The organism is Actinopolyspora lacussalsi subsp. righensis (assembly GCF_900116555.1).
GTDB classification, from domain to species: domain Bacteria; phylum Actinomycetota; class Actinomycetes; order Mycobacteriales; family Pseudonocardiaceae; genus Actinopolyspora; species Actinopolyspora lacussalsi.
Genome location: NZ_FPAT01000002.1, coordinates 171,557 through 580,858 on the forward strand (window position 1 = coordinate 171,557; position 409,302 = coordinate 580,858).

A 409,302-nucleotide genomic window follows, 5' to 3' on the forward strand; every position below is an offset into this window, starting at 1 on the left:
TCGGGCACGGGTTTGGAGCCAACACCACACCGTCGGCGGTGGTCACCGCCGAGCGGTGGTAATGCGTTGTTGGGTCGGGGTGTCTCCGTCGAAGTACCTACTCGATGTCGGGCCTCGCCGGAGCGAGAGTCCGCGAGAGGTTCCGTCACCCGAGCACGGCGAAAACCGAGCCGACGAAGTCCCGAGCGCTGTGCTCAGGCCACGCTTGGCCTGCCGATGTCGAAGACGTCGACCTCGAAGCGTGCCCACTGCTGCCGCAGCGCCGCGACGCCCCGGTCGAGCGCGAAGTTCAGCTCACCCAGGGTGACCGGCAGCAGCGTGAACACCTGCAGCTGTTCCACCCCCTGCGCGTCGGTGAACCGGGTGAACTCGGGCGGGAACAGCGGGTGCCCACCCGCCAGCAGCGCGTGGAACTCGGTACCGGCCAGCAGCGGTTTGTCGTTCGGCACGAGCTGATCCGGCACCAGGTGGGTCCCGTTCCGCACCAGCAGTTCCGCCGAGATGTCCACCAGGTACCGGGCCGCCTCGGCCTGTTCCCGGTAGACCGTGCACGCCAGCTCCTGTGCCGGCTCCGCACCGATCGGTTGAAAACGCAGCCCCGAGCTGATCACCGAGCTGAGGTGGTATTCGTCCAGGTGGAAGAACACCAGACCGTAGCCGCGGTCGGGACCGTGCACGTTCGGTGGTTCCGCCTCGGACGGTGTTCCCGCGTACCGTTCCAGATTCTCTGCCAACCCGACGAAGCGGTGAGCCCCGCCTATCGCGGGTGTCGCGTCGTTCCCGGTGCTCATCCTGGCCCTCCAGCATCCTCCGCCTGCGGTGGTGTCCAACTACGGGCGCCGAAGCGGGATCGGCCCACCACGAGCCGTGCCCCGCGCCGCCGGGAGCGGGGCAATCGCCTCTCACCCGTCCACATCGGGAACGGCAGGGCCCAGCAGGTCCTCGGAGTCCATTATCCGGTAGGCGTAGCCCTGTTCGGTGAGGAAGCGTTGCCGGTGTGCAGCGTAGTCGGTGTCCAGGGTGTCCCTGGCAACCACCGAGTAGAAGTGCGCCTGGCCGCCTTCCGTCTTCGGCCGCAGCAGCCTGCCCAGCCGTTGGGCCTCCTCCTGCCGCGAACCGAACGTACCGGACACCTGCACGGCCACCGATGCCTCCGGGAGGTCGATGGAGAAGTTGGCGACCTTGGAGACCACCAGCCGGTTGATCTCACCACGCCGGAAGGAGTCGTAGAGGGCCTCGCGCTCCTTGTTCCTGGTCGAGCCCTCGATGATCGGAGCGTCCAGCTCCTGGCCCAGTTCGTGCAGTTGTTCCAGGTAGGCACCGATCACGAGCGCGGGCTCACCGGGGTGCTGGTCCAGGATCGCCCGTACCACCGACGCCTTGGTCCGTGCGGTGGCACACACCTTGTAGCGCTCCTCGGCTTCGGCGGTGGCGTACTCGATCCGTTCGTTCTCGGTCAGCGTCACGCGCACCTCGGCGCAGTCGGCGGGCGCGATCCAGCCCTGCGCCTCGATCTCCTTCCACGGTGCGTCGAACCGCTTGGGACCGATCAGCGAGAACACGTCGCTCTCCCGACCGTCCTCCCGCACGAGGGTGGCGGTCAGACCGAGGCGACGCCTGGACTGGAGATCGGCGGTCATCCGGAACACCGGTGCGGGAAGCAGGTGCACCTCGTCGTAGACGATCAGCCCCCAGTCCCGGGACTCGAACAGGTCGAGGTGCTGGTACTCGCCCTTGGACTTGCGGGTTATCACCTGGTAGGTGGCGATGGTGACCGGCCGGATCTCCTTCTGCTCGCCGGAGTACTCGCCGATCTCGTCCTCGGTCAGCGAGGTTCGTTCCACCAGTTCGCGCTTCCACTGTCGCCCGGCGACCGTGTTGGTGACCAGGATCAGCGTGGTGGCGCCCGCTTCGGCCATGGCCGCCGCGCCGACCAGCGTCTTACCGGCGCCGCAGGGTAGCACGACCACTCCCGAGCCTCCCGCCCAGAAGGAGTCCACGGCCTGTCGCTGGTAGTCACGCAGCTGCCAACCGTGCTGTCGCAGCGAGATCGCATGGGCCTCGCCGTCCACGTAGCCCGCCAGGTCCTCGGCGGGCCATCCCAGTTTGAGCAGGGTCTGCTTGAGCCTCCCGCGCTCGCTGGGATGCACCACCACGGTGTCGTCGTCCAGCCGCGACCCCACCATGGGTTTGACTTTCTTGCTGCGCAGCACCTCTTCGAGCACGGCACGGTCCCGCGCCGTCAGCACCAGGCCGTGTGCCGGGTCGTTGGACAGTTCCAGCCTGCCGTAACGCCCCATCGTCTCGACGATGTCGACGAGCAGCGGCTGCGGAACCGGGTACCTGGAGTTGTTGACCAACGCGTCGACCACCTGCTCGGGGTCGTGCCCAGCGGCCCGTGCGTTCCAGAGCGCGAGCGGGGTCACCCGGTAGGTGTGGACGTGTTCCGGTGCTCGCTCCAACTCGGCGAACGGTGCGATCGCGATTCGGGCCTGTTCGGCCCCGGGGTGATCGACCTCCAGTAGGACGGTCTTGTCCGATTGGACGATCAGCGGTCCGTCAGTCACGTGCTCGCTCCTGGCTGAACTGGATCGGTGCTGGTGTGCGCGGCGCGGTCACCACCGGCGCAACGGGTTCCCGACCGTCGAGTATTCCACCGCCGACGGAGCGTGCCACAGTGTCGCGCACCACGGTACCCGTCGAGGCGGCCGGCGGGATGGATGTCGATCTCGCGCGAGATCGGTGCCCACTCGCGCGGATGTGCGGTTCGCCACGGTCTGGCGAACGGGCTCCGCGTCCGGCGGCGTGGAGGACAAAACTCCTGTTGCGGTGAGATTCCATTGCGACAACACTTGTCCGGTTCGTCGGAAAACGAGCTCCCGGCATGTCGTCCGCCTCCAGTATTTTCTTCGTCCGAAAGAGTGAAAGCTATCGAAGAGGACGGCGTGAGTACTCCATCGCAACCACCCGACCCGGCGGAACAGCCCGAACAGCAGCGGGCAGCGGAAGAACCCGCCCTCGGAGCCGAAGAAGAACAGCCCACCTCCGAAGCGGGAGAGGGCAAGTCTCGTAAACCGCTGGTGATCACACTCACCACGCTCGGCGTGGCGGTGCTGCTCGGAGTCCTCGGGACGTTCGCCCTCGGGCCGCTGCGGTCGAACATCACCGAAGCGATCTCGGGTTTCACGGGGCCGAACATCGAGAAGGGTGACTGCCTCGACATGATCGAGGCAGGGCTGGAGGACTTCGAACAGGAAAAGGTCGAGTGCGGCTCCGACGCCTCGGACTACAAGATCGTCAAACATCAGACGGGTAGTACGAGCTGCACCGACAAGGAGGACTACTACCAAGTCCTGACCTTCGACAATGACGTCTACTGCATGGTTCTGGACGTCACTCCGGAGGACTGTCTGTGGGTGCAGGGCGATCAGTACCTGGATACCAAGGTCGGCTGCGAGTCGGACAGGGCCTCGTTGAACGTGACCAAGGTCGCCGACAAGAGCGACAAGAACGTCTGCGCCCCCGGCTCCTACTACGCGACCTACCCCGAGCTCTCCCGCACGGTGTGCATGCAGGAAATCGGTGGTAAGGGCTGAAGCACTGGGGCGATCGTCCCCGCGAACGGACTCGCCGAGTGTTCGTTCGATATCGGCGGTGCCGACCCGCGATCCCGCGGGTGGCGCCGTCGTGTTTCTCCCGCGGCGCGTTCTCCCGTGGACGACGTTCGTGCGCCGTAGCCGGTCACGCGATGTCGGACGTGATGTCGCACCGCTCGCGGTGAAACCCACCCGCGCTCGGGTGACCGGAGCCGCCCGCCGCCGGACGGTGGCGGGCGGCTCCTCGCGTCACGGGTGGATCGTGCCGTGCGCGGGTCACCTCGAGTCGCGTGTCGCCGCGTGCTCCGTAGTGGATTCGGTGGATTCAGCCGTGCCGGCGGTCTCCGTTTCTGACTTCGCCCCGTCGGCTTCGGAACCAACCGCTGTTTCGACCACCGCGTCGTCTTCGGAGTCCGCTTCGCGGGGCGCGCCCGATTCCGCGTGGGAATCCTGGTCTTCCTCGCGAGCGGCTTCTTCCGTCCTGGAGCGGTCCTCGCCGGACTCCGGCTCGGTCTCGGAATCCGGCTTCGCATCGTCGGCCGATTCCGTGTCGTCCTCCGGAACCGTGTCCTCGGTACGCTCGGCCGCGTCTTCCGGAGTCTCCTCGGAGGCGCGTTCGTCCGCGACCTCCGCGGTATCCGCGGGCCCGGTGCTCGGCTCACCAGCGCTTTCCGCAGTGGCCCGCTGCTCACGGCTTCGCAACAACCGGGCTATCTCGCCACGCAGTTGAACGAAGGTCTCCGACTCGCGCGTACTGATCTGGTCGCGGTCCTCACCGAGTTCGACCGGCAGATCGGCCACTATGGAGGCGGGGGACTTCGACAGCACCAGCACCCGGTCGCTGAGGTACACGCTCTCGTCGATGTCGTGGGTGACCAGCAGAATCGTGGTGTCCTGCTCCTTGCGCACCTGCAGCAGCAGGTCCTCCAGCTCGAACCTAGTCTGCGCGTCCACCGAGGCGAAGGGTTCGTCCATCAGCAGCAGCGCGGGACGGCAAGCCAGCGCCCGGGCGATGGCCACGCGCTGCTGCATGCCGCCGGAGAGCTGCCAGGGGTACTTGCGTTCCGAACCGGACAGTCCCACCCACCGCAGGGTCTGCTCCGCCCGTTCGCGGCGCTCGGACTTGCCGATGCCGCGGGAGCGCAGCGGGAACTCGATGTTGCCGCGCACGCTCATCCACGGAAACAGCGAACGGCTGTAGTCCTGGAAGACGACAGCCAGGTCCTCCGGAACACCTCGCACCAGGTCGCCGTGCATCCGCACCTCGCCGCGACTCGGCGCGATCAGGGAGGCCAGGCAACGCAGCAGCGTCGACTTGCCGCACCCCGAAGGGCCGACGATGCAGGCCAGCTGGCCCGATTCCACGTCGAACGACACGTCGCCGATCGCGGTGTGCTGTTGACTGCCCGCGTAGGTGTGGCCCAACCCCGTGACTTCCAGCATCTTCGGCACGGTGTCGCTCCTGTCGGTTATCGGTTCGGATTGCTCCACTGTCAGGGTGTTGGTCATTGCGGCACCGCCTTGAGGACACGGCTCTCGACAGCCGAGAGGATCGCGTTCAGCACGTAGCCGAGAACGCCGATGAGTACGATTCCGCCCCAGAGCTGTTCGTAGTCGAGCTGGTCGCGTGCCAGCACCATCGCGTGACCCAGGCCGTCGCTGGCCCCGACCAGCTCCGAGATCACCATCATGATCAGCGCCAGCGAGAGGCTGATCCGCAGCCCCGCGAAGATCTTCGGCACGGCGCTGGGAAGCACCACCGAGCCGAACCAGAGCGGACGGGATATCCGGAAGGCACGGGCGGTCTCGGTCTTGGTGACGTCCACCGAACGCGCGCCGTCGGCGCTGTTGAGCAGGATCGGCCACACGCAACCGAAGACGATCGTGGCCAGCTGCAGTTTGAACCCGATGCTGAACAGCACCATGAACACCGGCAGCAGCGCCGGGGGCGGAATGGAACGCGCGAACGACAACAGCGGCCCGATGTAGGCGAGCGCGTTGCGCGAACGGCCCAGTGCCAGCCCGAGGGCCACTCCGGCGACTCCGGCCACCAGCCATCCCAGCAGCAGCCTGCCGATGCTGGGCAGCACGTCGTCGAACGCGGCTTCGGTGAGGAACAGCGTGCCGATCCCACCGCTGAACCACAGCTCCCAGGTCCTGGTGACGATCTGGAGCGGGGTGGGGAAGAACGTGCTGTCACCGCCGACAGTGATCGACTGCCAGAGCAGCACGCACACGACCAGCACCGTGAGCTGCAGCGCCACTCCGGTCAGCCGGCCACGAGTGCGTACCCCGGTTCCTTCGGTACTCATGACGTCCCTCCCGCGGGTGCCCAGGTGATCCACTTCCGCTGTGCGCCGGCCATACCCGCGTTGATCAGATAGCCGAACACGCCCGCGACCAGGGTTCCCGCCAGTACCTGATCCATCCGGCCCGCGCCACTGCTGGCCAGGTAGATGTAGTGGCCGATCCCACCGTTGCTGCCCATGAGCATCTCGGCACTGATCAGCACGATCAGCGCGGTACTCGCGGACAGCCGCAGACCGGTGAACACGAACGGGATCACGTTGGGCAGCTTCACTCGCAGCAGCACCTGCGTTCGCGAGATCCGGAACGCCCTGGCGGACTCGAGCAACTGGTCGTCGATCTCACCGATGGCGTAGATCGTGTTGAACAGCAGTGGCCACAGACCCGCGTAGACGGCCAGAAAGATCTTTCCCGCCGGGCTGCCCGCAGCCACGACCACGACCAGCGGGATCAGTGCGACCGAGGGGACGGGGCGGAGGAATTCGATCAGCGCCGTCACCGCGGTGCGCAGCAACGGCACGCTGCCGAGCAGCAGTCCGGCCGGTACGGCGATCACCGCGCAGAAAAACAGCGCGATCAGCCATGCCAGCACGGTGGCGACCACGTCGCGCAGGAAGTCCTGCTCGCCGAGCATCCGCACGAGCTCTTGCAGCACTGTGGACGGAGGTGGGAGGTACTGCTGTGGCGCGAGACCGGAACGGCCGACGATCTCGCAAATCACGAGAAAGACGGCGACCCCGATCAGCGCGCGTAAGGTGTTACGCATGGTTTCCTGACTGGTTCCGATGGTTTGGCCGGGATCCGTCGATCCGGGACACTGTTACGAGTTCGTCCCGCCGGGAGCTTGGGCCCGGCGAGCGCCTCGCCGTCCCGGGCGGAAAACCTCGATCAGTCGAGCGGCAAAGCAAACGCCGGGCCGCGTTCGGCGGCCCGGCTGGTGTTGCTCGTCCTCAGGTCACTCGCTGCTTTCGGGCGCCTGGTAGAGCATCGTCTTGATCTCGAACTGGTTCGCCGGGAGCTCACCGTTGTTCTCCATCAGGCTCACGACGCTCTTGAGCCTGCTGGCTTCGAGCGTCGAGGGGTAGGTGCCGATCGTGACCAGCGAAGCCGTCTTCGGCTCGATCTTGGTGTAGTCCGGCAGCAGTTCCTCGACCGCGTTGCGGTCGCCGTTGGCCTCGGCCTGGGCCTTCGACATCACGCGCTGGAACTTGGCGGCGGCTTCGGAGTTCTGCTCGACCCAATCGCTGGTGGCGGCGTAGCCGGCGATCGGCATGTTCGCGGTCGGGCCGGAGGCCTGGTCGAGCAGGGTCTCCGCGCCGAGCTGGTTGGCACGGGAGATGAAGGGCTCGATCACCGAGGCAGCCGCGACATCGCCCCGCTCCAGTGCGGCGGGCATGTCCGGGAAGTCCATCGTGACGAACTCGATCTTGCTGGTGTCGACACCTCGGGTCTGCAACGCGCTCACCGCGGTGAGTTCGTTGAGGTTGGCCCGCGTGTTCACGGCCACCTTCTTGCCCTCGAGCTCGGCGGGCTCCTGGACCGTTCCGTCCGGCATGTGCATCAGCAGGAAGGTGCCCTTGGTGGCCTGGTAGGCGTCCGAGATGGCCTTGACGTCCACCTTGTCCTGCTGCTTGGCCCGGATGAACGAGACCCAGTTGCCGAAGGTGACGTCCAGCTCGCCGCTGGCGATCTTCGGGATTCCCTGCGCACCACCGGCGATGGTGCTGGTGTTGATCTTCAGTCCCTCTTCGGCGAAGTAACCCTTGTCCTCGGCCAGGTGCAGTGGTGCCACGTCAACCGCGGGCATGGTGCCCAGGTTGATGGTGGTCATCCCGGAGTTCGATTCCTCGTTGCCTTCCGAGCCGCTCAGCAGGCCGCAACCGGAAGTCAGGAAAAGACCGATTCCGGCAGCGAGCGCCAGCGCTCTCCGGGACAGTGAGCGGCCGCTGGGGCCGCCGCGCGTAACAGGTCGAACCATGGTCAGCAATGCTCTTTCGGGTGATCTGAACGGGACGGCGAACAGGTCATTACTTTCACGGTTCCGGTACTAAGAGTCAACAGCTCAATAGTTACACCACCACAAGAGTGATGCACAATGAGCTATTTGGACACACAGTGCGAACAATGAATCTCTTTCGGATAACGAGTGCGATTGATCTCAGGCGCCCGCGCCTCGTTGGGTGTTTTATCTCACAGCTCCGCATGGGGGTAGCTCGCTGTGCCGATCTACCCGGGTGATTACCCTCTAAAGGTCTAATCCTGGCAATAGTGTGAATAACGGTACGTATAGCGACCCACTTTCCCGATCGCGGTGTGCGCCAGTACGCTGAGGCCGCCCGCAGGAGTCGCGCAGCCCCGGCTCCATGGGTGGTGCGTTCGGGATGTCAGGGTGACGACCATCCCCTGAGCTGCACTTTCCGTGTTTTCGGTGTCGATTGTCCGCACTGCGGAGACGACACGTGCCCGTAACTGTCGGAATGAGGAAGCCACGAGTGGCCGGAGGAAACAAAGGCCCCGATCGGTCGACCGGGACGGGGTCAGCGGGTTCACACCCATTGATGACGGGTGCGGAAACCGCGACCGCGAGTGAGACGGGTGCGCCGGGGGAGGCACCCGCTGCGAACGGCAGCAGCGGTCCGGTCGATGATCACTCCGAGGAACGCCCCTCGGGTGGGCTGCGGATGCGCAACTGGCGCCTGCGTACCAAGCTGCTGGTGGTCCTGCTCGTCCCGGCGCTGGCAGCGCTGGTCTTCGGTGCACTGCAGGTCGTCTCCGACTACAACCAGACACAGCAACTGCTCCGGATGCGGGAGCAGGTCACTCTGGACACCAGATCCGCCGAGGTCGTGCACCAGTTACAGCGCGAGCGCGACCTCACAGTGGCCTACATCGCGGCCGGACGCGGCGGTGAACGTTCCCAGCTCACCGAGCAGCGCGACACCGTGGACGCCGCGATCGAGCGGTTCCGCTCGGCGATCGACGAGGCGAAACAGCAGGGTAACACCACTGTTGCCACACCTTACGAGCAAGCGATCAACCGGTTGGACCGGCTGCAAGCACTGCGCTCGGTCACCGACGAGACCGCTTATCCGGCCAAGGCCGCGCTGCGTGCCTACAGCGCCTCGGTGGACAACCTGATCGCGCTCGGTGAGCGTGCCGTCACCAGGATCAACAACGAGAGCGTGGTTCGGCTCTACCGGGCGACCAACGCGCTGTCCCGGGTCAAGGAGCAGGAATCGGTCAAACGCGCCAGGCTGCTCTCGGCGTTGGAAAGCGGCGAGTTCGGCATCGGTGGTCAGCGGCAACTGCTCGCCACCGACGCGAGCATGGAAGCCGCTCTGGAGGAGTTCCGCAAGCGCGCCACCAACGCCCAGATCCAGCGCTACAACGACACCGTCTCCGGTCTCGCGGTCGGACAGGCTCGTGACCTGCAAGAAACCGCCATCGTGCAGACCCAGCAGGGTGAGGGACTGGGCGATATAAACGCGCAGGAGTGGATGCGCACCGCGACGCAGACGGTGAACCTCACCTACCAGGTGGAGTCGGAACTCCGGCAACAGTTGCAGAACCAGGCGGACCAGCTCGCCGGTGCCGCTCGCACCCAGACCTACGTCGTGGTGGTGCTGGTACTCCTCGTGCTGGTCGTGGCGTTCGCCATCGCGCTCCTCGTGGCGCGTTCACTGCTGCTGCCGCTGCGCACGCTGCGGCGTTCCGCGCTGAACGTGGCCGACAACCGGCTCCCGGAGGCGGTCGAGTCCATCCTCGAGGACGACAATCCGGACCTGGGCGAACGCAGCCGTATCGACCCGATCCCGGTGCACACCACCGAGGAGATCGGCAGGGTGGCGCGTTCCTTCGACGCGGTGCACGCGCAGGCGCTGCGCCTGGCCTCCGAACAGGCCCTGCTGCGCAACAACGTCAACGACCTGTTCGTCAACCTGGCACGCCGCAGTCAGACGCTGGTGCAGCGTCAGCTGTCGCTGATCGACCGGCTGGAACAGGACGAACAGGACCCCGACCAGCTCAGCCAGCTGTTCGAACTGGACCACCTCGCCACCCGGATGCGCCGCAACAACGAGAACCTGCTCATTCTCGGTGGCACCGATCTGACCCGTCGGACGGTGCGTCCGGTTCCGCTCAGCGAGGTCATCGGCGCTTCCGTCTCCGAGGTGGAGCAGTACGCGCGGGTGGTCATCGGCGAGACGCCCGAACTGGCGATGCAGGGGCGCGTGGTCAACGACATCGTGCACCTCATCGCGGAGCTGTTGGAGAACGCCACCGTCTACTCCAACCCGGACACCGAGGTCACCGTGCGTACCGCCTATCGCAGGCAGGAGCTCGTGCTGGAGATCCGTGACCGCGGTGTGGGCGTCGACGCGGAGCAGCTCGACGAGATCAACGACCGGCTGGTTCGCCCGCCGGACATCGACGTGGCGGTCTCGCGCCGAATGGGCCTCTACGTGGTCGGCCAGCTCGCACGCAGGCACCACGTCACGGTCGAACTGCAGAACAACGGTGACCTCGAGGGTGGCGCCACCGCCACCGTCCGGTTGCCGGGCGAGCTGATCGTGCAGCTCACCCCGAACGGCCCCATGCCGATGCCCGACATGCCGCGCGAGCAGTCGCGGGACGGCATGGGCGAGACCGGTTCCAACTCGGGGCTCGCCGCCGCGTTCGGCGGCGCCGACCGCTCGGCCCAGTTGGAGCAACCGCAGGCCAACAACGGCTACCACCAGCAGTTCCCCTCGAACTCCCCGGAACTCGACGAACGGGACGCCGTCCCGGACAGTCCGGCGGCGCTGGAGGCGGAACCGACCACGCGAGCCCCATGGCCGGAGGAACAACCGGAACCCGGGTCACCGGATTCGGAGCCGCCGGAGACCCCCAGCTATTCGGTGCGGTTGTCCTCGGGGGACACCTACGGAGTCACCGAGGTTCCGCGATGGGAGAACGATTCCGAGTCGCGGGATTCCCCGCACGAACCGGAACGCCGGCGCGACGAGCGGCCCACGATGGACTGGCCGGGCCCGGCGGATTCGCCCCGCGCGGCCGAATCGGACTTCCCGGGTGAATCGGACCTCTCGGACGAATACGAGGGGCGCTGCGCCGCACCTCCGGGGCTGGAGGACTCTCCGGACCTGTTCCACAGTCCGTTCGAGTCGGAGAAGACCGAACAACACATGTCCTGGCCCGGCCCCGCGCCGGAGGACGAACCCGCCGGGGCGGTACCGCCCGTTGCCGCGGGTGACACCGGCATCACCGAGCAGGTGCCCGCTGTCGGACTCGGTTCCGACTCGGGTGGGCCGGAGATGGACGACACCCCGACCGAGCGACTGCCGATATACGAAGCGGTGCTCTCGCAGTGGTTCCGCGAGGACGACGGGGAACCCGCCGCTTCGGGGCGTTCGGCCCTGGAGCACAACTCCGAGTTGCCCTCCGACTCCGAGCTGGTCGACGACGCGATCGGTTGGCCGGGGCGCTCGACGTTCACCGGCGATCATGGCGGTGACTCGCGACGTAATGGTATGAACCACACGGTATCGTCTGGGGACGATCTCGATGCTGGTGTTACCGGAGGCGAGTCTCGGAATGGTTCCCAACCGAGCGCTCGTGATTCGGCCGTGCGGCGCGAGCCCGCTTCGTGGCCCGCCGAGCCCGAGGGCCACGAACGGCGAGTGCCGCACGAGGAGCCCGGCGGGGCCGTCCCCGCGCCGGAGGCCGGATCCGCGACCGACAGCGGTGGCTCCAACAGTTCGGAAACCGCCATGCGTGCCTTCTCCGGCCGCAGGGCGGCCAACCGTGAGGAGCGCAACCGGGTGGCCGACGCGCGTCAGTCCGGTGAGGACCCGGGCTGGGGCGCCGGCGACGCCGGTTGGGAGGCCGCCGAAGCACTCGTACAGCAGACCGAGCAGGAACAGGAACAAACCGCGGCAGGGTTGCCCAAGCGCAAACCGAAGTCGAATCTTGTTCCGGGCTCGGCGACAGAACACCAGTCGCCGCCGCCCAGCAAACCGGCAGTGCCCCGGTCGGCCTCGGCCGTCCGTGGCAGAATGTCCAACTTCCAGCAAGGCGTCCGGCGTGGTAGGCACGCAAAGGTCGAACCAGAATCGACCGAACAGTCCCGCTCGATTCCGAGCCGTCCCGAGGAGCAGGAGTGACCGGGTCCGTCCAACAACCCATGAGCAGCAACAGCTTCAGTTGGCTGATCACCGACTTCGTGCGTCGGGTACCCGGCGTGGCGCACTCTGTCGTGGTATCCGCGGACGGTCTGTTGCTCGCAGGATCGCAGGGTCTGCCCCGAGACCGTGCGGAGCAGTTGTCCGCCGTCGCGTCAGGGCTGGTCAGCCTTACCCAAGGCGCCGCGCGTTGTTTCGAGGCAGGTGACGTCACCCAGACGGTCGTCGAGATGGAACAGGGCTACCTGTTCCTGATGTCGATCAGTGACGGCTCCTGCCTGGCGGTGTTGGCCGCGCCCAATGCCGACATCGGGCTGGTGGCTTACGAGATGACCCTGTTGGTGGAGCGTGTCGGGCGACAGCTCACCCCCGAGCTGCGCGCTCAGTTGCAGGGTATGGGTCGATGAGATCAGCCGAGGCTGACGTTGGGAGCTCATGATGAGCGAGGGGGCCAACCCGAACTGGGACGGTGACCTGTTCCGGCTCTACAGCCAACGGATGGGTGACGACTGGCAGCAGGACTTCCTCGGTGAAGCTCCGGACGGCGGTGCCGGAGGGCAACGCACGCCGCGCGGCGGCGAAGCCGCCAGTACCGAGGAATACCAGCGCGGACTCTTCGGCGGACCGGGGGCGGATCTCTACGGATCCGACTACCGCTCGGAGTACGGCGAAGCCGCCTCCGGCCAGGAGCCGCGTGGCGGTGAGGACGGTTCGGGCGGTGGTCCGATGTCCATGCCGTCCATCTCGCAGCCGATGTCCCCGCTGTCGCAGTCCATGCCGTCGATTTCCTCCTCGATGCCTTCCATCCCGGGACAGGACGGCACGTCGGGTGACGACACGGAGGAAGAAGGCTCGCTGATGCGGCCGTACGCCCGGACACGCGGGCGTACCCGGAGCGACTACGAGCTCGCGATCGAGACCCTGGTTTCGACCAGTGAGCGAGGTCGCACGCAGAGTGCCCAGGCCACACCGGAACACCGGTCGATCTGTGGCCTGTGCACGGATGCCCGTTCGATCGCCGAGATCTCGGCGCACCTGCGGCTTCCGCTGGGAGTGGTGCGAGTGCTGATCGGCGATATGGCCAGTCTCGGCCTGGTCGAGATTCACGATAGCGGAATGGTCGTGGGCGACCGGCCGTCCATGGAGTTCTTGGAAAGGGTGCTCAGTGGGCTTCGCAGGCTCTGATCCCCACGCGGTGAACGGTGGAGACGGTGGTGGAAAGACCTCGACGAAGATCGTGGTCGCCGGTGGTTTCGGGGTAGGCAAGACGACCCTGGTCGGATCGGTCTCCGAGATCCTCCCGTTGACCACCGAAGCGGTCATGACCGAGGCCAGCGTCGGGGTCGACGACCTCACGGCCACGCCGGGCAAGGTGACCACCACGGTCGCCATGGACTTCGGCAGGGTCTCGTTGGACTCCGAGCTGATCCTGTATCTGTTCGGAACCCCCGGCCAGCACCGCTTCTGGTTCATGTGGGACGACTTGGTCCGGGGCGCCATCGGCGCGGTGGTGCTCGTGGACACCCGCCGTCTCGCCGATGCCTTCGCCTCGATCGATTTCTTCGACGATCGTCAGCTGCCCTACGTGGTGGCGGTCAACACCTTCGACGGGGTGATGCACCACCGTCTCGAGGATGTGCGGGAGGCACTGACCATCGACGAATCGGTGCCGATCCTGGGGTGCGACGCCAGGGACAAGGAGTCCACCAAGAACACCCTGATCACACTCGTGCAGCACGCGATGCGGCAGCGGATGGCGACCTCGCAGAGCTGATCGGTTCGCCGTCCCCGGTGACCGGGGTTCGGCCCGCCCGGCCGAGCCTCCCGGTGCGTGAGTCGCGTCCCTCCCGAAGTGGGGCGATCCGCCCGGTGGGGGCCCGACCGAGGGAACCACGACGCTCCGGAGGCACCGGCCGAGTGCCGGTGCGTGCCCGGTCAGGCTGGTTCCGTCGCGGGACCTCCGGGCGTGCCGCTCACTGGTCGACCACCGCCACCGAGGTGATCCGGTGCAGCGGGAAGTCACCCAGCTCGCCTCGGGCGGAGTCGAATCCCTGCAACACGCCGCCGCCGACACTGACCGGCCGCACGATCCGCTGCGTCGCTCCACCCTGGGCGTCCACGAACCCCAGCCACACGCTGTGGCTCTGGCGCGCCGCCTCCCGCAGCAGTTCCAGCGTCGCGTTCGCGCTGGGCCTGCCGCGTTCGGGCGCGATGGTGTTGCCCCGCGTGGCGGCGGCCTGATCTCCCGCCCGCAGGGTTCGCACCCGCTCGGTGAGCTGCTGCTCGTCCGGGCGAGCGGAGTTGCTCGGTTCACCGCGTGCTCCGCCGTACCTGCCCCGGCCCTTGATCCGCTGCGGTCCCCGGCTCAGATCCAGCACACCACCGTCGGTGCTCTCCGCGACCGGCGCGTAACCGTTGCCGCGCAACTCGTCGACGAGCTGCTCCAACGGCAGTGGGCTGATCAGCACGGTCGGGGCGATCCGGCGCAGCCCCAGGTGGGCCAGCCGCTGCTTGCCGAGGACCTCGGTGAGTACCACGGGATCCTCGCAGCGCAGAAAGGACGAAGCCGTTCCCGCGCGTAGTTTGCCGTGTCTGCGGGCCGTGTCGTCGATGAGATAGGTCAGTCCCTGCGGCACCGGGGTGCGGGAACGCTGCTCGAACAGTTCCCGCAGCTGTTCGCTGCTGCGTCCGGCGTCGAGCGCTCGTCGCACGCTCGACTCGTTCACGCGGTAGACCGTGGCGCTGCCCGCCGACTCCACGTCGGCGGCCAGGTTCAGCTCGGCGGCCAGCTCCGGCTCCAACCTGCCAGGGGCCACCACGGTCAGATCGGCCTGCACCAGCACGTGGTCGACCGGTTCCGGGATCGCCGAGGCCATCACCCCGGCGGCAGCACTCTCGTCACCGGTCAGCAACGCGCGCCCGGCCGAGGAGAGCCCCCCGAGCGCGACGATCCCCAACGCCCTCGCCTCCCGGAGCGTCCAGGTCACCAGTTCGTCGCGCATCGAACCGCCGCGTCGCGGAGCGCGCCAGGCGAGCACGGCGGCCACGCCGTCGTCCCGCCGGAAGCCCCATCCGCCGGGCTGCTCGTCCAGCAACTCCAACACGCGCCGCCGATCGCGAGGCGCCGAGGAACGTCGCAGTCCCTCGGACAGCGTGCCCAGCAACCGGTCCCGCGCGTCCCGCGAACCGATCAGCCCGGGCAACCGGGGCAGTTCCAGCCAGGACCCGGCCAGCAGTGCCCAGCGGTGTTCCGGAGAGGCGGCCAACCACACATCGGCCTGCACCGTCGGAACCCACTGCGGGTCCTCCTCGGGGCTGGTGTCGACCAGCCCCGTCCCCGCCGCCAGCTCCACGACCAGCGCGGCGCGCGTCTCGTCGCTGCCCAGCTTCCTGGCCAGTTCACGGATGTCACGCACCCCCACGCCGCCGGAACGCAGCACGTCCGGAGGTTCCTGTCCCCAGCTCTCCAGCAACAGCTCGACGTGGCGGTTCAGCTCCAGCGCCTCACCGGCGGCCGTGCCGTCGATGCGCTGTTGGCCGTGCTCGTCGAGTTCCGGCACCGGCTCCGCCGTCGCCACGTTCCCCATCGGGCGGTCGCCTCGCGCGGCGAGCCCGAGCTCACGGGGCAGCTCGACGGTGTTCTCGTCCCGCCGGAGCAGCAGACCGCGAAGCAGCAGCCGACCGATCGGGGTGTCCGAACGCTCCGCGCCGGGTTTGGCCTGCCCCGTGCGCCCGATCGGGGAAGCACCCGCGAGTTTGGTCACGACGCCGAGTTCCTCGTCGTCCAGCTCCGCCAGGACCTCCCGGGCGCGCTGTTCGGACAGTCCGCCGAGTTCGGCCCCCAGCCCCGCGGGGTGGGCGCCGATGGTTTCCCGCACCGTGACCGCGGTGCGCAGCGCCTCGTCCGGTCCCCACACCAGGGCGCGCTCCCGGAGCGGATCGATTCGTGACCGCAGCTGCTCCCGGGTGGCCTCGCCGCCGAAGAAGCCGGTGAGCCGCTCCAGTGACACGGTTCGCTCGTCGGCGTCCAGCAGCACCAGGGCCTCCAGCACGTTCAGGCTGAACGAGTCCAGGTCCTCGCAGGCGCGCGTGACCGAGGAGCGCACCGTCGCGCGTGCCGCGAGCACCGCGGAGTCCGTCGGAGGCGGTGTCGCCAGATCGGGTCGCGAACGCAGCAGCGCGAGCAGCTGTCGGTCGTCGCCGGAACGCAGTAGTTCGGTCAGCGAGTCGACGCTTTCGGGGGGCGGTTCGTTCGCGGCTGGGTCGGCGGGCATCCGTTCCAACATACCCGTGCGGGTGGCTACCCGGTGGTGTGTGGTAGACGGCACTCGGCGTTCGGGGGTGGTGGGGGCAACACCTCGGATCAGGCAGACTGTGCTTCCAGTAGGTAAGTTCGAAACCCTCTCGCGGCTCGGTTCCGGCCGGGACCACCGGGCGTACGCGGCGGGAATCCCCGAAGGAGGTTGGCGTGGCCGACGCGAACAAGTCCAAACGTGAGCGCATCGACCCGGAATGGCCGCACGACGAGGACGGGCACCCGGTGACCGAGTTCCTGGCCGATCGCCAGGGCGCCATGTCCCCCTTCGGGGAGGTCACCTTCCCGCTGCCGGAGGGCTCCGTGCCTTACCACCACCCCGAGACCAGGATCAACAAGAGCTCGTAGCGGTACTCGCTCACGTGAACGGTTGCCGCCCCGCTCGCTACCGGCGTACCACCGGTACTCCCCGATGTCGCGGTGTCGGATCGACCACACGCGGCCGGGGACCGCGAGAGGTTCCGGCGGGCGGGGCGCGGCGAGGAGCCGGTTGGCCGGGTCCTGCCAGGGGCGTTGGTCGGTAGGGGACGAGCACCCGTTGGGACGGGGTCGCCGTGGTGCCGCGATGGTGAGTTCTAGTCTCGGAACTGCCACAGGGTTTCGCGAGAGCTCATCACTGACAGAGGTGCTACATGCCGGTTCCAGGTCCGGGCTATTCGATCACCGTTCGTGTCGAGGCGCCGCCCTCGGCCGACGCCGCCGGTGATCTCACCACCGCGGTCGGTCGTACCGGTGCGGTCATCACCGCGTTCGACGTGGTGGAGTCGCACTCCGACCGCATCGTCGTGGACATCACCTGCAACTCGTTGTCCGCCGATCACGCCGAGGACATCACCGAGGTTCTCGAGGCGTTGCCGGGCATGCACGTTCGCAAGGTCTCCGATCGGACCTTCCTGGTGCACCTCGGCGGCAAGATCGAGGTCAACTCGAAGGTCGCACTGGCCAATCGTGACGACCTCTCCCGCGCCTACACCCCCGGTGTGGCACGGGTGTGCACCGCCATCGCGAAGAATCCCGACGACGCGCGCCGACTGACCGTCAAGCGCAGTTCCGTCGCGGTACTCACCGACGGCTCGGCCGTTCTCGGGCTCGGCAACATCGGTCCCGAGGCCGCGTTGCCCGTGATGGAGGGCAAGGCGGCGCTGTTCAAGAAGTTCGCCGGGGTCAACGCCTGGCCGGTGTGCCTGGACACTCAGGACACCGAGGAGATCATCCGAGCCGCGGAGCTGCTCGCTCCCGTCTACGGTGGTATCAACCTCGAGGACATCGCGGCGCCGCGTTGTTTCGAGATCGAGGCCAGGCTCCGGGAGAAGCTCAACATCCCCGTCTTCCACGACGACCAGCACGGTACCGCCATCGTCGTGCTCGGGGCGCTGCGCAACGCGCTGCGAGTGGTCGACAAGGATCTCTCGGACTGTCGGGTGGTGGTCTGCGGCGTGGGCGCCGCGGGCTCCGCGATCATCCGACTGCTGCGCAAGAAGGATCCGGCCGACATCATCGCGGTGGACATCGACGGCATCGTGCACAGCGAGCGGCAGGACGCCGACGAGCACCTGCGCTCCATCGCGGAGCAGACCAACGCCGAGGAACGCACCGGGACGCTGAGCGACGCGGTGCGGGGCGCCGACGTGTTCATCGGGGTGTCCGCGCCGAACCTGCTCAGCGAGGACGACGTGGCCGCCATGAACGACGACGCGATCGTGTTCGCGCTGGCCAATCCCGACCCCGAGGTGGATCCGCTGGTCGCGCAGCGACACGCCACCGTGGTCGCCACCGGCCGCAGCGACTACCCGAACCAGATCAACAACGTGCTGGCCTTCCCCGGCTTCTTCCGAGGACTGCTGGACGCGCACGCGCACGACATCACCGACGACATGATGCTGGCCGCTTCCAACGCCATCGCCGACGTGGTGGACGGCAATGATCGGGTCAACGCCTCGTTCATCGTGCCCAGCGTGTTCGACACCACGGTCGCGCCGGCAGTGGCGGACGCGGTCCGCAGGGTCGCGGTCTCCGGCGAGTCGGTCACCCCGGCGGCACACGGCGGTGCCGCCGGCGGCACCGTGGTGGGTGCCGTGGCGCCGGGCTTCGCGGAACTCGACGAGGACGCCGATATCTGACGAAGTACCACCGGTTCACAGTGCGGCCGTCGTCGGACCCCCACGGCGGCCGCACACCTGTGTCGCGCCGGTGCCGATCGTCTAGGCTCGCCGCATGGCGACACAGCACGAATTCAGCCACGTGGACGAGTCCGGTGCCGCGCGGATGGTCGACGTCGCCGACAAGGACAGCAGCGCCCGCAGCGCGGTGGCCTCCGGGGTGGTGCGTACGACGGCGGCCGTGATCGAACAGCTGCGCCGGGACGACCTCCCGAAGGGGGACGCGCTCGCCACAGCCCGTATCGCGGGCATCATGGCCGCCAAACGAACCCCGGATCTCGTTCCGCTGTGCCATCCCATCGCGATCGCCGGAGTGCGGGTGGAACTCGAAACCGCGGAGCGGGAGGTGCGGATAACCGCCACGGTCCGTACCACCGACCGGACCGGGGTCGAGATGGAAGCCCTCACCGCCGTCACCGGCGCCGGACTGGCGCTGCACGACATGATCAAGGCGGTGGACCCGGCGGCCGTGCTCGACGAGGTGCGCGTCGAGCGCAAGGAGGGCGGTAAAACCGGAGTGTGGACCCGGCCGGAAGGCTCGGAATGAGCACCGCGTGGAAATGGACACCGTGCCGGAGTGAGCACCGTGCCGGAGTGAGTGCCGGGGTCGAATACTCGGCGGAGCGGCAGGCAGCAGGGAGACAACCATGACCCAACGAAGTGCCCGGGTGATCGCCGCCTCCAACCGCGCGGCGCGGGGAGTCTACGAGGACCGCACCGGCCCCGTGATCGTGGACTGGCTGCGACAGCGCGGTTTCCGGGTGCCCGACGCCGAGGTCGTCGGCGACGGCGAGCCGGTGGGGGAAGCGTTGCGGTCCGCCGTCTCCGAGGGGGTGGAGGTCGTGCTGACCACCGGCGGTACCGGCATCAGCCCCACCGACCGGACTCCCGAGATGACCGCGCGGGTGCTGGACTTCCCCGTGCCGGGTTTGGCGGACGCCCTGCGCGAGGCCGGGTTGCCCGAGGTTCCCACCGCGATCCTCTCGCGCGGGCTGGCCGGTGTCGCGGGCAGCACGCTCGTCGTCAACCTGCCCGGATCGCGCGGGGGCGTGCGGGACGGTCTCGAGGTGCTGGACGGCGTGCTGGAGCACGCGCTGGAGCAGTTGCGCGGTGGTGACCACCCCCGCGGCTCGGAGCCGTCTCCTGTCGCGAACCCCGGCAGCGGCACGGCCGAGCCCGCGCCGGTGAACTCGGTCGCCGGCGTCGGGGAGGCCGGAGTCGTGATCGCGGGCATGACCGAGGAGAGCATCGACGTGTCCCGTCTCGCCGAGCGGGTGGAGCATCGCGCGGCGGGTGCCGTGGTCACGTTCGCGGGTGCCGTCCGCGACCACGACGGTGGGCGCGGGGTCCAGGAGTTGGAGTACACCGGTCATCCCTCGGCCGAGGACGTGATCTCGGAGGTGGCGGCCGATGTGCTCTCCCGCTCGGACGGGGTGCGCGCGCTCGCGGTGCAGCACCGCACCGGGATGCTGGGGATAGGTGACGTGGCGCTGGGCTGCGCGGTCTCGGCCGAACACCGCAAGCAGGGTTTCGACGCCTGTGCGGAGCTGGTGGACGAGGTGAAGCGGCGGCTTCCGGTGTGGAAGCGCCAGGTCTTCGACGACGGGCAGGAAGAGTGGGTCAACTGCCCTTGAGGGGGCCACGTCGGCTCGGTTTGCGTGGCGGTGCGGTTGGCGGAACCTCGCGCACGGCTCTCGCTGCGGGAGGCCCGACATCGGGTAGCGACCTACACAACGTCGGGCCTTCCTCGCGAGAGTCGCACGCGAGAACCCGCGGCGGCGCCGACTGCCAGGGTGGTCGGAGTGCGGCCTGCGCGCGTGGTGGGAGCTCGGCACCGTGTCGAAGCGGCCCGGCCTCGCGATGCATCCGACTCACGCACCGGGGACACGCGCGCTGCTCACGCCGTATGGTCGCGTCTCCACGGCGGTCTCCGGGGTGGCGATTTCGCGAGAAATCGACGCCCAGGTGGTGCCGCGGCACCGGCGAGGCTCATCGTCGTTGTTCGGTACTCGAACCGTCGCGGTGTCGTGCGCCGGTGAACACGACCGTGATCCCTCGCACGAGCAGCACCAGCGCCAGTCCCAGCAGTCCGCCGCTGGCGTTGTCGAGCCAGTCCTGCGCGCTGCAGTGCCGAACGAACAGCGTGAATCCCTGACTGGCCTCCACCAGGGCGGGCAACAGCAGTATCACCGCCACGACAGCGGCCGTTTGCAGCCGATTCCGCACGGCCAGCCCGGCACAAATCCCGAACGGCAGCAGCACCAGCGAGTTCAACGAGCTCTGGGTCGGCGTGGGCAGATCCAACAGTCCCGAGCTGTCCGGCCAACCGAGTGGGCAGGCGAAGATCCGGCGCGCGGACAGGCCGAACTCCGGTCCGCGCTGCGGCGTGAGTGTCACCGCCGTTCCGGCGGCCAGTGCCGTCGTCGCGGCCAGGGTCGGGATCTTCCGCGTTCCGGTGGATCGTGCCAGCCTGCCGTGCAGCGCGGCCCCCAGCAGCGCCAGTACCACGAACACCGCCACCGAAGCGGGAGTCACCACGGCTCGGATCACGGCTTCGAGCACCGCGCTCCCTCCGGTCGGGGTCGAAAACCATGATCCATTCTGGTGCTGTGGCCGGATGGTGTCCAACCGTGTCCGAAAGGTCCTCCGAGTCCTCGAGGAACCGTGTGGTGAACAAGAACGGGGCCCCGCCGCTGGGGGAAGGCGGCGAGGCCCCGAGCTCGGGGTGCCCGGATCCCGCGTCCCCGGCTAGGAGCCGGGCCGGTGCTCGCTCCCTCGATCCCGAGAACCGGTTCGCGTCCGGACGCCGGGCTCCGCGATGGAGCTCGGCCGTGTTTCGGTTATCGCGTCATCAGCGGATGTCGAGCTGCTGACCCGGGAAGATCAGGTCGGCGCTCTCCAGGATGTCGCTGTTGCGCTCGTAGATGTCCTGGTAGTTCACGCCGAACCGCTGACCGATCTCGCTCAGCGTGTCGCCGGAGCGGACGGTGTAGTCGGCGCCGTTCGAGCGCACCGTGGACTGCTGGGACTGCTGGGACTGCTGCCCGGAGTCCGACTCGGTCTCGGCGGGCTGCTCCTGCTTCGGGGCGGATTCCTGCGGCGCGGCTGCCTGCTCCTGGGCGGCGGAGTCCTCGGAGACGGTGCCCGCGCTCTCGGTGCTGCCGCTGACCCAGTTGGTCTTGGCGGTGCAGCCCGGCCAGGCACCGGGACCCTGCTGGGCCAGTACCTTCTTGGCGATGGCGATCTGCTCGGCACGGCTGGCCTGGTGGGCGTTCGGGGCGTATTGGTCACCGCCGAAGGCCGACCACGTCGAAGGGGTGAACTGCAGGCCGCCGTAGAAACCGTTGCCGGTGTTGATGTGCCAGTCACCGCTGGACTCGCACTGGGCGAGCTCGTCCCAGTCCGCGGCACTGGCCGGAGCGGCGACCGCGAGCGGCGTGGCCACCACAGCACCCGCGACGGCCACCCTGGCGGCGTTGCGAGTGAAATTCGACGACTTACGGTGCTTGCCCTTGTAACGAGCCATGTCCCTCTCTCCTGCCGCGCCTGCGGGAGTTCCGACGGCTCCGAAGGGAACCCGGATTCCGTGGAGTTTCGGGGGACTCCAGCGGTTTCCCGTCCCTGCCCGGTTTCGTTTCGTTCGGGGGTAGGAAGCCCGCCGGGCAGAGCTCGGCGCTGCGGACTTCCCGGTTTCTCGTTGTTCCGGTCGGTTCGGGGCCGACCGATGGGAACAGTACGTAATCGGGCAAGCGAACGGAAACTTAATGGAATGTGATGCTAGTCACAGTAACATGGTTTCGGGGTCACTCGATCAGGGGTGTTTATGCAGCGCACAGCGTTGTTATCAAGACGTTTCCGAGTCGATATCGATCACTCGCGGTGAGGTCTGAGTCACCTTTGCGGACCCGGTTTCGATTGCACAGATCCAGTGTGGTAGGTTCACTCTGTCATTTTTCGCCGCCGTGTGGAAGGAAGTTGCGCGACGGACGGTTCCGCCACTCTTAGCTAATCGGTGGTCGCGAAGCGCAGTCGAAAACGGTTCATCGGGTGATCCGTCACCCGGTTGTGGAATGCGGAAGATGTGGCGCCGGAAACGCGGCTGTGAGATCCCGCTAAAATCACGCAAAAGAGTTAGGCAGGCACGCCGAGGCATGGCCTCCGGCGTGTCGGTTCCTCGCCGCTGTTGTGCCCAGCCCGGGCTTCCCGGTCGGTGGTTCTCGGCCGGCGGTCGACAGCGACTGGTGAAAAGTCGAGGTGTCGGTCGGATCATCGGGATGCGGACCCGCTCAGCCGCCCGCGAACGGTGGCAACACGTCGAACTCGGCCCCGTCCGGAACCGACACGGTCTCGTCCCGCACGGCCACCCCGTCGAGCAGGAACCCGCACGCTCCGACGACCCGGGTCAACGGTTCCTCGTGCGTTGCCAGTACGGCTCGGACCACGTCGGCCGCGGACACCGGCACGTCAGCGGCGCTCGGGCTCACCCGCAGCGTCTCCTCCGCGACTCCGGCCGCCGCGCGGGCACCCGCGAAGTACCGCACCCGCACCGCGACCGTCGTCGCCGCGGCGGAGCCCGTCGGCGGTGGTTCCGCGGGCTCCGGTGGGACGAGCTGTGTTTCCTGCCGGTCGTCCATCATCGGCCGAGGAGTCCTTTCGGGATGCCGTGTCGGCTCGTGGAGATGCCGTGTCGGCTCGGAGGTCCGGACACGCGCCGGTCGGCGCCTGCCGAACCACCGAGCGAGTAACGCGTCGAGAGGTTCTAACCGCCGATCGAGCTCATCGGGCGGGAAGGCTGCGCGAAGCCCTCCTCGTCCATGCCGTGACCCGCGGCCTTGGCCCACATGGTCTCCCGCCACAGTCGGGCGAGTTCCTCGTTGTCGGCGCCCTCCCGCATCGGTTCACGCAGGTTGGTCTCGGTCTGCGAGAACAGGCAGGAGCGCAGCTGCCCGTCGGCCGTCAGCCTGGTGCGGTCGCACGTGGCGCAGAACGGCCTGGTGACCGAGCCGATCACTCCGACCGTCGCGGGGCCGCCGTCGACGAGCCAGCGTTCGGCCGGAGCCGAACCGCGTTCGGCGCTGTACGGGGTGAGGGTGAACTCCTCACCCAGCATCCGCAGGATCTCGTCCGCGGTGATCATCTCCTCGCGGTCCCAGCCGTGTTGCGGATCCAGCGGCATCTGTTCGATGAACCGCAGCTGGTAGCCCCGTTCCAGGCAGAACCGCAGCAGATCGCAGGCCTCGTGATCGTTGGTGTTTCGCAGCAGTACGGCGTTGACCTTCACCGGTTCCAGTCCGGACTCCTTGGCCGCACGCAGTCCGTCCAGCACGTCGTCGAACCGGTCCCGGCGCGTCAGCCGGTGGAACGTTTCCCGATCCAGGGTGTCCAGCGAGATGTTCACTCGGTCGAGCCCCGCCGTGGCCAGCTGATCGGCGAACCTGCCCAGGTTGATGCCGTTGGTGGTCAGCGAGGTCTTGGGAGCCCGCGGCAGCTCGCTGGTGGCGGTGATGATGTCCACCAGGTCCTGCCGCAGCAGCGGTTCACCACCGGTGAAGCGGACGTTGGTCACCCCGAGTTCGCGTACCGCGAGCTCGATGAGCCGGATCATCTCCCCGGTGTCGAGCATCTCGGAGCGCTTCATCCACGGCAAGCCCTCGGCGGGCATGCAGTAGGTGCAGCGCAGATTGCACTTGTCTATCAGGGACACCCGCAGGTCGGTCGCGATCCGTCCGAAGCGGTCGACCAGGTACGGCGTATCCGGACGCGCCGACGTGTCGATCGTCCGGCGGGCGACCGGGATGCCCAGGTCCACGGAAGTCACACCGCTCAGCGTAACCGCCAGGCCGGGGTGAATTCGATCGCGCGAAACGGTTTTGTGCCGGTGCGCTCAATCGGTAAGGCCGCGACCGCGTGGGGTTCGGAGAAAAACACGAAAACTTCTTCATTCCGTGAAAGCGGAACAAAACCCCTGGATCGAACCGCATTCGCGCGTTTAACGTGTTTTTCGTGCCGCAATATCGTGTTTCCGAGGCAGCGGAACTGCTCGGCGTCAGCGACGACACCGTTCGACGTTGGGTGGACGCGCAGCAACTGCCCGTCGAGTCGGACGATTCCGGTCGCCTGGTGATCGAGGGCTCGGCGCTGGCCGAATTCGCCCGCGCCAGAGCCAGAGCCGCCCGTGACCCCTCCGGGATCGAGCGCTCCGCGCGCAACCGCTTCGTCGGGCTGGTCACCGAGGTCACCTCGGACACCGTCATGTCGCAGGTCGAGCTCCAGTGCGGGTCCCAACGGGTGGTTTCGCTGTTGAGCACCGAAGCGGTGACCGACCTCGGGCTCCGCCCGGGAGTGCTGGCGGTGGCCGTGGTCAAGTCCACCGCCGTGGTAATCGAGACCCCCGGAGGTGGGCAATGAACCGCACGCCTCGCGGCGCGGCTCCGACGGCGGTGCTGGTGGTCCTGTTCTCCCTGCTCAGCGGCTGCGGTGCCGCGTCGAGCGATCGGAACACCCTGACGGTACTGGCCGCGGCCTCACTGACCGAACCCTTCCGCGAGATCGGCGACGAGTTCTCGAAGCGCGACCCCGACGTCGACATCCGGTTCAACTTCCAGGGCTCCTCGCTGCTGGCGGAGCGGATCAGGCAGGGCAGCGGCGGTGACGTGTTCGCCTCCGCGAACACCGACATGATGGCCAGGGTCCGCGGGGCCGACACGCTCGCGGGTGAACCCCACACCTTCGCCACCAACCAACTGACCATAGTGGTCCCGCCGGGCAATCCGGCGGGAGTCGAGTCGCTCGCCGACCTCACCGACTCCGACACCTCGCTCGTCGTCTGCGCCCCGCGGGTGCCGTGCGGTTCGGCCACCGAACAGGTCGAGTCCGCTTCCGGCGTGCGGCTCGACCCGGTCAGTGAGGAGAGCGACGTCAAGAACGTGCTGCACAAGGTCGTCGCGGGTGAGGCCGACGCCGGGCTCGTCTACGTCACCGACGCCGGTTCCGCCGGTGACGAGGTCGAGGCGATCGACTTCCCGACCTCCGACGAGGTGATCAACGAGTACCCGATCGCCCGCCTGGACGCGGCGGAGCACCCGGAACTCGCCGGCCGGTTCGTCGAATTCGTGCGCGGTGAACGGGGACAGCGGATCCTCGGCGAGTACGGCTTCGGTGCGCCGTGAGCGAATCGGGGCCACGACGCATCCGTCTCCCCGCCCGGCGCGCACGTGCCGGGGAGCGGCCGGTGGGGGTCCCCCTGCCGCTGCGGCTTCCCGCCCTGCTGGCGCTGGCGCTGATCGTGCTGCCGGTGCTCGGGCTGTTCGCCCGTATCGACCCCGGACGGTTGCCCGCGCTGCTCACCAGCTCGACCGCGCTGACCGCGCTGGAGCTGTCGGTGCGGACCGCGCTGACGGCGACCGTGCTGGCGCTGCTGCTCGGCGGACCACTGGCCGTGGTGCTGGCGCGTTCCCGCTTTCCCGGGCTGCGATTCGTGCGCGGGTGCGTGCTGCTGCCGCTGGTGCTGCCCCCGGTGGTCGGCGGGCTGGCACTGCTCTACCTGCTGGGCCGCACCGGCTCCCTCGGAGGGCCGCTGCGCGACTGGTTCGGACTGACCCTGCCGTACACCACCACCGCCGTGGTGCTGGCGCAGACCTTCGTCGCCATGCCGTTCCTGGTGGTGAGTCTGGAAGGAGCGCTGCGCGCGGCGGGAACCGAGTACGAGCGGGTCTCGGCCACCCTGGGGGCCGGGCCGTGGCTGACCTTCCGGCGCGTCACACTGCCCATGCTGCTTCCCCCGCTGGGGTCCGGCCTGGTGCTGACCTTCGCACGCGCGCTCGGCGAGTTCGGGGCCACCATCACCTTCGCGGGGAGCCTGCGCGGCACCACACGGACGCTGCCGCTGGCCATCTACACCGAAGCGCAGGCCGACGTGGATGCCGCCGTGGCGATGTCGTTGCTGCTGGTGGCCATCGCCCTGTTGGTCATCCTCGTCGCCCGACCGAAGGCGGTGGAAGGACGTGCCTGACCGTATCGACGGCCCTGACCGTATCGACGGGTCCGAGCTCGCGGGGGACGCCACCGTGCCCTCCCCGGCGAACCCGCCCGGCGGGGGAGAGGCCGCCGAGGAGAGCGGGCTGGTCGCCGAGGTTCGGCTGCGGCGCGGCGATTTCACGCTCGAACTGGCCTGCCGGGTGCCCCCCGGTGAAGTGCTGGCCGTGCTCGGCCCGAACGGGGCGGGCAAGTCCACGCTGCTGACCGCGCTGACCGGCTCCGTTCGTCCGGAACAAGGCAGGATCCGGCTCGCGGACCACACCTGGTTGGACACCCGACGTCGGATCGACGTCCCCACCCATCGCCGCGGCGTCGGACTGCTCGCCCAGCGGGCGATGCTGTTCCCGCACCTCACGGCGCTGGACAACGTGGCATTCGGGATACGCGCCTCGGGCGTCCGGAGGAAACCGGCACGGCGCGCCGCGCTGGAATGGCTGCGGCGAACCGAGACCGGCGATCTCGGTGACCGCGAACCGTCCGAGCTGTCCGGCGGACAGGCGCAGCGGGTCGCGTTGGCACGGGCGCTGGCCGCCGAGCCCGAACTGTTGCTGCTCGACGAGCCACTGTCCGCGTTGGACGTGGCGGCGGCTCCCGCGATGCGGGGGCTGCTGCACCGGGTGCTGGGGCAACAGCGACGGCCCTGCGTGCTCGTGACGCACGACGTGCTCGACGCGGTGGTGCTCGCCGACCGGGTTCTGGTGCTCGACCGGGGTGCCGTGGTCGAGCAGGGCAGCACCCACCGGGTGCTGTCCCGCCCCAGGACCGCGTTCACCGCGCGGATCGCCGGTCTCAACCTGATCACCGGCACCGCCACCGGCGAGACCGTACGGACACCGCGGGGCAGGGCGCTCCACGGCAGCGCGGCCGAACCGATCACTCCCGGAGAACCCGCCGCCGCCGTGTTCCCACCGACGGCGGTGGCGGTGTATCCCCACGCGCCCGAGGGGAGCCCGCGCAACGCGATCCCGGTACGGGTGGTCGGTATGGAACCCCGTGGCGACGCGATCAGGCTTCGAGGCGAGACCGACTCGCACGACTCGGAGGCCGCACTGGCCGCCGACATCACCCCCGCCGCCGTCGCCGAGCTGGGGTTGCGGATCGGAGACGAGGTTTTTTTCGCGGTCAAGGCCACCGAAGTGGCCATACACCCGGTTTCCGGTGGATGATCGAGGGGTGACTGAGATATCCCCCTGGACCTACCTGATGGACATGGACGGCGTGCTGGTGCACGAGGAACACATGGTTCCCGGTGCGAACGAGTTCCTCGCCGACCTGCACGAACACGGGCTCCCCTTCATGGTGTTCACCAACAACTCCGTCTACACCAGGCGAGACCTGCGGGCGCGGCTGCAACGCAGCGGGTTGGACGTGCCGGAGTCGTCGATCTGGACCTCCGCGCTGGCCACCGCGCAGTTCCTGGACCAGCAGCGCCCCGGTGGCTCCGCCTACGTGGTGGGCGAGTCCGGACTGACCACGGCGCTGCACGACATCGGCTACGTGCTCACCGACCGCGAGCCCGACTACGTGGTGCTCGGCGAGACTCGCACCTACAGCTTCGAGGCGATCACCAAGGCCATCCGGCTCGTCGAGGGCGGTGCCCGGTTCATCGCGACCAACCCGGACGAGAAGGGACCCAGCCGGGAGGGGACCCTGCCCGCCACGGGAGCGGTCGCCGCGCTCATCGAGCGGGTGACCGGGCGCGAGCCCTACTACATCGGCAAACCGAACCCGCTGATGATGCGTTCGGCGCTGCGGGAGCTCAAGGCCCACTCGGAGAACACCCTGATGATCGGTGACCGGATGGACACCGATGTTCGCTCCGGACTGGAGTCGGGGTTGCAGACGATCCTGGTGCTGTCCGGAATCTCGGACCGCGACACCGCCGAGCACTTCCCGTACCGCCCCACCAAGGTCATCGACTCCGTGGCGGACCTGGCCGGGCGAGTGGCCAACCCCTTCGACTGATCGGGCCCCTTCGACTGATCGGGGTCAGTTCGTCCTCGATCGGGTGCGCCGGACCGGGGTACTCCGCCCGGGCGGTCGTACGCGGCACGAGCCCGAGCGGGCACCCGTTCGTCACGTCGGAGCCCACACGACAGCGCCCGAGGGGAGGCCGCGGCGGTGCCGAACACCGGGGGCGGGTGTCGGCGCTGCCGCGCCGATCGTGCTCGTCCGACGTTCCCGGGCTTTCGGAATCGCGAAGCGACTGCCTGCTCGTGGCGGCTCGACCGGGAGCCGAGCGCGCGCCGCACCGACCGTCACCGACGCGGCACCAGCGCGTGGGCGTCGTCGGTGTCCACGATCCGCTTGCCGAACGGCACCAGCGAGACGGGAACGAGCTTGAAGCTGGCGACCCCCAGCGGGATCCCGATGATCGTCAGGCACATCGCCACCCCCGTGGTGATGTGTCCCAGCGCCAGCCACCAGCCTGCCAGGATGATCCACAGCACGTTGCCGATCGCCGAGAACGCCCCCGAGCCGTGTTCGTCGACCAGTCGCCGACCGAAGGGCCACAGCGCGAAGTTCGCCATCCGGAACGAGGCGATGCCGAACGGGATGCCGATGATCGTCACGCACAGCAGTATCCCGGCGAATACGTAGCCGAGCGCCATCCAGAAGCCGCTTAGCACCAGCCAGACGATGTTGAGAAGCAGTCGCATGACACCACGGTGCCAGCTCCCGGCGCGGGCCGGTTCGGGGAGAACCCCCAGTTTTTCGGAGAAGTTCCGGTTTCGCGGTCGGCTCGCACCGCCGCCGGGCCTTCCGCCGCGCCGCCCGACGTGTCGTCACGCCGCGAGCGTTCCCTCCAGCACGGTCACCGCACGTCCTCCCAGCGTTACCCGTCGACCTTCCAACCGGGCCCGCACCGTTCCGCCGCGTGCCGATGCCTGCTCACCCACCAACTCCGTGCGTCCCAGCCGCTCCGCCCACCAGGGCGCCAGCGAACAGTGGGCCGAGCCCGTCACGTGATCCTCGGGCGCTCCCACGGCGGGAGCGAAGAACCTGCTGACGAAGTCCACCTCCGGTCGGTCGCTCGCGGCGGTGACGATCATGCCGCGCTCGGCGATTCGCGGTACTTCCGAGAGGTCGGGGCGCAGCTCGCGCACCAGTCCCGCGTCGTCGAGGTGAACCAGCAGGTCGGTGTCGCTGCGGGCCACGGCGATCACCCGCTCGGGGGCGATGTCGCCGAGCGCGGCCATGACGGGGAGGTCCTCGGCCGGTTCGTTCGGCCGCATCGGGAAGTTCATCTCCACCGTGCCGTCGGAGTTAGCGGTGCAGGTCAGCTCACCGCTGCGGGTGTCGAACCGCTGCGAACCGCCGAGCACGTGGGCGGTGGCGAGCGTGGCGTGCCCGCAGAGGTCCACTTCGGTGGTGGGACTGAACCAGCGCAGTGGCTTCGCTGCGTGCTCGGCGACCCCGGTGACCACGAACGCGGTCTCGGCCTGGTTGAACTCGGCCGCCACCGCTTGCATCCAGGCCGGATCGGCGGGTTCGTCGAGCAGCACGACCGCCGCCGGATTGCCGCTGAAGGGGGTGTCGGTGAAGGAGTCGACGAGGTAGCTCCGCATGATCGTCACTCTATAGGGCTTCGTCCACTGGATTTTTCGAGGTGCTCGGCACCCGAATCCTCGCGTGAACCCTCGACGCCGGCGCGACAGTGCGCAATCATGCGGTTCCACTGCCCTGAACGGCGTAACGGAGGTAGTCGTGTCGCACACCGACCGCGCGGAGCCCGCTGTTCCGACCACCAGCCCCAGCTATTCCTCGGGGACCTCCGACGTCCCGCTCATCGGCGAGACCATCGGTGCCAACCTGCTGCACACCGCGGAGCGGTTCATCGACTCCGCACGCTGGATGCACACCGGCGATCTGGCCGTGATGGACGAGTACGGCTACGTCAGCGTCACCGGCCGCATCAAGGACATGATCATCCGGGGTGGCGAGAACATCTATCCCCGCGAGGTGGAGGAGTTCCTGTACACGCATCCGGACATCCTGGACGCCCAGGTGATCGGAGTACCGGACGAGCGCTACGGCGAGGAACTGATGGCCTGGGTCCGGTTGCGGGAGGGAGCCGAGGAACTCACCCCCGAGGCGCTGCGGGAGTTCTGCCACGGCGAGCTGGCGCACTACAAGATTCCGCGCTACGTGCGGGTGGTCGACGAGTTCCCGATGACGGTGACCGGCAAGGTGCGCAAGGTGGAGATGCGGGAGCGGGCGAAGGAGATGCTCGGGATCGGGTGAATCGGAGGGGAGGTGCGGGTATCGCGCCGGTGCGCCGCGACCCCTCGAATCCGCCGAGCCGGGCCGGGCTCTTCTCCGTCTTCCGGGAACCGCTCCACCGCTTGCTCAGATGTCTTGTGCTCGCAGCACGTTCACCTGCAGGACAGCGTCACTGAGGATGAACGTGACGAGTATCAGTCCGTTGTCCGCGGTGGTCGTCCACTGATCCGTCCCCTCGTTGTACCGGCTGATCGACTTCGGATCGCTCGCCAACCGCGAGTTGAGTTGGTCAACTTTCTTGCGTCGATCAACGGATAGTTTGTTATACGCGTCGAGCGGGACATCGCTCCAGATGACTCGGTACTTCGCCATCAGCCGTCCATCCTCAGTCCCGAATCGGTTTCCCGGTGGACGCCGTGCTCGTCCCTGCGCCAGAGAACGCCGCTTTCGTCGCGTTGCCAGAATGTTCCGTCCGTGTCCTGTTGCCAGACCTTGGAGAAGTCGCCGCGTTCGGCACGTTCGATGGCGTCCCGCTCTTCGTCGGTGATCGGTTGGGCAGCGTTCACGGCGCTTCCCCACCAGCGAAGGAGGACTTCGTCGATGTGGGAGGTGTCGAAGTCCTGGGCGACTTCCCACAGCGCGCCCCGGAATTCCCGTTCGAACGCTGTGCGGTCCTCGCCTTCGAGGACCTCCCGGAAGACCTTGGCATCGCGGTGCACATTGCCCCGGATCTTCCAATCGCTGCTGTCGACCACGCTTTCTCCCTCGCCGGAAACCGCCCAGCGGCTACACCATCCACGACGGGAAGACGAGTGGGCGGCAACGCTGCTGTACCGGCAACCAGAGTGCCGGGGTGTCGAGCCGCGGTCCACGATCCGCGCGCTCTGTCAGACGAACGAGCTACGAAATCCGGCGAAGTCACGCATCCCGAGTGGCGAGCACCGCGCACTTCGGACGGTTGATCGAGACAACCGTGGTCCCCGGAGCGGTTGCCTCGGGTGTCCTTCGACCGGTCGAAGGACACCCGAGGTGCGGGATCGACTCCTCCCGCGGGCGGTCAGCGTGATCCGACGGCCTCGCTCAGAATCCGGTGTTGCCGTTGCAGGTGACCATCGCGTGCTGACCGTTGCTGGTGTTCTCGGCCAGGACCTCGCCGTCGACGGTGATCTTGCAGGTGATGTCGCCACCACTCTGCCCGTTCTGCGCCGTCAGCGAGTAGAACTGCACGCTGTCGGCGATCCCGGTCTCCTTGCTCCAGGGCAGTTCCGCGTTGGTCTGCTGGCTCGTCTGGGTGCCCTTGCCGTAGGTGATCGAGCTCGCGCCGCCGGATCCCGTGACCTCGTAGAGCACCTTGCCCGAGCCGGCGGCATCCTGACCGTCGCCGGAGGATTGCCCCTGCCCCTCGGAGTTCGTGCTCGACGACGGCGCCGACTGCTCCTGACCGCTCTGCCCCGGGCCGCTGTTCGTCTCGTTGAGTTGATCGTTGACCGCGTTGGTGAGGCTCACGAAGACGACGATCGAAACGATGAACGCGATCACTCCCAGTGCCAGCCCGATGTAGCTCATCACCAGGTTGGTGGCCGTGCCCTTGTGACCGCGCACCACGCCGATGATCCCGAAGATGATCGCCAGTGCCCCCAGGATGAAGCCGAAGAAACCGATAACCGGGATCCACGCCAGCAGGATTCCGACTATCGCCAGCACCAGGGCGGTGATTCCCATGCCGTTCTTCGGGGCAGCCTGTCCCGGCTGCTGATACATCTGTGCAACCTCTCTGTCGATTACGGACAGCGTGTCGCGCACGCTGTCCACGACATCGCCGCCGAGATCGAAATCGTTTCGGGGGCGGTGGTAACGAATCGGCTACGACCGGTTCCGGCCGCCGGACCGGCGATTTCGCGGGAAATCTACGCCTCGGCGGCCCGGCTCGGATTCGGGCTGGGATCACGAACCGTTCGCCCCACCCCGGTCGATCCGCTCCAGCTCCGCGGCGTCCTCCTCGCCGAACCGCTCCTCCAGCCGTTCCGGGGCGGCGTCGACGTCGATGCTCGCCACGTCGGCACCCCGAGCCGCCGAGATCGCGCCCAGTCGCCTGCCCGCCCGGTCGGAGGCGTACGCGGAGAGCTCGTCGAGGTCGAGGCCGAACGGTTCCTGGTCGCCGGCCCAGTCGGGCCGCCACTGGATCTGCTCGACCGCGTGGGGCAGCAGCTCGTCCATCCGCTGTTGCACGAGTTCCCAGTTGCGCTCGTCGGCTGCCACGTGTCGGCGACAGGTGAACGTCCCCCAGGCCATGTGGCGGCGTTCGTCGTCGCCGATCCGGCGGATCAGTTCCCGCATGCCGGGCAGGATGTCGCGCTCCCGACAGATCTTGTTCCACGCGTAGTAGCCGGTCAGCGCCAGCGTCCCCTCCACGATGTGGTTGTAGGTCACCGAGGCGCGCACCTGGTTGGCCGGGCTCGGATCCCGATGCAGCGAGTTCAGCGACTCGGGCAGCGCCTCGTAGAAGATCGCACGGTAACCCGGATTCTCCGCCACGTAAGGGTGCAGGTCCTCGGTCAGACCGACGGCGTCCAGCCAGAGCCTGAACCCCTGGGTGTGCTTGCTCTCCTCGAAGGCGAACTGCGTGAGGTAGATCTCGTCGGCGAACCGTCCCTCGGTGCCCATCGCCGAGACGAACGGCTGCAGATCCTCGGTGACCGCCTCCTCACCCGCGATGAACTGGGCGCAGAGCAGCGCGACCCCCTGCTGCTCCTGCTCGGTGAGCTCCCGGAAGTCGGCGGCGTCGCGACTGAAGTCGATCTCGGCCGGATTCCAGAACTTCGCGTTGCCCTTGTCGAACAGCCGCAGCGGTAACGCGTCCCAGTTGACGCCGCCCGCGCGCAGCGAGTGGAAGTCGGTGCGCTGTGCCGGGCTTCGGTCCGGTGCGGTGCTGCTCATGGTTCCACCTTCACGGGTTGTGACGAGGGCAACACCGAGTATTTTCGATACGCGTCAGTTTCGCGTCAAGGATCTCCGTGCGCCCCGCACCAACAGCGAGACCAGCGCGATCCCCAGGCCCAGCGGACACAGCATCGCGCACGCGTTGAGCCACCAGGGCAGGTCGCCGTAGCCCGCGGCCCAGAGCCCGAAGATCACCAGGATGACGACCAGTCCGGCGCAGAACATCCCCACTGCCACCGGTATCACGACGCCGCGTGCGGGTGCTGTCATGTGACCAGCCTATTGAAGCTCCTCGCTCGCCCTCGCCGGGTCCCTGTCCGCCGGGGCCCTGTCCGCCGGGGCCCTGTCCGCCGGGGCCCTGTCCGCCGGGGCCCCGAGCGCCGAACGGCAGCGAGCGACGGGGCTGAGCCGTCCGAGGGCTGACTCGTCCGAGGGGTGGTGCGGTGAGGGGACTGCCCACCGGTTTCGGTCACGCGGAGTGTCGGGGAACATCACGGGACGGGGTCTCCGATCGGACGCAACGCAGCCTGTGGCGTTGTTGTGCGCCCAGGGCCAGGTACGCTTGAAACCGACGCGTCCTGGAACGCAATCGCCGCAACAGGCTCGCAGTGGCCGTGAGGAGGTGGCGTGTCCGGGGCGCGTTCGTCGTGCCGGAGCAGTTTCCGATCGGCGCCGACGCTTAGTGGCAACAATCGAATGTAGGTAGCAACGTTTCCCGGAACCGCGCGGTACCAGTGCCGCATGGCCGGGAACACGTATCTGACAGGGAACGGTGAGGACTGTGCCGACCGGCAGGGTCAAGTGGTACGACGCGAACAAGGGCTTCGGCTTCGTGACCCAGGACGGTGGGGAGGACGTGTACGTGCGGGCCTCCGCGCTGCCGTCCGGGGTTGAGGCGCTCAAGACGGGGCAACGGGTCGACTTCGACCTGGCCCAGGGCCGCCGCGGTCCCCAGGCGCTCCGGGTGCAACTGCTCGATCCGCCCCCATCGGTGGTGGAAGCCCGTCGACGCCCTGCCGACGAGTTGCACGGCATGGTCGACGACATGATCAAGCTTCTCGAAGCCAGTGTGCTGCCCGAGCTCGACAAGGGGCGTTACCCGGACAAAAAGGTGGCCAAGCGGGTCGGTGGGGTCGTGCGTGCCGTGGCCCGCGAACTCGATCCGGGCGGCTCCTGAAGCTCACGCCGCCCCGAGTCCGAACGGTGTCCGATGCGAGACGGTCACGGTGAGGCGACGGGCCCGGCCTCATGCTCAGCTCGTCACCGGTTCCTGCTCTCGTGAGTTACCCACCAACCAGGTTCCGCCGATGACGAACTGCAGCTGACCGGTCTGGTTGACACTCACCGTGCCGTACCGCTGCACCTCCACCTGGTCCAGCCGTGCCCCGTCCTCGGGCAGCCGGAGGGTGTACGCGTGTTGCTCGTCCTCGCCGCTCATCACGCCGCTGCGGCCTCGCAGCCGTTCACCGGAGTCACTCAGGTAGGTGAACACCACCTGCCACGGCGCGGACGCGACCTCGTCGGGAACCGAGATCTGCAGCGGATAGCCGGCGGGCATCGGCAGTTCACCGGCGGCTTCCGGGTCCGGCTCGCCGCACTGCCTGGCGAGTCGTTCGCAGTACTGCACCGGCGGGACGCGTACGGACTCGCCGTGCGAGTAGAACGTCACGCCCGGTTCGTCCGGTACGGAACAGCCCGCCAGTAACAAGGGGGCCAGCATGAGCAGTGCTGTCAGTCCTCGGCGCACGCCGCTGACCTTACGACCCCGTGGCGCGGCCCGCCCGGCCCGGTCCCGCCGTCCGCCTCGATCCCGCCGCGCACCGCGATCCGCCGTCCTCCGCCCCCGGGCCGAGGACTCGACGCACGCGGTCACTCCACCGGCACGAAGCGCACTCGGAACATCTTCGGCCAGTTCTTCCCGGTGAGCAGGAATCTCCCCGGCTCCTCCGTGGCGGCTATCCCGTTGAGCACCCCGGCCCCTTCGGCCTGCTCGGAGTTGAGCAGGCCGCTCGCGTCCACCACAGCGGTCACCCGGCCGGTGTCCGGGTCGATGCGCACTATCGTGTCCGTGCGCCAGACGTTGGCCCACACCGAACCGTCCACGCACTCCAGTTCGTTCAGCTCCGTCACCGGCTCGTCTCCCAGCCGCACCGACACGCTGCCGCGTTCGGCGAACGATTCCGGATCACGGAAGGTCAGCTCGTCCGTGCCGTCGCTCATCACCAGTCTGTCCGCGAAGGAGCACAGGCCCCATCCCTCTCCTCGGTAATCGACGCGACGGATCTCACCGAGGTCGTCACTGTCGCGCAGCATCGCCGTTCCGGACTTCCAGGTCAGCTGCCAAACGCGGTCATCCGTCAGGGTGATGCCCTCGCCGAAGAACCGTTCCGGCAACCGGACCCGGGCCGACTCGCGCCCGGTTGTCAAGCTTTTCGCGCGCAGAACCGATTCACCACGTTTACCGGTGCTTTCGTAGAGTGTTCCCGAGTCAATTTCCAGACCCTGGGTGAACAAGGACGGATCATGTGGCAGAACGTGGATCACATCGGCACGCAGGTGTGGCACGCTGCCTTCGTGCCACAAGCCCTGTTCGCTCTCATCGCGGCCCTGGTAGCCGTGCTGTTCTGGTTGGTGCGGCGTTCCGCATCGAGAGATCATCAGGATCATCAGCGGAACGAGGCATACCAGCAGCAGCCTGCCGGTTCGACTCCGGCGTCCTCCGGTACGGATTCCTCTCCCGCGGAGGGGGAGCCGTCGGTGAGGTCCGATTCGAGTCCGCCCGCTCCGAATTCGCACCCCGAAAGCGTGGCACGCCCGGATACACCGCAAAACACGTGCGGCACAATCGGAAGTGTGACGCCTATGCCTGCTCCGATCAGCGACGTCGAGACGGCGTCCGCGCCAAGCACCGCTGCCGGGGGCGAGCGGCGACCCGATCCGAAACTCGCCGGGGCGGTGGAGACCGCGCGTTCCGCCGCCGAGGAGGAGGCCGTAATCGGCACCGACCCCACCGGCTCGCCGGTCCTCGTCATGGAGACGAACGGGGAAGCCGTCGGGGAGCACGTCGGTGTCGAGTACGAGTCCGAGCACGCTGCCACGCACTACTTCGAGACGACGTATCGGGGCTACGTCGGTTGGCGCTGGGCGGTGACCGTGGCCACCTCCGGCCCCGACGACCCGGTGACGGTCAGCGAGGTGGTGTTACTGCCCGGGCCGGAGGCACTGGTGGCCCCGGAGTGGCTGCCGTGGAGCGAACGGATCCGCCCCGGAGACCTGGGGGCGGGGGATCTGCTGCCCAGCGGGCAGGACGATCCCAGGCTCGCGGAGGGCACGCTGCCGGGGGACGACGATCCGGTGACGGAACTCGCCTACGAGGTGGGTGGCGGCAGGCAACGGGTGCTCAGCAGGGAGGGACGACTCGAAGCGGCCGAACGCTGGGAGTCCGGTGAGTTCGGCCCCGACAGCGAGACCGCCCGGCTGGCACCCGGACCTTGCGGTAGTTGCGGCTTCCTCCTACCACTGGCCGGATCCATGCGAGCGGCTTTCGGGGTGTGTGCCAACTCGGTCTCGCCCGCCGACGGGCGTGTCGTACACGTCGAGTTCGGCTGCGGAGCTCATTCCGAGGGCGAAGTGGACACTTCCTCCACCATTCCGGTCGCGGAGGTCGTCTACGACGACACGTCCCTCGACTTCGAGTCCCGGGACGCGAAGTGAGAGCCGATCCGGCGGAGCGCTACCGGGGATGAATCGCTCGGGCGCCGCTGGGTGCCCGTCGCGGGCTCGGCCGCCGAACGGCTTCGGAACGCACCAGAACGGCGCGCCGTCCCGGTTTCCGGGGCGGCGCGCTCGTTCCACCGGTGGCGACCTCCGGTGGCTTCCGAGGGCTTCGGCGGCTCAGTGCGCCGCTCGCAGCGCCGCCGTATCCACGGCGTAGGTGGCTACATCGGCGAAGTCCAGGATCGTGACGGTGTCCTCGCCCACGGTCCAGGCGTCGTGACCCGGTTCGATGTGGACCACCTCGCCCGCCTTGACCACGCCGTAGGAGCCGTCGTCCATGGCCACGTGCAGGTTTCCGGTGAGCAGGTAGGCCACATGGCGTTGCTGACAGGTCTCGGTGCCAACCAGTGGTGCCACGTCCCGCGACCAGTGCCAGCCGGGTTCGAGTACGAACCTCCCGACGGCGGAACCGTGCAGGTCGAACAGTTCCAGCCTGCCGTGCGGGAACTCGCGGATCTCGGTGGGATCCGCGAACGACATCGATACCAGTGATTGCATGATCTTCCCCCTGACTGATGTTCTCCGGTCGGGTCGACGTCCGGATGACGTCCCCGCACCGGGTGCCGAACCGCGCTTCCGCTCCTGGCCGCTTCTCCCGCGCGTGCTGCCGCAGTGACTCCCCGCCTCGACGTGGGGCGCCCGGATTCGTCCGAGCGGCATCGGCTCGCGGTGGTTCCGTCCGGTGAGCGCCTCGGCGAGGTCGCGCGGAAGCCGCCGCGGCCGTCCCGAACCGCCGTGCGGACCGGTCACTCCGCTCGTGCCGGTTCGATCGTGGCGCTCGTCGAACGTGCTCGGCGGAACCGCTCGTCGCGGTGGCCTCGTCCGAGCCCCTGATCGCCGTCCGGTGAGCGGGTGTCCTCGCAGGATACAGTGACACCCCGGGAAAAGCCCGGTAAAGCGGCCTGTTCAAGAGGACGAAGTTGAGCGATTCAGCGGACAACGTGGCCACGGACGACTCGTCCGATCCGTTCGGCACGGCGGCGTTGCGCGCCGCCGTGCTGGATGCCTGGCGCGGCTCGCCCACCCGGTTCCGGGAGGACGCCAACGCGGAGGAGGACCTCCGGCTGGGCGGCTACCGGGACCGGCTGCTGGTCGAACTCGCCCAGAACGCCTCGGACGCGGCACGCGCGGCCGGGACGACCGGACGGTTGTCGGTCCGGCTCGTCGACGGCGAGCTCCGGGTGGCCAACACCGGGAAGCCGCTCGACGGGACGGGCGTCTCGGGACTGACGGCGTTGCGCGCCTCACCCAAACGTGCCGAACCGTCCGTCGGCAGGTTCGGTGTGGGCTTCGCGGCGGTGCTGGCTGTCACCGACGCCCCCAGGCTGGCCACGGCCGCGGGTGGTGTGGAGTTCTCGGCCGCCCGGACCCGTGACGAGGTGGCGGCGTTGGCCGAGTCGAGTTCGGAGACGCCCGCCGCCGTGACGGAACTGGCCTCCCGCGGCGGTCAGGTGCCGGTCCTGCGGCTCGGTTGGCCGACCGACGAGCGGCCCCCCGAAGGGTTCGACACCGAAGTCGTGCTGCCGTTGCGCTCCGACATCGATGGCGAGAAACTGCTGGACGACATGGCGGAGCAGGTGGTGGACCTGCTGCTGGCGCTGCCCGCCCTGCACCACGTCGACATCGGTGACCGGCACTGGTCCCGCACGGATTCCACCGACGACGGGGTAGTGGTGCACACCCCCGAAACCACCCGGAACTGGCTGGTCGAACGCGCGACCGGGGAGTGGCCGGAGTCCACGCTCAGCGGCATAGGGGTGGAGCAGCGCGAGCACTCGCGTTGGTGGATCTGCTGGGCGGTGGAGCTGGCCGGTGACGGTACCGTGCTGCCGTCGCGCGGCGACGTGCTGCACGCACCCACCCCAACCGAGGAACGGCTCTCGCTGCCCGCCCGGTTGTTGGCGGGCGTACCCGTGGAGCCGGACCGCAGGCGGGTATCGGAGTCACCCGCCACGAGGGTGGTGCTGGAGCGGGCCGCCGCTGCCTACCCGCTGCTGCTCTCGCGGTTGGAACCGCTCGAACGGTCCGCGCTGGTCCCGGAACCCGGATTTCCGCTGTCGGACACCGACGAACGGTTGCGCCGCGACGTCGTCGAGCGGCTGACCGAGGCCGACTGGTTGCCCGCCGCCGACGGTTCGATGATCGCGCCCCACCGCGCGACCGTGTTGGACCCGTTCGCCCCCGAACTGGTCGAACTGCTCGCCGAAGTGGTGCCGGGCCTGCTCAGAGCGGACCTTTCGGAGTCCCCGCACGCCACCGCGCTGCGTTCCCTGGGAGTGCACCGCATGGGAGCGGCCGAGGTCGTCGAAGCCGTGACCGGGCTCGACAGGCCCGCGGCATGGTGGCGGCGGTTGTACGAGGCGTTGCTGCCGATCGAGCGTGCCGACCGCACGGCCCGCGAGGAGCTCACCGCGCTGCCGGTTCCGCTGGCCGACGGTCGAACCGTGACCGGAGTGCGGGACCTGCTGCTGCCCGGCGACGGTGCGGAGGAAGCCGTGGCGGCACTGGCCGAACTGGACGTGACCGGGCTGCGGATCGCGGCGGCCGAGGCGGTGCATCCGCTGCTGGAACGTCTCGGCGCGCACCACGCGGGGGCTTCCGAACTGCTGGACGCGCCCGCACTGGTCGAGGCGGTGCACAACAGCGTGGCCGACGCACGGGCCGGAGCCGATCCCATGCGGCTGGCCGAGCCGGTGCTTCGGCTGGTGGGTGAGACGGGCCACCGCGACTGGCTGGGTGCGTTGGCGTTGCCGGACTCCGACGGTGAGGTACGCCGTGCCGACGAGCTGTTGTTGCCGGACGCGGCACTGCTGGAAGTGCTCGATCCGCACGCCGTCGGCCCCGACGCGCCGTTGCAGACCGTCGCGGGGCACGTGGTCGAGCGGTGCTCGGCCGAGCGGCTCCGTTCCGTCGGGGTGCTGGACTCGTTCGCCGTGCTGGTCGAGGAGGAACCCACCTCACCCCACGAGGGAGTGGCCGACGCCGAGGTCTGGTGGCGAGAGTCGGAACGCCTGCGCGGCGACGAGTGGCCGCCCCACCGGTTCGTCGGAGTGCGGGACCTGGATCTGGTCGCCGAGGATTCCTGGCCCGCGGCGCTGCGGCTGCTCACCGCCGACCCCGAAACCGCCCGCGCCCTGCGCGAGCCCGACGGCTACACCCCCTGGTGGATAGCCCGGTTCGCCGTGCTGGGTGGGCGTTCCCCGAGGCAATGGCGGCTCGCGGACGCCGAACAGCTCGCGGGACTCTACGACCCGGTGCCCGATGTCGGTGTGGACGAACGAACCCTGCGGCTCGTGGGGGTACGTGCCGAACTGACGGTGCACGACACGGCGGATGCCGCCGAGCTGGTGGCGCGACTCGCTGATCCGGAACGCGGGGTGCGCGCGGGACTGACGCTGGGTGCCCACCGCGCGTTGGCGGAGGCGGTGGCCTGCGACCGGATCGATCCGGGCGAGGTCGACCCGCCACGAGCGGTGCGGTCGGTCAGCTCGGCGGTGGTCTCCGCCGATCGCGCGGTGGTGCTGGACGAGCCGTGGTTGCTGGGGGTCTTCGAACCGGCTCTGGTGGTGGCGGGCGGAAACTCGCACGAGTTCGACGCCGAGTCGCTCGCCGAGTTGCTCGATCTTCCGCTGGCTTCCGAGCAGGGGGTGGTCGAGATACTCGGGCAGGGCGTCACGCAGTCCTGGCAGGACGTGGCCAGGGTGCCGGGCGCTTGCGAACTGCTCGGGGTGCCCGTGCCCCACGGCGAGGTCGAACTGCGGGACGGCCTGCGGGTGCGTACCTCGGAAGGGGAGCACCGGGTGCACTGGTGGGTCGACAACGCCGGTGCGATCTACAGCGAGCGGAGCTCGGACGGATTGGCCCGGGCGCTGGCCTGGGCGGTCGATCGTTGGCAGGACCGGTTCACCCTGGCGGCGCTGCTGGCCGACCCGGACGCCACCACGCTGCTCCGCTGAGGTACCCGCCCGGTGCGGTTGCCGCCGCTCGGTTGCGGAGCGGCTCACCTTCGGGGCGGCGTCGATTTCTCGCGAAATTTCCGCTCCCGAGGCCGCCGTCGGGAAGCGACCATGCGGTTAAGCAGCGGAGGTACCCCCGGTGCGTGAGTCGGATGCATCGCGAGGCCGGGCCGCTTCGACACGGTGCCGAGCTCCCGCCATGCTCGCAGGCCGCACTCCGACCACCCTGGCAGCCGGCGCCGCCGCGGGTTCTCCGGTGCGGCTCTCGCGAGGAAGGCCCGACGTTGTGTAGGTCGCTACCCGATGTCGGGCCTCCCGGAGCGAGAGCCGTGCCAGAGGTTCCGCCAAGTGAGAGCAGCGAAAGCCTGGTCGACAAAGGTCTGTTGAGATGTCAGCCGTCGAGTCCGGCGAGTCCCTGCCAGGAACCGCGGGACCCGCGCCGCGATGCCGAACGCTGCCAGTGAAAGACACAGTAGCCGAGCACTCCCAGCGCACCACCGGTCACACAGGTCCAGAACCGTACGTCGACCCCCGAACTCGTCCAGCCGAGCATGCCGAACACCACGGCGGCCACCAGCCAGCACAGCGTACCGGTGATCACGACCGGAGTCGGGCCGGCGAGTTTGGCCGGCAGCGGAGGGACCGGGCGCATCTGTGGCGGTCCGGTGGGAGCGTCGTTGTCATCCGCTGCCACGGTCGTCCTCTCCCTTCGATCGGGATTCGTTCGGGGCGAGACGCTTTCGCCGGGAGCTCGCGTGCGTGCTCCGTCCACGAGTCGAGGGACGCGACGCGGCCGACGGGGTACGCGGGAGTCGCCAGCTTACCCGCGCCGTCCTGTGACTGCCGCGTCGCGGCGGAATTGTCCGTTATTTTGCTAGACTAACGAGGTGTCTGAAACGGCTGAACGCGAGCGCACTCTGGCGAGCAGACTGCGTATCGCCATCGTTCGCCTGAACCGCCGGTTGCGTGCGCAGACCGAATCCAGCGTTACGCTCTCCCAGATGTCGGCGCTGGCCTGCCTGTGGCGGAACGGGCCGCTGGCACCCAGGGAGCTGGCCGCCCACGAGGGGGTGCAGCCTCCTTCCATGACCAGGGTCATCGCCGCGCTGGAGGATCTCGGTCTCGTGTACCGACGTCAGCACCCCACCGACGGTCGCCAGGCCATCGTGGAGCTGACCGAGGCGGGCAACCAGCGCATGGAGCAGGAGGTCTCCGTGCGGGAGCAGTGGCTCGATCTGCGTCTGGCGGAACTCACGGACCAGGAACGCGACACGCTCTCCAGCGCGGCGCGCATCCTCGAGCGGATGGCCCGATGACGCCTCCCCGCCGTGGTTGCCGGGGGAGCGGAATTCTCGGCCTGCCCGGCGCCGACACGACCAGCGCCGCGGTCATCCCGTACTCGCTCCCGTGGACGGTGCTCGTCCCGACGTAGTCCGCACTCGGTGTGCCCGCCGCGGCGAGCGATCCGGCGGGAGGCTCCGTCTACCGAGCCCCCGGTGGGCCGGCACGGAGCGCCCCGACCAGCGATACCCCCGACGAACCGAACGGTTGACCGCAGCAGATGTCCAAACCCGCCCAGCAGGAGTCCGACAGGCCGGAGCGAGACAGTCGGTCAGCGGCATCGGATGAATCCACTGGTGGGCGGGCGCGCGGCGGGATGTTTCGTTCGCTGCGGGAACGCAACTACCGCTACTACGCCTCCGGGCAGGTCGTCTCGCTGACCGGCACCTGGATGCAGCGCGCCGCGCAGGACTGGCTCGTACTCGAACTCTCCGACGGATCGCCGGCCGCACTGGGAGTGGCGGTCGCGTTGCAGTTCCTGCCGACCCTGTTGTTCACGCTCTACGCCGGAGTCATCGCCGACCGGGTCGACAAGCGTCGGCTGCTGATCGCGGTGCAGAGCGGAATGGGGTTGTGCGGCGTGGCACTGGGGTTGCTCGACGTCGGCGGTGTGGTCGAACTCTGGCACGTCTACGCACTGGCCCTGGGGCTGGGGTGCTTCTCGGCCGTCGACGCCCCGGTGCGGCAATCCTTCGTGGTCGAGATGGTCGGGGCCCGAGAACTGCCCAACGCGGTCGCCCTCAACTCGATGACCTTCAACCTCGCCCGCATCGTCGGTCCCGCGATCGCCGGTGTGCTGATAACCCTGATCGGTACGGGGCCGGTCTTCTTGGTCAACGGGTTGAGCACGGGCGCCGTGGTGCTCGGCCTGTTGCTGATGGATCCGAGCAGGCTGCACCGGACATCGGGAGCCACGGAGGAGAGCGGCAGGCTCCTGGCGGGACTGCGTTACGTATCGCGGAGTCCGCGGCTGATCGTGGTTCTGGCGCTGGTCTGCTGTGTGAGCACGTTCGGGATGAACTTCGAGAACGCCTTCGCGGTGATCGCGCGCAACGTGTTCGACCGGGACGCCGCCGGATACGGGTTGCTGATCACCGCACTGGCGGTGGGCACGCTCAGCGGCGCCTCGCTGGCGGCGCGTCGGGCCGGTGGTCGGCCTCGGTTGCGGCTGGTCTTCGGTGGTGCCGCCGCGTTCGGCGCCCTCGAGGCGGCGGCCTCGCTGATGCCCTCCTACCGCAGCTTCGCGGTTGCGCTGATCCCCGTCGGGATCGCCGTGATGACCTGTACCACGGCGGCCAACTCCACTGTGCAGCTTTCCGTGGAGCCGGAGATGCGGGGCAGGGTCATGGGGCTGTACATGATGCTGTTCCTCGGTGGCAGGCCGGTCGGCGGACTGCTCTCCGGTTGGTTGGCGGAGATCTTCAACGGCAGGGCGCCGTTGTTGCTCGGCGGCATCGGCGTGGTGCTGGCGAGCCTGGTGGGTGCCGTCGTGTTGGCACGGAGTTCGGAACGGGAGAGCGGCTCGCCGGGGTTGCCGAGAGAAGCAGGTTAGGCTAACCTAAATGATGTCGCTTCGTGGTGGGAGCGGCAGTCAGTTCGGGGACCGAGAAGCCCCGGCCCCACGGGCCGGGGCTTTCTCATCGGCACTTGAGTGTGGGGTGTCCCGATTGGGTGGTTGCGTAGCCGTCACGTGAGTCGGCGCCTTGCCGCGTTGGGCCGGCTCTTGAGTAGCGACCTACGCGGCGAGCGGCCCGGACTCGCGATGCATCCGACTCACGCACCGGGGACGATCCCGATGCCTCGTTCACGGCCACTTCCCGACGGCAGTCTCAGGGGTGGAAATTTCGCGCGAAATCGCCGCGCCAATGCGGCGGTGTGGCCCCGGCTCCGTCAATTTCTCGCGAAATCGCCGGGCCGCTTCGGCGCGGTGGCGAACTCCCGCCGCGGAACCACCCCCAGCAGAGCACCCCGCCCCCGGTCGGAGAAAAACTCGGGTTTCCCTCCCGGGGGAGGGAAACCCGAGTTCCGGCAGTTCGGCTTGTCGGAGCATTCACTGCCGGAGCCGCGGGGACTCGCGCCCGGGTCCGCGAGTCCTTCGAACCCCGCCTCGTGCGGAAACGCCCGTCCCGTGCGGACAAGTCCGGGAGAGGCGGTTCAGGACTGCGGCAGCCGCAGCCCGTTGTAGCCGGCCCGCGCGTCGGCGAACCGCCGGGAGACCTCGTCCCAGTTGACCACGTTCCAGAGCTGCTTGACGTAGTCGGCCTTCACGTTCTTGTACTGCAGGTAGTAGGCGTGCTCCCAGATGTCGAACACCAGCAGCGGGGTGGTGGCGATCGACAGGTTGGAGTGGTGATCGCGCAGCTGCTGCGTGATCAGTCGCTGTCCGACCGGGTCCCACGCGAGCACGCCCCATCCGTTGCCCTGGATCGTGGTGGAGACGGCCTCCATCTGGGCACGGAAGTTGTCGAAGGAACCGAAGTCCTGGTCGATGGCCGCCGCGAGCTCGCCGGTCGGCTTGTCGCCGCCGTCCGGGCTCAGGATCTTCCACCACACGAGGTGCAGCGAGTGACCCGCGAGGTTGAACGCCAGTGTGGTCTCCAACCCGACGATCGACGAGAAGTCCCCCTTCTCACGCGCCTCGGCGATCTTCTCGATCGTGTCGTTGGCTCCCTTGACGTAAGCCGCGTGATGTTTGCTGTGGTGCAACTCGTTGATCTCACCGGCGATCGCGGGTTCGAGCGCCGAGTAGTCGTAGTCCAGCTCGGGCAGCACGTACTGCGCCATTGACCGTCTCCCTTTCGCAATGGGGTTTCGGTAGCAAGTCTGTCGCAGTTGCAAACTACTAGCAACAGTTTCGGCGCGCTCGACTCGGGTGGGTAGTACGGGGCGGAGCCCGGTGGGGCCCGGCCCGCTCCCGGGCCCCACCGGTGTGAGCTCATTCCACCGGCCAGGTGTGCGCCGGTTCGCCGCTGTCACCCAGTTCGATGTAGCGGCGCAGCATCTCCACCAGAGCGGGCTGTCGGTCACGGCTGCGCTGCAGCCGCAGCACCGTCTCCCGTTGCCAGTCGGCGCCGGTCTGCCGGGCCTTGCAGCGCTGTTCCAGCACACCGAGGTGGCGTTGCCTGGCCGTTGCCGAGACCCCGCACGCCTCCAGACCCTCGTGGGCCATCGGGAGCAGCTTGCGCAGTACCAGTTCGTCGGCGGGAACCCATCCCATGCCGGGCCAGTACAGTCGGGTGTTCATCCCGTAACGGGCTCCGCTGTAGAAGTTCTCCTCCGCCGCGGCGAACGACATCTGTGTCCACAGCGGCCTGTCCTGTTCGGCCAGTGCGCGCTGTGCGCCGTAGAAGAACGCGGCGTTGGCCAGCATGTCGGCCACCGTCGGTCCCGCGGGGAGCACCCGGTTCTCCACCCGCAGGTGCGGAACCCCGTCCACGAGGTCGTACACCGGCCGGTTCCAGCGCCAGATCGTGCCGTTGTGCAGCCGCAGTTCCGAAAGCGTCGGGGCTCGTCCGGAGTTCAACGCGGCCACCGGGTCCTCTTCCTCCGGCTCCGGCATCAGCGAGGGGAAGTAGCGCACGTTCTCCTCGAACAGGTCGAAGATGGAGGTGATCCAGCGGTCCCCGAACCACACGCGGGGACGCACCCCCTGGTTCTTCAGCTCCTCGGGCCTGCTGTCGGTGGCCTGTTGGAACAGCGGGACACGCGTCTCCTGCCAGAGCGCTTTGCCCAGTAGGAACGGTGAGTTCGCCCCGACGGCCACCTGCACCCCGGCCAGGCACTGCGCCGCGTTCCAGTGCGCGGCGAAGTCCTCCGGAGCGACCTGCAGGTGCAGCTGTGCCGAAGTGCAGGCGGAGGAGGGCAGGATCGACTCCGCGTGCGAGCGCAACCGCTCCTGTTCCTGATCGCCGAGCGGGGTGCCCGACATGTGCAGCAGTATCTCCTCGCCGCGTGCCGCGCAGATCTGCTGGTTGAGCAGGCCGTAGCGCGCGGGGTGCGACAGCCAACGCGGATCGAAGTGGGAGCTCCGCAGCGTCGGCAGCGTTCCGATCATGACGAGTTTGGCCCCGATGTCCTGTGCCTTGCTGTCGGCGTTCGACAGCGAGGCGCGCAGCTCGTCCTCCAGTTCGAGGGCTCCCTGGCCCGCCAGCGCTCGCGGGCGGACGTTGAGCTCCAGGTTGTGTTGCCCCAGCTCGGTCGTGTACGAGGGGTCGTCGATCTTCTCCAGTACTTCGGCGTTGGACATCGAGGGGTTCATCCCCTCGTCCACCAAGCTCAGTTCCATCTCCAGCCCCATCTGCTGGTGGGGGAAGGAGAAGTTGCCCTCAGCCAGCATCCGGGCCAGCGCGTCCAGACCGCGCTGCATCTTGTCCCGGTATCGCTGCCGATCGCCCGGTCTGAACGCCCGACTGATTACGTTCTGCTTTCCCATGCCGCGTCACCCCGATCCAACGGTGTGCACATCGGCAGCTTCCGTGCTGGTCAGCGCCGGATTTCACAGTGGCACACCGGTGACCGCCCATGCCAGCGGCCAAAATGGTGGCACGATCTGACGAACGAGGGAGAGGCGTGGAAACGCTGTGTGTTCACGCGTGCCCGGGGTTAGAAGCGAGTGCCTCGTCGGGGCCGAGCGCGGGACTTCGGCCGTTCAGCCCGCGACGGGTGCCGCCGTACCCGTGCTCCGTCTGCCCAGGGCCAGGTGCACCGTCAGCGAGGCGAGCACCACGCCGAACATCACCAGTGCCATGGGCAGCGCCGATCCGACTCCGCCGAGCCCCACCAGCGGGGCCGCCAACGCCCCCACCACGAATTGCAGGACTCCGAGCAGTGCCGAGGCGCTTCCGGAGACCTCCTGGCGTTCGGCGAGCACGAGCATCGTCGTGTTGGGCATCACGAAGCCGAGACTGGAGATCATCACGAACAGTGCCACGAGCAGGAACGGCAGTGCCAGCCCCACCGACACGGTGACCACCAGCAGCAACCCGGCCACCGCTGCCGCGCTCAGCGCGCAGAGCAGCAGCCGGGACTCGGTCGCGATCCTGCCGACGAGCCGTGCGTTGATCTGTCCGCCCGCGACCAGGCCCAGGGCGTTGCTGCCGAACGCGAGGCTGTACGCCTGCGGGGAGAGTCCGTAGATGTCCTGCAGCACGTACGAGGAACCGCTGATGTAGGCGAACATCGCGGCCATGGCCAGTCCCGCCGCCAGTGCGTTGCCCAGGAACGAGGGGCTGCTCAGCAGTCCGCCGAAGATGCGCGCGGTGGAACCGGGTCGCAGCGGTTGACGCCATCGCCTCGGTTTGGTCTCCGGTAGTGCCAGTACCGTCACCAGGAACAGCATCACCGAGAAGGACGCCAGCACCACGAATACCCCGCGCCAGTTGGTGAAGTTGAGGACCTGGCCGCCGATGACCGGTGCCAGAATGGGAGCCAAGCCGGTGACCAGCATCAGTGACGAGAAGAACCGGGACGCCTCCACTCCGGAGTAGAGGTCGCGTACCGAGGCGCGGGCGATGACCATTCCCGCGGCCGCGCCGAACCCCTGCAGGAACCGCAACGCGGTCAGTGCGTAGACGTCCCCGGAGAGCGCGCACAGCACGGAGGTGGCGAAGTACACGCCCAGCCCGACCAGCAGTGGCTTGCGCCTGCCGACCGAGTCGCTGAGCGTTCCCGCGACCAGTTGCCCGAAGGCCAGCCCGAGCAGCACGGCGGTCAGCGTGAGTTGGCCCTGCGCGGAGGTGGCACCCAGCTCCCTGGTCAGCTCCGGCAGGGCGGGGAGGTACATGTCGATGGTCAACGGACCGAACGCGGTCAGTCCCCCGAGGATGAGGGCGAACTTCGCCTTGCGGTGCGGCCCGGAGTTGTCGGTGCCGGGCGCGGCAGCGGTCTCGGGGTGGTGCGTTTCTCCGTCGCGGTGGCTGTTCTCCTGCCCGGTGCCGCTCGGTGAAGCGTCACTCGGTCGCGGGTCACTCATGGGCCGGCCTTCCGTGATAGGGAACTCACACCCGTCAACCACGAACGTGTGAAGGCGGTTGGTTATGCCCATCTCGTTCGCATCGCTAAGTGAGTCCGGTCACGGCCCTCGTTCCCCCGTGGCGGGGTCGATCGGCACCGGCCACGAACACAACGGCCACGAACACGGTCGTCGTCGAAGGTCACATCCCCTGATGCGAGGATACGAAGTGTGGCCAGGCTGATCGAAGTAACCGATGCGGAGGACCCCGCGGTCGACGACTTCCGCGATCTGACTACCGCCGATCGTCGTCCCGATCGCCCCGGTGGGCGCGGACTCGTGATCGGCGAGGGCAGGCTGGTGGTGGAGCGGCTGCTCGCCTCGCCCTACCCCATTCGGGGACTGCTCGGTGAACGCAAACGGATAAACACCCTCGAACCGCTGCTGCGCGAGCTCGACGTCCCCGCCTACATCGTCGAGCCGGACACGCTGGCCGGGATCGTGGGCTTTCACCTCAACCGCGGAGTTCTCGCGGTGGCGGACCGCGCTCCCGAACCCGATCCGGCCGAGCTGATTCGCCGTTCCAGCAAGCTGGCCGTGCTCGAAGGGGTAGTCGATCACGAGAACCTCGGAGCCATGTTCCGCAACGCCGCCGGGCTCGGCCTCGACGGGGTGCTGTTGGGGCGCGGCTGTTCCGATCCGCTCTATCGCCGCAGCGTCCGGGTCTCGATGGGGCACGTGCTGCGTGTGCCGTTCGCCAGACTCACGGACTGGCCCGGCGACCTGGAGCGCCTCGGTGCCAACGGTTTCCGGGTGGCCGCGCTGGCCCCCCGTCCCGATGCCGTTCCGGTGGGACGAGCGGGTCTCTCCGAGGGCAAGGTGGCCGTGCTGATGGGTTCGGAGGGGCCCGGGCTGAGCGAGGAGGCACTGCGCTCGTCCGATCTCACCGTCGGTATCCCGATGTCTCGTGAGGTGGATTCGCTGAACGTCGCGGCCTCGGCCGCGATCGTGTTCCACGCCATGCGCTCCGACTCGTGAGGCCGCCGCCTCCGCGGGCCACGGGGTGATCTTCGGGCCCGACTGTGCCGGAGAACATCGTCCCGGTGGAAGATCTCAGTAGGGGGACGTCGCGATGGTGGGGGAAACCATGGAACTCCGGGTCGCCCGAGGGCGGCCCCTGTTCGTCGAGGCGGACGGGTCGCTCGGTCTGAAGCCGGAGCACGTGGGGCTTTCCCCCGAGCTCTGCGCGGCGCTGTACGAATGGGCCGAGGTCGTGGAGCGAATCAGCCGGGGGGATCCCCTCGACGGGCGGGCGTCGCGCGCGGTGGCACGTCGCGGCCGGCTGCTCGCGGGCCGCACGGCGGGGGAGTGCGAGCGTGCCGTTCGTTACCACGATCCGCTGACCGGTGAGCCGAGCACGCTGCCCGCACCCGTCGGACAGCGGCTTGTCGCGGGGTCGGACCCGCGGACAGAAGTGTTCGACCGCACGGCCCGGCCCACCGGCGTGACGGTCAGTGTCATCCTCGCGGTGCTGGTCTCCGTGGTGCTGGTGGTGGTTTCGCTGGGGCTGGCCGAGGTGAACCCGCTGCTCGGTGTGGTGGTCAATCTCGCTGTGGCGGGCGGATTCGCCCCGTCGGTCTGGCTCGGACGCGCCGTACCCACCTGGCGCTGGGTGGCCTTCGGAGTGGCACTCGGTGTCGCCGCTTCCTGGGTGATCCTGCCGCTGAGTCTGCTGGGGTGAGCCGGGCCTCCCCGAGTCCTACACCATCCGGGGGAACGAATGTTCGGCCCGGTCAGCATGGTTCCGCGTTGGGCCGTTGGGCACAATCGAGGGCATGTCACCGTCCGCGCGCGTGTTGTTCCTGATCGGCCTCTTGTCGATCCTAGTGGCCCTGTTCGCCGGGGCAGTGCTGCTCACGATGGACTACGTCGCGTGGATAGCGGGGACGATCGGCGCGGTCTCCATCGCGGGAGGATTCGTGGCGAGGGCGCTCTCCCCGGACACCGGCGGCGGAAAGTCCACAGGGGACGGTGTTTCCCCCGGTGGCGGACGCCCCCGCGGTAGGTTCATCGGCAGATCGCTGCCGGGAGTGCGGGACCGCATCTGGCAACGACACCTCGAATCGAGAGGTGGGGACTCCGGTGACGAGCAGCAGAGTCCGGAACAGGACTCCTCCCGCCCCTGAACCCGGCGCCCCCGAATCCGGTATCGCTGACCCCGGTATCGCTGCCCCCGTAGCCGCCCGCCCGAGCCCGGCCGGTTCGACGCGCCGAACTCGTCGCACGTCGGCCGCCGGTCGCGGTCTCGCCGTCGGTCACCGGTTCGACCGCACGCCGAGCAGCACGTCCTCCCAGGAGGGGACGATCGGGTGATTCTTGCGCCCCTCCCCGGTACCCGCGTCGTCCTCGATGTCCTCCCGGTCCGTCGCCACGTGTTCGGCCTCGTTGTCCGACCCTTCCAGGGGTTGTTCGGCCTCGGAGTCCTGGATCGCGTTTCCGAACTCGGCATCGTTCGACTGCGAGGTCGAGCCGAGTAGCGTCCCCGCTGTCATGGCGGGGATGTGGGCGGTTCCGACGGAACTCTCGGAGAGGTCGGGGTTGTTCTGCTCGGGCGCTCCTCCCAGCAGCGGAGTGGTGGTCTCCCGATCGCCGGAATGAACCTCCTCCTCGTCCGAGTGGTCCAGCTCGAGTGCTTCCCTGGCGAGCTCGGTGACCGGACGTACCGTGCGCAGTGGCCGGTTCGGAGTGGGATCGAGCAGATCGAGCGCGTCCTCGTCGAGCGCGGCGATCGTGCCCCCCTGCGCGCCGGGGTGGAACGTCCAGTGCGCGGTGTTCTCCGTGCGGCCGGCCTGCCAGCGCAGCGTGACCACCCACTTGCTGTCCTCGCCGCGCCAGGCGTCCCAGCTGGTCTCGCCGTAGTCCTGCCCCCGCATCCCGAAGGTCTGCGAGATGATCTCGCCGAGTGTCTGTACGTCCGGCCCGTCCTCGCGGATCGGATGTGCCTGCTGGGCCTTCTCGGCGACCTGGGCCCGTTCCAGTAATACCGGGTAGGCGTAGCGCTCCACGCGTTGCTGCGGAATGCCGGCCTCAGCGGCGACTTCCTCGACGGAAGCGCCCGCACGAACCCGCGTCTGGATCTCGCGCGGCCGCATCTGGGCTTCCAGCTCGATCTGTACCTGCCCGAGACGGGTGAGGTCACCGCGGGCCGCGGCGCGGAGTCGCTCGTCGGCAGGCACCGCGAAGCGTTCGCCGTTGTCGGGATCCTCACACACGACGGTCTCGCCGTCCTCTTCGAGCCCGACCACTCGCAGCGCTCGCATAAGTGCCTCCCCGCGCCTCCCACTGATTTTAGATCACCAAGCTATAACGATAACTCGGCGGGGGGTCTCCGTGGGACGGACGCGCCGAGTGTCGTAACGATGATCCTGCCGAACGGGTGTACCCCGTCGCATCCGTGGAAATACCTTGATTCCACATCGAGTTCTGTCGCGGATTTCACGTCGAGTCCTGTCGCGCCTCCCGACGAACGGCAGCCGGGGCATCCGCGCGGAAAGCGGATGCCCCGGCACGCCCGAGCGCTCAGTCGTCCCGGTCCTCCTCGTAACCGACCACGTCACCGTCGTGCGCGTCCACTGTGACCTCGTACTCGGTGTTCGCCTTCCGAAGCTCCAGCTCCCACTCGAGGCCGTAGCAGCGATCCAGCTCCACACCCGTCACCCGTGCCCCGGGAACCCGCTCCAAGGCCGTGCTGCGCGCCCGTTCGCCGTCGATCCCCGGTTCCTCCGACGTGCAGTCCCTCGGCGAGGGGCCACGGTAGCCGTTCCACGGCCCGGTGTGGACCTCGTCCCGATCAGGGCCGGTGTACCTCGGCGCGGGCACGTCCCGCGTCACCGGGGAACCTCCCACCGGCGAGGCGGTTCCCCACCGCTCGCCCCCGCTTCCGAAAGCCGCGGCGGTACCGCCGAGGGCGAGCACCCCGCCGGCGATCGCCACCGCCACGATCGACTTCTTGACACCCGGCAACTTCGTTCTCCTCTCCCGGTGAACCCGGACGACTGTCGCTGCCGGAGTACAAGGTCGCAGCGCGGAAGCTAAGCGGTCCCTACCCGAACGCTAAAACCGGGTTAAGAAGGAAGTGACCGGGTTCGTCGTCGGACGGGCGTTCCCGCGCGGCGGGCACGGTGGCGTTCTCGACGAAACACCGCCTGTTCCCGACCAGACGCCCCGCCGTGGGGCCGAATGACGATGAGTCGGCCGGTGTCCGTCAGACGGGGAGGACTTCTCCCGGAACGGACTCACACCTCGGGCACGCCGAAGTCCACGACCACCCGTGCTCCCCCGCGCGCACCGCTGCCCAGTGTCACCGAACCCCCGGAGTCACCCGCGGCGCGTCGCACGATGTCCAGCCCGAGACCGCTGGAGCCGCTGCCGCTGGCTCCTCGGTGCAGCGGATCCGCGGACAGCTCCGACTCGCCGAAACCGGCACCGTCGTCCGCGATCACCAGCCGCACGAGTCCCTCGGCCGCGAACAGCCGCACGTCGAATCCAACGCCCTCCTCGGTGTGGGCGAAAACATTGCCCAGCAACGCGTCGACGCAGTCGGCCAGTTCCGATGCCTCCACAGCCACCCGCAACGGCCCACGTGCGATCTCCACCCGCATCTCGCGCTCGGTGTCCTCGGCCAGCACCGACCAGAAGTCCATCCGCTCGGAGACGACGATCACCGCGTCACAACCGGGCGGGGCGGCCCTCGCGGAACCACGTTTGCCCGCTTGCTCGATTATCCGGGTGACCGCTCGCTGCAACGTGTCCACGTGCTCGGTGATGCGCTCGGACTCCGAGCGGTCCCGCAGCGCCTCCGCGTCCAGCCGCAGCGACATCAGCGGGGTGCGCAACCGGTGCGAAAGGTCGGCCACGTGCTCCCGCTCGGCCGCCAGCAGCTCGCGGATGCGCCCGGCGAGATGGTTCAGCGCCGTCGCCACCTCCCGCATCTCCGGGGGAGACTCGATCCGTGCCCGGGCGTTCAGCTCCCCGCTCGCCAGGCGGTGGGAAACCCCGGAGAGTTCCTTGGTGGGGCGCACCAGGGAACGCGCCAACCGGTCCGCGACCAGTACGCTCAGTCCCAGCAGGACCACGCCGAGCCCCGCGAGCAGCAGCCACGCGCGGTGCACCCCGCGCAGCAGCTCCCGCTCACCGACCGCGCTGCGGATCACCGCTCGTCCTCCCGAGGAGTCGCCCACCGAGACCAGTACGGCGACCCCGTCGTCGGTGTCCACGGTCAGGCTGCGCCCCCTGGCCGCCAGCCGCACGGCCTGGGTCCGCGCGGCCTCCGCGCCGAGCCTGGTGTCGTCCGCCAGGAAGACGGTGAGCGGGAACCTTCCCTGGGCGTTGGCACGTTGCACGCTCAGTTCGAGGGTGGACCTGTCCGCGGTGCCCACCACCGAGGTCAGGGCCTGCGCCTCGGTGGTCGCGGTGTTCACCGCCCGGTCGAAAGCCACTGTCCGCACCAGAACGGCCAGCGGCATGAGGAAGGCCACCAGCACCAGGGTTGTGGTGGCGGCCACCAGCAGCGCGATGCGTCGGCGCATCAGCGGCCACCGGCGTCGTCCGGAGCGGTCAGCAGCACTCCCGCGCCGCGCACCGTGTGCAGGTAGCGCGCGTCACGCGCGGTCTCACCGAGTTTGCGGCGCAACCAGGACACGTGCACGTCCACGGTTTTGTCCGCGCCCCCGTAGGGGAGTTGCCACACCTCGGTGAGCAGTTCCCGCTTGCTCACCACTTGTCCGGCCCGCGCCGCGAGGTAGTGCAGCACGTCGAACTCCCTCGGATTGAGATCCAGCGCTGTCCCGTCCAGGGTCGCCGAACGCGCGGCGGGGTCCATCCGCAGTCCGCCCACCACGAGCACCTCGGGTCTGCCGGGACCCGCGCCGTCTCTGCGCAGCACCGCGCGGATCCGGGCATCCAACTGCCCCACACCGAACGGTTTGACGACGTAGTCGTCGGCTCCCGAGTCCAGCACGGACACGATCTCGTCCTCGGCCCCGCGCGCGGTGGCCACGATCACCGGGACCCGGCTGGCCGCGCGCAGCATCCGCAGCAGCTCCCGGCCGTCCAGATCCGGCAGACCGATGTCCAGCACCACGATGTCGGGTTTGTGCGCCACGATCCGGTTCAGGGCGTCCATCGCGGTGATCGCTGAGGTGACCGCGTGCCCGCGCTCACCCAGTCCGCTGCTCAACGACGTGCGAAGAGCCGAATCGTCCTCGACAAGCAGCACCTGCGCCACCGTTGCACGGTAACCGGATCGTCGTCCCGGCTTGGCATAGTGGGGCTCATGAGACCTCCCACCGGAAGGGGCCGCACGGCGCTGGCCGTGCTGGGGTGGTGCTGCGCCGCCGCGCTCGCGGTGGGGGTGGGACTGGCCGCGGTCTCCGCTCTGGGGCGCGGCATCCTCGACGGTGGACCGCCGATGACCTCCCCGGAACAGGTGCGACGAGAGCTCGCACGTCCCGCTCCCAGTACGACGGGGGGAGGTGCCGAGCAGCCGGATGCCGACGGCGCTGGTTCGGCGGAGGTGGACCGGACGCCGGGAGGAACGGTGACTGCCGGTTGTTCCCCGGGCGAGTTGGCCTCGTTGCGCTCCTGGAGCCCGGCCCAGGGGTTCCGTGCCCGGGAGGTACGGGACGGTCCGGTCGAGGAAGCCGAACTCACCTTCGAGTCCGAGGACACGGAAGTGGAGATCACCGTGGTTTGTGACGGCACTAGGCCGCTGATCTCCACCGAGATCGATCAGTGAACGGGGGGCCGAGGTGGTTCGCCCCCGCCCGGGGAAGTCTGCACGTCCCGTTCCCCCGGGGAGGCTCGGACCGCCCCGGGGGAACGCGCGCCCGGATCAGCCGAGCTTGCCCGCGATCCAGTCGATCGCCTGCGTCAGCTTGGTGACGTCGTCCGGCTCGACGGCGGGGAAGGTGCCGATGCGCAGCTGATTGCGGCCGAGCTTGCGGTAGGGCTCGGTGTCCACGATCCCGTTCGCGCGCAGCGCCTTGGCCACGGCGTCCGCGTCGATCGAGTCGGCGAAGTCGATGGTGTTGACCACCTGGGAACGCTTGGCCGGGTCGGCGACGAAGGGGGAGGCGAAGTCCGAGGACTCGGCCCACGAGCACACGCGGCGCGAGGACTCACCGGTGCGCCGCACGCACCAGTCCAGCCCGCCCTGTTCGAGCATCCACTCGATCTGGTCGGCCAGCAGGAACAGCGTGGCGACGGCGGGGGTGTTGTAGGTCTGGTCCTTGCGGGAGTTGTCCAGCGCCGTGGTCAGCGAGAGGAACTCCGGAATCCAGCGGTCCGAACCACCGATCTCGCCCACGCGCTCCAGCGCGGCCGGGCTCATCGCCGCGATCCACAGGCCGCCGTCCGAGGCGAAGCACTTCTGCGGTGCGAAGTAGTAGACGTCCACGTCCGCGGGGTTGAACGGCAACCCGCCCGCGCCGGAGGTGGCGTCCACCGCGATCAGCGAGTTCTCGGACCCGGCGGGGCGGCTCGGGGGCAGCATCACGCCGGTGGAGGTCTCGTTGTGCGCCCAGGCGATCAGGTCGGCCTTCGGGTCGGACACCGGATCGGGAGCATCGCCCGGATCGGCCTTGACGACGATCGAGTCGTCCAGGAACGGGGCGGACTTGGTCGCCTTCGCGAACTTCTCGGAGAACTCGCCGTAGGTCAGGTGCAGCGCACGCTGCCGTACGAGGCCCAGGGTGGCGGCGTCCCAGAAGGCGGTGGTGCCACCGACACCGAGGACCACCTCGTAGCCCTCCGGAAGGGAGAAGAGCTGGCGGAGACCTTCCCGCACGCGTCCGACGAGCGACTTCACCGGTTTCTGCCGGTGCGAGGTGCCCATCACGTCGGCACCCTCGTTCGCGAGCCGCGTCAACTGCTCCGGCCTGACCTTCGACGGTCCGCATCCGAACCGTCCGTCGGACGGGATCAGTTCAGCTGGCAACCGCAGCGTCGTCGGGTCGATGTTGGTTTCGGCCTGCGTCATGCCGGCGCCTCCGGTCCTTGTTGTGTTGGTTTCGGCCCGTTCGAGGGCCGCTTGCGAACATGCACGAAGTTGGCCAGATGACCGGCGCCGTTGCCGGCTCAAGCACGGCTGGGCGCACACCGCCGGCGCGGTCCGACGGATCGCGCCACCGTGCCGCCGGTGTGAACCAGCCGCGGGCAACTTACTGCCTCCGTCGCCCCCTTGGCTACCGCGACGAGCCCGGTGTCACCCGAGCGAAACCGACCGGCGCGACCGTCCCCGTCCGGCCGGAACACCGGCTGAGACCGGAAAAGGGCTACGATCCCCCGGAACTCGCGCTGTGATCCGTATCATACTCGTGGAGCCGGTCGATCAGGTCGGCGCGGGCCCGGGCCACCCTGGAACGGATCGTGCCGGTGCGGCAGCCCGCCACCTCGGCGGTCTCCTCGTAGCTGAGCCCGACCAGCTGGGTCAGCACGAAGGCCTCCCTGCGCCGTTCGTCGAGGGCCTCCAGCGCGCTGCGCAGCGCGTATCCCTCCGGTATCGAGAGGCTTCGCGGTTGGACCCGTTCCGCCGCGAGCTGCCAGTCGTCGATGTCGGCCGTGCGTGGGCGGCGGTCGCGGTGCCGGATGTGGTCGGCGGCGACCCTGCGAGCTATCGACAGCAGCCAGGTGCGCGCCGAGGAGCGGCCGCGGTAGCTGGCCAGCGAGCGGAACGCGCGCAGGTAGCACTCCTGGGTGAGATCCTCCGCGACGTGCGCGTCCGCCAGATGCCGCAGCAACTGCCAGACCTGACGCTGCGTGCCGTGCACGAACCTGGTCGCGGCGTCGGTGTCCCCCTGTTTCGCCGCCAGCGCGCAGCGTGTGAGTTCCTGGTCGTCCACGCCCAATATCCAATGAACTTCGGGCCCGGGCCCGCTGCCACGGTTGTTCGGCTCACTCGACCACGTAAGCCGCGGTGATGCCGACTCGGCGGGCGTGAACCGTCGTTACCGTGAGAGCACGATACGCGTGTCCCCTCGATCTTCGGCACGGGAGCCGGGAACTACCGGGAGGTCACCGACGACCAGCACGGTGTGGACTGCGTGACGAGTGTCGAGATCCTCTCCGCCGAGCTCGACGGGGCGGCCACCGAGGAGCAGCGTCGACTGGTGCGGCAGCACCTGGCGGGCTGTGCCGAGTGCGAACGGCGCCGAGCGGGTTTCGACGAGTTGCACCGGGCGGTGCGGATCATGCCCGCCGAGCCCGGCCCCGACGTCACCGGAGCCGTGCTGCCGGCCCTGCGGCCCCGGTTGCTGGACCGGCTGCGCGGTGCGGCGGGGAGGCGACCGCGAACCGCCCTGCGCTGGTTGCTGGCACTGGTGGCGGTGGTTCAGTTGGGGGTGGCCCTGCTGCAGCTCACCGGCGTCGGAGTTCGCGTGGGCGACGGGGCCCGGTCGACGATGCCGCACATCGATCACGAGACGGGCGCCTGGAACGCCGCGGTGGCGGTCGCGTTGGCCTGGGTGGCGCTGCGTGCCAGGCACGCGGCCGCGCACCTGCCGGTGCTGGCGAGTTTCACCGGCGTGCTCGGCGCGTTGTGCCTGGTGGATCTGGTCACCGGCCGCGTCGGCCCCGAACGGGTGATTTCACACCTGCCGGTGTTGCTCGGGCTGGTACTGGTGGCGGTGCTGGCGCTGCTGCACGGCTCGGACCGGGTGCCCGCGAGCGGAAGCCGGTCCCCCGGCGACGGTGCCGAGCGCGGGGTGGCGGAGGACACCGCCACGAGCGCGCTCGACGGGGGGAGGACCGAATCGTCCCCGCCGCCCGTGGCGTACCGGGAGAGCGCGTGAGACGTGACGGACGGCATGGTTCAAGCTGGAGGGAGTTTCGCCGGTCGCGGTGAACCGCACGAAAGGTGGTCGGATGACGACGTCCGCGGACACCTCAACCGAGTCCGCCGAACAGCGACGCGGCTCCGCCGAACAGCGACGCAGCGTCGAGCTGGCCGTCAGCGGCATGACCTGTGCGGCGTGCGCCAACAGGGTGGAGCGCAAGCTCAACAAACTCGACGGTGTGCACGCCAGCGTCAACTACGCCGCCGCCCGTGCCAGCGTCACCGCCCCGGCGGGCGCCGCCGACGAGTTGCTGACCGAGACGGTGACCAAGGCAGGCTACGGGGCCGAGGTGCTGCGCCCAGCCGAGGAGAGCCCGGACGACTCCCGTGCCCGGCTGCGCGACCTGTGGCGCAGGCTCGTCGTCTCGGTCGTGCTGTTCGTGCCGCTGGCCGACCTGGCGATCCTGTTCACGGTGCTTCCCGAAGCCCGCTTCCCCGGTTGGCAGTGGCTGATCATCGTGCTCGCGCTTCCCGTGGCGGGCTGGGCCGCCTGGCCGTTCCACCGCGCCGCGCTGCGCAACGCCCGGCACGGTTCCTCCTCGATGGACACGCTGGTCTCCATCGGGATCACCGCGGCGAGCGTGTGGTCGCTCTACGCGATGTTCGCGCCGAGCGCCGCGCCCGCCGACGCCTCCGGGCTGTGGCTGCTGCTCAACACCGACGGTGCCGCTTACCTGGAAGTGGCGGCCGGAGTGACCACCTTCGTGCTGGCCGGGCGCTACTTCGAGGCCAAGGCGCAGCGCAGAGCGGGCGGCGCGTTGCGCGCCCTCGCCCGGCTCGGAGCCAAGACCGCTCTGGTGCGGGACGAGGACGGCACGCACCGGGAGGTGCCGGTCGAACGACTGCGGGTCGGGGATCGGTTCGTCACCCGCCCAGGCGGAACCATCGCCACCGACGGGCGCGTGGTGCGTGGCGGAGCCGCCGTGGACCGCAGCTCGATGACCGGGGAGTCGGTGCCCGCCGAGGTCGTCGAGGGCGACGAGGTCACCGGAGGAACCACGGTCGCCACCGGCTGGTTGCTCACCGAGGCGACCAGGGTCGGTCGGGACACCCAGCTCGCGGGGATGATGCGACTGGTCGAACAGGCGCAGAGCGGCAAGGCCGCCGTCCAGCGGTTGGCCGATCGGATCTCGGCCTACTTCGTGCCCGCCGTGCTCGGGCTGGCCGTGCTGACGTTGCTCGGCTGGCTGCTGCTCGGCGGCTCGGCCGAGCGCTCCTTCACGGCCGCGCTCTCGGTGCTGGTCATCGCGTGTCCGTGCGCGCTGGGACTGGCCACGCCGACCGCGCTGATGGCCGCTTCCGGACGTGGTGCGCAGCTCGGCATCTTCCTCAAGGGGTATCAGGCCCTGGAGTCCACCAGGACGGTCGACACGGTGGTGTTCGACAAGACCGGCACGGTCACCACCGGCAGCATGACCCTCGGGGAGGTGTACTGCGTCGCCGGTGTGGCGCGGTCCGAGGTGCTTCGACTGGTGGGCGGACTGGAGCACGCCTCCGAACACGCGGTCGCCGCCGCGATCACCTCCGCCGCGCGCGCCGAGCTCGGGGAGGGCGTGGAACTGCCCGCTGTCGAGGGGTTCGCCAACGATCCCGGACTGGGCGCGCACGGCGAGGTGGACGGACACCACATGCTGGCGGGCAGGGCGAAGCTGTTCACCGACAACGGGATCACCGTTCCGGAGGACGTGCGGCGACACCACGCGGAGTGGCAGCACGGCGGGAGGACCACCGTCCTCGTCGCGCGGGACGGAGTCGTGGTGGCGGTGCTCGGACTCGCCGACGCGGTCAAGCCCTCGGCCCCGGCCGCTGTGGCCGAGCTGCGGCGGCTCGGGATGCGGACCGTGCTGTTGACCGGTGACAACGAGGCCACGGCTCGTTCCGTCGCCGAGGAGGTGGGGATCGGCGAGGTCGTCGCCGACGTGCTCCCGGACCAGAAGGTCGAGGCGATCGAAGGACTGCGCGCCGAAGGGCGCCGGGTGGCGATGGTCGGCGACGGGGTCAACGACGCGCCCGCACTGGCCACGGCGGAACTGGGGCTCGCGGTGGGGGCGGGCACGGATGTGGCCATCTCGGCGGCCGATCTCATCCTGGTCCGCGAGGAGCTGACGGCGGTGCCGGACTCCGTGAAACTCGCCAGGCGGACGCTCGGCACCATCCGGGGCAACCTGGTTTGGGCGTTCGGCTACAACCTGGCCGCCGTGCCGCTGGCCGTGTGCGGACTGCTCAACCCGCTGATCGCGGGCGCGGCCATGGCGCTGTCCTCGGCCTTCGTCGTCTCCAACAGTCTGCGGTTGCGCCGGTTCACCCCCGCGTGAAATCGCTCCCCGGAGTGTCCGGTTCGGGGAGCCCCGCCTCGGGGTTCCCTCCGGGGAGGTTCCGGGGTGTCTGGGGGCTTTCCCGGAAGCGGTTCACGAGTTCGATCCGTTTACTGGGGACAGTGCACAGCGGAGAGTCGCGAAGTCCCGCGGAGCGGGTTCCGGAGGTCGGAACCCGCCCCGGCGAATCCGCGTCGAGTGGATCAGCCGAGGGCCTCGCCGCGCGCTCTCGGTGCTGTCGCTCGCCCGAGGTGGTCGTAGGGCTCGACAACCGGGCTGTTCCCTAGCGCGTCTTCCGAACGTCACGCGTGGCCCTCCGTGTCCGGAGCGTCACGTTAGAGTCAGTTTCGCAATTCAGATACCACAATGGGGGAATCACGTGAGTTTCCCGAACGGGTCGCAGCAACCCGCGGCCGTCCCTTCGGAACAGGGCGGAGTCAACGGACAGCAAGGCTTCGCCGGACAACTCGCCGAATCAGTACCGGAATCGGCAACCAGCGGATCGGCACTGGTCAAGGTCTACGGCAGCGGTGAGGCCGGGGTCCGAGCGCTGGACAACGTCGACATCGGTTTCGCGGGCGGACGGTTCAGCGCGATCATGGGGCCCTCCGGTTCCGGCAAGTCCACCCTGATGCACTGCCTGGCCGGGCTGGACACGCCGACCTCGGGTCGGGTGATGCTGGGTGAGACCGACCTGACCGGTCTCTCGGACAAGCAGCTCACCCTCACGAGGCGGGACAGGATCGGCTTCCTGTTCCAGTCGTTCAACCTGCTTCCCACTCTGACGGCGGAGCAGAACATCCTGCTGCCGCTGGAGCTGTCCGGTCGCAAACCCGACCGGCAGTGGCTGAACGACCTCACCGATGCGCTGGGCATCGCCCAGCGGTTGCGCCACCGGCCCAGCGAGCTCTCCGGCGGGCAGCAGCAGCGGGTCGCGGTGGCCCGCGCCCTGATCACGCGCCCCGAGGTCGTCTTCGCCGACGAACCCACCGGTGCGCTGGACTCGAAGTCCGGCGCGAACCTGCTGGAGTTCCTGCGCGGTTCGGTGCGCCAGTTCGGCCAGACGGTGGTGATGGTCACCCACGATCCGGTCGCCGCGTCCCACGCGGACAGCGTGGTGCTGCTGGCCGACGGCAACATCGCGGGCCGGATCGAGGAGCCCACCCAGGAAGCCGTGCTCGACTCGCTGCGCCGGTTGGGTGGGTGAAGTCTCGTGCTGCGCAACACCCTGCTACAACTGCGACACAACATCGGACGGCTCTCGGCGGCCGGACTCGCCATCGTGCTGGGCGTCGGCTTCGTCGCCGCCACCCTCGTGTTCACCGGCACCATGCAGTCCTCCGTACGGCACATGGTGGCGGCTCCCAACCTGTCCGCCGACGTCGTCGTCACGGACAACACGGCCGGGAGAGCGGAGCAGGAGGGCGACGAGAAGCAGCGGCGCCTCCGGGAGATCCGGGAAACCGGAGGCGTAGCAGCCGCCGTGCCCAGGACCGAGAGCTACGCCAACGCCTCCTGGGCGGGCGAGCGCTACTCGGTGGAGGTGAGCCGACTTCCCGAACAACAGTCGTTGCGCTGGTACGAGCTCGCCCGGGGAAACTATCCCGGCTCCGCTGACGAGGTGGTGCTCAGCGAGCGTGCCGCCGACTCGGCGAACATCTCCCCGGGAGACACCATCACCCTCCAGCAGCCCCGGTACGTCTCGGCTCGCGAGGGAGAGACCGAGAAGACACCGCCGAAGCGCGAGGTCACCGTCTCGGGACTGGTGGACGTCGGGAGCAGCCTGCTCACGGGGGGAAGCCGCGTCACGGTCTTCGCCCCCCAGGAGCTGCTGAACGAACTCGGGACCACCGACTACCGCGCGATCGACCTGCTGCTGGCCGACGGCGCCGATACCTCGGCCGTGCTCGACCGGTTGCGCGGCGAGCTCGACACCGGCCAGTACGTTCAGGTCCGAACCGGAGAGGAACAGGCCGAGTACGCGGTCCGGATGTTCAGCGGGAGCGTGGCCGCCGGGTTGAACGCGGTGCTGCTGCCGTTCGGCGCGATCGCGCTGTTCGTGGCCGGGTTCGTCATCGTCAACACCTTCTCGGTGCTGCACGCCCAACGAAGCAGGCAGTACGCACTGCTGCGGTGCGTCGGGGCCACCCGGGGACAGATCCGCCGCTCGGCGCTGTTCGAGGCACTGCTGGTGGGGCTGGTCACCTCGGTGATCGGCACGGTGTTCGGCGTGCTGGTCTCAGCCACGGTGAGCTGGCCGCTGGGGCTGACCGACTCCCCGGTCGACTTCGGTTCGCTCGGCATCACCCCGCTGGCGCTGACCGCGCCCGTGGCCGCCGGACTGCTGGTGACCTTCCTGGCCTCGTTGGCACCCGCCGCGCGCGCCATGCGGGTCGCCCCGCTGGCCGCGTTGCGTCCCGTCCCGGACGAGCAGGCATCCCGCCGGATCGGTCGGGCGCGACTGGTCTCCGCCGTGGTGTGCACCGTGCTGGGCGCCGGACTGCTGTTCGGCGGTGCTCTGCTCGGATCGATGGCCATGGCGGTGCCCGGCGGACTCGTGGCCGTGCTGGGAGTGCTGCTGTTCACCCCCACGCTCATTCCCGCTGTCGCCAGGGCGTTCGGGTACCTGCTGCGTTCGCTCGGGCCGACGGGCACGCTCGCCAGCGGCAACGCTGTCCGAAATCCCTACCGGGCCTCCTCCACCAGCACCGCGCTGATGATCGGCGTCGGGCTGATCGTGCTGCTGCTCACCGGGACCGCCAGTGCGCGGCACAGCGCCAACGAGCAGATCGACCAGCGCTACCCGGTGGACGTGAAGATCGCCGCCGAGGAGCGGGGACAACCGGTACCCGAAGGGGTGGGGCAGCGCCTCGCGGCCCTGGACGGCACGGCGGCCACCGCCGTCCTGTCCGGCACAGGTTTCGAGATGGAGCGGCCGGAATCGAGTATGCCGGAAGGCGTCGACCGCGAGGAAATGGCTCCGTTGACCTTCCGAGCGACGGGGATCGAGCCCGCGAAGCTGACCGAGGTCTCCCGACACGGAGGGCAAACGCTGCGGCAGGGAACCGCGCTGGTGAACAAGAATGTCCTCTCCGCCATGGGGTGGTCGCGGGGTGAGCGCGTGGAACTGCCCATCGGGGACGGTTCCGCCACGTTCCGGTTGGAGACCACCAAGCTGATTCAGTCCGGATTCCTGCTGACACGTTCCGATCTGGCCGCTACGGGGGCCGAGACCAGCACCACCGAGATCTGGGCCCGCGCCACCTCCGACACCTACATGCCGGGCTACACCGGCGAGCTGAACTCGTTGGCGGAGGAGAGCGCCTCGACGCCCGTGGACGTCGGGGGAGCGGTGCAGATGCGTGCGCAGTTCACCCGAGTGCTCGACACGCTGCTGCTGATCGTCACCGGTCTGCTGGCGGTCGCGGTCATCATCGCCGTGGTCGGTATCGCCAACACGCTCGGGCTGTCGGTGCTGGAACGCGGCAGGGAGTCCGCGCTGCTGCGCGCGCTGGGACTGACCCGTGGTCAGCTGCGGGGGACCCTGGCGCTGGAGGCGGTGCTGCTGGCCGTGGTCGGTACGGTGCTGGGAGCCCTGGTAGGAGTGCTGTTCGCCTTCGGCGGGGTGGCGGCGATGTTCGAGAACATCGGGCTGCCGGTCTCGTTCGCCGTGCCCTGGGCACGACTGCTCCTGGTGATCGGCTGTGCCATACCAGCGGGCGTGTTGGCCTCGGTGCTCCCCGCGCGCCGTGCTGCCAAGGCCCAACCGGCCGCCGCCCTCTCCGAGGAGTGACGAGCCGCATCGTCACAGCTCGATTTCCGTAGCGGGTTCCGTGGCGGAACCTCCGGCACGGCTCTCGCTCCGGGGATGCCCGACATCGGGTAGCGATCTACCCGACGTCGGGCCTTCCTGGCGAGGGCCGCACCGGAGAATCGCGGCGGTGCCGTCCGCGCGGGTGGTTGGAGTTCGGCACCGGGGCTCGCGCCCACCGGCGCGGCGATTTCGCGAGAAATCGACGGAGCCGGTGCCACACCGCCGCACGGGGCGGTGATTTAGCGAGAAATCGACGCCCCCGCACCGCCGTCGGGACGCGACCGTGCGGGTCGCAGCGCATGGGGCCTCTGGTGTGTGAGGCGGATGCCAGCTACGTAGCGGGAGAGGTCAACTCCCCTCGACATCGGTCCAGTGGACTTCCAGCTCGTCCCGGGTTCCGAACCGTTCCAGATGGGTTCCGACCACCTGTTTGACCCGGTCGACCCCTTCCCGGTCAGCGGCACGCGCCCGCAACAGCAGGGTCCGCCCCTCGGCCCGCATCTCGCACGTTCCGACGTCGAGCTCCACGCGCCCGGTTACCTCGTCGTGCTCGCTGTCGACCTTGTGCGCGAAGTGCTTGCAAAGTTGTGACAGGTATCGCTGTGGCCGTTCGGTGGTCACTTCCGCCTGTGAGGTCAGCATCTTGTCTCTCGCTCGACGTGGTTTCGGTTAAGGTATGCCTTACCGAACTCACGGTACTCCGGTGTTCGCCGTGCACACGATCACCGATCCGCCGTGTCGAGGCGAGAATCCGGCCACACCGGGTTGGCCGCTGTCGATGACCGCCGCTGTCGACGCACGCCGACCGGTTCACACCAGGGGCGGTCGGTTCACCAGGATCCCGTCGGATCCGCTCAGCTCCTGGTGGATTCCAGCCGTGCGAGCATCCCCCGGTAGTCGGCGTCGTCATCGTCGCCCTCCTCCCGGTGCCACTTCCGGAGCAGCACGACCAGTACCAGCAGCAGCGGAACCTCACCGCCGAGCCAGCCGATCAGCGCTCCCGCCTGCTGCGCGGCCATCGGATCCACCGACCACGGCAGGTCCAGTGTGCGGTAGTAGTTGCCCGCGATCGGCTCGGACATGCTCAGCACCAGCACGCCGAAGAAGGCCAGGGCGGGCATCATGCCCAGCGTCACGCCCAGTCGTGCCAGCTGCGGCACCCGACGGGGGGTGCGGTCGATGCCGAGTATCGACCAGAACCACAGATAGCCGCTCCCCAGGAAATAGACGTTCATGATCGTGTGAGCCCAGTGCTCCTGCATGACCAGCTGGAACAGGCCGGTCGGGTACAGCGCGTAGAGCGAGCCCACCAGCAACAGCGAGGCCAGCACCGGGTGACTCAACCACCTCGAAACGGGCGAGTCCACGATCCCGAGCAGCCATTCCCTCGGTCCGTACGGTTCACCCCGGCGCGCACGAGGTAGTGCCCGCAGGCACAGGTTCACCGGCGTCCCCAGTACGAGCAGGGCCGGGCCCAGCATGTTGAGCAGCAGGTGGGCCGTCATGTGCACCCCGAAGGTGGCAGGTGCGTAGCTTCCCACCCCGGAGGAGCTGGCCACCAGCACCGCCAGGCAGCCCGCCAACCAGCTCACCGTGCGCCCCACCGGCCAGCGCTGTCCGTGCGCGCGCAACCGGCGCACCCCCGTCAGGTAGCTCACCGCCAGCACCACGGCGGCCGTGCCCAGCAGTAGGTCGAACCTCCAGTGGGTGACCAGCTGCCAGAAGCTCGGAAACTCCGGAAGGTCGTAGCCGATGAGCAGGTCCATGGCGGTGGCGTCCCGATCGAGCAGGTTGGGCGGCGGAACGTGCGCCATTCCCATCGAGATCCCCACCGTGGCCAGCAGCAGCGCCAGCTCGGCCCCAGCCAGGCGCAGCATCCCCCTGTGGCGATCCAGCGCGGACCGGGTGATCCGACGTCGCAACGGCACCGAAACCAGCCCCACCAGCAGCAGGAGCCCGATCTTGCACAGCACGAGCGCCCCGTACTGGGTGCCCAGCCACATCCGGATCGGTGCCAGTATCAGCGAGCCGATGGCACCGGAGGCCGCCAGCAAACCCCAGCACGTCGCGGCGAGCTTCCGGTAACGCCGCGCCACGATTTCCGGGTTCGCTCCCCGCCTGCGAGCGTGGGCGAGCACGGCGAACAGCACTCCCAGCCACAACGCGGCCGCCACCACGTGGAAGACCATGCTGTCGGAGGCGAAGTCGTGTCCTCCGTTGGAGGCGGAGTGCCCGACCAGCACCGGAGGCAGCAGCGTCAACCCCGCCAGCACGGTCAGCCCGATCGTGGTGCGCCACCGCAGCGTCGAACGGCACGCGACAGCCAGTACCAGCGCGAGCAGCGCGGAGAGCAGCCACGCCTTCGGAACGTCCAGTGCTTCCAACAGCCCCGACAACGCGCCGGGCGTCAGGCTGTCGGTGACCGACTGCCCCGCCGAGTCGGCGGCGTCGAACACCGTGAGCAGCAACCCGGCAACGCCCCAGAACCACGCGGCCGTGCCCGCCGTCCGTAGCGCCGCGTAACCGTCCGGCGAGATCATCCCGCCGCGTTGCGGGACGGTGAAGAACGCGGCGAACACCAGCCCGCCCAGGCAGCACGCCCCGGCGAGGTCGAATACCAACCGCAGCAGGTTGACGCCCAGTTTGGTCAACGCCCCCGGATCGGGGTATCCGAGTACCGCGTAGACGCCGCTGCCCGCCGCGAGCACCAGCACGGTCGTGAGAACCACGGCGGAACCCGTGCCCAGCATTCCCCAGCGAATCACGCCGGGAGCACTCGGTGCGGCTTCGTCGCCTTCCCTGCGGCTGCTCGGTGCGGAACCTGACATGAACTGACCTCGTGATCGGGGTGGTGGGCTGTGAACCGCGAACGGTGCCGGTTTCGGCGGTCCGGTACTGTTTCTGCTGGGCAGCATAGGGTGTCGCGGAGTCGGTCCGACGGCCCGGTCGCGGTGCCCGTTCGATGTCTCCGCCATTCGCCGCGAGCACGGAGCGGGAGGTCGCGCCGAGTCGGGCTCGTGAAACGCGAGCCGGCAGGGTGACTACTGTCGACCGCTCCGCTGCTCGTCCTGCCGAGCCAGTCTGGCGAGCATCGCGTTGTACGCCTGCCTGGCCCGCTCGTCCTCGTCGAGGTCATCCGTGGTCCGCAGGCTCTCCACCTCGGATTCGGCCTCGCCGCCGGTTTCGGCGAGTGCGCTGCGTCTGGCGGACTCCAGCCAGTTGCCGAAACCGGCTTCCGAGCCGTTGGCACGCATCCACTGCCGCACCAGTACCAGCGCGAACACGGCCATGAGCGCGTCGCCGAAGAACCACATGATCCCGCCGCCGAGCCGCTGGTCGGCCAACACGGTCAGCGTGCCGTCGTCGATCCACCAGTCGCGCATCCTCCCGTAAGCGGGGAACAGCGGATCGTCGGCCATCATCAGGATCACGCCGATACCGGTGTCCGGTCCCATCCCCATCAGGGCGCTGAACACCCGCAACGGATAGGGGAAGTGCTGCCAGCGGGTCGGTTCGGTGCCCAGCAGTGGCAGGAACGTCAGGTAACCCGTAACCAGGTACAACACGCTCTCGGCGTGGTGCAGCCACGGGTTCAGCAGCATGACCTGCATGAACGGGGTCAGATGGGTGGCGATCAGCACCACCGAGTACAGCACCATGGTCCACGCCGGGTGGGTCAGCATGCCGACCGCTCGTCCGCGCAGGATTCGCGCCACCCGCCCGGACTCGTCCAGCTCCGACCACAGCCGCAGTGGTTTGCCGTAGACGAGCAGGGCGGGGACCAGCATGATCAGCATCAGGTGCTGCACCATGTGCATGGTGAACAGCGCGTGGCTGTAGACCGCGACGAAGCTGTTCATCGCCACGAACAGGCTCACCAGCCCGGAGGCGAACAGCCAATCGCGGTGGGCGGGCCAGGGCCGTCCCGGACTCCCGCGTCGGAGCCGTGTCACCCCGGCGGCGTAGGTGACACCGAGCAGCACGATCAGCAGATCCCACCAGAACGCGAACTTCCAGCTCAGCAGCGCACTGGTGAATGTCAGCTCTTCGACATGGTGCACACCGACACTCTCCCGCATCCGGACGCCGCGTTCGCGCGGGCGGCGCCCGGATCGTGTCCCGGAACACGCGTCGCCTCCCCGCTGGGGCGGTGTGCTCTCCCCGCCGGGGCGGAGTAGTCCCCTGCCGGGGCGGTGTGGTCTCCCTGTTGGGGCGGCGCAATTTCTCGCGAAATCGCCGCGCCTACGGTGCTCCCGAAACCGAGCCTCGACCACCCTCGCAGGCCGAACCCCGACCACGCCCGCAGCTCGCGCCGCCGCGGGTTCTCCCGTGCGGCTCTCGCGAGGACGCCGGAGACGTTGTGCAGGTCGCTACCCGATGTCTCCGGACCCGCGGCGAGAGCCGTGCGAGAGGTTCCGCCACGGCAGAGCTACGGAGACCGAGCCGGCAAAAGTTCTCAAACGGAGACCAGGGGAGAGACCGTGCTCCACCCTTCGACCTCACGCGGCTCACGTGCGCCCGGTCCGACGTAGCGGGCGGAGGGACGTACCAGTCGGCCGGTCCGCTTCTGCTCCAGGACGTGGGCGGACCAGCCAGCCAGCCGAGCACAGGTGAACATCGCGGGCATCATCGGCGTCGGTACCTGTGCGAAGTCCAGGATCACCGCTGCCCAGAACTCCACGTTGGTGGCGATCTGCCGATCGGGGCGCCGCTCGGCCAGCACCGACAGTGCCGCCTGCTCCAGTTCCGCGGCCACCTCGAACCGGGGTGAACCGAGCTGTTTGCAGGTTTCGCGCAGTACCCTCGCGCGGGGGTCCTCCGCGCGGTAGACCCGGTGCCCGAAGCCCATGAGTCGGTCGCCACGATCCAGGATCGACTCGACCACCGCGCGGGCGTCACCGCGCTGTTCGACCTCTTCGATCATCGGCAGTACCCGGGCGGGGGCACCACCGTGCAGTGGCCCGGACATGGCACCCACGGCTCCGGAGAGGCTCGCGGCGGCGTCGGCACCGGTGGAGGCGATGACCCGCGCGGTGAAGGTCGAGGCGTTGAGGCCGTGTTCGGCCGCGGAGACCCAGTAGGCATCCAGCGCCTTCACGTGTGCCGGATCCGGCTCGCCGCGCCAGCAGGTCAGGAATCGTTCGGCGACCGTGGTGCACTCGTCCAGCTCGGAGCGGGGTACCGCGGGGAGTTCCGCACCCCGGGCCGACTGGGCCGCGTAGGACAGCGCCAGCTCCGAGGCCAACGCCAGCTGGTCGCGTGCTTGTTCCTCGGTCACGTCCAGCAGTGGGGCGAACCCGTTGGTCGGTGCGACCATCGCCAGCGCCGACTGCATGTCGACACGTACGTCGCCGTTGCGCACCGGGAGTCGGTCGTCGCTCGCCGCGCCGAGGCCGTTGCCGAAGCGGCCGTCGACCAGCAGCGCCCATACGTCGCCGAACGAGACCCGGCCCGCCAGCTCCTCGATGTCCACTCCGCGGTAGCGCAGGGCACCACCGTCACGGTCCGGTTCGGCGATCTCGGTCTCGAACGCCACCACGCCCTCGAGGCCTGGGCTGACAGCGGCTTGCGTGGCTTCGTTGTTCACTGGATTCGGCATCGTCGCCTCGTCTCCTTCGTCGCCGGTTGTGCCGTCGACCCGTGCGGGCCGCGGTGGGGACGTGGCGGGGTGGTGTGGCACACGGTCGCGGAACGCGGCCGATGTCGTAGCGGTAACAGTGCACCCACTCGGTACGTGAAGGCAATCGTCGCGCCCGGTAAACGCGGAGTAATGAAAAAGATCACATCCCGTCCGGCTCGGTGGTCGCCTTCGAGGGGGTTTCGGAATCGTTCCCGAACGACGACAGCCGACTGGATCGATTACGAGATCGATCGGGACCGAACTGCGGTTCGGCCCGGCTTCGTTTTCCGTTTACCGTCGTTCGGGGAGTCGCTTCGCCTGGCGAGCGGGCGTTCGAGGTATCGCGCACCATTGCAGTTCAGTGCGAGCACATTTGACCCAGCGGTGGCGTCGCTTGAGACGTCGGTCTAGTCAGGAGGAATGGATGTCGCAGGCAAAGGCCACGTTGTCCGGGATGCGCGTGTCCTACGATGCCGAGCCGCTTCAGGAGTCGTCGCTTGCCACCACCTGGCACGAGCAGCTTCGACAGTGGTTCGACGAAGCGGTGCGGGCGGAACTGGCGGAACCGAACGCGATGGTGCTGGCAACGGCGGACGCCTCGGGGATGCCTTCTTCGCGCACGGTGCTGTGCAAGGGGATCGACGAACGTGGCCTGGTGTTCTTCACCAACTACACCTCGGCCAAGAGTCACGATCTCGGCGCCACCCGGGTGGCCGCGGCTACCTTCCCCTGGCTGTCGCTGCAGCGACAGGTGAACGTGCGCGGCACGGTCGAGAAGGTCAAACAGGAGGAGACCACCGACTACTGGGTCCACCGTCCCCGTGGTTCGCAACTCGGCGCGTGGGCCTCGCCGCAGTCCTGTGTGGTCTCCGGGCGTGCCGCGCTGGAATCCAAACTGACCGGTATCGAACGTAGGTTCTCCGATTCCGAGCGGGTTCCGGTTCCGCCGCACTGGGGCGGGTGGCGCATCCGGCCGGAGTACGTGGAGTTCTGGCAGGGACAACCGGACAGGTTGCACGATCGACTGCGGTTCGTCCGCGAGGACGACACCTGGAAGGTGCGGCGGCTCGCGCCCTGACGCGGGTGTCGGTGTTCTCGGTCCTCCTCCGGCAGGCCGCTCGGGTGGCGGAACCTCGTGCGGGGTTCTCGCTCCGGGCGCTCTCCTCGTGCGGTGCCCGACACGTCGTCGGGCGGCCCGAGCGGAGGATTCGGTTGATCAAGGTGACAGCACGGTTAACGGGATTGATCGGCTAAGACATACAGTGGTCGTGTGAACGAACACATCCCGGCTACAGGTCACCAGTTCGAGATCGTTCACGGTGGCGTGCGGGCGGTAATCACCGAGGTGGGTGCCGCGCTGCGTACTTTCGAGGTCGACGGGGTTCCCTACAGCGAGACCTACGAGGCCGACCGACTACCGCCCGGAGCCGCCGGGGCAGTACTGGTGCCGTGGCCGAATCGCGTCGCCGACGGCCGCTGGAACCTGGAGGGCGAACCGCAGCAGCTCGCGCTGACCGAGCCGGATCGGCACAACGCCATCCACGGCCTGCTGCGGCACACCCCCTGGACCGTGGGGGAACACACCTCCGCCGCCGTGGTGCTGCACGCGATGATCCCGGCACAGCCCGGCTGGCCGGTTCCGCTGCTGACGGCGGTGGAGTACTCGGTCGACGACCACGGGCTGACGGTGCGGCACACCGTGGAGAACCTCGGTTCACGTCCCGTCCCCTTCGGGATCGGGGTGCATCCCTACCCGCGGGCGGGCAATGCGGCCACCGACGAGTGCACCCTGCGGCTGTCCGCCTCCAGCGTGCTGCCGATCGATCCCGAACGGATGCTGCCCGATCGACCACCCCGCAGGCTGGAGGGCGAGGAGCAGGATCTTCGTACCGGCAAGAAGCTCGCCGGGGTGTGGTTGGACACCGCTTTCGGCGGGGCCGCACCGCTGCCGGACGATCCGGCGGGGCTGGTGCGGCACTCGTTGACCGACTCCACCGGTCACGGCGTGCAGCTGTGGGCCGATCCGATTTTCGGCTGGGTACAGGTCTACACGGCGGCCGACTTCCCGGAGCGTGGCAGGGCGGTCGCGGTGGAGCCGATGACCTGCCCGCCCGACGCGTTGAACTCCGGGACCGACCTGATCGTGCTGGAACAGGGGCAGACCTGGTCGGCGCGTTGGGGCCTCCGCCCCATCGGCTGAGGCGCCCGGTAGTCCGCGAACCACCGGGTGCCCGCGGGTGTGCACGTGCGAGTGCTTCCGGCCCGTCCCCGCTGGCGAGGTGTGCGGCGAGTGCGGCGGGTACTGTCGCCGGGTCGGTCCGGGACCAGGTTCACGTCTTCGCCAGCTCGCGGCCGATCACCATCCGCTGGATCTGGTTGGTTCCCTCGAAGATCTGCAACACCTTCGCTTCGCGCATGTAGCGTTCCGCGGGGAAGTCCCTGGTGTAGCCGGCACCTCCCAACACCTGCACGGCGTCGGTGGTGACCTTCATGGCGGCGTCCGTCGCGACCAGCTTGGCCACCGAGGCCTGCCTGCCGAAGGATCGACCCGCGTCGCGGCGCCGTGCCGCGTCCAGGTAGGTCGCCCGGGCCGACTGCACGGCGGCTTCCATGTCGGCGATCATGAACTCGATCCCTTGGAAGTCGATGATCGATCGGCCGAACTGCGTGCGTTGCCGCGCGTAGCCCACCGCCAGGTCGAGCGCCGCCTGTGCCAGCCCCACGGCGCAGGCCGCGATTCCCAGCCTCCCGGAATCGAGCGCGCGCAGCGCGATGCGCAGTCCGTTGCCCTCGCCCCCGACGAGCCGCTGTTCCGAGACCCGGGCGTCGTCGAGGACGAGTTCCGTGGTGGGCGAGCCGGTCAGCCCCATCTTGTGCTCCGGTTTTCCGGCTTTGAGCCCCGGCGTGTTCCCGTCGACCAGCAGGCAGCTGATCTCCGTGTCCGAGGTTCTGGTCAGCAGGGTGTAGAAGTCGGCCACCCCGCCGTGGGTGATCCAGCACTTGGTGCCGTTGACCGCGTACTCGGCACCGTTCCGTTCCGCGCGGGTTCGCAGGGCGGCCGCGTCCGAACCGGCCTGTGGTTCGGACAGCGCGTAGGCGCCCAGGGTGTGGCCGCCGAGCATCTCGCCGAGCCAGCGTTCGCGCTGCTCGTCCGTGCCGAACTCGACCAGCGGGTAGCAGGACATGGTGTGCACCGACAGGCCGACTCCCACGGTCATCCACGCGCTGCTGATCTCCTCCAGCACCTGGAGGTAGGTCTCGTAGGGCTGGTTCGCCCCGCCGTACTCCTCCGGGTACGGCAGGCTCAGCAACCCGGCTTCGCCGAGCAGCTCGAACTTGTCGTGGGGGAAGCTCTCGTTCTCCTCCGCGCGCGCCGCCTCCGGTGCCAGTTCGTTCCGGGCCATGTCCCTCGTGAGGTTGAGCAGGTCGGTTGCCTCGGTGGTGGCGAGAATTCGTTCGACTGGCATCAAAGACCCCGGATGTCGTGCCTTGTAGTACTCTGTTGAGTACTCAAGGACTTAATAGAGTACTGTTGATGACGTATAGTACTGCTGTCGAGTACTCGGCGAAACCGGTTTCGACCTGTTGCCGTCCCGAGGGACGGTTCATCCCTCCGCCTGTGGCAGCCTCGAACGATGACTCATTCCCGTCCGGCGGAAACCGCTCACGAGCCGTGTGACACCGCCCGAACGCCGGCTGTGCGGGCCCGTCGGGCGGAACTGCTGGACCGGCTGTGCGAGCTGTTCCTGGCCGAGGGCTTCGCGCACTTCACCCTGGACGAGCTGGCCGGACGCATGCACTGCTCCAAGTCCACCCTTTACACGCTGGCGCACAGCAAGGAACAGCTCGCCGTGCGCGTGGTGGGGCACTTCTTCAAACGAGCCACCGGCAACATCGAGCGACGAGTCGCCGAGTGCACCGACCCGCGTTCCCGGATGCGCACGTACCTCAAGGCGGCAGCGGCCGAGTTGGCCCCCGCTAGCAGGCGGTTCATCGCGGACATGGCGAGCAATCCGGCGACCCGAGCCAGTTACGAGTCCAACGCGAGGGCGGCCGCCGACCGGATTCGACAGGACGTGCACGAAGGGGTGCGGACGGGTGTCTTCCGCGAGGTCGACTCCGCGCTGGTGGCCGAGATGGTCGGACTCACGCTCTCGGCCATCCAACGCGGTGAGATCTCCGAGCGGACGGGGCTTTCCGACGCGGCGGCTTTCGACGCGCTCTCGGACTTCCTGGTGGGAGGGCTGTCCGCCTCGGAGACCGATCCGGCGCGGAGCACGGAAGAAGACGGTACGGAGGAAAGTTGATTCTCATCTGCGGTGAGGCCCTGGTCGATCTGGTTCCCGGTGAAGCACGTGGGGGCGAGCTCGCGCCGTTGCATCCCCGACTCGGTGGCGGTCCCTACAACGTCGCCATCGCGCTGGGCAGGCTGGCGACTCCGGTGGGAATGTTCACCCGGTTGTCCCGTGACCGGTTCGGTGTCGAACTGCTGAAGCGGCTTCACGAAGCCGGTGCCGACACCACCGAGGTGCAGGTGGGGACGGAGCCGACCACGCTCGCGGTGGTGGAGCTGGACGAGCGGGGATCCGCTCGGTACGGCTTCCACACCGAGGGCACCGCCGCGCCGCTCGTCGCGGACCCCGGTGACCTGCCCCCGGAGGTCGAGGCGCTCTCCTTCGGGACGCTGGCGATGGTGCTGGAGCCGGGAGCCTCGGTGCACGAGCGGGTGCTGTTCCGGGAATCCGAACGGGGGCGGTTCACAGCGCTCGATCCGAACATCCGGGCGGATCTGATCGAGGACCCGGACGCCTACCGGCGACGTTTCCTGAGCTGGTTGCCCGCGGTGGACCTGTTGAAGCTCTCGGTCGAGGACGCCGCGTGGCTGGCCGGCTCGGAGTCGGCGGTCGAATCGCCGGAGCTGTTCGAGGCGTTACGGGACTGGCTCGGTCGTGGTCCGGCAGCGGTGGTGCTGACCAGGGGCGCCGACGGGATGGCGGTGTTGACCGCGGACGGCGGGATCGTCGAGGTGGCCGCCGCGGCGACGTCGGTTGTGGACACGATCGGGGCGGGGGACACCATTCAGGCCGCGCTGCTGTGCTGGTTGCGCAGTGCCGGGGCGTTGTCCGCTGCCGCGGTGCGCGGGCTTTCGGCGGCGGACTGGACCGCAGCGCTGAACTTCGCGGCAGCGGCGGCCGGGGTCACGGTCTCCCGCCAGGGGGCCGAACCGCCCTACGCCTCCGAACTCTGAACCGCGTACCGACGGCCGGCGCGGCGGTTTCGCGAGAAATTGGCGCCCCTGCGGCGCAGTGCCGAACTCCCACCACGCCCGTAGGCCGAGCCCCGAGCACTCTCGCGATCGGCACCGCCGCGGGTTCTCCGGAGCGAGAGCCGTGCCGGAGGTTCCGCAAAACGAGCCACTCGGTAGCCGGTGGGGCGGCGATCCTCGGACAGACGTGAAAGAGGGGCACCCCTTGGGAGCCGGGGTGCCCCTCACTCACCTGTGGAACCGGCACAGCCATTTCTGGCGTGCCGATCGTCGACGGGAGTCCTCGCTTCAGAGCACGTCGATGTTCACGAGGAGGTCGATCAGCGACTGAATAATGACCACGTTGCTTTCCTTTGCTCAATTTGGCGATTGTTTTTCATGTTGCGGCCGCGATGAAGAAGTTAGTGGTGTTTCCGGGATTTGTCTGTCACACGGAAGTGCAAAGTGATCAATACTCTTCGTGTCAGGTGAACACGCCAGGTGTTTGCGAAACACTTTCGTGAAAAACATTCGCAGCATGTTTCCCGGTGAATATCACGTTTCGTATTCGAGTGGTGGCGCGTTGTTGGGTGTTTTCCGAGGTGGGGTCCTCGCGGTGGTGCTCCCGGGTGTCAGCGGGTCTTGCTGTGGTGCGTAGAAGCGATCCGTTAACTCGAAAGAGTGTTGATTCACTCGTGCGAGTGAGCATCATGCCCTTGAGAGAAATAGTGACGTCGGTCACTTTTCGAGGATTCGGTTGTCGATCAGTGGTCGATCTTCCGGCGCGATTTCCCGCGCCGTCCTTCGCGCGGTCGGCCTCTCCCACCTGCCCCTCCCCGCGAACCGGGCTGTGATGCCGACAACTCGAGGTGTGACGTGTGCGCTTCGGCGGGATGAACAACGGGTGTGATCGTGGTCCCACCTTCCCGTTTCAGCTGACACCGTTGCTGCGTGAGAGGCCTTTCGCGGTCTAGCGTGACTACTGACAGGACCCCAATGGGGTGGTGCTGCGGCGGTTCGGAGTGATCCCGGCCGGCGTGTGCGCTCGATCGGGAACGGGTGACCCCGGCGCCTCGGGCGTCGGACGTACCGCTGGTCGGCGGCAGTACCCCCCAGACTGAGCGCGAGAGGTTCGGAGAATGCCCGACGACGCGACCGCCAAACGCACCGTCGCGCTGCGCTACGACGCCGGCGAGCACGAAATGGGCGTGACCGCTCCCACCGAAGGCGCGCCCGGTGTCAATTTGGACAAGTTGATGGCCAAAACCGGTTTGGTGACGCTCGATCCGGGCTTCGTCAACACCGCGGCCTGCGAATCCGACATCACCTACATCGACGGCGATGCCGGGATTCTGCGCTACCGGGGCTATCCCATCGAGGAGCTCGCGGACAAGTCGAACTTCGTCGAGGTCAGCTACCTGCTGATCTACGGCGAGCTGCCCACCGCGGAGCAGTACGAGGACTTCGCCGACCGGGTCCGCAGGCACACGCTGCTGCACGAGGACCTGCGCAAGTTCTTCGACGGGTTCCCCAGGGACGCGCACCCCATGCCGGTGCTCTCCTCGGCGGTCTCGGCGCTGTCCACCTTCTACCAGGACAGCCTGAATCCGTTCGACCGGCAGCAGGTCGAGCTGTCCACCCACAGGTTGCTCGCCAAGCTGCCGACGATCGCGGCCTACGCGTACAAGAAGTCCGCCGGTCAGCCGTTCCTCTATCCTGACAACTCGCTCGGTCTGGTGGAGAACTTCCTGCGGATGACGTTCGGCTTCCCCGCGGAGCCGTACGAGGTCGATCCGACCATGGCTCGTGCGCTGGACCTGCTGTTCATCCTGCACGCGGATCACGAGCAGAACTGCTCCACCTCGACCGTTCGGATGGTCGGCTCCTCCGAGGCGAATCTGTTCGCCAGTATCTCGGCCGGTATCAACGCCCTGTTCGGGCCGCTGCACGGCGGCGCGAACAGCGCGGTGCTGGACATGCTGGAGGGGATCCGCGCCGACGGCGGAGACGTCGACTCCTTCGTGTCCCGGGTGAAGAACAAGGAACCCGGCGTCAAGCTCATGGGCTTCGGGCACCGCGTCTACAAGAACTACGATCCGCGTGCCCGGATCATCAAGAAGACGGCCGACGAGGTGCTGGAAAAGCTCGGCTCCAACGATCCGCTGCTGGACATCGCGCTCAAGCTGGAGGAGCGTGCGCTCTCCGACGACTACTTCATCGAGCGCAACCTCTACCCGAACGTGGACTTCTACACCGGCCTGATCTACAAGGCCATGGGCTTTCCCACCAAGTTCTTCACCGTGCTGTTCGCCCTCGGGCGGCTGCCGGGCTGGATCGCCCACTGGCGCGAGATGCTGGACGACCCCGCCCGCAAGATCAGCAGGCCGCGTCAGGTCTACACCGGCCAGGCGCAGCGTGCCTACGTGCCGATGAACGAGCGCTGAATCCTTCTCGGAATCCTGTTGCGCTCAGGTGCACCGAACGGGCCGCTCGGATGGTCGAGCGGCCCGTTCGCTCGTTCGTGCCCGCGAACACGCCTCTCAGGAGCGCGTCAGGAAGCCCGCAGCGCGTCCTTGAGCCGAACCCTGGCTCCGGTGCGCAGCACCGCGTTCGAGTAGATCCGGCCGCCCAGCCACAGCACGGCCGCGCTCGCCACCAGCGAGAGCACCACCGAGAGCGCCCCCTGCCACAGCGGCACCCCACCGAGCGCGAGCCGCATCGGCATCAGCATGGGCGAGAAGCCCGGAATCATCGAAAGCACCGTCCCGGCGGTGCCGTCGGGATTGGTCGGCAGTACCGACACCCCGACGAAGAACGGCACGATCAGCAGCATGATCACCGGGGTTATCACGCTCTGCAGATCCTCCTGGCGCGAGACCAGCGAGGAAGCCGCCGCGAGCATCGTCGCGTAGAGCGTGAAGCCGAGCAGGAACCACAGCACCGCCCAGCCGAGCAGCCCCGCCACGGTGAAGGTGGGCAGGGTCAGTACGGCTGTGACGGTGGCAGCGGCGAACCCGAGCACCCCGATCACCGCGAACTGGATCAGCCCGGTGATCCCGATCCCGACGATCTTTCCGGCCATCAGCTCGGTGCTGCGGATGGTCGCCAGCAACACCTCCACGACCCTGCTGGACTTCTCCTCCACGACGCCCTGCGAGATCATCTGGCCGGTCATGATCAGGAACATGTACAGTAGGAAGGTGGAGACCATCGCGATGATCAGTCGCTGGGCCTTCTCCGCGTCGGAGATCCCGGCCATCGGTCCGTCCGCCGCGTCCTGCGAGCCCCCCATGGAGATGATCGCCACTTCGCCCTGACCGGCCCGGTCGCGCACCGCCCGGGGATCCAGGCCCGCGTCCGACATCTCGGCGTCGAGCTGGTTGTTGTAGGTGATCGTGGTGAGTGCTCTTTCCAGGTGCGGGAAGACGTGTTCTTCCACGAACAGCTCCGGAGCGGTGGGGGTTCCCGCGACCACCCCGTCGAGTTCGCCCTCGCGCACCAGGTTCTTGCCCGTCTCGGTGTCGGTGACCTTCCGGACGCTGATGGCGGGCAGGTCCACCCCCGCCTTCCGTTCCAGCGGTTCGGCGAGCCCGTTCGCGGACTGGGTGATCCCCAGCCGAGTCGTGCTGTCCGAGGCACTCAGGTCGTCCTCGGGTGCGTTAGAAGCGCCAGCGAAGAGCGTCACCACCGGGAACGCCAGCACCAGCAGTGCCATGAACAGCGTTCCCAGTACGAACGCCCGGGTTCGCACCCTGGTCTGCAGTTCGCGCCGGGCGACCAGCCATACGGTGTGCAGTGTCCGTTTCACTCGTCGGGCTCCTCGGTTACGGCGTCGCGGAACAGTTCGGTCAGGCTGGGACGGGTTCTGCTGAACTCGTGCACCGGGCCGGTTTCCAGTGCGGCACGCAGCACCCGCTGGTCGTCGGCCGTGTCGTCGAGCCGCAGTGTGGTGTGTCCGTTCTCGCTGCTCTCGACGCTCACGCCGGGCAGCCCTTCCGCCCAGTCGCGCGGTGCTTCCGGCGCGTGCACGTTCAACCGCACCGGGCCGTTGGACCGCAGTTCCTCGACGGTGCCGTCGGCGATCATTCTGCCGCGGCGCACGATGCCCACCCGGTCGCACAGTCGCTGCACCAGTTCGAGCTGATGACTGGAGAACACCACCGGAACACCGCGGTCGCGCATCTCAAGCAGCACGGTGCTCATCACTTCGACGGCCACGGGGTCCAGGCCGGAGAAGGGCTCGTCGAGGATCAGGACGGCCGGGTCGTGGATCAGCGCGGCGGCCAGCTGCACCCGCTGCTGGTTTCCCAGACTGAGTTTCTGCAGCTGGTCCTCGCGGCGTTCGGACAGCTCCAGCCGTTCGGTCCACCGGTTCGCGGCGCGGTCGGCCGCCGCGCGTTCCATGCCGTGCAGCTCGCCCAGGTACCGCAGCTGTTCCAGCACCTTCATCTTCGGGTAGAGCCCGCGTTCCTCCGGCATGTAGCCGATCCGGCTGCGTGTCATCCGGTCGACGGGCGCGTCGTCGTAGCGCACCTGCCCCGAGTCCGCCGCGAGCACACCCAGCGCGATCCGCATGGTGGTGGTTTTCCCGGCGCCGTTGCTGCCGACGAACCCCAGCATCTCCCCGCTTCGCACGGTGAGTGACATTTCGTCGAGGGCCACGACGTCCCCGTAGCGTTTGGAGATCCGGTCGATCTCCAGCGCGCCTTCGGGCACGGAATTCTCCTTCGGTTGTCGTTGACGACGGTGTTCCGCCGTCAGCCACGCGTGTCGTGCTGTGCTCCGCGCACCGGTGTCATCCGAACGTGGCTACGCACCACACGCGAGTTCGGTTCGAATCTTCACCCTATCGGTGGAAGCGCGGCGGTTGGGAGCTTTCGCGTCGCTCCGTTACCGGTCGGGAAGGCCCGGACCGAGGGAGGGGCGGCTCCGTGGCACGTTCCGCTGTCCCGGGTGCCGCGATTCTCGGCCATGGAACCTGCGAGCGACCGGAGATGACTGTGCTGCGGATGGATGGTTGTGCGGAGTTGGCCGCAGGCGCTTGGCCCGGGTGGGTGTCGATTTCTCGCGAAATCGCCGCGCGGGTGAGGCGCACGGCCCGATCTCCGTCGATTTCTCGCGAAATCGCCGGACCGGGTGGCGGCCCGGATCAGTGGTACACGCCGCGCAGCGCCCTGGTCACCAGGTCGGCCACCCGGGGCAACGCCCTCGCCCGGATCTCGGGGGGCAGACCGGGCGGCATTCTGCGGTCGAGCACGTCGGCCGCGTTCATCGCTCCCTCGTGCCGTACCGCCCACACCACCTCGGCGGCGCTGGTCGAGAGCTCGGGGACGACCGGTTCGCCCAGCGCCGGGTCGAGCTCGGTGATCGCCGACACGCGTTCGGCCTCGGTGCCGTAGCGGTCGATCAGCCGTCGCTCCGCACCCAGTTCGGCGAGTTTCCCCCGATCCGCTGCCCCTACCAGCGGCGTCTTCGCCGTGCGGCTGTTCCCGGCGCGGAGCCCGCAATCGCGCACGGCCCTGTCGACGGCCTCGACCGCGGCCGTGCGGTACGGCGCGAGAGCACCTCGCAGCACGCTGATGACCCCGGCGGGTGAGGTGTGCACGTGGTGCTCCCGGCTTCGGGAGTCCGACAGCGCCTCCAACGTGGCGCCCCCTGTCCCGCGCGAGGCATCCCGTCGGCTACGGGCTCGCCGGGGAACCACGTGCGACACCACCTGGCTGTCCAGCGGATCCGCGGTGCGCGCCGCCGGACCGAGCAGTTCGGCGGCTGCGGCGAGCAGCCCGCTCGCCTCGGAGTCGCTCGGCTTCGGTCGTTCAGCGGTTTCCGGGGGAGTGCCGTCGGGTTCGACGCTGCCTGCCGTGACCAGCAGTCGGTCCCCCGGTTGTGGGACGCACCGCACGGCTTGCCCGGAGTCATCGGCCGTCGGTGCGGTCAGCCCGGTCGCGGTGAGCCCCACGGCCGCGGCATCGAGCACGATCCCCGGCGTCCGGAAGGTGCTCAGCGATGGGTGGTCGACCAGCTCGGCCGAGCGCGGACCGGTCGCGTTGATCACCGCACGGGCCTTCAACCGGATCTCGGAGTCCCCGAGCCGGTCCACCACATCCGCCCCGTCGCGGTGCAGTCGGGTGGCACGGACCCTGGTGAGCACACGTGCGCCGAGTCCGGCGGCAGTGCGCGCCAGTGCCACCGCCAACCTCGCCCCGTCCGGCAGTTGGGCCCCGAACTCCAGCAGCCCGCCCCGCAGCCCCGGCACGGACAACCCGGGAGCCAGCGCGCGTGCTTCGGCGGCTGGGATCCGGCGTGGTGCCGGGAGCGTTGTCGCCGGAGTGCCCGCCGCGACGCGCATCGCGTTCGCACTGTTCGACCGGGCCAGCAGCCCCAGCTCCGCGCCGCGCGGCACTCCGCTGTCCAGCGGCACGAGCAGCGGCAACGTGCGCACCAGGTACGGAGCGGTGGTGCGCAGCAGCACCTCGCGCTCCACGGCGTCGCGGCGTGCCCGGACGAGTTCCGCCGGACGGCCGTCGCGGGGACGACCGTCCGGCAGGAAGTCCGACCACCGTGGACAGTGGCTCGCCAGGTCCTCGGCCTCGACCAGCGTGACCGACAGCCCTCGGCGAGCCGCGTCCAGGGCGACGGCGGCGCCGGTGACCCCGCCGCCCACGACCAGCACGTCCGGACGCGCCCCGGCTGCCAGTTCCGCGAGTTCCGCGTCGCGCCTGGCCGCGTGCAACGACGTGGCGCGCGGGGAAGTGCCGCTCGGTGATTCGGTCATGATCACGTCAGTCCCGTTCCGGCGGTGTGGCGCTGTTCGGGAGTCGGACCAACGCGGCGGGGCGTCGACTCACGTGCGGGCCACCCGACCAGTTACGCGGATTCCGCTGTGAATCATCGGACGTTGACGATCATCTTGCCCGTGTTGTCCCCGCGAAGCACTCCGAGGAACGCCTCGGGAGCGTTGCGCAGCCCGTCCACCGTGGTCTCTTCGTAGTGCAGCTTGCCCTCCCGAACCAGCGGGGCGACGTGCTCGAAGAAGTCCCGTTTGCGGTGACCGTTGTCGTTGACGATGAAGCCCCGCATGCTCAGCCGCTTGGTCACGAACTGGAACATGTTGCGTGGGCCGGGCTGCGCCTCGGTGACGTTGTACTGCGAGATCGCACCACAGGCGGCGATACGACCGAAGTCGTTCATCGCGCCGATGGCGGCCTCCAGGTGGTCACCACCGACGTTGTCGAAGTAGACGTCGATGCCGTCCGGAGCGGCCTCGCGCAGCTGCTCTGCCACCGGGCCGTCCTTGTAGTTGAACGCCGCGTCGAAGCCCAGGTCCTCGGTGAGGTGGCGGACCTTCTCGGCCGAACCGGCACTGCCGATCACGCGCTTGGCACCGTTCAGCTTCGCGAGCTGCCCCACCAGCGAGCCCACGGCGCCCGCCGCGCCGGAGACGAACACGGTGTCGCCCTCCTGGAACTCGGCCTTGTCCATCAGGCCCACGTAGGCCGTCAGGCCGGGCATGCCGAGCACGCTCAGGTAGGCGTTCGGCGGGGCCTCGTCGGAGACCGTGGTCGCCTGCGACTCGTCCACCAGGGCGTATTCCCGCCAGCCGAGGCTGTGCAGCACGAGTTGGCCCGCCTCGAACTTCTCCGAGGCGCTGACCACGACCTCGCCGACGGCGCCGCCGTCCAGCGGCTTGCCGACCTCGAAGGGGGCGACGTAGGACTTGGCCGCGCTCATTCGGCCCCGCATGTAGGGGTCGACGCTCATCACCTTGTTGCGCACCAGAAGCTGTCCCGACTCCGGCTGGGGGACGGGTGCTTCCGCGACCTCGAAGTTGTCGTGGGTGGGCCACCCCTGCGGACGGGATGCCAGCCGGATTTCCACGCCCGTGGTCGGGACGGATGAGTCGCTCACGAGAACCTCCATATGCGGAACTAACTAGTACCGTAATTTTACCCGTACTGCCGGGGTGTCGCCATGTGGCGAGCCCGCGTGGTGCGATCGTACCGACCGGTCGGTCGGGGTGGTATGACCGAATCAGTGTTCCGGACCGATATGTGGTGAAACTACGAACAACGGCGCCTGGATGGGGTGGTCAGGTCGGCAGCGACTGGGTCACTGTCACACCGTCGTGGTTGCGGATCGCTGGGGTCGCGGCGAAGGCATCCGAGACGCGTACCGCGTAGACCTCGCTCATCCGTCCCAGTGCTTCGGAGAGCTCGAACCATCCGGCGTCTACGCTCTCGTCGGTGGCGCGTGGTTTCCCCGACAGTGGGCGGCAGCGGAACACGAGAGCGATGATTCCGCGGGACAGATTCTTGTAGCTGCCGCTGAGGCTTTCTACCGCGACCGACACGCCGGTTTCTTCCAGGATTTCTCGTTTTACTCCGTCCTCGAAGGTTTCGTCGAGTTCGAGAACGCCACCCGGTGCTTCCCACCGGCCGTTGTCGCGTCGTTGGATCAACAGAACTCGCTCGTTCTCGTCGACCACGACACCGGCCACGCTGACGGAGTGTTTCGGGTCATCCGACACGGCGGCCTCCCGAGAAAGTCGTTACCGATCCGATCGTGTACTCGGCAGCTGCTGGTTCGGAGGCGGTATCCGCGGTCGGCCGTGCGGCAAGACCTCTTCCGGAAGAGGAGCCGTGGTCCCGGGGAACGCGAGCGCGTTCCCGGGCTCGCGAGGTGGATCAGTCCTACCGCTCCCGGCGACTGAGCCAGCCGGTTGGGATCCAGTTCGGCGCGGACCAGCGCCCCTGCTCCAGCTCCCCGTAGAGGTCCAGGTATGCCCGCTGCACGGACCTGATCGCGTCCTCGGGATCGATAGGCCCAGCTATGGTATCCGCCAACGATCCTGCGGTGAGTCTCATTGGGGATGGAGGTATGGCCCTGGGCAACGTGGTTACCGGTGACCGGCGACTCTAGGTGTCGTCAGCGGAGGTAGTGTTCTCCGCTCTGGATCAGCTGTCCAAGCGCCCGGTTCTCACGGTGTCGATGAAAGCCCGCCAGCTTCCGGTATCCAGTGCGAGTGGGCCACGCTCCCTGTCCTTGGTGTCTCGTACCAGTCGGAAGCCCTCGGGTGAGGACGCGATCTCCACGCAGTTCCCGGTTCCGGTGCTGTAGCTGCTTTTTCGCCATTGCCGACTCGGTAACCCGGTCCGTGGGGCGTTGCTCAAGACAGCTCCTCGAATGCGCTGTGGACGAGATCCAGTGATTCGCGGGGTGAGAGAGCCTGACTCTGTACAGAGGCCAGGGCGTGCAGATAGCTACGTATCACGCCGTCGCGCTCGTGTACGGTCCAGGAAGTCACGCCATCAGCATAAACGGCCTCGGGAGTGGTCGTCTCGTCGGGCCACTGAATGATCGCGAAGGATTCACCGAGCGCGGCGTGGGCGTCCGCGGCGAACGGAACGATCTGGATGGTGACGTCGTGGGTTTCGACCATCCTTTCGATGTGGCGGAGCTGTTCCCGCATGACTTCGCGTCCGCCGATACGTTGGCGAATCGCGGCTTCGCCGAGGACAGCCGTCAGGCGCACCCCATCGGAAAGACGCTGTTGACGTCGCATCCTTAGCTCCAGGTAGCGATCGATGTCGGCTACCCGGATGTGTGGGGACACCGCTGTGATCACTCGTTCGGCGTATTCGCGGGTCTGCAGCAGACCTGGCACGAGGTCGCCTTCGTAGGTCCTTATCCAGGATGCGTCGGCTTCCAGCTCGATGAGTAGCTGTACGGCTTCGGAGAGGATGTCGCCGTAGTCCTGCCACCAACCGGGCTCTTCCGCTTTCCTGCGAAGAGTGTCCAGCTGGGTCACGACCTCTTCTGGGATGCGCAATGCTTCAGCGGTCGCCGCGAGCACGGGTGGCGACAGTTTCGCCTTGCCCGCCTCGATTTTCGACCACGTGGCCTGGTGGATACCGACACGATCAGCCAGCTCGGTACCAGACAGGCCGCTCGCCGTCCGGTAGCTCTTCAGTCTGTTGCCGAGTCGGCGACTGCGAACTGTTGGTCGCACGTTGACTCCTTCCGGTGTGGAGATGAGCAGCTCGTATCTTTACCCAACTGATGGATTTCATGCTATGCATAATGCACGGCATTATTTTCAACATGGATACGCTACCTAAGGGTGAACGTTAGATCACGAAGCGCATCCATCCGAAGTTGCCTTGTCAACCGACTCCAGTGAGGCGAGTGCCTCTGATCGGCAGTCGGAACTCCGTCAATCCCGAAGCGCGATACCGAAAGGTCGGATGGCCATGAACCACCAGTCGATCGAAGCGAGCGGAATCCGGAACCACGCGCAGCAGCGGGCCACCGAAGACGGGAGGTCGCAACGGCAGGAGCAGGCCGACTGGCTGGACTCGCTGGTTCCCGATCCGTCGGAGGTGCCGTCGCTCTGCGACGAGCCACGATTCGCCGAGCTGCTGCGAGGCATCGTCGCGGACCACGCTCCCCACGTGTTCGCGATCGTCCAGGAATACGGCGAGCGGGTCGACGGCCGGGTGGCGGCTTGGGGAATGGCCTTCGACGAGAGGGCCGAGATAGTGACGGTCGAAGGGGACGTGTGGATGAGCCTGCGAAGTCCGGAAGCGGCGTTGCCCAACTTCCGTTTCGGTACCCGCATCCGATCGAGACTGGTGTGGTTCGACCGCGACGCGATCACCTCGGCAGCAGCGGAGTGCACCTGAACAGAAGTCACGGGCGTCAGCCGGTCGAGGCAGGGGAGCGTGATCGTGTGCTGCGCGCTCCCCGAAACCGGATCGGGCCTACCGTTCCCGGCGACTGATCCAGCCGGTGGGGATCCAGTTCGGCGCGGACCAGCGCCCCTGCTCCAGCTCCTCGTACAGGTCCAGGTAGGCCCGCTGCACGGACCTGATCGCGTCCTCGGCGTCGGCGGGTTCGGCCGTGGTGTCCGGCGCGGGCAGCTGCGTCACGCGCAGCCAGCGTTCCTCCCACAGCGCCTCCATGGCTGCGTTCCACCGCAGCCGGACCCCTTCCTCGACCTCCTCCTGCTGCCGTTCGGCCTGCTCGACGAGGTCGCGCTCACCGCTCAGTTCCCGCTCCAGCCGTTCGACACGATCGCGCTCGAGCTCGTGCAGCCGCTCCACCGCGTCGGTGGCCAGCGCGGCGATCTCCTTGTAGCGCTCGGTATCCGTACCGTGTCGTTCCTCGGGAACCCCGGAAGCACCCGCTGCCTCAGTCATCGGTCGCCTCTTCCCCGGAGATGTTGGACGAAACCGTTTCCGGCCCGCGCGGTCTGGGAAGGTTGTTCGGCTCCGCCGTGACCTCCTCCGGTTCCCCGGTGGAACCGTCCACCGCTTCGGAGAGGTCGAACGGCAGGATCACCTCGGGATGCGAGTGCACCGAACGGTCGAAGAACAGGCCGCGATGTACCCGGGGTGACCACGTGATCAGCTGCCCGGCCGCCAACGGCGCGAGCTCCTGGCCCTGCACGTCGAACGCCACCCAGGCACCGACGTCGTCGGTGGGTCCCATGCCCAGCGTGTTGCGCAGCCGTTGGGCGCTGCGCCACCAGCCGATGGTGTGCACCCCGCACTCCGGACCCTGCTTGAGCGTCTTGCGCAGCTGGTCCAGTCCGCTGACCCTGCTCTCCGGCTCCTTGCGCTCCAGTATCGACTGCGCGGCGTCCACCGCGTAGCACAGCAGGTAGTGCGGCACGGCGTCCGAGCCCGTCCCACCGGACCCGCTGCGTTCGTCGACCAGATCGGACAGTCCTCGCAGCGTCTCACCGAGTTCGCCGGGGCCGATGAAAGTGACCGTGTGCCCGGCATCGCGCAGGGTGCTCGCGACGGCCCACGCGTCCTCGGAGGTGTCCTCGGTCAGCGTCGCGATCGTGAACGCGGCCCTGCCGGGTGAGAACTGCCGCCCGAGGGAGAGCGCGCTCGTCCCCAGCACCGCCGTGGCGTCCACCTGGGCCGAGCCCAGCACGGCCAGGTTCCTACCCGGGGAGCGCTCGAACGACAGCGCCGCGGCCGTGCCCCGCACGTCGATCACCTGCCCCAGCAGCACCCTCGGACGACGTGTCGTCACCGGACGCAGCTCGTCGAAGTCCGAAGTGCCGATCAGGCCGGGCAGGTGCGAACCGTCGAACAGCCGGGGCGGGAGGGCGTTGCGCCTGCCGGTCTCCCAGAGGTGCCGTTCCCAGAGCCGGTGCTGCAACGAGTCGAACGTTTCCGAAGCGGTCGCGTCCGGCACGCGGACCACCTCGTTGCCGTGCTTCACACCGGACTCGTGGTTGACCACCGCGTGCCAGCGGGGCAGTTCCAGGGCGGTGGTGTTGTTGTCCACCAGCACCCGGCGCGCCTTCGGCAGCGCCACCCGGAGGATGAACTGCTCGAAGATGGCGGGCTTCCCCCAGAACGCCTCGATCCCGGAAACGTCCTGACTGGCCAGCACCAGGTGAATCCCCTGGGATCGCCCACGGCGCGCGACGTCCTCCAGCAGCGTGGCGGCCTGACTGGACACCGCGTCGCGTTCGGCGAACAGGTACTGGAACTCGTCGATCACCGACACTATGCGTGGCCATCTTCCCTTCGGATCCCGCTGCCGCAGTTCCTCCAGCTTGGTGACTTCCTGCTCCTTGGCGGCGTCGGCCCGCCTGCGCATCTCGGTGGCGAGGAAACGCAGCAGCGCCAACCCGAACTCGCGGTCGGTGTTGACGTTGACCCCGACCAGTCGTGCGTGCGGCAGCCAACTCGGGTCCCGGTTGCCGGGCGTGAACTGCGCGAACGACACGCCTTCCTTGAAGTCGAGCAGGTACATCTCCAGCTCGTCCGGGCTGTACCGCGCGGCCAGGCTGCCGAGCATGCCGTACAGAAAGTTCGTCTTCCCCGAACCGCTCGGCCCACCGATCAGCGTGTGCGGGCTGGTGTCACCGAGCGAGATCCGCACCGGTTCACCCTCGAAGAATCCCACCGGGGCCGACAGGCCGGTGGTGGAGTCCTGCGTCCACAGTTGCTCGGGGAGCAGGTCGTCGAAGGTGCGCACCCGTGCGCGCCTGGACTGGAACGTTTCCGAGATCGCGGAACAGGCCCTGCTCACGCGCTCCCGGGGCGGGACCTCGTCCGGGCGGATCGCCAGGTGTGGCCCGGTCATACTGCTGCGAGCCAGATCGGGGGCGAGCAGCGTCACCGATTCCAGCGCGTTGTTGACCGTCATCGGCAGGTCCACCACGATCAGCTGAATCCCGCAGGCGAGCCCGTTGCGCGCCACACGTTGCAGCTGCTGTTGCTGCTCCTCCTTGAGCGGTTCGCCGTCCCCGAAGAGCACCGCCACCCGCCAGGGCTCACCGCGGTGACCCGTCTCGGCGGCCAGCGATTTCAGCGAGGTGTGACCGCCGAGCAGCGCGGTGGTGTGGATTCGGCGGATGTGCTCGGCCAACTCCTCCAGCAGGTCGTCCAGTCTGGTCGGATCGTGTGCGGTGAGCAGTCCGGAACGGGTCAGCGGGAATAGCCCGGGCAACGTGCCCGTCAGCCGTGCGGTGTCCCAGACGTGCACCCGGATCAAGCCGGGTTCGTAGTAGGACAGCATGCGCAGCAGCAGGTTCTGCACCAGCGATTCCGCGGTGTCCCTCGTGGCGCTTTCCAACGTTCCGGAGCGGCAGGTGATCCGCAGGTGCGACTCGTCGAGCAGCGGAACGGCCGCCGGGAATTCGGCCGCTTCCGGAGCGTCCGGGGCGTGGGCGGTGCCGAAACGCCACAGCGTGGGGGCGGGGATACGGGCGTCCGCCGTGCCGATGCTGCCGAGCCATTCCCGCCACGGCGCAGCGGCGGTGCCGGGAGCGGCCTCGGCAACCAGCTCGCCGAGCTGTCCCGGGCCGCGCGCGGTCCACTCGGAGAACACCTCGGTACGTTCCTCGACCGCTTCCTCCAGGGCGCGGCGGAACTCGGCCTGTTCCGAACCCTCCAGTTCCCCCGGATCGCGTGCGGCGGCCGTAACCCCGTGCCGCGCGATGCGCAGCGCGTGTTCCCGCTTGGCGCTTTCCGCCCTGACACGCGCGAGTTCGTTGGCCGCCGCTCCACGAGCCGTGGCGGCAGTGGCGCTCAGCCGATCGAAGGCTGCCTGGATGGCGCCGCGCCGTTCGTTGCGTTTACGCACACTCCACCTCGGTACTCGCATCACTGACCGTAAGCAAACTACCACCGATCACACCGTCCGTTCGGCAGTGTGACCCGTTCCTCGTAGGTATGTCGGGTGATGCCCGCCCGCCGTGGCGGAGTCCCGAGCAACCTCCCGTTCGGGAGGTTCCACTCGGGACGTTCGTCCTCGGTGGAACGCTCGCTCCGCGTCGCGAGCGCTCTCGGAGTCGGGAGCGGTACCGGACTTCCGAACGCGGCGTGTCCGCGACCGTCGTTCGACACGCGCGGACACGCCACAGCACGAAGTGCGTCACAAGCCGGTGACGAACCGGCGAACGGTTTCGTCCACCTGTTCCACGGTGGACAGGGTGCGTTCGATCTGATCGTCGGCGCGGTGCATCCCCTGCGGCACCACGGTTTCCGGGTTGTCCGGATCCATCCGTCGCAGCGCCGACTCCGCCTGGTGCAGCGCGGTACGCGAGGTCACCAGCTGCCGCTGGGCCTGTTCGAGGTGATCCGATACCGTCCGCAGTGCCTGCTGGAGCTCTTCGAGTGCCGACACGGTGTCAGAGCCGTCCCGCGTAGTTCTCTGCCGAGGTGATGCTGGCGTTGATGGTGCCCTGGATGCCGTTGAGGCTCTGCGCCGCCTCGGCCAGCATTCCGTAGGCGTGCTGGATCTCCTCCTGCCCACTGCCCTGCGTGGCCGTCGCCAGTGCCTGCTGCGCCTCCTCCAGCGAGAGGGTGGCCTGTTGTAACGCGGCCACACTCTCCGATGCCTTCTGGTTGGCGAGCGCGATCCCCGCGCGAACCTCTTCCACACCTGCCATCTGTTTCGAGCCCCCTCCGGGATGGTCGTTGTCGGATGCCCCTTGCCGACCGTTCGGTCGTCCTGGCCGAACACCGATGTCGATCACCAAGTTAGCGCTCCGTGTGCGCCCGGCCGTTCTCAGGTGGCCACCGGGCGTGTCCGTGTGAGACAGGCACGCGAAGCCGACCACGGTCCCGGCCGTACCCGTTCGACGGGCCGGGTCGGTTCGAGAGGCCGGGTCGGTTCGACGGGCCACACCGGTTCGATGTTCGGGATCAACCGGGGCGCCGATTGCCCTGACGCGGAGAGCGATCGGAGGTGTCCGGTGCGCCGGTGCCGGTGTTCGGGGCGGTGGAACCGCTCTGCCACGCCTCCAGCAGCATGCGTTCACCCCCGGGGACCAGTTCGCCGACCAGCTCCGGAGCGTCCACGACCGTCCACGCGCTCGGTGGTTCGCAGGAGACCCGACTTCCGGTGAATCCACTGCCGAGCGTGTGCAGTGTGTTCCGCACCGCCCGTGCCAGGGTCGCCGAGGGGTTACCCGTGCTCGGATCGGCGGTTTTCCGACTGATCGTCACCGAACGGCAGCCCGGCTCCTCGTCGGAGCAGTCGGTCGTTCGGACCACACGGCCGTCGAGGAGCTCGACCACGCCGGCGCAGGCATCACGAGCCGTCGCCTCGTCCTCGGCGGCCACCACCACGGTGATCAGCAGTTCCATGCCGGACTCATAAGCGGTCACGTCCGACATTGTCCCGCTCCCCGCCGCGGTGCTGTCGATCGTCCGATGCGTTGACGTCGCACCGGCGAATCGCCCGGAAGAACCGGTTCAGTCGGCCTTGCGGTGCTTGCCGCCCGTACCGTCCTCGGGGCGGGGGATCAGGTGTCCCGGTCGCGGTTCCGACTCCGGCCGGTGGTGTCTGCCGAATTCCGAGGTGGTCATCGCCTCGGCCGGTACCACGCGGGGCCCGGAGTGGGGCTCGCGCTGCTCCGGTGTCCGCGCGGCCGTGTCGTGTGTCGAGGAACCACGCGGTTCCGGAACGGTCACACCGGCGAGTTCGTAGTGCTCACGAAGCCGTCTGCCGTCCTCGTCCGAGAGGTGGCCGTGCTCCGCCTCCACGCGCGGAGCCGTACGCACCTGCTCCCGGGAGACATCGAGGTTGAGCGCCCCCTCGGCGGCAGCGGCGTCGCCGAGCGGTACGAAGCTCTCCCGCACTCCCAGTGGCCCGGAGCGCACCGTGATCCATTCCGGCCGGTGCGTCGCGTCGTCCACGTAGACGTTGCCGACACGTCCGATACGCGATCCGTCCCGGTCGTAGACTTCGTTTCCGATCAGGTCCTGCGCGGCTGGCACGTCGTTCATGGACTCCGCCTCGATCGTACGGTCGGGTACCGAGTCGTGGTTCGGGAGCGGCGATGCGCTCCGAAAACTCACGCTGCCTGGGCCGGGATCCACCCGCAACCCGTTCGAGGAGGCCCTTCACGCTTTCGAGTGACCATTCGGCAGGAGTTCCACCCGTGCGGCGGAATCAGGTATTTAGTTCTCTCCCGATGAAAGTCACTACATCGTGTAGTACTTCCTCGGTGTTGGTCTCGTGGAACAGGTCGTGCCGGGCACCCGCGTAGCCGTGCTCGTGGAACTCCGGGCCGCGCAGCTGTTCCATGCCCTCCCGGCTGTCGGCCTCCGGAACCAGCTCGTCCTCCTCACCGTGCAGCCACAGCGTGGGCACGGCCAGGCCGGGTCCGCTCCGAATCGTGCGCAGGATCTTCGCCACGGCTGTCAGCGTGTGGCGCGGAAACGGTCCGTGATAGACCAGCGGATCCGCGAGGTACTCCCGACCGACCTCCGGATCCCGCGAGAGGCTCGCCGGATCGATCGGGGTGCGCGGGATGTGCTCGTCCGCCAGCAGGTCCAGCGCGTTGAAGGTTCCCAGAATCGGAGCCGACAGCACCAGCGCCACCAGGTGCTGCTGGTACGACTGGGCGTGCCGCACCGCCACCGTGCCCCCGAGCCCGTGCCCGATGGACACCACGGGCAGTCCCGGGTACCACTCGGTAGCCCGGAGTCGGAGGGTCTCCAGATCGGCCACGAGGCGTTCGACGTCCTCCACCACGCCGGCTTCGCCCTCCGACTCGCCGTGTCCCACCATGTCGGCGGCACACACCACGGCCCGCGAAGCGGCCAGCTTCTCGGCCAGCCGTCGATAACGTCCGGCGTGCTCGGCGTAGGCGTGCGAGAACAGCGCGATCCAGCCCGGTTTGTTGCCCACCCAGCTGTGCACGGCCAACCGGCCCTCGTTGCCCGAAAGTGTCCACCGCTTCGACTCGATCATGCGATCAACCCCAGCACACGTTCCGGCAGCCACCAACTCCGCTCAGTGAAACGCCGTGGCGCTGACGTGCCCGTTACCGCAGACTCGACCGTAGTCCCACCGCAGGTGGAACATCTCGGTCTCGTCGGGAGGAGTCACCCGCAACGTCGACGGCAGTGGTTCGCAATCGCCGTCCCCGGAGCCGCTGCCACTGGGAACGACTCCCCAGTGCAGCGTCGTCGAGGTGGTCTCACCGGGAGCGAGCCGCACGTTCGACGGTCCCGGATCCGCGGCCCACTCCACGTCGGTGGGCAGCGCCGTTCCGTTGGAGCCGGTGAACTCCAGGCCGGGATAGCCGTACACGACGCAGGTCCTTCCGGTGGTGTTGCGCAGCGTCAGCTCCGCGTAACGCTGCCCCGCGCCGGGGTGACCTCCCTCCATCGAGGCCGCCATCATCGAAGTGTGGCAGCGCGAGGACCCGGAACCCTGCTTCGTGGCCGTGTCCTCGGCCCCAGCCGCGTCCGCGTTCCCGCCTCCCGTCCCCGTGTCGGTCGACGTCTTCGTTTCCCGGTGATCCGCCGGAGCGGCCGAGTTACCCGAGTCATCACCCGTGGAACCCGTCGCCTCGTTCGTCGGTGTCGTGGTGTCCGACCCCGACTGTTGCTCCAACGCGTTGCCCGCCGAGTCGGCTACTCCGTTCGTGCTCGCCGGTTGCTGTCCGCATCCTCCGAGCAGCGCGCCCGCGAGCAGCGTGGTCGACACGGCGAGCACGCGAGTACCGAGTTTGTTCGATCGGTGCGGGACCATTGAGGTCACCTCCCGTTCCCACCATGTCGCGGTGGGCTCGTCGTTGCCCGGTTCTTGTTGTCCCGTAAGACGTGTCGGTCGCGGCGGGGTTGTTTCCGTATTCCCGGATTGGGCGAGATCACGCCGCATTTCCGTTTTGTGTGACCTGCTGCGAAACCCCTTCGATTCGTCGCGGCGGGTGGCTTTCCGTCCCGTCCGACCTCACGACTCGTCGCCGGGCGACAGCGCCGAGTGTTCCCCGGCTACCCGTTCGTGTGGGGTCACTCACTGCGCAGCGGGAAAAGTCGATCTCACCGAGTGCTCGGACCGCCTCCGTTCCGGCCGTCGATGTGCTGGTGTGCGGTCCGATCCGGTACGCGGGGACGAACACCACCGATTCACCGGAGTGGCCCGGCTGTTCACCTGATGTGTTCTACAGTCGTGCGCGGGGATGTCCGAGTCGCGCCGCGGTCGGCCCCGCGGTGATGCGTCCGTGCCGGACGGTGTGCCGTTTTCCGTGGCGGCCGAGCGCACGGGCCGGTCGCGGTATCCGCCCGACCGTGTCGGGGTCACATGCGGGAGAGTCGGGGGTGAACCCCGATGCCGGTGAGGCCCCGGTGGGCGAGATTGGTCTCGATACAGTTCCGGAGGAGCCACATGGGAGGTTCGAGGCACATCCGATACCCGAAACGATCCCGGACACTCGAAACGAGACGGCGTCACCGGTGCGATGGACGGCGGTCTCATGAGCGGACGTGATCTGACATGACCACGATCGCGGTGTTACTCGCGGCGGTGGCGGCTTTCGGCAACGCCTTCGGTGCCCACCTGCAACACGGTGCGGTACATGCCACGATCTCCGATCGCAAACTGGGGGTTCGCAGTCAGCTGCGGCTGGTGGGCAACAGCCGTTGGCTGTTGGGACTGATCTGTCTGGGTGGCGGAACGGTGTTGCACGCCCTGTCACTGGGGTTGGCGCCACTGACCGTGGTACAGCCACTCGGGGTGCTGGCACTGCCGCTGACCGTCCTGCTGAGATCCCGCGAATCGGGGATCGGCCTGGACAGGTTGCCGCGCTCCTCGGTGCTCGCCGCGCTGGCCATAACCGCCGGGGTGTCCGCGTTCGTCTTCCTCGCGGTGCGCAGCGCCACCCCCACCGCCGTGAGCCCACAGGCAGCGGGAACGGCGATCGAGCTGGTGACGGTGGCCGTGCTCACGATCGGGCTGATCGGGTTGTTGACCAGCGGATCGATGCGCTGCATCGCCTACGCGTCCGGGTGCGCCGTCGCCTACGGCCTGGTCTCGCTGTTGTTGCGGGCGGTTTCCCAGCAGGTCACCTCGGGGCGGCTCGCCGACATCGAGTTGTGGTTGCTGCTCGGTATGGGTGTGTCGGTGCTGATCGGTGGGTGGCTGTTGCAGCACGCCTACGCCAGTGGTCCGCCGGACCTGGTCGTCGCCTGCCTCACGGTGATAGATCCGCTGGTCGCGGTCGGGCTGGGAATCGGTTTGCTGGGGGAGGCCGACGCCGTCGGTCCCGGGACCGCCTTCGCCGAGGGGGTGTGTGCCGCCGTGGCCTGTGCCGGTGTCTTCGCGTTGGCGCGTTACCACCCGGACAACCGCGGCAGCGGCGCACATACCGTGACCCCCAACGGCAGTGACCGACGGGTAACCTCGGTCGATAGTTCGTAATGGGAGTAGCAGTGACTTCGCAACCCAGTGGGCGGCCGCTGCGGATCGTGCTCGGAGCAGTCATGTATCCGCCCGATGTCAACGGTGCCGCCAGTTTCGCCCACCGCCTGGCCACAGGACTGGCCGCACGTGGCCACGAGGTACACGTGATCTGCCACGCCCCGGACCGCCGTTCGTACACCGCGACCGAGGACGGCGTCACCGTCCACCGGGTCAGCTCCTACGGCACCCCGGCACATCCGACGACGCGGGTCTGCCCGCCCTGGCGGGCCTCCGCCGAGGCCAAACGCCTGCTGCGCGAGATCCGACCGGACGTGGTGCACGTCCAGTCGCACTTCTTCATCGGCCGTGGTGTGATCAACGCCGCCCGCCGTATGGGGATTCCACTGGTGGCGACCAACCACTTCATGCCGGAGAACATCTTCGGTTATCTGCCGATCCCCCGCTTCCTGCAGTCCACGGCCGCCGCCGTGCTGTGGCGCAACCTGGTCAGGCACTACAGCAAGGCCGCCACCGTCACAGCGCCGACCCCTCGCGCGGTACGGCTGTTGCGGGAGCACGGTTTCGACAAGCGGGCACTGCCGATCTCTTGCGGCATCGAGATCGACCGCTATCGCAGCGCCGCGGCCGAGTACCGGGAACAGCATCCCGCCCCGGCAGTGCGCACCGTGCTGTTCGTCGGCAGGCTCGACGAGGAGAAACACGTCGACGATCTGCTGCGGGCCATGTCCCTGCTGCACACCGACGCCGCCACCCGCTTGGAGATCATCGGTGACGGCAGCAGGCGTGAGTCGCTCGAACAGCTCGCGGCGGAGCTCGGTATCGCCGACCGGGTGTGCTTCGCCGGGTTGGTCGACGAGGAGGAGCTGCTCGCCGCCTACGCGCGTGCCGACGTGTTCTGCATGCCGAGCATCGCGGAACTGCAGAGCCTGGCGACGATGGAGGCGATGTCCGCCCGAACCGCCGTGGTGCTGGCGAACGCGATGGCACTGCCGCACCTGGTGCGGCCGGGACGCAACGGCTGGCTCTACCCGCCGCGCGACGTGCACGCCCTGGCGAAGGCCATCGACGAGGTCGTCACCGAACGCGCCACCATCGACGGCATGGGGGCGTTCAGCCAGCACATCATCTCCGAGGCCCACGACATCGAAGCCGTGCTCGCCCGGTTCGAGTCGGTCTACCACCACCTGATCGACCCGGTGCACACCGACGACCCGGCCGAGGTTCACACCGAGCTGGCCGGCTGAGCAGCCACCGCCGAGCGGTCCGCCGCGAGTGCCGTCACCGCGAACGGAAGCGGTACTCCCGGACGGCCCGCCCGAGCCACGAGGGATGAACCGAAAGGAATCCGAGCCGCCGATGCCAGCAGCCGATCACGAACAGCTCCCGGCCACTTCCCTGCGCGGTCGCAGAAGCCGCGAGCGGCTGGACGTCGGCGGCAGCGCGCTGCACTGCTGGCGATACGCCCCCGCCGTGTCCGAGCCTCCGGAGGCCGGAAGTCCCGAAGCCGATCACCCGTTCGGTGGGAGTGCGGAGCGCTCGCGCCCTCCCACGCTGCTGCTGCACGGGTTGCGAGGCACCCATCACGGGCTGGAACCACTGGCGGCGGCACTGCCGGAACGGGAACTCCTCATCCCCGACCTGCCGGGCTTCGGCGACTCGGGACCGATGAGCACGCGACGGCACGACGTCGCCGGATACGCCCGGACCGTGGTCGAGCTGCTGCGCCGACTCGATCACGGCGGGGAACGGATCGACCTGCTCGGGCACTCCTTCGGCTCGGTGATCGCCGCCGCCGTGGCGGCGGGATCACCGGAGCTGGTACGACGACTGGTGCTGCTCAATCCCATATCCACCCCCGCCTCGCACGGCCCCGCGGCGCTGCTCGCCCGGTTGACCTCGGTCTACTACCGGATCGGTGAGCTGTTGCCCGCACGGCTGGGCAGAGCACTGCTCTCGAACAGATGGATCGTGCTGGGAGCGAGTCACGCGATGCTGCGCAGCCGGGATCCGAGGGTGCGGCGCTTCGTGCACGACAGCCACCTGCGGCATTTCAGCCGGTTCCACAGCCCCGCGCTGCTCGTCGAGACCTATCGCTCCTCGATCTCCGACACCGTGGCCGACCACGCCGCCGAACTGACCGTGCCCACGTTGCTGATAGCGGGGGAGACCGACGAGATAGCACCGCTCACCGGGCAGCGACGGATGCGCGACTCGCTCGTGGACGCCAGGCTGGAGGTCATCGAGGAGGTGGGGCACCTGGTGCACTACGAAGCCCCACGGCACGCGGCCCGTTCGATCCGACGCTTCCTGGACGCCGCGTGATCCCGCACCCGGATCCCGAGGTCGAGCGCCGCGCCGTTGGGGAGGACGACGGCGGGCAGGAGGACACGGCGCCGAAACGGGTGTTCGTCGACGCCCGCTGGACACGAACCGACTTCCCGGACGGCATCAGCCGTTACGGAGCCGGGATCGTCGAAGCACTGCACCGCCTCCGCCCGGTCACCATGCTGATTCACGACAGGCGCCAGTTGCGGCTGCTGCCGGACGGAGTGCCCTACCGGTTGATCAACAGCCCGTTCTCGCCCCGGGAACTCCTGGTGTCGCGCACCCTGCGACGGCTGGGGGCCGAAGTGGTGTTCAGCCCGCTCCAGGTGATCGGTGGATTCCGGCGCCGATACGTTCTCGTGCTCACGCTGCACGACCTGATCTACTACCGCGATCCTCGCCCGCCCGGTTTCCTGCCGTTGCCGGTCCGGGTCGTGTGGTGGCTGTTCCACCACGCGTGGTGGCCGCAGCGGCTGCTGCTCAATCGGGCCGACGCGGTGGTCACCGTCAGCGAGACGACCAAGCGGTTGATCGCCCACCACCGCCTGACCGCTCGGTCGGTGACGGTGGTGCCCAACGCCCCGGGGGAGGCGCACGCCTCGGTCGACCGGCCGGACGCGGTGAGCGGAGCTACCGAGTCGTCCACCGCGACCTCCGAGGACGTCGCGGTGGACGAGCCCGACCGGGGGGAGGGCGCTCCTCGCGGGGAACTGCTCTACATGGGGTCGTTCATGCCCTACAAGAACGTGGCGACCCTCGTCGCGGGAATGGCCCGCTTGCCCGGTTATCGTCTTCACCTGCTCAGCCGGATACCGCCCGAGCGGGAACGCGAGCTGCGCCGGATCGTCCCCTCGAATGCCGAAGTGGTTTTCCACAACGGCATCGAGGAATCCGCGTACCGATCGTTGTTGCGTCGTGCCGCCGCGTTGGTCACGGCCTCGCGGGACGAGGGATTCGGGCTGCCGGTCATCGAGGCGATGAACGCCGGAACTCCGGTGGTGTGCAGCGACATTCCCATCTTCCGTGAGGTGAGTGGCGGTAACGCGTGGTTTTTCGACGCCGATTCGGCCGCGGAATTCGCCACGGCGGTGCGCCGCACCGAGAACGTCGAATCGCGCGGTTCCGTGGTCGCGGCGGCGCGTGCGCACGCGGCCGGATACACCTGGGACGTTTCCGCCCGAAAACTGTCCGAACTGATTTCCCGGTTGTAGGTCCGTTCCGCCTGATTCCGCCGCGTCGTTCCCCGGCCTCGGCCGAACTGCCTCCCCGATGTCGTGGCCCCGGAGCGAGAGCCCGCGGGAGGTTCCGTCAAGCGAGCACCCCGACAATCCGACCGGAAAGCTCCGATCAGTGCGTCCAGACCTTGATCGCCCGCACCACGTACGGTGCGCGGGGTACGAAGCTGCCGCCGGGATAGGTGCTGAAGTCCGCGCTGGTGGCGCATCGCGCGTCCTGGTAGACCGTGACCGGTCTGTCCATTCGATTGACGAAGGAACGTGCCTCGATGTCTCCGTTCAGTCGTACGCATTCCTCCATGTTCGTGCCGCGCAGGTCGGAGGAGTGCTCGTTGCCCGCGTAGTCGGTTTCCGACCAGGCGCAGAACACTCCGACGTCGCAGGGCCGGTCGGTACCGGGCACCGCACCCGCCGCGAGTGGCTGAACCGATCCGCCCAGCAGCAGAGCCGCCAGCAGCGGGAACAAGACCCGGCGGACTCGCGGGACGACCGGGACCCGGAAACCGCCGCGCGGGAATCCGTGGTGCGGGTACGTGCCGTTGTCGCGAGTGAGCATGAAACATCACCTTCCGTTCCGTTCGGGGGAAGAGGTGTGATTCCCGATCGGGACACCTGTGATCAACATGCTCAACCGGTGCGCGCGCTCGCCAGCGAATCCGTCGGATTCACCCCGGAAGTGTGGTTTTCCGGTTTCGTCGTCGGTCCCGCGCCGGCCGGACGGCGCGATGCTTCGCGGCCTGGGTGGCGTGTTTCCGGGGTTTTCGATCTCATGGAAGTATGCAGCGGATCGTGTTGGGAAAGACGGATATGGCGGTGTCGCGAATCGCCTTCGGAACCTGGCAATTGGGTGGCGAATGGGGTTCGTTCGACGAGGAACAGGCCATCGCGGCCATTCGGCACGCACGGGAACTCGGAGTCGATTTCTTCGACACCGCCCAGGCATACGGCTTCGGCAAATCCGAAGAGGTTTTGGGTCGGGCGTTGCGCTCCGAACTGGAACGGGACCGTGACAGTCTCGTCATCGCTACCAAGGGCGGTATCAACCCGGGCGGGGAGCGCCCCAGGGACGCCCGGCGCGCGTCATTGCGGCAGGGAGTCACCGAGAGCCTGCGTGCGCTCGACGTCGACCACATCGATCTCTACCAGGTGCACTGGCCCGACGAACAGACCCCGGCCGAGGAGACCGCCGCCGCGCTGCAGGAGCTCGTCGACGAGGGCAAGATCCGGCACGTGGGGGTGTCCAACTACGACGCGGCCCAGCTCGCCGACTTCGACCGCACCCGACCAGTGGAGACGCTGCAGCCGCCCTACCACCTGTTCCGGCGGGGTATCGAACGGGAGACGTTGCCCTACGCGCGGCAGCACGACATCGGGGTGCTCGCCTACAGTCCACTCGCGAGTGGACTGCTGACCGGCGGACTGCGCCAGGACACCACCTTCGAGGCCGACGACTGGCGTTCGCAGTCCTCCGCCTTCACGGGTGAGACGTTCCGGCGCAATCTGGAGGTGGTCGACCGGCTCACGCGGTTCGCCGCCGACAAGGGCGCCGACGTCAGTCAGCTCGCGATCGCGTGGGTGCTGGCGCAGGAGGGGGTGCACGTCGCCATCGTGGGGGCGCGGAGTTCCCGCAACATCGAGAAGAGCCTCGCCGCCGCGGAGCTGCGGCTCGATGCCGAGGAGCTGGCCGAGATCGAACGCATCACCGCTCCGGGCGTTTCCATCGAGGGCGCCAGTCCGGAGGGCGTGGCCTGAGCTGTCGCTGCCTGACCGGTCAGGGCCTGACCGGTAACGGCCTGACCGGTCGATGAGGACGTGCGAGCACCACCTCCGCACCACGGACGCGGTGCCCCGGAACTCCGGAACCGCTCTTCGGAACCGCTTCGGCGGGGGACTGTCACCACGTGGCCGCGGCGGTTCCGGTTCGTCCACCGCCGCGGTCCGGCGTGACCTCGGGCCGGGCCACGACCGCAACCGACATCCGGATGGGACGCTGAAGCGATGCACGAGTCCGATCCCTCCTCCTCCACGCCGCTGGTACTGCGGATCGGCCACGAAGAGCTGCTGATCCGCAAGCGCTACGAAGTGATCAGTATCGCCAACGACATCCTCATCGCGCTGTGGTTCATGGTGGGCAGCATCCTCTTCTTCTGGGAGGCCACCACCACCGAGGGGACCTGGCTGTTTCTGATCGGCAGTATCGAGCTCGCCATCCGTCCGGCCATCCGGCTCAGCAGGCGGGTGCACCTGCGCAGACTGCGCGGTCGCCCGTCACGGCACGACAACGACTCCGAGCAGGACTTCTGAGCCCTGCCCACGGCGATTCCGCGAGAGATCGACGGGGCGAGGGCCGTGCCGACCCGACGGTTTCGCGAGAGATCGACATCCCGCCCGCCGCGCGACGATCGTGCCCGCCGCACAACGATCCGCGAACATCGCGGGGTGATGACGTGGTGCCAATACCCCCGAGCGGGTGATAGACACTACTGTGTCACCAGTCACGCCGACCGGGGCTCGGTCCGTACCGGCTCTCCCGGGGCGCTCTCACCCCACCAGAACGAAAGAGCCCGATATGCAGGCACTGATGCAGGACCGTCCGCTCACCATCCCGCACATCTTCCACCGGGCGGAGCGGCAGTTCCAGGACAAGCGAATCGTCACCACCACGCTGCGCGGCGAGGTCGAAAGCACCTACGCCGAGTGGGCCTCGCGCGTCCGGCGACTGGCCACCGTGCTCGACCAACTCGGGGTCCCCGAAGGGGCCAGGGTGGCCACGTTCGGCTGGAACACCCAGCGTCACCTCGAACTCTACTTCGGCGTGCCGTGCACCGGACGCGTGCTGCACACCCTCAACATCAGGCTGTTCGCCGAACAGGTCTCCTACATCGCCGAGCACGCCGCCGACGACGTGGTGTTCGTGGATCGTTCGCTGCTCCCGATGCTGTGGCCCGTGGCCGATCAGCTGACCACCGTGCGGTACTTCGTGGTCCTCGACGACGGTGCCGACTCCGAGATCCCGGACGATCCCCGCATCCGGGACTACGAGGAGCTGCTCGCCGCCGCCGAGCCGTTCCGCGGTCGCTTCGAGGTCGCCGACGAGAACGCGGCCGCCGCGATGTGCTACACCTCCGGCACCACCGGTCAGCCCAAGGGCGTGGTCTACTCGCACCGCTCCACGGTGCTGCACTCCCTGGTCAGCCTGACAGTCGATGCGGTGGGGCTCAGCGAACGGGACACCATGCTTCCCGTGGTGCCGATGTTCCACGTCAACGCCTGGGGGCTGCCCTACGCAGCGATTTTCGCGGGTACCTCGATCGTGTTCCCCGGTCCGGCGATGAAGCCCGAGGCGCTCGTGAGCATGCTGGAGCGCCATCGCGTCACCACCACCGCGGGCGTGCCCACCATCTGGATGGGGATGCTGCCGTTGCTGGGCGACCACGACCTGTCCAGCCTGCGGGTGGTCGTCGGCGGGGGTTCCGCCATCCCCACGGCCCTGTCCGAGGGGTGGCGCGAGGCGATCGGCATTCCGATCACCCAGGCGTGGGGCATGACCGAGACCAGCCCGCTGGCCTCGGTGGCCAGCCCCCGCAGCCACCACGACGGATTGAGCGCCGAGCAGCTGATCGAGGTGCGTGCCACGCAGGGCCAGGCCGTGCCGCTGGTGGACCTGCGCATCGTGGACATGGACACCGGGGAGGAACAGCCGTGGGACGGTGCCACGCCCGGTGAGCTGCAGGCGGCCGGTCCCTGGATCGCCTCGTCCTACTACGGCGACGAGGGGCGGGACGCGTTCACCTCCGACGGGTGGCTGCGCACCGGCGACGTGGCGACGATGGACGAGCACGGTTTCGTTCGGCTCGTGGACCGCACCAAGGACCTGGTCAAGTCCGGCGGCGAGTGGATCTCCTCGGTCGAGCTGGAGAACCACATCATGGCCCACGAGGACGTGGCCGAGGCGGCGGTGATCGCCAAGCCGGATCCGAAGTGGACCGAGCGCCCGGTGGCCTGCGTGGTCACGGAGGAGGGGAAGCAGCTCACCTCCGAGCAGGTGTTCGACCACCTGCGGCAGCGGGTGGCGAAGTGGTGGCTGCCGGACGAGGTGTGGTTCGTCGACGAGCTGCCCAAGACCAGCACCGGCAAGTTCTCCAAGAAGACGCTCCGCGAACAGCTGCTCGGCTGAACAGCTGCCCGAACGGTTCGCCCGGGGCCGCCCTGGGGATCCTCCCGGCGGTCCCCGGGCGCCCGCGGTCGAGCGGATTCCCGCGGTGGCGCCGCTCGGGGTCGGATCGAGCCTTCACTCCGCTTCGGGCAGCACGAGCCGGAAGGTTGCTCCTCGCCCGGCGCGGGTGTCCAGCTCGATCCGGCCACCGTGGCTTCCCGCTATGGCCGCGGCTATCGCGAGCCCCAGGCCGCTGCCGCCGTGTTCCCGGGTGCGGGCCGCGTCGGCCCGGTAGAACCGGTCGAACACCTGACCCGCCTGTTCGGGGGTCAGTCCCGGCCCCGAGTCGGTGACCTCCACGATCGCGGTCGGCGTGCCCGCCACCAGCTCCGGGCCGGACGCCCACCGCGCGGGGCCGTTGAGCCCGCCGCTCGCGCTGCCTGCCGGGGCCGTGCCCACCCGAACCCGGATATCGGTGTCCGGCGGGGTGTGCGACAGCGCGTTCGAGACCAGATTGCCCACCACCTGACGCAGCCGGTGGGAGTCCCCGATCACCCGCACGGACTCCAGTTCCGTGGCGTCCGGGCGCAGCGGGTCCAGCCGTACCCGCGAGGATGACTCCCGGTGCGCGGTCCCGCTGATCGCGTCGGCGGTCACCGAGAGCAGGTCGACCTCCTCCCGGTCGTAGACCGGCTCCTGGTCCAGCTTGGCCAGCAGCAGCAGGTCTTCCACCAGCAGGCTCATGCGTTCGGCGTTCTGCTCGATCATCCGGTGCGCCTCGTGCCGCTGCTCCGCGGGCAGGCTCTCGTGCTTGAGCACCAGCTCGGCGAAACCGCGCATCGAGGTGAGCGGTGTGCGCAGCTCGTGTCCCGCGTCGGCGACGAACCGCCGCAGCCTGGCCTCGGAGGACTCGCGTTCCCGCAGTGCGGCCCGCAGTCGTTCGATCATGGTGTTGAGCACCCGGCCGAGCCTGCCGATCTCGGTGTGCGGATCGGTCTCGCGCAGGCGCAGGTCCAGGTTCCCCTCGGCTATCGCGCCCGCCGTACGTTCCATCCTGGTCAACGGCAGCAGCCCGAGGCGCACCACCCACCGGCCGACCGCGATCAGCCCCACCACGGTGGCCAGCAGCAGTGCCGAGTTCAGCCAGAGCAGTTTCGACACGGCCCCTTGCAGCGTGTCCAGCGGTAGCGCGACCACCGCCGAGCCCTCCCCGGGGACGTCCTGCCGCAGTACTCGCCAGCTGCCACCGCCGGATCTGGCGGGCACGGTGGTCGGTTCCCGGTACTCGGAGAAGCTCCCGGCCTGCCCCGTCCGCAGTTCCGGGCCGTTCTCGGGTCCGCTGCCCAGCGACTTACGCAACTCGCCGCTCGGGGTGTAGAAGTACACCCGGAAATCGGAGGGCAGCCGCCGCTGTCCGTCGTCCGGTTCCCCCGGTATCGGGCCACCTATCGCCTCCGGCCGGGGCGGCCGGAAATCCTCCAGCTGTTCGTCCACCCTGCCCAGCAGCCAGGAGCGCAGCACGACCACGCCGATCACCTGCGAGGCCAGCACGGCGAGCGTGGCGAGCAGGGTCGCGCCGATCAGCAGTCTGCGCCGCAACGAGCGGGCACGCAGCCAGTCCGGAACAGTCACCCCACCCGTCACGACGGCGCCGTCCCGGTGTGTTCCCGCGGTAGCCGGAGGCAGTAGCCGACGCCGCGCACGGTGTGTATCAGCGGCGGCTCGAACCGGTCGATCTTGCGCCGCAGGTACCGCACGTAGGTCTCCACGATCCTGCCGTCACCGGCGAAGTCGTAGTTCCACACCTGATCGAGGATCTGGGTCTTGCTGACCACCCGCGTCGCGTTCGTCATCAGATATGACAGCAGGTTGAACTCGGTGGGCGAGAGCTGGATGTACTCGCCCGCCCGGTGAACCTCGTGCGCCGCCTGGTCCAGTTCCAGATCGGCGTAGCGCAGGGTGTCGGAGTCCGCCGCACCAGTGCTGCCCTCCTCGTGGCCGGTGCGCCGGAGGATCGCCCGGATGCGCAGCAACACCTCGTCCAGGCTGAACGGTTTGGTGACGTAGTCGTCGCCACCGGCCGACAACCCCTCGATGCGGTCGTCGACCTCGGTGCGTGCGGTGAGGAACAGCACGGGCGTCTCCAACCCGGCGGCCCGCAGCCCGCGGGTCACCGCGAACCCGTCCAGATCGGGCAGCATCACGTCGAGCACCACCAGGTCGGGGCGGAAACGTTGCGCTTCCACGAGCGCCTGCTGCCCGGTCTCGGCGACACCGACGGTGTAGCCGGCGAGCCGCAGCGTCGATTCCAACAGGATGCGGATGCTCGACTCGTCCTCGACGACCAGGATCCGCCGTTCGACGGCCGCGTCGGATTCGCCCATGCTGTTCTTCCCGCTCGGTCTTTCACTCACACTCGTACAGCGTCGACGACTGCCCCGTGCCCGAACTCGATCCGCCGGAACCGGATCCGGACGCGTCACCGTCGTCGCTGCTCTGATTGCCGGTCTGACTCCGGTTGTCGGTCTCGCTCTGACTGTCACTCAGATATTCGGAGGAATCCACCTCGGAGCAGTTCCGCTCGATCCACTCGCTCCGCTGTTGGGAGTAGCCGCCACCACCACCGGGACCGCCGCCCCGGCCGCCGCCACCGGGACCACCGCCCGAACCGAGGACGTACCGCAGTTCGCCGTTGTCGGTCCACTCCGCCAACTGTGACACCGAGGGAGCGTTGTCACTGCCGGTGAAACCGCCCATTCCGATGACCGTGGCGTCACTGTGCAGGATATATGACGAGGCCGACATGGAGCCGCCGCTGATCGCCAGCTTGATGCGAGCCGATCCCGAATGCTGGATCGCGTAGTCCAGGATCGCCTGTTGCCGGTCGCTCAGCGAGGTGCCACCCCGGCCGCCTCCCGGTCCGCCACCTGCCGGGAAACCACCGGAGCCGTTGCCGCCCCGACCACCTCCGGGACCGCCACCGCCGAAACCGCCCGTGCTCGACGGCCCGGCCGTCGGGTTGGTTCCTCCCATGCCGGTGGATCCTCCGGCCGGTTCGCTGATCGCCCAGGCACCCGGCGCCAAGAGTACGGCGACCATCGAGCACGCCGCGGCCAGCGGCAACAGCCGCGACCACTTCCAGCCTACGGCCAGCAGCACGACGGCCAGCGTCCCGACACCGAGCACCGCCCAGGCCAGCCAGCCCATCCAGTCGGGAGTGCGTCGGATGATCACTGCCGCCCAGCAGACGGTCGCCACCACACCGAGCATGCCCGCGGCGGGTACCCAGCGGGACCCAGCACGATGGGCGCGCACCAGCAGCACCACCAGACCGCCGCACAGCGCGGCGACCGCGGGCGCGAGCTGTGTCGTGTAGTAGGGATGGATCGTGCCCTGCTGGAACGAGAAGACCGCCCCGCAGATCAGCAGCCACAGTCCCCAGAGTGCCCAGCCGTCCGCGGCCAGTGGTTGTCCCACGGTTCGATCACCGCCGCGCCGCAGCACGCCGACCGTGATGGCCAGCAGCAGCGCGATCAGGCACAGCGGCAGCAGCCAACTGATCTGGCCGGCCAGCTGGTCGTTGAAAAGCCGCAGCGGTCCGGCGTTCCCCGCGAAACCACCACCGGGGCCACCGCCCTGGCCGCCGCCTCCGCCCGGGAAACCGCCGCCACCGGTGAGCTCACCCGTGCCGCCGGGAAGACCGTTCGAACCGCTCGCCGAGCCACTGTCGGAACCGTTACCGGACCCAGTGGCGCCGCCACCCGGACCGCCGGTACCTCCGCCGCCGGGGCCTTCGCCGCCGAACACGCGGCCGAGGCCGTTGTAGCCGATGACCAGGCTCCACGCCGAGCCGTCCTCACTGCCACCGATGTAGGGGTGGTCGCCCGGCCAGAGATCGACCATCGCCACCCACCACAGCGACGACACGAGCAGCGACACCGCCGCCGCCCCCAACTGCGCCAGCTTCGTTCCCCAGCCGAACCGGGAGCCGATCAGCCAGACCGCGGCGAAAGCGGGCACGACCATCCAGGCGGCCAGCATCTTCGTGAGGAAGCCGCAGCCGATCAGTGCCGCCGATCCGCACAGCCAGAGCGTGGCGTTCCTACCGCGGGTGGCCCGCGACGCGCGGGTCAGCGCGTAGGCGGCAGCCACCAGGAACAGCATCAGCAGCGGGTCCGGGTTGTTGTCCCGGTTGATCGCCACCGTGATGGGGGTCAGCGTCAGCACCAGGGCGGCGATCAGCGCCGCGCTCTCACCGGCCCAGCGCCGTACCGTGCGGTGCAGCAACAGCACGGTGAGCACGCCCTCGACCACCTGCGGCAGGATGAGCGCCCAGCCCTGCGTGCCGAAGATCTTGCTGCTGATCACCTGGGGCCACAGCGCGGCGGGTGGTTTGTCGACGGTGACGACTCCTGCCGGGTCGAACGACCCGAACAGGAAGTTCACCCAGCTCTCGCCCATCGACTTCACCGCGGCCGAGTAGTAAGTGTTTCCCCAGCCCAGCGAGCCGATCGCCCAGCCGTACAGTCCGGCCGCGAGCACCAGGATCGCCGCCAGCGCTATCTTCGACCACAGTGGGCCGCTCGCGGCGCGGTGGCCGGTGGGGCGCTGTTCACCCACCCCGGAGTCACCTACTCCGGGTTCACCTCCCCCGGTCGCATCGGTGATGGTTCCCGATATCCGCGTGGAACCCATGTGGTCGTCGTCCTCCGTTGGTTCGGTACTCAATTCGTCTCACCACTTTCCCGCCGTGGTGAGCTGGAGTCGTCGCGGCGGAACACCGTTGTCCGCAGCAGCAGGAAACGAATGGCGGTGACCAGTACGGAAGCGCATGCCAGCACCACGGATTCCGCGGCGGGGGAGGCGTCGCCCGCCGCCGAGTCGTAGAGCAGTACGGCCGCCGAGGTCACCAGGTAGCCGAGCAGGAACAGCCCGCCCGCGCCGATGTGGGCCCGGCCCAAACCGGTCTTGGAGTCCCGGAAGGACAACCTCCGGTTCGCCTCCGTGTTCAGGATCGTCAGCACCAGCAGTGAGACGAAGTTGGCCGCCACGGCGGGCCACCACTGGCGCAGCAGCCAGTACAGCACCGCCTGGCCGATGGTGCAGAACACCCCGATCAGCGCGAAGTAACCGAGCTGTCCGGACAACCGGGAGCGCTTGGACTCCGGCGCCAGCACCGCGTCGGGGTGCTCGGAGGTGACCGGACCGCGTGCGGGGACGGCGACCCGGGCGGCACCGGTGCGTTTGCGGTGGGCGATCCGCCAGAGCCCGCGCAGATCGTCCACGGCGGTGTTGAACACCTTCACCCTGCTGTCGGTGTCCTCGACCCAGTCGACCGGAACCTCGTGGATCCGCAGGCCGTTGTACTCGGCCAACAGCAGCAGTTCGGTGTCGAAGAACCACTCGTTGTCGTTGGCGGCGTGCAGCAGCGGGCGCAGCGCCGGGGTGCGGACGGCCTTGAAACCGCACTGGGCGTCGCTGAAGCGACTGCCGTGCGTGAGCCTGATCAGCTTGTTGTAGCAGCGCGAGATCAGCTCGCGCCGGGGTCCCCGGACCGTGCGGGCCGCGGGGGCGAGCCTGCTGCCGATGGCCATGTCGGAGTGACCGCTGGCCAGCGGCGCGACCAGCGGCAGCAGGCCGTCCAACCCGGTGGACAGGTCCACGTCCATGTAGACCGCGATGTCGGCGTCGGTGTTTCCCCAGGCCGTGCGAAGCGCGAGCCCGCGCCCCTTGCGATCGAGCCGCAGGCAGTCGACCCCCCTCATCTCCTCCGAGAGCTGTTCGGCCAGCTCGGGGGTGCTGTCGGTGCTCGCGTTGTCCACGATCGTGATGCGCCAGGGAAACGGGAAGTCGTTTCGCAGCCGTTCGTGCAGCGTCGTCACACAGCCGCGCAGAGCGCGCTCCTCGTTGTGGACCGGGATGACGATGTCCACCGTGCTCGGGCCCAGCGGCGGGGAGGTGGTTTCCGGGGAGGCTCGTTCGGTCGTCCCGACCGGCTCCTCGTAGGGAAACTGGAACGTCGCCCCGCAGCGCTCGGGGCTCGTCGGACTCGCGGTCATGGCTCCTCTAACGCGAAGGTCGATTCGGCTCTGTGTCTGAACGGATGGGGGAACATCCGTGGGCCCGGTACCGACTCTGGTCCGTTCGACTGGGTGTGGGCGGGGTCGCGACTGGGAATTCGCCGAGAGTCCCTGGCGATGCTTCGACGGTGCGGCTCGCGTAGGTGGTTACTTGGCGGAACCTCTCGCACGGCTCTCGCTGCGGGGCCGGAGACATCGGGTAGGTACTACACAACGTCTCCGGCGTCCTCGCGAGAGCCGCACGGGAGAACCCGCGGCGGTGCCGGCTGCGGGGGTGGCCGGAGTTCGCCCCGCGGGGTGGCCGGAGTTCGCCCTGCGGTGGTGGTTGGAGTGCGGCCTGCGGGGGTGTTCGGGGCTCGGCTCCGTGTCGGGGCGGCCCGGCGATTTCGCGAGAAATCGACGGAGCCCGGACCGTGCCGCCCCACTGGCGCGGCGATTTCGTGGGAATTTGACGTCGTGGTCAGAACCAGCGCCGGGATACTGGTCTTCCGGAGACGCGAGAGTGGTGCCGAGGTGCTGCTCGGTCACATGGGCGGACCCATCTGGGAAAACCGCGACCAGGGGGCCTGGTCGGTGCCCAAGGGCGAGTACACCCCCGAGGAGTCGGCCTGGAAGGCAGCCAGGCGGGAGTTCCGCGAGGAGCTGGGGATGGATCCGCCCGCCGGGCGTTTCGAGTCGCTGGGCAGCGCGCGGCAGTCGGGTGGCAAGGTCGTCACGGTCTGGGCGGTGCCGGGCGAGATCGATCCGCGTTCGATGGTGCCCGGCACCTTCACGATGGAGTGGCCGAAGGGGTCGGGTCGGATCCGGGAGTTCCCGGAGCTCGACCGCGTAGCCTGGTTCGACATGGATCGGGCGAGTCGCCGGATCCTGCCCGCCCAGCGAGTGTTCCTCGAACGGCTCTCTGACCTGCTCGAAGCCGATCCGGGTGAGTGGGACTGACCGGCTGTCGAGAGCTTCGGGGCGCTGGCCGTCGCTGCTGGGACGGCCTCGAACTCAGGAGTCGTTCGGCCGCAGCGTCCAGTACACCGTCATCTCGCCGGTCGTGTTGTGCTCGTCGTCCCGGATGGTGCAGTGCACCGGGAACTCGGGCCGGGTCCCGCCGTCGAGTTCGGCGCGCACCTCGTCGATCTCACGGCCCAGTACCGCTTCGGCGGTCAGGTCGCCGAGCGCCAGCTTGCGGTAGGCGATCTCGGAGCGGGTCACGAGTGGCGTGGCGCGGTCCAGCAGCGGGGTGAACGCGGCGAGTGTCACCGCGCCCGAGGCGGTCTCGGCCAGCCCGAACATCACGGCGGCGTGCGGGCCGCCCACGTGGTTCCGCTGTTCCGCGACATCGCGCAACGAGCACACGACTCGCTGCCGCTCCAGCTCGGAGAACTCGATCCCCGCGGTGGAAACCCAGGGCACGGTCTTGTTCATCGCGTCGGCTACCCAGTCGAACTCGGAGGTCATACCGCGTGATGTTACTGTACGGTAGCTTTCTTGGGTAGTACCGGTTTGCGGCGCCACCCGCCGCGGTGCCGGTGGCACGGGCTCCCGCCGCACCACGGTGGTCGCGCCGCTGCCGCGCGTTTCCGGTGATCTTGGTGTACTGGATGGCCCACCCACCGTTGCGTGACGACGCGCGTGCCGGTGCTCGCCACCGCCAACGTCGGCATCCGACCGAGAATCGGGGACGAGATGAGCCTGCAGGAGCTCTACCTGGCCCTTTTCGCGGGCGGTGTGGTGCTGCTGGCAAGCATCATCGCCACCAGGTTCGCCGCCCGGATCGGGCTGCCCAGCCTGTTGCTGTTCCTGGTGCTGGGAATGCTTCTGGGGGAGGACGGGCTGGGCATCCAGCTCGACGATCCGCAGTTCGCCCAGAACCTCGGCACCGCCGCGTTGGCCGTCATCCTGGTAGAGGGCGGGCTGACCACCAAGTGGTCCGACGTGTCCAGAGTGCTCGCCCCTGCCGGTGTGCTGGCCACGCTCGGCGTCGGAATCAGTGCGGGAGTCACGGCGCTGGCGGCGAACCTGCTGCTGGGGCTCGACTGGCAGCTGGCGCTGCTGCTCGGCGCCATCGTGTCCTCCACCGACGCGGCGGCGGTGTTCTCGGTGCTGCGCGTACTGCCGATCCCCAGGCGCGCCGCCGGGCTGCTCGAGGCCGAGTCCGGTTTCAACGACGCGCCGACGGTGATCCTCGTCATGCTGCTCAGCTCCACCCCGTTGCTGATGGGGCCGTGGCACGTGGTGGGCTCGTTGCTCTACCAACTCGGGGCCGGCGCGCTGTTCGGGCTGCTGCTCGGGAGTATCGGGGCTCTCGTGCTGCCGCGGATAGCGCTGCCCGCCTCGGGGCTGTATCCGCTGGCCACATTCGGCCTGGGGGCGCTGGCGTTCGCCGCGGCGGGAGTGGCGCAGGCGAGTGGATTCATCGCCGCCTATCTCGCGGGCGTGGTGCTGGCCAACACCGGACTGCCGCACCGCTCGGCGACTCGCTCGTTCGCCGAGGGGCTCGGTTGGTTGGCTCAGATCGGACTGTTCGTGTTGCTGGGGCTGCTGGTCGATCCCAGCGAGCTCTACCACGAGGTGCTGTCCGCGCTCGTGATCGGATCCGTGCTGCTGCTGGTGGCGCGTCCGTTCGCGGTGGCGGGCTCGCTGTTGCCGTTCCGGGTTCCCTGGCGCGAGCACGCCTTCCTGTCCTGGGCGGGGTTGCGCGGAGCCGTTCCCATCGTGCTGGCCACCTTCCCGGTGGTCGCCGGGGTGCGGGGCAGTGATCGACTGGTCGACATCGTTTTCGTGCTGGTCGTCGTCTTCACCCTCGTGCAGGGGCCGAGCCTGCGTCCGGTGGCGCGACTGCTGGGGATCATCACCCCGGAAGGGGCCCGTGAGGTGCGGGTCGAGTCGGCACCGCTCGACGTGCTCGACGCGGAGCTGCTGACCGTCTCCGTCCCGGAGGGTTCGCGGCTGCACTACGTCACGGTCATGGAGCTGCAGCTGCCCGAACCGAGCGTGATCGCCCTGCTGATCCGCCGCGGCTCCGTGTTCGTGCCGCATCCCGAGAGCAGGATCGAGATCGGTGACCAGCTGCTGATCGTGACCACCAGCGCCAAGCGCGCGGCGACCGAGCGCAGGCTCCGTGCCGTGGGACGCCGGGGGCGGTTGGCCTACTGGTTCGGTGAGTACGGTGAACTCGCCTAGCAGCGAATGCTTTACACCTTCGGGTGAGCATCGGGCGTGCCCCACAAGCTTTCCTCGGGTTTTTCGGTACCGTATTTCCCGGTTTTCCTGGTCGTTGGGAAAACTGTCAACTCCGTGCGCACCGCGAAATCTCCGTGATGCGTGCGGCGGGAAGGCCGACGCTGTGAATCGATTCGTTCCTACCGCTGAGTAAGGGTTTCGTGTTGTGACAACAGTATTAAAGTCCCCGGTGTCCGGAGTGGATCGTGTTTCCGCGCCGGTTCGATGCGGATCTCCGCGCTATTCTCCGGAGTTCTCCGACTCCCGTCGCGAATGCGGTGGGCACGAGGGTTGGTTACCACCGTTGAGGCCCGGCCGTCAGTGAATTCCGGGAACGGCGAATTCCGTTCCCTAAGTACCCGTACCTACGGTTCCACGGATTGTTCCTCGGCGGTCGTGGGCCGATCGTTCTGGGCACTGTTCACCGCCACTTCACCGGAGTCGGGTGCCGAAGACCCAGGGCGTGCGCGGTGGACGGAAACCGTTCCCGCCGCTCGACAGCGGCGCGATCAGCAGGAGGAACGATGCAGCACCCGAGAACGGGGCGGCGCAGGTTCGCAGGCCTGTGCCTAGGTGCCGCCGTGGCGACATCCTTCGGTCTGGCCACGGCACTGCCCGCCCAGGCCGCGACGGGCGAGATCAGGAACGCCGATGCCGAGGCGGCCGTGGCAGGCGAGTACATCGTCGTCTTCGAGGACGCCGCGGCCACCGGGCCCGGCGGCGTGAGCGCGACGGCCACCGATCTCAGTCAACGTTACGGCGGTGAGATCCAGCGGACCTACGAAACCGCGTTGCGCGGCTACTCCGCCTCGATGAACGAGACGGCGGCCGAACGGCTGGCGGCGGACCCCAGCGTCAAGTACGTCGAGCAGAACCGCCGCGTGCACGCGCTCGGCACGCAGGACAACCCGCCCTCGTACGGCCTCGACCGGCTCGACCAGCGCGATCTGCCGCTGGACGACTCCTACACCTATCCCAACGGTGGTGAGGGAGTCACGGCCTACGTGATCGACACCGGTATCAGGACCAGCCACGAGACCTTCGGGGGCCGTGCCTCGAGCGGTTACGACTTCGTCGACGGTGACTCCGTGGCCAACGACTGTAACGGGCACGGCACGCACGTGGCGGGCACCGTCGGTGGTGCCGAGTACGGTGTCGCCAAGAACGTCGACCTGGTCGGCGTGCGCGTGCTCGACTGCCAGGGCAGCGGGTCCTACGCGGGTGTCATCGACGGCATCGACTGGGTCACCCAGAACGCCGACGGCCCCGCCGTCGCCAACATGAGCCTGGGCGGTTCCGCCAGCAGCGCTGTGGACGACGCGGTGAGCAGTTCCATCGCCGCTGGGGTCACCTACGGTATCGCCGCCGGGAATTCCTCGGCCGACGCCTGCGACTACTCGCCCGCCAGGGTCGAGGAGGCCATCACGGTCGGTGCCACCAACAGCCAGGACGCCGAGGCCAGCTACTCCAACTACGGTGACTGCCTGGACATCTACGCGCCCGGCAGCGATATCACCTCCGCCTGGATCGGCAGCGACACCGACACCAACACGATCAGCGGTACCTCCATGGCCACCCCGCACGTCGTCGGTGCCGCCGCGCTGCTGCTCGCCGACAGCCCCTCCGCGTCTCCGGCGGAGGTCCGCGACAGCATGGTGAACAACGCCAGCACCGGCAAGATCTCCGGTATCGGCGCCGGTTCGCCCAACAAGCTGCTCTACGTGGGTGAGAGCGACGGCGGCGACCCGCAGCCGCCGGAGAACAGCGCTCCCACCGCTTCGTTCACCGTGAACTGCTCCACGGCCGGTTGTGACTTCGACGCCACCGGCTCCAGTGACTCGGACGGTTCCGTGGTGGGTTACTCCTGGCAGTTCGGTGACGGTGCCACCGCGACCGGAAGCACCGTCGGCCACAGCTACGGCGGCGGCCAGTTCACCGCCACGCTGACCGTCACCGACAACGAGGGTGCCACCGGCTCGGCCACGCACCAGATCGATTGCTACGACTTCGGTACGGTGTACTGCTTCGCCTGAGCACCGGCCCTGTCGGGCACGACCGAAGGGGACCTCCCGCCGCTCCCAGGGCGGGAGGTCCCCCGTGTGTGCGGTAGGGATCGTCGTGAGATCCGGCCTCACTCCCGGGCTCGACCCGGTCTGGGATGCAGCGCCGCCGTCGATTTCTCGCGAAATTGAGGCCCCTGGGCGGCGTACCTACTCGATGTCGGGGGAGCCACAGCGAGAGCCCGCGAGAGGTTCCGCTATCCGAGTCCCGAAGCAGCCTGCTCAGGAGAACTCACAGTTACTCGGTCCGGACTTCGGTGCGGGAGGTTACTCCCAGCTTCCGAATCACCTTCGCCACGTGCTGCTCCACGGTTCGCGGCGACAGGAACAGCAGCGCGGCTATCTCCCGGTTCGTGTTGCCCAGCCCCACCAGTCTCGCCACGTCACGCTCCCGGGGCGAGAGCTCGGCACCGTACCCCCTGCGTCCCCGTCGCGACGACGGCGGTGGAACCCCGCTGTCGCGCAGCAGCTGCCTGCAGCGTGCGGCGTCCCTGCTCGCCCCCAGACGTTCGAACGAATCGATCACTTCGGACATTCGCGTCGCGGCGGAGTCGTCCCCGGACCGGAGTTGGTGGGCAACGACGCGCTCCCGTGCGAGGGCGGCACTGTACGGCTGCGGCAGCGCCGCATAGCCCGCCCGGGCCGTTTCCCACCACTCGGCCGCCCCGGCGAACCGTCCCGCGCTCTCGCAGTGGAACGCCCGTGCCGCCGCCGTGGCCGGAGCGATCAGCGGGCTCCGCCGGTTCGCGGTCGCCGCGGTGAACTCGTCGATCAGCTGTTCTGCCTCGGTGCCCCTGTCGAGTCGCGCGTAGGCAGCCACGGCGTTGGGCAGCAGCTCGTTCGCCCAGATCCAGATTCCCTTGCGCCGTACCACCCTTACCGCGTGATCCGCCGCGTTCACCGCCCCCGGCGGGTCCCCGCGCAGCAGCCGCAGCCGCACCCTGGTCGCCCCCGCCGCGATCACCACCGGAGTGAAGGAGTCGTCCGGGGTGTCCACTCCGGTCGCGGTGAGCCACCGTTCGGCGGCCTCCCAGTCTCCCCGCGTCACGGCGTCCATTCCCAGCACCAGCGCGAGCTCCACCGCCACCGGCCGCAGTTGTCCGTGGTCCCGCAGCAGCCGCTCCGCGTTCCCGACCAGCTCCTCCCATGCGCCGGTCATCCGGCGCAGCCGGATATCGGTGCTGCGCAGCGTGCTGTCCAGGTAGGGGCTGCCGCCCGCCGCGCGAGCCAGCCCCAACGCCTCGGTCAGGTGTTCGCGGGCCGCCGAGTACTCCCCCAACCACGTGTAGGCGTCGGCGACGTTGCCGTGGATCCGCGCGATGTGATGCCGCTCCGGACCCGCCCCGCCCGCGGGGGGCAGCCGTTCGAAGTGCCGCCACGCCGCCGAGCAGCCCCCGCCGAACATCCGGCTGGGCAGCACGTTGGCGAGCAACTCCGAGCGCACCGCCGTGCTGTCGGTCTCGTCGAGCACGATCTCCGCCCGATCGGTCCATTCCGAACACCGCTCGTACGGCGTGGTTCCCACGTGTGCCTGCGCCAGCGCCGCCATGCCCACCGCGGCCCGTTCCGGCAGCTCCCGCAGTTCCGCCACGGCGAGCTCCAGCTCACTCCGCGCCGTCGCCGGGCGGTCGCTCTGCCGCAGCAACAACAGCCCCAGGCTGAGACGCACCTCGCCCCGCGCGGTCGCGGAGAGCCGCTGGTCGGACAGCACTCGCCGCAACGCGGCCGGGACCGGGTGTTGCCCCAACCCGTCGAGCGCGGCCTGCCCGAAGCGCACCGCGAGCCGATCCACGTCGTCCGTCGACAGCGAGGGTTCCTCGAGCAGCGAGCACAGCAGCTCCGTGGCGGTGGCGATGTCGCCCGTCTCGATCGCGCGGTCGGCCGCTGCCGTTCCGTAGTGCAGCCAGTCCGCGACCCTGCCGCAGCCCATGCTGTGTTCGGCGAGCCGGATCAGCGGCGGTCGTTCCTGTTCGGACAGCAGCCGCAGGGCGCGCTCGTGCAGTTCGCGGCGTTCCGGGCCGGTGAGCGTGTCTTGCACGGCCTGGCGTGCCAGGCAGTGTCGGAATCCGTAACGGAGGTTGCCGTCCTCGTGCAGCACGTTGGCGCGCAGCGCCCACGCGATCCGGTGCGCCGCGTCGGGCACGCCCGCGATCCGTCCCAGCAGCCCTGCCTCGGCCGGAATTCCCAGTACCGCCGCCGCGTGCACCAGGCGCGTCACGGGCTCGGGGAGTGCGCCCAACCGCTCGGCCATCGCGTCACGCAGCAGCACCGGCACGTCGAGCTGTTCGAGCGTTTTCAGCTCTCCGGCCGAGTAGGGTCTTCGCTCGCGCTGCGCGCGCAGCGTCGGCAGCGTCTCGGCCACGACGAACGGGAGTCCGGCCGTCCGCTCGTGCAGCTCCCGCGCGAATCCCGCTTCGACGGACTCGGTTCCGAGCAGGTGCGCGGCCAGGGTGCCCACCTGCTCGATGTTCAGCGGACGCAGCGTCATCACCGCGCTGCACGCCCGCCGCGGATGTCGGTACGCCGTCCCCAGTGGGACGCCACCGGCCAGTTCCTCGCGGCGGTAGCTCAGCACGAGGGCCAGCTCGCCGGGCGGATCGGTGATCAGGAAACGCAGCAGTTCCCTGGTTCCCTCATCGGCCCAGTGCAGGTCCTCGACCACGAGGATCGCCGGAGTGCTCGCTTCGAGCAGCGCGTGCACGCCGCGGAACAACTGGTGTCGTTCCGCCGCGGTGTCACCGAGGAGCTCCGGGGTCGGGGGCAGGAACTCGCCCAGTTCGGGAAGCAGTCTGCGCAGCGCGCCGGTGACGGGATTGAGGTGTGCGGGGTCGGGGAACGGATCGAGGGTGCGCAGCGCGTCGATCACCGGACCGTAGGGGAAGGGGTCCTGGAGTGGCTGGCAGGCCCCGGTCAGGATGGTGCGCTCGATCTCGGGGCGCTCCAGTGATTCGCGGATCAGGCGTGTTTTGCCCACGCCCGCTTCCCCCTCCAGCAGCAGCACGGCAGGAGGGGAGAGCACCAGCTCCGTAACGGTGTCGAGCTCTTCTTCACGGCCCACCAGTACCGGTGGGACTCGGCTCGACACGGCGAACGATTCGGACGGACGAGTACTACTGAGCATGCGAACCCCTTCCGCGTGCGAGTGGCGTCGGGGTCGGATCAAGTGAAGTAACGGGAAGCGTATCCCTCTAAAGAGTGAAAAACGACGGCCTTAAGAGTGATCTTCGTTCCCGGTTTTGCCGAGGTTTCCGGTTGGCGAGAATCGGAAAACCGTGTGTCGCACACAGTGGTCACGCCGCGATCCGGAGGCGGGGAACTCCTCGTGCTCCCCGGATCACCTTCGGCATCAACCGCCCAGTGCGGCCGGGTTGGTCAACGCCGCCACTCCCACACCGATGGCGATCACCAGCACCACGTAGCCGAACCAGTGCCGGATCGTCTCCGCCCGCAGTCGCGCGGTCAGCCGCGCGGCCAGTGCCGAGACCAGCAGCGCGGTGATCGCGAACGCCAGCACCACCGGGTACTCGATCTCGTCGATGACACCGGAGTGCGCGGCCAACCCGGCCACCGAGTTGATCAGCACCACCAGCAGCGAGGTGGCCACGGCCCGCTGCGCGGCCAGTCCCAGCAGCAGGGTCAGGGCCGGAACCACCACGAAACCGCCGCCCACTCCGAACAGTCCGGTCAACACTCCGACACCCGCACCGCTGAGTAGCGATTTCGGCAGGCAGCTGCGCCACTCGACGCCACCGGTGTCGGTACGGCAGGAGCCGCTCGCGGCTTCCCCTCCCGTGAGCATCCGAACCGCGACCACCACCATGAGCACCGCGAACGACACCAGCAGCCAGCGGTCCGGAAGCAACCCGCCGAGCGCGGCACCCCCGAACGCGGCAGGAACCCCGGCCGCGCCGAACACCAGTGCCACCGGCCAGAGCACCTTCTCGCGCCGAGCCCGGGGCAGCAGCCCGCCGATCGCCGAGATCGCCACGATCAACAGCGATGCCGGTATGGCGATTCGCAGCGGCAGGCCGACGCCGTAGACCAACGCCGGAACCGCCAGGATCGAACCACCGGCGCCGAGCAGCCCCATCGCCAGCCCGATGATCACTCCGAACGCGATCGCCGCGATCATTCCGGTTCCCGCCACGTCGTGTGCCCGGGCGCGCGATCGTTCCTCGCGATGTCGTACCGGCACTCACGCATGCGGCGCGCCCGGCTCGGCGGCCGTGACGGCGGACAGCGCGGTGTCCGGATCCAGCGCGCTCCTCCGGTTGTGCGGCAGCATGCCCAGCAGTCGAGCCATCGCGCAGGTGTCACTGATCGCGGCGAACGTCAGCCCCGCGCCCACGAACCCCGCCAGCCACTTCAGCGGCCGGTAGGCGAGACTGCCCAACACGCCGGTCAGCACCAACGATCCCGCGACCAGTCGGACCTGCCGCTCCATCGGCCAGACCCCGTTGCCCCGGTTGACCTCGCCACCTTCCCGCTGCCATTCCTCGATTCCGCCCCGCAGCACGTGGCAGCCGTCCACTCCCGCCTGTTCCAGCAGTGTTCTGGCCTGCTCGGCACGAGCACCCGAGGCGCACACCAGCACCACCGGGTCGTCGTGCCCACTGTCGAGTTCGGCTCGCCGCTCGCGTAACAGCTCGATCGGAACGTTGTGCGAGCCCGGGATGTTGACCGAGTCGAACTCGCCGGGGGAGCGGACGTCGATCAGCCTGGTTCGGGGTTGGGTTCGCAGGTTCTCCCGCAGCTGTGCCGTGTGCAGGAGTTCGGGGGTTTCGCTCGACAATTGGTTCCCTTCCGTTGGTCGTGTTCTCCGGCGGAGCTCCGTCACCGGTCCCCGCACGGTGCCCTCCGCTCCGTTCCGGAGGAAGAGGGCGGAGACTTCGTCGGTCGTCAGGAGGAGGTGAGTTCGAGCCCCGCGTCCCCTGCCGCGTCGAACCTGTCGTCGACCAGCACCGCCGCGCGGCCGTCCGATTCCAGCAGCGAGGCCGCCGCGGTGGCGCGATAACCGCTGCCGCAGTGCACCCACACCGTGCCCTCGGGAACCTCACCCACCCGCTTCGGCAGTTCGTACAGCGGGATGTGCACCGCGCCGGTGACGTGGGAGTCGCGGAACTCGTTGTTGGTCCGCACGTCCAGCACCACGTCCGCGGGCGGCATCCCGTTGTGCTCGCCGGAGCGCGTGGCAGCGAGGTCGGCGAAGCTCGCCGTGGTGGTCTCGCGCAGCCGCGCCGGATCGGCGGCCAGCTCGGCGGGCTGGCCGCTCGCCGCCGCCGCGAACTTGTCGATGCCGATGCGGGCCAGCTCGCGCTGTGCCTCCGCGACCTGCTCGGGCGACTCGCCCAGCAGCGTGATCGGGGAACCCCAGTCGATCATCCAGCCCAGCCAGGTCACCATCGGCCCGTCCAGCCCCAGCCCGACCGTGCCCGCCAGGTGCGAGCGGACGTATGCCTTCCGCGAGCGCAGGTCCACCACCCACTCGCCGTGATCCAGCCGCCGAGCCAACTCGTCCGGGCTCGCCTCGGTGGGACGGCGCAGGTCCAGCGGTTCGGGACCGGCGATGTTCCGCACCCCCATGTGCGCGTAGTAGGCGGGGTAGGCGTCCAGCCCGGAGAGGATGGTCTCGAGGAACTCACCCTCGGACAGCGTCAGCGCGGGGTTGAACTCCCGCTCCTGTTCGATGGTGCTGGAGTCGCCCGACGCCTGGGTGGCCGAGCAGAAGCTGCCGAAGCCGTGCGTGGGCCATATCCGCGCCCCTTCCGGCAGCACGTCGGCCAGCTTCCGCGCCGAGGCGTGCTGGTACCGGGCGAGCTGTTCGCTGTGCTGCTCACCGAGCAGGTCGGTGCGGCCGGTGGTGCCGAACAGCAGCGAACCACCGGTGAAGGCGCCGAACGTGCCGGAGTCGTTCTCCAGCAGGTAGGACAGGTGGTGGAAGGTGTGCCCGGGGGTGGCCAGTGCCCGCACCCGCAGGTTCCCGGAGACCGCCACGACCTCCCCGTCGTGCAGCGGGCGGTGGTCGAACGGCGCCTCGTCGGCCGCCGCCACCCCGTACTCGGCCCCGGTGAGCCGGGCCAGCTCCAGCCCGCCGGACACGTAGTCGTTGTGGATGTGCGTCTCCAGCACGAGCCCGATCCGCACGTCGAGACGGCCCGCCAGCGCCAGGACCCGGTCCACATCGCGCTGCGGATCCACCACCACCGCCGTCTCGCCGTCGGTCGCCAGGTAGCTGCGGTCCCCCAGGGAAGAGGTGGCGATCACCTCGACGTGCGGTGTCTCCGACAGTCGTTGTTCCGGCGGTTGTGTCCTGTCTGTCATGGTTCGTGTCATCGCGCCGCACCTCCTTCGGTGTCCCGGCCGGATTCGATCCACGCGGCTGTGCCACCGGAAACCGAAACCGCGTCGACCCCCGCTTCGCGGAGGGCTCGGGCGGCCCGCAGGCTGCGGCCACCCGACTGGCAGACCACCCGTACGCCGTCCGGGAACTCACCGGGTGTCCGCAGCAGCTGTTCCAGCGGGACGTTGCGCGCTCCGGGGACGTGTCCCTGTGCGTACTCCTCAGGAGAGCGCACGTCGAGGACTTCCGCACCCGCGTCACGGGCGGTAGCCAGGTCCTCGACGGTCACTTCGATCGACTCTTCCGGCATGCTCACTCCTAATACCCCGGGGGGTATACAACGATTAAACGAGTCCTCCGGTGCTGTGATTCCGGAGTCCGGGGTTCTGCGGGCCGACTACCGGCGGGCTCCGCTGTCGGCGACTCCGAGATCACGGCGGTCGCGTCGCCGCGCGCGTCGACCCGCTACCCGCGCGGACACCGCTCGCTCACGCCAGCGCGAGGAACAGCCGTTCCAGCTCCTCCTCGGTCATGGGTGGTTCCTCGCCCTCCTCGCGGGCGGTCTGGCAGTGCCGCATGCCGCTGGAGACGATCTTGAAACCCGCCCGGTCCAGGGCGCGGGACACGGCGGCGAGCTGAGTGAGCACCTGAGCGCAGTCCTCGCCCTCCTCGATCGACTCGATAACTCCGGCGAGCTGGCCCTGTGCGCGGCGCAGGCGGGTGAGGGCGTCGCCCACGCGTTCCGGCTTCATCTCCACTATCGAACACCTCCCCGGGCGCGACTTCCCGGTTCGCGATTTCCTGACTCGTGACTCCCTGACTCGGTTCCCGAATGTACCCCCAGGGGTATCCGATTGTCAGGGAGGTGGGGAGTGACGCGGCGCACCCGGCTGGGAGTGGGCCGGGCTGTCGGCCGCGTGAGCAGGTGCGGGTGCGCTCGGACACGAGTTCGTGCCCCGGCGGCCGGGCTGCGGGCCGATCCGGGGCACGGGTTGGTGACGGCGTGTTAGCGGCGCCTGCTCGGTGAGGTGCTCCTCGGTGCCGGGGTGGTGCAGTGGGCCGCGGCACTCTCGTGGGGTGCGGCGGTTCAGCCGCCGTACTCGCAGAGACCGTTACACACGTACTGCCAGAACGAGCCGCAGCTCCTGTCGACGAACGAGCAGTTCTGGGACTTGTACTGACAGTAGTGTCGATCGGGGCAGTACTCGCTCTTGTTGGTGCATTCGCAGGCGGGTGGTGCGGATTCGGTGGCGCGGCGTTCCGTCGGCCCGAGTGTGGCGATCACGCGTCCTGCCTCGTCTTTTCCGAACGCTTCCCGCATTTTCCGGTCGACGTTCTCCGCCGCACGTGTCGGAGTGTTTTCCGGGGTGAAATTCACCGGATTGGCGGCGATTGCCTCGGCCTCGTCCAGTGCCTGCCGTTGTTCCGTGGAAAGATCGGGATTCTCGACACGGTAACGCTTGAGGTGATCGCTCCAGAACCGCGCCTTTCGCTCGGGTGAGGATTTCGCGTAGATCGCGCGCCGGTAGGGCATCGGGTAGCCGATGAGTTCGTCGTACCGCGCGGGGAGGTTGTTCGCGTTGGTCTCGGCCCAGCGCTGCGCTGCCGCACAGCGCTGTTCGGCCAGTGCGGAGGTCTTGCCGAAGAGCACGATCCCGGTCGCCAGCGCCGCGCCGCCGCCGAGGCGCAGGAAGCCCGCCCGGCCCAGGGTGCTGGACTCGGTGGATTCCAGTGGATGACCGTTCGCCTGCCTGCGCAGCACGCCGAGCGAGCGCAGCACACGTGTGGTGGAGCGAAAGCCCAGTCTGCGCAGCAGCGGCGGTGTCATCGCCGGGCCGGTCCAGGCTCGCGTTTCGGTCCGCTCGATCCGCAGCAGGGTGGGGACGTTCGGAGGGTGCTCGCCGAACTTCTCGTCGCGCCACTGCCGCACTTGCGGGTGGCCCAACGGCAGCACCTCGAGCTTTCCGTCACACGCTCGTGCTATTGTGTCGGAGATTTCTTGACATGTCGCACAGGATCCGTCGAAAGCCAGTATCCAACGCTGCTGTTCGCCACTCAATTCCGTGCCTCCCTGGGGTGGTTTCCGACATTCGGGTGAGTGCCTGTTGCCTTTCGGTTGGAGATATTATTGTGATCCGGTCGGAAGCAGTAGGGGATCGCTCGGAAATCATTCAATAGTGGTAGCCGATAACCGACCGCGCGACAAGTGACGATTTCTCAGGAATTTTCGAACCCTCCCCGACTCCGCGCGACGGTGTCTCACATCCGGTTTCCCGGTTCTCGCCGGGAGCCGCCGTGTCGTCGGTGGTGCGCAGTAGGCTTGCCGTGTTCGTCCCGGCACGAAGTGCGAGAACTCGGAGGTGAATGTGCCGGATCACGTGCCACCAGTGGCCGACTTACGGTTCTGGGGCAAGGAACGCGGCCTGGGCGGCGCCCGCTACCCGGTGGCGTGCCACGGGCTCGACGCGGCGGCGATGCTGCGCTGCCTGTGGCGGGAATACGTCTCGCCCGGCCTGCGGGCGCGGATAGCCGAACTCCTCGAACTGTCCGAGGACGAGGCCCGCCGACTGCTGGAGTTCTGGGCCGCCGCCCACGACATCGGCAAGATCACGCCCTCCTTCCAGTCCCAGGTGGAGATCCCTTCGGGCTACGACTCGGACGACGTGACCGCTCCCCACGACGAGGCCACGCAGCACGCGCTGTGCCCGTTGCTGATCGAACTCGATTATCCCAAGAGGTTCGCCAAGTGGGCGGCACAGCTGCTCGGCGGCCACCACGGTCGGTTCACCGAGCTCAACCGGGAGTGTCATTCCCAGGTGAAGGCTCGCGCCCTGGGGCTCGGCGAGGAGGAATGGGCACGGCAGCGCGCCGACACGCTGCGCGTCTGGCGGGCGGTACTCGAACCGCCCGTGCCCAGTAGTTTCGACACGGCCGCCGCGAACGTGGTCACCGGACTGGTGATACTCGCCGACTGGCTGGCGAGCCGGATTCCGTACGTGCTGAAACGGTTGCCGGACGTCCCGGAACGGGGCGACGTGTCGTCGCTGGGCTCGTTCTTCCACGGCTCGCTTGCCGAGGCGCCCGCCGTGGTGGCCGAGGCGGGACTCGCACCGCTGCGACTGCGTTCGGGTTCCTTCGCCGAGGAATTCCCCGAGTTCCCCGCCAACGAGCTGCAACGCGACATCGCCGAGCGGCTGCCGAGCTCGCTCGGCCCCGGCGGGCTGCTCATGATCTCCGCACCCACCGGTTTCGGCAAGACGGAGACGGCGCTGCACGCGGCACGCCGCATGTCCGAGGTCACGGGCACCTCCGGCCTGTTTTTCGCGCTGCCGACGATGGCCACCACCGAGCACATGTTCAAGCGCATCGCCCGATACGTGACCACGAGAGGGAGCGAGCCCAACTCGCAGGCGATGCTGCACGGCATGGCGTGGCTGAGCCCGGTGGAGGAGATGCTGCGCGAGGAGATGAGCCGTGCCTCGGTAAGCGGTGCGGACTCGACCCTGGTGCACTGCGCGGAATGGCTGCTGGGCGCCAAGCGCGGGCTGCTGGCCGGCGCCGGAGTGGGCACGATCGACCAGGCGCTGCTCTCGGTGCTTCCCACCAGGCACAACGCGCTGCGCATGTTCGCGCTGACCGGCAGGACCGTGGTGATCGACGAGGTGCACGCCTTCGACGAGTACATGCGGACCCTGCTGTACGTGCTGCTGCGCTGGCTCGGCTACTGGAACGTGCCCGTGGTGCTGCTCTCGGCCACGCTGCCCGCGCCGCTGGCCACCCAACTCGCCGCCGCCTACCGCGGCGACAGAGCGGGAACCGAGGAGCGGATCACGGTCCCCTATCCCGGTTGGGTCTACATCGGACACGGTGAGCCGGTTGTTCCGCGTCCGGTGCCGTTTCCCGACGAGCAGCGTCGGAGGTTGGCGGTGTCCTCCCGTGCCGTCGAGATCCGCGACGGTGAGCCGGACCGGATGCCCGTGCTGCGGCGGGCTCTTACGCCGTTGGTCGAGGACCGGGGAACCGCGCTGGTGCTGTGCAGCACGGTGGCGCACGCCCAGCGCACGTGGCGGCTGCTGCGCGAGCACCTCGAAGGCACCGGAGTGGAGCTGCGGCTGCTGCACGCCCGGTTCCCGATACACGTCCGCGAGTCCGTCACCGAGGAGCTCACAGCGCGGTTCGGCAAACCGACCGAGGAAGATCCGAAGGCGGGCAGAGTCCGGGAGCGTACGATCCTGGTCGCCACCCAGGTCGTGGAGCAGAGCCTCGACGTCGACTTCGACCTGGTGATAACCGATCTCGCGCCGGTCGAGCTGCTGTTGCAACGCGCGGGCAGGTCGCAACGGCACCCGGCGCTGAACCCGCTGCGGCCGGAGTGGGCCGATCCGAATCGCGGTGGGACGCGGGAACTCGTGGTGCTGACCTCGTGAAACGACAAGGGGCCGCCCGGGGCCTGGGCGGCGGTGTATCCCACCGCGAGCCTGGTTCGCGCGCACCGGTTGCTGGACGAGCACGCCGAGAGCGGCATCCTGGTGCCGGAGGACGTCCAGCGGTTGGTGGACCGGGGCAATCCGGCCGCCGGGGACAAGGGTGATCTCGAACTGATCCGTGATTTCGAGGAGGCGGAGACCCGCAGGCAGGCCGACGAGATGATCAAGCGCTCGGAGGGCAAGCGAGTGGGAATACCCCGGCCGCGCGGGTTCAAGGCATTGAACGAGTTGTCGGACGGGTTGCTTCCGGAGGAGAGGGCGAGCACGCGGTTCCAGGCCGATTCGGAGCGCGGGCTGCCGTACTTCGTGGGGGCTGACGGAGTGCCTCGGCTGGACGGGCCGGAAGGTCCTGCGTTGCCCCGGCCGAGCGACGGGAAGCTCTCCCGCGAGGAGTTGATTTCGGTGATGCGGCGTTCCGTGCCGATGCCGCGCGGGCCGTTGTCGTCGGTGCCGCCCGATCGGCTGCCGAGGTTGCCCCGGCCGTGGTGCGACATCTGGCCGCTTGGGGAGCTGGTGGCGCTGGAGCACCCCGTTTCCGAGCGTGGGAAGGCCGCTCCGGCGCGGGTCGGCGAGCGGATGTTGTGGTTGGACGACGATGTCGGGCTGGAGGAGGTGGCGGAGTGAACTCGATCGCGCCCGTCGTCCGGGTTCGATCCTTCGATGTGGTCTTCGGATCGGGTGGTTCCCCGTTGGCACGGCGCTTTGAAAACGTGCGGCGGGGGTTGTAACGTCGCAGTTCGCAGAGGGTGCTCTCCACGTGTGTGGAGGTGGACCGCGGGCCCAGGATGAGAAAATCCGCGCGCTGATGTGCTCTCCACGTGCGTGGAGGTGGACCGTCACGGTTATCACGGCATGATAGCCAAGCGGTGACCAGACTGGATTCTCGGAACGGACCGACGACTTGAGTGATCCCGCCACCGATTCGGGAAGCCGTCGACGAATGCTCGGACGAGCCGCGTATCACTGTCGTCATCAGCTCATTCGGCTAAGGTGGTGATGATGAAAGCGAAATGGCTGTTCGTGTTCGGTCTGGCCGGAATGACCGTGTCGGCTTCCGCGTTGATGTTGCTCATACCGTCGCTGTTCGACTCGGGCGAGCAGGGCAACTTCTGGGGTATTGGGGTGCTCGCGTGTCTCGCCGTGGTCTTCGCGGTGGGGATGTTGTACTGGCGTCCATCGACTTCGAGTTCGGACGGCGGATAGCCCCCGGGCTGGCCCCGTGAAGGTCGTGGCAGAGCCCAGAGATCCCGCTGAGCGGCGCTCTCTGCGGGGGTGGAGGCGTCCGTGAGTGTCTGTGAGGCTGTTCGTGCCTCTTCGAGTTTCGCACTGGTTTGAAACCATGGAACGTGCTCTGGAGGTTCGGTTCTCCGACCTGGTCAACCAGCCCAAGGACACGCTCGCCAAGCTCGATGCGAGCCGTAGCCGTCATCTGTGGCTGCGCTGCCGTGACGACGAGGACCTGGTGCTGACCACCGCTGCCCGGGCCGAGCAGGAGAACGAGGTCGTCTCGGCCACCGAACCTCTCGACAACGTATGAGCGGTGGCGGAACCCGACGTAAGCAGCGAGTCGCCCCACCAGCGGCGCAGGATCAGTGGGAGATTCGGTGCGGTACCAGTGAGGCCGGTAAAGGCTGGGACGAACTGTGTCAACAGGCTCCTGCGAGGGGCGCGAACTGCCCGCGTGGCAGATCGAAGTCACCAGCGGTGGACGCGTTTGGTATCTCCTCGACGAACAGCGCCGCACCGTGTGGCTCACTCACGCCGGTACGGGACACCCCAAGACGACCGAGTAGCCGTGTCGTCCACCACGTCATGGACGCTGGCACGAGACGGTCTCGTGGTCCACACGAGATTCCGCTTTGGTTAGCCTCCGGCTAGATGCCGTTGAAGGTGATTTTTCGGATGGCTGGGTAACTCGATGTAGTGTTCGCTCATGCGGTGTTGCCAGGAAGCTGGTTCGTGACGCAAGGAGGTTTCTCGTTGGTTTGGCGGTGTGAAAACGTGCGGCGGCGGTTGTAACGTCGCAGGTCGCAGAGGGTGCTCTCCACGGGCGTGGAGGTGAACCGCTCATCTCCTGCGTCTGGTGCCTCGGGGTGTGGTGCTCTCCACGTGCGTGGAGGTGGAACGGCACGGTTACACGGCGTGATAGTCAAGCGCTGTGCTCGCCTCATCCAAGCAGAAGGTCTGCGGGAGAAGAACTCGCGCGGTCGGGTGGTTTCTGGCTGGTCAGGGGTGCGGTGCGGTTGGTGGTGTTGGCATACTTCGTGCTGTGTTCTGGATGAATTCGGAGACTCTGGCGGTCGAGCGTGACGCGGACGATGTTCGGGAGGCGTTGCGGTTGTACGGCGAGCCGGATGAGCTCATGAAGTTCGATCTGGAGCGGGAGTACGGGTTCACCGAGGAGCGGTTCACGGAGTGGTGGGCCACTGCCACCAGTGCCGCGAACCCGCCGACCGAGCGCGACAGGGAGATGATGCGCCGCCTGTTCGAGGACGGCGACGACACTGGTTTCTACATCCAGAATGACGACGGAAGTTTCACACTGCAGTGACGGCTCAATACCTCATTCGCTGGAGCGAACACGCGAGTCAGACGTTCAGAGATCTTCCGCGATCAACCCAGAACGCGATCAGAAAATGTACGAACGAACTCTGCGTCGATCCGCACACGGGAACCTATGACAAAGGTCGTTACCAGTGGAAGACTGCCTTTGACGGTGGTTTGGTCATGTACACCGTTGGTGAACGGATGTTGTTGATCGACGTGCTGCGCATCACCGCGCTCTGAGGTATCGCGAGGAGCCCCAGCACCGCGTTCGTGGGACTGTGCGTGATGTTCGGTGGGAACCATCGAGGTCCGGTGTGGTTCGGTTCCGGTGAAGTATCGCGGGAATTGGTGTGCCCGGTCTCCTGTGGCTGGTTCGTGGATACTGTGGTGCGGTCCGGCCGTTGGCCTGTGATCGTGGGTGGAGGTTTCTCGTTGGTTTGGCGGTGTGAAAACGTGCAGCGAGGGTTGTAACGTCGCAGGTCGCAGAGGGTGCTCTCCACGGGCGTGGAGGTGAACCGACGTACAGGAGTGCCTACGTCTCCTCCTCCGGGTGCTCTCCACGGGCGTGGAGGTGAACCGAACACGTCCCGCTTCCTGCGGGCCGTCCGCGAGTGCTCTCCACGTGCGTGGAGGTGGACCGCCCTGTGAGCGAGGACCGCGCGCGGGGACTAACGTTGCCCCGTAAGTAGTGGGAGCCTCGAAGGGGACGCCGTGAGTCAGAGCCAGTTCGTGCATCTTCACGTGCACACCGAGTTTTCGATGCTGGACGGTGCGGCCAAGCATGACAAGCTGTTCAGCGAGGTCGCTCGGCTGGAGCAGCCCGCTGTGGCTATGACCGATCACGGCAACATGTTCGGCGCGCACAGCTTCTACACTCGGGCGCAGAAGGCCGGGGTCAAGCCGATCATCGGGATCGAAGCCTACGTGGCTCCCGCCAGTCGTCATCACAAGAAGCCGGTGTTCTGGGGTAGCCGGGCGACCGGGAAGAAGGACGCTGACGACAAGGAAGTCGGCGGGGACGTCTCCGGCGGCGGTGCCTACACGCACATGACGTTGCTCGCGCAGAACTCGACCGGGCTGCGCAACCTGTTCACGCTGTCGAGCATAGCCAGCTTCGAGGGGTTCTTCCGCAAGCCGCGGATGGATCGGGAGCTGATCAGCCAGTACTCCGAGGGGATCATCGCCACGAGCGGGTGCCTGGCGGGCGAGGTGCTCACCCGGCTGCGGCTGGGTCAGAAACAGGAAGCGTTGCAGGCGGCCTCGGACTACCGCGACATTTTCGGGCAGGACCGGTTCTTCATCGAGGTCATGGACCACGAGATCGAGATGGAGCGTGGTATCCGGCCGGAACTGCTCGACATCGCCAACCGGCTGGGGCTGCGGACGGTGGCCACCAACGACAGCCACTACGTCACCGATGACCAGGCCGGTCACCACGATGCGCTGCTGTGCCTGCAAACCAAGGCGACACTGGCGGACACGAACCGGTTCCAGTTCCAGGGCGGCGGGTACCACATCAAATCCGCCGAGGACATGCGCGATTACTGGGACTCCGAAGTCCCGGGGGCGTGCGATGCCACGCTGGCGATCACCGAGATGGTCGAGGACTACGAGGAAGCGTTCGCCGAGACCAACCGGATGCCGCAGGCGAAGATCGAGCCGGGGCGAACCGAGGAAGAGGTACTGCGGGAGGAGATCGAAAGCTACATCCCCTCACGCTTTCCCGAGGGGTTGACCCAGCGGTACCGCGAGCAGTTGGACTGGGAACTGAAGGTCATCACCGAGAAGGGCTTCAGCTCCTACTTCCTGGTGGTCGGCGACATGGTGCGCTGGGCCAAGGAGCAGGGCATCCGGGTCGGTCCCGGGCGAGGCAGCGCGGCCGGGGCGCTGCTGAGCTACATCCTGCACATCATCGACCTCGACCCCATCAAGCACGAGCTGCTGTTCGAACGGTTCCTCAACCCCGAGCGCAACTCCCCACCGGACATCGACATCGACTTCGATGAACGCCGCCGCGAGGAAGTCATCGCCTACGCCAAGGACAAGTACGGCGAGGAGAACTTCGCGAAGGTCATCACCTACGGCACTATCAAGACGAAGGCGGCGTTCAAGGACGCGGCGCGGGTGCATCTGGGCCAGCCCGGTTTCGCGGTCGCCGATCAGTTCTCCAAAGCGCTGCCCGCCCCCGCCGAGGCCGAGGACATTCCGCTGTCGGGCATCGTCGACCCGGAGCACGAACGCTACCCGGAGGCATCCGAAGCGCGGGCGCTGATCGAGAACGACGAGACGATGGCCAAGATCTTCGAGACCGCCCGAGGGCTCGAAGGACTTGTCCGCAACGCCGGGGTGCACGCCTGCGCGCACATCATCAGCCGTGAGCCGCTGTTGGACGTGCTGCCGTTGTGGAAGCGCGACGACGGCGAGATCATCACCGGCTGGGACGGGCCGCAGTGTGAGGCCGTCGGTCTGCTGAAGATCGATATTCTCGGCCTGAACTTCATGACGATCATCGACGACACCGTCAAGATGATCAAGGCCAACCACGGTGTCGAGATCGAGCCGCTGTCGCTGCCGCTGGATGACTCCGGCACGTTCGACACGCTGGCGAGTGGTGACAGTCTGGGCCTGTTCCAGATCGAAGGCGGCGGGATGCAGACGCTGCTGAAGCGGATGCGGCCGAGTGGGTTCGACGACCTCGTGGCCTGCGTATCGCTGTATCGACCCGGCCCGATGGACGTCAACGCGCACCTGGACTACGCCGACCGCAAGAACGGGCGCAAGCAGGTCGAGGCGATTCACCCCGAGCTGGCCGACGCGCTGGAGCCCATCCTCGGCGACACCTACGGGCTGATCGTGTACCAGGAGCAGGTGATGCGAATCGCCCAGCAGCTCGCCGGGTACACGCTCGGACAAGCGGATTCGCTGCGCAAGGCGATGGGCAAGAAGAAGAAGGACGTCATTGCCGCGGAGCACCCCAAGTTCCTCAGCGGGATGGAAGAACGCGGGTTCACCCGCGACTCCGCGCAGGCGTTGTGGGATGTGATCCTGCCGTTCGCGGGATACGCGTTCAACAAGTCGCACGCGGCGGCCTACGGGCTGGTGTCGTACTGGAGCGGCTACCTCAAGACGCACTACCCGGCCGACTACATGGCCGCGCTGCTGACCGCGTTCTCGCACAACAAGGACAAAACAGCGGCGTACCTGTCGGAATGCCGCCGGATGGGGATCACCGTGCTGCCGCCGGATGTGACCGAATCCGGGGTGATGTTCAGCGCCACCCCGGACGGGCGGATCCGCGTCGGGCTCGGAGCGGTCCGCAACGTCGGCACCGGCGTAGCCGAGAGCATCATCGCCGCCCGCAATGAGACCGACTCCGGCACGTTCACCGGATTCGCGGACTTCCTGTCCAAGGTGCCGCCGCACGTGTGCCAGAAACGCGTCGTGGAATCCCTGACGAAAGCGGGCGCGTTCGACGAGCTCGGCTACACCCGCCAAGGGCTCACGGCGGTGCACGAGGACGCGGTCGAAGCGATGACGAGCCTGAAGAAGTCCGAGTCGCTCGGCCAGTTCGACCTGTTCGGCGGCGGCAACGACGCCGCCGCCGAGGAAGCCAGCCCGCTGGCGCATCTCGCGATCGACGACGAGGAGTGGCCGCGCAAGCAGAAACTCGCCTACGAACGCGAGATGCTGGGACTCTACGTCTCGGCCCACCCCCTCGACGGAGCCGAGGGGATTCTGCGCAAACACGCCAAACCCATCGCCACACTGAAGAACGAGGCACCCGCCGAAGGGGAGGTCCACGTGGCGGGGCTGATCACCAACGTGGACAAGCGGGTGAACAAGAAGGGTGAGCCGTGGGCGATCGTCACGGTCGAGGACTACGACTCCTCGATCGAGGCGCTGTTCTTCCCCAAGTCCTACTCGGTGGTCGGCGAGGAGCTGGTCACCGACAGCGCCGTGGCGGTCAAGGGGCGCGTGAACTATCGGGACGAGACCATGTCGATCTTCGCGGACGGGCTGGTCACCCTCGACATCACCTCGGCGGAACACGACCCCACCCCCGTCGCGGAACGGGGCGGGGCGTTCGTGCTGCGGGCCGACGCGTTCAAGCTCGACAAGGAGACGGCGCTGGACCTGCGCACCAGCCTGCGGGCGCACGCCGGATCGACCCCGGTGCGGGTGATCGTGGCCGGAACCCGCGAGGGAAGGGTGGAACTCCCCGACTACCCGGTCGAGATCTCCCCCGGGCTCATGGGCGAGATCAAGGGGCTGCCCGGAATCACCGTGCAATCCGCCGGATGAGCTGTCGAGAACGGGGCTGCCCGCGTTGTGTGGGCAGCCCCGTCGTGGGTCGTGCGCGGTTCAGCGGGGTATCGACCCCGTCCCGTTGCGCGAATCGCAGTGATCGTCGCGACGACGATCCCACCCGTTACCGTCGCGGTCCGGGCACGTCAGCGTATCCGTCATCAGTTCTCGCCGCTTCCGGAACAGGTCGCGCAGTCCGGATCATTTCCGGAGCAGTTCGGGCAGGGCTCGCCTTCCATACCCATGACAGATTCTCCTTACCCGTAACGATCGCTGTTCGTACGTGTCGCGGACAGGCCAGCTGATCGAACCTGCCGTGGTGCTGATCCCCTGACGTTCATCGACGTTATTCACGGGTGGGACGATCACGGTCACCCGAATGGCAGTCGCGGCGGCGCCGACGTGATGCGGGAACGACCGGAACCCAAGACCGCCGAGCGGGACTTTTCGCGTCTTCGGCTACTGTGGCTGGACGTAGTGCGAAGGGAATGGGTGGATACTTCCCTGGATCAGGGCGCGTTGCCGGCGCTGCGATGACTCATGACCGGAATCGGGTGAGAAGTACCGAACTCGCATTCGAGGTGCGTTATCCCGATGTCGCGATGGCGTGAGAATGTGCGGCGGCGGCTTTGACATCGCGGGTCGCGGAAGTGCTCTCCACGTGCGTGGAGGTGGAGCGGCACGGTTACACGGCGTGATAGTCAAGCGCTTTGCTCGCCTCATCCAAGCAGAAGATCTGCGGGAGAAGAACTCGCGCGGTCGGGTGATTCCTGGCTGATCAGGGGTGCGGGGCGGTTGATGGTGTCGGCATACTCCGGGGCATGTTCCGGATGAATTCTGGGCCCCTGGTGGTCGAGCGTGACCTGGACGACATTCGGGAAGCGTTGCGGTTGTACGGCGAGCCGGATGAGCTCATGAAGTTCGATCTGGAGCGGGAGTACGGGTTCACCGAGGAGCGGTTCACGGAGTGGTGGGCCACTGCCACCAGTGCCGCCAATCCGCCGACCGAGCGTGACCGGGAAATGATGCGCCGCCTGTTCGAGGAAGGCGACGAAACCGGATTCTCGGAACGGATCGACGACTTGAGTGATCCCACCACCCCCCCGATTTGGTTGCGGCACTGATGGCTCGATACACGATTCGCTGGGGCGAACAAGCCGATCGGACTTACAACGACCTCCCGTCACGGATCCAAAGAGTTGTCGACGAACGATTGGACGAGCTGCGCGTCGAACCGCGCACCGGAACTTACGACAAAGGTCGTGACCAGTGGAAAGCCGCTTTCCACGGTGGTTTGGTCATGTACACCGTCGGCGAGCGGATGTTGTTGATCGACGTGCTGCGCATTACCGCGCTCTGAGGTTTCGCGAGGATTTTCGGCACGGCACTCGCGGGTTTGTGCGGGATGCTCAGGGATGAGCTCGCCGAAGTCCGGTGTGGTTCGGTTCTGTTGAAGAGTCACGGAAATTGGTCGGGTCCGGTGTCGTGTAGTCGGTTCGTGGATACTGTGGTGCTGTCCGGCCGTTGGCTTGTGATCGTGGGCGGAGGCGTCTCGTTGGTTTGGCGGTGTGAAAACGTGCAGCGAGGGTTGTAATGTCGCAGGTCGCAGAGGGTGCTCTCCACGTGCGTGGAGGCGACCTCCGAATTCCTTCGGACCGCTCGTGCGTCCGCTGCCGTGAGGGACGCTGTGAATTTCGCGGGAAATCGACAGGGGCGGCTCTGATTCGGCTCAGCCGGGACGGTGGTGCACGTACTCGATGATCGAGTCGTCCGGATGTCGTACCGTCACCCCACTGCCCACCGGGGCGCGGAACGGCTGCTGCACCAGTTCCGCACCTTCCGCGCGCAGTCGTGCCAGGTAGGGCTCGATGTCCGGCACGAGCAGCGTCCCGACCGTGGCGCGGAACGGTTGCAGCGCTTCCGCCGAACCGCCGATGAGCAGGAAGCCTCCCACGGCGGTCAGCGTCAGGTTCTTCTCCGGATAGGGCATGACCATGTCCCGCCGGAGCCCCAGCACCCTCTCGTACCACGAGGTGGTCGCTTCGAGATCGGCGATATCCACGAAGACTCTCACGAACGTTCTCGGCTGCTGAAGGGCGCGGGAATCCGTGAGTTCACGCCAGAGTTGATCGAGCAAAAGGATTCCTTCGGTTGGCTTCCGGCTCGGACACCCCGAGCCTCCTGCCGTGAACCGCAGTCAGCCAGCGGCCGATTCGTACTGTTACCGACACTGACAGGCTCATGGAACGTGGAGGGGCGATGCCCGCTACGACGATCCGACGCGAACTAGGTGCGTTCCTGCGGGCCGCGCGCGCTCAGCTCACCCCGGCCGATCTCGGACTGAGCGTGCACGGCAGTCGCCGGGTCCGTGGCCTGCGACGCGAAGAAGTCGCTGCCGTCTCCGGGATCGGGTTGTCGTGGTACACCTGGCTGGAACAAGGCAGGGTCGCCACCTCGCGGCAGGTGCTCGACGCGTTGGCGAGCACGCTGCGGCTGGGTGAACAGCAACACCGGCACGTGCTCGTGTTGGGTGGATTCCAGCCTGAACCCCAGGAAAGTACCGATTCCGCCCGGCTTTCGGCGTTGCTGGCCGAGTGGGCGCGGAGCCCGGCGCTGCTGCTCGACCACCGGTTCGACGTGCACGCGGTCAACGAGGTGCACCACGTGGTGTGGCAGCTCATTCCCGAGGTGCGGGAAGGAACGAACCTGCTGCTCGCGATGGCGACCGAGCCAGACTGGCGCGACGTGCTCGTCGACGAGCGGGACACGCTGTACGAACTCTTCCTGCGTTTCCGAGCTCAGGCGGACCTACACCCCACCGACCCGAGATGCCACGAGGTGCTGCGAACGCTGCGGAACAGCCGCCCCGACCTGGCTCACTACTGGGAGTGCCGCGACGTCCGCGATTCCGGAACATGGCCGGTGGTCGTCACCGATGGGAGCGGAGGCAGGCCGCGATTCGACTTCACGCTGCTGCGTACCGATGGGGCGTCCGGCTCGCTGCTCGTGCAGGTGCCGGGTAACGATGAAACCCGGGAGTGGGTGCGCGGGCGAATTTCACCGGGCGAGGTTCAAAACGTGCGGCGGCGGTTGTAACACCGCGGTTCGCGAAGGTGCTCTCCACGTGTGTGGAGGTGGACCGTCGATCCCCGCGAGGATTCCTCCTATGTGGTGGTGCTCTCCACGTGTGTGGAGGTGACCCGGGTTTGCCGCAGGCGCTTCCCGCGCCGAGCCTGTCATTTCTCCACCGGCCTTGTGCTGCCTCGGGAGGCCCTCTCACCCTCAGCCAGTCAACCCCTCAACCGCGTTCGTGCCACCGAAGAGGCGGCGGACGACTCGGGAAAACCGTGACGGGTCCGCTGTCCGATAGGGGAGTGTGCGGTACGCGAGGGACGGACTCGTGGCAGGGCGAGCGAGGGTGTTCGGGACGACTCCCGTCGACACGCCACGGCCACGAGTGTTGTTCGCCGGCCGCACTGCGTCGTCGGTGTGGACGGAGATTCGACATGGTGACTGTCAGGGTGGACGGCTTGCGAGCGCGATACGGCGGGAAGCTCGCGCTGGACGGGGTAAACCTGCGTATGGGGACGGGCATCCACGGTTTGCTCGGACCCAACGGTGCGGGAAAGACCACACTGATGCGCACGCTGGCGACAGTGGCACGACCGAGTGAGGGCAGCGTTGAGCTGCTCGGGCATGACACCGCGGAACAGGACGGCCGGAAGCGAGTGCGTCGGCGGTTGGGATACCTGCCCCAAACATTCGGTTACTACCCGGGATTCACCGTGGCCGAGTTCGTGGAGTATATGGCCTGGCTCAAGGAAGTGCCCAAGGACCGTGTGCCGGAGGCGGTCGAGCGTGCGATCGAGCGGGTCGGTCTGGCCGATCGGGTGGGCTCCAAACTGAGGAAACTCTCCGGAGGAATGCTGCGTCGCGCGGGGATCGCACAAGCGATCGTCAATGACCCGGAGCTGCTGTTGCTCGACGAGCCGACGGCCGGACTCGATCCGGAGCAACGGGTGGAGTTCCGGGAACTGCTGCGTGACATCGGCTCGACCAACACCGTCGTCGTCAGCACACACCTGGTCGAAGACGTCTCCATCGCCTGCGACGAAGTCACCCTGTTCGACAGCGGGAAGCTGATTTTCCGTGGAACACCGAACGAATTGGCCGAGTTCGGCACTTCCGAGGCGGATGACGCCCGCGGCGGGGACACCGCTCTGGAACGCGGCTACACCGCGGCGCTGCGCGCCTCCCGGGAAAGGACGGTGGCATGACCGCACGTGTGCTTTGGCACGAGATTCGCCGTAGCGGCCTGCCGCTCTGGATCACTCCGCTGTTGCTTCTCGTCTCGGGACTGGTGTTCACCCGGACTCTGCTGCGGACGGGAGGACAGCGTTTGGAGTGGGCCACCTCGATTTTCTACGACATGACGCCGATGGTCGTGCTGGCCAGCACACTGGCTTTGGCGGTCGCGGCGTGGCGGGCCGGGCGTGAACGCCGAAGAGGCGTAGCTGAACTGATCGAATCCACTCCGCGCGCACGTTCGCAGCGTGCGTTGCTCTCCTGGATTTCCGTGACGATCTGGCCCGTCGTTTCCTGCTTGCCCGCCGTAGTGGCATTCGGGTCGCTCAGCCGCGAGGCGGTTTCCGGTCCACCACTGTTCGGGGTACTGACCGCGGCTGTCTCCACAGTGGTCGCCTACGCCGCGCTCGGTTTCGCCGTAGGTACTTTTGTTCCCGGCAGACTCACGACTCCGGTGGCTGGTGTCGTCTCCTTCGTTGTCATGATCGCTCTCGGCTCGTGGGTACCCCACGGTTTGCTGTCCGTTGTTCCGCAGCCCACCTACGGCACCATCGCGACCAATCGTTCCGGTGTCGGACTCTGGGATCGACCGGTGTGGTGGTTCGCACCCGCTGCCGCGCTGTGGTTCGTGGCGCTGACTGTCGCGCTGCTGGTAGTGGCTACGGCGCGACGTCGCCCGCTCGCGGTAGTGCCGTCAGTACTCGCGGTGCTCCTCGCGATCCCGTTGACGCAAACCCAGGTTTGGCGTATCGACACCGCGAGCCCGCTGTTGAGCTGCAGTGACGGCAGTGTGCGTGTTTGCGTGCCGAACGAGATCGGTGTGGCTCCGAACGCTGTGGCCGCCTCGACGAAACCGGTCCGAGCACGTCTGGCCGACCTTCCCACCGTCGCCCCGCTGGGAGCCGTCGATTCGAGTTCAGCCAGTGCGTATGTCTGGCCGCAGAACTGTCGTGCTTACTTGGAACGGATCAGCTGCAATTCGCCGCGTCCTTCGACGGCCGGTGAGAAGCTCGCCGAGCGAATTTCCGGCTGGCAGTGTTCGTCATCGTCCTCACCGGGAACACCCATGTACACCTCTCCGGCGCCGCGATTGGAACGCGGAGTGCGGGACTGGCTGCTCGGGCGGACGGGTGATTCCGCGTCCGGGATCGTCCGACACCTCGCCACGCTTCCCGACGACGAACGACACGAATGGCTGAGCCGCTATCTGCTCGCCGCTGAGCGGTGTGACGTTTCCGCTGTCACGGGATTGCGGGGTTCCTGATGGTGTCCGGGCGTTTTCTGCGGTTGTATCTCCGGTCCCGGAATATCCCCGCTGTGGTCGGAGGAATGGTTTCGCTGCTCGTTCTCAGCGGTTGGAACGGGCAGTGGTTGGGGTGGACTCTACCGAGAGTCGTCCTGATGTTCGTGGTGGTGCTCGCGGCGGTTCTGCTGGCAGGCAGTTTCGCCACGCCGAGTCCGGAGCTCGATGCCGGTGCCGTTGTGCCGTGGTGGCGGTGGCATCTCGGGCATGCTCTGGTGGGCATCGCCGGATGTGGGGTGTCGCTGGCGCTCGCGGTGTTCGTGCATCGGCACGGCACGCCGGGTCTCGATCTCGCCGTGCTGCGCGATCTTCTCGGCTTCAGCGGGTTGGCGCTGTTGACGGGTGCGTCGCTCGGAGTTCGGTTGTCCTGGACAGTTCCGTTCGTCTACGCCCTCGTCGTATGGGTTTTCTCCTCGGTGACCGCTCCCTGGGGCAGAGTGCTCCTGTGGCCAGTGCTGTCCCCGACAGCGGAGGTTTCCTGGTGGGCCGCCATCGGGTGCTGCGGCATGGGCACCACGCTCATCGCCGTTCGCGGTACGACACCGGAGATCAGGCAGTGAGCGTCCCGCGAAAACCACGACGGATATTTCATCCGATACAGGAGTGTGCGGGCCATGAGACACGGTCGGCCGTCCGACGAACGGCTGATGCGAGCTGTCGCCAGGGGAGACGCGGAAGCTCTGGCGGAGTTGTACGACAGGCACGCGCCGTGGCTGTTCCTCAGGCTCAAGCGTCGTTGCTCCGATCAGGGGGTCGTCGAGGAAGTCGCCCAGGACACTTTCCTGGGGGTGTGGCGTTACGCCAAGCGGTACGAGCGGGGAAACATCGGTGGCTGGATCTGGACCATCGCTGCTCGGCGTCTCATCGACGCCCAGCGGGCACGGGGTGCCAGACCCGAACAGGCGAGCGAAGTAATCGACACCGCCCGTACGACTCCATCGGCCGAGCAGCACGCACTCAGCGGTGTCGAACACGGTGAACTGGGCGCGGCGCTGTACGGCTTGTCGCCGGAACTCCGGGACGTCGTGCGGGCCACGATCATCGACGGCATGAGCATGGCGGATGCGGCCACCGTGCTCGGAATTCCGGAGGGAACCGTCAAGACCCGCGTCCGACGCGCCCGAGTTCTGCTGCGGGAGGCCCTGGCATGACGTACCCGAGGAAGATTGATATGGACTGGCACGTTCCCGAGGATCAGCTGGACGCGTATGTCTCCGGGGAGAGCGGAGAGACCCAGGCCTGGTCCGTGGAATCACATCTCGTCGAGTGCGCGAGGTGTTCCGATCGGGTCGCTCGGGCCGTGGCGAACACCGAACTGGCACCGCCGGTCGAGAGCGTGCGCGAACGAGTACTCGGCCACATCAACGATGAAGCACACCCTCGAACAGCGTTTTCCCGGTCACGCATCCGGCGGCTCCTCGCCGCGGCCCCCGCCCTGCGCTTGCCCTGGTTGGTGGCAGCGGTGTTCGTCGTCGCGTGTGCCGCCGCGTTGAGCCTGCTCAGCAGTGGGCCGGAACAAGCGGGGTCCGTGCTGCTCCTCAACGCACCACTGCTGCCCCTGGCCGGAGTGGCGCTGAGCTATGGGCCTGGGATGGATCCCGCATACGAACTCACGCTGACGACTCCGTACTCGGGGCTGCGGTTGTTGCTGTTTCGCACGATCGGTGTGTTGGCAGTGACGATTCCGTTGCTACTGGGCACGAGCTTCGTTTTCCCCACAGGGGGGATGTCCGCCGTTGCCTGGTTGCTGCCCTGCCTAGCGCTCGTACTGGTGACACTGCTGCTGGGAAGCTGGATCGAACACCGTCTCGCCGCGGTGCTCGTCGGTGCGGCGTGGAGCGCTGCGGTGCTCGTGCCCCGGTTTCTGCTCGTGGTCGATGTGTCACGGGTGTTCGATCCGTTGTTCCAGTTGACCTGGGGTGGAGTGGTTGTGCTCAGCGCGGTGACGCTGATCGGGCGACGCTCGGCTTTCGACAGGATGGGCAGTTGATATGTCCGGGTCCCTGTGGATTTCGCGAGAAATTGACGCGCCCCTGGCCGGGTACAGCCTCAGCCACCCGCCTCCTCCCGGAGCAGCCGGAGCGCCGCCCGGTGGGCCCGGTGCAGCGGGGTGGCGTCCTTGCGCAGCGTCGCGCGCACCACGGCTCCCTCCAGCAGCAGGAACCACTCCTCGGCCACGTCGGACGGATCGGGGCACCCGGCCGCCTCGGCGATCTCCGCCAGCCACGTGCGGATCCCTTCCTTGTTCCGCTCGATGATCTCGCGCCCGGGGTGCTCGGGGTCGGTCAGCTCCACTCCGGCGTTGACGAATCCGCACCCCCGGAATCCGTCCGCCACGGTCCACTCCTCGTAACCGTCGAACACCGCCGACAGCCGCTGCTCGGTCGTCTCGCTACCCGCGGACACGCGTTCCAGGGTTTCCCGCCAGCGCCGGTCCCGCTCGGCCAGGTGCTCGGCCACCAGCCCGTCCTTCGAGCCGAAGTGCGCGTACAGCGTCACCTTGGTCACCCCGGCACGCGCCGCGAGCGTGTTGACCCCCACCGCCCGGATGCCGGACTCGTAGAACAGCCGCGATGCCGTTCGCAGGATGCGTTGCCTTGCCGAACCGGGTTCGCTCGTCACCGACCCACTGTGCTTCGTATCCACCATCGGTTGCCACTATACAAACCGGTATGTAGGGTACGGCTGCCGGTGTCCCCGGCGGCATTTCGAGACGGAGGTAGTTCGATGAGCACCACCAAGCCCGTGGCAGTCGCGTTCGACGTGCTGGAGACCCTGCTGGACCTGCGCGCGCTGCGCACCCGCTTCACCGACATCGGCCAGCCGGCCGAGATGCTGCACCCCTGGTTCCTGCGGTTCCAGCGCGACGCGATGGCGCTGTCGCTGTCCGGTGAGTTCGGCTCGTTCCCCGCTGTGGCCCGCCAGGCGCTGCGCACCGAGAGCGAGCACACCGCGAGCGAGTCCGACATCGACCACGTGCTCGACGGATTCGCCCACCTGCCCGCCCACCCGGACGCGGAGCCCGCGCTGCGCGAGCTCTCCGAGGCCGGGGTGCGCGTGGGGTGCCTGACCGTCGGCAGTCCGGAGAACACCGCGAGGTTCCTGGAAAACGCCGGTCTGGCGCGGCACGTCGATCAAGTGGTCACCGCCGAGCAGGCGGGCATCTGGAAGCCCTCGCCCACCGTCTACCGGGCCACCGCCTATCAGCTGGAAGTGGCACCCCGCGACATGGCGCTGGTCGCGGTGCACGCCTGGGACTGCCACGGTGCCAAGCGCGCGGGCTGCACCTCGGGCTGGTGCTCCCGGTTGGAGGGCGAACCGGGTGACGTCTTCGACGCCCCCGACGTGACCGGCGACGACCTCGTCACCATCGCGGACCGGTTGCTCGCGCTGCCCACCCGGTGACCCGGCGAGTCCACGGACAACTCCTCGTCACCGTCGAACGCATCCCCCAATAGGATGCTGGTGTTCGACACGAATCCGCAGCCAGGCGAGGAGGGGGCGAATGTCGGCAGGCGAAGACTCGGAAGCCACGGCGTTTCCCGGGGCACCCACGGAGTCTCACCGGGCGCTCACGGCGTTTCACGGGCGCGCGGGCGACCACAACGATCGTGCCATGGCCGGGGCGCGGGTCCTGGGCACCGAACTCGCCCGCTACATGCGAGCCGGGCTGACGCGGATCGGCCAGTCGCGTCCGGCGCTGAACGCGGGCTGGGAAACCGAACTCACCGCCGCGTTACCGGAGTTGCGCAGGCTCGCCGACCGGTACGAGACCCTGCTGGCGGCGGGCGCCAGGCCGGTCACCGCGTTGAACAGGTGCGCGGTGGCGCTGGCGACGTTGCCGGTGGTCGCCCGGCACCGGCCCGACGCCTGCGTAGTCTGGCTGGACGCGCACCCCGACCTGCACACTCCGGCGACCTCGGACAGTGGCTACCTGGGCGGCATGGTGCTGGCAGGTGCCAGCGGGATGTGGGAGTCCGGGCTCGGTGGGAATCTCTCGACGGGCAACATCGTGCTCGGCGGTGTGCGCGACATCGACGAGGCGGAACAGCGGTTGCTTTCCGAAGGCACCATCAGCGCCGTGTCCGCGGGTGAGGACATGGTGGACAACCTCCGCACCGCGATCGCGGGCAGGCCGGTGTACTTCCACCTCGACTGCGACGTGCTCGAACCGGGGCTGCTGGGCACCGACTACCGGGTGCCGGGCGGGCTCACGCTCGAAGGGCTGCGTGCGGTGGCCGGGATGCTCGCCGAGCACGAGACGGTCGGTGTGGAGCTCGGCGAGTTCGAGACGATCCAGCCCACCGGGGAGACCGACACGCAGGCGGCACAGCGGTTGATCGAGGCGGTCTCGCCGCTGCTGGACAACACGCGCGGCTGACCCCGAGGTCCTCCCGACCGCCCCGAGCGATCGGGAGGACCGGTCTCCGCCCCGTGCGGAACACCGTGGTGGTGTTCGGCACGGGGCGGTCGGTGAGCGCCGTTCGGGGAGCGGCAGTTCGTTCCCGGCCGGTGCGGGTCACCCGGCTGTCACGGGCGGACCAGCACCTTGAGCGCCTCGCGCTCGTGCATGGCGCGGTAGCCGTCGGCCACGTCGTCGAGCCCGACCGCCTTGTCGAACACCAGGCCGGGCTGGAGCCTGCCCTCCAGCACGTCGGGCAGCAGCTCCGGGATGTAGTTGCGTGCCGGTGCGACTCCGCCGCTGATGGTGACGTTGCGGAAGAACGCCTCGGCCGACTGCGGGATGCTCGCGTAGGTCGGCGCGCCGACCCTGCCGATCGCTCCGCCGTCGCGCACCACGCCCACGGCGGTGGCCAGCGAGTCGTCCGTGCCGACGCACTCCAGCACGTGCGGGGCGCCGTGCCCGCCGGTGAGCTCGCGCACCCGTTCGATGCCCTCGGCGCCGCGTTCCGGCACCACGTCGGTGGCGCCGAACCGCCTGGCCAGGTCGGTGCGCGGAGTGTGCCTGCCCATGATGACGATCCGGTCGGCGCCGAGGCGGGCGGAGGCGAGCACACCGGACAGCCCGACCGCGCCGTCGCCGACCACGACCACTGTGGAGCCCCGTTTCACCGAGGCGGAGACGGCGGCGTGGTGGCCGGTGCTGAACACGTCGGAGAGGGTGAGCAGCGAGGCGCTCAGCGCCTCGTCGGAACCACCGGGCAGCCGGACCAGGGTTCCTTCCGCTTGCGGCACGCGCACGGCCTCGCCCTGGCCGCCGTCCACTCCGTCGGAGCCCCACATCCCGCCGTTGACGCAGGAGGTGTGCAGCCCGTCGTCGCAGAACTCGCAGTTGCCGTCGGAGAAGGTGAACGGCGAGACCACTACTTCGCCGCGTTGCGGCGAGTTCACGTCGGAGCCGGTCTCCTCGACCACGCCGAGGAACTCGTGCCCGATGCGCTGGGGCTCAGCGGGGCCGTCGCCGTCCAGTCCGACTCCCCGGTAGGGCCACAGGTCGCTGCCGCAGATGCAGGCGTGGGTCACCCGCACGATCGCGTCGGTGCTCTCCCGCAGCGTGGGGTCGGGGACCTCGCCGACGCGGATGTCCTTCGGGCCGTGGAGCAGTGTTGCCTTCAAGTGTGCGAACTCCGGATGAGGTGGGTTGTCGATTTCACGATTCGTCGGTGAGCGGGTGTGCTCAGCGCAGGTCGACCAGCATCTTGCCGGTGTTCTCGCCGCGCATCATGCCGAGGAACGCCTCGGGTGCTCTGTCCAGACCGTGCAGCACGGTCTCCTCGTAGCGGATGCGTCCCTGGCGCAGCCAGCCGCCGACCTCGGTCATGAACTCCGGGTACTTGTCGAAGTGGTCGATGACGATGAAGCCGCGCGCGGTGAGCCGTTTGCTGACCATCTGGAACATGCCGCGCGGTCCCGGCTGCGCGTCGACCTCGTTGTACTGCGAGATCGCGCCGCACATCGCGATGCGGCCGAAGTCGTTCATGGTGTGGATCGCGGCTTCCAGGTGGTCGCCGCCGACGTTGTCGAAGTAGACGTCGATCCCGTCGGGGGCGGCTTCGGCCAGCTGCTGGTGAACCGGTCCCCGCTTGTAGTTGAAGGCCGCGTCGAATCCGAGGTCCTCGGTGAGGTGTCGGACTTTCTCGTCCGATCCGGCGCTGCCGACGACCCGGCGTGCCCCGTGCAGCTTGGCGAGCTGTCCGGCGATGGAGCCGACCGCGCCGGCCGCCCCGGAGATGAACACGACGTCGGTCTCGCGCAGCCCGGTGATCTCGAACAGTCCGGTGTAGGCGGTCAGTCCGGGTGCGCCGAGTACGCCGAGGAACGCGTTGGGTTCGGCCAGCTCCGGGTCCAACCGCCTCGCGGCCCCGGCGTCGAGCACGGCGTACTCGCGCCAGCCGAGCACGTGCATCACGAGGTCGCCGGGCTGAAAGCCCTCGGCCTCGGAGGCGACCACCTCGCCGACCGCCGCGCCGGTCAGCGGTTCACCGACCTGGAAGGGGGCCACGTAGGAGGGGCGGTCGTCCATCTGACCGCGCATGGCCGGGTCGACGCTCATCACCAGGTTGCGCACCAGCAGTTGCCCGGCCGCCGGTTCGCTCACCGGCACGGTGGCGGTCTCGAAGGTCCTGTCGGTGGGCCACCCGCTGGGGCGTTCGGCGAGCCGTACTTCTCGTGCTGTCTCGGGCAGTGACAACTGCTTGTTCTCCCGGGGTCGTGGTTCGGTTCGGGATCTCGTCCGCTTCGTCCCGCGGGCGAGACCAATTTTCATTGTACACAACTTAACTTTCTAAGTTTGTGTTGTGCGCAATTGATATTGTGGTCCGGCGGTCGGGGAGAACGACTCACGGGGCACGAGGCTTCCGTGGGAAGGGTTGTCGTGATCGGCTGGAGTGCTACCGGCTCGTCGGGCCGTGCCGTTGCGGCCCGTCGGTGTTCGCCACCGAGCGGGGCCGCACGATCGGCCGCGACACGCACGAACCGTTGGTGAGCACCGGCAGAACCGACCGGAACGAGCGATGACAGGAGAGGACCGCACCCGTGGACCACGTTTCACTCGGCAGGACCGGAGTCAAGGTCAGCCCGCTGTGCCTGGGCGCCATGAACTTCGGTGCCTGGGGCAACCCCGATCACGACGACTCGATTCGAATCATCCACCGCGCGCTGGACGCGGGCATCAACTTCATCGACACCGCCGATGTGTACTCGCACGGCGAGTCGGAGGAGATCGTCGGCAAGGCCCTCGCCGACGGGCGCAGGGACGACGTCGTGCTGGCAACCAAGGCGCACGCCCCGATGGGCGAGGACCCCAACCGGCGCGGCAACTCGCGCCGCTGGATCGTCCGCGAGGTGGAGAACAGCCTGCGCAGGCTGGGTACCGACCACATCGATCTCTACCAGATCCACCGGCCCGACCCCGACACCCACATCGACGAGACGCTGGGTGCGCTGACCGACCTGATCCGGGACGGCAAGATCCGCTACGCGGGCTGTTCCACGTTCCCCGCTCACCGGATCGTGGAATCCCACTGGGTGGCCGAGCAGCGCGTGCGGGAGCGGTTCGTCACCGAGCAGCCGCCCTACTCGATCCTTACCAGGGGAATCGAGGCCGACGTGCTGCCAGTGGCCCGCGAGTACGGCATGGGGGTGCTCCCGTGGAGCCCGCTGTCCGGTGGTTGGCTCTCCGGCAAGTACCGACGGGGACAGGACGCGCCGAACACCCACCGGGCCAACTTCATGCCCGACCGGTTCGACCCGAGCAAGCCCGACAACGTGCGCAAGCTCGACGCCGTCGAGGAGCTGGCGCGACTGGCCGCCGACTCCGGGATCACGCTGGTGGACCTGGCGCTGGCGTTCGTGCTCAGCCACCCCGCGGTGACCGCGCCGATCATCGGCCCGCGCACCAAGGAGCAGCTGGAGTCCCAGCTCGGCGCGGCGGACATCCGCCTCGACACGGCGACACTGGACCGCATCGACGAGATCGTGCCGCCCGGGGCCACGCTCAACCCGGCCGATGTCGGCTGGACCCCGCCGGATCTGGAGCGCAAGGAGCTGCGCCGTAGGCGTTGACAACCCTTGGCAGGAGCGGCTCGGGTGGCGGAACCTCTCGCGGGCTCTCGCTGCGGATGCCCCGACATCGGGTAGGTACTACACAACGTCGGGGCCGTCCTCGCGAGAGCACCACGAGAGAACTCGCGGCGGCGCCGGTCGCGGGCGTGGTGGGAGCTCGGTTTTGGGAGCCCTACAGGGGCGGCGATTTCGCGAGAAATTGACGCCGCCACGAAGTCGGGGACGGAAAACCCCTCGCGGGGGCGTCGACTGCCGGTGCGGATCGGAACGGTGGAAAGTCGTGGACCGGCGGAAAGTCGTGGAACGGCGGAAAGCCTCGGACCGGTGGGAGTCCGCTCAATCCTGCCGGTCGATCTCCTCGGCGGCTCGGTCCAGTGCCGAGGTGACGCTGTTCAGCGCGCTGTGCAGCTCGCCGAGCTGCTGTTCGTCCAGCCCCGTGGCGCTGAGAATCCGTCGTGGAATGTCACCGGCCCGCTCGCGCAGCGCGATGCCCTCCTCGGTGGGCCGCACCACCACCGAGCGTTCGTCGTCCGGACTGCGCTCCCGCCGTACGAACCCCGCCTTCTCCAGCCGCTTGAGCAGCGGGGAAAGTGTTCCGGAGTCCAGCCGCAGTGATCGCCCCAGCTCCTTGACGCTGCGTTCGCCGTGTTCCCAAACCGCGAGCATCACCAGGTACTGCGGATAGGTCAGTCCGAGCTCCGCCAGCACCGGCCGGTACAGCGTGTCGAACGCGCGGGAGGTGGCGTGCAGCACGAAGCACAGCTGACGTTCCAACCGCAGCAGCTGTTCGGAATCCGCGGGAGGTGATTCGCCGCCGGATTCCCACGCTTCGTCCGTTCGGTCCGACACGTACGCAGCATAACAGTCGGTTGTGCACAACCAAGTGACGCGACGTCGGGACCGAGAGTGCTCGGCCCCGAGCCGGGAGTGGGTTCCGCCGAGCCACACCCCCGGAAAGTCGAGCCGAGCGTGACCTAACGACGTCCGCTCGCCAAGCCGAGCAGCAGCAGTGCCCATACCTCCTCGAACTCCGCGTCGAGCTCCGGTTCGTCCCACTCCGAGGCGTGTGCGGGATTGTGGAACCGCGTGGTGGCCGTCAGCACCGCCCGCGCGGCGCGGTGCGGCTCCTCGACCTCGAACTCGCCGCGGGAAACGCCGTCGGAGATGATTCGCGCGACCATCCCGGCCAGCGTCTCCAGGTGCACCCTGATCACCTCCCGCGACTCCGTGGCCAGCGCGTGGTAGGTCGCGAACAGCTCCGGGTCCTCCCGCGCCATGCGGCGTTTGGTCTTGCTCAGCTGTTCCAGCCAGCTCCGGAGCCGTTCGGTGGCGGGACCCTCCGCCGTGGTCAGCGGTCGCAGCGGCGTGTTGACCCGCTCTAGCCAGCGCTCGGCCACGGCGTCGCGCAGCGCGGCCTTCGTCGGGAAGTGCCGGTACACGCTGCCGTGGCTGACACCCAGGGCGCGGGCCACGTCCACCACGGTCGTCTTGCCGGGTCCGAAGCGGCGGAGGGTCTCCTCAGCCGCTTCGAGGATCCGTTCGGCGGTGAGTGCTTCGCTCACGAGGAGCCGTACCCGGAGTCCCGCTCGCTGTCGAGCAGTGCCATGCCCCCCTCGTCGTAACGCTGTCCGGCCACGGCCTCCGGCGGTACCGCGCGCTCGATCGCGGCCAGCTCGTCGGCGGAGAGCTCGAGGTCCAGGGCACCCAGTGCCTCGGTGAGCCGGTCGCGGCGACGGGCGCCGATCAGCGGCACGATGTCCGAGCCCTGTGCCAGCACCCAGGCGATCGCCACCTGCGCGACCTCGACGCCCTTCTCCCGCGCGATCGAGCGCAGCTGCTCGACGAGTTCCAGGTTGCGCTCCAGGTTCTCGCCCTGGAACCGGGGGTAGTGGCTGCGTGCGTCCTCCTGCTGGGTGTCCCTGCTCCAGTGCCCGGAGATCAGCCCCCGCGAGAGCACGCCGTAGGCGGTGATGCCGATGCCGAGTTCCCGGCAGGTCGGCAGGATCGACCGCTCGATGCTTCGCGAGATAAGCGAGTACTCGATCTGCAGGTCCACGATCGGGTGTACCGCGGCGGCCCGGCGGATGGTCTCGGGGCCCATCTCGGACAGGCCGATGTGGCGGACGTAGCCCGCCTCGACCATCTCCGAGATCGCACCGATGGTGTCCTCGATCGGAACACGGGGGTCGAGCCTGGCCGGGCGGTAGATGTCGACGTGGTCGGTACCCAGCCGTTGCAGGGTCTGGGCCAGCGAGTTCTTCACCCCGGCGGGACTGCCGTCGAATCCGACGATCCCGCCGTCCGGGTCCCGCATCGCCCCGAACTTGACGCTGATCTCCAGCGAGTCGCGGTCGTGCCGCCGCAGCGCCTCGCGCAGCAGCAGTTCGTTGTGCCCGCTGCCGTAGAAGTCGCCGGTGTCCAGCAGGTTGATGCCCGTCTCGACGGCGGCGTCGATGGTGGCGTGGCTCTCTTGTGTGTCGGCGGGTCCGTAGAAGTCGGACATGCCCATCAGGCCGAGGCCGACCGTCGATACCTCGGGGCCGGTGTTGCCGAGTGCGTGTCGTTGCATACCTTCGACTGTCAACCATGCAATGACAGATGTCAATATCTGTCAGTAAGGTAGTCTGGGGTTGCTCGTGTCAGTGGGGGTGCGGTGGAGCTGCGGACGAGTCCTTCGAAAGCGGCTCTCGCTGCTTCGGCGGCGGTGCCGGGACGTCGTCACGGCTCGGTCGGCACCACCGGTCCGTCCTTGGTTCCTCGCGAGGTCGAAATTCCCCCTTCGGGGGATCGACATTCGTTCTCGATATTTTGTGTTCGTGCGATCGAGTGATCCGAGAAAATGAATTTTATACTGATTCTTTCGAGGGGGCTGTATTTCTCACTCGGCGAGGTGACTTTATTGACTTCGTCACGGGTCGTGTCTAATCTCTGTGTTGTCGGGTTTTTGTTCCGCGACAAGGAGGATGGAAATGATGGAAGAACTCGGCCGTAAGGAAGGAATCGGTGTCGAGGATCGTTGCTACGAACCGCCCCGAATGGTCGAGGTCGGCTCGTTCAACGAGCTGACCAGAATCAAGACAGCGGGTAACTATGTCGACAGTCCGTACGGTGTTTGGTGTATCGGTGACTGTGGCTAGAGGTGCCCTTTCGGGCGGCGCGTTCGGTGAGTTCGCTCGGCCCGTTCCGCCCCGCCCCGACACGACGCCGAGCGGTCGACCGCTCGTACGGTAGTCCGGATCATCCGGCCGAGCCGTTTCGCGAGGATTTGTCAACCGCCGGATTGTAGCCTGGTCGGCCGATTCCCGGGATGTCGGCCGGCCGGCATTATTTCGGACCGAACAGGAGTGTCTTGGAATTTGTGGTTTTTCCGGATCACCCGGATGCTGTGTCACTCGTTTCCGAATTGGACTGGCAGGACGCGCGAGTGCTGCGACACGTTTCCGGACGTCCCTGGATTGTCGGCCGGTGGAGTGACGAAACGTTTCTTCATGTCTCCGCCGGGGCCGATCAGGTGATTCTGCTCGGACGTGCCCTTGCCGACGCGGAAACGCTGCGGAAACAGGTGTCCAGGATTCGGGATGTCGAGACTCTGGACGGTGTGCTGCGCGCGATCCCTGGGTGCTTCCACGCCGTTTGTTCCCTCGATGGCGTGCTGCGCGTCCAGGGCAACCTGTCCGGAATCCTTCGGGTGTTCCACACGAACGTTTCGGGTGTGACGGTGGCCGCCGACCGGCCGGAGCGAATCGCCGAACTAGCCGGGGCCGGTATCGACGAACGAGCTCTCGCACTGCGGATGCTCGTCCCGTACGGACCCCCGTGGCCGTTGAGCCAGGACTGTCTGTGGCAGGGCGTCCGCGAGATCACCGGCGGCGAGTACCTGCGGGTGGCCCCCGATGGTGCCGGACGAACCGTGCGGTGGTGGCGACCACCCGAGCCCGAGGTTCCGCTGGAAGAGGGGAGCGAGACGATCCGTGAGGCGCTCTCCGAGGCCGTGCTCTCCTGCGGCGGGCCGAACGGCTCCGTTCCGCTGAGCTTCGACCTGTCCGGGGGCATGGATTCGACCAGCCTGTGCTTCCTGGCTGACGAGGCCGGTCTCGAGTTCTCGACCGTCCATTACGAGGCCGCCGATCCGGCCAACGACGACAACGAGTGGGCCAGTCGATGCCGATCCCTGATCGGGGCGTCCGACCACCGCGTGCTTCCGCCGGGGTCCTGGTCGGGTTTCTACGGCGAAGTGTCCGAGCCCGACCGACACGGTCCCAGCCTGGAAGGTCCCTACAACCAGGTCAGCCGCTGCTTCGCCGAACACCTGGCCGGAGTGGCCGCGGAAACCGGAGCCATCCGACACGTCGGTGGACACGGTTCGGACGAGCTCTTCCGCACGGAGCTGACGTTCCTCAACGCCTTCCTCCGGGAACACCCGGTTCGTGCGATCCCGGCGTTGCGTCGAACGCGGGCGAACCGTCGGATGTCCCTCCTGCGAGCGCTGCGCTGTTTCCGAAGAGCTCCCGGATTCGCCGAATGGCTGCGGCGGGCGGGTGAGAACATCACGGAAGAGGTCGGTGCCCCCGAAGTGGGATGGGACCACGTGGCCAGGATGCCCGCCTGGGCCACCCGGGACGCCATCTCCCAGACACGCGAACGATTCGCCGCTGCCGCCGCCGAATGTCCCGAACCGTTCGGTGCCACGCCGCTGCGGCACGAGATGCTGATGCAGGCCCGTTCCAACGGGGAGACGGTTCGACAGTGCTCACGAATAGCCGAACCGTACGGGATCTCCTTCGAGGCCCCTTACATCGACGACCGCGTGATCGAGGCGGCGATGTCCATCCGGTTGTCGGACCGCGCCAGCGGCGAGCGCAACAAACCGGTACTGGCCTCGGCGATGAGCGGGGTCGTGCCGCACGAGTTCCTGCACCGGGACTACAAGGGGGCGGGGAACCAGGACATGTATCGCAGCCTGCGCCGACATCGCGCCGCGATGGGCGATCTCTGCGACGACTCCCGGCTCGCCCGCCTCGGGCTAGTGGATCCGGAGCGGCTTCGCGACACGGTCTTCGGGCTGCACCCGAACCTGACCTCGGTCATTCCGCTGCAACCGACCCTGGCCTGCGAGATGTGGTTGCGCTCGCGAGCTGCCGAATCACGCCTGTGTCGGCCGAGCTGAACGAACGGAGAGGAAACGATGGTCACGTTCGCTGCCCGCGTGATCCTCACGGAAACCGAACACGGAACGGTGCTGCTGGACGAGCGCACCGGGCGCTACTGGATCACCAACGATACCGCGACGACCGTACTGCGCTCCTTCGCCGAGGGAGGGACGGTGCTGGACGCGGCCTCCGCGCTGTGCGAATCGAACCCCGGCCTGGACATGAACGACGCCGAGCGCGACGTGACCGCACTGCTCGACCAACTGCGGCACGGTGGGCTGGTGTTGTCATGAACGTCCGGGTGACAGGACTGAACCCCTCGGCCCCGGTGCCCTGGTGGATACGACCGCTCGCCCTGCTCGCCGTCGGCATCGCCAGGGTGCTGGGACGCGCCAGACCGGCGACGCTGCGCCCCACCTTGGAACTGCTGCGGCATGGTGCCGAACCGGCGACCGAGGAACAGGCATCCCGAGCGCTCGACGCGGTGCTCAAGGTCAGCGTCCGCTGCGGTGGGGAGTGGTGTCTGCAACGCGCCATCGCCTGCGCCCTGACCTGCCGTATGACCGGCACGTGGCCCGAATGGTGCACCGGCGTCCGGCTCCAGCCGTTCGAGGCCCACGCCTGGGTGGCGGTCGACGGGAAACCGGTGGGCGAGAACCCGCACACCATGCCGTACTTCCGCACGGTCTGGTCCGTTCCGCCGATCACCGCGTCCCGGGAGCGCCACTGATGACGGCGGTGGTCTGCGAGAACCTTCGCAAGCGATTCGGTGACTCCGACGCCGTCGCGGGGATCGACTTCAAGGTCGAGGAAGGCGACAAGTTCGCCTTCCTCGGTCCGAACGGTGCCGGCAAGACCACGACCGTGGGTATCCTGTCCACGTTGCTACGCCCGACCGAGGGACGCGCCACCGTCGCCGGTTTCGACGTCGTCCGCAACCCCGACCGGGTGCGTGACCGGATCGGCCTCGTGTTCCAGGAGCAGGTCAGCGACGGCGATCTGACAGCGGAGGAGAACCTCATGCTGCACTCCGTGCTCTACGGGGTGCCCCGAGCCGAAGCACGTAAGCGGATGGTTTCGTTGCTCGAACTGATGGGGCTCGCCGACCGACGTCATCACAGGGTGACGACCCTGTCCGGTGGCATGCGGCGTCGTCTGGAGATCGCGCGGTGCCTGATGCACGATCCGCGACTGCTGTTTCTGGACGAACCCACGGCCGGACTGGATCCGCACGCGCGGGTAATGGTGTGGGAGTTGCTGGACAGGCTCCGCGAGGAGCGGGGCATCACACTGTTCCTGACCACGCATTACCTGGCCGAGGCCGAACGGTGCGACCGGGTGGCCATCCTGGACCGGGGAACGCTGGTCGCCGACGGGACGCCGCAAGGACTGGAAGCCACCGTCGGCGCCGATTCGATCCAGCTGCGCACCAGCGACGACGCGCTGGCCGCGAGGAATGCCCGAAGCGCTCTCGGGTTGGAAGTCTCCGATCACCCCGAGGGAATACGGATACACGCGGCGAACGGGCCGGAACTGGTACCCAGACTCTGCTCCGAGCTGGGGGTCACAGTGGACTCGGTATCGGTGTCCCGCCCGAGCCTCGAGGACGTTTTCATGCACTACACCGGCCACGCTTTCCAGGAATAGGGACGGGCGATGCAGCACGCGCACCTCGATGTGGAACGGATTTACAGCCGGAGCGGAATCCGTCGAGGGGCCCGCCACGAGCTGCGCAGCGTACTCGCGCTTTGGCAGCGTGAGCTGGTCCGCATGCTGCGCAACCGCGCACAGTTGATCTTTACGCTGATAAGTCCCCTGCTGTTTCTCGTGGTGATCGGCACCGGAGTGGACACGATCGCAGGCCGGACGGGTGGCACCGACATGTACCTGACCTTCCTGTTCCCGGGGATACTCGTGTTCGCCGTACAAGCCACGTCCATCTCCGCCGGTCTCTCGCTGGTGCGCGACCGCGAGTCCGGACTGCTGCGGGGAATGCTGGTAGCCCCGGTACACCGGGCCACCCTGGTGGCGGGGAAGTGCCTCGGCGGCGCCACGGCGGCGGCCGTGCAGGGGGCGCTGCTGCTGGCCCTGGCCGGTTTCGTCGGACTGTCCTACGACCCACGCGTTCTGATCCTGCTGTTCCTGGTGCTCACACTGATCTCCGTGTCCATTACCGCTGTGGGTGCTCTCGGGGCCGTTACCGTCAAACGGGCGGAAGCCTTCCAATCCATGGTCGCCGTCATGCTGATGCCGATGTACCTGCTGTCCGGCGCCATGTTCTCCGTCCGGATGCTGCCCGACTGGCTGGCCCCGCTGGTGCTGCTGAACCCGCTGACCTACGCGGTGGACGCACTGCGCCGGACCGCCATGTTGGGAGTGGATGCCGGGCGGTCGGAGACCACTTTCGTGAACTGGGGCGGTTGGGTTCCGCCCGTCGGGCTGGAGATAGTCGCCATGTGTTTGCTGAGCCTGTCGGCACTGGCACTGGCCACCCGCAGGTTCGCGCGCGTCGAATGATCTCCGCGGGGAGGTTACAGCTCCGATTCGCCCCACACGTCGACGAGGACCTCGTCACCCAGCGAGAGCTTCCCCGTGCGCAGCACCGCGAACTTGCTTCCCAGGAACACGCCGGTTCGGGTGGCGGAGGTCCGGTACTCGGCCAGTGTCCTTATCGGTTCGGGACCCCTCTTGACGCCGGACCGCTGATCGACCCTGGTGACCCCGCAACGTTTCGCTGGTTTGGCGTAACCCAGTTCGGTCTCGCCGATGGTGACCCGTCGTGCCAGGTCCTCCGTGTGGGGCCGTCGCCAACCGGAGATCACGATGTTCGGTCGGAACCGGTCCATCGGCAGCCCTGACTCGCCCCTCGCTGCCAGCCTGCCGTTCAGTTCCTCCAGAGTGGACTCCGACAGCACCAGCAGCGGGCAGCTGTCGGCGTAGGCGGAGGTACCCGGGGTGAGCCCGTCGGTGGTGCGCTCGTGCTCCGGAGGAACGCACACCAGTCGACAGTGGGCACCGATCACCTCGGAGAACCACTCCGCCGCTTCCTCGCCCTGGTCGATCCCCCGGTAGCTCATCCCGTGCAGCGTCACCTCACGGCGCGGCGGTTCGGTGTCCACTCCGAGGATCAGCTCCTCGACCCCCTCGCCGCGAAGCGTGAGCAGTCCGCCGTCGTGGTCGATCTCGGGACGGACCCTCGCCAGCGCCGGACTCCCGCGCTGCGTCCGGAACACCCCGTTCTCGTCGGTGACCATGAACGCGCGGTCGTGACGCGGCCCGCTCGGCGTCAGGTCGACACCGCTCAACGAGTTACCGGCACATCCCTTGATCGGATACCGGACCAGCTTCGAAACCCGGGGCATCGCGCCGAGTCTAGGGTCGGCGGCACCGAGCCACAACTCCCAGTCAGCCCGATCGCCCCGATCCGTCCAGGCGACGCCTGGCGATGTCCGGTCGCTGCTCGGCATCGGGCGGTGGCACGACGGTGATTCCGGCCTCGGTGAGCATGCTCAGGTCCAACCGCCACTCGCGGGTGGAACGCCGGTGCCACAGCTCGAACATCCCGGCGATGTGCTCCTCGGCGTCGTCGCGGCTCCACCCGTTGACGGCACACAGGTGTTCCAGCGCGCTCTCCGCCAGACCACGTATGCGCGCCAGTCCGAAGTGGGTGACGGTGTGGCAGGCGTCGCACAGGCAGATCAACCGCCGCAGTGCCTGCACCGCTTCGTTCTCGTCGTAGGCCCACCGCTCGTGCGCCTCCAACCGGCGGGGGATCGAACGGTCCTCCGGCGCTCCGCAGATCTCGCACGCGGCCCCGGCGCGGCGCACGATCATCCGCCGCAGCCTTTCCCAGTCCCCGGTGGTGACGCACGAACGCACGTTGGTGAACCAGCAGGACGAGGGAACGAGGTCCACGAACAGGCCGGTGCCGAATTCCCTGTCCTCACCGGGAAGCAGCTCCGGCACCTCCGGCAGCGCCTCCCAGCGGCGCAGCGCCGACATCCCCTCCCGGGGCGCGTACCAGCGTTTCGCACGCGGGTCCCAACGAGCGCCCAGCGCCTTGGCCTCGTCCTTCTCGGCGAACGGCACGTCCAGCCATTGACGTTCCGGCATGCTCACGCCCCTGAGACGGTGCTCGGTTCCGGACGTGCGCGCACGGGCCAGGAGTCCGCGTCCTCGCGAACCCGCGCCGCGCGCTGCCGCAGTCTTTCCGCCTCGGCGGCTTCCGAGGCCTTGCCCGCCTGTCTGTCCAGGTAGTCCGCGAAGTTCCTGGTCTGTGCCCGGTACCAGCCGACCTGGTTGTCGTGCAGTCGTTCCAGGGGGAGCTCGCCGACCTGCTCGGGGTAGCTCTTGGCCAGCCGCCAGGCCAGCCTCGCCGCGGCGAGCGCGTCCCCGTCGGAGGTGTGCGCACCGTCGGCGCGCACTCCGTGGTGCTCGCACAACGCACCGAGGGTCCGCTTGCCCTTGCGGTACCGGTCGAGCTGCCGGTCGATGCAGAACGGGTCGACAACCGGTCCGGCGACCGGCAACTCACGGCCGTGGTGCCTGCGCAGCTCCGCGTGCAGCACGGAGAGGTCGAAGCTCGCGTTGAACGCGATCAGCGGGGTGCTCGGTCCCCACGACTCCGACAGCGTGGTAGCCAACTCGTCCACCACCGCTGCCGCGGGCCTGCCGTGGCTGCGCGCGTGCTCGGTGGTGATGCCGTGCACCTCGCTGGACTCCTCCGGGATCTCGATGCCGGGGTCCGCGAGCCAGTTGCTGGACACGGGATCGCGCCCCGGAACGATCGAGATCAGCGTCGCGGTCACGATGCGGTCCGTGTCCGTATCGACGCCCGTGGTCTCCAGATCGAAGGCGAGCAGCGGGCCGTCGGCCCAGCAAACACCGGAATCGTCCATGATTCGAAAGTACCCGCCCTGCCACGTGGTGTGTCCAGCCGTGGGTGTCCGGCCGCGGCGAAAGGCCCGATCACACGTGAAGGTGCCGCGCACGGCGTGGGCCGTGCGCGGCACCGGTGGAGCTTTCGGCGTGTCCGGAGAACCCGTCGTCACCCTCGGTGCGGGGGTGGGCACATCGGTCGACGGCGGGATTCCTCGGCGCCGGGTCGGGCCGATCCCGGAGGATCACCCGTTACCGGTTTCCTCACTCCTCGAAGAAGTCGATGACCTCACCGAGCACGCTGGTGTCGGTCAGGAAACCGAGGTGGGTCTGGCCGACTACGTGGTTGTTGTCCGCACCCAGCACCCTGGTGTTGGTGTAGGGGATGATGACTCCGTCGGCGGGGGAGTACCAGGTGGCGTAGTCGGATTCGCCGGGAGTCCAGTCACCGGAGTTGAGCCGCTCCTCGAAGTCCGAACCGGGCGTCATCTCCCGGCAGGAGGCGTAGATCAGGCACGTGCTCGCTGTGGTGGTGCCCTGGTTCGCCCCGGCCAGCGAGGCCCAGTTCGCCACGTCGGTGTGGCCGCCGAGCTCCTTCATGTACCAGCGGGTGACGAGGCCGCCCATCGAGTGGTTGACGATGTCGACCTTGTTCGCACCGGTCTCGGCGAGCACGTTGTCCACGTACGAGGCGAGCTCGGCCGCGCTCCGCTTGTTCGACTGGGTCCAGTCGTACTCGAAGGCGTGCAACTCGGAGCTGGAGTAGCCGCTCAGCCTGAACTGCGTCTCGGCGGTGGTCCAGTTGGAGGCGCTGCCGCTGTAGCCGTGCACGAACACCACCGGATTCGGACCGGCCGCGTTGGCCACCCCGAAGGAACCGAACGCCGCCATCGCGGCAGTCGCCAGCAGTACGCCGAGTATCCTGCGCATGAGTCCTCCTCTGCGATCTCGGACAGGACGCGACGAGTCTGTGACGGACGGCGGGGTGGACACATCGGTGAAATCACCAGTGTTCCGGCGAGCGCCTTCGAGAACCGTCTTCCCGGACGCGGACGATGTTGTCGATTTTCGTCCTGTTGCGTCTTTTCGTGGTGTTACTCACGGTTCACACTGTGGCCATGTCGGTCGGGATCACCGCGGAGACCGGGTCACCGATCCGGTTGCAGAGCCGTAGCTCAGTGCTGGCCGCGCTGCGCCGCACGGCCGATCGGCGGGCGCGCGGCGGAGCCGCGATGGTGGTCGAAGGTGCTTACGGCAGCGGCAAATCGGTGCTGCTCGAACAGTTGTCCGTCGAGACGGGACTGCCGACGTTGGACCTGACCGGTGTCGGTGCGGAGCGCGACATCCCGTTCGCCGGGCTGAACCGGATCTCCCCGCCGCACGGCAGCCCGCCCCTTCCCGAGTTCCCGATCGACGAGACCGAACCCGTGGCGTGGCAACGGCTCTGGCGGGAACTGGGGCGGCTGCTCGATCACGGCCCGCTGCTGTTGCGGGTGGACGATGCTCACCTGCTCGACACTCCCTCGCTGCGGGTGCTCGCGCTGCTGGCGCGCAGGATCGAACGACTGTCGGCGCTGCTGGTGCTGACCGCCGAGCCCGTCCACGAGGCCCCGGGGCAACCGCTGGACGGGATACCCCGTTCGCGGCTGGCGCCCCTGGACTTCTCCGATGGCATGCGGCTGTTGTACGGGCAAGCCCGGTTCCCGCCGTCGCCCGAGGTGGCCGAGGAGGTCGTCGCGAGCTCCGAGGGAAATCCGCTCGCCCTGGTGGAGTTCGCGCGCGCCCTCACCGCGCGACAGTCGATCGGGCTCGCCCCGCCACCTCTCGTACCACCGCACGACGGAAGGTTCCGCGGCGAGACACGGCGTCGACTGTGGAGCCTGCCCGATTCCGCGCGTGAACTGGTCATGCTGACCGTGGTCCACGACAGGCTCGACCACGAGGACGTGCTCGCCGCCGCACCGCTCGCCGCGGCGGATCCGCACGCGTGGTCGACCGTCGTGGGGTCGGGCCTGGTCGAGTTGGGGGAGGGTGGGCCGCGACCGGCCGGTGAACTCAGGCGACGCTGCCTGGAAACCGACGCCTGTCCCGGTGAGTTGCGGCGTGCCCGGTTGTCCCTCGCACGGGAGCTCGAAGGCACCCGGGGGTTCGAAGGCGGCGGTTACCGCACCCCCGCGCCGCGACACCGCGCCGAGGTGAGCGCGGACTCCCCGGAACGGCTCGCGACCGAGCTGGAACGCACCGCCCACGAGGCCGAGAGCGACGGCGAGCACGACAGGGCTTCGCGGCTGTACGAGCGAGCGGCCGCGTTGAGCCACCACGACGAGTCGAAGGGGCTCCGGATCCTCGCGGCGGGGTACGACGCCTGGACCGGGGGCGAGCCGCGACGTGCCCTGGTGATGACCCGCCGAGCCAGAACGCTCGTTCGCTCGAGCGGGGCGCGCGGCATGCGCGATCTGCTGCACGGCGGTGTCGAGCTGTGCGACGGCAAACCGGCCACGGCGGTACGCGAACTCACCGAGGCGTCGAGCGCGCTGCTCGACACCGACCGCGAACTCGCGATCACCGCGTTGATGCTGGCGGGAGACGCCTGCTGCGTGACGGGCGACTACCGCGAGTACTACGAACTCGCCTCCCGAGCCGAGTGGTTGCGAAGACCCGACGATTCCCCAAACACCGCGCTGGTACTGCGCAACTTCACCGCGATGTCGGCCACCTTCCAGGGGCGGCACGAGGTCGCCGCCCCGGCGCTGCGGGAGGTGATCCGACTCGCTGATCGGGCCACCGAACCCGCTCCGCTCGTCCTCGCGGGGAACGCGGCGTTCACCCTGGGCGACCCGGCCGTCTCCCACCGGTTGGCCACCCGTGCGCAGCGCACCGCCGAGGAGCGGGGCGAAACGGTTCAGCTGCCCTGGGCCTCGGTCTACGTCTCGCTGTCGGCGCTGTTGCTGGAGCGCTACTCCGAGGCCGAGAGCAGCGCGCTGGAAGGAGTGCGGATCTCCCGCGCACTGGGCCAACGCAACCGGATGATCGACCACCTGGCGCTGCTGGCGCTGGTGGCGGCGCTGCGCGGCGAACCGGAGACCGTGGAGATCCGACTCAAGCAGGCCACCGAACACGGTCTGCTCAGCCGGGGACTGGGCAGGCCCGATGCCTTCTGCTCCTGGGCCGCGGCGTGCGCCGAGCTCGCGCACGGTCGTCCGGTGCGGGCCGTTCACCGGCTGCGGCTGATGGATTCCGGTATCGGCGGCTTCAACCCGGCGGTGCGGGTGTTGGCGGCTCCGCACTTCGTGGAGGCCGCCGTCTCCTGCGGTGAACCCGACGACGCCGTGCGGCTGCTCGGCGCCTTCGACCACTGGGTGAGTTCCACCCGCAGCACCACGCGAATGGCGCTGTCCCACCGCTGCCACGCACTGCTGGCAGAGCGGCCCGCCGACGCCGACGAGCGGTTCCGCGCCGCCATCGAGTCGCATCGCGAGAGCGGCGGGACGCTCGAACTGGCGCGGACGGAACTGCTCTACGCGGGCAGGCTGCGACGTGCGCGCAAACCCGCGGCGGCACGCGAGCTGCTCGACGAGGCGGGAGCCATCTTCGACGAGTACGGTGCCGAACCCTGGTCCCGGCGGGCGCGTGCCGAGCTGCGCGCCACCGGGCGCTCGGTGCCCACGCGCTCATCGGGGGCGGTGAACGAACTCACCGCGCGGCAGGCCGAGATCTCCCGGCTCGTGGCGGAGGGTGCGACGAACCGGGAGATAGCCGAGCTGCTCTACGTCAGCGACCGCACCGTCGAACACCACCTGCGCAACGTCTTCGCCAATCTCGGAGTGCGTTCGCGGACGGAGCTGGCCAAGCTGTTGCGGTGACCTGTCGCCGTCGCGGTGACCTGTCGAGGGTTCGAGTCCGGCGAGCACGCGTGCCCCGAGCGGCTGTCGGTTCGAACTTCGGGTTTCTCGGCGAGCTGTTCGGGTACCGGTCTGGAGGACGCGCACCAGCGAACCCCTCGGAGAGTCATGGCTGAACGAGAGTCGGAAGAGGAACAGTCCCGGACGGACAGCAAGGGCCGCCACGCCCCGCTGCGGGAGGACGAGGTCGAGCGCGCCTTCGACACCATCGTCGCCCGGGGCAGGCCGAGACTGTTCCGGACCATGCCCGAGCTGCTGGCGAGCGGCACCATCGCCGGAGTCGAGATCTCGCTCGGGGTGCTCGCCTTCCTCTACGTCGAACAGGCCACCGGCAGCGAACTGTTGGCCGGGCTCGCCTTCGGGGTCGGTTTCATCGCGCTGCTGCTGGGCAACAGCGAGCTCTTCACCGAGGGCTTCCTGGTGCCCATCGCCGTGGTGCTCGCCCGCGAGGCGGGCTGGTGGCGGCTGGCCCGGTTCTGGCTGGCGACGCTGGTGGGCAACCTCCTGGGGGGTTGGGTGAGCATGTGGATGGTGGTGGTCGCCTTCCCCGGGTCGCACTCGGTGGCGATCGAGACCGGCGAGAAGTTCGCCGAATCCGGTTTCGACCTGCGCACCTTCCTGCTCGCGGTACTGGCGGGCAGCACGATGACGCTGTTGACCAGGATGCGTATCGGCACCGGTGACGACGTCGCACGGGTGCTGGCCTCGCTGGCCACGGCGTTCCTGGTGGCGGGCCTGGGCATGTACCACTCCGTGCTGGACACGCTTTTCATCTTCGGCGGCATTCACGCCGGTGCCGGGTACGGCTACGGCTCCTGGATCGCGTTCTTCGGCTGGACCGTCCTCGGCAACGCGGTCGGCGGGATAGGGCTGACGACCTTTCTGCGACTGGTCCGCAGTCACGAGCGGCTCTACGAGTGGCGCCGCGCCGCCCCCGCCAGCCGCCGTCCGTGATCGGTGCATGGAGTGGTACGGCCGTGGAACGTTCCCGGTCGAGGTGTCTCATGGTCGTTTTTGGTACATGGAAAGATTTAACATGACGATTAAGATGAACTCATGACAAGTGTGAGTGTGAAACTCACCCCGCAGGGAAGAGTGTCAATCATCTCCCAGCTGCGGCGCGAACTCGGCTGGGGTCCGGAAACGGATCTGGTCGAGTACAGCGAAGGAAGCAGAGTCATCATAGAGCCACGCGCTGACATGGTGCGACGCGTTCAGGACATGGCACTCGGTGCACGAACGGAATCGGATTCGGTGGTCGACGATCTGCTCGCCACCCGCCGTTCCGAGGCGGCGGTCGAGCTCCACGAGATCGAGGACGGGCACTGATGGTCGTCCTCGACGCGTCGGCGCTGTTGGCGCTGACCTACCGTGAAGACGGCCACGAACACGTGACGGAGCAGTCGGCCGCGGGCGCCGTGATCTCGGCGGTGAATTGGTCGGAGGTCTCGCAAAAGCTCACAGTACAGAGCGGGGACGCCGAGCGGATCGGCGAGATGCTCCTGGCCACGGGATCGCGGATCGAACCGTTCGGCGCCGACGAGGCGCGCGAACCCGCTACGTTCCTCGCTCGGTGTCCGAATCGCGTCCGGACTGTTCCTCCGACTCGGCCTGTTCCTGCCGTTCTTCCTGCGCCGCCCTTTCTTCCCGGTCGGCTTGTGCTTCCTGGTTAGTCCGTGCTTCCTGTTCCTCTTGTTCCTCTTGTGCCTGCTGCTGGTTCGCCCGGCGCCGCGCCTCCCGGTAGCCGTAGGCGGCGCGACGCACCGTGGCGTCGTCCTCCAGCCCGGAGCCGAGCGCACCCGCCGCGACCCCCATCGAGGTGGCAGCCAACGCCAGCCCCACGTAGTTGCCGGCCCCGATGCTTCCGCCGAGGCTGCTGCTCAACAGTTCGGGGTCGATCAGGAACAGGCTCCCCGCCAGATTGGCCGCGAACAACACCACGTACAGACAACCCACCCCGGTCAGGATCGTCAGCACGGTGGAGGAGTTGTACAACATCCGCTGTTCCCGGTCGGCGGTGTAGCGCGGTTTCTCCCAGAGCTTGTGCGTGACGATCAGCCACGTCGCCATCAGCGCCACCGCCAGCACCACGAGCACGCCCCGGCGGAACGGCCCCAGCATGTCGGCGATCTGCCAGACCGTGCTCGAGGTCAGCCCGAACACGGAAGTGGCCAGTGCGGCGGCCAGCGCTCCGGACATGCCCAGCACCAGCCGCCACGGTGTGTTGCTGCGCACCATCCCGGACAACAGCCGTGCCCTGCCGCGTCGTCTCGTGGAGCGGTACCGCACCGCGATCGAGTCACTGGAGGCGCGTTCCCGTCGGATGGGAGCCAGCAACTCGGTGGGTGGACTGTACAGGCCGTTGTCGGTCCGATCATTGTTCCCGGTCAGCTCGGCGAGAACGCTGACCAACAGCTGCCTCGCCCTGCGCTGCGGTTGGAACCCGCCGAGGGCGGGAAGCGAGATCACCCCGACCCGCTCGTGCTCTTGTCCGATGTCGGCCAGTACCGGTCGTTTCTCCCGCCGCAACGGCAGATCGGTCACCCCGACCGCGTAGTCCCAGCCGTGCAGCCGCCGCTGCCGTTCTGTCGCGTCGAGGATCTCCTTGCCGCTGCTGCGGCCCGCGGCGACCGGGTCGCGGACGACCTCGATCGACCATTCGGCCTCGTCGAGGCGTTCCGTCAGATACCCTGGCAGGCTTTCGGCCAGCGAGTCGGCGATATGGCTGGGGAAATCCGGATCGCTGACCAACCCCAGTGAAACCACTGCACATCCCTTCGCGGCGATGATGAGAGTTCCTCGGCTCGCGTGGCGGTGCTGGTGGCGGAACCTCCCGCACGTCTCGTGAGCGGGTGCCCCGACATCGGGTGGCGACTGCACAACGTCGGGGCCGTCCTAGCGAGAGCCGCACGGGAGAACCCGCGGCGGTGCCGATGGCGAGGGCGGTGGAAGTTCGGCCCGCGGGAGTGCTGGGAGTGCTGCACCGGGGACACCCGCTGCGACCCGCATGGCCGCGTCCCTACAGCGGTCCCGGCGGCGTCGATTTCGCGAGAAATCGGCGCCCCCGGTGCGGGGCCGCCGCGCGTGCCGGTTACGCGACCACGGACCACGGCTGTTCGCTTCACTCAGTCGTGTTCGATGCCCTTGCCGGTCGTCGATCGGGTACCGTGCGCGGTCGGCCGTCCCTTGCCGCGGGGTGGCTCCGGGGTCACCTCCGAACCCGAACGGCTGTGGCCCGGCACGTCGGAGGGCTCCTCCTCGGGTCCCGGAGTGGGCTCCGCGCCCTGCCGCAGCTCGTTCAGCCTGCCGGTCAGCTGCTCGATCACCGGAACACGAGCCGCGTGTGTCCGCTCGTACTCCAGCAGGGTGTTCAGCTCGTCCTCGGTCAGGGAGCGGATGCGATGCCCCAGGGTGGAGAGCGGCATCTCGTCGTAGTCCGGTATCGGTAGTTGTGCCGTCACTGGATCTCCTTCCCGCACGCTCGTGCGGCCGAATCGGGGGTACGTGTTCAGGCGGGTACGACCGGTGCCACCCAACCGTCGTCGGCGGTGGTCCAGTCCGCGCTGCGCGACCAGCCCGCGGCGAGCAGCTCGTCGTCGGCCTCTACCGGTCCCGAGACCGTCGGTGGCAGTTCCAGCTCGGTCACCTCGGCTCCTCGGTCGTCGCGCACCGTCAGGACGGGGTTGTCGTCCTCGGTCGCCGTGATGAAGTGAGCGGTGTTGGCCATTCCCGTTCCTCCCGGTGTCGCCTCGCGGGTCGTGGTGGAGGTTTACCCCGTGGGCGCTTCGGCTACGCATCCGAGAAGTCGGTGATGATCCCCAGCGGCGGGACGCCCGCGACAGTGGCGGGATGTCCGCGACAGTGGCGGGACGCCCGCGAACGGTCCGGGATCGGGCGAGCGGGATCCTCTTCCGCGTGCGAGCTGCCGGTGCTTGGCGTAAGCAGGGCTTTCCGGCCGGAAGGAATCGAGGTGGGGCGAATGGTGCTCGCTGCCGGGGAGACGACCGGCTATCTGGGGCCGATCGTGGCGCTGCTGTGCGCCGCGGGACTGATCGGTTACCTCAGCATCCGGCTGCGGATCGTGCCCATCGTGGGGTTCCTGCTGGCCGGGGTGCTGATCGGGCCGCATCAACTCGGACTGGTCTCGGATTCCGAAGTGGTCCGCGCGGCGGCCGACATCGGTGTGATGCTGCTGCTGTTCACCATCGGCATCGAGTTCTCGCTCGACCGCATGGCCTCGATCCGGCGTTACGTGCTGCTGGGCGGTGGGCTGCAGGTCGTGCTCACCGTCGGGCTCACCACGGCGGTGTCGCTGCTCTTCGGCGTCGAGTTGCGTCCCGCGCTGCTCACGGGGCTGCTCGTGGCGCTGTCCTCCACCGCGATCGTGCTCAAGGTGTTGTCCTCGTCGGGACGCACCACCACGACGGTGGGCGGGACCTCGATCGCGACGTTGATCTTTCAGGACCTGGCCGTGGTGGTCATGGTGCTGCTCGTGCCGCTGCTCGGCAGGGGCTCCGGCGGCGGGGTGCTCGAGCTGCTGCGTGCGTTGGGAACCGCGCTCGTGGTGCTGGTGGTGGTGCTCGTGGTGGCGCGCAAGGTGATGCCACCACTGCTGGAACGCGTGGCGCGGACCTGCTCGCCCGAGGTCTTCCTGCTGGCCGTGGTGGCCATCGGCCTCGGAACGGCCTGGCTGACCTCGCTGGCCGGGGTGAGCGTGGCGCTCGGTGCCTTCCTGGCGGGGCTCGTGGTCAGCGAGTCCAAGCACAGTTCACACGCGCTCGGCGAGGTGCTGCCGCTGCAGATCCTGTTCAGCGCCACGTTCTTCGTCTCCATCGGGATGCTGGTGGACCTGCGCGCCGTGCTGCGGATGTGGTGGCTGATCCTGCTGCTGGCCTGCGCGGTCGTGCTGCTCAAGGTGATCACCGGCGGAGTCGCGTTGTTGGCGCTGCGGGTCGGGCTGCCCACGGCGGTGGCGGGTGGCTTCCTGCTCGCCCAGGTCGGTGAGTTCTCGTTCGTGCTGCAGAGCGCGGGGCGCGCGGCCGGAGTGGAGCCGTTGGGTATGGGAGCCGACGGCGAACAGGTACTGGTGGCCGTGACGGTGACGCTGATGATTCTGACCCCCGTGCTGGCCGCGCTCGGCGAGCGGTTCGCCGAGGCACTGCGGCGGCGCCGTCCCATCGGGGAAACGGCGGCGGTGGAACCGGAGGGCGCCGTGGGAGGACATGTGATCGTCTCCGGGTGGGGAGAGGTCGCCGCCGCGCTGACCACCGAGCTGCGTGCGCGGGACATTCCGGTGGTGGTGATCACGCTCGGCCCCGAGCTGGCCGCGGACGCCGAGCAGCGTGCCGACCGGGTGGTGCGGGGTGATTCCACGCACGGCAACGTGCTGCACGAGGCCGGGCTGGCGACGGCGCGGTTGGTGGTCATCTGCGAGAACTCGGGGGAACAGGCCGCCCGAATCGCCGCCGTGGTCGCGCGGTTCGCGCCGGAGACGTCGATCGTGGTGCGTCCGACCGATCGCGCCGGTGCGGAGGAACTCGTGCCTGCCGGGGTCGATCGGATCGTCGACACCGTCGGCGCCGTGGCCCACCCGCTGACCGATACCGTGCTGCGGCGTCTCGGGCGGCTCGATTCCGCCGGTTACCCGGACCCGAACACCCCGGTGGACTTCCGATTCGATCCGGCCACCGCCTGTCCGCACACCACCGAGATCGAGCCGGTGCTGCCGTCCTCGGCGGGCTGTACCGAGTGCCTGCGGCTCGGCGAGCGCGACTGGGTTCACCTGCGGACGTGTCTGCACTGCGGCAACGTGGGGTGCTGCGATTCTTCGCCGCACCGGCACGCCAGTGCGCACGCGGACACGTGCACGCATCCGATCGTGGCCTCGGCGGAACCGGACGAGGACTGGGCGTGGTGCTACTTCGACCTGGTCAGACTGGAGCGTTCCCCGACGCGGTGATTCGTCCCCGGTCGCCGGACTCCCGCCCCGGCTGCCGTGGGACCTCGGGCAGTGCACGCTCGGGAAGCACCCGGGTAGTGCACACTCGGGGAACACCCGGGCGGTGCTCACTCGGGTGTGCAACCCGTTCGGTCGACCCGCTCCGCGTGCCCGGCGTCCCGCCGTGTGGCTGTGGTTCACACCGCTACGCGAAGCGGGTGAGTTTGCGCCGGGCTGTTGCTCTCGATCCGGTGAGTGATCACGCTGAGGGGGTGAGCGCAGATCGTGCGGAGGCGGTGACGTCCGCCCCGGATGCGGCGCCCCGGCGCGGCGCCGGCCGCCGGGACGGCACCGCACCGCCCGCCACCGACTACCGTGCTCCGGGTGTCGTGTCCGCCCGACCGATCGTGCTGGCGCGGCTGGTGTCCGCGCTCGTTCGGGAAGGGCTGCTCGATCCCGAGCACGCCGCCCGGTGCGGACTCCGGATCCCGTTGTGCCGGGTGACCGCCACGGGCAGACTCGCTCCCACCGGGCCGATCACGTTGTCGGAGGGCACGGCACAGCCACGCACGCTGCGCGATCCAGCGGAACTGCTCGATGCGCTGCTGCGGCTGGGGCTGCTCGCGGGGGCCCCGGACGCATGGCAGCGGCTTCGCGCCGATGTCGTGGAGAGCGTGGCGGCGCTGGCGCGTGCGCTGCGTGCCGAACGAGCACGTGCCCGCGGGCTCCGCGACTCGGCTTCCGCCGTGGACGTCCGACGCCGACCGTTCACCGCGCTCCTCGGGGCGCTGCGCACGAGGCACGGCTCCGAGGATTCACTGCTGAGCTCCTTCGAGCAGTGGGTGATCGACGGGCACCCGATGCAGCCCGTGGCCAAGGTCAGGTCCGGTCTCGGTGCGGCCGACGAGCACCGGTACGCTCCCGAGTTCGAGGTCGGGCTCGACATGCGGCTGGTGGCGGTGGCCCGGCACGCGGTATCCGGCGCCGACCACACCGGTGAGCTCGACGGTGCCGGGGCGATGTGGCGCGAGCTGCGCGCCGCCTTTCCGCGAGCGACCGAGGCAGCCGAGTCGGAGCTGCTCGACCGGGGGATTTCCCCCGCGTCGTACACGTTGATCCCGGTGCACCCGCACCAGCTGCGGTTCGCGATTCCGGAACTGCACGGGGAGGCCCTCGCTGCCGGAACCGCTGTGGTGCTCGACGCCACCGTCCCGGCGCGCCCGCTGATGTCGCTGCGCACGCTGGAGGCCCGGGAACCCGGCCGCCCACCGGGGTTGCAGGTCAAAACCGCCGTCGAGATACGGCTGACCGGCGCGGTGCGCGGGGTCTCACCGGGGGCGGTGCACAACGGCCCCGAGCTGTCCGCGCTGTTCGACCGCATCGTGTCGCGGGACCCCGACCTGTCACCTGTGGACGAGCAGGGCCGACCGCGTTTCGCGGTGTGCCGGGAACTCGCCGCCGTCGGACACCGGCCTACCGGCTCGACGGGGGACGCGGATCGTGACAGGGCGCGTGCCCGTTCACTGGCGGCGGTGCTGCGTGAGCACCCGGGAGCGTCGATGGCCGGCGGTGAGGTGGCGCTGCCGGTGGCGGCGCTGCTCGCCCGTTCCCCGCTGACCGGAAACAACGTGCTCGCCGATGTGCTGGCCGAACTGAACCCCGGCCTACGGAACGGCCGGGGGAACGGAGCGGAATCCGCTCTCGACACCGCGCGTCGCTGGCTGCGGCTGTACCTGGGGCTGGGGATGTTCCCGCTGCTCGCGCTGCTGGTGCGCTACGGCATCGCGCTGGAACCGCATCCGCAGAACACCGTGCTGGTGCTGCGCGACGGCCTGCCGCACCGGCTGTTCGTGCGGGACATCGGCGGGGTTCGGGTGCTGTCCGAGCGGCTGCGACGGCGCGGTCACGAGTTCGCCCCGCACCGGGATTCCGCGCTGACGGGCACCGATGCCGCGGCGTTGCGCGACAAGCTGTACTTCCCGCTGTTCGGCAATCAGCTCGGCGAGCTCGTGGCCGCCGCTGCCGCGGCCACCGGCTGTTCGGAACAACCGTTGTGGCGGGTGGTGCGGGGGAGCGCCGCGGGCGTCTTCGAGCGGTTGCGAACCACGGCCGCCGACGAGGACGAGGTCGCGGACTGCGACTCCGACGCCGAGGCGTTGCTGGACCGGCCGTGGCGACTCAAGACCATGCTGGGGATGCGGCTGGCCGGGCTGGTCACCGAGCAGCGCTACGTTTCCGCGCCGAACCCGCTGTCGGCGACATGACCCGCGAGGTCGCGTTCACCGGTGAGACCCCCCTCCCGGGGGATTCGGGCTCGTTCGACGCCGATGAGCGAGCGATGCTGCGCGAGCTACGTGCCGAGGACGCCGAGTTGGCCGAGGACTGGGTGGCGGAACTGCCGGCAGCGCGGCGGGACACCGCCCACCACGCCCTCGCCGCGCTGTTGCGCGAACAACTGCTGCCCGGTGCTGTGGAGATTCTCCGAGTCCCTCTTTCCAGCGACGACGATGCCTCGAACGAGGCGGTGGTACACCGCCTGGGGTTGTCCGGCGGTGCCGTCGGGGAACTGCGGATCCGGTGGTGCTCTCGCGAGGGCGAGTTGGTGCTGGTTCGGCTGAACGGCGGCACGCTCGTGACGGTGTGCTCGGTGGATTCCCCGTTCGGGCTGTACCGGGTCCACGGGCCGGTGCTGTTCGACGACGGTGCCGCGCCCGTCGAACTGGAACGGCCGGGACAGCTGATCGACGTGCTGCGACCCGGGACCGAGGCCGACGACCGGCGCGGGCTGCGGAACGAACTCGCCGATTCCGCCCGGAATCTGGCGCTGTCCCGTGCGACGGTTCGACGCGGGGCGACGGCCGTGGCTCGTCGGGCCACCGGTCTCGGCACCACCGGTCTGCTGCCCACGCTGGCGTCCCGGCACTCCGCCAGTGAGGTCACGCTCGAGCTGGACGCGTTGACGGTCGAGGGGCACAACACGCATCCCTGCGGCAAGGTGCGGGGCGGATTCTCCGCCGCCGATTCCACGCGCTATACCGCCGAAGCAGGGCGGGTGGTCGAGCTGCGCTTCGTGGCGGTGCGGCGCGGTTTCGTGCGGTCCACACCGGACGAGTCCGGGCGTTCGCTCGGCGAGCTGCTCGCCGAGCACTTTCCGGAGTTGGCGGCCGGAACGCACCGGGAGTTGCTCCGACGGGGTGCTGATCCGTCGGATTACCTGCTGGTTCCGGTGCATCCCTGGCAGGCGCGCGACATCGTGCCGCGCGAGTACTCCGCCGAGCTCTCCTCGGGCGCGTTGCTACTGCTCGACGAGCCGCGGCTGCCGTGCAGACCCACTCTCTCGGTGCGAACCCTGGTGACCGATCGTCCCGGCAGGCACGGCCGACGGGTGACCGTCAAAACGGCACTGGACGTGCTGTTGACCTCGGCCAGGCGCACCATCGCACCGGAGAGCACCCGGGACGGCCCCGTGGTCGGCACGTTGTTGCGGAAACTGTTCGCCGCGGATCGGGTTCTGTCGAGTGGCGCGGGGATCGTCCCCGACCTCGCCGGGATCGCCTTCGAACCGCCGGAAGGCGGTTCGGCCTCGCCCGGTCGGAGGCGTGGCCTGTCCGCGTTGCTGCGCGAGGACCCCGCTGATTCGCTCCACGAGGGTGAGCAGGTCGTTACCGCCGCCGCCCTACTGGCACTCTCGCCGGTCTCGGGGGAGCCGTTGCTGGTGGAGCTGGTGGACACCGTGGCGCTGCGCGGTCGCGTCACACGCGTCGAAGCGGGCCGGTGGTTCCTGCGGGACTACGCGGAATCGCTGCTCGCCGCCACGTTGCCGCTGCTGTCGTGCTACGGCATCGCCGTGGAAGCACATCTGCAGAACACCCTGGTCGTGGTGCGGCGTTCCCGCCCGGTCCGGCTGCTGCTGCGTGATTTCGCCGGTGTGCGGGTGCATCCGGACCGGCTGCGGGCGGCGGGCCACGAGGTGCCGACGACGCGGCCGGGAGTCACGACCACCGGGGATCCGGCGGTGCTGCGTGCCAAGATGTGCCACGCCACGTTGCAGGCGAACCTGGCCGAGGTGGTGCTGCTGCTGCAGCGTTCGTGCGCCCTGCCGGGAGCGGTGGCGTGGCGGATCGCACGCGAGGCGGTTTCGGCAGTGGCCGCACGGGTCGGGCAACGGGGCGGCGCGGCGCTCGCCGCGGATCTCGCGGCGCTGTCCGCTCCCGAGTTGCCGCAGAAGGCGCTGGCCACCATGCGGCTGCGCCCCGACGAGGGGGATATCTACCTGCCGCAGCCCAACCCGATGTCCGGCCCGTTGCCCGAGTGGGACTCCGTTCAAGCCGAGGGGCTCAGTGCTCCACCTTCTTGAGCACGAGATGTGCGGGCTCGGTCCACGGTGAGTCGATGTTCCAGGCCGGAGCGGGTCCACGGCCCATGACCCTGGTCAGGACGTAGTCCACCTCTCGCGGTTCCACGGGGGCGAAGTTCCGGTAGTTCGCACGGAGCAGGGTTCCGGTAACCGGTCCGGCCTCCGCGATGCGTTTGTTGATGTCGGGAGTCAGGATGCCACGGTCGGACAGCCCATCCACTATGGAGCATTCGCAGAAGTACGCCAGGGTCCCTATCTCGCCGGGGCTGCGTACCGTGGCGTCGCCGATCCGCTGTTCCAGCAGATTCCCGATCCTGGCGTAGTCCGCCGGTGTCGCCCAGTTGGTCGTGATCGTGGCGCGCTGCCAGGGCATCCCGGTTTCCACCGCCACCCTGGCCTGGTTGGCGAACATCGCGGTTCCCAGGGCCACCGCCACAGTCGCGGCCAGCACCGGAATTCGCCGCCGGTCTCGGGCGGCCACCGCCGTAACGGCCCCGATCACGCCGGCGAGGAACATCGTGAGCCCGAGCATGCTCGGAACGTAGTACCAGTGGTACGGCGGAACCCCGAGCGTGGTGTAGGCGTAGAAGTGCGCGACGCCGCCCACTCCCATGAGTGCCCAGGGGTGCAGCCTGTTCGCCGCGGTGTTGCGCAGCAGTCGTGTCACCAGCCATACCGGCAGCGCGAGCGCTCCGAGGGCCACCGTGCTCAGCGCAGCGATGGTCGCGGCGGGATACATCTCGTAGTACAGCCGCAGTCCGTTGCCGAAGCTCCAGCTGCCCCAGGTTTCCTGCATCTGCTTGAGCACCAGCGTGTCGGGCACGGCCGAGCCGAACGCGAACCAGCTGAAGCCGAACCACGGCAGTGAGACGAGGCAGGCGGGCACCAGCCAGCGCCAGAATTTCCGCCACAGCGCGGGGCGCCCCAACAGCAGCACCACGACGAAGACGCCCAGGTCCAGCCTGGTCAACGCGAGCAGTCCGGCCGCTACGCCGAACAACACCCGGTTGTGTGTGGTGGCCCCCAGCAGCAGCAGTCCCAGCAGCGCGGAGGCCAGCGTCATCTCCAGCCCGATCGAGGAGAGCAGGAACGGGTTGGTCAGCACGAGCAGTGTGCCGAGGACCACGGTCAGGCGCGAAAGACCGCTGTGCCGCGCGGAGCGGTGCAGTGCCACGGCCAGGACCGCGTTGGCGAGTACGAAGAGGGCGCCCAGTGCCAGCACGGGCTGCCGCAGCAGGAAGGTCAGTGTCGCCAGTACCAGCACGTTCAGTGGCGAGGTGGCGGTGTTGGAGAATTCCTGCTGGATCATTCCCCAGTGGCCGTGAAAGGCCAGGTTGCGTGCGAAGTCGACGGTGATGTAGGCGTCGTCCGTGAGTCCGCCTCGCACGAGCATGAACACGAGTCCGGCGAGCAGTGCCGCACTACCGGCCACCAACGCTGTTTCCCGTTTTCCCGATTGGTTCGGTGATGCACTGCTGGAGAATGAAGGTGAGGATTTTTCGTCCCGCGTTACTTCGGTGACCGCCACTGTTTCCCCTCTCACCGCAAGAACAGTGTGAGTAGTCGCGTTTGGTACCGTTTCGGGTTCTACAGTCGGCGTTTCCGCTCAGTGCCGTTCTCGGCTGGTGTCAAGCACCATAGCGCGTGTCGTTCCGACACGCTCGATCGTTTTCCGGTGTCACCGCGCGGCGGTCATTTCTTTTTCGATGAGTACCGACCGCCGGAAAATATTGTTCATCAACCAGTGGATGCGCTCGTGCGAGATCACGCCTGAACCGATGTTTTCGGTTTTGCCGCGATGTAAAGTGAATTCGGTTCCATGATTTCGGGGAACCGCTCGAATGTGAGTATGGGGCGGTCGCGGCCAGGGTGGTGGAGCGGTATGAGTCAGCCGAGCTCGTTCGGACGCAGTCCTTGCCGCAGTCGTTCGAAGGTCTCGTCGAGGTAGTGCCGCAGGCTCTCGTCGGATTCGGAGTCCTGCCAGCTCTGCACCGAGACCCGGAGCGTGGTGATCGTCGTGGCGGACAGCAGCCGCACGTACACGTCCTCGGCGGTCCTGCCGAGTCGCGCGGCGAAGCCCTCGGCCAGCGAGGCCTCCAACGTGCGGAACGAGGTCACGATTTTTTCGATCAGTTCGGGGTGGTGTCGAAGCACGACGGCCTGATCACGCCAGGTGGGACCGCTCATCGCCGTGCCGATGGCCTCGCCGAGCACCGCTCGGGCCACTTCGAGCGGTTCCTCCTCGGGAGGGCGTTCCAGGACGCGTGTCGAGGTGTTGTCGATGGTGTCCCGATCCCACGGGACGAGTACTTCCTCCTTGGAAGTGAAGTAGTTGAAGAACGTTCGTGGGGAGACATCGGCGCTGGCACAGATGTCCTCCACCGTGACCGCGCCGGGACCGTGCTCGCGGAACAGTCGGACGGCCGCCTGTTGCAGGGCCTGGCGGGTGGCGCGTTTCTTGCGCTCGCGCAGGCCACCGGAACCAGCTTCACCCGCGTCGGAGGCCGGAGCGGTTCCAGCTGTGCCGGACGCGGTGTGCGCTGATCTGGACATGTGCCCTCTCCCTGGCTGCTGCGATACCGCCGCTGCTGAGCTGGGGCTTCATCGTAGTGGGGCCGTCATTGCTCGGACAAACCGGGCGCTGCTCGGACAAACCGGGCGTGTGGGGCTGATCACCATAAACATGCGTAGATGCATTTTTGCAGTCGCTGCACTGATCTGTTAAAGTGCCGTACGGCGTCGGGAGCAGTGCTGTCTCACGGCCAGCGGTTCGTGGCCCCCGCCCCTGGCCGGGCCGAGTGTCGATCGGATCGTGAGTGGTTCCCGGACGTCCCGTCGCGTCGGTGATCGGCCAGTGGCTCCACGGCCCACCGTTCGCAACCGCTCGCAATCTTTTCCGCGATCATGGCGAGGAGCCGGTGTGCCGAAGGAAGAGCTGAAGTCGTTGGCTCGCAAGCTGCTGTCGACGCTGTGGTTCCCGATGTTCTTCGTCGTCGGGTTCATGGTGTTCTACCTGATCCCGTTCCACGCGCCCGCACCGCACAACGTGCCGGTAGCCGTGGTCGGTGAGCAGGCCGCGGCCGGTATCGAGATCTCGTTCGACAGCTCGGTTCCGGACGGTTACGACATATCCGCCGTATCCAGTGAACAGGCCGCGCGACAGGCGGTACTGGACCGGGATGTGGTCGCCGCCTACGACCCGGCCGACGGCGAGATGTTCTACGCCAGTGCCAACGGCAGGATGGCCGTGCAGATGCTGCGGCAGTCCTTCGCCCCGGTGGCTGCCCAGGCGGGACAGCAGCTGAGCACGACCGATCTGGCCGCCACCGCTCCCGGGGACGTGATGGGGACCGGGCTGTTCTACTGCCTGATGGCCCTGAACATCGCCCCCTACGTGGTGGTGATGATGCTGCTGCGGGCACAGTTGACCGCCCGGCAGAAACTGGGATCGATGGTCGGCTTCGGGGTGGTCTCGACACTGATCTGCTACTTCACCGCGCTCTCGCTGGACGTCATCTACAACGACCCGTTGCTGCTGCTGGTCGGCTTCCTGCTCACGCAGGGAATCGCATGGACCGCCTACGGGTTGGTGCCGATCGTCAAGCAGTTCATACCCGGCGTGGCCATCGGGCTCTTCGTGCTGCTGAGCCTGCCCTCCAGCGGCGGTGCGATCCCGCTGCACTTCGTGCACCCGATCTTCCAGTTCCTGCACCACATCATGCCGCTGGGCAATGCCGTGGACGCGATGCGCGGCGTTCTCTACTTCGACGGTGCCGGGGCGGTGCGGGGCACGCTCGTGCTGTGCGCCTGGGTAGTGCTCGGTGTGGCGTTGGTCGTGTTCAATCATTTCCACGCCGAGCGGCTCGCGGCGCGGGCCACCGAGCAGCAGGCCTCCGAGCAGCGGGATGACGAGCGGCGGGAGCGGTCCGGTGAGTCGGCCGGGCGTATCTCCGGCGAGGAGCACGAGCACGAGAGCGGTGTCACCGTCGACCCGGCTTTGGAGGCTCCCGTACCGGCGCACCACCGCACACTCGCCGGCTCGGTGACCGACGGTTCCGGGGCTGCCGTGCCGGGCGCCAGTGTCACCGTGACGGATGGACGTGGTGTCCAGATCGCGAGGATGCTGACCTCCCCGGAAGGGGAGTACCGGGTACACGAGCTTCCCGCGGAGTCGGTCACAGTGGTGGCCTCCGCCGCGGGGCTGGAACCCGCCGTGGACAGGCTGCGAGCTCGTCAGGGGCGTGTCGAGCGGTGCGACTTCCTGCTGGACGGCGAATCCGTCAGTCGCAGCGTCCGGCCGGTCGGTGCGAGCGGTGCCGGGGTTGGTTCCTGAGCGCCGACCTGGCGTCCGCTCGATGACGGGCATCCGGCCGCGCCGGTTGCTGAGTGAGTACTCACTCATTATGATGGGGGTGTGAGCGCACAGGAGTCCCGCCGCCGTGCTCCGGCGATGAGTTCGGAACAGCGGCGAACCGAAATCGTCCGGGCCACGTTGCCCCTGCTCGCCGAGCAGGGCGCGAACGTGACCACCCGGGCCATCGCCCAGGCGGCGGATGTGGCGGAAGGGACGGTCTTCCGGGTCTTCACGGACAAGGGTGAGCTGCTCCGTGCCTGTCTCGCGGAGGCGTTCCGCACCGACGAGCTGTGTGCTCGAATAAGGGAGATATCAACGACCCAGTCCATCGACGCCAGACTGACCGAAGGGGCGGCGCTGGTGCTCGACCACTTCGACAGGCTGGGTGAGCTGAAGCGCAATCTGGCCGCCTCCGACTACGATCTGCACCACCGCGAGACCCACGATGCGAAGCAGGCCGCGCGGCACGAGCCGCCACGTTTCGTGCTCGAACTGACCGATGCCTTCGCCGCGCTGATAGCTCCCGACGAGCAACGGCTGCGGGTCCCCGTCGAAGACGTCGCGGCCATGTTGCTCGGCCTGTTGCTGAGCGCGCGGTTCGTCGGAAACTCCGACGACGAGGCGCGCGCCAAACTGGCCCCGCGCATCGATGTGCTGCTGCGCGGTGCGCTGGCGGCCTAGCGCCCCCGAGATCTCAAGCCCCGATATCGACCGGCCCGAACCGGTGAGAGGGAAACAATGGCAAGACCGCCCATCGAGGTCGAAAACGTAACCAAGGACTTCGGAAAGTTCAAGGCTCTCGACGACGTGAGCCTGCGAGTTCCCCAGGGCAACGTCCTGGGGCTGCTGGGGCACAACGGCGCGGGCAAGACCACGCTGGTCAACATCCTCAGCACCCTGTTACCACCGACCACCGGAACGGCACGCGTCGCGGGCTACGACGTCGTGCGGCAGAGCAGGCAGGTCTGCGCCCGCATCGGGTTGACCGGCCAGTTCGCCGCCGTCGACGAGCAGTTGTCCGGACTGGACAATCTGGTGCTGATCGCCAGGCTCCTGGGAGCGACCAAACGCGCCGCCAAGCAGCGGGCGGAGGAGCTGCTGACCCTGTTCGAGCTGACCGAGGCGGCCAAGCGGCCCGCCCGGACGTACTCCGGCGGTATGCGGCGCAGGTTGGACCTGGCGGCCAGCCTCGTCGGTCATCCGGACGTGATCTTCCTCGACGAGCCGACCACCGGGCTGGACCCGACCAGCCGGATGGGGCTGTGGCAGATCGTGGAGAACCTGGTCGACGACGGCACCACGGTGCTGCTGACCACGCAGTACCTCGACGAGGCCGACCGGCTCGCCGACTCCATCACCGTGCTCTCCAGCGGCAAGGTCGTCGCTTCCGGAACAGCCGAGGAGCTGAAGGCCGAGGTGGGGCAGCGGACCGCCACCGCCACGCTCGCCGACGCCGCCGATTCCGCTCGTGCCCTCGAAGCGCTCGGCCGTGCCGGGCTCAGCCCGGTGCACGACGAACAGCGCAACGCCATCACCGCCCCGGTCAACGCCTCGCACGAACTCGCGGTCGTGGTCCGCGCGTTGGACGAGGCCGGAATCGAGGTCAGCGGACTCGGCCTCGGCGAGCCCACGCTGGACGACGTCTACCTGAACCTTGCCCACCACTCCGCCGAACCGGCCGCCTGAGCGACGGGAAGTCCAGATGACCAGTACACTCACCGCTCCGCGAACCGGAGCGCAACAGTCCGCGCCGGACCGCACCAACTGGCACGGCGCCGGGGTGTGGACCCAGATCGTGGTTCTGACCGGCAGATCCTTACGCGCGGTTCTGAAAGATCCCCGAATAGTCGTCTTCAGCCTGCTGCAGCCGCTGATCATGCTGACACTGTTCAGCCAGGTCTTCGGCAAGGCGTTGATGTCGAGCATCCAGACCGGTAGCTACATCAACTACCTGATGCCCGCCATCCTGGTCACCACCGGTATCGGTGCCTCGCTGCAGTCCGGGGTGGGGCTGATCACCGACATGAAGAACGGTGTGCTCGGCAGATTCCGTTCACTGCCCATCCGGATGGGCTCGGTGCTGCTGGCACGCAGCCTCGCCGACCTGTTCCGGACGGCGGTGCAACTGGTGATCCTGCTGGGGGCCGCCGCCGTGCTGTTCGGTTTCTCCCCGAAGGGCGGATTTCTCGGCACCTTCAGCGCGTGGTTGCTCGCGCTGCTGGTGAGCTGGTCGTTGACCTGGGTCTTCCTCGCGATCGCCTCGTGGGTCCGCAAGGAGGAGGTCATGCAGAGCGTCGGCTTCCTGGCCATGTTCCCGCTGATGTTCGCGTCCAGCGCGTTCGTCCCGCTGGACGCGCTGCCCGACTGGTTGAGCATCGTCGCGCGCATCAACCCGCTGACCTACGCGGTCGACGCTTCCCGGGACCTGTCGCTGGCGATGCCGGTGGGAACCGGTGTGCTGTCCGCAGTGGGTACCAGCGCGGTGCTGCTGGTGGTCGGTGCCTTCTTCGCGGTGAAGGGGTTCCGCCGCCCGCTGTGACACTCCGAACCACACGCGACGAAGCGAGCAGGCACTTCGCGTTCGTCGGTCTCCCCGCGCCCGGACACGTCAATCCGACGCTCGCGCTGGTGGAGGAGCTGGTCGGACGTGGCCACCGGGTCAGCTATGTGACCGGCCCCGAAGCGGTGCCCGCCGTTCGAGCGGCGGGTGCCGAGCCCGTCTCGGTCTCGCTGCGGCTACCCGACCCGCCGCCGACCGACGCCTCGACGGCGCCGGTGGCGGCGGTGTCGCGAATGGAGCGTTTCCTCGCCGACGTGCGGCAGAGCTTCCCGGCAATGCTGGAGCGGTTCGACGGGGACGTTCCCGACGTGGTGTGCTCCGACGCCGCCACTTCGATCGGACGCATGCTCGCCGAGAAGCTCCGGGTCGTCCACACCGCGCTGCTGCCCGGTTTCGCGAGCAACGAACGGTTCTCACTGCGCGACCTGTTCACCGAGCAGCTGCCGAGCGCGTTCGATCCGAACAATCCCTTACTGCGTGACTTCGGGCAACGCATGCGGGCGTTCGCCGAGCGCTACGGGGTGAGCTTCGACTTCCACTCGATGATGTCCGACGCCGGTGATCCGCTGAACCTCGTCTTCCTCCCCAAGGAGTTCCAGATCGAGGCGGACGGCTTCGACGAGCGGTTCGTCTTCCTCGGCCCCATGATCGGAGATCGTGCGGCGAGGGAACGGTGGCGGCCCGCCGATCCGGACAAGCCCCTGCTGTTCGTCTCGCTGGGGACTCTCGGCCACGAACGGGTGGATTTCTACCGCAGGTGCCTCGAAGCCTTCGGGGACGGTACCTGGCAGGTGGCGATGTCCATCGGTGATCGCGTCGATCCGGCCGAGCTGGGAGAAGTACCCGACAACTTCGAGGTGCGGCCCGGTTTTCCGCAGACCGCGGTGCTGCGTGCGTCCAACGTGTTTCTGACGCACGCCGGGATGAACTCCACGATGGAGGCGCTGTACTACGGAGTTCCCATGGTGACCGTCCCGCGGCTGCTCGAGCAGGAGCTCAACGCCGAGCGCGTGACGCGGCTGGACGCGGGCCGTCGGCTCGATCCGAACGCCTCGCCCCGACTGCTCCGCGAAACGGTCGACGAGGTCGCCGGGGACGACACCGTGCTGGTGGGAGTGCGTGGGTTGCGTGCCCTGGTGCGCGGTTACGGCGGTGCCGCGGCCGGTGCCGACGCGTTGCGGGACCTGCTCGCGGAGCGGGACTCCGGCTGAGGCCGGAACGTGAGCACCCGCCCGGAACTGGCGCTCCGAGCGGGTGCTCGATCCGTCTTCACGGTTATCGGAACGGCTGCCTCACATCGGGGTGAGCGTCAGCGTGGCGGAACTCGCCCGCGTGTCCTGGATGTAGGACGCGAAACCGGCCACGTCGTCGAAGGCGAAGCCGTACGCCTTGCCGTCGACCGTGTTGGCGTGCATCGCCTTCGCGTAGTGGTTCGTCACCGAGTGGTTGTAGAAGTCCGCCGGATCAGCGGCGGGCTGCGAGGTGACGCTGTGCAGGTTGGACCGGTTGAGCCCGGCGGCCAGGATCGCCGCCACCGGACCTCTCGGGGCCGCACCCGCCGCGAGCGCACCGTCGCAGAACAGCACGTCACGGGTGCTCGGCCGGTCGAACGCCCCGACATCGCCGTCGAAGACGAACCGGTCACCGGAGACCGAGCCGTGGTAGACACCGGTGCCGATGTCCACGGTCATCGTGCTCGAACGGTACTTCTCCCACACCTGGTCGATGTAGGAGTCGAAGTAGGTGCCGGAGAAGTTGCCCAGGTCGAGTGCGTGGCCGGGAGCGACGATCCGGTAGTCGCCCTGCCGCAGGTTCTCGAAACCGGGGGTGGAGGTGACGCTGGAGAAGATCCGATCGCGGCCACCCGCTTCGAGCGTCCCGGTGGTCTGGTCCGAGGCACCCACCAGCCGGATGGAGGAGGGCACGCTGAACATGTCCACCATCGTGGTGTTGCAGTACATGCCGGTGTCGTTGAGCGTGAACTCGAAGGTGTCGTGCAGCACCGTGTTGCTCGGATCGCTGGGCACCCAGCCCGCCGGGTACTGCAGCGCCGGTTGGCCGGTGCCGCTCTCGACCACCTTGAACTTGAGCTCGCCGCCCAGTGCGAAATAGATGCGTCCCGACATGGCGGGCAGATTGATCGTGGTGTCGCCGCTGTTGTTCAGCGGAATTCCGTAGTGGGCGTAACCGTCCGAACCGTTGTCGGAGAACGAGATCGGCACTCTCCGGCCGTCGGGGGTCACCCGAACCTGCTGGCCCGACTGGTCGACTCCGACGATGTAGAGCGAGATCGAGGTGTTGGCGAAGTCGCCGGTGTGGTTGGCGATCGTCAGTGGCAGCGGCACGGCGGCGGCGGTGGTTCGTGGCCGTGCCGCCGCGATGGCGCCGCTGCCCAGTACCGGTGCCGCCAGCGCCGCAGTGGAAAGTCCCCCCAGGAATGTTCTCCTGCTGAACAAGGTGCCTCCTTTGGTCGGGCCGCGGTAACGGCCCTCATGCGGTCCAGACCAGTGTGCTGCCGCCGGAACCGATCCAGCATTACGTCGATCCGGCGCTGTCGATGGCACGTCCGGCAGAGGCGAAAAGTGCCACCCGAACGTTCCCGAGGGGCCAGTGGCCTCCGGCAGCTGCTGCTTTCCCCGAAAGTCGTGCCGTTCGGGTCCGCCGTCTCGGCGGCCAACCACGCCCGATCGTGGCGGAAGATTTCGCGGGGCGGCCATCCGGTCATCGCCTTCGACGCCGCTTCGCGATCATGCCCCCGGGGCCTTTCCTTGACGCCGCGCGGCGATTTCGCGAGAAATCGACGCCGCCGTCCGGTCGTGCTCCCCTGCTCCTGTCAGCGCAGTGTCAGCGTCGAATCAAGCCGCGTTGTTAAACACAACGCGTAATCCCTGAATCGGAGGGTAGTACCGCATTCCTCCGTGTGGGGGCCCTCTCATCTGATCGCGTCCGGGACGGTCCAGCCGACGTTTCCCGCCCCGGACCGGAGGAAATCCGAATGACACGTAACACGGTTCTGCTCGTGGCGGGCGAACGGCTGACCGGATTCTCGGAGCGGATCGATCGGCTCGTGGCGGAACTGGCCGAGCGAGGTCACGAGGTCCGCCTGTGGTATCCGACTTCGGAACCCACCTACGCCGGACAGCCGGTGGTGCGGCCGACGTTCTTCGACGCCCTGCGTGACTACGGGCGTTCCGGCGCCGAATCCTGGCACAGCCCGGCACACTCCGGTGGGCGTGCCTTCACCAGGACGGAGCTCGGTGCCGAGTTCGCCGACTACCTCGGCTCGGAGGTGCCACGCACCGATCTTTCGGTCTCGGTCCCGCGCTTCGGCTCGTTGCTGGACTCCACCGGACCGATCGGTGATGCCGAGCGAACCGCGGCGCGTGTTTTCGGGGCCGACGAGACGTTCTTCGTGCTGAACGGGAGTTCCGGAGCCAACCGCACCATCATGCACAGCTGCCTGGCCCGTGGGGACCGGGCGCTGCTCGACCGCAACTGCCACAAGTGCGTCTGCGACGGCGCCACGCTGACCGGAGCTCTGCCGGTTTACCTGCCCGCCCAACGCAACGGTTACGGCCTCAGCGGGCCGATTCCACCGGAGGCACTGCGGCGCCATGCTGTCTCGGGCGAGGCGGCGTACGCCGTAGTAACGAACTCCACCTACGACGGGATCTGCTACGACACCACCCGAGTGGCCGAGCTGCTCGGCGATTCGGTCGACGACCTCCACTTCGACGAGGCGTGGTTCGCACACGCCGCGTTCCACCCGGTCTACCGCGATCGCTACGCCATGGCCCTCGCGGGCAAGGTCGGTGTGCCACGCGTGTACGCGGCGCAGTCGACTCACAAAATGCTCGCGGCGCTGTCCCAGAGCGCGATGATCCACGTCGGTGTTCCGGAGGGTGAGGCTCCGGACAGCCACCGCTTCAACCTCACCTACGCCATGCACGCCTCCACCTCACCGTCCTACCCCATGATCGCCGGACTCGACGTCGCCTCGGCCATGCTGGACGGCGGTTCCGGTTCCGCCATGCTGGACGAGGTGCTCGACGAGGCGATCGGTTTCCGCCAGGAAGTGGCCGGGTACGCCGCCGACTCCGCCGAGAGTGGGACGGGGTGGTTCTTCGGCGTGTGGCAGCCACCAACAGTGGAGGCTTCCGACTCCGGGCAGCTGGTTCCGCTGCACCGCGCCTCTCCGGAACTGTTGCGCTCCGAACCCCGGTGCTGGTCACTGGAACCGGGGGCCGAGTGGCACGGTTTCACCGAACTCGAAGAGGGTTACGCGCTGCTCGACCCCTGCAAGGTGACCCTGCTGTCTCCCGGCTGCGATCAACGGGGTCGGTTCGAGGAGATCGGACTGCCCGCCAAGATCGTGGCGCGCTGTCTCGCCGAGCGAGGCATCGTCGTCGAGAAAACCGGGCACTACACGTTGCTGTTGCTGTTCACCCTGGGCACCACGGTCGAGAAACGACAGCGTCTCTCCGGGGCGCTATGGGACGTCAAACTCGCCTACGACACCGATGCGCCGCTGTCCGAAGTGCTGCCCACTCTGGTGGACGAGCACCCCGAACGCTACGGCGGCGAAACCCTGCGCGGACTGGCGCACGGGATGCACGAGCGGCTGCGGAGCCACGGGTTACCCGAACTGCTGGAACGGGCCTACACCAACCTGCCGCGCCGATCCCGCACCCCCGCCGACGCGCACGACGAGATCGTCCGCGGGCGTACCGCACAGGTACCGCTGGGGCGGTTGGACGGCCACATCGCCGCGAACATGGTGGTTCCCGTCCCACCCGGTGTCCCGATCCTGATGCCGGGTGAGGAGACCGGGGACTCCGAGGGCGACTTCCTGCGCTACCTGGCGGCACTGCGGGATTTCGACCGCGCCTTTCCCGGATTCGAGCACGACATCCACGGCATCGACCGCGACGATTCCGGCGAGTACCACGTCGACTGCCTCCTCCCGTAACCCGGCGCGGCGATTTCGCGAGAAATTGACGCCGCCGTTCTCAACAGCTCGCGGGGCACGCGCCCTACTCGGAGATCGCCGCGCGGCGTGCTCCGGCGGCCGCGGCCGGCTGAAAGGCCGCCGCGCGAATCCGGCGCCACCCCGATCGGATGAGCCCTCCGGGCGGGTTTCACCGCACTGGGGATTCAGGACTCCGCGAGGTGAGGTGGGAAACCGCCGGTGGCGATCGGACCCCACTCCTCGATCTCGATGCGGAGCAGCGACTTGTTCTGCCGGGCCATGGCTTCGCGGTACTCGTCCCAGTCCGGGTGTTCCCCGGAGATACAGCGGAAGTAGTCGACGAGACCGTCCAGCGCCTCGGGCATGTCCAGCACCCGCGCGCGGCCGTCGACTTGCACGTGCGGCCCGTCCCACTCGTCGGAGAGGACGCAGATCGACACTCGTGGGTCGCGGCGCGCGTTCCTGGCCTTCGCGCGGTCCGGGTAGGTGGAGACCACGATCCGGTCCTGTGGGTCGACGCCGCAGGCCACCGGAGACATCTGTGGGCGACCTCCGGCGCGGGTGGTCGACAGCAGACCGCGATGCCGCGGCCGGAGGAATTCCAGCAGTGCTTCCCGTTCGACGTGGTCGGCCGTGGCGATGCGTGGCATGAGTCCAGCATCTCACGCTGGCGTCTCGCCCCAGACTGTCCTTTTCGGACCGAGCAGGGCTCTGCTGCTCGCCTGATCGGACGGGAACGGGTTTGACGAGATTGCTCGCCTGCTCGTGGCCGCGCTGTCGAGGATCAACGGGAACCGAACGCATTACTTGGCTGTTACCCGGTCCAGCGCGTGACCAACTCATGTCCCAGGAGCGGCTCGATCCGCTGCGCTCACATCCGATGTCGCTGTGACCAGCACACGCCACTAAGCTTGACCGATGGCATCGGTAAGGCAGTTCCAAGTCACCTTCGACTGTGCGGAGCCTGAACGCGTCGCTCGTTTCTGGTGCGAGGCACTGGGGTACGTTGTGCCACCGCCGCCCGAGGGGTTCGCCACCTGGAACGATTTCAACCGTTCGCTGCCGCCTGAGCGGCAGGGCTCGGCATTCGCCTGCATTGATCCCTCCGGTACGGGGCCGCGGCTGTTCTTCCAGCGCGTTCCCGAAGGCAAGGTTGTCAAGAATCGAGTACATCTCGATGTGCGGGTCGGCACCGGGCTCGTGGGGGAAGAGCGTCTCGCCACGCTTGAGGCGGAGTGCGCACGACTGATCGCGCTCGGCGCGACGCGTGTGCGACTGCTGCCCGCCGATGGAAACGACGAGTCGTGCATCGTGATGCAGGACATCGAGGGCAACGAGTTCTGTCTCGACTGAAGCCCCTCCTCGCGGGTGAGCCCGACCACTCGATCGGGGTTTCGGTTGCCCGGCGGTAGGTGCGATGTACTTCGACTGCGAGTGGTGACGAAGTGGGGACCGTTCTTGGTCGAGATCCCTGCTTTTCCTGTGCGCTGGGCTGATGCGCCCTCGGTAGGATTCGAACCTGCGACACCCGTTGTAGGCGATCTGGCGACCACAGACGGCCACCTTGACGGATGCGGGAGTTTGGGGCCAATTGGGGGGTCTGAGTAGTAGCGATACAGGATTTGGTGCTAGGCACGGTTTCGGCTGATGATCGAGGTGTCGACACACAGCTGTGGAGCGGCTGGAACGGTCCCGACTCCCTGTTCCCGCTGCTGTAACCAGGAAGGAAGATCGCCACCGGAGGATCCTGCACGCCTACTGCTCAGACCCCGGAAGGATTGAACGATGCTGCTGGTCAGCAGACTGATTCAGCTTGCTTCGGATGTCGGTCGAGTACTGATCTCCGACGCTGTGAGCAGCATCGATACTCGCTGGCGTTTAATCTGTCATGACTGTTCCCCAGACCTTTACTCCGGGCGGAGGGCCATGCCACGCAACTGATGCGGCCCTTCGAGAAGAACAGACATACCCGGTAGGCTCGTGTGCATGAGGCTCTCTCCGGTGCTCTGGTCGTAGATCCGTAGCTCTGGTTCGTTCCCGTCCGAGGTCTGTGTAATCAGGGCCAAGCGGTTGTCGCGGACGGTCGCGCTGACCTCGCTGTTGCGCGGCACGATCTCGTCTTCGAGAGGGAACTCTTCGACCGTCTTTCCCGTGTCGATGTCGGTCCGCATGAACGCCTGGCGATCGAGCGAAGCCCACAAAAAGCTCTGGCCGTCGTCCGAGAGAACTGTACTGTCGAGGGCGGCGAGGCCGTAAGAGCTGTTCGGCCGAACGCTCTCTCCGTTCGCATCAGTGAGCGGCGTCTCGACCACCTCACCAGTGGAGACGTCCCAGGCTCGAAGGACAACCGGCCGCTCAGGATTCCCGCTGTCATCGGCAACCGCGGCCAAGTGATACATCGTCCCCTCTCGACAGGGCGCATCATGGTTCTGCTGTGCGGAACCCGAGACCGGCGCCATCCCGATGAGTCGCTCGTTCTGGCCGACAGCATCCGCGTCGGGCAAGTCCGATGAGCTGGAATCGTCACCGGAGAGACGAGTCAGCATGAACGACCCCGGCCCATGGGTGCCCCGGGTTTCGAGTCCCTGTTTGGCGGCCACCCGCTGATAGTCTCCGGAGGGCTGAGCCAGACCGTAGATCTCACCGCCGCAGGAGCCGGCTACTTGGTAGTAGCCCTCGACATTCTTCCGGCTCGATGCGCCGTCAGCATGGGTCACCAGCTGCTCGGTATAGCCGACTCCTGTGGTTCCTTTGTTGAACAGGCCGATGAAGCCGCCGTCGTTCGTCGGGAACAGCGCGTGCTGTGATGGGGCCTTGGGGCTGTCGGTGGTACGCAGTCGTTCATCGGTGAGCTGATAGTCCTGCTCAGTGTCGGAGAAGAACAGCCCGTCCTCCGACCACCCGATCGCCGCGGTATCCATGCCGGAGGTTTCGACGACGCTGATCTCTCCCGCCTCGCCGACCAGGACGAGGTGTCCCGCGGACGAATCCCCGGCGTCCTGCGCCGGAGGACTGATGTAGGCGGCAGCCCGAACGCCGTCCAAGGTCACATCCTGCGGCTCCTCGACATCCGCCACAGGACCAAAGCATGCCGACGTGGTCAGCAGGACCATGGCGAGCCCAACCGTTGCGCGTGCAGAAGAGAACGAAGATCGAGTCATAAGGCTCCCGAAATATACGAAGCTGCGGTAGAGCATCATCCGCAATTTCGCGGATGATACCCCACCGCATGGAATACCTGTTTCCCATTATCGGGCGAGCTGCGTCGATCAGAGTGTCTGATAAGTGACGGTGAAGACGTCATCCCGGATGTTTCCTGGGTATACACCGGGTCCGCCATTGCTGTCGAGATCGATACGGAAGTCTACTATAGGCCGCCCAGACAAAATGAAGGTTATGCAGGTGTGGTGATCAGTGGGGATAGACACAAAGAAGCAACGGTCTTCCCGGTATCATGCTGTTCGACCAAAAACAAGCAGTACGCCAAGGAAGGACCGTTGCGTTACGCGGATACCACAGGGTTGAGTGAGGACCAGCTATGCTGGTTGGCTGAGCGGATCAGTGGGTTGATTCGATGGGACCCGAGGAGCACTGTCGGTGTTCATGGCTCTCATGGTGACGTTGGAGTCCTATCGGACGAATCTGACCCAGAAACAATTGGCGGCGTTCCGAAATGTGAGCCAGTCGACGATTTCGCGGTTGGCGCGTCGGATGAGCCCGTCCTGGCTGACACGTTGGACGAGGCACACGCCACGCTTGAGGAGTTCCACGGACGAGTCACCCTCGTGGATGGTGTACTCATCCCCACTGGGAATCGTCGTTACCAGGGAAAACTGTATTCCGGAAAGCATCGACGCTACGGCGTTCGTCTACAACTGATCACCGATCTTCGAGGGAAACTTCTCGCATGTTCGGAGATATTTCCCGGGGCGCCCATGACCTCACGGTGTTCCGGCACTCATCGCTGCACGAGACGCTCAATCATGCCAACACCATCGGGGGTCTCGGTTATCTGGGAAATGCTATCACTCAACCCAGCAAAACACCAAAGAACGGAAAACTCGACCTCGACAGAGAAAAAGCCAATACTAGGATAGCTTTCCTGAGCTACCCGGTCGAACGCGCCATCGCCTACCTGAGATATTGGAATATCCTGGCCACTCGATACCGCCGGCCACTCGTTCATCTTCGACGAATACTCCACATCATCACTGGACTCCGGCGACTCCTAGAGACCTGGTAAACAGTTCAGTGCATAACCTTCAATGCAGGATATAAAGGTAGATCGGATTCAATGGTATGAATGGCTTGCCTTCGTTTGCTCTGAGGAGCCCAGCTGGGTGGCTACGTCGCGGGCGCGGTGGCTCGCCCGTAGGAACTGGCCGTGTGAGGGCGTCCGTGGTGGGACGGAACTTCGCGGGAGCAGGTGCCCAACCGGCCACGGTGCCAGGTCGAACCGGTGTGAGTGGTGAGTTTCCTCGGCGGCCAGAGCCCTGGCCGACCTGCACGGGAAGACTGAGCGAAAGTGGGGATCGATCTTGGTGGTGATCCCTGCTCGCCCGTGTGCGCTGGGCTGATGCGCCCTCGGCAGGATTCGAACCTGCGACACCCGCTTTAGGAGAGCGGTGCTCTATCCCCTGAGCTACGAGGGCCTGTTCGGTTGTCAGCCGGGTCGGTACGTGCCGATCCGCACCAAAGGATACCGGCCCGGTGGGTGTCCTCGACACCGGCCCCGGCAGTGGCTGTGCTCCGGGCGAACGGCACCCGCCGCTGATCTTTTCGGAACCGGCACACGCGTATGGTCGACTTGCCGCTACCGTGTGCGATAGGACGGCACTGGGGTGACCATGACGAACGAGTACCACGGCGACGCCCGCAGCGTGACGCAGGCCGGGCGGGTCGATCGTTTCGAGCAGCACCTGCACTTCCACGGAACCGACGCTCGCCCTCCGGAACGCCCGATGAGCATCCCGGCCGAGCCGACACTGCTGGTCGACCGGCGGGACGAGCACCACACGCTGCACGATGTCCTTGACCGCTCCTCCGCCGCGAACGGCTCGTCCGGCTCCGGGGCGGGAGCTGTCCTGATCGCGCTGTGCGGTCTCAGCGGTATCGGCAAGAGCACGCTCGCGCGGAGTTTCGCCTGGCAGGTGCACGAGCGTTTCGAGGACGGCTTCTGCTACACCGACTGGCACGGCCACCCGGTATCCGGCTCCGCCGAGCTGGCACGCTCGTGCCTGCGCAAGCTGGGCACGGCCGAACACGAGCTACCCGCCGCCGACCGGGACGCGTTGCAGCTGCTGCGTGACCGCACCCGTGGCCGCAGGATGGGGTTCGTCTTCGACGGACTGGTGCACCCGCGACAGCTGCTCGACCTGCGGCTCGCGGCCCCGGAGAGCATGATCCTGTTCACCAGCCAACACGCTGCCTCGGAGTTCTCCTCCGACGGGGTGAGCTCGATCGACCTCGAACCACTTTCCCGGCACCACGCGATCGAACTGCTCGCGCGAATCACCGGCACGGATCCGGTCGTGACGGACCCGGATGTCGGGCGACTCGTCGAGCTCTGCGGCTACACTCCGTTGGCGCTGGAGTTCGTGGGTAGAAAGATCAGGCGACTCAAACACTGGACACCGCGCCGCGCGGCCGACTGGCTCGCCGGTTCCGCCCACCGTGGCGAGATGCTGCGTGACAATCCCGAAGTGCGGGACACCCTGGAACTCGCGGTCACCGACCTTCCGGCCGAGCAGGCCGAGCTCTATCGGCTGCTCGGCGCGACTCCCTGCCGCACTTTCGACACCGCCACGGTCGCCGAGCTGCTCGACGCCGACCCCGCCGACGCGGAGGACCTGCTCTACGAACTGCACGCGGCCAATCTGGTGCTCGAGTCCGAGCCGGGGCGCTTCCACCTGCACGATCTGGTGCGGATCCACGCGATCGAACACGCCGGAAAGCTCGAACCGGGGGACTCCGAGCGGGCGCACCACCGCCTGGTCACGCGGTACCGCCGGATGGGCGCCCACGCCGACCGGGCGGTGATGGAACCGAGCAGGTTGCGGGTGGCGGGCGACGAGCACCTGGTGGCATCCGAGGAGAACCCCTTCACCAAACCGACCGCGCTGCGCTGGCTGGAGACCGAGTTCGCGAACATCGTCGCGCTGGTCCACCACGCGAGCGGACGCGGCGACCACGAAACCGTGCTCGCGCTCTGTGATGGTGCACTGTGGACACTGCACAACCATCACAAGCACTACGAAGGGACGCTGCGAGCCTTCGAGCTGGCGATCGGGGCGGCCGATGGACGGGACGATCCGTTGGCGGGGGCGAGGATGCGGATCCTGCGCACCAGGCTGCTCATGGAGTGCCGGCGGTTCGCCGAGGCGCACGAGCAGGCCCTCGAAGCGCGGGAGAAAGCCGCGAGCACCGGGCACCGCCAAGTGCTCGCCTCGGCCTACGAGTTCCACGGTCGGGTTTACCTGGAGCAGGAGCACTACGAGCCCGCCCTCGAACTGTTCCGCGCCGCGTGGGAGATCAGCGAGCGACTGGGGAAGCCACGGGGAATGGCCCTGGTGGAGCACTTCGCGGCGCGGGCGCACAGTGGACTCGGAGACCAGAGGAAGGCCCTGGAGTACCTGGAGAGCGCGGCGGCACGGTTGGCGGACTTCCCGAACGACCGGCGCACCTCCGCCAAGGTGAGGCTGACCACCGGAGTCGTCCTGCGGCGCATGGGACGGCACCGGCAGGCCGTGGAGCAGCTGGAGCGAGCCGTTGTCGAACTGAGCTCCCACCGCTCCGCCGAGGACGACGAGAAGCTGCTGTTCGAGCTGGCCGCGCCGTTCGAGGAGATGGCCGCTTCGCTGCGCGAGATCGGTGAGCGGGACCGGGCCGAGGAGTGCCTGCGGGAGGCCGTCGCGATCTACGAACGCGCGGGAAGTCCGAGGGCCGAGAGACTGCGATCCGGAACGGGATGATCGGAGGTTCCGTTCTTCTCCGGTGGCGTGTTCCCGGACGGGCGACCACGAGGTGAACGGAGCACCCCGCCGCATCTCCGGCCGACTCACTCGGGGACGAACGGATCCACCGGCGGAGCGGTTGCCCGCCACGACGGTTCGGGAAGATCCAGCAGTTCGTAGACGACGCGTCGCAACTCGCCCGCCGCTCGGTCGTGGTTGGCGAAGGTGTCGGCTGCCAGTCTCTCGTGTCCGGGAACCGGGGCCGCCGCCGTGATCTGCTCCTTCAGCTCCGCCGTGCCCGTCAGATGGCAAGCTCGTTTCCCGAGTTCGTACCTCGGGGTGTTCGCGACGATCTCCCGAGCTCCGAAACTGCCCAGCAGCAGCCGCTTGCCCAGGGCCGCCGCGTAGAGCCCCAGGGAACCGTGATCGGCGACCACGGTGTCCGCCGCGACCAGGGTGGCCTTCCAGCCCCGGTCCGGCGGTACCAGCACCAGCCCGGCGTCCCTGGCTCGCCGGGTCCACTGTTCGATCTGCCAGGGACCGTGCAGGTCCCAGACGTTCGGGTGCAGCACCAGCGCGATCGTGTGGGTCTCGGCGGGCAGTGCCCCCACCAGCTCCGCCGCAAGCTCGGGGCGGCGGGCGAACAGTGCTCGTTCGCCCCAGGTGGAGGTGAGCACGACGAGCTCACGATCGCCGATGCCCAGCGCATTCCGGTAACGCTCCCGAGCCGGGAGGCTGGCCCGGAGTCGGTCGAAGCAGGGATCGCCGACCACACCGACCCGTTCCCGCAACCGCGGGTTGTGCCGACCGAGCAGGGACAGCTGGTCCTGGTGCGTCAGGCAGACCGCGGCGGGAACCGGCTCGCCGTGCCGCAGCAGTTGATCGCGGGACAGTCCGGCCACCTCCGAGGTGAATCCGGTCGCGGCAGGGCGGTGCTTGTGGTGGCCCGCCCCGTGCGAGAGCGTGAGCACCGGCATGTCGAGTTCGTGCAGCGCACCGTTGCCGCTGGGGGAGATCGCCAGATCGAACTCCGCGGCGCTCGCCCGCTGCCACGGGACCACGCGCATCCCGGCCCGCCGGAAGTGGTCGGACAGGTCAGTGTCGAACGCCGACCCCTCGGCACGGGTGAACCGGGTCTCCACCCGGAAGTCGTCTGCGAGAACGGGCAGCACGTCACCGAGCCGGTCCAACGCCGTCAGGTTGCGTACGACCCCCAGCACCCGGCGCCGTACCGGAACGGTGCCCCACGGCTCCCGGCTCCCGGCTCCCGGCTCCATGCCCGGATTGTATCCGACGGCAGGCGGAACGAACCGTTCTCGCCGGAATGTTACGGGGCGCCGGTCACGACCGTGAGCCGCGATCCTGTCGCCGAGCGGCACGCCACGGGCGGTGCCCGGAGCGCCGCTCACTCGGCGGGCAGGGCCTCGCGGCGCTCCGGGCCGTCGACCTCCACGCGATTGCGCCCACCGTGCTTGGCGCGGTAGAGCGCGACGTCGGCAGCCGTGAACAGTTCTTCCAGTCTGGCCGGACCGGCCGCCGCGCCGATGCTCACCGTGGGAGGTTGCTCGACCTCGCCGAGAACCTGTCGCCAGTCGTGCCCGTCCACCGCTGCCCGGATGCGTTCGGCCACGGCCGGTCCCGCCGTGCGTGAATCCCCGGAGTAGGCGGCCAGCACCACCACGAACTCGTCACCCGCCCAGCGGCAGATCAGGTCCTCGGCGCGGCATTCGGCCCGCAGCAGCGACGCCACCTCCCGCAGCGCGGCGTCGCCCATCGAGTGCCCCGCTCCGTCGTTGACGTCCTTGAACCAGTCCACGTCCAGCAACAGCAACCACGGAATGCCTCCCTGGGAGGCGCTGCGCTCCAGCAGTGCCGGTGCGTAGCGTTCCAGTCCCAACCGGTTGGCCAGTCCGGTGAGCGGGTCGCGCAGCGCCGCTGCCTCGGCCGCATTGGCCTTGCGCTGGGCGTGCACCGCGATGCGGCGTTGTTCGAGTGCTTGACCGAGCCCCTCCTGCAGCACCTGGATGGTTTCGTTGGCCGCACGCACCGCTCGTCGCAGGGCCGTGGCCTCGCCCACGTGGTCGCCGAGGCGTTGGCACATTGACGACAGGTCGGTGGAGATACGGTTGATCAGCATGGTCTCCCTGATCGTCTCCGCCTGGTACAGGGCACGACTCGCCAAGGTCCTCGCCTGATCCAGCAGGTTCTGTCGTCTGCGCACCTCGGCGAGCGTCCAGTTGGCGATGGACTGCGCGTACATGTCCGAGGCTTCCTCGGCTTCCGCCAGTGCCGAGGTGGCGCGTCGCTGCGCGTCGTCGATCTCCTCCAGCGCCACCAGTACCCGACCGCTGCTGGCCAGCGCACGGCGATGCACCGCCCCCTGCGTTCCCAGCCGGAACACCTCGTCGAACCGCACCAGTGAGTCGGACAGGTAGCGTTCCACTGACACACCGGAGACGACCACTCGTGAGGCCAGTGTGGCCCCCTCCCGCAGCAGGCAGTGCGCGAGCGTGGCCGGGTCGCCCACCTCCCGTGCGATCCGTACCGCCCTGCTGAGCAGTTCGAGCGCGGGGGCGCTGTGCCCTTCGAGCAGGTAGCCGAGCATGCTCAGCGCGTGGGCGGTCTCCGCGTCGCGGTGCTTCTCCGCGTCGAGCTCGGTCCAGGCGTCCGCGGCGAGTTCGAGGGCCAGCGAGACCCGGCCCAACCGCCAGGCGAGGATCGCCCGGTTCACGAGTACGATGGGGCGGTTCCACTCACTGCCGACCAGGTTCGGCGCGCTGGCCACCGAATCGTCGAAGGCCGCCTCGCACTGCTCGATCAGGCCGGAGTCGAGCAACAGCCGTACCTGACGGTCTTGCTCGGGTATCCGGCCCGCCAGCAGCGGATCGTCCTGTTCCACGGCGTCCTCGCACTCGCAGATCGCGGCGCTGCGGGTTCTCCCCGAGCCCGCGGGGGTCGGGCACCCGGAGTCTCCGCTTCGACTACCTGCTCTTCGAGCAACAGATTACCGGGTGAAATCGTGCCGATACTTGCCGTCGTGTACAACATCCTCCAGCCGCAGCCTGCTGCGCCAGCCGTGGCGTTCCAGGTCAGGGGTTTCGGCGAGTTCGCGAACCGGCCCGACGCACAACCAAGCGACCGGCCGGACGCCCGACGGGATGTCCAGCAGTCTGCGCAGGAATTCCTCCCGGTAGAAGCTTACCCAGCCCACGCCGAGTCCTTCCGCCGTGGCCGCCAGCCACAGGTTCTGGATCGCCAGGCACACCGAGTACAGCCCGGCGTCGGCGATGGCGTGTCTGCCGAGCACGTCCGGTGAACCGCGTTCCGGGTCGTAGGTGACCGCTATGCCGAGCGAGGACTCCACGATGCCCTCGACCTTGATCTTGGAGAAGGTCTGGGCGCGTTCCCCGCTGAGCTCGGACGCGAACACGCTTCGTTCCGCCAGCACGTGTTCGCGGAAGGCGCGTCGAGTGGCCTCGTCGCGTACGAGTACGAAGTCCCACGGCTGGGAGAGTCCCACACTCGGGGCGCTGTGCGCGGCACCCAGCACGCGGTACAGCACGTCGGGGTCGAGCGTCTCGCCGGTGAACTCGGAGCGTACGTCGCGCCGACGGTTGATCACGTCGTAGAGGTCGGATACCGGCTGTCGGGATTCGGAGCGGCCGGATCGGTCTGCCGTTGTCATCCCGGCTATCCTGCCGTGCTCGCGGGTGTGATTCCCAGTGCCCCGCGACTGGAATGACTCCGCACACCATCGCCGCCCGCCGTGTCGATCCGGCGTGCGGTGTCGTGGCCACCGTCGGCGGCACTCCGTTGTGACGCCCGCCATAAAATCCCGACTCGCCGGTGGCGACACCCCCACTTCTCAGTTCTCTCTCAGGGGTTCGGGTAAGACTGGGGGACATGCGCATACTCGTCGTCGATGACGACCGTGCCGTTCGGGAGTCGTTGCGAAGATCTCTCGAATTCAACGGTTACCAGGTGGAACTGGCCTCGGACGGTCAGCAGGCCCTGGACTCGCTCACCGCCGCGCGACCGGACGCGATGGTCCTCGACGTCATGATGCCCAAGGTGGACGGTCTGGAGGTCGCACGCAGACTGCGGGGGACCGGTGACGACCTGCCGATCCTGGTGCTCACCGCGCGCGAGGCCGTTTCGGATCGTGTGGCGGGTCTGGACGCGGGGGCGGACGACTACCTGCCCAAACCCTTCGCGCTGGAGGAACTGCTCGCCCGACTGCGAGCGCTGTTGCGCAGGGCGAGTCCACCGGATCCCGAGGAGGGCATCCCGGAGTCGCTGCGGTTCGCCGACCTGGAGCTGGATCCCGGCACCCGCGAGGTGCGGCGGGGGAGTCGTGCCATCAGCCTGACGCGTACCGAGTTCGCGCTGCTCGAACTGCTCATGGCGCACCCCAAGCAGGTGCTCACTCGCAGCAGGCTGCTGGAGGACGTCTGGGGCTACGATTTCCCGACGACGGGCAACGCCCTGGAGGTCTACGTCGGGTATCTGCGCCGCAAGACGGAGGCCTCGGGTGAACCGAGGTTGATTCACACCGTCCGCGGTGTCGGCTACGTGCTTCGGGAGAATCCACCGTGACCACACCGGCCCCGCCACCTTCGGAACTGACCGGGTCGTCCCCCTCCGAGGGGCAGACCGGCAGATGGCAGCGGGCTTCGCTGCGCAACAGGGTGACCCTGCTGGCCGCCGCCTGCGTGGCGGGGGCCGTCGCGCTGGTCTCGGTCGGCGCTTTTCTGACGGTTCGGGACAGCCTCCACGAGCAGGTGGACCAGAACCTGCGGGAACGCGCCAGCCAGGCGGTCTCCGGTCCGCAGGTGCTGGAACCCAACCTGCGTTCGGTTCCCGCCGCCTTCTACGCGGCGGCCAACTTGCGAATCTGTCTGGTCACCGCCGACGGCAGGGCGCTGACCGGGCCCGGCAAGGCCCCACCGTGGGGGCACGCGGAGTTGGCGGTGGCGCGTGGTCTCACGGAGTCCTCGCTGCGGACCGACGACGCCACCAACAGCAGGGTGGTGGCGCTGCCCGCCGGGGACGACCGTGCCCTGGTCATGTCGCAGTCACTGGCCTCGACCAAGGCCACGTTGGCCCAGCTCAGCGTGGTGCTCGTCGTGATCGGCGGTGCGGGCATCCTGCTCGCCGCCGCCGCGGGGACCGCGGTGGCTCGCACGGCGCTGCGACCGGTGCAACGACTCACCGCTGCCACCGAACGTATCGCTCGGACGGGCGACCTGCGTCCGATTCCGGTGAGCGGCGACGACGAGCTGGCACGGTTGACCACCAGCTTCAACAAGATGCTCGGGGCGCTGGCCGAGTCCCAGGAACAGCAGCGAAGGCTGGTCGCCGATGCCGGGCACGAACTGCGCACCCCGCTGACCTCGTTGCGCACGAACCTCGAACTGCTCATCGCCTCAGACCGGCCGGGCAGTCCCCAACTGTCCGACGAGGACCGTGCCGAGATGCTCGGTGACGTGCAGGCGCAGATCACCGAGCTGTCCGCGCTGGTGGGAGATCTCGTGGAGCTGGCTCGGGAGGACGCGCCGAACGCGGTGCACGAGCCGCTCGAACTGGTAGACGTCGTGGAGCGGGCGCTGAGCCGGGCCAGGCGGCGTGCCTCCGAGGTGGAGTTCGATGTTCGGCTGGGGCAGTGGTCGATGCTCGGCGACGCCACCGCGTTGGAACGTGCGGTGCTGAACCTGCTGGACAACGCGGCCAAGTGGAGCCCCGCAGGGGGGATCGTGCGGGTGGAGTGCCGGCAGCTCGACGCGGGATTCGCGGTCTTCGAGGTCGCCGACAGTGGGCCGGGCATCCCGGAGGAGGACCGCAGGCACGTCTTCGAGCGGTTCTACCGTTCCACCGAGGCGAGGCCGTTGCGCGGATCAGGACTGGGACTGGCGATCGTCAAGCAGGTGGCCGAGCGGCACGGCGGAAGCGTGGCAGCGGGCGAGGCGCCGGAGGGCGGAGCGATGATCTCGATGTATCTGCCCGGCCGCGCCGATCCCGAGCAGGACGCCCCACAGCAGCCCGCACGTCCGACCTGAGGCGGTCCCGCCGTTCCTCCGGGCCGGACGGTTCCGCCACGCTGCCCGGTGCGGCTCGCGGACGGCGGGTGCACCCGCGAGCTCTCCCGCTGCGGGCACTGTTCCGGTTTCCCGGATCGCCGGACGGGCTGTTTCCCACGTCTGCAGCACACCTGGCGGAGTGGTGCTGGCTTTGTGTGGTTTCTATGCTGCTTCGTGTAGGGTATTGTTGGTTTGTGTTTACTTGACGAGTAAAGTTCGCGTGGTTTCGTGATGACTTCGATCGCGACACTCGCGTCGGATTCGCGGCGAACACGGCGGGGTTGGAGTGGTGATGCTGGCACGTCAGCGTCAGGACATGATACTGGACGAAGTTCGTAGAACCGGCGCTGTGCAGGTGAGCGACCTCGTGCAGCGCCTCGGCGTGTCCGATATGACCATCCGCAGGGATCTCGACGCCTTGGCGGCACGCGGGGCGGTCGAGAAGGTCTACGGCGGCGCCACCTCCGTGCTGGACCGCAGCACCGACGAGCCCGGTTTCGAAGCCAAGTCGGTGTACCAACCCGCGGAGAAGGAAGCCATAGCCGAGCGGGCCGCGCGGCTCGTCCGCCCGGGGTCGGCCATCGGGCTCTCGGCGGGCACCACCACCTGGACGCTGGCACGGCACCTCGACGACGTCGCCGATCTGACCGTGGTGACCAATTCCGTGCGCATCGCCGATGTGCTCCAGCAGCGCGGCCGTGCCGACCGCACCGTGATCCTGACCGGTGGGGTGCGTACCCCATCCGACGCGCTCGTCGGTCCGGTGGCCGTGCGCGCGCTGCACTCGCTGCACCTGGATCTGGTCTTCCTGGGGGTGCACGGGATGAGCACCCGCGCCGGTTTCACCACACCCAATCTCGACGAGAGCGAGACCAACCGCGCGCTCGCGCGGGCGGCCAACCGGCTGGTCGTGATAGCGGATCACGCCAAGTGGTCCACGGTCGGTATCTCCACCATCGTCGGCCTCGAGGAGGCCGACGTGCTGATCAGTGATGACGGATTGCCCGAGGAAGCGCGTCGGGTGCTCGGGGAGCGGATCGCGGAGCTGTCGATCGCTCCCGTCTCCGGTGAGCGGGGCGAATCGGCCGATTCCACGTATGAGGACACTATGCGGGCGGAGAGTGAGCAGTGAGGCGAACCGCGCGGCAGCTGGCCGACGGGCGGGAAATCATCTACTTCGACTCGGAGGCCACGGCGCCGGAACGAACCGCCGAGGACCTCCGTGAGCTCGACGGGCCACCCACGGCACCGGAGATGCGGCGTGACCCGTTGACCGGCGAGTGGATCGCCATGGCCGCACATCGGCAGAGCCGCACCTACAAGCCGCCGGCCGATCTTTGCCCGTTGTGTCCCAGCGAGCCGGGCAAACCCAGTGAGATCCCGGAGGGCGACTACGAGGTCGCCGTGTTCGAGAACCGGTTCCCCTCGTTCGCGGCGCCCGAGGAACCGTCCGCTTTTTCCGGCCCCGGAGTGCTGGACACGGATCCACTGGTCCGACGGGCTCCGGCCAGTGGCAGGTGTGAGGTCGTGTGCTTCACGTCCGAGCACCGCAGCTCGTTCGCCGCGCTGACCCCACGACACGCGCGCACCGTCGTGGACGCCTGGGCCGACCGCACGGCCGAACTCGCCGAGGTGAACGGGGTGGAACAGGTGTTCTGCTTCGAGAACCGGGGCGAGGAGATCGGGGTGACGCTGCATCATCCGCACGGCCAGATCTACGGGTATCCCTTCGTCACCCCCAAGACCGGCCAGCTGCTGCGAAACGCCGAGGAACACCACCGAACCCACGGCAGCCACCTGCTCGGTGACGTGCTCGCCGCCGAGCGTTCCTCCGGGCAACGCGTGATCCGCGAATCCGAGCACTGGACGGTGTTCGTGCCACCCGCCGCCCGTTGGCCCGTGGAGCTCATGGTCGTCCCACACCGTCGGGCTCCCGACCTGGCCGCCCTCACCGCCGAGGAACGCGACGATCTCGCCGAGGTCTATCTCGACGCGCTGCGCAGACTGGACCGTCTCTACGGCAGGCCGCTGCCCTACATCGCGGCGTGGCAGCAGGCGCCCGTTCGGTTCGGCAGGGAACTGTCCTGGCTGCACCTGAACCTGTTCTCGGTGCTGCGCTCGCCGGACAAGCTCAAATACCTGGCCGGTTCGGAGTCCGGGATGGGAGTCTGGATCAGTGATGTGACCCCGGAACAGGTCGCGGAGCGACTTCGCGAGGTGTTCTGATCGGCCTGCCCGCCCGGCCCGGGGAGGCGGAACGGATTCATCGTTCGCTTCCAAGCCTGATCTCAGGCGGCTCTCAGCCGGATAGCGCAGAGTGGAGACATGAGCGAAAATCACCCTGGTTCTCCCGACGAAAGTCAGGATCGCCCCGACACACCGACCGAGTACGGTGCTCCTCGGCCGGAGTCCGGTGAACAAGGCGTCGCCGGTGCCGCTTCGACGGGACCCGCGGAGTCCGGAGAGGCTCGGGAAAGCTCCGAGGGGCCGCCGCCGGAGTCGACGCAGCGAGTCGACGCCTCCGGAGCCGCACCGGACAGCACCGAGGATTCGACCACGTGGCAACAGGGAGCTTCGCGGTCCGGAACCGACCACACCACCTCCACCGGTCCCACCACCGGCACGGAATCCACTCCCTCGTCCGACCCGTCCGAGGCCTCCGAGCAGCGACCGTGGAGCCCGCACTCCGGTACCGAGCCCCAGCAGCCGTACACCCCGCAGCAGTCCCAGCAGCCCCAGCAGCCCCACGGGTTGGGCAATCCGCCACAGCAGTACGCGGGCCAGCAGCAGTACCCGGGCCAGCAATACCCGGGCCAGCAATACCCGGGACAGCAGTACCCGGGACAGCCCGGGCAGCCGATGCAGCCGGGGCAGTATCCCGGCCAGTACGCGGGCCAGCCCGGTGCTGCCGCGGGTGGCCCGCAGCAGCCGGGGCAGTACGGCGCGCAGCAACTGCCACCACAGACCGATCCGCAATACCCCTACATGACCCAGCAGTACCCCCAGCCCCCGGTCGAGGAGCCACCGAGATCCGGGAGTGGCGGTGCTCGTGGGCGCCTGCTGGTCGGTATGACCGCGTTAGCCCTGGTGGCCGGTCTGGTGGGAGGCGCTGGAGGCACCTACGCCGTTTACCAGGCCACCGGGGGCAGCGGCGTAGTCACCTCCTTCGACCAGCAGGCACCCTCCTCGGAGAACAGCAGCAGCGCGCCCTCGGGGTCGGTGCGATCCGTCGCCGACACGGTGCTGCCGAGCGTGGTGCAGATCCAGGTGCAAACCACCAGGGGTGCTTCGGGATCCGGCTCGGGAATCATCATCAGCGAGGACGGATACATCCTCACGAACAATCACGTCGTGGAGGGGGCCTCCCAGGCGGGCGGTGATCTCGTCGCGCGCTTCAACGACGGACAGGTCGGTCAGCTCAACGTGGTCGGTACCGCCCCGTGGTCCGATCTCGCCGTGGTCAAAGCCGATGTCACCGGTCTGACCCCGGCGAAGTTGGGCAACTCGGGAGAGCTGGATGTCGGCTCGGGAGTGGTCGCGATCGGATCCCCGTACGGGCTCTCCGGAACCGTGACCAGCGGTATCATCAGTGCCAAGGACCGTCCTGTCCGCGCGGGCGGCCAGAGCGGAACTCAGGCCACGGTGCTCAACGCGTTGCAGACCGACGCCGCGATCAACCCCGGCAACTCGGGTGGGCCGCTCGTCGACATGAACGGCCGGGTGATCGGCATCAACTCCGCCATCTACAGCCCCAGTTCCTCCAGCGAACAGGCCGGATCGGTGGGACTCGGTTTCGCTATCCCGATCGACCACGCCCGTAGGATCGGCAAGCAGCTCATCGAGGACGGATCGGCCGCTCGTACCACGCTCGGTGTGCAGGTGCGGGTCGTCGGAAACGTCAACGGTGGTCTCGTCGTGGAGGTTCCCTCGGGTGGACCGGCGGCCGAGGCCGGTGTCAAGAGCGGTGACGTCATCACCAAGGTGAACGATCGCACGATCACCAGCGGCGACGAGCTGATCGCGGCCATCCGCTCCTACGCGCCGGGCGATACCGTCACGCTGACCATCACCAACGAGCAGGGTGGCAACAAGCACACGGTCGAAGCGACACTGACCGGCCGGGAGTAGTGAGACCTCCGGCGTTGGTGCCCTGCCCTTGAGTGCCCGGAGCTCTCGAATACCCGGAGCTCTCGAATACCCGAAGCCATCGAGCGCCCGGATGGATCCGAGCACCACGCAGTACCCCCCCCGATGATCAGGAGCAGACATGGACGGTCGATACGGCAGTGTCGTGGATCACCCGCTCCGCGAGGTGAAGACATCGGATCCACTGGATCCGGACGGTGATCCGTCGGCCGCTACGGTGAGCGATATGGAACGCAACGCGCAGCGGTTGGGACGAGCGCTGGTGGTCGTTGTCGACGACCGGGTCTCGCAGAGTGAGCAGGAGGACACCACCGGTCCGTTGGTGACCGAGCTGTTGGAGGAGGCGGGATTCATCGTCGACGGCAGCGTCGCAGTCGCCGGTGAGACCGTGGAAATCAGGAACGCGTTGAACACAGCCGTGATCGGCGGCGTGGACATGGTCATCACCGTCGGCGGCACCGGGGTGTCGCCGCGCGACGTCACGCCGGACGCCACGTCCGGCGTGTTGGATCGACCGGTTCCCGGGATCGCCGAGGCGCTGCGCGCCTCCGGACTGGCGGCGGGAGCCGTCGACGCGGGGGTTTCCCGTGGTCTGGTCGGCGTCTCCGGCAGCACGCTGGTTGTCAACCTGGCCGGTTCGCGCGCGGCCATCCGGGACGGTATGGCCACGCTGACCCCGCTGGTGACGCACGTGATCGAGCAGCTTTCCGGCATCGACGGCATCTGACGGCGGTGCCACGTCGCGGGCGCGGTGCGCGGCGAAACAGACCACCACCGGCCGTCACGGCGAACTGAGCACACTCCAGGAGCACCACGAGACCTCCCCGCTGTGGAGCACCGGAGGTGCGCACGGGGACGGCTCCGTGGCGACGGGCGAGAACGAGCGGGACAATGGCGTCGTGAACCAGCAGGAATATCAGGCCGGGCGACAACCGGCTTCGCGGCGCCGATCCCGTTCGATCGACGAGATTTTCGGCGATGTACTGCCGGAAACCACGGCGGACGAGCGTGACGGCTCCGAGAACGGGGGCTCGAACTCCTGGTACATCGAGAACAGACCGCCCCATCACGACTCCTGACCTTTCGAGTGAGGTCGGCGGCTCGGAGTGCGGTCTGCGTCGAAGCCGCGCGGCGATTTCGCGAGAAATCGACGCCGTTCGAGCCGCGCGACAGTGGACGGTGAGAGCGATTCAGCGCGGGGTAGATCCAGGGCTGCTTCTATTCAGCGCAGGGTCATCGTCACCGATTCGTGTAGCGTCGCCGCGGCCACGTCGGCGGCGCGACGGCGTTCGAGCCCGACGACCACAAGTGTGTCGCCTTCGGCGTCCCCCTCGGAGGGATGAACCGCTACGACGGTCGCTCGTTCGGCCAGTATCCGGGTGTTTCCGCTCCTGCCGCCGACTATGTCCACGCGCAGGCCGGGGTGAAGCAGTTCGGCCACCGCCTCGTCGGCGGGCCGGATCGCGACCGCGGCCTCGGTTTCGCCACCCGTGGTCAGCTCGGTGAGCGGATCGTCCAACAGGCTCAGGTCGGTCAGTGGTTCGCCGCGACGCGCCGCGCGTGCCAGGACCTCGCCGGTGACTCGTTCTCGCTGCCGCAGCGCTCGGTCCGGAACCAGCCGCTCCGGCATCCGGACCGTCGTGACGTCCCGCGGACCGACCCGGGTCCCCGGAGTCAGATCTCGGGACGCGGTCAGCACCGTCTTCGTTCTCGAAGCGGTCCCGGAGTGCGCGGGCAGTGCGTACCACCCCGCCATCAGCAGCAGCACGGCCGCCAGGGCACGACGGAGCAGCACGATTCGTCTGCCCCGCATCCGCATCGTCTCGCGCAGCCGTTCCCGCGCGCCTCGCCGTAGCCGTCGGTCAGCGGTGCTTTCCCGCAATTCGATCTCCCGCTCGGTGCGTGGTGATTCTCGTCACCACGAGTCTGGAGCGGCGTCGGAGGTTCCGAACAAACTCGACCGGCTCCGCTGTGGAGCGTCGATCCGGATGTGGACGGCAGCGGGGGTGGCGGAACCGGGTCAGGAAGCCCGTGTCCCCGCGCGTCATCCTGCCGCGAGCCACCGTACGGCCGAGCCGCGGAACGGATGGGGTGCCGAACCGGGCCTGCCGGTGCGGTCTCCCGCTGTCCGCCCGTGGCTCGCCCGGACAGCGGACGTACCTCGGGATCCGCGAGGGAGCGGTTCTGTCAGTTCGTGGCCGCGGAGGTCTGCGTCTGGGCTCCGGAGGAGCTCGATTCCGAGGAACCACCGGAACTCCCACCCGACGACTCGGAACTCCCGGAGCTTCCCGAACCGGAGCTGTCGGAGGAGCCGTTGCCCGAGCCGGAGTTCGTCCCCGCCGAGGCCCCGGACTCGCTCGAGGAGTTCGACCCGCGGCTGTCGTTGCGGTAGAACCCGCTGCCCTTGAAGACGACACCCACCGCGTTGAACTTCTTCCGCAGCCTGCCCGAGCACTCCGGGCAGTCGGTGAGCGAGTCCTCACTCAACGACTGGAAGGTCTCAAAATCGTGCCCGCAGGCGGTGCAGGCGTACTGGTAAGTGGGCACGGGTCTCATACCTCCGGAATCGGACGGCGACGCATCGACGCGCCGCGCTCGGTGACACACGCGGTGCCGGTCCCCGGACAACGACATTGGCACTCGAACGGGACGAGTGCCAATACGATAATGCTGCACGGCTGGACACCGACGCAATCGGGGCTGCGTCACAATGCGACGTCGATAATGTCACGCGCCCGAAGGAGCTTCGGGGACCGCCCGTAACCGGAATCACACCGGTAGGCGGGTGAATCCGGAAGCGGGGGTCACGACTCCGGTGACACGCACGTCGTGTGCCTCGGCGGGCAGTTCCTCGACGAACTCCGAGTCCCGAACCACCGCCGCGAGCTCGGCCGAATCGTCGGCCAGCGGCAACGACCGGTCGTAGAAACCGGCACCCTTACCCAAGCGTACCCCTCGTCGGTCCACGGCCAGGGCGGGAACCAGCACCGCGCCCGCCTCCGAGATCGCACCCGCTCCCAGGTGGGGCGTGCTCGGTTCCAGCAGTCCGTAGGTCGCACGACGCAGCGAGTCCGGCCCCTCGTAGGCCGCCCACTCCAACGGGTTCCTGCCCGCCATGACGGGCAGCAACACGCGGTGGCCCCGTGCCACGAGGCTGTCGAGCAGTTCCGGTGATCCGGGTTCGGACCCCACCGGCACATAGGCGCAGACGGTTGTGATCCGTGTCTCGGACAACCATTCGATTATCGTCGTTCGCAGCGCACGGTTCTCCTCGGTACGGGTTCGTTCGGTGAGCGCGTCACGTTCCGAACCCAGCCTGCGTCGCCACTGTTCTTTTCGGTTCAGTTCGTCTTCCGAGAGCGTCACGAGACGAAGGGTAGTCAATATCGCTAGGCTCGCGGTCATGAGTAGCCTGACAAGCTCGCAGGCGGCTGCGGCTTTCCGCACCGCGATCGTTCCAGCGGCGGGGCTGGGAACTCGCTTTCTCCCGGCCACGAAATCCGTGCCCAAGGAATTGTTGCCGGTCGTCGACACACCGGGAATCGAACTGGTGGCGGAGGAGGCGGCCGAAGCCGGTGCCGACCGCCTGGTCGTCGTCACCGCTCCGGACAAGAGTTCGGTGGTCGAACACTTCCACCCCCAGCCGGAACTGGAAGCCACTCTCGAGGCCAGGGACAAGCAGCGACTGCTTCGCAAGGTGCGCCGGGCCCCGGAGCTCATCACGGCCGATTCCGCCATTCAGGACAAGGCACTGGGACTCGGGCACGCCGTGGCCTGTGCCGAGCCGAACCTCGGTGCCGACGAGGACGCTGTCGCGGTGCTGCTGCCGGACGATCTGGTCTACCCCGCGAGTGCCGACGAGAGCGGTGTGCTGACCAGGATGTCCGAGGTGCGTTCCCGTCACGGCGGCAGCGTGCTGTGTGCCTTCGACGTGCCGCCCGAGCGGACCTCTTCCTACGGCGTCTTCGACGTTTCCGACACCGAGGAGCCCGATGTCAAACGTGTCCGCGGCATGGTGGAGAAGCCCCAACCCGCCGAGGCCCCATCCAATCTCGCGGCCGCGGGCCGCTATCTGCTCGACCGTCAGGTGTTCGACGCGTTGCGGCGCATCGAACCGGGTGCCGGCGGTGAACTGCAACTGACCGATGCCGTAGCGTTGCTGATCGCCGAGGGGCACCCGGTCCACGTCGTGGTCCATCGCGGGACGCGGCACGATCTGGGAAATCCCGGAGGTTTCCTGAAAGCGGCGGTCGATTTCGCGCTGCGGGACTCCGAGTACGGGACTGACCTGCGAGAGTGGCTGGGCGAACGGTTGAACCGGAGCTGAGCTCCGTACGCCGCTGTCCCGTGCGCGTACCGGTCAACAGTGTCTTCGCCGAAGAGGTCGAGCCATGAGATCAGTGGATGAACAGCTTGCACGGGTACTCGCGGCCGCCGTGCGGCCTTCACCTGTTCGGGTGGCAATAGCGGAGGCGCAGGGCTTGTTGTGCGCCGAGGAAGTCGTGGCGGAGCGGGCGTTGCCGGGTGCCGACCAGGCCGCCGTGGACGGCTACGCGGTTCGCAGCGTCGATGTTCGCCACGCCGGTAGTGAACCGGTGGAGCTGCCCGTAGTGGGTGAGGTGACCGCCGGTTCACGACAGCCCCGTCGACTGCAGCCGGGTCAGACGGTTCACGTCACCACCGGCGCCCCGCTGCCGACGCTGGCCGACGCGGTGGTGCCGGTCTCGGAGACGGATCAGCATCCCGCCAAGGTCACGATCTGGCGTTCGGTGCCCTCGGCGGCCTTCGTCCGTCGCGAGGGTGAGGACGTGCGGTCCGGTGACGCCGCGGTCCGGCGGGGCACGGCGATCGGTCCCGCCCAGGTCGGTCTGCTGGCCGCGGTCGGCAGGAGCAAGGTACTGGTGCATCCCAGACCGCGGATATCGATCATCTCGTTGGGACCGGAACTGGTCGATGTGGACCGTACTCCCGGTGCGGGGCAGGTTTACGACGTGAACTCCTATGCGCTCGCGGCGGCGGCCAGGGACGCCGGTGCCGAGGTGACCAGGGTGGGCATCGTCGATTCCGATCCCAAACGCCTGCGCGAGGTGGTGGAGGGCAGGCTGCTGCTTTCCGAGATCGTGATCATCGCCGGCGGTGCGGGCGGTTCCGCGGCCGAGGAGGTCCGCTCCTGTTTGGCGGAGCTCGGCGAGCTCGACACCACGAGAGTGGCCATGCACCCCGGTTCCACCCAGGGATTCGGACGACTGGGGCCCGACCGGGTGCCCACCTTCCTGCTCCCCGCCAACCCCGTGAGCGCTCTCGTCGTCTTCGAAGTACTGATAAGGCCGCTGTTGCGCTCGGCGCTGGGCAAGGCGAATCCGCATCGTCGTTCCATAGCAGCGGAGCTGGTATCGCCGGTTTCGTCCACGAAGGGGAGACGCGGTTTCGTACGGGGCAGACTGCTGCGCGACGCCGAGGGCGGTTCCTACCTGGTGCAGCCGGTGGGCGGCTCCGAGGAGCATCTGCTGGCTTCGTTGGCCGAGGCCAATTGCCTGATGATGCTCGACGAGGACGTCACTCAGGCCGTGGCAGGCGAGTGGCTCCGGGTGAGTTTCCTGTCACAGCGGTCCTGAGAACAGTGCTGACGCATCCGCTCGGCGCGGCGGGGTGCTTTCGAGTCAGCGTTTCCAGTGATGGGAGCCGGTGTTCGTTATGGCGGGAGCCGTCCCCGAATTCGAGCTCGCCGAGGGCAGACATCCCGGTTGGCCCGCCAGGGTCGGGCCGCTGGTGGTGCCGGCGGGCAGGGTGGCGTTGCGCCCGCCCAGGCTGCGCGACGCCGCCGCTTGGAGCGAGGTGCGGCTGCGGGACAGGGACTACCTGCGGCGTTGGGAACCCACCGGTGGTGACTGGAACCAGCGCAACACGAGCACTGCCTGGTTCGGACAGTGGAACGCGCTGCGCAGGATGGCGAGACGCGGCCATGTGCTGCCGTTCGTCATAACGCTGGACGGTGCGTTGGCGGGGCAGCTCACCATCGGGAACATCATCCGGGGTGCGTTGCGTTCCGGATGGATCGGCTACTGGGTCTCGCGGCAGAGCGCGGGCTCGGGAGTGGCCACAGCCGCCGTGGCGCTGGCCGTGGACCACTGCTTCGGCCCGACCGGACTCCACCGACTGGAGGCGACGGTGCGTCCGGAGAACTCACCCAGTGTGCGGGTCCTGGAGAAGTCGGGGTTCCGGCGCGAGGGGTTGTTCGAGCGGTATCTCGACGTGGCCGGAGCCTGGCGCGACCACTGGGTTTACGCGTTGACCCGTGAGGAGGTCCCCGAAGGGGCGGTGGCCGCGTTGATTCGATCGGGTCGTGCCGAGCGGCCCTGACGGAGCAGCTCCGACTCGGCTGCCGCGGCCACCGGGCGTTCCGCCCGCTGTGCGGGGTCGATGATTCCGCCGAACGCGCTCTCTGATGATGTTGTGTATTGACGATCACACGATCTCATTAGGAATCACTGGTTCTTTCGGGTGAAATCCATCGACAAAATTTGATCACTGCGCGTCGTGTCTTGCCCCGTTTGCGGGATTTTCGTGCGTGCTTGGAGCGAGCCGGGCTCGGCGTGGCTCCAAGACAGGTATGAGGGTTCTGGATAACGTGGACAGTGCAGGTGTGTGCCGCCGTTTGCCAGGGGGAGGTGGCAAGGTGTGCTCAGCGCACTGATTTTCGTGGGGTTGGCAGCGGCTTGGCTCGTCGTTCTGGTGCCCATGTTCGTCCGCCGCGGCCGACGAGTCCCACGTACGACGGATACCGCGCTGAACTCGCGAGTGGTTCGGCGCGGTGGCCAGTCCCGGCCCGGGGCGGGTGGAACGAGCGGCAGTGGAAACAAGGAGGCGCTCACGATGCCTGACAGCACAGCAGGCAAGTCCCGTTCATCGGCCGCGCGGGACGACTCGGACCGAACCGACGTCGACGACGAGTTCGACGCCACGGGACGCGAGCACTGGAGTGGTTCGGACAGCGACGAGACGGGGTCGGGACGGCGTTACCGCCCCGGCCGAGGTGGCTTCGATCCGGACGCCGCCGCGCTGGCGGCACGTACCAAGTACGCGCGCAGACAGCGGATCGTGCTAGCCATGCTCGCGGTGGCCGTGGTGACCGCGGTGCTCGCCGGGTTGTCCTGGTCGGCGCTGTGGTGGGTGCACGGTCTCACCGATCTGCTGCTGATCGGATACCTGGGGTATCTGCGTAAGCAGGTGCGGATCGAGGAGGACGTGCGCAGTCGCAGGCTCGCGCGGCTCTCCGGTGAGTCGGACGAGCGTGACAAGGGGCACGAGGGCTCCCCGCACGCCGTGACCGAGTCCGGTTACCCGGCCGACGAGCCCGTTCCGGAGGAGAGGCCCGCGGGGGCACGACCGGACGTTTCCCGTCCCGGGGACGCCGAGGTGCTCGACATCGACGACGAGGATCCCGAGTTCGACGAACTCGACGATCGGTTGTGGCAGCCGTACCGCCGTGCGGTGGGAGAATAACGTCGAACGGCGGATGGGTGGGGGGTGTGCCCATCCGCCTGCGGCGGTTGCTATGCTAGTCGCGCACTCGGTCGGAAGGCCGGGAGCGCCGGGGCTGTAGCGCAGTTGGTAGCGCGTCTCGTTCGCATCGAGAAGGTCCGGGGTTCGATTCCCCGCAGCTCCACCGGGTCGCTCACTGTGCGAACCATTTTTCGAGGCCGTTTCCGCTGGCAAAGCGGGGACGGCCTCGTTTTTATCGCGGAGCCGGGTCGCGTGCCTCCTCCCCGCCCGGCACCAATGCGACACCAGCCCGACCTGATCACCGGTTACCTCGCCAAGACCGGACTGGGCCTCCCATCGCCATGACCCCGATCTCCAACCACCTCTAGCGGCGCGCGGAGGTATCCGAGTAGCGTACCGACTGGACGGTATGCATGTCGGTGCTCGGTGTCCGAACTTGGGTGACCTTCGTGCTGTAGCGAATGCCGTCGCTACGAGAATCCGACTACTACAGGGAGTGTCGATGGCAGTCGATCCCGCGGCGGACGATCTCGCACGCGTGCTGGACGAAGTCCCGGAGGGACCTTTCGTGATGCTCAACCTGCTGCGGTTCACCCCGGACGGCCGCTCTTCATACGAGGAGTACTCGAGGCGGGCCAGGCCCTTGCTGCAGCGTTACGGGGGTGAGGTCATCTATGTCGGCGATGGAACTACACCCTTGGTCGCCGAGGAAGGACAGGACTGGGACGCGGTGCTGCTCGTCCGATACCCCGATCGGGAGGCGTTCAGCCGTATGGTCGCGGATCCCGAGTACCAGGAGATCACCGGTCTGCGTGCCCGTGGGCTCGCTGAGGCCGTGCTCCAGCCGACTCTCCCCTGGGGCTCGCGTCGCGACTCCTGACGAGCTCGGGCGGCGGGGAGCGTCGCGCCGACCGCCGGAGTGAATCCCGGTACCGCAGGGCCGATTGTCCGGTAGGCGTCAGGTACTCCTCGAGCCCGCTGGTCACTTCAGAGGGCAGGACGGCGAGGCATCCGTTTTCGGGCCGTTGCCGGCCGTCGTGCACGCATCTCGCCGTCCGGCTGCGGGCGTCCACGCGGTAGGCCGATGCGCGTGATTGTCCACAGGACCTACGCATTGCGGGACATTCGTCGATATCCGCGGCGTCGGGTATCGCCCCCTCATGCCGAAACCCGGCCGCTCAGACCCGGCACCGTCAACGAGGTGGATCTCGCAGCGGACATCCACCCGACTTTGACTCTGCTGCCCACCGGCAGTGCGACATCGTCGAACGTGGCATCAACCGCTGCAAACTGAGCCACTCGCTCGGCGCGGGAAACGGTGGTCGCACCATCGGTCTAGCGAGGAAAACCGGAATGAATCACGTGAGATCGGCATTTTGGAGCATAGTGGACTGCTAGCCTCGGCCACTGTGAACGAGGCTGGATGGACACTCAACGATGAGGACTGGGAACGAACCCAGTACGAGGATCAAGACATACGTGATACCGCCGAGGGGAGTGCGAACGTACTCACCGGACGGGACGCATCCGGAGTCGTGACTGTCGAAGTCATGTCAGATGGTGATGTAGTTGCTGTGCGCCTTGCTTCCGGATGGAAAGGCAGTGTCGAGCCGCACAGCCTGAACAGTGTCGTCCTTGAGGCAGCCAACGCCGCCACGGCGCAGGCGTTGTCGCAGAAGATGGAAGGGTTCGATCCTGAGGCAGCGGTCGCCGGTTCGTCTGTCCGATCCGAGTCCGCAGAGCCCACCGCTGACGAAAGTCACATCACATCCGAAGATGCCATGCGCTTGCTGGATGCTGTCACCGCAGATCTCAACGACTTTATGCGTCAGGTTTCCGCCGTCGCCGACCAGCCAACACACGTCGATAGTTCTGGTGGACACGTGACGGCCTCAGGGCAGCGTGGACAGCTCCTGAGCGTAGAGATTAACCCGCAGTGGGCTGGATCCGCCCGTGAGAGCGAAATCGAAGCCGAGATTACCGAGGCTCTCAAAAGGGTTAATAAAAAGAGTTCTCTTGGAGAGCTCGCTAACGGGCCTCAGAGCCGTAACATCGCTGAACTCAACGCGCTTGTCAGGGATCCCCAAGCGCTCATGCGGCGCGTGGGGCTTACGCCCGGACACCGTCCGAACGATAAAGGTGAGTAGGTATGTCTGGCAATGAAAGTATCAACGCGGCGCTCGATGCCATGCGCTCCGATGCTGCGGTATGGAACACGGCAGCGGCCGATATAAAAGGTCCTCTCAACAGCATCTCTAACCTGAAGCTTACTGGTGCGGAAATATCTTTTTTTGCCACTGAGAGAGGGCTGGACGCCACGTACGATTCGGCGCGCGCTGCACTCGAAGACATGCTTGGTAAAGCTGCGGAATATTTTCAAAATATTAGCGACAATCTTGAGAGTGCTGCCCAACAGTACGAACGCGACGATACAGATGCTGCAGGAAAAATTGAACAAGCTGGCCAGGGGTTGAATTAAGGGAAAATTCGAAGGGTTGCAACTATGAATGATACGGCTGCGCAGGTAAATGACAAGGCGAACGAAGTTGATGTGAAAATCAAAGAGTTTTTCGATAAAGCTAATGATATTCTAAGTTGGGTTCCTGATGCGTTTTCACATTTGATTGATCCTGTCAAGAAGGGGTTGCATGATATCAGTCAAAAAATGCAGGAGTTTTGGAATGATGTCAAAAGATTTCTGATTACTGAACGAGGTGAGCCTGATGCGCTTAAGGGTGCTGGCGATCAGTGGATGAGCCAGGTCGGTGATCCGGTACATGATACCGCTGGCGATATTGCGCTTCCCAAGCTGCGTACATACCTCGAATGGGAAGGAAAGGCGTCCGAAGCCTACAAGGCACTCGTGCCCGCGCAGGCTGAGGGGCTCAAGGGCATCAAGGGACTGGCGGAGCAGCTCAGAACGTCCCTGACGAATTTGGGTAACGCAATCGAGTCATTCTGGACTGCCGTGCTCATTGCGTTGGGAGCATTCGTCGTAGCCATTGTAGCCGCCATAGTTGAGGCGTGCGGTATCGTGACCTTGCCTGCTGCCATTCCTACCCTGCTGGGTGCGGTGGGCGCTGCCATCGGCCTCATCGCGACCGCGGTTTCCTCGACTATGAGTATGGTCGACACCATCAACGCTGAGCAAACCGCCATCAATCAGAAGATCCGCGACCTCGGCGACGAGTGGACGCGTTCCAACGCTGATCTCTCGGATGCGACCACGAATGATGGCGACGCTTCGAACTGGCAGGTTGATTGATGTATCCCGGATCGTTTCCTTACCTCCAGTTTATGTGGGTATCACCACCACTTGAAGCCAGGATCAGAAAAAAGCTCGCACGTGGTGGCGTCCCATCGATCGTCGCAGCTGTGTTCTTGGGTGTCATCGTTCTGCTTCTCGATGGCGACCTGATGATCGCGAAGCTGTTTCTCGGAATCGGCACTTTGTGCCTGCTCGCGGCGGGTAGCTATCTTCCGGCTGGACGTCGAAGCTTGTCCGCCGGATATCTTAATTTGACTATCGCGGCTCAAGTGCGTCGTCCGTTGCTGGCACTGTCGATTATCGAGGCGGTGTTAATGGGGGTCGCATATCTACCGCTGGTTATTCATGCGACCGAGCCGACCGACGTGTCAACAGCGTCGCTCGTGATAGCCATGCTGATGCCCGTGTTCATGCTGGGTTTGGTCGTGATGAACTACCTGGTTGTCCGGCGTTTGTTGCCACCAGGTCCTGAGACCCTCCACAAGTACGGCTTGTCCGGGCAGATCGTAGGACCACCGGTTCAACCGGACTCACCACCCAGCCCTCCGCAGGCATCGGGACCGCCACAAGCCTGATCAAACGCGTTTTCCCGAAGCTTCTCAGGGGCATGGTCGTTATCCTCCTCCGCCTTTCCCCGGGTGTGCTGGAAATCAGCGTGACCGTACTGCGACCGCTGCCGCCCTCGCGGCATCGGTGAGGCGGTCGAAGCCGTGCTCGAAGGAACGCGGGATCTCGAATCCCCCGGCGAGTTCGAGGCCGACGAAGCCGTGCAGCGTGCTGCGAACGTAGCGGGCCGCGTCTACGGCTTCGTCACGGCTGGGGTGCTGGTGGGAGTGGTCGCGGTACGCGGTGGCCAGGGCGGTGAACGCGTCTCTTCCCGTCTTGCCGGTGGTGGCTCGGTGCAGCACGTCGCCGACTTCGTCGAACTCAAGTTCGTTGCTCATCGGGGTGCGGCCTCGGACGGTCGACCGCGTCGCGTTCGACCGCCTCGCATGACGGGTTGCTCGATGAATCGCCAGCTCAGCGCCGCCGCCACGATGGTCAGCACCAGGGCCAGTGGCCCGGCCACCGCACCCAGTTCGGGCCGCAGCCACAGGGTCAGCGGGTAGTTCCACAGGTAGGCCCCGTAGGAGACGAGGCCGAGTGCCGCGAGCCCCCGGGTCAGCAACGCGCGGTTGCCCAGCTCCTGCCAACGCGACCAGACCAGCAGGAGCGCTGCCGTCAGGGTGGCGATCGTCGGGCCGACCAGCAGGTAGGTCAGCACGTGACCGCGCAGGGGCAGGATCGACAGCACCGCGAGCCCCGCGAGGGCGAGTGGTACCAACCTGGCGGACATCCACCCCGAGTGGCCGCGCAGCCGAGTGGCAGCGCCGATCACGAAGCACACGAACCACGAGGTGGGCAGCCCGTAGGCGTTGTCGGGATGGGGCCACAACCAGATCAGCGTCGCCACACAACCGGCCAGCACGATCACCGCGGTGGTCACGAGCGTGGCGGTGACGCTGCGACGTGTCCAGGCCAGCGTCAGCAGCGCGGGCCATACCAGGTAGAACTGCTCCTCGGTGGCCAGCGTCCAACAGTGGAACGCGGCGCCGCCCAAGTGGATGACCGGCAGGTTGCCGGTGAACGTCAGCATCACCGCGACGGTGCGGGGCAGGCTGCCGCTCTCGTCCAGCGGGTCGACGGTCGCCGTCACCGCGATGAACACGACGATCACCGCGAGCAACGCGGGCAACAGTCTCCGGGCCCTGCGCAGGTAGAACCGCCGGTAGTCGATCCTGCCGCCGGTGGCCAACTCCTTGGTCAGCACTCCGGTGATCAGGTAACCACTCAGCGTGAAGAACATCACGATCCCGACCACGCCCGCACCGGGGAATACGTCGGGGAAGGCGTGGCGCAGCATGACGAGTAGGACCGCGAGACCCCGGAGTACGTTGAGACCGACGATCTGTCCGCCACGTGCGAGCTGTCCGTCCCGTGCTCGGCTCACCCGCTTGCCGCCGCGGCCACTTCGCCGTCGGCCAGGGCCGATCGGATGAGTCCGTCCAACAGCTCCGGATAGGTCAGTCCCTCGGCGGCGAACATCTTGGGAACCTGGGACTCGGCTGTCATGCCGGGCATCGTGTTCACCTCGTTGAGTACGAAACCATCGGAGGTCAGGAAGAAGTCGATCCGAGCGAGCCCGCGGCAGCCGAGGGCGTCGTACACCCGCAGGGCCGAATCGGTCAGTTCCCCGACCTCGGCTTCGGTCAGCCGAGCCGGGATCTCGAACGCCGCGCTTCCGTCGTACTTGGTGGCGGTGTCGAACAGGCCGTCGTCGACCAGGATCTCGAGCGGTGGTCCGACCCGGCGCCCGTGCTCCGGATCGTCGATCACGGTGACGTCCACCTCGCGGCCCGCCACCACGTGCTCCACGAGCACCCGTTCGTCGAGTTCCAACGCCGCCCGCAGCGCCGGTTCGAGTTCCGCCGCGGTCCGCACCAGGCGTACCCCGAAACTCGATCCCGCCGCGATCGGCTTGACCACCACGGCTCGGTCGAAGACTACTGTGGACAGCTCGTTCCACGTGACGAGCCTGTCCGGCGTGGTTCGTACCCCGGCGGCCTCGGCCACCCGCTTCGTCGCCCACTTGTCCATCGCGAGCGCGCCCGCACGTACCGGCGCACCGACGTACGGGACGTCGGCCAGCTCGCACAAGGCGGCGAGACTTCCGTCCTCGCCTCGTGGTCCGTGCAACAGCGGCATCACCACGTCGCAATCCGCGAGCACCCCGAGCGCGGCGGCGAGGTCGTCGGCGGGCGAGCTGCCGAGCGGCTGCCCGTCAGGACCCAGCCACCTGCCGTCGCGGCGGATGGTCAACGCCACCGCCTCGTAGTCGGCGGGGTCGAGTGCCGCACGTACCGAGGCCGCGGAGGCCAGTGAGACATCGTGTTCGCTGTTCTGCCCGCCGCCGATCACGGCCACCCGTAACCGTCCGCTCATCGAATGCTCCTCCGAATCCGGTGACCGATACCGGTCACGATCTCGTGCGGGATGGTGCCCGCCCAGTGCGCCCAGTCGTAGACGGTCGGTTCGCCGTCGTCACCCGGACCGAACACCACCGCCTCGGTGCCCGGCTGGACCGGATCGTCCCCCAGATCCACCACGACCTGATCCATCGAGATCACCCCGGCCACCGGGCACCTTCTGCCCGCGACCAGGACCCAAGCCCCCTCCGATGCGTCCCGACGCAGGCCGTCGGCGTAGCCGACCGGGAGCAGCGCCAGGTTGGTGGCACGGTCGGTCACATGGGTGTGCCCATAGCCGATCCCGGTTTCGGCGGGTACCCGCCGCACCTGGACGACGGGTGCGGTAAATCGCAGCGCGGAGCGCAGTCGCGTGCTCTCGGACGGGTCGATGCCCACCAGCCCGGCTCCGATCCGAACCAGGTCCAGGTGCGTCTCGGGCTCGGTCAGCGTGGCGGCCGTGGCGGCCAAGTGACGCGTCGAGGGACGGAGCCCGGCCTGTTCAGCCGTCCCCACCCCGCTGAGCATCACTCGCAGTCCGGTCGTGTTCGCCGGGTGGCCCGGCTCGTCGGCCCTGGCCAGGTGGCCCATCACCCCCACGACCGTGATGTGTCCGGCGATCTCGGCTCGCCGGGCGGTCGTCATCAGGTCGGCCCACTCGTCCGGAGCGGCGCCGTCGCGGGCCATCCCCGTGTCGAGCTGGAGGTGCACTCGGGCCCGATATCCGGACCACGCGGCGGCCTCGACCACGGCCGCCAGGTGGTTCTCACTGGGTACGGCGAGGTCGACCCGGTGCCTGCAAGCGGTCGTGACGTCGGCGTCCACCGGGTTCAGCCAGCTCAGCACCGGTGCGTCGACTCCGGTGGCGCGCACGGCCAGGGCCTCCGTGATCGACGTGGTGCCGAGCCAGGTCGCGCCGCTCGCGAGCGCGGTTCTGACCATCGCGTGCAGTCCGTGTCCGAACCCGTCGGCTTTCACCACGGCCATCACTTCGCCGCGTGCCTGCCTTACGAATCGGCGGGTGTTGGCGGCCACGGCGGCCAGGTCGATCTCCAGCGTGGGTTCGTGGCCTCCCGTGGTGCTTCGGGAGGTCCGTGGGCGGGTCGCCGGCGCGTTCATGCCGGCACCTTCGCTTCGACAGGTCCGTAGATGGCGTGTCCGCTTTCGGTCAGTAACGCCCAGTACCTGTCCCCGTAGGACCAGTGCCACCACTCGGTGGGGTAGTTGACCAGTCCGGCGTCACCGAGCGCGCGTGCCAGTGTCATCCGGTTGCGCCGTGCCGTCCGGTCCACCTCGGCGTCGAACCAACACGCGCCGTCGCTGCGCTCCGGGGTGGCGTCGACCGCCGTCCCCATCCACAGTTCCTCGCCCTCCTCGTCGACCAGCGTCAGATCGACCGCCGCTCCGGCCACGTGCGGAGCCACTGCAACGGGTGCGACGAACCGGCTGGACAGCCGGTCCAGTTCGGCCTCATCGGCGTCGGGATGCAGCACGCGTAACTCGCCGGTGTAGTCATCGATGATGGCCTGCTGATCCCCCACGCTCCGGTGGCCCTCCAGAACCCGCAGGTCCACACCGGGCGGCAGCGCGCCCCTGGCCTCGTCCAGCCGGTCGGCGAGCCCCGATCGCACCATGACCCCGGACGCGAAGGCCAAAGGTATCAGCGGATCACCGTTGTCACGCACACCGATCGCGCGAACTCGCGGGTCAGCCAGCAAGATCGTCATGTCGTCGACACTATGAACGCACCGCGTGTCACCACATCGTCCGGAAGTACGAGCGGCAGGGCCGAACGGCCGGTTTTCTCTCCGCCCGGATGGGTCGATCGGTTGGGTGCCACGCCGATCGCTCCGGAACCGGCCGTTGTTCCACCACGGCCCCGAAGCCGAACGCCAGCTCCCACTGGATCGGGTGGAGCTCCGTCACACGAAGGTCGTTACCCCGCTCTCCGCCGCGAGAACCGTGCTACCGAGGGAAGGAACCGTTTCTCGTGGCGTTTCGAGGAGTCCTGGGATGGACCTGGCCATGTCCCGTGAAGAGCGGGAGAAATTTCTCGCCGAGACGCACGTGGGCGTGATAGCGGTACCGGACGACCGGACGGATCTGGCGCCGCTGCAGCTCCCGATCTGGTACGACTACCGCCCCGGTGGCGAGATCGTTCTGTTGACCGAACGTGTCTCGCGCAAGGCGGAACTCATCCGCCTCGCCGGCCGCTTCAGCTGTTGCGTCCAGGACGAGCGCCCGCCGTACCGGTACGTCAGTGTCGAGGGTCCGGTGGTGGCCGAGGAGGACGTCGATCCGGACGAGTGGGAGGCGTTGGCCCACCGGTATCTCGATGCCGACGAGGCGGCCTCCTATCTCGCCGCGAATCGTCACCAGCTTCGGGACAACGCGACGTTCCGGATGCGACCGGAGCACTGGCGTACCGCGGACTTCGAGGCTTTCGCCGCGACGTTCGGTTGATCGGCGTTCCGGCCGGGTGAGGAGTGTCCGTGATGTCCCCCAGAATCGAGACCGAGACGTCCGCCCCGAACCGGGAACCACCACCGAGTACCCGCGTGACCACTGCCTGCACCAGCTGTTCGACGCGCGGGCGTGTCGAAACCCCGAGGCCCCGGCCGCGATTCACCACGGTGATGTACTCGGTTACGCGGAGCTCCGTGCCCGTGCCCGTGCCCGTGCCCGTGCTCGCGCGCACCGGTGACGCCGTGGCCCGACCCGGGTCGTCGAGGGGTTCGCTCATCTCGCAACTCCCGTAAGATGTGGTGACTCCGGATGCTACGTCGAGTGTTCGATTAATGGCTCGTGGTGATCCGCTATCGGGTGATCGATTCGCCCGGGATCGCCACTCACGTGTGCGCTGGCCGCTCGTGAGTTCTCGGGGACGCCAGGGGCAGCCGATTTCCCTTCCCGTGCGACACGATCAGTGCCCTTCCGCGTGTCTCGATTTGCTCCGTTCCGGATACGGGAGTGCACTGGGTGTATGGGGAACGGCGGTGTGCCGGTACACGGGATCTCACGCCCGGCTGGTCGGTCGGTGTTCGGGTCGATCTCGCCGGACCGGGCGCGTTCGGGCCGCTCGTGGCACGTGTGTCACGCGGGGACGGATCGCCCGGTTCCCGTGCGGTGCCGCTCCGGCGCGGAGTGCGGTCTCGTCGACCGGGGCGTACGAGGACGCACGTGTGCCCGGTACCGCGCCGTTGCCTGAATCCCCACGAGGACGGCGTGGACATGCTCGCCAGGGCCGAGGTCGTGTTGTGGGACCCGTCGCGGGGCCCGCCGGGTGAGCATGCGGAATTCGCCACCTCGAAACCACCACGAGGAGGCACCAGCAGTGACGCAGGAAAAACCCAAACCCCCGACAACAACCGATGCCGGAATCCCGGTCGAAAGCGACGAGCACTCGTTGACGGTGGGCCCGAACGGGCCGATCCTGCTGCAGGACAACTACCTCATCGAGCAGATGGCGCAGTTCAATCGGGAGCGAATCCCGGAACGCCAGCCGCACGCCAAGGGCAACGGCGCGTTCGGTGAGTTCGTCGTTACCAACGACGTCAGCGCCTACACGAAGGCTTCCGTGTTCCAGCCGGGCACCCGCACCGAGATGATGATCCGGTTCTCCACGGTCGCCGGTGAGCGCGGCAGCCCGGACACCTGGCGTGATCCGCGTGGCTTCGCGGTGAAGTTCTACACCAGCGACGGCAACTACGACATGGTCGGTAACAACACGCCGGTGTTCTTCGTCCGCGATCCGATGAAGTTCCAGCACTTCATCCGTTCGCAGAAGCGACGCGCGGACACCAATTCGCGCGACAAGGACATGCAGTGGGACTTCTGGACGCTCTCCCCCGAGTCGGCGCACCAGGTCACCTGGCTCATGGGCGACCGGGGGATCCCGAAGACCTGGCGGCACATGAACGGCTACTCCAGCCACACCTACATGTGGATCAACGCACAGGGCGAGAAGTTCTGGGTCAAGTACCACTTCAAGACCGACCAGGGCGTCGACTTCCTCACGCAGCAGGAGGCCGACCACCTGGCCGGTGCGGACGGCGACTACCACCAGCGGGACCTCTATCAGGCCATCGAGAACGGGGATCACCCCAGCTGGACGCTGTACATGCAGATCATGCCGTTCGCCGAGGCCGAGACCTACCGGTTCAACCCGTTCGACCTGACCAAGGTCTGGCCCCACGGTGACTATCCGCTCATCGAGGTGGGGCGGATGAAGCTCAACCGGAACCCGACCGATCACCACACCGAGATCGAGCAGGCCGCGTTCGAACCGAACAACCTCGTTCCGGGGATCGGTCCGAGCCCGGACAAGATGCTGCTGGCCCGGTTGTTCTCCTACGCCGATGCCCACCGGGCGCGACTGGGAGCCAACTACAAGCAGATCCCGGTCAACTCGGCCGAGGTGCCCGTCCACAGTTACAGCAAGGACGGCAGCATGCGGGTCAACAAGATCTCGGATCCGGTGTACGCACCGAACTCCTACGGTGGTCCCGAGGCCGACACGGCCCGGTTCGGCGAGTACGCCGGTTGGCACACCAGTGGGGAGATGGTGCACGAGGCCTACACCCCTCGCCGGGACGACGACGACTTCATCCAGGCGGGCACGCTGGTTCGTGAGGTGATGGACGACGCCGCCCGGGAGCGGCTGGTCAACAACGTCTCGGGGCACCTGCTCGACGGCGTCACCGAACCGATCCTGCAGCGCGCCTTCGAGTACTGGCGCAACATCGACGAGGACATCGGCAAGCGCATCGAGCGGGCGGTCCGCAACCACAACGGCTGACCGTTCGGTTCCACTCGCCGCGCCTCGTCACCCGGGGTGCTCCGGTCCGGCCGGGGCGCCCCGGGTTGTGCGCGGAGCGTACCGCAGGCCGCGCGCCCGGCGATTTCGCGAGAAATCGACGCACGGCGGGGTGGTTCGGCTCTACGGTGTGGTCATGGGTGTACTGGACCACGAGCGCTACTGCTCGGAGATCGTCACGCAGGCCAAGCTGCTGGGCAAAGCCGTCGACGGCGCGGAACCGGACTCGGCCGTACCGAGCTGCCCGGAGTGGAACCTGGAGCGGTTGATGCTGCATCTGGGAGGTGAGTACCGCTGGGCGGAGCGGATCGTGCGCACGCGTGATCAGGTAGAGATCTGTGCCGCCCATGCCGACGGTGCCCCCGAGCCCACGGGGCAGGATTCGGCTTCCCTCGGGACATGGTTGGTCGAGGGGGCCGAGGGCCTCGCGGATGCGCTGCGTGGCGCGGGACCGGAGGCGGAGGTCTGGAATCCGATCGCCGGAGTACCGCGGAACGCGCTCTCGTGGGCTCGACGCATGACGCACGAGACGCTGTTGCACCGGGCCGACGCGGAGTTCACGGTCGGTGCGGAGTTCACATCGGATCCAGAGCTCGCGGTGGACGCGCTGGACGAGTGGATGCTGCTGTGCGCGCTGCCGCAGTTATCGCAGGCCGATCCCGAGCTGCGGCGGCTGTTCGGTGACGGGAACACGGTGCACCTGCACGCCACCGACGTGCCCGAGGAGCTCGCGGCGGAGTGGTTGGTCGACCTGAGTGGGGAGCCGATCACCTGGCGTCGTGCGCACGAGAAGGCGACCGTGGCGCTACGGGGGTCGCTGACGGGATTGCTGCTGGCCGCCTACCTGCGAAAGCCGTTGTCCGATTCGGACCTCGAGGTGCTCGGCGATACCGAGCTGCTGCGCGGCTGGTTGGAGCGCGTCACCGTCTGGTTCCGCTAGGTTCCGCGCGGTTCGGCGGCCGTGCGGATGCGTCACCGGCGGACGGCGCCGCGCCTACCCGGGCACGGCGCCGTCCGCCAGTGGCTCGTCACTCCACCGAGACCACCCCGGCGTAGCGCAGCAGGTCGACGATCCCGAACTCGCTGCCCACGCCACCGATCGTGGGTTCCCAGCGCGGGAACACCGACAGGTAGGAACTCGGATCCGCCCGCAGCAGGCCGACCAGCGTCTCGGCGACGATGCGGCCGCCGACCGGACCGAGCTGTCGTCCCCCGCGCAGCACCTCGGCTTCCTTCAGCAGGTAGTACCAGAGGTATATCGGCCCCTCGCTCTCCAGCTCCTCGTCGCTGAGCGGGATCTCACCGATCTTGCGGGCCACGTCCTGCCCCGAGGGGAGCTGTTGCGTCTCGCTGCGCAACAGGTTGCGCACCACGAGCGAGCGCAGCTGCGACGGCAACGCACCGTCGACCGCGCCCGGAACGGCACGGATGGGCAGATCCAGCAGTCGCGTGTTGATCGCGGCCTCGAACCGCTTGGCCTGCGTGGCGCGTGTTTCCTCGTCCGCCTGGAAGAAGTAGCGCCAGTCCACCGTGTCCTCCGGCGCCACCGGTCCGCCGTTCAGATCCGTTCTGGGAACGCCGGGCGCCTCCGGATCCTCCGGAAAGATCGGTGCGAAGAAGGACTCGTTGACCCGGTAGTGCGAACGGATGGTGGCGTGGCCGAACCGGAAACCGGCCACCGCGAACTCCACCGGGATGAACGGATCACCGCTCGGGTCGAAGAACCGCGGTCCGTTCTCGGCTATGTCGTTCATCAGGTCCTCGCCGACCACCAGCGGGAGGAACTGATTGCGTACGATCCATTGGAAGTGCCAGCGCACCAACTGTTGTGCGGTGGCCAGGAGATCGTCGTAGTAATTGCTCAACGTCAGCAGTTCGGTGGTCGACCGGCCTTCCTCCGGCCGTTCGGGTGCTTCGGGAAACACTTGGCCGAAGACATCGGTGATTTCACCGGATCGAAGTTCGTCCACGATCCGGTTGTGGAACTTAGCGAATGCCAGATGCAGTTGCGATATAATCAGATTCTCGTCGTTGCGCGGATCGCCGATCAACGCCACTCCCTCCGGAGTTCGGGCGTGATCGTGTCCCCCTTCGGCGATCGCGAGTTTGGTCTGCTGTGACTCGGCGTCGTAGAGGAGTTCGTCGACGGCCGGACCGCCGCCGTACAGGTGGTCCAGATCGAGGCGCGGTGAGCGGAAACTGCGCAGGGCTTCGGGGTCGACCCGCTGTTCCAGGCTGCTGGTCGGATCGAACGTGATGTTGTGGTCGATGAACTGTCCGAGAAAGGTGAACCCCGAGTCGAGGACCGGGTTCTGTTGCTCGTCGGTCGTGGTTCCGGAATCCATTTTTCCACCAGGTAGGCCGAACTCCTCGGCGAGTTCCGGCCCGGTGGCCCTTCTGGGTTCGATCGTCGGAAACATTCTGCCGAATCTGCCGGTAACCGCACCGTTTCGTGCGGCCGACTGCCCCCGGTTCCGCGATCCGTGTACCGTCATGAACAAACTCCCGCTTTGGTTTTCATGCGGCGAACATCGCCAAAGGATCGAATGTCTCTCGCCCCCCATGAACAGACCTTCGGTCGTTCCCGATGCGCCTGCGATCGTCTCCTCGCGAATCCGCGCGCGAAGAGATACTTCCTTACGGAGAGATCCGGTTCCCAATCGGATCCGTAAACGAAAGTAGTGGATTTCACTCGACAGTGACAATCAACTACTCGGTAAGTCACTCGAATGGAGCAGAGTTAGGATTTCGACAGCACGGGAGGTAGCGGGAGAACCGGGTAAGCCTGCCGATCAGCCCCGATCAGCCCCGGGCACGTGTCACCGTTCGCAACAGGCCGGGCGTCAACCGCGAGAGCAGCAGGCCCGCCCTGGCCTCCGGCGTGATCGGTGCGACGGCTCGGTCGCGGCGAACCGCCCGCAGGATCTCCGCCGCGGCGCTCTCAGGGGTGAAGGCGCGACGACGATAGAGGCGCCCCGCTCGTTCCCGCTTGCGCCGTTGCTGTTCGGGAGAGCTGCCCACGAAGGTCGTCGTGTCGGTTATGCCGGAGCTGACCACTCCCGGGCACACCGCGGTGACCCCGATGCCGTGCGCGGACAGCTCACCCCGCAGTCGTTCGGAGAGGGCGAGTACCGCGGCCTTGGAACTCGCGTAGGCGGGCAGCCCCGGTACGGGCAGATAGGCCGCCGCCGAGGCCACGTTGACGATCCGGCCGCCCTCGCCGCGCTCGATCAGCTGTTCGGCGAACGCCCGGCAACCGTGGATCACGCCCCACAGGTTCACGTCCAGGACCCGTTGCCAGTCGGCCTCCGTGGTGTCCATGAAGGAACCGGACATGCCGATCCCGGCGTTGTTGATCACTATGTCGGCTACGCCGTGTTCCTCCCGTACCCGTTCGGCCAGCTCCCGCACCGAGGAGCCCGTCGCCACGTCCACGCCGTACCCCGCGGCCACGGCCCCCTGATCGCGCAGCCGCGCCGCGGTCAGCCGCGCCGCGGCTTCGTCCACATCGGCCGCCACGATCTCGGCGCCCTCCGCCGCGAAGGCGTGCGCGGTGGCACGACCTATCCCGCTTCCCGCTCCGGTGACCACGACGAGCCGGTCCGCGAAACCCCGCTGATCGACGTCGGTTCGGGCTCTGCGCAGTTCCCTGGACTGTTCCCCGCCCTCCAGGTGCCGGACGAACTCCGCTGTGACGTGGGCGATCCGTTCCGGGGAGCTGCGGGGCAGCCAGTGCCCGCCCCGCAGGTGCCGCACCCGCAGGTCCTCGACCCAGCGGTCGATCTCGGTCTGCATGGGGGTTCCGACGAAGGAATCGCCCGTGGGGGCGAGTACCTGCACCGGTACCGAGGTGGCGCGTGGGGTCGGAGCGCGGAACCGCCGCGAGGTGTTCCTGCGGTACAGCGCGAGCCCGGCCACCCCGTCACTGGTTCGCGCCGTGATGTGCCGAGCACTGGGGTCCAGCAGCCGTATCACCCGCCGCATGATGCCGGTGCGCCACGCCAGTTCGGGGATGACGGGAAGCTGGAAGAAACCGATGTAGCCGGAGTGCGTGAGTTGGCTCACCAGGTCGCGGAGCCCTCGCGGCGTGGGACGGCGCAGTTTGCTCCGCATCCACTCGCCCGCGTGGTCGAGGGAGGGCCCGGAGATCGTGGTGAAGGAGCGGATTCGTTCCCGCAGCCGCGGCTCGGTGACGGCTTGCCACGCCTGGATCGATCCCCAGTCGTGGGCCAGCAGGTGCACGGGGCGTTCGGGACTGACCTCGTCCATGACCCGTTCCAGGTCGGCGGCGAGCCGGTCGAGGTCGTAGGCGTCGTTCCGGCGGGGCCTGTCCGATTCGCCCGCGCCCCGCACGTCGTAGGTGACCACGTGATACCGCTCGGCGAGCATGGGGACCACCTCGTCCCAGACGTGCCGGTCGTCGGGATACCCGTGTACGCACACGATGCACGGCCGTGCACGGTCGCCGTGCTCGCGCACCGCGAGCCGGATTCCGTCGCTGGTGTGTACTCGCGGACTAGCCGTCATGATCACGTCCTCGTCGGGGGTCCCGAAGCCGTCGGCCCGCCCGGGGCGGGCAACCGACCGGTCCGGGCGTTATTTCGTCCGGCCCGATCGACGAAGTAACTGTTACCACGAGTAACAGTAGGTTGTCGAACACCGAGCGGCACCGGTGATCCGCCGCGAGTCGTCGACTCACGTCCCGCTCTCGTTATCCCTGGGCAGGCGGAGGAAGGAGCGTGTCGGCGGTTCGGGTGATCGTGTCCAGCGCGGTGGCGATCGCCGGGCGGTCCCGGCTGCCGAGCCTGTTGGTCGCCAGAATGCGGCGTGCCGGTGCCGGTGCCGGTTCGCCGCGCAGCGGGATGCGGGTGACGGGCCAGTCCTGGTGCAGCCTGGCGAGCCTGGGAACGAGGATGATGCCGAAGTCGTGGGCCACCAGGGCTGTTCCGGTCTCCCACTCGTCGGCGTAGTGCGCGACGTCCGGAGTGAACCCGGCCGCCATGCACGCGGTGCGCACCAGGTGGTGGTAGGTGCTGCCCGGCCGTCCCAGTATCCACGACTCGTCGGCGGCGTCGGCGAGCGTGACCGTCCGGCGCTCGGTCAGGTGGTGGTGCTCGGGTACCACCAGGTCGAGCGGATCGTCGAGCAGTGGATGCTGGTCGAAGCGGGTGTCCGATGCGGGCGGCGTGTCGTCGGTGGCGATCAGTAGTGCCAGATCGGCATCGCCCGCCAGCAGCAGATCGAAGCAGCGCGCCGGTTCGGCCTCGATGACCCGGACCCGCAGGTGCGGGTAGTGGTCCCTTAGCGCGGCGGCAGCCGGGGGAAGCAGGTGAGTCGCCGCGGTGGAGAAGCCGCACACGGTGAACGAGCCCTCGGGTTCGTCGGTGGCGGCGGCCAATTCCGCCCGGGCGCGCTCGGCCTGTGCGGACAGCACCTCGGCGTGGCGCAGCACGGTCGTGGCGGCGGCGGTCAATCGGATGCCGCGTCCCGACTGGGTGATCAGTTCCACTCCGAGCTCGGCGGCGAGCTGACGCAACTGATGTGACACGGCCGAGGGCGTGTAGTGCAACGCCTGGGCGGCGGCGGTGACCGTGCCGTGGTGGGCCACCAGCTGCAGCACCCGCAACTTCGGATCGATCATGTAAATATTTTGCACGAACATATGCGAAAACGTTTGCTTCTCTGCAGCAGTTTTCGTGGACAGACTGGTGTCGTGCTGTTCCGGAGATTTTTCGACGAAGATGGTTCCGGTCCCCGACTCGCCACGGGCAGGCTTGCCACCGGTCGCACCCACGAGGTGCGTACGGCGGTCTACCTGCTGGTCGTGCTCACGGCGGGGGCCTATCTGCCCAGCCCGTTGTACCCCGACTACCAGCAGGCCTTCGGATTCGGCGATCTCACGATGACGTCGATCTACGCCACCTTCGCACTCGTCAGCGCGCCCGCCCTGCTGCTGTTCGGCCCGGCTTCGGACGCGCTGGGTCCCCGGACGGTACTGCGCGCTGGCGTGCTGGCCGCCGCGCTCGGTTCGTGCTGCTTCGCGCTCGCCTCCGGCCCGGCCTGGTTGCTGGTGGGGCGCGCCGCGCAGGGAACAGCGCTGGGAGCCGTGACCGGTGCGACCAGCGCGCTGCTCGTCGAACGGGCCGCGAACAGGGACAGGTTACGCGCGTCCACAGTGGCCAGCATGGGATTCGTGGCGGGGACCGCCGCCGGGCCGCTCGTCGCGGGGGTGCTGGCCCAGTACGCGCCCGCGCCCCGCCTCTCGCCCTATCTGGTGCATCTGGCGCTGCTGGCGGTCGGGTGGTGCCTGGTCTCGGCACTGCCCGCGGCCACCTCCCGGGTGAGTCGTTGGCGCCCGACACGCCCGCGAATACCGGCGGGGATACGCGTTTCGTTCACCACGGCCGCCGCTTCCGGCTTCCTCGCCTGGACCGGGGCCGGCCTCTTCCTGGCGGTCGTGCCGGTCGTGCTCGGTCGCCGGGCGGGAGTCGAGAATCCGGCGATCACGGGCGCGCTGCTCTGTGCCGTGCTCACCTGCTCGGTGCTGATTCAACCGCTGGTGACCCGGTTCGGCCCGCGCCTGGCGCAGCTGCTCGGGCTCGGTGCGTTGCTGAGCGGGCTCGTGCCGCTGGCGCTGACGGGCGGCGGTTCGCTGTCGGTGACCGTGATCGCGGCGGTGGCCACCGGAGTCGGGCACGGCCTCACCTACAGCGGCGCGGGCGCCACCATCGACGTGGTAGCTCCCGAACGGCAGCGCGCGGGGGTGACCTCCGCGCTCTACATCGCCTTCTACGCCGGTGCCGGACTGCCCGCTGTGGCGGTCGGACTGCTGACCCGCTGGCACGACATGGCCACGGCCGTGTCCTGGTTGGGTGCCGTCGCCGCTTCGCTCGTGCCGATCGTCGTGATGGCGCTGCTGCTGGCCGACCGCAACCGGCGGGTGTCGCGTACCGAGTTCCAGGCACGAACCGCCGCCACGTACCAGTCGTTCCGCGAGTCCCGTCGGTTCGGCCGATTCGGTCGACGCGACGTGCCCGCACACCAGGACCGGTTCGAACCGGCCGATACCGAGCTCACTCGGACAGGAGCCGGGGTCGGCAGCGTTGCGTCCGAGCCGAACGGCGTGGAATTCGAGCCGAACGGCGCGGGGTCCGAGTCCAGCAGGGCGGGGTTGGAATCCAGCAGCGCGGATTCCGAGCTCAGCCGATCGGGATGAGCCGTCGCGACACGGGCCAGCGTCGCGTCTTCCGGCCGTACCGGGTGCGAGCGGGGTCAGCCGCGGGCCTGTCGAATCCGTTCCAGCAGTCCCGAGATACGTTCGGCGGCCTCCGCCTGATCGCCTTCGGACAGCGCCGAACCCATCCCGACCGCGACCGCCCCGTTCGCTATCCAGTCGGGAGCCCGGTCCACCGAGACTCCGCCGGTGGGAACCAGCGGGGCCTGCGGCAGTGCCGCGAGCACGTCCCGCATGCTCTCCGGCGTCCACCTGCTCGCGGGGAACAGCTTGATCGCGTCGGCACCCGCTTCCAGAGCCCGCACCAGCTCGCTCGGCGTGTCGACACCGGGCAGCACCGCCGCACCGTAGCGGTGGCCGGTGGAGATCACCTCGTCGTGCAGCGACGGCGATACCAGGAACCGAGCCCCGGCGTCGACGGCGAGTCGTGCGGAGGTGGCGTCCAGCACGGTGCCCGCCCCCAGCAGCGCGTTCGGGTACTCCGCACGGAGCTCGCGCAACACCGTCGTGGCGTCCGGCGTGGTCAGCGAGACCTCCAGTACCTCCAGGCCCGCGTTCAGGCAGGCCGCGGCACGTTGCCTTGCCGTTCGTGCGTCGGCGGCCCGGACGATACCCACCACCCCGTGCTCGGCGATGGTGCTTGCTACCTGCCAGCGGTACATTCCACTCCTCCGTACAGAACTCGAAACGGTATTCGTGTGCGCGCTCGGTTAGCCGGCACGTGAGTCGGCGCCTTGCTGTGTTGGGCCGGCTCTTGAGTAGCGACCTACGCGGCGAGCGGCCCGGCCTTGCAATGCATCCGACTCACGCACCGGGGACCCATGCGCTGCGACACTCACGGTCGCTTCCCGGTGGTTGCTCCCACGGCGGCGATTTCGCGAGAAATCGACGCCGCACGGGAGAACCCGCGGCGGTGCCGATTGCGTAAGTGGTGGGAGCTCGGCTCGCGGGAGTGGTGGGAGTGCGGCCCCGTGCCGTCCCACCGCCCGGCGATTTCGCGAGAAATCGGCGCCACCGGGGCCGCGCCGACTCCACGATGCTTGGTCGAATGGCGTCAGCGCGTGGTGACCTGCTCGTCACCCACGGCCAGATCCCGCAGCCGCGAGTCAGGGAGGCCGTCCATGTCCCCGAGAATCTGCACCACGCTGCCCGCCACGGTGGCGGCCTCGGTCAGCGCCTCGGGCACCGAGATCCCCCGCAGGTGTGCGGACAGGAATCCCGCGTTGAACGCGTCACCGGCTCCCACCGGATCCACGGCGGGCACCTCGGCCGCCCGCTGGAACCACTCCCGCTCACCGTCGGTGGCCCAGGCCCCGCGCGAGCCCAGCTTGAGCACCACCAGCCGGGCACCCCGTTCGAGCAGCCACCCGGCGGCGGCACGCTCACCGACGCACCCGCTGATCTCCTCGGCCTCGTCCAGACCGGTCAGTACCAGGTCGGTTCGCTCGGTGAGTGGGCGCAGCAGCTCCACCCACCGCTCGATCCCGGCCAGTTTGCGCCGAATGTTGGGATCCAGACTCACCGGAACCCCGGCATTCCGCGCCGCCCGCACCGCCCGTTCGGTGGCCGCTCTCGCGTCCTCGGACAGCGCGGCGGTGATGCCGGTCAGGTGCAGCAACCCGGCCCCACTGATCCACTCCTCGTCCACGTCCCCCTCGTGCAGGGCGCTGCCGGCCGAGCCGCTCCGGTAGTAGCAGACCTCGATGGGGCGGTGCGCGTGCGCGTCGCGCACCAGCAGCCCGGTGGGCAGCGACTCGTCCACCACAGCCCGGGAGACGTCGACTCCTTCGCCGCGCAGGGTACGCAGCGCGGAACGGCCGAACGGATCGTCGCCCACCCGCCCGAACCACCCCACGCGGTGGCCGAGACGGGCCAGCCCCACGGCCGTGTTCGACTCAGCTCCGGCGATCGAACGCCGGAACCCCGCCGCGTGCTCCAGCGGCTGCCCCTGCTCCGCCAGCAGCAGCCCCATCGTCTCGCCGAAGGTGATCACCTCGGGGCTCAAGCGTCCTCCTCGATCCGGAACGGGTGCACACGGTTGCCACGGACATCGGGATCGAAGCGGAACAGCGCGCCCGCGTGGGGATCCTCCCGGTTCTCGATGCCCTGCCGGGAGGTGGTGATGTAGAGGGTGTCCAGGTCGGTTCCGCCGAACGCGCAGGCGGTCACCTGGGGTGTGGGCAGCTCCACCCTGGTGAGCAGTTCGCCCTCCGGGCTGTAGCGGTGCACCGCCCCGCCCTGCCAGAGCGCGACCCACAGGCAGCCCGCGGCGTCCAGTGTCAACCCGTCCGGAGCGCCGAGCTCGTCCGGAATCCGCACCACGGGACGCCTGTCGTGCAGCTCCCCGGTGCCCGGCGTGACGTCGAACCGGTCGATGCGCCGGGTGGGGGTGTCCACGTAGTAAGCCGTCCCGCCGTCGGGGGTCCACACCAGACCGTTGGAGATGGTCACCCCGTCCAGCACCCGCTCGGTACTCAGGTCGCCGTGCAGCCGCCACAACGCCCCCCGCCCGGGGGATTCGTCGTAGGCCATCGATCCCGCGTAGAACCTGCCGAGGGCGTCGCACCCGCCGTCGTTCATGCGTACCGAGGGGTCGCTCCACAACTCGGGCAGTGACTCCGGTGTCTCGTTGCCGGGCCGCAGCAGGGCGAAGCCCCGTTCCAGCGCCAGCACCAGACCACCGCCCACCACCGGCCGCGCCACGGCGGCCACGGTTCCGACCTTGGTGCGGCCGACGGTGCCGCCCGGAACCATGCTCAGCAGGTCTCCGGCGAGCATGTCCACCCAGTGCAGCTGTCCGGTGGCCTCGTCCCAGACCGGCCCCTCGCCGTGCTCGGCGCGGCTCTCGGTCAGCTGTTCGGCCCGGTGTACGGCAACGTTCGAATCGCTGTGCAAGCCGAAGAATCCTTTCGTGCCGGGTTCTGCCGATCCGGACGGTGCGTCCGGTTCGGACACTGCCGCTGCTTCCGCTCAGCAGTCCGAATCCTGTCGCTCGCTCGGGGGGTCTTCCGGTTTCCCCCGGGGTGTGTTGAACACGGCGCGCAGATCCCGCTCGGTGGTTCGCAGGTGCCTGCGCATCGCCTCGGCCGCCCCGCCGGGATCGCGTCGCCGGACGCGGTCGAGCACCTCGCGGTGCTGTTCGGCCGCGTCGGCGTGCGAGCCACCCAGCTTCCGGTGGCCCCGGTAACTGGCGATCATGCTGTCGTGCAGGCTGCCCGCCAGCGCCTCGATGAGCAACGCCAACATACGGTTGCCGGAGGCACGCGCCAGCAGTTCGTGGAACCGCAGGTCGGCGTCGTGGTACTCGGTGGCGTCCTCGGCCTGGTCCATCGCCCTGATCGCCAGCTCCATCGCGGAGACGTCGCTCGAACCGGCGTTGTTCGCGGCGAGCGTGCTGGTCTGCGTCTCCAGGCCGTGCCTGACTTCGAGCAGTTCGAATGCCGAGCCGGGGTTCCAGCGCAGCAGGGTGTTGAAGAAGTCACCGATCTGATCCCCGCTGGGTGCGGTGACGCGGGGGCGTCTTCCCTTGCGGATCTCCACCAGGCCACGTGCCTGCAGTGACCGGATCGCCTCGCGCACGGTCAGCCTGCTGACACCCAGCCGGGTCGCCAGCTCGGACTCGGAGGGAAGCAGCTCGCCCACCCCGAACCGTTCGAAGATCAGTTCTTCGAGTTCCGTCGCGGCGTCCCGAGTTCCCGGGCGCTCCGGTTCGTCGGTCTCGCTCATCCGTGTCCTCGGTCGCTCGTCGGGCGGCATCCGCCGAGTATCCCCGGCGTTCGGATCGAGAACATATCAGATACGTTCTTATCCCGGTAGGCTTTATCCTGATCGGATGCGTCGGTGAATCCGCAGCTCATACTAATCGAGTGGTCCGGTGATCGGGGCTTGATTGCTCCGGATGCGGTGTTGACGCGGAGTAACCTGTCATACAGAATCTCTCGCTCGACTCGACACTCGTCCAGGAGGGCACGCGACCCCCGGCAAGCGCGGACACCGAACTCCCACGAGCGAAACCCGACAGGCGAAACCCGACAGGCGGAACGGAGTGAACATGCGAATCACGGGGCTGGAGACTTTCCCAGTGCCGCCTCGTTGGCTGTTTCTCAGGATCTCCACCGACGAGGGGATCGTCGGCTGGGGCGAACCGGTGGTGGAGGGGCGTGCTCACACCGTCGCGGCGGCCGTCGACGAGCTGTCCGAGCTGTTGGTGGGGCGCGATCCGCTGGCCATCGAGGATCACTGGCAGGTGATGACCAAGGGTGGTTTCTACCGTGGTGGTCCGGTGCTCTCCAGCGCCGTGGCGGGCATAGACCAGGCGCTCTGGGACATCGCGGGCAAGAGCTACGGCGTACCCGTACACCGGCTGTTCGGTGGGCCGGTGCGCGAGCGGGTCCGGGTGTACCAGTGGATCGGTGGTGACGAGCCCTCGGACGTGGCCGAAGCGGCCGCCGAGCAGGTAGAGGCCGGTTTCACCGCCGTGAAGATGAACGGCAGCGGCAGACTGCGCCACATCGACACGCCCGCCGAGCTGGACGCGGTGGTCAGCCGGGTCGCCGCGGTGCGCGAGGTGCTCGGCGACGAGCGTGACGTGGCGGTGGACTTCCACGGCCGGTTCTCCACCGCGATGAGCCGTCGGGTGCTGCCCCGCTTGGAGCCGCTGTCCCCGCTGTTCGTCGAGGAACCGGTGCTACCGGAGAACACCGCCAAGGTCCGCGACCTCGTCACCTCGACTTCCATTCCCATCGCGCTGGGGGAGCGGTTGTTCTCCCGCTGGGACTTCCGCGATGTGCTGACCTCCGGAATCGCCGTGGCGCAGCCCGATCTCTCACATGCGGGCGGGATCTCGGAGGTGCGCCGCATCGCGGCGATGGCCGAGGCGCACGACGTGACGCTGGCGCCGCACTGTCCACTCGGGCCGCTGGCGCTGGCGGCCAGCCTGCAGATCGCCTTCGCGACCCCGAACTTCCTGATCCAGGAGCAGAGCAGGGGAATCCACTACAACGTGGGCTCGGACCTGCTGGACTACCTGGTCGATCCCAGCCCGTTCCGGTTCGACGAGGGGCACGTCGCCGCGCCCCAGGGGCCCGGTCTGGGCGTCGAGATCGACGAGGCGAAGGTGCGCGAGGCCGCCGAGCGCGGTCACCGCTGGCGTTCACCGGTCTGGCGTGATTCGGACGGCGCCTTCGTCGAGTGGTGAGCCGGGGCTCGGTGGCGGTTCGCTCCTCGCTCACGAGGATGCACACCGTCCTCGGCCGTCGTGGCCGGAGACGCGAAAAGTCCCGCTCGGCGTGTACCGAGCGGGACTTCACGGCAGCGGTTCAGCCGTCGAGGCGGTCGCTTTTGATCGCGTCGACGAAGGCGGTGAAGTGGCCCGGGGAGACCGCGAGGACGGGGCTGTCGGTGCCGAGCTTGCTGTCTCGGAGGAGAGCGGTCCCCGGTAGGTTCTGGGCGACCTCGACGCAGTTACCGCCACTGTTCGATCGTGACGACTTTCGCCACGTCGCACGCGAGAGATCCACTGTGCCAGCCTCCTAGGTCTGTGCCGTGTGCGCCTCCCGAATGCTACGTATCAGCTCCAGGGAGGCTGGTGCTGGTAGGGCTGTGGATCGTAGTTCGTCGCCGACGTACTTCAGAGCTTCCACGTCGTTGGGGTCATCCACGGTGTGCCCTCCCAACGGAGTGTCGAGGAATCCGACAGCTTCGTTGTTGTCGAACGAGAGCAACGCGAACGAGCCGGAAGGGCTGGCGTGTGCTCCGGCGTTGTAGGGGAGCACTTGAACAATTACGTTCGGAAGTTCACACCAGCGCATCACTTGGTCCAATTGCTCTGTCATGAGTGCGGGGCCGCCGACTTCGCGATGTAGAGCTGCTTCGCTGATGACGGCTCGGAGGCGTAGTGGATTCGGTTCAGTAAGCCGTTTCTGACGTTCCGCTCTGGCCTGTACCCGTCGTGAGATATCCACGGGGTTCGTCGTGTACCTACCCGCGCGGTGCACCTCGTAAGCGTATGCCTCGGTTTGAAGTAGACCGGGGATCAAGTCGAGTTCGAAGTTGACAGCCTCGGTAGCGAAGCTCTCGAAGTCCACGAACGGCTCGAACCAACTCGGTACGCGGTAACTCTCCCACCAACCACGCTGTTCGGCTTGCTGACGGGTCTCGTCCAACTGGCTGCGAACGTCTTGGTCTGCTTCGTAGAGATCGAGCAAGCTTATGAGCTCGTGACGTTTGATCTTGGAGCGTCCCGCTTCGATATGTCGGATCTTCGAGTCCGAACACCCGAGAGCGCTGCTTGCGTCCGCCACGTCGAACTCCGCCGATTGGCGGAGTTTCGTAAGCCATGAGCCGAGCTGCCGACGCCTCGCGGATGACATGTCCAACAGCGTAGTCATGACAAGCTTCTGGAGATCATCACCCATTCAGATGAATGCATCGATGACACTATCAAAGATATATTCTGACACTGTCATGATGTTGTCGTATGGATAGAAGAGTCAGGATCGATACAGCAGTGATTGAATCAGAATCCGGCACTACAAGTGCTCTGCCGTTGGGCCGTGAAGCTCGGCCGTGCGGCTGTACTCGTGCGTACTTCGAGTCGATGATCAGCGAGTTCGTCGCTTTGTGAACCACTCGTCCGGTGGCGGTCACCGGACGAGTAGCCCTTCCCGCGTCGTGTGCTTGGCGGCCTTGGACGCGGGGGTGGCTCCGTCAGCCGTTTACTACTGATGTGGAGCGTTGTTGATGCTATCGCCTGGTATGAGACGCGTCGCTACGCGTCTCGAACTTCCGCACCATGTCCTCTTGTTGGGGGTGGTGTGAGGTGGGTTCGTTGTTTCCGCGTGGCCTGGTGTGTGTGGTGTTGGCCGTGACGGAGGCCGATCACCGGTCTGGCCAGCTGCCTCGGTTGCATGCGATCGAGCGTCACCCGGCCGAGTACACGGCCTCGTGGGTGCTGAGTCTGTGCCAGGTTTATCTGGGGTTGGGTGAGATCACCGGAATCGGTGAGCCGGAGGCTGATCCGGAGTTGTGTGCGCAGTGCTGTTGGGCGATGGCGGGGTCGGGTCGGCGGGGGCGGGTGGTGCGCCATGCCCGCGCTCACTGATCAGCCCGTGCCGCCGCCTCGGTTCGTGACCGGCACCGAGTCCGGGACGATTCATGCCACCGCCCCGTATAAACACGCCGAGTCCGCCCGTGCGGGTCGGGGGAGGGTGGCCTGTTTCTGCGGCGAGGTGGTCGAGTTGGCCCCGCACCCGCCGGAGCGGGTGTTGGGCGGGTGGCATCACTACTGCCGGGTGTGTACTGAGTATCTGCTCGCTGCCAGTGATCCCTCCCCGCCGAGTCCGACGAATCTCTACGAGCCCTGGCTGTGCGAGCTGGCCCAGCTCGACACTTCGGCCACTGTGGACGGTGTGTCGGCGTGGTCGGTGGTTCCGTGTCGCCAGCAGCGGCACGGCCGGGCGGTGCTGCGGCTGAAACCCACCGCCGCCGGGATCGCGTTGCTGGCGCCTGCCCCGGCCGCTGCCTCGCTGTTCACGCTCGCCGAGGCGCGGCAGCTGCGGGACGCGCTGGATACGGCCCTGCGGGACCGGGAGGGGTGGCGATCATGACGCTGACCCTGCTGCTGCTCGCGCTGCGTTGTCTGCTCGGGAAAAACCGTGTCGTCGGGAGAAATCGTGTCCGAGTTCGAGATCGCGGTGCTGCTGCTGGCGCTGCTGACCCTGGTGCTGGCGCGGCTGGCTTGGGGACCGAACCGATAACCGACCCTCCCGGTCACGGCTGGTTCGCCAGCGTGTTCGAGTCGAAGTGGCACGCCTGCCCCGCCAACACCAAAGCGGGAAACAGCGGGCTGCGGGCGCTGTGTGGGCACCTGTCCCGACGCGGCCCCTACCGCGGCCGTGCCGCCAGCGGTCCGCCCGATGAGGACGGCCGGTCGGTCTGTGACGCCTGCCTGCACGCCATCGGGCACCTGCCGCCCCGCCCACCACGGCTTCCTCCGGTGTGGATCGCCCACGGCGACACCGAGCCGGGCTGGCCCACCACCGATCCCGACGAGCCCAACACCCCCGCCGAGAAAACACCCGGTAACCCGTGTCCAGCAGGGACCGGTCACCACGGTCTCCCAGCCGTGGCCTGACCGTCCACTCCAGGCCCGGGCGTGTGCCGTGAAAACCCCCGACACCTCCGGCACACGCCCGCCCGGCCCCCTGCACAACGGCGTGCCGGGGGCCGTCCCAGGCCGGTGCCGCGCCGGAGTTCTCCCTTCCCCATCCGGCGCGGCACCACCCCGGCCGGGAACAGGGGCCGCTCCCACCCCACCCCCGGCCGGGGACCCCCACACCACCGAAATACCGAACCACCGAACCGAACCGGACCCACCAGCATGCCCCGACTCTCCCCGGTCACCACGATCCTGCTGCGCGAATGCGCCGGAACCGGCCTGGCCGTAGCGGCCTTCGCCTACAGCGGCTGGATCACCGTCGTCCTGAACCTGTCCCTCGTCACGACGATCACCCACCCCAGCGAACCCGGCATCGAACTCCACGCGTTCTTCGGCGCACTGGCCTGCCTGCTGTGGTGGACAGGCATCGCCGGACTACGCCTCGCCGGATGGCGCACCAACTGGCCCACCCGCATCGGCCTACTCCTCACCGGCATACACACGATCGAACTCACTGTCGCGGCGGTAGTCCACTACACGTGAAACTCGAAATCCGATGGGCGCAGCCCGACAGATCCGCACCGCTGTCACAGGTCAGGATGGACATCCACATCGCACAGCATTGGCCAGTTGGAATTACCGCAGTCGAGTGAGCCGCCAGTCAGTGTCGGCCGAACTCACCCCACCCGGAACGTCCGCGAGGTTTGGGCGTCGAGATCGACGAGACGAAGGTGCGCGAGGCCGCCGAGCGCGGTCACCGCTGGCGTTCACTGGTCTGGCGTGATTCGGACGGCGCCTTCGCCGAGTGGTGAGCCGGGCCGGCTCGACAGCGGATGGTCGGTACCGGAGTCCCGGTCTCGGACCGGGACTCGCCCGCGGTTCACGCCTCCCAGGGCCATTGTTGTTCACCACCCGCTTCCACCAGCGGGATCAGGCCGAAGCAGGTGTCGTTGAGCCCGCCGTAGGTGTGGCGGTTGGTGACACCGGCCGGGGTGTGACCCGCCTCGTAACCTGCCAGGTTGAACGTGTGCACCGGTGTGCTCTCGGGCAGCACCTCGGTCACGGGCTCAGCGTCCGGGCCGGTCTGCTCGTCGGTCAACAGCACCACGCGGTCGTGCCCGTCGTAGTGCTCGCGCAGCGCCTGCTGCGTGGCGGTGCCGCCGTCCAGCATGAATCCATCGTCGAACCACCTGCGCAGCGAGTCGAGCACGGCCTCATCGGGTCGCGGCGGAAACCGTGCGGAGTGCGACCGTTCGCGCCACCGGCCGCTCAGTCCCGAGTAGGAGACCACTTCCGTCCGCTCGCAGCGTGCCGCCAAGGCTAGTCCGAACAGGGCGGCGGCGTCCGAACGGCGCACACTGCCCCGTCGGCTGAACGGCCGGTCCATCGAGGCTGAGGTGTCGACCAGTACCAGCGTGCTGCCCCGCAGGACCGGAATGTTCGGCAGCGTGTGCTGCACGGCGCGTTCCAGGCACTCCCGCCAGCGATCGCCACGCACGGCTCGACCCGCCGCGAACACCGCCAACGGCAGCTGGCGCGAGCGCGCCACCTCGGTGGGATCGCCCAGTTTCGCCGCTATCCCCGCCGCTGTCTCGTCGGAGATCCCGGCCTTGTCGAAGTTGCGCAGGTTGCGCAGCAGGGCGGTGTAGCCCATCGCGGGAATCACGCTCTCCCATGCCTGGGCATCGAGCCGTTCACCCAGCCAACCGGCCAGCGATTCCCAGGTGAACCCCGCACGCCGAAGTCGTTCGGCGCCCGCCGGATCGGTGATCCAGCTCCGCCGTGACCGCGGCGCCACCTCGCGAAGTTCGGCGTGCTCGCGCAGTACCGACAGTTCGGCGGGGATGTCCGCGTCGTCGCGTCGGCGGTCCAGGCAGTACCGCAGTAACGTGCTCTGGTGCCGGTTCGCCGGTTTCGGGTGCGTGAGCTCGACGACGTCACCGAACCGGAAGTTCCGCTTGGGCGAGTCCCACTTGAGCAGGGCGTGTTCGTGCCACAGCCGCCGGATCGCGTCGTTGATTCCCTTCTTGATCGGCATGGGCGGCGGTTTGCCGTGTTCGGCGACCCAGTGGGCTAGCAGCTCCCCCGGTTCGTCCGCCCGCCGCAGCACACTGTCGACGACCCGCCGCGAGAGTCCGTCCAGCCCGGCGGCGCGTCGTGCGGCCACGAACTCGGCAGCTCCGAGCAGGGCGACCGAACGCAGACCCGCCCCGTTACGCAGCCACCCCAGCAGCCGGGCCGTCCATTCGCCGTCGGTCACGGCACGCTCGCGAATCAGCCGAACGAAACGGGAGTCCCGTTGTCCGGCCGATTCGTAGAAGCTCGGCTCGCCGACCAGGTTGGTCACGGCGAGCAGGAACAGTTCCGCGCGGGGATCGCGGACGTAGCCCGGGCCGCCCTCGTGCGTGACGGCTGTCGGCTCGGTTCGGTCCCGCTTGCCGGGATGTCCGTGAGTTCGGGCCGCCGCACGGTTGAACTTCGCCACGGCCGCTCCCTCCCTCATGAATCGTCGATCGAGAACCGAGTGGACGGCCCTGGAACGGGTTGGCGACGGCGGTTACAGTGCTCTGCCGATTGAGCTACCGGTCGTACCGGACGGGACTCGAACCCGCAACAGCTGTGTTTGAGGACGAAGTAGCCGTCACCGGCACATCGGGCCATCCACTCGGGACGATCGACTCCCGGTGGTGCGGGGGTTTCGGGCAACCGTCGAACCGTGGTTCGAGCGAGCCGGAGAGCTCCCACCGGGAGCCGATCACGACGGGCATTCTGCTGGTGGCGCGTCGCGCCTCGCAACGGAATTTCCGCCGACCGGGCACCCGGGTGAGCGGCTCTTTCGTCGCCGGACTCACCACTCGTCCCCTGTGCCGAGATGGCGGCACGGCTGACTCCGGTTCATGCGGGGGAGGTTGTGCGATGACATGTCGGTGCGACCTCAGTGGTCCGCTTCGTCCGGGGGGATATCGCCGAGGCTGGTGAGGAGTTTGCGTAGCAGTTCGGTGAGGTGTTCCTGCTCGTGCGGATCGAGTCCGGCGAGTGCTCGTGTCTCGTGCTCGACGTGGTCGACCATGGCCGCGTCCACGACTCGGTAACCGTGTTCGGTGAGTGTGATCAGTACGCTGCGCCGGTTGTCGGGGTCGGTTTCGCGGGTCACCAGTTCCTTGGCCGCCAGCCGGTCGATGCGGTTGGTGATGGCTCCGGAGGTGACCATGGCGGCTTCGACAAGGGCGCTCGCCGTCAGCTGGTACGGGGCTCCGGAGCGACGGAGTGTGGCCAGGATGTCGAATTCCCAGGACTGCAGGTCGTGGGCGGCGTAGTTCTCGCGCAGTGTGCGTTCGAGCCGTTGTGAAGCGCGCTTGATGCGTCCCACCACGCCCATCGGCGCGGGGTCGATGTCCGGTCGTTCGGTGCTCCACTGCTCCAGCAGTCGGTCCACACTGTCCCTCACTGATCTCCTTAACGTTGAAGTGTTTGACTCATACTAGCAGGCGAGTTAATCTAATGAATGTTGATTATTTTAACATTAAGGGGAAATGGTGACCCGGATCGCTGAAGCCGGAAGTTCCGCCGCGGACGGCTCCCCGGCGCGGACATGGAGTCTGACCGGTCTCGCCGCGTTGGCGCCGGCGACGTGGGGAACCACTTACCTGGTGACCACCGAGTTCCTGCCGCCGGACCGCCCGATACTTTCCGGTGCGATCCGTGCACTGCCCGCGGGGCTGATCGTGCTCGCGCTGACCCGGACACTGCCGCGGGGAAGCTGGTGGTGGCGTGCGGCTTTGTTGGGCACCCTCAACATCGGAGCCTTCTTCGCGTTGCTGTTCGTCGCGGCCTACCGGCTGCCCGGGGGTGTCGCGGCCACTCTCAGCGCGGTGCAGCCGTTGTTGGTCGCGGGGTTGGCGTTCGGGCTGCTCGGAGAACGGCCGACGCGCTGGCGTCTCGGCTGGGGTGTGGCCGGAGTGGTCGGCGTGGCCATGATGGTGCTCCAAGGGAAGCTGAGCTTCGACCCGATCGGGATCCTGGCAGGACTCGCCGGCGCCGGGGCGATGTCGGCCGGTGTCGTGCTTACCAAGCGGTGGGGCCGCCCCGAGGGGGTGAGTCTGTTGACCTTCACCGGCTGGCAGCTGACCGCGGGTGGTCTCCTGCTCGCGCCGCTGGCTCTGGCTTTCGAGGGAATGCCCCCGCCGTTGGATCTGTCCGCGATGGCCGGATACCTCTGGCTGGGCGGTGTCGGCACGCTGCTGGCCTACATGCTGTGGTTCCAGGGGGTGGCTCGGTTGCCCGTCGCGGCCGTGTCGTTCCTCGGTCTGCTTTCCCCGGCCGTGGCCACGATCCTGGGATGGTTGGTCCTGAACGAAACCCTGACCGGCGTCCAGACGATCGGTTTCGTGCTCGCCCTGCTCTCGATCGCGGCCGCACAGCTCAGCCCTCCCGACTTCGGCAGGTCGCACCGATCGAACTCGCCGTCCCCATCGGGGAACCGGCACCGAAAGCCGCTGCGGCGGAGGAGTCCGACGAGTCCCGACGCGCACCGGCAGCCACAGACCACCGGTAGTGACAGCCACCGGTAACGACACGAAACCACTCTCGGGAAAGGAAGAAAACGTTGAGTCGAACCCTGTTGATCACCGGAGCCACCGGCACCGTGTCCAGTGCTCTGCTGGAGGCCCTGCGGCATTCCGAACTCGAACCACGGGCGCTGGTCCGCGATGAGGCGAAGGCCGAGCAATTCGAGGCACGGGGTATACGGGCCGTCGTCGGCGACCTCGACGACGCCCGGTCGCTCCCGGCGGCCTTCGAGGGCGTGCAGGATCTGTGGTTGCTGACCCCGAACAGTCCCCGGGCGCCCGAGAACAACATGAACGCCGTCTGGGCCGCGCGTCGGGCGGGCGTGGAACGGGTGGTTCGCCTGTCGGCGGTCGGTGCGGCCCATGACGCGCCGACCCGCAGCGGACGGTTGCACGCACTGTCCGATCGCGAGACCGAACGATCCGGCATGTACTGGACGATCCTGCGACCCCACTGGTTCATGCAGAACCTGCTCAACGAGGCAGGCGACATCGCGGCCGAGGGAGCGTTCTCCCTCAACATGGGCCAGGAGCGGTTGGGGATGATCGACGTGCGCGACATCGCCGAGTTCGCCGCGCGGGTACTCACCACGGAACCGGACCGCCATCACGGCAAGACCTACACCCCGACCGGACCGCGCTCGCTGTCCTTCACGGAGGTGGCCGAACAGCTCGGTCGAACGCTCGGACGAGAGATCCGCTACGTGCCGACGACCGACGAAGTTGAGCGCAAGACCCTGCTCGACATCGGCGTGCCGGAATGGATGACCGAGATGCTCATCGAGTACGGACAAGCCTACGCGACCGGGTGGGGTGACTTCACGACGAACGATTTCCAGAACGTCGTGGGCCACCAGCCCCGTGGTTTCGCCGACTTCGCACAAGACCACGTCGACAGCTTCGCCCCGGCACACCGATAACCCCACCGAACACGAACCTCGCCACTCACCCGGCGGACCAAGCCCTGTGACCACGAGAACGAACCCGTCGTGACCGGGTCGGAAACAGCGTTGATCGCCCGAAGTCTTGGGAGGCCGCGCTCGGCCCGCCACCCCCGATCGCACCCCGTTCGGTTACTCGGAGCACCGCGACGAGGAAGGTCGAACGGCAAGCTGGGTTGGGGAATTTCCTTAGTCGAACTCACCCCACCCGGAACGTCCGCGATGTTCCGGAGAAGGGGGTGATCTCCCCGCCCACCGCCTTGGCGGCGCCGTGGTGCACGATGCGGTACTCGCCCTCGGCGGCGTCCGGTGGGATCGTCCAGCTGACGGTCGCGGTGGAGGCAGCCACCCCGCGACGTGCCCAGTGGAACCGGGTCGACCAGTCACCGTCGTCGGCCACCGTCACCCAGCCGTCGGCCGAGCGGCGCTGCACCAGCAGGTAGCTGCCGTCGCGGTGCAGGTCGTTGTTGGGGTGTGCCGAGGCGAACACCACCCGCACCGTCCCCCCGCGTCGGTGGCGTTCCCCGGGCTGTTCCAACACCTCGCCGAACTCCCGGCCCACCGGTGGCGAGTCGAACACCACGCCCGGCTGCAGTCGCACCCCGCCGCCTTCGGGATTGCCCGCCGGGGACGGTCCCCGGGCGCTGTCCCGACCGGCGGCCATGTCGGCCGCGATCCTGGCGAACTCCTGCTGGTAGGCGGGCAGCGACCACCTCCCGAACATGGTGTGGCCGCCTTCGTAGGCCTGCTGGTCGTACTCCTCCGGAGTGGTCAGGTAACCGGCGTAGTCGTTGGCGTAGCCCGCCACCACGACATCGGTGGGATCCACCCCGAGCTCGGCGGCCACCGTGCGGCGCAGCCGCAGCCCGCCGACGATGCTGACCTCCTGCGGAATCCCGACCAGGTGCAGCGTGCCGATCCGCACCAGCTGGATCGGCAGTATTCGCGGTACCCAGCCCATCGACCCCACCGGCAACAGGATCTCTTTGGGTGCCTGCCGGTTCCGCAGTCGCGGTGACGTCCGATACAGCGCACGGCTGATCGTGCCGAAGAACGGGTTGTTGCCCGCTCCCTCCTCGAAGAAGGACGGCCCCGGACCGTCCTCCGCACCCGCCGCGAACGACGCCCCCAGCGCCGCCGCGCAGGTCCGGTGCGAACTTCCGTCGCCGGTGAACTCCGGGGCGACACGGGTGTCCGACATGTCGACGTAGGACATTCGATGGTCGATGCCGCCGTCCACGGCGGTGGTCGCCTCCCGCAGCAGCCGGGCCGCCGCGGTGTACTGCCGATCGCCGATGATCCGGGTGTTGGCGAACTCGTCGTCCGTGGGGCCGGTTCCGGGGCGCAGCTCCAGGTTCGGCGACATGTCGGCGGCGTTGGACTGCGCGAACGCGGCGACGAACCCGGGGTCGCCCGCGCGGTAGTCCACTCCCGCGATCTCGCGCTCCCACCGGTAGGCGGCGTAGCCCTTGTTGTCGCCGCTGATGAGCGTGTTGGCCGGGCTGAGGCTGGTGGTGTGGGTGGCGAACCAGTTGATCGCGCCCACGGCCCTCCCGCCGCGTTCGAAGCGCAGCAGCACCGTGGCCGGGTCCGTCGCGTCGGGGAAGTGGTTCCGGTCCGTCGCCGGGTTGCGGTCGAACGCCGCGCGGGAGCGGTTGACGCTGGCGTTGGTCAGCTCGCCGCGTGCGATGTGGAGGTTTCCGGGAGCCAGGTCGGCGTCGGCGCGTTCGATCGATTCGGTGATGCCCGCCACCAGCGCTTCGAAGGTGCCGGGCTGGAAACCCAGCGTGGTGACGTTGTAGAGGGTGTGGCAGGAGAAGCCACCCGGTCCGGCGTGGGTGTGGGTGGCCGTCAGCAGCACGTTGTGTTCGCCGTAGCGCGTGCCGTGTGCGCGTGCCAGGCGTTCGAGCACGGCGCGGCGCACGGCCCCGAAGATCATCCCCGCGTCCACCGTCACCACGGCCACCCGCCGTTCGGGGGCGGTTCGTTCGGCGATGACGAAGGCGCGGGCGCGTTGCCGCTGGTGGATGCCGGTGGTGCGCTGTTCCGGCCGGGCGTAGCCCATCATGCCGTTCTCGGCGGGCTGGCCCGTCACGTCGCCGATGCCGCGACCGAGCAGGTAGTGCCCACCTCCGGGCTCGCTCGCCGCGGCGGTGCGTCCCGCGGCGGCGGCCGTCAGCAGTGCGGTCAGGCCGCCCCGCAGCACCGGGCGTCTGCCGAACGTGTTTCCGCCGTACATCGCCTACCTCCGCGCCGGGGATGACGCGCGTCACAGTAGCGCGGCGATCACTGAGAAGTGAATATTTCTCGCTTAATGTCGCCCGAAGGGATGACGCTAAGAAAATCTTTCTCTTTATCTGGAGTTAGAACGGAAAATATTGCTCGATATTCGTTATTTGGGGTATGAATTCCTTAAGGCGAGGTAGTCGCGGCCCACAGGAGGCTGAACATGACCGCACAGCGACTCGCACCGGTCGAGCACGACGCCGCTCCGGAGGAGCAGGCTCCGAACGTCGTCGACGAACTCCGCTCGCGGGTGACCGGTGATCTGCTCGACGTGGTCGTCGATCTCGACTCCGGTGAGGGATGCCGCCTCAGCGACCCGCGGGACGGCACCCGGTATCTCGACATGACGATGTACTTCAGCTCCGCGCCGCTCGGCCACGGTCACCCGGGCCTGCGCACTCCCGAGTTCGAGGCGGCCCTGGTGCGGGCGGGCAGGGTCAAACCGGCCAACCCGGACTTCGCCACGGTGGAACAGGCCCGGTTCGCCGAGACCCTGCGGCGCGTGTTCGGGGATCCCGAGCTGCCGTGGTTGTTCTTCATCGAGGGCGGCGGTCCGGCGGTGGAGAACGCCCTCAAGGTGGCCTTCGACTGGAAGACCAAGCACAACGCGCGGCGCGGCGTGCCGATGCGCGGCTCACGCGCGATGCATCTGCGGTGGGCCTTCCACGGCCGGACCGGTTACACGATGTCGCTGACCAACACCGACCCGAGGAAGGTGCGCGACTACCCGGCCTTCGACTGGCCCAGGATCCCGAGCCCCGCCGTGGAACCGGGGTCGCGGTGGGACACGGCCGAACTGCTGCCCGCCGAACGGGAGGCACTGGACGCGGCGGAGGCCGCGCTGACCCGCTACGGCAACGAGATCGCCTGCTTCGTCTACGAGCCGATCCAGGGGGAGGGCGGCGACCGGCATCTGCGTCCGGCCTTCCTGCGCGAGATGCAGCGGCTGTGCCGGGAGCACCACGTGCTCACCGTCGCGGACGAGGTGCAGAGCGGCGGAGGCATCACCGGCCGCCCCTGGGCGCACCAGGCCCTGGGGCTGGAACCCGATCTGGTCGCCTTCGGCAAGCGACTGCAGGTGTGCGGCGTCATGGGCGGTAGGCGGGTGAACGACATCGAGGACAACGCCTTCCGCGAGCCCAGCAGGATCAGTTCCACCTGGGGCGGTTCCCTGGTGGACATGGTGCGCGCCACCAGGATCCTCGAAGTGATCGAGTCGGAGAACCTGCTGGACCACGCGGCGCGGATGGGGGAGTTGTTGCTCTCCGAGCTGCGTGGGCTGGCCGCGGAGTACCCGGATCTGGTCACCGCTCCTCGCGGTCGCGGTCTGATGGCCGCGCTGGACTTCCCGGACGGCACGCTGCGGGACCGGGCGACGGCCCTGGCCAGGCAACGTCATCACACCGTTTTCCTGCCCTCCGGTCCGCGTTCGCTGCGGTGGCGCCCCGCGTTGTCGGTGCGCCCGGACGAGCTCACCGACGCCGTGGCCGCGCTGCGCGCGACACTGCGGGAGCTGTCCTCGGAGTGAGAATCCACAGTGGAACTCGCGTGCCTGGCGTGGTAGGTCAGATCCAACCTTCCTCCCAGGCACGGCGAGCGGCCTCGTGCCTGGTCTCGGCCCCCAGTTTGTTCATGGCCGCGGACAGGTAGTTGCGAACCGTCCCCGGAGCCAGGTGCACCCGCTCGGCGATGGTGCTGACCGAGGCCCCGTGCTGGGTGTGCCGCAGCAGCTCGATCTCGCGCTCACCGAGCGGGCAGTCCCCCTCGGTGAGCGCGCTGGCCGCTATCTCGGAGTCGACGTAGCGCCCGCCGTTGTGGACGTCGCGGAGAATGGCCGCGAGTTTGCTCGCCGGTGTCGTCTTCGGCACGAAACCACGCACCCCCGCGCTCAGCGCACGCTTGAGCACCCCCGGTCTGGCGTGCCTGGTGACCAGTACCACCGGGGTCGCCGTGTCGCGCGCGATCTCGGCCGTGGCCTCGACACCGTCCAGTTCGGGCATCTCCAGGTCCAGCACGACCACGTCGGGGCGCTCGCGCGAGACGGCCTCTACCGCCTCGGTGCCGCTGCTGGCCTGCGCGAGGACCTCGATGTCGCTTTCCAGGTCGAGCAGTGCCGCCATGGCGCCACGGATCAGGTCCTCGTCGTCGGCCAGCACGACACCGATCATGCTCGGGCGTCCTTTCGGAGTTCCGTTCCGCCTCGGGTACTCGGGTGGTTGGTGCCGGTCGGTTCCGGTGCCACCGAGCGGGCCGTGGGGGAGTCCTCAACCCTCCCCGGGCGCCGGGGCGTGACCGACCAGCTCGAACCACTCGCCACGACGTTCGGCCGTGAGGCTGCCGTGCATCGGGTCGAAGCGATCCCGCAGTCCGGCGATCCCCGAACCGGCGTCGTGCTCCGATCCGTTCCCGGCCCCATCGTTGCACAGTGTCACCGATATGCCGTCGGTGTCGTCGATGCGCAACTCGCACCGTCGGGCACCGCTGTGCCGGAGGATGTTGGTGGTGCCCTCACGCACCATGGCGGCGAACAGCGGCTGCAGCGGCGGCGGCACCGAAGTGCTGCTGCCCTCGACGGTCGTCTCGATGCTCGCCGCCCGCAGGATCCGTACCGCGTTGTTCAACTCGGTGGACAGATCGCTGCGCCGGTAACCGTGCACGACCTCGCGGGTCTCCCGCAGCGCCCGACGGGCCGTTTCGGCGATCTCGGCCGCCTGGGCGCGCGCGGCGTCCGCATCGCTGTCGATCATGCGTTCGGTCAGTTCCCCCTTCAACGCGATCACCTGCAGGTGATGCCCCTGCACGTCGTGCAGTTCGCTGGCGAACCTCAGCCGTTCCCGCGCCACGGCCAGTTCCGCCTCCGTGCCACGGGCCCGGTCCAGCTCGCACACCACGTCCCAGATCCAGCCCTGCACCAGCAGCATGAACACGGTCATGGCCACCAGGAACGTCGCGTAACCCACCGTCACCGGGACGAACTCCTCGTTCCCCGTCGCGACCACGCTCGCGCTCGCCACTCCGGCCGTCAGCACCGTACAGCCGCAGCCCATCCACCAGCGGTGTTCGCGCCGTGACCCCGTCACTATCGCCGCCGCGAACAGGGCGGGCAGCAGCGTGAACAGCAGGAAGGCGGGGATCTCCCGCGTGGTCACGTAGCCCAGCACGACCAGCGACGCGGTGAAATCCGTTGTGATCCGAACGGGCTCCGGGATGCCCGCGCCCATCCCGCGCATGATCATCCCGCACGCCCGGGTTCCCTCCACCGCGATGGCCAGCACCACCGCCAACAGCACCACCAGCTCGACGTTGTTGTAGAGCCCCGTCACCCGGCCGTGCACCAGATTGACGATCGCGAGCAGACAGTAGATCGGCGCGGTCGGCATCACCATCCACCAGGTGTAGCGGTGCACCCGGCGTACCCGTGCGGCGCTGTTCTCGGAAGCACTGGAGTTCACCAGGGCAGCATCCCCGATCCGGGCCGAGCCACACACACCGGAGCGGCGATTCGAGCGCGGTTGTCACCTGCCCCGATGACGGATGTCATCACCTCGGCCACCACGGTCACCGACACCGGTGATCGCTGTTCCTACCGCACCGTCCCCGTGGGCAGCAGGCTCGGGGACATGTTCGAAGAAGTAGTCAACGTCGACCGGGTGCGCTGCTCCTACGGTTCCTTCGAGGCCGTGCGCGGCGTGCGGTTCGACATCCGCGCCGGGGAGCTGTTCGCGTTGCTCGGCACCAACGGTGCGGGCAAGACCACACTGCTGGAAACCGTCGAAGGGCTCCGCCCGGCCACCGGGGGAAGCGTACGGGTGTTCGGCAAGGACCCGTGGCGGCAGCGGGCCGAGGTGCGTCCCCGCACCGGGATCATGCTGCAGCAGAGCGGATTCGCCGGGGAACTCACCGTGCTGGAGACGGCCCGGTTGTGGCGCGCCATGCTCCCGGACGCGAAGGACCCGCGCGCCGCCCTGGAAACCGTCGGGCTGCGGCACCGCGAACGGGTTCGCGTCAAGCTGCTCTCCGGTGGTGAGCGCCGTCGGCTGGATCTGGCGCTGGCCACAATGGCCCGCCCCGAGCTGCTGTTCCTCGACGAACCCACCAGCGGGCTCGATCCGGAGTCGCGAAGAGCCAGTTGGGAACTGGTGGCCGGGTTGCTGGCCGAGGGAACCACCGTGCTGCTGACCACGCACTACCTGGAGGAGGCCGAGCGGCTGGCCCACCGGCTGGCGATCATGCACCGCGGCGGGATCGCACTGTCGGGAACGCTGTCCGAGGTGCTGTCCGCCGAGAGCGCCCGCATCCGGTTCTCCGTCTCCGCGCGAGCTCCCGGACTCCCGGAGCTGGCCGGCGAGGTGGAACGGGACGACACGGGCCGGGTGGACATCCGCACCGAGTCGTTGCAGCCCGATCTGCACCGGGTGCTCGACTGGTCGCGGGACCACGGGATCCACCTCAGCGGCCTGCGCGCCCGGCAGGCCTCCCTGGAGGACGTCTTCCACGCGGTACGCGAGAGCGACGGCCGCCCCGGTCGGGCAACACAGCAGGAGGTGAAGTTCCGATGAGTACACCACTGCGGACACCACGTACCGCGGTACCGGCGCTGCTGCGTGCCGAACTCAACCTGTTGCTGCGCAACCGTACTGTCGCGGTGACCGCCACGTTGCTTCCCGTGGTGCTGGGGCTGCTGCTGACCAGGACCTCCGGGCCCTCGACGGCGGTGCCCGCCCTGGCGATGCAGGTCCTGACGATCCTGGGGTTCACCGTCTACCTGACCGTGACCACCACCCTGACCAGCAGACGCCAGGAGCACTACCTCAAGCGGCTCTGCTGCGCCGCGCCCTCTCCGACGACCGTGCTCAACTCGCTGGTGCTCGTGCCCGCGCTGCTCGCCGTGGCGCAGCTCGCTGTGGTGCTCGCGGTCGGGCTGCGGCTGCTCGCTCCGCTGCGGGTGGAGGCGCTGTTCCTGCTGCTGGCGGTGCTGGCAGGCACGGTCTGTTGCGCCGTCGTGGGGGTGGCCACCACCGGTTTCACCTCCAGTGCCGAGCACGCCCAGATCACCACGCTGCCGTTCCTGCTGTTGCTGCTCGGTGGTGGGGCGGGTTCGGCCGTGGCGGGGCAGGCCGCTCAGCCGTTGCGGTTCACCCCCGGCGGTGCGGTCACCGACCTGGTACGGCACGCCGTGGCCCCGGGCGAGGGCGTGTTCACCGCGACGCTTACGGATCTGGCGGTGCTGGCCGCGTGGACGCTGCTGGCTTTGTTGGTGGCGCGGCGCACCTTCCGCTGGGAGCCGCGCGGCTGATCGGAGTTCTCCGGGGACTCCGGGGCGCTCGCGGCCGGGCCGCTCACCGCCACGAGGGGAGCCAGAGCTCGGCCGCCCAGCGCGCCTCGGTGATCGGGAAACCGTTCAGGATCGGCCACAGCCACACGAAGTTGGCCACCACCAGTCCGACGTAGAGCGCGACCACCAGCAGACCTGTCTTGCGGCGTTCGGTGCTCGCGTTCGAACGCCCCAGGATCTCGCCGAGTACCAGCACGATCCCCAGCACCAGGAAGGGAGCCAGCGGTGTGGCGTAGAAGTAGTACATCTGCCTGTCGAGGTTGACGAACCAGGGCAGGTAACCGGCGCAGTAGCAGACCAGCACCGCGGCGTAGCGCCAGTCCAGCCGTCCGACGGCACGCCACACCGCCCAACCCGCGACCGGCAGCGCCACCCACCACAGTGCCGGGGTCCCCAGCAGCATCGTGGCCTGCACGCAGTCGCCCTGGCCGCAACCGGGCATCCCGGACTCGTAGTAGTAGAGCATCGGCCGCATGCCCATCGGCCAGGCCCACGGCTTCGACTCCCAAGGGTGCGGATCGTCGCCGGTGACCAGATGAGTGTGGAACTCCAGCACGTTGAAGTGGTAATACAGCAGCGATCGCGCCATGTCGGGCAGGAAACCGAATCCCACGTCGTCCGCGACGGCCGCCGCGTGCCGGTCGGTGGCCGTCTCGCTCGCGTACCAGGCGGCCCAGGTGGCGAAGTAGACCACCAACGGCAGCACGAACAGCGAGGCGAACGTGGGCAGGGCGTCCCGCAGCGACGCGCCGCGCCACGGGCGTGCCACTCCCGCGCTCCGCCGGGCCAACGCGTCCCAGACAAGGCTGAGCAGGCTCAGGGCCAGCACGAAGTAGATGCCGCTCCACTTCACCCCGCACGCCATCCCCAGCAGGATGCCCGCGCCGAACCGCCACCAGCGGAATCCCAATCTGGGGCCCAGCTCCGATTCCCCGATCCGCTGTTCGGTGACGACCAGCGCCAGGCGGGAACGCATTCGGTCGCGATCCACCAGCAGGCAGGCGAACGCGGCGAGCACCAGCACGGCGTGGAAGATGTCCAGCATGCCCACGCGCGCCTGCACGTGGCTGAGCCCGTCGCAGATCAACAGGATTCCCGCCAACGCGCCCAGCAGGGTGGAACGCGTCATGCGGCGCGCGACGCGCACCAGCAGCAGCACCATCAGCGTGCCCGCGACCGCGGCGCTGAACCGCCAGCCCAGCGGGGTGTAGCCGAACAGCCACTCGCCGACCGCTATCAGGTGTTTGCCCACCGGCGGGTGGGCCACCAGCTCGTAACCGGGATTGTCCTCGAAGCCACCGTTGCGCAGCATCTGCCACGCCTGCGGGACGTAGTGCTTCTCGTCGAAGATCGGGGTGCCGTCGTCGGTCGCCTGCCCCAGTCGCCAGAAACGGACCACACCCGCCAGCAGCGTGACCACCAGGGTCACGATCCATCCGCGCAGGCGATCCGTGGGTTCCCTCGGCGACAACAGTTTCGCCCGGTCGTGTTCGCCGGGATACCGGGCCGGCGGGGTTTCGCCGTCGCGAACGGCTTCGTCGCGGGCACTGCTGCCACCGGAGCTCGGCACGAGGACGTTCACACGCAAATCGTATGGTGGTTCTCGTGACTGACGAATCCGGATCGGGCACATTGTTGCTGGCGGCCACCCCACTCGGCGACGCGCGCGACGCCTCGCCGAGGCTGACCGAGGCGTTGGCCACGGCCGACGTCGTCGCCGCCGAGGACACCAGGCGGGTCCGTGCGCTGGCCGGTTCGCTGCGAGTGGCTCCATCCGGGCGGGTGCTGAGCTATTACGACGCGGTGGAGGAGAGCAGGCAGTCCACGCTGCTGGAGGCGCTGCGCGGTGGTTCGACCGTGTTGTTGGTCACCGACGCGGGGATGCCCAGCGTCTCCGATCCCGGTTACCGCCTGGTCGCGGCGTGCGCGTCGGAGGGCCTGCCCGTGACCTGTCTGCCCGGCCCCAGCGCGGTGACCACCGCGTTGGCGCTGTCCGGGCTCCCCAGCGACCGGTTCTGCTTCGAGGGATTCCCACCGCGCAAGTCCGGGCCGCGCAGACGCTGGCTGGCCGGGCTGGTGGCCGAGCGGCGCACCGCCGTGTTCTTCGAGGCACCGCATCGCATAGCCGACACGCTCGACGACGCGGTGACCGTGCTCGGCTCACGACGACGTGCCGCGGTGTGCCGGGAGCTGACCAAGACCTACGAACAGGTTCGTCGTGGGGAGCTGGGCGAACTCGCCGAGTGGGCACGGGAGGGCGTGCGCGGCGAGATCACCGTGGTGCTCGCCGGAGCGGAAACCGCGGCACCGGAGGACCCCGCGGAACTCGTGGCCCAGGTCGAGCAGCGTGCGGCCACCGGGATGCGACTCAAGGACGCGGTGGCCGAGATAGCCGAGATGGGCGGAGTGCGCAAGAAGGACCTCTACGACGCGGTGCTGGCGGCACGCGGCTGACGCGATCCCCGCCGAAGGCGAGCAGCGGAGTCCGCCGAGGGTGAGCAGCGGACTTCCACGGACTTGCCGATACCGTGGCGGTCATGGATGTGCGGGTCATCGATCACCCCCTGACGCGGGCGCGGCTGTCCACCATGCGTGACGCGCGGACCGACAACGCGGCGTTCCGGGCCGCGCTGCAGGAACTCACCCTGATGCTGCTCTACGAGGCGATCAGGGACGCCGAGGTGGCCGAGGAGTCCATCCACACCCCCGTGGCCCGCACCACCGGGTACCGGCTGGCCAACCCGCCGCTGCTGGTGCCGGTGCTGCGCGCCGGGCTCGGCATGGCCGACCAGGCCCACCGGCTGATCCCGGAGGCGCAGATGGGATTCGTCGGCCTGGCCAGGGACGAGGAGACGCTGCGCCCCACGCCCTACATGGAGTCGCTGCCGGACGACCTCTCGCGGCGTCCGGTGATCGTGCTCGATCCGATGCTTGCCACCGGCGGGTCGATGGTCCACACGATCGGACTGCTGCATCAGCGTGGCGCGAGCGACGTCACCGCGATCTGCACGCTGGCGGCCCCGGAAGGGATCGACCGGTTGTCCGAGTCGGGGCTTCCGATTCGCGTGGTCACGGCGAGTGTGGACGAACGACTCAACGAGTCCGGGTTCATCGTCCCCGGGCTGGGTGATGCCGGTGATCGTGAGTACGGACCCCGATAGCAGGACTTCGCTGCCTCGGTTTCCGTGGTCGGTTGCTTGGCGGAACCTCTCGCGCGGCTCTCGCTCCGGGAGGCCCGACATCGGGTAGCGACCTACACAACGTCGGGCCTTCCTCGCGAGAGTCGCGCCAGAGAACCCGCGGCGGCGCCGACTGCGACAGTGGTCGGGGTTCGGCGCTGCGTCGAAGCGTCGAAGCGGCCCGGCGATTTCGCGAGAAATCGACGCCGCCGCGCTGTGTGTCGAGTCATCACCGTGTGCGCGGCAGCGGGAGCACTTCGGAGCGCCGACCGCGGAAATATCGGTCCATTGTGGACTCGAAAAGTACGTCGTCCCCGGTGAACCGTTTCCACGGCATCGCGGATCCGGTTTCGTGGCACTGCGTCCGAATGGGTGAAAGATTGGTCCATACCTTGACCAAACTTGGTCTAGACCACACGGTATTGGGCATCCCGTACCGATCCCATCGGGAGTGAGCGATGTCTCTGAGTACACGTTCGACGTGGCGATTATCAGCACTGGCAACCGGAGCCGCGCTGTTCACGGGGCTGTTGGCCGCACCGGCCACTGCCACCGGCGTTGACGGTTCCACCGAGCAGGGCGCGGATCGCGCGGCCACCGCCGAGGCGGCTGCCCAAAGTGGATCCCGCAAGGTCGGCTACTTCACACAGTGGTCGATCTACGACCGGCAGTTCTACATCAACGATCTGGTCACCTCGGGTACCGCCGAGAAACTGACCCACATCAATTACGCGTTCGGAAACCTGGATTCCTCCGGGCAGTGCTTCACCGGTAACCAGGCCGGTGAGGCCGACGCGTGGGCCGATTACCAGAAGCGGTTCTCGGCGGCCAACTCCGTCGACGGTGTCGCCGACACCTGGGACCAGCCGTTGGCGGGCAATCTCCACCAGCTGGCCGAGCTCAAGGAGATGTATCCCCACCTCAAGGTCTACATCTCGCTGGGCGGCTGGTCGTGGTCGGACGACTTCCACACCGCGGCCGCGACGCAGCAGTCCCGCGCGCAGCACGTGAAGTCCTGCATCGACATGTGGTTGCGGGGCAACCTGCCGAAGCTCGGCGGTTCGCCGCAGGGCGGCGAGGGCGTCGCGGCGGGCATCTTCGACGGCGTCGACATCGATTGGGAGTGGCCCGCTTCCGAGGGCGGCCCCGGCACCATCGTGGATCCGGCCGACAAGCAGAACTACACCGCCCTGTTGCGGGAGTGGCGCAGCCAGCTCGACGGTCTGGAAGCCGAGACCGGCGAGACCTACGATCTGACCGCTTTCCTGCCCGCCTCACCCGAGAAGATCGACGCGGGCTTCGAGGTGAACAAGGTCTTCGACTCGCTGGACTTCGCCACCGTGCAGGGCTACGACCTGCACGGCGCCTATGAGGAGACCACCAACCACCAGTCCGCGCTGTACAGCCCGGCCGGTGATCCCTCCACCGAGCGGTTCAGCGTCGACAAGGCGATCGACACCTACCTGGCCAGAGGGGCTCCGGCGAACGAACTGGTGCTCGGAGTCCCGTTCTACGGCCGAGGATGGACCGGGGTTCCGGACCAAAACAACGGCCTGTTCCAGACCTCCACCGGACCTGCTCCCGCCACTTACGAAGCGGGATACGAGGACTACAAGGTGCTCAAGGACAAGGTCGGCCAGTACACGATCCACCGTGACGAACAGGCGGGCTTCGCGTGGCTGTTCGACGGCAACACGTTCTGGACCTTCGACGATCCCGTGGAGATCGCCAGGAAGATGGACTACGTCAACGGTAACGGTCTGGGCGGCGCCATGATCTGGTCGCTGGACGGTGACACCGCGGACGGTGAACTGATGACCGCCATCGACGAGAACCTGAACTGATCCCTTCCCAGGCATGGGCCACGTGGCGGGCCCATGGTCCGCCCCGGCGATCCCCGTCGCCGGGGCGGATTTCCGCGGCGCGGCGATTTCGCGGGAAATCGACGCCAGCCGGGGAGGCACCAGCCGCCACCGCCGCGCTGGAGCGGCGAACGGCGTTGATTACCGATTGTGACCGCGTGTCCGGCCGATCATGCCGTCCGAACATCACTAACCCGGCGTACGCACGTTGTTGAGGTGGGGTTCGCACTGCCGGTGGGGTCCTTTTCCGGGGACGCATGGCAAGCTGTGCGTGTGGTATCACGACATAACGCTGTCCGAGGTGCTCTGCTGGCCGCGACGGTGGGCGGGACCGTGTATCGCAGCCTGCGCACCCTTCGGAAAGCGCGAGCCATTCTGCCGTTGGAGCAGCAGCCGGCGAGTACCGTGCTGCCGCCTACCGTGACCGTGGTGGTTCCCGCGCGTAACGAGGAGGACGTGCTGGACAACTGTCTGCGCGGCATCCGCGAGCAGACCTACGGTCGCGAACGTGGCCCGGACGACGAGGAACCCGCCCTGCGGGTCGTGGTGGTGGACGACGGTTCCACCGACGGTACCAGCGAGATCGCTGCCCGCCACGCGGCCGAGGACCCGCGAGTACGGGTCGTACGCAGCGAGGGGCCGCCGTCGGGGTGGACCGGCAAGGTGCACGCGATGCACGTCGGTGTCGAGGCCGCTGGCGAGCCAGAGGCCGGTGAGTGGCTGATGTTCGTCGACGCCGACACCGTGCTCGCTCCCGAACTGCTGGCGAAGCTGCTGGCGACCGCGGAACACGCGGACGCCGATCTGGTCTCCACACCGGGTGGGCCGCCCGCCGAACACTCGGCGAGCTGGCCGATACTGATGCCCGCCGGGCTGCAGATGATCGGTGAGAACGCCGATCCGGTCGGCAAGGGAAGCAAGGCGTTCGCCATCGGCCACTGCATCCTGCTGCGTCGCTCGCACTACGAGAAGATCGGCGGCTGGGCGGCACTGTCCGGACGTCGCAACGAGGACATCGCGATCGCCACCACCGTACGCGATCACGGCGGGATCACCAGGGTTGTGGAAGGGCTCTCGTACGCGACCACCAGCGGTATGGACCCATTCCGGCAGGGGTGGGACTCCTTCCGCAAGAGCTTCGTGGCGGGGACCAACGGTTCGCTTCCGCTGTTGCTCGGCATCGGGCTCGGCCAGATCTCGCTGTCGCTGGCCTCTCCGGCGATCCTCGCGGCGGGAGTGCGTGGTCGGAAGCCGGCGTTGATCGCGCTCGGCTCACTCGGTTGGACGGCACAGAGCGCGACGCACGCCCGCACCGCGCGCGTCATGCACGCGGGACCCTGGTTGGCACCGGCCGCACCGTTCACCAACGCGGTCTTCGGCTGCATCATGCTGCACGGTGCGCTGGAGGTGGCGCGGGGAGTGACCAGCTGGAAGGGACGCGCCGCGAAGTTCTGAAGCGGGGCATCGTCCCTGGTCGATCTCGTGTGGTGTGTAACGTCGCCGTTGATCGGATGCACGAGAGCCTCACGGCGGATTGTCGCGAGATCGCGGTCCGCTGCCCGAACGCACGGTCGACGCGTCCCGCGATGAACACGTTTTGAATTTTCTCGCTTACATTTCGTGATCGCGCTCCTTTTTCGGTTCGTCGCTGGGGAATGCTTCGGCTGATGCCCCGGGGAGCGGTGACGAACTTTCCTGCTATCGGATCAGGGCGAATACCGGACGATTTGGATAGTGTCCGGTGTGGAATCCACGTCGGCAAGAGCGGATTCCGTGACGGTTCTGAATGCCGATCCGGACTTCTTCTACCGCAGCGTCGCCTCGAACAGGCTCGAACCCAAGCTCGTACTGGAGGGATCGAGCGGATGCTGGTGGGGCGAGAAACACCACTACACCTGCTGCGGGCTGAACGGTTCGTTCATGAATTCCCCCGGCAAGGCACCGGAGCGCTTCCACGAGGAACTGGTTGACGTCGCCTACCTGTTCGATACGGCCCGGCCGGAATAGCCGGAACGCCGGAGCGGAAACTGCCGCACGCGGTGGAGGAATGGTCGACGACCCACTCGCGCAGCTGGCTCAAGTACGTGGTCGCCGGTGACGGGATCGTGATTCTCGGTGCCAGACCGGCTTTTCCCGACACCAAGCTCGACTAGTGGTCCGACTCCTGGTTCCCGTGCGAGTGTCTCCAGCGGGAAGGGCCGGGTTTTCTCCAGATCCGGGACAGGAGGGGATCGGCTGTGGAATGCTACACGGTGAGTGATCCGGAACTCGTTCGCGCGGCCCGTTCGCTGGCAGGCGGAACGACGCCCGACGAGATCGATTCCGGCACGAGGGAACGGTTCGCGGACAGTGGCCTCATCGTGCGGTTGGGGTCTCTGGAGTGATGGGCTCCCGCGAGGATTCGTCGCTGGCCCGTGCCCGCGATGGCGGTGTGAACCACTGTCCGGTGTGAGCGGCTGCGAGAGCGTGTAACTGTGAACAGTGCCCCACTGCTGCGTGGGCTGGACACCGCTCCGCGTGGCTGAGGGAGTCTTCGGTTCGGTTTGCCCTCCGCTCGTGTCGCGCCCCGCGGAGGCGTCGGGCACAGCGGCACGGACTCACTCCATCAGGTTCGCCGCCACGGTGGCGCCGAGCTCCCAGCACGCGTCCAACCCCGTCGAGTCGGGTTGTCCGGTGAGGTCCACCGGTTCGGCGACCTGCTGCCATCCCAGACCGGTGGTTATGGAACGAGCGGCCCGGAGCGCGCCCTCGGTGCCCTCGTTGCCGTGCACGTAGATGCCGAACGGCCTGCCGCCGGTGGCGTCCAGACACGGGTAGTAGATCTGGTCGAAGAAGTGCTTGAGCGCGCCCGACATGTAGCCGAGGTTGGCCGGGGTGCCCAGCAGGTATCCGTCGGCCGCCAGCACGTCGGCGGCGGTGGCGGACAGCGCGGCCCTGCGCACCACCTCGACACCCTCGATCTCGTCGGTGGTCGCCCCCTCGACGACCTTCTCGAACATAGCCTGCATCCCCGGCGAAGGGGTGTGGTGCACGATCAGCAGTCGGGCCATGCCGTCAGTCTAGGAGTCCGGTGTCTCTCCCAGAGCGAGGCGGCTGGGGCGGGGTTCCCGGCGTCGGAAACGCCGGTGCTCAGCAGCGGTTCTTCCACCAGTTCCCGTTGTTCCACGTGGGGACCGGGACTGTTTTGGCGATGTAGAGCTCGTCCAGCGGTGCGACGTGGGAGCGCAGCTCCCTGGCGAGATGCCTCGGCAGGGCTCGGAGCGCGCGTTCCAGCGTGTCCCTTTCGAACGGGGCGATGAACTCGGTGAGGTGGTTGTTCTCGCCCTGAAGCTTCGCGGCGGGGGCGTGACACGCCGAACTCCATTTAGCCAGCGCTTGAGCCACGCTCGCCGCGTCGAGATCGTCGCGGCCCAGCCGGTCCAGGGCGTGTGCCACGCGGCGTGACACACCGGGAATCTCGCTCGTCGGAGTCGTCGGTGGTGCGCGCCGAACGCGCGCGGGCCGGTTACGCGGCATCTTCCCTTCGGGAAGGGATCATCTCGGTAGCCATGTCCCGAACGTACCCTGATCGCGCCCGTTCTTCGAATGCTTTTTCTCCGTAGCACGGCGTGCTGGCCGCATCACCGGAGATTTCGAGTGCGGAGTTCGCCGATCCCGGCCAATCGCGCCGCGGTGTTTGCCATGATCGGGAACCGTGGCACGTTCCCAGCCAACCCCGGAAGTTCCCCGGGTGCTCAGCAACAGGGCGATCACGATCGGCGCAGTCGTGGTCGTCGGGATCACGCTGCTCTCGACGACCCTGCTGGTGGTCGTGCTGCGGGACGCGCCACCCAAGGTGATCCTCGAAGCCGTACGTACCTCGGCGAGCATCGGAGTGGGCACGGGCGGCGCCGCCGCTCTCTGGTTGGCGGCCCGGCGGCAGCGCAGCACCGAGGTCAGCATTCTGCGACGGGATCACGATGCCACCGAGACCCGGGTCACCGAACTCTACGGCAGAGCCGCCGAGCAGCTCAGCGCCGACAAGGCCCCGGTGCGGCTGGCCGGGATCTTCGCCCTGGAACGGCTGGGCCAGACCTACCCGACGCACCGGCAGACGATCGTCGATCTCATCTGTGCCTATCTGAGGATGTCCCCGGAGGCGCCGGACGAACAGTCGAGTCCCGAGCACGGCGGTCCCCAGGAGTTCGAGGTGCGGCAGGCCGCGCAGCAGGTGCTGGTCACCCACCTGCGGCTGGACGAGGAACCGGCGGAGGACTCGCTGTTCTGGCCGGACATAGCGCTGAACCTGTCCGGAGCCGTACTGCACACCTTCACGTTCTCCCGATGCCGCGTGCGTTCGGCCACCTTCGCCGATGCCAGTTTCCACGGTCCGGCCGTGTTCCGGGGGACGCTGTTCGAGCGGCAAGCCGATTTCCGGGGAGTGCGATTCAGCGGCCTCGGGGATTTCCGCCGCGTCGGCTTCGAGGGCGAGGGCGTGACCTTCCGAGGCGCGACCTTCGCGGGAGAGGTGGACTTCGGCACGCACACCACTGCCGCACTCACCGGGGCGATGACCCGGTTGGACGACGACACGCGCCGGAAATGGCCCGCCGACTGGACCGAACGACCGTTGCCCGACGAGCCGGGTTGGGCCGAGCTCGTGGCGCGGCGGGGCTGAATCCCGCGAAACCGAGTTCGCGCGGGGTCGCCGCTCGCCCCGAACGGAAGAATCGACCGGAGATTTCCGACACGATGGAACCGAACGCGCTCGTGCTGCGTCCCATCCATGATGCTCCGGACAGGAACGGGGACATCCGGTTCGACACCGGTCGAATCGAGGGAACGTTCGGCATGGGAGTCAGGGAAGTGACCTATTCGCTCCGATCCGGCAATGAGGCGGGCGCCGCGAAACCCGCGCTGTACGTCGAACAGCGTGGCGACGTTCCGGCTCCGTCGTGGTCGGGCGGTCGGAAGGCGTGGCTTGGGGGTCACGCCACGCGGCTTGGCGGTCGCGTGCCGCCCGCCGCGACGGTCCCGCGGAACCGTGTCGCCCACGGTCTTCGTACGGTACGGCCTACTCGTGTGCGCTTCGGTCGGTACGTGAGCCTACCGGTGGACACCACCGCACGGCTTGGTGGTCGCGCGGGTCCCTCGTAGGTGATCGCGCTTTTCGATACCGGCACACGAGTCGGGTCGTTTCACCGCTTCCTACCGAGGGGAGCAGCGGTTCCCGAACGGTCGGGCCCGCGTTCTCAGAAGTCGACCAACGAACGAACCTCCGAGCTGAGGCTGGCGAGCAGTTCCCGCGCACGGCCGCGCGCGGCTGTCAGCCCCGACACCCGATCCGGTCCCTCGACGGGGACGACCGTCTGCAGATAGCACTTGAGCTTGGGCTCCGTCCCGGAAGGACGGATCACCACCCTCGGTCTTCCGGTCTCCGCGTCGCCCGCGTCCCGCAGAATCAGCACATCGGCCTCGGGCAGCAGGTCACGTGTTTCCACCGGTGTTCCGGCCAGTTCGGTCGGCGGGTTCCGCCGCAGCAGTCGCATCGTCTCCGCCCTCGTCCCCGGATCCGTCATGCGTACCGTGATCTGTTCCGTCTCGTGCACCCCGTGTTCGATCTCCAGCTCGGCCAGCCGTTCCGACAGTGTCGTGCCGTCACGTGCCAGCGTGGCCGCGAGTTCGCAGGCCAGTACCGCCGTGGCGATCCCGTCCTTGTCCCGCACGTGATCCGGGTCGACGCAGTGCCCGAGTGCTTCCTCGTAGGCGTAGACCAGCCCGCCGCCACTGCCGTCGCCCGCTCGTATCAGCCACTTGAAGCCGGTCAGCGTCTCGTCGTAACGCGCCCCGTGCGCGCGTGCCACCGATTCCAGCATGGCGGAGGAGACGATCGTGGTCGCCACCAGCGGATCCGGGTTGACCACTCTGTCGATTGTGGACAGTATGTGCTCGCCGAGCAGTACTCCGGTCTCGTCGCCCCGCAGCATCCGCCAGCCGCCCTCCCGGGTGGGCACGCCCAGCGCGCACCTGTCGGCGTCCGGATCCAGCGCCACGGCGAGATCGGCGTCGACGTCACGTGCCAGTTCGAGCACGGCGTCGGTGGCGCCCGGTTCCTCGGGGTTGGGAAATTCCACGGTCGGGAAGTCCGGATCGGGCTCCCGCTGTGCTGTGACGAAGTGCGTGTCGGTGAAACCGGCACTCCGCAAGGCCCGTTCCAGCGGTTCGGCCCCCACACCGTGCAGTGCCGTCACCGCCACCCTTAGCCCTCCGGCACCGTCCCCGACGAGCTCGGCCACTCGTTCGAGGTATTCGGGCAGGGCACGCTCGTAGTGGTGCCAACCGTGCTCCCGGGGCACGGTGTCGGCGGCCCCCACCTCGGAGACGGCACCCTCGATCTCGGCGTCGTACGGTGCGACGAGCGGGTCGCCTCCCGCCAGGTAGACCTTGTAACCGTTGTCGGTGGGCGGGTTGTGCGAAGCGGTCAGCTGTACCCCCGCGACTGCTCCCAGCGCCCGTGTCGCGCGGGCCAGCACCGGGGTGGGCAGCGGTTCCGGCAGTACCCGCACCTCGAAACCGGCCGCGCACAGCACGTCGGCCGCGTCCACGGCGAACCGGCGGGAACCGTGCCTGGCGTCGTGGCCGACGACCACGGTGCCCACCGTGCCGCGTCGACGAAGCCAACCGGCCAGACCGGCGGTCGTGCGGATCACCACGGCGCGGTTCATCCCGTTCGGTCCCGCCCGGAGCGGCGCGCGAATCCCGGCCGTGCCGAAGGCGGGTGAGCCCGCCACGCGGTCCGCGAGGTCCGACGCGGCGTCCGAGTCCCCGTTCGCCGCACGCCGCGTCAACTCGGACAGCTCCGCGTGGTCGGCCTCGTCGACCTCACCCGCCAGCCACTCCCGCGCGGCTTCCAGGACTCGTTGTTCCCGGGACATCACGATCACCTCCGGCGATGCGCGCCGATCTGGCCGGCGAACCAGCTCAGGCGCGCTCGGCCAGCGAGCGCAACAGCTTGCCCATCCTGCCCGCGGCGGCCCTGCCCGCCTCCAACACTTCCTGGTGGTTCAGCGGTTCCCCGGTCATACCGGCCGCGAGGTTGGTGACCAGCGACAGCCCGAACACTTCGGCACCTCCCGCGCGTGCGGCGATCGCTTCCTGCACTGTGGACATGCCCACCAGCTCGGCACCCAGGGTGCGCAGCATCCGGATCTCGGCGGGCGTCTCGAAGTGCGGTCCCGGCATGCACGCGTAGACGCCCTCGGTCAGCGAGGGGTCGATCGAGGTCGCGATCTCGCGCAGCCGCGTCGCGTACAGGTCGGTGAGGTCGACGAACCTGGCTCCCACCAGTGGGGAGCGGGCCGTCATGTTCAGGTGGTCGCTGATGAGCACCGGCTGCCCCACGCTCATGTCCTCGCGCAGACCGCCCGCGGCGTTGGTCAGCACCACCGTGCGACAGCCCGCCGCCACGGCGGTCCGCACCCCGTGGACGACCTTTTCCACCCCGCGACCCTCGTAGAGGTGGGTTCGGCCGAGCAGCACCAGGACCCGCTTGTTCCCGATTCGCAGCGAGCGGATCCTGCCGGTGTGTCCCACCGCCGCCGGGGGGTCGAAACCGGGCAGTTCGGACATGTCGAGTTCGCTGTCGGGCGAGCCCAGCTCCTCGGCCGCGGGCTGCCATCCCGAACCGAGCACCACAGCCAGGTCGTGACCGGCGACTCCGGTCAGCTCGGCCAGGGTCGCCGCCGCGTTGCTCGCCACGGCCGCCGGATCGGGCAACTCCGATGTGGTGGAAGACGTCACAGTCTGTCAGCCTAACCAATGAGCCCGTCACGAGTCTCTCGCCCGTGCCGGAGGTCGCTCGGAACCGTGGTTCGTCCTCGCCGTGTTCGAGGGTTCTCCGCACGATCGGGAGTCGGCCTGTTCGGCGAGTGGTCAGCTTTGGACCTCGAACCGGTTCACGGTTCGTTCCAGCAGTCGTTGCGCCTCTGGCATCGTGGCGGAAGTGGTCACCCGCACGATCCACAGATCACCGCCGCGAGGCATCAGCCGAGCCGCCACGTGACGCAGCAGTGGCTCCCGCGCCGTCGAATTCGCGTCGTACGAGTTGATAATCACGTTGTACGTCAGCTGCGTATCTCGCGACGCGCGCCTCGAATCGTTGCCGACGGGGGCCCTGGAGCGCAGCTCGAAGGTGTTGTTCGCGCCGCGCTGCCTCTCCTGGAGGGCGGTTATGTAGCCCTCCGTGGTGTAGCCGCGCTCGTAGTAGCCCCCGAACCGCTGCACCGCCAGTTCCGTCCGCCCGCCAGGGGAAACGAATCGAGCGGTCATGCTGCGGGTCGGGGTCTCACTGGTGTACTCCTGGTAGCGACTCCACCCCACGGGTACGGGCATGGAGTAGTAGCCGCCACCACCGTCGTTGCGGTGTTCCAGCGTTCCGTTGTTCCCCTCCAGCTCCACGAGTTCCCGTTGCTGGAGCGTCTCGGGTCCCGGGTCCTCGTAGTCGGGGATCACCTGTTCGCCCGCGAGTATCCGGGTCCCCACGAACGATGCTCCCGCGGCCGGTACGAACAACAGCACCGCCGCCAGCGTCAGCAGCAACACGCCGAGCGGCGAGCGACGCTTCCGCTGCCTCGGTGGCTCGCTGGGGGTGAACGGCAGTGGTCCCGGATCGGCCGCGAGCGGTGCCGATCCCGATTCGTCCGGTGCCCCGCCCGAAGCGGCGAGGCCGTCGGAGAACCCACCGCTGTACTGCGGACCGTTGTCGTGCTGGAAACCGCTGCCGGAGGTCTCCCGCGAGCCCCGCCCGGACCCCGAGGCGGGCTCCGCGGGCCACGATGATCCGGACCGCATGCCCGGTTCCGAATCGGACCCCTCCGGCAGCGGTGTCCGCACCGTCGCCGATTCCTCGGGGACCAGCCCCGCGAACGGCTCCGCGCCGGGATCCGGCAGCAGCGGTTGCACGAGACCGCGCACCTCGCGCAGCGACATGCGTCGTCGCGGATCCTTGACCAGCAGGGCCGTGATGACCTCACCGATCGGGCCGGGTCTGGCGGTATTGGGGACGGGGCCGTTGACCACCGAGTTGATGGTGGCCACCGGATTGTCGTCGGTGTCGTACGGCGGCACGCCCTCCGCGGCGGCGTACAGGGCCGCACCCAGCCCCCAGAGGTCGGCCGCGGCGGTTACGGTCTCGCCTGCCGCCACCTCCGGAGCGATGAACGCCGGAGTGCCCAGCATGATCCCGGTGCGAGTGAGCGTGGGCTCGGCCACGTTGCGGGAGATCCCGAAGTCGCTGAGCTTGATCCGCCCGTCCGCGGCCAGCAGGATGTTGCCCGGCTTCACGTCCCGGTGCACCACACCGGCCTGGTGCGCGGTCTCCAGCGCCGAGGCGACCGAGTCGATCACGACGGCGAGTTGGCCGTCGTCCATCGGACCGTGGTCGGCGATGATGCTCGCCAGGCTGTGCGAGGGCACCAGCTCCATCACCACGAACGGCTCGTCGCCCTCGCGGGCGACGTCGTAGAGGGTGACCACGTTGGGATGGACCACCACCGCGGTGGCGCGTGCCTCCCGCAGCGTGCGTTCGCGGATCTCCGCGGCCTCGGCCTCCGGGATGCCCGGTGGTAGCCGCACAGCCTTGATGGCGACCGGCCTGCGCAGCAGTTCGTCCATGCCGGACCAAACCGAGCCCATCGCGCCGCCGCCGATTCTGGCGCGCATTCGGTATCGGTCGGCGATCAGTCGACCGATACCGCTTTCTTCCGGTTCCTCCTCGGGCACGCCCCGATTGTCCAACAGCCCGCCACGACTGCTCCACAAGGTGTTCGGACGACTTCACGGCGGCGTGGTGCCCGGTACGGCGGCGCCGCACCGCCGTACCGGCCGACTTCCGGGAGTGAACGGGCAAACCCGGCGAAGTGCCCCCCGTTCGTGTTCCCGGCGTGTTACTGACAGTGAACTTTCCCACGTGATCGGCTCTTCCGGGAGTCGGTCACACGGCCGATTCGCCGCCGAAACCGGCGGAAACGCTCCGACCGGCCGCGAAACACCCTGGTCCGCGGGCCGGAACGATCGGGTGTTTCGGGCGATCGTGGGCTAAGTTTGACGGTGATCGGGCCATCGTGACTGGTCCGGACAGCACAGACGCGGTATCGCTCGGGGCTCGTAACCGGTCCGCCACCACGGCGGCAGGTGGTGGCGGAAGCACCGTCGTACGGACCGTGTCGCGTCGCCGACGGCCCGCTAACGCCACAGCAGACCCGCAACGCCACAGCAGGGGAGGGATTCGTGCTCGCGCTGGTGATCTCGCACCTGCTGGTGGCGTTCCTGCTGCCTCCGGTCGCGATGCGCCACACCCGCGCCGCCTACCTCGTGGCCGCGCTGCCGCCCGCCGCTGCGCTGTGCTGGGCGCTGGCGCACGCGGCGGCGGTGCTGGCCGGTAATCAGCCCGTCGAGCGGGTGACCTGGTCGGCAACGCTGGGGCTGGAGTTCGTGTTCCGGCTGGACACCCTGGCGCTGGTGATGACGCTGCTGGTGTCGGGGATCGGTGTGCTCGTCCTGCTGTACTCCAGGTGGTACTTCGAGACCCCGAGCGGGGACGCGAAACGCTCCGCCCCGCTGTTGTTGGCCTTCGCGGGTGCCATGTTCGGACTGGTACTGGCCGACCACCTGCTCACCCTCTACATCTTCTGGGAACTGACCACGATCTGCTCGTTCCTGCTCGTCGGCCAGTCCGGGGTGAGCAGGGAATCCCGCAGGGCCTCACTGCAGGCCCTGCTGGTGACCACGCTGGGCGGCCTGGTGATGCTGCTGGGGTTCATCGTGCTCGGCGAGACGAGCGGCACCTACCGGATCTCGGAACTGGCTGCCGAACCGCCCACCGGCTCCGCTGCCGCGATCGCCACCGGGCTGATCCTGGTAGGGGCGTTCACCAAGTCGGCGCAGGTTCCGTTCCACAACTGGCTGCCCGCCGCGATGGTCGCCCCCACCCCGATCAGCGCCTACCTGCACGCCGCCTCCATGGTCAAAGCGGGCGTATTCCTGGTCGGAAGGCTCACGCCGGTACTGTCCGAAGTGTCCTATCTGCCCGTGGTGACCGCGGTGTTCGGGCTGGTCACCATGTTCGTCGGCGGTTGGCGTGCGCTGCGGGAGTACGACCTCAAACTGCTGCTGGCCTACGGCACGGTCAGCCAGCTGGGATTCCTGATGGTGCTGGCGGGCTCCGGGAGCTACACCGGAGAGCTGGCACTGGCGGGCATGCTGCTGGCCCACGGTGCCTTCAAGGCCACGCTGTTCCTGGTCATCGGTATCGTCGATCACCAGACCGGCACCAGGGACATCCGTGAACTCTCGGGGGTCGGTCGCCGTCTTCCCTGGGTGGCCACGGTGGCGGTGCTGGCCGCCATGTCCATGTCCGGCGTGCCTCCGATGATCGGCTTCGTGGCGAAGGAGGCCGCGTTCGAGGCCTATCTCGGCGTCGGACCCGCGGTCGCGGTCGAGGCGGGGCTCGTACTGGGATCCGTGCTCACGGTGGCCTACACCGCACGACTGCTGGTCGGCGGTTTCGCCTCCAAGCGCGACACGATGCCCACCGAGGTCCACCCCCCGCCCGCCGGGATGCTGCTCCCGCCCGCCGTCACGGCGCTGCTGTGCCTGGCGCTCGGAGTCGCCTACCCGGTGACCGACGAACTCGCCGCCACCTACGCCGAACGAGCCGCGGGCCACTCCGGGGAATACCACCTGGGGCTCTGGCACGGCTTCAACCTCCCGCTGGTGTTCTCCCTGATCACACTGCTCGGTGGCCTGACGCTCGCCGCCTACAACGCCGGACTGAACCGGTTGCGTGATCGGTTGCCGAGCCCGCTCGACGCCCAGCGCGGCTACGAACGCGTCATGGGCTCGCTGGAACGGCTCGCCGTCGGGGTCACCGGCCGAGTGCAGGTGGGTTCCCTGCCCACCTACCTCGGGGTCATCCTGCTCACGGTGCTGGTCGTTCCCGGCTCGGTGCTGTTGATCAGGGTCACCCCGATCGAACAGCTGCGCTGGTGGGACAACGTGCTGCAACTGCCGCTGGCGCTGGTCATCCTGATCGCCGCGGCAGGGGTGCTCCGCGCGACACGACGGATCACGGCGGTGCTGCTCGTGGGAGTCATCGGCTACGCCATCGGTGGGATGTTCATCGTCGGCGGCGGTCCCGACCTCGCGCTGACCCAGTTCCTGGTGGAGACGCTGACGCTGATCGCGTTCGTGCTGGTGCTGCGCCGGTTGCCCGCCCGGTTCACCGATACCCCCTCCTCACGTCGGGTGCGGTTGCCGAAGGTGCTGATCTCGCTGGCGGGCGGGGTGTTCGTCGGGTTCGCCGCGCTGATCTTCAGCTCGGCGCGCGACACCCCCTCGGCGGTGAGCGGGGAGTACCTGGAACACGCGGAGGAGGGCACCTCCGCCACCAACGTGGTCAACGCGATCATCATCGACTTCCGTGCCTTCGACACCGTGGGCGAACTCTCGGTACTGGCCGTGGCCGCCACCGGAGTGGCCAGCCTGGTGCTCAGTGCCAGGTCCGCACGTCGCAGGAAACACGCCAGGTCCGACTGGGAATCCCTGTCCGCGGCCGGGCGGGCTCCCGACGAACGCGGCGGAAAGGGGCGCACATGACCGATCCCCGAGCATCCGACGGGCGGAGCGAAGCGGCCGAGGGTGCCTGGTTCCACTCCGACGCCCCGGCCGAGCGCTGGTTGCTCTCCGGTTACAGCCGGGATCCCCGGGAGCGGACCATCCTGCTGGAGCTCGTCGCGCGCGTGGTGTTCCCGACAGTGATCGTCTTCTCGGTGTACCTGCTGTTCGCCGGGCACTACCGCTCCGGCGGCGGATTCAGCGGTGGTCTGGTGGCGGGGCAGGCGTTCGTGCTGCGCTATCTCGCGGGCGGCAGACTGGACGACAGCTCCACGGTGTCCATGCGCCCACCGGTGCTGATCGGGATCGGACTGACGACCGCCGTGCTCACCGGTCTGGTGCCGGTGCTGTTCGGCGGTGTGGTGCTGGAGAGCGCGAGCTTCACCTTCGCCGTCCCGCTGCTCGGCAAGATCAAGGTGGTAAGCAGTCTGTTCCTGGACATCGGTGTCTATCTGTTGATCCTCGGAGTGGTGCTCGATCTGCTGCGCACACTCGGATCGGGAATCGAGGCCGACATCGCCGCGCCGGGAGGTAGTCCGCGATGAACACCGTGAACCTGACGATGGCGATCGTGCTCGGCGGGCTCTACGCCACCGGGTTCTACCTGCTGCTGCAGCGTTCCCTGATGCGCGTGCTGCTGGGCATAGTGATCCTCGGGCACGGCGCCAACCTGCTGTTGCAACTGGCGGGTGGCAGTCAGGCCGGACGCCCCCCGATGCTCGGCGATGCCCCGATCGAGCGGATGGCCGATCCGTTGCCGCAGGCCATGGCCCTCACGGCCATCGTCATCACCTTCGCCTTGACCACATTCCTGCTCGCTCTCGCTTATCGCGCCTGGCAGTTGCTCGGGCACGACGAGGTGCAGGACGACGTGGAGGACCGCAGGATCCGCAGGTTGGAGGCCGAGTTGGCCGAAGGGGACGAGGAGACCGAGCGGGAACTGGATTCGGAGGCCACCCGGTGAGCGAACTGGTAGCCGTTCCGGTGCTGCTTCCGCTGGCGGCGGCCGGACTGTCCATGGCGTTCGGACGGTTCGCCGACGTGCAACGCCTGCTCGGGCTGCTGGTGCTCGGCGTGATCGTCGTGGACGCGGCGGTGCTGCTGTACTTCGCCGACGTGCACGGACCGCTGGTGCTGCACCTCGGCGGTTGGGCCGCTCCGGTGGGGATCGCGCTCGTGGCCGACCGGCTGGCCGCGCTGCTGCTGCTGATCAGCGTGGTCGTGATGTTCGCGGTGCTGCTGTACTCCATCGGCCAGCGCATCACCGACTACGGGCGCGGAACCGCCAGCACCACCTTCCACCCCATCTACCTGGTGCTGTGCTCGGGAGTGTCACTGGCCTACTTGACCGGTGACCTGTTCAACCTGTTCGTGGCGTTCGAGATCATGCTCGCCTCCTCCTACGTGCTGATCAACCGGCGAACCACCGCGAGCCGGGTGCGGGCGGGGATGACCTACACGATCGTGAGCCTGTCCTCCTCGGTGCTGTTCCTGACCATGATCGGGCTGGTCTACGCCGCCACCGGCACGGTGAGCCTGGCCGACCTCGCCCTGGAGATGGGGCAACTGCCGCCCGCGCCGGTGCGCGCGCTCGCGTTGCTGATGGTCATCGTGTTCGGCGTCAAGTCGGCCATGGTTCCGCTGCACTTCTGGCTGCCGGACAGCTACCCCAACGCGCCCGCGCCGATCACCGCCATCCTCGCCGCGTTGCTGACCAAGGTCGGTATCTACGCCATGATCCGCACCCAGATCCTGGTCTTCGAGCGCGAACCGAGCTGGCCGCTGATGCTCACGCTGGCGATGGCGACGATGATCGTCGGCGCGCTCGGCGCGCTCGCGCAGAACGACCTCAACCGGATGCTGTCGTTCCTGCTCGTGAGCCACATCGGGTTCATGCTGTTCGGACTCGGCGTCTACGACATCGCCGGCCTGACCGGGGTGATCCTCTACATCGTGCACCACATCACGGTGCAGGCCACGCTGTTCCTGGTCAGCGGTCTCATCACCCGCTACACCGGAACGGTCGCGCTGAGCAGGATGGGTGGCCTGGCCAAGATATCCCCGCTGGTGGCCGTGCTGTTCGCCGTGCCAGCGTTGAGCCTGGCCGGGGTTCCCCCGTTCTCCGGCTTCGTCGCCAAGCTCGCGTTGCTGCGTTCCGGGATCGGGGTCGGCACCGTGTGGGGCTACGTGGCCACCGGTGTCGTGGTACTGACCAGCCTGCTCACGCTCTACGCGGTGGCCCGGGTGTGGAGCCGGGCCTTCTGGGGCCAGGTGCGTGAGCCCGAGGGCGATCCCGACCCCACCGACGAGCTCGTCGTCGGTACCGGGGACACCTCGCCGGGGATGGTGCGGGCCACCGGGGTGCTGGTGCTGTCCACCGTGCTCGTCGCGGCACTCGCCGGACCGCTCGCCGAGGTCAGCCAACGTGCCGCCACCGACCTGATCACCGGGGAGGCCTACCGCACGGCGGTGTTGGGAGGTGATTCCGGTGGTTGATCCCGAACCGCGCCACCGGCACCGGCGCCGCCGTGGCGGCGAGCACGTGATCAGCAGACGGCACCCGGTCGGGAGAGCCGTCCGCAGGTTGCCGTTGCTGGTCTGGTTGGTGCTGGTCTGGTTGCTGCTCTGGGGGACCTACGATTTCGGCACGGTTTTCTTCGGGATCGTGGTGGGGCTGCTCGTCATCGGGTTCTTCCCGGCACCGCCGATCGCCACCGACATCCGGTTGCGTCCACTGCGCGCCGGTCAGCTCGTGCTCTTCCTGGCATGGGATCTGGTGGTCTCCACGGGGCGGGTGGCTTTCGAGGCGATCGTGCGGGGACCACGAGTGCGGGCGTCGATCGTGGCGGTGACGCTGGTAACCGACTCGGACCACCTGATGGCCATGGTGGCCAACGCGGTTTCGCTCGCCCCCGGCAATTTCGTGTTGCAGATCGATCGGGCCAACCGGATCTGTTACGTCTACGCGCTCGGTGCGGGGGCACACGCCACCGAGCGGGTGCGGCGTGAGGTGCTCGGCTGGGAACGCCGGGTGGTTCGCGCGGTGGGAACGGGCGAGCAGGTGCGGATGGTGGATCGGAATCATCGGTCGGAGGTCGGATGATGGGCGTGGTGTTCGCTATCACATTCGGTTTGTTGTGTCTGGCCGGATTGCTTTCTCTGGGTCGTTTGCTGCTCGGACGGGGCACTTTGGATCGCATAGTGGCGTTGGACGTGTTCATCACGTTGATCGTCGCCGCCACATGTGTGGGGATGGGCATGAACGAGGACGGATCGAATGTCGCGTTGGCCGCGGCATTCGCCCTGCTGGCGTTTATCGGTTCGGTCAGCGCCGCTCGTCTCGTCGAGAAGAAGGAGTCGCATCGATGAGCTGGCTGGATCTGTTCTCAGCGGTATGTCTGATAGCCGGTGCCGTGTCCTGTCTGTTCGGTGCGATAGGATTGTTGACTTTTCCCGATGTCGCGGCCCGGCTGCAGGCGGCGACCAAGCCACAAACCCTCGGACTCGTGCTGATACTGCTCGGCAGCGCGGTCCATCTGGAAGTGCGATACGCCTCGGGGCTCATTCTGGTCGGCCTGTTCCAGGCCATAACGGCACCGGTGTTGGCCCAGCTCGTCGGGCGTGCCGCCTATCGAGCGGGCAGCGTTCGCCGTGAAACTCTCGACACCGACCACCTTGCGCGGCGGATCGAACACGAACACGGCCGGACTTTGTGACCGGCGACATTTTTCGTGTTTCAACTGCATATCGTTTGGCGCTGGAGTTTCACATTCGGCGGAACAGTCTTTACCGTGGTTCGCTGTGATATGCGGTCCGCGCTGGGGAAGCCACCACAGTGGCCGAACGCGTCCGTTGCGATCTTTGGTTGCTTACGGCGCAGATGGCAATTGTGTCGATATGCGCTGGAAAGGTGACGTACAGTAATGAAACACCATCTGAAAGAGCACACCAATCCCCCGGTGTTCATCACCTCGGGGATCCTGGTGATCGCTTTCGTGCTTTGGGGCGTGCTCGCACCGTCGAATCTGGACACCGTCTCAAGCAATGTGAATAGCTTCATCACCACCAACTTCGAGTGGCTCTACATCCTCTCGGCCACGTTCTTCGTGGTCTTCGTGCTGGCGATCATGGTCAGTCGATTCGGCACGATCCGGATCGGTCCCCCGGAATCCCGGCCGGAGTACAGCAATCTCGCCTGGTTCGCGATGCTGTTCACCGCCGGCATGGGGATCGGCCTGGTCTTCTACGCCGTCGCCGAGCCGGTCTGGCACTTCGGGAACCCGCCGATCGGTGAGGCCGACACCCAGGCCGCGGCGCAACGCGCGATGAACTTCACGTTCTTCCACTGGGGCTTGCATCCGTGGGCGATCTACATCGTGCTCGGCCTCGCACTGGGCTACTTCGCTTTCCGCAAGGGCCTGCCGCTGCGTCCGGCCGCCGCCTTCTACCCGCTGATCGGCAACTGGGTCTACCGCTGGCCGGGCCACATCGTCGACGTGCTCGCGGTGTTCGGCACGCTGTTCGGCCTAGCGACCTCGCTGGGGCTCGGCGGTAACCAGGTCGGTGCCGGTCTCAACGCGGTGTTCGGCATCGAGAACACCACGATGCTGCAGGTCATCATCATCCTGGCGATCACCGCGGTTGCCGTTGTCTCGGTCATGTTCGGCATCGACAAGGGCATCCGGAACCTCTCGCTGATCAACCTGTGGTTGGCGTTCATCCTGATGCTGTTCGTGTTCTTCTTCGGTCCCACGCTGGACCTGCTGAACATGCTGGCCAGCAACGTCGGCTACTACTTCCAGCACCTGCCGGAACTGAGCTTCCAGACCTTCCCGAACAACGGCAACGGCAGCGCCCAGGAGTGGCAGGCCGGCTGGACGCTGTTCTACTGGGGCTGGTGGATCGCCTGGTCACCGTTCGTGGGTATGTTCATCGCCCGGATCTCCTACGGCCGGACGATCCGCAACTTCATCGGCGGCGCCATGTTCGCCCCGGTCGGTGCCTCCTTCGTGTGGCTGAGCATCTTCGGCAACTCCGGCCTGCGTAGTGTGCTCTCCGGCTCCGAGGACGGTCAGGCACTCGTCGACGCCGGGTTCAACAAGGCGATGTTCGTGCTGCTGGACCAGCTTCCGGTGGCCGACATCATCTCGGTCCTCGCCTCCGTACTCGCGGTCGTCGTGATCGTGCTGTTCTTCGCCACCTCCTCGGACTCCGGCTCGCTGGTGGTCGACATCCTCACCAACGGCGGCGACCCGAACCCGAAGTGGCAGCAGCGACTGTTCTGGGCGATCGCGGAAGGTGTCATCGCCTGCGTGCTGCTCGCCGCCGGTGCGGCCAGCGGTGCCGACGCGCTGAGCGCGTTGCAGACCGCCTCGATCGTGACCGGGCTGCCGTTCTGCATCGTGCTGCTGCTGATGTGCCTGGGTATCGCCAAGGCACTCAGCCAGGAGCGGCCCAACCTGGCCGTGCAGCGTGAGCCCAGCCCGGTGGAGGGCATCCGCAGCAGTGCTGCCAGGACGCGCTCGGGCGCGAGCACCGGTAGTGGTTCCGGTTCGGACGGCTCCGGCAAGAAGGACTCCGACTCCTGAGCCGAGCCCGTTCGCCGAAACAAGCGGGGCTTCCCGGCCGCACCGGCCGGGAAGCCCCGTTTTCTTTTCGAGAGTGCTGGGGGCGGCGTAGGTGGGTGCTTGGCGGAACCTCTCGCACGGCTCTCGCCGCGGGGCCGGCGATATCGGGTAGCGACCTACACAACGCCTCCGGCGTCCTCGCGAGAGCCGCACGGGAGAACCCGCGGTCGGTCCTGCTGCGAGGGTGGTCGGAGTTCGGCACTGCGTCGAAGTGACGCGGCGATTTCGCGGGAAATCGACGGCGCTCGGAGTGCGGGGAGCCGACCGATGTACCTGGGGACCGTGTGGCGGTTTTCACAGGGGCGGTTCCCTCGTCCGGTCGGTTTCCGCCTCGGCTGCACGTTCGAAGCTTTACACGTTCGAGTGACCATTGATGGTCGTTCTGCTCCGATCTGGGGGATTTTTCGCTGAAAAGTCACTCATGGTGCCCAATATGGTGCAATGGTCACACTTAAGAGTGGCCACGGTTGGAGGTTCGGTTGTCTGTTGCGTGTGCTGTCCGAAAGCGACCCACGAGAGCAGGCGATCGTGTGACCGAAGCCACGCGACGCCGCTCGGCGCCGGTGCGCCTGTTCTGCTCGTTGCTGTTCTGCTTCGCGATCCTCCTCGCGGGGCAGTCCGGAGTCGCGGTGGCCGTCGAATCCCAAGTCCGTCCGGTGGTGGCCGAGTCCGCCACCTCCGAAAGTCCGAGCCGCGCAGCGCGCGGCGTCGCGTCGCGTGAGGACGGTCACACGTTGGCGCAGTCGGAGGGGAACTCGCCCTCCGACGATTCCGAGGGCGAGCAGGACCGCAGAACCGTGATCGGCGCGCTCGGTGTCGTCCTCGTCGTCGGGGTGCTGTTGCTCCGCCGCAAGCGCGGCAAGCAGTCGCTCATGGTTCGGTGGCGCAAACGCAGCTGAACCCCCGCTTAACGGAACTCACGGTCTGTTTTGCGTGAATTTTCCGTCACTTGGACTAGACCTGAGCGAAATCCTGTGGGAGTTTCACAGTCGACGGATCGCGTGGCGAACCGACGACACTGTGACGTTGTCGGAATTCGCCTCTCGACTTCGGGCACTGGCCCGGAGAAGTGGGTCGGCGCCGGGAAGCCCCCCGACCGGTGCCGATCCACCCGACACCCCCGGCCCACAGCGCGCAGTCGCCCGATGGCGCCGCTCGTTCACCGTTGGCCGTGTGACGGCTTCGTCCGGTCTTCGGTCCCCCTGAACTCCTTCACCCGTTCGGCGCGCCGAAGCGACCGGTGAGCTATCCGAGGCGCGTCCGAGGCGGCCACGAGTGCTCGTATCCTGCACTATGGGTCGCAAATGAGTACCGAATCCCCGCACAACAGTGGTCACGACACGGTTCGTCCGGCGAGGGAGCCGCTCGGTTCCGCCGGGCCGGAACCATCGACGGGTGACCCGGGCCTCGCTTCGGCGTGGCGCGCCGCGGTGGACGAGTACCGGGCCGAGCTGCTGGGGCTGTCACACGATCTCCACGCCGACCCGGAGGTCAGTTTCGCCGAGCACCGTGCCGCCGAAACCGTCGCCGGGACACTCGCCGCGCACGGTTTTCACGTCCAGCGACCGGTGGCCGGGCTCGACACCGCTTTCACCGCCGATTACGGCTCCGGGGAGTTCGTCGTCGGGCTTTGTGCCGAGTACGACGCGCTGCCCGAGGTCGGCCACGCCTGCGGGCACAACATCATCGCGGCCTCCGCCGTCGGGGCCGCGTTGACGCTGGCCGAGGTCGCCGAACGACTCGGAATCACCGTGCGTGTGCTCGGCACCCCCGCCGAGGAGATCGGTGGTGGCAAGATCACGATGCTGGAGGCGGGGCTGTTCGATCCGCTGGCGGCCGCTCTGATGATCCACCCCAGTCCGGCGGAGGTGTGTGCGCCGCGTTCGCTGGCCATCACCGATCTGCGGGTCAGCTACACCGGGCGTGCGGCGCACGCGGCCGCGGCTCCGGAACTGGGGGTCAACGCCGCGGACGCGCTCACGGTGACCCAGGTGGCCGTCGGTCTGCTGCGGCAGCATCTGGAAGCCGGTCAGATGGTGCACGGCATAGTGACCTCCGGAGGGGCCGCGCCGAACATCGTGCCCGAGCGGGCCGCGGCCGAGTACAACCTGCGAGCGGCCGATCCGGAGTCGTTGGCCCGGTTGGAGGACCGGATACGCGCCTGCTTCGAGGCGGGGGGCACCGCCACCGGCTGCTCCACGGAAGTGGTGCGTGTCTCGCCCGTCTACACCCAGCTGTCCTCCGACGAGTGGCTCGCCGATGCGTACCGCCGCGCCGTGGTCGACCTCGGTCGTGATCCGGTCGCGCGTGCGGCGGAACGCGAGGGTGTGATCGGCAGTACCGACATGGGCAACGTGAGCCTTCGGATACCCGCCGTGCATCCGATGATCGCTCTGGAGTGCGGGGATGCGGTCAATCACCAGGCCGAGTTCGCGGCGGCGTGTGCCTCACCCTCGGCCGACAGAGCCGTTCTCGACGGTGCCGCCGCGCTCGCGCGCACCGCGGCGGCTGCCGCTCTCGACGGGGACCAGCGAGAGCGCTTGCTGGCCGCCGTCCGCAATCGAACAGCTTCCGGGTTTCGACGGTTGTCGAACCGATTCTTCGCGTCGGGAGGCGTGACGTGACCGCGTTGGATTCGCTAGGTCCGAACACCCACGGTGGTAACTCCGTGGTCGACCATCCACCCGCAGACCCGCTCGCCGAGGAGGACGCCGCGCGGGCACCCGGTGACGGCGGTGACAGGTCATTCCGGGCGGACTCCACGACCGCGGTCGTCCCCAACGGGCCGGAACGCGCCATGAGCGAGACCATCGGTCCTGTGCGATCCGGGGTTGCGGATCCGGGACAAGGGCGCGGGCCCGCCTGGCTGGACGAGTGGATGGCCGACAACTCCGATCTCGTCGTGGCCTGGCGCAGGGAGCTGCACTCCAACCCCGAGCTCTCGCGCGCCGAGCACCGCACCACGAGGTTGTTGGTCGAGCAGCTCGAATCGCTCGGTCTCCGTCCCCGCAGACTGCCGGTCGGGACCGGGCTGATCTGTGACATCGGGCAGGAGACCCACGTCGCCCGCACGATCGCGCTGCGTGCCGACATCGACGCGCTACCGCTCACCGAATCCACCGGTCTGCCGTTCGCCTCCAACACCGAGGGCGCGGCGCACTGCTGCGGCCACGACGCGCACACCGCCGTGCTGTTGGGGACCGCGATGGCGCTGGCCTCGGCTCCCGGCGCGCTGCCCGGCCGAGTGCGGTTGATCTTCCAACCCGCCGAGGAGGTCATGCCCGGTGGCGCGCTGGACGTGCTCGCCGCGGGTGGGCTCGACGGTGTCGACCGGATCTTCGGGCTGCACTGCGACCCGCGGTTGCCGGTGGGAACGGTCGGGACTCGCATCGGAGCCCTCACCTCGGCCAGCGATCCGGTGGAGGTGCGGTTGACCTCGCCGGGCGGTCACACTTCCCGGCCACATCTGACCGCCGACCTGGTGCACGCGTTGGGGACGTTGATAACCGGGTTGCCGACGCTGCTCTCGCGCAGGGTGGATCCGCGTACCGGGACCGTGCTCGCCTGGGGCGCGGTGCGTTCCGGGGAGGCACCCAACGCCATCCCGCAGGAGGGGACCCTGCGCGGCACGCTGCGCACCGCCGACCGTGACACCTGGGCCGAGCTCGGTCCGCTGGTGCAGGAGCTGGTCCAGGGGTTGCTGGCCCCACTCGGGGTCGGTTACGACCTGCAGCACCGGCGCGGTGTGCCGCCGGTGGTCAACGACGCGGAGAGCACCCGGCTGATGCGAGCGGCCATCGGTGAGGCGCTGGGGGAACAGGCGCAGAGCGGTACACCGCAGTCCTCCGGAGGTGAGGACTTCGGGTGGTACCTGGAGCACGTGCCCGGCTCGTTCGCCCGACTCGGGGTGGCGGGTGAGGGGATGCCGGCCAACGACCTGCATCAACCGAACTTCGTACTGGACGAGCGCGCGCTGTTCGTGGGCGTTCGGACGATGGTCCACACCGCGTTGACCGCGTTGCGGGAGTAGGGAAATCCACCTTCCACTGTCTCCTGTGCGGATGGTGCTTCGTCCCTGATTTCTGTCCTGGAGTATCGTTTTCCTTGCGTCGACGAGCTTTCCCTGGGCAAAACGGCCCGCTTTCGGTTTACGCGTGGGGAATGCCGGAAGCGGGCCGTTCCCGTTCGAGCAGGCTCAGGTGAGACCGTTGTTCTCTCGCTTGATCGCACCCAGGAACGATGCCCATTGGCCGCTGCCGAACACGAGCGTGCCGCCGTCGCGGTTCTTCGTGTCGCGTACACCGGCGAAGCCGGGCACGAGTGCTGCTTCCACACAGGCATCCTGTGTTTGGCTGCGACTGCTCTTGAACCAGTGAGCGCCCTGCAAGTCAGGCTTGTGCACGGTGTGGGACCTTTCGCTTATGTCTCGGGGGCATACGACTGCTCGGCCACTGAGCGGATCAGTTCCAAGGATTCCCTGGGGCCCACTGCGGCGGCTTGCAGTCGGTTCCACAAACTAACGTAGTCGCTCACGGCTTCCTTGCTGTCCAGGTATCTCGCATCGTCGAATGATTCGACGTAGACGAAGTCCAGGTCGGGTGTGGTACCAGGTGAGGGGATTGTCAGGATCGTGAAGTCGTAGCTGATCGCTCCCGCGTACGTCTGAGCGTCGAAAGGTATGACCTGCATGTGGATGTTGTCTTCCAGCGCCAGGTCGTACAGATAGTCAAGCTGCTGTCGCATGACCCCGCGATCGCCGATCTGCCGACGTAGACACGACTCGGAGAGTACGAAGGATGCCGAGGGTGGGGTCGACCGGGTGAGGATCGACTGCCGCTCCAGTCTGGCGGACACCGCCGCGTCCACATTGCTGTCATCGGCTCGTGGCGAGGACGTCTCCAACGCTCGGATGTATGCCTCTGTCTGCAGGATACCCGGCATGATTTCGCCACGAACCTGACGTATGTCGCTGGCGTCGGTCTCCAGGTCCACGTACTGCCGGAACCACTCGGGGAAGACCGACCGGTAACCACCCCATCTGCCGCGTGCGCTCCGGGTGCGTGCCAATTCGAGCAACCAGTCCTTGTGTTCCTGCGTGTCACCGTACTCATCGAGTAGCAACAGCAGATCGCCCTTGGTGATACCGGATTGGCCCAGCTCCAAGCGGCTGATCTTCGTGGTTGCGCAGTCGAGGATGCGTGCGGCATCCGCCTGTTCGAGGCCTGCCGCCTGACGGGCGTGGCGTAGTTCGTTGCCGAGCTGCAACCGCCTGACCGTGGGTGTGGCCATCCGTGTCCTCCAGGGGTGCCGAGTTTCTGCCGGGCACATTATCGATCACCGCACTTGCGGTTCGACGATCACCCTTTAGGAGTATCCACAAAGTAGGATTGCAGATTTAGCATCCTATAAAGGAAGCCTGCTTTAGTGAGGCTACATTGGAGATGCACTTTAATGCTTCTGCTGGAGCAGTGTTGATCGGTTACCCGGTGTTGCTCTTGGCCGCGGTCGTCGTAGCGGTGTGGCTGGTCATCGACGTCGGCCGTGACACGTGGGGCCGGTGAGTGCTGTGCAGATCGTGATGTTCGGAGTCATCATCTTTTCCGCGTTCCTGCCTTGGGCAGTTGTGATCTACGACCTTGAGTCCATGCGCACTTGGCGGGCTGTTCGCCGCGCGCGGCGAACGACCCGCGCTATGTGGGTGCGCTACCCCGAGGCCCGACCCGCGCATGGACACCTGCCCTCCCAATACCCGGACAGCGGCGGACAGGTCATACCTCCGGTGGCCGGAGGAGTAACAGGGATGGTCGCTGAGAGACGGGGGCTCGATGAGCGTGATCTTGGCGCGCCTGCACGAGCGTCAGGCACCCGGCGCTCAGATGGTGCACATCTTCGCTGCTGAGCAGGACTCTCCGGATGGCATGCGCAAGGCGTATTGCGGATTCACCGCGCATTACTCGTGGCTGAAGAGTGTCAGCGGGTTGGCGGGCATGCCGTGCGAGCTGTGCCTGCTCGATGCGCCGCTGAAGGTCGCCGAGACGTCGGCCGAGGTGATCGAGCTGCCGACCGAGATCGACATGGCGGGGCCGCTGTTCGCCATTGGGTTGCGCGGCGAGCGCGTGTGGCACGAGGTGCCAAGTGATCCGATCGTCGGCGACTACGAGAGTCGCTCGGTCGTGCTCACCGTCTGTGGCTGCATGGGTTGGCTCATGCCCGGCGATCCGTATCTCGATTGGAGCAGGTGTCGAGAGTGCGACGAGACACGATGAGCGAGCGCGAGTGGCGGCAATCCGGCCTGGATGGGTTCAGTCACGGATTTCGCGCCGAGGGCGGCTGCGTCCCTTCCGCTGATCGCCACGTCTCCGAGGAGACCGATCCGGTGGAGTGCCTGATCAGTGAGTGTGGCGAAGTACTGCCGCTGGCGTTCGTGATGCATCACGACGGCGGACAGCGATGCGCCGCGTGTGCGCGTCTCACGTGCTTGTCCGGCTCGTGACGTCTACACGAACCAGATCGACCAGAGCCCGGCCTACCGTCGCTGCCCCGACCTTCGGCGGTGGGCCGGTTCCATTTCGAGGACGACTCATGCCCGAACCGCGTGGCTACATGCTGGCTATGAGTGGTGACCTGAACCCGGACCTTCTGACTCGTAATCATTTCCGTCCGGGCGCGGACGTGGCCGGGTCGCAGAGTAGTGAGTGGTCGTCCCAGTGGGCTCCGCCCGCGCCTGAGCTGCTGCGAGAGGTTCTGGACGGGTTGAGCGAGCTCACCTGACGCACCGTGCTGTTGGAGGCGACCGTTACGCTTAGTGCGGACCCGTAGTCATCGAGTCGCCCGAAGGATCACCGTGAGCGAGTACCTGTCCACCGAGCCCTACCGTGGAACCCGCGACTTCCTGCCCGACGAGATGTCGGTGCGCACTCAGGTGTTCCATCGGCTCTACGAGGTACTCGAACGTTACGGCTACCAGCGCTACGACGGTCCACAGTTGGAGCCGGTCGAGATTTACGAGTCCAAGTCCAGCCAGGAGATCGTCAATCAGCAGCTCTACACGCTGACCGATCACGGTGGGCGACGGCTCGCGCTGCGCCCGGAGATGACTCCTTCGGTGGCGCGCATGATCGCGGGCAACGCGGGTTCGCTGACCTTCCCGGTGCGCTGGTACAGCCACCCGAACTGTCACCGCTATGAGCGCCCCCAGCGCGGGCGCGTGCGTGAGCACTGGCAGATCAATGTCGACCTGTTCGGCTCGTCCTCCACGGCGGTGGAGGTGGAGTTTTTGGAACTGATTCACGACATGATGGCCAGCCTGGGCGCGAGCACCGACATGTGGCGGTTGAGGGTCAGCGACCGAGTGCTGCTGGATGCGCTGCTGACCCACATCGTCGGCGTTCCGCACGACAAGGTGCGCGAGACCGCGAACCTGCTGGACCGCTGGGAAAAGGTCAGCGCCGACACGCTGGCCGAAAGTGCCACCGAGATCGGCCTGTCGGAGGAACAGTTCGCCCGGCTGGCCGAGGTCGTCAAGGACGGTCGCGCCGCGATCGAGGAACTTCCCGTTGAGGTGCGCAACCAGTCCCGACTCATGCAGGTGCTCGACACGAGTGCGGCCGAGCTGATCGAGTTCGATCCGTTGATCGTGCGCGGGTTCGACTACTACACCTCCACGGTGTTCGAGGTGTTCGACACCGACCCGAGTAACCGCCGGTCGCTGTTCGGTGGTGGCCGCTACGACAACCTGGTGGGCCTGTTCAGCAACAAGGAGATCCCCGGCTTCGGGTTCGGGATGGGTGACGTCACGATCATCGACTTCCTCGACACCCACGGCCTGCTGCCGCGGCCGCGTACCGATGTGGATGTGGTGGTGATCCCCACAGAGGGACAGTTGTTCGATCCGGCGCGACGCGCTGCTCGGGTCCTGCGGGACGCGGGCCTGCGGGTCACCACGCCGCTGGATACGCGCAAGCTCGGCAAAGAGATCCAGCGCGCCGACAAGGCCGGTGCGCGAGCGGTGGTCATAGTCGGTCCGGATGACTGGGTATCCGAATTGGTCACCGTGCGGGATCTGGCCAGCGGGGAGCAGCATCAGACGACGTTGCACGCGCTGGATTCGTCCGTACGGGCGATCATTCCGTCCGAGTGACATTCGTTTGCGAGCGTATGACCCACGATCGGAGTCTGGGTTGAAAAATAGGTTCCTATTTAAGCTGTTGCGGTATCAGGATTACCGAAAAGTGAGGGTAGGTTCCCATGCCCCTGAGCGGTACCCAGTTCCTCAACGGCATCGCAGAGCACGGTATCCCCGCGAGTTGGGACGAGTTCGGCACGTACATGTCGCAGGACGGCGCGCTCGTGACTCATCTCGTCGCGGCGGTGCGGGAAGTCCACAACACCGGTAGCGATCAGGCGCGGGACGCCACCCTGCGCCTGTTCGATGAGAAGCGGGGCAACCTGGCCGCTGCCCGGAATCTGCTCGCCGACCGGATCGTGGCGTATCGCGAGTCCGGTCGGTGGGCGGAACTGGACGCGGTGGTGCGATCGGCCGATGTGGATCAACTCATCGACAGCATGCGTGTTCACTTCGGCTTGCACCCGTTCCCCATCGCGCTGGAGTCGGTGCGCTTCAACTTCGAGTACGTGCGCCAGCACGGCTTCGAGGCGTTCTACCGGATGACCGATGAGTACCTGTTCGAGATCGAACGCCTCACCACCGAGGCCCGGACGGCGTTCGAGACCGAACCGATTGGCGAGAGTTTCCCGCCGTTCTGGCTCTACAAACTCGACATGGTGAGTACGGAGGTTCCGTCGCATTGCCACATCTGCCAGAACCTGATCACCTTCGCCGAGCGCGCGCTGGATGATGATCGCGGCAGTTCTTTCGCGTAGAGTGCGATGAACAGGGCTTCGTTCTTGCTGCGATCACACGGAACCCTTGATGTGGAGTAGTCGCTCTCCGATCCGTTGTGCAGGCCGGACCGGGATCCTCGTAGCGGATTCCTCGTCGCACTGCTCGCTGCCGGGTCGTACCGGGTTTCCCTGCGAAATCACCCGTCCGGGGTGTATCACCGCGTGCCGTTCGGCTCTCTTGTCGGTATGAGCGAACGAACGGAACTAATCCCGTCGCGAGACCGGTGCGATGCCGAGCTGCTCGCGGCCGTGCGTGCTGCCGGGGCGTTGCCCCGGGGTCGGCTACGCGCCCGGTTCGGGCAGCGGCGACTGAGCGCCGCGTTGTCCCGTGGAACGGTGGCCGCGCAGTGGCCGGGAGTGCTGGTGCCTGCCGAGTCGCTGCACCAGCCGCGCACCCGTGCCCTGGCCGCGCTGTTGTGGGGAGCGCCCGGGGCGGTGCTGTCGGGGCCGACAGCACTCGCGGTGCACGGCTGTGCTCCCGTTCCCACCACGACGTACCTGACCGTTGTCCACGACAGGCGGCCCCCGAGGGGAAGCGGACTCGTGGCCCGGCAGAGCCGGGTCCGCGAGTCCGAGGTGGTGGAACTGGACGGGCTGCGCACCCAGGTGCTCGACGTCGCGCTGACCGAGGTGTTGTGCACGGCGGGCGACGCGACGTTCGCCTCGGCGTGCCTGCGGCGGACGCTTTCGGCGATGACGCCCGCCGCGGCGCGCCAGCTCGTCGAGCTGGTGCGGCGGCGCGTCGCCATCAGGGCCGACCGGCGCGGCACGCGCCGTGCCCTGGCGCTGCTCGCGGCCTGTCGCCGGGTCGACGGCCGTGCCGATGACCGGACCGCCGCCGAGGGGGTCGCCGAAGAGGCGGAGGGCTCAGCGAGCCGGGCCGGTGTTGCTGCAGGGCAGGGTGCGCAGTTTGGTCACGTAGTCGTTCGGCGCTCCGGCCCGCTCGGCGGCCTCGGCGATCAGTCCCAGGTAACGCGCGGAGGGCAGACCGCCCTCGTAGGCGTCGAGCACGTACAGCCAGGCGAGTGTCGGACCGTCCAGGGTGTGGATCCGTAGCCGCAGCTTCTTGTGCAGTCCCAGGTCCGAGCCCTCCCAGCGGTCGAGTTCCTGCTCGTCCTCGGAGCTGACGTCGTAGAGCACGGTGAAAACCTGCGCCTCCGGCTCCTCGACGATCGTCGCGAGTGCCCCTTCCCAGCCCACGTCCTCACCGCCGAAAGTGAGCCGCCAGTCCATCAACCAGCCTGTTCCCGTCATGGGCGAGTGGGGAGCGCGTTGCAGCATCTGGGTCGGATCCATGTTGGATCCGTAAGCGGCGTATAGCGGCACGGCTCACAGGATAACCACGCCTCGATCCGTTGTCCCCTCAAGCTGACCGTGCTCGGTTCGCTACTTCGTGTGCTCGTGTGACACGCGGCTTCCGGCGGGTACCGGTGGGCCGCGCGAGCGGGGTGGCGGCGTACCGTTGGGCCGGCGGTTGCGAGCCCGGGGCGAGGGGTGCGAAATGGTCTCTACCAATTCCGGGCGAGGGCGACTCCGTCCCGCACGGCCGCGAGTGCACCCGAGTGCCGTGGCCGCCGCGTGGTGCCGGACGACGGTTCGGAGCGCGAGCAGCGCGGAGCCGAGAACACGGTCCTGTGAACGTGCCTACTCGATGTCGGTCCTCCCGGAGCGAGAACCGGTGGGAGGTTCCGCCAAGCAAGTACCCCGGCCAACCCGGGGTGGCAAAGTCCTATGAGGAGGTAGAGCGAAGTGTCCCGCATCGTAATCATGGGAGGCGGGCCCGCGGGCTACGAGGCCGCCCTCGTGGCCGCCCAGAACGGGGCTGACGTCACGCTGGTGGAGGCCGAGGGACTGGGCGGAGCCTGTGTGCTCTACGACTGCGTGCCGTCGAAGACCTTCATAGCCTCCGGGGGCGCTCGCTCTTCCATCCGTGATGTGCAGGAACTCGGCATTCGGGTCAAGGAAGGTGCCGCGGACGTGGACACGGCCGTGGTGCACGGCAGGGTCAAGGGGCTCGCGCTGGCGCAGTCGGCCGACATCCGTTCCCGGGTCCACCGGGAGGGCGTCCGGATCCTGGGTGGCCGTGCGCGGTTCGTCGACGAGACGCTGGGACTGGCGCAGCACCGGATTCGGGTCGACCTCAGCGACGGCGGGCAGGAGGAGCTCGTCGCCGACTCCGTCCTGATCTCCACCGGCGCGACACCGCGCGTGCTGCCGGGAGCCCAGCCCGACGGCGAACGTATCCTGACCTGGCGACAGCTCTACGATCTGCCCGAACTCCCCGAACACCTCGCGGTGGTGGGTTCCGGCGTCACCGGCGTCGAGTTCGCGTCCGCCTACGCCGAGATGGGCGTGAAGGTGACGCTGGTCTCCAGCCGTGACCGGGTGCTGCCGCACGAGGACGCCGATGCCGCCGCTGTGCTGGAGGAGGTGTTCTCCGAGCGGGGAGCCAGCGTGGTCAAGCACGCCCGCGCCGATCGCATCGACCGCACCGAGTCCGGGGTGCTGATCCACCTCAACGACGGGCGTCAGATCGAGGCCAGCCACGCGTTGATGACCGTGGGATCGGTGCCCAACACCGCCGACATCGGGCTGGATCGCATCGGTATCGAACCGGACCGTGCGGGTTACATCCCGGTGGACCGGGTGTCCCGAACCAGTGCGACCGGCGTCTACGCGGCCGGGGACTGCACCGGCGTGCTGCTGTTGGCCTCGGTGGCCGCGATGCAGGGGCGGATCGCGATGTGGCACGCGCTGGGCGAGGGGGTCACCCCGATCAAGCTCAAGACGGTGGCCGCCAACGTCTTCACCCATCCCGAGATCGCGACCGTCGGGATCAGCCAGCAGGCGATCGAGTCCGGCGAGGTTCCCGCTCGAAGCGTCGTGCTGCCGCTCTCCGGTAACCCCCGCGCCAAGATGGAGGGGGTTCGCCGCGGCTTCCTCAAGGTCTTCTGCCGTCCGGCGACCGGTGTGGTCGTCGGTGGTGTGGTCGTGGCCCCCAACGCCAGTGAGCTGATCCTGCCGTTGGCGCTGTCGGTGCAGAACCAGGTCACAGTGGAGGACCTGGCCAACACCTTCTCGGTGTACCCGGCGCTTTCCGGGTCGTTGACCGAGGCGGGGAGGCAACTCATGCGCCACGACGATCTGGATTAGTGAGAGTCGGTGCCGCGCTCTCCGCAGCTGGTTGCGTGGCGGAACCTCACGAGCCGTCTCGCTGCGGGAGCCTCGACATCGGGTAGTTACTACACAACGTCGAGGCTGTCCTCGCGAGACGACCCGTGAGAACCCGCGGCGGTGCGTGTCGCGTGCGGGGAGGGGCGTGGCGGTGCGAGCTGCTTGGGAAGTTCGTGGCAAGCGAGCTGCGTTGGTGGCCGTTCGGCGCTGCGCGCCGAGACGAGGTCGTGGCATCGGGTTCGGGTCGGGAGCGCCGCTGTCGGCTTCCGGGGCTCAGCGAGGCTTCCGCGCCTCGGTGTGCGGTGCGGGGGTGGGTTGCGGGACATTGGTGTCGTGACTGAGCTTCCCGCGCTGATCTACGACGGTGACTGCGGGTTCTGCACCCGTAGCGTGCGCCTGGCCGACCGGCTTCCGGTTCGGGTCAGTTCCGTGCCCTGGCAGGAGGCGAACCTGGAGTGGCTGGGAGTGCCCGAACAGCGGGCGCGGAACGAGGTCGTGTTCGTCGACGAGTACCACCGACTCCACGGTGGGGCCGCCGCGGTGGCGACGTTGCTGCGGCACTGTCGGGGCCCGTGGCGGCTGGCCGGATCCGTGCTCGCCGCGCCGGTGATCCGCTCGGTGGCGGATGCGATTTACCGCCTCGTGGCGAACAACCGGCACCGACTACCGGGTGAGACTCCTGCCTGTCAGCTGCCGCCCGAGCGCCGTCCCGGCAAAGCCGAGCGAGACTCCGGCCGCTGATCGAAGTTTCCGGTCGGGTTGTCGGGTTGCTCGCTTGGCGGAACCTCCTGCCGGTTCTCGCTCCGGGAGTCCCGACATCGGATGGCGACAACCGGTCGATTGGGACTTATCGTGTAACGGTTCGACATCCACTCCGGATCTCACCGCGGCGCCCCGAATGGTTCCGTGCCTGGTCAGTGCCGATTCCGACTCCGAAGATCCCCGGTTGCGACCACCGAAAACCACGAGTCCGGTGTCACCATTTCGTGGATAATCATTCGGGATTGTCGCTGCCGAGCGTCCCGCGGGCAGGCGGGTAGGAGAGTGAAGGTGTTTCGGAGAAGACGTGGCGGCGCGGTCCCCGATCCGTGGGAGGAGGATCGGCAGCCGGGCAACTCGCCGTTGGCGATCTTCGGTGTACTCGGTGTCGTGTTCCTGATCGTGCTGCTGGCCGTGGTGGCCGAGCCGGGCAAGCTGTTGGCCGGTGGGGGCGAGGACTCGGAGACCACCGAGGTCCCCGAGATGCGTGACGGCGTCCCGCAACCCGGATTCGAGCCCGTCGCGCTGTTGGAGGACAACCCGCTCAATTCGGAGAACGCCTCACTGGAGCCCGCCGACTGCCGCCTGCCGGAGCTCGCCGAGTCCGAGACCCGGATGCGGCCCTATTACGATGCTGCCGTGCGCTGCCTGAACACTCTCTGGCGCCCCGTTGTCGTCCGGGCCGACCTGAGCTGGGCACCACCCGAGGTGAGCCTGCGGTCCCGAACGAGCGACTGCAGTGAGACCGAGGGCACGAGCCGCCCCACCGCCTTCTACTGCGACGGCACCATCCACATGCCTCGCCAGTGGGTGCTCTCCGACATCGGCACCCGGGAGCCCGCCCACCTGATACTGCTGGCGCACGAGTACGGCCACCACGTGCAGCAGCGTGCCGGAGTCCTGCGCGCTTCCACCGTCCGTCAGGAGGGGGTCGAGGTACGAAGTCCGGAGTGGTTCCGGATCTCGCGTCGTCTCGAACTGCAGGCCGACTGCTATTCCGGAATGTTCATGGCCGCCGCCGCCGAGGGCGGGATGCTGCGGGAGCGCGTCGCGGAGCGGTTCGTCTCGGCAGCGGGAAGCACTCAGCTCAGCGACACCCACGGTTCACCGGGCAACCAGCGGGACTGGAAGCTGACGGGTTTTCGGGAACGCACCACCGCTGCCTGCGACACGTGGAACGTCTCCGCCGAGCGAGTGCGCTGATTCCGCCATCCCGTTCCCGCCGGTCTCGGCTGTCCGGCGTTCCTCCCGGTGTTCGGTTACGCTTTGTCCGTCCGTTCGCGCGGAGCGTGTGATCACCGCTCCGGCAGGAGCGGAACCGGGGATTTCCGACTGGGAGGACTCCGGGCTGAGGGGCTCAGGACAGGGGACTCAGGACGGGGGATTCCGGGCAGACACCACACGGCCCTCCGGGCGGGGAGGATCGATGTCCGAAAACGCCGCGCACGCACGAACACACTGGCGTTACCGACGGGGACTCGGTGGCGAGATGCTCGCCGAGGTGCTGGGGACCTTCATCCTGTTGCTGCTCGGTTGTGGCGCCGTCGCGGTGGCCGTGGCCGCGCTGCCCGAATCGGGCCGACAGGTGACCGACTTCGGCCCGGCCAACTGGCTGATCATCATCTGGGGCTGGGGCTTCGGCGTGGTCTTCGGAGTCTACGCGGCGGGTGGCGTCAGCGGGGCGCACATCAATCCCGCCGTGACCCTCGCGTTCGCCGTTCGCAGGGCCTTTCCCTGGTACAAGGTGGTGCCCTACTGGTTCGCCCAGGTCGTGGGGGCGTTTCTGGCGGCGGCGCTGGTCTACGCGGTCTACGCGCCCGCCATCGATTCCCTCAACGCCTCCGAGGGGCTGGCTCGCTCCGAGTCGCTGGACACCTTCTCCATCTTCGCCACCTTCCCCGCCGAGTACTTCGGCGGCGGCTGGTGGGGGCCATTTTTGGACCAAGTGGTCGGCACCGGGATTCTGGTGTGCCTGATCTTCGCGTTGATCGACACGCGCAACATGGCGCCCTCCTCCAACATGGGCCCGTTCCTGATCGGGATGGTCGTCACCGTGGTCGGCCTGACCTTCGGACCGAACGCGGGCTACGCCATCAACCCGGCGCGTGACTTCGGTCCGCGGTTGTGGACCTTCGTGGCGGGCTGGGACGAGATCGCCTTCCCGGGCAACTACGAGTGGTTCTCGTGGTACTTCTGGATACCGATAGTGGGGCCACTCGTCGGTGGTGTGATCGGCGCGGTCGTCTACGACCTGTTCGTCGGTCAAGTGCTGACGGAGCGGACGAAACCCGAGGTGGGTCGCGTTCCCGAGTGACCACTCCGGCCGGGGAACCTACTCGCCCGGCCGTTCCAGCAGCGAGAGCAGTGGCGCCGCCTTGGTCAGGCACTCCTGCCACTCCGCGGTCGCGTCCGAATCGGCGGTGATCCCGCCGCCCACTCCGAAGGCGACCTCACCGGCCGAGTACTCCAGCGTCCGGATGGCCACGTTGAGCTCGGTGCCGCCCACGGGCGAGGACATGCCCACGGCACCGCAGTAGACCTCCCGGGGGTCGGACTCCAGCTCGGAGATGATCTCGAGCGCACGCACCTTCGGAGCACCGGTGACCGAGGCGGGCGGGAAGGTGGCCCGCAGCAGCTCGGCGTCACCGGTATCCGGTGGCAACTCCGCCCGCACCTCGGAAACCAGGTGCCACACCCCGGGATGTGCCTCGACACGCAGCAGTTTCGGTGTTGTCACGGTGCCGGTCCGGGCTACCCGCCCCAGATCGTTGCGGGACATGTCCACGATCATCACGTTCTCGGCGATGTCCTTGCGCGAACCGCGCAGCACATCGGCGTTGTGGTCGTCCTCGGGGCCGCGTCGCGGCGTGGTCCCCTTGATCGGGCTGCTCCGCACCACCCTGCCGTGCCGGGCCAGGAACAGCTCCGGCGAGAGCGAGGCCACCGCGCCCCAGTCCCCGGCCACATAGGCGGCTCGGGCCGGATCGAACCGCGCGCTGCCGGTGGCGAACAGCTCCAGCGGACTGCCGGTGAACGGCACCGCGAACCGGCTGCAGATGTTCGCCTGGAAGATCTCGCCGTCCGCGATCTCCTCCACGCAGCGCCGCACGGACTTGCGATGTCGATCGGCGTCGGGCACGACGACCGTGCCCGCGCCCGCGGTGTTCCCGGCCTCCCTGCCCGCCGCTTCCGCGACGAGTGCACCGAGTTCCTCGGCCAGGGCGCGCGGTTCCCCCTCGGCGATCGTCTCGAACCACCACTGCCCCCGCCGGTCACGCCGCAACACGTGATCCGTCCAGCCCCACGCCGCCACCGGGAGGCGTCGCCTGTCGGGGCGTGCTCCTGCCGGATCGGTCAGCTCGTAGCCCAGATACCCGATCCAGCCCCCGCCGACGGCGTCCTCCGGGGCTCCGGGCTCACGGGTGACCTCCGGTTGCCGGTCGATCACGTCGAACGCGGTGTCCGGCTCGACCGGAAGCACCCGGACCGAGGGAACCAGGACGGTGCTCCCGCCGAACCAGCTGCCCGTCAGCGCCGCGGGGGGTGGCAGCCCGCGATCACTGGCACGTTGTTCGAGAGCACGCAGCACGTCGGTGGCTGCCGCGGCGCTCTCGAGGGGCCGGACGACTAATCGCACACCGCCAGTATGCAACCGTGCCGAACAGTCGTCCCGGGCTCACCCGAATCAGGTAATTTCGGTCACCGCTGTCGGTGGGGCGCTCGTCTCGGTCTCGGGCCACCGGCTTGACGGGACCACCGCGGCGAACCGTTCGGCTGTTCGCGACTACAGTCCTCGGTGTGCGTTTGGTACTGGCTTCCGCGTCGCCCGCCCGCCTGTCCGTGCTCCGTAGCGCCGGGGTGGAGCCGGTGGTGCGGGTCTCCGGGGTCGACGAGCACGCGGTGACCGCCTCGTTGCCCGAGCCCTCGCCCGCCGAGGTCGTCACCGCCCTCGCCCGTGCGAAGGCTTCGGCCGTGGTGGATCGAGTGGCGGCCGAGTTCCCGGACGCGGTGATCGTGGGCTGCGACTCGATGTTGTGGACCCCGGGCGAGCACGCGGACGAACTCGTGGGCAAGCCCGAGACCCCGGAGCTGGCCGCCGAGCGCTGGGGGCGGATGGCCGGCGGCACCGGCAGTCTGCTGACCGGCCACGCGGTGCTGCGGCTGCGGGACGGCACGACGGTGGCCGAACACAGCGATCACCTCGCCACGACCGTCCGATTCGGTCGACCTTCCCGCGCCGAACTGGACAGCTACATCGCCACCGGTGAACCCATGAAGGTGGCGGGCGGTTTCACCCTGGACGGATTCGGTGGCTGGTTCATCACCGGAGTGGACGGCGATCCCGCCAGCGTGCTCGGCATCAGCCTCTCGCTGACCAGGTCGTTGCTGGCCGAGGTCGGGGTCAGCGTAGTTTCACTGTGGAACGCACCGAGCGCCGAACGTGATGAGGCCGCTCTGCCGGAGTGAGCACGGTTACATCCGGTGCTTTCGCGGAACAAAACGAAATCGCGGCGCCGTTGACCATGACCGCGATGGCACCTTCACCCCGCCGGGCCCCGGCGCTGTACCTGACGCAACGCCTGCACGTCGATCTGCGACGGCAGGCCAGTTGTGTTTGTCGCCCGTGATTCCTCCGGGCGGAGTCCTCTCCTGCCGACGGCGGTGATCGCTGCCCCCGAACGCGCGATCCCGTTCGACTCCTCCCGAGCCGATGCCGTTCTCGTGTCCGTTCCTCGACCGCCCCGCTCACGGCGGTCGAATCCGTGAATCTCCGGGAGACAACCGTGTCCGACGTCGAATCCCCGCGACCAGCTCGTTTCCGGTTACGTTTCAATCCCAAGGTGTTCGGGCTGGCGGTGCTCGCCTCGCTGTTGCTCGGAGCCCTGCTCGGTTGGGTCGCCGACTCGACCGGAGCGGACTGGCTCGTCACCACGCTGGACACCATCGGGTCCACTTTCACCAAGCTGCTGACATTCACGGTGCTGCCGCTGATCTTCACCGCGATCGTGCTCGGCATCACCAGTCTTCGTTCCGTGGGCGGCGGCCGGACCGCTGCCCGCCTCGGCGGCAAGACCGCCGTGTGGTTCGCCGCCACCTCGTTGATCGCGGTGCTGATCGGTATCGGGGTGGCCAATCTGCTGCGTCCCGGCCAGGGGCTCGACATCTCGCCGGACCAGCAGCGCGTCGACGAGGTCAACGAGATGACCGGCGGCTCGTGGCTGGATCTCGTCACGGGGCTCGTCCCCGAGCACCTGGTCGGCGCCTTCGCCAACGGCGAGACGCTGCAGGTCGTGTTCGTCTCGCTGCTCGTCGGGGCGGCCGCCTACAGCCTGGGGGACAAGGCAGGCCCGTTCGTGGAGTTCAACCGGGCCGTGTTCGAGATCATCCAGCGTGTGCTGGGATGGATCATCCGGCTCGCGCCGCTCGGAACCCTCGGACTGATCGGCAACGCGGTGGCCAGCTACGGCAACGAGTTCTTCGTCCCGCTGCTCAAGCTCACGGGGGCCACCTACCTGGCTTGCGCGTTGGTGCTGTTCGCCGTCTACCCGCTGTTGCTGTGGTTCGTGGCCAGGGTCAGCCCCGCGAAGTTCTTCGGGAAGGCGTGGACGGTGCTCCAGTTCGCCTTCGTCTCCCGCTCCTCCGGTGCCAGCCTGCCGCTGAGCCGTCAGACCGCGGTCAACCTCGGAGTGGAACGCTCCTACGCGAGTTTCGCGGTCCCGCTGGCCACCACCACGAAGATGGACGGCTGCGCCGCGGTGTACCCGGCGGTGGGCTCCATCTTCATCGCGAACCTGTTCGGCTTCCACATGGGGCCGGTGCAGTACCTGACCATCGTGGCCGTCGCCGTGTTCGGCGCGATCGCGACCGCCGGCGTGACCGGCTGGTTCACCATGCTGACGCTGACAGTGGGGGCGCTGGACTTCCCGCCCGCCATGATCGCCACCGGGATCGCCATCGCCTACGCGGTGGACCCGATCATGGACATGATGCGGACGATGACCAATGTGGCCGGTCAGATCACCGTGCCCACGGTGGTCGCGCGTACCGAGGGGCTCCTGGACGACGAGGTGCTGCGCGCACCCAGCGCCCCACCGCTGTTCGACGGCCCGGAGGAGGCGACGTCCGCCGACTCGCGGGGCCCCGGCACGGGTGAGCCCGTTCCGGCGAGGGCCTGATCGAAGTTTTCCGGTCGGGTTGTCGAGCCGCTCGCTCGGCGGAACCTCCCGCCGGCTCTCGCTCCGGGAGGCCCGAGATCGAGTAGGTACTACGCCACTCGACAACACGACCGGAAGACACCAGTGATGGATCCGTCGTGCTCCCGCTCCCCGGCCGGTTGTGCGGCGTAACTCTCCGAGAGCCCGTTTGACCGGCAACGTCGCGACGAACGGTGCCTGGCCGGGTCGGACCGGTTTCGGAGGTCAGCCGCCCCGGACGGGGAGCGGGGGCGGAACGTCCGGTCCGGCCCGCCCGCGGTTGTGTCCGTCCGTGCTTCGGCGGGCACCTACCCAGGTGAGGTGTCGAGCTCTTAGACTCTTGAGCGGCCCACGCTGTCGTGACAGGAGGTACGAGGTGCCCGAGCAGGACTCGACCACGCGTAATCGGATACGCAAGGTGCTGGTCGCGAATCGGGGTGAGATCGCGGTCCGCGTGGTGCGGGCGTGTGCGGATGCGGGCATCGGTAGCGTGGCGGTCTACGCGGAGCCCGATTCGGAGGCACCGTTCGTCCGGCTCGCGGACGAGGCGTTCGCACTCGGGGGAACCACCGCGGCCGAGAGCTATCTCGACATCGCCAAGGTCGTCGAGGCCGCCCGGCGCAGCGGCGCCGACGCGGTGCATCCCGGCTACGGTTTCCTGTCGGAGAACGCCGATTTCGCCCAGGCGGTGCTGGACGCGGGCCTGACCTGGATCGGCCCGTCGCCGCGCGCGATTCGGGATCTGGGGGACAAGGTCACCGCTCGGCACATCGCCACCAAGGCGGGCGCGCCGCTCGTTCCGGGAACACAGGATCCGGTCTCCGGCTCCGACGAGGTCGTCGAGTTCGCCAAGGAGAACGGTCTGCCGGTGGCGGTCAAGGCCGCGTTCGGCGGTGGTGGGCGTGGCCTCAAGGTGGCCCGCACCATCGAGGAGATTCCCGAGCTGTACGACTCGGCGGTTCGGGAGGCCGAAGGGGCTTTCGGTCGTGGGGAGTGCTTCGTGGAGCGCTACCTCGACCGGCCGCGCCACGTGGAGGCGCAGGTGGTGGCCGACCAGCACGGCAACGTGATCGTGGTGGGCACCAGGGACTGCTCGCTGCAGCGCAGGCACCAGAAGCTGGTGGAGGAGGCCCCCGCCCCGTTCCTGACCGACGATCAGCGGGAACGCATCCACTCCGCCGCCAAGGCCATCTGCTCCGAGGCGGGATACCACGGTGCGGGCACCGTGGAGTTCCTGGTCGGTGAGGACGGCACGATCTCGTTCCTGGAGGTCAACACCAGGCTGCAGGTCGAGCACCCCGTCTCCGAGGAGACCACCGGCATCGACCTGGTGCGGCAGCAGTTCCTGATCGCCGAGGGCGAGCGGCTGGAGTTCACCGCGGATCCACCCGCGCGGGGGCACTCCATCGAGTTCCGCATCAACGGTGAGGACGCGGGCAGGAACTTCCTTCCCACCCCGGGCACGGTCACCGGGTTCGTGCCGCCGGCAGGACCGGGCGTTCGGGTGGACGCGGGTGTGGAGACCGACAGCGTCATCGGCGGCCAGTTCGACTCGTTGCTGGCGAAGGTGATCGTCACCGGTGCCGACCGCACCGAGGCGTTGCAGCGTTCCCGCCGCGCGTTGGACGAGATGGCCGTGGAGGGCATCGCCACGGTGCTGCCGTTCCACCGGGTGGTGTTGCGCGATCCCGCCTTCACCGGCGCCGACGGTTTCACCGTGCACACCCGCTGGATCGAGACCGAGTTCGACAACACCATCGAACCCCACACGGGCGGCACCGACGCGGGGGAGAACGAGCAGCGCCAGCGCATCACCGTCGAGGTCGGTGGCAGGCGGCTGGAGGTCTCACTGCCCGCGGGGCTGGGTGCGAACGTGGGAGGAGCGGACCCCGCACCGGCCGCCAAACCCCGTAAACGGCGTTCCGCCACCTCGGGGGCGGCCCCGTCCGGTGACGCGGTGACCGCCCCGATGCAGGGCACGGTGGTCACCGTCGCCGTCGAGGACGGGCAGCACGTCGAAGCGGGCGATAAGCTGGTGGTGCTGGAGGCCATGAAGATGGAGAATCCGGTGACCGCGCACAAGAGCGGAATGGTCACCGGCCTCAAGGCGCAGCCCGGTGACTCCATCAGCCAGGAGACGACGCTCTGCGAGATCAAGGACTGACCGAACTACCTCCGGGCGACAACACGAGCGGAAAAGCTGGGTGAGCACCGTTGGCCGAGCGGGGCGATGGGGTTCGTATCGGTGATCAGGACCGCGATCGGGTGATCGCCCTGCTCGGCGAGCACTTTTCAGCCGGAAGGCTGGAGATCGATGAGTTCGACGAGCGGTGCACGCGGGCGGCCCGGGCGCGGTTCCGCGCGGACGTGGCGGTGTTGTTCGCCGACCTGCCCGCTCCTCATCCGGAGGTGCTGGTTCCTCGTGACTCCGGTACGACGTCCGAACCGGAGCGGGAAGGTGCGTCGCGCGCGCCGCGTGCTCGGCGCGGCGCGTTGCTCGGGATCTCCGTCGCGGTCGCACTGCTCGGTCTGCTGGTGGTCACCAGGCAGTTCTGGGCGCTGCTGCCGATGATCGGTTTCGTCTTCGTCTGGTTCGGCACGCGCAAGTGACCTGTCGACCCCGACGGGGCGGAGCTCGGGATCGCATTCGCCGATGGGTGTTTCGTCGACCCGTCCGACCGGCCCGGAGTTCCGCGTGGAGTGCGTGGCGTACACCCGCGGTGTCCGGTGGGTTACGCTTGCGGCATGCGCAGCCGGATGACCGCTGCACGGTTTCTGCTCGCCGGGTTGGGCGGTGTGCTGTTCCTGCTCGGTGGATGTGCGGTGCTGCCGACTCGTGAGGCCGCCGACAGCGCGCCGATTCCGCCCGAGCCGATCCCGTTGCCCGAACGCGAGAGCGGTTCGTTGCCGCCACGGCCCACCGAGATCTCGTTGCGGGGGCTGAACCCCTGCGGGTTGCTGACAGCGCGGCAACGTACCGCGCTCGGCTTCGACCGCGACCCGTTGCCAGGGGTGGAGGAGGGATTCGACAACGCTTCCACCTGCAGCTACCGGAACAGCCGGGCCAAGGTGGGAGCCAGGTTCGCACTGGTCACGGGTGAGGACATGAATGTCTGGACCAGCGACACCGCACAGGTCAGGGCGACTCCGGTGGTGCTCGACGATTTTCCGGCACTGGTGATTCGCACCCCCGGTCTGCGGCTGGCCTGCAACGTGGCCGTGGACGTGGCGGAGGGGCAGCACCTGGACGTGCTGTACCGCGACGACGGTGCCGATCGTCCGGCCACGTTGGATCAGCTGTGCGCGGGCGCGCGCCGGGTGGCCACAGCGGCGGTACGAACGCTGCGGGGCCCGGTCAGCACCGACTCCCCAGCGCCCGGCGGCTGACTTCGTGCGGCCCGGGCGTCGATTTCTCGCGAAATCGCCGGGCCGGTGGTGCGGTGCTCGGCCCCGGGTGGTGCCGATTTCTCGCGAAATCGCCGCACTCGCACCGCCGAGCGGATCGAGGTAACAGCTTCCGAGTAACGTTGCGTGTCTAAATCTTGCCGCTATCGGACTACTGCCCATCTCCCTCATGAGCCATTAGAGTGTGCTGGCGGATTTCCGAGAGTGGAGGCGATCGTGCCGAATGGTTCCGAACTGGACGGTGTGACCGATTCGCCCTCCGCCACCGAGGCGGTGGGAGCCGGGTCCGTGCGCGTCGAGCCGTCAGCCATCCCGAATCTGATCAGCTCGTTGCAGTCCTCGTTGGACGCCGTCGGTGTGCAGATCGAGCACGCCATCACCGAACTCCGGATTCATCCCTGGGCCGGGGACCCGGTCAGCACCGGAGTCGCCGCGAAGTTCAACGAGCACTCGGTCGGTGGCGACCGGGCCGCACTGACCGCGTTGTACGGGTACCGCGACCGGTTGCAGTCCGCTTCCGACGCGTTGCGTGCGGTGGAGCGCCGCTACTCGGAGACCGAGGACGCCAACACTTCCAGGATGCGGACGGGCTGCTGACCGGTTGATTGAGGTTTTCCGATCGGGTTGTCGGGGTGCTCGCTTGGCGGAACCTCCCGCTGGCTCTCGCTCCAGGGCCCGACCTCGGGTAGCGACCTACACGACGTCGGTCCGTCCTCGCGAGAGCACGACGCGGGAGAACCCGCGGGTGGTTACCTTGCCGAACGGCTCCGATGTTTCCAACGAGGGAAAGTCCCACGTCGATCGGCGACACGGCAGGAAAGCAGCAGTCGAATTCCCGTGGGAGGACGTCGATGAGTGACCACCGCTGGCAGGGCTACACCCATGCCGAGCTCTTCGAGCTGCTGCACCAGGGGCCCGGTCCCTCGGCTTCGGGGTCTTCCGCGCATCGGTGGCGCGAGTTGGAGACCGCCTTCCGGGAGATCGACGACGGCATGGCCGCCGCGCTGAAGGCGGTAGCCGCGGACTGGCAGGGCGAGGCCGCCGACAGTGTCCGCCGTGGACTGCTACCGCTGCACGAGTGGGCTGACGAGGTCACGCTGGCCGCGGCACGGATGCGGCAGTGCTCCGAGCACCAGGCCGAACTCGTCGCCAGGGCCCGGGCCGAGATGCCGCCCCCGGTCCGGGTGACTTCCGAGGAGCCGAACGCCTTCACCTCGACCCTGGTTCACCTGTTCGGCGGGCAGACCGACTACGAGCTACGCGAGCAGCAGCAGCACGCCGCCGAGCAGCGCGCGTTCGACGTCATGCGCCGCTACCAGGCGGCTTCCGAGGCCAACACCACCTCGCTGGCCTCCTTCGAGACACCACCACAGGTGGTGGTCGACGCGCCCGCCGGGACCTCTTCGGGCGGCGGCGGGAGCGGCCGGGGTGACATCACGATCTCCTGGACCAGACCGCACTCGGAGGGCGCCGTCACCGGCAGGGGCGGTGCGGGCGGGGGTAACGCCACTCCGAGCTCCGCTCGTCCCACCGGTGGCAGCACCGGGGGCGGTTCCCCTCGTTCCGGTTCCGTCAACGGAGCCCCGGCGAGTACTCACGGCACGGCGTCACCGCGATCCTCCCGCCCCGAGCGGGAGGAGGAAAGCGAGATCTCGGTCGAGGCCACCGAGTCCGAGGGAGGGACCGGCCCGTTCGACGAACCCAGGGTTTCCGCTCGTCCGGTCATCGGGGGTGAGCCCTCGTGACCGGAGTCTTCGGCGCGGACGATCCCGCCGAGCCGATCTCGTTGTCGGACCTGGAGTTCGACGTGTTGCTGGAGCACCTGGGCATCGCCGATCCGCCGCTGGTGCTCAAGGTGCCCTCACCGGGCAGAACCCACGAGCGGCGCCGCGAGCTGTGTGAAGCGGCCTGGCGCTCGATGAGCGAGCGCGGGTTGTGCGCCGGAAACGCCCCGGTCGACTCGCTGCGGCGGATGATGTCGGTGCTCGAAGCACCCACCCGCGAGGTGGACGGCCGCTGTTGGTTGGGCCGCGGTGTCCGGGTGCTGGCGGCGGCGCGTGGGGAGGGCGACTCCGCCGAGGCGGTACTGGCCGTCAAGGACGAACAGCGGCTTCTGCTGCGTCCGGCGGCAACCACCGGGCTGGCCCGTGAGGCGCTGTCCGTGCTGCCCGAGATCGCCGCGGGAAGTGGACGTTCGGTCAGCCTGCCGAGCGCGGATCTGGAAGCGGCGGCCGCCGAAGCGGGTGACGATCTCCCGGCGCTGCGTGCCGCGCTGTCCGCACGCGGGGTGCGCGCCGACGAGGCCGATGTACTGGTGGGAATGCTGGACGGAGTGCACGCCAGCGGCCAGTTCGGCGCCGCGGTCCGGCGGGGGGCCGCGGCGCGGCACCGCGCCGAGCACGTGGTCGGTTTCTTCGATTCCCGCGCCGGTCGCCATGTCCAGTTGCGGCGCGACACCTCCTCCGGCGAGCCGTGGAGCACCGTCGCGCCCGTGGACCGGCGCGGTCTGGTGAACCGGGTCGCGGAGCTCGCGACGGAACTGCTGCCCGCCTGATCGGCCACTCACCCCGACGGTGGTCACCCGGCGGTTCGGGAGTCGGAACGGCTCCGGTTCCCGAACCGCCGGGCTGTGATCGCCTTCCCCGGGATCAGCCCACCGGTTCCACGATGCCCTCGCGGGCCTCGGGGGCCGCCACCCGAGTGGCGTCGGCGGCCTGGTCGTCCGGCTGGCTCTGCGACTCGCGTTCGGCGGCCACCCGCGCCGAGTAGCGCTCGACCTCACTGGTGATCCGCTGCTCGTCCCAGCCGAGCTCGGCGCCGATCAGCCTGGCCACCTGGTCCGCGCAGTCCACCCCGCGATGCGGGTACTCGAAGGAGATGCGGGTACGCCTGGTCAGTACGTCCTCCAGGTGCAGCGCCCCCTCGTAGCGCACCGCGTAGGCTACCTCGGCCCGCAGGTAGTTGGGGGCCTCGTCGATCGGTTTCAGCAGCTCCGGATCGCTGTCGCCGAGCGCCAGCACCTCGTGGATCATCGAGCCGTAGCGGTCCAGCAGGTGCCGCACGCGATAGGGGTGCAGTCCGTGGGCCGCCGCGAGCTGGTCGGCCTGGTTCACCAGCGCGTGGTAGCCGTCAGCCCCCAGCAGCGGGACCTTGTCGGTGATCGAGGAGGCCATGCGGCCGGACACGTCGTTGCCGATCGCGTCCACCGCGTCCTTGGCCATCACCCGGTAGGTGGTGTACTTGCCACCCGCGATCGCCACCATCCCGGGGGCCACCCGGGACACCTCGTGCTCCCGGGAGAGCTTCGAGGTGTCGTCGTTCTCGCCGGCCAGCAGCGGACGCAGCCCCGCGTAGACCCCCTCGATGTCCGAGTGGGTCAGCGGTGTGGCGAGCACGCTGTTGACGTGGTCCAGGATGTAGTCGATGTCGCGCTTGGTGGCCGCGGGGTGGGCCAGGTCCAGGTTCCAGTCCGTGTCCGTGGTCCCGATGATCCAGTGGTTGCCCCACGGGATCACGAACAGCACGGACTTCTCGGTCCGGAGGATCAGCCCGCTGTCCGAGACGATCTTCTCGCGCGGGACCACCACGTGCACGCCCTTGCTCGCGCGCACCCGGAAATGTCCGCGTCCCCCGGACAGGCGCTGCAGCTCGTCGGTCCACACACCTGTCGCGTTGATGACCGCCTGGGCACGGACCTCGGTCTCCCTGCCGTCCTCGACGTCACGCAGCCGCGCGCCCGCGATCCGGTCGGCCTCGTGCAGGAACTCCACCACCTGGGTGGAGGTGCGTACCACCGCGCCGTAGCGTGCCGCGGTGCGCGCCACGGTCATGGTGTGCCTGGCGTCGTCGGCCTGGGCGTCGTAGTAGCGGATACCGCCGATCATCGCGTCCTGCTTGAGGGCGGGCACCATTCGCCGCGCCCCGGCGCGTGTCAGGTGCTTCTGCCCCGGCACCGACCGGGCGCCACCCATGCGGTCGTAGAGCAGCAGTCCGGCGGCCGTGTAGGGGCGTTCCCACACCCGGTGGGTCAGCGGGTAGAGGAAGCTGACGGGTTTCACCAGGTGCGGCGCGAGCCGGTTGAGCATCAGCTCCCGCTCGTGCAGCGCCTCGCGCACCAGGGAGAACTCGAGCTGCTCCAGGTACCGCAGCCCACCGTGGAACAGTTTGCTGGAGCGGCTGGAGGTGCCTGCCGCCAGATCGCGGGCCTCCACCAGCGCCACCCGCAGTCCCCGGGTGGCCGCGTCGAGCGCGACCCCGGCTCCGGTGATACCGCCACCGATGACGACGACGTCGAACTCCTCGCTGCCGAGGCGCCGCCAGTTCTCCTCGTGCTCCTCGGGGCCGAGCTTGCCCTGTGGCTGCCCGGTGACTTCCGGTTTGTCGCTGGCCACCAGCGTCCTCCTCGCTCGTTTCGCAGCCCACCGCCCCTGGGCGGAACGCCTCATCGCCAGTACGTCCGACAGCGCTCATGATGCCGGATCGACACTCCCCGCGCGTGGTGCGTTACTGACAGTGTCGGGGTCGCGAGGTCGGGCCGGGGTCATCCGGCTCGCTGTACCGTCGCTCCCCGCTCTCGCAGCACCTCGACCTCGGCTTCCGGGGTTCTCGAATCCACGATCACGGTGTCGAAGTGCTCGGCGGGTGTGACCGCGTGCAGTGCGCGCCTGTTGAACTTGGTGTGGTCGACGTAGAGCACGCGGCGACTCGCCGAGGCGAGCATGGCCTTTTTGAGCTGCACCATTTCCTGTTGCGGATAAAAGCAGACACCGTCGGTGACTGCCGAGACGGACATGATCGCGAGATCCACTCGCATACCGCGGAGCGCGTCCAGCGCCATGCCCCCTACGAAGGCGTCCGCCCAGGGCAGAAAGTCGCCTCCGACGCAGATCAGATGGATTCCCTGTTGTCCGGCGAGTTCGTCGAACACTCCCCGGTGGTTGGTCACCACGGTCAGCGGAGCCCGTTCCGGCAGCAGCCGTGCCAGGTAGACCCCGGTCGTCGAATCGTCGAGCACCAGCGCCTGTCCGGGCTCGACCAGTTCGACCGCCGCCTTGGCGAGTTCGGTCTTCTCCGCCTCGTTCTGCTGCATCCGGTACTCGGACGCGGCCTCGTACAGCAGTGAGGAGGCGGCGGAGACGTATCCCCGGTTGCGGTGCACCAGCCCCTGGGACTCCAGTTCGGCCAGATCCCGGTAGACGGTCATCGCGCTGGCTTCCACTGTCGCGATCAGGTCGTCGATGCGCAGGTTTCCCTCGGCCATGACCAGATCGGTGATCTTGCGCCTGCGGTCCTGTTGTCGCCCGGAAGGTCGCCTGCCCTGCGTGGCCATCGTCATTCCTCTCGCACCACTCCTGTTTCACGGACAGGTGCCATCCTCCACCGCCGCCGGAACCCCTGTCCGTCATCCGGACGGGTTCTCGTGAACGGGGGAGTGCTCCCGGACGTCACAAGTAAACCATCTGAACCGATAAAAACATCAAGCTGAGGTTATTGCAATGTTTCTTTTCACAGGTCTAGTGTGACCCAATCTTCCATACCGAGAAACCCGGACTTCAGCCGGAGGTGGTAACCGATATGCGGTGGTACACGACACACGAACGTTCGCCTCGGTCGCGACCGAGTAGTGCCCAGCCGAGTAGTGCCCAGCCGAGCGGCGCACTGTCCCGTCCGAGCTATGTGCCGACGGGAGGCGCGAGATGAGCGCGGGCGCGATCTTCCTCTTCGAGCTGCTGGGCACGGCCACGCTGACTCTGCTCGGCTGCGGTGTGGTCGCCAACGTGACGTTGCGCGACACGCTCGGGAACAGCGGCGGATGGCTGCTGGTCAACTTCGGTTGGGGCTTCGCCGTGTTCGCCGGTGCGAGCATCGCCGCCCCCGCCGGGGCGCACATCAACCCGGCCGTGACCTTCGGGCTGGCGGTCAACGGGCAACTCGACTGGTCACTGGTGCCGGTTTACCTGTCCGCACAGCTCGTCGGTGGTGCGCTGGGTGCCGCGGTCTGCTGGGCCGCCTACAAGCTGCAGTTCGACAGCCACGACGACCCGGCCAACACCCTGGGCATCTTCGCGACCGGCCCCACGGTGCGCAACGCGCCGTGGAACCTGGTCACCGAGATCATCGGCACCTTCGTGCTGGTGTTCTGGATCCTGCTCAGCCCCGGCGCCAGCTCGGGACCCGACGGTATTCCGGAGTTCGGCAACGCCGCGCTCGGTTACGCGGCCGTGGCCTTCATCGTCATCGGCATCGGCAGTTCGCTCGGCGGGCCGACCGGATACGCCATCAACCCCGCCCGCGATCTCGGTCCCCGTATCGCCTACGCACTGCTGCCGATCAAGGGCAAGGGCGGCGCGGACTGGGCCTACTCCTGGGTGCCGATCCTCGGCCCGATCATCGGCGGTTCCGCGGCGGGAGCACTCGCGCTCGCCATGCCCCTCGGCTGATCGAGTTCCGCGCGACTGAGCGCTGCCCGGCCGAGCGCTGCCCGGCCGAGCGCTGCCCGGCCGAGCGCTGCCCGGCCGAGCGCTGCCCGGCCGGGCACTGCTCCCGTCCGACCGGCAGACCCGAGCGTTTCCCGCACCCGATCCGAGCCCTGCCCATCGCTGTCAAAGCGGGCATTCTCGGAGCTGACACCCGCACATCACCAACCACACGCGTCGATCGGAAGGTAGCGACATGGCCTCCTACATCGCAGCCATCGACCAGGGGACGACCTCGACCCGGTGCATAGTCTTCGACCATGCCGGGCAGGTGGTCTCCGTAGACCAGGTGGAGCACCAGCAGATCCTGCCCCGGGCGGGCTGGGTCGAGCACGACCCGATGGAAGTCTGGACCAACACGCGGCAGGTGTGTGCCGGTGCGCTGGCCAAGGCCGACCTGGTGCTGTCCGAGATAGCCGCCGTCGGCATCACCAACCAGCGCGAGACCACCGTGGTCTGGGATCGCCACACCGGTGAACCCGTCTACAACGCCATCGTCTGGCAGGACACCCGCACCGACGCCATCGTCAACGAACTGGCACAGGGCGAGGGCGGCCAGAACAGGTACCAGTCCCGGACCGGTCTGCCGTTGGCCACCTACTTCGCGGGCCCCAAGATCCGCTGGATCCTGGACAACGTGGAGGGGGCGCGGGAACGCGCCGAACGCGGCGAACTGATGTTCGGCACCATGGACACCTGGGTGCTCTGGAACTCCACCGGAGGCACCGAGGGCGGGCTGCACATCACCGACCCCACCAACGCCTCCCGCACCATGCTGATGGACCTGCGGACGCTGAGCTGGGACCCCGACATCTGCGCGGAGTTCGGCATCCCCGTGTCCATGCTCCCGGAGATCCGCTCCTCCTCCGAGGTCTACGGTCACTTCCGGGAGCGGGGCGTGCTCGGCGGGCTGCCGATCGCGGGAATCCTCGGTGACCAGCAGGCGGCGACCTTCGGGCAGGCGTGCCTGACCCCCGGCGAGGCCAAGAACACCTACGGCACCGGTAACTTCCTGCTGCTCAACACCGGAACCGAGCCCGTGCTCAGCGAGAACGGCCTGATCACCACCGTCGGCTACAAGATCGACGACCAGCCCACGGTCTACTGCCTGGAAGGCTCGATCGCCGTCACCGGCTCGCTGGTGCAGTGGATGCGCGACAACCTCGGCATGATCGGCAGCGCTCCCGAGATCGAACCGATCGCGGCCTCGGTGGAGGACAACGGCGGCGCCTACTTCGTGCCCGCCTTCTCCGGGCTGTTCGCGCCGCACTGGCGCTCGGACGCTCGCGGCGTGATCGCCGGTCTGACCAGGTTCGTCAACCGCGGCCACATCGCGCGCGCGGTGCTGGAGGCGACCGCCTTCCAGACCCGCGAGGTCGCCGAGGCGATGAACGCGGACTCCGGTGTCGAACTCAAGGCGCTCAAGGTCGACGGCGGGATGGTCAACAACGAGCTGCTGATGCAGTTCCAGGCCGACATCCTCAACGTGCCCGTCATCCGTCCGAAGGTCAACGAGACCACCGCGCTCGGCGCGGCCTACGCCGCCGGACTGGCCGTCGGATTCTGGTCCGGTGAGAAGGACATCCGCGCGAACTGGGCCAAGGACAAGGAGTGGGACCCGAAGATGTCCGAGCAGGTCCGGGAGCAGCAGTACGGCGAGTGGCAGAAGGCCGTCACCAAGACCTTCGGCTGGGTCGAGGATTGAATCTTCCCCCGTCTGGAGGCGGGGGATTCCTGACTCAGGCAGCCCGGTCACGCAGCAGGTGACCGGGTCTCACGCCCTCAACATCAGCCGGGGTGAAACCAGCCCGGACCGGCATCACGCGTGCGGAGTTCTTGTCCCTCGGGGATGAGGCTCCGCACGCGGTGCAGGTAAACGTTCGTTCTGACAGCGGCAGGCGGTGCTTGGCTCTCGCCCCGCAGTGCGCGCAGTCCATCGTTGTGTATTTCGGGTCCACCAACCGCAGGTCCCGCCCGTGCTTACGGGCCTGCTCGACCAACGCGGTCTTGGTCGCGCCGATCGCGGCATCGGCGGCCTTGCGGGCCATTGTGGTCTTGGCGAGGAACTTCGGCTTGAAGTCCTCCACGGCGATCTGGTCGTGGTGGCGGGCAACACTCTTCGCCCACTTACGGCCGGTGTCCTGCCGCTGACGGGCGACCTTCTTGTGCGCTTTCGCCGCTTGGCGTTGCTCCTTGCGGTAACCCTTGGTTTGCGGCTTGTTCCGTGGGCGCTCACGCCGCGACATCTGGCGTTGGTAGTGCGCGAGACGCTGCTGAGCGCGTTTGCCGTGCTGGGCGTGCGGCAGATCGTAGGCGCCATCGGTGGTGGTGGCGGTTTCGGTCAAGCCCCAGTCGATACCGATCGCTCGGCCGGCTCCCGGAAGCGGTTCGGCGGCGACCTGTACGACGAACGACGCGTACCAGTGCCCGAGGTTGTCCTGATACACCCGCACCGACGACGGTTCGGACGGCAGGTCGCGGGACCAGACCACGGTCAGCTCGATCCCGCCCGCCAGGTACAGACGCCCGTCCTTCACGCGGAAGCCGCGCTTGGTGTAGGCCAAGCTGGGGCGGGTGTCCTTGTCCCGCTTGATCCGGGGCATTCCGGCGCGCTGCTTCATCGGCAAGCGGGCCTTGATGTCCTTGAGTGCTTTCGCGCGAGACTTCCCGAAGTCGCGGATGGTCTGCTGCTGCGGCACTGTCGCACCTTCACGCAGCCACCGGTTTGCCTGCCGCGCTTCGGTCAGAAGCTTGTCCAGCCAGGCCGGGCCGCACTTGTCGTCCGCCCCGGTGGCCTTGTTGTCGCGATAGACCTTGCGGGACATGGCTACGCATTCGTTCCATACCCACCGGCAGCGTCCCCACTCCTCGCGGAGCTGCTTCTCGGCGGTGTTGGACACGCGCAGGCGGAACAGGTACCGCGCACTGGCGGTGTCTGTTTCCTGCGGTGTCATGTCCATGCCGATCATTGTAGCATTTGGTTTATGGGTACAGATGGGGACTTCCGCACTGGTCGACATGTGGTTTTCGCGATGCACGCGCACTTGGTTTTCGTCACGAAATGCCGGCACCCGGTCTTCACCGACACGCACCTGCGGCGGATGCACGAGGTCATGCGGCAGGTGTGCGAGGACTTCGAGACCGAGCTCGAAGAGTTCAACGGCGAGGCCAACCACGTGCACCTGCTCGTCAACTTCCCGCCGAAGGTCGCGGTATCGAAGCTGGTCAACAGCTTGAAAGGTGTCTCGTCACGGATGCTGCGCAAGGAGTTCGAGGATCTGCGGTTCGCCTACTGGAAAGGTGTCCGTCTGTGGTCCGGCTCGTACTTCGCCGGGTCAGTCGGCGGGGCGCCGATCTCGGTGGTGCGGCAGTACATCGAGCAGCAGGCGCGGCCGGTTGTGTAGGCCACCGCTGGGCCAGTTGAGCGGGAAGTTGATGCGCTTCCTCCCCGCCCTGAAGGGCGAGGCATCCGCGCTACGTTCGCCCGGTGAGTTCCCGGCGGAAGTGATCGCTCCCGCCGGGTCACCTCGGCGCCCACTGGAGGTGGCCCGGCGGGGCGGTCCGCTGTGGTGCGGGACCGCCGTCGGCCGCCCTGGCTTCCGAGCCGGTGCGGTGCGCTGGGTAATGTATCCGACTCGTGAGCGTCGAGGGCGAGTCCCGACTGTTGACCGACATCATCACCGAACTGCGCGCGGCGGGTTGTGTGTTCGCCGAGGACGAGGCGGAACTGCTGCTCCGGACCGCCGGGACGCGTGCCGAGCTGGCCGAGCTGACCCGGTGCAGGATCGACGGCCTGCCGCTGGAGGTGGTGCTCGGCTGGGCGGAGTTCCTCGGTGACCGATTCGTGGTGGAACCCGGCGTGTTCGTCCCCCGACGGCGCAGCGAGTTCCTGGCCGAACAGGCGATCTCGCTGGTGAGACCCGGTGCCGTGGTGGTCGAGCTGTGCTGCGGCTCCGCGGCGATCGCGGCGGCAGTGGCCCGCGCCGCGGAGCGGATCGAACCGCACGCCTGCGACATCGACCCCAACTGCGTGCGCTGCGCGCGCCGCAACCTCGCGGACCTCGGTGGCACGGTTCACCGGGGAGATCTCTACGAGCCGCTGCCAGGGGAACTGCGCGGGCGGGTGGAGCTGCTGCTGGCCAACGCGCCCTACGTGCCCACCGAGGAGATCGCGTCGATGCCGCCGGAGGCGCGGGAGCACGAGCCCCCGGTGGCGCTGGACGGCGGGGCGGACGGGCTCGACGTGCATCGCGCGGTCGCCGCCGAGGCCCCGGAGTGGTTGTCGCCGGGTGGGCGGTTGCTGCTGGAGACCAGCGGGTGGCAGGCCGAACGCTCGGCAGCCGTCTGCGCCGAGTACGGGCTGGACACCCGGGTGACCCGCTGCGAGGAGACCGATGCCACAGTGATCATCGCGACCGCGCCCGGGGCCTGACTCGGTGGCCCGGCGATTTCGCGAGAAATCGACGGCGCTGCCTCGACGGTGCCCTGTTGACGGTGCCGCCGCTGAGCCCTCCGAAGGCGCGGATACCCGGATACGGCCCTGCTGCGGCAGCGCGGAGGCACGTGGATGGCAGCATTGGGGTCAGCGAGCCGCTCCGGCCGTCCCGGCGAACGTTCCGGCCGGTTGTCCCCGCGAGCCGGGGCACGAAGATGCGGGGTGTGAAGAGCCGGGGCACGAACGAGAGGCGCGGGGAATGAACGAGCAGTACTCACCGAACTTCAAGCACGGGCCGAACACGGTGTGCCCGAACTGCGGCGGATTCCAGAAGGTCAGCGAACCCCGCCTCTACATGATCCGGGCCACCGAGGAGACCCACGCCGGGATGACGCTGGGGGAGTGGCGTACCTGCCCGCAGTGCCAGGGGGACGGGCACACCCCCGGCCTCCGCCCTCCGGTGTGAAAGTGGCCCGGTCTTCTTTGCCCGGGTGGTCGGTTAGCCGGCACGTGAGTCGGCGCCTTGCTGTGTTGGGCCGGCTCTTGAGTAGCGACCTACGCGGCGAGCGGCCCGGCCTCGCAATGCATCCGACTCACGCACCGGGGACACGCGCGCTGCTTAACCGCATGGTTCCGTCCCGGCGAGCGGCGCGGTGATTCCGCGAGAAATCGACGCCTCCCCCCCCGGGGCCGCGCACCCGCACCACCGGCGCGGCGATTTCGTGGGAAATCGACGCCAACGGACGGACTCACATCGGCAGGGCGGAGGCGCGCCAGGCGTTCGGGCCGGGCCGCATCGGCCGCCTGCCACCGGGATAGCGCAGCGCGGAGCCGGGGTCACCCCACATCGACATGCGTTCGGGCCGTTCGCCCCCGTCGCCGGAACTCGCCGCCGCGATCCCCACCAGCGCCGCGGTCAACGCGGCCACCTCCACGTCGTCGGGCCTGCCCCGCTCGACCCGCAGCACGGGCTGCTGGGCACCATCCGTCTCGGAAGCGGATGACTCACCGGACTCGGCAACGGGCTCGTCGCTCAAGGTGCACCTTCCATCGGCGGGTGTGCGTGCCGGAGACGCCAGCATAACGACGCCCGGCACGCGGTGGACAGTGCTCGCGGCACGATCGCCGCACCGCGAGCACCACGACCGGCCCCGTTCAGAGCGGGATGTTGCCGTGTTTCTTGGCGGGCAGCGTGTCCTTCTTGTTCCGCAGCATCCGCAGTGATCGCGCCAGGTAGCCCCGGGTGTGGGAGGGCGGGATCACCGAGTCCACGTAACCGCGCTCGGCCGCCTCGTACGGGTTGCACAGGGTGTCCTCGTACTCCTGCTGCAACTGCGCACGCACCGCCTCGACGTCGTCGCCACGCTCGGCGGCCTCGGAGAGCTGCCTGCGGTAGAGGATGTTGGTCGCGCCCTGCGCGCCCATCACCGCGATCTCGGCGGTGGGCCAGGCCAGGTTGATGTCGGCGCCCAGGTGCTTGGACCCCATCACGTCGTAGGCACCGCCGTATGCCTTGCGGGTGATGACCGTGGCCAGCGGGACGGTGGCCTCGGCATAGGCGTAGAGCAGTTTCGCGCCGCGCCTGATGATGCCGTTCCACTCCTGGTCCGTGCCGGGCAGGAAACCGGGCACGTCCACGAAGGTGACCACCGGGATGTTGAACGAGTCGCAGGTGCGGACGAACCGCGCGGCCTTCTCGCTGGCCTCGATGTCCAGCGTGCCCGCCATCTGGGTGGGCTGGTTGGCGACCACTCCGACGCTGTGGCCCTCGATGCGTCCGTACCCGACCACCATGTTGGGTGCGAACAGCGCGGAGACCTCGCAGAAGTCGCCGTCGTCGAGGACCCGGGTGATCGCCTCGTGGATGTCGTAGGGCTGGTTCGGCGAGTCCGGCACCAGCGTGTCCAGTTCCCGGTCGGCCTCGGTGAGGTTGTCGGCGACCGTCCCGCTCTCGGCGGGCGCGTCCGACACCGGCGGCTCGGCCAGGTTGTTCGACGGCATGTAGGACAACAGCTCCTGCACGTAGGCGATCGCGTCGTCCTCGTCGGAGGCCATGTAGTGCGCGTTGCCCGACTTCGAGTTGTGCGAGTGCGCCCCGCCGAGCTCCTCGAAGGTCACGTCCTCACCGGTGACGGTCTTGATCACGTCGGGGCCGGTGATGAACATGTGTGAGGTCTGGTCGACCATCACGGTGAAGTCGGTGATCGCGGGGGAGTACACCGCGCCACCCGCGCACGGACCCATGATCAGCGAGATCTGCGGGATCACCCCGGAGGCGTGGGTGTTGCGCTTGAAGATCTCGGCGTAGAGCCCCAGCGCGGCCACGCCTTCCTGGATGCGGGCACCACCGGAGTCGTTGATCCCGATCAACGGGCACCCGGTCTTGAGGGCCAGATCCATCACCTTGACGATCTTCTCGCCGAACACCTCGCCCAGCGAACCGCCGAACACGGTGAAGTCCTGCGAGAACACGCACACCTGGCGACCGTCCACTGTGCCGTAACCGGTCACCACACCGTCGCCGTACGGGCGGGACTGCTCCATTCCGAAGTTCGTCGAGCGGTGGCGGGCGTGCTCGTCCAACTCGATGAACGAGCCCTCGTCCAGCAGCATGTCGATGCGTTCGCGGGCGGTGTACTTGCCCTTGGCGTGCTGTTTCTCCACCGCACGTTCGGAACCGGCGTGTACCGCCTCGTGGTTGCGCCGATACAGATCGGCCAACTTCCCGGCCGTGGTGTGAATGTCCGGCTCACCGACAGACGGCTCACCAATCGGTTCGGTCGCACTGCTCATGCCCGGAAGCCTAGCCAGCCGAACTCGTCTCCCACGAAGAGGTCTCGGGTGACGAGTATCACCTTTCCGGTGGATGGGGGTCCACCGATTGCCCGCTGAGGGTTATCGGGAAGTGTCGCCGCGTTCGCGGTCGAGTTCGCATCGCGCCCGGGGTCGGTGACGCGCGGTACATCGGAAGACCGGTCACCACTCGGGCCACCTACGGCATAGCCTGGGCACATGACCGCCCCGCCCCCGCTGGACGCCGACGCACTGCGCGCCCGCCTGCTCGACGACGGCCCGTACCGGGCGCTCGACGTGGTGACCGTGACCGGTTCGACCAACACCGACCTGGTCGCCGCGGCCAGTGCCGGTTCCCCCGACCGCACCGTGCTCATCGCGGAGGAGCAGCAGGCGGGCAAGGGAAGGATGCGGCGCTCCTGGGTCTCGCCGCGTTACTACGGGCTGCACGTGAGCGTGCTGCTGCGTCCCGTGGTGGCGGCGCGTACCGCGCTGTCCTGGCTCCCGCTGCTGGCGGGCACCGCGCTGGCCGAGACGGTGCGGGAGACCACCGGGCTGGCCGCCGAGCTGAAGTGGCCCAACGACCTCCTCCTGGGAGACGACCGCAAGGCGGCGGGCATTCTGGCCGAGGCGGTGAGCACTCTGGACGGTATGGCGGTGGTGCTGGGCATCGGCGTCAACGTGCACCACGACGCGGCGAGCCTGCCCGAGAGCGCGGGTGGGCTCCCCGCGACCTCCATCGCCGCCGAGGGGGGCAAGGTCGACCGCACCGAGCTGCTGGCCGGTCTGCTGGAACGGTTGTCCGAGATCGAGCTGCGTTGGCGCGAGGGGGTGTCCGAGGACGCCCTGGACGGCGGGGTGCTGGAACGCTATCGGCCGCTTTGCGGCACGATCGGCCGCTGGGTGCGTGTCGAACTCGGCGGTGGCCGGATACTCGAAGGCGAGGCCCGCGACGTCGATACCCAGGGCAGGCTCGTGGTCCGCGACCGCGACGGGACGCGCACGCCGGTCTCCGCCGGTGACGTGGTGCACCTGCGTCCGGCCCAGCGCTGACCACGACACAGCGCTGACCACGGCCCAGCCGTTGACCTTCGATACGGCTGTTCCGACACCGGGCCACCGGGGGCGGCCGGGCGTTCTCCGACGTGCCACGATCCCGCCCCGAACCGGTCGATCCGCGCTTCGCGAGGGCGTGCTCGCGATCTCCCGGACAGGCACGGGAACCGGTCGAGGTTCCGGTACGGTGAGCGTGGCCCGTCGCTGATCCGAAGGGGGACTACAGGTGGCTTATCCCGATGATCAGCTCGGTGAGGGTGAGCAGGTGCTGGTGCACCGGCACCCCCACTGGAAACTGCTGGTGGGTCCGGTGCTCGCGCTGCTCGTGGTGCTGGCCGGCTTCGGCGCTCTCGTGCTGTTCACCGAGTCGCTCGCCTGGCGCACCCCGGTACTCGCCGCGGGCGGGATCCTCGGGTTCGTGCTGCTGCTCTGGCTGGTGCTGACTCCGCTGCTGCGCTGGCGCACCACCCACTTCGTGGTCACCAACCACCGGCTGATGATCCGCGAGGGGGTCTTCACCCGCTCCGGCGTGCACATCCCACTCGGGCGGATCAACAGCGTCCGATCCAGCCGGGGGCTGCTGGACCGGCTGCTCGGCAGCGGAACGCTGATAATCGAGTCCGCCTCGGACGAACCCCTGGAGTTCGACGACATCCCGGAGGTGAACCGGGTGCAGTCGCTGCTGTACGGCGCGGTCGAGGGCGAGCCACACGATCACTACCCGGAGGATCGCTGATCGCTCGCCGTCCCGGGACGAGGCGATGATTCCGGGTTTCTCCCGCCGATGCTCCGTATCGAGTAGCGTCCTACACCCGTTGGGACCAACGAGAAGCGGTGCGATCCGTGATCCGTGGAAGGAGACTTGTTGATGGGTGTACGTGCGCTGGGCCTGCCGGAGGCCACTCGTTCCCCGAACACGCCGGAACTCCCCGAACAGGTGACCATCTGGGAGGTGGGGCCTCGTGACGGGCTGCAGAACGAGAGCGGGGTGATCCCCTCCGCCGTCAAACTGGAGTTCCTCAACCGGCTCAACGCCGCCGGCCTGCCGGTCATCGAGACCACGAGCTTCGTGCACCCCGACTGGGTTCCGCAGCTGGCCGACGCCGGCGAGGTCATCAACGGGCTCTCCCCCAAACCCGGCGTGCGCTACCCGGTGCTGGTGCCCAACCAGCGCGGCCTCGACCGCGCCAGGGAGGCAGCGGTCTCCGACATCGCGATCTTCGCCTCCGCCACCGAGAGCTTCGCCCAGCGCAACCTCAACCGGAGCTTCGAGGAGCAGTTCGAGATGTTCCGCCCGGTCGTGCGGGGTGCGGCGTCCTCCGGCATGCGGGTCCGCGGCTACCTCTCGATGGTCTTCGGCGATCCGTGGCAGGGTGCCGTGCCGGTCGAGCAGGTGGTCGACGCGGGCAAGCGGCTGTTGGGAATGGGCTGTGACCAGCTCTCGCTGGGCGACACCATCGGTGTGGCCACGCCCGGCCAGGTCGAGAGCGTGCTGCGCGGTTTCTACGAGGCCGACATCACCGCTGACCGGCTGGCCGTGCACTTCCACGACACCTACGGTCAGGCACTGGCCAACACCTACGCCGCACTGCGGCTGGGGATCAGCACCGTCGACGCCTCGGCGGGTGGACTGGGCGGCTGCCCCTACGCGGGCTCGGCGACCGGCAATCTGGCCACCGAGGACCTGGTCTGGATGCTCTCGGGGTTGGGAATCGAGCACGGTGTCGACCTGGAGCTGCTCGTCGACACCAGCACCTGGATGGCCGAGCGACTCGGCAAACCGAGCCCCTCGCCGGTGGTCAAGGCGCTGGCGCGATGACGATCTCGGAGACCGTGCGCTTCCCGGCCACGAGCACGCGCATCCTGCGGGGACAACCGCTGCTGGCCTGGGAGTGCCCCGGTGAGTGGTTGACCGTTTCCTCCGGCTCGTACGGCGGCGGTCTCGGACTCCGTCGCTGGGTGCTCAACGCCACCGTCCCCAGTGGATACGACCGCCCCGATCCGGCCGAGCACATCGCCGAGATGGCCGGGGAACTGGAGCTCGAAGGGCCGGGCACCGGACTGTTGACCGCGGTGGACGTGCGGCACGAGGTGACCGCCGTCGAATCGGGTGTGCGGGCGAGCGTGACCACCGGGGTGGGCTATCCGATCTGGGCCGCGCACGATGCCGCCGACACCTCGCACCTGGTGCGGGACCACATGCCGGGAACCATCAACGCGGTGTGCTTCCTCCCGGTGCGGTTGAGCGAGTCCGCGCTGGTCAACCTGGTCGCCACCGTCGCCGAGGCGAAGGCGCAGGCCCTGTCGGAGGCGGGGGTGCCCGGTACCGGCACCTGCACCGACGCGACCGTGCTGCTGTGTCCGTCGGAAGGCGAGCCCGAGCCGTACGGCGGGCCGCGTTCCGTGCTCGGCGCGCCGCTGGCTCGGGTGATCCACCGGGCGGTGACCGAGGGGCTGCGCGTGACCAACCCGCGGCACGGCTGATCGCGTGTCTCGGTGATCCGTCCCGGAACGTTCTTACTCGGACGGAACCGGTTCGGCGGTTCACACGTCCGAACGTGCGGCTCGCCCCTGTCCGTCGGAGCGGATCCGAGCGAGCTAGGTGGCAGGCAGCGGGAGGAAGGTGAGTGGCGTTGACCGACCATCGGACGCAGGTCGAGGAGATGATCGCCGACTACCGGCGCAGCAGCCAGCGGCTTTCCGAGGTCGACGAGGAGCTCGCCTCGATCGAGGAGACCGCCGGTGACGAGCGGGGGGACGTATCGGTCACCGTCGGCTCCGGGGGAGCGTTGCGACGGGTGTGGCTGGCCGAACAGGTCTACCGCACGCACTCCCCGGACGAACTCGGCAGGCTGATCGTGCGGCTGTCCGCCACGGCCACCGCGCGGATCGCCGAACGCACCGACGCGGTGCTCGCGACGGTGCTCCCGTCCGGCTCCGACCCCGCCGCCTTACGCGTCGACTCCGCGACGTCCGCTGCCGCCGCTTCCTCCGTCACCGGGGTGTCGGTGCCCAACGGCTCCGGCGTTGCGGACAATGGGCCGCGGAATTCGGCAGCGGAGCCCGAGCAGGACGAGTCGCTCGAACCCCGCAGCTGGCTGCGGGACGTCGGAGCGGCGGAACGGGACCGGTGATGACAGGTTTCCACAGTGAACTCGGGAAACTCACCGAGCACGCCGGTGAGTTCACCGAGCACGCGGAACAGGCCAGGCGGATCCGGGACGAGCTGCGCACCGCCCTGGATGCCTCGGGCGACTGCTGGGGCTCCGACGAGGCGGGAGCCAGGTTCGCCGAGCTGCACCTCCCCGGCGTCGAGCGCGCGCTGCGCGGGCTCGAACGGTTGCCGGACGAGCTCGCGGAGATGGGAACGAAGCTGTCGGAGACGGCCGAGACCTACCGCCGCACCGACGAGGCGGCGGCCGAACGACTTGACGGGATCGATGCCGGGCCGGAACGGGAGTGATCGGAGTGGGGATCGAACTTCCCGTCGAACTGCGCGGGGTGGCCGAACGCACCGGCACGCACTGGCCGGAGGCCGATGAGGACGCCATGCGCGAGGCGGCGGCCGCCTGGCGCCGTGCCGCCGGTTCGCTGCACAGGTTGGCGGCTACTTCCGACACCTCCGCCGGCGGAGCGCTCGCCTCGATCGAGGGTGAGACGGCGCGGGCCGCTAGCGGTCACTGGCAGGGTTTCGTCGACCCGGACACCGGCCGGTTGCCCGGTTGCGCACGGGAGTGCGCGGCGGCGGCCGACCGGCTGGATCACGCGGCGGAGCAGGTGGGTGCCGCCAAGGTGCGCATCGTGCGGGAACTGGTCACGCTGGCCAAGCGGACCGCCGCGGCCGAGCGGGCCGCCGTGGCGGGGAACCCCTCCGCCGCGTTGCGGGCCGAGTCCGCCGTGGGGGACGCGGCCACCAACATCGCGGAGCTGAACCGGAGTCTGGTCGGGGCGGTGGACAGTTCGGGCGGGGTCACCATCGATTCGGGTGCGTCCCCCGGTTCCGCACCGCCCGACTCAGCGCCGTTCGGCGCTACCGAGGCGGAAGACGAACCGGCCGGTGTCGTCGAGGCGGTCGCGAACCCGGTGTCGGATGTGAGTTCGGTGGGGGACGCCGTTTCAGGGGCGGGTGCCCTGGTGGATGAAGGAGCTGTCGGCGAGGCGGGCAACCGTGCGGCTTCGCCGGCGGACCCGCCCTCGGCACCGGCTGACGAGCCCGCTGCGCCGGGGCAGGAATCCGAGCGCGGGGAGCCCGACACATCCCGCAGCCGGATATCGGAGCTCCTCTCGCCCGTGTCCGGACCCGACGAGCGGGGTCCGGTCGTGGGGCCGGATGGCACTGGGCCTCCTCTACACGCTAATCAGCCGGGAGAGGCCGCCGACCGGGAACTGACGGGACCGGTCTCGCCGGACACGGTTCGACGCGCCGCTGCCGGACCGGCGGGCGGCCCGGAGGCCGGGACCGGACCGATACCCGTCGTGGATCCCGCCGCGTCCTCGGCTCCCGACGTCGCACCGGTATCGGGCGTGGGTGGCGAGCGCACCGATGTCGAGCGTGACCCGATCACCGCGCCGCAGGCCGTGCACCAGGCATGGGCGTCTCCCGCCGCCGCGCCGCCACCCGCACCGCCGGGTCCGGCCGCGCCGCCACCCGCCGGTCCCGCACCGCAACCCGGCGCCGTCCCGCAGGGTCCCGCCGGACAACCGGGAATGACTGGACAGCCCGGAATGACTGGACAGCCGGGGACCACCGGTCAGCCGCAGCGGCCGGGTGTGCCACCGCCTCCGGCCGCTCCCGGGCATGGCAGGGGAGCCGGACAGCCGGAGCCCGGACAGGCGGCTCCGCGCCCCGGCCCTCCGGTGCGGGGCGGTTACCAGCCCACCGGGACGGCCCATCCGGGTGTGGCGCCACCGGTGGGACGTAATCCGTTCGCTCCCGGCGGCGGCATCTCGCAACAGCCCCCGCCACCACCGCACCCAGCGCAGCAGCACCCACCGCAGCAATCTCCCCAGCCGCAATCCCCACAACAGCAGCCGGTCGAGGGGCGACGCCCGCTGCGGGAGAACCAGCGGGACCCAGCCGTCGTGGCGTTCGTGCTGCACCAGTTCCCGCTGGGGCACATGCCGGTGGCCGAGACCCGACCGAGCAGGCAGTGGTCACCCTCCGGGCAACCGTCCGAACGGGACACCTTCACGGTGCCGCCGCGGTCGCATCCGCGTGCGGACCTCGTCGAGGAGTACGCCGTTGTCGGGCTCGCGCGCTCCACCGAGCACCGAGCCGCTCCGGGAGCGGCGGAGGACGCGGACCGCACGGTCCCCGAGGAGCTGCTCGTCGACTACGAACCACTCGGCCCGGAAGCCGAGGTCGGCGAGTTCGAGTGGGAACGGCGTTACCTGCTTCCCGGGCCGGGTGGGAACCGCACGCACGCCTACGACTGGCCGGTGCGGCACGGTTTCGCGGACAACGGCGTGGCGGAACCCGACCCCGAGGTGTTGCCGCCGGGCACGATGCTCGATCGGCTGGGTGATGAGTGGGGACTCGTGCTGGCTCCCGAGGGGACCGCGTTCGCCGACCGTTCGCTGCCTCCGGAGTTCCGCGAGCGGGCATATCGGCGTTACCGGGTGGTGCACCCGTTGCCGGTGTGGCTCACCCGGGCGGTCGCCTGGTTCGAGCAGCCCGGCACGGGGCTGCGCTACCGCACGACGCACCCGATCGCCGAGCTGGTGGCCCTGGGCCTGCTGACCGATCCGACCGTCGGAGCCGAACAGGCCACCGACTCGGAAAACGTGACCGAGTCCGAACCGGACTCCACACCCTCGGACCTCGCGGCGGAGTCCGATGAGACGGAACAGACCGTGCGAATCCGGAGTAACGACATGAGTTCGGTGGAGGATTCCGCCGGAGCGATGCGCTGATGTCTTTTTGTCCTCTTGGTGCTGGGACAGTTCTACTGTGGCTCCCCGCGTGGGACTCCCACCACTTCCGCAGGCCGAACTCCGACCGCCCTCGCAGCCGGCACCGCCGCGGGTTCTCCCGTGCGGCTCTCGCGAGGACGGCCCCGACGTTGTGTAGCCGCTACCCGATGTCGGGGCACCCGCAGCGAGAGCCGTGCGAGAGGTTCCGCCAAGTGACTCTCCACGCAAATCGAGGTAGCAGAGTCCTGCTGAGGAGGCCGTGTGAATTCTGAATCCGTGTTGGGATGGCTGGAGGCGATGGGAGTGCCACCGCGGGTGGTTTCCGTCGCGGCCGAGCGCGACGACGCCTGGTGCCTGCTGCGGGACGACTCCGAAGGACAACAGGTCTGGGACGTGTTCTGGCGTGAGCAGGGCAACCGCTACGACTGGGCGCGGTTCTCGGACGAACGGGTGGCTTGTTTCTACCTGTTCGGACGGTTGACCTGGACCCAGGCGCTGCGGGGCGCGGTCGGCCCGCTCGACTCCGGCAGCACACCGCCCAGGGGAGTCCCGATCCCCGGTGGCTCCGCCGATCCCGGCAGCGGTTTCCCCGATGCGGGCGGCGGTTCCTCCGAATCCGCCAGCGCTTCTTCGGGGGCTGGTAGCGCTTCTTCGGGGTCTGGCAGCGCTTCTTCGGGGTCCGGTAGCGGCTCCCCCGATGTGGGCAACGGCCCGGCGACCCCCGCCACCGGCAACACCCCGGCCGAGCCCGACTCCGGGAGTTCCCACCGGGATACTTCCGGAACCGAGCAGGGTGCCGCCAGGTCGGAACGGCACACCTCGGGCGGCTGAGCACCCCGCCCGCGCGGCGATTTCGCGAGAAATTGACACCGGCCCGGCCGACGCGCTTCCTCCTGGAACGGTTCCGAAAACGAGTGTACGATCGTCCGCTCCGGTGGGTAGGCTGCCGCGCATGACCGTTGCCGCACCATCCCGACCCACCCAGGTCGAGCGGCGGGCTCGCGTGGCCGTTGCCGTGCTGTTCTTCACCAACGGAGCCCTGTTCGCCAATCTGCTGCCGAGATTTCCGCAGATCAAGGCGGATCTCGGACTCGGCAACGCCGCCTACGGGGTGGCTGTCGTGGCGTTCCCGATGGGGGCCATCGTCGCCGGCCTGGCCGCAGGGGTGGCCGTCCGGCGGCTGGGTTCCGCGCGGGTGGCGGTCGCGGGCACCCTGCTGACCGCGGTGGGAATCCTGGTCGCGGGAACGGCGGGTTCGGTCGCGATGTTCGCGGGAGCACTGCTTCTCGCCGGTGCGATGGATTCGTTGACCGATGTCGCGCAGAACGCCCACGGATTGCGGGTGCAGCGCCGCTACGGACGTTCCATCATCAACTCGTTCCACGCCATCTGGTCCATCGGGGCAGTGACCGGCGGATCCATGGCCGCCGCCGCGATCGCCCTCGACCTCTCACGGGCCCAGCACCTGGCGATCTCTGCGGCGGTGTTCGTGCTCGCGGCCTGTGCCGCTTGGACGTTCTGCCTGCCCGAGTCCGACGACGAATCCACCCCGGAAGCCGACGCCGACCTCGGGAAGGCGGGACGGGCGGAGCGCGTGCTCCCGGGGCGGCGCATCGCGTTCGTGCTGGCATCGCTCGTCGTCATCGCCATGGCCGGAACGCTCGTCGAGGACGCGGGCAACTCCTGGGCCACGCTCTACCTCTCCGAATCGCTGCACGCGCCCGCGACGTTGGCGGCCCAGGGCTACGTGGCGCTGGTTGCGGCCCAGTTCGTCGGCCGCATCCTCGGTGATCGGCTCGTCGAACGGTTCGGGCAGCGCACCGTGGCCCGTTCCGGTGGTCTGATCACCGCCGTCGGTATGGGCCTGGCGCTGGCTGTTCCGACCGTGCCCGGCACGGTCCTCGGCTTCGCCGCCGCCGGGTTCGGGGTGGCGACGCTGGTGCCCGCCGCGATGCACGAGGCCGACGAGCTGCCCGGGCTCAAGCGGGGGTCGGGGCTGACCGTGGTCTCCTGGCTCATGCGGCTGGGCTTCCTGCTGTCCCCGCCGCTGGTCGGCCTGGTCGCCGATACGGCAGGCCTCCGGGTGGGGCTGCTGGTGGTGCCGCTGGCCGGGGTGCTCGTGCTGTTGTTCGCGGGAGTGTTGAGCAACCGGCGCGCCTGAGCCGTGATCGGTAGATACTCCGATTCGGGCGTTCCGGATCGGACCGGAGCGTACGATCGTACGCATGCCGAGTGACTACTTCGCGGACGATCCGCGCACGAATCTCGAACGCATGGCGGCCGGGGACCTGTATATCGCCGACGACCCCGAGTTCGGCCGCAGGCAGCGGCGGGCAGTACGACTGGCCGCCCGCTACCAGGCCGCCTACGTCGAGGATCCGGACGCGGCGCGGCCGATCCTCGCCGAACTGCTCGGCTCGGTGGGCGATGAGGTGCACCTGCGGCCACCACTGCACGTGGACTACGGCAGCAACATCACGATCGGGGCGCGCAGCTTCGTCAACTACAACCTCACCGCGCTGGACGTCGCGTCGATCACCATCGGCGAGGACTGCCAGATCGGTCCGGGAGTCCAGCTGCTCACCCCGACACATCCGCTGGAACCGCAACCCCGGCGCGACAAGCTGGAGGCCGCGAGCCCGATCGCCATCGGCGACAACGTGTGGCTCGGCGGCGGCTGCGTCGTGCTGCCCGGCGTGACCATCGGCGAGAACTCCGTCATCGGTGCCGGTGCGGTGGTGACCAGGGACGTGCCCGCCGACGTCGTCGCCGTCGGCAATCCGGCCCGCGAGGTCCGCGACCTCTAGGATGCTCGGTGTCATGGCTACCGGACACACCGACCCGAGGCGCCGCGAGCGCATCATCGAAGCGACCCTCGACCTGATCGCCGAGGAGGGGATCGCCAACGTCTCCCACCGCAGGATCGCCACCCGGGCGGGGGTGCCGTTGGGGTCGATGACCTACCACTTCGGCGGGCTGGAGGAGCTGCTCCGGGAGGCGTTCGGCAGGTTCGCCGAGCGGATCGTCGCCCTGTTCGACAGCTACCTCGCCGCGCCGACCGACCGGGAGCGGGCCAGGGACGCGGTGACCGACCTCATCCACGAGCTGTCCGAGGACGATCAGCGCTACCTGGTGCTCACCCAGGAGCTCTACACCCTGGCCGCCCGGCAGCCCGCCTACCGGGAACTGACCAAGGAGTGGATGCGCCGCAGCCGGGTCCACCTGGAGAAGCACTTCGACCCGGACACGGCCCGCCAGCTCGACGCCCTCATCGAGGGAATGACCCTGCACCGCGCCCTGACTCCCGAACCCCACGACCGAGCCCTCACCCGCGAGGCCGTCACCCGCATCACCACGAGAGACTCGAATGAGAGGTGCTAGGTCCAGTGTCACTGCCATGCTCTCGCAGAGAGTGAAGTAGGTTTGTGGCTGTCTCGTGCAGGAATCCTATGAAGCAGTTCTTTTGATTAGCTCATTCGGTCATAGCTTCCACGTCCAGTGCCTTTTCAGGTTATCTGTCTATCCTTGACGAAGGAAAAATTTCACAGTCGCATATTTACTGCATTTAGGTTGACGGAGTTATGTACTTTAACATTCGGAGGTTCGATTAAGAGGAATAGTTGCGGCGCGAAGGTGCCCTGGTTGACTCCAGGTAGGAAAAGAATGTCCTTGTTTGATCTACCGCCGCTGTTTATCTCGTCGTACTTAGCGTACAATACAAAAAGAAGATGTTTGTCTAGTTTGGATGGTCGTTGAAAACAAAAACGTTCAGATTTCGGTACTGGGTAGATGATTTCGAGAATTTCTTTTTCTGGTTTTCCGTCGCTTTTGTTGCTGGAGCGGGACCAAATATTGCAGACGACTGGGGAAGTGGAGGGCTTGTTTCTGTAGGTGTTTTCATGGGCATAATCGCCGCATTGTTCTGGTATAAAAATAAAAGAAAATATGGAGTTGGTGTCTACATTAGCCTGCCATCAAAGAATGACAAAACAAGAGAGAAATATCCTCCCCTTTCGATTCGAAAAACAATGGATCGTTCGCATAGGGACTGGTTTATCTATGGGCCTGACAAGTTGACAAATTCAGAGATTGAAAGAGCAAATTGGGTGATTGACACTATAGGGTACCGAATAGAAGAAGCTAAAACTAAAAACCAAGAGGACCATCCACTGTTTTTCTATATACACAGCCGTCTTCCTGAAGCGTTTGCTGTTGGACAGAAGGCGGCAATTCTCTGGGATAGGGATGTGTATCCTGAAGAAAACTATGATTCTTCTTGGTATGCTTTGGATATAGATTTCCGTGTGCGCTCATTCGCTCGATACAACAGGAGTGAGCGTATATACGAGTTAAATTTAAGAGAAATTTTTAACGGATACAGTTCTGAACTAAATTCTGATCCGGGTTATCGCTGGTTTGATAATATCGATCTGAAAGAGATAAGAAGCTATAGAGATCTGGCACCGCTTAAACGTTCACAGTTGGCTGTCATTTTGCATATAGAACATGTGGAAGGGAGCTCGCGTGCTTTTCGTGACAGTGCAGCGTTGGCCTCTGCCGGAGTTGCTAACAATGGCTACTTAGTCACGGGAGAAGACGAGTGCGATGAAGCAGTATTTTTCAGTGTTGGAGCAAAGCAATTCTTTCAAAAGTTACAAAACGGAGAGGCAGAGTCGATAGTTCGTAATATACTGCATACGTGCCAAAAGTACAGTGCACGTGTGTATGGGCGTCAAGATAATCCAGTTCGATTACTTACGAACGCCCCTTCTGTCTTCGCATTTGCGGCCGGGGCTTATTTCCCTATGAATAGTAAGTTAATTCGTTACTCGCAAGATCGCGATGGTCCAGAATATACAGAATCGAGTGATTTGATTGCCATTATCGATGGCGATGATGTTGGAGCTCAAACGGAGAGTAGCCTACTTTCTCGTGATTTGGAAACCGCTGTTGAATGGAGTAACAAAGCTGATAAATCCTTGCGGAACATCGTACAAAAAGTAATAGAAGTAAGTGGTGTTTATCTTGTTTCTTCGGGGGGAGATAGCGCAATATTTGCATTACCCAAAAGCGCTCTCCCTGTATTCTTGGAAACCCTCGAGTATCTTCGAGAAGAAACAGGATTCCGGGTTTCGTGCGGTTACGGTGCAGACTCCAGGGAAGCCTTTGTTTCTTTGCGTATTGCCAAAAATTCTGGAAAGAATGTCAGCATTGGAGCTTGAGGTGATGTTGTCACGATGTATTCGAAAAAACTGACACTTGCATCCTTCTGGTTCTTTCGGGGTATTCGGTCTTGTTAGTGTATCGAGTTTTGGAAGTGTGTTGACGATGTGCAGTATATAGGCGACATAAGGAAATATATGATGATCGGTCCGGAGGGTAGATTCAGGCGCTTACTCCGAGCAGTTATATTCTTTTTTGGTAAGATGACGCAGAATAAAGCCCATCCAGAACACTCTGGATGGGCCGTGCTGTCTGTGTAGGATTCAGTTGAACCGACTGCTCTTCACTGCGTTGATGAACGTTGTCCACTGCTGGTGGTTAGCGGTCAAGTATCCGGCTGATCGATTCTTGGTGTCGCGCACTGCCGCGCCTTCGTTGATGCGGCCAATTTCGAGGCAGCTGCTGTTGGGGCCGGAGTAGCTGGATTTGCGCCACTGGTGGGGTAACGTATTCATTGGGAATTTCCTTCGAACTGCTGCGCTATTGATTCCATGAGGTTTTCAGAATCTGCGGGGTTCATAGTCGTGCTGAGGAGTGTCTCCATTTCGTCGCGGTAAGCTTTGACGTCCTGGACGTCGTAGAGGAAGGCGGGGTCGCGAAAGTGTTCCAGGTGCACGATGGGAGCGGCTTTCGTGAACTCGTAGAACACGAAGGCTCCATCGTGGTCCAGTGTCCAGTGGCGCACCTCGCTGGAGAGAACGCGCACGGTGATGTTGTCATGGTGTGACAGTTCGATGATGTGGCGTAGCTGTTCTGCCATGACGGCGTCGGTGCCGAAGGGGTCGCGGAATGCCCGCTCGGTCACCACTACGTCCAGGTGACGCGGTATGTTCAACATGGCTGTTCGTGCCATGCGTAGCTCGACACGGACATCCCGCTCATCGGGCGGAAGGCTGATCATTGTTTCGTGTGCGTAGGAACGAGTCTGCAACGGCCCGGGAATCAGCAGCGGTGCCACGTGCAGCACGCGATCAGCCGTTCTGTCGAACTCCGACAGTTCGATGAGGTGGCGGTGCAGTCCCTTGGAGCTGTCGGCGATCAGGTTCGGTGCTGTCGCTGTGCTCGCGAACTCGACCAGCTCGTCGTATCTGGCTCCGGTGACTCCGAGAGTTCCGGCGACGCGGGCCACGTATTCGGGTTTCGGTGCGCGCTCGCCTCGTTCGTAGCGGGAGACGGTCCCCTGCGAGACTTCCAGGAGTTTTCCCAGATCACGAACAGTGGAAGCTGGAGCAGGCTTCCTACGACATTCCGGCCCGGCAGGCCACCCCGAGGCAGTGCGCCGAACTCGCCGGAGTGCTGCAGCGGCTCTCGGATGAGCTGCGTGACTACGCCGCCGCGCTGGCCTTCGGCGGCGGCCAGCCGCCGGAATCTGGGTCGATCGACCCGGACGAGTTCCGTAGGCGGGGTGAGGCGGAGTGACGACGCATCCGGCGATGCTGCTGACCACCGGTCGTGCTGACGGCCACCGCGATCGTGCTGGGCGGCTGGGGCAATCGGGCGAGTTATCGGCCCCGCCACGCCAGCGGCAGCGGCCCGGCCGCCAGACGGCTGGCCGCACTGCGGCTGGAGCACTATTTCCGGGACGAACGCCCCACCACCGAGTTGATCGGCTGGCCGCTGTGCGACCCGGACGAGCATCCGCACCTGTTTCGGCTCGACCCACCGGCCCCGGTGGTCCCGTCACTGACGCCGACACCGGAGTCGCCACCGGCCGTGCCGCATCCCACAAGCCCGACCACCGTGAATACCGCTCCCGCCGTTTCCGCTGCCTCCCCTGAACCCGCGTCGGTGGCAGAGCCTCCCGAGCTGGCGCTGTTGCGCCGCGTCCTCGACGGACTCCACCGCCTCTAGACACTGACTCGCCCCAGCTTCCGTCCCCCACGACCACTCTTCACCCAGACCGGCCCGGAACCGTGCACTCGGCACACCCCCGACACCCGCCGAGACACACCCCGGGCCCGGTGGCGGGGCGTCAATTTCCCACGAAATCGCCGCGCGCCTCCCCACACTGCGGCGACGATTTCCCACGAAATGTACGCACCGCCACCACCAAACCCCGCCCGGCCGGGCCTCCCTCCCCGCTCCCACCCGGCCGGGCGGGGACCCCCCACACAGCAGACAACAATGGTGGAAACCGCTACCGGAGTCATCGACAATCCAGCCTCCGAAGCGGTTCGCCCGAAGCTTATGTGTCCGAAGAGGAGTAACCACGTGGTTCTCACAACGCCTTCACGCCGCTAGAATCCCAGCGCAGTGAGTGCAGGCCCCGCGCACGCGGGGATAGACCGCAGCGCAGCGCGGTCAGCATGGTGGTGGTTCTGTAGGCCCCCGCACGCGGGGAGAGCTGCGGACTCACGTAGCCATCGGCGCGCGGGTAGTGCTCATTCCGCAGGAACAGCGAGCGCTACCCGGCGCACCGCGCGAACCCAAAGCAACCAGCGCACCCGGCGCGGTACCGCCGATCAGCGGATCCGCAGCCACACCACCCTGGCAACCACCCAGCCCCTCAACCGTCCAGCGCGCGCAGCGCGGCCCGGTGCAGCGCGCCGTTGGAGCTCAGCGCGTTGCCGCCGTCGAAGCGCGGCTCGCCGGACAGGTCGGTGAAGCCGCCCCCGGCCTCCTCGACGATCACCTGCGCCGCCGCGAGGTCCCAGGGATTGCCCAGCGGCTCGGCCGCCAGATCTATCACGCCCTCGGCCACCAGGCAGTGGTGCCAGAAGTCCCCGAAAGCCCGGCTCTCCCAGCAGCTGTCCACCAGCCGCAGGTAGTCCGCGCGCCGCTCCAGCTCGCTCCAGCTGCCCAGATTCGTGGTGGAGACGTAGGCATCGCCCAGCTCGGTCACCCCGGAGACCGAGATCCGCTCCGCGTCACCCTCGGCACCGACCCGCCGATAAGCACCCTCACCGGCGGCGGCCCACCAGCGCCGCCCCAGCGCCGGAGCGCTGATCACACCGACCACCGGCGAGCCGTTCTCGACCAGCGCCAGCAGCGTCGCCCACGCGGGCACCCCGCGCAGGAAGTTCTTGGTCCCGTCGATCGGGTCGATGATCCAACTGCGCCCGGCCGTCGCGCTGCCGCCGCGCTCCTCACCCACCACCACGTCGTCCGGGCGGTGCTCGGCCAGCTCCGCGCGCACCGCGTCCTCCACGGCCACGTCCGCGTCGGTCACCGGCGTCCGGTCGGGCTTGCTCGTCGTCCGCAGATCGGCCGCCTGGAACCGGGCGGTGGTGATCTCGTCGGCACGGTCGGCCAGGCGCCGCGCCAGCTCGTGATCGGTAACTGCGCTCACGCCCGCAGCCTATAGACCACCGCCGCCGCACCCACCCGGTGGTGCCGCCGGGTGGGTGCGGTCGCCGGACTCTCGCAGCCCCCGCGCCCCAACCGGGTACCCGCCCAACCGGGTGCCCGGCCGGGCGTCGATCTCTCGCGAAATCGCCGCGCCCGTGAGGGGAACACCCCGCGCTCGGTGCTCGCGCGGCGACACACCGGCTCGGGGGCTCCGAGTGCAACTAGGCTGGGACCCGTGAGCGTAGTGCTGCTGGCCGAGGATGATCCAGCCATCGCGATGCCACTGTCCAGGGCGCTGCAGCGGGAAGGCTACTCGGTGCGGGTGCTGGAGGACGGCAACGCGACGTTGCGTGAGACCTGCGCGGGAGGTGTCGACCTGCTGGTACTCGATCTCGGGCTTCCCGGGATGGACGGGCTCGAGGTGTGTCGCAGGCTCCGTGCCCGCGGCAGGGGGACACCGGTGCTCATGCTCACCGCGCGCACCGACGAGGTGGACTTCGTCGTGGGGCTGGACGCCGGTGCCGACGACTACGTGGCCAAGCCGTTTCGACTCGCCGAGCTGATGGCGCGGATCCGTGCGCTGCTGCGGCGCAACTCGCCCGAGACACTGGAGGCCGGTGGCGTCCGGCTGGAACTCACCGCCCGGCGGGTGCTGGTCGACGACGAGGAGGTCCAGCTGGCCAACAAGGAGTTCGAGCTGTTACGCGTGCTCATGTGGCACGCGGGGGAAGTGGTCACGCGGGAGGAGATCCTGGAGCAGGTCTGGCCCGAACCCAGCCGCAAGGGCAGCAAGACGCTGGACATGCACATCTCCTGGCTGCGCCGCAAGCTCGGTGACGGCCACTACCGGACCGCCGAGCAGCGGATCGCCACCGTGCGCGGCGTCGGGTTCCGGTTCAACACCGACTGATCCCGCGAACAATCGGGGGACCGACGACCGGACCTCCCGCGCCGCCAACCCCGTGACCTCGGTTGGTTCCGGCGTGGAATCACCCCGACAACCCGATCGGAAAAGCCCAACCAATGCGCAAACGACTGCTGCAGGCGACCCTGCTGGCCGTCGCGCTCACCGCGTTCGTGCTCGGTATCCCGCTCGTGGTCAGCGCGCTGAAGCTGGTCGAGGACATCACGCGCGGGGACCTGTCCGGCAGGGCACAGCAGATCGCGACCCGGCTCGATGAGCAGGTCGCCGCCGGTGAACCGATCGAGCTGTCCAACGTCCGGCTGGTGGTGCCCGACGACGCCAGGCTGACCGTCCGGATCAGCGACCGCACCTACACCTACGGCACGGATCCCGGCGAGGACCCGCTGGTCGAGACGGTGTCGATGGTGCAGAGCGGCACCGTGCGGCTGGCGGTGCCCAGCTCCCCGGTGCGCACCCAGCAGATCCAGGTCGCGGGCGGTATCTCGTTGCTGGCGGTGCTGTCGGCGGCCACCGGCGGATTTGTCGCCATCGTCACCGCGCGCAGGCTCGCCGACCCGCTGCGCCACGTGGCCGACCGCGCCAACCGGCTCGGCGCGGGGGACTTCCGGCCCGACCCCAAGCGGCACGGCGTGCCCGAGCTCGACCGGGTCGCCGACGCGCTCGACGCTTCCGGAGCCGCGCTCTCGCAGCTCATGCAGCGGGAACGCGAGCTGGTAGGCGACGTCTCCCATCAGCTGCGCAGCAGGCTCACCGCGTTGCAGCTGCGGCTGGAGGCGCTGGCCGAGACCGAGGACGAGGAGACCGCCGAGGAGGCGGGCGCCGCGCTGGAGCAGGCAGAGCGGCTGTCCGGGGTGCTGGACGACCTGCTCGCCGCGGCCACCGCCGCCCGGGCCCGCGACGCCGAACCGCTCGACGTCTCCGCCGAGCTCTCCGGGGTCGCCGAGGAGTGGCGGGAACAGTTCCGCGCCCAGGGGCGCACCCTGCGGCTGCGGATCGAGAAGGAACTGCTGGCCAGGGCCACCCCGGCGCGGCTGCGCGAGGCGCTGGGGGTGTTGCTGGACAACGCGCTGCGGCACGGCGAGGGGACCGTCACGCTGTCCGCCAAGTACGGCAGCGGCACCGTGCTGGTGCAGGTGGCCGACAGCGGCGGCGGGGTTCCCGAGGAACTGGTGCCGCACGTGTTCACCCGTGGTTTCTCCGGCGGCGGTTCCACCGGCGTGGGGTTGGCGCTGGCCCGAGCCCTCATCGAGGCCGACAGCGGTCGGCTGGAGCTGAGCCGTCCGGCCACCTTCGAGATCTACCTGCCGGTGGCCAGGGCCGACGACGTGCTCGGGGTCCCGTGGCAGACCGACTCCACCCCGCGTTGATCCCGGTGAACCGCGTTGCCCTCGGTGGTTCCCGCCCCGGGACGTTCCCTCGACCTCCCGCTGAGCCGGTCCGGAACGATGTGATCATCGTCATCGCTTCGCCGTTCCGGCTTTGTCCGCGAGCCACGGTTGCTACCTTCGCGATGATCTTTCTCGCGGAGGTGCCCTGGTGGCGATGCGGAACCGCGCATGTGGGTGAAGCTGGTCGTCAGCGGTCTGCTGCTGGGGGTGTTGAGCGCGTTCGCCGCGTGGGCGGTGCACTGGTCGTTCGAGGATCATCAGGAGACCACCTACGAGCTGCCGGGCGCGGTGACCAAGCTGTCGCTCGGTCACGGGCCGCGGGAGGTCGACCCGGCGGCCCGGCCCGAGGCGACGGCCGAGCTGCGCGAATACCTCGTCGAGCACTCGCTGACGCTGGTCATCGTTCCCGCCGGTGACGGCCCGCCTCGGTTGGTGGTGGCCGATCCCGCGGGCGTGCTGCCCTGGTACACCCCGCCGAATCCCACGGGGAAGCACGAGCCGGGCCGGGCGCGGCGGGGCTACGTGTTCGAGGACACCTACTCGCAACGGCGGTGGCGGCGGGGGAGCTCCCCCACGCTGGTGCCTGCGGAAATCGAGATCGTCGGCACGGTCTCCCCGCCCGAGGATGCCGATGATTTGCAGTACGTCCGTCCGCTCGGCGAGTACCCGCTGCCGCTCGGCCAGTACCTCGTCAACACCGACGACCCCGGCGAGCTCGCCGAGATCCGGGACATCGCGTATCGCGCCGGTTTCGCGGACTTCTCGACGGAGCGCGTGCCGTTGTGGCAGCACCTCCGCGATGACCCGTTGGTGGGGAGCACCGGCACGCTGCTGGGCGCCGGGTGTCTGGCGGCGATGCTGTTCTGGACGTTGGGGCTGCGCGACCGGGCCGGTGAGTTCGCGATCCGTACCCGGCACGGCGCCACCCGTGCCCGGTTGGTGCGGCAGGTGTGGCCGCGCGGCCTGCCGTTCCAACTGCTGGGGATCGTGCTCGGGGTGGCGATCACGGGAGCGCTGGTGTCGCTGGTCGGGCTCCGGCCACCGGATCGGGTCGACTGGCTGGTCATGGCGGCCGCCGTGACGGGCGGGCTGCTGGCGGCGGCACCGACGTGGCTGCTGGCCACCGTGCTCGGAACCCGAGTGCGAAGCGGGGTGGGGCGTGCCGAGTGAACTCCGGGGCGGTGTCCGGATGGCGCTGCGGCGCTGGCCCACCATGCTGTCGCTGGCCGCCATGATCGGCCTGGCCTGCGTGGTGCTGGTCGTGCTGCTCGTCGACGTGCTCGTCCAGTTCAAGGCGCTGCGCGGCGGCCACGAGCTGCGCGAGCGCGGCGCGGTGGTCTTCAAGCCGTACTACGGCTCCTCCGAGGTCACCTCGGTGCCCGACCGGACGGTCGCCGATCTCGTCGACATGATCCGCGCGGAGCGCGCCTACACCGCCGTCATCGGAAACGCGCGGCTGAACAGCCCGGACTTCGCGGGTGGTGTGCCGACGGTGCTGTTCATCGGCTCGGAGCTGGCGGAGACCGTGCCCGACCTGGAACTCTGCGAGCCCGCTCCCTGCGCCATGCGCGGCGCCGAGGTGGCCCCACCGGCCGAGCCGGTCGGGATCGCGGGCCACATCTTCACCGACTTCGAGCGACTGCCCCGCTCCGCCACCCACTTCGAGACCCATCTCGGCGCGGTGTCGCTGGACGAGCGGATGGTGCTGAACCTGCCGCCGGAGAGCCTGCCCCGGCTCAACCGGTACGAGCGCGAGGAGGCGATGTCGCGAGCGGTGCTGCTGGAGGTGAGTGACTCCGAACTCGACAGCTATCTCGCGGGCAACGCGGCGGGCGAGCTCTACCTCGTGCCGCACCGCGTCGCGGTCGACCAGCCGAAGCGGCTCTCCGGGATCATGGTCGCCGCCACGATGTACGTGGCCGGGATGGCGGCCTTCCTCTCGCTGGTGCTGCTCGCGTTCGCCGCCACCGCGCGGCGGACGCTGTATCGGGAGCGGGCGGTCTTCGCGATCCGGCGCACCCACGGTGCGAGCGGCGGACACCTCGCCGTCCGGCTCGCCGGGTTCGTCGGCGTCGTGGTCCTCCTCCCGCCGTTGCCACCGCTGGTCGGGCTCCTGCTGGTCGGCGGTCCGCTCGCCTCGGCGGCGGGGTGGATGGCGGTGCTGGTCGTGGTGATCTTCCTGGGGCTGTGGGGCTGGACCGTGAAACAGCAGCGCGGGCACGAGCTGAAAGGCCGGTGAACCATCATGGCCCTGCTGCGGGCATCCGGACTGTCCAAGACCTACGGGCAGGGGCGGCTGCGTGTCGAGGCGCTGCACGAGGTGTCGCTCTCGGTCGGGGCGGGCGAGGCGGTGGCCCTGATGGGGCCTTCCGGCTGCGGCAAGTCCACCCTGCTGAACCTGCTCGGGCTCACCCTGCCGGTCACCAGCGGCGAACTCGTCGTGCGCGGCGAGCCCGCACCCACCCGGGAACGGGATCGGGCGCGGCTGCGCAACGAGTTCTTCGGCTACCTCCACCAGGAGTTCGCCATCGTCGAGTCCGACACCGTCGCGGCCAATGTCACGATCCCGCTGGAGTACGCCCGACCGCGCATCGGCAGGCGGCAGCGGCTCGAACGCGCCCGCCGAGCCGTGGACAGCGTCGGCCTCGGTTGGGCACTGCGCCGCAGGGCAGCGGAACTCTCCGGCGGCGAGCGGCAGCGGGTCGCCATCGCGCGGGCACTGGTCAACGAGCCCCATCTGGTGATCGCCGACGAACCCACCGCCGCCCTCGACCTCGCCACGGCCCGGGAGATCGTGACGCTGCTGCTGTCGACGCGGCAGCGGGGCGCCTCGATCCTGGTGGCCACGCACGACCCCCGCGTAGCCGAGCGGTGCGACCGCGTCGTCGAAATGGCGGACGGCCGGTTGGCGGCCGAGCGGACCGAGCCGCACGCCGATACCGGAAACCACGGCAGCACGTAGTGCGATTCGACCGGGAACCCCTGTCCGCCGGGTGAGAACTCGCTTCGGAGACGGCTCGCCGGTCTTCGACCACCGGCGCCTCGTCCCCGGTGTCGCCGCGCGCCGATAATCCCGGCTCGGCGGCGGCCCGGGTGTAATCACGCTGTCACATGCTGTTGACCTTCCGTGTGAGGGCGGTTACGTTTCCGGAATACCGGACTTAGTTCGGTATATCAAACAACGAGGATCTCGGTCATCCGAAACCGGACTTGGAGCCCGCATGTCCCGATTACACTCGGCGGTCGGCCTGGCCACAGCCGTACTGCTGGGCGGCGCGCTGCTGCCATCGGCTCTCGCGGACACCGCCGAAAGCTCACCGATCGACTACTCGCTGCAGGTGGATGCGGCGGGAGAGACCAAGTCGATCCCCGACACCATGCACGGAGTCTTCTTCGAGGACATCAACGACGCCGCCGACGGCGGCATCTACGCGGAGCTGGTGCGCAACCGCTCCTTCGAGTACGACACCGTGGACAACCCCTCCTACACCCCGATGACCGGCTGGAGCACCACCTCGGTCGGCGGCGCCGAAGGCTCCGCCGAGGTGGTCGACGACGCCCAGCGGCTCAACGAGAACAACCGCCGCTACCTGCGACTGCGACCGAACGCCCGAGGTCGAGCCGCCTACGGGGTGACCAACGCCGGATACCACTCCGGAATGTCGCTGGAACGCGGCGAGAAGTACGACTTCTCGATCTGGGCCCGCAGCGACCAACCCGGCGGCACCCCGCTGACCGTGACCGCCACCGACGGCTCCGGCTCACCGGTCGGCCGCACCATGCGGATCCGGGTACGGGGCGACCAGTGGACCGAGTACAGCGAGACCTTCGTGGCGCACAGCGACACCAACACCGGTGGGCTGCGCGTGCTCGGACACGGTTCGGGAACCGTGCGGCTGGACATGGTCTCGCTCTTCCCCCGCGACACGTTCAAGGGCGAACCCAACGGGCTGCGCGAGGACCTCGCCAGCAAGATCGAAGCGCTCAACCCCGGCTTCCTGCGGTTCCCCGGCGGATGTCTGGTCAACACCGGCAGCCACGAGTCCTACCAGGCCCCCGACTGGGAACGTCGCCGTTCCTACCAGTGGAAGGACACGGTCGGGCCGGTCGAACAACGCCCCACCAACGCCAACTTCTGGGGCTACAACCAGTCCTACGGCCTCGGGTTCTACGAGTACTTCCGGTTCGCCGAGAACATCGGCGCGATGCCGCTGCCGGTGGTGCCCGCCCTGGTGACCGGCTGCGGTGAGGACGAGGCCACCGACGATCCGCAGCTGTTGCGGCGCCACATCCAGGACACCCTCGACCTGATCCAGTTCGCCAACGGGTCGGTCGACACCGAGTGGGGCGGCAAGCGAGCCGCCATGGGCCACCCCGAGCCGTTCGGGCTCACGCACCTGGCCGTGGGCAACGAGGAGAACCTCCCCGAGGAGTTCTACGAGCGTTTCGAGAAGTTCCGCGACGCCATCGAGCAGCGCTACCCCGGGATCACCGTGGTCGCCAACTCGGGGCCCGACGACAGCGGAGCCACCTTCGAACGCGCTTGGGAACTCGCCCGCGAGCAGAACGCGGAGATGGTCGACGAGCACTACTACAACAACCCGCGGTGGTTCCTGGAGAACAACCGGCGCTACGACTCCTACGACCGCTCGGGACCGAAGGTCTCGCTGACCGAGTACGCCTCCGAGGGCAACGAGTTCTACAACGCGCTGGTCGAGGCGTCCTTCATGACCGGGCTGGAACGCAACGCCGACGTGGTGCGGATGAGCTCCTACGCCCCGCTGCTGGCCCACGAGGACGATCCTCAGTGGACTCCGGACATGATCTGGTTCGACAACCACCGGTCGTGGGGCTCGGCGAGCTACGAGGCCCAGAAGCTGTTCGGCAACAACGTCGGTGACGAGGTGGTGCCCAGTGAGGCGTCCTCGACCCCGGTCGAGGAGAAACCGATCAGCGGTGCGGTGGGGCTGTCCACCTGGAACACCAGCGCGGCCTACGACGACGTGCGGGTGACCTCCGCCGACGGCGAGACACTGCTGGCCGACGACTTCTCCGGCGACGCCTCGAAGTGGAGCGAGCTCACCGGCACCGGCGACTGGTCGATCGAGAACGGGTCCTACGTGCAGTCGGATGCCTCGGTCCAGAACACCATGGTCACGGCGGGTGACGAGAACTGGAGCGACTACGACCTGAACCTGACCGCCACCAAGCGCGCGGGCAGCGAAGGGTTCCTCGTCGCCTTCGGAGTCGAGGGAACCGGCAACTACTACTGGTGGAACCTGGGCGGCTGGAACAACACCCGCTCGGCGGTGCAGCAAACCACCGCGGGCAGCTCGCAGACCGTGCTGTCCAAGGACACCACCATCGAGACCGGCCGGGAGTACGACATCAGGGTCGAGGTCCGGGGCCGGCAGGTGACGCTGTTCCTCGACGGCGAGAAGTGGGGCAGCTTCACCGACGAGCAGAACGCCGAACCGTTCCGCCAGGTGGTCACCAGGGACGAGAGGACCGGTGAGCTGATCGTCAAGGTCGTCAACGCCCAGAACAACCGGGCACGTACCCAGCTGGACATCAGCGGTGCCTCGCGGTTGGCGAACACGGCGCGGCTGACCACGTTGCGGGGCGACCCCCAGGCGGTCAACACCGCCGAGTCGCGACCGATCAAACCCGAGAAGTCGGTGATCCGGGGCGTGGACGAGAGCTTCAGCCACACCTTCCCGGCCAACTCCATCACTGTGATGCGGATCAAGACCCAAGGTAACTGACCGAGGGTTTCCGCTCGGCTCGTCCATGAGCTCGGGTGGCGGAACCTCCCGCACGGCTCTCGCTCCGGGGAGGCCCGACATCGGGTAGGCACCTACACAACGTCGGGCCTTCCTCGCGAGAGCCGCACCGGAGAACCCGCGGCGGTGCCGACCGCGGGAGTGGTCGGAGCGCGGCCTACGGCAGTGGTGGGAGTTCGGTGCCGCCGAACCGAAGCACCACGTCCGCCGACGACACCACAGAGGACTTCGATTCTGCTTCCGGCAGAGAGGAACACGACATGACGCAGAACAATTTGGATCGCCGTTCGCTGCTGCGCGGCGGTGGAGCGGCAGCGGCTGGAGCGGCGGCGGTGCCGTTGCTCGGCACCTCGGCGAGCGCGGCGACACAGCGGCCCGGCAGGGGACACGGTCAGGACCCCGGTCGGGACTCCGGCGTGCTGACCACCCGTGACCCCTTGATCGAGCAACGCGCCGATCCGCTCATCACCTACCCCCACCGGGGGATGTACTACATGACCGGATCGGTGCCGGAGTACGACCGCATCGTGGTGCGCGGCGCCCCGACCATCGAGGGGCTGGCCCACACCGGGGAGCGCACCGTCTGGCGCCGCCCGAAGTCCGGACGGATGGGCGGCCACATCTGGGCGCCGGAGCTGCACCGCATCGACGGCCGTTGGTACATCTACTTCGCCGCCGGTGACTCCGACGACGTGTTCCGCATCCGGATGTACGTGCTCGAATCCCGCGCCGAGGACCCCCGCGAGGACGCGTGGGAGCTGCGCGGGCAGATCACCACGGCCTGGGACACCTTCGCGCTCGACGCGACCACCTTCGAGCACGCGGGGACCCGGTACTACGCGTGGGCGCAGGCGGAACCGGGCATCGACACCAGCAGCAACCTCTACATCGCCGAGATGGCCTCCCCGCTGGCGATCAAGGGCGATCCGGTCCGGATCGCGGTGCCCACCGCCGACTGGGAGACCCGTGGTTTCAAGGTCAACGAGGGTGCGTACGTGCTGGTCCGCAACGGGCGGGTCTTCATGACCTTCTCGGCCAGCGCCACCGACGCCAACTACTGCGTGGGGCTGCTGACCGCCGACGCCCGCGCGAATCTGCTCGATCCCGCTTCCTGGACCAAGTCGCCGCAGCCGTTGCTGCAGACGAACGAGGCCAACAGCAGGTACGGCCCCGGGCACAACTCCTTCACGGTGGCCGAGGACGGCGAGACGGACGTGCTCGTCTACCACGCGCGGTCCTACCAGGGGATCGAGGGAGATCCGCTGTACGACCCGAACCGCCACACCAGGGTGCAGCGGCTGAACTGGTACCCGGACGGCACACCCGCACTCGGGATACCGATCGCCGAGGGCGAGCCCGTGGTGCGGCTCTCGCCGCTGGACAGCCCGGAGTCCTTCGTGCGGCACGGGCAGGGCGGCCGGCTGGTCGTCGATCGGGTCGCCGACCGTGTCGAGCGGAGCCAGTTCCGCATCGTGCCCGGCTTCCTCGACCCCGGCAGGGTGGCGCTGCGGTGCGTCGATCTTCCGGACCACCACGTCCGGGTGAGTGACGGCTCGCCCGTGGTGGAGCCCTACGCCGACAGCGACGAGTACGGCCGGGCCAGCGGATTCATCCGGGACGAGGGACTCGCCGACCGCGACGGCGTGTCCTTCCGGCTCTCGCACGATCCGCACAGCTACCTCGCGCACCGCGAGGGCAGGCTCGTCGTGGAGCGGCCCGGAAGCCGAGCGGACCGGGAGCGGGCGACCTTCCGACTCCGCTGAGTCGCCCGCCACGGCGCCGTGAGCCCTCGTCCGGCGCCGTGGTCGGGTTCCCGCGATCCACGCACGAAACCTCGCCCCCCGCGTGCGTGGATCCCCGGGTGGATCCCTCGGTGGGGTCCACCCGGTTCCGGGGCGGTCTCACCCGGCGGCAGGACGGGAGATGTCGTGCTCCTCGGCCGATCCGTGGGAAGCGCCGCTCGGGGTGGCACCGTGTTCCCCGGTGGAGTGATCGGCGGTCGCTCGTTCACCCGCGGCGCGCTCGATGGTGGTTCGTTCGACGTTGGTTCGTTCGATGGGGAAGGGCTCGACGTTGGAGAGCTCTGTGACGTCTTGGGTGGGGCACTCGGTGGTCTCCGTTTCCCGGGTGGGAAAGACCCAGCGGCGGAAGGCCCACCAGCGGAACGCCATACCCAGCAGCACGCCGAGTATCTGGCCCGAGGTGAAGTCGGCGATCTCCTCGACCAGCGGTGTGGTGTAGGGCGTCTGCAGGTGCAGCAGGTATCTGGAGACCCACAGCGGTGCGGCGTAGAGCCCGATCGCGATACCGCTGAACAGGAAGTACAGGCTGGCCTCGTGGTGGCGTTCCTTGCCGCCGCGGGTGCGGAACGCCCACTCCCGGTTGAGGACGTAGGACACGATCGTGGCCACCAGCACGGCCACGACCTTGGCCGTGACCGGCTTCGGGGCCAGCACGGTCCACTTGAGCGCGAAGAAGATCACCGTGTCGATGACGAAGGTGCTCGCGCCCACCATCGCGAACTTCAACAGCTCGCGATATCGCAGCGCCAGCTGCCGTAGCGGGCGGGGGAGTTGGGTGAGCACCTCGTCGACTACCGACACCCGACGAGTCTACGGAGTGGCGCCACTGGCACCCCGCCACACACGCGAGTTCCCTCCGGTCGAGTGTCACACCTCATGGCCTCGGAGCCTCCGGGGCATCGATTTCTCGCGAAATCGCCGCGCCGGATCGGAGCACTGCCACGGTGGGCTCAGTCCGAGGCTCCGACGTAGGGCAGCCCGTCGAGGAAGTTCTCCAGGTCGAACCCGGACGAGTCCTCGCTGTCCGACTCCTCCGACTCCCGCTGCCCGCCGCCCTCGGAGGGCTCCGGCGGTCGCGGCTCCGGTTCCTCGGTGGCTTCGGGCGGTTCGGGGCCGCTCGTTCCCTCGTGTTCCGTCGTCGGCGGTGTCGGCTTGTTCGTGTCGGATCCCGGGGAGTCGGGAGCGGGGGAACTCTCGTGCGGGGAACCGCCGGACTGTCCCGCGCTGTTTCCATTCGGGGCATCCGGATCGGTTCCGGGCTCCGTGCTCGGCTCGGGCGATCCGTGGGGACCGGAGTTCGAGTTCGCCGGTTCCCTGCCGTTCTCGGAGCCCTGTGGGACACCACTGTCCGAGCCGTCATCCGGCCCGCTCGGCCGTTGCTCGGTGGTCACCCCGTCCTTCGACGTGTTCCAGCCCTCCGACGTGTTCCAGTGTTCCGGCAGTTTCCAGTAGTCCGGCAGCCGGGACCACCACGGCTCCAGGGTGACTCGTTCGTTGTCGCGGGCGTCGGCCAGTTCGGCGCTGACCGTGAGCCGGGTCGGACGCGACCACTCGGCCGGCGACTCGTCGAGCAGTCCCTCCTCGGACAGCGGGCGTGCGGACAGCCAGCGGGAGTCGCACAGCCACACCGCGAATTCGGTGGTCTCGGTGGGCCGCAGGCGCTCCGAGCAGCGCACCGTCGAACCCGCGCGTTCGCATCCCGAGGGGATCGTCACCGCTCGGGTACCCTCCGGAAGTTCGAACACCACCCGTGCCGTTCCGGTGGTGTCCCCGGTGTTGCGGGCGTGCGCGCGCACTCGCGAGCCACTCCAGGGAAACGCCCCGCTCCAGCTGTCCGTCGTGAGTGCTATGCCCGGTTCGGTGCTTGGCTTCACCCGGACACGCACCTCGGCCAGCGAGAGCGAGAGCCCGCCCGCGCTCGTGATGTTCACCGTCACCTCACCGCTGCGCGCGGTGCTGTCCGCGCGAACCCGGAAGTCCAGCGGCAGCTCCTCGCCTTCCCGCAGCCCGCGTTCGGTGGTGCAGGTCATGGAGCGACCCTCGGAAGTGCAATCGAGGCCGGGACCTGTCCCGTTCGAGCCGGACACCGCGGGCTCGGCCCGGAGCGCTCCGCCCGCGAGGCTCGCCGTGTTCCCGATGCCCGCCGGAGCCACCGTGTTCCGGTCGTTCGCCGAACGTGCTGTCGCCCACGCCGGTTCGGTGTTCGCGGCACCGCTGCCCGGTTGCCCGTCGGCTCCCGAGCCGTCGGTCACGCCGGGGACACGGGCGCTGATCCCCCTCGGCAGCGCGAGACGCACCGTGATCGGTTCGGAGATTCCCGTCCCGTTGTTGCCGATCGTGATGGGCAGCTCGGCGGGATCACCACCCGCGATCAGGTGCACCGGTTGTCCCGGCCCGGACGCCACGAGGTTCGGCTCCCCCGGCTCGGGTGCCGGCGGGGGAGCCTTCTCGGGAGGTGGGCTCGGTTCGGGGGATGGTCGTGGATCGGAGGGCTGCCGCGTCGGTCGTTCCGGTGCGGGCGGTTCGGGGCGCGGCGTGGGTTGTTCCGAGGTGGGAGGCGCCGCGGCCGCTGGATTCGGTTGTTGACCACCCGCCGCCAGGCCGAGAGCCACCGCGACGACCATCGCGGCGGTCGAGGCGGTCGTCCCCACGATCTGCCGGGGCAGTGAGCTCGCCGCCCCGACAGCACCGGCGGCACCCGTACTTCCCGCACCTCCGGCGGTGATCCCGGCAGCGGCGGCCGTTCCCGAGTTGCCCGCCAGATATCCCGCCGCGCTGGTGCCGAGGACGAACGGCGCGACCACCAGCCGCAGACCGCCGTTGACGTCGCCCAGCTCGGCGGACAGCGCGCGACAGCTCGTGCAGGAGTCCAGGTGCGTGTCCACCTGCGCGGACTCCCGTTTGGACAGCCCGCCCCTGGTCCACTGACCCAGCCGCTCGACGGTGGCGCGGCACTGCTGCGACTCCGCCTCGTCGGATTCCAGCTGGCCGAGGTGAACCTGCAGGTATGCCTGTCGTAACCCCTCGCGCGCCCGGTATGCCAGCGCCGAGACCCCGTTGGACGTCAGCCCCAGGACCGGGGCCACCTCGGACGGTGACTCGCCCTCGATCTCCAGGTGCCACAGCACCGTCTGCCAGCGTTCGGGCAGCCTGTTGAACGCCTGCGCGGCCAGCGAGCGTTCCAGACCCGCCACCGCCGTGTCGGTGAACGGCACGCTCACGTCCGCGCCGTCCTCGGCGCCCACGTCGGCCGAATACCGCACTCTGCGCTCCTTGCGGGTGCGGTCGTAGGCCGTACGGCGGACCGCCGTGAGGAGGTAGGCCCGGAACGCCGTGTTCGGGCCCTGACCGGAACGCAGCCCGGTGAGTACTTTCGCGAACGCCTCGGAAACGAGGTCGTCCGCCTCCGACGAGTCGTTGGCCACCTGGCGAGCCATGCTGTGGGCCGCGACACTGTGACGCTCGTAGAGCACTCCGTACGCTGCGGTGGAACCTCCACGAACGGCTTCGATCAGCTCGTTGTCACCCGCGTCCTCGAACTCGTTCGGATCCGTGCCCACGCCGTACGCTCCCCTCGGTGTGTGTCGATGACGGCTCGCGGCGTGTCCGCGGCGTGATCAGCACTGTACTCAGCGGTTATTGTGATCGAACTCTCCGGGTGAACGCTATTCGAATCACCGTCACGGACCACTCCCCGGGACGTCCCCACGGCGGGGAGTCACCAGAAGGGGAGGAAGAATGGAACCTTCGAGGGAGCAATCACCCGAACAGCCGAGATGTGGCGGGGAATCGAACGACCCCGGAACGGCGCAACCGTGGGATTCGAATCCTGGGCAAGGCGGTTCGGATCAGGGGCAGCGCGGCGCACGGGCGATCCCGTCCGGTCGCGCGACGAGCGTCGCGGGCGGGGCGGAACGCCACCGCGCGTTGCGGTCCCGGTGGCGTGGCGCGACGCTGGCCTCCGGCTGGCCGTTTCCCGGCGACTGGGCCTGTCCGGCGGTCGACCGGGTGTGCGAGGCCGTGATAAGCGGCCACGATCCGGGGGAAGCGGTCGACGAGCTCGCGGCGCAGCGGGCGGATTCCGGGATCGGGCTGGACGAGACCCTGCGGGACCTGGGAGTGCTGCACGCCGTGCTCTCGCGGGAGGACACCGGCACCGCCCTGGTCAGCGAGGAGTGCGACGACGTCCCCACGTGGTTGCTGCGCCGCGCCGCGCTGGCATGGGCCGACGTCGTCGCGGGACGCTCGGCGGCCCGGGAGGTCACCGACGCGCTGACCGGGCTGAGCACGCTGTCCTACCTGCGGATGCGGCTGTACGAGGTGTACCGCGAGACCCGGGCCGCCGGAGCCGGATCGGCGACGTCTCCCGGACGGGACAGCTACGCGCTGCTCGTCGTCACGCTCCGGTTGCCGGGGGACGATCACCGGTGGGCGCGGCTGATGGCGGTGGTGTTGGCCGCCGATGTGCTGCGGGACGTGTTCGACGCCGGTGAAACCGTGTCACTGCTGCGCGAGTCCACACCCGTGGTGCTCACGAGGGACGACACGTGGCTGACGGAACGCTGTTCCCGCGCCGAGACCGCGATCAACGAGCGCGTGCTGGCCGATCCGGAGCTGGCGCGGGCACTGGACGACTCCGGCAGCGCCGTGCGAATTCGCCGGTCGCCGCTGCCGACCGAGTACTCGGGGGCCTGCGAACTGCTCGCCTCGCTCCGCTGAGTCGCTGATCGCGTTGTCGAACCCGCGGCGGGGGAGTTGCGGTGGGGATACCGACGCTCGGTCCGGTCCCTCGAACGGGTAGGCTATCCGGGCTGTGGACCACCGCACTGCAACTCCCGTCGTCGGCATGGTCGGTGGCGGTCAACTCGCGCGCATGACACACCAGGCCGCCATCGGGCTCGGTCAATCACTGAAGGTGTTGGCGGCCTCCTCGGGCGAATCGGCCGCACTGGTCGCGCCGAACATCGAGATCGGCTCGCACACCGACCTCGCCGCGCTGCGCACGTTCGCCGAAGGCTGCGACGCCGTCACGTTCGACCACGAACACGTCCCCAACGAGCACCTGCGGGCGCTCGCCGCCGAAGGTGTGGCGGTGCATCCCGGGCCGGACGCGCTGCTGCACGCCCAGGACAAGCTCGTGATGCGACGCAAGCTGCGTGACCTCGAACTGCCGGTACCCCCGTTCGCGGAGGTCGGCAGCGTCACCGACGTGTTGGAGTTCGGCGCCGCGCACGGTTGGCCCTGCGTGCTCAAGACCGCGCGCGGTGGGTACGACGGCAAGGGCGTGTGGGTGCTGGACACACCGGACGGCGCGCGCCGCACCACCGCCGAACTGCTCGATGCCGGGGCGCCGCTGATGGTCGAGCAGCGGGTGGCGCTGCGCAGGGAACTCGCGGTGCTCGTCGCCCGCTCGCCGTTCGGGCAGGGGGGTGCCTGGCCGGTGGTGGAGACCGTGCAGTCCGAGGGCATCTGCGTGCGAGTGCTCGCCCCGGCACCCGACGCCTCCGAGGAGCTGACGCAGCGGGCGCAGGACATCGCGCTGCGCATCGCCGACGAGCTGGGTGTGGTCGGCGTGCTCGCGGTGGAGATGTTCGAGACCGCGGACGGTCTGGTGATCAACGAGCTGGCGATGCGACCGCACAACTCCGGACACTTCAGCATCGACGGGTCGCGGACCTCGCAGTTCGAGCAGCACCTGCGGGCCGTGCTGGACTACCCGCTGGGTACCACCGAGCTGACCGCGCCCGCCGTGGCGATGAGCAACATCCTGGCCGCTCCCACCGAGCCGCGGATGAGCGTGGACGAACGGGTGCATCACCTGTTCGCGCGTTTCCCCGGGGCCAAGCTCCACCTCTACGGCAAGACCGAGCGGCCCGGGCGCAAGGTCGGTCACGTAAACATGCTCGGCGAGCGGATGGACGAGGTCAGCGAGCGGGCGCGGCTGGCCGCGCACTGGCTCGCGCACGCCGAGTGGCCCGATGGTTACTCCATCCACTGAATCCGGTCGATGGCGGGCCGGTCTTCGTAACTGGTCGCTTGGCGGAACCTCTGGCACGGCTCTCGCTGCGGGGAGGCCCGACATCGGGTAGCGACCTACACAACGTCGGACCTTCCTCGCGAGAGCCGCACCGGAGAACCCGCGGCGGTGCCGATGGCGTAAGTGGTGGGAGTTCGGCTTGTGGGGCGGTCGGAGTTCGGCCTGCGTTGCTCCGGCGCGGCGATTTCGCGAGAAATCGACGCCCGGGCCGAGCGATGGCGGCATCGGTTCGGCGCTGGGAGTACCGAAGAGAGATCCCGGCCCGGTCGCCGTTCGAGCGGGAGGAATCAGCCGTGCCGCTTCCGCCGGAGTTCGTGGAGTGCTTCGGTACCTTCGCGCAGTAGGTTGCTCAGGCCTTCCTCCATGAACTTTCCCGAGCCGTTGCGGGGGCATCCCGGGCTTGTTCATCTGGACCTGCTCGGCGAAGCCCGCTATATCGACGACAGTTACATGGTGGAGCAGTACCAGCGGGCCTGGCGTCACATCATCGCTACCGCGATATCGCCGGAACGCTCCTTGGAGATGATTCGGGAGGCGAAAGGAAAGTATGTTTCCCCAGGCTGAGCATCTGTTCACGGGGTGGCGCAAGTCCAGTCACAGCGATCCGGAGCGCGACTGTGTAGAGGTCGCTTCGGCACTCGACGTGGTTGGTGTGCGGGACAGCAAGCGGGGTGATGCCTCGCCGGTGCTGGTGTTCGACCCGTTACGGTGGCGCGAGTTCGTGGCAGCATTGCGAGAAGGTTGAGCTCTTCCCCGCGTAACCTTCATTCGGTCCGGCGGCTGCTCTGCTCTTTTCGTGGTAACCGGATCCGATGAGATTCGCGCGTGAAACGGTCCGATGTGGCGAACGTGGTTTTCCGTGCGATTCGGACTTGTTAGAACCACCGGCGGTCATCGAGTGTTGTGAGGGATCGCTGTGAGTCTCGGACGTCCTCCGAGGCTCGTGGCCGCCTCCCCCGAATCGGGACGGCCCGCTCCGGCGACTCGCTTCCGTGCTCGACCGACATCGGTGAGACACCGCGTCCGCCGAAAGCGTGAGAAGCGTAAAGATGCTCGGATCCACCGGGACCGCCCGCGCGACGAAACGGTTCGCACTCGTGGCGGTCACCACGCTGGCCGCCACACTGCTGGGTGCGGGACCGGCCGCGGGTCAGGCACAAGCCGCCCCGCTTCCACCGGACCAGGGCTGGCGTTCCTGCGGCAGCCTGCTGATCGACAAGGCCTCGGTGGACAACAGGGGCGACATGTTCAAGGTCAACATGGTTCCGTCGCACGCCCTGCGCGTCCCCCACCCCTCGGTCGGGGCCGCCTGGGGCGATCTGCGGAACTGCGTGACCTTCCCGAACCTGGACACCCTGCGCCAGCAGTTCGACTGCCACGCCGCGTTCGGGCGCAAGGAGCCGGAGTGGAACATGGAGTCCGACCGTTTCTCCAACCCGGACTGGAAGACGGACAACCCGACGCGGCACAAGTGCAGCTGGGGCAGCAGTGACGGTGGCGGCTCTTCCTGATCGAAGTTCGCCGTCCCCCCGGGCCGTCGCGGCCCGGGGCGGCCGCGGATCACTGAAACGCGTGGTGCGTCAGGAGCGCACTCGACGGCTGGTGAACCACACCGTCCCCACCACCAGTACGCACCCCAGCAGTTGCCACCACGTGGGTGATTCCCCGAGCAGCAGCACTCCCCACAGCACGGCCAGCACCGGTTGCAGCAGCAACAGGGTGCTGCCGACACTGCTCGGTACCCGAGGCAGTGCCGAGCCCACCACCAGCAGGCCCGTGACCTGTGACGAGAGTGCGAGCGCGGCCAGCCAGCCCAGGGCGGGCCAGCCTACCGCCAGTTCCACGCCCTGCCACGGTCCGCCGAGCAGCAGCGCGGTGGCGGCGGCGGAAGCGGAGGCGAGGCAGACCGGCGAGAAGCGGTGCCTGGCGTGCCGCGTACCGCCCAGTCGCAGCAGAAAGAGATAGCCGCCGTAGGCCACTCCCGAAGCGGCTCCCATCAGCGCGCCATAGGCGGGGGCATCGCCGAACGCTTGGCTGTCCGCTACGCCGCCCACCAGCGCCACCCCGGCCAGCATCACCGGTGTGGCCAGCAGGAAACCCGTCGAGAGTCGTTCCCGGGTGATCAGCAGCGCCAGCATTGGTGCCGCCAGCACCTGGACGTTGTTGAGCACCGTGGCGATGCCGGTGCCGATGTTGATGATGGACTCACCCCACAGCACCAGGTCCAGTCCCAGGAAGAACCCCGCCAGCAGATCCAGCGCCTGCCACCGGAAAGCCCGGCCGCCGAGTCGACGCCGTTCGAGCAGCGCCAGCGGAAGCAGCACCGGCAGGGCGAGCAGGCAGCGGAAGAACGCCGCCGTGCCCGCGGTCGTGCCGGAAAGCTGCATGAACAGCGCGGAGCCCGACAGGATCGTGGCACCGATCGTCAGTACCAGTCGTGCGTCGAGGGCGGTGGTGCGTTCGGCAGGACGTCGTTCGGTGTCGGGGGCGCTCATGACTTCAACGATGCGGGTCGAAAATATTCAGCACAATCGAATGTTTCTGGTCGGAATTCGGTAGTATCACTTCCGTGTTCAATGTGGAACGACTCCGTGCGTTGCACGCCGTCGCAGCGCACGGCTCCGTGGCACTGGCGGCGTCGGTACTGCACGTGACTCCCTCCGGGGTCTCGCAGCAGCTCGCCAAGCTGGAACGTGAGGCAGGACACCAACTGCTGGAGCAGCACGGTCGCGGCGTCCGCCTCACAGCCGCGGGTCACGTGCTGGCCAAGCACGCCTCGGAGATCCTATCGCGGATGTCGGAGGCGCAGTCCGACCTCGACGGCCTCAGCGAGAAGATCCTCGGCCCGCTGCGCATCGGCTCGATCTCCACCGTGCTGCGAGCGGTGGTTCCCGGTGCGTTGAGCGCGCTGCACCGCAGGCACCCTCGACTGGAGGTGACGCTGCGCGAGGGCGAGGCGGAGGAGACCCTGCCCGCCCTGGTGGGGCGCGAGCTCGACCTGGCGGTGTTGGAGAGCTGGGACAGGCTGCCCGCGCAGCTGCCCGCCGAGGTCGGCTACCGCAGGTTGTGCACCGACACAGCCGACGTCGCGCTGCCGGAGCAGCACCGTCTCGCCCACCGCACCACGGTCTCGCTGCACGAACTGGCCGACACTCCGTGGGTGAGCTGGGCCACCGGGACAGCCTGCCACGAGTGGTTGGTGCAGACCCTGCGGGCCCAGGAGTTCGAGCCGCGCATCACCTGCAACGTCGCGGGATATCCCACCCAGCTCGAACTGGTGGCAGCCAATCTCGCGGCGGCTCTGGTGCCCAGACTGGCCCGCGATTCGGTGCCCGGCGGAGTCGCCGTGGTGCGAACCAGGCCGGTGCTGCAGCGGCAGGTGCTCGCCGTCTGGCGTACCGATTCCGAGCGTCCGGCGATCCGTGCCTGCGTCGACGCGTTGGCGACCGTGACCGAGCAGCAGACCCTTGCGGCACCGCAGGACCACCAGTAGCGGTTCCCCGCTGGTTTCCACCACCCGACCGAACTCGCGTCCGGGCATCTAGGCTCAGCGGGAAAGCGATTTCGACGACCTCGGGAGGAAGCGTTGGTGGAGTCCGACGAGCGGACGCCGCTGGTGGGCCTGGTGATGGGCAGCGATTCGGACTGGTCGGTGATGCGCGAAGCGGGGGAGGCGTTGCGCGAGTTCGACGTCCCCTACGAGGTGGGCGTGTACTCGGCGCACCGCACTCCGCAGCGGATGCTGGACTACGCGGGCGGTGCGGCCGACCGCGGGATCCGGGTCGTCATCGCCGGGGCGGGCGGTGCCGCTCACCTTCCCGGCATGGTCGCCTCGGCCACCGTGCTGCCGGTGATCGGTGTTCCGGTGCCGCTGAAGTACCTGGACGGGATGGACTCGCTGCTGTCCATCGTGCAGATGCCCGCCGGTATCCCGGTGGGGACCGTGTCCGTCGGTGGCGCCCGCAACGCCGGGCTACTGGCCGTGCGCACGCTGGCCGCCGACTCGGGAGAGCTCGGTGCGCGGTTGCGCGATCGGATGAGCCGGTTCCAGGACGAGCTGGAGACCAAGGTGCTGGACAAGGACTCCGCGCTGCGCGAGCGGGTCGCGGGCGGGGAGTAGGAGAGTCAACGCCGTGCGGAACCGGGAAGCCCCACTCAGCCGAGCTCGTTGACGAGCACCGCTTCCTGGGCCGTGCCGATCGGGCCGTAGATGTCGAACAGCCGCGCTCGTGCCACCCCGATGCCACTGGTCTCGACGTCCCGGCGGATCTCCATGCCGAGCCATTCGCCGGCCAGCTCACGATGCAGGTAGCAGGTGATGTCGGTGTTGATCCAGGGGCCGAACAGCTCGCCGATCGGGCTGGCCGCGCTGATGCAGTCCACCAGGGTGGCGGTGTGCACCAGCGGGGTCATCGGTTCGGTCGGCAACAGCGGCACCGGCATCCGCATCCACACCCTGCTGGCGTCCGGGCTGCTCTGGTCGTCGATCCACCGCACGTCGACCACGTCGTGCACTCCCCAGCGCAGCCCGAGTTCGGGCGGGATCAGCGATCCGTCGGCGATCCCGTCCGGGCCCGTGAACGGCGGAACCGACGTGGAGTTCGGCCCGTCCAGCTCGCTGCGCCGCAGCAGCTGGGCGGTCGCCCGGGTGAGCGTCTCCTCTCCCCTGCTCAGTTCCGCTTCGATCACCTGGAGGCGTTTGCCCGACCGCAGTGTGCGGGTCGAGACCGCCACGTGTTCACGGGGAACCGGACGCATCAGGTCGAAGGTCATCCGGGCCACGAACAGCTCGGGATCGGCCGCCGCGCGCTCGATGGCGCGCGCCAGCAGTCCCGCCACCGGCCCGCCCCCGGTCAGCTCGCCCCAAGGGTTTCCAGCGGCCTCGGTCGGGACGAATCCGGTTCCGTCGGTCTCGAACAGCGTCCGCGTCGCATGTGACACACCCTGATGCTACTTGCGAGTAATGCAAATTGCGAGACGTGTCGGATCCGGTTTTGTCGTCCCGTCAGCTCTCGGCACCCAGCTCCACCGTGATCTTCTCGTCGGAGCGCCGCTTGTCCAGCAGCTCGGTGTTCCCGCTCTCCGGCAGTCCGGCGAGTTGTACCAGTGATGCCCGCGCGGCCAGTACGGCCAACAGACCGTCCACCGCCCCGTTCGGGAGATTCCAGTCCAGCGTGGAAAGCACCCGGTCCTGCTCGCCTATACCCGAGTTCGCGGCACTCCGCCGCGCCGACTCGATCACCTCGTCCACAGTGGAGTCGAACAACGCGGGAGTGTCGTCGGGCACCGGCAGCGGTGGACTGAACTCGTCACCGCGTATCCGTACCTCGGAGGCGTAGTCCAACACCTTGTCGTCGAGTCCCGCCACGGATCCCCCGAGAGCGTCCAGCCCCACCGCGACGACGGTGTGCGCTCCGCTGCCCTCGGAAACCCGTTGCCCCGGTACGAACGCCGCCTCGGCTCCGGCAGGGGAGTCCGTCACGCGAGCACCGCACCACCAGGCTCCGAGCAGGATCCCGGCGGTCTGCCAGTGGGCGGGCAGTCGAACGGCCACCGACATGCCCGGTTCGAGGTCGAGTTCCTCGGTCAGCCAGTTGGCCGTTTTCGCGGCCCAGTTGCCCACCGTGGCGCGGGAGAGCTCGATCCTGCCTCCCGTGGCCTCGTCGTAGTGCGTGATCAGTGGACGCGCGGATCCGTTGGTAAGCAGGGGGGACAGCAGGGTCGCGGTGACGCTCATGGGGGCAGGCTAACCCACCGGGGAGGTGCTTACTCGATGTCTCCACCTCCAGTTGATAGAGCTGACCCGATCGCTACTCGAGGTGCCCTCCAACGCAGCAAGGCGCTGACTCACGTGACGGCTACCCGACCGGCTACGCAAAGTTCCGTTATGAGTTATAAGAGAGTCACGCGCTCTCCGCCGTGCCGGGGCGGGAAGCCGTTGTCAGTGGACGCAGGGGATTCCTTCGGAGGTGATCTCCCGCCGCGGGGATTCCGCCGGAGCGGCCCGCACGCCGTCCAGCCGTACCAGCGGATTCCCCGTCATCCGATGCGTCGGTTCGGTCGAACCGGGTCGGGACTGGGTCGAACCGGGTCGGGATTGGGTCGAACCGGGTCGGGACGACGCGCCGGGTGAACCGTTGTTCGAGTCCGAAGTGGTCCCGGCGACGTCGTGGCCGAAGTCCGCGACGAACTCGTGCACCCGTTCCTCGTCGACACTGACGATGCTGCGCCCCGCGGAGTTGCGTGCCGTGGTGTCCTCGACCGGGATGGTCACGAAGCCGATGTCGCCGGAGGCCAGTGACTGCATCCTTCGCACGAAGTCGAGCACTCGCCAGTCGCTGTCCAGCACCACTGATTTGCGGGCCGCGGCCATCAGGTCGCGGAGCTTGCCGGTGTCCGTCAGGGTTCCGCTGGAGAGCACCTTGTCCGCGACGGCGGCCATGAACACCTGCTGCCGCACGATCCGGTCCAGGTCGCCGTTGGGCAGGCCGTGCCGCTGCCGGACGAACGAGAGCGCGTCCCCACCGGAGATCGTCTGCTCGCCCGCGGGGAACTCGGCGCCGGAGTTCTCGTCGCTGGTCGCGTGCTTCAGACAGACCCTCACCCCGCCGAGTGCCTTGGTGACCTCGTAGAACCCCAGCAGGTTCACCTCGGCGTAGTGATCCACCCCGACGCCCGTCAACGACTCCACGGCGCTGGTCAACGCGCGGATCCCCGCCCGCTTGGACAGTTTCTCGATCTCCGCGGCGGTGTGGTCACCGGTGGCGCGCAGCTCGTCCTCCCTGGCGGCCTTGGTAAGCCCGTAAATCCCGTTGATCTTCCTGGCCTCCCCGGCGCGCTGTACCGCCGTGTCGCGGGGTATCGAGATGGCGGTGGAGGCAGTTCCGTCGTCGGGCACCCGCAGCAGGATGATCGTGTCCGTGTTCAGCCCGCTGGCCGACTCGGTGCGCAGCATGTCCAGCACCTCGTCCGGCAGCGGGTTGCCCTGGGCGTCGGTACGACTGTCGCTGCCCACGAGCAGGATGTCGGTCGCGGTGTCCTCCGGCATCCGCCGGGCCGAGTCACCGCTTCGCAGGTCGACCTTGTTGGACTGGTTCTCCAGCATTCCCAGCGCGGCCCAGCCCAGTCCGGTACCGGCCAGTGTCACCACCGAGGCGAGCACCAGCAGGGAACGCATCGTGATCCGGACCGTGCCGCGCAGCACACGGCTGCCGCGGCCACCGGCGGTTGCCGTTCCCCCGGTCGAGGTGACGGCCTCGGGAGCGTTCGAAGCCGCCGCTTCCCCGCCGGTGTCCGAACCGCTCTTCGTCTCGTTCTCCGGGAGGTCCGAGTCCGACTCCGCGTTACCGGACGCCGCCCCGTCCTCGTCGCGCGGCTCCTCCGACGACGTCTCGTGCGTGTCGGGCTCGTCCACTTGGGTCCTCCTGGAAAGCGGCCGTTTCCCTTCGGTGGTCACGTCGGGACCGCGACACGCCACACCGCACTCGGGACAGTGGCGCACACCGAACTCCGGATCAGCGTGTGGAACCGGGAGTCCAAGGTTAACGTGCGAAGGACGAGCTCATGTGAGGATATTTCGATTATCGTTGCCGTGTCGGCGCTGCTCGCCGGATCGCGGCCGACCACGGTCTCCGCCGAAACAGCTCGGTCAGTTCACGCAGCGAACTCCTCCCGCCGTGATCGGCTGTTCGTCGGTGCTCGGGTCGGTTTCCGAATCCTGCGCCCGCGCCGTGCCGTCCAGCCGCACAGCACCTTCGCCGGTGAACCGGCGGGTGCCGGGGCCGGTGTAGTCGTCCCCCAGATACACCGAGACGGTGCCCGCTGCCACGTCCTCGCCCGTTTCCACCGGTACGTCTCCCAGATCCGCGGCGGCCAGCTTCGCGGCCCGCTCGGTCCCGGAGGTGTAGCGCACCACCGAGTCCGACATCATGCTCTCCGCGTTGGCCGCGACCCCGCTGTCGAATCCTTCATCGGCGAGGTCGTCCAGTACGCGTCCGGCCAGGCCCGAAACCCCCGAGGCGTTGTAGACGTTGACCTCGGTGTCGGCGCGCAACTCTTCGGCCTGTTCGGCATCCTGTCGCGCCTGTTCGCGCTTGCGCTGTGACAGCAGCAGGTCGTCGACGAACCGTTTCACCTCGTCGGGGTCGGCGAGCAGCCCCGAGCTGGGGCCGTTCATCTCCACGGGGATGGTGTAGAACTCGATGTCACCGGCGGCCATTCCCTGCATCTGCTTCGCGAAGGACAGCACGTCCCAGTTCTTGTCCAGTGTGATCGAGTCCTGCAACGCCTTGATCAGATCGTTCAGCTTGCCGGGGTTGCTGAGCATGTTCGCCGAGAGCATCTTCTTGGCCAGGCCCGACATGAAAACCTGCTGTCGCACTATCCGGTCGAGGTCGCCCCTGGGCAGCCCGTGTCGTTGTCGGACGAAGGCCAGCGCGTCCCCCTCGGAGAGGGTGTGGACCCCGGCGGAGAAGTCGGCACCGGAGTACGGGTCGTCCACCGGGTTCTTCAGACACACCTTGACGCCACCCACCACTTCGGTGAGCTTGTAGAAACCGAGCAGGTTCACTTCCGCGTAGTGTTCGATCGTCACGCCCGCGAAGTCCTCGATGGTCTCCATCAGGAACTCCTTGCCCGCCTTCTCGGACAAGCTGCTCAGTTTCTTCTCGTCGGTGACCCCCTGCGCCTCCAGCTCCTCCCGCTTCGCCACGCGCTTCCGGTTCAGCGCGGAGTTGAGCTTGTGCTCGCCGAACTCGCCCATGTCGACCATGGTGTCGCGCGGGAAGGAGACCGCTCGGGCGCGTTTGCCGTTGTCGGGGATCCGCAGCAGGATCATCGTGTCGGTCAGGTTCCCGCCCCCTTCGCTCGCGCGGAGTTCGCGCAGCACCTCGTCCGGAAGTGGGTTGCCCTGGGCGTCGGTGCGGCTGTCGTTGCCGATCAGCAGGATGTCGGTGGCGCCGTCCGGCGAGTCGCGTTCGTTGTTGATGTCGATGTTGCCCCGCAGGCCGGAATCGAGCTGACTCACCTTGCCCCAGCCGTACCCGGTGGTGCTCAGCACGACGAGCGAGAGCAGCAGCACCAGAATCCGGGGAGCGATCCGGGCACGGCCCCCGCGACCACCTCCCCGGCCGTCTCCCCGGCCGCCTCGTCGGTCCCACACGTCGTTCGGCGGCGGGGGCTGTCGGGAGTCACGCGGTTGGCCCTGTCGCTGTTCCCGCTGGCTACTGTGCGTACTTCTCGTTTCGTGCTGCCGTCCCGGTCGTGCGGCGGAACGCCCCCCGGCCTCGGGCCGCCTGCCGTCAGCGCGGTCGCCGGTGTCGTGGAGCCGGCGGGAATCGGGCCTTCCGGCGCGCCCGCTCGGGCCACCCGCTCGTCGTGGCCGGTTGTTCACGCCGAATCCCCCTTGAGCTCTGAGCGGGGCGGTGCCATCGGCGGAGGTCCGCCGCCCTTGCCGCTGTGTGTAGGTTAACGCTGATCACGGCAGTACGTGGTCCGTAGCGGGAAAAAGAGGCCTATACCCTTCCGGGTGACGTATAGCGTTCACGTTGGGTTGCGTATCAGCTGAGTTCACCCGCTGAACCGCATGACAGACTCGAATGGCCGCGGCGGCCCCGGGATCGTGCCGCGGGCGGAACACCGTGATGGGAAAGGTGTCATGAAAGTCCTGGTCACCGGCGGAGCCGGTTTCATCGGTTCGCACTACGTGCGGCAGCTGCTCACGGGCGGGTATCCGGCTTTCGACGGTGCCGAGGTAGTCGTGCTGGACAAGCTCACCTACGCGGGCAACCCCGAGAACCTGGCCGAAGTGGCCGATCATCCCCGGCTGCGGTTCGTGCGGGGCGATGTCCGCGATCCGGAACTGCTCGCGGAGTGGCTGCCGGGGACCGACGTGGTGGTGCACTTCGCCGCCGAATCCCACGTGGATCGTTCCATCACGGCGGGTGGCGACTTCGTGCTGACCAACGTCGTCGGAACCGAGAACCTGCTGCGCGCGGCGGTATCGGCCGAGGTCACCAGGTTCGTGCACGTCTCCACCGACGAGGTCTACGGCTCCATAGCCGAGGGATCCTGGTCCGAGGACCATCCGCTGGAACCGAACTCGCCGTACTCCGCCTCCAAAGCCGGGGCGGACCTGCTGGCCAGGGCCTATCATCGAACCCACGAACTGCCGGTCTGCGTCACACGCTGCTCCAACAACTACGGTCCGTACCAGTACCCCGAGAAAATGATCCCACTGTTCGTGACCAACCTCCTGGACGGCAAGGAGGTTCCGCTCTACGGCGACGGTGGCAACGTCCGCGACTGGTTGCACGTGGCCGATCACTGCAGGGGGATACAACTGGTAGCCGAATCCGGTGAGCCGGGCGAGGTCTACAACATCGGCGGCGGTACCGAACTGAGCAATTCCGAGCTGACTTCCAGACTGCTCGAAGCAGTGGGTGCGGACTGGTCGATGGTGCGGCCGGTGACCGACCGCAAGGGGCACGACCGCCGTTACTCGTTGCGCCACGACAAGATCAGCACCGAGCTCGGCTACAGTCCCACGGTTTCGCTGCGGGAGGGGCTCGCCGAGACGGTGGAGTGGTATCGACGGAACCGTGCCTGGTGGGAACCGCTCAAGCACGCCTGAGTGCCGGGCACACCCTCACCGTGCCCCCTCGGCACCCGTCGGGAAGCGCCCATGCGGGTAAGCAGCGCATGGAGCCCCGGTGCGTGAGTCGGATGCATTGCGAGGCCGGGCCGCTCGCCGCGTAGGTCGCTACTCAAGAGCCGGCCCAACGCGGCAAGGCGCCGACTCACGTGACGGCTACCAGACCACGTAACCAGGTCCAGTCATGAATTCCGAACGACGAGGAGAAGGTCGATGCCGCCACCAGCACTGCTGATCCCGGGAGGACGTGGCCAGCTCGGCGCCGACCTGGCGGCCGGTCGGGGCTCGGCGGGGCTGCTGCACGCCCCCGGCTCCGCTGAACTCGACATCACAGATTCCGGAATGCTCGCCGACGCGGTCGACTCGTTCGCCGACGCCGCGAGCGACGCTGGGCTGCGGCCGGTGGTCATCAACCTGGCGGCCTACACGGCGGTCGACGACGCCGAGTCCGACCGCGCGACGGCGGAGCGGGTCAACACGCGCGCTCCGGCCGAGCTCGCCAAGCTGTGCCGTGACCGCGGGATGCCGCTGCTGCACGTGTCCACCGACTACGTCTTCGCCGGTGACGCCGTCGAGCCCTACGAGCCGACCGACGAGACCGGCCCGCGCAGTGTGTACGGCAGCACCAAGCTGGCGGGTGAACAGGCCGTGCTGACCGCTCATCCCCGCGCCTGGGTGGTGCGCACCGCGTGGCTCTACGGCGCGCGGGGAGCGAACTTCGTCAGCGCGATGGCCCGGTTGTGCGCCGAACGTGAGACCGTCTCGGTTGCCGAGGACCAGATCGGATCACCGACCTGGACCGTCGACCTGGCCAGTGGGCTGCTGGAACTGGCCGACTCGGTCGCGCGCCGGGACGAGCCCGCGGCGCGGGTGCTGCACTGCACCAACACCGGCAGCGTGAGCCGCTACGAGTTCGCCAGGGCGGTGTTCGAGGAGCTGGGCGCCGATCCCGACCGAGTGCGTCCGGTCGCCACGGCCGATGTTCCCCGGCCCGCACCCCGGCCCGCGTTCTCGGTGCTGTCCGATCGGCGGTGGACCGAGGGCGGTCTCACTCCGCTGCGGCACTGGCGAGAAGCGCTGCGCGCGGCTTTCGAGCGGCACGGTGCCGTCTGGGGCGCGAGCTGAGTTCCGTGCACACGGGACTACTGCGGTTGTGACGGCTGGCCTGCTCAGGCGGGTGGAGCACCCGCCAACGGGGTTCCGAATCGCAGTAGTTCCGGAAGTGCCGCCAGCAGGCAGAATCGTGCCACTCGGCCGGTGGCGGCGCTGGGCAGCCACACCGGCCACGGAACTCGCAGCATCCCGGCCGCGAGAACGACGGCGGCGAACGGCGGCACGCCGATCAGGCCGCTGAGCAGCACCGTGCTCGCCCCGACGACGGGGTGTCGTCGGCACAACCCGCCCAGTCGGCGCGGCCATCGCCACCCCTCGCGGCGACCGTCGCGGTTCAGCAGCCTCGGCAGCCGTACGGCACCCCGAGCGGCGAAGTAGTGCACCGCCTTGCCCAGCAGCTGTCCGACCGCCGCCACCGGACCCAACACCCACCACGGCGGGCCGTGCTGTGTCAGCACCACCGAAACCAGGTAAACCTCGGCACTGAACACCGGTACCACCGCGGTACCCGCGCTCATCGCGAACACGCTCAGCGCCCAGAGCACCGTTCCCCCGCGAAGCGGATCCACCCGGTGTCCCGCCGAACCGTGCCGACACCCGGGGTTCACTACTGACCACCTTCGGTGATCCTATCCGGTCCGAAGCCGTCGCGGTGCCGAATGTCGTGAGATCCAGTCAGGACCGCGCCAGTCGATAGGCCCGCATCGTGGCTTCGGCGCATCCCTGCCAGGTGAACCCGGCGGCGTGCCCACGTGCCGCTTCCCGGGATTCGTGGTCCCCGGCCGACTCCACGGCCCGACGCAGCGCCGCGCGCAGTGCCGTGGCACGTCCGTACGGAAACAGGTGGGCGTGACCCGCCGTCACTTCACGCAGCGCGGCGATGTCGCTGCACACCACGGGAACTCCGGCGGCCATCGCCTCCAGGACCGGCAGACCGAACCCCTCGTCCCGCGAGGGGAGTACCAGTGCGGCGGCACCCGCCACCACACCGCGCAGCTCCTCCTCCGGCAGATAGCCGGTGCGCGTCACCCGCTCGGACGGCAGCGAGTCCTCCCCTCCCGTGCCGCTCGGACCCGCCACGACGAGTGGCGGCAGCGTCGGATCCAGTGCTTCCAGCAGTGTGGACAGTCCCTTGCGCGGGCCGTCCTCGCCCACGAAGAGCAGGTAGTTCTCCGGCAGTCCGTACTGTCGCCGTACCCGCGGGTCCGGCGGTCGCGCCTCGAACCACTCCGGATCCACCCCCAACGGGGTCACCACCGTGCGCCGCGCACTGATCCCGAAACGTGCCACGACACGTTCGGCGACCGCCGAGGTCGGGGTGCACACCACACTCGCTCGTCGCACGGAGCGGGCCACCAGTCTCTCCCGCCCGTCACCGCTCGCCCCGTTCGCGGATGTGTCCAGGAAGTCGAGATCGTGAATCGTGACGACCCCCGGCGTGCGTACCGCGGCGGGTTGTACGAAGTTCGTGCCGTGCACCACGTCGCCGCGCCCACCCAGTGGTTCGATCGGCGGGAACTCCGAACGCGACCAGCACGCCGCCAGCATCCTGGCGGGAAGCGGCGGGCCGATCGCCCTGGTTCCCGGCGGGACCGCCCCGCGCAGTGCGTACCAGCCACGAGCGGTCAGCCCCAGCAGCCGCACCCGCGCCCCGGGGAGTTCGGCCAGCGCCTCGCTCAGGCGGGCGGTGTAGCGCCCGATCCCGGTGCGCGTTCCCAACAGTGGAGTTCCGTCCAGCACTATCCGCACGTCAGGAGTTTCCCCTGCCACGCAGCCGTTGTCCGGCGACTCGTCGCAGCCTGCCCGCCGCACGTTTGGTGACCTCGCGTATCCCGCCCTGATCCAGGTATTCGCGCAGCAGTCCGACATCCTCGCGCAGCGCCGCGGTCCTCGACGGTCGGGGTGTTCGCGTCAGCGGCGCACTCGCCGGTAGGCGGTCCGGGGCGGGACGCGGATCGCGGCAGAACTCCGTCAACGGTCGCAGCGCCGTCTCCCAGGTGAACCGTTCGCGCACCTCGGCGATCCGTTCCTCGCACCCCTGGATGAACGGCTCGTCGTAGAGCACCCGTTCCAGGGCGTTCGCCAGGGCTTGCGGATCCTCCGCCGGGACGACCACGCCGAGCCGCTCGTCCCGCACCAGGTCGGCGAACGAGTCGCCGTCGGTGGTGATCACCGGGAGTCCCGCCCACAGGTAGTCCAGCATCCTGGTGCGGAACGCGAAGGTGGTCTCGACGTGTTCGAAGTGCGTGGTGACTCCGCAGTCGGCGTCCAACAGGTAGTTCTGGCGTTGGTCGTACGGAACCCAGGTCTCGTTGAAGAAGACGTGCTTGTCGGTGAGCCCCAACCGATCGGACAGTTCCCTGGTCCGGTCCGCCATGCCCATCTCCGGGACGTCGGGATTGGGATGCCGCATCCCGAGGAAGAACAACCGCAGTTCGGGGTGGTGCTCCGACAGCCGGTGCACCGCGTGCAGCAGGGTGAGCGGGTCGAACCAGCTGTAAACCCCACCCGCCCACAGCACGATCTTGTTCTCGGCCCCGATGCCCTCCCGCTGCCCGCGGATGCCCGGCCCGGTGCGAGTCGGCGGCCTGTTCGGTAGTCCGAACGGCACCACCGAGATCATCGATCGCATGGTCGGATCGTCGTCGTAGACCGAGGGCGTGATTCTGCCCAGCGCGGCGAGATGACCCAGCCAGAAGTGCCGTTGCCGCTGCGAGGCGCAGAGGAAGAAGTCGCCGCGCCGCAGCTGCTTGTTGAGCACCTCGGTGGTGCCGCGCAGGTCCGCGTCCCTGCGCTGCTCGTCGGTGTCCCTGCCCTGCTCCAGCAGTTCCAGGTGCATCGGATCGTAGATGTCGCAGACGACGATCGTGCCGGAGTCCTGCCGCCGAAGCGCGGGCACCATCTCCAGCACGTGCCCCTGCACCACCACGATGTCCGCCCAGTCCACGTGCGACGGCAGGTCGCGCGGCGCGGCGCGCAGCACCGTGAAGTCCGCATCGACGGGGGCGACCTCGGCGTTGACGCTGATCAGCCGCACCTCGTGCTCCACGGCGAGCGCTTCCGCGGTGTGCCAGGCCCGGATGGCGGGACCCGCCATCCGCTCGGTGATCGCGTCCCCCGTCAGCACCGCGATCCGGCGCGAGCCCCCGAAGACGGTTTCCAGTTCGAAGGCCTCCACCAGCGCGTCGTGCGCCGCGAGGTAACGCGGTAGCGGATAGGCGGGTTCCATCGCTTTGCGCAGCAGCGGAACCAGGTCGGCGTCCGAGCGGACCCGCTCGCGCTGTTCGACCTCGCGGGCGCGTTTGAACTCGGGTAACAGGTCGACGAACCGGTCGATGGCCAGCACCCCGGCCAGGGTCTGCCGGTCGACGGGGACGGGTGTTTCGTCCTCGCGCGGATCGGCGGGCCTGCGGTCCAGTTCCAACTGGTGCGGATCCAGTTCGCCGCGCGCGGTCGACCTGCGCACGCTCAACGCGAGCGCGGCGGGCAGCGCACGCGCCAGGGTCGCCTCGGAGGCGTTCTTGTACAGCGCGGCCAGGGCGTTGCGTTCCAGCAGGTAGTGCTCGCGTGCCGAACTCACCGCGGCCATCGACTCGTGGTGCCGGTGGTAGGCCACCGAGGTCGGTTCGTAGCGCACCCGCCAGCCGCGCAGGTTCAGCCGCCACCCCAGGTCCACGTCCTCGTAGAACATGAAGAACCGCTCGTCGAATCCGCCCAGCGCTCGGAAGAGCTCGGCGCGCACGAACAGCGAGGAACCGGTGCCGAACAACACGTCGCGGGCGCCGTCGTGACTGCCGTCGTCGAGCTCGCCCGCGTGGCGCTTGTAGCCCATGCCGAACCAGGTCAGACCCCCGTCGACGAAGTCGATCCGGCGGCCCTGCCAATCCAGCACCTTGCCTGCCACGGCTCCCACCGTCGGTGCGGCACGCAGTACCCCGACGGCCGCGCGCGACCACCCCGGGTCCGGTACCGCGTCGTTGTTCAGAAACGCCAGCACGGTGCCGTTCGCTTCCCGCGCTCCGAGGTTGCAACCGCCCGCGAATCCCAGGTTCTCCCGGGAAGTCAGCAGTTTCACCCCGTGGAGAGCGCCGAGCCGTTCCGCGTTCTCGGCCGAGGTCTCGTTGTCCACGCAGATGATTTCGAGCTTGTCGGGCGGGTAGTCCAGTTCCCGCGCCGCGTTCAGACAGGTGATGGTGCTGTCGGTGCCGTGGTAGTTGACGGTGATCACCGACACCATCGGCAGCTCGGCACTGTTCCCGGGGTCAGTCACGTCCACCAGACTGCCCTATCGGGTGAGTACCGCTTCGCGCAGGCACCCGCTGTCGGGTATCCGCTGTCGGGTATCCGCTGTCGGGCATCCGCTGTCGGGCATCCGCTGTCCGGAATGATCCGTTCAGCCCAACATGGCGTCACTCGTCTGGTGTCATGTCGCTGCGAATCGCTCCGTAGTATTCCCGAACGACTTCGGAGCACGATCGGGTGAAAGGACGAGGGAACAGTGAGCACACCTTCCGATCCGGACGAGATGCTGGCCGGTTTCCGGCAGCAGATCCAGGACAAGATGCAGCAGGCGCAGCGCATCCAGGACGCGGCTTCGGCGGTGTCGGGGGAAGCGAGCAGTGGGGACGGTTCGGTGTGGGTGACCGTCGACCAGAACGGCAACATGTCCGATCTGCGGCTGGAGGACGGTGCGCTGCGGCAGCGACCGGAGCAGCTCTCCGAGACGATCCTGACCACGGTGCGTTCGGCGCAGGCACAGCTCACGGACCGGATGCGGGAAGCGATGGAACCCGTCCTGGGGCAGGACAGCGAGACGATGGATTCGGTGCTGTCCGGGATGCGCGACCGGTTCCCGGTGGAACCGGAGCAGGGGGACGCCGCGTCCACTCGTGGTGGCCAGGACGCCGACGAGGAGCAGTACGACGAGTACGACTGGCTGAACCAGCGCAGGAGGTGAACCTTGGGAGAACAGCGCTTCGGCGTCAACACCGACGAGATCCGCGCGCACGCGCGCAATCTTCAGGGAGTGACCGACCGGATCGGCACGGCGCAGGACGCCGCTGGTGAGGTCTCGCTGAACGGCACGGACGCGTACGGGATTCTGTGCAGCCCCATCCTCACGCCGTTGATCGGTGCGATCGAGGTGCAGGGCATGGCGGCGATCGCGACGGCCAACGCGGCGGTGGAGGCGACGGCCACCGGGATCGAGGGAGCGGCGGAGACCTACGACGCCGTGGACCAGCACGTCTCCGAACTGCTGGAATCGGTACGCAACGAGTTGGGGGAGATCTGACGTGAGCCAGGACAACCCGCTGGTGGAGGCGGAGCCGGATTCCCAGAAGTGGGAGGACGGCCTCATGGTCGTCGATTTCGCGGTCGACTCATGGCGCGCGATCGACAATCATGACTGGGGCGAAGCGGCCATCACCGGCGGCGCTGCCGTTGTGGACGGTCTCGCCACCGTGGCCAATCCGTTCGACGCGCTGTTGACCTCCACGTTCGCCTGGATGATGGAGCACGTCTGGCCGTTGCCGGACATGCTGGACTCCCTGGCGGGCAACCACGACCAGGTGCAGGCCAACGCGCACACCTGGGCCAACATTTCGGACGAGTTGAAGCAAGCCGCGACGGAGATGCAACAGGCGGTCGACGCCGACACGGCTGACTGGCAGGGACCGGCCGCCGAGTCCTACCGGATGTTCGGATCCGGCGAGGCCAAGCTCATCGAAGGAGCCGCCGAGTCGGCCAAGGCGGTGGGTGCTGCGGTTTCCGGTGCGGGAACGGCCATCCTGATCGTCCGCACCACCGTGCGGGACATCATCGCCTCGGCCATGTCCGAACTGGTCACCTATCTGGTGCGGTCCTCGGCAGCGGCTGGTCTCTCGCTCGGTGCGCTCACACCGCTGCTCATCGCCGACGGCATCCGGATCGTCGCGAAGTGGGCCAGCAGGGTCTCAGAGTGGCTGGATAAGATCGTTCGCGCCTTCCGGCAGCTGGCCGAGATCGTGAGCAAGGTCAAACCACTGCTGACCAAAGTGGACGAGTTGCTGCAGCCGAATTCGCGGATCGGGAAGGGTATCCAGAACTGGGTGAGCAACCGTTCGCTGTCCGATCTGACTCGTGGCCAGGAGATCGCTCGCAATACCGCCGCGATCGGTGCCACGGCGGATGACCAGGACTACGCGAAGCACGAGATGGGCAAGCACGAGCACACCGACAGTGCGTGACCCGTGAAGCTTTCGTAGCTCGCGGAGCAGCTATCGGGCCAGTTCTTGGAGAAATCGTGCGTGTTGTTCGTGATGTGTTGCTGGTGCCGATTGGGATACTGCTGTTTCTGGCCGCGTTCTTCGTTGTACTGCCGTACTTCGGAACCGGTGCGGCGGGGAGCGAGGTCTCGGCGCGCGGTACCGCTGTCGCGCAGCAGTGCCGCTTCGCGGGACCGATCGCGAAGTCGAGTGCCCCGAAGCGGGAGAACGTGATCGGCTTCGGTTGGATCTGCCGAGCTCGGGTTCACTGGAACGACGGCAGTGTGGAGACGCGCGAAGTGAGCGGTTCACAGCTGACCGGGGAGGACGTCGGGAACAGCGTGGACGTTGTCGAGCGGCAGATCGACTATTCCAAGGGCAGCGACACGCGTCCGCAGATCTACCGTGCCGACTTCGAACCCCACGTGCTCTTGGCGTGGGGCTCGGTCTTGGCCACGTGTCTGTTGGGATTCGTGTTCGCCGCTCTCGGGTTTTCCGGGCTGTCCCGGATTTTCTCGAAGAAGGGCGTTCCGGTCGAGTGAGTGGAGTTCGTTCGGTTCGATCGCCGAAAAACGGGGGAGGAAGAGTTCGGCGTGCGTGTTGTTCGTGTTGTCCGTGACGTGTTGCTGATTCCCGTCGGGATGGTGTTGTTCCTGTCGGGGATCTTCGTGGTGATCCCGTTGTTCGGCATCGGGGCTGCCGGTTCGGAGGTGACGGCCCGGGGTACGGCTGTGGCACAGCAGTGCCGGTTCGACGGTCCGATCACGGAGTCGGACGCTCCGGAACGGGGGTATGTCGTCGGTTTCGGTTACATCTGTCAGGCGCGGGTGACCTGGCGGGACGGTACGACGGAGATGTGGGAGGTCTCGGGTTCGCAGCTCAAGCCCGGCGATGTCGGTGAGGAGGTCGCGGTGGTCCGGCGGGCCATCGCCGACGGCGGTGCCGGGACCACCACCACTCGACCGGAGGTGTTCCGGGCCGATTACGAGCCGAACAGGTGGCTCGGGGTGCCCGTGATGCTGGCCGTGATGCTGTTCGGGATCGTGGTGGGAGGGCCCGCCTGTTCCCGGCTCTACCAGACGTTCAGCGGGAAAGAGTCCGCCGTAACCTGATCTCCCGGCCGGGAATGTGGGAGTCCCGTCCCTCACTTCCCGGCCCAGCTCCGCCAGACGCGGCGGCGATCGACGGCACATGCCTCAGTGATCCTGCGTCGCTGCCGCAGGGTCGTCGGTGCCCGCGCGGCCACTTCCGCCAGCACCCCCAGCCGCAGCGGCACCCGGAAGTTCGCGGCGTCCGGGACTGACCGCTGTCGCAGTCCGCGCCAGGGTAGTGCGAGGGTGATCGCGCCGAACCGCAGCAGTTCCCGCAGGGCGATCTCCACAGGTGCACAACGCAGCAGCGTCAGCAGCCGGTTGCGCTCGTTCCAGCGGTGGAACCGTGCCGACCCCGGTGCTGATGAGCAACCGTGCGAGTGCTCGCAGCCGGCGGTGGTCCGCGTGATCCCGTACCCGGCCAACCGCAGGCGCCAGGAGGTGTCGGTGTCCTCGTAGTAGCAGAAGTAGTCGGCCGGGATACCGTCGACTGCCGAGAGTGCCGAGGTGCGCAGCAGGGCCGCGCCGCCGCAGAACCCGAACACCTCGTCCCCGGTACCGGCATTGTCCGCTGCCACGGTGCTGTCCTCCGCCACGGTGTCGGCGCCGTGCCCCGTGCAGGTCAGCCGCACCCCTTGGGAGAGGGGGCCTCGCCGGTTCCACATCCGGCTCGTCGCCGCACCGACACTCGGATCGCGGTCCAACGAATCCTCCAGTGTGGCCAACCAGTCCGGTGCCGGTGCGGCGTCGTCGTTGAGCCAGCCGAAGTAGGGCGTTCGTACCAGCGGGAAGGCAGCCGCGAGACCGCCCGCATAGCCGAGATTGCGGGGCAGGCGCAGCACCTCGGGAGCCGAGGGGTGTCGGGCCAGCAGTTCGCTCGTGCCGTCGTCGGAGGCGTTGTCCACCACCACCAGCCGGTGGTTCCGCTGCCGGGCGAGCGCGTCCAGACAAGCTCCGATGTGCTCCGCACCGCGCCAGGTCACCACCACGATCGTGCTGCGGGCCTGCTCCACGGTCATGTCCGAAGCCTATCGCCTCGCCCCGATCACGGATGTGGTTGTCTGGCGGGCAGCGGTCGGTGAAGCGTGTGGACTGGGGGCGGTTGTGCCGGAACTGGTGGTCGTGGCCGAGCAGTTACTGGCGCCGGTACCGGGCGGCACCGGGCGCTACACCCGTGAGTTGCTGCGCGCGTTGGCGGCAACCGCGCCACCCGGTTGGGAGCCGCGCACGGTCGTCAGCTCCGACGGTGATCCGGCCCGCGCCGAGATCGAAGGAGTGGGCGGCCCCGATGTGTTGCCGCTGCCGAGACGGCCGTTGACCCTTGCCTGGCAGTACGGCCGATGGCCCCGGGTATCGGCCGATTCGGTGCACGCCCCCACGCCGCTGTTCCCGCCGGTCGCGCCCGGCCGTGGGCTGGTCGTCACCGTGCACGACACGGTTCCCTGGACCCACCCCGAGACACTCACCGCACGCGGTGCGGTCTGGCACCGACGAGCCGTGTCCAGGGCGGCGCGAAAAGCGGACTCGCTGGTGGTTCCCACCGCGGCGGTGGCCGTTGACCTGCGGCGACATGTCCCGGACGCCACGCGGATCGAGGTGATCGGCGAAGGGGTCAGCACCGCCGTGCTCTCCCCCGGCGCAGCGGAGAAGGGGCACACAGCCGAGACGGGGCACACAGCGGAGAAGGGCGAGTCAGCGGAGGAGACGGCACGTCGGTTGCGGCTGCCCCCGAGATACCTGCTCGCCGTGGGCACGATCGAACCCCGCAAGGGCTACGAGTGGCTGATCCGCGCGTTGGCCGAGCCGGAAGCTCCGGACATTCCGCTGCTGGTCGTGGGCGCGCCCGGCTGGGGTGGCGTCTCGTTGTCGGATCTCGCGGCTCGTCACGGGTTCCCGCCCGGGAGGGTCCGGTATCTCGGTCCCGTCGAGGACAGCGACCTGGCTGTGCTGCTGCGCCGCTCGGCCGCGCTCGTGGCACCCAGCATGGCCGAGGGGTTCGGGCTGCCGGTGTTGGAGGCGATGGCGGCCGGAACCCCGGTGGTGCATTCCGACGCTCCCGCGCTCGTGGAACTCGCCGACGGAGCGGGCATCACAGTGCCCAGGACGGACGTGGGCGCGCTGGCGCTGGCACTGCGCGAGGTACTCGACGATAGACGTCGATCGGCCGGGATGATCGAAGCCGGCAGGTCTCGGGCGAGGTGGTTCGACTGGAACGAGACCGCCCGCCGCGTCTGGCGCCTGCACACCGTGCGACCGACGTGACGAACCACCCCTGTCACCCCGGCGCTCGGTGAGCGATCCCCGCGACGGGTGGGACCGCTGTCACATTTCGGACTTCGCGACGGTGGATTTCACCATCCCGCCACAATGACCGATGCCTACCTCCTAGGCTGCTCGCGTGCACCGAGGAGATCCACACGTGCTTATCGACGCCACCGCCGTACCAGCGGATCGAGGTGGCGTCGGCAGATACGTCGATTCCCTGCTCGCCGCGCTGGACACCGCCGGAACACCGATGAGCGTGGCCTGCCAGCCGCGCGACGCCGAGCTCTACGGCAGGATCGCGCCGCACACCCGGATAGTGCCCGCCGCCGAGTCGGTCGTCACCCGCACCGCCCGGCTCTCCTGGGAGCAGACCACCCTGCCGAGGCTGGCCAGGCGTCTGAACGCCCGTGTGGTGCACTCCCCGCACTACACCGTTCCCCTGGTCAACACCAGTGCCTCGGTGGTGACCCTGCACGACGCCACGTTCTTCTCCGACGCGCCGCTGCACTCGCCGGTCAAGGCGCGGTTCTTCCGCGCCTGGACCAGGGCGGCGCTGCGTCGCGCCACGGTTTGCGTGGTGCCCAGCAGAGCGACCTCCGACGAACTCGTACGTGCGGCCGGAGCCAACGCCGCGCGACTGCGGGTGATGTATCACGGGGTGGACCCCGAGCGGTTCCACCCGCCCGCTCCCGAGGAGGTCACCGCCGTTCGGCGATCCCTCGGACTGGGCGATCAGCCCTATGTGGCCTTTCTGGGAGCGTTGGAGCCGCGCAAGAACGTCCCGGCGCTGATCCGCGGTTTCGCCCGCGCGGTCGCCGACCGCCGCGATTCCCCCGCCCTGGTGCTGGCCGGACAGGCCGGATGGGACACCGAGGTGGAGAACGCGCTCGAATCGGTGCCGCACCGTGTTCGGGTGATTCGTGCCGGTTATCAACCGTTCGACCGATTGGCCGGTTTCCTCGGCGGTGCGGCCCTGGTGGCTTATCCGAGCATCGGGGAGGGGTTCGGGCTTCCGGTGCTGGAAGCCATGGCCTGCGGTGCGGCCGTTCTCACCACCCGAAGACTCAGCCTGCCGGAAGTGGGCGGAGACGCGGTGGCCTACTGCGGTGTGGCGGAACGAGGGATCGCGCACGGAATAGGTGAGCTGCTCGACGATCCGGTGCGTCGTTCCGAGCTGTCCAGCGCGGCGCAGCAGCGTGCCAAGGAGTTCACCTGGGCCGACTGCGCGGACAGGCACCGCGCCGCCTACGAGCACGCCGAGTACCTGCACCGGCGCGACCGGTGAACCCGCTATACCCGGTGAAACCGCTCCGGACCGACGCGCCGTGCGGCGCGGTCGCGACCGAGCCGTCCCGGACCGCGCGTGCCGGTCGGCGGCTCCCGGAGCCGATCGGTTCGCCGCCATGCGTGAGAATGACGACGTGCGCGACTCCCACAGTTACGGCGAGGGGCTCGCCGTCGTCACCGTTACCTATTCGCCCGGCAACACGCTGGACCGTTTCCTGGAGACCCTGCCCAAGGCCACCGATCGGCAACTCAGCGTGATCCTCGCCGACAACGGTTCCACCGACGGCTCTCCGGAACGCGCCGCACTGCGCCCAGGTGTGGAGCTCGCGAGGATGGGCGCCAATCTGGGTTACGGTTCGGCCGCGAATCGCGGCATCGCCGAGTTGAGCGACGACATCGGTTGGGTGGTGGTCGCCAATCCCGACGTCGAGTGGAGCGCGGGCAGCCTCGACGAGTTGCTGGCGGCCACCGAACGCTGGCCGCGCGGCGGTGCGTTCGGCCCGTTGATCCGGGAACCGGACGGCAGCGTCTACCCCTCGGCCCGCTCGTTGCCGTCACTTGGACGAGGTGCCGGGCACGCCCTGCTGGGCGGGATATGGCCCGACAATCCGTTCAGCCGCGCCTACCGGCAGTCCACCGACAGCTCCGCCGAGCGCACGGCCGGGTGGTTGTCCGGCTCCTGCCTGTTGCTGCGGCGAGCCGCGCTGGATTCGGTAACCGGTTTCGATCCGCGCTACTTCATGTACTTCGAGGACGTCGACCTCGGGGACCGGTTGGGCCGAGCGGGCTGGCTCAACGTGTACGTGCCCGACAGTGAGGTGACGCACATCGGTGGGCACGCCACCGCGCGTTCCTCGGGGTGGATGCTGCACGAACACCACCGCAGTGCCTACCGGTACCTCGCCGACCGGAATGTCGGGCCGACCCGGGCGCCGTTGCGGGTCGCGCTGCGGGCCGCGCTGGGTGCGCGCGCCCGGTTCGTCGCGCGCAACTCCGACCGTTAGTAACAGAGCGTTCCACGTCAGCTGCTGGGATGGTTCCGTGGCGGAACCTCTGGCACGGCTCTCGCTGCGGGGAGGCCCGACATCGGGTAGCGACCTACACAACGTCGGGCCTTCCTCGCGAGAGCCGCACGGGAGAACCCGCGGCGGTGCCGATCGCGAGGGTGGTCGGAGTTCGGCTCGGGAGCGCTGCGGCGTACGACCGTCCGGTGAGCTTCTTTCCCGAGCGAGGGGGTCTGCCGGGACGCCGAGTCAGTCGAACCGCTGTGGACCGCGCCTGGGATCGTGCTGGTAGGCGGCGTTGTCGATCCGGTGCGGCGTGGTGGGAGAGTCGGAGTCGTAGGTAGGCCAGGCCCGCTGTTCGGTCGTCGGTTGCTCGGCTGTTGGCTGCTCGGACGGGTGGTACTGCGCTGACCGTTGCTGCTCGGGCCGTTGCGGCTCCGGCTGCCGGGTGCTCTCCTGCTCCCCTTGTCGGGGACCCCGGTCCCACTGGTTGGGTTGTTCCCGTCGGGGGTTCTGCTGTTCCTGCTGGTTGCTCCGCTGCTCCCGCTGGGAGGACTGTCCCGTCGAGTCCGGGATGAGCTGAGTGGAGCTCGGATCGTCCCGCTCCACGTCACGCACCGAGTCGCGCGGGATGCGCACGGTCTGCGCCGCGTCCATCGGTGAGGTAGCGCTGTCCGGTGTGACGACGAACGCACCCCGTGCCCGCGCACGAGCAAGTGTTTCGTCGGCTCGGTTGCGGGGGTCCATGGTCCCTCTCAATGCTGGCCGTTGGATTTTCAGCCGCAGCGTGGCCCGTCCGTCCGGTGGATTAGCCGGTCCCGAGTCGGCCGATCTCACGGCTCGACCCCGTGGTGGCAGGTCCATCGTGACAGAGTGTTCGACACCGCGTGGTTTCGCATTGGCGGACCGTGCCGACCAGGGGCGCCATACCAGGTGGGTGCTGCTACTGCCAGAGTATTCCTCATGGATTCCTACGTCAGGGTGATGAGTTGGTCGATTTCGACGACCGAATGAAATCGCCCTGTCGGAGGCGACGATCACCCGTGCGAGTCGTATCGAGCGGACCCTCGGTCCGGGGAGGTGCATGGCGATGACGAGTCCCGACGACCACGCGCCGGTAGGCGGTGCGGAGGCCGTGGTGCTCGTGGGAGGCCGAGGTACGCGGTTGCGGCCGCTGACCCTGTCCGCCCCCAAACCGATGCTGCCCACCGCCGGAGTGCCGTTCCTGACCCACCTGCTCTCGCGGATCCGCGCCGCGGGGGTCACCAGGGTGATACTCAGCACCTCCTACCGGGCCGAGACCTTCACCGAGTACTTCGGTGACGGTTCCGGCATGGGGCTGGAGCTGGAGTACGTGGTGGAGCACGAGCCGCTGGACACCGCAGGTGCGATTCGCAACGTGGCGGACCGGCTGCGGGAACCCGATGTGCTGGTGTTCAACGGGGACATCCTCTCGGGAGTGGACCTGCCCGCGCTGCTGGGCGAACACCGCGCGGACGCGGCCGACGTCACACTGCATCTGGTCAGGGTGGACGATCCCGGCCGGTTCGGTTGCGTGCCCACCGACGAGAACGGCAGGGTGACCGCTTTCCTGGAGAAGACGCCGAATCCACCGGTGGACCAGGTCAACGCGGGGTGCTACGTCTTCCGTCGCGAGGTGATCGACGGGATCCCCGCCGGCCGTCCCGTCTCGGTGGAGCGCGAGACGTTCCCCGGGCTGCTGGAGTCCGGAGCGCGGTTGCACGGGTACGTGGACTCCAGCTACTGGCTGGACCTGGGCACGCCCGCCGCTTTCGCGCGCGGCTCGGCGGATCTGGTCCGGGGCGTCGCTCCCACGGAGGCGCTCGACGGCCGGGTGGGGGAGTCGTTGGTGCTGCCCGGCGCCTCGATCGCCGAGAGCGCCTCACTGGGGGGAGGTACCACGATCGGTGCGGACTGCGTCGTGTCCGAACGGGCCGCGCTCTCGGCGGCCACGCTGTTCGACGGGGCCCGGGTGGAAGCCGGCGCCGAGATCACCGACAGCGTCGTGGGGGCGGGTGCCGTGATCGGGGCGGGCACGGTGCTGCGTGGTGCCGTGGTCGCCGACGGTGCCGTGGTCGGCGCGCGCTGCGAACTGCTCGAAGGCGTCCGGGTCTGGCCCGGCGTGGAACTGCCCGCCGGCGGGGTGCGCTTCTCGCACGACTGCTGAACTCCGGGGCGACGTGGTTCAGGCCCGCTTGCCGTTCCGGGGCCCTTCGTCCTTCATCGTCGATGAGTTCGTTTCCGACGGGTTGACCGGCCTCTCGAACCACACAGTGGGACGTGAGGGTTCGGGCGTAGCCGAAACCACCTGCCGGTTCGTCGGGTTTCGTTCCGATCTGTGCAGGAGAGAGGCTCAGTGCTCCGGTCGGTTTTTAACCCAAAAAAACATACTGTTAAGTATTTTTTTCTTGTGGTTCATCTTCGGGTAACTCTTGACGTCGGGTCGCGCGCGGAGTGCCTGCTATAGCTTTTTTGCTGCTAATTCCGCTGGTCTGTGGCGTCGACGCAGGCTCGTGGGGCGTTCTTCGCAGCTCACTGGAAGCTGTAGTGAATAGTGATTTATGTTACATTTTTTTGCCTTGAACAAACAAACTGGGCGGTTTTATTTTTGTTGAGGCGGTGCGGCAGCCGGAAACCCCGGAGGCGGCCGCGAGGGTGTCCGCGGTAACGGGAGCGAAGCCCGTTCGCCCGTGGAGCCCACCGGACGAGCGATGGGGGACTGATCCGCTCCGTTACCTGTCTCGCCCGTGTTCGCGGGTCGAGCGCGTGCGGGGTGAGTACCCCGTGATCGGACAGTTGTACGAATCGACTTTCAACGGATTGTGAGCTCTCGATGTCCATTCCCACTGTCAATCCAACACCGACGAGCATCACCGCCGCGTTCGACCTTCCCAAGCCCCCGGGGGTCAGCTGGCGCGTCCGGTCCCAGCAGGTGGTGGATTACGAAGTGAGCATGACCCGTGGACTGCTGTCCACATCGAACTCCACGTTCGCCCATGCCTGCGGTGCCGATGGAAAGCGCAGGACTCGCTGTCTGGTGGTGGTGGACGATGCCGTGGAGCAGCTCTACGGCGAACGGTTACGTGCCTACTTCTCGGCTTGGCGGATAGCGCACAATTGGAGAGTCGTCCCCGGCGACGAGAACACGAAGCAACTCGACACGGCTCTCGGGCTCGTGGACGACATGAGTTCGATGGGCATACTCCGCCGTGCCGAGAAGATCGTGGCGATCGGCGGCGGAGTGGTGCTCGACGTGGTCGGTATGACCGCGAGCCTGTACCGCCGAGGTATTCCCTACATTCGGGTTCCCACCACTCTGATCGGCCAGGTCGACGCGGGAATCGGCGTCAAGACCGGCATAAATCACGGGCAGCACAAGAATCGACTCGGAACGTACTGTGCGCCGGAAACGGCTCTCATCGACCCCGAGTTCCTGCGCACCGTGGATCGTAGGCACATCAACAACGGGCTGGCCGAGATCATCAAGATGGCTTTGATCAAGGACTCCCAGCTGTTCGACCTGCTCGAAGCCACCGTCGCGTCGATCGATCCGGAAACGCTCGCCGACTGTGGTCCGGCCGGTGGTGAGATCCTGTCCCGTTCGATCGCGGGAATGTTGGACGAACTCGAGCCGAACCTGTGGGAGAAGGTACTCGAAAGGGCCGTCGACTACGGCCACACTTTCAGTCCCTCGCTCGAACTCCGTGCCGACCCTCCGCTGCTGCACGGGGAAGCGGTGGCCGTGGACATGGCCATCTGCGTCGCTTTGGCCCGCAACCGCGGCCTGCTGTCGGAGCAGGACGCCGACCGGGCACTCACGCTCATGAACGCGGCGGGATTGCCGCTCACTCATCCCGTATTCACCGCGGAGTTGTTGGAACGTGCGCTGGAGGACGCCGTCAAACACAGGGATGGCTACCAGCGCATGCCGCTGACGGCAGGTATCGGTTCAGCGGTGTTCGTGAACGACATCACCGCCGACGAGCTGCGAGCGGCGTTGTCGTTCGTGGCCCATCGCGATCATCGAGCGGCTGACTCGGATGTGCTGGAGAGCGCGCGATGAGGGTGCCGGAGACGTTCCAGGACGAACATACGGGCGCCGCGAGTGCCGCGCGTGAGGCCGTGGTGTTCGACATCGGTGGTACTCACTTCCGGTGTGCCCGTTGGTCTCCCGAATCGGGAGTGCGTCGGATGTGGTCCAAGCCTTCGCCGAGCGTTCTCGTTCACCCGGACGCGGGCGCCGACGAACTTCGAACGCGGCTGATCGACGAGATATGCGCCGGGGTGGGCCAGGAAAAGGGCACCACAGCCGGTATCTCGTTGGGAGCGGCGCTGGATCAGCGCAGTGGTGTGGTCTATGCTTCCGCTCCGCTCTGGGGTGACAGCGTGACTCGGTTCGACCTGCTGGCCGGGTTGCGAGAGCGAAGGCCGGACGTCGATTGGCACCTGGTCAACGACGTGACAGCGGCACTGCTCGGACTGGGGGAGACGCCGCGGTTCGACGGGTTTCGTCGGCTCCTCCTCGTTACGGTGAGCAGTGGTATCGCGTGCAGGTTGGTGGATCGTCGACTGCGAACCATCCCGGTCGACGTCTGCGGTCTCCAGGGGGAGATCGGTCATATCCCCTCCGGCACCACTCTCGCGGGAAACCGGGTGGAGCTGAACTGTGACTGCGGGAGCCCGGACCATCTGGCCGCCTTCGCCTCGGGGCCCGGCATCCGCCGGCTGGCCGAACGACTCCGCGAGCTGGAACCGCGACGCTGTGCCGTCTCACCGCTGTTCGACGAGGACATCGAGTTCGAAAGTACGTTCCGCCGACTCCTGGACGACGATGATCCGCTCGCTCGGGAGATCCTCGACGCGGCCACGTCGCCGTTGGCGGATGTACTGCGAACTGCCTGGTGCCTGGACCCCTCCATAGATCGGATCGCGCTCACCGGGGGAGTCGTGGACGGTCTCGGCGAGCACTATCACCGCGCGCTGGCTGAGCGGTTGACCAGGGACGGTGTCTACCTGACGAGTCGATTCCACCCGGAATGGCTAGCCGAGCGCCTCGTGCGCTGCGACAGTTCCGAGGCCGATGGCCTGGTGGGAGCCGGTGTCGCCGCGGTCGGATCCGGACGTTCGGCCAGGATCGGGGTGGAATCGTGACGGGAAACGCACAACCCCGCAACAACGCACTCGTCCGAGCGGGAGCTCGCGTCACGGTACGGCAACGTCCGACCCCGGTCCCGGCCGCGGGCGAGTTGGTGGTGGCCACCGAGGTCGCGGGACTCTGCGGCACCGATATCCAGATACTGCGCGGTTCGCGGAAGGAATCGGCCTCCGTGCTGGGGCACGAAGGGATAGCGACGGTGGTCTCGGTCGGAGAGGGGATCCGGGACTCGTTCTCGCCGGGGGATGCTGTCGTGATCAACCCCACCCATCCGAACGATCCGGGTTTCCTCCTCGGACACAACGTGGACGGATTGTTGCAGCGACGGACCCTCGTGCCCGCCACCGCGACACGAGCAGGCTTGGTCCTCGGACTGGATCGGCGCCCCGAAGCCGAGCTCGCCGCGCTGGTGGAGCCACTGGCGGTGGTCAACTACGCGCTACGGGCGCTGAGCCGGTTTCGGCCGTCGACACTGCTGGTGGTCGGGGACGGAACCATCGGGCAGCTGGCCGTTCGCTCAGCCGCAAGATGGGCGACGACCGTGAAGCGGACCGTGTTGGTGCACCACGGTGAATCGGGCAGGCAGTGGACACTGCGCTCCGGACTTCCACCCGATGACTCTCTCGTGGACGGCGAGGATATGACGGGGGTGCTGCGCGAGGGGCCGGTCGGAGTCCTACTGGCCACCCCGCGGGAGAGCACGGGGCCTTGCCTGGAACGAGTGCTGCGTTCCGTCGGAGACGGTTCGGTCATCGACGTCATCGGCGGAGTACCCCCCGGACTTACCGTGAAAAGCCTTCCCGGAACCGATCTGGCGGGAATCCGGGCGGCGAACCTCGCCGGGCGACCCGATGTCCCCTTGACTGCCGAACGCACCGCGACAACGGGAAGTCGGATCAACTTGTTCGGCCATCGGGGGGTGTCCAACGCTCACCTCGGCACGGCTGTCTCCGAACTGGTCCGCAGTCCGGAGCGGTACCGGGAGCTGATCACCCATATCGGGGATCTCGAATACGCGTCACGAATCATGAGCGACCTCGCCCGCGGCAACGAGCGAATCGCCGATGGCCGAAGAGTGATCAAGCTGGCTGTCCGGGTGTCACCGACCTGTCGAAAAGGAGACGACTGATGACGCAGTCCGATGACGAATCCCCCGCGGGGAAGCGCGCCCTGGTTGTCGGCGGCTCCACCGGTATCGGCAGGGGAATAGCCGACGCCTGGGCCGCCGAAGGAATGGATGTCGTCGTACTCAGCCGAAGTGAACCCTCCGATGCGTCGAGCTCGAACCTTCGCTGGGAACCGTTGGACCTCCTCGATGCCGCGAAGACGAAGGAGCGGCTCGCCGACCTCGCGGTCGATCCGTTGTTGGCGGTGTGTTTCTCCGCCGTCGACTACGGGGCGAAGCGCGCTCCGCTCGGCGAGGTCACCGAAGCGGAATGGCGAACCCAGTTCGAGATAAACCTCCACGGGTTGTGGCTGACCCTGAGCGCGACGCTGCCCGCGTTGCGTGCCTCAGCTCCGGGGCTCTTCGTGGGGGTTTCCTCCGAAGTCGTCCACAATGCCGGACCGATGCGGTCCGGCTACGCCGCGACGAAGGCGGCAGGGGCTGCCCTGCTCGATTCGGTTCGGTTGGAGGAGAGCACGGACGAAATCCGGATCGTTCAGGTGCTGCCCGAGGGGATGGTGGACACCCCCGGCATACGCCGCAGGCGGTCCTCGGATTTCGACTTCAGCTCCTACATGACTCCCGACACCTTCGCGCCGCTCGCCGCTGAGCTCGTGCGAACCAGGGGAGCCGAATTCCAGGGAGACAGCCTCGTGGTCGGTTCCGGAGGCGACTGGCGCTCGCTGTCCTCGGGGACTCCCGTCTCGCAGAGTCGGAGAGCGGGATCGTGACCGGCGGGAATCCAGCGATCGGGCTGGCCGAGTGGCGTCTGCCGGTTCGTGGGGCCGAAGCGGTCGAGCTGGCCGCCTCCTACGGTGTCCGGGGGATCCAACTCGACTTCGGAGGTTCGGGGCGTGGGGTGCCGCTGGACACCCCCGGCAGGGCGCGCTCGCTTCGCCGGGAAGCCAACGGTTCGGGAGTCGAGTTGTTGGCGGTGGCGGGAAACCTGCTCAACGACATCGGCCTCACCGCGCCGGAGAGAAGCCGGGCGGCACGGAGTGCCCGCGGCGCGATGATCGCGTTGCTCGACTCGGCCGTGGCTCTCGGCGTGCGACTGGTCCTTGTGCCGAGCTTTCGTGCCAGCACGATCGACGGTCCGGAAGAGTTGGAGCGGACGGTCAGCGTACTGCGGTGGGCGGCCGAGGAGGCTCGGACCCGGAACCTGGTGCTGGCCAACGAGAACGTGCTGTCGCCCACGACGGCGGTCGAACTGTTCGAGCGGGTCGGATCGGACTCGTTCAGGCTCGTGCTGGACACCGGGAACCCGGACGTGGAAGGGACGGACGTACCGGGACTCGTCCGAACCCTGGGGCCGCGTATCGCGGACCAGGTTCACCTGAAGGACGGGCCGCTCGGACTCGGAGACGAGTGGCGTGGTTCCGGAGAAATCCGCGCCACTGAACTGTCGCGCGCATTCGCGCGAAGCGGGATATCGGTGAACTGGCTGATTCTCGAGAACGACTATCGCGTCGCCGATCCCCGTGTGATCGGCCTCGATGTAGCGGCCGCTCGTCGGTTCGCGGATCGGATTGTTCCAACCAAGACCGGAGACAGCGGGTGATGCACGTGTTTCTGAGTTTCTCCGCCCTGTTGTTCGACATGGACGGTACGTTGGTCGACTCAACGGTCGTGGTCGAACGCACTTGGCGACGTTTCGCCCGTAGGCACGGTATCGACGCCTCGGAAGTGCTGGCCGACGCGCACGGGCGCCCCACCGGTGAGACCGTGCTGCGTTTCGCCCCCGACGGGGTGGACGTGGCGCGTGAGACCGCGACCCTCGTGGCCGAGGAAGTCGAGGACATCGAGGGTGTGGTTCAGGTGCCGGGGGCGGCGGAGTTCCTTCGCCGCGTTCCCGAATCCCGCATGGCGGTGGTTACTTCAGCCAGCCGCGAGCTGGCCGTACGGCGAATGGAGGCAGCGGGTGTACCACTCCCGAGCGTACTGGTGACCGCCGACGACATCTCCTCCGGAAAACCGGACCCCGAGGGCTACCTCAAGGCGGCGGAACTGTTGGGAGTGCCGCCGTCCTCCACGGTCGTGTTCGAGGACGCCGAATCCGGCCTGTTGGCAGCGGAGGCGGCCGGCGCGACTCCGGTGGTCGTGGGATCCCACGACCGCGCCTCCGCCGCGGGACGTATCGGAATAAGGGATTTCCACGCGATAAGTGTCGCCGGATTCGACGAGGACGAGCGGGTCGGAATATCGTTCGAATGATTACTCGAATCCTGCCTGTTCGGTTCCGCTGAGTCGGACCGATCGTTGAGGTCGGTGACGATTCTTCGCATGGATTGACTCGTAAACCCTTTGTGGGGAGACATGACCCAAAAAACATCTTCCGGTCGGCTGCCGACTGCCACGGTTTCTCTCGTGTTGGAATCTCCGGGACGGCTCGCGCATCGCAGTTTGCCAGTGCACGAGCCCGCGCCGGGCCATTGTCTCGTCGCGGTGGAACACGTCGGTCTCTGCGGCACGGATCTGGGTTTCTACACGGGTACCAGTAGCTACCTGCACACCGGTCGCAAGAGCTATCCGTTCGTACTCGGCCACGAGTGGAGCGGAGAAGTCGTCCTCACCGGCGAGGGCGTTACCGGTCTGCGGGAAGGCGATCGGGTGTCCGGGCACAACTTCAGACGTTGTGGAAGCTGTGCCGTTTGTGCGGCGGGCGGGACCTTTCACTGCCCGTACCGCACCGAGATGGGGGTTGTCGGCGAGGAGCCGGGCGCCGCCTCGGAGTATCTCTCCGTGCCCGCCGAGACGGTCCACCGGATCCCGGACGGAGTCGGTAATCGTGCTGCTGCCCTGCTGGAGCCGTGCTCCGCATCGGTACACGCCCTGCGACGGCTCGCGGTTTCCGGAGCGGACAGCGTCGCGATCCTCGGAGCCGGAACACTCGGCTTGGCGGCCGCCCAGTTGGCCGTTTCGCGAGGCGCGAGTGTGACGGTTCTCGACCCCAACCCCCGGCTCGCCTCCCTGGCAGCCGAACTGGGGACAGACCGCGTCGCGGATCCCGACGAGGTGCGCAGCGGTAACTACGACGTGGTTGTCGAGGCATCCGGTGCGAGCGAGGCGGTGCGTCAAGCGATCCGGCTCTGCGGCCAGAACGCCCGGTTGGCGCAACTCGGTACGCCCCACGGGCCGGTCGATGCCGTCCCCGTCGACGAAGCGGTGGGGAAGAACCTGGTGACGCACAATGTTCTGTCCGGCGCGGACCACTGGCCGCGATTACTGGAAGAGGTCGCTTCGGGAAATCTCCGGTTGGAACCGATGGTAGATCGAGAGTTCTCTTTCCACGAAGCGGACAAGGCATTCGAGAGGCTGAACGACAGCGGGCGGGACCGTCCGAAAGTTCTGCTGAATATCCGTTGAAATACATACCACGAACGGGGCTGAAATGCGTGCGGTAAGAATCGAGGGAACCGGGGATCCGGAGGTTGTCGGTGTCGAGCGGGTCGAGGACCCCGCTGTCGGTGCCGGTGACGTTCTGATCGAGGTGGTAGCCGCCGGGGTGAACCCGATAGATGTGGCGACGCGAAACGGCACGGTGCCGACCGGCCTCCCGGCCGTGCTGGGGTGGGACGTCTCCGGGACGGTGCGCGATACGGGTGAGGACGTGACGCGGTTCGGCGTGGGGGATCCGGTCATAGCCATGTCCGCGCAGGCAGCCACCGGACGGGGAACCCACGCCGAGTACGTGGCGCTGCCCGAGAGTCTCCTGGCGCCCGCACCACGTGAGCTCGATCAGGTGGAAGCGGCTGCCTTGCCGTTGGCGGGACTGACCGCTTCCCAGACCGTGACCGAGCTCGGTTCCCCCTCCAACGGCGCGGAGGAATTGCTGGTGGTGGGGGCACAGGGCGCGGTGGGCAGCCTCGTGGTTCAACTGGCCCGGCTGAACGGCTGGCGGATCTCGACCTTCGTGCGGCCGAGCGACGTGACCCGGAAGCCGCCCCGGGGTGTGCTGCGCCAGTACTCCGAGGAACATCCACCACCTCCCGCCGGTTTCTCCGCGGTCGTCGACACCGCGGGAGTCCCGGAACACCTCCGGTCGGTGTGCGACGAGGGGAGGTACCTCACGACGACACCGTTCGCGCAACCGGAACCGAGTCGAGGAGTGCGGATCGTGCTGATCGGTGTGGAACAGGACGGTGACGAACTCGCCCGACTCGGAACTCTCGTCGACGAGGGAAGTATCGAACCGGGTAAACCCTCGGCTGTCGTCGACTTCGAGCGAGCGGACTGGGCGCATCGGACACTCGAAAACGGTGGAACCAGGGGAAAACTGATTCTGGTCCCCTGAGAAACCCCGGGCGGTGCTCCTGGAATTACTACGCGAAAGAAGTGAAATTATGACGGTTGTGGAAGAAAAAGCCAAGTCGGAAGCGGATCGGCGCAGATCTCGATTACCCTCCTTGACCGGGATGCGCTTCCTCGCGGCGCTGGCGGTTTTCGGGTTCCATTCCTCACTGCAGATACCCGCCAATTCGGTGTTCGCGCACGACGGTGTGGCCGACACGTACCAGAAGATCATGTCCCAGGCCGGTGCGGCGGGCGTCACGTTCTTCTTCGTGTTGAGCGGCTTCGTGATGACCTGGTCGTACAAGCCGCACGACCGCAACGTGGACTTCTGGCGCCGCAGGCTGGTCAAGATCTACCCGAATCACGTGGTGACGTGGGCTGTTGCGCTGCTGCTGTTCGCGGCCGTCTACACGCACCCCTACCAGGCCGTGGCCAACCTGTTTCTCGTGCAGGCGTGGATCCCGGAGTACGACACCTACCTCAGCGTCAATCCGCCGAGCTGGTCGTTGTCCACCGAAGTGGCCTTCTACCTGCTCTTTCCACTGGTGTTCGCGGTAGCGCGCAAAATTCGCGAGCAGTATCTGTGGTGGTTTGTCTGGCTGACCGTGGCGCTGGTGGCGATCACCGCCCTGGTGGCCTACGTCCTGTTGCCGGAGCATCCGCGTCCACCGGACGGCCTCCCGATCTCCACTTACCAGTACTGGGTGAACTACGTCTTTCCACCGCTGCGGCTGTTCGATTTCTTCCTCGGCATACTGCTGGCCCGCATCGTGCTGGCCGGAAGGTGGGTGCGTCTCGGGATCGGTCCACTGGTGTTGGCGCTGCTCGGTTGCTATACCGTTTCCCTGTTCGTGCCTTACCTCTACGGCATGCGCGCGGTGTGCATCGTTCCGCTGGCACTGCTGATCCCCGCGATCGCGACGTCCGATGTTCGAGGTGAGCGTTCGTTCCTCCGCGGCCGCACCATGGTATGGCTCGGTGAGATATCCTTCGCCTTCTACCTGGTGCACGCCATAGTGCTCGTCACGGGACGCGAGTTGCTGGGGGACAGTTATTTCGGGACTCCGTTGGCAACCGGAGTTCTCCTGCTTTATCTGGTGCTGAGTATTCTGCTCGCCTGGGCGCTGTACGAGTTCGTGGAAAAGCCCACGACGAAACACTGGTCGAAACCGAAGAAGAAGGGTTCCGGAAAGAGGAACTCAGCTGCCGCGGAAAGCTTGGGGGCTGGGGGTTCCCGGAACGAGAGGGCAGTGGATTCCGCTGTCGGAGAAAACGAGAGCAGGAGCTCGGCGACCGCGGATCGGTGACCGGGCGGAAATTCGGTTGTCGGCTGAATCGCCTCGGCTGTTCTCGTGGAACGTTACGAGATGCGACAAGGGGACCTCGTGTATCTGCGGATAGTCGGTCTGATCGTGGCCATCTTCGGGGTGGGTACGTCGGAACTAATGCCGAGCGGAATGCTCGAACAGTTGGCGGGAGGACTCGACATCAGTCTGGCGACCGCCGGACTGTCCGTGACCGTTTATGCCCTGACGATGGCTGTCGGTGGTCCGCTGGTATCGGCGGCCACCACGGCGATGACGCGGAAGAGGATCCTGCTGTTCCTGCTCGGGATCTTCGTGCTCGGCAACGGCATCATCGCCGTGGCCCCCGGATACGCGGTGGTCCTGGTCGGCCGGGTGCTGACGGCTCTCACCCATGGAACCTTCATGGCCGTCAGCGTCGTCACCGCGGGCAGCATGGTCCCGGCTCACAAGTCCGGAAGCGCCGTGGCCGGGGTGCAGCTGGGCATCAATCTGGCAACCGTGCTGGGGGTTCCGTTCGGGACGCTGCTGGCACAACGGCTCAGTTGGCGTTCGAGTTTCGCGGCGGTGTGCGTCATAGCGGTGCTGGCCGCCGTGCTCATCATGATCACGGTACCGGACTCGGGCACGCCCGAGTCCTCGAGCGTGCGGTCCGAGGTCCGGGCATTCAGCAGGTGGAACGTCGTCACCACGGTGGTCGCGACCGTGCTGTGCTCAGCCGGGATGTTCACGATCATCACGTACTTGGCTCCGTTGTTGACCAGGGGAACGGGGTTTCCGGCCGAGGTGGTCCCCCTGCTGTTGCTGGGTTACGGGGCCGGTTCCGTGATCGGCAACTCCGTCGGAGGCAAGCTGGCGGACAAGTCCCTGTCCGCGGCGACGGCGGTTCTGTCGGGGTCGCTGACACTGACCTGCCTCCTCTGCTGGCTGGGAACCTTCTCGCGAAGTGCCATGATTCCGGTGCTGCTGGTGTTCGCGCTGGTGACGTTCGCGCTGATTCCGTGCCTGCAGACGAGAGTGGTGAAAACTGCGGAGGAGGCTCCGACCCTTTCGTTGACCGTGAACATGTCGGCATTCGGTCTGGGTGCCGCGATCGGTTCCTGGTACGGCGGAAAGATAATCGAGCTCGGTGTCGGTGTGCGGACCGTTCCGATCGGTGCCGCGGTTCTCGCGATCGCGGGAATGTCGGTGATCGTGATAACCGTACTTCTGGAGCGCAGGAAAACCGACGCCTCTCGTGCCGATTCGCGAAACAGGACGGCGGAAAAAGAAGTAATTTGATTTGGTTCGAGTCGCAGGAAATACTGAAAAGGGAGCGATATGTCGTCCTCGGTAATTGGTGAGAGAGCCTACTCGGCTTATTCGAGGTTACCCTCGCTCACCGGGATGAGATTCATAGCGGCGGCTATGGTGTTCTTCTTCCATGCCTCGCTGACGGATCCGCCGCAGAACCCTTATGCGGACCCGTTCGCGTCCGATCTCTATCAGACGCTCTTCAGTAAAGCGGGTTGGATGGGAGTGTCCTTCTTCTTCGTGCTCAGTGGCTTCGTGCTGACGTGGTCAGCGCGTTCCACCGACACGATGGGAGGATTCTGGCGAAGGCGGCTGGTGAAGATATTCCCGGCGCACGTGGTCACCTGGGCGCTGGCCATGATCCTGTTCGCCGCCGCTGCCTCCGATCCGCACCAGTGGTTGCCGAACCTCTTCCTGATCCACTCCTGGTTCCCGCAGCACGAGATCTTCATCAGCGTGAACCCGCCGAGCTGGTCGTTGTGCAGCGAGCTGCTCTTCTACATGTGCTTCCCGTTCATCATCAAGGGTGTCGTGCGGATCAGGCAGGAACGCCTCTGGTCGTACGCTGGGCTGATGATCCTGGGGATGGTGGGTGTCCAGGTTTTCACCCAGTTCGTGCTTCCCGACACCCCGCAGACCCCCGAAGGGTTCCCGGTGTCGGTCTGGCAGTTCTGGTTCGGTTACAACTTCCCTCCCGTGCGACTTTTCGAGTTCGTGCTGGGGATGCTGCTGGCGCGAATCGTGATGTCCGGAATGTGGTTCCGCTCGCTCGGATTCGTTCACGCGACGGTACTGGCGGTTGCCGGATATGCGCTCGCCATGGTCGTGCCGTGGTTGTACGGGCTCAACGTGGCCACCATCGTTCCGATCGTCGTGCTGGTGTGTACCGCCGCGACCGCGGACATCGAGGGGCGGCCGAGCGTGTTGCGCAGCCGCACCATGATTTGGCTCGGTGAGGTTTCCTTCGGTTTTTATCTCGCGCAGTACGTTGTGATATATTATCTTCGGCAGCAGATGGATGCCCGTCTGTTCAGCACTCCCTTGGGTACTCTCGTCCTATTGGGTCTCTTCTTCGTCACGCTGTTGGTCGGGTGGCTGGTGCACAAATTCGTGGAGAAGCCCGCCATGCGTCGTTGGGGACGTCCTCGTGGCGGCGGCGGAAGTTTTCTCGCCAAGCCCATGGTGGGACAGGAATCGACTTCCCCTGCCGGGGAGAAAGCACGGCTCTGACGTAGGTTTTACGCCTGCCAGTGTTTCGTGACACGTCTTTTGCGGACGATTGAACTCTGTTTCTCTAGGAGGTTTTGGAAATGAACGTGCAGTACGTTGAAGCGGCTGGTAAGCGGGTGCCGGTGCGTATCGAGGGGGAAGGCCCCGGTCTGCTGCTGGTGCACGGCACCGGAGCGACGGGGGATGCCAACTTCGGACACCTGCTGGAAAGTTTCACCCCCGATCACACCACGATCGTGCCGGACTACGCCGGAAGCGATGACGACACCGCCGATCCGGGGGAATTCGCTCTGGATCAGCTGGTGGAACAGGTTGTGGCCGCGGCCCGCGCGGCCGAACTCGACGAACCCGTGGACGTGGTGGGGTATTCGCTGGGTGCTGTTGTCACCGCGGCAGCGGCTGCCAAGTACCCGAACCTGTTCCGCCGAGTGGTTCTCGTCGCGGGATGGGTCACCATGGACCCGAGGCAGCGGTTGGTCTTCGACCTGTGGCGCAGGCTGGCCGACACCGATCCGCAAGCGTACTCGCGGTTCGTGACCATGCTGCTTTTCACCAGGTCGTTCATGAACGGTCTCGGCGACGCGGGGCTGGAGGAAGCGGCTTCCGGTACCGGTTTCACTCCGGCGACACTGCGGCAGATCGACCTGAACAGCAGGATCGACATCAGCGATTCGGTGGGAGACGTGGTCGCTCCCACACTGGTCATCGGCTGTTCACACGATCAGCTCATCCCCGTCGAACACGCGAGGCAGCTGCACCAGGCCATCGGCCAAAGTGACTACGTCGAGCTGGAGAGTGGGCATCTGGTCGTGGTGGAAAAATCCGACGAACTCGTCAAGCACATTTCCGAGTTCCTCAAGTGACGGACCGGCTCGGTGGACGGGTGGGGCGGTGTCTCCGAACGCCGCCCCACCCGATCGAAGCGGCGGTCCGGGCCGGCCCGCGGTCGGCCCCGCCTCCTTCGGAACTATCGTACGAACGACCTGGTGGGAGTTGAATCGCGGAGATGTCTTTCGCCGTCCTCGCCCTGATGCTCTGTGTGTTCTGTCTGGGAACCGCGGAAGTGGCGCTCTCGGGCATCCTCCCCGAGGTGGCCGCTGACCTCTCGGTCTCGATTCCCTCGGCCGGGTTGCTCGTGACGGCCTACGCCGTGGGTGTGGCCGTCTTCGGCCCACTGGTCACGCTCGGTACCCTGAAAGTGTCCAGCAGAAAGCTCATGCTCGGACTGATGGGAGTTTTCCTGGTCGGCAACGCCCTCTCCGCGTTCGCCGCCAACTACGAACTACTCATCGGGGCGCGACTCCTAACGGCCCTCAGCCACGGGACGTTCGTCGCGATGGCCGGCTTCGTCGCCGCAGGGATGGCGCCGCCGGGCAAGGAGGCCTCCGCGATAGCCAACATATCGCTGGGGTTCAACCTGGCGAACGTGCTGGGCGTCCCGTTGACGACGATGATCGGGCAGGCGTTCGGTTGGCGAATGACCTTCGCCGCCATCACGCTGGCGGCGGTGCTCGCCACTGGTCTGGTCGCCTGGCAGGTTCCCCGGAAGGACGTGCGTGGCGGCTCCACCGAGTTGGCAGCGGGCGGCGTGAAAGCCGAGACACGGGTGTTGCTTCGTCCCGTCGTGCTCGGCACGGTCCTGGTGACGGTGCTCGCCCAGGGGTCGGTTTTCGCCGTGTCCACCTACATATCCCCCCTGCTTCGGTTCGTCGCGGATTACCCGGCGTCCTCGGTGAGTCTGCTGCTTCTGGTGTTCGGCGCCGGGTCGGTCTGCGGAAACTTTCTCGGCGGACGTGTCACCGACCGCAGTACCAGCGTGGGAGTTTTCGGCAGTCTCGGAGTGCTCACCGTCATGCTCGTGGTGTTCTGGGGTTTCCTGCCGGTGTCACCGGCCGTTCCCGTTGTGCTTTTCCTGTTCGGAGCGGCGGGATTCGCGATCATACCGGCGCTGCAGACTCGTATCCTGCGGTTGTCGGCAGCCGCTCCGATCCTCGCCCTCTCGGCCAACGTCTCGGCCTTCAACCTCGGTAACGGGTTCGGCGCCTGGATGGGCGGGACCGTGATCGAGCTGGAGTGGGGTGTGCGAAACGTACTTCTCGTGGCCGGAGCGATCACCCTGGTGGCGCTTTCGCTGGCCTGGCTCATCGATCGGTTGAGCAGAACCTCGGGCTCGGCACCAGCGGCGCACCGAACCGCCGAGTCGGAGCTTTCCGTCGGTGAGGCCGGTTGAGAAGCCGTTCCCCGCTACGACCGTCGGACGGTCCGGTCCGTCGTTAAACCCCTGTCCGTTCCCGAGCACCGCGGCCCGGCTACCTCGTGGGAAATCGACGCCCGCGCCGGGAACCGCGCCGCTCACTCTCCCCGGAACCGCAGCGGGTTGTCGAGTTCGAGTGAATCGCGGGCCGATTGGCTGATCGTGGCCCCGTTGACATGCACCGAGTGCAGGATGCCGTTGTAGACGAGGTCCCACAGCTCGCGGTTCCGCTGCGGATCGTCGAGATCGGAGGAGAACTCGTTGCCGTACACGTCGACGAGCCGCAGCGACTGGTGCGGCTTCGTTCCGGCCACTTCGACCGAAGCGAGCTGATAGGTCAGCACGAAGTTCCCGTTCTCGTGCGTCAACCAGTCGACCCCGGCGGACAGGCTCGGATTGTGCTTCCGTAGCCCGGAAATCAACGCCCAGGAGCCCAGCGTGACCCAGAAAACCAGCACTCTTGGCAGGTCGACCCCGCCCATGAAGACACCGATCACGAAGATGACGGACACCAGGGTCAATCTGGCCAGCAGGGAGCGTGCCCGGGAGCGGTGGAACCACTCGACCATCGGAGATGCTTCGTGCGGCGGCCGTGGTGCGTTGTGCTGCTTGCCCCGTTCGGTGGGCGCGTTCGGGTTGCGGTCTCTGACCAGCGGTGCGCGCGGTGGACGAGGCTGCCCGGTGCGCGGGTCGGGGCAGGGCGGCAGGGTGGCCGGGTGGCTCATGGGTGCTCGTTCCGGTCGGCGTGTTCCGGGCCTCGGGTATCGGATCGGTGTTCGGGTATCGGATCCGCCCCGGTCGGCCGTCAATTTCTCGCGAAATCGTCGCCAAGCCGGGAGGACGCGGCCGTCACCAGCGGCGTGAGGTCGCCACCGCCGGGCAGCGAGTCCAGCGGCCACCAGCGCAGGTCCACCGACTCCTCGCTGCGGCGCGGCACGGCACCGGAGGGAGCGCGCACCACGAACCGCACGTCGAAGTGCCGAGTCGGCTTGCCTAGGGAGCAGGTGACCGGGTGCACGTCCAGGTGTACCGGGTCGGGGTCGACCACCAGCCCCTCGATGCCGGACTCCTCGGTGGCTTCCCGCAGCGCCGCCGCGGCCAGCGTCTCGTCGGCGGGCTCGCAGTGCCCGCCCAGCTGCAACCAGCGTCCGACCCTGGGGTGCAGCGTCAACATGGTGTGCTCGCCGCTGTCGTCCAGCACCAGCGCCGAGGAGGTCACGTGCCCCGGCTCGCACTCCCGCAGGCAGGCGTCGCCACGCGCCCGCAGCAGCCCCACGAAGGCGTGCCGCAGCGCCTCCTGACCCGGATCAGGAGCCCCGCCGGCCAGTTTGGGCGGTGTCCAGTCCTCCATCGTGTGCAACGCGTCGGTGTGCGGCCCGTTCAAAGCTCCACCAACCCCTCTTCCGGATCGCGTGGTTCTCGCGGCCCCTCCTGCGGCTCGGCCGGATACCCCACGGCCACCGCCCCCAGCGGCTCCCAGTGCTCGGGCAGTTCCAGCGTGTGCCGCACCACCTCGGGGCAGAACAGCGTGGAGGACACCCAGCAGGAGCCGATGTCCTCGGCCGCCAGCGAGACCAGCAGGTTCTGCACGGCGGCTCCGCCCGCGACCACGAACATCGAGCGTTCGGCGTCGGTGCGTCGCTCGTCCGGGTAGTCGTGCGCGCCGTCCCGGAGCAGGAACGGCACCACCAGCTCCGGCGCCTCGTAGAGCAGATCGCCCCGGCCGACCCTGCGGCGGGCCCGCTCCTCGGAGAGCCCGTCCGCGCGCAGGTCCTCCAGCCACGCGGTCCGCATCGCGTCCAACAGCTTGCCGCGCAGCGCGCGGTCCCGCAGCCACACGAACCGGACCGGTCGGGTGTGGTGCGGGGCGGGCGCGGTCAGCGCCGCTCCCACCGCCCGGCGCAGCGCCGCGGCGTCCACCGGAGTGTCGGTGAACTCGCGCACCGAGCGGCGCAGCAGCACCGCCTCGCCGCGTCCCTGCGCGATCGCCTCGGCGGTTCCCAGTCGGAACAGGTCCTCCTCGACGGTGCGCACCAGGTCACCCGCTCGTGAACCGTCGGCGCGCTCGTCGATCCCGCGAACCACCGCCACCGGGGTCCTGCCCAGCTTGCCCTTGACCAGGTCGGCGGCCCCGGCGATCTCGTCGGCCACCGCCACCTCGGTGACCTCCAGCTCGTTGCCGAGCGAGTCGGTGGAGCCCGCGTAGCGGTGCAGTACCGCCACACCCGCCGAACCGATCGCCACATCGGTCTGGCCGACCCGCCAGGCTCGCCCCATCGTGTCGGTGATCACCACGGCCACCCGGATTCCGGCCCGTTCGGCCAGCTCGGCGCGCAACCGCTCCGCCGTGGCGTCGGGGTCGCGGGGCAGCAGCGCGATCCGATCGGTGGCCACGTTGGACGCGTCCACCCCGGACGCGGCCTGCACTATGCCGAGCTTGTTCTGCGTGATCAGTGTCCTGCCCTTGCGGGCCAGCACGTGGTCGGCCTCGGCCAGTACCTGTTCCCGCCGCAGTGCGTCCCGCTCCTCGGGATCCGGCGGCGTGTCCATGACCCGTCCCTCGATCTTGGACACGATCTTGCTGGTGATCACCAGGACGTCGTCGTCGCGCAACCAGGGTGCTGCCGTCAGCAACGCACCCGCGAGATCGTCGCCCTCCGCGAACTCCGGCAGTCCCGGAACGGAGTGGATCCGCAGTTCCTCGTCGGCGGCGTGATCGTTCATGCGGTCACCTCCGGAGCGGCCACCCCGCCGATGTCGAAGGCCGCTCGCGCCATCTCCGCGCTCGCCGCGGTGTCCGACATGAGCAGCGGCACCGAACGGGTCGCCACGCCCGGCACCTGGGCGGTGTCGGTGCTGTGGACCAGCCAGGCGTCCAGGATGCCTTCCCCGGAGGTGGAACGGGAACCGTAGTGCTCGCCCACCGCCTGGGCGGTGCTGCTCACCCCGATCGCGCGCAGGCAGGCGTCGGCCATGCCGCGCACCGCCCCGCCGCTGATGATCGGGGAGAGCCCGACCACGGCCGCCGTCGTCTCGCGCAGCGCCGTACGCACCCCCGGTACGGCCAGCATCGTCCCGATGCTGACCACCGGGTTGGACGGCGCCACCAGCACGATGTCGGCCTCGCTGATCGCCTCGGTGGCCCCTTCGTGGGCGGTCGCCTCGTCCGCGCCGACCGGAACGATCGCGCTGGCCTCGGGCCTGGCGCCGTAGCGCACCCACCACTCCTGGAAGTGCACCGCTCGCGCGCCCGAGCCGGAGGGGTCCTCGATCGCCACGTGTGTCTCGACGCGGTCGTCGGTCACCGGCAGCAGCCGCACGCCCGGTCGCCACCGGTCGCACAGCGCCTCGGTGATCTCCGAGAGCGGATACCCGGCCCGTAGCATCCTGGTGCGGATCAGGTGGGTGGCGATGTCGCGGTCACCCAGACCGAACCAGGTGGGCTCGGCCTCGTAGGCGGCCAGCTCCTCCGCGACCGACCAGGTCTCCGCCTCGCGGCCCCACCCCTTGGCGGTGTCGATGCCACCACCGAGGGTGTACATGCAGGTGTCCAGGTCCGGGCACACCCGCAGCCCGTGCATCCAGACGTCGTCGGCGATGTTGACTATCGCGGAGATCTCGTGTGGTGCGGACTCCTCGGGTTCGCCGACCGGGGGTAGCCCCAGGGCCTTCTTGACGCCGAGCAGGAACTGCGCTCCACCGACTCCGCCGACCAGTACTGCGACCTTCACGTCCCGAATCCTCCCACGGGGCGAAGCGGGGGTTGTCCCGCGGCTCGGTGAACTCCGCCTGCGACAACCGGTGCCGGTCGGAGCGCCGAGCCGTCCGGCGTGCTCGCCCGTGGCGGGTCATGCGAGGAGCGTCACTCCCAGAAGCGGAAGTACAGGTTGCCGTACCCGTAGAGGCGGGTGCTACCTCCGACCGCGTTGAACAACGCGTCCGCGCCGTTGAAGAAGACGTAGCTCGCTCCGGGGATCACGAACAGGATCAGCACGATCCCCAGCGGCGCCCACGGCCGGGCCTGTTCACCGAGGTGACGTGCCTTGGGCGAGAGCCAGGGCTCGATGGCGCCGTAGCCGTCCAGGCCGGGAACCGGCAGGATGTTGAGCACGAAGGCGATCACCTGCAGGAAGGCCAGGTAGGACAGCCCGGCGGCCAGCCCGAACGGCATCTCGATCGTGGCCACCGAGGCGGTGAGGCCGATTCCCAGCAGCAGGTTCATCGCCGGACCGGCCAGTGAGACGTTCGCCTCGTCCCGTTTGGACCGCAGCGCCCCGTGATTGATCCACACCGCGCCGCCGGGCAGCGGGATGCCGCCGATGAGCACGAACAGGATCGGCAGCAACAGGCTCAACACCGGATCGGTGTAGCGCCTCGGGTCGAGGGTGAGATAGCCCTTCTCCCGCACCTCGCGGTCACCGCCGCGCAGTGCGGCGACGGCATGCCCGAACTCGTGCAGGCACAGCGAGGTGGCCCAGCCACCGAGCACGAGGAGCACGACTCCGGTGATGATCAGCGCCCGGTTGTCCGAGGTGGCCAGCACGCCGCCGAGGACCGTGACCGCCAGCAGGGCGAGGAACAGTGGGCTGATACGTGTCGGGGTGTTTCGCACTCCACCAGTCTCCCGGTCGCTCGTCGGGCGTCGTCGCCGCATCGGTGGTATCCCTGTGTCCGAGGATCTTGAGCGGTCCGGACGGGGGATCCCCGTTGGACTGTTCCGGTTACCCCGTTCTGCTCCTTCGGTAGGTGGAACCGTCCCTCTACGGGATGGTCTCCGCTTGACCGTGGCGGGCTACACGGGTGTAATCACATTGGTGTTATTTACCGCTGGAAAGATTGATCGGTTGACTCGGTGGGATGGGGAAACCGATCACCTGATCCGGCGGTGCCGGGTAACGGGAGGCCCGGTTAGTGCACGGTCGGAGGAACCGCGATGGCGTGATCGCGATTTCGTCCGGCGGTCGGTATTCCGGCCACGCCGAACCGGTTGTCCGGTTCATCACGTCCCGTGAGTCCTGGGGAGGGCCGCGGGAACGGAAAAATTTAACGGGGGAGGTTCAAATGTTGCGGACCGAGCAGGAAGGTCTGACAGCGGGGGAGGACGCTCGCGTCGCCGAGATCGACATTCTGGCCGGACTGATCGAGGCGGAGGAAGATCAGGACTGGCAGGAACGCGCGCTGTGCGCCCAAACCGATCCGGAAGCGTTCTTTCCGGAAAAAGGTGGTTCCACTCGCGAGGCGAAACGTATTTGCGCCGGATGTGAAGTACGTTCGGAATGTCTCGAATACGCCCTGGAGCACGATGAAAGGTTCGGTATTTGGGGCGGACTTTCCGAACGGGAACGGCGCAGGCTCAAACGGCAGGCCAGTTGATCGAACTCTTCGGTTCCGGTCGTCGAGGGGTCGGGTGGCGGGGGCTCCCGCGAGCTCTCACTTCGGGAGTCTCTGACGCTGAACAGGTACTGTCTCACGTCGGGGCCGTCCTCGGGAGCACATGCGGGAGAACCCGCCGCGGTGGCGGCTGCTCGGGTGGTCTTCCGCCGCTGTCACACCGAGGACACCGCCATCCGATGATCAACTCGATCGTTCGCCGCGTCGTCCGCTGCGGTAACGAATTCCTACTCGTCGGTAAGAGCATGTCCCGGAACGCGTGGCCGTCCATTACCGTCGTGCGGTGATCGGACCACGGCACGCGGGAGGACACGGTGGCCGCATTACGTTCCGCCGGGGAAACGGGCGGTGAACACCACCCGAGCACGGCACCGGTGCTGGCGGTGCTGGTGTGTCATCGGGGTGCGGAGTGGTTGCCGGAGGCGCTGACGGCGCTGCGGCGCCTGACGGTGTTACCGCGCCACTTCTTGGCGGTGGAGGTCGGGTCGGACGAGGAAACCGTCGAATCGCTCGCGGCGGAGGCGGCGCTGTCGGCGACCGACGGTGTCGCTGTGGAGAGTGCCACTTCGGACGGCGCTGATCCGACCGGTGCTGGTCCGGACGGTCCCGCGACCGACGTCGCGGGGTTGCTGGACGGTGTGCTCACCGTCGGAAGCGACACCGGTTTCGGCGCGGCAGTGGCGCACGCCGTGGAGTACGCCGAGCAGCGCTGGGGCGATCCCGGTAGCTGGCTGTGGCTGCTGCGCGACGACGCCGCTCCCGAGCCCGACTGCTTGGACACGCTGCTGCGGGTGGCCGACAACGATTCCTCGGCGGCCGTGCTCGGCCCGCTGGGACTCGACCGGGACGATCCGCGGCTGATCGTCGACGCGGGACTGTCGATGGACACGTCGGGCCGGGTGCGTACCGGTTCCCGGTCCCCGGGACTCGATCCGGCGCTCGGCGACGCCCCGGGCGGTGCGGGCTCCGCGTTGCAGGTGTCCGAGGTGTTGGCGGTCTCCGGGGCGTGTGCGCTGGTGCGGCGCGAGGTCTTCGACGAGCTCGGTGGATTCGACGAGCGACTGCCACCGGGCTGCGCGGAGGTCGACCTGGGTTGGCGAACCAACGCCGCGGGACACCTCGTGCTGTGCGTGCCGGAGGCCCGCATGCGGCGCGTGGCCGCCGCGCGCACCGGCGAGCGGGGTGAACCACGGCACGAGGGGGCGGACTCCGTCACCGCCGCCACCGTTCGGCGCCGGGGCGAGGTACTCACCTACCTCGCCAATGTGGGCAACCGCGCCTACCGGTTCGGCGTACCGCGGCTGGTGCTGCTGGCGCTGCCTCGGAGCTTCGTACGGCTCGTGACCGGACGGGCACCGGAGGCGTTCGCGGAGCTCGTGGTGGGACTCCGACTGCTCACGGGAAGACTGCGGCTCCGTGACGCACGAGTCGGCCACGGCAGAGCCGCCACGGCGGGCAGCGGTGTCGACGGCTTGTTGACCGGCAGGGGCGACCGGATGCGCGACCTCGTGCTGAGCGGATATGCCCGGTTGGTGCGTAACCGGGTGCGGCACGACGCCCGGATCGGCCTCGACCGGTCGAGTGCGTCGCCCGCCCGGGTGCCCGACGTGCCGAATCCCGCCAAGCACGGACCGGACGCGTTGCCGAGCGGAGCCCTGGGGCACGCGGGTGCCCGCCGACGCTCAGCGATGGGGCTGCGCAGACCCACCGATCCGGTGGTGATCGCCGTGCCCGAACACCACTCCGCCGCCGCACGGGAGAGCGCGGCCGAGGCTGACGAGGCCGGCGACGGAACCGAAGCGCGAGCACGCCCCACCCCGGCACCCCGCGACGGCGCCGCTGACACCTCGTCGGCGGAACTGCTGTTCGTGCCGGTCGACCGTCGGCGGGTGCTGCGCGAGCTGCTGCTGAACCCGCCGCTCGTGCTGTCCGTCGGGCTGGTCCTGCTGGCCCTGCTCGCGCACGGCCCGTTCGCCGAGACCTCCCGGCTGGGGACGGAATTGCACGGTGGCAGGCTGCTGCCCGCGGCGGGGCTCGAGCAGACGTGGTCGAGCTACCTCGCCGCGTGGCACCCGATCCACGGCGGAACCGGAGCCCCCGCACCGCCGACCCTGCTTGTGCTGGGGTTGTTGGGCGGGCTGCTGGCCCCCTTCGGCGGTCCACCCGCCGCGGTCGCCCTGTTGCTGCTGGCACAGTTGCCCGCCGCCGGGCTGTCCGCCTACCTGGCGGGCCGTTCGATTCCGGTTCCCCGGAGTTGGCTGGCGGTGGCCGCCGCGGCCTACGCGCTGCTTCCGGTCGCGATGGCGGGGGCCGTGCAGGGACGTCTCGACGCGGTACTGGCTCATGTACTGCTTCCGCCGGTGCTGGCGGGCCTGGCCGGGTTGTTGGGGCTGGTGCCGCGATACCGGGGCGGGCGGCCCAACTGGTTGGGCACGGCGTGCCGTACCGCGCTGGCGGCGGCGGTGCTGGCCGCGTTCGCCCCCGGCGTGTACGTACTGCTGGTGCTGCTCGCGGTGGTGGGCTTCCTCTGCCCGCCCTTCGCACCGGCGGGCGCGGTGCGCAGGCTGGCCGGGCTGGCCTCCTTCGTGCTGCTTCCCGTCGCCTGTCTGCTGCCGTGGCCGGTGGTGGCGCTGCGGCATCCGGAGCTGCTGTGGCACGGTCCCGGCGTCCCGGTGACCGAGCATTCCGCCGGACTCTCGCTGCTGGCGTTGCACCCCGGAGACACCGCGTGGGGTTGGGTCGCCGTTTCACTGCCGGTGGGCGCGGCGCTGCTCCTGTTGTTCCGGGCTCCCGGTCGTGCCGCGTTGCCCGGGTTGGTGGTGGCCTGCTTCGGCTGGGGCGCGAGTCTGCTGGTCGCACGGATCGCCCTCCCCCCGCTGCTCGGTGGGACCGAGAGCGTCGGGTGGGCCGGTGGAGCGTTGCTGCTGACGGCGTGCGGCCTGCTCTGGGTCGTGCTGGCGTGCCTGGCCGGGCCTCGAAGGTGGTCGGCGGGTGTGCCGTCGTGGCGACCGATGGGAGCCGTCGCCGTCGTGGTGCTGCTGTCGTTGGCGCTCGGGACGCTTTCCACGGCACGGTCCGGCCCGCTGCGTCCGGTCCCCGAGACGTCGACCGCGGCGGGCGACACCGGCTACTGGCTGACCCTGCGCCCCGATTCCGGAGTGCCGCGGCTCACACCCCGGCCGCGGCCCCGGTTCGGAAGTGCTTCGCTGGCGCCTGCTCCCGGCGCCGTCGCGGCGCTCTCGCGCATTCAGGCCGATCTGCTGTCGGGTGAGGCGGAGCGGGTGCGTTCCGGGGTGGCCGCCGCAGCTTCCAGGGGAGCGGGGCGCATCGCGATTCCCGGTGACACCGACTCGGGGGAGTTCGTGGAACTCTCGGGCCGAACCGTCGTGGCCAACGGGGACTCCGTGAGCGGGCGGCGGGTGTTCCGGGTTCTGCTGCCCCACACCCCCGTGACGCTGCTCGGCCCAGCGCTGGCGCGCAACGCCCGGGAGGACGTCTCACCGCGCCCCAGAACCCGACCGATAGGGATATCCACCCGGTTGCCGCACGTGACGATTCGGGTGTCCAAGGGCGGTCCCGGAAGGGTGCTGCTGCTCGCGGCCCAGCGGGAGTCCGGGTGGCGGGCGTACATCGACGGTTCGAGTGTGGGCCTCGCCACTGGTTGGGGCGAGCAGGTGGCCGTGCCGCTGCCCGAGACGGGTGGGCAGGTGCGGATCGGTTTCACCGCCGTGCCGCGTACCAGTCTGCTCGCGTTCCAGGCCGCCGCGATCCTGTTCACGCTGATCGGTGCGTTCCCCGGTCGCGGTCGACGGCAGCGGGACGACTCCCCGGAACACTGAGGCGGCGCGACCCCGCGTGGTGTCGATTTCTCGCGAAATCGCCGCGCGGGTGAGGCGGTGCGGCTTGGGCGGTGTCGCCCTCGCGTGGTGTCGATTTCTCGCGAAATCGCCGCGCGGGGTGTGCGGTACGCGAGCCGAACTCCGACCACTCCCGCAGTCGGCACGGCCGCGGGTTCTCCGGTGCGGCTCTCGCGAGGAAGGCCCGACGTTGTGTAGTAACTACCCGATGTCGGGCCTCCCGGAGCGAGAGCCGTGCCAGAGGTTCCGCCAAATGAGTGGTTCACCAGAGGGCGGATCGACGCCGCACAACTCAGTTGCCGTCGATCACTCCGGGATCGAGCCCGAGATAGCTGGCGATCTGCTCCACGAGCACGTCGTGTATCAGGTCCGTCATGTCCGTGCCGTTGCCGGCCCTGGCCTCCAGCGGACGCCGGTACAGCACGATTCGCGCCCTGGTGGGGTTGCCGCGCCGGTCGGTGCTCTCCGGGACGAGGCGCGCCAGTGGCACATTGGAGTCCACGACCATGTCGTCGCCCCACACCACGGACTCGGGTGACGTCACATCGACTTCCGGTACCTCGTCGACCGCCACGTCGAGCTGGGTGAGTTCGGTGTGCCACCGCTGCTCGATCGGTTCGAGGGCATCGAGCACCAGCGCGTCGAAGCGCTGCGAGCGGCTCCGGGCGGCAGGGACCGAGGACGGGTAGAGCGGACCGCGCATGCCGCGGCCACGTCGGTCCCGTCGCTTTCCGGTTCGCTGTCGAGCCTGCCGTGTGGTCACCACGCGGTGAGGATACTCCGCCCGAAACGGGATACGGAATCGTGCCCGCACCAGTAGCTACCGAACGTGTTCGTGCGATACGTTTCGGATAATTCGTCCGCGTAGTTTCGCTATCGTGCGCAACTTCACCAACAGGATGATCAATGCAGCGCAACGGATCGCCATGTCCGGATGAACGCCGGACGGCAGTTCCCACATCGGGTTATTCCGCCCGATTTTTCCGCGTGCCGTCGAGTACCGACGTGACAAGAGCGCTATGGTGCCAGGCGTGCGGAGCGTGAGGCGTTGCTCTCGAACCGGGTGCACCGACCCGGCGGTAGCGACGCTGACCTATGCCTATGCGGATTCGACCGCGGTGGTCGGCCCGCTGGCCACTTATGCCGAACCCCACAGTTACGACCTGTGCGAGGAACACGCACTCCGACTGACGGTTCCCAAGGGCTGGCACGTCGTACGGCACGAGGGGGAGTTCAGCGCCGACCAGCCTTCCGGCGATGACCTCACGGCGCTCGCCGAGGCGGTTCGGGAGGCGGGCCGTGCCGATCCCGCCGATTCACCCGGGTTCCACGGCGGCGGAAGCAAACGAGGCCACCTGCGTGCGCTGCCCGACCCGGGCAACGAGTAGCGCCCGGCGAACTCGTCGTTACCACGTTCCCGTCTTTCCCACTGAGTCCCGATGGCAGTCGGCGGACACCACGACCGAGCCGTTCGCGGGTAAGCTGCGGCACGCAGGCAAAGGATGCCGTCATTACGGGAGAGTGCAGCGTGCGGGACCTGTCGGGGATCGTCAAGGCGTATGACATCCGGGGTTTGGTGGGCGATGATCTGAACACGGATGTGGCCCGCGAAGTCGGTGCCGCGTTCACGAGACTGGTCGGTGGCCCCGCGGTGGTGGTGGGGCACGACATGCGGGATTCCTCTCCCGAGCTGGCGGCAGCGTTCTCCGAGGGAGTGACCGGGCAGGGAATCGATGTGATTCACATCGGTCTGGCCGGCACCGACATGCTCTACTTCGCCTCGGGGCAGCTGGATCTTCCGGGGGCGATGTTCACGGCCAGCCACAACCCGGCCCAGTACAACGGGATCAAGCTGTGCCGTGCCGGAGCCGCCCCCGTCGGGCAGGACAGCGGGCTGTCCGAGATCAAGGAGCTCGTGGGGCACGGCGTGCCCGAGTTCCTCGGTGCGCAGGGCACGGTCACCGAACGCGACATGCTCGGCGAGTACGCGCACTACCTGCGCGGACTGGTCGACCTTGGCGCGATCCGGCCGCTGAGGATCGTCGTCGACGCGGGCAACGGCATGGCCGGACACACCGTCCCCAGCGTTTTCGACGGTCTGCCCGTCGAAGTCGTACCCATGTACTTCGAACTCGACGGTACGTTCCCCAACCACGAGGCGAACCCGCTGGAGCCCGCCAACCTCGTGGATCTCCAGGCCAAGGTGCGCGAGGTCGGTGCGGACGCGGGGCTGGCCTTCGACGGGGACGCCGACCGGTGCTTCGTGGTCGACGCGGCGGGTGAACCGGTCTCCCCCAGTGCGATCACCGCTCTGGTCGCCACGCGGGAGCTGGCGAAGGAACCCGGTGCCGCCGTCATCCACAACCTGATCACCTCGAAGGCCGTGCCCGAGATCGTCACCGAACAGGGCGGCAAGCCCGTCCGCACCAGGGTCGGTCACTCCTTCATCAAGCAGACCATGGCCGAGACCGGCGCGATCTTCGGTGGAGAGCACTCGGCGCACTACTACTTCCGCGACTTCTGGCGCGCCGATTCGGGGATGCTGGCCGCACTGCACGTGTTGGCGGCGCTGGGTGGTCAGTCCGGTTCTCTCGCGGACCTGATGGCGAGCTACACCCGCTACGCGGCTTCCGGGGAGGTCAACTCGACGGTCGACGACCCCGCTGCCCGGATGCGCGCGGTGATCGAGACGTTTCGTAACCGCAACGGTGCTCGTATCGACGAGCTCGACGGGCTTACCGTGGAGTTGTCGGACGGGTCGTGGTTCAATCTTCGCCCGTCCAACACCGAGCCGGTCCTCCGGCTGAACGTGGAGGGCGTCGACTCGACGAGCATGGTCGCGTTGCGCGACGAGGTGCTGGCTGTACTGCGGAAGTGATCCCGCTCGCCCCGGGCGGGGCGAGCGGTGGCTTCGCCGGTGCGTCTTGGTGTTCCGGCCGGTCGTGGACCGTCCGACCGATGGTGCGGTGTGATTCCAGGGAGGAAGAGTGACTGTGGCGATCGATCCCCGACTGCGGGAGATCCTGGTGTGCCCGTGCCCCCGACACGCGCCGCTGCGGGACGGTCTGCCGGATGATCCGGACGCCGAATATCTGACCTGCACCTCCTGCGGGCGCGGTTTCCCCGTCCGGGAAGGAATTCCCGTCCTCCTGCTGGAGGAGGCGCTTCCCGCCCCCGGGCCCGATCCCGCCCCCGACGAGCGAGGGGAGGGGTGAAGACGGTGTTGGACGACAGCGTCCTCGATGACCAGCGGCGAATCTTCGAACTGGACACCGGGGGTCTGCTCCGCATGGCCGCACTGGGGGGTGCGCAGGTTCGCGCGGCCGCCTCGGCCGCCTCGGAGGCGGGTGTGGACGACCTCGCCGGTTACAAACCGCGTGCTCTGGTGCTGCTGTCCACCTCCGGTGTCGGGCCTGCCACGTGTCGGTCGCTGGCGGCCCTGCTCGGTTCCTCCTGTCCGGTTCCCGTCGTGATCACCGACGTCATGCCCACCTGGGTCGGCCCCTTGGACGTGGTCTTCGCCTACGGGGCGGACGGTGGGGACACGTCGCTGGCCGAGTCGCTGGAACTGGCCACCAGGCGCGGGGCGAGCGTGATTCTCGCCGCTCCGGACGAGGGCCCCGTGGGGGCCGCCGCCGCGGGGCGGGCGAGAACGATTTCCCCCAGGATCCCGGTGTCCGAGCCGTTGAGCCTCCCGCACGCCTTCACAGCGGGGGTGAGGGTTCTCACGGCGTTGGGACTGCTCGACACCGACACCGACGCGTTGGCGGACGCGTTGGACGAACAGGCGGAGCGTTCCCACCCACGACACGAGATCTCGGAGAATCCCGCCAAGACGTTGGCGTTACGGCTGGCCGACCGTATCCCGCTGCTGTGGGGAGTGGACGGAACGTCCACGGCGGTCGCCGAGCACGGCTCCTTCGTACTCGGGCGTTACGCGGGGATACCGTGCGATGTCACCGACTATCAGCAGGCGGTGCATCGTGCGGCGCTGTACCGCGCCGCCGCGACGGTCGGCAGCGAGGCGGATCTGTTCGCCGATCCCACGGAGGAAACCACGGCGGGGTGGCGCGTCGTGCTGCTGAGCACCCGCGACGGTGAACGGGCACGGTTCACCGAGCGAACCGCCACAGCGGCGCTACCCGGCGCCGACGTGCTCGCCCCGAACGAGTCCCAGCAGGGGGACGGGGTCCGGAGTTCGCTGTCCCTCGCTGTCGGGTTCGACATGGCCGCGGTCTACATCGGGTTGGCTTCGGACTCGTTGCACGGGGACGACAGACCGGTGTCGGCGGCGCGCTGAGGACCTGGGTGCTTCGGCACCCGCATCCCCGGCCGATTCGCACGGAGTTTCCGGTGTTCTCCTGCGAAGCGCGGGCGGGACACCATTCGTTGTACTCCCGCCGGGCGGTATCGGTTCCGTCGGGGAGACGCGGTTAGACGAGGAAGCGAGAACGACTGTGGAGTTACTGCGCAACGCGGTACGCCCGTATGCATGGGGGTCCCGGACCGCGATCGCGGAGCTACTCGGCCGTCCCGTCCCCGCGCCACATCCCGAAGCCGAACTCTGGATGGGCGCCCATCCCGGAGATTCCTCGCGGTTGCTGTGTCAGGACGGATCGGAGATTTCGCTGGTGCGCTTGTTGGACGCGGAGCCGAGCCACCAGCTGGGGCGGGCGTGCACCGACATATGGGGCAATCGGCTGCCCTACCTGATGAAGGTGCTCGCCGCGGACGAGCCGTTGAGCCTGCAGGCCCACCCCTCCGCCGAGCAGGCGGCCGACGGGTTCGCACGGGAGGAGGCGGACGGGGTCCCGCGCGGTGCCGCCGACCGCAACTACCCGGATCCCACCGCGAAACCCGAGTTGATCTGCGCGTTGACCGAGTTCCACGCGCTCGCCGGATTCCGCGCCGCCGAAACCACCGTTCGGTTGCTGCACCAGCTCGACGTGCCGAGTCTGCGGGCGCACACCCGCCTGCTGGCCGATCAGCCGGACCGGGACGGGCTGCGTGCGTTGTTCACCACGTGGATCACTCTGCCGGAGGACACCCTCCGTGCGCTGATGCCGGATCTGTTGCGGGCGTGTGCCGAGCACGTGCGTTCCGGGGGTGAATTCACCGAGGAGTGCCGCACGGTTCTCGAACTGGGCGAGGACTACCCGAACGACGCCGGTGTGCTGGCGAGTCTGCTGCTGAACCGAATCGTGTTGCGGCCGGGGGAGGCCATCTATCTCGCGCCCGGGAACCTGCACGCCTATCTGCGCGGGACCGGCGTGGAGATACTGGCCAATTCGGACAACATCCTTCGGTGCGGCCTGACCCCCAAACACGTCGACGTGGCCGAACTGCTGAGGGTTCTCGACTTCGAGAACGGTGAACTGCGAATACTCAACGGTGAACGCCGCGACACCAATCTGACGGTATACCGCACCGAGGCCGACGAGTTCGAGTTGTCCAGAGTGGAATGGCAGCGCGGTGATCGGTCCGGTGTCCTGCTCGACTCCGCGGGACCGCAGATCCTGTTGTGCACCGAGGGCGGGGTCAGGTTGTCCCCCTACGCCGCGGGAGCCGGTACCAACGGGAACGGCAGCCACAACGGTGGCTCCGGTGACGCTCGCGAACTGGAGCTCTCGCGCGGGGACTCGGTCTGGCTCGCTGCTTCGGACCCCTGTGTGCTGGCGCAGCCGCTCGGCGCGGCGGGCGAAGGGGTGCAGCTGTTCCGGGCGGCCCCCGGCGCTGTCTGACCTGGGTTTTCCACCGGGGCCGTCCCGGCGGGCGTGTTCGGACGGACCAGTCGTCCGCTCCCGCCCGCTCTCGACAGCGGTGCCCGACATCGAGCGGCCGCACCGCATGCCTCGCCGTCTCGCGGTACGCCCGAATCACGCTCGGGCCGCCTCGCACTCGGGCCTACTCGCACTCCGGGAGAACTCGGTCCCGCGGAGCGGTGCTCGCATTAAAAGAGTATTTTTCACGAGCAATTAGTGGTGTCGCGCAACTTTTCCGGTCCTCGCGCTCCCGATCCGCGCGGATTCGGCGGCTCGTTAGTAGATTGTGCTCTCAACCACCATCGGCAACGGTCTCGCGCCCGTTATCGTGCGGTGCCACCAGTAAGCATGATCCGAGGAGGCAGTGGTGCCAGGAAACGGAATCTGGCGGACCAAAACGGTCGAACAATCGATCCTGGACACCGATGAACCCGACACCAGACTACGGAAGAATCTCGGTACCTGGGATCTGATCGTTTTCGGTGTTTCGGTGGTAATCGGTGCGGGGATCTTCACGCTCACCGCACAGGTAGCGGGTGACACCACTGGTCCCGCCGTCTCACTCGCCTTCGTGCTCGCCGCGATCGCCTGCGCCCTCGCGGCACTGTGCTACGCCGAATTCGCCTCCACCGTTCCGGTGGCAGGCAGCGCCTACACGTACTCCTACGCCACGTTCGGCGAGTTCTTAGCCTGGATAATCGGCTGGGACCTGATCCTGGAGTTCTCCATCGCGGCTTCGGCCGTCGCCAAGAGCTGGTCGTCCTACCTGCAGCAGGTCATGTCCGGCATCGGGATCTCGCTGGACACCAAGCTCCCGCTGGGCCCGCTCCAGTTCGACTGGGGAGCCATGCTGCTCGTCGCGGTGCTGGTAGCGGTGCTGATCACCGGAACCAAGCTCTCGGCGCGGGTCAGCATGGTGATCACGGCCATCAAGGTCGGGGTGGTGCTGTTCATCATCATCGCCGGGATCGCCTACATCAAACCGGACAACTACACCCCGTTCGTTCCGGAGGGGCAAAGCGTCTCCGAAGGCGGTCCCGCCCTGCACCAGTCGCTGCTCTCGCTGCTGCTCGGGGGTGAATCCAGCACGTTCGGCATCTACGGGCTGCTGGCGGGGGCCTCGGTGGTGTTCTTCGCCTTCATCGGCTTCGACGTGGTGGCGACCACGGCGGAGGAGACCCGCGATCCACAGCGCGACGCGCCGCGCGGCATCCTCGGTTCGGTGGTGATCACCACCGTGCTGTACGTGGGAGTTTCGCTCGTGCTGACCGGCATGGTGCGCTACACCGAGCTGGCCACCGGCCCCGACGGGCAGAGCGCCACCCTCGCGACCGCCTTCGAGATCAACGGTGTGAACTGGGCGGCCACACTGATCTCGGTGGGAGCACTGATCGGTCTCATCACCGTGGTGATGGTGCTGCTTCTCGGCCAGACCAGGGTGCTGTTCGCCATGGCCAGGGACGGTCTGCTGCCTCGCGGCCTGGCCAAGACCGACCCGCATCGCGGAACTCCGGTGCGCGTCACCGTGCTGGTGGGCGCGGTGGTGTTCGTCGCTTCCGGCTTCTTCTCGTTCTCCAGCCTGGCCGAGATGGTCAACATCGGTACTCTGTTCGCGTTCGTCCTGGTTTCGGTCGGCGTGATCGTGCTGCGCAGCAAGCGTCCCGACCTGCCACGCGGCTTCCGCGCGCCGCTGGTTCCGGCGGTTCCGATCCTGGCGGTGCTGGCCTGCCTGTGGCTGATGATCAACCTGACCGCGTTCACCTGGATCAGGTTCCTCGTGTGGATGCTCGCGGGTGTGATCATCTACGTCCTTTACAGCCGCACCCACTCGGTGCTCGGGCAGCGGGAGAGGGCCGACAACCTCCCCGACTGAGGCCGAGATCGTGTGCGTGCCAGCTGCTGTGCTGGTTGCGTGGCGGAACCTCACGGGCCGTCTCGCTGCGGGATCCTCGACATCGAGTAGTTACTACGCCACGTCGAGGCTGTCCTCGCGAGACGACCCGTGAGAACCCGAGGCGGTGCGGCCCGCTGGGGTGGTCGGAGCTCGAGCTGCGGGAGTGGCAGGAGCGCGACTACTAGTCGGGCTGGTGTTCCGGCGATTTCTTGGGAAATTGACGCCAGGCGGTGCCACACCGCCGTATTGGGGGCATCGTACTGGGGCGTCGATTTCTCGCGAAATCGCCGCGCCTCTCGGCTCACTGGCTCGACGGACGCAGGGCGGGGCCGCGTTCCCAGGGCGGCGTCATCCCGGGCAGGTCGATGATCTCCGGAGGTTCGGCGTGCGGGAGCCGAGTGGGTTGCTCGGTTCCGGTGGTCTCGGCGGTGTGCCCCTCCTGCTCGCCCGGATCGTCCTCCATCGTGGGGTCGGTGGCCACAGTGGCGACTCTTTCCTCCCGCCGGACGGTCTCCCCACCCGTGACCGGGTGCGAGCCCACCTTCGTCGAAGCCCCACCGGTGGGACGGTTCGCCGCGCGGTCCTCGGAGGTGTCCGTGCGATGGGTCTTGCCGTTCCGGGAGCTTCCCGCCGGATCGACCATCGTCGTGCGCAGCGGGAGGTTCGTGCCACGTGCCGGAACCTCCAGGGCCGCCGCCATCGATACGGCCCTGTCCCACTCGGGGTCGCCGCTGTACTCGGAGTGCCGCGACAACCCGGCCGTCCAACGCCGATGCTCGAACGGTCCGCGCTGCGGATCGGGCAACCAGTGATCGTTACCGAGCACCAGCGCACCCGTGGGACCGCGTGCGGCGGCGGGCAGCGGTCCCTCGCTGCCGTCCGGGCGGAAGCCGACCCCCAGCAGCTTGCCGTCGTGGACCTGCCGGTTCCACGTCCCGACCGCACCACCGATCGGATCAGTCCCTCGGCACAGTGAGCGCCACTGCCCGGCCAGCGAGCCCGCCAGGGAGCGCTGCGCCTCGTGGCCGAGAAAGCCGGGAAATCCGCGAGCGTAAGCCCACTGCAGCTGTGAACCGGCCGTGACCAGGCCGACCCGCTCGTGGTCCTGCTCGTCGAGCCTGCCGAGCAACCTGGCCGCGGCGACGGAGACGAGCAGGCTGCCCTGGCTGTGACCGGACAACACCACGCGGGTGTTCGGGTCCGCCAGGTGTTCACACGCCCGGTCGACCAGTTCGGGGATCACCTTCAGCGCGTAGCACGGCGGCACGATCGGATGAGAATCCCGCGGCCAGAACAGGGTCAGATCGCACAGCAGACTCAACTGCCGCCCCGCGTTCGGACGACGAACCGCCAGGTGAACCATCCGCAGCAGCGTCGCCACCAGGGTCGCGAGTGCTCCCACGCCCAGCAGCAGCAACCAACGTCCCCAGAAGGGAGGTTCGGGGCCGCCGAGGCGCAGCACCAGAGCCAGGACCGCTCCCACCGTCAGGGCACCCGCCAGCAACAGCACCAGCCGATGCCCGTGGCTGCGTTGCAGCTCGGCCCATTTCCACGCGCGTTCGGCGCTGCGTTGATCCGCGGGGCGCCCGGCGTGCAGCAGCTCCACCTCGGGGGATACCCCGTCCGTACGGATCGCGCGCCACCAGCGCAACCACACCCACGGCACCCCGACGAGCCCCGCGAGTACGAGCGCGGCCGTCGCCGCCCCCCACAACAGCGTCACGGTGTCGTAGGAAACCGGTAGCAGCAGCTCCGTACCGAGCGCCTGCCGCGCACTCAGCGTCAGACCCGCGCCGAAACCCGCGCCGAGCAGGCACGCGATCAGCAGTACCGGCGCGGCGAACCAGCCACCGGCCCACGGGCGCAGTCTCGACGGGAGACGACGCCACGAGCGACGAGCCAGCAACGCGGCTGGTAGCAGCAGCACCCCGATACAGCCGCACAGTGCCAGCAGGCCGAGAGTCAGCGAGTCGGTCACCGGTCCCGAGCCGGGGAGCGGGCCGGACAGGTGAGTCGGGAAGAGCGCTGTGAGCAGCAACAGCAGCCCGCTCGTGCCCAGCAGCAGGATTCGCGCGTAGTGCCCCACCAGCGGGTGCACGGAGCGTCGGAGACCGCTCTCGGACTCTCCCGAACCGGTCGGATCGTCCAGCAGCAACGTTCCCAGCACGCACAGCGCGGTTACGGCCGCTGCCGCCACCCAGCGTGGATCAGTGGCGGCGGTCGGTCCGCCGAGAGCCAGCAGCACCACCGTGCACAGCGCGGCCACCGCGTGCAGCGTCCGCAGGGCGGGAGTGCTCGGATCGCGCACCACTCCGGCCCCTGGCAGTCTCGGTGCCTGCGCGCTGTGCTCGTTCCCGGCACCGCTCGGGTTCCGAACCCGCCAGGACATCGCGGACAGGCGGTACATGCCGAACACGGCGGCCACCACGAAGAGCAGAGCGGGAACCGAACGCAGCGGTTCGAACGTACGCAACTCGTCGGGGACGGCGCTCAGACACCCTGTCCCCGCGCGCAGGCACTGGGCCGCCACCAGATCCAGGCTCAGCACGGTCAGCTGTGCGGTGAACAGCATCGTCAGCAGCAGCCCCGCCAGGCGCAGCCCCGCGCGGAGCAGCGCTCCCAGCGAGCGCGACCAGTGGCTGTCCCGGTCGACCGGCGGCAGCATCCAGTGCGCCAGGTTCGCCAGCGCGAACGGGAACAGCAGTGCCCACAGCGCCTTGCCGCGTCCGGAGGTCATACCGCCCCAGACGTACCCCTCGACCGAACGAGGGACGGTTCGTTCCCCCGCGGTGAGGTCGGGCCCCGAGATCGGACGCAGCAGTCGGTCAGCGGGGCTGACGATTCGTCCGGTGCCGTCGCCTGCCACGTCCACCGAAGCCACCGAATCGGTCAGCTCCCGCGGTTCCGTCCCGAGGACGCCGTGTACCCGCAGCTCGACCACGCGAGTGTCCGGCCCGGGTACGTGCACTGTTCCTCCTGTGGGTCGGTGCGGTGCGGGGGAGTCCGCGTTTCCGCGGAGTTCGCGAGTCCACTCACGACGGACGAGCGACTCCCGCCTCGGTCCTGTGGGAGCTGATTCTCCCGGTTCGATTGTCTCTTCTCGACGGTCTTGTCGCGACCTACTTCCCGGAATCCTTTCATCGATACTTTCCCGTCGTCCCGAAGAGGCGTGCGGCCGGGTGGCCCACGCGGTCGCTACTCCGGTGGATGGACTGCGTAGGGTTCGCATCATGGGGCGACTGATCGTGATCGAAGGGCTGGACGGCGCGGGAAAGCAGACGCTGACCGACTCGTTGAGCGGCGAGCTGACGGCCAGGGGGCTGTCGGTGGGCCGCGCGGCCTTTCCGCGCTACGGCCAGGACGTGCACGCCGATCTCGTCGCCGAGGCGTTGCGGGGCGCGCACGGCGACCTGGCCGAGTCCGTGTACGGCATGGCCGTGCTCTACGCACTGGACCGGCAGCGCGCCGCGGAGTGGCTGCGAGCACGGCTCGCCGAACACGACGTGCTGTTGCTCGACCGGTACGTGGCCTCCAACGCCGCCTACGGGGCGGCCCGGTTGTGGCAGCACGCCGACGGTGAGTTCGTCTCCTGGGCCTACCAGCTCGAGGTCACCCGATTCGGACTGCCGGAGCCGGAACTGCAGATCCTGCTCCGCGTGCCCGGTGAAGTCGCCGCGGAGCGGGCCGAACGCCGGGAACGATCCGGCACGGCGGACGGCAGGGACATGTTCGAGTCGGACTCGGGACTGCAGGACCGCTGTGCGGCGGTTTACCTGGAACTCGCCGAGATGTCGTGGTGGTCCCCCTGGCACGTGGTGGACGACGCCGCCACCACGGATCCGGCGGGACTGGCCGACCGCGTGCTCGCGCAACCTACTCCACCGTAGTGCTCCGTTTGGCGGTACCATAGCCTTCGCGCTGGGCAATGATCCGACGACCTGCGGTGATGAGTACCGGGTGGTGCTTGCCCCCGTGGTGCAAAGTGCAACCATGTGGGGCATGAAGTCACGCGTGCTCGTGGTGGACGACGACCCTGCCCTGGCGGAGATGCTGACCATCGTACTCCGCGGTGAAGGGTTCGATACCGCCGTCGTCAACGACGGCACCAAGGCGATGCCCGCGCTGCGTGAACTCAAACCCGATCTGGTGTTGCTCGACCTGATGTTGCCGGGCATGAACGGCATCGACGTGTGCAAGGCCATTCGCGCCGAATCGATGGTCCCCGTCGTCATGCTCACCGCGAAGAGTGACACCGTTGACGTCGTCCTCGGCCTGGAGTCCGGTGCCGACGACTACATCGTCAAACCGTTCAAGCCGAAGGAGCTGGTGGCACGGCTGCGGGTGCGGCTGCGCCGCACGGAGGCGGAACCCGCCGAGGTGCTCTCCATCGGTGACCTTACGGTCGACGTCCCCGGGCACGAGGTCACGCGCGACGGAGTTCCGATCTCGCTGACGCCGTTGGAGTTCGACCTGCTGGTCGCGCTCGCGCGCAAGCCCCGCCAGGTTTTCACCCGTGAGGTGTTACTCGAGCAGGTGTGGGGCTACCGGCACGCGGCCGACACCCGGTTGGTCAACGTACACGTACAGCGACTCCGGTCGAAGATCGAGAAGGATCCGGAGCACCCGGAGGTCGTACTGACGGTTCGGGGCGTCGGGTACAAGGCCGGGCCGCCATGATCGCCGAACACGATGATCGTCTCGACACGGCAGGACGGACGGGGTGAACGGTGAGCAGCCTCGTGCCGGCGCCGAGCGCTCCTTCCCGGCCCGGCTCCGGGATGACGTCCGCAGGCGCTGGCACTGGTTCGAATCGACCTGGCGCCGCTCGATGCAGCTGCGTGTCGTCGTCAGCACCCTGGCGCTGTCCTCGGCCGTGGTCTTCGTACTGGGGATGGTGCTGCAGACGCAGATCACCAACAGACTGCTGCAGAACAAGGAGGACGCCGCGGTCCGGCAGGTCGAGCAGAACCTGCGGGTCCTGGAGTACCAGCTGACGGCGGTCGATCCCAATTCCGGCGATGTCGCCGAGCAGCTGGAAGCCGCGCTGAATCAGCTGACCACCAGCACCGCCGACAATACCGAGACCGACTCGTTCGCCGGGAACTACGAGCCCGCCCTGGTGGACGGCCAAGCCATCACTGAGAACGGTGAACAACCTTCCGCGGGGCCGATCGACAGCGTTCCGAACTCGCTGCGCAAGCTCGTCAAGGAGGACAACCTGGCGAGTAAGATCGAGACGGTCAGGCGCGACGGCGAGTCGGTCACCATGCTCATCATCGGCAGCCCGGCCGGAACCGCCACCCGACCGTTGCAGGCCTATTTCCTGTTCCCACTGGAGTCGGAGCGCAAAACACTGGGACTGGTGCAGAGCACCCTGCTGGTGGGCGGTCTGGTGCTGCTCGTGCTGCTCGGCGCCATCACCAATCTCGTCACCCGGCAGGTGGTGCGTCCCGTCCGGCAAGCCGCCCACACCGCCGAGCGGCTGGCCGCGGGCAATCTCGACGAACGGATGCGGGTCATCGGCGAGGACGACATGGCCCGACTCGCGGACTCGTTCAACGAGATGGCCGACAGTCTCAAGCAGCAGATTCAGCAGCTCGAGGAGTTCGGCCAACTCCAGCGGCGCTTCACCTCGGACGTCTCGCACGAGCTGCGTACTCCGCTGACCACCGTGCGGATGGCCGCGGACGTACTGCACGCCTCCCGCGACGATCTGCCGGACGGACTGGAGCGCTCCGCCGAGCTGCTCGTCGACGAGCTCGACAGGTTCGAGTCGCTGCTCGGTGATCTGCTGGAGATATCCCGGCTCGACGCCGGAGTCGCCGACCTGGCCACCGAATCGCTCGACGTGCCGGATCTGGTGCGGCGTGTCATGGATTCGTTGCTGCCCATCGCCAGGACCGGCGGAGTCGAGCTGCGTGGCGACTTCCCCGTCGAGGAGGTTCACATCCTCGCGGACGCCCGGCGGGTCGAACGCATCGTGCGAAACCTCGTCGCCAACGCCGTCGACCACGCGGAGGGCAGGCCGGTGGACATCAACTTCGCCGCGGACGACCGCTCGGTGGCGGTCACCGTGCGCGACTACGGTGTCGGACTGCGCCCCGGTGAGGCCGAACTCGTGTTCACCAGGTTCTGGCGCGCCGATCCCTCACGGGATCGACAGACCGGCGGTACGGGCCTCGGACTCTCCATCGCGGCCGAGGACGCTCGGCTGCACGGTGGCTGGCTCGACGCCTGGGGCGAACCCGGCAAGGGTTCCTGCTTCCGGCTCACCCTGCCGCGCGACTCGGGCGACCGGGTAGACACGAGCCCGTTGTCGCTGCCGAGCACCCGCAGCATCGCCGCGCCCGAGGCGCTGCTGGCCGTGCCCGGGGACGCGACGGACAACGGTTCCACACCCCCGGACGAGGGGTATGACCAAAGCGATCAGGGGCCGACCTGGAGCTCCGGTCCCGACGAGCAGGAGAAACGATGACGTTGCGACGGCGGCTCGCCCCAGCGGTGACTCTGCTGCTGGTGCTGTCCGTTCCGCTCACCGGTTGCGCCTCGATACCGGAGGAGACCAACGCCGGGGTGATCCGCCAGGTCGAGGAGGCTCCCGAAACCAGCACCGAGGCCCAGCCACCACCCGAGAACCTCAACGACACGGACCTCGTCCGCAGTTTCCTGGAGGCCACCGCGGAGCCCGCCAACGACTACGCGGCGGCCCGGCTGCACCTGACCGAGCAGGCGGCCGACTCGTGGCAGGTTCCCTCGGAACGGTTCATCGTAAACAGCGTCAACACCGTGCCGAAGTCGCGGCCGGAAACCCCCGACTCCGTCCGCGTAGTCGGCCTGGACTTGCACCAGCTCGGCAAGCTCCGGAAGGACCAGTCCTACGTTCCGGAGGAGAAGGACCTCAGTCTGCGGGTCAAGGTCCGGCAGCGTTCCGACGGGCAGTGGCGGATAGTCGATCCGCCTCGCAAGCTGCTGGTCACCAGCGACGCCTTCAAGTCCCACTACCGGGCCGTATCGGTCTACTTCCTGGATCACCAGCGCGAGGGGGTGATCCCCGACATCCGGTGGGTGCGGCAGAACCCGAAGAGCACACTGCCCTCGCGGGTCATCAGCCTGTTGCTGTCGGGACCCTCCGAGGGCTTCGACCTGGCGATGAAGACCGCCATACCCGAGGACACCACCACGGCGAGCAACGTGAGCGAGACCGATGACGGTGCGCTGCTCGTCAATCTACGCGACCTCGGCGATCTGAGCGGCAAGAAGAAGCGGCTGATCGCCGCCCAGGTGGTGCTGACGCTGCGTGGTGTCCGAACCGCCCGGGTGGAACTGCGGGACGAGGGCGCGTCGTTGCTGTCGAACACCGAGGTGCTGCGTCCCTCCGACGTGAGCGAGTACGAGCAGCAGAACGAGGCTCCCCGGGACGTGAAGCCACTCGCGGTCGTCGACGAGAAACTGCTGGTGTTCAGCGAGAACGCCCCCCAGGTACCCGGCCCCGCGGGCAACGGGAGTTACCGGATCACTACCGCCGCTCGTTCCGACGACGGTTCCCGAGTGGCCGCTGTGGTGCGCCGCGATGGCAGCGGAGTCGAACTGCGCGTGGGCGCGTACGGCGAGGAGCTGCGGAGACTCGGGATTCGAGGCAATTTCATGAGCAGGCCGACCTGGCGCAGTGAATCCGAGTTCTGGACCGTCGTCAACGGCGAACGGGTGATGCGGGCTATCCGCGACGAGAACGGCTCCTGGTCTGTCAGCCGGATCGACGCGAGCGATTTACCCGGTGAGGGGAATATCGAAGCCCTGCGGATCTCCCGAGGTGGTACCCGACTCGCCGCCGTCGTCGACGGTCGAATAGTCGTCGCGGGCATAGCGGGCGGTGATTCGGACGTGTCGCTGCAAGAGCCCGTGACGCTGAGCGGTGGCACGGGGGATTCCGAGATCAAGGGGGTCGACTGGCTCACCGGCGACTCGTTGGTGGCCATAACCGGTAGGGACGCTCAGCCCGTGGTCAGGGTCTCCGTCGACGGTTTCAACTGGGACTCCTACCGGCCCTCCAACCTGCGCAACCCCAAACTGGTGACCGTGGGACCGGACCAACGGGTCATAGTCGCCGACGAGGCCTTCCTCTGGCAGGCCAAGGATCTGTCCGATTACTGGGAAGTGCTGCATGAGATCCCGATCGGGGCGTCCTCGAAACCCTTCTACCCGGGTTGAATCTAGGTTCTCCGGGTGGTCCGATCAGCGGTTGTGCGGTGCCCGTGCGCCCCGAGCGGTACGACCTATCGGTACTGACAGCGTGTAAGGCCGACACGCCGAGCCGCCGGTGGCGGGGCGACCCGCACCGGCCCCCGCGCGAGTCAACCTCGGCGGCGTGTCATTCGATCGGTACTCCCGCTCGGTCGTTCCGTCGGGGCTGGTGGATCTGCTGCTGCCATTGCGCTGTGCGGGCTGCGGTCTCGCCGGGGCCGTGCTGTGCGCCGAGTGCGACAGGCGGTTCCACGAGCCGCGCGTGATCCGTCCTCCCGTGCTGTTCCGGGAACCGCCGATTCACGCCTTGGCTCGTTATCGCGGTCGGGTGCGTACGACGCTGCTGGCCTACAAGGAGGGCGGTCGTCGTGACCTGGAGAGGCCACTGGGAAATCACGTGGCCACCGCCGTCCGGGCCGTTCTCGCCGCATCCGGCTCGATCACCGAAACCGACTCGCCCCGTCTGGTGCCGGCCCCGTCGAGGGACGCGGCGGTGCGACGCAGGGGCAGAGCACACCTGGCGCGAATCACCCACCGCGCGGAGCGGAGGTTGCCCGGCTTGTGCACGGCGGACTGCCTTCGGTTGAGTCCGCGAGTGCGCGATTCGGTGGGGTTGGACAGCGAACGGCGCTTCGAGAACCTGCGTGGCGGGGTACTGTCGCGCCCCGGTCGTTTGCCGCCCCCGGGTACTCCCGTGCTGCTGCTCGACGACGTCCTCACCACCGGTGCCACGGTGCTCAACTGCCTACGAACGCTCTCCGAGGCCGAGCTTCCGGTGGTGGCCGTCCTGGTGCTGGCGAGCGCTTGCCGGGAGTCCTGACCGGCCCGTGTGCGCCCCGGTTCCCGGAGCATCCCGTTGCCCACCCCGGTGCGTCCCGCCAGGCGAACCGAATTCCGCCCCGACGGGAACCGATGGTTTGCCTCATGCGTTTGCCGGGTATACGCGGATGGCCGTACCGCCCGGCGCGGGCACGGTGCGGACGTCCGGGTACAGGTCCGAAAGGGCGAGCACGGGACACGGCCGTGCTACTGCTGTCGTCGGGACCGGCCCTGCGCCGGGCGGAGGTGTGTCATTGCGAAGCCGGGACCATGCCAATTACACAGGGTGTCCGATTGACTTCACCCGACTCGGGGGGTGTCACAACTCCGCAACGCGAGCTAACGTGCGTTCCCATCAAGCCGTTTTCCGGCAGTGGAATGAGGTGAGGCAGTGATGACCCTGACGCCGGAAACGAGCTGAGCACGCTCACTCCGGTGTCGCCGTGATCGTCATTCACGGAAGCACGCTGAGCAACGGAGGTCGTGAATGGACATCGTCGTCAAGGGCCGCAACGTCGAGGTGCCCACGCATTACCAGCAGCACGTCGACGAGAAGCTGAGCCGCCTCGACCGTTACGACAGGAAGGCCATGCGGGCCGACGTGGAGCTCCGGCACGAGCGTAATCCACGCCAGGCGAAGAACTGCCAGCGGGTCGAAATCACTCTCAAAGGACGCGGACCGGCGGTACGAGCCGAGGCCAGCGCGGTCGATTTCTACGCCGCCCTGGACGCCGCGTCGACGAAGCTGGAGAACCGGCTACGCAAGATGCACGACCGCCGGAAGGTGCACTACGGTCGGCGCAACCCCCGTTCGGTGGCGCAGGCCACCGCCGCGATGGCGGATCGTCCGGTCGCTGTCGCCGGTGCCGGTGGCACGACCGGCGGCCGCACACGCACGACACTCCTGGAACCGCCGGCCGATCAGCTGCGACACGACAGCGCGGAGGGGAACAGCACCGTGAGCGACAGCGCCGTGAGCAATCAGCGGGCTTCCCGGACAACCGAACCTCCCGCGGGCGGCGCCGGATTCCCGCAACAGCGTGAGGAAAGCAGCGACTACGAACCCGGTCGAATCGTCCGCGAGAAGGAACACCCCGCCACACCGATGACCGTGGACCAAGCCCTCTACGAGATGGAGTTGGTGGGACACGACTTCTACCTGTTCTTCGACGCGGAAGCCGACAAGCCCAGCGTGGTTTACCGCCGCAAGGGATTCGACTACGGAGTGATCAGACTGGCCTGACCCGGGTGGTCCTCGCGGCTACTCCAGCCGTACCGATTTGGTACGGACCATAACCATCGTGGCCGTCCGCCGCGTACCGTGGTGCGCGGGGACGGCCACGTCTGTGGTTCGACGCAGCCGACGGGCGGCCAGATTCCCCCTGCCACCGCACGATCGGGTGTGGCGGGAACACACGTGCGTGCCGGAAACGTTCGTGGTCCGTGGCCACTTCCGGCGTTCGCGCAGTGAGCATCGTCCGACGGTGCCTGAGCGAACCGTGCGGAGGTGGGCTTCTAATACTATGGCCGTAAAGCGTCCGTGACGGGCGCGTCACGATCAGCAAGTGAGGTCGACCGGATGGTCCTGTCCCGACTGCTCCGCGCTGGCGAAGGTAAGATGCTCAAGCGTCTGCGTTCCATCGCGGCGCACATCAACGAGCTCGAAGACGACACGGTCGCGCTGTCCGATGACGAGCTGCGGGCCAAGACCGATGAGTTCAAGGGCCGTTACGCCGACGGCGAGCAGCTGGACAAGCTCCTGCCCGAGGCCTTCGCGGTCGCTCGTGAGGGTGCCAGGCGAACGCTCGGCAACCGGCACTTCGACGTTCAGCTCATGGGCGGTGCCGCGCTGCACTTCGGTCAGATAGCCGAGATGAAAACCGGTGAGGGCAAGACGCTCACCTGCGTGCTGCCCGGCTATCTCAACGCGATCACAGGCAACAGCGTCCACGTCATCACGGTCAACGACTACCTGGCCAAACGTGACTCGGAGTGGATGGGCCGAATATATCGTTTCCTCGGCATGGAAGTCGCCGCCATCACGGCCGACATGTCCCCCGAGCAGCGCAGGGACGCCTACAACTGTGACGTCATCTACGGCACCAACAACGAGTTCGGCTTCGACTACCTGCGCGACAACATGGCCTGGAGCCTGGCCGAGTGCGTCCAGCGCGACCACAACTTCGCGATCGTCGACGAGGTCGACTCGATCCTCATCGACGAGGCCAGGACCCCGCTGATCATCTCCGGGCCCGCGGACCAGTCCTCCCGCTGGTACCAGGAGTTCGCGCGACTGGCTCCGATGCTGACCCGCGACGAGCACTACGAGGTCGACGAGCGCAAGCGCACCATCGGTGTCACCGAGGAAGGCGTCGACATCATCGAGGACCAGCTCGGGATCGACAACCTCTACGAGGCCGCGAACACCCCGCTGGTCGGATATCTCAACAACGCGCTCAAGGCCAAGGAGCTCTACCGCAGGGACAAGGACTACATCGTTCGCAACGGTGAAGTGGCCATCGTCGACGAGTTCACGGGGCGCGTGCTGCACGGACGCCGTTACAACGAGGGCATGCACCAGGCGATCGAGGCCAAGGAAGGCGTCGAGATCCAGGCCGAGAACCAGACCCTGGCCACGATCACGCTGCAGAACTACTTCCGGCTCTACGACAAGCTCGCCGGTATGACCGGTACGGCCCAGACGGAGGCCGCCGAGTTCCAGAGCACCTACAAGCTCGGTGTGGTCTCGATCCCCACCAACGAGCCGATGATCCGGCAGGACCAGCCCGACCTGATATACAAGAGCGAGGAGGCCAAGTTCGCGGCCGTCGCCGAGGACATCGAGGAACGGCACGGTAACGGACAGCCGGTGCTGGTCGGCACCACCAGCGTCGATCGATCGGAGTATCTGGCGAAGCTGCTCACCAAGCGTGGCGTTCCGCACAGCGTGCTCAACGCCAAGCACCACGAGTCCGAAGCGGGCATCATCGCCGAGGCGGGCCGCAGGGGCGCGGTGACCGTGGCCACCAACATGGCCGGTCGTGGTACCGACATCGTGCTCGGCGGCAACGTCGATCACCTGGCCGACAGCGAGCTGCGCAAGCGGGGCCTCGATCCGGTCGACAACCGGGAGGACTACGAGGCCGAGTGGCCCGCGGTGGTCGACAAGATCAAGGAGCAGGCCGAGTCCGAGGCCGACGAGGTGCGCGAGGCGGGCGGGCTCTACGTGCTCGGCACCGAACGGCACGAGTCGCGCCGGATCGACAACCAGCTGCGTGGTCGTTCCGGACGTCAGGGCGACCCGGGCGAGTCGCGGTTCTACCTCTCGCTCGGTGACGAGTTGATGCGCCGCTTCAACGCCAACATGGTCGAGACCGTCATGACTCGCCTGAAGGTCCCGGACGACGTTCCGATCGAGCACAAGATGGTCACCAGAGCCATCCGAAGCGCTCAGACCCAGGTCGAACAACAGAACATGGAGATCCGCAAGAACGTCCTCAAGTACGACGAGGTGCTCAACCAGCAGCGATCGGTGATCTACACCGAACGCAGGCGCGTGCTGGAAGGCGAGGATCTGCGCGAGCAGGTCGAGCACATGATCGAGGACGTGATCAGCGCCTACGTGAAGGGCGCGACCTCCGAAGGCTACGCGGAGGACTGGGACCTCCAACAGCTCTGGACCGCTCTCAAATCCCTCTACCCGATCTCGATTCACTGGGAGGACATCGCCGAGGAGGACGGCGACCTCAGCAGCAAGAAGGTGAACGACGCGGTCATCGCCGATGCCAAGCGTGCCTACGACGCGCGGGAAGCCGAGATCGAGGAGATGGTCGGCGAAGGCGGCATGCGCGAGCTCGAACGCCGTGTCGTGCTCAGCGTGCTGGACCGCAAGTGGCGTGAGCACCTCTACGAGATGGACTACCTCAAGGAAGGTATCGGGCTGCGTGCGATGGCACAGCGGGATCCGCTGCTCGAATACCGGCGCGAGGGCTTCGACATGTTCAACGCCATGTTGGAAGCACTCAAGGAGGAGTCCGTCGGTTACCTGTTCAACGTCCACGTCGAGGCCGCCGAGCCGGAGGAACCGGCGGAGCCGTCGGTGCCGGTCTCGGTCAGCCAGAGCTCCGGCGGTGACGGCGTCGCGGCCGAGGACGGTCAGGCAGCTGCCAAGCCGAGTTCCAAACGCGGCAAGAACTCCCGGGCCGCGGGTCCCGCGTTGAGCCAGCTGGGTTCGCAGCAGGACGAGCAGTCGCAGGTTCCGGCCGCATTGCGGGGCAACGGTGCCGGAAGGTCGGGGCAGCGGCTCAGTTACTCGGGGCCCTCGGAGAACGGTGGTGTCGAGACCAGCAACGCCGAGTCCGAGGACTCCGCTTCGGAGCAGCAGGGCACGAGGCGCGAACGCCGTGCCGCCGCCCGGGCCGAGTCGAAGAAGGGCAAGAAGCGCTGAGCGAGCCTCCCGAACTCGCAGACCTGGTGCTCGGATCGACGGGAATCCCGCTCCCACTCGAGCGGGATTCCCGTCCCGAGCGGCCGTCCACACGCACTTCCCGGGATCAGAGCAAGGAAAGCAGGGTGCACCACCACCCGGCGTCCAGTCGTTCCAGGCGGAGCGTCATGGCGCGGTGCCGGTTCGGTTCGTGGATGATCACGCAGACCTCCACGGTGCTGGAGTTGGTGGGACAGGCGTGTACCGAGTTCATCCGGGTACGGAAGTCCAGCGGGGTTTCGCGTCGGGTGAGGGTCGTCAGCAGGCCGGCCACCGGTCTGCTCAACCACCGGCGTATCTGGTGGAGCGGCCTTCGCCCGGTCAGTACCTCCACCATGCTTCTGGCCGCGCCGTGAGCCAGTGCCGATGCCGAGTAGGACGGCGGGGTGCGGTTCTCGTTGTCCGCGAGCACGGTGGTTCCCTCGCGCATGACGGTGTTCTCCCTTCCGGTGGCTTCACGGATTAGGAGTGAGTGCCCTCCGCCGCACGTTCACTCCGAACCGGGCAACCACCCGATTGGATGAGCTCGGTTGTTCGAACGACCGCGAGTTAGGTTGTCGTAATGACTTTGTCGGCGCTCGTGGTCGATTTCGGTGGAGTCCTGGACGACTTCGGTGAGCGTTCGTCAGGACAGGCGGTCGATACCGAGGTGGAAACAGCGCCGGTGGCACGGGCGCTGGAGTGGTTGCGCGCTCGTGGTGTGGCTGTCGCTTTGTTGTCGAACGGGGAGGGGCGTCCCACGGCGATCGACTGCGACCGGTTGTTCGATGTCGTGGCCGTATCGGCCGAGACCGGGTTTCGGAAACCCGCTGCCGCGAGCTTTCGGCACGTGCTCGGACAGCTGGGGGTTCCCGCCGATTGGTGTGCCTTCCTCGATGATGAACCGCGCAACGTTGCCGCGGCCGTCGAGACGGGCATGGTGGGGATAGTGCACTCCGGTGTCGAGTCGACGCTGCACGAGCTTTCCGTGCTTTTCGCTTCGGAATTGGACGAACAGTCCTGATAACCCCGTGTTCACCTGGTGTTTTGGTGGTTGGTGGGGGTGGGTGTGTGGGGTGGTGTGGTGGGGGGTTAGAGTGGTTGTTGTCAGCACGGCGGGGCCGGGTTGGAAATCACGAGGGTGGATGAGCTGGGACGTGGTTCTGGTTTGTTCGGTGGTTTCCGGGTTTCGGTTCGTGGTGGTGGCTGGTTGTTTGAAGAACTGCATGTGGTGCCTGGTGCTTGCTGGCTCGGGCTTGCCTTGTTGGGGTGAGTGGTGAGTTGGCGGGTGGGTGACCCCCCGGTGAGTGGGGGTTGGTTGGGGTGCTACGGTGAATGCGGTTAACAACGAAGAGGCATTCGGGAATTCCGCTGAATGTGGTGGCTGGGTTTTGGTTCGGTCGCTGGGTTTGGTGGGTGTTTCTGGGTGTGGGCCTGCCGCGTGGGTGGTGGGTGTGTTCTTTGAGAATTCAACAGTGTTTGTGCACGCGTGTGTG

The 409,302-nt window shown here is 67.9% G+C and carries 368 protein-coding genes, 3 tRNA genes and 5 pseudogenes; 224 read left to right on the forward strand and 152 right to left on the reverse strand.

Translation table 11 applies throughout. The features are described 5' to 3' along the window. Positions 1-194: 194 nt before the first annotated feature. Together BM394_RS04270 and BM394_RS04275 are read right to left on the reverse strand one after the other, a co-directional pair. Positions 195-791 (reverse strand): suppressor of fused domain protein, encoded by a 597-nt coding sequence (locus tag BM394_RS04270; RefSeq protein WP_092927661.1) that lies wholly within the window; start codon positions 789-791, stop codon positions 195-197. A 111-nt stretch (positions 792-902) separates the two neighbouring features. Then, positions 903-2,567 (reverse strand): DNA repair helicase XPB, encoded by a 1,665-nt coding sequence (locus BM394_RS04275; RefSeq protein WP_092974147.1) that lies wholly within the window; start codon positions 2,565-2,567, stop codon positions 903-905. A 378-nt stretch (positions 2,568-2,945) separates the two neighbouring features. On the opposite strand from BM394_RS04275, the gene BM394_RS04280 reads away from it, so the two are divergent. Beyond that, positions 2,946-3,596: an LppU/SCO3897 family protein gene (locus tag BM394_RS04280; RefSeq protein ID WP_092974151.1), complete on the forward strand. Its 651-nt coding sequence runs from the start codon at positions 2,946-2,948 to the stop codon at positions 3,594-3,596. Positions 3,597-4,166: 570 nt separating this feature from the next. On the opposite strand, the pseudogene BM394_RS23640 reads toward BM394_RS04280, so the two are convergent. The 4 genes and pseudogenes from BM394_RS23640 to BM394_RS04300 all read right to left on the reverse strand — a co-directional run. After that, positions 4,167-5,039, reverse strand: a pseudogene (locus BM394_RS23640) (ABC transporter ATP-binding protein); the annotation flags it as partial. A 62-nt stretch (positions 5,040-5,101) separates the two neighbouring features. Further along, positions 5,102-5,908, reverse strand: a complete 807-nt coding sequence (locus BM394_RS04290; protein ID WP_092974154.1) for an ABC transporter permease — start codon at positions 5,906-5,908, stop codon at positions 5,102-5,104. Beyond that, on the reverse strand, positions 5,905-6,669 hold the full coding sequence (locus BM394_RS04295) for an ABC transporter permease (protein ID WP_092927657.1): 765 nt from the start codon (positions 6,667-6,669) through the stop codon (positions 5,905-5,907). Before BM394_RS04295 ends, BM394_RS04290 begins: the two co-directional genes overlap by 4 nt. A 189-nt stretch (positions 6,670-6,858) precedes the next feature. After that, positions 6,859-7,881 carry an ABC transporter substrate-binding protein gene (locus tag BM394_RS04300; protein ID WP_245779959.1) on the reverse strand — a complete coding sequence of 341 codons (1,023 nt, stop codon included), beginning with the start codon at positions 7,879-7,881 and terminating at the stop codon, positions 6,859-6,861. A 580-nt stretch (positions 7,882-8,461) separates the two neighbouring features. On the opposite strand from BM394_RS04300, the gene BM394_RS04305 reads away from it, so the two are divergent. The 4 genes from BM394_RS04305 to BM394_RS04320 are packed head-to-tail and all read left to right on the forward strand — an operon-like array spanning position 8,462 to position 13,853. Next, complete coding sequence (locus tag BM394_RS04305; RefSeq protein WP_175529955.1) at positions 8,462-12,061, forward strand: sensor histidine kinase; 3,600 nt, start codon at positions 8,462-8,464, stop codon at positions 12,059-12,061. Beyond that, on the forward strand, positions 12,058-12,486 hold the full coding sequence (locus BM394_RS04310; RefSeq protein WP_017973097.1) for a roadblock/LC7 domain-containing protein: 429 nt from the start codon (positions 12,058-12,060) through the stop codon (positions 12,484-12,486). Before BM394_RS04305 ends, BM394_RS04310 begins: the two co-directional genes overlap by 4 nt. Before the next feature lie 31 nt (positions 12,487-12,517). Beyond that, entirely contained in the window at positions 12,518-13,264 is a 747-nt protein-coding gene (locus tag BM394_RS04315) for a DUF742 domain-containing protein (RefSeq protein WP_092975004.1), read from the forward strand. Continuing rightward, positions 13,245-13,853, forward strand: a complete 609-nt coding sequence (locus BM394_RS04320) for a GTP-binding protein (RefSeq protein WP_092974163.1) — start codon at positions 13,245-13,247, stop codon at positions 13,851-13,853. Before BM394_RS04315 ends, BM394_RS04320 begins: the two co-directional genes overlap by 20 nt. A 199-nt stretch (positions 13,854-14,052) precedes the next feature. Here the strand turns inward: BM394_RS04320 and BM394_RS04325 are convergent, their stop codons facing one another. Then, on the reverse strand, positions 14,053-16,353 hold the full coding sequence (locus tag BM394_RS04325) for a helicase-associated domain-containing protein (protein WP_245779960.1): 2,301 nt from the start codon (positions 16,351-16,353) through the stop codon (positions 14,053-14,055). Between the two features lie 194 nt (positions 16,354-16,547). On the opposite strand from BM394_RS04325, the gene BM394_RS04330 reads away from it, so the two are divergent. The 4 genes from BM394_RS04330 to BM394_RS04345 all read left to right on the forward strand — a co-directional run bounded on the left by BM394_RS04330 (position 16,548) and on the right by BM394_RS04345 (position 20,187). Next, positions 16,548-16,742: a hypothetical protein gene (locus BM394_RS04330; RefSeq protein ID WP_092974169.1), complete on the forward strand. Its 195-nt coding sequence runs from the start codon at positions 16,548-16,550 to the stop codon at positions 16,740-16,742. A 284-nt stretch (positions 16,743-17,026) separates the two neighbouring features. Further along, a complete protein-coding gene (locus BM394_RS04335) occupies positions 17,027-18,514 on the forward strand; it encodes an NAD-dependent malic enzyme (RefSeq protein WP_092974172.1) in 1,488 nt (495 codons plus the stop codon). Between the two features lie 94 nt (positions 18,515-18,608). Next, the gene (gene moaC / locus BM394_RS04340) at positions 18,609-19,100 is read left to right on the forward strand and encodes a cyclic pyranopterin monophosphate synthase MoaC (RefSeq protein ID WP_092974175.1); all 492 of its coding nucleotides are present in this window, start codon (positions 18,609-18,611) and stop codon (positions 19,098-19,100) included. Positions 19,101-19,200: 100 nt separating this feature from the next. Then, positions 19,201-20,187, forward strand: a complete 987-nt coding sequence (locus BM394_RS04345; protein ID WP_092974178.1) for a molybdenum cofactor biosynthesis protein MoaE — start codon at positions 19,201-19,203, stop codon at positions 20,185-20,187. A 355-nt stretch (positions 20,188-20,542) separates the two neighbouring features. Here BM394_RS04345 and BM394_RS04350 read toward each other — a convergent pair whose 3' ends face one another. From BM394_RS04350 to moaA, 4 genes are all read right to left on the reverse strand, one after another. Beyond that, positions 20,543-21,115 carry a VanZ family protein gene (locus BM394_RS04350; RefSeq protein WP_175529956.1) on the reverse strand — a complete coding sequence of 191 codons (573 nt, stop codon included), beginning with the start codon at positions 21,113-21,115 and terminating at the stop codon, positions 20,543-20,545. Positions 21,116-21,404: 289 nt separating this feature from the next. Next, entirely contained in the window at positions 21,405-22,079 is a 675-nt protein-coding gene (locus BM394_RS23490) for a LysM peptidoglycan-binding domain-containing protein (protein ID WP_092974184.1), read from the reverse strand. Positions 22,080-22,839: 760 nt separating this feature from the next. Beyond that, entirely contained in the window at positions 22,840-23,187 is a 348-nt protein-coding gene (locus BM394_RS04360; protein WP_342752640.1) for a MoaD/ThiS family protein, read from the reverse strand. A 125-nt stretch (positions 23,188-23,312) separates the two neighbouring features. After that, the gene (moaA, locus tag BM394_RS04365; RefSeq protein ID WP_175496817.1) at positions 23,313-24,371 is read right to left on the reverse strand and encodes a GTP 3',8-cyclase MoaA; all 1,059 of its coding nucleotides are present in this window, start codon (positions 24,369-24,371) and stop codon (positions 23,313-23,315) included. A gap of 185 nt (positions 24,372-24,556) precedes the next feature. Here moaA and BM394_RS04370 point away from each other — a divergent pair, with 185 nt between their 5' ends. The 5 genes from BM394_RS04370 to BM394_RS04390 all read left to right on the forward strand — a co-directional run bounded on the left by BM394_RS04370 (position 24,557) and on the right by BM394_RS04390 (position 28,555). Continuing rightward, a complete protein-coding gene (locus BM394_RS04370) occupies positions 24,557-24,961 on the forward strand; it encodes a TOBE domain-containing protein (protein ID WP_092975010.1) in 405 nt (134 codons plus the stop codon). Next, positions 24,958-25,722, forward strand: a complete 765-nt coding sequence (gene modA / locus BM394_RS04375) for a molybdate ABC transporter substrate-binding protein (RefSeq protein WP_092974187.1) — start codon at positions 24,958-24,960, stop codon at positions 25,720-25,722. The genes BM394_RS04370 and modA overlap by 4 nt, the downstream gene beginning before the upstream one ends. Before the next feature lie 62 nt (positions 25,723-25,784). Then, positions 25,785-26,564 (forward strand): ABC transporter permease, encoded by a 780-nt coding sequence (locus BM394_RS04380; protein WP_245779961.1) that lies wholly within the window; start codon positions 25,785-25,787, stop codon positions 26,562-26,564. 55 nt (positions 26,565-26,619) lie between these two features. Further along, a complete protein-coding gene (locus tag BM394_RS04385) occupies positions 26,620-27,756 on the forward strand; it encodes a sulfate/molybdate ABC transporter ATP-binding protein (RefSeq protein ID WP_425427647.1) in 1,137 nt (378 codons plus the stop codon). Positions 27,757-27,793: 37 nt separating this feature from the next. Beyond that, positions 27,794-28,555 (forward strand): HAD-IIA family hydrolase, encoded by a 762-nt coding sequence (locus tag BM394_RS04390; RefSeq protein WP_175496830.1) that lies wholly within the window; start codon positions 27,794-27,796, stop codon positions 28,553-28,555. Between the two features lie 293 nt (positions 28,556-28,848). Here the strand turns inward: BM394_RS04390 and BM394_RS04395 are convergent, their stop codons facing one another. Together BM394_RS04395 and BM394_RS04400 are read right to left on the reverse strand one after the other, a co-directional pair. Continuing rightward, positions 28,849-29,250, reverse strand: a complete 402-nt coding sequence (locus BM394_RS04395; protein ID WP_092974193.1) for a YccF domain-containing protein — start codon at positions 29,248-29,250, stop codon at positions 28,849-28,851. 126 nt (positions 29,251-29,376) lie between these two features. Continuing rightward, complete coding sequence (locus BM394_RS04400) at positions 29,377-30,159, reverse strand: PhzF family phenazine biosynthesis protein (RefSeq protein ID WP_092975016.1); 783 nt, start codon at positions 30,157-30,159, stop codon at positions 29,377-29,379. A gap of 253 nt (positions 30,160-30,412) precedes the next feature. Here BM394_RS04400 and BM394_RS04405 point away from each other — a divergent pair. After that, a pseudogene (locus BM394_RS04405) lies at positions 30,413-30,835 on the forward strand (AMP-binding enzyme); the annotation flags it as partial. A gap of 105 nt (positions 30,836-30,940) precedes the next feature. Here BM394_RS04405 and BM394_RS04410 read toward each other — a convergent pair. From BM394_RS04410 to BM394_RS04430, 5 genes are all read right to left on the reverse strand, one after another. Beyond that, positions 30,941-31,186: a hypothetical protein gene (locus tag BM394_RS04410; RefSeq protein ID WP_092974196.1), complete on the reverse strand. Its 246-nt coding sequence runs from the start codon at positions 31,184-31,186 to the stop codon at positions 30,941-30,943. Next, positions 31,186-31,569 (reverse strand): DUF6247 family protein, encoded by a 384-nt coding sequence (locus tag BM394_RS04415; RefSeq protein ID WP_092974199.1) that lies wholly within the window; start codon positions 31,567-31,569, stop codon positions 31,186-31,188. Before BM394_RS04415 ends, BM394_RS04410 begins: the two co-directional genes overlap by 1 nt. A 325-nt stretch (positions 31,570-31,894) precedes the next feature. Then, positions 31,895-32,575 (reverse strand): MmpS family transport accessory protein, encoded by a 681-nt coding sequence (locus BM394_RS04420; protein WP_092975019.1) that lies wholly within the window; start codon positions 32,573-32,575, stop codon positions 31,895-31,897. A 183-nt stretch (positions 32,576-32,758) separates the two neighbouring features. Then, positions 32,759-33,751, reverse strand: a complete 993-nt coding sequence (locus tag BM394_RS04425) for a R2-like ligand-binding oxidase (protein WP_092974202.1) — start codon at positions 33,749-33,751, stop codon at positions 32,759-32,761. Positions 33,752-33,805: 54 nt separating this feature from the next. After that, positions 33,806-34,024, reverse strand: a complete 219-nt coding sequence (locus BM394_RS04430) for a hypothetical protein (protein WP_092974205.1) — start codon at positions 34,022-34,024, stop codon at positions 33,806-33,808. A 511-nt stretch (positions 34,025-34,535) separates the two neighbouring features. On the opposite strand from BM394_RS04430, the gene BM394_RS23645 reads away from it, so the two are divergent. Continuing rightward, positions 34,536-34,931, forward strand: coding sequence for a cold shock domain-containing protein (locus BM394_RS23645; RefSeq protein ID WP_092628913.1), 396 nt, complete (start codon positions 34,536-34,538; stop codon positions 34,929-34,931). A gap of 75 nt (positions 34,932-35,006) precedes the next feature. Here the strand turns inward: BM394_RS23645 and BM394_RS04440 are convergent, their stop codons facing one another. Beyond that, positions 35,007-35,501: a DUF2771 family protein gene (locus tag BM394_RS04440; protein WP_092975022.1), complete on the reverse strand. Its 495-nt coding sequence runs from the start codon at positions 35,499-35,501 to the stop codon at positions 35,007-35,009. 122 nt (positions 35,502-35,623) lie between these two features. After that, positions 35,624-36,421: a glutaminyl-peptide cyclotransferase gene (locus BM394_RS04445; protein ID WP_092974208.1), complete on the reverse strand. Its 798-nt coding sequence runs from the start codon at positions 36,419-36,421 to the stop codon at positions 35,624-35,626. Positions 36,422-36,616: 195 nt separating this feature from the next. Between BM394_RS04445 and BM394_RS04450 the strand changes: the two genes are divergently transcribed. Beyond that, positions 36,617-37,468: a DUF3027 domain-containing protein gene (locus BM394_RS04450; RefSeq protein WP_092974211.1), complete on the forward strand. Its 852-nt coding sequence runs from the start codon at positions 36,617-36,619 to the stop codon at positions 37,466-37,468. A gap of 180 nt (positions 37,469-37,648) precedes the next feature. Here BM394_RS04450 and BM394_RS04455 read toward each other — a convergent pair whose 3' ends face one another. Beyond that, complete coding sequence (locus tag BM394_RS04455; RefSeq protein WP_092975025.1) at positions 37,649-38,029, reverse strand: cupin domain-containing protein; 381 nt, start codon at positions 38,027-38,029, stop codon at positions 37,649-37,651. A 422-nt stretch (positions 38,030-38,451) separates the two neighbouring features. Between BM394_RS04455 and BM394_RS04460 the strand changes: the two genes are divergently transcribed. Next, entirely contained in the window at positions 38,452-41,487 is a 3,036-nt protein-coding gene (locus BM394_RS04460) for a sacsin N-terminal ATP-binding-like domain-containing protein (RefSeq protein ID WP_245779964.1), read from the forward strand. Positions 41,488-41,878: 391 nt separating this feature from the next. On the opposite strand, the gene BM394_RS04465 is transcribed toward BM394_RS04460, so the two are convergent. Further along, positions 41,879-42,181 carry a DUF2530 domain-containing protein gene (locus BM394_RS04465; protein ID WP_245779965.1) on the reverse strand — a complete coding sequence of 101 codons (303 nt, stop codon included), beginning with the start codon at positions 42,179-42,181 and terminating at the stop codon, positions 41,879-41,881. 193 nt (positions 42,182-42,374) lie between these two features. On the opposite strand from BM394_RS04465, the gene BM394_RS04470 reads away from it, so the two are divergent. Together BM394_RS04470 and BM394_RS04475 are read left to right on the forward strand one after the other, a co-directional pair. Further along, positions 42,375-42,803 (forward strand): MarR family winged helix-turn-helix transcriptional regulator, encoded by a 429-nt coding sequence (locus BM394_RS04470; RefSeq protein ID WP_092628908.1) that lies wholly within the window; start codon positions 42,375-42,377, stop codon positions 42,801-42,803. A 245-nt stretch (positions 42,804-43,048) separates the two neighbouring features. Beyond that, positions 43,049-44,380 (forward strand): MFS transporter, encoded by a 1,332-nt coding sequence (locus BM394_RS04475; protein WP_092974213.1) that lies wholly within the window; start codon positions 43,049-43,051, stop codon positions 44,378-44,380. 602 nt (positions 44,381-44,982) lie between these two features. Here the strand turns inward: BM394_RS04475 and BM394_RS04480 are convergent. The 3 genes from BM394_RS04480 to BM394_RS04490 all read right to left on the reverse strand — a co-directional run bounded on the left by BM394_RS04480 (position 44,983) and on the right by BM394_RS04490 (position 48,799). After that, on the reverse strand, positions 44,983-45,612 hold the full coding sequence (locus BM394_RS04480; RefSeq protein ID WP_043575974.1) for a superoxide dismutase: 630 nt from the start codon (positions 45,610-45,612) through the stop codon (positions 44,983-44,985). Positions 45,613-45,763: 151 nt separating this feature from the next. After that, on the reverse strand, positions 45,764-47,260 hold the full coding sequence (locus tag BM394_RS04485; protein WP_092974216.1) for a glutamate-cysteine ligase family protein: 1,497 nt from the start codon (positions 47,258-47,260) through the stop codon (positions 45,764-45,766). Between the two features lie 216 nt (positions 47,261-47,476). Next, positions 47,477-48,799 (reverse strand): multidrug effflux MFS transporter, encoded by a 1,323-nt coding sequence (locus tag BM394_RS04490; protein WP_092974219.1) that lies wholly within the window; start codon positions 48,797-48,799, stop codon positions 47,477-47,479. Positions 48,800-49,009: 210 nt separating this feature from the next. Here BM394_RS04490 and BM394_RS04495 point away from each other — a divergent pair, with 210 nt between their 5' ends. The 3 genes from BM394_RS04495 to BM394_RS22300 all read left to right on the forward strand — a co-directional run bounded on the left by BM394_RS04495 (position 49,010) and on the right by BM394_RS22300 (position 50,964). Beyond that, a complete protein-coding gene (locus BM394_RS04495; RefSeq protein ID WP_092927631.1) occupies positions 49,010-49,816 on the forward strand; it encodes a TrmH family RNA methyltransferase in 807 nt (268 codons plus the stop codon). A gap of 94 nt (positions 49,817-49,910) precedes the next feature. Beyond that, a complete protein-coding gene (locus BM394_RS04500; RefSeq protein ID WP_092974221.1) occupies positions 49,911-50,519 on the forward strand; it encodes a DUF2537 domain-containing protein in 609 nt (202 codons plus the stop codon). Positions 50,520-50,613: 94 nt separating this feature from the next. Further along, positions 50,614-50,964 carry a hypothetical protein gene (locus tag BM394_RS22300; protein WP_130469037.1) on the forward strand — a complete coding sequence of 117 codons (351 nt, stop codon included), beginning with the start codon at positions 50,614-50,616 and terminating at the stop codon, positions 50,962-50,964. A 129-nt stretch (positions 50,965-51,093) separates the two neighbouring features. On the opposite strand, the gene sepH is transcribed toward BM394_RS22300, so the two are convergent. The 4 genes from sepH to BM394_RS04520 all read right to left on the reverse strand — a co-directional run bounded on the left by sepH (position 51,094) and on the right by BM394_RS04520 (position 55,064). Next, positions 51,094-52,098, reverse strand: coding sequence for a septation protein SepH (gene sepH / locus BM394_RS04505; protein ID WP_139235130.1), 1,005 nt, complete (start codon positions 52,096-52,098; stop codon positions 51,094-51,096). A 259-nt stretch (positions 52,099-52,357) separates the two neighbouring features. Continuing rightward, positions 52,358-52,801 carry a PepSY domain-containing protein gene (locus tag BM394_RS04510; RefSeq protein WP_092974224.1) on the reverse strand — a complete coding sequence of 148 codons (444 nt, stop codon included), beginning with the start codon at positions 52,799-52,801 and terminating at the stop codon, positions 52,358-52,360. 272 nt (positions 52,802-53,073) lie between these two features. Continuing rightward, positions 53,074-54,366 carry a sensor histidine kinase gene (locus BM394_RS04515; RefSeq protein ID WP_092974227.1) on the reverse strand — a complete coding sequence of 431 codons (1,293 nt, stop codon included), beginning with the start codon at positions 54,364-54,366 and terminating at the stop codon, positions 53,074-53,076. Then, positions 54,366-55,064 carry a response regulator transcription factor gene (locus BM394_RS04520; protein WP_092974230.1) on the reverse strand — a complete coding sequence of 233 codons (699 nt, stop codon included), beginning with the start codon at positions 55,062-55,064 and terminating at the stop codon, positions 54,366-54,368. The genes BM394_RS04515 and BM394_RS04520 overlap by 1 nt, the downstream gene beginning before the upstream one ends. 48 nt (positions 55,065-55,112) lie before the next feature. On the opposite strand from BM394_RS04520, the gene BM394_RS04525 reads away from it, so the two are divergent. Continuing rightward, positions 55,113-55,574, forward strand: coding sequence for a hypothetical protein (locus BM394_RS04525; protein ID WP_092974233.1), 462 nt, complete (start codon positions 55,113-55,115; stop codon positions 55,572-55,574). A 96-nt stretch (positions 55,575-55,670) separates the two neighbouring features. Here the strand turns inward: BM394_RS04525 and serC are convergent, their stop codons facing one another. Beyond that, positions 55,671-56,816 (reverse strand): phosphoserine transaminase, encoded by a 1,146-nt coding sequence (gene serC / locus BM394_RS04530; protein ID WP_092974236.1) that lies wholly within the window; start codon positions 56,814-56,816, stop codon positions 55,671-55,673. Between the two features lie 295 nt (positions 56,817-57,111). Beyond that, on the reverse strand, positions 57,112-57,678 hold the full coding sequence (locus BM394_RS04535; protein ID WP_092974239.1) for a sigma-70 family RNA polymerase sigma factor: 567 nt from the start codon (positions 57,676-57,678) through the stop codon (positions 57,112-57,114). A gap of 201 nt (positions 57,679-57,879) precedes the next feature. Between BM394_RS04535 and BM394_RS04540 the strand changes: the two genes are divergently transcribed. The 4 genes from BM394_RS04540 (at position 57,880) to BM394_RS04555 (ending at position 64,778) form a co-directional block, all read left to right on the forward strand. Further along, positions 57,880-58,626 carry a zf-HC2 domain-containing protein gene (locus BM394_RS04540; RefSeq protein ID WP_139235131.1) on the forward strand — a complete coding sequence of 249 codons (747 nt, stop codon included), beginning with the start codon at positions 57,880-57,882 and terminating at the stop codon, positions 58,624-58,626. A gap of 73 nt (positions 58,627-58,699) precedes the next feature. Next, positions 58,700-60,985 (forward strand): heavy metal translocating P-type ATPase, encoded by a 2,286-nt coding sequence (locus BM394_RS04545; RefSeq protein WP_092974245.1) that lies wholly within the window; start codon positions 58,700-58,702, stop codon positions 60,983-60,985. Positions 60,986-61,493: 508 nt separating this feature from the next. After that, entirely contained in the window at positions 61,494-62,192 is a 699-nt protein-coding gene (locus tag BM394_RS04550) for an ATP-binding cassette domain-containing protein (protein ID WP_092975034.1), read from the forward strand. A 6-nt stretch (positions 62,193-62,198) separates the two neighbouring features. Further along, positions 62,199-64,778 carry an ABC transporter permease gene (locus tag BM394_RS04555; protein WP_092974248.1) on the forward strand — a complete coding sequence of 860 codons (2,580 nt, stop codon included), beginning with the start codon at positions 62,199-62,201 and terminating at the stop codon, positions 64,776-64,778. Between the two features lie 369 nt (positions 64,779-65,147). Here BM394_RS04555 and BM394_RS04560 read toward each other — a convergent pair whose 3' ends face one another. From BM394_RS04560 to BM394_RS04575, 4 genes are all read right to left on the reverse strand, one after another. Beyond that, entirely contained in the window at positions 65,148-65,441 is a 294-nt protein-coding gene (locus BM394_RS04560; protein WP_092974251.1) for a DUF2218 domain-containing protein, read from the reverse strand. A gap of 212 nt (positions 65,442-65,653) precedes the next feature. Beyond that, the gene (locus BM394_RS04565) at positions 65,654-67,627 is read right to left on the reverse strand and encodes a bifunctional copper resistance protein CopD/cytochrome c oxidase assembly protein (RefSeq protein ID WP_245779967.1); all 1,974 of its coding nucleotides are present in this window, start codon (positions 67,625-67,627) and stop codon (positions 65,654-65,656) included. 213 nt (positions 67,628-67,840) lie between these two features. Then, positions 67,841-68,860, reverse strand: a complete 1,020-nt coding sequence (locus BM394_RS04570; protein WP_245779968.1) for a cytochrome c oxidase assembly protein — start codon at positions 68,858-68,860, stop codon at positions 67,841-67,843. A 395-nt stretch (positions 68,861-69,255) separates the two neighbouring features. Then, complete coding sequence (locus tag BM394_RS04575; protein WP_092974257.1) at positions 69,256-70,398, reverse strand: citrate synthase 2; 1,143 nt, start codon at positions 70,396-70,398, stop codon at positions 69,256-69,258. Positions 70,399-70,843: 445 nt separating this feature from the next. On the opposite strand from BM394_RS04575, the gene pdxH reads away from it, so the two are divergent. Both pdxH and BM394_RS04585 read left to right on the forward strand, forming a co-directional pair. Beyond that, positions 70,844-71,497 (forward strand): pyridoxamine 5'-phosphate oxidase, encoded by a 654-nt coding sequence (pdxH, locus tag BM394_RS04580; RefSeq protein WP_092974260.1) that lies wholly within the window; start codon positions 70,844-70,846, stop codon positions 71,495-71,497. A 192-nt stretch (positions 71,498-71,689) separates the two neighbouring features. Further along, positions 71,690-72,619: an aldose 1-epimerase family protein gene (locus tag BM394_RS04585; protein WP_092974263.1), complete on the forward strand. Its 930-nt coding sequence runs from the start codon at positions 71,690-71,692 to the stop codon at positions 72,617-72,619. A 130-nt stretch (positions 72,620-72,749) separates the two neighbouring features. On the opposite strand, the gene BM394_RS04590 is transcribed toward BM394_RS04585, so the two are convergent. Further along, on the reverse strand, positions 72,750-73,886 hold the full coding sequence (locus BM394_RS04590; RefSeq protein WP_092974266.1) for an acyl-CoA dehydrogenase family protein: 1,137 nt from the start codon (positions 73,884-73,886) through the stop codon (positions 72,750-72,752). 168 nt (positions 73,887-74,054) lie between these two features. Between BM394_RS04590 and BM394_RS04595 the strand changes: the two genes are divergently transcribed. The 3 genes from BM394_RS04595 (at position 74,055) to BM394_RS04605 (ending at position 78,108) form a co-directional block, all read left to right on the forward strand. Next, positions 74,055-74,726 (forward strand): TetR/AcrR family transcriptional regulator, encoded by a 672-nt coding sequence (locus tag BM394_RS04595; protein ID WP_092974269.1) that lies wholly within the window; start codon positions 74,055-74,057, stop codon positions 74,724-74,726. Continuing rightward, entirely contained in the window at positions 74,723-75,667 is a 945-nt protein-coding gene (locus BM394_RS04600) for a carbohydrate kinase family protein (RefSeq protein WP_092974272.1), read from the forward strand. The genes BM394_RS04595 and BM394_RS04600 overlap by 4 nt, the downstream gene beginning before the upstream one ends. Before the next feature lie 1,136 nt (positions 75,668-76,803). Further along, positions 76,804-78,108 (forward strand): citrate synthase, encoded by a 1,305-nt coding sequence (locus tag BM394_RS04605; RefSeq protein ID WP_092628874.1) that lies wholly within the window; start codon positions 76,804-76,806, stop codon positions 78,106-78,108. A gap of 107 nt (positions 78,109-78,215) precedes the next feature. On the opposite strand, the gene BM394_RS04610 is transcribed toward BM394_RS04605, so the two are convergent. The 8 genes from BM394_RS04610 to BM394_RS04640 all read right to left on the reverse strand — a co-directional run bounded on the left by BM394_RS04610 (position 78,216) and on the right by BM394_RS04640 (position 85,673). Continuing rightward, positions 78,216-79,472, reverse strand: coding sequence for an ABC transporter permease (locus BM394_RS04610; RefSeq protein ID WP_092974275.1), 1,257 nt, complete (start codon positions 79,470-79,472; stop codon positions 78,216-78,218). Next, on the reverse strand, positions 79,469-80,380 hold the full coding sequence (locus BM394_RS04615) for an ABC transporter ATP-binding protein (protein WP_092974278.1): 912 nt from the start codon (positions 80,378-80,380) through the stop codon (positions 79,469-79,471). The genes BM394_RS04610 and BM394_RS04615 overlap by 4 nt, the downstream gene beginning before the upstream one ends. A gap of 433 nt (positions 80,381-80,813) precedes the next feature. After that, on the reverse strand, positions 80,814-82,439 hold the full coding sequence (locus tag BM394_RS04620; RefSeq protein WP_175529957.1) for an FAD-dependent oxidoreductase: 1,626 nt from the start codon (positions 82,437-82,439) through the stop codon (positions 80,814-80,816). Positions 82,440-82,552: 113 nt separating this feature from the next. After that, positions 82,553-83,584: an NADP-dependent oxidoreductase gene (locus tag BM394_RS04625; protein ID WP_092974284.1), complete on the reverse strand. Its 1,032-nt coding sequence runs from the start codon at positions 83,582-83,584 to the stop codon at positions 82,553-82,555. Positions 83,585-83,753: 169 nt separating this feature from the next. After that, the gene (locus tag BM394_RS04630) at positions 83,754-84,191 is read right to left on the reverse strand and encodes an NUDIX hydrolase (RefSeq protein WP_092974287.1); all 438 of its coding nucleotides are present in this window, start codon (positions 84,189-84,191) and stop codon (positions 83,754-83,756) included. A gap of 163 nt (positions 84,192-84,354) precedes the next feature. Then, the gene (locus BM394_RS22685; protein ID WP_175529958.1) at positions 84,355-84,507 is read right to left on the reverse strand and encodes a hypothetical protein; all 153 of its coding nucleotides are present in this window, start codon (positions 84,505-84,507) and stop codon (positions 84,355-84,357) included. A 111-nt stretch (positions 84,508-84,618) separates the two neighbouring features. Next, on the reverse strand, positions 84,619-84,834 hold the full coding sequence (locus BM394_RS23495) for a DUF397 domain-containing protein (protein WP_092974290.1): 216 nt from the start codon (positions 84,832-84,834) through the stop codon (positions 84,619-84,621). Then, positions 84,831-85,673 (reverse strand): helix-turn-helix domain-containing protein, encoded by an 843-nt coding sequence (locus BM394_RS04640; RefSeq protein ID WP_175529959.1) that lies wholly within the window; start codon positions 85,671-85,673, stop codon positions 84,831-84,833. The genes BM394_RS23495 and BM394_RS04640 overlap by 4 nt, the downstream gene beginning before the upstream one ends. Positions 85,674-85,914: 241 nt before the next feature. On the opposite strand from BM394_RS04640, the gene BM394_RS04645 reads away from it, so the two are divergent. Then, the gene (locus tag BM394_RS04645; protein ID WP_217643348.1) at positions 85,915-86,346 is read left to right on the forward strand and encodes a hypothetical protein; all 432 of its coding nucleotides are present in this window, start codon (positions 85,915-85,917) and stop codon (positions 86,344-86,346) included. 78 nt (positions 86,347-86,424) lie between these two features. On the opposite strand, the gene BM394_RS04650 is transcribed toward BM394_RS04645, so the two are convergent. The 8 genes from BM394_RS04650 to BM394_RS04690 form a co-directional block, all read right to left on the reverse strand. Next, the gene (locus tag BM394_RS04650; protein ID WP_092974296.1) at positions 86,425-86,862 is read right to left on the reverse strand and encodes a hypothetical protein; all 438 of its coding nucleotides are present in this window, start codon (positions 86,860-86,862) and stop codon (positions 86,425-86,427) included. Next, on the reverse strand, positions 86,855-89,776 hold the full coding sequence (locus tag BM394_RS04655; RefSeq protein WP_092974299.1) for an FtsK/SpoIIIE domain-containing protein: 2,922 nt from the start codon (positions 89,774-89,776) through the stop codon (positions 86,855-86,857). The genes BM394_RS04650 and BM394_RS04655 overlap by 8 nt, the downstream gene beginning before the upstream one ends. Positions 89,777-90,067: 291 nt before the next feature. Then, positions 90,068-90,319, reverse strand: a complete 252-nt coding sequence (locus tag BM394_RS04665; protein WP_092974306.1) for a hypothetical protein — start codon at positions 90,317-90,319, stop codon at positions 90,068-90,070. Between the two features lie 4 nt (positions 90,320-90,323). Then, positions 90,324-90,584: a hypothetical protein gene (locus BM394_RS04670; RefSeq protein ID WP_043575913.1), complete on the reverse strand. Its 261-nt coding sequence runs from the start codon at positions 90,582-90,584 to the stop codon at positions 90,324-90,326. 256 nt (positions 90,585-90,840) lie between these two features. After that, a complete protein-coding gene (locus tag BM394_RS04675) occupies positions 90,841-91,314 on the reverse strand; it encodes a hypothetical protein (protein ID WP_092974309.1) in 474 nt (157 codons plus the stop codon). A 78-nt stretch (positions 91,315-91,392) separates the two neighbouring features. Continuing rightward, on the reverse strand, positions 91,393-91,926 hold the full coding sequence (locus BM394_RS04680) for a PRC-barrel domain-containing protein (RefSeq protein ID WP_092974312.1): 534 nt from the start codon (positions 91,924-91,926) through the stop codon (positions 91,393-91,395). A 166-nt stretch (positions 91,927-92,092) separates the two neighbouring features. After that, positions 92,093-92,896, reverse strand: coding sequence for an alpha/beta fold hydrolase (locus BM394_RS04685; RefSeq protein ID WP_092974315.1), 804 nt, complete (start codon positions 92,894-92,896; stop codon positions 92,093-92,095). A gap of 42 nt (positions 92,897-92,938) precedes the next feature. Further along, positions 92,939-93,682 carry a DUF4232 domain-containing protein gene (locus BM394_RS04690; protein ID WP_175529961.1) on the reverse strand — a complete coding sequence of 248 codons (744 nt, stop codon included), beginning with the start codon at positions 93,680-93,682 and terminating at the stop codon, positions 92,939-92,941. Positions 93,683-94,426: 744 nt separating this feature from the next. Between BM394_RS04690 and BM394_RS04695 the strand changes: the two genes are divergently transcribed. The 4 genes from BM394_RS04695 to BM394_RS04710 all read left to right on the forward strand — a co-directional run bounded on the left by BM394_RS04695 (position 94,427) and on the right by BM394_RS04710 (position 98,889). Next, positions 94,427-95,350 (forward strand): DMT family protein, encoded by a 924-nt coding sequence (locus tag BM394_RS04695; RefSeq protein ID WP_092974321.1) that lies wholly within the window; start codon positions 94,427-94,429, stop codon positions 95,348-95,350. Between the two features lie 11 nt (positions 95,351-95,361). Then, the gene (locus BM394_RS04700; protein ID WP_245779970.1) at positions 95,362-96,597 is read left to right on the forward strand and encodes a glycosyltransferase; all 1,236 of its coding nucleotides are present in this window, start codon (positions 95,362-95,364) and stop codon (positions 96,595-96,597) included. Between the two features lie 112 nt (positions 96,598-96,709). Beyond that, positions 96,710-97,675: an alpha/beta fold hydrolase gene (locus BM394_RS04705; protein ID WP_092975045.1), complete on the forward strand. Its 966-nt coding sequence runs from the start codon at positions 96,710-96,712 to the stop codon at positions 97,673-97,675. A gap of 80 nt (positions 97,676-97,755) precedes the next feature. After that, complete coding sequence (locus BM394_RS04710; protein ID WP_092975048.1) at positions 97,756-98,889, forward strand: glycosyltransferase; 1,134 nt, start codon at positions 97,756-97,758, stop codon at positions 98,887-98,889. Positions 98,890-99,025: 136 nt separating this feature from the next. Here BM394_RS04710 and BM394_RS04715 read toward each other — a convergent pair whose 3' ends face one another. Beyond that, a complete protein-coding gene (locus BM394_RS04715) occupies positions 99,026-99,469 on the reverse strand; it encodes a peptidase inhibitor family I36 protein (RefSeq protein WP_092974324.1) in 444 nt (147 codons plus the stop codon). A gap of 221 nt (positions 99,470-99,690) precedes the next feature. Here BM394_RS04715 and BM394_RS04720 point away from each other — a divergent pair, with 221 nt between their 5' ends. The 3 genes from BM394_RS04720 (at position 99,691) to BM394_RS04730 (ending at position 103,090) form a co-directional block, all read left to right on the forward strand. Next, a complete protein-coding gene (locus tag BM394_RS04720) occupies positions 99,691-100,665 on the forward strand; it encodes an aldo/keto reductase (protein ID WP_217643349.1) in 975 nt (324 codons plus the stop codon). Between the two features lie 246 nt (positions 100,666-100,911). Beyond that, a complete protein-coding gene (locus BM394_RS04725; protein ID WP_092974327.1) occupies positions 100,912-101,217 on the forward strand; it encodes a YrhK family protein in 306 nt (101 codons plus the stop codon). A gap of 265 nt (positions 101,218-101,482) precedes the next feature. After that, positions 101,483-103,090 (forward strand): long-chain fatty acid--CoA ligase, encoded by a 1,608-nt coding sequence (locus tag BM394_RS04730; protein ID WP_092974330.1) that lies wholly within the window; start codon positions 101,483-101,485, stop codon positions 103,088-103,090. 114 nt (positions 103,091-103,204) lie between these two features. Here BM394_RS04730 and BM394_RS04735 read toward each other — a convergent pair whose 3' ends face one another. The 4 genes from BM394_RS04735 to BM394_RS04750 are packed head-to-tail and all read right to left on the reverse strand — an operon-like array spanning position 103,205 to position 109,128. Further along, positions 103,205-104,701, reverse strand: coding sequence for a sensor histidine kinase (locus BM394_RS04735; protein ID WP_245779972.1), 1,497 nt, complete (start codon positions 104,699-104,701; stop codon positions 103,205-103,207). Between the two features lie 8 nt (positions 104,702-104,709). Then, positions 104,710-105,453, reverse strand: a complete 744-nt coding sequence (locus BM394_RS04740; RefSeq protein WP_092974333.1) for a response regulator transcription factor — start codon at positions 105,451-105,453, stop codon at positions 104,710-104,712. A 22-nt stretch (positions 105,454-105,475) separates the two neighbouring features. Then, positions 105,476-107,797 carry an ArnT family glycosyltransferase gene (locus BM394_RS23500; protein WP_217643350.1) on the reverse strand — a complete coding sequence of 774 codons (2,322 nt, stop codon included), beginning with the start codon at positions 107,795-107,797 and terminating at the stop codon, positions 105,476-105,478. Beyond that, on the reverse strand, positions 107,794-109,128 hold the full coding sequence (locus tag BM394_RS04750; RefSeq protein ID WP_092974336.1) for a bifunctional glycosyltransferase family 2/GtrA family protein: 1,335 nt from the start codon (positions 109,126-109,128) through the stop codon (positions 107,794-107,796). Before BM394_RS04750 ends, BM394_RS23500 begins: the two co-directional genes overlap by 4 nt. A 477-nt stretch (positions 109,129-109,605) precedes the next feature. Here BM394_RS04750 and BM394_RS23245 point away from each other — a divergent pair, with 477 nt between their 5' ends. After that, entirely contained in the window at positions 109,606-110,088 is a 483-nt protein-coding gene (locus BM394_RS23245) for an NUDIX hydrolase (protein WP_245779973.1), read from the forward strand. A 54-nt stretch (positions 110,089-110,142) separates the two neighbouring features. Here the strand turns inward: BM394_RS23245 and BM394_RS04760 are convergent, their stop codons facing one another. Continuing rightward, positions 110,143-110,598: a DUF4442 domain-containing protein gene (locus BM394_RS04760; RefSeq protein ID WP_092974342.1), complete on the reverse strand. Its 456-nt coding sequence runs from the start codon at positions 110,596-110,598 to the stop codon at positions 110,143-110,145. Between the two features lie 228 nt (positions 110,599-110,826). Between BM394_RS04760 and BM394_RS04765 the strand changes: the two genes are divergently transcribed. Together BM394_RS04765 and BM394_RS04770 are read left to right on the forward strand one after the other, a co-directional pair. Continuing rightward, the gene (locus BM394_RS04765; protein ID WP_092975060.1) at positions 110,827-112,323 is read left to right on the forward strand and encodes a potassium/proton antiporter; all 1,497 of its coding nucleotides are present in this window, start codon (positions 110,827-110,829) and stop codon (positions 112,321-112,323) included. Positions 112,324-112,886: 563 nt separating this feature from the next. Next, positions 112,887-114,395 carry a S8 family serine peptidase gene (locus BM394_RS04770; RefSeq protein WP_092974345.1) on the forward strand — a complete coding sequence of 503 codons (1,509 nt, stop codon included), beginning with the start codon at positions 112,887-112,889 and terminating at the stop codon, positions 114,393-114,395. A 265-nt stretch (positions 114,396-114,660) separates the two neighbouring features. On the opposite strand, the gene BM394_RS04775 is transcribed toward BM394_RS04770, so the two are convergent. From BM394_RS04775 to BM394_RS04805, 7 genes are all read right to left on the reverse strand, one after another. Beyond that, positions 114,661-117,543 (reverse strand): helix-turn-helix transcriptional regulator, encoded by a 2,883-nt coding sequence (locus tag BM394_RS04775; RefSeq protein ID WP_092974348.1) that lies wholly within the window; start codon positions 117,541-117,543, stop codon positions 114,661-114,663. Between the two features lie 225 nt (positions 117,544-117,768). Then, complete coding sequence (locus BM394_RS04780) at positions 117,769-118,554, reverse strand: sulfite exporter TauE/SafE family protein (protein WP_092975063.1); 786 nt, start codon at positions 118,552-118,554, stop codon at positions 117,769-117,771. Positions 118,555-118,617: 63 nt separating this feature from the next. Beyond that, a complete protein-coding gene (locus tag BM394_RS04785; RefSeq protein ID WP_245779976.1) occupies positions 118,618-119,214 on the reverse strand; it encodes a rhodanese-like domain-containing protein in 597 nt (198 codons plus the stop codon). A 107-nt stretch (positions 119,215-119,321) separates the two neighbouring features. After that, positions 119,322-120,743, reverse strand: coding sequence for a rhodanese-like domain-containing protein (locus BM394_RS04790; RefSeq protein WP_092974351.1), 1,422 nt, complete (start codon positions 120,741-120,743; stop codon positions 119,322-119,324). A gap of 8 nt (positions 120,744-120,751) precedes the next feature. Then, positions 120,752-121,072: a rhodanese-like domain-containing protein gene (locus BM394_RS04795; protein ID WP_092974354.1), complete on the reverse strand. Its 321-nt coding sequence runs from the start codon at positions 121,070-121,072 to the stop codon at positions 120,752-120,754. A 178-nt stretch (positions 121,073-121,250) separates the two neighbouring features. Further along, entirely contained in the window at positions 121,251-121,520 is a 270-nt protein-coding gene (locus tag BM394_RS04800; protein ID WP_092927590.1) for a metal-sensitive transcriptional regulator, read from the reverse strand. A gap of 329 nt (positions 121,521-121,849) precedes the next feature. Further along, positions 121,850-122,707, reverse strand: a complete 858-nt coding sequence (locus BM394_RS04805) for a bacteriocin fulvocin C-related protein (protein ID WP_139235132.1) — start codon at positions 122,705-122,707, stop codon at positions 121,850-121,852. Between the two features lie 442 nt (positions 122,708-123,149). Between BM394_RS04805 and cas3 the strand changes: the two genes are divergently transcribed. From cas3 to BM394_RS22690, 9 genes are all read left to right on the forward strand, one after another. After that, a complete protein-coding gene (cas3, locus tag BM394_RS04810) occupies positions 123,150-125,189 on the forward strand; it encodes a CRISPR-associated helicase Cas3' (RefSeq protein ID WP_217643351.1) in 2,040 nt (679 codons plus the stop codon). A 33-nt stretch (positions 125,190-125,222) separates the two neighbouring features. Further along, the gene (locus BM394_RS22975) at positions 125,223-125,873 is read left to right on the forward strand and encodes a hypothetical protein (protein WP_217643352.1); all 651 of its coding nucleotides are present in this window, start codon (positions 125,223-125,225) and stop codon (positions 125,871-125,873) included. Between the two features lie 375 nt (positions 125,874-126,248). Then, a complete protein-coding gene (locus tag BM394_RS04815; protein ID WP_092975069.1) occupies positions 126,249-126,452 on the forward strand; it encodes a hypothetical protein in 204 nt (67 codons plus the stop codon). A 136-nt stretch (positions 126,453-126,588) separates the two neighbouring features. After that, positions 126,589-126,786, forward strand: coding sequence for a hypothetical protein (locus BM394_RS04820; protein ID WP_092974360.1), 198 nt, complete (start codon positions 126,589-126,591; stop codon positions 126,784-126,786). 741 nt (positions 126,787-127,527) lie between these two features. After that, complete coding sequence (locus BM394_RS04830) at positions 127,528-127,800, forward strand: hypothetical protein (RefSeq protein WP_139235133.1); 273 nt, start codon at positions 127,528-127,530, stop codon at positions 127,798-127,800. Next, complete coding sequence (locus tag BM394_RS04835) at positions 127,797-128,036, forward strand: type II toxin-antitoxin system RelE family toxin (protein ID WP_092974365.1); 240 nt, start codon at positions 127,797-127,799, stop codon at positions 128,034-128,036. The genes BM394_RS04830 and BM394_RS04835 overlap by 4 nt, the downstream gene beginning before the upstream one ends. A 471-nt stretch (positions 128,037-128,507) precedes the next feature. Further along, complete coding sequence (dnaE, locus tag BM394_RS04840) at positions 128,508-132,098, forward strand: DNA polymerase III subunit alpha (RefSeq protein ID WP_092974368.1); 3,591 nt, start codon at positions 128,508-128,510, stop codon at positions 132,096-132,098. Positions 132,099-132,931: 833 nt separating this feature from the next. After that, the gene (locus tag BM394_RS04845; protein WP_139235134.1) at positions 132,932-133,225 is read left to right on the forward strand and encodes a hypothetical protein; all 294 of its coding nucleotides are present in this window, start codon (positions 132,932-132,934) and stop codon (positions 133,223-133,225) included. 89 nt (positions 133,226-133,314) lie between these two features. Beyond that, positions 133,315-133,461 carry a hypothetical protein gene (locus BM394_RS22690; protein ID WP_175529962.1) on the forward strand — a complete coding sequence of 49 codons (147 nt, stop codon included), beginning with the start codon at positions 133,315-133,317 and terminating at the stop codon, positions 133,459-133,461. A gap of 369 nt (positions 133,462-133,830) precedes the next feature. On the opposite strand, the gene BM394_RS04850 is transcribed toward BM394_RS22690, so the two are convergent. Then, a complete protein-coding gene (locus tag BM394_RS04850; RefSeq protein ID WP_217643353.1) occupies positions 133,831-134,175 on the reverse strand; it encodes a VOC family protein in 345 nt (114 codons plus the stop codon). Between the two features lie 185 nt (positions 134,176-134,360). Here BM394_RS04850 and BM394_RS04855 point away from each other — a divergent pair, with 185 nt between their 5' ends. From BM394_RS04855 to BM394_RS04880, 6 genes are all read left to right on the forward strand, one after another. Further along, positions 134,361-135,197 carry a helix-turn-helix transcriptional regulator gene (locus BM394_RS04855; RefSeq protein WP_175529963.1) on the forward strand — a complete coding sequence of 279 codons (837 nt, stop codon included), beginning with the start codon at positions 134,361-134,363 and terminating at the stop codon, positions 135,195-135,197. 410 nt (positions 135,198-135,607) lie between these two features. Then, a complete protein-coding gene (locus tag BM394_RS04860; protein ID WP_175529964.1) occupies positions 135,608-136,378 on the forward strand; it encodes an ABC transporter ATP-binding protein in 771 nt (256 codons plus the stop codon). After that, complete coding sequence (locus BM394_RS04865; protein ID WP_092974380.1) at positions 136,375-137,670, forward strand: ABC transporter permease; 1,296 nt, start codon at positions 136,375-136,377, stop codon at positions 137,668-137,670. Before BM394_RS04860 ends, BM394_RS04865 begins: the two co-directional genes overlap by 4 nt. A 53-nt stretch (positions 137,671-137,723) precedes the next feature. Then, complete coding sequence (locus BM394_RS04870) at positions 137,724-138,269, forward strand: hypothetical protein (RefSeq protein ID WP_139235135.1); 546 nt, start codon at positions 137,724-137,726, stop codon at positions 138,267-138,269. A gap of 54 nt (positions 138,270-138,323) precedes the next feature. Further along, on the forward strand, positions 138,324-138,860 hold the full coding sequence (locus BM394_RS04875) for an RNA polymerase sigma factor (RefSeq protein WP_092974386.1): 537 nt from the start codon (positions 138,324-138,326) through the stop codon (positions 138,858-138,860). Next, the gene (locus BM394_RS04880; protein ID WP_139235136.1) at positions 138,857-139,699 is read left to right on the forward strand and encodes an anti-sigma factor; all 843 of its coding nucleotides are present in this window, start codon (positions 138,857-138,859) and stop codon (positions 139,697-139,699) included. Before BM394_RS04875 ends, BM394_RS04880 begins: the two co-directional genes overlap by 4 nt. Positions 139,700-139,758: 59 nt before the next feature. Here BM394_RS04880 and BM394_RS04885 read toward each other — a convergent pair whose 3' ends face one another. Further along, positions 139,759-140,331: a TetR/AcrR family transcriptional regulator gene (locus tag BM394_RS04885; protein WP_245779978.1), complete on the reverse strand. Its 573-nt coding sequence runs from the start codon at positions 140,329-140,331 to the stop codon at positions 139,759-139,761. 105 nt (positions 140,332-140,436) lie between these two features. On the opposite strand from BM394_RS04885, the gene BM394_RS04890 reads away from it, so the two are divergent. After that, positions 140,437-141,114 carry a haloacid dehalogenase type II gene (locus tag BM394_RS04890; RefSeq protein WP_092974395.1) on the forward strand — a complete coding sequence of 226 codons (678 nt, stop codon included), beginning with the start codon at positions 140,437-140,439 and terminating at the stop codon, positions 141,112-141,114. Between the two features lie 100 nt (positions 141,115-141,214). After that, complete coding sequence (locus BM394_RS04895) at positions 141,215-142,090, forward strand: arginase family protein (protein WP_092974398.1); 876 nt, start codon at positions 141,215-141,217, stop codon at positions 142,088-142,090. A gap of 149 nt (positions 142,091-142,239) precedes the next feature. Here BM394_RS04895 and BM394_RS04900 read toward each other — a convergent pair whose 3' ends face one another. Next, positions 142,240-143,286 carry an alcohol dehydrogenase catalytic domain-containing protein gene (locus BM394_RS04900; RefSeq protein ID WP_092974401.1) on the reverse strand — a complete coding sequence of 349 codons (1,047 nt, stop codon included), beginning with the start codon at positions 143,284-143,286 and terminating at the stop codon, positions 142,240-142,242. Between the two features lie 61 nt (positions 143,287-143,347). After that, a complete protein-coding gene (locus BM394_RS04905; RefSeq protein WP_175529965.1) occupies positions 143,348-144,436 on the reverse strand; it encodes an NADP-dependent oxidoreductase in 1,089 nt (362 codons plus the stop codon). Between the two features lie 269 nt (positions 144,437-144,705). On the opposite strand from BM394_RS04905, the gene BM394_RS04910 reads away from it, so the two are divergent. Further along, a complete protein-coding gene (locus BM394_RS04910) occupies positions 144,706-145,734 on the forward strand; it encodes an aldo/keto reductase (protein WP_092974404.1) in 1,029 nt (342 codons plus the stop codon). 336 nt (positions 145,735-146,070) lie between these two features. Here the strand turns inward: BM394_RS04910 and BM394_RS04915 are convergent, their stop codons facing one another. From BM394_RS04915 to BM394_RS04925, 3 genes are all read right to left on the reverse strand, one after another. Beyond that, a complete protein-coding gene (locus BM394_RS04915; protein WP_245779979.1) occupies positions 146,071-146,583 on the reverse strand; it encodes a MarR family winged helix-turn-helix transcriptional regulator in 513 nt (170 codons plus the stop codon). A 125-nt stretch (positions 146,584-146,708) separates the two neighbouring features. Next, positions 146,709-147,296 carry a TetR/AcrR family transcriptional regulator gene (locus tag BM394_RS04920; RefSeq protein WP_092974410.1) on the reverse strand — a complete coding sequence of 196 codons (588 nt, stop codon included), beginning with the start codon at positions 147,294-147,296 and terminating at the stop codon, positions 146,709-146,711. Continuing rightward, positions 147,293-148,303, reverse strand: coding sequence for an aldo/keto reductase (locus BM394_RS04925; RefSeq protein ID WP_092974413.1), 1,011 nt, complete (start codon positions 148,301-148,303; stop codon positions 147,293-147,295). The genes BM394_RS04920 and BM394_RS04925 overlap by 4 nt, the downstream gene beginning before the upstream one ends. Positions 148,304-148,703: 400 nt before the next feature. On the opposite strand from BM394_RS04925, the gene BM394_RS22305 reads away from it, so the two are divergent. After that, complete coding sequence (locus BM394_RS22305) at positions 148,704-148,871, forward strand: lasso RiPP family leader peptide-containing protein (RefSeq protein ID WP_217643354.1); 168 nt, start codon at positions 148,704-148,706, stop codon at positions 148,869-148,871. A gap of 251 nt (positions 148,872-149,122) precedes the next feature. On the opposite strand, the gene BM394_RS22695 is transcribed toward BM394_RS22305, so the two are convergent. After that, positions 149,123-149,431, reverse strand: coding sequence for a hypothetical protein (locus tag BM394_RS22695; protein ID WP_175529966.1), 309 nt, complete (start codon positions 149,429-149,431; stop codon positions 149,123-149,125). A 15-nt stretch (positions 149,432-149,446) separates the two neighbouring features. Here BM394_RS22695 and BM394_RS04930 point away from each other — a divergent pair, with 15 nt between their 5' ends. The 5 genes from BM394_RS04930 to BM394_RS04950 are packed head-to-tail and all read left to right on the forward strand — an operon-like array spanning position 149,447 to position 153,401. Continuing rightward, the gene (locus BM394_RS04930; RefSeq protein ID WP_175529967.1) at positions 149,447-150,901 is read left to right on the forward strand and encodes an asparagine synthase-related protein; all 1,455 of its coding nucleotides are present in this window, start codon (positions 149,447-149,449) and stop codon (positions 150,899-150,901) included. 18 nt (positions 150,902-150,919) lie between these two features. Beyond that, positions 150,920-151,177 (forward strand): lasso peptide biosynthesis PqqD family chaperone, encoded by a 258-nt coding sequence (locus BM394_RS04935; RefSeq protein ID WP_092974419.1) that lies wholly within the window; start codon positions 150,920-150,922, stop codon positions 151,175-151,177. Next, entirely contained in the window at positions 151,174-151,614 is a 441-nt protein-coding gene (locus BM394_RS04940) for a lasso peptide biosynthesis B2 protein (RefSeq protein WP_092974422.1), read from the forward strand. Before BM394_RS04935 ends, BM394_RS04940 begins: the two co-directional genes overlap by 4 nt. Continuing rightward, entirely contained in the window at positions 151,614-152,531 is a 918-nt protein-coding gene (locus tag BM394_RS04945) for an ATP-binding cassette domain-containing protein (RefSeq protein ID WP_092974425.1), read from the forward strand. The genes BM394_RS04940 and BM394_RS04945 overlap by 1 nt, the downstream gene beginning before the upstream one ends. Before the next feature lie 9 nt (positions 152,532-152,540). Beyond that, positions 152,541-153,401 (forward strand): ABC transporter permease, encoded by an 861-nt coding sequence (locus BM394_RS04950; RefSeq protein WP_092974429.1) that lies wholly within the window; start codon positions 152,541-152,543, stop codon positions 153,399-153,401. 14 nt (positions 153,402-153,415) lie between these two features. Here BM394_RS04950 and BM394_RS04955 read toward each other — a convergent pair whose 3' ends face one another. The 4 genes from BM394_RS04955 to BM394_RS04970 form a co-directional block, all read right to left on the reverse strand. Further along, complete coding sequence (locus tag BM394_RS04955; protein ID WP_092974432.1) at positions 153,416-154,246, reverse strand: MOSC domain-containing protein; 831 nt, start codon at positions 154,244-154,246, stop codon at positions 153,416-153,418. Positions 154,247-154,289: 43 nt separating this feature from the next. Further along, a complete protein-coding gene (locus tag BM394_RS04960; RefSeq protein WP_092974435.1) occupies positions 154,290-154,997 on the reverse strand; it encodes a DUF5710 domain-containing protein in 708 nt (235 codons plus the stop codon). A 2-nt stretch (positions 154,998-154,999) separates the two neighbouring features. Then, complete coding sequence (locus BM394_RS04965) at positions 155,000-155,782, reverse strand: exonuclease domain-containing protein (RefSeq protein WP_092974438.1); 783 nt, start codon at positions 155,780-155,782, stop codon at positions 155,000-155,002. A gap of 244 nt (positions 155,783-156,026) precedes the next feature. Continuing rightward, positions 156,027-156,692, reverse strand: a complete 666-nt coding sequence (locus tag BM394_RS04970) for an esterase/lipase family protein (protein ID WP_092974441.1) — start codon at positions 156,690-156,692, stop codon at positions 156,027-156,029. Between the two features lie 188 nt (positions 156,693-156,880). On the opposite strand from BM394_RS04970, the gene BM394_RS04975 reads away from it, so the two are divergent. The 4 genes from BM394_RS04975 (at position 156,881) to BM394_RS23655 (ending at position 161,337) form a co-directional block, all read left to right on the forward strand. Then, the gene (locus tag BM394_RS04975) at positions 156,881-159,625 is read left to right on the forward strand and encodes a helix-turn-helix transcriptional regulator (protein ID WP_245779980.1); all 2,745 of its coding nucleotides are present in this window, start codon (positions 156,881-156,883) and stop codon (positions 159,623-159,625) included. Positions 159,626-159,772: 147 nt separating this feature from the next. Beyond that, positions 159,773-160,618 (forward strand): formate/nitrite transporter family protein, encoded by an 846-nt coding sequence (locus BM394_RS04980; RefSeq protein ID WP_092974444.1) that lies wholly within the window; start codon positions 159,773-159,775, stop codon positions 160,616-160,618. Positions 160,619-160,720: 102 nt separating this feature from the next. After that, entirely contained in the window at positions 160,721-160,993 is a 273-nt protein-coding gene (locus tag BM394_RS04985) for a hypothetical protein (protein ID WP_139235137.1), read from the forward strand. Further along, entirely contained in the window at positions 160,993-161,337 is a 345-nt protein-coding gene (locus BM394_RS23655) for a PIN domain-containing protein (protein ID WP_342752629.1), read from the forward strand. Before BM394_RS04985 ends, BM394_RS23655 begins: the two co-directional genes overlap by 1 nt. On the opposite strand, the gene BM394_RS04990 is transcribed toward BM394_RS23655, so the two are convergent. The 3 genes from BM394_RS04990 to BM394_RS05000 form a co-directional block, all read right to left on the reverse strand. Continuing rightward, positions 161,222-162,430 (reverse strand): hypothetical protein, encoded by a 1,209-nt coding sequence (locus BM394_RS04990; protein ID WP_175529968.1) that lies wholly within the window; start codon positions 162,428-162,430, stop codon positions 161,222-161,224. The two genes, BM394_RS23655 and BM394_RS04990, sit on opposite strands and share 116 nt — an antisense overlap. 359 nt (positions 162,431-162,789) lie before the next feature. Then, the gene (locus BM394_RS04995; protein WP_092974450.1) at positions 162,790-163,125 is read right to left on the reverse strand and encodes a DUF8129 domain-containing protein; all 336 of its coding nucleotides are present in this window, start codon (positions 163,123-163,125) and stop codon (positions 162,790-162,792) included. Positions 163,126-163,172: 47 nt separating this feature from the next. Continuing rightward, positions 163,173-163,391 carry a hypothetical protein gene (locus tag BM394_RS05000; protein ID WP_092974453.1) on the reverse strand — a complete coding sequence of 73 codons (219 nt, stop codon included), beginning with the start codon at positions 163,389-163,391 and terminating at the stop codon, positions 163,173-163,175. A gap of 252 nt (positions 163,392-163,643) precedes the next feature. Between BM394_RS05000 and BM394_RS05005 the strand changes: the two genes are divergently transcribed. The 3 genes from BM394_RS05005 to BM394_RS05015 all read left to right on the forward strand — a co-directional run bounded on the left by BM394_RS05005 (position 163,644) and on the right by BM394_RS05015 (position 169,959). Continuing rightward, positions 163,644-165,623, forward strand: a complete 1,980-nt coding sequence (locus tag BM394_RS05005) for a cation:proton antiporter (RefSeq protein ID WP_175529987.1) — start codon at positions 163,644-163,646, stop codon at positions 165,621-165,623. Positions 165,624-165,874: 251 nt separating this feature from the next. Beyond that, positions 165,875-167,866 (forward strand): IucA/IucC family protein, encoded by a 1,992-nt coding sequence (locus tag BM394_RS05010; RefSeq protein ID WP_092974456.1) that lies wholly within the window; start codon positions 165,875-165,877, stop codon positions 167,864-167,866. After that, entirely contained in the window at positions 167,863-169,959 is a 2,097-nt protein-coding gene (locus BM394_RS05015) for an IucA/IucC family protein (RefSeq protein ID WP_092974459.1), read from the forward strand. Before BM394_RS05010 ends, BM394_RS05015 begins: the two co-directional genes overlap by 4 nt. Here BM394_RS05015 and BM394_RS05020 read toward each other — a convergent pair. Further along, on the reverse strand, positions 169,940-171,391 hold the full coding sequence (locus BM394_RS05020; RefSeq protein ID WP_175529969.1) for a hypothetical protein: 1,452 nt from the start codon (positions 171,389-171,391) through the stop codon (positions 169,940-169,942). The two genes, BM394_RS05015 and BM394_RS05020, sit on opposite strands and share 20 nt — an antisense overlap. Before the next feature lie 455 nt (positions 171,392-171,846). Further along, on the reverse strand, positions 171,847-172,512 hold the full coding sequence (locus BM394_RS05025) for a TetR/AcrR family transcriptional regulator (protein ID WP_092974462.1): 666 nt from the start codon (positions 172,510-172,512) through the stop codon (positions 171,847-171,849). Between the two features lie 367 nt (positions 172,513-172,879). Between BM394_RS05025 and BM394_RS05030 the strand changes: the two genes are divergently transcribed. The 5 genes from BM394_RS05030 to BM394_RS05050 all read left to right on the forward strand — a co-directional run bounded on the left by BM394_RS05030 (position 172,880) and on the right by BM394_RS05050 (position 178,084). Beyond that, complete coding sequence (locus BM394_RS05030; protein WP_245779981.1) at positions 172,880-174,292, forward strand: carboxypeptidase regulatory-like domain-containing protein; 1,413 nt, start codon at positions 172,880-172,882, stop codon at positions 174,290-174,292. Positions 174,293-174,373: 81 nt separating this feature from the next. Continuing rightward, positions 174,374-174,994 (forward strand): TetR/AcrR family transcriptional regulator, encoded by a 621-nt coding sequence (locus BM394_RS05035; protein ID WP_245779982.1) that lies wholly within the window; start codon positions 174,374-174,376, stop codon positions 174,992-174,994. A 57-nt stretch (positions 174,995-175,051) separates the two neighbouring features. Continuing rightward, entirely contained in the window at positions 175,052-175,999 is a 948-nt protein-coding gene (locus tag BM394_RS05040; protein ID WP_092974468.1) for an ATP-binding cassette domain-containing protein, read from the forward strand. Between the two features lie 16 nt (positions 176,000-176,015). Beyond that, a complete protein-coding gene (locus BM394_RS05045; protein ID WP_092974472.1) occupies positions 176,016-176,852 on the forward strand; it encodes an ABC transporter permease in 837 nt (278 codons plus the stop codon). Then, positions 176,849-178,084, forward strand: a complete 1,236-nt coding sequence (locus BM394_RS05050; protein ID WP_092974475.1) for a macrolide family glycosyltransferase — start codon at positions 176,849-176,851, stop codon at positions 178,082-178,084. The genes BM394_RS05045 and BM394_RS05050 overlap by 4 nt, the downstream gene beginning before the upstream one ends. Before the next feature lie 81 nt (positions 178,085-178,165). Here BM394_RS05050 and BM394_RS05055 read toward each other — a convergent pair whose 3' ends face one another. Beyond that, on the reverse strand, positions 178,166-179,329 hold the full coding sequence (locus BM394_RS05055; RefSeq protein WP_217643355.1) for a beta-1,3-glucanase family protein: 1,164 nt from the start codon (positions 179,327-179,329) through the stop codon (positions 178,166-178,168). A gap of 539 nt (positions 179,330-179,868) precedes the next feature. Between BM394_RS05055 and BM394_RS05060 the strand changes: the two genes are divergently transcribed. Next, a complete protein-coding gene (locus BM394_RS05060) occupies positions 179,869-181,842 on the forward strand; it encodes an Orn/Lys/Arg family decarboxylase (RefSeq protein WP_092974481.1) in 1,974 nt (657 codons plus the stop codon). A gap of 185 nt (positions 181,843-182,027) precedes the next feature. Here the strand turns inward: BM394_RS05060 and BM394_RS05065 are convergent, their stop codons facing one another. Beyond that, positions 182,028-182,492 carry a PPOX class F420-dependent oxidoreductase gene (locus tag BM394_RS05065; protein ID WP_092974484.1) on the reverse strand — a complete coding sequence of 155 codons (465 nt, stop codon included), beginning with the start codon at positions 182,490-182,492 and terminating at the stop codon, positions 182,028-182,030. 268 nt (positions 182,493-182,760) lie between these two features. Between BM394_RS05065 and BM394_RS05070 the strand changes: the two genes are divergently transcribed. Beyond that, positions 182,761-183,195: a VOC family protein gene (locus BM394_RS05070; protein WP_092974487.1), complete on the forward strand. Its 435-nt coding sequence runs from the start codon at positions 182,761-182,763 to the stop codon at positions 183,193-183,195. A gap of 554 nt (positions 183,196-183,749) precedes the next feature. On the opposite strand, the gene BM394_RS05075 is transcribed toward BM394_RS05070, so the two are convergent. Next, positions 183,750-184,955, reverse strand: coding sequence for a hypothetical protein (locus BM394_RS05075; protein ID WP_139235138.1), 1,206 nt, complete (start codon positions 184,953-184,955; stop codon positions 183,750-183,752). Between the two features lie 490 nt (positions 184,956-185,445). On the opposite strand from BM394_RS05075, the gene BM394_RS23895 reads away from it, so the two are divergent. Then, positions 185,446-185,721: a helix-turn-helix domain-containing protein gene (locus BM394_RS23895; RefSeq protein WP_425427648.1), complete on the forward strand. Its 276-nt coding sequence runs from the start codon at positions 185,446-185,448 to the stop codon at positions 185,719-185,721. A 28-nt stretch (positions 185,722-185,749) separates the two neighbouring features. Next, entirely contained in the window at positions 185,750-186,085 is a 336-nt protein-coding gene (locus BM394_RS23900) for a transposase family protein (protein WP_092974497.1), read from the forward strand. A 336-nt stretch (positions 186,086-186,421) separates the two neighbouring features. On the opposite strand, the gene BM394_RS05090 is transcribed toward BM394_RS23900, so the two are convergent. Continuing rightward, positions 186,422-186,494: transfer RNA gene (locus BM394_RS05090), tRNA-Arg, on the reverse strand. A 195-nt stretch (positions 186,495-186,689) separates the two neighbouring features. Between BM394_RS05090 and BM394_RS05095 the strand changes: the two genes are divergently transcribed. Then, positions 186,690-188,813 carry a tetratricopeptide repeat protein gene (locus BM394_RS05095; protein ID WP_092975087.1) on the forward strand — a complete coding sequence of 708 codons (2,124 nt, stop codon included), beginning with the start codon at positions 186,690-186,692 and terminating at the stop codon, positions 188,811-188,813. Between the two features lie 86 nt (positions 188,814-188,899). Here the strand turns inward: BM394_RS05095 and BM394_RS05100 are convergent, their stop codons facing one another. The 3 genes from BM394_RS05100 to bluB form a co-directional block, all read right to left on the reverse strand. After that, a complete protein-coding gene (locus tag BM394_RS05100; RefSeq protein ID WP_092974500.1) occupies positions 188,900-190,072 on the reverse strand; it encodes a hypothetical protein in 1,173 nt (390 codons plus the stop codon). Between the two features lie 128 nt (positions 190,073-190,200). After that, complete coding sequence (locus tag BM394_RS05105) at positions 190,201-191,694, reverse strand: GGDEF domain-containing protein (protein ID WP_092974503.1); 1,494 nt, start codon at positions 191,692-191,694, stop codon at positions 190,201-190,203. 105 nt (positions 191,695-191,799) lie between these two features. Continuing rightward, positions 191,800-192,480, reverse strand: a complete 681-nt coding sequence (bluB, locus tag BM394_RS05110; protein WP_092974506.1) for a 5,6-dimethylbenzimidazole synthase — start codon at positions 192,478-192,480, stop codon at positions 191,800-191,802. A gap of 218 nt (positions 192,481-192,698) precedes the next feature. Here bluB and BM394_RS05115 point away from each other — a divergent pair, with 218 nt between their 5' ends. The 7 genes from BM394_RS05115 to BM394_RS05145 all read left to right on the forward strand — a co-directional run bounded on the left by BM394_RS05115 (position 192,699) and on the right by BM394_RS05145 (position 200,097). After that, complete coding sequence (locus tag BM394_RS05115; protein ID WP_092974509.1) at positions 192,699-193,391, forward strand: response regulator transcription factor; 693 nt, start codon at positions 192,699-192,701, stop codon at positions 193,389-193,391. Then, positions 193,388-194,851 (forward strand): sensor histidine kinase, encoded by a 1,464-nt coding sequence (locus tag BM394_RS05120; protein ID WP_092974512.1) that lies wholly within the window; start codon positions 193,388-193,390, stop codon positions 194,849-194,851. Before BM394_RS05115 ends, BM394_RS05120 begins: the two co-directional genes overlap by 4 nt. A gap of 313 nt (positions 194,852-195,164) precedes the next feature. Next, the gene (locus BM394_RS05125) at positions 195,165-196,004 is read left to right on the forward strand and encodes a DeoR/GlpR family DNA-binding transcription regulator (RefSeq protein WP_092975090.1); all 840 of its coding nucleotides are present in this window, start codon (positions 195,165-195,167) and stop codon (positions 196,002-196,004) included. Next, positions 196,001-197,098 carry a galactose-1-phosphate uridylyltransferase gene (galT, locus tag BM394_RS05130; protein ID WP_092974515.1) on the forward strand — a complete coding sequence of 366 codons (1,098 nt, stop codon included), beginning with the start codon at positions 196,001-196,003 and terminating at the stop codon, positions 197,096-197,098. The genes BM394_RS05125 and galT overlap by 4 nt, the downstream gene beginning before the upstream one ends. 99 nt (positions 197,099-197,197) lie before the next feature. Beyond that, entirely contained in the window at positions 197,198-199,000 is a 1,803-nt protein-coding gene (locus BM394_RS23255) for a S1C family serine protease (RefSeq protein ID WP_245779985.1), read from the forward strand. A 244-nt stretch (positions 199,001-199,244) separates the two neighbouring features. Further along, a complete protein-coding gene (locus BM394_RS05140; protein WP_092975096.1) occupies positions 199,245-199,745 on the forward strand; it encodes a molybdenum cofactor synthesis domain-containing protein in 501 nt (166 codons plus the stop codon). Between the two features lie 172 nt (positions 199,746-199,917). Beyond that, a complete protein-coding gene (locus BM394_RS05145; RefSeq protein WP_092975099.1) occupies positions 199,918-200,097 on the forward strand; it encodes a hypothetical protein in 180 nt (59 codons plus the stop codon). A 143-nt stretch (positions 200,098-200,240) separates the two neighbouring features. Here BM394_RS05145 and BM394_RS05150 read toward each other — a convergent pair whose 3' ends face one another. The 3 genes from BM394_RS05150 to BM394_RS05160 all read right to left on the reverse strand — a co-directional run bounded on the left by BM394_RS05150 (position 200,241) and on the right by BM394_RS05160 (position 202,384). Then, positions 200,241-200,900 carry an SAF domain-containing protein gene (locus BM394_RS05150; RefSeq protein WP_092974518.1) on the reverse strand — a complete coding sequence of 220 codons (660 nt, stop codon included), beginning with the start codon at positions 200,898-200,900 and terminating at the stop codon, positions 200,241-200,243. 305 nt (positions 200,901-201,205) lie between these two features. Next, positions 201,206-201,565: an FmdB family zinc ribbon protein gene (locus BM394_RS05155; RefSeq protein WP_092975102.1), complete on the reverse strand. Its 360-nt coding sequence runs from the start codon at positions 201,563-201,565 to the stop codon at positions 201,206-201,208. 222 nt (positions 201,566-201,787) lie between these two features. Further along, complete coding sequence (locus tag BM394_RS05160; RefSeq protein ID WP_217643357.1) at positions 201,788-202,384, reverse strand: 5-formyltetrahydrofolate cyclo-ligase; 597 nt, start codon at positions 202,382-202,384, stop codon at positions 201,788-201,790. 37 nt (positions 202,385-202,421) lie between these two features. On the opposite strand from BM394_RS05160, the gene BM394_RS05165 reads away from it, so the two are divergent. From BM394_RS05165 to BM394_RS05210, 10 genes are all read left to right on the forward strand, one after another. After that, positions 202,422-203,345 (forward strand): UTP--glucose-1-phosphate uridylyltransferase, encoded by a 924-nt coding sequence (locus BM394_RS05165; RefSeq protein ID WP_092974524.1) that lies wholly within the window; start codon positions 202,422-202,424, stop codon positions 203,343-203,345. 64 nt (positions 203,346-203,409) lie between these two features. Continuing rightward, positions 203,410-204,633: a molybdotransferase-like divisome protein Glp gene (glp, locus tag BM394_RS05170; protein WP_092974526.1), complete on the forward strand. Its 1,224-nt coding sequence runs from the start codon at positions 203,410-203,412 to the stop codon at positions 204,631-204,633. A 79-nt stretch (positions 204,634-204,712) separates the two neighbouring features. Further along, entirely contained in the window at positions 204,713-205,378 is a 666-nt protein-coding gene (locus tag BM394_RS05175; RefSeq protein ID WP_092974529.1) for a GNAT family N-acetyltransferase, read from the forward strand. Between the two features lie 513 nt (positions 205,379-205,891). Further along, on the forward strand, positions 205,892-206,521 hold the full coding sequence (gene sepX / locus BM394_RS05180; RefSeq protein ID WP_245779987.1) for a divisome protein SepX/GlpR: 630 nt from the start codon (positions 205,892-205,894) through the stop codon (positions 206,519-206,521). Between the two features lie 90 nt (positions 206,522-206,611). Beyond that, positions 206,612-206,684, forward strand: a tRNA-Ala gene (locus tag BM394_RS05185). Between the two features lie 339 nt (positions 206,685-207,023). Beyond that, positions 207,024-207,401, forward strand: coding sequence for a DUF1330 domain-containing protein (locus tag BM394_RS05190; protein WP_092975105.1), 378 nt, complete (start codon positions 207,024-207,026; stop codon positions 207,399-207,401). Between the two features lie 529 nt (positions 207,402-207,930). Further along, on the forward strand, positions 207,931-208,668 hold the full coding sequence (locus tag BM394_RS05195; protein WP_139235140.1) for a hypothetical protein: 738 nt from the start codon (positions 207,931-207,933) through the stop codon (positions 208,666-208,668). A 2-nt stretch (positions 208,669-208,670) separates the two neighbouring features. Next, entirely contained in the window at positions 208,671-209,000 is a 330-nt protein-coding gene (locus BM394_RS05200; RefSeq protein WP_092974538.1) for a BAR domain-containing protein, read from the forward strand. A gap of 24 nt (positions 209,001-209,024) precedes the next feature. After that, on the forward strand, positions 209,025-209,786 hold the full coding sequence (locus BM394_RS05205) for a hypothetical protein (protein ID WP_092974541.1): 762 nt from the start codon (positions 209,025-209,027) through the stop codon (positions 209,784-209,786). Further along, positions 209,786-210,364: a hypothetical protein gene (locus tag BM394_RS05210; protein WP_130469125.1), complete on the forward strand. Its 579-nt coding sequence runs from the start codon at positions 209,786-209,788 to the stop codon at positions 210,362-210,364. The genes BM394_RS05205 and BM394_RS05210 overlap by 1 nt, the downstream gene beginning before the upstream one ends. 75 nt (positions 210,365-210,439) lie before the next feature. Here the strand turns inward: BM394_RS05210 and BM394_RS05215 are convergent, their stop codons facing one another. The 5 genes from BM394_RS05215 to BM394_RS05235 are packed head-to-tail and all read right to left on the reverse strand — an operon-like array spanning position 210,440 to position 214,521. Further along, complete coding sequence (locus BM394_RS05215; RefSeq protein ID WP_092974547.1) at positions 210,440-210,733, reverse strand: TetR-like C-terminal domain-containing protein; 294 nt, start codon at positions 210,731-210,733, stop codon at positions 210,440-210,442. Next, the gene (locus tag BM394_RS05220) at positions 210,730-211,779 is read right to left on the reverse strand and encodes an acyltransferase family protein (RefSeq protein WP_217643358.1); all 1,050 of its coding nucleotides are present in this window, start codon (positions 211,777-211,779) and stop codon (positions 210,730-210,732) included. Before BM394_RS05220 ends, BM394_RS05215 begins: the two co-directional genes overlap by 4 nt. Then, the gene (locus tag BM394_RS05225; RefSeq protein WP_092974550.1) at positions 211,776-212,771 is read right to left on the reverse strand and encodes a D-alanine--D-alanine ligase family protein; all 996 of its coding nucleotides are present in this window, start codon (positions 212,769-212,771) and stop codon (positions 211,776-211,778) included. Before BM394_RS05225 ends, BM394_RS05220 begins: the two co-directional genes overlap by 4 nt. Then, a complete protein-coding gene (alr, locus tag BM394_RS05230) occupies positions 212,768-213,913 on the reverse strand; it encodes an alanine racemase (RefSeq protein ID WP_092974553.1) in 1,146 nt (381 codons plus the stop codon). Before alr ends, BM394_RS05225 begins: the two co-directional genes overlap by 4 nt. Continuing rightward, complete coding sequence (locus tag BM394_RS05235) at positions 213,910-214,521, reverse strand: M15 family metallopeptidase (RefSeq protein WP_092974556.1); 612 nt, start codon at positions 214,519-214,521, stop codon at positions 213,910-213,912. The genes alr and BM394_RS05235 overlap by 4 nt, the downstream gene beginning before the upstream one ends. A gap of 286 nt (positions 214,522-214,807) precedes the next feature. Here BM394_RS05235 and BM394_RS05240 point away from each other — a divergent pair, with 286 nt between their 5' ends. The 3 genes from BM394_RS05240 (at position 214,808) to BM394_RS05250 (ending at position 218,550) form a co-directional block, all read left to right on the forward strand. Next, the gene (locus BM394_RS05240; RefSeq protein ID WP_092974559.1) at positions 214,808-215,257 is read left to right on the forward strand and encodes a pyridoxamine 5'-phosphate oxidase family protein; all 450 of its coding nucleotides are present in this window, start codon (positions 214,808-214,810) and stop codon (positions 215,255-215,257) included. A gap of 826 nt (positions 215,258-216,083) precedes the next feature. Next, entirely contained in the window at positions 216,084-217,592 is a 1,509-nt protein-coding gene (locus BM394_RS05245) for a catalase (protein WP_175529970.1), read from the forward strand. A 154-nt stretch (positions 217,593-217,746) separates the two neighbouring features. Next, entirely contained in the window at positions 217,747-218,550 is an 804-nt protein-coding gene (locus tag BM394_RS05250) for a maleylpyruvate isomerase N-terminal domain-containing protein (protein WP_092975111.1), read from the forward strand. 88 nt (positions 218,551-218,638) lie between these two features. Here BM394_RS05250 and BM394_RS05255 read toward each other — a convergent pair whose 3' ends face one another. The 3 genes from BM394_RS05255 to BM394_RS05265 all read right to left on the reverse strand — a co-directional run bounded on the left by BM394_RS05255 (position 218,639) and on the right by BM394_RS05265 (position 223,251). After that, entirely contained in the window at positions 218,639-220,030 is a 1,392-nt protein-coding gene (locus BM394_RS05255; RefSeq protein ID WP_175529971.1) for a peroxidase family protein, read from the reverse strand. A 382-nt stretch (positions 220,031-220,412) separates the two neighbouring features. Next, complete coding sequence (locus BM394_RS05260) at positions 220,413-222,137, reverse strand: SDR family oxidoreductase (protein WP_092974568.1); 1,725 nt, start codon at positions 222,135-222,137, stop codon at positions 220,413-220,415. Positions 222,138-222,321: 184 nt separating this feature from the next. After that, positions 222,322-223,251, reverse strand: a complete 930-nt coding sequence (locus BM394_RS05265) for a LysR family transcriptional regulator (protein ID WP_092975114.1) — start codon at positions 223,249-223,251, stop codon at positions 222,322-222,324. Positions 223,252-223,323: 72 nt separating this feature from the next. Here BM394_RS05265 and BM394_RS05270 point away from each other — a divergent pair, with 72 nt between their 5' ends. After that, positions 223,324-224,826, forward strand: a complete 1,503-nt coding sequence (locus BM394_RS05270; protein WP_245779988.1) for an MFS transporter — start codon at positions 223,324-223,326, stop codon at positions 224,824-224,826. Positions 224,827-224,882: 56 nt separating this feature from the next. Here the strand turns inward: BM394_RS05270 and BM394_RS05275 are convergent, their stop codons facing one another. From BM394_RS05275 to BM394_RS05290, 4 genes are all read right to left on the reverse strand, one after another. After that, a complete protein-coding gene (locus BM394_RS05275; protein ID WP_092974575.1) occupies positions 224,883-225,506 on the reverse strand; it encodes a bifunctional 4-hydroxy-2-oxoglutarate aldolase/2-dehydro-3-deoxy-phosphogluconate aldolase in 624 nt (207 codons plus the stop codon). A 392-nt stretch (positions 225,507-225,898) separates the two neighbouring features. Next, entirely contained in the window at positions 225,899-226,849 is a 951-nt protein-coding gene (locus BM394_RS05280) for a sugar kinase (RefSeq protein ID WP_092974578.1), read from the reverse strand. Next, positions 226,846-227,739, reverse strand: coding sequence for an SMP-30/gluconolactonase/LRE family protein (locus BM394_RS05285; protein WP_092975116.1), 894 nt, complete (start codon positions 227,737-227,739; stop codon positions 226,846-226,848). Before BM394_RS05285 ends, BM394_RS05280 begins: the two co-directional genes overlap by 4 nt. A gap of 75 nt (positions 227,740-227,814) precedes the next feature. Continuing rightward, positions 227,815-228,570, reverse strand: coding sequence for a FadR/GntR family transcriptional regulator (locus BM394_RS05290; protein WP_092974581.1), 756 nt, complete (start codon positions 228,568-228,570; stop codon positions 227,815-227,817). A gap of 325 nt (positions 228,571-228,895) precedes the next feature. Here BM394_RS05290 and dgoD point away from each other — a divergent pair, with 325 nt between their 5' ends. Beyond that, positions 228,896-230,041 (forward strand): galactonate dehydratase, encoded by a 1,146-nt coding sequence (gene dgoD / locus BM394_RS05295; RefSeq protein ID WP_092975119.1) that lies wholly within the window; start codon positions 228,896-228,898, stop codon positions 230,039-230,041. 121 nt (positions 230,042-230,162) lie between these two features. Here dgoD and BM394_RS05300 read toward each other — a convergent pair whose 3' ends face one another. Both BM394_RS05300 and BM394_RS05305 read right to left on the reverse strand, forming a co-directional pair. Continuing rightward, entirely contained in the window at positions 230,163-230,363 is a 201-nt protein-coding gene (locus BM394_RS05300) for a DUF397 domain-containing protein (RefSeq protein ID WP_092974584.1), read from the reverse strand. Between the two features lie 12 nt (positions 230,364-230,375). Beyond that, positions 230,376-231,233 carry a helix-turn-helix domain-containing protein gene (locus tag BM394_RS05305; RefSeq protein WP_175529972.1) on the reverse strand — a complete coding sequence of 286 codons (858 nt, stop codon included), beginning with the start codon at positions 231,231-231,233 and terminating at the stop codon, positions 230,376-230,378. A 696-nt stretch (positions 231,234-231,929) separates the two neighbouring features. Between BM394_RS05305 and BM394_RS22700 the strand changes: the two genes are divergently transcribed. From BM394_RS22700 to BM394_RS05325, 3 genes are all read left to right on the forward strand, one after another. Further along, on the forward strand, positions 231,930-232,451 hold the full coding sequence (locus tag BM394_RS22700) for a hypothetical protein (protein WP_175529973.1): 522 nt from the start codon (positions 231,930-231,932) through the stop codon (positions 232,449-232,451). A gap of 182 nt (positions 232,452-232,633) precedes the next feature. Further along, positions 232,634-232,978: a hypothetical protein gene (locus BM394_RS05320; RefSeq protein WP_092974593.1), complete on the forward strand. Its 345-nt coding sequence runs from the start codon at positions 232,634-232,636 to the stop codon at positions 232,976-232,978. Between the two features lie 246 nt (positions 232,979-233,224). Beyond that, the gene (locus BM394_RS05325; protein ID WP_092974596.1) at positions 233,225-233,545 is read left to right on the forward strand and encodes a hypothetical protein; all 321 of its coding nucleotides are present in this window, start codon (positions 233,225-233,227) and stop codon (positions 233,543-233,545) included. A gap of 337 nt (positions 233,546-233,882) precedes the next feature. Here the strand turns inward: BM394_RS05325 and BM394_RS05330 are convergent, their stop codons facing one another. The 3 genes from BM394_RS05330 to BM394_RS05335 all read right to left on the reverse strand — a co-directional run bounded on the left by BM394_RS05330 (position 233,883) and on the right by BM394_RS05335 (position 236,450). Next, a complete protein-coding gene (locus tag BM394_RS05330) occupies positions 233,883-235,487 on the reverse strand; it encodes a TROVE domain-containing protein (protein WP_092975121.1) in 1,605 nt (534 codons plus the stop codon). Between the two features lie 102 nt (positions 235,488-235,589). Continuing rightward, a tRNA-OTHER gene (locus tag BM394_RS22705) sits at positions 235,590-235,653 on the reverse strand. A 284-nt stretch (positions 235,654-235,937) separates the two neighbouring features. Then, positions 235,938-236,450: a MarR family winged helix-turn-helix transcriptional regulator gene (locus tag BM394_RS05335; RefSeq protein WP_092974599.1), complete on the reverse strand. Its 513-nt coding sequence runs from the start codon at positions 236,448-236,450 to the stop codon at positions 235,938-235,940. 85 nt (positions 236,451-236,535) lie between these two features. On the opposite strand from BM394_RS05335, the gene BM394_RS05340 reads away from it, so the two are divergent. After that, positions 236,536-237,573 carry an EamA family transporter gene (locus BM394_RS05340; protein WP_092974602.1) on the forward strand — a complete coding sequence of 346 codons (1,038 nt, stop codon included), beginning with the start codon at positions 236,536-236,538 and terminating at the stop codon, positions 237,571-237,573. Positions 237,574-237,608: 35 nt separating this feature from the next. Further along, positions 237,609-238,490 (forward strand): SDR family oxidoreductase, encoded by an 882-nt coding sequence (locus BM394_RS05345; protein WP_092974606.1) that lies wholly within the window; start codon positions 237,609-237,611, stop codon positions 238,488-238,490. Between the two features lie 220 nt (positions 238,491-238,710). On the opposite strand, the gene BM394_RS05350 is transcribed toward BM394_RS05345, so the two are convergent. Beyond that, entirely contained in the window at positions 238,711-240,750 is a 2,040-nt protein-coding gene (locus tag BM394_RS05350) for a neutral/alkaline ceramidase (RefSeq protein WP_092974608.1), read from the reverse strand. A 210-nt stretch (positions 240,751-240,960) separates the two neighbouring features. Between BM394_RS05350 and lat the strand changes: the two genes are divergently transcribed. Next, a complete protein-coding gene (gene lat / locus BM394_RS05355; protein ID WP_092974611.1) occupies positions 240,961-242,325 on the forward strand; it encodes an L-lysine 6-transaminase in 1,365 nt (454 codons plus the stop codon). 37 nt (positions 242,326-242,362) lie between these two features. On the opposite strand, the gene BM394_RS05360 is transcribed toward lat, so the two are convergent. Both BM394_RS05360 and BM394_RS05365 read right to left on the reverse strand, forming a co-directional pair. Further along, positions 242,363-242,965, reverse strand: a complete 603-nt coding sequence (locus BM394_RS05360) for a response regulator transcription factor (protein WP_092974614.1) — start codon at positions 242,963-242,965, stop codon at positions 242,363-242,365. 96 nt (positions 242,966-243,061) lie between these two features. After that, positions 243,062-244,249: a sensor histidine kinase gene (locus BM394_RS05365; RefSeq protein ID WP_217643360.1), complete on the reverse strand. Its 1,188-nt coding sequence runs from the start codon at positions 244,247-244,249 to the stop codon at positions 243,062-243,064. Between the two features lie 168 nt (positions 244,250-244,417). Between BM394_RS05365 and BM394_RS05370 the strand changes: the two genes are divergently transcribed. Together BM394_RS05370 and BM394_RS05375 are read left to right on the forward strand one after the other, a co-directional pair. Further along, a complete protein-coding gene (locus BM394_RS05370) occupies positions 244,418-245,356 on the forward strand; it encodes an ATP-binding cassette domain-containing protein (RefSeq protein WP_092975127.1) in 939 nt (312 codons plus the stop codon). Continuing rightward, the gene (locus BM394_RS05375) at positions 245,353-246,093 is read left to right on the forward strand and encodes an ABC transporter permease (RefSeq protein ID WP_092974617.1); all 741 of its coding nucleotides are present in this window, start codon (positions 245,353-245,355) and stop codon (positions 246,091-246,093) included. Before BM394_RS05370 ends, BM394_RS05375 begins: the two co-directional genes overlap by 4 nt. Before the next feature lie 43 nt (positions 246,094-246,136). On the opposite strand, the gene BM394_RS05380 is transcribed toward BM394_RS05375, so the two are convergent. Then, the gene (locus BM394_RS05380) at positions 246,137-247,714 is read right to left on the reverse strand and encodes a dolichyl-phosphate-mannose--protein mannosyltransferase (RefSeq protein WP_217643362.1); all 1,578 of its coding nucleotides are present in this window, start codon (positions 247,712-247,714) and stop codon (positions 246,137-246,139) included. A gap of 11 nt (positions 247,715-247,725) precedes the next feature. Between BM394_RS05380 and rsmI the strand changes: the two genes are divergently transcribed. The 6 genes and pseudogenes from rsmI to BM394_RS23260 form a co-directional block, all read left to right on the forward strand. Further along, entirely contained in the window at positions 247,726-248,586 is an 861-nt protein-coding gene (rsmI, locus tag BM394_RS05385; protein ID WP_175529974.1) for a 16S rRNA (cytidine(1402)-2'-O)-methyltransferase, read from the forward strand. Positions 248,587-248,669: 83 nt separating this feature from the next. Further along, complete coding sequence (gene upp / locus BM394_RS05390) at positions 248,670-249,293, forward strand: uracil phosphoribosyltransferase (protein WP_092974623.1); 624 nt, start codon at positions 248,670-248,672, stop codon at positions 249,291-249,293. Positions 249,294-249,769: 476 nt separating this feature from the next. Continuing rightward, the gene (locus BM394_RS05395; RefSeq protein ID WP_092974626.1) at positions 249,770-251,155 is read left to right on the forward strand and encodes a glycoside hydrolase family 18 protein; all 1,386 of its coding nucleotides are present in this window, start codon (positions 249,770-249,772) and stop codon (positions 251,153-251,155) included. Between the two features lie 291 nt (positions 251,156-251,446). Further along, a complete protein-coding gene (locus tag BM394_RS05400) occupies positions 251,447-252,628 on the forward strand; it encodes a glycosyltransferase family 2 protein (RefSeq protein ID WP_245779989.1) in 1,182 nt (393 codons plus the stop codon). Between the two features lie 318 nt (positions 252,629-252,946). After that, positions 252,947-253,180, forward strand: coding sequence for a hypothetical protein (locus BM394_RS05405; RefSeq protein ID WP_139235141.1), 234 nt, complete (start codon positions 252,947-252,949; stop codon positions 253,178-253,180). A gap of 158 nt (positions 253,181-253,338) precedes the next feature. Further along, a pseudogene (locus BM394_RS23260) lies at positions 253,339-253,557 on the forward strand (DUF5825 family protein); the annotation flags it as partial. Positions 253,558-253,770: 213 nt separating this feature from the next. Here the strand turns inward: BM394_RS23260 and BM394_RS05410 are convergent. Continuing rightward, positions 253,771-254,223: a flavodoxin family protein gene (locus BM394_RS05410; protein ID WP_092928184.1), complete on the reverse strand. Its 453-nt coding sequence runs from the start codon at positions 254,221-254,223 to the stop codon at positions 253,771-253,773. Positions 254,224-254,302: 79 nt separating this feature from the next. Further along, positions 254,303-254,620 (reverse strand): hypothetical protein, encoded by a 318-nt coding sequence (locus tag BM394_RS05415; RefSeq protein ID WP_139235142.1) that lies wholly within the window; start codon positions 254,618-254,620, stop codon positions 254,303-254,305. Positions 254,621-254,867: 247 nt separating this feature from the next. Between BM394_RS05415 and BM394_RS05420 the strand changes: the two genes are divergently transcribed. Next, entirely contained in the window at positions 254,868-255,830 is a 963-nt protein-coding gene (locus BM394_RS05420) for a pentapeptide repeat-containing protein (RefSeq protein WP_217643363.1), read from the forward strand. Between the two features lie 574 nt (positions 255,831-256,404). On the opposite strand, the gene BM394_RS05430 is transcribed toward BM394_RS05420, so the two are convergent. The 3 genes from BM394_RS05430 to BM394_RS05440 form a co-directional block, all read right to left on the reverse strand. After that, positions 256,405-258,087: a phospho-sugar mutase gene (locus BM394_RS05430; RefSeq protein ID WP_092974642.1), complete on the reverse strand. Its 1,683-nt coding sequence runs from the start codon at positions 258,085-258,087 to the stop codon at positions 256,405-256,407. Between the two features lie 46 nt (positions 258,088-258,133). Next, positions 258,134-258,952: a purine-nucleoside phosphorylase gene (locus BM394_RS05435; RefSeq protein ID WP_092974645.1), complete on the reverse strand. Its 819-nt coding sequence runs from the start codon at positions 258,950-258,952 to the stop codon at positions 258,134-258,136. 132 nt (positions 258,953-259,084) lie between these two features. Further along, positions 259,085-260,932, reverse strand: a complete 1,848-nt coding sequence (locus BM394_RS05440) for a serine/threonine-protein kinase (RefSeq protein WP_245779990.1) — start codon at positions 260,930-260,932, stop codon at positions 259,085-259,087. A 507-nt stretch (positions 260,933-261,439) separates the two neighbouring features. On the opposite strand from BM394_RS05440, the gene mbhE reads away from it, so the two are divergent. The 11 genes from mbhE (at position 261,440) to BM394_RS05495 (ending at position 273,481) form a co-directional block, all read left to right on the forward strand. Further along, positions 261,440-263,806 carry a hydrogen gas-evolving membrane-bound hydrogenase subunit E gene (gene mbhE / locus BM394_RS05445; RefSeq protein WP_092974648.1) on the forward strand — a complete coding sequence of 789 codons (2,367 nt, stop codon included), beginning with the start codon at positions 261,440-261,442 and terminating at the stop codon, positions 263,804-263,806. Further along, on the forward strand, positions 263,803-264,369 hold the full coding sequence (locus BM394_RS05450) for an MnhB domain-containing protein (RefSeq protein ID WP_092974651.1): 567 nt from the start codon (positions 263,803-263,805) through the stop codon (positions 264,367-264,369). Before mbhE ends, BM394_RS05450 begins: the two co-directional genes overlap by 4 nt. Beyond that, the gene (locus BM394_RS05455) at positions 264,366-264,788 is read left to right on the forward strand and encodes a Na(+)/H(+) antiporter subunit C (protein WP_092974654.1); all 423 of its coding nucleotides are present in this window, start codon (positions 264,366-264,368) and stop codon (positions 264,786-264,788) included. The genes BM394_RS05450 and BM394_RS05455 overlap by 4 nt, the downstream gene beginning before the upstream one ends. Next, positions 264,785-266,320: a Na+/H+ antiporter subunit D gene (locus tag BM394_RS05460; RefSeq protein WP_092974657.1), complete on the forward strand. Its 1,536-nt coding sequence runs from the start codon at positions 264,785-264,787 to the stop codon at positions 266,318-266,320. Before BM394_RS05455 ends, BM394_RS05460 begins: the two co-directional genes overlap by 4 nt. After that, positions 266,313-266,927, forward strand: a complete 615-nt coding sequence (locus tag BM394_RS05465; RefSeq protein ID WP_175529975.1) for a Na+/H+ antiporter subunit E — start codon at positions 266,313-266,315, stop codon at positions 266,925-266,927. Before BM394_RS05460 ends, BM394_RS05465 begins: the two co-directional genes overlap by 8 nt. Further along, positions 266,927-267,193, forward strand: coding sequence for a monovalent cation/H+ antiporter complex subunit F (locus BM394_RS05470; RefSeq protein WP_092975143.1), 267 nt, complete (start codon positions 266,927-266,929; stop codon positions 267,191-267,193). Before BM394_RS05465 ends, BM394_RS05470 begins: the two co-directional genes overlap by 1 nt. Next, positions 267,190-267,540, forward strand: coding sequence for a monovalent cation/H(+) antiporter subunit G (gene mnhG / locus BM394_RS05475; RefSeq protein WP_092974660.1), 351 nt, complete (start codon positions 267,190-267,192; stop codon positions 267,538-267,540). Before BM394_RS05470 ends, mnhG begins: the two co-directional genes overlap by 4 nt. Before the next feature lie 207 nt (positions 267,541-267,747). Beyond that, entirely contained in the window at positions 267,748-269,412 is a 1,665-nt protein-coding gene (locus BM394_RS05480) for a BCCT family transporter (protein ID WP_092974663.1), read from the forward strand. Between the two features lie 569 nt (positions 269,413-269,981). Beyond that, the gene (locus BM394_RS05485) at positions 269,982-270,350 is read left to right on the forward strand and encodes a hypothetical protein (RefSeq protein WP_092974666.1); all 369 of its coding nucleotides are present in this window, start codon (positions 269,982-269,984) and stop codon (positions 270,348-270,350) included. A 405-nt stretch (positions 270,351-270,755) separates the two neighbouring features. Next, positions 270,756-272,075 carry a M20 family metallopeptidase gene (locus BM394_RS05490; protein WP_092974669.1) on the forward strand — a complete coding sequence of 440 codons (1,320 nt, stop codon included), beginning with the start codon at positions 270,756-270,758 and terminating at the stop codon, positions 272,073-272,075. A gap of 173 nt (positions 272,076-272,248) precedes the next feature. Then, on the forward strand, positions 272,249-273,481 hold the full coding sequence (locus BM394_RS05495) for an amidohydrolase (RefSeq protein ID WP_092975146.1): 1,233 nt from the start codon (positions 272,249-272,251) through the stop codon (positions 273,479-273,481). A 165-nt stretch (positions 273,482-273,646) separates the two neighbouring features. Here BM394_RS05495 and BM394_RS05500 read toward each other — a convergent pair whose 3' ends face one another. Together BM394_RS05500 and BM394_RS05505 are read right to left on the reverse strand one after the other, a co-directional pair. Continuing rightward, on the reverse strand, positions 273,647-273,853 hold the full coding sequence (locus BM394_RS05500; RefSeq protein ID WP_092974672.1) for a DUF397 domain-containing protein: 207 nt from the start codon (positions 273,851-273,853) through the stop codon (positions 273,647-273,649). A 17-nt stretch (positions 273,854-273,870) separates the two neighbouring features. Beyond that, complete coding sequence (locus BM394_RS05505; RefSeq protein WP_092928168.1) at positions 273,871-274,740, reverse strand: helix-turn-helix domain-containing protein; 870 nt, start codon at positions 274,738-274,740, stop codon at positions 273,871-273,873. A gap of 536 nt (positions 274,741-275,276) precedes the next feature. Here BM394_RS05505 and BM394_RS05510 point away from each other — a divergent pair. From BM394_RS05510 to BM394_RS05525, 5 genes are all read left to right on the forward strand, one after another. Beyond that, a complete protein-coding gene (locus BM394_RS05510; protein ID WP_092974675.1) occupies positions 275,277-275,717 on the forward strand; it encodes a hypothetical protein in 441 nt (146 codons plus the stop codon). After that, a complete protein-coding gene (locus BM394_RS05515; protein ID WP_092974678.1) occupies positions 275,714-275,944 on the forward strand; it encodes a hypothetical protein in 231 nt (76 codons plus the stop codon). Before BM394_RS05510 ends, BM394_RS05515 begins: the two co-directional genes overlap by 4 nt. 89 nt (positions 275,945-276,033) lie before the next feature. Continuing rightward, the gene (locus BM394_RS22315; protein ID WP_139235143.1) at positions 276,034-276,222 is read left to right on the forward strand and encodes a hypothetical protein; all 189 of its coding nucleotides are present in this window, start codon (positions 276,034-276,036) and stop codon (positions 276,220-276,222) included. 73 nt (positions 276,223-276,295) lie between these two features. Beyond that, complete coding sequence (hisS, locus tag BM394_RS05520; RefSeq protein ID WP_092974681.1) at positions 276,296-277,591, forward strand: histidine--tRNA ligase; 1,296 nt, start codon at positions 276,296-276,298, stop codon at positions 277,589-277,591. A gap of 107 nt (positions 277,592-277,698) precedes the next feature. Beyond that, the gene (locus BM394_RS05525; RefSeq protein ID WP_092974684.1) at positions 277,699-278,334 is read left to right on the forward strand and encodes a hypothetical protein; all 636 of its coding nucleotides are present in this window, start codon (positions 277,699-277,701) and stop codon (positions 278,332-278,334) included. A gap of 888 nt (positions 278,335-279,222) precedes the next feature. Here BM394_RS05525 and BM394_RS05530 read toward each other — a convergent pair. Then, positions 279,223-279,681, reverse strand: coding sequence for a gamma-glutamylcyclotransferase family protein (locus BM394_RS05530; RefSeq protein ID WP_092928163.1), 459 nt, complete (start codon positions 279,679-279,681; stop codon positions 279,223-279,225). 423 nt (positions 279,682-280,104) lie between these two features. Here BM394_RS05530 and BM394_RS05535 point away from each other — a divergent pair, with 423 nt between their 5' ends. From BM394_RS05535 to BM394_RS05550, 4 genes are all read left to right on the forward strand, one after another. Beyond that, on the forward strand, positions 280,105-281,508 hold the full coding sequence (locus tag BM394_RS05535) for an NAD(P)H-quinone dehydrogenase (RefSeq protein ID WP_092974687.1): 1,404 nt from the start codon (positions 280,105-280,107) through the stop codon (positions 281,506-281,508). Positions 281,509-281,862: 354 nt separating this feature from the next. Beyond that, the gene (locus BM394_RS05540) at positions 281,863-282,270 is read left to right on the forward strand and encodes a thiol-disulfide oxidoreductase DCC family protein (RefSeq protein ID WP_092974690.1); all 408 of its coding nucleotides are present in this window, start codon (positions 281,863-281,865) and stop codon (positions 282,268-282,270) included. Positions 282,271-282,579: 309 nt separating this feature from the next. Next, entirely contained in the window at positions 282,580-283,491 is a 912-nt protein-coding gene (locus tag BM394_RS05545; protein ID WP_245779992.1) for a neutral zinc metallopeptidase, read from the forward strand. A gap of 223 nt (positions 283,492-283,714) precedes the next feature. Continuing rightward, positions 283,715-284,602 carry an MIP/aquaporin family protein gene (locus BM394_RS05550; protein WP_092974696.1) on the forward strand — a complete coding sequence of 296 codons (888 nt, stop codon included), beginning with the start codon at positions 283,715-283,717 and terminating at the stop codon, positions 284,600-284,602. 18 nt (positions 284,603-284,620) lie between these two features. Here BM394_RS05550 and BM394_RS05555 read toward each other — a convergent pair whose 3' ends face one another. Next, the gene (locus BM394_RS05555; RefSeq protein ID WP_092974699.1) at positions 284,621-285,925 is read right to left on the reverse strand and encodes an aminodeoxychorismate synthase component I; all 1,305 of its coding nucleotides are present in this window, start codon (positions 285,923-285,925) and stop codon (positions 284,621-284,623) included. Positions 285,926-286,086: 161 nt separating this feature from the next. Here BM394_RS05555 and BM394_RS05560 point away from each other — a divergent pair, with 161 nt between their 5' ends. The 9 genes from BM394_RS05560 to BM394_RS05595 all read left to right on the forward strand — a co-directional run bounded on the left by BM394_RS05560 (position 286,087) and on the right by BM394_RS05595 (position 294,441). Then, positions 286,087-286,755, forward strand: a complete 669-nt coding sequence (locus tag BM394_RS05560) for a Maf family protein (protein ID WP_092974702.1) — start codon at positions 286,087-286,089, stop codon at positions 286,753-286,755. Positions 286,756-286,820: 65 nt separating this feature from the next. Further along, positions 286,821-286,916: a putative leader peptide gene (locus tag BM394_RS23905; protein ID WP_425427425.1), complete on the forward strand. Its 96-nt coding sequence runs from the start codon at positions 286,821-286,823 to the stop codon at positions 286,914-286,916. Positions 286,917-287,072: 156 nt separating this feature from the next. Next, entirely contained in the window at positions 287,073-288,464 is a 1,392-nt protein-coding gene (locus BM394_RS05565; protein WP_092974705.1) for a dicarboxylate/amino acid:cation symporter, read from the forward strand. A gap of 394 nt (positions 288,465-288,858) precedes the next feature. Beyond that, a complete protein-coding gene (locus tag BM394_RS05570) occupies positions 288,859-290,646 on the forward strand; it encodes an acetyl/propionyl/methylcrotonyl-CoA carboxylase subunit alpha (protein ID WP_092974708.1) in 1,788 nt (595 codons plus the stop codon). 50 nt (positions 290,647-290,696) lie between these two features. Continuing rightward, positions 290,697-291,092, forward strand: a complete 396-nt coding sequence (locus BM394_RS05575; RefSeq protein ID WP_092974711.1) for a DUF1707 SHOCT-like domain-containing protein — start codon at positions 290,697-290,699, stop codon at positions 291,090-291,092. A 135-nt stretch (positions 291,093-291,227) separates the two neighbouring features. Beyond that, positions 291,228-291,869: a DUF3558 domain-containing protein gene (locus BM394_RS05580; RefSeq protein ID WP_245779993.1), complete on the forward strand. Its 642-nt coding sequence runs from the start codon at positions 291,228-291,230 to the stop codon at positions 291,867-291,869. 234 nt (positions 291,870-292,103) lie between these two features. Further along, positions 292,104-292,484 carry a PE domain-containing protein gene (locus BM394_RS05585; RefSeq protein WP_217643365.1) on the forward strand — a complete coding sequence of 127 codons (381 nt, stop codon included), beginning with the start codon at positions 292,104-292,106 and terminating at the stop codon, positions 292,482-292,484. 254 nt (positions 292,485-292,738) lie between these two features. Further along, entirely contained in the window at positions 292,739-293,632 is an 894-nt protein-coding gene (locus BM394_RS05590) for a PPE domain-containing protein (protein ID WP_092974714.1), read from the forward strand. Continuing rightward, a complete protein-coding gene (locus tag BM394_RS05595; protein WP_175529976.1) occupies positions 293,629-294,441 on the forward strand; it encodes an ESX secretion-associated protein EspG in 813 nt (270 codons plus the stop codon). The genes BM394_RS05590 and BM394_RS05595 overlap by 4 nt, the downstream gene beginning before the upstream one ends. A 94-nt stretch (positions 294,442-294,535) precedes the next feature. Here BM394_RS05595 and glpD read toward each other — a convergent pair whose 3' ends face one another. Then, positions 294,536-296,278, reverse strand: a complete 1,743-nt coding sequence (glpD, locus tag BM394_RS05600) for a glycerol-3-phosphate dehydrogenase (RefSeq protein ID WP_092974717.1) — start codon at positions 296,276-296,278, stop codon at positions 294,536-294,538. Between the two features lie 149 nt (positions 296,279-296,427). Continuing rightward, a complete protein-coding gene (locus tag BM394_RS05605; RefSeq protein ID WP_092974720.1) occupies positions 296,428-297,222 on the reverse strand; it encodes a DeoR/GlpR family DNA-binding transcription regulator in 795 nt (264 codons plus the stop codon). Positions 297,223-297,583: 361 nt separating this feature from the next. Here BM394_RS05605 and BM394_RS05610 point away from each other — a divergent pair, with 361 nt between their 5' ends. Together BM394_RS05610 and glpK are read left to right on the forward strand one after the other, a co-directional pair. Next, positions 297,584-298,327 (forward strand): MIP/aquaporin family protein, encoded by a 744-nt coding sequence (locus tag BM394_RS05610; protein WP_092928152.1) that lies wholly within the window; start codon positions 297,584-297,586, stop codon positions 298,325-298,327. 232 nt (positions 298,328-298,559) lie between these two features. Next, positions 298,560-300,068 (forward strand): glycerol kinase GlpK, encoded by a 1,509-nt coding sequence (glpK, locus tag BM394_RS05615; protein ID WP_092974723.1) that lies wholly within the window; start codon positions 298,560-298,562, stop codon positions 300,066-300,068. A 34-nt stretch (positions 300,069-300,102) separates the two neighbouring features. Here the strand turns inward: glpK and BM394_RS05620 are convergent, their stop codons facing one another. Continuing rightward, on the reverse strand, positions 300,103-301,323 hold the full coding sequence (locus BM394_RS05620; protein WP_217643366.1) for an RNA-guided endonuclease InsQ/TnpB family protein: 1,221 nt from the start codon (positions 301,321-301,323) through the stop codon (positions 300,103-300,105). A 24-nt stretch (positions 301,324-301,347) separates the two neighbouring features. Here BM394_RS05620 and tnpA point away from each other — a divergent pair, with 24 nt between their 5' ends. The 3 genes from tnpA (at position 301,348) to BM394_RS05635 (ending at position 303,264) form a co-directional block, all read left to right on the forward strand. Then, positions 301,348-301,767: an IS200/IS605 family transposase gene (gene tnpA, locus BM394_RS05625; RefSeq protein ID WP_092974726.1), complete on the forward strand. Its 420-nt coding sequence runs from the start codon at positions 301,348-301,350 to the stop codon at positions 301,765-301,767. A gap of 233 nt (positions 301,768-302,000) precedes the next feature. Further along, the gene (locus BM394_RS05630) at positions 302,001-302,795 is read left to right on the forward strand and encodes a putative protein N(5)-glutamine methyltransferase (RefSeq protein WP_217643367.1); all 795 of its coding nucleotides are present in this window, start codon (positions 302,001-302,003) and stop codon (positions 302,793-302,795) included. 262 nt (positions 302,796-303,057) lie between these two features. Continuing rightward, a complete protein-coding gene (locus BM394_RS05635; protein WP_092629646.1) occupies positions 303,058-303,264 on the forward strand; it encodes a hypothetical protein in 207 nt (68 codons plus the stop codon). A 283-nt stretch (positions 303,265-303,547) separates the two neighbouring features. Here BM394_RS05635 and BM394_RS05640 read toward each other — a convergent pair whose 3' ends face one another. Both BM394_RS05640 and BM394_RS05645 read right to left on the reverse strand, forming a co-directional pair. Beyond that, positions 303,548-303,835, reverse strand: a complete 288-nt coding sequence (locus BM394_RS05640) for an acyl-CoA carboxylase subunit epsilon (protein WP_245779994.1) — start codon at positions 303,833-303,835, stop codon at positions 303,548-303,550. A 118-nt stretch (positions 303,836-303,953) separates the two neighbouring features. After that, positions 303,954-305,591, reverse strand: a complete 1,638-nt coding sequence (locus tag BM394_RS05645) for an acyl-CoA carboxylase subunit beta (RefSeq protein WP_092974732.1) — start codon at positions 305,589-305,591, stop codon at positions 303,954-303,956. Positions 305,592-305,810: 219 nt separating this feature from the next. Here BM394_RS05645 and BM394_RS05650 point away from each other — a divergent pair, with 219 nt between their 5' ends. From BM394_RS05650 to BM394_RS22325, 12 genes and pseudogenes are all read left to right on the forward strand, one after another. Next, complete coding sequence (locus BM394_RS05650; protein WP_092974736.1) at positions 305,811-306,644, forward strand: biotin--[acetyl-CoA-carboxylase] ligase; 834 nt, start codon at positions 305,811-305,813, stop codon at positions 306,642-306,644. Between the two features lie 229 nt (positions 306,645-306,873). Further along, positions 306,874-307,383, forward strand: coding sequence for a PH domain-containing protein (locus BM394_RS05655; RefSeq protein WP_092974739.1), 510 nt, complete (start codon positions 306,874-306,876; stop codon positions 307,381-307,383). Positions 307,384-307,515: 132 nt separating this feature from the next. Continuing rightward, the gene (locus tag BM394_RS05660) at positions 307,516-308,466 is read left to right on the forward strand and encodes a hydroxymethylglutaryl-CoA lyase (protein ID WP_092974742.1); all 951 of its coding nucleotides are present in this window, start codon (positions 307,516-307,518) and stop codon (positions 308,464-308,466) included. Next, positions 308,463-309,131, forward strand: a complete 669-nt coding sequence (locus BM394_RS05665) for an adenosylcobinamide amidohydrolase (RefSeq protein ID WP_092974745.1) — start codon at positions 308,463-308,465, stop codon at positions 309,129-309,131. The genes BM394_RS05660 and BM394_RS05665 overlap by 4 nt, the downstream gene beginning before the upstream one ends. A gap of 149 nt (positions 309,132-309,280) precedes the next feature. After that, positions 309,281-309,781: a YbaB/EbfC family nucleoid-associated protein gene (locus tag BM394_RS05670; RefSeq protein ID WP_139235145.1), complete on the forward strand. Its 501-nt coding sequence runs from the start codon at positions 309,281-309,283 to the stop codon at positions 309,779-309,781. Further along, positions 309,781-310,110 carry a WXG100 family type VII secretion target gene (locus BM394_RS05675; RefSeq protein WP_092974750.1) on the forward strand — a complete coding sequence of 110 codons (330 nt, stop codon included), beginning with the start codon at positions 309,781-309,783 and terminating at the stop codon, positions 310,108-310,110. The genes BM394_RS05670 and BM394_RS05675 overlap by 1 nt, the downstream gene beginning before the upstream one ends. Before the next feature lie 5 nt (positions 310,111-310,115). Further along, on the forward strand, positions 310,116-312,560 hold the full coding sequence (locus tag BM394_RS05680; protein WP_139235146.1) for a glycohydrolase toxin TNT-related protein: 2,445 nt from the start codon (positions 310,116-310,118) through the stop codon (positions 312,558-312,560). Between the two features lie 261 nt (positions 312,561-312,821). After that, positions 312,822-313,079 (forward strand): annotated as a pseudogene (locus BM394_RS23660) (hypothetical protein); the annotation flags it as partial. Between the two features lie 433 nt (positions 313,080-313,512). Continuing rightward, the gene (locus BM394_RS05690) at positions 313,513-314,721 is read left to right on the forward strand and encodes an MFS transporter (protein ID WP_092974755.1); all 1,209 of its coding nucleotides are present in this window, start codon (positions 313,513-313,515) and stop codon (positions 314,719-314,721) included. A gap of 64 nt (positions 314,722-314,785) precedes the next feature. Beyond that, a complete protein-coding gene (locus BM394_RS05695; RefSeq protein ID WP_092974758.1) occupies positions 314,786-315,367 on the forward strand; it encodes a sugar O-acetyltransferase in 582 nt (193 codons plus the stop codon). 13 nt (positions 315,368-315,380) lie between these two features. Continuing rightward, positions 315,381-315,941, forward strand: coding sequence for a TetR/AcrR family transcriptional regulator (locus BM394_RS05700; protein ID WP_092975166.1), 561 nt, complete (start codon positions 315,381-315,383; stop codon positions 315,939-315,941). A gap of 371 nt (positions 315,942-316,312) precedes the next feature. Then, positions 316,313-317,782, forward strand: a complete 1,470-nt coding sequence (locus BM394_RS22325) for a mCpol domain-containing protein (RefSeq protein ID WP_139235147.1) — start codon at positions 316,313-316,315, stop codon at positions 317,780-317,782. Between the two features lie 264 nt (positions 317,783-318,046). Here the strand turns inward: BM394_RS22325 and BM394_RS05705 are convergent, their stop codons facing one another. From BM394_RS05705 to BM394_RS23275, 3 genes and pseudogenes are all read right to left on the reverse strand, one after another. Further along, positions 318,047-318,238, reverse strand: a complete 192-nt coding sequence (locus BM394_RS05705) for a DUF397 domain-containing protein (RefSeq protein WP_092974761.1) — start codon at positions 318,236-318,238, stop codon at positions 318,047-318,049. After that, a complete protein-coding gene (locus BM394_RS23270; protein WP_281246419.1) occupies positions 318,235-318,912 on the reverse strand; it encodes a DUF5753 domain-containing protein in 678 nt (225 codons plus the stop codon). The genes BM394_RS05705 and BM394_RS23270 overlap by 4 nt, the downstream gene beginning before the upstream one ends. A gap of 6 nt (positions 318,913-318,918) precedes the next feature. After that, positions 318,919-319,026, reverse strand: a pseudogene (locus tag BM394_RS23275) (helix-turn-helix domain-containing protein); the annotation flags it as partial. On the opposite strand from BM394_RS23275, the gene BM394_RS23280 reads away from it, so the two are divergent. Beyond that, on the forward strand, positions 319,008-319,202 hold the full coding sequence (locus BM394_RS23280) for a hypothetical protein (protein ID WP_245780009.1): 195 nt from the start codon (positions 319,008-319,010) through the stop codon (positions 319,200-319,202). The pseudogene BM394_RS23275 and the gene BM394_RS23280 overlap by 19 nt on opposite strands. Before the next feature lie 33 nt (positions 319,203-319,235). Continuing rightward, complete coding sequence (locus BM394_RS22710) at positions 319,236-319,634, forward strand: hypothetical protein (protein ID WP_092974764.1); 399 nt, start codon at positions 319,236-319,238, stop codon at positions 319,632-319,634. 367 nt (positions 319,635-320,001) lie between these two features. On the opposite strand, the gene BM394_RS22715 is transcribed toward BM394_RS22710, so the two are convergent. Together BM394_RS22715 and hisN are read right to left on the reverse strand one after the other, a co-directional pair. Then, positions 320,002-320,139 (reverse strand): hypothetical protein, encoded by a 138-nt coding sequence (locus BM394_RS22715; protein ID WP_175529978.1) that lies wholly within the window; start codon positions 320,137-320,139, stop codon positions 320,002-320,004. Between the two features lie 150 nt (positions 320,140-320,289). Beyond that, the gene (gene hisN / locus BM394_RS05720) at positions 320,290-321,072 is read right to left on the reverse strand and encodes a histidinol-phosphatase (RefSeq protein ID WP_092974767.1); all 783 of its coding nucleotides are present in this window, start codon (positions 321,070-321,072) and stop codon (positions 320,290-320,292) included. Positions 321,073-321,306: 234 nt separating this feature from the next. Between hisN and BM394_RS05725 the strand changes: the two genes are divergently transcribed. From BM394_RS05725 to BM394_RS05755, 7 genes are all read left to right on the forward strand, one after another. Beyond that, entirely contained in the window at positions 321,307-321,981 is a 675-nt protein-coding gene (locus BM394_RS05725; protein ID WP_092596070.1) for a response regulator transcription factor, read from the forward strand. A gap of 113 nt (positions 321,982-322,094) precedes the next feature. Then, positions 322,095-323,363: an ATP-binding protein gene (locus tag BM394_RS05730; RefSeq protein ID WP_092974769.1), complete on the forward strand. Its 1,269-nt coding sequence runs from the start codon at positions 322,095-322,097 to the stop codon at positions 323,361-323,363. Positions 323,364-323,552: 189 nt separating this feature from the next. Continuing rightward, positions 323,553-324,554, forward strand: a complete 1,002-nt coding sequence (locus tag BM394_RS05735) for a hypothetical protein (protein ID WP_092974772.1) — start codon at positions 323,553-323,555, stop codon at positions 324,552-324,554. After that, entirely contained in the window at positions 324,544-325,623 is a 1,080-nt protein-coding gene (locus BM394_RS05740; protein ID WP_092974775.1) for a hypothetical protein, read from the forward strand. The genes BM394_RS05735 and BM394_RS05740 overlap by 11 nt, the downstream gene beginning before the upstream one ends. Before the next feature lie 6 nt (positions 325,624-325,629). Continuing rightward, positions 325,630-326,346, forward strand: coding sequence for an ABC transporter ATP-binding protein (locus tag BM394_RS05745; RefSeq protein WP_092974778.1), 717 nt, complete (start codon positions 325,630-325,632; stop codon positions 326,344-326,346). 259 nt (positions 326,347-326,605) lie between these two features. Then, on the forward strand, positions 326,606-329,149 hold the full coding sequence (locus tag BM394_RS05750; protein ID WP_092974781.1) for an alpha-L-arabinofuranosidase C-terminal domain-containing protein: 2,544 nt from the start codon (positions 326,606-326,608) through the stop codon (positions 329,147-329,149). Positions 329,150-329,427: 278 nt separating this feature from the next. Continuing rightward, positions 329,428-330,930, forward strand: a complete 1,503-nt coding sequence (locus tag BM394_RS05755; RefSeq protein WP_092975172.1) for a family 43 glycosylhydrolase — start codon at positions 329,428-329,430, stop codon at positions 330,928-330,930. Between the two features lie 138 nt (positions 330,931-331,068). Here the strand turns inward: BM394_RS05755 and BM394_RS05760 are convergent, their stop codons facing one another. Together BM394_RS05760 and BM394_RS05765 are read right to left on the reverse strand one after the other, a co-directional pair. Continuing rightward, complete coding sequence (locus BM394_RS05760) at positions 331,069-331,770, reverse strand: GtrA family protein (protein WP_245779996.1); 702 nt, start codon at positions 331,768-331,770, stop codon at positions 331,069-331,071. 149 nt (positions 331,771-331,919) lie between these two features. Next, a complete protein-coding gene (locus BM394_RS05765; protein ID WP_092974785.1) occupies positions 331,920-334,529 on the reverse strand; it encodes a sigma-70 family RNA polymerase sigma factor in 2,610 nt (869 codons plus the stop codon). A 178-nt stretch (positions 334,530-334,707) separates the two neighbouring features. Here BM394_RS05765 and BM394_RS05770 point away from each other — a divergent pair, with 178 nt between their 5' ends. The 5 genes from BM394_RS05770 to BM394_RS05790 all read left to right on the forward strand — a co-directional run bounded on the left by BM394_RS05770 (position 334,708) and on the right by BM394_RS05790 (position 338,517). Continuing rightward, a complete protein-coding gene (locus BM394_RS05770) occupies positions 334,708-335,688 on the forward strand; it encodes a hypothetical protein (RefSeq protein ID WP_217643368.1) in 981 nt (326 codons plus the stop codon). Between the two features lie 94 nt (positions 335,689-335,782). Then, positions 335,783-336,967, forward strand: coding sequence for a 5-(carboxyamino)imidazole ribonucleotide synthase (locus BM394_RS05775; RefSeq protein ID WP_092974791.1), 1,185 nt, complete (start codon positions 335,783-335,785; stop codon positions 336,965-336,967). A gap of 402 nt (positions 336,968-337,369) precedes the next feature. Then, positions 337,370-337,570, forward strand: a complete 201-nt coding sequence (locus BM394_RS05780) for a Scr1 family TA system antitoxin-like transcriptional regulator (RefSeq protein WP_139235149.1) — start codon at positions 337,370-337,372, stop codon at positions 337,568-337,570. Next, entirely contained in the window at positions 337,554-337,751 is a 198-nt protein-coding gene (locus BM394_RS05785) for a DUF397 domain-containing protein (RefSeq protein ID WP_092974797.1), read from the forward strand. The genes BM394_RS05780 and BM394_RS05785 overlap by 17 nt, the downstream gene beginning before the upstream one ends. A 304-nt stretch (positions 337,752-338,055) precedes the next feature. After that, the gene (locus tag BM394_RS05790) at positions 338,056-338,517 is read left to right on the forward strand and encodes a DUF2599 domain-containing protein (RefSeq protein WP_092974800.1); all 462 of its coding nucleotides are present in this window, start codon (positions 338,056-338,058) and stop codon (positions 338,515-338,517) included. 69 nt (positions 338,518-338,586) lie between these two features. Here BM394_RS05790 and BM394_RS05795 read toward each other — a convergent pair whose 3' ends face one another. Further along, positions 338,587-339,501 (reverse strand): DMT family transporter, encoded by a 915-nt coding sequence (locus BM394_RS05795; RefSeq protein WP_092974803.1) that lies wholly within the window; start codon positions 339,499-339,501, stop codon positions 338,587-338,589. Between the two features lie 74 nt (positions 339,502-339,575). Here BM394_RS05795 and BM394_RS05800 point away from each other — a divergent pair, with 74 nt between their 5' ends. Then, complete coding sequence (locus BM394_RS05800) at positions 339,576-340,499, forward strand: LysR family transcriptional regulator (protein WP_092974805.1); 924 nt, start codon at positions 339,576-339,578, stop codon at positions 340,497-340,499. 135 nt (positions 340,500-340,634) lie between these two features. Further along, positions 340,635-341,126: a 5-(carboxyamino)imidazole ribonucleotide mutase gene (gene purE / locus BM394_RS05805; protein ID WP_092975178.1), complete on the forward strand. Its 492-nt coding sequence runs from the start codon at positions 340,635-340,637 to the stop codon at positions 341,124-341,126. Positions 341,127-341,161: 35 nt separating this feature from the next. Here purE and BM394_RS05810 read toward each other — a convergent pair whose 3' ends face one another. From BM394_RS05810 to BM394_RS05825, 4 genes are all read right to left on the reverse strand, one after another. Next, positions 341,162-341,947: a thioesterase family protein gene (locus tag BM394_RS05810; RefSeq protein ID WP_092974808.1), complete on the reverse strand. Its 786-nt coding sequence runs from the start codon at positions 341,945-341,947 to the stop codon at positions 341,162-341,164. Positions 341,948-342,011: 64 nt separating this feature from the next. Next, positions 342,012-342,743, reverse strand: coding sequence for a TIGR03089 family protein (locus BM394_RS05815; protein ID WP_092974811.1), 732 nt, complete (start codon positions 342,741-342,743; stop codon positions 342,012-342,014). Between the two features lie 204 nt (positions 342,744-342,947). Further along, positions 342,948-344,420, reverse strand: coding sequence for an LCP family protein (locus tag BM394_RS05820; protein ID WP_245779999.1), 1,473 nt, complete (start codon positions 344,418-344,420; stop codon positions 342,948-342,950). A gap of 234 nt (positions 344,421-344,654) precedes the next feature. After that, on the reverse strand, positions 344,655-346,085 hold the full coding sequence (locus tag BM394_RS05825) for an LCP family protein (protein WP_245780000.1): 1,431 nt from the start codon (positions 346,083-346,085) through the stop codon (positions 344,655-344,657). A gap of 576 nt (positions 346,086-346,661) precedes the next feature. Between BM394_RS05825 and rfbB the strand changes: the two genes are divergently transcribed. Both rfbB and rfbD read left to right on the forward strand, forming a co-directional pair. After that, positions 346,662-347,636 carry a dTDP-glucose 4,6-dehydratase gene (gene rfbB / locus BM394_RS05830; RefSeq protein ID WP_092974813.1) on the forward strand — a complete coding sequence of 325 codons (975 nt, stop codon included), beginning with the start codon at positions 346,662-346,664 and terminating at the stop codon, positions 347,634-347,636. 234 nt (positions 347,637-347,870) lie between these two features. Further along, positions 347,871-348,782, forward strand: coding sequence for a dTDP-4-dehydrorhamnose reductase (gene rfbD, locus BM394_RS05835; RefSeq protein ID WP_092974816.1), 912 nt, complete (start codon positions 347,871-347,873; stop codon positions 348,780-348,782). Between the two features lie 44 nt (positions 348,783-348,826). Here the strand turns inward: rfbD and BM394_RS05840 are convergent, their stop codons facing one another. From BM394_RS05840 to BM394_RS05850, 3 genes are all read right to left on the reverse strand, one after another. Beyond that, positions 348,827-349,378: a YqaA family protein gene (locus BM394_RS05840; RefSeq protein ID WP_245780001.1), complete on the reverse strand. Its 552-nt coding sequence runs from the start codon at positions 349,376-349,378 to the stop codon at positions 348,827-348,829. A gap of 67 nt (positions 349,379-349,445) precedes the next feature. Next, positions 349,446-350,582 (reverse strand): glycosyltransferase family 4 protein, encoded by a 1,137-nt coding sequence (locus BM394_RS05845; RefSeq protein ID WP_245780002.1) that lies wholly within the window; start codon positions 350,580-350,582, stop codon positions 349,446-349,448. Continuing rightward, a complete protein-coding gene (locus tag BM394_RS05850) occupies positions 350,521-353,007 on the reverse strand; it encodes a glycosyltransferase (protein ID WP_092975189.1) in 2,487 nt (828 codons plus the stop codon). The genes BM394_RS05845 and BM394_RS05850 overlap by 62 nt, the downstream gene beginning before the upstream one ends. A gap of 261 nt (positions 353,008-353,268) precedes the next feature. Here BM394_RS05850 and BM394_RS05855 point away from each other — a divergent pair, with 261 nt between their 5' ends. The 5 genes from BM394_RS05855 to BM394_RS05875 are packed head-to-tail and all read left to right on the forward strand — an operon-like array spanning position 353,269 to position 356,127. Further along, positions 353,269-353,727 (forward strand): YbaB/EbfC family nucleoid-associated protein, encoded by a 459-nt coding sequence (locus BM394_RS05855; RefSeq protein ID WP_092974819.1) that lies wholly within the window; start codon positions 353,269-353,271, stop codon positions 353,725-353,727. A 3-nt stretch (positions 353,728-353,730) separates the two neighbouring features. Further along, entirely contained in the window at positions 353,731-354,063 is a 333-nt protein-coding gene (locus tag BM394_RS05860) for a type VII secretion target (RefSeq protein ID WP_092974822.1), read from the forward strand. A 1-nt stretch (position 354,064) separates the two neighbouring features. After that, positions 354,065-354,997 carry a WXG100 family type VII secretion target gene (locus BM394_RS05865; protein ID WP_092974825.1) on the forward strand — a complete coding sequence of 311 codons (933 nt, stop codon included), beginning with the start codon at positions 354,065-354,067 and terminating at the stop codon, positions 354,995-354,997. A gap of 56 nt (positions 354,998-355,053) precedes the next feature. Further along, positions 355,054-355,557, forward strand: a complete 504-nt coding sequence (locus tag BM394_RS05870; protein WP_139235151.1) for a DUF6346 domain-containing protein — start codon at positions 355,054-355,056, stop codon at positions 355,555-355,557. A gap of 51 nt (positions 355,558-355,608) precedes the next feature. Continuing rightward, entirely contained in the window at positions 355,609-356,127 is a 519-nt protein-coding gene (locus BM394_RS05875; protein ID WP_245780004.1) for a DUF6346 domain-containing protein, read from the forward strand. 32 nt (positions 356,128-356,159) lie between these two features. Here the strand turns inward: BM394_RS05875 and BM394_RS05880 are convergent, their stop codons facing one another. Continuing rightward, positions 356,160-357,125, reverse strand: coding sequence for a glycosyltransferase family 2 protein (locus BM394_RS05880; RefSeq protein ID WP_092974831.1), 966 nt, complete (start codon positions 357,123-357,125; stop codon positions 356,160-356,162). Between the two features lie 85 nt (positions 357,126-357,210). Here BM394_RS05880 and BM394_RS05885 point away from each other — a divergent pair, with 85 nt between their 5' ends. The 3 genes from BM394_RS05885 (at position 357,211) to BM394_RS05895 (ending at position 360,662) form a co-directional block, all read left to right on the forward strand. After that, positions 357,211-358,368, forward strand: coding sequence for a glycosyltransferase family 4 protein (locus tag BM394_RS05885; protein ID WP_342752644.1), 1,158 nt, complete (start codon positions 357,211-357,213; stop codon positions 358,366-358,368). A gap of 157 nt (positions 358,369-358,525) precedes the next feature. Continuing rightward, the gene (locus BM394_RS05890; protein ID WP_092974836.1) at positions 358,526-359,656 is read left to right on the forward strand and encodes a glycosyltransferase family 4 protein; all 1,131 of its coding nucleotides are present in this window, start codon (positions 358,526-358,528) and stop codon (positions 359,654-359,656) included. Between the two features lie 118 nt (positions 359,657-359,774). After that, positions 359,775-360,662: a glycosyltransferase family 2 protein gene (locus BM394_RS05895; protein ID WP_092975198.1), complete on the forward strand. Its 888-nt coding sequence runs from the start codon at positions 359,775-359,777 to the stop codon at positions 360,660-360,662. A 249-nt stretch (positions 360,663-360,911) separates the two neighbouring features. On the opposite strand, the gene BM394_RS22720 is transcribed toward BM394_RS05895, so the two are convergent. Then, a complete protein-coding gene (locus BM394_RS22720; RefSeq protein WP_092974839.1) occupies positions 360,912-361,409 on the reverse strand; it encodes a hypothetical protein in 498 nt (165 codons plus the stop codon). 343 nt (positions 361,410-361,752) lie between these two features. Here BM394_RS22720 and manB point away from each other — a divergent pair, with 343 nt between their 5' ends. The 14 genes from manB to BM394_RS05975 all read left to right on the forward strand — a co-directional run bounded on the left by manB (position 361,753) and on the right by BM394_RS05975 (position 377,353). After that, positions 361,753-362,850: a mannose-1-phosphate guanylyltransferase gene (manB, locus tag BM394_RS05905; RefSeq protein ID WP_092974841.1), complete on the forward strand. Its 1,098-nt coding sequence runs from the start codon at positions 361,753-361,755 to the stop codon at positions 362,848-362,850. 666 nt (positions 362,851-363,516) lie between these two features. Further along, a complete protein-coding gene (locus BM394_RS05915; protein ID WP_092974847.1) occupies positions 363,517-364,746 on the forward strand; it encodes a sedoheptulose 7-phosphate cyclase in 1,230 nt (409 codons plus the stop codon). After that, on the forward strand, positions 364,743-365,834 hold the full coding sequence (locus BM394_RS05920) for an ROK family protein (RefSeq protein ID WP_092974850.1): 1,092 nt from the start codon (positions 364,743-364,745) through the stop codon (positions 365,832-365,834). Before BM394_RS05915 ends, BM394_RS05920 begins: the two co-directional genes overlap by 4 nt. Further along, complete coding sequence (locus BM394_RS05925; RefSeq protein ID WP_175529979.1) at positions 365,831-366,967, forward strand: alcohol dehydrogenase catalytic domain-containing protein; 1,137 nt, start codon at positions 365,831-365,833, stop codon at positions 366,965-366,967. The genes BM394_RS05920 and BM394_RS05925 overlap by 4 nt, the downstream gene beginning before the upstream one ends. Continuing rightward, entirely contained in the window at positions 366,967-367,734 is a 768-nt protein-coding gene (locus tag BM394_RS05930) for an SDR family NAD(P)-dependent oxidoreductase (protein WP_092974856.1), read from the forward strand. The genes BM394_RS05925 and BM394_RS05930 overlap by 1 nt, the downstream gene beginning before the upstream one ends. Continuing rightward, positions 367,731-368,564: a sugar phosphate isomerase/epimerase family protein gene (locus BM394_RS05935; protein ID WP_175529980.1), complete on the forward strand. Its 834-nt coding sequence runs from the start codon at positions 367,731-367,733 to the stop codon at positions 368,562-368,564. Before BM394_RS05930 ends, BM394_RS05935 begins: the two co-directional genes overlap by 4 nt. Further along, positions 368,564-369,217, forward strand: coding sequence for an HAD-IA family hydrolase (locus BM394_RS05940; protein ID WP_217643370.1), 654 nt, complete (start codon positions 368,564-368,566; stop codon positions 369,215-369,217). The genes BM394_RS05935 and BM394_RS05940 overlap by 1 nt, the downstream gene beginning before the upstream one ends. A 195-nt stretch (positions 369,218-369,412) precedes the next feature. Beyond that, positions 369,413-370,369, forward strand: coding sequence for a zinc-dependent alcohol dehydrogenase (locus BM394_RS05945; RefSeq protein ID WP_245780010.1), 957 nt, complete (start codon positions 369,413-369,415; stop codon positions 370,367-370,369). A gap of 25 nt (positions 370,370-370,394) precedes the next feature. After that, positions 370,395-371,297, forward strand: coding sequence for an NADP-dependent oxidoreductase (locus BM394_RS05950; RefSeq protein WP_092974865.1), 903 nt, complete (start codon positions 370,395-370,397; stop codon positions 371,295-371,297). 121 nt (positions 371,298-371,418) lie between these two features. Beyond that, on the forward strand, positions 371,419-372,603 hold the full coding sequence (locus BM394_RS05955) for an acyltransferase family protein (protein ID WP_245780011.1): 1,185 nt from the start codon (positions 371,419-371,421) through the stop codon (positions 372,601-372,603). Positions 372,604-372,663: 60 nt separating this feature from the next. Next, on the forward strand, positions 372,664-373,881 hold the full coding sequence (locus tag BM394_RS05960; RefSeq protein ID WP_139235152.1) for an MFS transporter: 1,218 nt from the start codon (positions 372,664-372,666) through the stop codon (positions 373,879-373,881). Positions 373,882-373,986: 105 nt separating this feature from the next. Then, positions 373,987-375,123, forward strand: a complete 1,137-nt coding sequence (locus BM394_RS05965) for an acyltransferase family protein (RefSeq protein ID WP_217643371.1) — start codon at positions 373,987-373,989, stop codon at positions 375,121-375,123. Positions 375,124-375,203: 80 nt separating this feature from the next. Next, positions 375,204-375,986, forward strand: a complete 783-nt coding sequence (locus BM394_RS05970; RefSeq protein ID WP_092974877.1) for an alpha/beta fold hydrolase — start codon at positions 375,204-375,206, stop codon at positions 375,984-375,986. 143 nt (positions 375,987-376,129) lie between these two features. Continuing rightward, positions 376,130-377,353, forward strand: a complete 1,224-nt coding sequence (locus BM394_RS05975) for an MFS transporter (protein WP_092974880.1) — start codon at positions 376,130-376,132, stop codon at positions 377,351-377,353. A gap of 122 nt (positions 377,354-377,475) precedes the next feature. Here BM394_RS05975 and BM394_RS05980 read toward each other — a convergent pair whose 3' ends face one another. From BM394_RS05980 to BM394_RS06000, 5 genes are all read right to left on the reverse strand, one after another. Next, complete coding sequence (locus BM394_RS05980) at positions 377,476-378,102, reverse strand: hypothetical protein (protein ID WP_139235153.1); 627 nt, start codon at positions 378,100-378,102, stop codon at positions 377,476-377,478. An 80-nt stretch (positions 378,103-378,182) separates the two neighbouring features. Next, the gene (locus tag BM394_RS05985; RefSeq protein WP_092975204.1) at positions 378,183-378,728 is read right to left on the reverse strand and encodes an NUDIX domain-containing protein; all 546 of its coding nucleotides are present in this window, start codon (positions 378,726-378,728) and stop codon (positions 378,183-378,185) included. A 29-nt stretch (positions 378,729-378,757) separates the two neighbouring features. Continuing rightward, on the reverse strand, positions 378,758-380,101 hold the full coding sequence (locus BM394_RS05990) for a coenzyme F420-0:L-glutamate ligase (protein WP_092974886.1): 1,344 nt from the start codon (positions 380,099-380,101) through the stop codon (positions 378,758-378,760). Continuing rightward, positions 380,098-381,108: a 2-phospho-L-lactate transferase gene (cofD, locus tag BM394_RS05995; protein ID WP_092974889.1), complete on the reverse strand. Its 1,011-nt coding sequence runs from the start codon at positions 381,106-381,108 to the stop codon at positions 380,098-380,100. The genes BM394_RS05990 and cofD overlap by 4 nt, the downstream gene beginning before the upstream one ends. A gap of 131 nt (positions 381,109-381,239) precedes the next feature. Continuing rightward, positions 381,240-381,989, reverse strand: a complete 750-nt coding sequence (locus BM394_RS06000) for a site-2 protease family protein (RefSeq protein ID WP_092974892.1) — start codon at positions 381,987-381,989, stop codon at positions 381,240-381,242. A 449-nt stretch (positions 381,990-382,438) separates the two neighbouring features. Between BM394_RS06000 and BM394_RS06005 the strand changes: the two genes are divergently transcribed. Together BM394_RS06005 and BM394_RS06010 are read left to right on the forward strand one after the other, a co-directional pair. Next, complete coding sequence (locus tag BM394_RS06005) at positions 382,439-382,750, forward strand: WhiB family transcriptional regulator (protein ID WP_092974895.1); 312 nt, start codon at positions 382,439-382,441, stop codon at positions 382,748-382,750. 332 nt (positions 382,751-383,082) lie between these two features. Continuing rightward, complete coding sequence (locus BM394_RS06010; RefSeq protein ID WP_092974898.1) at positions 383,083-386,607, forward strand: glycosyltransferase family 2 protein; 3,525 nt, start codon at positions 383,083-383,085, stop codon at positions 386,605-386,607. Positions 386,608-386,917: 310 nt separating this feature from the next. On the opposite strand, the gene BM394_RS06015 is transcribed toward BM394_RS06010, so the two are convergent. Further along, positions 386,918-387,391 (reverse strand): metallopeptidase family protein, encoded by a 474-nt coding sequence (locus BM394_RS06015; RefSeq protein ID WP_245755523.1) that lies wholly within the window; start codon positions 387,389-387,391, stop codon positions 386,918-386,920. A 265-nt stretch (positions 387,392-387,656) separates the two neighbouring features. Between BM394_RS06015 and BM394_RS06020 the strand changes: the two genes are divergently transcribed. From BM394_RS06020 to BM394_RS06045, 6 genes are all read left to right on the forward strand, one after another. Then, positions 387,657-388,013 (forward strand): DUF3499 domain-containing protein, encoded by a 357-nt coding sequence (locus BM394_RS06020; RefSeq protein ID WP_245755522.1) that lies wholly within the window; start codon positions 387,657-387,659, stop codon positions 388,011-388,013. A gap of 140 nt (positions 388,014-388,153) precedes the next feature. Further along, entirely contained in the window at positions 388,154-389,503 is a 1,350-nt protein-coding gene (locus BM394_RS06025) for a phosphomannomutase/phosphoglucomutase (protein WP_092974901.1), read from the forward strand. 109 nt (positions 389,504-389,612) lie between these two features. Next, positions 389,613-389,840, forward strand: coding sequence for a Trm112 family protein (locus BM394_RS06030; protein WP_092974904.1), 228 nt, complete (start codon positions 389,613-389,615; stop codon positions 389,838-389,840). Positions 389,841-389,845: 5 nt separating this feature from the next. Beyond that, positions 389,846-390,925 carry an SIS domain-containing protein gene (locus BM394_RS06035; RefSeq protein WP_092975207.1) on the forward strand — a complete coding sequence of 360 codons (1,080 nt, stop codon included), beginning with the start codon at positions 389,846-389,848 and terminating at the stop codon, positions 390,923-390,925. Between the two features lie 157 nt (positions 390,926-391,082). Further along, on the forward strand, positions 391,083-392,366 hold the full coding sequence (gene manA / locus BM394_RS06040; protein WP_092974907.1) for a mannose-6-phosphate isomerase, class I: 1,284 nt from the start codon (positions 391,083-391,085) through the stop codon (positions 392,364-392,366). A gap of 388 nt (positions 392,367-392,754) precedes the next feature. Then, positions 392,755-394,260 carry an amino acid permease gene (locus BM394_RS06045; RefSeq protein WP_092975210.1) on the forward strand — a complete coding sequence of 502 codons (1,506 nt, stop codon included), beginning with the start codon at positions 392,755-392,757 and terminating at the stop codon, positions 394,258-394,260. Positions 394,261-394,582: 322 nt separating this feature from the next. On the opposite strand, the gene BM394_RS06050 is transcribed toward BM394_RS06045, so the two are convergent. Continuing rightward, positions 394,583-397,249 carry a hypothetical protein gene (locus tag BM394_RS06050; protein WP_092974910.1) on the reverse strand — a complete coding sequence of 889 codons (2,667 nt, stop codon included), beginning with the start codon at positions 397,247-397,249 and terminating at the stop codon, positions 394,583-394,585. A 262-nt stretch (positions 397,250-397,511) separates the two neighbouring features. Here BM394_RS06050 and BM394_RS06055 point away from each other — a divergent pair, with 262 nt between their 5' ends. From BM394_RS06055 to secA, 7 genes are all read left to right on the forward strand, one after another. Continuing rightward, positions 397,512-398,168 (forward strand): dTMP kinase, encoded by a 657-nt coding sequence (locus tag BM394_RS06055; protein WP_092975213.1) that lies wholly within the window; start codon positions 397,512-397,514, stop codon positions 398,166-398,168. A 112-nt stretch (positions 398,169-398,280) separates the two neighbouring features. Next, positions 398,281-398,958 (forward strand): MtrAB system response regulator MtrA, encoded by a 678-nt coding sequence (gene mtrA / locus BM394_RS06060; RefSeq protein WP_043576314.1) that lies wholly within the window; start codon positions 398,281-398,283, stop codon positions 398,956-398,958. A 151-nt stretch (positions 398,959-399,109) separates the two neighbouring features. Further along, positions 399,110-400,756: an MtrAB system histidine kinase MtrB gene (mtrB, locus tag BM394_RS06065; RefSeq protein WP_175529990.1), complete on the forward strand. Its 1,647-nt coding sequence runs from the start codon at positions 399,110-399,112 to the stop codon at positions 400,754-400,756. Further along, positions 400,753-402,489 (forward strand): LpqB family beta-propeller domain-containing protein, encoded by a 1,737-nt coding sequence (locus BM394_RS06070; RefSeq protein WP_092974916.1) that lies wholly within the window; start codon positions 400,753-400,755, stop codon positions 402,487-402,489. The genes mtrB and BM394_RS06070 overlap by 4 nt, the downstream gene beginning before the upstream one ends. A gap of 157 nt (positions 402,490-402,646) precedes the next feature. Next, positions 402,647-403,342, forward strand: coding sequence for a ComF family protein (locus BM394_RS06075; protein ID WP_217643373.1), 696 nt, complete (start codon positions 402,647-402,649; stop codon positions 403,340-403,342). A 486-nt stretch (positions 403,343-403,828) separates the two neighbouring features. Then, the gene (hpf, locus tag BM394_RS06080; protein WP_092974919.1) at positions 403,829-404,584 is read left to right on the forward strand and encodes a ribosome hibernation-promoting factor, HPF/YfiA family; all 756 of its coding nucleotides are present in this window, start codon (positions 403,829-403,831) and stop codon (positions 404,582-404,584) included. A gap of 336 nt (positions 404,585-404,920) precedes the next feature. After that, positions 404,921-407,788, forward strand: a complete 2,868-nt coding sequence (gene secA / locus BM394_RS06085) for a preprotein translocase subunit SecA (RefSeq protein WP_092974922.1) — start codon at positions 404,921-404,923, stop codon at positions 407,786-407,788. Between the two features lie 106 nt (positions 407,789-407,894). On the opposite strand, the gene BM394_RS06090 is transcribed toward secA, so the two are convergent. Further along, positions 407,895-408,257 carry an Rv3235 family protein gene (locus tag BM394_RS06090; RefSeq protein WP_092928067.1) on the reverse strand — a complete coding sequence of 121 codons (363 nt, stop codon included), beginning with the start codon at positions 408,255-408,257 and terminating at the stop codon, positions 407,895-407,897. Positions 408,258-408,389: 132 nt separating this feature from the next. Between BM394_RS06090 and BM394_RS06095 the strand changes: the two genes are divergently transcribed. After that, positions 408,390-408,830, forward strand: a complete 441-nt coding sequence (locus BM394_RS06095) for an HAD-IA family hydrolase (protein WP_092974925.1) — start codon at positions 408,390-408,392, stop codon at positions 408,828-408,830. Positions 408,831-409,302: the final 472 nt, after the last annotated feature.

What these genes read in the sequence shown, in the direction of transcription:
- BM394_RS05235 (WP_092974556.1), bottom strand. Translation starts at nt 214,521, where the DNA reads ATGACGATCTTGCTGGCTGACCCGCGAGTTCGCGCGATCGGTGTGCGT.
- BM394_RS04970 (WP_092974441.1), bottom strand. Translation starts at nt 156,692, where the DNA reads ATGCGCAGGATACTCGGCGTACTGCTGGCGACTGCCGCGATGGCGGCG.
- BM394_RS04730 (WP_092974330.1), top strand. Translation starts at nt 101,483, where the DNA reads ATGCAGGCACTGATGCAGGACCGTCCGCTCACCATCCCGCACATCTTC.
- BM394_RS05115 (WP_092974509.1), top strand. Translation starts at nt 192,699, where the DNA reads ATGCGCATACTCGTCGTCGATGACGACCGTGCCGTTCGGGAGTCGTTG.
- BM394_RS05790 (WP_092974800.1), top strand. Translation starts at nt 338,056, where the DNA reads ATGCTCGGATCCACCGGGACCGCCCGCGCGACGAAACGGTTCGCACTC.
- BM394_RS06090 (WP_092928067.1), bottom strand. Translation starts at nt 408,257, where the DNA reads ATGCGCGAGGGAACCACCGTGCTCGCGGACAACGAGAACCGCACCCCG.
- upp (WP_092974623.1), top strand. Translation starts at nt 248,670, where the DNA reads ATGGATGTGCGGGTCATCGATCACCCCCTGACGCGGGCGCGGCTGTCC.
- BM394_RS05000 (WP_092974453.1), bottom strand. Translation starts at nt 163,391, where the DNA reads ATGGCCAACACCGCTCACTTCATCACGGCGACCGAGGACGACAACCCC.
- BM394_RS05735 (WP_092974772.1), top strand. Translation starts at nt 323,553, where the DNA reads ATGTGGGTGAAGCTGGTCGTCAGCGGTCTGCTGCTGGGGGTGTTGAGC.
- glpK (WP_092974723.1), top strand. Translation starts at nt 298,560, where the DNA reads ATGGCCTCCTACATCGCAGCCATCGACCAGGGGACGACCTCGACCCGG.
- BM394_RS05455 (WP_092974654.1), top strand. Translation starts at nt 264,366, where the DNA reads ATGAACACCGTGAACCTGACGATGGCGATCGTGCTCGGCGGGCTCTAC.
- BM394_RS05395 (WP_092974626.1), top strand. Translation starts at nt 249,770, where the DNA reads ATGTCTCTGAGTACACGTTCGACGTGGCGATTATCAGCACTGGCAACC.
- BM394_RS04595 (WP_092974269.1), top strand. Translation starts at nt 74,055, where the DNA reads ATGACTCATTCCCGTCCGGCGGAAACCGCTCACGAGCCGTGTGACACC.
- BM394_RS22315 (WP_139235143.1), top strand. Translation starts at nt 276,034, where the DNA reads ATGCCCGAACCGCGTGGCTACATGCTGGCTATGAGTGGTGACCTGAAC.
- BM394_RS04485 (WP_092974216.1), bottom strand. Translation starts at nt 47,260, where the DNA reads ATGGGAAAGCAGAACGTAATCAGTCGGGCGTTCAGACCGGGCGATCGG.
- BM394_RS05960 (WP_139235152.1), top strand. Translation starts at nt 372,664, where the DNA reads ATGCGACAAGGGGACCTCGTGTATCTGCGGATAGTCGGTCTGATCGTG.
- BM394_RS05015 (WP_092974459.1), top strand. Translation starts at nt 167,863, where the DNA reads ATGACCCGCGAGGTCGCGTTCACCGGTGAGACCCCCCTCCCGGGGGAT.
- BM394_RS05495 (WP_092975146.1), top strand. Translation starts at nt 272,249, where the DNA reads ATGAGCGAGACCATCGGTCCTGTGCGATCCGGGGTTGCGGATCCGGGA.
- BM394_RS04455 (WP_092975025.1), bottom strand. Translation starts at nt 38,029, where the DNA reads ATGCAATCACTGGTATCGATGTCGTTCGCGGATCCCACCGAGATCCGC.
- BM394_RS05780 (WP_139235149.1), top strand. Translation starts at nt 337,370, where the DNA reads ATGAACTTTCCCGAGCCGTTGCGGGGGCATCCCGGGCTTGTTCATCTG.
- BM394_RS05660 (WP_092974742.1), top strand. Translation starts at nt 307,516, where the DNA reads ATGGGTGTACGTGCGCTGGGCCTGCCGGAGGCCACTCGTTCCCCGAAC.
- BM394_RS04865 (WP_092974380.1), top strand. Translation starts at nt 136,375, where the DNA reads ATGACCGCACGTGTGCTTTGGCACGAGATTCGCCGTAGCGGCCTGCCG.
- BM394_RS05695 (WP_092974758.1), top strand. Translation starts at nt 314,786, where the DNA reads ATGCCGAGTGACTACTTCGCGGACGATCCGCGCACGAATCTCGAACGC.
- BM394_RS05205 (WP_092974541.1), top strand. Translation starts at nt 209,025, where the DNA reads ATGAATGATACGGCTGCGCAGGTAAATGACAAGGCGAACGAAGTTGAT.
- BM394_RS05410 (WP_092928184.1), bottom strand. Translation starts at nt 254,223, where the DNA reads ATGGCCCGACTGCTGATCGTGCACCACACCCCTTCGCCGGGGATGCAG.
- BM394_RS05880 (WP_092974831.1), bottom strand. Translation starts at nt 357,125, where the DNA reads ATGACCGTGGAGCAGGCCCGCAGCACGATCGTGGTGGTGACCTGGCGC.
- BM394_RS04795 (WP_092974354.1), bottom strand. Translation starts at nt 121,072, where the DNA reads ATGCCGGAAGAGTCGATCGAAGTGACCGTCGAGGACCTGGCTACCGCC.
- BM394_RS05100 (WP_092974500.1), bottom strand. Translation starts at nt 190,072, where the DNA reads ATGGAGCCGGGAGCCGGGAGCCGGGAGCCGTGGGGCACCGTTCCGGTA.
- BM394_RS05975 (WP_092974880.1), top strand. Translation starts at nt 376,130, where the DNA reads ATGTCTTTCGCCGTCCTCGCCCTGATGCTCTGTGTGTTCTGTCTGGGA.
- BM394_RS05665 (WP_092974745.1), top strand. Translation starts at nt 308,463, where the DNA reads ATGACGATCTCGGAGACCGTGCGCTTCCCGGCCACGAGCACGCGCATC.
- BM394_RS04715 (WP_092974324.1), bottom strand. Translation starts at nt 99,469, where the DNA reads ATGCTCACTCGCGACAACGGCACGTACCCGCACCACGGATTCCCGCGC.
- BM394_RS05580 (WP_245779993.1), top strand. Translation starts at nt 291,228, where the DNA reads ATGCGCAGCCGGATGACCGCTGCACGGTTTCTGCTCGCCGGGTTGGGC.
- BM394_RS04325 (WP_245779960.1), bottom strand. Translation starts at nt 16,353, where the DNA reads ATGCCCGCCGACCCAGCCGCGAACGAACCGCCCCCCGAAAGCGTCGAC.
- BM394_RS05940 (WP_217643370.1), top strand. Translation starts at nt 368,564, where the DNA reads ATGCACGTGTTTCTGAGTTTCTCCGCCCTGTTGTTCGACATGGACGGT.
- BM394_RS04875 (WP_092974386.1), top strand. Translation starts at nt 138,324, where the DNA reads ATGAGACACGGTCGGCCGTCCGACGAACGGCTGATGCGAGCTGTCGCC.
- BM394_RS04725 (WP_092974327.1), top strand. Translation starts at nt 100,912, where the DNA reads ATGCACGAGTCCGATCCCTCCTCCTCCACGCCGCTGGTACTGCGGATC.
- BM394_RS23490 (WP_092974184.1), bottom strand. Translation starts at nt 22,079, where the DNA reads ATGGCTCGTTACAAGGGCAAGCACCGTAAGTCGTCGAATTTCACTCGC.
- BM394_RS04765 (WP_092975060.1), top strand. Translation starts at nt 110,827, where the DNA reads ATGAGCCTGCAGGAGCTCTACCTGGCCCTTTTCGCGGGCGGTGTGGTG.
- BM394_RS05490 (WP_092974669.1), top strand. Translation starts at nt 270,756, where the DNA reads ATGAGTACCGAATCCCCGCACAACAGTGGTCACGACACGGTTCGTCCG.
- BM394_RS05915 (WP_092974847.1), top strand. Translation starts at nt 363,517, where the DNA reads ATGTCCATTCCCACTGTCAATCCAACACCGACGAGCATCACCGCCGCG.
- BM394_RS05920 (WP_092974850.1), top strand. Translation starts at nt 364,743, where the DNA reads ATGAGGGTGCCGGAGACGTTCCAGGACGAACATACGGGCGCCGCGAGT.
- BM394_RS04625 (WP_092974284.1), bottom strand. Translation starts at nt 83,584, where the DNA reads ATGGAGGTTCTCGTGAGCGACTCATCCGTCCCGACCACGGGCGTGGAA.
- BM394_RS06070 (WP_092974916.1), top strand. Translation starts at nt 400,753, where the DNA reads ATGACGTTGCGACGGCGGCTCGCCCCAGCGGTGACTCTGCTGCTGGTG.
- BM394_RS05190 (WP_092975105.1), top strand. Translation starts at nt 207,024, where the DNA reads ATGGCAGTCGATCCCGCGGCGGACGATCTCGCACGCGTGCTGGACGAA.
- lat (WP_092974611.1), top strand. Translation starts at nt 240,961, where the DNA reads ATGACCGCACAGCGACTCGCACCGGTCGAGCACGACGCCGCTCCGGAG.
- BM394_RS22720 (WP_092974839.1), bottom strand. Translation starts at nt 361,409, where the DNA reads ATGGACCCCCGCAACCGAGCCGACGAAACACTTGCTCGTGCGCGGGCA.
- BM394_RS04695 (WP_092974321.1), top strand. Translation starts at nt 94,427, where the DNA reads ATGACCACGATCGCGGTGTTACTCGCGGCGGTGGCGGCTTTCGGCAAC.
- BM394_RS04445 (WP_092974208.1), bottom strand. Translation starts at nt 36,421, where the DNA reads ATGATCCTGATGATCTCTCGATGCGGAACGCCGCACCAACCAGAACAG.
- BM394_RS04925 (WP_092974413.1), bottom strand. Translation starts at nt 148,303, where the DNA reads ATGCAACGACACGCACTCGGCAACACCGGCCCCGAGGTATCGACGGTC.
- BM394_RS05750 (WP_092974781.1), top strand. Translation starts at nt 326,606, where the DNA reads ATGTCCCGATTACACTCGGCGGTCGGCCTGGCCACAGCCGTACTGCTG.
- BM394_RS04335 (WP_092974172.1), top strand. Translation starts at nt 17,027, where the DNA reads ATGCCGGTTCCAGGTCCGGGCTATTCGATCACCGTTCGTGTCGAGGCG.
- BM394_RS05950 (WP_092974865.1), top strand. Translation starts at nt 370,395, where the DNA reads ATGCGTGCGGTAAGAATCGAGGGAACCGGGGATCCGGAGGTTGTCGGT.
- BM394_RS23905 (WP_425427425.1), top strand. Translation starts at nt 286,821, where the DNA reads ATGGCACCTTCACCCCGCCGGGCCCCGGCGCTGTACCTGACGCAACGC.
- hpf (WP_092974919.1), top strand. Translation starts at nt 403,829, where the DNA reads ATGGACATCGTCGTCAAGGGCCGCAACGTCGAGGTGCCCACGCATTAC.
- BM394_RS04960 (WP_092974435.1), bottom strand. Translation starts at nt 154,997, where the DNA reads ATGCCGGAACGTCAATGGCTGGACGTGCCGTTCGCCGAGAAGGACGAG.
- modA (WP_092974187.1), top strand. Translation starts at nt 24,958, where the DNA reads ATGAACCGCACGCCTCGCGGCGCGGCTCCGACGGCGGTGCTGGTGGTC.
- BM394_RS04855 (WP_175529963.1), top strand. Translation starts at nt 134,361, where the DNA reads ATGCCCGCTACGACGATCCGACGCGAACTAGGTGCGTTCCTGCGGGCC.
- BM394_RS04895 (WP_092974398.1), top strand. Translation starts at nt 141,215, where the DNA reads ATGTCGGCAGGCGAAGACTCGGAAGCCACGGCGTTTCCCGGGGCACCC.
- BM394_RS04525 (WP_092974233.1), top strand. Translation starts at nt 55,113, where the DNA reads ATGAGACCTCCCACCGGAAGGGGCCGCACGGCGCTGGCCGTGCTGGGG.
- BM394_RS04985 (WP_139235137.1), top strand. Translation starts at nt 160,721, where the DNA reads ATGACAAGTGTGAGTGTGAAACTCACCCCGCAGGGAAGAGTGTCAATC.
- BM394_RS05965 (WP_217643371.1), top strand. Translation starts at nt 373,987, where the DNA reads ATGAGATTCATAGCGGCGGCTATGGTGTTCTTCTTCCATGCCTCGCTG.
- glp (WP_092974526.1), top strand. Translation starts at nt 203,410, where the DNA reads ATGAGATCAGTGGATGAACAGCTTGCACGGGTACTCGCGGCCGCCGTG.
- BM394_RS05340 (WP_092974602.1), top strand. Translation starts at nt 236,536, where the DNA reads ATGGTGACCCGGATCGCTGAAGCCGGAAGTTCCGCCGCGGACGGCTCC.
- BM394_RS05350 (WP_092974608.1), bottom strand. Translation starts at nt 240,750, where the DNA reads ATGTACGGCGGAAACACGTTCGGCAGACGCCCGGTGCTGCGGGGCGGC.
- BM394_RS04620 (WP_175529957.1), bottom strand. Translation starts at nt 82,439, where the DNA reads ATGACCGAATCACCGAGCGGCACTTCCCCGCGCGCCACGTCGTTGCAC.
- BM394_RS05360 (WP_092974614.1), bottom strand. Translation starts at nt 242,965, where the DNA reads ATGATCGGTGTCGTGCTGGCCGACGACGAGGACCTGATCCGTGGCGCC.
- BM394_RS05930 (WP_092974856.1), top strand. Translation starts at nt 366,967, where the DNA reads ATGACGCAGTCCGATGACGAATCCCCCGCGGGGAAGCGCGCCCTGGTT.
- BM394_RS05040 (WP_092974468.1), top strand. Translation starts at nt 175,052, where the DNA reads ATGGCAAGACCGCCCATCGAGGTCGAAAACGTAACCAAGGACTTCGGA.
- mnhG (WP_092974660.1), top strand. Translation starts at nt 267,190, where the DNA reads ATGAGCTGGCTGGATCTGTTCTCAGCGGTATGTCTGATAGCCGGTGCC.
- BM394_RS06005 (WP_092974895.1), top strand. Translation starts at nt 382,439, where the DNA reads ATGTTGCGGACCGAGCAGGAAGGTCTGACAGCGGGGGAGGACGCTCGC.
- BM394_RS04690 (WP_175529961.1), bottom strand. Translation starts at nt 93,682, where the DNA reads ATGGTCCCGCACCGATCGAACAAACTCGGTACTCGCGTGCTCGCCGTG.
- BM394_RS05620 (WP_217643366.1), bottom strand. Translation starts at nt 301,323, where the DNA reads ATGGACATGACACCGCAGGAAACAGACACCGCCAGTGCGCGGTACCTG.
- BM394_RS05060 (WP_092974481.1), top strand. Translation starts at nt 179,869, where the DNA reads ATGACACGTAACACGGTTCTGCTCGTGGCGGGCGAACGGCTGACCGGA.
- BM394_RS05985 (WP_092975204.1), bottom strand. Translation starts at nt 378,728, where the DNA reads ATGGAGGACTGGACACCGCCCAAACTGGCCGGCGGGGCTCCTGATCCG.
- purE (WP_092975178.1), top strand. Translation starts at nt 340,635, where the DNA reads ATGGGCAGCGATTCGGACTGGTCGGTGATGCGCGAAGCGGGGGAGGCG.
- BM394_RS05610 (WP_092928152.1), top strand. Translation starts at nt 297,584, where the DNA reads ATGAGCGCGGGCGCGATCTTCCTCTTCGAGCTGCTGGGCACGGCCACG.
- BM394_RS23655 (WP_342752629.1), top strand. Translation starts at nt 160,993, where the DNA reads ATGGTCGTCCTCGACGCGTCGGCGCTGTTGGCGCTGACCTACCGTGAA.
- BM394_RS05635 (WP_092629646.1), top strand. Translation starts at nt 303,058, where the DNA reads ATGAACGAGCAGTACTCACCGAACTTCAAGCACGGGCCGAACACGGTG.
- BM394_RS04645 (WP_217643348.1), top strand. Translation starts at nt 85,915, where the DNA reads ATGAACCACCAGTCGATCGAAGCGAGCGGAATCCGGAACCACGCGCAG.
- BM394_RS04675 (WP_092974309.1), bottom strand. Translation starts at nt 91,314, where the DNA reads ATGTCGGACGTGACCGCTTATGAGTCCGGCATGGAACTGCTGATCACC.
- manB (WP_092974841.1), top strand. Translation starts at nt 361,753, where the DNA reads ATGACGAGTCCCGACGACCACGCGCCGGTAGGCGGTGCGGAGGCCGTG.
- BM394_RS04720 (WP_217643349.1), top strand. Translation starts at nt 99,691, where the DNA reads ATGCAGCGGATCGTGTTGGGAAAGACGGATATGGCGGTGTCGCGAATC.
- BM394_RS04815 (WP_092975069.1), top strand. Translation starts at nt 126,249, where the DNA reads ATGAAAGCGAAATGGCTGTTCGTGTTCGGTCTGGCCGGAATGACCGTG.
- BM394_RS05025 (WP_092974462.1), bottom strand. Translation starts at nt 172,512, where the DNA reads ATGTCCAGATCAGCGCACACCGCGTCCGGCACAGCTGGAACCGCTCCG.
- BM394_RS05045 (WP_092974472.1), top strand. Translation starts at nt 176,016, where the DNA reads ATGACCAGTACACTCACCGCTCCGCGAACCGGAGCGCAACAGTCCGCG.
- BM394_RS04400 (WP_092975016.1), bottom strand. Translation starts at nt 30,159, where the DNA reads ATGCGGAGCTACCTCGTCGACTCCTTCACCGACACCCCCTTCAGCGGC.
- BM394_RS05700 (WP_092975166.1), top strand. Translation starts at nt 315,381, where the DNA reads ATGGCTACCGGACACACCGACCCGAGGCGCCGCGAGCGCATCATCGAA.
- BM394_RS04315 (WP_092975004.1), top strand. Translation starts at nt 12,518, where the DNA reads ATGAGCGAGGGGGCCAACCCGAACTGGGACGGTGACCTGTTCCGGCTC.
- BM394_RS05125 (WP_092975090.1), top strand. Translation starts at nt 195,165, where the DNA reads ATGCTGGCACGTCAGCGTCAGGACATGATACTGGACGAAGTTCGTAGA.
- BM394_RS04975 (WP_245779980.1), top strand. Translation starts at nt 156,881, where the DNA reads ATGTCGGTCGGGATCACCGCGGAGACCGGGTCACCGATCCGGTTGCAG.
- BM394_RS04905 (WP_175529965.1), bottom strand. Translation starts at nt 144,436, where the DNA reads ATGAAAATTGGTCTCGCCCGCGGGACGAAGCGGACGAGATCCCGAACC.
- BM394_RS05785 (WP_092974797.1), top strand. Translation starts at nt 337,554, where the DNA reads ATGTTTCCCCAGGCTGAGCATCTGTTCACGGGGTGGCGCAAGTCCAGT.
- BM394_RS04955 (WP_092974432.1), bottom strand. Translation starts at nt 154,246, where the DNA reads ATGCCCCGGGTTTCGAAGCTGGTCCGGTATCCGATCAAGGGATGTGCC.
- BM394_RS05990 (WP_092974886.1), bottom strand. Translation starts at nt 380,101, where the DNA reads ATGAACGATCACGCCGCCGACGAGGAACTGCGGATCCACTCCGTTCCG.
- BM394_RS04680 (WP_092974312.1), bottom strand. Translation starts at nt 91,926, where the DNA reads ATGAACGACGTGCCAGCCGCGCAGGACCTGATCGGAAACGAAGTCTAC.
- BM394_RS04590 (WP_092974266.1), bottom strand. Translation starts at nt 73,886, where the DNA reads ATGCCAGTCGAACGAATTCTCGCCACCACCGAGGCAACCGACCTGCTC.
- BM394_RS04420 (WP_092975019.1), bottom strand. Translation starts at nt 32,575, where the DNA reads ATGTATCAGCAGCCGGGACAGGCTGCCCCGAAGAACGGCATGGGAATC.
- BM394_RS05650 (WP_092974736.1), top strand. Translation starts at nt 305,811, where the DNA reads ATGACCGCCCCGCCCCCGCTGGACGCCGACGCACTGCGCGCCCGCCTG.
- BM394_RS05525 (WP_092974684.1), top strand. Translation starts at nt 277,699, where the DNA reads ATGCCCCTGAGCGGTACCCAGTTCCTCAACGGCATCGCAGAGCACGGT.
- BM394_RS04475 (WP_092974213.1), top strand. Translation starts at nt 43,049, where the DNA reads ATGTCCAAACCCGCCCAGCAGGAGTCCGACAGGCCGGAGCGAGACAGT.
- alr (WP_092974553.1), bottom strand. Translation starts at nt 213,913, where the DNA reads ATGAACGCGCCGGCGACCCGCCCACGGACCTCCCGAAGCACCACGGGA.
- BM394_RS05245 (WP_175529970.1), top strand. Translation starts at nt 216,084, where the DNA reads ATGCGGAATTCGCCACCTCGAAACCACCACGAGGAGGCACCAGCAGTG.
- BM394_RS05215 (WP_092974547.1), bottom strand. Translation starts at nt 210,733, where the DNA reads ATGAGCAACGAACTTGAGTTCGACGAAGTCGGCGACGTGCTGCACCGA.
- BM394_RS04890 (WP_092974395.1), top strand. Translation starts at nt 140,437, where the DNA reads ATGAGCACCACCAAGCCCGTGGCAGTCGCGTTCGACGTGCTGGAGACC.
- BM394_RS05210 (WP_130469125.1), top strand. Translation starts at nt 209,786, where the DNA reads ATGTATCCCGGATCGTTTCCTTACCTCCAGTTTATGTGGGTATCACCA.
- BM394_RS04545 (WP_092974245.1), top strand. Translation starts at nt 58,700, where the DNA reads ATGACGACGTCCGCGGACACCTCAACCGAGTCCGCCGAACAGCGACGC.
- BM394_RS05730 (WP_092974769.1), top strand. Translation starts at nt 322,095, where the DNA reads ATGCGCAAACGACTGCTGCAGGCGACCCTGCTGGCCGTCGCGCTCACC.
- moaC (WP_092974175.1), top strand. Translation starts at nt 18,609, where the DNA reads ATGGCGACACAGCACGAATTCAGCCACGTGGACGAGTCCGGTGCCGCG.
- BM394_RS04950 (WP_092974429.1), top strand. Translation starts at nt 152,541, where the DNA reads ATGCAGCACGCGCACCTCGATGTGGAACGGATTTACAGCCGGAGCGGA.
- rsmI (WP_175529974.1), top strand. Translation starts at nt 247,726, where the DNA reads ATGGTGGTTCTCGTGACTGACGAATCCGGATCGGGCACATTGTTGCTG.
- BM394_RS22700 (WP_175529973.1), top strand. Translation starts at nt 231,930, where the DNA reads ATGCCCGCGCTCACTGATCAGCCCGTGCCGCCGCCTCGGTTCGTGACC.
- BM394_RS22305 (WP_217643354.1), top strand. Translation starts at nt 148,704, where the DNA reads ATGATGGAAGAACTCGGCCGTAAGGAAGGAATCGGTGTCGAGGATCGT.
- BM394_RS05075 (WP_139235138.1), bottom strand. Translation starts at nt 184,955, where the DNA reads ATGGTCCTGCTGACCACGTCGGCATGCTTTGGTCCTGTGGCGGATGTC.
- BM394_RS05510 (WP_092974675.1), top strand. Translation starts at nt 275,277, where the DNA reads ATGAGCGTGATCTTGGCGCGCCTGCACGAGCGTCAGGCACCCGGCGCT.
- BM394_RS04360 (WP_342752640.1), bottom strand. Translation starts at nt 23,187, where the DNA reads ATGGACGACCGGCAGGAAACACAGCTCGTCCCACCGGAGCCCGCGGAA.
- BM394_RS05505 (WP_092928168.1), bottom strand. Translation starts at nt 274,740, where the DNA reads ATGGCCACACCCACGGTCAGGCGGTTGCAGCTCGGCAACGAACTACGC.
- BM394_RS05430 (WP_092974642.1), bottom strand. Translation starts at nt 258,087, where the DNA reads ATGTCCCGGGAACAACGAGTCCTGGAAGCCGCGCGGGAGTGGCTGGCG.
- BM394_RS05240 (WP_092974559.1), top strand. Translation starts at nt 214,808, where the DNA reads ATGGACCTGGCCATGTCCCGTGAAGAGCGGGAGAAATTTCTCGCCGAG.
- pdxH (WP_092974260.1), top strand. Translation starts at nt 70,844, where the DNA reads ATGTCGCAGGCAAAGGCCACGTTGTCCGGGATGCGCGTGTCCTACGAT.
- BM394_RS04945 (WP_092974425.1), top strand. Translation starts at nt 151,614, where the DNA reads ATGACGGCGGTGGTCTGCGAGAACCTTCGCAAGCGATTCGGTGACTCC.
- BM394_RS05450 (WP_092974651.1), top strand. Translation starts at nt 263,803, where the DNA reads ATGACCGATCCCCGAGCATCCGACGGGCGGAGCGAAGCGGCCGAGGGT.
- BM394_RS05755 (WP_092975172.1), top strand. Translation starts at nt 329,428, where the DNA reads ATGACGCAGAACAATTTGGATCGCCGTTCGCTGCTGCGCGGCGGTGGA.
- BM394_RS04750 (WP_092974336.1), bottom strand. Translation starts at nt 109,128, where the DNA reads ATGACCGCGAGTCCGACGAGCCCCGAGCGCTGCGGGGCGACGTTCCAG.
- BM394_RS04270 (WP_092927661.1), bottom strand. Translation starts at nt 791, where the DNA reads ATGAGCACCGGGAACGACGCGACACCCGCGATAGGCGGGGCTCACCGC.
- BM394_RS05260 (WP_092974568.1), bottom strand. Translation starts at nt 222,137, where the DNA reads ATGACGGCTAGTCCGCGAGTACACACCAGCGACGGAATCCGGCTCGCG.
- BM394_RS04560 (WP_092974251.1), bottom strand. Translation starts at nt 65,441, where the DNA reads ATGCTGACCTCACAGGCGGAAGTGACCACCGAACGGCCACAGCGATAC.
- BM394_RS05370 (WP_092975127.1), top strand. Translation starts at nt 244,418, where the DNA reads ATGTTCGAAGAAGTAGTCAACGTCGACCGGGTGCGCTGCTCCTACGGT.
- BM394_RS04300 (WP_245779959.1), bottom strand. Translation starts at nt 7,881, where the DNA reads ATGGTTCGACCTGTTACGCGCGGCGGCCCCAGCGGCCGCTCACTGTCC.
- BM394_RS04410 (WP_092974196.1), bottom strand. Translation starts at nt 31,186, where the DNA reads ATGGCGAAGTACCGAGTCATCTGGAGCGATGTCCCGCTCGACGCGTAT.
- BM394_RS05480 (WP_092974663.1), top strand. Translation starts at nt 267,748, where the DNA reads ATGAAACACCATCTGAAAGAGCACACCAATCCCCCGGTGTTCATCACC.
- BM394_RS04395 (WP_092974193.1), bottom strand. Translation starts at nt 29,250, where the DNA reads ATGCGACTGCTTCTCAACATCGTCTGGCTGGTGCTAAGCGGCTTCTGG.
- mtrA (WP_043576314.1), top strand. Translation starts at nt 398,281, where the DNA reads ATGAAGTCACGCGTGCTCGTGGTGGACGACGACCCTGCCCTGGCGGAG.
- BM394_RS04650 (WP_092974296.1), bottom strand. Translation starts at nt 86,862, where the DNA reads ATGACTGAGGCAGCGGGTGCTTCCGGGGTTCCCGAGGAACGACACGGT.
- BM394_RS05065 (WP_092974484.1), bottom strand. Translation starts at nt 182,492, where the DNA reads ATGCCACGCATCGCCACGGCCGACCACGTCGAACGGGAAGCACTGCTG.
- BM394_RS04295 (WP_092927657.1), bottom strand. Translation starts at nt 6,669, where the DNA reads ATGCGTAACACCTTACGCGCGCTGATCGGGGTCGCCGTCTTTCTCGTG.
- BM394_RS04450 (WP_092974211.1), top strand. Translation starts at nt 36,617, where the DNA reads ATGCCTGCTCCGATCAGCGACGTCGAGACGGCGTCCGCGCCAAGCACC.
- BM394_RS04965 (WP_092974438.1), bottom strand. Translation starts at nt 155,782, where the DNA reads ATGGACGATTCCGGTGTTTGCTGGGCCGACGGCCCGCTGCTCGCCTTC.
- BM394_RS05895 (WP_092975198.1), top strand. Translation starts at nt 359,775, where the DNA reads ATGCGTGAGAATGACGACGTGCGCGACTCCCACAGTTACGGCGAGGGG.
- BM394_RS04565 (WP_245779967.1), bottom strand. Translation starts at nt 67,627, where the DNA reads ATGTCAGGTTCCGCACCGAGCAGCCGCAGGGAAGGCGACGAAGCCGCA.
- BM394_RS05165 (WP_092974524.1), top strand. Translation starts at nt 202,422, where the DNA reads ATGAGTAGCCTGACAAGCTCGCAGGCGGCTGCGGCTTTCCGCACCGCG.
- sepH (WP_139235130.1), bottom strand. Translation starts at nt 52,098, where the DNA reads ATGCGAGCGCTGCGAGTGGTCGGGCTCGAAGAGGACGGCGAGACCGTC.
- BM394_RS04775 (WP_092974348.1), bottom strand. Translation starts at nt 117,543, where the DNA reads ATGCTCAGTAGTACTCGTCCGTCCGAATCGTTCGCCGTGTCGAGCCGA.
- mtrB (WP_175529990.1), top strand. Translation starts at nt 399,110, where the DNA reads ATGCAGCTGCGTGTCGTCGTCAGCACCCTGGCGCTGTCCTCGGCCGTG.
- BM394_RS05955 (WP_245780011.1), top strand. Translation starts at nt 371,419, where the DNA reads ATGCGCTTCCTCGCGGCGCTGGCGGTTTTCGGGTTCCATTCCTCACTG.
- BM394_RS05470 (WP_092975143.1), top strand. Translation starts at nt 266,927, where the DNA reads ATGGGCGTGGTGTTCGCTATCACATTCGGTTTGTTGTGTCTGGCCGGA.
- BM394_RS04670 (WP_043575913.1), bottom strand. Translation starts at nt 90,584, where the DNA reads ATGGCAGGTGTGGAAGAGGTTCGCGCGGGGATCGCGCTCGCCAACCAG.
- BM394_RS05005 (WP_175529987.1), top strand. Translation starts at nt 163,644, where the DNA reads ATGGTGCTCGCTGCCGGGGAGACGACCGGCTATCTGGGGCCGATCGTG.
- BM394_RS04760 (WP_092974342.1), bottom strand. Translation starts at nt 110,598, where the DNA reads ATGACCTCCGAGTTCGACTGGGTAGCCGACGCGATGAACAAGACCGTG.
- BM394_RS05645 (WP_092974732.1), bottom strand. Translation starts at nt 305,591, where the DNA reads ATGAGCAGTGCGACCGAACCGATTGGTGAGCCGTCTGTCGGTGAGCCG.
- BM394_RS05675 (WP_092974750.1), top strand. Translation starts at nt 309,781, where the DNA reads ATGACAGGTTTCCACAGTGAACTCGGGAAACTCACCGAGCACGCCGGT.
- BM394_RS04845 (WP_139235134.1), top strand. Translation starts at nt 132,932, where the DNA reads ATGAATTCTGGGCCCCTGGTGGTCGAGCGTGACCTGGACGACATTCGG.
- BM394_RS04480 (WP_043575974.1), bottom strand. Translation starts at nt 45,612, where the DNA reads ATGGCGCAGTACGTGCTGCCCGAGCTGGACTACGACTACTCGGCGCTC.
- BM394_RS22300 (WP_130469037.1), top strand. Translation starts at nt 50,614, where the DNA reads ATGTCACCGTCCGCGCGCGTGTTGTTCCTGATCGGCCTCTTGTCGATC.
- BM394_RS04430 (WP_092974205.1), bottom strand. Translation starts at nt 34,024, where the DNA reads ATGACAGCACCCGCACGCGGCGTCGTGATACCGGTGGCAGTGGGGATG.
- BM394_RS05375 (WP_092974617.1), top strand. Translation starts at nt 245,353, where the DNA reads ATGAGTACACCACTGCGGACACCACGTACCGCGGTACCGGCGCTGCTG.
- BM394_RS05705 (WP_092974761.1), bottom strand. Translation starts at nt 318,238, where the DNA reads ATGAATACGTTACCCCACCAGTGGCGCAAATCCAGCTACTCCGGCCCC.
- BM394_RS05095 (WP_092975087.1), top strand. Translation starts at nt 186,690, where the DNA reads ATGACGAACGAGTACCACGGCGACGCCCGCAGCGTGACGCAGGCCGGG.
- BM394_RS23900 (WP_092974497.1), top strand. Translation starts at nt 185,750, where the DNA reads ATGTTCGGAGATATTTCCCGGGGCGCCCATGACCTCACGGTGTTCCGG.
- BM394_RS05850 (WP_092975189.1), bottom strand. Translation starts at nt 353,007, where the DNA reads ATGGTGTCGGTGATCACCGTCAACTACCACGGCACCGACAGCACCATC.
- rfbB (WP_092974813.1), top strand. Translation starts at nt 346,662, where the DNA reads ATGAAAGTCCTGGTCACCGGCGGAGCCGGTTTCATCGGTTCGCACTAC.
- BM394_RS05250 (WP_092975111.1), top strand. Translation starts at nt 217,747, where the DNA reads ATGGGTGTACTGGACCACGAGCGCTACTGCTCGGAGATCGTCACGCAG.
- BM394_RS23255 (WP_245779985.1), top strand. Translation starts at nt 197,198, where the DNA reads ATGAGCGAAAATCACCCTGGTTCTCCCGACGAAAGTCAGGATCGCCCC.
- sepX (WP_245779987.1), top strand. Translation starts at nt 205,892, where the DNA reads ATGCCTGACAGCACAGCAGGCAAGTCCCGTTCATCGGCCGCGCGGGAC.
- BM394_RS04490 (WP_092974219.1), bottom strand. Translation starts at nt 48,799, where the DNA reads ATGAGTGACCCGCGACCGAGTGACGCTTCACCGAGCGGCACCGGGCAG.
- BM394_RS05225 (WP_092974550.1), bottom strand. Translation starts at nt 212,771, where the DNA reads ATGAGCGGACGGTTACGGGTGGCCGTGATCGGCGGCGGGCAGAACAGC.
- BM394_RS04880 (WP_139235136.1), top strand. Translation starts at nt 138,857, where the DNA reads ATGACGTACCCGAGGAAGATTGATATGGACTGGCACGTTCCCGAGGAT.
- serC (WP_092974236.1), bottom strand. Translation starts at nt 56,816, where the DNA reads ATGACGCAGGCCGAAACCAACATCGACCCGACGACGCTGCGGTTGCCA.
- BM394_RS04425 (WP_092974202.1), bottom strand. Translation starts at nt 33,751, where the DNA reads ATGAGCAGCACCGCACCGGACCGAAGCCCGGCACAGCGCACCGACTTC.
- BM394_RS05275 (WP_092974575.1), bottom strand. Translation starts at nt 225,506, where the DNA reads ATGTACCGCTGGCAGGTAGCAAGCACCATCGCCGAGCACGGGGTGGTG.
- BM394_RS05980 (WP_139235153.1), bottom strand. Translation starts at nt 378,102, where the DNA reads ATGAGCCACCCGGCCACCCTGCCGCCCTGCCCCGACCCGCGCACCGGG.
- BM394_RS04860 (WP_175529964.1), top strand. Translation starts at nt 135,608, where the DNA reads ATGGTGACTGTCAGGGTGGACGGCTTGCGAGCGCGATACGGCGGGAAG.
- BM394_RS23895 (WP_425427648.1), top strand. Translation starts at nt 185,446, where the DNA reads ATGGCTCTCATGGTGACGTTGGAGTCCTATCGGACGAATCTGACCCAG.
- BM394_RS05255 (WP_175529971.1), bottom strand. Translation starts at nt 220,030, where the DNA reads ATGTTTCCGACGATCGAACCCAGAAGGGCCACCGGGCCGGAACTCGCC.
- BM394_RS04390 (WP_175496830.1), top strand. Translation starts at nt 27,794, where the DNA reads ATGGACATGGACGGCGTGCTGGTGCACGAGGAACACATGGTTCCCGGT.
- BM394_RS04290 (WP_092974154.1), bottom strand. Translation starts at nt 5,908, where the DNA reads ATGAGTACCGAAGGAACCGGGGTACGCACTCGTGGCCGGCTGACCGGA.
- secA (WP_092974922.1), top strand. Translation starts at nt 404,921, where the DNA reads ATGGTCCTGTCCCGACTGCTCCGCGCTGGCGAAGGTAAGATGCTCAAG.
- BM394_RS05690 (WP_092974755.1), top strand. Translation starts at nt 313,513, where the DNA reads ATGACCGTTGCCGCACCATCCCGACCCACCCAGGTCGAGCGGCGGGCT.
- BM394_RS05325 (WP_092974596.1), top strand. Translation starts at nt 233,225, where the DNA reads ATGCCCCGACTCTCCCCGGTCACCACGATCCTGCTGCGCGAATGCGCC.
- BM394_RS04830 (WP_139235133.1), top strand. Translation starts at nt 127,528, where the DNA reads ATGAATTCGGAGACTCTGGCGGTCGAGCGTGACGCGGACGATGTTCGG.
- BM394_RS04935 (WP_092974419.1), top strand. Translation starts at nt 150,920, where the DNA reads ATGGTCACGTTCGCTGCCCGCGTGATCCTCACGGAAACCGAACACGGA.
- BM394_RS04500 (WP_092974221.1), top strand. Translation starts at nt 49,911, where the DNA reads ATGGTGGGGGAAACCATGGAACTCCGGGTCGCCCGAGGGCGGCCCCTG.
- rfbD (WP_092974816.1), top strand. Translation starts at nt 347,871, where the DNA reads ATGCCGCCACCAGCACTGCTGATCCCGGGAGGACGTGGCCAGCTCGGC.
- BM394_RS04790 (WP_092974351.1), bottom strand. Translation starts at nt 120,743, where the DNA reads ATGACAGACAGGACACAACCGCCGGAACAACGACTGTCGGAGACACCG.
- BM394_RS05795 (WP_092974803.1), bottom strand. Translation starts at nt 339,501, where the DNA reads ATGAGCGCCCCCGACACCGAACGACGTCCTGCCGAACGCACCACCGCC.
- BM394_RS04780 (WP_092975063.1), bottom strand. Translation starts at nt 118,554, where the DNA reads ATGATCGCGGCGATCGCGTTCGGAGTGATCATCGGGCTGGCGATGGGG.
- BM394_RS05140 (WP_092975096.1), top strand. Translation starts at nt 199,245, where the DNA reads ATGGAACGCAACGCGCAGCGGTTGGGACGAGCGCTGGTGGTCGTTGTC.
- BM394_RS04515 (WP_092974227.1), bottom strand. Translation starts at nt 54,366, where the DNA reads ATGCGCCGACGCATCGCGCTGCTGGTGGCCGCCACCACAACCCTGGTG.
- BM394_RS04820 (WP_092974360.1), top strand. Translation starts at nt 126,589, where the DNA reads ATGGAACGTGCTCTGGAGGTTCGGTTCTCCGACCTGGTCAACCAGCCC.
- BM394_RS06095 (WP_092974925.1), top strand. Translation starts at nt 408,390, where the DNA reads ATGACTTTGTCGGCGCTCGTGGTCGATTTCGGTGGAGTCCTGGACGAC.
- dgoD (WP_092975119.1), top strand. Translation starts at nt 228,896, where the DNA reads ATGCGAATCACGGGGCTGGAGACTTTCCCAGTGCCGCCTCGTTGGCTG.
- BM394_RS05970 (WP_092974877.1), top strand. Translation starts at nt 375,204, where the DNA reads ATGAACGTGCAGTACGTTGAAGCGGCTGGTAAGCGGGTGCCGGTGCGT.
- BM394_RS05290 (WP_092974581.1), bottom strand. Translation starts at nt 228,570, where the DNA reads ATGAGCGAGACCGACGAACCGGAGCGCCCGGGAACTCGGGACGCCGCG.
- bluB (WP_092974506.1), bottom strand. Translation starts at nt 192,480, where the DNA reads ATGACAACGGCAGACCGATCCGGCCGCTCCGAATCCCGACAGCCGGTA.
- BM394_RS05515 (WP_092974678.1), top strand. Translation starts at nt 275,714, where the DNA reads ATGAGCGAGCGCGAGTGGCGGCAATCCGGCCTGGATGGGTTCAGTCAC.
- BM394_RS05745 (WP_092974778.1), top strand. Translation starts at nt 325,630, where the DNA reads ATGGCCCTGCTGCGGGCATCCGGACTGTCCAAGACCTACGGGCAGGGG.
- BM394_RS04770 (WP_092974345.1), top strand. Translation starts at nt 112,887, where the DNA reads ATGCAGCACCCGAGAACGGGGCGGCGCAGGTTCGCAGGCCTGTGCCTA.
- tnpA (WP_092974726.1), top strand. Translation starts at nt 301,348, where the DNA reads ATGGGTACAGATGGGGACTTCCGCACTGGTCGACATGTGGTTTTCGCG.
- BM394_RS04575 (WP_092974257.1), bottom strand. Translation starts at nt 70,398, where the DNA reads ATGCCGAATCCAGTGAACAACGAAGCCACGCAAGCCGCTGTCAGCCCA.
- BM394_RS04305 (WP_175529955.1), top strand. Translation starts at nt 8,462, where the DNA reads ATGACGGGTGCGGAAACCGCGACCGCGAGTGAGACGGGTGCGCCGGGG.
- BM394_RS04740 (WP_092974333.1), bottom strand. Translation starts at nt 105,453, where the DNA reads ATGGGCGAATCCGACGCGGCCGTCGAACGGCGGATCCTGGTCGTCGAG.
- BM394_RS05770 (WP_217643368.1), top strand. Translation starts at nt 334,708, where the DNA reads ATGGAACCTTCGAGGGAGCAATCACCCGAACAGCCGAGATGTGGCGGG.
- BM394_RS04345 (WP_092974178.1), top strand. Translation starts at nt 19,201, where the DNA reads ATGACCCAACGAAGTGCCCGGGTGATCGCCGCCTCCAACCGCGCGGCG.
- BM394_RS05175 (WP_092974529.1), top strand. Translation starts at nt 204,713, where the DNA reads ATGGCGGGAGCCGTCCCCGAATTCGAGCTCGCCGAGGGCAGACATCCC.
- BM394_RS04685 (WP_092974315.1), bottom strand. Translation starts at nt 92,896, where the DNA reads ATGATCGAGTCGAAGCGGTGGACACTTTCGGGCAACGAGGGCCGGTTG.
- BM394_RS04940 (WP_092974422.1), top strand. Translation starts at nt 151,174, where the DNA reads ATGAACGTCCGGGTGACAGGACTGAACCCCTCGGCCCCGGTGCCCTGG.
- BM394_RS05815 (WP_092974811.1), bottom strand. Translation starts at nt 342,743, where the DNA reads ATGAGCGTCACCGCGACCCTGCTGTCCCCCCTGCTTACCAACGGATCC.
- BM394_RS05305 (WP_175529972.1), bottom strand. Translation starts at nt 231,233, where the DNA reads ATGACTACGCTGTTGGACATGTCATCCGCGAGGCGTCGGCAGCTCGGC.
- BM394_RS04980 (WP_092974444.1), top strand. Translation starts at nt 159,773, where the DNA reads ATGGCTGAACGAGAGTCGGAAGAGGAACAGTCCCGGACGGACAGCAAG.
- BM394_RS04605 (WP_092628874.1), top strand. Translation starts at nt 76,804, where the DNA reads ATGCCCGACGACGCGACCGCCAAACGCACCGTCGCGCTGCGCTACGAC.
- BM394_RS06055 (WP_092975213.1), top strand. Translation starts at nt 397,512, where the DNA reads ATGGGGCGACTGATCGTGATCGAAGGGCTGGACGGCGCGGGAAAGCAG.
- BM394_RS05550 (WP_092974696.1), top strand. Translation starts at nt 283,715, where the DNA reads ATGTCCGAAAACGCCGCGCACGCACGAACACACTGGCGTTACCGACGG.
- BM394_RS05590 (WP_092974714.1), top strand. Translation starts at nt 292,739, where the DNA reads ATGAGTGACCACCGCTGGCAGGGCTACACCCATGCCGAGCTCTTCGAG.
- BM394_RS05070 (WP_092974487.1), top strand. Translation starts at nt 182,761, where the DNA reads ATGGCATCGGTAAGGCAGTTCCAAGTCACCTTCGACTGTGCGGAGCCT.
- BM394_RS05200 (WP_092974538.1), top strand. Translation starts at nt 208,671, where the DNA reads ATGTCTGGCAATGAAAGTATCAACGCGGCGCTCGATGCCATGCGCTCC.
- BM394_RS05265 (WP_092975114.1), bottom strand. Translation starts at nt 223,251, where the DNA reads ATGATCGATCCGAAGTTGCGGGTGCTGCAGCTGGTGGCCCACCACGGC.
- BM394_RS04705 (WP_092975045.1), top strand. Translation starts at nt 96,710, where the DNA reads ATGCCAGCAGCCGATCACGAACAGCTCCCGGCCACTTCCCTGCGCGGT.
- BM394_RS05605 (WP_092974720.1), bottom strand. Translation starts at nt 297,222, where the DNA reads ATGACGATGGCCACGCAGGGCAGGCGACCTTCCGGGCGACAACAGGAC.